This window comes from Pseudomonas sp. AC239, from assembly GCF_979258545.1.
In genome coordinates, this window is sequence record NZ_OZ409864.1 from 4,810,684 (window position 1) to 5,272,056 (window position 461,373).

Genomic DNA, 461,373 nt, shown 5'->3' on the forward strand with positions numbered 1-461,373 from the left:
TCGGATCGAAATCACGTGCCCTGTAGAAGCATCAACTGAAGCGACGCCGTCGTTTGATGAACTGTACTCATAAGGAGGAATTCCGCCTCGAGCCTCCCGGGTCTTATGCGCGTTATCATGTAAATACGCTGTCGAATCAAACGGAGGTGTAAAGGGGGCGGGTGCAAGAAAAAAATGGGGGCCATCCAGGACCAGCGGAGTCGTATCGATCTCCAGATCCGGGATAGCACTGATTATATAACTCCGAACCAAAAACCGCTTCGCCAACGCCAGCTCTTCGCTTTTCCCAAACGCGATAAACATCTCGATCGTGAGGCTGCTGCCATCCTGCAACCCAATTAAATCGCCATAAGGCGCAAACGCTTCAAAGAAGCCTTCCTTGACCCACTGCGCATTAACAAATGCAGACGTCGGCGCCCAGATGTATTCCTGGTAGGGCGTGCCATTGGCGTTCGTACCCTTGAACAACAGCCAGACGAATTGGCCCTCGGCGATCAGCGGGAAGCCCGGGCACCACATTTTGCCTTCGGGCGTGAGGTTGGCGAGCTTGAGTTCCGCGCCTTCGCCGTCGGCGTCCGCCTCTTTCAGCCTTGGGGCGATAAGCGCTGATTGCGGCAGGTCTTGCACGGTGAGGGTCAGTGTTTCGGAAGGCAGTTCTTCGCCATCGCGAGTGATAACGTAGCTGACGCTGACCATTCCGCCCAGACTGTACGCCATCAATTGCGGGGGGAGATCGTTGTTGAGGCCAATCTCGCTGATGAGTTTTGGCGTCGTGATGATCGAGCCTTCAGCGTGTGTCCCGGGTTTGGCGGTCCAGCAGACGCTGAGCAAGTCGCTAGGCAGCGTGTTGCCCTGTGGGACAGCGATGGTGAGTTTGCTCAGGGCATCGAGCGGCGCCAGGGTTGTGCCGTTGGCTTGCAGGACGCTGGGTGGTTTCAGCTCAAGACTGGTGCCGATAACTTGGGCTTTGGCCGTTTGGGATTTGCCCAAAAGGCCGCCGTTTCGCTTCACTTCATAGGTCACCGTGACCGTGCTTCCCGCAATTACCATGTGGTTGGGTACTTTGAGAATGCAGGTTTTTTTGGGCTCGAAATCACCTTTTTCCACGGTGCCGTTCAGTGGTTCGACAATATCGGGAAAGCCCGTACGAGTTGCGGTGTAAATACCCTTAATCTCATCGCCTACAGCGATACGGCCATCTGCGGTCAGGATGGCCACAGTCAAATCATTTTTTGCCAGTTTCTTCAGATCGATAATGTCCGGCTCATCCGATGTGTCGCCTTCAATTTCCCGCAGGATTGCTTTAAGAAACAGCAGGCCATCCAGATCTTCGTCTACCGTCTGAGGCGGAGATCGAGGAGCGTCTGGATCTGCGGAGTTGAGTAGCTGGTCATGGACAGTGAACAAAAAATCCAGTTTGTTATCGTTGCGTTTGGCTCTCATCAGGAAAGCCTTGTCCACGGTTATCTCAATGTTCAGTGGCGTTTCGGAACCGTGACTGGGCGGAACAGGTGCTTGGGTGGGTTGCACTTCCACATCCAGGGTCTCGCCATTACAGATCAAGGTAATCAAGTCATATGCCCGGCAGTAAGGGTATTGGACTCTTACCTGTGCGCTGACAAAGTCAGCACCTACGCCATTTTTGATGCTGTCGGGTAGCAGGAGTTTGAGTTCGGAATGTCCGCCCGGAACGGTAAGACGATCCTTCAGCCCCGGTCGGATGAGGTTGAAGATAAAGGTGAGCGCTGGCGATTCTCCAATATTGGAGCTGGCGCGCCTGATGATGTAATAGAGGCGAGTGACAACGCCGTAGTAAAACTGACCTTCCGATATGAATAACGCTATTTCGGCGTTCACGTCTTTAATGGTTGTGGTGTCCAACAGCATTGGCGCATTGATTGAGCGGGGCAGGTTTGTGGTCCAGTGGTTTTTTTGGGGCAGGGAATCAAAAGTTGCCCAGAGCTCGACTTCATCACCTTGTTCAACAGTGCCAGCGAGTATTGGATCTATCACGACCTGAGCCATTCTGAAAATAGCCCCAGGGTAGGGAATCAGCGCGTGCAACGGCACACCAACGTTCGCGCCCCGGATAGGTTTGGTTTGCAGTTTGATTTTCGGTGGAATCAACTGCAGCGTATTTTTCTTGGAAGCTGTCATGGTCCGATTTCCCGAGATGGAGAGACTGGAACCATCAGAGCGCGAAATCAAAAAATGCACACCTGTCAGATCTGACAGGTAAAGGCTCTTTTCAGACGAGCGGTCGAGCCAGGCATTGGCTTGCGCTCCTTTTGTGGGAGCCAGTCTGATCGCGATTCCAGTCTGCCAGTCGAAGCTGCAGTTACCGACTTTCCGCATTCGCGAGCAAGCTCGCTCCCACAAATTCAGCGCTGTAACTGCAGCCGAGTGAGCGACACAAACCCCTGTGGGAGCGGGCTTGCCCGCGAAGGAGTCGGCACTGCCGGCGCCTTATTCAAAGCCTGTCGCGAGACCCGCTACCGCGGTAATTCCAGATTATCCAGCACCCGATTCACCGCCAGTTCTCCGAGCATGATCAGTTGCGCGATCCCCATCAGCGTCCGGCGTTGCGATGGTTTCACCAGTCCAGCGAATTCCTGGGCGATGGTTTTGGCTGAGGCGAGGGTTTCGCAGGCGTTGGCCAGCAGGTCTTCGTTTTTCGTATCGGCGGTGACGGCGTACATCGCGCGGGGGCTGTAGGGCGGTGGGGTCGAGCCGGGTGGGCAGAGGTAGTGGTCGAGGGCGCGGTCGGCGGCTTGGTGGAGTTTTTTTGAATCGAGGGATTCGTAGGGGGAGGTGGGGTCGGATTCGGGTGGGTTGGGTGTTGGTTTGATCATGGGTGAAGCCTCTAGAGTGGTGAAGCTGCCACCGTTCGCTGCTAACGAAGGAGGTGGCGGCTGTACGCGGGTTAGCAGACCAGGACTCTAGAACCCGGCGCACCGAAGTGCCCCACGCAAAGCCGCCATAACGGCAGACACCTTGTGCGTCTAGAGAAAATCCGGGCTGCTAAACCCGATCACTGAAGAAGATCAGCGACCGATCTACGATAGAACCCGCCCCCAAGGCGCACAAGCCGGCGGATTCTGGCGTAGCTGTAGGCAATGGCGCAAGAATTTGTAGCCTGGAAGGCGTGTCTGGAGGTGTCTTTTAAACAGAGAAGTTTAAAAGGCAAAAAATGGCGACTACACGGTAGACGTTTGTGCCAGGAAACAGGTGTTGGCTGTGAGGTCGCTTTCGCGAGCAGGCTCGCTCCCACAGGAATCTTCAGTGCTCACAGGGCTTGTGCCCGGGCTGGATCAAAATGTGGGAGCGAGCCTGCTCGCGAATGCAATCTGCCAGTCGGCACTTCAATGACTGAGCCGACGCTTTCGCAAGCAGGCTCCCACAATTTAATCTCGCCAGACTCCAGATCAGCGGTTTAGAGTGACCAGCCACACGCTGATCACGGACCGATCCCATGTCTTACTCAAGTCCCGCCATCCACCTCGAACGCTCCCGCGAATCCCACCTCGAAGGCATCACCGCGCTCTATAACGACCCCGCCGTTGCACGGCAGGTGCTGCAGATGCTATTCCAGTCCACTGAAGTCTGGCGTCAACGACTTCAAACCGACAACGAACGCGCGCTAAAACTGGTCGCGCTGCATCAGGGCCTGGTGATCGGCAATCTTGGACTGGAAGCCTTTTCGCGCATGCGCCGCGCCCACGCCGGTAGTTTCGGTATGGGTGTAGCGGCGGCATGGCAAGGCAAAGGCGTTGGTTCAATGTTGTTGGCGGCGGCGCTGGAGGTCGCCGATAACTGGATGAACCTGCACCGCGTCGAACTCACGGTGTACGCCGATAACGAGGCGGCGATCGGGCTATATCGCAAGTTCGGTTTTGAGGCCGAGGGGCTGTTGCGTGATTACGCGGTGCGCGACGGGCAGTGGGTCGACACCCTGAGCATGGCCCGTCTGCGCGGTACGTCGAAACCCTGAGTCAATCGCCGAGGGCGAACGCCACCGCCGATTGCGCATGCAGTTCGGTGGTGTCGAGCAGGGGCAGGGCGCTGTGTTCGGGTTTGACCAGCAGGCCGATTTCGGTGCAGCCGAGGATGATCGCCTGGGCGCCACGGGCGGTCAGGGATTCGATGACGCCTTGGTAGATTTCTCGCGATTGTTCGCTGATCACGCCCACGCAGAGTTCGTCGTAGATGATCCGGTGCACCTCTTTGCGCTCGGCATCATCCGGCACCAGTACGGTCAGGCCTTGGGCGATCAGACGCTGCTTGAGGAAGTCCTGCTCCATGGTGAACGCGGTGCCGAGCAACCCGACCGTCAGCGCGTCGATTTCCAGCGCCGCTCGCGCCGCCGGTTCAGCAATGTGCAAAAACGGAATACTGATCGCCGCCTGAATCTGGTCCGCCACTTTGTGCATGGTGTTGGTGCACAGCACCACGCAATCGGCGCCGCCGGCCTCAAGCCTGCGCGCGGCATCCACCAGAATCGCCGCCGCGTCGTCCCAGCGCCCGGCATGCTGCGCCTGTTCGACCGGGCCGAAGTCGACGCTGTACATCAGCAACTGCGCCGAGCGCAAAGGGCCGAGGCGATCGCGGACCTGCTGGTTGATCAGGCGATAGTATTCGGCGCTGGACTCCCAGCTCATGCCGCCGATAAGGCCGATGGTGCGCATTTGAAATCCTCGGGCAGTGCCGGGCTCGATGGAGCCTGGCCTGCCCGAAGTTTCCGGTGGTTTGCCGCCTCACGCCAGCTCCGGATCAACTGTATCGGCAAACTTTCATTCAGGTGTCATGGTGCGTTTTCCGGCAACGGCACGACGTGATTGCAGCCTGCTTCCAGCGTTTTTTGATAGCCGACGTCCGGACGCCAGGGCTCCAGATTCCATTCAGGTTTATCTCGCGCAATCGCCAAATGACAAATCAGTTGGTGGCGCATGCCATGGTTATTTCGCCAGTAGCGACTGTTGGAATAGTCGCGCGAGAGTTCGTCCCAGATGAACGGCGTGCCAGGTTCCTGGGTTCTTCGGGCGCAGGGTGTGGGGACAATGGCAAGCGCCCATTGATAGTCCCGGTAAAACCAATAGGCGTTCTGGATGTAGCGATTACAGCGCTCGACAATCACGATCACGCTTTCGCCATCCACTGCGGAGGGTGCGGTTTCGGCAGCGGCAACCTCAGTCATGCGCAGCCAGGAGGCGGTCAGTGCCAATGCGAGCAGGCAGTATTTCGCGTGATATCTGTTCATTGTTTCACCACCTGATCGGCTTCGACATAGCTGAAAGTCGCAGTACCAGTAGCGCTGGTCGCGGGCACCAGACGGATGATCGGTATCGTTCTATTGGGGTTTGTGGAGTTGTAAAAGTCTTGTTGGTTGTATCTTGCATCGGCGAGCGGTTTAGGGTCGGTCCCGCCGGCAATATAAAAAAACGCCAGTATCGGAAATGCGTTTGCCTCGCCGGCTGGCCAGGTTTTGATGATCACTTCGTTGTGTTCGTTGAAACCGGTAGTGCCTAACATTGCCTTGGCGCGCAGCGATTGATAGAACGCTGGAGCTGCCAGGGTATTACGCTCGTCTCGCACGTCGAAGCCACACTGTTGGAGGTTTTTGTTCACAGTTGACCTGTCCCAGGCTGCTTTGAACTGCTCTGCAGTGGTTACATTCGCGTTGTGGCAGTAGCCGCTTTCAGGGTGTGCAGGGGTAGGAATGCACACGCCATTCTTACCGCGATGCCAGCCCCAGGAGTCCATCGGGTAAGAGCACAGAACTTGCAGTTGATCGGTATTGGCGGGTCGCTCCAGGACCGGGTAAAGAATGTAGCCGTTGCCGTAACCCCAGGCCAATCGGCCGAAATTGGTGTCGGCACGAAGGTAGGAAAACGAAATGCCGCCGCTGGTAACAGAGATAGGGCTAGGCTCCCAGACCTTATAAGTGTTGTTGGGGTCTTTGACTGTTACCCGAAGCATCACGCCTGAGCAAAGGAAAGAGGGTTGCGAATCCACTTTGTTGCAATTGGGAAACTTGCGGCCATAAAGCGTCGTTAGATAACTGGCGGTGGCGGGACCGTCCAGTGCCAGAGCATTGCTGTCGTTGGTGATATGTGGCGGTTGCGATGGGCTTTGAGAGCAACCAATCAACAAGGCTATAAGCAGTGAACCGATTATTTTGCGCATGACGTAGTCCTTGTCTCGCTGAATGACAATTCTGGAATGTAGTGTTCGAGTAGAATTTTCTCGTGGTACGCCGCTAAAGCCTCACTCTTCGGCACCAGGAAAAAACCAGTGGCTCGCTGGCGCCTGTCCGGTTCAGCGTGTAGTTGAAAATCACCTCGCGTCCTCGATTTTCCAGGATCCACGCCGCAGGGATCGGGAGGTTGGTGTAGTCAGGATCTTTGATCAGCACCTCTTCGCCGTAGCGAACGAAGACGCCGTGTAACGCCATGCGCACCGTGTAGGAACCATCAATCAATGCGGGGTAATAAGCCCTTAAATTGGTATTGTCGGAATTAAGGGAGGGTTCTCCCAAAAGATATTTCTGCCCGGTAACGGTCAAGTCCAGATCGCGTGAGGGAATTTCTACCGTGGTACCAGGCCGCCTCACGGTATAGGTCACCTCTGCGTGGCCGGCGCCGGCGTTGTCGATGACCTCAAGTCGCGGAATCTGGAACCGCAATATCTGCCCCGGGCGGGCTACGGTCTGTACGGCTGTGCGATAGGTATAGTTTCGTCCCAGCCATTGGACTTGCACGGTTTGTCCTGTGTCGGAACCGGTGTAGCTGACCTCCACGGTGGCGAAGGCAGCCTCATAGAAGTCTCTGACGAAATTCAGCTGCCTGCCATTGAGCTCCTTTGCTTCCAGAACCTTGGGCGCTTGCAAATCCAGTTCCGGCTGTTTGCGGATATGAACGTCCACCAGCGTGGCAGCGGACCAGATTGCCTGTGGCCCCGATGAGTTGCCGAGCTGGTCTATAGCCCTGAAGCGCAATGCGAACCTCGGATTGTCTTGCCAGAAGTCGTTGGTGAACAGTTTCATTACCACAGCGCCTGCGGCTGCTTGTGCAGCAGTGACGGTGTGGGATTTGGTCTGACTGTCACAATCGAGCGTAATAACGTCTCGCTCGCGCATATGGATGTAACGCAGCGTGACATCAACGCCGGCCGCCGCGCGCGCGGCGTCGATACCTTTGAGCACATCGTCCGGTAATGTCATGACCAGGTTCGGATTGTCCCCGCTTTGCGCAATCTCACCCGCTGGGCGGGGGCGGTTGTAGAGCACTTTCAACGTCGGCGATTCTACGGGTGCCTGGGTAACCCGCGTGACTTGCAGGCGGATGCGGTTGATGCCGTTCCTGAGCACCCCGTCAGGCAACTCCATGGTGAAGCGCTTGTTTTCTTCGCCAGGCTGGATGGTTTCGGTAATCACTGGTACCTGCGAATCTTCGAGCAATATACCGGCTGTGTCGAAAGGACTCTGATTTCGCCATGGGTCGACCAGCAACTGGATTTTGTCGTTTACGGCCAGCGACAACGGCACGCCGCCGTGCGGATCGTCAGGATGCTGTATCGCGGTTACCCATCCGGGAATCAGCACGGGGGCTATATCGAGGGGCTGCGCTTGAGAATCGATATTTACCGACATGGTTCTCTCCCGGTTTATTTGACCTGGTCAGCTGCGCTGTAAACGAATTGCGCGTCGGCACTCTCGCTGGCGGGCAAAACGATTTTGACAATCGGCACCACTTTGCCGCCCGTTGAATCAAAAAAATCCTTCTGGTCGAACTGAGCGCCTGCCAAACCACCTTCCAGATAGAAAAACGCCTCGATAGGCAGTTCTTTAGGAATGTTCTGCGGCCAGGTCGCCAGAATCAGCTCGATGTAGTCATGTGCACCGGCGAAAAAACGTTCTAATTGATGGGCGCGAATAGTCTGATAGAAAGAATCCGCGCCTTGATTGTTCATGGAGTCGCGTACATCGAAGCTGCAGAGATTCCAGCTGTTGCTGCGGCGATTCGCTATCCAGCCTTCGGCAGTGGTGATACCGATGGTCTGGCAACGCCGGCTGCGGTCGGGCGAATAGGGGTGGGCGCCGCAACCGGGGGCGTCTCTAAGCTGCGTGGCGCCGTCGAGAGGATAAGAGCAGAGCACTTCAATCTGGCGCGTTCCGATAGGCCGTGACAGCACGGGGTAGAAGATGTAGCCGTTCTTCTGACCAAACACGAGCCCGGTGAATTTGGCGTCCTTGCTCAGATACGAAAAAGATACGCCACCGCTTTTCTGCGAGTGCGGGCTTGGGTTCCAGGCTTTGTATGCTGTGGACGGAACCGTGGAGCGTAAAACGATGCCGCGACACAGAAACGCCGGCATGGAGGCTGAACCGCAGTTCGTTCTGACATCGTTGTAACGGGCGGTAAGGCTGGTCGCAACTTCCGCACCGGTTTGTGTAACGCTCGATATGCTGCTTACGGAGCCCGGCGCCTGTTCTGGTGGTATTGACGCTACCTGCTCATTGCTGCGGCACCCTGCAAAGGACAGCAATAGCACCAGCAATAATGCGTATGTCTTGTTCATCTCGCCTGTCTCCATGTGGGCCGTAAAGGAACATCAGAACGCTGAGTAACTTCGAGTAATTGGCACAAGCAGAAACGTTCAAGGCTTGATCAGTTGGTCGGACTCGACGTACTGGAACGTGGCCTCGCTGGTGGGGGTCGAAGGCGGAAATAAACGGATGACCGGCACCCATATTCGTCGGGTGGTGGAGTTGTAAAAGTCCTGCTGATTGCCCTGAGCCTCGGGGAGACCGGCATTGCCGCCACCGGCGATAAAGAAGAACGCCATGAGCGGTAAGGTGTCTTGCAGATTCTGCGGCCAGGTCTTGACCACGACTTCATTCTGTTCAGTGAAATGCGTTGGATTCTGACTCAACATTCCGCGCGCTCTGACCGATTGATAGAACGGCACCGCGGCCGGCTTGCCGGTTGCCTCTGAAACATCGAAGCCGCACTGGCGAATGTGATGGCTATTGGGTGAGTTGTCCCACACGCTTTTCCACTGCTCGGCCGTGGTTACCCCTGCACTTTGGCAACGCTGGCTGGATGCCGGATACGAGGCGTGATGACCGCAAGGCGTGGTGCGGTTCCAGGTCCATCCATCGATTGGATATGAACACAACACATCGAGGTCGACCTTGTCTTGTGGGGCGCCGAAAATCGGGTACAACATGAACCCGTTCCCATGGCCCCATGCCAACCGACCGTATTTGGAGTCGGTCCTCAGATAGGAAAATGACACGCCACCATTTTTGACGGACGTCGGGCTGGGGTTCCAGACGTGATGAGTCTCGCCTGGCTTTTTGTCGGTGACTCGAAAAATGACCCCCGAACAGAGAAATGCGGGCTGGTTGGCTGATTCATGGCAGTTCTGGGGCTTCGAGTTGTACAAAGTATTCAACCACTCGACCACTTGCGGGCCGGTCATGGCGACATGCGAATTGTTACTGCCGCTTTGCTCGAACGGTGTCTGAGGGGCCGTTTGGACGCAGCCAATGAGTGTTGCAATCGAAACTGAAAGAATGATTTTTTTCACTTCGCTGTTCCCTGCGTCCTGACGCCGTCTTCAGTGCAGCGATTAACTCGCACTGAAATTAAACATTGCTTTCATAGCGCAGCGCACTGTCAGATCTGACAGGTAAATTCACTTTTTTTAACCGTCTGTCGATTAAAGGCGTCGGTAAAGGCACCTGGCATGGGCGGTTAAACGTACACAGGCGCCTTGATCTGCCACTATCCGTTCTCGCTGGCCAATCAAGGAACTTGCTCATGAACGACGTACAGCAACTGGGCGAAATGCTTCGTCACTATGCCGAGAGCGAAGCGCACAAGAAGCAACTGTTCACTACGCAATCGGCCGCGTGGGCCACACGGATTGGCGCGTTGTTCGATGAGATCGAGCAATGGCTCGCACCGGTCAAGGCTCCGAACCTGCTGGAAGTGAGTCGGGAGATTTACGTCGCGTCCGGGCCGAGCGTGCCAGTAGAGACGTCGACCTTCATGACCGAAAAACTGAGCATCGTGATAGCCGGTAAACCGGTGGAATTCGTCCCTGATGTGATGGGCAGCGGCGGGCAGATTTCTCTGGCGGTGATGGGGCTGACGGCGGCGCGGTATGGGAGCATTTCGCTGGTCGGGCTGGCGGATGGCGCGTGGCAGTGGCGCAAGACCAATGGGTTGAAGGATCCGGATACGTTTGCCTTCGACGCCAATTTTCTTGCCCAGCAACTGCAGAGCCTGATTCCTCGCGATCGCACCTGACTGCACGCGACGTCTGTAGGAGTGAGCCTGCTCGCGATAGCGTTTTGTCAGATTCAAATCAGGTGACTGACCCCCCGCTATCGCGAGCAGGTTCACTCCTACAGGGGTTGAGGCGCATACCGGGGAAACCCTTAGGTTTGGTGCCGATCCGGCATTTTCCCTTGGGTCACTGATGGCCTTTTGGTAGAGTCGCCGTCGCCAGCGGGTTTTCGGCTGGACGATGGAACCGAAGAAGGGAGTCTGATCAGTGAGTCCGGGCAAAAAAATCCTCGGTCTCACGGCGTCGCTTTTGCTGCTGACGCTGTGGGCCAGTTACTTTTATGTATTCAAGGAAAACCGCGACGGCCAGCTCGGCGGCGTCGGCGAAAGCACCGCATGGTGCGGCACGCCACCGACCACGGAAGCGGCGTTGCTGGGCAAGGATCAACTGACCTTGCGCGTTACCAATAACCTGCGCGGCGAGTTCATGCTCGGCGGTTCGCTGGTGGTTTCCGAACGCACTTTCAACCGTTACGACCTGGGCCGCAACGAACTGCGCCTGCGTCTGGAACCGTTGCAGTGGTCGTTCGGCGTGACGCCGATCTTCCTTGAGCAGGTCAAGGTGCAGCCGCTGAGCCGCAATCTGTCGTCAACCAACAAAAGCGCCTTCGCCGAACTCGAACCACGGCCGATCGGCGTGCACGCCCAGACCGCTGCGTTCCCGTTCGACAGCTATCGCTATGGCTACAAACCGGTGCTGTATTACCTCAAGGGCAGCGAGCGCGTCGACCTGCGTTTCAAGAACATCACCACGCTGATGGAGATGTCCAACACCTTCACGCCGATCCAGAAGTACAACCGCGCCGACTACATCAACGAAAAAAACTCGATGATCCGTGATGAGGACTACAAGCCTTACGGCGCGCATGAGTGCGCGTTCAGCGTCGAGCGCAAAGGCTCGTTCAAGGTGGTGGTGTTGCTGCTTCTGCTGGTGCTGTGCCTGCCGCTGATGCTGGTGTTTTACCGCGATGAGCCGGGGATCGACTTTCTCGCCACGCTGGTGGGGATTGCGGTGGTGCGGACATTGCTGATCGGGCCGGTGGAAGATTTCCAGCTGTACAACATCGACTTTTTGTTTGGTGCGGCGATTTTGCTGGTGGGAACGGTGTCGCTGATCAAGGCGATGCGTGCCAATAGCCGGCGAGAGATGGCGTTGCGCAGTGGCGAAACATCGTCCTGGTAATACCGGTTGGCGAGGCACACACGCTGTCGGATGTGAACTTTGCAATTGGCCATCGCATTTGCCGGGGTTTTGGCTATACCTGTATCTCCCCTATGCAAAATGTCTTGGCCTTCTCAAAGGAATTACAGCATGAAGCTAGCCGTCGTGATGGGCACGCTGTGCATTGCCACCCTTGGCGTGGTGGGTTGTTCCAGCAAAACCGTCGAGCCTGACCAGTATTCCGGCTTTCTCAAGGATTACAGCCAGCTGAAGGAGGCCAAGTCACCCTCTGGTGCCGAGGTGATGCGCTGGATGGACCCGAAACTCGACATCAATAAATTCACCAGCGTTTACGTAGAGCCAAGCCAGCTCTACCCGAAGCCGCAAGCCACCGAGAAAATCCCCCAGCAGACTCTCAACGGCATCACCAGCTATTACGATCAGGCGCTCAAGCGCGAACTCGGCAAATCGCTGCCGTTGGCCGCAGGTCCCGGGCCGGGCGTAATTGTGGTGCGTCCGGCGATTACCGCAGTCAGCAGCAAGACCGAAGGCCTGCAAGTCTATGAAGTGATCCCGATCGCACTGGTCGCCGCAGCAGTAAGCACGGCCACTGGTATCCGCGACCAGGAAACCACGCTGGCCACCGAAGCGGTATTCATGGACGGCGCGACCAATCATGTCATCGCGCAGGTAGTGCGCAAAGGTACCGGCAAACCGCTGGAAAACTCTTCCCAGGTGATGAAAGCCGACGACATGAAAGCGGTGATCGATGGCTGGGCAAGCGATCTGCATCAGTCGTATCTGAAACTCAAATCTGAATCCAAATGATGCAGTAAGGCTGGTTGCCTTTTCGCGAGCAGGCTCGCTCCCACACTGGACTCGTATTCAGTATGGGAGTGAGCCTGCTCGCATTTCGCTGTATCAGTTTCGAATGTGCTGCCTGACACAACGCTTTTGCTAACAGGCTCACCCCTTCAGGGAAGCTGCGGTGGGTTGTATACAATGTCACCGCTCAGCACCCAACAATTTCAAACAGGGCATAGGTCGTCAGCCGATTTCGTGGTTAACTTCCGCCTCTTGCATGCTTTCCAATCAAAAAACAGAAGGACTCAAGTCATGGCTCAAGTCACCCTCAAAGGCAATCCGGTTCAAGTCAACGGCCAGTTGCCACAAGCCGGTTCCAAGGCGCCAGCCTTTTCCCTGGTAGCCGGCAATCTGTCCGACGTCACCCTGCAAGACTTCGCCGGCAAGCGCAAAGTCCTCAACATCTTCCCAAGCGTCGACACCCCGACCTGCGCCACTTCCGTGCGCAAGTTCAACGCCCAGGCCAACGACATCAGCAACACCGTGGTGCTGTGCATCTCCGCTGACCTGCCGTTCGCCCAGGCACGCTTCTGCGGTGCTGAAGGCCTGGAAAACGTACAGAACCTGTCGACCCTGCGCGGCAGCGAGTTCATCGAAAACTATGGCGTGGCCATCGCTGACGGCCCGCTGAAAGGCCTGACCGCTCGCGCGGTTGTGGTGCTGGATGAAAACGACAACGTCCTGCATAGCGAACTGGTCAAGGAAATCGCCGAAGAGCCTAACTACGAAGCGGCACTGTCCGTTCTCAAGTAAGGCTTTTACAATTGTTAACGGCCTGGCCCTGTCCAGGCCGTTTTCATTTGTGTATCAGGGTTTTGCCTCACACCTTGAAACGTAAGTGGAAGGTAAATTGCCGGTAAAGCTGCTTTGCTTAAATCCACTCAGTGCTTATCGTTCAGCCTCCCGTAATAGAAGCCCACGCGCCCAATGGTCAATAACTCCATGCAATCGTCCCCCCGCAAATCCCGTCGCTGGCTGATCAGCCTGCTGGTCCTGTTGGTCATCGCTGTCCTGTGCTGGAAATTCTGGCCCGCCGGCTCTGCTGACAAGGCGGGCGGCGACAAAGCGGCCGCCGGGCATACCGGGCGCTCGGGGATGATGCGGCCGGGCTTCGGCGGCGGTACCGGGCCGATTCCGGTGCGTGTGGCGCCGGCGGTGAAGGGCGACTTCCCGCTGTATTACAAGGCGCTGGGCACGGTCACCGCGCTGAACACCATCAATGTTCGCAGCCGGGTGGGCGGCGAACTGGTGAAGATTCATTTCGAAGAAGGGCAGATGGTCAAGGCGGGCGACCTGTTGGCCGAGATCGATCCGCGTCCTTACCAGAATGCTTTGCTCCAGGCCGAAGGCACGTTGCTGCAGAATCAGGCGCAACTGAAAAACGCCCAGGTCGACGTCGAGCGCTACCGCGGTCTGTATAAGGAAGACAGCATCGCCAAACAGACCCTCGACACCGCCGAAGCGCTGGTTGGCCAGTATCTGGGCACGGTCAAGACCAATCAGGCGGCGGTCAACGACGCCAAGCTCAATCTCGAATTCACCAAGATCCGCGCGCCGATTGCCGGCCGCGTCGGTCTGCGTCAGGTCGACGTCGGCAACCTCGTCGCCGCCAACGACACCACCTTCCTCGCAGTGATCACCCAGACGCAACCAATCAGCGTGGCCTTCACCTTGCCGGAAAACAGCCTCGACACCGTGCTGGCGCGTTACCGCAGCGGCGCCAAACTTTCTGCCGAAGCCTGGGACCGTGGCGACACCAAGCTGCAAGCCACCGGCGTGCTGCAAAGCCTCGACAACCAGATCGACGTGGCCACCGGCACCCTCAAGTTCAAGGCCCGTTACGATAACCGCGACCAGTCGCTGTTCCCCAATCAGTTCGTCAACGTTCATTTGCTGGCCGACACGCTCAAAGGTGTAGTGCTGGCACCGTCGGCAGCGATTCAGTTCGGTACTAACGGCACCTTCGTCTATGCGCTGGACGGCGACAAGAAAGTCACCATTCGCCAACTGAAAATCGGTGCCAGCGACGGTGACAACACCGTCGTTACCGAAGGACTCGCCGCGGGTGATCGCGTTGTGCTTGAAGGCACCGATCGCCTGAAAGAGGGCAGCGAAGTCGAAGTGGTCAATGACAGCAGCGAAGTGCCGACCTCTCCGACCGAACACCTGCAAGGCAAATCCGCCGCCAATCCCGATGCGACCACCGCTGAAAAGGCCAAGAAGGGCGCATGAACATTTCGCGGCTGTTCATCCTCCGTCCGGTAGCCACCACCCTCAGCATGCTGGCCATTGTTCTGGCCGGCCTGATCGCTTATCGCTTGCTGCCGGTGTCGGCGTTGCCGCAGGTCGATTACCCGACCATTCGCGTCATGACTCTGTATCCGGGCGCCAGTCCGGACGTGATGACCAGCGCCGTCACCGCGCCACTCGAGCGCCAGTTCGGGCAAATGCCGGGCCTCACGCAAATGGCCTCGACCAGCTCCGGCGGCGCTTCGGTGCTGACCTTGCGTTTCAGCCTCGACATCAACATGGACGTCGCCGAACAGCAGGTGCAGGCCGCGATCAACGCCGCGACCAACCTGCTGCCGACCGACTTGCCGGCGCCGCCGGTGTACAACAAGGTCAACCCGGCGGACACCCCGGTGCTGACTCTGGCCATCACCTCGAAAACCATGCTGCTGCCCAAGCTCAATGATCTGGTCGATACGCGCATGGCGCAGAAAATCGCCCAGATCAGCGGCGTCGGCATGGTCAGCATTGCCGGCGGTCAGCGTCAGGCCGTGCGGATCAAGGTCAACCCCGAAGCGCTCGCGGCCAACAGCCTCAACCTGTCGGATGTGCGCACGCTGATAGGCGCTTCCAACGTCAACCAGCCGAAAGGCAACTTCGATGGCCCGACCCGGGTGTCGATGCTCGATGCCAACGACCAACTGACCTCGCCCGAGGACTACGCCAACCTGATCCTGACCTACAAGAACGGCGCGCCGTTGCGGCTCAAGGACGTCGCCGAGATCGTCGATGGCGCCGAGAACGAGCGTCTGGCCGCATGGGCCAATCAGAATCAGGCAGTCCTGCTGAACATCCAGCGGCAGCCTGGCGCCAACGTCATCGAAGTGGTTGACCGCATCAAGGCCTTGCTGCCGAGCATCACCGATAACCTGCCGGCCGGCCTCGACGTCACTGTGCTGACGGATCGCACGCAGACCATCCGCGCCTCGGTCACCGACGTGCAACACGAGCTGCTGATCGCCATCGCGCTGGTGGTCATGGTCACGTTCCTGTTTCTGCGCCGCGCCAGTGCGACGATCATTCCCTCGGTAGCCGTGCCGCTGTCGTTGATCGGCACCTTTGGCGTGATGTACCTCGCCGGTTTCTCGGTGAACAACCTGACGTTGATGGCGCTGACCATTGCCACCGGCTTCGTGGTCGACGATGCCATCGTCATGCTCGAGAACATTTCACGCTTCATCGAAGAGGGTGACAGCCCGATGCAGGCCGCGCTCAAGGGCGCAAAACAGATCGGCTTCACTTTGATTTCCCTGACGCTTTCGCTGATCGCCGTATTGATTCCGCTGTTGTTCATGGCCGATGTGGTGGGGCGCCTGTTCCGTGAATTCGCCATCACCCTGGCGGTGGCGATTTTGATTTCCCTGGTCGTATCGCTGACTTTGACGCCGATGATGTGCGCGCGCCTGCTCAAGCGTGAACCGCAAGAACATGAGCAAGGTCGCTTCTATCGCGCCAGCGGTGGGTTCATCGACTGGATGATCAAGGAATACGGGCGGATGCTGCGCTGGGTGCTCAAGCATCAGCCGCTGACCTTGCTGGTAGCGATCGGCACACTGGCATTGACCGTGTTTCTGTATGTAATCGTGCCGAAGGGCTTCTTTCCGGTGCAGGACACCGGCGTGATTCAGGGCATTTCCGAAGCGCCGCAATCGATTTCCTTCGCGGCGATGGGCGAGCGGCAGCAGGAACTGGCGAAGATCATCCTCGAAGATCCGGCGGTGCAGAGCCTGTCGTCGTACATTGGCGTCGACGGCGACAACGCCACGCTCAATAGCGGGCGCTTGCTGATCAACCTCAAGCCCCACGGCGAGCGTGATCTGACGGCGAGCGAAGTGATCGCACGCCTGCAACCGAAACTGGACAAACTGGTTGGCATTCGCCTGTTCATGCAGCCGGTGCAGGACCTGACCATCGAGGATCGGGTCAGCCGCACGCAGTACCAGTTCAGCATGTCGTCGCCGGATTCCGAATTGCTCAGTCAGTGGAGCGGGCGTCTGGTCGAGGCTCTGGCGCAGCGTCCGGAATTGACCGACGTGGCCAGTGACCTTCAGGACAAAGGCTTGCAGGTCTATCTGGTGATCGACCGTGATGCAGCCTCACGCCTCGGCGTGTCGGTGGCAAACATCACTGATGCACTGTATGACGCGTTCGGCCAGCGGCAGATTTCGACCATTTACACTCAGGCCAGCCAGTACCGCGTGGTGCTGCAAGCCCAGGCCGGGGAGAAGATCGGCCCGCAGGCGCTGGACCAGATCCACGTCAAGACCACCGACGGCGCGCAGGTGCGCCTGTCCAGTCTGGCGCATGTCGAAGAGCGCCAGGCGCAGTTGGCGATCACTCACATCGGCCAGTTCCCGGCGGTGATGATGTCGTTCAACCTCGCGCCGGGCGTGGCGTTGGGGCATGCCGTAGACATCATCGAGCAGGTGCAGCAGGACATCGGCATGCCGGTCGGCGTGCAGACTCAATTCCAGGGCGCGGCGCAGGCGTTTCAGGCTTCGCTGTCGAGCACCTTGCTGCTGATTCTGGCGGCGGTGGTGACCATGTACATCGTGCTCGGCGTGCTCTACGAGAGCTACATCCACCCGATCACCATTCTTTCGACCTTGCCGTCCGCCGCCGTCGGTGCCTTGCTGGCGTTGCTGCTCAGCGGCAACGACCTGGGGATGATCGCGATCATCGGCATCATCCTGCTGATCGGTATCGTCAAGAAGAACGCGATCATGATGATCGACTTCGCTCTCGACGCCGAACGCACCCAGGGCATGGCCCCGGCAGAGGCAATCTATCAAGCGGCGCTGCTGCGCTTCCGGCCAATTCTGATGACCACACTGGCAGCGTTGTTCGGCGCGGTGCCGCTGATGCTGGCGACAGGTTCAGGGGCTGAATTGCGTCAGCCGCTGGGTCTGGTGATGGTTGGGGGGTTGCTCGTCAGTCAGGTGTTGACGCTGTTCACCACGCCGGTGATCTACCTGTACTTCGACCGCCTCGGAAGGCGCTTTGGCAAATCCAAAGCCGACGGTGAAGAGGTCGCGGTATGACTGGCGGAACGCTCAACTCCTGTGGGAGCGGTAGGGACTGGAGCGCATGAATCTTTCAGGTCCCTTCATCAAACGCCCCGTGGCAACCATGCTGCTGTCCCTGGCCATCATGTTGCTCGGCGGTGTCAGCTTCGGTCTGTTGCCGGTATCGCCGTTGCCGCAGATGGATTTCCCGGTGATTGTCGTCCAGGCCAGTCTGCCAGGTGCCAGTCCGGAGGTGATGGCCTCAACGGTGGCGACGCCGCTGGAGCGTTCGTTCGGTGCGATTGCCGGCGTCAACACCATGAGCAGCCGCTCCAGTCAGGGTTCGACGCGGGTCATTCTGCAGTTTGATCTCGACCGCGACATCAACGGCGCGGCGCGGGAAGTGCAGGCGGCGATCAATGCTTCGCGCAATCTGCTGCCAAGCGGGATGCGCAGCATGCCGACCTATAAAAAGGTCAACCCGTCGCAGGCGCCGATCATGGTGCTGTCGCTGACCTCGGACGTGCTGGAAAAAGGTCAACTCTACGATCTGGCCTCGACCATCCTCTCGCAAAGCCTGTCGCAGGTGCAGGGCGTCGGTGAAGTGCAGATCGGTGGCAGTTCGCTGCCGGCGGTGCGCATCGAGCTCGAACCGCAGGCCCTGAACCAGTACGGCGTGGCTCTCGACGATGTGCGCAAGACCATTGCCGACGCCAACGTGCGCCGACCCAAGGGCTCGGTCGAGGATGGCCAGCGTCTGTGGCAGATCCAGGCCAACGACCAGCTGGAGAAAGCCAAGGATTACGAGTCGCTGATCATTCACTACGCCGACGGCGCCGCATTGCGTCTCAAGGATGTGGCGAAAGTCAGCGATGGCGTTGAAGACCGTTACAACAGCGGTTTCTTCAACGACGACGCGGCGGTATTGCTGGTGATCAACCGTCAGGCGGGCGCCAACATCATCGAGACGGTCAACGAGATCAAGGCGCAGTTGCCGGCGCTGCAAGCGGTGCTGCCGGCCAGCGTCAAACTCAATCTGGCCATGGACCGATCGCCGGTAATCAAGGCCACGCTGCATGAAGCCGAGATGACCTTGCTGATCGCCGTCGCCCTGGTGGTACTGGTGGTCTACCTGTTTCTCGGTAACTTCCGCGCCTCGCTGATCCCGACCCTGGCGGTGCCAGTGTCGCTGGTCGGTACCTTTGCGGTGATGTACCTGTACGGGTTTTCGCTGAACAACCTGTCGCTGATGGCGCTGATCCTGGCCACCGGTCTGGTGGTGGATGACGCCATCGTGGTGCTGGAAAACATTTCCCGGCATATCGACGAAGGCGTCAAACCGATGCAGGCGGCGTACCTCGGGGCCAAGGAAGTCGGCTTTACCCTGCTGTCGATGAACGTCTCGCTGGTGGCGGTGTTCCTCTCGATTCTGTTCATGGGCGGGCTGGTCGAGAGTCTGTTCCGCGAGTTTTCCATCACCCTGGCGGCGGCGATCGTGGTGTCGCTGGTGGTTTCCCTGACACTGACGCCAATGCTCTGCGCGCGCTGGCTCAAACCACACACGCCGGGCCAGGAAAACCGCCTGCAACGCTGGAGCCACAAAACCAACGACTGGATGGTCGGCAAATACGCCACCAGCCTCGACTGGGTGTTGCGTCATCGGCGGCTGACCTTGTTCAGCCTGCTGCTCACCGTTGGCGTCAACGTTGCGCTCTACGTGGTGGTGCCGAAAACCTTCCTGCCGCAGCAGGACACCGGCCAGTTGATCGGTTTCGTGCGTGGCGATGACGGTCTGTCGTTCAACGTCATGCAGCCGAAAATGGAAACCTTCCGCCGCGCCGTGCTCAAGGACGAAGCGGTGGAAAGCGTGGCCGGGTTCATTGGTGGCAACAACGGCACCAACAACGCCTTCATGATCGTGCGCCTGAAGCCGATCAAGGAACGCCAGCTGTCGGCACAGAAAGTCATCGAGCGCTTGCGCAAGGAAATGCCCAAGGTCCCCGGTGCACAGTTGATGCTGATGGCCGACCAGGACCTGCAATTTGGCGGCGGCCGCGAACAGACCAGTTCGCAGTACACCTACATCCTGCAAAGCGGTGACCTCGCCGAGCTGCGCAAGTGGTTTCCGAAAGTGGTCAGCGCGTTGCGTGCCTTGCCCGAGCTGACCGCCATCGATGCCCGCGAAGGTGCCGGGGCGCAGCAGGTGACACTGATTGTCGACCGCGATCAGGCCAAACGCCTGGGGGTCGACATGGACATGGTCACCGCCGTGCTCAACAACGCTTACAGCCAGCGGCAGATTTCGACGATCTACGACAGCCTCAACCAGTATCAGGTGGTGATGGAGGTCAATCCGAAATACGCCCAGGATCCGGTGACGCTCAAGCAGGTCGAGGTGATTACCGCTGACGGCGCGCGGGTGCCGCTGTCGACGTTCGCTCATTATGAAAACAGCCTGGAGAACGACCGGGTCAGTCATGAAGGCCAGTTTGCGTCCGAAAGCATTTCCTTTGATATGGCCGAAGGCGTGACCGTGGAGCAGGGCAGTGCCGCCATCGAACGAGCGATCGCCAAGGTCGGCCTGCCGGAGGACGTGATTGCGAAAATGGCCGGCACCGCTGACGCCTTCGCCGCGACGCAGAAGAGCCAGCCGTTCATGATCCTCGGTGCGCTGCTCGCCGTGTATCTGGTGCTCGGCGTGCTGTATGAAAGCTACATTCACCCGCTGACCATTCTTTCGACCTTGCCCTCGGCCGGGGTTGGCGCGTTGCTGTCGATTTATGCACTGGGCGGCGAGTTCAGCCTGATTTCCCTGCTGGGGATATTCCTGCTGATCGGCGTGGTGAAGAAAAACGCCATCCTGATGATCGATCTGGCGCTGCAACTGGAGCGGCATGAGGGCCTGTCGCCGCTGGAGTCTATCCGCAGCGCCTGCCTGCAACGCCTGCGACCGATTCTGATGACCACGCTGGCGGCGATCCTCGGCGCCTTGCCGCTGCTGCTCGGCCGCGCCGAGGGTGCGGAAATGCGCCAGCCGCTGGGCCTGACCATCATTGGCGGCCTGGTGTTCAGCCAGGTCCTGACCCTTTACACCACCCCGGTGGTTTACCTTTATCTCGACAAGCTGCGCCATCGTTTCAATAAATGGCGTGGCGTGCGCACTGATGCCGCTCTGGAAACTCCGCTATGACTGACCGTTCGCTTATCCAATTGGCCACCGCGCGCGGCTCGCGCCTGTTGAGCCTGTCACTGTGCGTAGCGCTGCTCAGCGCTTGCGCTGTCGGTCCGGACTATCAGCGCCCGCAAACTGCTGAAATCGTTCAGTTCAAGGAAGCCGAGGGCTGGCGTCAGGCCAATCCCAGCGACTCGCTGGCCCGTGGCGCCTGGTGGGAGTTGTACGGCGACCAACAGCTAAACGCCTTGATCGAGAAACTCAACAGCGCCAACCAGACCGTTGCCCAGTCCGAAGCGCAGTTCCGCCAGGCGCAGGCGCTGGTGCGCAGTGCGCGCGGGGCGTTTTACCCCAGTGTCGACCTGAGTCTGGGCAAGAACCGCTCCAGTCAGGGCACCGGCAGCAGCAGCTCGAGCCTGAGCAGTTCCTCAAGCGGTATTCGTGATACCTACACCGCGCAACTGGGCGTCAGTTGGGAAGCGGACGTGTGGGGCAAACTGCGCCGTGGGCTGGAGGCTGATGAGGCCAACGCGCAGGCGAGTTTTGCCGATCTGGCGGCGATGCGTCTGAGTCAGCAATCGGAGCTGGTGCAGAACTATCTGCAACTGCGGGTTATTGATCAGCAGAAGCGTTTGCTTGAGGCCACCGTCGCTGCTTATGAGCGTTCCCTGAAAATGACCCAGAACCAGTACCGCGCCGGGGTTTCCGGGCGCGATGCGGTGGCGCAGGCGCAAACCCAGTTGAAAAGCACCCAGGCCGATCTGGTCGACCTGATCTGGCAGCGCGCCCAGTTTGAAAACGCCATCGCCGTGCTCACTGGCGAAGCACCGGCGAACTTCAGCATCGCCGAAAGCGAGAGCATCCCGAAGCTGCCGCAAGTGCCGCTGAGCTTGCCTTCGCAATTGCTGGAGCGCCGTCCCGACATCGCTTCGGCCGAGCGCTCGGTGATCGCCGCCAATGCCAATGTCGGCGTGGCGAAAGCCGCGTATTACCCGGACCTGACCCTCAGTCTGAGCGGCGGCTACAGCAGTAGCACGTCAAAGAACTTGATCAGTCTGCCGAACCGTTTCTGGTCGGTCGGCCCTCAGCTGTCGTTGCCGCTGTTCGACGGCGGCATTCGTTCGGCCGAGGTCGACCGCAGCGAAGCGGCCTATGACGAAACCGTCGCCCGCTACCGCCAGACCGTGCTCGATGGATTCCGCGAAGTGGAAAACTACCTGGTCCAGCTCAAGGTGTATGAAGACGAAGCTGCGGTGCGCCAGGAAGCGCTGGACGCCGCCCGCGATTCCCTGCGTCTGACGGAAAACCAGTACAAGGCCGGGCTGATCGCTTATATCGATGTGGTAGTGGTGCAGGCCACGGCGCTAAGCAATGAGCGCAGCGTGCTGAATATTCTGCAGAACCGGTTGATTGCCAGTGTGCAGCTGATCGCCGCACTGGGCGGCGGTTGGGACGGCCAACTCGACGTCAGCGACAACCGCTGAACCTGAGGGAGCGCGCCTGCTCGCGAAAGCGGTTGACCAGGCAACTTCGATGGTGCTTGTGCCGACGCTTTCGCGAGCAAGCCCGCTCCCACAGGGATTCGCGTTGCACTGGAGATCGTTGATTTGCCCCCGATCCATTGTAGGAGCGAGCTTGCTCGCGAAAGCGGTGGGTCAGTAGAGGGAGATGTTGAATGTGCCGACGCCTTCGCGAGCAAGCCCGCTCCCACAAGGATTCGCGTTCGAATGATGAAGGGTGGCTGGACGCTGAAAATTGTGGGAGCGAGCCTGCTCGCGAAAGCGGTGGATCAGTCGAGCGAGATGTTGAATGTGCCGACGCCTTCGCGAGCAAGCCCGCTCCCACAAGGATTCGCGTTCGAATGATGAAGGGTGGCTGGACGCTGAAAATTGTGGGAGCGAGCCTGCTCGCGAAAGCGGTGGATCAGTCGAGCGAGATGTTGAATGTGCCGACGCTTTCGCGAGCAAGCCCGCTCCCACAAGGATTCGCGTTCGAATGATGAAGGGTGGCTGGACGCTGAAAATTGTGGGAGCGAGCCTGCTCGCGAAAGCGGTGGATCAGTCGAGCGAGATGTTGAGTGTGCCGACGCCTTCGCGTGCAAGCCCGCTCCCACAAGGGATTCGCGTTCGAATGATGAAGGGTGGCTGGACGCTGAAAATTGTGGGAGCGAGCTTGCTCGCGAAAGCGGTGGATCAGTCGAGCGAGATGTTGAATGTGCCGACGCTTTCGCGAGCAAGCCCGCTCCCACAAGGATTCGCGTTCGAATGATGAAGGGTGGCTGGACGCTGAAAATTGTGGGAGCGCGCCTGCTCGCGAAAGCGGTGGATCAGGCAACTTCGATGGTGCTTGTGCCGACGCCTTCGCGAGCAAGCCCGCTCCCACAAGGGATTCGCGTTCGAATGAAGGAGGGTGGCTGGACGCTCCCACAGGGGATTTGTGGCCGGCTTGAGATCGCTTGCCCAAGTTGGCTTAAAGCCCACCGCAGAGCCTTGTAGGACGATCGAACAAGCGTTTCATCGGCTTGATGGCAATTTGGTTACTTTGTCAGTGCGTTCTTCCGCGCAATCAGTACAATCGCCGCATTTGCCCGACCGAGAATGGAAGCAGTACGGTTTCGGCTTGTCACGAGAACCTCCATGCTCATCGGCAGCTACTCCTTCACCCTGGTTTTCATATCGTTGTGCGTGGCGATTCTCGCTTCCTACACGGCGCTCGACCTGACCGGGCGCATCGCCACGGCGAGAGGCCGGGCCGTGCATTTCTGGACGGCGGGCGGGGCGTTTGCGATGGGCGTTGGCGTCTGGTCAATGCACTTCATCGGCATGCTCGCCTTCAAATTGCCGATCGACCTGGGTTACGACTTCGCCCTGACCGCGTTGTCGCTGCTGATCGCGGTGCTGTCCTGCGGCTTTGCTTTATGGCTTGTCAGCCAGCCGAAACTGCCCCTGGCGCAACTGGCCTTCGGTGCACTGATCATGGGGGCAGGCATCAGCGCCATGCATTACACCGGCATGGCCGCGCTGCGCATGACTCCCGGCATCGATTACGACCCTACGCTGTTCAGCGCCTCCCTGCTGATCGCAGTCGGAGCTTCGGCAGCAGCGTTGTGGATTGCCTTTCGCCTGCGCCAGCAATCGCCCTATGTGCGGCTGATTCGCGCTGGCGCGGCGGTGATCATGGGCATGGCGATTGTCGGCATGCACTACACCGGCATGGCAGCTGCGCAGTTTCCTGACGGCAGTTTCTGCGGCGCGACGCTCAATGGCTTGAAGGGCAACGGCCTCGATAGTCTGGTAGTAGTGACCACGCTGGCGGTGCTGTCGATCGCCTTGTTGACCTCGATTCTCGACGCTCGCCTCGAAGCGCGCACCGCCGATCTGGCGCACTCGTTGACCGTGGCCAATCGCGAACTCACCCAACTGGCCTTGCACGATCCGCTGACCAGTCTGCCCAACCGCATGTTGCTCGACGACCGTATCAATCAGGCGATCAAAAAGGTTGAGGAGCAGGGCGGCTGCTTCGCCTTGATGTTCATCGACCTCGACGGCTTCAAACCGGTCAACGATGCGTTCGGCCATCACATGGGCGACCAATTGCTGCGCGAGGTCGGTATTCGTCTGCGTGAAGACTTGCGCAGCCAGGACACACTCGCACGGATCGGCGGCGATGAATTCGTTCTGCTGGTGCGTTTGAGCGAGCCCAATGACGCCTTGAGCCTGGCCGCGCGTCAGGTTGGTCTGATCGGCCGCACCTTCCGCGTCGCCGAACATGACCTGCAGATTTCCGCCAGCGTCGGCATCGCGCTGTATCCGGGCAACGGCGACAACGCCCAAGAGCTGCTGATGAACGCCGACGCCGCGATGTACCACGCCAAGGGCGGCGGCAAGAACGGCTACAGCTTCTTCGATGCATCGATGAACACCAACGCGCGCAAACAACTGCAACTGTTGCAGGACCTGCGCGCGGCCATCGAGCACAACCAGTTCTGCCTGCATTACCAGCCCAAATTCGACGCCGCCAATGGCCGTCCGGTCGGTGCCGAAGCACTGTTGCGCTGGAAGCATCCGCTGCACGGCATGTTGATGCCGGACAAGTTCATTGATCTGGCGGAGAAAACCGGGCTGATCATTCCGATGGGCGAATGGGTGCTCAACGAAGCCTGCCGGCAGATGCGCGAATGGTACGTGCTCGGTTACACCGACTGGCGCATCGCCGTGAACCTCTCGGCCTTGCAGTTCTGCCATGCCGGGCTGGTGCAAAGCGTGGCCAAGGCCTTGGCGACTCATCATCTGCCGGCCAACAGCCTGACGCTCGAAATCACCGAAACCACGGCGATGAGCGACGCTGACGCGAGCATGACCGTGCTGCAAGAGCTGTCGGACATGGGTGTCGATCTGTCGATCGACGACTTCGGCACCGGTTACTCCAGCCTGATGTACCTCAAGCGCCTGCCGGCCAACGAGCTGAAGATCGATCGCGGTTTCGTCCGTGATCTGGAGCACGACAGTGATGATGCGGCGATCGTCTCGGCGATTGTCGCGCTGGGTCAGGCGCTGGATTTGCGAATTGTCGCCGAAGGTGTCGAGACCGGCGCGCAACAGGATTTCCTGACCAAACTGGGCTGTGATTCGCTGCAGGGCTATTTGCTCGGCCACCCGATGCCGGCAGAGCGCTTCATGCAGGACATCGTGCGTGGGCAACGGCTGGCGGTGGTCTGAGAGACCGAGTCATCGTTCTTCGCGAGCAGGCTCGCTCCCACAGGTGATCGCATTCCCTTGTGGGAGCGAGCCTGCTCGCGAAGGCGCTTGTGCAAACACCATAGAACTCATGCAAAAGCCATGAATGGCAGTTATTCTTGGCCCCGACTGTTACACGTGGGGGAAGGCCAGCATGGATAAAGTCATTGTCATCACCGGTGGCGGGCGCGGAATCGGCGCGGCTACGGCATTGCTGGCAGCCGAACAGGGCTACCGGATCTGCATCAACTACCAGTCGGATGAGCAAGCCGCACACAGCGTGCTCGAGCAGGTTCGCGCCTTGGGCGCCCAGGCCATCGCGGTTCGCGCCGATGTCAGTATCGAAGACGAAGTGATCGCGATGTTTCAGCGCGTCGACAATGAACTGGGCCGGGTTACCGCGCTGGTCAACAATGCCGGCACCGTCGGGCAGAAGTCGCGGGTCGATGAAATGTCCGAGTTCCGCATCCTCAAAATCATGAAAACCAACGTGCTGGCGCCGATCCTCTGTGCCAAGCACGCGATTCTGCGCATGTCGCCCAAACACGGCGGGCAGGGCGGCAGCATCGTCAACGTCTCCTCGGTCGCGGCACGCCTCGGTTCGCCGAACGAGTACGTTGATTACGCCGCGTCCAAAGGGGCGCTCGATACCTTCACTATCGGTTTGTCGAAAGAAGTCGCGGGCGAGGGCATTCGCGTGAATGCGGTGCGTCCGGGCTACATCTATACCGACTTCCATGCCCTGAGCGGCGACCCGGATCGGGTCAGCAAGCTCGAGTCGGCGATACCCATGGCCCGCGGCGGGCGGCCGGATGAAGTAGCGGAGGCGATTGTCTGGTTGCTGTCGGACAAGGCGTCGTACGCGACGGGGACGTTTGTTGATTTGGGGGGTGGGCGGTAGGGCTTTGAGCTTTTTGTCGTTAATACCGGCCTCTTCGCGAGCAAGCTCGCTCCCACAGTTGATTTGTGAATACAGACCCCATGTGGGAGCGAGCTTGCTCGCGAAGGGGTCAGTCCAGACAACATCTATCCCTCAGAACGACCGCACAATCCGCCCCAACGTCTCCATGGCCTTCTCCGATTCCTCGGTCCACGGGCTACCGTAATTCAAGCGAATGCAATTTCTGAAACGCTGGGTCGGCGAGAAGATCGGCCCCGGCGCGATGCTGATGCCTTGTGCCAATGCCATTTGAAACAATTTCAGCGAGTCCATCTGCTCCGGCAACTCCAGCCATAGAAAATAGCCGCCCGCCGGCTGGCTGACGCGGGTCTGCGCCGGGAAGTAACGGGCAATCGCCGCGAGCATCGCGCTTTGCTGTTCTTCCAGGGCGTAACGCAGTTTGCGCAGGTGCCGGTCGTAGCCGCCGTGTTGCAGGTAATCGGCAATGGCCGCTTGCGCCGGCATCGAAGCGCACAGCGAGGTCATCAGCTTGAGCCGTTCGATTTTCTGCGCGAAACGCCCGGCTGCCACCCAGCCGATGCGATAGCCGGGCGCGAGACTTTTGGCGAACGAGCCGCAATGCATGACCAGGCCTTCAGTGTCGAAGGCCTTGGCCGGTTTTGGCGCCTGCTGGCCGTAATAGAGTTCGGCGTAGACGTCGTCCTCGATCAACGGCACCTGATGCTGACGCAGCAGTTCGACCAGTTCCTGTTTCTTCGCCTCGGGCACGGTCGCGCCCATCGGGTTGTGGAAACTGGTCATGCACCAGCAGGCCTTGATCGGATGACGTTCCAGAGTTTGCGCGAGCACGCCGAGGTCGATGCCGTCACGCGGATGCACGGGGATTTCCACGGCCTTGAGCTTCAGGCGCTCCAGCACTTGCAGGCAGGCATAAAACGCCGGGGCCTCGATGGCCACCAGATCGCCGGGCTCGGTCACCGCTTGCAGGCACAGGTTGAGCGCTTCGAGGGCACCGTTGGTGATCAGTAGCTCTTCCATCGGCAGCATCAGCCCGCCGACCATGTAGCGCAGGGCAATCTGCCGACGCAGTTGCGGGTTGCCCGGCGACATGTCGGTGACGACCATGCGCGGATCCATCTCCCGCGCGGCGCTGGCCAAGGAACGCGACAGACGTTGCAGGGGGAACAGCGTCGGGCTGGGGAAGGCCGAGCCGAAGGGTACGGTGTTCGGGTCTTTGATCGAATCGAGGACCGAGAACACCAGTTCGCTGACGTCAACCTCGGTGGATTCGTTGACCTGGCTGCTGATCACCGGCTCGGAGAAGGCGCTCGGCGTGTGGGCGTTGACGAAGTAACCGGAACGCGGCCGGGCGCGGATCAGACCGCGACGTTCGAGCAGGTAATAGGCCTGGAATACTGTCGACGGACTGACCCCGTAAGTCTGGCTGGCATAGCGCACCGACGGCACCCGCTGGCCGGGGCCGAGAACGCCGGAGCGGATCAGTTCAGCGATGTCGTCGGCGAATTTTTCGTAGCGTTTCATGGTGGATCCGAATGGGGTCTATAAGGAATCGCGTCGCCTCCATTCGCGAGCAGGCTCGCTCCCACAACGACCGCGATTTCCTGTGGGAGCGAGCCTGCTCGCGAATGAAAGCACCGCAGTTTAAGGGCAATCAGCGATTCATCGGCGCCACAAAGCGGCTCTTCGCCACGCTGTATACCTGCGGCTCGTCACTGTCTTCAACCCTGAAACTCAACGTCTGCGAACTGCTCGCCGGGCGCTCGGTGGTCATCGCCACCGACACCGGCACATCGACAATCTCCCCGGGCGCCAGGCTCAATGCCGTTTTGCCCTGCAATTCAAACCCGTCGCCATCCACCAGACTCAACCGGTATTCCTGCCGTTGCTGTGTCTTGTTGATCACTTTCAGCGAGTAGATATTCTCGATCTGCCCCTGCGCATTCTCGCGAAACAAGCCGCGATCCTTGGTCACATCCAGCGACACCATCGGCCGCTCGATCAATGCCAACGCCAACGCGCCGATCATCACCAGCAGCACCGCCGTATAGCCAATCAGACGCGGGCGCAGCAGATGCGTCTTGCCACCCTGTAATTCGCGCTCGGAACTGTAGCGGATCAGGCCGCGCGGGTAATGCATTTTGTCCATGATCGAATCACAAGCATCGATGCAGGCTGCGCAGCCGATGCATTCCATTTGCAAACCATCGCGGATATCGATGCCAGTCGGGCAGACCTGCACGCACAATTGGCAGTCGATGCAATCGCCCAGGCCGGCTTCGACCGGGCGCACGTCACGCTTGCGCGGACCCCGGTTTTCGCCCCGGGCGGCATCATACGCAATGGTCAGCGTGTCCTTGTCGAACATCACACTCTGGAACCGCGCATACGGGCACATGTGCATGCACACGGCCTCACGCAGCCAACCGGCGTTGATGTAGGTGGCGGCGGCGAAAAACAGCACCCAGAACAAACTGATGCCACCGATCTGCAGGGTCAGCAGTTCTTCGGCCAGCGGCCGGATCGGGGTGAAGTAGCCGACGAAGGTCAGGCCGGTCATCACGCTGATTGCCAGCCACAAGGTGTGCTTGGCGGCGCGGCGTGCCAGTTTGTTCAGGCTCCAGGGGGCGGCTTGCAGTTTGATGCGCTGGTTGCGCTCGCCTTCGGTGATTTTTTCGCACCACATGAAGATCCACGTCCACGAACTCTGCGGACAGGTGTAACCGCACCAGACGCGACCGGCAAACACGGTGATAGCGAAGAGTCCGAACGCAGCAATGATCAACAGCGCCGAAAGCAGAATGAAATCCTGCGGCCAGAACGTCGCACCAAAGATATGGAATTTGCTTTCCGCCAGATCCCACAGCACCGCCTGCCGACCGCCCCAGTTCAGCCACACGGTGCCGAAAAACAGCACGAACAGAACGCCGGTGCCGCTCATGCGCAGATTGCGGAACAGGCCGGTGAAACTGCGGGTGTGGATCTGCTTGTCAGTGGAACCGCTGGTCGCTTTCAGTGGGCGCGCGGGTACGCTTTTTATCGTTGGCGATGTTTCTACGGTTCGGACGGGGATTTGCTCGCTCATGGTCGTTCGCTCATCAGCCTCCATCAGGCCGATGCACTATGAGCGCCCATCTGTTTGCAGAACAGACTCAGGTTTGGCAATAAAAAGCGCATCAGATGGGGTTTGGCGAAATGCCTGCGACAACTTGAAGCAACCTGCCAGGCAAGGCGCAGACGCCTATTGCAGGCGTCTGCGTCGGGTGTTGATCGAGATCAATCAAACCACCGAATCACTGTCATCGGCCTTCAAATGTTTGCGCCCGTCCTTGGCCCCGGCCACGGTCAAGGCATCCGCTTCTGCTTCGGTGATGTAGGTGCGTTTGCCTTCGATGTCCACGTACGACATGGCTTTTTCGCTATCGGTCATGACTTCCAGGGTGTCGCAGATGCGGATTTCCTCGCCATGTTCGACGGTGAAAAAACACACTTTCTGCTCGGGGTTGGATTCATCGATTCGAACGGGCATGGCGGCAGTCCTTTTTCCGGTTGGGTCTGCACATTAGGAAGCGCAGCGCGCCGATCGTTCTGCGCAACCGATTAATGGTCGCTGTTGTCCATCGCTTATCAAGCCAATAACAAGGGAGGCACGATGGAAGACTGGTGGGATGAAGTGTGGGCCACGATGCAAGCCGAATTTGCCGACATCGGCGACGCTTCGCAAATGACCCGGATCACCGTACGTCTGGTGATGGCGGCGATTCTCGGTGGGATTCTTGGTTTCGAGCGCGAACATAAAGGCAAGGCAGCGGGCGTGCGCACGCACATGCTGGTGGCGCTGGGCGCGGCGTTGTTTGTATTGGTGCCACAGACCTCGGGGGCGGAATCCGATGCGATGAGTCGCGTGCTGCAGGGTGTGATTGCCGGGATCGGCTTTCTCGGCGCCGGGACCATTCTGAAAAATCAGCAGGGCGACGAAGCTCACGTCAAAGGCCTGACCACGGCGGCAGGGTTATGGATGACGGCGGCGATCGGCGTGGCAGCAGGGCTGGGCAAGGAAGCGACGGCGTTGCTCAGTACCATTCTGGCGTTGGCGATTTTCAGTGTGATGCCGTACGTGGTGAGAATGTTCGAAAAGGACGTCGACAAGAACGACCACCTCTGACTCCGCGCCAACTGATGATCGTTTCCACGCTCCGCGTGGGAATGCCTCAACGGACGCTCCGCGTTCGGCTCTGGATGGGACGCAGAGCGTCCCGGGCTGCATTCCCACGCGGAGCATGGGAACGATCAGGGCTCAGACGATGACCGGCGGCATCGTGCTCGGTGGCTCTTCTTTCGGTGGTGGCGTGGTGCCGGGCGGCTCTTGTTCCGGAACCGCCGGCGGCTCGGTCTCCGGCAGGGTGGGTTTGTCGATGTTCGGATCGGGCGTTTCCGCCGGGATCGGGATGCTCATCAGGTGACCTCCGTATGGCACATGGCGTGGGACGTGCTTAAGTGAGTTGACCCGGCGACGACAAATTCGATCCGCAGGTTTGTCTTGTTAATTTCATCTGAACTTTTCCCCGCGCCGGTTGCTCGGAACCTAGGTGAGTTCATGACAGGGCCGGCGCTTTGTCGCGAATACTGTTCTGGCACAAGAGCGTCCTTGGGGCGTTAAGGAGAGATGCTCAATGACTGCTGAAAGACCTTCAGAGCTGAGTTACAACCCGCACATGCCGCTGTCGCAGGCATTGCTGCTGCCACGTATCGTCATCGAAAACACCATGCCGACCCTGGATGGCGGGCAGTTTGCCGTCAAATCGATTGCCGGGCGCGAGGTGGTAGTGACCAGCAAAGTCTTTGCGGACGGCCATGACAAGCTCGCCGTGCGCATTCGCTGGCGCGAGGAAGGCCAGGAAACCTGGCAGACCGAAGTCATGTCCGATCAGGGTAACAACACCTGGCAAGGCCGGTTCCGCCCAGAAGAGCAGGGCCGCTACCTGTATTGCATTGAAGCGTGGATTGATCATTTCGCCAGCTTCCAGTACGAACTGGAAAAGAAGCACAGCGCGGCGGTGCCGGTTTCTCTGGAACTGCAGGAAGGCCGGACGATGGTGCAACAGGCCGCCGAACGCAGCGAAGGTCAGCTCAGCGAGCAGCTCGCCGCGCTGCACCACGAACTGTCCGGCCTGCTCGAAACCGAACAGGTCGCGTTGTTTCTGCACTCGCGCAGTGCCGAGCTGATGGCCCAGGCCGATCATCGCGCCTACCTCAGCATCAGCGCCGAATTCCCCATGGACGTCGAGCGCGAACTCGCCGAGTTCGCCAGTTGGTATGAGCTGTTTCCGCGCTCGATCACCGACGATCCCCAGCGTCACGGCACCTTTAACGACGTGCACTCGCGTCTGCCGATGATTCAGGACATGGGTTTCGACGTGTTGTATTTCACGCCGATTCACCCCATCGGCCGCGCCCACCGCAAGGGCCGCAACAATTCCCTGACGGCCGGCCCGGATGATCCCGGCAGTCCGTACGCGATCGGCAGCGAGGAGGGTGGTCACGAGGCGATTCACTCGCAGCTCGGCACCCGTGAAGATTTCCGCCGCCTGGTGGCTGCGGCAGCCGATCATGGCCTGGAGATCGCTCTCGACTTCGCCATCCAGTGCTCCCAGGACCATCCGTGGCTCAAAGAGCATCCGGGCTGGTTCAACTGGCGCCCGGACGGCACGATCAAATACGCCGAGAACCCGCCGAAGAAATACCAGGACATCGTCAATGTTGACTTTTACGCGCCGGATGCGATTCCGAGCCTGTGGGTCGAGTTGCGTGACATCGTCGTCGGCTGGGTCAAGGAAGGCGTGAAAACCTTCCGCGTCGATAATCCGCATACCAAGCCGCTGCCGTTCTGGCAATGGCTGATCGCCGATGTGCGCACCCTGTATCCGGAAGTGATCTTCCTCGCCGAGGCTTTCACCACGCCGGCGATGATGGCGCGTCTGGGCAAGGTCGGGTATTCGCAGAGCTACACCTATTTCACCTGGCGCAACACCAAGGCCGAACTGGCGGAATATTTCACCGAACTCAATCAGTCGCCATGGCGCGAATGCTACCGGCCGAATTTCTTCGTCAACACCCCGGACATCAACCCGGCGTTTTTGCATGAGTCGGGGCGTCCCGGTTTCCTCATCCGTGCTGCATTGGCAACGATGGGCTCGGGTCTGTGGGGCATGTATTCCGGCTTCGAGTTGTGCGAATCGGCACCGGTGCCGGGCAAAGAGGAATATCTGGATTCGGAGAAATACGAAATCCGCGTCCGCGACTTCACCGCGCCGGGCAACATCATTGCCGAGATCGCCCAGCTGAACCGCATTCGTCGGCAGAACCCGGCACTGCACACGCATCTGGGCCTGAAAATCTACAACGCCTGGAACGACAACATTTTGTACTTCGGCAAGCGCAGCGCCGATGGCAGCAATTTCATTCTGGTCGCGGTCAGCCTCGATCCGCATAACGTGCAGGAAGCGAATTTCGAACTGCCGCTGTGGGAAATGGGCCTACCGGACGACGCGACTACCCATGGCGAAGATTTGATGAACGGCCACCGCTGGGACTGGCACGGCAAATATCAGTTCATGCGCATCGACCCGGCGTATCAGCCGTTCGGGATTTGGCGGATTTCAGCTTCGTAACATTTGCACCGCCTCCGTGGCGAGGGGATTTATCCCCGTTGGGGCGCGCAGCGGCCCCTTTTTTCAAGCTGCACCGCGTTAACAATTTGCGACTGCTGCGCAGCCGAACGGGGATAAATCCCCTCGCCACAGGGGCTCACCACTGCGAGTCCCTCGGTGTATCAGAGAATTTTTCAGGAGTTCCACATGGCGAAGAAACCCAAGGCAGCCGCCTTCATCAAAGACCCGCTCTGGTACAAGGACGCGGTGATCTATCAGGTTCACGTCAAATCGTTTTTCGACTCCAACAATGACGGGATCGGCGACTTTCCCGGGCTTATCGCCAAACTCGATTACATTGCCGACCTCGGCGTCAACACCATCTGGCTACTGCCGTTCTATCCTTCGCCACGTCGCGACGACGGTTACGACATCGCCGAATACCGTGGCGTGCACAGCGACTACGGAACCATGGCCGACGCCAAGCGCTTCATTGCCGAGGCGCACAAGCGCGGGCTGCGGGTGATCACCGAGCTGGTCATCAACCACACCTCCGACCAGCACCCGTGGTTCCAGCGTGCGCGTAAAGCCAAGCCGGGTTCGGCGGCGCGGGATTTCTACGTCTGGTCCGATGACGACCAGAAATACGACGGCACGCGGATCATCTTCCTCGATACCGAGAAGTCCAACTGGACTTGGGACCCGGTCGCCGGTCAGTACTTCTGGCACCGCTTCTACTCGCACCAGCCGGATCTGAACTTCGATAACCCGCAAGTGATGAAAGCCGTGTTGTCGGTGATGCGCTACTGGCTGGACATGGGCATCGACGGCCTGCGTCTCGACGCGATTCCGTACCTGATCGAGCGCGACGGCACCAACAACGAAAACCTGCCGGAGACTCACGACGTCCTCAAGCAGATCCGCGCCGAGATCGACGCCAACTATCCCGACCGCATGCTGCTGGCCGAGGCCAATCAGTGGCCGGAAGACACTCAGCTGTACTTCGGCGACACCGATGCTGCCGGGGTGAATGGCGACGAATGCCACATGGCGTTCCACTTCCCGCTGATGCCGCGCATGTACATGGCGTTGGCTCAGGAAGATCGCTTCCCGATTACCGACATTCTCCGTCAGACCCCGGAAATTCCGGCGAATTGCCAGTGGGCAATTTTTCTGCGCAACCACGATGAGCTGACCCTGGAAATGGTCACCGACCGCGAGCGCGATTACCTGTGGAACTACTACGCGGCTGACCGTCGCGCGCGGATCAACCTCGGTATTCGCCGCCGTCTCGCACCGTTGATGGAACGCGATCGTCGCCGCATTGAACTGCTCAACAGCCTGCTGCTGTCGATGCCTGGCACGCCGACCCTGTATTACGGTGACGAAATCGGCATGGGCGACAATATCTACCTCGGCGACCGCGACGGCGTGCGTACGCCGATGCAGTGGTCGATCGACCGCAACGGCGGTTTTTCCCGCGCCGACCCGGCCAGTCTGGTACTGCCGCCGATCATGGACCCGCAGTATGGCTATCAGTCGGTCAACGTCGAAACCCAGTCCGGCGATCCGCATTCGCTGTTGAACTGGACGCGGCGCCTGCTGGCCGTGCGCAAGCAATCGAAAGCGTTCGGCCGTGGCACGTTGAAAATGCTCTCGCCGGCCAACCGTCGCGTGCTGGCTTATACCCGCGAATACACCGATGTCGATGGCAAGCACGAAATCATCCTGTGCGTGGCCAACGTCTCGCGAAGTGCGCAAGCAGTGGAGCTGGATCTGTCGGCGTACGTCGGCATGGTGCCGGTGGAAATGCTCGGCGGTAACGCGTTCCCGCCGATCGGTCAGTTGAATTTCCTTCTGACCCTGGCGCCCTATGGCTTCTATTGGTTCGCACTGGCGGCGGAAAACCAGATGCCGAGCTGGCACGTCGAGCCGGCGCAGAGCCTGCCGGACTTCACCACGCTGGTACTGAAAAAACGCATGGAAGAGCTGCTCGAAGCACCGTCGCGTACGACGCTGGAGCAAAGCATCCTGCCGAGCTGGCTGCAGAACCGTCGCTGGTTCGCCGGCAAGGACGCGGCGATCGAAAAGGTCAATCTGGCTTACGGCGTGCGCTTCGGCGACGTCCAGCATCCAGTGCTGCTCAGCGAAATCGAAGTCACCAGCGGTGGCCAGACCAACCGTTATCAACTGCCGTTCGGCTTCATTGCCGAAGACCATGTCGGCCCGCCGTTGCCGCAGCAATTGGCGCTATCGCGTGTACGCCGTGTGCGTCAGGTCGGTCTGATTACCGATGCGTTCAGCCTGGAGACTTTCGTCCGCGCCGTTCTGCAAGGCATGCAGAACAACACCGTACTGGAATCGATCGAAGGCGAAATCCGCTTCGAACAGACAGATCATCTGGAAAAACTCGGCCTCGGCGCCGAGTCGGATGTGCGCTACCTGTCGGCCGAGCAATCGAACAGCTCCGTGGTTGTCGGCAACAGCCTGGTGCTTAAGCTGATACGCAAAGTCGCTTCTGGCGTACACCCGGAACTGGAGATGAGCGCTTACCTGACCGAGGCCGGGTTTGCCAATATCTCACCACTGCTCGGTTCGGTGATTCGCCGCGACGCGCAGGGTGAAGACAACCTCCTGATGATCGCCCAGGGTTACCTGAGCAATCAGGGCGACGCATGGGAATGGACGCAGAACAACCTGGAACGGGCGCTGCGCGATGAACTGGCCGACGCCATGTCCGAACAGGAGCAGCATTACAACGCGCTCGGCGAGCTGAAGGACTTCGCCGGCATGCTCGGCCAGCGTCTGGGCGAGATGCATCAGGTGCTCGCGGCGCCCACCGACAACGCCGACTTCGCGCCGCAAGTGTCGTCGAGCAAGGACATGGCCGCGACGGCCAAGGATGTCACCGCCCAGGTCGAACATGCCTTGAAACTGCTCAAGCAGCATCAAGGCGAGTTGAACGCGGCGGACCAGAAACTGGTCAAGCGTCTGCTCGACGAGAAGAAAACCATTCTTGCCCATGTGCAGGATCTGGCGAAGAAAGCCACTGGCGGCTTGCGCATCCGGGTGCATGGCGACTTGCATTTGGGTCAGGTGCTGGTGATCAAGGGCGATGCCTACCTGATTGACTTCGAGGGCGAACCGGCGCGGCCGTTGAGTGAGCGTCGCGGCAAGCACAGCCCGTACAAGGATGTCAGCGGTGTACTGCGTTCGTTCGATTACGCAGCGGCGATGACCATCAATGTGCACAACGTCGACAACAGCGTCGAAGCCGAAGCGGCGCGTAAACGTGTCGCCGAGCGTTATCTGCGCGAAGCACGCGAGGCATTTGTCCAGGCATACCGCGAGGCAGCAGCTAGTCTTGAGCATGCCTGGCAGGATCCTCAGGGTGCCGACGCCGCGCTGGCGTTGTTCGGCCTGGAAAAAGCCGCTTATGAAGTGGCCTACGAGGCGGAAAACCGCCCAACGTGGCTGCCCGTGCCATTGCACGGCTTGTATGGATTATTGACAGGGCTTAAACCCTTTTCCGATCTTGGTGGAGAGTAGTCATGAGTTTCTCGAACAAGGAACAGGGTGTGGTAAAGGAAGCATTGTTACCCTCGGCGCGCGACATCGATGCTTTGGTGCGCGCTGAACATCAGGACCCGTTTTCCATTCTCGGCCCGCACGGCGATGGCGCTGGTGGGCAGTTCATCCGCGCTTATCTGCCCGGTGCGCTGAGTGTCGCGGTGCTGGACAAGGACAGCGGCGAAGAGCTTGGCCCGCTGGAGATGACCGAGACGCCGGGGCTGTTTGTCGGCCATTTCGATCAGGCCCGACCGTACCTGTTGCGCACGCGCTGGGCCGGCGGCGAGCAGGTTGCCGAAGATCCGTACAGCTTTGGCCAGCTGCTGGGCGAAATGGATTTGTATCTGTTCGCCGAAGGCAATCACCGTGACCTCAGCGCTTGCCTCGGTGCACAGCTGAAAACCGTTGATGGCGTTGACGGCGTGCGCTTTGCCGTGTGGGCGCCGAATGCCCGCCGTGTGTCGGTGGTCGGCGATTTCAACGTCTGGGACGGTCGTCGTCACCCAATGCGGCTGCGCCATCCTTCGGGCGTGTGGGAGTTGTTCATTCCTCGCCTGCAAGCGGGGGAGTTGTACAAGTACGAAATCCTCGGCGCTCACGGGATTCTGCCGCTCAAGGCCGACCCGATGGCGCTGGCCACCAGCCTGCCACCGGACACCGCCTCGAAAGTCGCCTCGCCGTTGCAAATCGACTGGCAGGATCACGAGTGGATGAATTCCCGTCAGAATCGCCAGCAGCGCTCCAAGCCTCTGTCGATCTACGAGTTGCACGCCGGCTCGTGGCAGTGCGAGCTGGATGATCTCGGCGAGGTTGCGCGCCAGTACACCTGGCCGGAACTGGCTGAGCGGCTGATTCCTTATGTCAAAGAGCTGGGCTTCACCCACATCGAACTGATGCCGATCATGGAACACCCGTTCGGGGGCTCGTGGGGTTATCAGTTGCTTTCGCAGTTCGCGCCGAGCGCACGTTATGGCACGCCGGATCAGTTCGCTGCCTTCGTGAATGCCTGCCACCAGGCCGACATCGGTGTGATCCTCGACTGGGTGCCGGCGCATTTCCCGACCGATACCCATGGTCTGGCGCAGTTCGACGGCACTGCGCTTTACGAATATGGCAACCCGCTGGAAGGCTTCCATCAGGATTGGGACACGCTGATCTACAACCTTGGTCGCACCGAAGTGCACGGTTACATGCTGGCCTCGGCGCTGCACTGGCTGAAACACTTCCATATCGATGGCCTGCGTGTCGATGCCGTGGCGTCGATGCTGTATCGCGACTATTCGCGCAAGGCTGGCGAGTGGGTGCCGAATCGTCACGGCGGTCGGGAGAACCTCGAGGCTATCGACTTTCTGCGTCATTTGAACGACGTGGTTGAACTGGAAGCGCCGGGTGCGCTGGTGATCGCCGAAGAATCCACTGCGTGGCCGGGCGTTAGCCAAAGCACCCAGCAGGGCGGCCTCGGGTTCTCCTACAAATGGAACATGGGCTGGATGCACGACTCGCTGCACTACATCCAGCAGGATCCGGTGTACCGCGCCCATCACCACAATGAGCTGAGTTTTGGTCTGGTCTATGCTTGGTCGGAGCGTTTCATCCTGCCGATCTCCCACGACGAAGTGGTGCACGGCAAGCACTCGCTGATCGACAAGATGCCCGGCGATCGCTGGCAGAAGTTCGCCAACCTGCGCGCCTATCTGAGCTTCATGTGGACTCATCCGGGCAAGAAGCTGTTGTTCATGGGCTGCGAATTTGGCCAGTGGCGCGAGTGGAACCACGATCAGCAACTGGACTGGTACCTGTTGCAGTATTCCGAGCACAAAGGCGTGCAGAAACTGGTTGGCGATCTCAACCGCCTGTATCGCGAAGAGCCGGCGTTGCACGATCAGGATGATGCGCCGCAGGGCTTCCAGTGGTTGATTGGCGATGATGCGATCAACAGCGTTTATGCGTGGCTGCGCTGGAGCAAGGACGGCTCGCCAGTATTGGTGGTCGCCAACTTCACGCCGGTACCGCGCCAGTCGTATCGCGTCGGCGTGCCGTTCGCCGGGCGCTGGACCGAACTGTTCAACAGCGACGCGGACATTTATGCCGGCTCAAACTATGGCAATGGCGGCGGGGCATTGACGGATGAGGTACCGAGTCATGGTCAATCGTTGTCGCTGGAGCTGAATCTGCCGCCGTTGGCGGTGTTGATTCTCAAGCCGCAGGGCTGATCCAGGAACAGTAAAACTGTGGGAGCGGGCTTGCCCGCGATGAGGCTGTCACATTCAGCATTTTTGTTGACTGACACGCCGCCATCGCTGGCAAGCCAGCTCCCACAGGATTTTCGGTAGTCTGGAGATCACCAGCGCATCCGCACGCCGAGGCTGCCAATGATGCCGTTCAGATCATTGTCATCCACATCGCTGCTGTAATCGGCGCTCATGTACAGGCTCACTGCCGGCGTGACCCGCGCCACCAGTCCCAGTCCCAATTCCACTGTTGAAGACTTGCGGCTGCTGCTGATCTTGTCGACCTGATCCAGCGTCAACGTGCTGCCGCTGTAGACCGTGTGCCAAAGGTTGGTGCGCACGTAGGGTTCCACCGGTAAGCCATTCAAGTCATAACTGCCCTTCAACCGCGCACCGACGCGGCCGCTCCACGCGGTCAGGTCGGACGAAGCGGCGTTGCCCGAGCCGGCATAAGGCGCATCAAGGCTGATCCGCTGGTTGATCAATTGCGCCTGCGGTTCAACCACCCAGTTCTCGCTCAGGCCGATCGGATAACCGCCCTCGACCGAAAATGTCATTGCACTGCCTTCGGTGGCCTGACGATTACCTTGCGCAGTGCGACTGAAACCGCTGACCCGACCGCCGCTGGCCGAGACGTCTACGTGCCAGCCCTGCGCGCCGATCAGGCTGTAATAGGCGCCCAGGTTCTGGCCTTGCAAATTCAAGCGGCCAGTGTTTGGGGCGGAGAGGGTGCGTCGGGTCAGTACGCCATCGGCACTCATCTGAATCTGATTGTCGCCGCCGATCAGGCCAACGGTCTGGGTAGCGCCATTACCGCTTTTCAGCGTAACCACCGCCGGGCCTTTGTACTCGCCGCCGGGCATCGCATAACCGGAGGACAGCGCATCAGTCTGCGCGCGCCGGGCGCTTTTGCCGTACAGCTCATCCCATGCGGAGGGCGCAAGATCTTCAGTGATCAGGCGCGAACTCTGGTGACTCAGCGGCAGCGGCCCGGGCGTTATCACGGTCACCGGCAAGGTCATCACCGGCACGTCGGCGCGATACCACGTGGATTCATCCGCCGCAGACTCCGCATGCGCCTCCATGGACGAGCACAGCAACAGCGAACCTGACACTGTGCAAAGGGTGATTTTCAGTTCGTGTGGGATCAGTGAAGTTTTCATGGAGGTCTACCTTGCAAGCGCATGCGTCATCTCGGGTCTGGCGTCTCTCCTACCCCGAACGAGGGGCGACCGAATAGAGCGGGGCGAACCGCGGCTGCTCGATTTCGCGAGTGCCGGAAGGTCAGCCCCAGTAAGTGTTTCCGGGGGTAGTAAGGTAGAGATAAGAAGAGCGACGCCTGCGCGTCAAGAAAATGCACGATGAATGGCGGGCTTAAATCAGTCTTCGCAAGCGTTTGTTTTTCTGCACATAACTAAGTGGTTGTTTGCATGGAAAAACGCTTGCGAAGTATTCATATGACGGTTTTTTGCCGCCGACGAAAGGTCATTCCTACCGGTAGTTGCCGGAAGGACATGCCATGTAGTTGCTGTCAAAAACGCAGCTACAGGTGCACCTCAACTGCTAACGGCAAGTGATCGGAAAGATGCGTCCACGGTTTGTTGCCGAGAATTCTTGGATCATGGCTGCTGGCATTGCGCAGATAGATCCGGTCAAGTCTCAACAAGGGAAACCGCGCCGGATAAGTTTTCGCTGGGCGCCCATGATGGCGCTCGAAAGCCTCGTGCAAATAATCGCGACGGGCAAGGGCAGCATTACCTTGCAACTGCCAGTCGTTGAAATCCCCAGCGATGATCACCGGCGCATCGTCGGGCAGCGACTCAAGCAATTGGCAGAGCAGTTGCAACTGCAATTGCCGATGGCTTTCCAGCAGACTCAAATGCACACAGATCGCATGCACCTCGTCATGTCCAGGCACATCGAGTATGCAGTGCAACAGCCCGCGCCGTTCTGGGCCAGTGATCGAGACGTCGAGGTTGCGGTATTCGCGAATCGGGTATTTCGACAGCAGCGCGTTGCCATGATGACCGTCGGGATAAACGGCATTGCGCCCGTAGGCAAAATCGCTCCACATACTGTCGGCAAGAAATTCGTATTGCGAGGTCTGCGGCCAGTCGTTGTAGCGACTCGAATGGCGTTCGTGTTCACCCACCACTTCCTGCAGAAACACCAGATCGGCCGAGGTACTGCGCATCGCTTCGCGCAGCTCCGGGAGGACGAAGCGCCGATTCAGTGCGGTGAAGCCCTTGTGGGTGTTGACCGTGAGTACCCGCAGGCGATGAATGACTGGCGCGTCGACCGCTTGACGCTTGGGATCGCTGGACACGTTCACTCCTCTGAATTGGGCCATGCCTGTTCATGCGACTGGTTTGAGGGGGTGGCAGTTCCTTACAGAAATGTTTGATCGTACACAGGACTCTGTGGGAGCTGGCTTGCCAGCGATGGGGCCAAATCAGCAGTATCTCTGTTGCCTGATACACCGCTATCGCTGGCAAGCCAGCTCCCACAGGGTTTCACGGTGTCAGAGGTCTTTGGCGTTCAGAAGAAGACGATTTCATACGGCAGGCGCATCCGTTCCAGCAGCACCGGTGGCAGCAGCGGGGCGATGCCGATGGCCGGTTCGCCTTTGAGCTGGCTGGCGTAAGCGTGGGTGGCATGGCTCTTGCGCGCGACTGTCCAGGTGTCGAGACGCAGCTTGCGCGCACGCTCCCAGGGAATCATTTGCTGCTCGCGCTCCGGCCAGTGCCAGGCCCACACTGGCACATCGTGATAGGTCGCGCCGGCCTTCTGCGCCGCATCGAAACTGGCCCGGCCGACCACTTCATGGTCCGCTGGACCATCCTTGCGCCAAGTGCTGAACACTACGTCGCCCGGGCGCAGGTAACGCCCGATGAATTCGGTCAGTTGGCTTTGCTGATCGCTCAGCGCGTTGTCGGTAAAACCGCCGCGCACCCATTTCAGGCTGTGCATGGGCAGGCCGAGACGGCGCAGGGCTTCGACGCTTTCCTGCGGGCGGAATACGCTCAGGCGTTGCTCCGACCATTGCCGCGAGCCGGGGTGGCTGGCGCTGCCGTCAGTAATCGAGAGCAATTGCAGAGGATGACCGAGGCTGGACAGCAGCTGCAGCAAGCCGCCGCAGGTGACGACTTCATCGCCCGGATGCGGGGCGATCACCACGGCGCGGGCGCCGGCGGGAACCAGACTGTGGGTGTTGATGACGGGAATATTGTCGAGCTGCGGCGCGCTGTTCCAGATCTGGGCTGGCAGGCCGTGTTCGTTGAGCAATGACGGTTTCATGAGTGCGACGTCCTTGTGGTGTCTCGCCCTCAGTCGTGAGCAGCCGAGGCTGTCGCGGCCCGTGAAGGCAAATGAATAGCAACGGTGCAGTGCTCCAACCCTTGGATTACTGCGAGGCAGAGTATTGCTCAAGACTCGGCATTCGTCGCGTCACAGATCAATCTGATACGTATTTTTTTATTCCAGCTGTGCCAGATTGCGCAGGAAGTCACCGAATCCGCCCTTGGCCCGACTGTCGAGACGGGCGCTGGTGTGCACCTGCGGACGGTGACTCCAGGCAATATTGGCGCCGCTGCGTTCCAGCGCACGAACCAGTTGCACGTCCTCATCACAGGTCAGCGGTTTGAAGCCGCCGGCCAGGCGATAGGCCTCGGCACTGACGCCGAGGTTGGCACCGTGAATATGGCGATGGCCATCGCGGGCCTGGTAATGACGGTGATAGCGAATTTGCGCCGCTTCAGCGATGGATTCATGCCAGTGCTCGACGGTGACCGTACCGCACACGGCATCTGCTTCCAGGCCCAGTTGCGCCGCCAGCCAGTCATCGGCAACGCGGCTGTCGGCATCGGTGCAAGCGATCCAGCGTGCACCGCGCTCGAGCAGCAGGCGCGCACCGGCGGCGCGGGCTTCGCCAACGTTGCGCGCATCGATCTGCAGGCTCAGCACCGGATAAGCGCTGACGATCTGTGCCGAGCCATCGCTGCAGCTGTCGAGCACCACGAGAATTTCCACTGGCTCGCCGGCCAATTGTCCATGCTGGCTGGCACGCAAGGCGGCCCGCAGACATTCATCAAGCAGCGCCTCTTCGTTATGCGCCGGAATCACGATACCGATCAACGCAAGCCCTCCAGGGCAGCCACCGAGCGTGGCTCACGGCTCCACAATTCGAGAATGAAATCCGCTTCCTGATGCAGCACCAGACGCGGCAACGCCAGTTGATGGTGGATCTGATCGTGAACTTGACGTGCATTCAACGGACAGCCTTCAATCGGCGGGCGCCAGTGACAGGCCAGCAATTGGCCGTCGGCGGTCAGCGATTCGCTGATCCGGCGGATCACTTCTGTCAGATCCTGCTCGTCGAGGTAGTAGCCGATTTCGCTGAAGACGATCAGGTCGAATTTTTCCTCCGGCCAGTCAGCCGGCAGGCGTCCCTGGCGGACTTCGGCATGCTCGAATACGCTCAAGCGAGTACGTGCGAGCTGCACCGCCGCGCTTGCGGTATCGCAACACAGCAGGCGGCCGCAACGCGGAGCCAGTTCTGCACTCAGTTCGCCGTTGGCGCAACCTGGCTCAAAGACGGACCGGTAGCGGGGACGGGGCAGGGCAGCGAGGGTGATCGCGCGTTTGCGCTGCTCGTACCAGCGCTGGCGGAACGCCCATGGGTCGTCATTGCCCGCGAACAGGCCGTCGAAATAGCGGTCATCGACGCTCACAGGAACACCACTTCAAAAGGTTGCAGCAAACGATCTAGCACATAGGGCGCGAGCACTGGCCCGAGGCCGACGTCGCGGTCGCCTTCCAACTGGCTGGCGAACGCGTGCGCGGCGTGGCGTTTACGTGCGATGTGCGTCGGTGAAAGGAGAATCTTGCGCGCCCGCTCCCATGGCACCGAAGCGTCTTCCGGGGTTGCCCAGTGCCAGGTCCAGACCGGAAGTTCATGGCAGGTCGCACCGACGCGTCGCGCCGCTTCGACACTGGCACGGCCGACAGCCTCATGATCGCTGTGGCCGTCCTGGCGCCAGGTCGTGAAGACTACGTCGCTGGCATGCAGATAGCCGGCGATGAATTCGCTCAACTCGGTTTCCTGAGCCGCCACTTGCGTGTCGGTAAAACCGCCGCGCAGCCATTTCAGGCTGTGCATCGGCAGACCTAGACGACGCAGGGCTTCGGCGGATTCTTGCGGTCGCACCACGCTCAAACGCTCGACTGTCCAGCGTTGCGAACCGGGGTGACTGGCGCTGCCATCGGTGACCGAGATCAACTGCAACGGCCGTCCGGCCGCTGCCAGCAATTGCATGATGCCGCCACAACCGAGCACTTCGTCATCCGGGTGCGGCGCGACGATCACCGCTCGCGAGCCCAGCGGTACCAGTTCAAGAATATCGATGGCGGGCAGCTCGGCCAGACGCCGCGAAGCCTGCCACTGCTGCAGCGAAGTGCCTTGGCCGACGATCGGGTTGTCCTTCATAGCGCCCAGACCTCGCAAGACTGACCAGCAATCTGCTGGCCCAGTGCAGCAAGGTCGCGTTCGGCGTGACTCTGGCGCAGGAACACCGGCAAGTCGGCACTCAATCGCGCGAAATGCCGATCCTGACAAAACGGCCCGGCACCCAGTGCGCGACCGACTTCACGCATGACCTGTTCGGCAGACTGTTCGACCACGGCGCGGGCGCGTCGGGCGAGCAGTTCAGCGTCGGCCTCGGGCTGCGCGTCGATTTGCAATGCGCTGAAGCGCAGCACATCGGCCGCCGCTTGCAGTGCGGTGTCAGTCGCACCGAGGTGGGCGAGGGCATGCGGTTCATCGCGGTGCGCGCAATGCTGACGCAGCCCTTCGGCGATCTGCCGCGAAGCGCCATACCAGCAAGCCGCGATACCGATCCCGCCTTGCCAGAAACCCGGCCGTTGCAGGTAATCGCCGGGGTTGCCGATGGCCTGCGCTTCAGCGTTGTCGAACAGCACCTCAACGCTGCCAGTCGCCGCCATGCCCACGGCCTGCCAGCCTTGATCGGTGATGGTCACGCCAGGCTGATCAAGCGCGACTGCCACCAGTTGCTGCTGACCGTCCGCATCCCACGCCGTGAGCAAGGCGTGGCTGAGCACCGCCGCACCAGAGCACCAGGCCTTGCGCCCGTTCAGCGTCACCATGTGCCCCGACGGCGTGACTTTCACCCGCGCCTGTGGCGGTTCGGCCGCCCACATGCCCCACGTGCTGCCCGGCGTTGGCGTGCCGCCCAATTGCTCAATGATCGCCAGCGCGTCCGTATGGCCTTCGTAGAGTTTGCACAGGCCTAAATCGTGCCCGCCGACTTCCGCAAGACGCTGAAAGCGCTCCAGCGTGTGACCGCTGCCGGGCAACGGCAAACGGTCGAGTCCGGCCTCGACCATTGCCCGCAGGCAACGGCCGAGGGCGTTGGTGTCGGCGTAATCTGGCGGACGGCGGGCCAGATAATGTTGAAAGTCCATATCATTCTTCTTCGTCGCGTTGCAGTTCGAACAACAGCAACGAACGTCCAGTCACCGAATATTCATGGCCGAAGTCGAAGCGTTCCTGGCCGCGAATCGCCGGCTGATTGGTGTCGATCATGCAGGTCCAGAAGCCACCATCCGGCACTTCCGGCAGGGTGAAGTTGACGATGTCGTGGTGCGCATTGACCACCAGCAGCAGGGTCGCATCGGCACCTTTGCGACGGATGCCGGTTTCCTGCGCGCGACCATCGAGCAGCATGCCCAGGCAGCGGTTGTGCGCGTCGTGCCAGTGCTCGGTGGTCATTTCGGTGGCGTCCGGGGCCAGCCAGGTTACGTCTTTGACGCCGATGTCTTCGTTGTACTCGCCGACCAGGAAGCGCCCACGACGCAGGATCGGATAAGTCAGACGCAGCTTGATCAGGCGCTTGACGAATTTCAGCAGCGCCTTGCCGTCCTCGCTCAGATCCCAATTGACCCAACCGATTTCGCTGTCCTGGCAATAGGCGTTGTTGTTGCCGTCCTGGGTGCGGGCGAATTCATCACCGGCAACGATCATCGGCGTACCTTGGGCCAGCAGCAGAGTGGCAAAGAAATTGCGCATCTGCCGGTGGCGCAGGGCGTTGATTTCCGGATCGTCGGTCGGACCTTCGACGCCGTGGTTCCACGACAGGTTGTTGTTGCTGCCGTCCTGGTTGTTCTCGTCGTTGGCTTCGTTGTGCTTGTCGTTATACGAGACCAGATCGTTGAGGGTGAAACCGTCGTGGGCGGTGATGAAGTTCACCGACGAATACGGCCGTCGCCCACGCTGGTTGAACATCTCACCGGAAGCAGTCATGCGGCTGGCGAAATCGGCAAGCTGAGCGTCGTCGCCTTTCCAGAACGCGCGCACGGTGTCGCGGAATTTGTCGTTCCACTCAACCCAGCCCGGCGGAAAGTTGCCGACCTGATAACCGCCGGGGCCGCAGTCCCAGGGTTCGGCGATCATTTTCACCTGACGCAGCACCGGGTCCTGACGGCAGGCGACGAGGAAGCTGTGGCGCTCGTCAAAACCATCGTGGTAGCGGCCAAGAATGGTCGCTAGGTCGAAGCGGAAACCGTCGACGTGCATCTCGCTGGCCCAGTAGCGCAGGGAGTCGGTGACCATCTGCAGGACGCACGGGTGACTCAGGTCCAGCGTGTTGCCGGTGCCGGAATCGTTGATGTAGTAGCGCTTGTCGTCCGGCATCAAGCGGTAGTAGGAGGCGTTGTCGATACCGCGCATCGACAGGGTCGGGCCTTGCTCGTTGCCTTCGGCGGTGTGGTTGTAGACCACGTCGAGAATGACTTCGAGGTTGGCATCGTGCAGATGCGCGACCATTTCCTTGAATTCGGCAATCTTGCCACTGGCCAGATAACGCGGGTCCGGGGCGAAGAACGCAATGCTGTTGTAGCCCCAGTAGTTGGTCATGCCTTTTTGCAGCAGATGCTGATCGTTGACGAAGGCATGAATCGGCAGCAATTCAACGGAAGACACGCCGAGCTTGCGGATGTGTTCGAGCACATCGTCGACCATCAAACCGCCGAACGTGCCGCGCAGGTTTTCCGGCACCGACGGGTGACGCATGCTGATGCCGCGCACGTGGGTTTCATAAATGATGGTCTTGTCCCACGGCACGCTGACGCGATGATCATTGCCCCAGGTGTGCGCCGGGTCGATGACCTTGCACTTGGGCACGAATGGCGCGCTGTCGCGTTCGTCGAAACTGAGGTCGGCGTCAGGATGGCCGATGGTGTAGCCGAACAGCGCTTCCGACCATTTCAGCTCGCCGACCAGTTGCTTGGCGTACGGGTCGATCAGCAGCTTGTTGTGGTTGAAGCGGTGGCCGTTGGCCGGGTCGTAAGGACCATATACGCGGTAGCCGTAGATCAGGCCCGGATGCGCATCGGGCAAGTAGCCGTGGTAGATCTCATCGGTGTATTCGGGCAGTTCGATGCGCTCGAGTTCGACTTCGCCGCTGTCGTCGAAGATGCACAGCTCGACTTTGGTGGCGTTGGCGGAAAACAGAGCAAAGTTAACCCCCAGACCATCCCAGGTAGCACCGAGCGGGAAGGGCAGACCTTCACGGATTCTCGACGGCTCGGCGTGCGCAGCGGGTTCGGCTTTCTTTGGACGGGTCATGATTGCTCCTGCAAAAAAACGGGACAGTTCAGGCAATGAGATTTCCTGGTGGGAGCGAGCTTGCTCGCGAAAGCGTTGGTACATTCGACATTTTCACCAACTGACCTAGCGCTTTCGCGAGCAGGCTCGCTCCCACAGGGTTGTGTGTTTTTCCCAATAAGGGGCTTTCTTCGGGGCGCAAAAACCCCATGTGGCGAGCACGCTCGCCACACAATCATTCAGTTCAAATACGGATCGGGTCAGTTCGCCGGGGGCTTCTTCGCTGCTCGCGGCTTTTTCTCGGCTGCCTTTTCGCCCGGCGGAACTACTTTTGGCGTGGCCGCAGGTTTTGCTTTCGCCGCGGGTTTGGCTTTGGCAGCAGCCGGTGTCTTGGCGTCGAGCGCTTTGGTTTCGGTGCTCTTCGCCGCTGTAGTCTTGCCAGCCACCTTGCTGCCAGCCGCCTTCGGTGGCTTCTTCGGCGCGAGCGCTTCGGCCTCGGCGAGTTTGCGCGCCATCTCCCAATGACGTTCTTCGTGGCCTTCAGGCTTCCCTTCCGACTCCCAGATCTGATAGGCGAATTCGCGAATGCGTTTATCGTCGGTGCTCATCGCAATGCTCCTGAACTGAACTCATGCTTGTGTCGAGTGTTGGATAAAGAGATTGACCGGGACATCCCCCAGCGCTTCGCTGACATTCAGCTCCCTGTTTTGTGTGACTACGCTGCTGGCAAAAAGTCCCCTCAGGTTTGTATCCGAAGCGGCGGACGGTAAAACCACCCGCGTATCGCCCCAGCGCAGCGCATCGACCTGGGGGATGGCACTGTTTTCCAGCAACGTTGCACAGCGCACCGGCACCACGACAATGGCCCGCACACCCTCGTGTTCGCGGGCGAATGCCAGTACGTTGTGGGCCTGACTGCCCAGCACTTCCAGTGGCTGGTAATCGCCACGGCGGAACAGCTCGCTGTGCTCCTTGCGCAGGTTCAATACCGCGCTGATCAGCGCCTGTTTGATGCGCCCGTCGCGCCAGTCCCTGAGTAGTTCGGCACTTGGCACGGACGCCTGCAACGCTTGCTCGCGGGCGGCGTAATCCACCGGCCTGCGGTTGTCCGGATCGACCAGACTGAAATCCCAGTACTCATTGCCCTGATACAGATCCGGCACTCCCGGCACGGTCATGCGCAGCAAGGTTTGCGCCAGCCCGTTGAGCGCGCCGGCAGCGGCGATGCTGTTGACGGTTTTGCTCAGCGCCGCGCGAAGCAATTCGCCTTCTTCGCCGGTCAGGAGTTTTTCCGTGAAGGCCTGCGCCGCGCTTTCATAGGCTTCGTTCGGTGCGCTCCAACTGCTTTGCAGCTTGGCCTCGCGCAAGGCTTTCTGCTGCCATTGCCAGATGCGCTTGGCGTACTCGGTGAAACCGGCCTTGTCGTCATCCAGCAGATCCAGCGGCCAACTGCCGAGCAGTGCCTGATAGAGGATCAGTTCGTCGCCAGCGGACGGTGCGTCATCTTCGATGCGGACCGGGCGGGCGAGGGCGCGCCACAGTTCGACCTGGTCGGCGTACCAATGACTGCGCTCGCTGAGCACGGCCAAGCGGGCGCGGGTGTCTTCGCCACGCTTGTGGTCGTGAGTGGCGGTGGCCAGCAGGTTGTCGGGAAACTCCGCCATGCGCTGCTGATTGACCTCGTGGAATTCGCTGACCGGCGCGCTGAATTGCTCGGTGTTGTAACCGACATCATTGCGCGACAGCAGCACCGCCGAACGATAAAGCGCGGTGTCTTCCACGGCTTTGGCAGCCGCCGGCGAGGTCAGTTGCTGGAAACGCACGCAAGCATGCTTGAGGATCTTGCGCGAACGCCCGCGTGGCTTGCGGCGCCATGGCGTGCCGCCGAGCCAACTGGCGACCGAGTCGAGTACTGGCCAGTCAGCCTCGCTGAGGGTCTGCCGCGCTCCGTCCATGGCGTGCTGGAAAATTGCTTCGTCCTGCTCGGAACGCCCCATGGCGCTGATGTAGGTGCGATAAACCGGGAAGTGCACGATCAACGCGTGCAGCACGCGGCGAATCGCGCCCAGGGTCAGGTCGCGGGTCATCAGGTCATCCCGCGCGACTTGATGCAGCGCCTGCGCGACACTTTCGAAATCGCTGGCCAGCGAGCCGTTGAGGATCTGCTGACGAGCCAACTGCGCTTCTTCAATAAACGCTGCCGGGCGCTCGGTGCGGCGCTGCCACAGCTCGCCCAGCACATGTTCGCCGTCCGGGTCGTGTTGCAGCAGCGACAGCTGATTCATGAACTCATAACCGGTGGTGCCGTCCACGCTCCAGTCGCGGCGCAGGGTTTCGCCCTCGCCGAGGATCTTCTCGACATAGATCGGCAGGTGCCGTCCCGGTGCAAGGTGATCAAGACGCCGGCGCAGCTTGCGGCAGTAGCCACGCGGGTCGGCGAGGCCGTCGATGTGGTCGATGCGCAGACCGTCGACCAGACCTTCTTCAACTAACTGGAAGATCTTGCCGTGGGTCGCTTCGAACACCGCCGGGCGCTCGACGCGCAGGCCGCCAAGCTCGTTGATGTCGAAGAAGCGCCGCCAGTTGATGTCGTCCGCCGCCGTGCGCCAACTGGCCAGGCGATAACTTTGCCGTTCCAGCAGTTCGTGAAGCTTGTGAAAGCCTTCCTCGGTGGTGGAATCGTACTGAGCGAGGTTGCCTTCGATAGTCGCCAGAACATGCGGATCGCTCGCCAGTTCGCGCAACTCTTGCTTGAGCGGCATCGCCAACGAATGGGCATCGGTCTGGTAGCTGAGTGTGCTGAAGCGATCGGCCAGAGACTTCAGCGTGTCGTCGGACTTGAGTAGCTCGCCATAGTTGTTCGGGCAGATCGGGAAGTGATGGTCGTAATGTTCGACGTAGAACGTGCCGGTCTGCGCGTTGAATTTCAGCTTCAGCGTGCCTTCCTGCAACGCCACGCCGTAATCACTGCCAAGGAACGGCAGCAGCAACTGACCTTCCATCAACGGGTCCGGCGAGTGCCACTGAATGTCGAAGAATTCGCCGTACGGGCTCAGGCGTCCCCATTCCAGCAAGTCGAGCCACCACGGGTTGTCGTTGCCACCCACGGCCATGTGGTTGGACACGATATCGAGGATCAGGCCCATGTTGTGTTCGCGCAGGGTGCTGACCAGTCGGCGCAGTGCCGGCTCACCGCCGAGTTCCGGGTTGACCTGGGTCGGGTCGACCACGTCGTAGCCGTGCATGGAACCGGCGCGCGCCGCCAGCAATGGCGAGGCATAGATATGGCTGATGCCGAGGCGGGCAAAGTACGGCACCAGTGGCACCGCTTGTTCGAGGGTAAAACCTTTATGAAATTGCAGGCGCAAGCTGGCGCGCAATGGCTGGATTTGCTGTTGATTCATTGGTCACGCTCAGTGGCTTGAAGGCGCGCGCAAGCCAGCAGTTCCAGGCGGCGGGCGGCATCGGGGCCGTCCAGCAATGCTTCGCTGGGACCGGGCAAACGTCGCGACCAGTTCGGATGTGAGTCGGTGGTGCCGGGCAGATTCGCCTGTTCATCGATACCCAACGCATCTTCCAGCGGCAGCAGCACCAGCGGAGCGCGGGTGTGGCCGAGGAAACGCACGCTGGCATCGACCACTTGATCGGCCTCGTGGGACTCTTCACGGAAATTTTGCGGATCCTGGCGCAGCGCATCGCGCAGGCCTTCGCGTTCGCGCTCGCGATGTCGACGCCAATCAATTTCGCCATTGGCATCGACCAGACCCAGGCGCGCATTCCAGTCGATATCGCGGCCATGCCACCAACCGTTGAGCGTCGGCAGGTCATGGGTGCTGGTGGTGGCCAGCGCGTCATCCGGCCAGTCGAGAATCGGTTTGAAACGAGTGTTGTCCTGCTCGAACAACAGCACGCGCATACCCAGAATCGAACGCGCCGCGAGTTTCTCGCGCAGACCTTCCGGTACGGTGCCGAGGTCTTCGCCGAGCACGATGGCCTGGTGCCGATGCGACTCAAGGGTCAGCAGACGCAGCATGTCGTCGAACGGGTAATACAGATAGGCACCGTCGGCCGGGTCAGCGCCGTTGGGGATCACCCACAAGCGTTGCAGGCCCATGACATGGTCGATGCGCAGGCCGCCAGCATGGGCGAAGTTGGCGCGCAACATGTCGATGAAAGCGCGGAAACCGTTGCGGATCAGACCTTCGGGCGAGAAGGCGGAAATGCCCCAGCCCTGGCCGCTGCGATTGAGGATGTCGGGCGGCGCGCCCACGGTCAGCGAAGCGAGCAACTCATCCTGAAAGCTCCACGCCTGGCTGCCGGCGCCATCAGCACCGACGGCGAGGTCAGCGATCAGACCGATGCCCATGCCGGCGCTGCGTGCAGCAGTTTGTGCGCGCTCGAGGCAGCGATGGATCAGCCATTGGCAGAAAGCGAAATAGCCAATGCGCTCGGCGTATTCCTCGGCAAACGCGCTCAGCGCTGCGCCGCGCGGGTCGTGCCAGTGCTCAGGCCATTCGCGCCAATCGAGGCTTTCGCCACGGGCGGCGCGCATTTCCTGAATCGCTTCAAAGCGGCAATGGTTTTCCAGCGCTTCGCCACCGGCGTGACGGAAACTGGCGAAGTCGGCGTGCAGCGGGTGCTCGCCAGCGACAAAACCGTCGTACAAAGCTTGCAGCAGCTTCTGCTTGGCCTCAGCGGCAGCCGGCCAGTCGATCAGTTTGAGATTTTCCAGTTGCTCGAACTGCGCGGCCAGGCCACTGGCATCGATCGCATCACGCAAAGCGCGTTCGCCAAGAATGCTCCCCGGCGCCGCATACAGGGAATTGAGAAACAAACGACTGGAAGGTGAATAGGGGCTGTAACGGCCGGTGTCGGCGCTGAACATCGCGTGCATCGGGCTGATTGCCAGTGCATCGGCGCCACGTTCGCCAGCCACGCGGACCAGTTCTTCCAGCGCCTGAGTGTCGCCAAAACCCCCGTCGCCAGGACGACGCAACGCATACAGCTGTGCGCTCAGCCCCCAGGCGCGGGGGATCGGGCTGTCGACCGCATCGCCGACGCTGAAGCAGCGCTCGGGCGCGACCGCCAAAGTGAAGTACTGATCGCCAATGTGCACTTGCTGATAACCGACCGGAACCAGACCCGGCAGCATCGCTTCGTTGTCCAGCTTGAGACTCATCTGCGAGCCGTCTTCAAGATGAATTTCGCAAGGCGTTTCCGGTGAAAAGTAGCGACTCAGATCGAGGTCAACACCCACGTCGCAGGTCAGCAGGGGCGGCAAGTGGCGGTCTTGCTGGACCTCTTGCAGTTCCAGCAGGCTGGCATCGATTTCTTGCGCGGTGCTGGCGGGGTGGCCGAGTCCGATCAGGACATTGCGCAGCACAGCAGGAGCGACTTTTTGCTGACGCCCGTTGGCGTCGATCCAGTCGACGGCAAGGCCGGCTCGGCTGGCGAGTATTTCCAGTTGCGCATCGCTCATAGGCGCTCTCCATCCAGGGGGTGCATAACGGGTGCGGCCGTGAGGCTGACGAGCGCGGTGTACGCCGGCAGTTGATTCGGGTCCGACAGATCAAGGGCCGGCGGCTGTTGGAACAACCACTCGGTATGGGTCTGTGCAGGGTTGACCACTGCCGTATCACTGAGGTTCAGGTCAATTCGCAGCTCACTGCCATTGCCCAGCCGCCAGCGTGCGCTGACCGCGCCATAGCCGAGCATCTGCGCACCCAGAGCCTGGGTTCCGGAGAGATTGGGAATGATGTACTGGTGACGCAACTTCAGCAGTTGACGGTAGAGCTCCTGGGTCTGCTGTTGCAATGGCGTGCCGCTGCCGGACAAATGCGGCTGCGAGGCGCGGAAGGTTTCTTCGGCATTTGGATCGGGAATCTGCTCGCGCTTGTGCGGATCGGTAAAGGCACTGAACGCGGCGAATTCATTACGCCGGCCTTCACGCACCAGTTCTGCCAGTTCACCGTGGTGGCTGGTGAAAAACAGGAACGGTTGCTCGGCGGCAAATTCATCGCCCATGAAGATCAGCGGAATCATTGGCGACAGCAGCAACAGCACCGTCGCCGCCTGAACTGCGCGCGGGTCGGCAAGTTGATGCAGGCGCTCGCCAAACGCGCGGTTGCCGATCTGGTCATGGTTCTGCAGGAACAGCACGAAAGCGGTAGAAGGCAGATGCTCGCTCGGCTCGCCGCGTGGTTCACCATGCCGAGTGATGTGGCCCTGGAACACGAAGCCCTGACTCAGGCAACGCACCAATTGCTCGGTAGGTTGCGCGGCGTAGTCGGCGTAATAGGCGTCGGTTTCGCCAGTCAGCAGTACGTGCAAGGCGTTATGACCGTCGTCGTTCCATTGCGCGTCGTAATCGGTTTCCAACAGGCTCGACTGGTTGAGCTCATTCTCGACGGTCAGCCAGACGTGGCGGGTGGGGTCGATCTGCTGGCGAATGCGTCGGGCCAGGTCGCTGAGGAAATCCGGGGCTTCAATCGCATGCACCGCATCCAGACGCAGGCCGTCGAAACGGTATTCGAGCAGCCACATCAGCGCGTTTTCAATGAAGAACTCGCGCACTTCAGCGCGGCGGAAGTCGATCGCCGCGCCCCAGGGCGTGTGCTTGTCTTCGCGAAAAAAACCTTTGGCGTAACGATGCAAATAGTTGCCGTCGGGACCGAAGTGGTTGTAGACGACGTCGAGAATCACCGCCAGGCCATGGCCGTGCGCGGTGTCGATCAGGTGTTTGAGTTGTTCCGGCGTACCGTAGGACGCTTGGGGGGCGTAAGGCAGCACCCCGTCGTAACCCCAGTTGCGATCACCGGGGAATTGCGCCAGCGGCATCAGTTCGATGGCGGTAACGCCCAGCGCCACCAGCCGCGCCAGATGCTGTTCGACTTCGGCAAACCCACCGAGCGCACCGACGTGCAACTCGTAAATCACCGCTTCGCTCCATGGCCGGCCATTCCATGCGGTGTGCCGCCATTGATAGGCGTGCGGGTCGACGACCACGCTATGACGGTCGAGGTCACCATCCTGGGCCCTGGAGGCCGGGTCCGGCACCTCCAGTTCGCCATCGATGCAGTAACGGTAGCGACTGCCCGCCGGGCAATTGGCCTTGATTACAAACCAACCGTCGCCCTGAGGCAGCATGGGCAACGATTGGCCATCTTCCAGTTCCACACTGACGTAGAACGCGTCAGGCGCCCACAACGCAAATTGCGTGTGCTCGGCATCCAGCATGATCGCGCCGTGGGGCCAGGTTTCTTGGGTCCTTGACGGCATTTTCTGCAACTCCCTGGTTATTTGTGGCTGGCTTTACCCAAAGCCTTGGCGACCAGTTGTTCGTAAAGTTCGGCGTAGGGTTCAACCGCTTTGCTCCAGTTGAACGGTGCGGCCATGGCCCGGCAACGCATGGCGTTGAGCAGTTCCGGAAAGGCGAAAACCTTGAATGCGCGGCTCAGGGCTTCTTTGTAGCTCTCAACAGTGGACTCATCGAAGAGGAAGCCGGTGACGCCGTTTTCAATGGTGTCGGCCAGGCCGCCAGTGTTGCGCGCGACCGGCAACGAGCCGAAACGCTGGGCGTACATCTGGCTGAGGCCGCAAGGCTCGTAACGCGAAGGCATCAGCAGGAAGTCGCTGCCGGCAAACATGCGCCGAGCATCGGTTTCGTTGAAGCCGATGCGCACGCCGATCTGGCCAGGAAAGCGCAGCGCCAGCTCACGCATGGCTTGCTCTTCTTCCGGCTCGCCGCGACCAATGATCGCGATCTGGCCACCGTTCTGCACGATGAACTCGGACACCGCTTCGGTCAGGTCGAGACCTTTCTGATAGACCAGGCGCGAAACCACGGCAAACAGTGGACCGGTGGAATCGTGCAAGCCAAACAGCTCACGGACATGGGCGGCGTTGACCGCTTTGCCTTCCCAGTCGCCGATGGCGAATGGAGCAAACAAGTGCGGGTCAGTCGCCGAATCCCAGCTTTCATCGATGCCGTTGGGGATGCCGCTTAGCAGGCCCTGCTGGGTTTTCGCAGCGAGGAAACCGTCGAGGCCGCAGCCGAAGTCCGGGGTGGTGATTTCCTGCGCGTAAGTGGCGCTGACGGTGGTGATGTGGCTCGAATAGGCCATGCCGGCCTTGAGGAACGACATCTTGCCGTAGAACTCCATGCCTTCCTGCTGCAGCGCGTGGGCGGGAATCCCAAGCTCGGGGCAGGAACCGAGGCTGGTCACGCCCTGGTAGGCAAGGTTGTGAATAGTGAACAGGGTCGGCGTGCGCTGCCCGCGCCAGTGCATATAGGCAGGAGCGAGACCGGCCGGCCAGTCATGGGCGTGCACCAGATCCGGGCGCCAATGGATTTGCGCAAGGTTGGCGGCGATATCGGCAGCGGCCAGGCCGAGACGGGCAAAGCGGATATGGTTGTCTGGCCAGTCGCGACCGTTGTTGGCGCCGTAGGGGCCGCCCTCACGCTCGTACAATTCAGGGCAGATCAACACGTAGATCACCAGGCCATCGGGCATGTCCATGCGCCCGATCTTGCAAGGTGGCAGCGCAGCGTGGCCACCCAGTTCGCCGATGATGTGAATCGGGTTTTCGCTGTGCACCACCTGCGGGTAACCGGGAATCAACACCCGTACGTCATGCAGATGGGCCATGGCCCGGGGCAGGGCGGCGGAAACGTCACCCAGACCGCCGGTCTTGACCAGATCGGCGATTTCCGACGTCACGAACAACACTTTTTTCTTGTTGGGATTCTGGCTTGCTACCGGAGCAAGCGTCTTGGTGCCGGGTACGTTGATCTGTCGGCTGCCGGGAACACTGATGGTGCTCGATTCTCCAAGCGACTGGTGAGCACGCTCTCCCTGAATATCCAATGCCGCACTGATCATATGTATCTCCCGTGTGTGATCTGATTCTTGTCTCGAACAAGCTGTTTCATGGCCAAGTCCTGTGGCCGGGCGCAAAGGCGCCACGCATCGGTGAGCAAATGCTGACCCAACACGCGCAAGCAGAATGGGTGGTGAGGCCGTTGCAAGGATTACACCAGTCGCTTTCGCCCAGTTGTTCTGATGACCTGTGGCGTGAAGCAAAAGTTTCGACTTTTTTTCGTCGGTATGACCGAGTGGTTTGGCCACTGAAAAATGAGTCTAGGCCAGATCCTAGAGCGGGCAGGGGCAAATGGGTAAATTGTTCGACAATCGGTTGTGTCGGGAGGTAAGCGAGGGTTCAGGAGGGGAAACGCTCCGACGAAGGGCATGTTTTTCGGTCGGAGTGGGCCAAAACGGTGACTGGGTAGTCACGGTTTTGTGCTAGGGGATGGGCCGGTTGCACCGTTGTGGTGCGAGGGTATTTCAGAGCGGTATCTGAGATGAGACCTTCGCGAGCAGGCTCGCTCCCACAATGGAACGCGTACAACCTGTGGGAGCGAGCCTGCTCGCGAAGAGGCCTGTTGCAGCAACTCAACTTTAAAGTGATGGAATCAATTCAACAGACGCACCGGCTCCCCAGCTGCCCAAGCCTGAATATCCTCGATCATCTGCCGGAAGAACTGCTCGTAATTCTGCCGACTGACATACCCCACATGCGGCGTGGCGAGGACATTGTCCAGCGTGCGAAACGGGTGCAGGGCCGGCAAAGGCTCTTGCTCGAATACATCCAGCGCCGCCCCGGCAATGCGCCGTTTCTGTAGCGCCTTGATTAGCGCCGCTTCATCGACGATCGGCCCGCGCGCGGTGTTGACCAGTAGCGCGGTCGGTTTCATCCACTCCAGTGCTTGCGAATCGACCAGTCCGCGACTGCGCTCGCTGAGCACCAAATGCACCGACAGCACGTCGGCCTGTTCGAACAGTTGCTGCTTGCTGACATACGTCACGCCGGCCTGTGCAGCGCGTTCGGCGGTGAGGTTTTCGCTCCAGGCGATTACCCGCATGCCGAACACCTGACCGAACTGTGCGACCCGCTGGCCGATGCTGCCCAAACCGAGAATCCCCAGCGTCTTGCCGTGCAGATCACCGCCCAACCCCTGCTGCCACTGGCCGGCGCGCAGAGCATTGGCTTCGGTAACCAGATTCCGGGTCGCCGCCATGATCAGCGCCCAGGTCAGCTCTGGCGCGGCGTGTTTATAGCTGTCGGTGCCGCAGACCTGGATGCCCAACGCCGCTGCGGCCGGCATGTCCAGCGCTGCATTGCGCATACCACCGGTGACCAGCAACTTCAGATTGGGCAAGCGCCCGAGCAAATCGGCGTCGAACCGCGTGCGTTCGCGCATCACGCAGATCACCTCATATTTGCCGAGGCGCTCGGCCAATGTCGCGTTGTCGGCGGGGTAATCGTGCACAAAGGTCACTTCACCAATGCCTTCCAGCACCGACCAGTCGACCACGTCGCGTGCCACGTCCTGCCAGTCATCGATCACTGCAATCTGCACTGTCATCGCCTTACCTCATCAAGGAGCGGAAGGGGTTTTGCCCAGCCAGCCGAGCAATGCCTGATGGAATTTCCCCGGTTCCTCCATTTGCGGCGCATGGCCCATACCCGGGAATTCAATCAGCGTCGACTGCGGGATCAGCTTGGCGACTTGCTTGCCGAGCACCTCGTAGTGGCCGATTTTCGCTTTCACTTCCGGCGGTGCGAGGTCTTTGCCGATGGCGGTGGTGTCGGAGGTGCCGATCAGCAGCAGGGTCGGCATTTTCAAATCCTTGAACTCGTAGTACACCGGCTGGGTGAAGATCATGTCGTAGATCAGCGCCGAGTTCCACGCGACCTGGGTCTTGCCCGGACCTTTGCTCAGACCGGCGAGCATGTCGACCCAACGATCGAATTCCGGCTTCCAGCGGCCGTCGTAATAGGTGGTGCGCTCATAGTCGCGAATGCCCTTGGCCGTGACCTTCAATTCACGCTGATACCACTGATCGACGGTGCGATACGGAACGCCGAGGGCTTTCCAGTCTTCCAGACCGATCGGGTTGACCATTGCCAATTGATCAACCTGCTCAGGGAACAGCAGCGCATAACGGGTGGCGAGCATGCCGCCAGTGGAGTGCCCGAGCACAGTGGCTTTCTGAATGCCCAACGCCTTGAGCAATTGCTGGGTGTTCGTCGCCAGTTGCTGGAAGCTGTATTGATAGTGCTCAGGTTTGCTGGACGTACAGAAACCGACCTGATCCGGCGCAATCACGCGGTAGCCGGCGTCGCTCAAGGCCTTGATCGAACTGTCCCACGTCGCCGCGCAGAAATTCTTGCCGTGCATCAGCACTACGGTGCGACCGTTGGCCTTGCCATTGGCAGCGACGTCCATGTAACCCATTTGCAGTTTTTGGCCCTGGGATTCAAAGGCGAAGTGTTTAAGCGTGTAGGGATATTGAAAACCTTGCAGCTCCGGACCATAGGCAGGCCCTTCGGCGGGAGCGTTTTCAGTGGCCGCGTGCGCCATTAATGGCAGTGCAGCGCTGAGGACGAGGCCGGGCAGCCAGCGGGAAAGCGTGACGGACATAAGCACAAACTCCTTGAAAATTGGCCGACTCTGGAAGGCCGGGATTACGCCGACGTTAAACAAAGGCAATCACATGGGCGGTTGGTTCAACCGAGCCAGCCGAGGGTCAGCAAGGCCAGTACGCCATAGCGCGCGCCTTTGGCCAGTGTCACGATCAGCAGAAAACGCCCGAGCGGTTCGCGCATGACCCCGGCAATCAAGGTCAGCGGATCGCCGATCACCGGCAGCCAGCTGAGCAGCAGCGACCAGTGCCCGTAGCGCTCGTAATGCTTGCGCGCCATGGCCATGTGCCGCGGGCTGACCGGGAACCAGCGTCGATCCTGAAACCGCTCGATGCCACGGCCCAGCCACCAGTTGACCAGCGACCCGAGCACGTTGCCCAGCGTCGCCATCGCGAGCAAACCCCACAGCCAGTAACGCTCGCTGACAATCAGACCGACCAGCAGCGCCTCGGATTGCAATGGCAACAATGTCGCCGCGCCAAACGCAGCAAAGAACAGACCGAAATAAGCCGCGCCCATCAACGGGCCGGGTAGTCCGCCACCACTATGTCAGCGCCGTCCTTCTTCAGACCGATGATTTGATACGCGTCGCTCATGCCGTCCATTTCCATGCCCGGCGAGCCCATCGGCATGCCAGGCGCAGCCACACCCAGCAGATCGTCGCGCTTGCTCAACGCAAGCACCTGATCGGCCGGTACATGGCCTTCAACGAATTTGCCATTGATGATCGCCGTGTGGCAGGACGCCAGACGCGGTGGTACGCCGTGCTGCTGTTTAAAGCTGCTCATGTCGCTTTCGACGTGATCTTCGACTTTGAAGCCATTGGCTTCGAGATGGCTGATCCACTTTTTGCAGCAACCGCAATTGGCATCGCGGTGCACTTCGATCGGGATCAGTTCGGCGGCTTGCGCCAGGGAGGAGATGAACAGGGTGCTCAGGGCGAGCAGACGCAGTTGGCTTCGCATGGGAATGGGCTCTCGACTCGGTGAAGGTCAGAAAGCACGCATTTTGACCGGTTTTTCCATCCCGGCATCAACTGAGTGTTTCCAGTTGCTACAAGACAGCCGAGCCAATGTGAGAGCGAGCCTGCTCGCGAATGCAGTTGACCAGTCGCAGATACAGTGACTGAAAAATCGCTTTCGCGAGCAGGCTCGCTCCCACAGGGGATTGGCGTAAAGGGCAAAATCCCCGTGGTCGCGGTTGGCTTAACTGACCTTGAACCGTCCCATGATCGCGCTCACGCGGCTATTGGCTTCGAGCAACTGGCGGGTATTCAGTTCGCTGGCCTGGCCGCTCTGCACCAGTTCATCGACCATGTGACGGATCTGCACCATGCTACGGTTAATCTCTTCGGTAACGGCGCTTTGCTGTTCGGCGGCGGTGGCGATCTGCGTGCTGAGGCTGTTGATGTGGCTGACCGAACCGGCCATTTCGTCCAGCCCCGAGTTGACTCGGGCGGTGGCGTCAGCAGCGGACTGGCAGCTGGCCTGAGTGTTTTCCATGGCGCTGACCGACGAACTCACGCCTTGGGTCAGGCGGGTCAACATCTCGTTGATTTCCGAGGTGCTGGCCTGAGTGCGGGCGGCGAGGGCGCGGACTTCATCCGCCACCACCGCAAAGCCGCGACCCTGTTCCCCTGCACGCGCCGCTTCAATTGCGGCATTAAGGGCGAGCAGGTTGGTCTGCCCGGCAATCGCGCCGATGACGCCGAGGATTTCGGTGATGCGCTGGGCGTCCTGCTGCATGTTTTCAACTTTGTGTGTAGCGCTGGCCACTTCGTCGATCAGCGCGACTACGCTGTTGGTCGCTTCCCCTACCACGACGCGCGAGCGATCGGCGTTTTCATTGGCGCGCTGGGTGAAAGCTGCGGTTTCTGCAGCGTTTTGCGCAACGCTTTCGGCGGTGGAGCTCATTTCAGTAATCGCGGTGACAGTCTGGTCGGTTTCCGAGGCGTGGCGCAGCAGAATCTGGCTGGTGTGCGCCGAGGTGCGTTGCAGATTATCGAGGCTGGAAGCCATGGCGCCGGTGGCCTGGGTGACTTCGCCGATCATGTTCTGCAAATAGACGATGAAGGTGTTGACCGAATGGCCGATGGCGCCCAGTTCGTCTTCGGCGCGAATGGTGATGCGGCGAGTCAGGTCGGCGTCACCGCTGGACAGTGAATCAATGTTGGCTTTCAGAGCCTTCATGCGCTGTACCAGTTTGCGAATCGCGTAAACCTGCAACAGCACCAGCAGGATCACCAGCGGAATCTGGATCAGGCTGAGACTGTTGAGCACATCGTCACGCTGGGCGGTGAGCATCTTGGTCGGCAGGGCAGTGGCGAGGAACCACGGTGTGCCCTCGATAGGGCGCATGAAGAATGTGGCGTCTTCTCCGTTGTTATCGAATTCGACGCGTTGCGCTTTATCGCGATTTTGCAGGCCGGTCTTGATCTGACTGATGAAGGTTGAGCTGGATGCCAGTTCGCTGATGTTCTTCAGCACGATCGGGCCGCTGATGCGCGAGCTGTTACTGATGATCTTGCCGTCAGCCTCAACGATGAGCATTTCGGCGTTGAGGTCTTTTTCCTTGCGCGCCACCAGGTCGTTGAAGAAGCCCAGGGTCACGTCGATGGTCGAGACGCCCCAGGTACTGCCGTTCTTGTAGATCGCCATGGCGCAGTTGGTGCGCGGCTCGGCACTGGCGTCGTCCTTATAGGCAGCGGCCCACGCGCACTGGCCGCGCGGGGTGGCCATGCCGCCCTTGTGCCAGCTCTGGTCGTAGTAGTTCGGTGCGGCGTCGCTGTTCCAGAAGGTATTGACCTTGAGCTGACCCGAGGCGTCGCGGTGCCAGAAGGTGCTGAACTTGTTGCGCCCGGCTTCGCGCTGGCCGGGCAACGGCCAAATGCCGCCGCCAAAGACTTTCAGTTCGCCGTACTGATCCACCAGCCCTGGCAGCACCGCGTCGATGGCGGCGCTGTCGAGCAGGGGGATGGTCTGGGTGATGCTGCGTTGCTGCGCCTGCACCTTGTTCAGTTCGCCCTGAATCTGCACGGCGACTTCGGCGATGCGGTTGAGCACGACCTTCTCTTCGGTATCGCGCAGGGTCGGTGCGACCAGTTGGCTGATGCCGACCACGGTCAGCACGGACAACAACAGGATGAACAGAATCAGAAACAGCGTGTAGCGAGCCTGAATAGTGCGCAGTGCGGGCATGGAACTGATCCTTGAGCGGCTTTTTTGTTGGAGGGCGGGAATAAAACAGGGCGGGTATCACAGCGTATCGTCGTTACGGGCGGAAGCTTTAGGTACTTGCGCGCCGAAAGAACTCCGGGCGATGACCGGTTGGTATCGGGATTGGTACATCTCGCGCAATCGCCACAGTTGTTACATCCTGATGACGGCTGTGAAGCAATGTTTGCGGGCCTTAAGCTCGGTGTCATGAATGTACGAGATTTGTAAAAAAGCGCACAAAAGAGTTGGTGCGATCAGCGAAGCGGCCGATACTCGCGCCCATTCAATTGGTTGGAACAAGGACATTTCATGCTCATTGCACAAGGAATCCTCGCATGACGATCGGCTATACCGGCGCCTGGGAAAGCAAGGCGGGCGTAATGGTCCGTGATACCGGCGCGAAGAAGCAGGTTTCGCAGAGCGTCAAAGTGCAGCAGATGTTGACCCTGGTCGGTAACGATCCGAATGCACTGAATGTCGCGGAGATGGACAAACAGGGTTTGCGCAAGCAGATCAAGGGTTTCGACCCGGCCAACGTTTCCGTCAAGCAGTTGGGCAACCTCAGCGAGTTCCTGCGCGGGCGCGGCCTGATTTCCGAAATCACCTCGATCACCTTGCTCAATGCCGGCGACAAATTCGACCGTTTCGGCGTGCAGAAAGACCCGGAGGCGAAGTTCAACGCGCTGGAATATTTCGCCACGCAGCTCGATGCCATTCAGACCAACAGTCTCAATGGCAATTACTACGGCAAGAGCCTGATTCCCGAGTTCAAGAAAGCCATTTACGTCTTGCAAAACCTCAAGACTTACGGTGAAGGCAATGCCGCCGTGCCGTCGGACAGTGGCATCAAAGCCAAGGCATAAGCCCGCACGCATGAAGCGGGCTCAGCCTTGTATTGCGCACGTTCAGACCGGCGATAAATCACGAACGCTAAATTGCCGTTGCGTCTGAGCATGCAGGTCTTGCATGTACGCGCAGTGCAAGGCCAGTCTGCGCGGGCGGAAACCGCGATGGAACAACGCCAGCCAGCCGCCCTGATTGTCTTGCGCTGGTGCCAGACCGGTGAAGACAAAACCAATGGCGTTGAGACTGTGCAGATCCCCGGCAAATTGTCGCGACAGCTGCAGGCGAATCGAAATCAGCCAGTGCCCGGGCAGCGAGCGCAATTGGTTCAGCAGTTCCAGATCGAGTTTTTCCAGGAGCATTTCGTGGCGATCGCCGTGTTGTTCAACCTGAACCGAGGCCCCGCGCCAGCGTCCAGCATTGGCTCCGATGCCGAACACGGCCGTCAGACGCTCCATCAAGGGCCTACAACTGGCAGGCCAGACCTGGTCAGGCAACGGCCGCTGGTAGCCATCGATCGCCCGAACGCCCAAAACGATCGACTCCGGTTTTTTGCAACCAAAAGGCGAGCGGACATAGTCCGGTAGCAGTCCGGTGTTATGGAACCCGAGGCTGATCGCCATGCGTTGGGTGTAAGGGTGGTGGGTGACTTGCTTGATCGAAACGCTGCGACAACCCAACGCCTGTGCGTGAGTCAGCAATTGCTCACCCAGGCGCGTGGCGATGTTCTGCCCACGGGTGTCAGGATGGACGGCACTCAAGGCCAGCTCAGCGTCGTACGATGCCTCGCTTTGCCTGTACAAAGTGGCATGACCACGTATCCGTTCTCCCTCGACCGCAACCAGCGAGTGCCAGCGTTTTTTCGCATGGTTCTGACTGATCAGGCACGGCAGATACACGTCGCTTTGTACGTAATGGTCGCCGTATACCTGGCGAAACAGTTCGCTGACGGCGGCGGCGTCGCTTTCACGGTAATTGCGCAGGATCAGCGATTCCATCAGGCACCTCCCCGTCATGTTGCTCATAGCAGCGTAAATCGACGATCGGCAGGCTCTTGCCGGCGCGAGGGTGGCGCGCGAGATCCTCGAAGCGGCAGCTCTGGATACGTAGCTCCAGTAATCCAGCGCTTCGCAGGTGGATGATCTGCGGGTAACGTTCGATCAAGCGGGCCTCAAGTTTGTTATCGATCTGTGTTGATCGCTCTTCGACTACGTATTTCAACGTCAACACGTCGGTGCCGTCGGCCTGTTCAATCAACAATTGCCAGTCGTCGCTGCCAGCAGTGCGCCTTACGGTTTCGCTGATTTCATCCGTCATCAGCGACAGGATGCCGACGCGCACGCGCTGGCTGTTGCCGCTGCGGCCCCTGAGGGCGAACTTGCGTTGCGGCGCACCGATCGGTTCGCGCCAGCACGCCAGGTCTCCCACGGGATAGCGGATCAGCGGCATCAAGCGCCGATGAAGGTTTGTCAATACGAGCAGGCCGTGTTGATCGCAGGCCTCGATCGGCTTGCCCGTGTGCTGATCGATGATCTCCAGCAGGACGTGGCCGTCAGGCGTGCGATGTTCGCCTTCCTCGCAGTCGCGATGACTGGCGCCGATAAATCCAGCGTCGACGCTGGCGTAGCCGATGGAGGCGATGCGTGCATCGGGCAGCACTTGCGCAAGGCGTTGACGCTGTGAGGCGAACAGGCTCTCCCCGCCGTAAAGCACTGTATCAACCCGAGGCAATACAAGGTTGCGTTGCCCCAACCAACTGGCGAAGGTCAATAATTGCGCGGGCACGCCAGCCAGCACGTTGATCCCGTGTTGCGCGATGGCATCGGCCAGCTTCGGCGGGTCGACTTCACCGCTGAACGGGAACTCGGTGATCGGCGTATCGACATGGGCCAGTGAATCGTGGATAAACAGAAAACTGGCATAGAGGTCGCCGGCGAAGAACAGATTGGCGACCCGGTCGCCCGGGCTGAATTGTCCATTCAGGCTGCGACCGAAATTCTCTACGGTGGCTTGCCATTCGGCACGGGTGTAGACCGAGAGCCTGCCGCTGCCTGTGGATCCGCCGGTCTTGAAAACCACCGCCGAGCCGATCGGCGCGGTCAGTACCGGCCATTGGTCGAGGTTCTCGCTGCCAATCCAGAAACTCGCAGGATCAAGCAAAGGCAGTTCGGTCAGTGAGTTTATTGCCTCGGGAACATCATCGAGACAGTTCTGGTAGTAGCGTGAATGCTGGCGGGCAAAACTCATCAGTCCGCGAATCGGTTGGGTTATTTTCACAAAGTGTTCTTCCTGAATGATCTGACTTGCGCTCAAACGTCAGCGGCGCGAGTCGATGACCAGTGGCGTCTTGCCGCTGTGTTTGTTTTGAATGAAATCGGCGGGCGAGCATTGTCGGGTCTGCATGACCAGCAAGCCGCTGTCGATGACCGTATTCAGAGTTGAATAATCCGCGAGCCGGGCTTTAACCACGTCAGTTGCAAGTTCGCAGTGCAACTGCAGACGCTCAATCCCGTCGCAGGTGTGGTCCAGGTGCAACTGAATTGGTGCCTGCAGCCGTGCAGAAAGCTCGCCTGCCGAGATGAAGTCGGTGCCAATACGCAGCAGCGTGCCGTGGCGTTGCAGCAGTTCGAAACGTGGCGACTGCAACCCGCAGGCGCAGACACCCGGCAGCCAGCGCCCGGTGTCGCCGATTTCGTAACGCTGCACGCGCTGGCCACCTTCACGGGCAAGCGAAGTCACTAGCAGCCGACCCACTTGATCGTCGACCACCGCGACATCTTCATCCAGCGCAACGATTTCCAGTTGCTGGATATCGCTCATCAAATGGAAAACTCCGTCCGCTGAAACCTGGCAGGCATGGCCAATCGGGCCGGCATCGACGCTGCCGTAAATCGCCGAGCGGATCGTCGACACGCCACAACTGTGCAGCAATTCACGGTTCTGTTCGCTCACGTGCTCGCCACCGAGAAAGACTTTTTCGACCCCGCCATAAGCACGCAAATGCTCCTGCTCGTTGAGGAACAGGCGATGCAGCGTGCCCGGCATGCCGACCAGCACATTGACCCGCTGGTCGATGATCAGTCGGGCAATTTCCCGATAGTCGTTATCAGTAGGCGCGGCCATGGGCAGGTGCGTCACTTCGAGCCATTCCAGTGCTTTGCCGAAGCTGAGAAAACCGCCGTACAGCCCGCCACAGAAAAACAGGTTCATGACCCGATCCCGCGCCGGATCGAGACCGGCGGCGAACAGGCCATCTGCGGTTGCGCGCATCTGCCGATCGAAGTCGCGATAGCTGTAGCCGGCCAGCGCCGGGGTGCCGCTGCTGCCTCCGGAGCGAAAATACAACTGCGCCTGATCGTTGACGGGCTGGGCGACGAAAGCCGCTTTGTCCATGATCGCAGCGCCAGGCTTCGCGGGTGATGACGCTGTATCGAGAGAGGCTTGATTCGGCAGTTGCGTCGCCGCCAGACTCACCGATACGCGGCGACTCAGACGTTGCAGCGCGTAGACGCCGTCATGGGGTTCGCCTGCGTAACCGTCGTGAATGCTGCCGATCGGAGCAATACGCGTGACCCCGGCGCCGATGAGTGCATGGGTCAATTCGACAATGCGCGATTGCGCGCACACCAAAGCACAGCTTTGCAGCACGTTGCGCCATGGCAGCAGGGTGGCGGTCAGCAGGGCCTGTGGCACCGGGTGCAGCAACACGCTGCGGAACAGAGGTGAAGGTGCAAGTTGCCGATCATGGCTCCAGATCACCCGCCAGCCTGGGCCGTTCCAGACTTGGCCGGTGTGTCCGGCAAAACTCTGGCCGAGGCGGGCCACCTGCGTATGCGTGGTGATTTGTGAAGCTTCCTGCAGTGTCGGCACCAGTGCGGGCCATTGTGCGGCGCGGCGCTTCAACGCTTGCGCCAAGCGTTCACCGATATCGCGCAAAACCTTTGGATCATCGCTGTCCACCAGCAACCATTGCGGGCTGGAGCAGGCCTGCTGATCCAGTCGGCAGACCTCGTCGGCCACAGCGTCGAGCGCCTCGGCCGTGGCAGTTTGCGCACAGAGATACACGAAGCTGATGCGATGTCCCCAGTCGATCCAGCGACAACCCGGCGCCAGTTGCTGTCGAATGGCTTGCAAAGCCGCTTCGCCACCCCACGCTGCGACACCGTTGGCGTGCTTGCACAGTAGGCCAATCTCGCCGGTGTTGGCTGGAATCACCGCTACATAACCAGCCAGTTGCCCGCTGGCATCGCACGCTACCAATGTGCTCAGCAGTCGCGCCGTCAGGCCTCCATCGCTGCGGCTGGGCCGCAACCAGTTAACGTTGCCGGCCAGCAGACTTTCGACCACTGCGCAGAACGCCAGCAGCGGCGCATTGGCGGGGGTGATGTGCACCACCAGACCGAGCGCACGCCAGGCTTCGAAGCGTGGCTGGCGATAATCGATACGGCGCAGCGAATCGGCATCGGCGCCGAGTTCGCGCTGGCGCTTGTGCCTCAGCGCTTGCGGTTGGCAGAAATCGATCAAGGCTTGCCGTTGTTGGTTGTCGAGCGGCAAATCGGTGGCCGCGCTACGCAGCTGCCGGGCAAAACACGTCACGGCCTGGATGACCGTGCCGCTTTCAAGTGCCGTCGCCAACCGGTGCGGCAGCGCCTGTTGCAGGTCTTGCAGCGCTTGGTCGAGGCTGTAACTGTCGTGCAGTTGTCCATTGATCAGATACATGTCAGTGATTTCCCAGTAATTCGGCGGCGGCCATTGCGCAGCTTCTGCCCGCTGTGGTCCCGGCGCGGCCGTGCAGTTCAAACCAGTCGGTGGTCAATCCGCAGCCGCAGCTTGCGCCCGGGTGCAGCGTCGCCAGGTCGCTCATGACCACGGCATGGGCGGGGCTGGAGGAGATATAGGGCGAAACGAAGCCGAGCAGGCCTTGTTGGCCGTAGGGCAGCAGGGAAAAATCCGCCGGGTTGCGGATCAACACCCGCGCATACACCGGCACGTGAAAGCGGTGATGGGCACATTCGATGTAAGGCACGGCGTGTTCGACAGCGCCGTAACCGTCGCGGCAGCGAGCGGGTTCGATGCCCAGTTGCCGATGGATATGGGCGTAGAGCTGCTGTCTGGGGATTTCCTGCGCGGCGTGGGTTTTCCAGCCACCGCCAAAAAAGGCCAGCGAACCGGCCGGCATTTGCAAATCCTGCACGCCGGTGTCCTGCATGCGTTGCAGGGTCTGCCACAAAAACGCCGGGAAACCGAAGATCCGCACCGGCAAACCTTCTTCAGCGAATGACTGCAACGCGGCGATCACCCCGAACACGTCGAACTGGTGGCCGCTACCGGTGTTGCGCAAGGCATAGACCACCCGGTTGGCCGGGGCGAACCGACACAGAAACTGGTCGGTGAACGAAGTGCCGAGGGTAATGCGGCCTTCCGGTTCGTAGCTGAGCAGCAGGTAATTGCACGGTGTGTCCGGGGCGTCCCAGCCGTAATGGCGGAAGATTCGCGCGACCATGAATTGCGCCCGCGCCAGGCTGCGCTCGTCGTAACGCATCCGGCTTTTCTGCCCGCTGGTGCCCGACGAAGTCAGTTCCAGGGCGTCCGTGGCAGTGCTGCTGAGCAGCAGGTGCTGCTTGAAGAAGCTGGCAAAAATCGGCGGCAGCCGTGACCAGTCATCAAGACTGTCGAGGTCTTGCGGCGACAGTCCATGGGCGTTGAGCCAGTGGCCGTAACCGGGCGTGTGTTCGCAGTGAAAGCGGCTGATTTCAGCCATCGCCCGATCGAACAGATCGGCCGGGGCGGAAGTCAGGCAATAGGGTTGCGGCAACGCGCACACCGCGTCGGCATAGGGTAAATGAGTCATCAATGTTCCTTATCGAGGCGAGGCCACATCAGGCGTGGGGGGTTGCAGGAGCCGGCAGATCAAAGGCAGGCACATGAGTCCGCCGAGTCCGGCCCAGAGCGCGAAATACTCGAGACGGCTGCCGCCGCCGATGGCAGCAATCAGCGAACCGCCGAGGCCCATGACGGCAATCGAGAGCATGCCGGTCAGCGCCGAGACCAGACCTTTACTGTCATCACTGGCAAACAGCGCGAGGCGATACACCGCTGCATTGCTCATGCCCAACCCTACGGCGTACAACGCGAGGCTAGCCACCACGGGTCCAAGTCCGGCCCCGAACAATGCGCATACGGTCAGCAGCAGCAGGCCCAGACAGAACGGCCAAAGAGCTAGCAGGATCAACTGCTGCAACGAGCGGGTCTTGAGTAAGCGGTCGAGCAGCAGATTGCCGGCGATCACTGCCGAGAACACCGGAATCTGCCACAGGCCATATTCCAGCGGCGACAGTTCCAGCACCCGCACCAGCAGCAACGGTGCCAGACCGATCCAGGCGATCAGCGGCAGACTCATCAGGCCTAGCGCCAGACTGGCGCAGAGGAAGCGTGGATTGCTGAACAGCGTTGCGTAGCGGCGAGAAGTCAGGCGCCAGGAGAAGGGCACAGCGGGAGTGCGTCGGCCATCGCGGCGCTCAACGCCAACGGTTTCCGGCATCCACAACAACAGGCCGAACCAGACCAGCGCCGCTGCGAGACCAAGCAGTAGAAAAATTCCCCGCCAGCTCAGCCATTCCAGCAAGAGGATTCCCAGTAGCGGGCCGAGCAGCGGCGACAACAACGCAACGTTGCCGAGCAACGCCATCAGCCTGACGGCGTCGGCTTCGCAGAAGACCTCCTGCAATGCCGGATAGCTGACCGCGACAACGAACCCCAGCCCCATGCCTTGCAACAGACGCAACAGGTTGAAAGCTTCGATATTGCCAATGAAAAAGGCTGCAGCACACGACACGCCGAAGAGCGCACTGCCGATCAATAACAGTGGCCTGCGCCCGAATTGATCGGACAAGGGGCCCAGTAGCCATTGCAGGCAGACGCCACCTAACAGATAGAGATTGAAGGCATTGGGAACATGCCGCGCGTCCGCCTCGAGCTCGGTCGTGACGTCAAGCATCGCCGGCATGATCACGTCGCTGGCCATGTAGGTGAGGAGTTCGAAAGCGGTCAACGCCAGGCAGAAACCTGCTACCTGTCTGGGGCCGATGTTTATCAGTGTTCTCTGCATGAACATCCCTGTTTATCAGTTGTAGGAAGTTCGCAGAGCCTAGGCGCAGACGCACGGCGGACCTAGGCGTTTGCTGCGTCAGCAGATTTCAAAAACTTACGGAATGTTTAAACGTTTGGCGCGGCGGCAAACATGGTTACCTGGCTGCCACTCACGCAGAAACAACAATGCCCGCGACGGTGCGGGCATTGTTTGCAGCCAATCGCCTGAGCGGTCCGAGCCTCAGGGTCGGCCGGTCATGCAGCGAAAAACCTTCAGTGACGGTAACATGAGGCCCCGCTTACCCCGGCAAGCGCATACATTCCAATGTTTCAGGAAACCGCAATGACCCAGAAGCAACGCTTGATTTACTCGATTCTGATCGCTCTGTCCGTCCTGGCGATCATGCTGGGCCTGTCCTGGCTGCAGAACACCGGCATGATCACCGAGAAGACTTTCCAGTACGTGGCGATCGGCGTGGCGGTCGTGGTGGTGGTAATCAACGGCGTGATGCGCCGCAAGGTCAAGCCCTGACGGCGAGCCCCCGGGGCCTCAATCGTGGTTGAGGACCGCCGCAGCCTGCGGGTGCAGGCTGTAACTCTTGTCGGCGTTGAAGGTGATCACGCCTTCGGCGCACAAGCGTTTGAGCACTTCGCGCACGCTGAGAAACGACAACGGCACGTCCAGATCGAGCAACTGGCTATGCACGCCTCGCACGCCCAGACGACGATCGCTCTGTGCCGCCACCAACAGGGCGTCGATGACCTTCAAGCGAATCAGGCTGGTGCGCAGGCCGAAACTCTTCAGCAGAACCCGGATACGCTCATTGCCCGGGCGTTCGCAGCGCTGGGTGAAATTGCCGGTGTGCGAACTCATGGAAACGCTCTGTGGCGTCTGGCTACCGTCCGATGGTAGTTGCGAGTTGTACATGCGATTACTCCTTTTCAGAGCCAGATCGGGAAAGGTTTTGTTGCGCTCTCTAAACAAGACGTTTCAGTTCGACAAATCATGAAAGAAAAGATGTAGAAATTTCGTCGCAAATTCGTCTCGGCCTTGTGATGCCGGCCTTGCCTGATTGGATTGCCCGCTAAATTTTTTTCCTCAGCTTCGTTTCTTCGACAGGCTCATTGCGCGTGGACGCAGGGGCAATCGACCTATCGATCAGGAGCGAGCGTGATTATTTCCAGGCAACTCACCGGGCTGGCCATTGCCGGCACCTTATTCGGGCTGAGCCTGTCGGCCCACGCGCTGAGTCCGTCTGCGGACATCCGCGCGGACATTCGCCGCACCACGTTTGGCGTGCCGCACATTCGCGCCGAGAACGAACGCGGTCTGGGTTTCGGCATCGGCTACGCCTACGCCCAGGACAATCTGTGCCTGCTGGCTAACGAGATAGTCACCGTCAATGGTCAGCGCTCGCGGTATTTCGGTCCCGAGCAGTTCACGGTCGAGCAACGGGAAAACCGTGTCAGTGATGTGTTCTTCACTTGGCTCAACACACCCGAGGCGGTCAACGCATTCTGGCAGGCGCAACCGGTTCAGGTGCGTGATCTTGTCGAGGGTTACGCCGCCGGTTACAACCGTTATCTGGCTGAACGCCGTCCGCAAGGGTTGCCGCAGCAATGCCAGGGTGAATGGGTGCGTGATATCCACGCCGAGGATCTGGTCAAGCTGACGCGGCGCCTACTGGTTGAAGGCGGTGTGGGCCAATTCGCTGAAGCCCTGGCTGGCGCGACGCCACCGCAAGCTACTGCTCAGGTCCAGCATGGCACCGAGGCGTTCCAGTTGGCCGACGCACGTCAGCAGCGTTTCGCCCTGGATCGTGGCAGTAATGCCGTGGCGGTCGGCAGCGAGCGCTCGTTCAACGGCCGCGGCATGTTGCTGGCCAACCCGCATTTCCCGTGGGTCGGCGGCATGCGCTTCTATCAGATGCACCTGACCATTCCCGGCAAGCTCGATGTCATGGGTGCCGCTTTGCCGGGATTGCCGATGATCAACATCGGTTTCAACCAGCATCTGGCCTGGACCCACACCGTCGATTCGTCGAAGCACTTCACGTTGTATCGCCTGCAACTCGATCCGAAGGATGCGACCCGGTATTTGCTGGACGGCAAGTCGCTGCCATTGAGCAAACAGACGGTCACCGTGCAGGTCAGGCAGGCTGACGGCCAGGTCGTGCCGGTGGCCCGCGATGTTTACAGTTCGCAATTCGGGCCGATTGTGCAATGGCCGGGCAAGCTCGATTGGGACAAGCAATACGCCTACAGCTTGCGCGATGCCAACCTGGAAAATGATCGCGTGCTCAAACAGTGGTATGCGATGAACCAGGCCGGCAATCTCAAGGATCTGCAAGACGCGGTGCAGCAGATACAGGGCATTCCGTGGGTCAATACCCTTGCAGTGGATGACAAGGGGCAGACGCTGTACATGAACCTGTCGGTGGTGCCGAACGTCAGCGTGGAAAAACTGGCCAAGTGCAGCGACCCGCGCCTCGGTCTGCGCATGATCGTGCTGGACGGCTCCAACAGCGGCTGTGCCTGGGATATCGATCCGCAAGCGGCGCAGAAGGGCATATTCGCTTCCAGCCAGCTACCGCAATTGCTGCGCAAGGATTTCGTCCAGCACTCCAACGATTCGGCATGGCTGGCCAACCCGGCGCAGCCGCTCGCTGGTTATTCGCCGCTGATCAGCCAGGACGGCCAACCGCTCGGCCTGCGCTCGCGATTCGCCCTTGATCGTTTGGCTGACCTGAGAAAAAAAGGCCCACTGGCGGTCAAGGATCTACAGCACATGGTGATGGACGATCAGGTTTATCTGGCCGCGCAGGTCATGCCGGATCTGCTGAGGTTCTGCGGATCCAATCTGGGCAGCGATGCGGCCACGCTGAAGCCGGCCTGCGCCAGCCTCAAAGCCTGGGACAGCCGCGCCAATCTGGATGCCGGGCTTGGTCTGGTGCATTTTCAAAACATCATGCAAACGCTGCTTGAATCACCGGATATCTGGCGGGTGGCATTCAATCCCGCCGATGCGCAAAACACGCCGCGTGGTCTGGCGGTCGAGCAACCGGCGGTTGCCAAAGCGCTGCGCGAGGCGATGCTGGCGTCGGTCGAGCAGGTCGGAAAAATGGGCCTGAAGCCAGACATGCGTTGGGGTGATATCCAGGTGGTCAGCAGCGGCGGCCAGCAAACGCCGATTCATGGCGGGCCGGGTACGCTGGGCATCTACAACGCGATGCAAAGCGTGCCCCGTGAGGACGGCAAACTTGAGGTGGTCAGCGGCACCAGCTATCTGCAAGTGGTGAGCTTCGACGAAAAAGGCCCACATGCCCAAGGGCTGCTGGCGTTCTCGTTATCCAGTGACCCGGTGTCGAAATATTCGCGTGATCAGACCGAGGCGTTTTCGAAGAAACAGTGGAGTCTGCTGCCGTTCACCGAACAACAGATCCAGGCGGATCCGCAATATCAGGTTCAGACGATCAAGCAGGATCAGGCAGGGAAAGTGGCAGCGCAGTAGAACAGTCATCGCCTGAAACAAACGAAGGCCGCCTCCCGCAAGGGACGCGGCCTTCAGCTTTTGGAGGGGCGTTGCGGCATCGAATTGATCACCGGGTTGCCTTCCTTGTTGCGGGTCAGGTAGACCGGCAGCACTTTCGGCAGGCTGTTGGCGAGGTTGCTCATCTCTTTGATGTTGTACACGCCGCCCACGCGAATCGCGCCGGTACCGGTGTCGGCCAGCATCAACGGTTTGTCGAGGTATCGGTTGATCAGCGGCAGGGCGTCGTGCAGGGCAAGGTTGTCGAGTACCAGTCGGCCGCTGCGCCAGGTCAGCGAGGTGTCGCCAGGGTAGGTCTGGCTGATTTGCGGGGCGTAATCGCCATGCCGGTAGCGTGCCTGCATCGAAGGCGTCAGGCGCAAACCGTCACCCGGCAGATCACGATTGCTGCTGACCAGCACCGAACCTTCGACCAGATTCACGCGAACCTGATCTTCATACATCCACACATTGAACCGGGTGCCGGTGACGCGAATCTTGCCTTCGCCGGCGCGCACCACGAACGGATGCACGGTGTCGTGACTGACATGGAAAAACGCCTCGCCCTTGTTCAGGGTCACGCGACGTTCATGTTTGTAATTGCTGAAGGTCAGGTCGGTGTTCAGGTTGAGTTCCAGCTGGCTGCCGTCACTCAGGGTGACATGACGCACACTGTCGGTCGCGGCGTAATGCTGATAACTGTCGGGCAACCAGCCCAGACTCCAGCCACTGTAGCCCGCCAGTGGCAAGGCTAGCGCACAGGTGCCAGCGATGACCGCGAACTTGCGCCACGGACGCGACGGTTTGCGTTGCGCGACCAGCTCCCCCGGTTCGGTTCGAGGCAGGTCCCCGGCGACTTCCCAGATTTCCTGCATCGCTTCGTATTCGAAGGCGTGCAGGGGATGGGCATCGTGCCATTCCTGGAATGCGCGACGCTCCTCGTCCGTGCAGTCAGCGGCGTGCAGACGCATGCACCAGTGCGCGGCGGCATCGGTGATCGCATCGTATTCGGCTTCCGAGAGAGTGTCTTGGGTCATTGACTCGTCCTGATTTCGCTCATTCTAACCTCGCCGGCAGGCTGCCGAGAACATCCGTCATGGCATTTACCCATCAACGTGGAACTTATTTTTCCCTGTGGCGCCCAAAAAAACAGGAAGCAACTGCCTACTATCCATAAATGGAGTGAAAAAATGATCAAACAGACATTCGCAGCCCTGATTGCCACCGCCGGTTTGCTCAGCGCCGGTGCCGCTCTCGCGGACAAGCCAGGCGCAGGCTGGATCACCATCGAAAAAGCCATCGAAGTCGCCAAGACCAAGGCCGGTTATGTCGAGCTCTATGAGATCGGTGCCGACAATGACGGTTACTGGGAAGGCGAAGGGCGCAAGGCCGATGGCAGCGTTTACGAATTCCGCATCGATGGGGCGTCGGGCAACGTGCTGCGTGATCAGAAGGATTAACGCACCGTTACAACCTTTGCTGTATGTACGAAATGCGCTGGCGTCGAGCCAGCGCATTTTTTGTAACAGCGTTTATGAAGATGACGGCGGGGATGATGTCCCGCTTGTTTCAGGTGCCGGTAAGGGAATAGGCGCCGGGAGCGGATCAAGGCCTTGCCCCAGTTCGCTGATCAGCAGCGCGATCGAGTCGGCATTGGCCAGAATCACCTCGATGCGCGGCTCAACCCCAAGCGGATTGCGAAAAACTTTGCGGGCATCGGCAAGCGTTGTGGTTTTCGTCAGTTTGAGAAGCTTCTTGTACTCGTTGATCTGCAGTGGCAATTGGTCCAGATCCATCCGTTTCCCGTTCGGGCCAATTCCGGTGAACAAACGCGACGGCGGCGTAGATCTCGACAGGGACTTGCGCAGACGTTCAAGGTCGGCTTTGATCAGCTGCCCGTCCGAGGAAGTCGTGTCAATGAGATTCGTGTAAGGCGCCCTCGCTTCGACGGAAGCCAAGTCTTCACTGTCGCAAATCAGATGCGACAGCTCGTGGATCAACGTGACCGCACGAGCGTGGGAATCAACGTTGAACCTGGCAGGCAACACAGGCGTATAGGCATCCATGTCCGGATTAAAGAAATGTTCGGTCAGGTGGACAATCCGTCGCTTGTCCTCTTTGAACACAAAGGCCACGGTGTCGTCGTCATAGTAGGCATTGAGCCCGGCGAAAAACCGTTCGGTATAGAGCAGATCGTCTTTCGGATCGGTCAGCTCGCGACAAATCGGCAGAATCACCTTTTCGATCTTGCGCAGCAGGAAGGAAGTCACTTGTGGCACTTCGAAGAACTGCCTGAGCACTGTTTCTACCCGGGTGCCACCCAGGTTGTCGCGATGCACGACGAAGTTATGCAGGCAGTTCAGGGCATAGGTTCGCGCCCGGCCGACTGCCTGCTGTATGACGAAGGCCCTGGCCGGATATCGCCGATGGATCTGTGTCATGCCCTGGGCCTGAACGTACATCAGGATTGAGCGGCTGCGCTCGACTTCTTCTTGCTGCATCTTGCCGCGTTTTGATCGGCAGCGCTGGATGGAATGGCCTGGGCGTGCAACAACCAGCCTGGAATTTTTCTGTTCAAGCGCCGGCCCTTCGCCGCCATCCGGTTTGCGCACAAACCAGGCGTTATCCGATTGCGCTACCGGATAGACCTTGCCGGCAATCGCAGCGTATCTATGCAATTTCGACGCGTCGGCGTACACCAGTTTATTGCTCTCCAGCTTGAGGTCTTCCAGCGCGGTGGCAGTTTCGAAGCGTTGCAGATTGGCGCGAGAGGACGTCGCTGGCGGGACTCTGGACCAGCGCGAGACAGCCTTCACCGGCGTCTCTGTTCGGGTCTTAGTCGGCGTCGACGAGGTTGACACTGGCTCAGCGGCGAATTCGGACGTTGCGCCTTCGCGCTCCGGATCCCAAGCCACGCGCCCCAGACTCAACAGGGAGATGGCACCGGCAATAAAACTCTTGAGAGCGTTGGCCCAGTGATGATCCTGAAGGTCATCGGCCGACTCCTTGAAGTCCTGGTAGCTTTTCCAGAGGAAAAACAGCGACGCCAGTTTTCCTGGCAGCAAATGCGGAACCAGGCGGCCCCCGTGGCTGAACAGAAACTTGGCTGCTTCCCAATCGGACTGGGCGTTGATCTGCGGCTGGCTACTCAGCAGTCGCGGCAAGAGGCTGAGGGTATCTTTGTGGAATCGCTCCAGTGCATTGCCTTTGATGGCGGTGTCCTGAAGGGTGATTTCGCTGGTTTGGCCGATTGTGGTGTTCAATAAATTCTTGAAGACACTTTGCTGGGGGACCGGCAGCCGCCGGATCACCAGATCCTGAAAATGCCCGGGAGTGTTCAGCGCATCGATCAACTGGCTCTGATTCTCGAACTCGCGAAATACGAACCTGGAGTAGGGCGCATAGAGCACCCGTGGGCCGCTTGTTCCTGCGCCAGGCCCGAAGACATACATGCCCAGCGCCTCGACGGGATCGGCGTGCGCGGTTTTGATCAACGCCAGGGGGCTGACAATCGCATCGGCACCCTCGACCATCGTACGCGCCATCCCGTCCGGCATATCGAGCACCTGGCACACATAGTCGTAGCCGGTATCTGACAGTTGTTGTTGTAACTTCAACGCGTGTGCGTGCTGGATCAACTGCCAGGGCAACTGACGGAAGAACCGTTGTTTGCGCGCGCGCGCAGCGTCATTGTCCGCTGTCAGTGCTTCGGTCACTTTGCTCGTGTAGGTCGTGGCCACCTCCAGCGACTGCAACAGTTGGCGCACGGCGGCCGGGTCAAGCTTTTCCGGTAATACCGTGGCGGTTTTCGAGGCCACTTTGAAACCGGTGCCTTGCACAACGTTGTAATGATGCAGGGCAAACTCCAACAGATCGCATGCAGGTCCGGCGAGGGTCAGGTTGGGCGTGATCAAGATGTCCTGAGGCGTTAGCCCATTGTCGGGAAATCTGGCGTCGAGCAATGTTTTGAGGGTCTGCTCGACATAGGTGGCCAAGGCCGGAACGTCGTCGAGAAAATCCTTGCCGTCAAGAAACGCGCGACGCACTTCATCCAGCAGCGCAAGGTGTGTGCGTTGCTCTGTTATGGGCGCCATGCGCAACCAGTCGGGGTAGTCCAGGTGAGTGGAAACTGTTTGCGCAAGGTCAATGGCCCGACGCAGATTGGTATTGATACCCTTGGTTTTCATGCAGTCCAGGAAGTTTGCAAGCGTTTGTCTGTCCTTGATACACGTGCGCAACAGCTCACACTCCGCCAGGTAATGTTCAATGGCCGATTGCATGCGCTCGCTTGCGACGCTGCTTTCGATCAATTGAAAAGTGCTGAGCGTGTATTGCTGATCCAGTCGACGTTGCGCTGGCGGCAGATTTTCCAACAGTGTGTGGCTCTGGTTGTTGTCGTCCAGTCGGCGTTGCAATTGCGTGCGCGCAGTGTCGATGTCTTTGAACGACTCCAGGCCTGCGGTCGGTGTCCAGAGCACGCAGTGCCCGGAATGCGCGTTATCCATTCCTCCGCGTTCGGTCATCAGCAGACAATACGCAAGCGGTAGCGCACCGCTTTGGCCAGAGCAGGTCAGCGAGAGTGACCAGGCGTCCGGACGGAAACCGTTGATTGACTGACGATCGTTACGTGTCGTGCGCCTCGCATCGAAGACGGTTTCGACAATCTTGCGGTCAATACCTGGCGAAGAATCCTTGAGGCCACGCATCTGCGCTTCACTGCGCAGGCCATCCTCGAATGCTCGCGCCAGCTTCCAGCGAATGCTTTGCACAAAGGCTCGCTGATCGTCGCCGGTCAGGGTTGGCTGATCTGCAAAGCTGCTGGCGAGACTGTCCAAAGTGGCGTTCAGGCTTCGTGTCAGTTGCCTGGCCTTGTCTGCCTGGACACGCGAGGCCGGTGGAGTACTGGAAAACAGCGGTCGGGTGCTCCAGCGCGCGTGGACGTCAATGTTGAGCAGACGTTGGTGAATCATCGAGCGGATATCCAGCGCCTTGTCGAACAGCGCATGAATGTCGGTGGCACGCTCGCTCTGGCGAAAACACTGCAAGGCAAATTCGACGTTCTGCCGTTGTTTGGTAATGATCGCCTCGAACAGCGTGGTCATGATCTCGCCGGCGATGTTTTCACCGGATACCCGAGCGTGGGTGAAACCCAGATAGCGATTGCGTTCCTCCAGGCTCATCAGCCCGTACAGTTCGTCCTCATGGCCAACCGCCGCGAGCTTGGCAGTCAGCGTTCGCTGGAGATCGACGTAGTTTGTGAGCACCTGCATGCCTTGGCTGGGCGTGTAGAGGTAAGCCTTGTCGTGGTTGATCATCAGCGAGCCGGCCAACTCGACGGAAGCCGTCTCTTCGCTTAAACACACTGTTTCAAAGGTCGGACGCTGCACCGCCACGGCGGGCTCGCAGATCAAGGTATGCAGGGCATCGAACTCGCCAGCGGAGAGGATTTCCGTTTCACGTTTGATCATCAGGTCCGCACGGGCCTGATCCTGCAGCGTCCGACTGAAGAACGCGCGTCGTGAGGAGCCCTCGAATGAGGCGGCATTCCAATACGTTTCCAGTTGCCGAAAAAGCAGAATGGTCAGCTTGCCCGATGCAGACTTGATCGCAGTTGACCAGGCTGACTGGTCATCTGCGGCGGCTGACCTGGCGGGGTGAGAAAACTCGACGGTCTGGCCACGGGGCCAGCCCTGCCGGCGAAAGTGCAGCAGCGCTTCACTCAGCGACAGCGACTGGGTTGGCTGCCTGACTTCACCGGCGGTCTGCGCAGTAGTCGGGTAAAAACTGACCCGAGTTGCCGATTGTTGCAGGTCGCCAAAGTGCGTCTCGAGTTGTGCATCGAGAATGGTTTGCAACATGCTGGAGAGCGAAGGCAGGCGTTTGAGCTCGTCCAGCATATCGTTCGCGCAAGCGCCCAATTGCGCTTTGATGGCGGTTGACTGGTCGTCGAACACATCCCCTGTGATCGTTTCGCGGGTCATGGTTATGCCGCGTTTTTCCACCAGCTCCTTGCGCATCGATACCGTGAGAAAGGCCAGCAGATCGTCCTCTTCATCGGCGTTGTCCAGGCGCGTTTGCAACGCCTGCGTCAGCGCCTGATCGTCACTGAATTTTTTCAAGCCGTCGTAGGGGGTATAGAGAAACACCCCGCCGTCATCCGGTCCGGTGCCAAGGACGAAACTGCCAGCCAGCGGCACAGGTGATTGCTTTTCGGCGTTGAGCAAAATGCGCTCGGCGAGCATTGGCGGGGTTTGTTCACTGCGCAGGGCGTGGGTCGCCAGCCGCACATGCGCCAGCCAGCTGAAGTCTTTGCTGTTCAGACCATGCGCTTTGGCCAGACCGGGATGCAGGCCGGGGGATCTCAAAATGTCGGGAAACAACAGTGGGGTGGGCGAACTGGACATCATAAGGACTCTGAACGGGGCGCCATCGGGCAGGGACTCAACCATAAATCCGCGGCCGGCCACGCTTGCGGTATTCAGTTACCGCACCCGCCAACGCTGAATGTGCATCCGGACGGCGACCGCAGGGTCGATCAACCCAAGGGTTGACAGCCGACAGCCCGGGCGCAGTTAATCGGTGGGCAAAACGACCGTACGCTGTTGTTCCCTCCAATAATCATTCTGGAGCTTCAGATGTCTGCGCCACACGATCAGGGCTCGTCCTCGTTATCCCTCGAAGCACTCACGCAATTGCTTGAAACGATATTTCTGCGGCACGGCACTTCCAGCGAAGTGGCGCGCGTGCTCGCGGCCAACTGCGCCGGCGCCGAGCGTGATGGCGCTCATAGCCATGGCGTGTTCCGTATGCCCGGTTATGTCTCGACGCTGCAAAGCGGCTGGGTCAACGGCCATGCGGTACCCCAGGTGGAAGACGTTGCGCCGGGGTTTGTCCGCGTCGATGCCGGCAATGGTTTTGCTCAGCCGGCATTGGCCGCGGCCCGACCGCTGCTGATGGAAAAGGCCCGTCATGCCGGGATCGCGGTGTTGGCGATTCGTAACTCGCACCATTTCGCCGCACTGTGGCCAGATGTCGAACCGTTTGCCGATGAAGGCCTGGTGGCGTTGAGCGTGGTCAACAGCATGACTTGCGTCGTACCTCATGGGGCCGACCGGCCGTTGTTCGGCACTAACCCGATCGCCTTCGCCGCGCCAAGGGCCAATGCCGCGCCGATTGTTTTCGACCTCGCCACCAGCGCCACTGCCCATGGCGATGTGCAGATCGCCGCGCGCAAAGGTGAAAAACTCCCGGCCGGAATTGGTGTCGACAGCCTCGGCCAACCGACCCAGGATCCCAAGGCAATTCTCGAGGGCGGGGCGTTGCTGCCGTTTGGCGGGCATAAGGGGTCGGCGCTGTCGATGATGGTCGAGTTGCTGGCAGCGGCGTTGACCGGCGGCAATTTTTCCTTCGAGTTCGATTGGTCCAATCATCCCGGCGCGAAAACACCGTGGACCGGTCAGCTATTGATTGTGATCGACCCGGACAAGGCGGCAGGACAGAGTTTTGCCCAGCGCAGCGAGGAGCTGGTGCGGCAGATGCACGGCGTCGGGCTCAAGCGCCTGCCGGGGGATCGACGGCATCTGCAGCGCAGTCGCTCGATGGCACAAGGGATCGCCCTGGATGAGCAAACGTTACGGCAGTTGCGCGAAATGGCGGGGGAGTCGATTGCGCAGGCATAAAAAAAGCGAACCGCAAGGTTCGCCTTTTTTTGTGACGCTGAACTCAGCGGCGGCCGAGCAGCAGGCCCACCACCAGGCCGAAACCGGCGGAGATCGCTACGGTCTGCCATGGATGGCCACCAATGTAGTTCTCTGTGGCTTCGACGGCAGGTTTGGTGCGGTCGCGCACGCTGGACACCGAGTCCAGCGCCAGCTGCAGTTTCTGGGCGATTTGTGCACGCAGCGTTTCTGCTTCTTCGCCTACCAGTGAAGCGCTGCTCTTGAGCAGTTTGTCCGATTCTTCGATCAGAGCCTGAAGCTCGCTGAAAGCTTGATCCTTGATTTGCTCTTCGGCAGCTTGCGAGGCGGTTTTACGGGCCATTGGGTGACTCCTTGCAGGTGAATGGACAGTGACCAATGGAGTGTAGCGGCAGGCGAAAAGTTGCATGTCATTCGCGGACGAGGGAAAACCTGCACCGGAGATTTGTGCCAAGCGTGTAAGATGTCGCCATTTTACGCAGCAGGACAAATCCCCATGAGTTTCAATCTGGCCGACAAATCCCTCGCAGAGCGCGCCGCGCTGGAAGATGAGAAATCCCGTCTGTTCGAACTCTGGCAGAACAATCTGGGCAAAGCCAAAGGCGAAGCCGCACGTCTGTTTGGCGAACGCTCCAAGCGCAAGGGCAAATGGGCCGAGTGGGTTCGCGCCGAGCTGGACGGCATGTCGCCGCCGGAGTTCGCCAACATGGTGCGCAGCGAAGTCAATCGCCTGATGGCGGCGAACAAGTGAACCACTTCACGTCTGGCTGAACGTGGCGGCAATCGCCTCGCGAACCTTGACCAGCACCGGATCGATCTGCGTGCTGGTGCGCCAGCCGAGCTCCACCGGATAACGCGGTAAAGCCAAAGGGCAGGGCAGCAGCGCCAGTCCGCTCAGCGCCGCGATACTTGCGGCGGCATGGGCCGGGATCGTCGCCACCGCCTGACTGCCCTTGAGCAGAAACGGCAGCGCGGCAAAATGCGTGGTCGACGCGCAGACTCGGCGGCTCAATCCCACTGCCGCCAATCCCTCGTCGGTAATGCCGATAAAGCCGCCGGACGACACCAGAATGTGCTCGCGCGCAACAAACTCCTGCAACTCGATCTGCTGCTGGCCGGGCGCGAGACTGTCGCGATCGACCAGACACGCGTAGCTACCTTCACCCAGCACCTGACGACTGAGCAGGCGCTCGGCAAACCCGCCGGCGGTGATCGCCAGGTCGATGCTGCGTTCCATCAACGCGCGGGCGACGATCTGGCTGTGGGTCTGGCGGAAAATCAGCCGCAGCTTTGGCGCGCGACGGGCGATTTCCTCGATCAAGCGGCGGCCATAGGCAATTTCAAAATCATCTGACAGACCAGTCGCTACCGAGCGCCCGTCGTATTGATTGGCCGCGGGATCAAGCATGGCCAGACTTTGCCGGCATTTGTTCAGGGCATCGCTGATCACCGGTTTCAGCTGATTGGCTTGCAGCGTCGGCGCCAGACCGCGCCCGGTGCGCACGAACAACTGATCGCCATACACCTCACGCAAGCGACGCAATGCCGCGCTGACTGCCGATTGCGTTACGCCCAGGCGCAGGGCGGCGCGACTGGCACTGGATTCATCGTGCAGTGCTTCGAAGACTTTCAGCAGGTTGAGGTCGATGTCGGCGATATTCATTTGACTCATATCATTCAGCAGCGGGTAGGGCTTTATTCATGATCGCGTGCCGCTGGAGAATCGGCAACACCTGAACCTGATGGAGTAAACACGATGGCCAAATCCATAGTTGCTGCGCTGCAGATCGGCGCCTTGCCCGGCGGCAAAGGCGAAACCCTCGACCAGATTCTCAGCTGGGAAGACGCGATCCGCGAATCCGGCGCGGCGCTGGTGGTGATGCCGGAGGCCTTGCTCGGTGGCTATCCGAAGGGCGAGGGCTTTGGCACCCAGTTGGGTTATCGACTGCCCGAGGGGCGCGAGGCCTTCGCGCGGTATTTTGCCAACGCCATTGATGTGCCTGGCGCGGAAACCGAGGCGCTGGCCGGATTGTCAGCGCGCACCGGGGCCAATCTGGTGATCGGCGTCATCGAGCGCGCCGGCAGCACGTTGTATTGCACGGTGCTGTATTTCGACCCTCAGGCAGGACTGATCGGTAAACACCGCAAGCTCATGCCTACGGGAACCGAGCGACTGATCTGGGGCAAGGGTGACGGTTCGACGCTGCCGGTGTTCGACACCCAGGTCGGCAAGCTCGGCGCGGTGGTGTGCTGGGAAAACATGATGCCGCTGCTGCGCACGGCGATGTATGCCAAAGGTGTCGAAGTCTGGTGCGCACCCACCGTGGACGAGCGCGAGATGTGGCAGGTCAGCATGCGCCACATCGCCCACGAAGGCCGTTGTTTCGTGGTCAGCGCCTGCCAGGTACAGGCCTCGCCGAATGAATTGGGGGTTGAGATTGCCAACTGGCCGGTTGATCGACCGTTGATTGCTGGCGGCAGTGTGATTGTCGGGCCGATGGGCGATGTACTGGCGGGACCGCTGCGTGGCGAGGCGGGATTGCTGACGGCGCAGATCGACACGGATGAACTGATCCGTGCGCGGTACGACTACGATGTGGTCGGCCACTATGCGCGGCCGGATGTGTTCGAGTTGAGCGTTGATGAGCGTGCGAAGCCGGGGGTGCGGTTCAACTCCTGACCTTGAAACTTGTAGAGAACCTGTGAGAGCGAGCCTGCTCGCGAAGACGTAGGCACCATGAATATCGCAGTTGCCTGAACCACCGCCTTCGCGAGCAGGCTCGCTCCCACAGGGGTTGTGTGTTGTTCTGCCGATTTGGACCGCGGACTACCAGGTCGCCGCGCTCGCCTTGGGCAGGCTCAACTTGCCGCTGTCGGTAAAGCGCATTGTGCCAAACACCCCACCGGCCAGTTTGCCGCGCAGCACGTAGGGCAGGTTATCGAGGCTTTGCGTCTGGCTCAGGCCCAGGGTCTGGCGCAGGAACGAGAACGCCGAGACGCTGACCGGCACTGTGACAATGGCTTCAGAGAAGCGTGGGATCGAACCGCTCTGATCGCTCACGCCGGAAGCCAGCGAATGCCCATTGACCTCCAGATCCAGGGCGATGCCGTTGTAATCGATCGCCGTTTCATTGGGGTTCTGTACGCGCAGCTTGATCGCGAAGCGCACTTCCAGTTCCTGACTCGGTAACGGCTCGAGGCCGACCACGTTGATGTTCACCGGGTCGCGGTTGGGAAACAGCGCGCAGGCACTGAGGGACAACAGCAAGAGCGACAGGATGACGGCGTGGACGCGGCGCATAAGAATCTCTCGACAAAAAAGGGCTGAACCGTTGCCGGTGCAGCCCTTTTCTCCGAGGCGCGACGTCAGCGGTTCAACTGTGCGACAGCCGCCGCTTGGCCGGGTTCACCTTTGGCGGTGACGTCGGGGTTTTCCATGACCTGCAGAATCGACGCTTCCGGGTCGAAATCGTCTTCTTCCAGCTCGATGAATTCCTCGGGCAGGAAGATGTTCAGCACGATAGCGCACAACGCACCGACAGTAATTGGCGATTCGAAGATGTTGCGCAGCGCTTGCGGCAGTTCGCGCAAGACTTCCGGCACCGCCGCGATGCCCAGGCCCATGCCCAGCGAGATCGCCACGATCAGCATGTTGCGTCGATGCAGGCCGGCCTCGGCGAGGATCTTGATCCCGGCCACGGCGACGGTGCCGAACATCACCAGTTCGGCGCCGCCCAGCACCGGTTTTGGCATCAATTGCAGCACCGCGCCGATCATCGGGAACAAACCGAGCAGCACCAGCAGCCCGGCGATGAAAAACGCCACATAACGGCTGGCCACACCGGTCAGCTGGATCACGCCGTTGTTCTGCGCGAAAGTCACCATCGGCATGCTGTTGAACACCGCCGCCATGGCCGAGTTGAGACCGTCGGCGAGCAGGCCGGATTTGATCCGGCGGATGTACAGCGGGCCTTTGACCGGTTGCCGCGAGATCATCGAGTTGGCGGTCAGGTCACCGGCCGCTTCCAGTGGCGACACCAGAAAAATCACCGCCACCGGCACAAACGCCACCCAATCGAAGTTGAAACCGTACTTGAACGGCACCGGCACGCTGACCAGCGGCACCTCGGGCATCGAGGCGAAATCCACCGTGCCCATCAGCCATGCCACCACGTAACCCAGGGTCAGGCCGATGACGATCGCGCCCAGGCGCAGAAACGGCACGTCGACGCGGTTCAGCACAACGATAGTGCCGATCACCAGTGCCGCGAGAAAGACATGACTGGCCGCGCCCAGGTCGGGCGCACCGAAGCCGCCGGCGATGTCGGTCATGGCTACTTTGATCAGTGACAGGCCCATCAGCGTGATGATCGTGCCGGTCACTACGGGAGTGATCAGCATGCGCAGCTTGCCGATGAACTGGCTGAGCACCACTTCGATGAATGCTGCGAAGAAACACACACCGAAGATCGTCGAAAGGATTTCGTCAGTACCGCCGCCACGCGCCTTGACCATGAACCCGGCGCTGAGAATCACGCTGATGAAGGAAAAGCTGGTCCCTTGCAGACACAGCAGACCGGAACCCACCGGGCCGAAGCGCTTGGCCTGTACGAAAGTGCCGAGACCGGAGACGAACAGCGCCATGCTGATCAAGTAAGGGATTTCACTCTGCAGGCCCAGCGCGCCGCCCATGATCAGGGTCGGGGTGATGATGCCAACGAAACTCGCCAGCACATGTTGCAGCGCGGCGAACACGGTGGCGGTCAGGTGCGGACGGTCGTTGAGGCCGTAGATCAGGTCGTTGTTGCGCGGGGCTTTGTCAGAGGCGGTCATGGTCAGGTGCGCGCCGCGAGGCGGGGCCGGGTCAGAAAATGGGTGCGCAGAATGCCGCAAGCGGGCGGCGAGGGCAACGAGCAATAACTGCCTGAAAGGTCAGGTTTTACTGCCTTTGTGGGAGCGAGCCTGCTCGCGAAAGCGGTCTGATCGTTCCCATGCTCCGCGTGGGAATGCAGCCCGGGACGCTCCGCGTCCCTTCCAGAGCTGGAACGCGGAGCGTCCCTTGAGGCATTCCCACGCAGAGCGCGGGAACGATCATGCGTGCGTCGATCAGCAATGGCCAATCGCCCGTGGCATACTCCCGCGCATGACTTTCGACTCCCCCCTCAGTGCCTGGCAATACGCGGTCGACCACAAGGGCTTCATTCAGGATGAAGCCCAGGAACACGCGGTCTGGGCCTTGCAGAAATGCCATGAAGCCTTGCACGCCGGTGCCCGCTCGGTCAGCGGCGTGTATCTGTGGGGGCCGGTCGGTCGTGGCAAGACCTGGTTGATGGATCAGTTCTACCAGAGCCTGCGCGTGCCGGCGCGGCGTCAACACTTTCATCACTTCATGGGCTGGGTGCATCAGCGTTCGTTTCAACTCAGTGGCATCGCCGATCCGTTGCGCGCCCTGGCCAAGGAACTGGCTGGCGAAGTGCGTGTGCTGTGTTTTGACGAACTGTTCGTCAGTGACATTGGCGACGCGATCATTCTCGGCCGGCTGTTTCAGGTGATGTTCGAGGAAGGCGTGGTGATCGTTTGCACCTCCAATCTGCCGCCCGATGATCTATACGCCGATGGCTTCAACCGTGATCGCTTTACACCGGCAATTGCGGCGATCAAGGCGCATATGCAGGTGGTCGCGGTGAATGGCGCCGAGGACCATCGCTTGCATCCGGGGGCGATCGCGCAGCGCTATTTTGTCAGCACGACCGATTCGCCGAGTGCACTCGATGCCGTGTTCCAGTCGCTCGCTTCAGATGAGACTGTCAGCGAAGAGCCCGTCGCCGTGGGCCATCGAATGCTCAAAGTGGTACAGGCCAATGAATCCGTACTGTGGTGCCGTTACAGCGATCTGTGCGAACAACCTTTCGCCGCCATGGACTTCATTGCCCTGTGTGATCGCTACCGGGCTATCCTGTTAAGCGAAGTGCCGAACCTCAGCGCCAAGAAGCGCGAAGGACGCATTGCGCGCGGTACCGAAGACGGCGCCGAGCGTGTCGTCGCCGGCGATCGGGAGCTGCCGCAGTTGTCAGTACACGACGATGGCGTGCGCCGCTTCATCGCGCTGGTCGACGAATGCTACGACCGCAAGGTGCCTCTGTACGTCGCGGCAAGCGTGCCGATGAACGCGCTCTACACCGAGGGCTATCTGGAATTCCCGTTCCGCCGCACCCTCAGCCGGTTGCAGGAGATGCAGTTGCAGCGTTTCGCCGAAGCTTGAAAGAAGAGGGCGCCGACATGAGTCAACCGCTGTCCCATCATCTGCTGACCATGGCTTACCAGAATGCCTGGGCCAATCATCGCCTGGCCAAGGCCTGGACCCGGCTCGATGCCGCTGAACTGGTCGCGCCGCGGGTGAGTTTCTTCCCGAGCATTCGCTTGACGCTCAATCACATCCTCACCTGCGACTGGTTCTACGTCGACGCATTGGAGCGCGAATTGCGCGGTGACGAGCCGCATCCCGATTGCTATGTGTTCTTCAATCAGGACGAGCCGTTTACTACCGCCGCCGCGCTGCGTGCAGAACAGGTTCGCGTCGATCGCCGTCTGATCGCCTATTGCGAGCAACTGCGGGATGCCGATCTGCCAAGGATCGTCACCATCGCCCGTGACACGCCACAACATGACAGCCGCCTGCGCATGCTTTCGCATCTGTTCGAACACCAGATTCATCATCGTGGCCAGGTGCACGCCATGCTCAGCGGCACGACGGTGAAGCCACCGCAACTGGATGAGTTCTTCTGTGCAGGGGAAAGCGCGTTGCGCGCCGAGGACTTCGCCGAGCTGGGCTGGACGGAAGAACTTGTCTGGGGCCACTGACCGCGAAAGATCGCAGCTTTTCAAGTTGCCCTCTCCGGCGCACCCAAGCTAATGTCCCCTCAGCCTTTCAGCAAGCACCTTGCACGCCGGGGCCTTTGTTTATCGGGGATGGAAATGGATTCCGCAGAAATACTCGTACTTCAGGCCAGCTACAGCAACCCGGTGCACGCCGAAGCCATCGGCATCGTGCTCAACCACTACGCCGAAGATCCCATGGGCGGCGGTCATCCAATCGCCCCTGAACTGCTGCAACGCCTGCCCGAAGAACTCGCTCGCCGCCCGCATGCTTTCAGCGTGCTGGCCTTCGTTGGCGGCGAACCGGCCGGGCTGGTCAACTGTTTCGAGGGCTTCTCGACCTTTGCCTGTAAACCGCTGGTCAATGTTCACGACGTCGCGGTGGTCGGCAAATTCCGCGGCTTGGGGCTAAGCCAGAAAATGCTGCAGAAAGTCGAGGAAATCGCCCGCCAGCGCGGTTGCTGCAAAATCACCCTGGAGGTGCTGGAAGGCAATGCGGTGGCGCAAGGGTCGTATCGCAAATTCGGCTTTGCACCGGGGATGTTCAATCCGGATCACGGACGGATGCTGTTCTGGATAAAGGATTTACAGGCCTGAAAATTCCCTCACCCTAACCCTCTCCCAGAGGGAGAGGTGACTGACCGAGTTGGCCGGGCGCAATACATCGAACTGGCCCAATCTGCCTGACCAAAAAAAAGGCGCCCCAAACAGGGCGCCTCAACTGTCATCTCCCGGGCCAGAGCGGAGCCACGGGAGGTCCATCGGTTGCTCGATAAAACTCAGTCGCGATAAGACTCGGTCACCTGCGCCGTCTGGTCAGCAGGGACGCGAATTTCCTTCGCGCTGGCGTCGGCCTTCTGCTCGCTTTGCGCGCGCTGGACCGGGAAATTGTCGTAGTAATAACGCATACGCTCGGCACCGCCTTCAGCGAAGGCGCTGGTGGAACCGAGGGCGAGCAGGGTGGTGAGGATGAAAGGGGTGATTTTCATGTTGCCTCCTACTGAACAAGTGGGAGTCGGTTCGTCCGTGAAGCAGACCGCGGAAGAGAGTCTGCGTTGCGGCCATTAACAATGGGTTAACGCGGGTCAAGGGCAAATATTGCCGGGTATTTCAATGTGGAGTGCCGACGCAGCACGCCCATCAGCACACACAAAAAAGGGCCTTCGCAGGCCCTTTGTCGTGTTACTTCTGCGCCACCTCTCCCGGAGCAGGCTGCTTGGGCTTCATCAAGCTGAAATCGATCAGTGACCGTTTCGCCGTCTGATACGGATCACCAATCAACAGTTTGCGCGGCACAAAGCTGTCGCTGACCAGACTCTTGCTGCGATCCAGTTCATCCGAACTCAACCCGGCCAGATCCGCCCAGGTGTGGATGAACTGCGAGCTGCTGTACGGCCGGCTGAGGTCGCCAGCGAAGTTCCAGTCGTGGTTTTGCTTCCACTTCGGCGAGGCCCAGGCCATGAACGGGATGGTGTACATCGGCGCGGTCGGCTTGTTCTCGTTGCGGCCCAGCGTGCTGTGGCCGGCCGAGTCGAAGACGTCTTCGCCGTGGTCGGACAGGTACAGCAAAAAGCCGTTCGGATCAGATTTGGCGTAGTCCTTGATCAGGCTCGAGACCACGAAGTCGTTGTAAAGCACCGCATTGTCGTAGCTGTTGTAGGTCGGCAGTTGATCGTCGCGTACGCCGGCAGGGACGCCCTGGCGATCCTGAAACTTGTCAAAAGTCGGCGGATAACGGTACTGGTAGCTCATGTGTGTGCCGAGCAGGTGCACGACAATCAGTTTGCGCTGAGCCGGATCAGTCAGTGCCTTGTTGAACGGCTCGATCACGTCGCCATCGTATTGCGCGGCGTTCTGGTTGCGATTGTTGTTCAGGTACACCTGCTCGTCGGCCTGTTCGGAGAAGGTCGTGAGCATGGTGTTGCGCTTGGTCATGGTCTGCTGGTTGGTGATCCAGAAGGTCTTGTAACCGGCCTGTTTCATCACGCTGACCAGCGATGGCGTCGACAGGTACAGATCCGGGTTCTGCTCATCGGCGAAGGTCAGCACTTGCTGCAACGCTTCGATGGTGTAGGGGCGCGGGGTGATGACGTTGTCGAAGATCGCCAGTTGATCCTTGAGCTTGTCCAGTTCCGGCGTGGTGTTGCGCGGGTAACCGTAGAGGCTCATGCGCTGACGGTTGGTCGATTCGCCGATCACCAGCACCAAAGTCGCCGGCTGACCGGCAGAGGCGTCCTTGAGGTTTTTCAGCGGCGGGATCTTGCTCGCACTGTCGAGCATGCCCTGCATGTCACCGAGGGTTTCCTGATAGCGGTGATACGCCACGGCCATCTGCCACGGCACGGCGGGCTCGATGCGGGTTTCGAATTTCTCGAAGCCTTGGGCGAAGGTGCCCATGCGCAGGGTCTGCTTGACCAGCGGGTAGCCGACCACGGCGATTACAATCGCCGTCGCCGCTACAAGCGCGCGACCGCGCGGCATGTAAACAGGGCGCAGACGCGTCCATAAAAAGTAAGCGAACGCGGTATGGGCGAGGAACGCCGGGATCATCCACCAGGCGAAGTACTGAGTCATGTACTCGCCGGCTTCCGACACGTTCGACTCGAACATGATGAAGATGACGCTCTGGGAGAATTCCTGCTGATAAATGAAGAAGTAGCCGAGGCTGGCCATCGAGCAGGCCCACAGCACTACGCCGATGATGGCGGCGAGCAGGCGAGTGTGTTTGGGGAACAGCAACATCGGCGCCAGCCACAGCGCGCTCATCACGAACGCCTGACGAAATCCGGTGAAGCCGGATGTGCCGGTCAGCTGGATCAGCAGTTGAGTGATACCCGAGAAATACCAGAAGAAGACGAACAGCCAGATAAATCCGGCCCAGTCGAAACCGCTCGCAGTCGTTTTGCTGCGTTTGAACAATGCCATTACGCGCTCCAGCTCAATCATCAAACCCACGCCGGAACGCTTCCATGACACCGACGAACAGAGGCCGTACGCGCAGGTACGGCCAGAATGGGGCGGAGTATCCCCAAGGGCATGTGAAAGATTTGTTAAGCCCGCTTCTGATGGGTATCAGGCGTTCAGAGGTGCAACGTGTCGGGAACGACGATGGCCGTTCCCGAAGCAAGCGGGGATCAGGCGTGCGGTGCGCGCTGCACAACCGGACGCGGTTGCGGCTGCGAGCCTTGGGTCAGTGCGCGCAATTGCGCCAATTCGTGCTGCAACTGGTCGCGCTCGTCTTTCAACTGGCGCAATTCATCGCGACGGATCGTAACGTAGAGGGTTTGTGGCGGCATTGCTGTGTGTACTGTGCCCATTGCTCACCTCGCAAATGGCGTGCATCAACTGTAAGTCACTCCTCGTGCCGAGGCGCTTGACTTACTATCGGCGCCAATTTTGATTTCTTTTGCCCTTAAAGGGAACTTTTTTATTTTTCATGGTCGGTGTGTCTTCGGCAGGATTCGGGGCGTTATCACTCTGGATCGGGCACAATGCCCGGAAACTTCATCGCAACGCTCTGGACTAACCTCCATCAGTCGCGTTGGGCTATAACCAATGACACACATTTATTTGTAGTAAGGAGCATCAGCACATGCAACTCGGGATTATTGGACTGGGCCGCATGGGCGGCAATATTGCGCGACGTCTGATGCTCAACGGGCACACCACCGTTGTTTACGACCGCAATACCGCTTTCATCGATAACCTGGTCGCCGAGGGCTCCACTGGCGTCGCCGACTTGCCAGCGCTGGTCGCCGGCCTCGACAAGCCGCGCGCGGTCTGGGTCATGCTGCCGGCCGGCGCGCCGACCGAAGACACCATCAACACCCTGAGCGAATTGCTCGAACCCGGCGATACCATCATCGACGGCGGCAACACCAACTACAAGGATGACATCCGTCGGGCCAAGACTCTGAATGAGAAGGGCCTGCACTACATCGACGTCGGCACCTCCGGCGGCGTTTGGGGCCTTGAGCGCGGCTATTGCATGATGATCGGCGGCGACGCTGAAACCGTGCAGCGCCTCGACCCGCTGTTTGCCGCGCTGGCGCCGGGCATGGGCGACATCCCGCGCACCAAGGACCGCAAGTCCGACGACCATCGCGCCGAGCATGGCTACATCCACGCCGGTCCTGCCGGTGCCGGGCACTTCGTGAAGATGATTCACAACGGCATCGAGTACGGCATGATGGCCGCGTTCGCCGAGGGCTTCGACATCCTCAAGACCAAATCCAGCGAACGTTTGCCTGAAGATCAGCGTTTCGACCTGAACGTGGCTGATATCGCTGAAGTCTGGCGTCGTGGCAGCGTGGTTTCGTCGTGGCTGCTGGACCTGACTGCCGATGCGCTGGCCAGCGATCCGAAGCTCGACGGTTTCTCCGGCTCGGTAGCCGACAGCGGCGAAGGCCAATGGACCATCGAGGCGGCCATGGAGCAGGCGGTGCCAGTTCCGGTGCTGTCCAACTCGCTCTTCTCCCGTTACCGCTCGCGCGGGCAAGGCACCTTCGGTGACAAGATCCTGTCGGCACAACGCTTCGGCTTCGGCGGCCACGTGGAGACCGCGAAAAAATGACCCGTACGATCCGCAGAAAATCCAAGGCAGAACCCGCACCACCGACCACGCTGTTCCTGTTCGGTGCCCACGGCGACCTGGTCAAGCGTTTGCTCATGCCGGCGCTGTACAACCTCAGTCGCGACGGCCTGCTCGACGAGAATCTGCGGATCGTCGGCGTTGATCACAACGCCATTACCGATGAAGCCTTCGCGCAGAAGCTCGAGGACTTCATCCGCACTGAAGTGGCGGCGAAGGTCGGCAAGGGCGATCAGATGCTTGATCCGGTCTTGTGGGCCAAGCTCGCCAAAGGCATCAGCTACGTCCAGGGCGATTTCCTCGACGACAGCACTTATTCAGCCCTGGCGGCGAAAATCGCCGACAGCGGCACTGGCAATGCGGTGTTCTATCTGGCCACCGCGCCGCGTTTCTTCAGTGAGGTGGTGCGCCGCCTCGGCAGCGCCGGTTTGCTTGAAGAAACGCCCGAAGCGTTCAGAAGGGTGGTGATCGAGAAGCCATTCGGCTCCGACCTGCACACCGCCGAAGCCTTGAATGCTTGCCTGCTCAAGGTCATGTCCGAGAAGCAGATCTACCGGATCGACCATTATTTGGGCAAGGAGACTGTGCAGAACATTCTGGTCAGCCGGTTCTCCAACAGCCTGTTCGAAGCGTTCTGGAACAATCATTACATCGACCATGTGCAGATTACGGCGGCGGAAACCGTTGGCGTCGAAACCCGTGGCAGTTTTTACGAACACACCGGCGCACTGCGTGACATGGTGCCCAATCACCTGTTCCAGTTGCTGGCCATGGTCGCCATGGAACCGCCGGCCGCATTCGGCGCCGATGCGGTGCGTGGCGAGAAGGCCAAGGTAGTGGGGGCAATTCGCCCCTGGTCCACCGAAGAGGCGCGGGCCAACTCAGTGCGCGGCCAGTACACATCGGGCGAGCGCGACGGCACACCGTTGAACGGTTATCGCGAAGAAGCCAACGTCTCGCCCGACAGCACCACCGAAACCTATGTGGCGCTCAAGGTGATGATCGATAACTGGCGCTGGGTCGGCGTGCCGTTCTACCTGCGCACCGGCAAACGCATGAGCGTACGCGACACGGAAATCGTCATCTGCTTCAAACCGGCGCCGTACGCGCAGTTCCGCGACACCGAAGTCGATGAGCTGCAGCCGACTTATCTGCGTATCCAGATCCAGCCAAACGAAGGCATGTGGTTCGACCTGCTGGCCAAGCGGCCGGGGCCGGCGTTGAACATGGCCAATATCGAACTGGGTTTTGCGTATAAGGATTTCTTCGAGATGCAGCCTTCCACCGGCTACGAAACCTTGATCTACGACTGCCTGACCGGTGATCAGACGCTGTTCCAGCGCGCTGACAATATCGAGAACGGTTGGCGAGCCGTGCAGCCATTCCTCGATGCCTGGCAGCAGGACGCCAGCGTCGAGTTGTACGCGGCTGGTGACGATGGCCCGCAAGCTGCGGAAGATCTCCTGACTCGCGATGGCCGCGTCTGGCACGGTCTGGGATGAGTGACCTGGCGAAACAACCCATCCGTTTTCTGCTCAGCGACATGGACGGCACCTTGTTGTTGCCCGATCACACGCTGAATCAACACACCATTGACGCCGTGCGCTCATTGCGCGAGGCCGGCGTACTGTTCAGCCTCGCCAGCGGACGCCCGCCGAAAGCCATGCTGCAACAGATCGAGGCCCTGGGCGTTGATCTGCCGACGGCGGCGTTCAATGGCGGCACCATCGTCAAACCGGACGGCACACTGTTGGCCGCGCATTATTTGCCGGCGACGACCGCACTGATTGCGCTGGCGCAGTTTGCCGATCAGTCGGACGTCGAGGTTTGGGTGTTCAGCGGCGGTGACTGGCTGCTCAAGGACCCGCACGGGCCGATGGTTCCGCGTGAGCAAAGTGGCCTCGGTTACCCGCCGGTGGTCGTGGAGAGTTTTGAGCCGTATCTGCAGCGGATCGACAAGATTGTCGCGACCAGCAACAACACAGAACTGTTGATCGAACTGGAGGCGCAGCTGTTGCCGAAGGTCAACGGTATGGCTCAGGTGTCGCGTTCGCAGCCGGTGTATCTCGACGTCACTGCGCTGGAGGCCAACAAGGGCACTGCGCTGACGACGATTGCCGAGTACCTCGGCGTACCGCTGGAACAGACCGCCGTCATCGGCGACGGCGGCAACGACCCGGCGATGTTCAAATGTGCAGGTTTGTCGATTGCCATGGGCCAGGCGGAAGAGGCGGTTAAGCGCCAGGCCGACGTCGTCACCGCGCCGAACACCGAAGACGGCGTGGCCCAGGCGATCAAAAAGTACATCCTCCCGCACTGAGTCAAATCAAAGCCTGATATGGGCTGCCTGGAATTCGGCTCACCGGAAACCATTGTGGGAGCGAGCTTGCTCGCGAAGGCGCCGGGTCAGGCGACTGAGAGGGTGGATGTGCCGCCGTTATCGCGAGCAGGCTCACTCCTACAAGGTTTCAGCGGCGTGCGCAAAATCCCGGCAAAAACACAAAACCAGTGTGGGAGCGGGCTTGCTCGCGAAGGCGCCGGGTCAGGCAACAAATCAGTTCACTGACACACCGCTTTCGCGAGCAAGCCCGCTTGCACAGTTTCAATCAGTGTTCTGTCAGAGCCAGTAGCTCACCGCGTACCAGCCCAGCAGGCCCATCACCACGGTATACGGCAGCGCCATCCACACCATGCGCCCGTAAGACAAGCGTACCAGCGGCGCGATCGCCGAGGTCAGCAGGAACAAAAACGCGGCCTGACCATTCGGTGTCGCCACACTCGGCAGATTGGTCCCGGTGTTGATCGCAATCGCCAGCGCCTCGAAATGCTCGCGACTCATGTGCCCGGCGAGGAACGCTTGTTTCACTTCGGTGATGTAAATGGTCGCGACAAACACATTGTCACTGATCGCCGAAAGCACGCCGTTGGCGATAAACAACATGCCCGGCTGTTGATCCATAGGCAGCGCCAGCACCCACTGGATCAGCGGGGCGAACAATTGCTGATCATGAATCACTGCCACTACGGCGAAAAACACCACCAGCAACGCGGTAAACGGCATTGCATCCTTAAAGGCGCTACCCAGGCGATGTTCGTCAGTGATTCCGGTAAACGCAGTGATCAACACAATCACCATCAAACCAATCAGGCCGACTTCCGCCAAGTGAAACGCCAGGCAACCGATCAGAATCAGCGCCGCGGCACCTTGCACCAGCAAAGCCGCCGTCTGGCGCGAGGTGCGCTTCGCGTTGTCTTCCGCCGCATAGTTGGCCAGCACAGCGCGCACATTGTCCGGCAGCAATGTGCCGTAACCGAACCAGCGCAGCTTCTCCAGCAGTACGCAGGTGACCAGACCTGCCACCAGCACTGGCAGCGAAACCGGCGCCACCTTGGTGAAGAACTCGCCGAAATGCCAGCCCATCTCGTGGCCGATCAACAAGTTCTGCGGCTCACCCACCAGTGTGCAGACGCCACCCAGCGCCGTGCCGACCGCGCCATGCATCAGCAGGCTGCGCAGGAACGCGCGAAATTGATTCAAGTCGTCATGATGCAGCGACGGTAGATGCTGGTCGTCACTGAACTCGCTGTCCTGACGCGGATCATTGCCCGACGCGACCCGGTGATACACCGAGTAGAACCCGACAGCCGCACTGATGATTACCGCCGTCACGGTTAACGCATCAAGAAACGCCGAAAGAAACGCCGACAAGAAGCAGAACATCAGCGCCAGAATGGCTTTCGAACGCACGCTCAACAGCAGGCGCGAGAAGAGGAACAGCAGCAGATCCTTCATGAAGTAAATGCCGGCGACCATGAACATCAGGAGCAGGATCACCGGAAAGTTGTGCACCAACTCATCGTAAAGCGCCTGTGGCGTGGTCATCTTCAACAGCAATGCTTCAATTAACAGCAAGCCGCCCGGCATCAACGGATAGCACTTGAGCGCCATGGCCAGGGTGAAAATGAATTCGATCACCAGCAGCCAACCCGCCGCAACCGGACCGATGGTGAACAGCACCACAGCATTGAGAATGAGAAAACCGACGATGGTCGCCTTGTACCAGCGTGGCGATTGCCCGAGGAAGTTGTGCGCGAACGCTTGGGCGATTGAACCGGACATCGGCTGCTCCTTTTATTTAGAAGCGCGAAAGTTGCCGGATGTTTCAGGGAAGATCAAGCGGCCCCTCGCATTGGCTGTCGAACGCACTATTGATTCAGATAGCGCGCAACCAAGGCCCGGTAATTGCCATCCAGCGAATACCCGCCGACGACAATGGCCCCGTCAGCTTGGACCGCTAACGAATTCGCCGTATCGAGACTTCTGCCCAACCGCGTGCGCAGCCAGCCGTGGCCTTCGCCAAACTCTGGGTCGAGGCTGCCATTGCGTTGATAGCGGGCGACCATGAAATCCGCCTCAACCCCGCCGATGGTGGCCCCGACAGCGATGATCCGACCGTCGCTCATCAACTGAGCCGCATTCCATTGGCAACCGCTGGGGCCAATGTCCAACACTTGCGGCAGGCCGTGATGGCAGTGCAAATCCGGTCTGCCATTGGTGTGCAGGACGAATGTCAGGCAGCGGATCGGATCGCGACTGCTGCCAAAACAATAAAGCCTGTCCTCAGATTCAATGATCTGATTGACCTGAGCGCTGTTGCCCTGCGCCTTGAAGGCCATGAAGCCGTCAACCGCAAAGCGCTCGTCCAGGCTTCCATCGGGCCGATATACCGCCAGCAGTCCCTGTTGCGGAAAGTCGATCGAACCGGCCACGACGATGCGCCCATCCTGCTTCAACAGCAGCGTGCTCAGCCAGGTATTGAGCAGCAGGTGGCGGACCATGACAAATCCGCGCCCGTTGAAGGATTGGTCCAGGCCACCGTCGGGTTCGAGGCGAATCAGCATCCCGGCGTGATCGGCGAGGCTGAAATGATGGTTGGCGATCAGCAAAATGCGGCCGTCTGCCTGCACCGCAAAATCACAAGCCTCGACGCCCGGCACCCCCGGTGGCAACCAACTGTCACGGGTGCCCATGGACAAATCGCCGGGCAGCCGCACGACCTGGAAGCCGTCAGCACCGAAGCGTTGATCTGGCTGGCCCTTGGCATCAAACAAGGCGAGGGCCGGCAGGGTGCGATGGGTATTTTCATAGTGCAGACCTGCCAGCATGATTCTGCCATCAGGCAGCACCTGGACCTTGCCGGCCCTGGCTTCGAAACCTTTGACGAAGCTGCCGATCACGCTGCCCTGATGGCCGAAGGACAAATCGGCGGAGCCATCGGCGAGCAACCGTGCCAAGCCAAAACGGCTGCCGTTGGCTGTACCTACTTTCGCGGCGACGAGAATTCGGCCCTGTGCATCGAGGGTAACGTGCTGGGTCAGACTGGAGAGACTGCCGGCAAAGTACACTTGCGCAACGCCACCGATAGCGAATGCCGAATCGAGCGATCCCGGATTATTCCAAGCGGTAGGTAGGGCATAAGTGTTCAGGGTGGACATGCGCGAGGCTCCTTGCGAGTGAGCCGATACCCAGTGATTGGGCGGCTGACTGCATGAGCGAAACATTCAATCCCTGAACCACGAGAAGTACAACTGGAAGAACTAACAGAACGACGGTCGCACTGTGCCAGAACAGTGTCTTGTTGAACCAGTCGCAAGCGAGCCAAGCATTTAAGCAATATCTGACCCGAGAACTAACGGCTATCTCACATGAAAAGGGCGGATGACTTTAACGTCATCCGCCCTTGTTCTGTCATCAGTGTGGCATCGACCACGATTGCAGCGTGTGACCTTCTTCGCTCAACTCGGCGCGGGCCTGCTGCAGCAGTTGTTCAAGTTGCGCTGGGTCAGAATAGGCGCTGCTCGGGATCTGTTTGCGACCGATATGGGAGTTGGTGCGGTCGACGACGGTCAGGCTCAGTTCGCCATTGCCGTCTTGTGGCGCCCAGGCCACGCACTGAAAAGGCTTGAAGGCGTGGTTGGCAATCAAAAGAGCTTCGTTGATACGGAGCGGGGCAGTCATGGGGTCTTCTCTCTATTAGCGCCCAATCAAGTGATGTGCCGGCGGTTGGGCTTACCGTGCGGCGGGTTACTTGTACTGATGCACGCAACCGGGGGGCGGGTCACAAGTGAAACAAAGAAATTTCAAGTTCTTTACATAACGTAAGTTCGTTTCGTTGATCCTGCCATGTCTGAACACCGCGCTGAATTCACCCCTCACCCCAACCCTCTCCCCGAGGAGAGGGAGCCGATTTGTGGGCTTTTCAAACTCGAGTCCGGCTTGGTCTTTCAGATCGGCGTACCCCGTGCAAACACCTCGGTCAGTTCCCTCTCGCTCGGGAGAGGGCTAGGGTGAGGGGGGCCGCTCTCTGACACAACGCAAATAGTCGATAGCTAACTAACAACCAACTTTCTTATAACTCTTTTAACAGCCCCCCTATAAGCAATCGATACAAGCCCCCGTCAAAATCTTGCTAGTGTTACAACCGGGTCTGCCAAATGACTGTTTTTACGATCATTTCCAATGTTTGGCGCCAAGGAACAGTCATGAGCGAAGCGCCTGCGTCGAGACGTTTACTGGTGGTCGATCCCTGCGACGACTGTCATCGCCTGTTGCCCGGATTGCGCGCCGTAGGCTGGGATGTCGACAGTTGTAATCTTGAGAATGCCAGCGCGCGCGCCTGCGACGTCGGCCTGCTGCGCTTGCAGCCGTTTCACCTTGAACGCCCTGACGCGGTCAAGGAGCTGATCAGCCGCAGCGGCACCGAATGGATCGCCGTACTCAATCAGGAAGTCCTGCGTTTGCAGAACGTCGGCGACTTCGTCTGTGAATGGTTCTTCGACTTCCATACCTTGCCCTTCGACGTCTCGCGCGTACAGGTCACCCTGGGTCGTGCTTTCGGCATGGCGCGCCTGCGCGGGCAGGGCACGATACATGTCGACCAGCCGGAACACGAACTGCTGGGCGACAGCAAACCGATTCGCGAACTGCGCAAACTGCTGAGCAAACTTGCACCGACCGAATCGCCCGTGCTGATTCGCGGCGAAAGCGGCACCGGCAAAGAACTGGTCGCCCGCACCCTGCACCGACAATCCCAGCGCCACAACAAACCGTTCGTAGCAATCAACTGCGGCGCGATTCCCGAGCATTTGATCCAGTCCGAACTCTTCGGCCACGAGAAAGGCGCGTTCACTGGCGCCCATCAGCGCAAGGTCGGGCGCATCGAAGCGGCCAATGGCGGGACGTTGTTCCTCGATGAAATCGGTGATCTGCCGCTGGAATTGCAAGCCAATCTGCTGCGTTTTCTCCAGGAAAAGCACATCGAGCGGGTCGGCGGCAGTCAGCCGATCCCGGTCGACGTGCGAGTGCTGGCCGCAACCCACGTCGACCTGGAAGCAGCGATCGAGAAAAAGCGTTTTCGTGAAGACCTGTATTACCGGCTCAACGTGCTGCAAGTGGTGACCGCACCATTACGTGAACGCCACGGCGATCTGTCGATGCTGGCCAACCACTTTTCGCACTTCTACAGCCATGAGACCGGCCGCCGGCCAAGGAGCTTCAGCGAAGATGCGCTGATTGCCATGGGCAAGCACGACTGGCCGGGGAATGTCCGCGAGCTGGCGAACCGGGTACGGCGCGGGTTGGTGTTGGCAGAGGGGCGGCAGATCGAGGCGCGGGATCTGGGATTGATCAGCCAGCACTCCATCGCAACACCGATGGGCACGCTGGAGGATTACAAGACCCGGGCGGAGCGGCAGGCGTTGTGTGATGTGCTTAACCGGCACAGTGATAATTTGAGTGTGGCCGCGAAAGTGTTAGGGGTTTCGCGGCCGACGTTCTATCGTTTGCTTCACAAGCACCAGATTAGATGATCGGATTGTCGTCGACCCTTTAAGTAAAATTGTCAAAACCCGGGAAAGCAGTCTGCTATGCAGGCAGTACATGCTAGACGCATTCTCAGCGCATGTCAGTTGTAGGGAGACGATCTTATTCGCAGACAGTCCAAGGCAGGGGTTGCATTTTGGACACCAGCAATTCGGAACCTCACTGTCATTGGGTTATTTCTAACCAAGAATGGAGCTCTGAAGAACTGCCAATCGCTGCTCGTCTCTACCACAACTGCGCACAGCTGTTCCGTGCCGCTTGAAATGAAAATCCGCGTGCCAAATGGCGCTTTGAATCGGCAGGATAACTCATAAAACTGGCCAAGTTTGAGATTGTTGAAAGTTTTCTGAATAATTATTCCCCAAAAATGTGCATACGTCGGCTCTAGGAAATACTCTTCCCCTAGTCTAGATATTATTGTGGGTGTAACTGCCTCCGAATCCACCCAGCCGTTGCGATCATAATCAGTAAAAGTAGTCAGGTCATCAAATCCGGCGATTACAGAATAACGCGGGATGTTACAAGCAATGGCATCGGTCAATATTGCTTCGGCAAATAACCCAACAATTAAAACTATAACCAGTTTTGAATCTGCCTTACACCCCCGCAACCACTCCACCTCAGCCAAATAACTAAGCCCCACCCCCTGATCATGTACTGCTCCTACAAACTGCTCCTTAACCCGCTCCCCACCCTCGGCAAACGTCTCCACATACTTCAACCAGATCTTCAACCCCGCCCGCTGAAACGGCCAGGCCCCACACAACACCTTCGTATCATCCTTGATCAACCCGACATCCAACACCTTCCCATCAAAGCCCTCAAACTTCGGCATCGGCATGCTCGACTGCAGCAACTCACCAATCACCAGCGTCACACTCTGCACCGGCGTCGGCTGTCCATTAACTATCAGGCTGTATATCAACTCCACACTGCGCTGCAGATTTGCCCCGGTGACGGAGAAATCAATGTCGAATTGCACTTTCGACTGTCCCGCCACCGGCTTTTGCTGCGGAGGTACTGAGCCGGCGCCGGGTCTGCCGACGATTTCCAGTTTTACCTCGTGATTTGCGCCAAACATCGAAGTGTCAAACACCGCGGTGAAGCCATTCTGATGCCGGTTCGGGTCAAGTTTGTAATCCGGCGCCTCGACAACCGTTGGCGGCTTCAACTGACTGACTTCGCCAGTGATTGGAACAACAACGTCATTGGACGGACGCGCAGGTACGTTGGCGCGGAGTAACTTGTAGTTGGTCGTGGCCGAGCCATTGACCATGGCCCTGATTGAGGCATTGGCCAGCTTGAAATCGAAGTGCCCAGGCACGGCGCCGACCGTGTGTACCAACGGTCCGATCGTGACAGGTACTCCCTCAGGTGTCTGGCCGGTACACCTTAGCTCGACCTCGTCTCCAATCTGGAAATCCGGCTGGGTGAAATAAACCCGTGCATCGGCGTCGCTCGTGCCCAGCACATTCAGGTCGATGGTGGTGACGTTCTGGTTGTTGACCCAGATTGTTGCCGCCGGCAAGCGGCTGATGCTCAGGTCCACATTCACATAGGTGACTTTCGACCACGGCGCGTTCGGATCCGGCAGATTGCCGACCCGGTCGAACACCTGATAACTCACTTCGATGTTCCTGCCGTTGCCTTCGTCTCTGATGACTTTTTCGGTGAAGGTGAGAAAGATCGGATTGTTGACCGGATCTTCGATCTGCTCTCTGGTGACTGGATAGTAGGACACCACCTGGTCACCCCAGCGCCCGATAATTCGGTCGAATGTGGCGCAGTTTACGTAGCTCGCCAACAGCTTGACGCCCAGCTTGGCCATTTCGGCATCCACCCCCTTCGACGGATCCGGATCCAGCGTGTACACGAGACCGGAATTTCCCGGTTCACTGTCGCTGTCATCGCCGCCGGGCCGGGTGAATTTGACCAGCATCAGTATTTCCTGGGATTTCACAGGCTGCTGATGTGGCCGGGTTACTTTGTAAAACGCGTAAGCGTCGCCGTTGGTGATTTGACCTGCCGGGATCTGGAACAGCAGCTGTTTATTGAGATTGGTGTCATCGATTTCTATCGTTCGAACCGGTAAGAGCGAGTTATCCCAGTGGAAGGCGCACTTTTCTCCAATACTCTGGTTGACCCAAGGATCGACAACAGCTGTCAGGTAACCCGTTCTCACGGCTTCCAGTGAAATACCGCCGTGATACGCCTCTGGTGTTTCCAGATCAGTTGCCATGGGAATTTTTGGAGGAAACAAATCGGCAGCGAGAAGAATGGTCATGGCAAATCTCCTGAACACGGGCTGGTCACGGGCGACCAGACGCTGGAGCTATCAGAAGTTATTTATGCGAAAAGCGCACCTGTCAGATCTGACAGGTGCGGACGTGTTTCCGATGAGTGGTCACGAGCAAGAGCCTGAGAATCAAAAGATCGCAGCCTTCGGCGCCTCCTGCAGGGATTACTCGAATCCACATGCAGGAGCCGCCGAAGGCTGCGATCTTTTGCTTTTACCTAGAAGTAATACGGGAATTTCAGGCTGAACGAAAAGTCCGGCGCATCATCGGTCATACCAATCGACAAGTTCGGCACGATCGTCAGGTTGTCGGTCGCCGCGATGGTCATGCCAACGTTGAAGTAACCGGCGTTCGCGTCACTGGAAACCACCGATTCCCAATCGCCGCCGTCCTGTTTCAGCTTGCTTTTGCGTTGCACCAGGTCGGAGACCGAGAACGACATACTCATCTTCTCGTTGAGCGCGAAGGCGATACCGGCGCCGATCTGGAAGCTGTCGCCGATGCGCACTTTACCCGGGGTTTTCTGGTTGACGGTGGAGCTGATGTCGTCAAACGACTCCTCCAGGTTGTGGGTGTAGGAGAGGCTGCCGAACAGCACCGCCGGGTCAAACGTCTTGACCAGCGAGATACCCGGCGTGATCGACCAGACGCCGTTGCCGGTGGGCAGGGTGTCGGGCACGAACAGGTTGGAGTTGGCGTCGGTCTGGCGCAGCTTGATGCCGAACGGGTCTTTGCCGGTCGGCGCCTTGACGCGCAAGGTGACGACGGCGTCCGGGGTGTTGACCGACTCGTCGAGGAACTTGTAGGCGATACCGAAGTTGACGTCGCCAATGGTTGGATCCTTGGTCACGGTTTCTTCGGTGGTCACCCCTGCAGCGCCCTGATTGCCGCCGCCGGACTGATACGTCGACTCGCGATAGACCACCGGCACGTTCAGGTCGAACTGCCAGCGATTGTCGAAGTTGTAGCGGCCGGTGAGGTCCAAGGTCCAGGTGTCGGCCTTGATCCGGTCGAGGTTGATGTTGCCCAGGAAAATCGAATCCAGCGCAAGGAAACCGTTCAGGATCAACTGGCGGGTGTCATAGCGTGAATAGGTGACACCGGTTTCGAAACTGAACTTGCCGCCACCGAAAAAGCCGCTGGCCTCGTCGTACAGGTTGGAAACACTTTGCGCCGGTTGCGAATCGTCAGCCAGCGATTGACCGTAGGAAGCGCCACTGCCCCCGGCGGCGCCTCCCGATGCAGCGGCCGCACCGGTGCCTGTGGCGGCTCCGGTAGCGACGCGATTGCCTTTCATGTCGGACGGCGATTTGGCCAGCCGTTTTGGCGGTGGGGCGGCGGGTGTTTCTTCTACCTGACGGACCCGTTGTTCAAGTACCGCCAGCGCTTGTTGTTGTACTTCGTATCGTTGTTTCAGTTCCAGAAGTTCCCGTTTCAGGGCTTCTACATCGGCGTCGGGTGCTGCTTGCAGCATTGCCGCCGGGAGAAGGGTACTCAAACACACTGCAGCACGCAGTGATACTGATCGATACATGAATAAGCCGTCCCTTTAAGCCCAATGATCGAGACTCAGCGTAGTTCAATATCCGATATTGCGTAGGGCCCCGAGTTGGGTCAGGTTGCAGTCCAGTGCACCGGCGCTTCTGCCGTTATTGTTAAGTACGACGTTGAGTTGCGTAAGGTTGTTGACCACGTTGGCACTGCCCAGCAAACGGGTGTTCTGCAGCAGCCCGCCCTGGGCGACCTGTTGCAGTGCGGTGCCTTGATTGCCGCTGGCCTGAATGGCCATTTGCACGCCACCGCCATTGGCCGAAACCGCGACACTGCCGGCGCCGTTGCTACCGGTGATGGTTTGCCCGGCGACAAGGGCCTGGCCTTGCGACGGCACCAGTGCCGGCGCCTGACTGGCTTCGCTGACGTTGATCGCGACATTGTTATTGGCGGTGTTGCCATCGCCGGCCGCACGCACGCTTTGCGTCACGCCCTGGCTGCTGTTGAGGCCGGCGCCACCAATCACAGTGCCGGTGCCCAATGTGGGCGTACTGCCGTTGCCCGACTCCTTGATGGTCGAGACATAAAACTCCGGTTTGACGGTTGCAGCCTGGACCTGCATCGAGGTGGCTGCACCGATCAAATCGCCGCTGGCGTTGCGCCAGGTGCTGCTCATGACAATGCCGAAGCTGATGATCCGCCCCGGCATGACGTACCGACCGCGAAGCTCGGCGAGCTCCTGGTCCTTGATTTCGATGGGTTTGAATCCGGCATGGGCAAAGCCTGACGCACTCGCTGCCAGGCAGGCGGCGGCCAGCCAGTATGAGCTTTTCATCTGCTGCTCCCGGGACATCCAGTCCCATTCTCTAACTCGGCGATTAAAAGAAGTCGCTCTGAATGAACCCGAAATCCATCAATTCCGCATCTTTGACCGGGTTGAAACCGTCCAGCGAGTTCTTCGCCGTCAGCGGCACGGGAGGGCTGCGCAAGGCGTTGGCCTTGTCGTAGCCGGGGCCGACGATGGCAAAGACAATGCCGTTCCAACCTTTGACAAAGTCATCGTGTTTGTAGCGCTTGTGGCCGAGAACCGGGTCACCGATGTAGACCCAATCCTTGTCCGAACGCTGCAGGACGACGAAATGCTTGTAGCCGCGAATGTCCATCAGGACCACCACCGGAATGGTCACCGCTTCGAGTTTCTCGGGCGGGATCCGGTAGCCACGGGCACGCATGCCGATGCTTTCTACGTAGCGCTTCATGTCGAGCATGGAGAAACCCTGGGTTCGCACCAGGTCCTGGTCAGCGTTGACCAGCATGCCCTTGATGATGTGCTCCTCATCGACGTCGAGCCAATAGGCCTGGCGCAGGACCGTTGCCAGTGCAGCAGCGCCGCAGCTGAAATCGGTTTTCTGTTCGACGATGTCGGCAAACTTGCGCTCACGAATGCTTTGCACGTCCTTGTAGACCAGCACGCCACCCGGCAGGGCAGCGACGGGCATCTGGGCTGCCTGAGTCAGGCCGCACAGACAAAGCAGAGCGAGGAGGGCAGGAGTCCGCATGATCGAATACGCCTTGTGGAACCTGGGAAAAAGCCCCGTTGCCGGGGCTTTCGTTTCGATCGCGATTACATGCAGGCTTTGCAACCTGCGGCGATGGACAGCGAGTTGCTTTGTTGGTTGCCCACACCCGCCGAGACGTTGGCTCCGCCGTTGCCGGAGAAGTTGTTCATCGAGTTGGTCATGTTGGCATTGTTGACGACTGGGGTTTTCCAGCCATCTTTGGTCAGCACTTGTTGGGTGGTGACGCCAGCGAGGCCAAAGCTGCCCACGGCTTCGAACTTGGCTTTCTGATCATCGTTGCCGCCGTGGCCGCCGCCACGGTTGCCCCAACCGCCATGGTTGTTGTCGTCTTCGATGGTCGCGGTGCCTTTGGCTTTGAATACGCCAGCGGCTGCATAAGTACCGGTAAGAGTGTCGGTTTTGTAAGCCTGCACGCCTTTGTTTTCCACGACCAGGCCAGTCGAGGACTGGTTGGCAGAGGCAGCAGCCTGCGCTACACGACCACCAGAAACGGCGATGGCGAGGTTGTTTTTCTGTTGGTTGAAGTTGCCGGCGGTCACGTTGATGCCAATGTTGCCGGAACCGTTGTTGCCAGCGTTGTTGAGCGTGGCGTTGTTGAAGGTGGAGGAGTTTTTCACGTAGTTGTTGTTGTTCACCTGAGTCGCGCTCGAGGCGGCAACAGCATTACCGAAGATAAAGCTTTCGTCAGCGGTGGCCAGTGCAGCAGCGTTGTCCTGCTGGTTGCCGTCGCCGCCAGCCACGTTGGCGCCCATGTTGCCGTTGGAGCCATTGAGCGAGTCGCTGGCATTGGCGTTGTTGAGGGTGCCCTGGTTTTTTACCACGTTGCCGTCGCTGTTTTGCGCGTCGAGGACAGCGGCGCCGGCGCCTGCGGTGATCTGCAGCAGTTGTTCAAGGTTAGGTCCTTGAGGCTGGCCGTGACCATTGCCGTGCCCGTTACCATGACCGTTATCGTCACCACGGCCGCCGGCCTGTGCTGCCATTGCCATCACTGCTGCGAGTGCGAAAACCAGTGGTTTGAGAGCCATTGTAGGTTTCATGGTGTTTCTCCGTCGTGCTTATTAGTTGGTTAAGTGTTGGGACTTTTCTAATTGCACTGCTTTTTTGTATGGGTCAGTCAGCGACCCGGATGCTCAGGGTGTTAGCCATGCGGTTCCCCACCCCGGCACTCTGGTTCACCTGGATGACCCCGCGACTGCCGGTGAAGGCCTGATCACTTGTCGTGACCTGGCGACTGCCGATCGAGGTACCAGTTGCTCCTGAGCTCGGTAAAAACGCCACGTTCTGTTGCGAAAGGGCGCTGTCGTCAACGCTCTGCGGGCCGGCACTGATGCTGACGCGCGTCACGTTGGCCATTTGATTGTTGGCTCCGGCGCCCTGGTTCACGCCGAGGATGCCGTTGCCGTTGCTGAAAGAGTTGCCGCCGATGTTGGCGCTCGCGTCGATGGCGCGGCTGGCAGGCGTGTCGATGGTTTGCCTGACGCTGGTGGTGGCATGGGATTCGGTGCCGATGGCAATCGCCTTGGTGTTGGCTTGTTGCATCTGGTCACCGGCTGCCTGGTTGACGTTGAAGTTGCCGCGATACTGAGCGCCGGAATCCTGAATATTCGCTTTGTTGACCGAGGTCGAATCGGCCATGGCGCTGGTGCAGCCGAGCAGGGCGAGAAGCAGCAGGGTGCGATTCATGTCATTGGCCTCCGGCCATGCGGGTCAGAGGCGCCAGACCGGTGCTCATCGCCCGGTTGACCGTATTGGAAATCGAGGCACCGGAGCCGCCGCCACTGCCGCTGCGCATGCCGGGCAGGCCGTTCTGGTTGGTCAGGGTGTTCATGCCTGGCAGGTTGGAACTGGGCGTAGTCATGTTGCCGCGAATCGACGAGCCACTGGCGACACTGGCGAAATCGCCGTCGCTGAGTTCGGTGCTGCTGAGGGTCTGATTGATCCGCGCCGAAGGGTTGGCATTGACGGTGGTCGGGTAGGGGTCTTTGCCGCCATTACGCCCGATCGGGATTGGCTGAACGTCGCGGTTGAGGACGATCACTCCATTGCCTTCGGCCTGGGCGCTGACACTGATCAATGCGCTGGCGGCTGATCCGATCAGCAGGAGGCAGGTCAGGCTTTTATTGAGATTCCCCACGGCGGCGATTCCTTCTTCAGTGGGCTGGGGTGTTCAGCGTTGTGAAGGAGAGAGCGAAAGCTGTGCCGGTTTTGAATTTCCTATGTATTTCAACGGGTTAGGTGTTTTCGATAAATACTTAAAGCGGGTACTGTTTCAGCGCTGAGACACATGCAGGGGGGCTTGAACGGTGCTTGACGTTGCAAAGCTCTGGGACAAGGGTTTGCGCCGATGTGTTTCATCGGCGTAACAGGTGACGTGACGGAGTGATAAACAGCGTTTGAACGGGGGCTTTGCGCGGTGAGGAGTGTTTCAAAAACGGACAGGTTCGTCCCAACGCGGCTCAGCTGGACAGCAGAAGCTCGACCGCCGCAAAGGCTTGCGCTTGGCGTTCGGCCCAATTGCCCTCGATAACTTGCAATGGCTGTCGATGCTCAATCAACCAGGCGCGCGTGGCTTCGAAAAATGCCATGCGATCCGCAAGATCCGGTTGGCAGCGCTGGCCGTCTTCCGCCCAGTCGACTTGTTGCGGCGACAGCAGCAGGTGCAGGTCGTAATGGCGCGTGAGCAGTTCTTTTTCCAGCCAGTCCGGGCAATCGCCGAACAGGGTCTGGCTCCAGAGGATGTTGCTCAGCAGATGGGTGTCGAGAATCAGCAGTTCGGGTTGTTTCGCGCGTGCCTGATCTTCCCATTGCAACTGGCCCCTGGCGATATCAGGGATATCCGCGAGGCAAGTGTCGCGCGGGTTGTCTTCGATGAACCGACGCACATATTCATCAACGCGAACGCCGCCGAAACGCTGCTCCAATCCCGCCGCCAGCCAGCTCTTGCCGGTGGATTCCGGGCCGGTAAGGACAACGACTTTCATGTGCGCAACGCCGGATCGGCGCGCCACTCACGCCAGCCCTGGACGGCGAGCAGGGTAAACAGCCCATAGAGGCCTGCGGTCAGGTACAGGCCTTTATAGATGAACAGGCCTACAAAAATGACATCGAGGACAAACCACAGCGCCCAGCATTGCAAGCGTTTCTGCGCCATCCACAATTGTGCGACCAGGCTGAAACCGGTGAGCGCGGCATCGAGCCACGGCTGGGCGGCGTCGGTCCAGTGTGCCATCGCGGCGCCCAGCAGCAGGCTGCCGATGGCCCCGACGCCGAGACCGAGCAGAATTGAGCGCGCGTCGAGGCGGGTGACTTGGCGCCCGTCATGCATCGTCCCGGCGCGGGTCCACTGCCACCAGCCGTAGATTTGCAGCGCGGCATAGATCACTTGCAGCAACATGTCCGAATACAGCTTCACCTCAAAGAAGATCCAGCTGTAGAGCAACACCATGACCAGCCCGATCGGCCAGCACCATGGATTCTGTTTGACCGTCAGCCACACGGCGATGACACCGAGGGCAGCGGCGAACAGTTCAAGCCCGGACATGGCGGATCCTTGGGGAAGTCGAGAAGGGGGCGGATTGTACTGCATTCGCCCAGACACAGAAGTACCCTGTGGGAGCGAGCCTGCTCGCGAAGGCGTCGGGCCAGTCAGTGGAAGAAGATGTCGACTGGACAGGCCCTTTCGCGAGCAGGCTCGCTCCCACAGGTTATGGGTCAGACCCTGAACTGCCGAAGCAACCCGTTGAGCTGTTCGCTCAGCTGCCCAAGCCGCAGACTGGCCGCACTGGATTGTTCCGCCGCCAACGCGGTGCTATGCGAAAGGCCGGCCGCCTGGGTGACGTTCTGGTTGATGTCCTCCACTACATGGGCCTGTTGCAACGTGGCGCTGGCGATCGAAGCATTCAGGCCGTTGAGATTGCGCAACGCCTGGCCAATTGCATTGAGACTCGCCCCGGCCAGTCCCGCCTGTTCGATGGTCAATTGCGAGGCCTTGCTGCTGTCGCCAATCACCTTCACCGCAGCCTCGGAGTGGTTCTGCAAACGCTCGATCATCGACTGAATCTCCGCCGTCGATTTCTGCGTACGCTGCGCCAACAACCGGACCTCATCTGCCACCACGGCAAACCCGCGACCCTGTTCACCCGCACGCGCCGCTTCAATCGCCGCATTTAGTGCCAACAGGTTGGTCTGTTCGGCAATCGAACGGATCACCTCCAGAACGCTGCCGATCTGCGTACTTTCTGCAGCCAAGGTGCGAATCACCTCAACCGCTTGATCGATGGTCCCGGAAAGCTTGTCGATCTGTTGCAGGCTGCCGTCAATGTTGATCTGGCCCTGTTGCGCCTGCGCTTCGGCATCGCGCATTTCGGCGGCGGCGTGTTCGGCGTTTTTCGCCACGTCCTGCACGCCGTAGGTGACTTCGTTGATCGCCGTGGCCACCAGTTCCATCTGCTGCGATTGCTGCTGACTGCGCTGCTGCGCTTGCGAGGCGTCATTGCCCAGTTCGCTGGAAGACTGACCCAAAGCGCTGGCCGAGACCTGCAAGTCTCCAATCACTCGGCGCAATTTGGCAGTGAAGGCATTGAAGTGATGGGCAAGCTCGGTGACTTCATCCTTGCCATGGGTATCGAGGCTGCGGGTCAGGTCGCTTTCGCCGCTGGCGATGTTGGCCATGGCGTTCACGGTTTCCTGCAACGGACGAACGATGCTGCGCGCGATCAGAATCACCAGCAGCGCCATGATCAGCGCAATTGCCAGACCGATTGCCGAGGCCTTGATCATCTGTCCCTGGAATTCGGCCTGCACATCGTCGACGTACACACCGGAACCGATCACCCAGCCCCACGGCTCAAAGAGCTTCACATATGAGGTCTTGGCTACGGGATCAGTCGCTCCCGGTTTCGGCCAGCGATAATTGACCATGCCCGCGCCCTTGGCCTTGGCGATGGCGACCATCTCGTTGAACACCGCAAAACCGTCCGGGTCGCGGATCGCCGAGAGGTTCTGGCCTTCGAGTTTGGGGTTGGTCGGGTGCATGACCATCACGGGCGTGAGGTCGTTGATCCAGAAATAGTCGCTCTGGTCATAGCGCAGGCCACGGATCGCGGTCAGTGCCTGCTTTTGCGCCGCGTCCCTGGTCAGGGTGCCGGCGGTTTCCAGGCCATGGTAATAGTTCAGCAGGCCGCTGGCGGTCTGCACCACATGCTGGGTTTTCTGCGCCTTGGCGTGGTAGAGGTCGTCGTGGATCTGCTTGAGCATCAGCACGCCCAAGGTCAGCAACATGACCATCGCCACGATCAAGATGAGCCACAAGCGTCGGCTGATCGACACACTGCGCAAGCTGTTCATAACGCTGTCACTCCGGATTCTTGTTCTTGTAATAAATGATCGCCAGCATCCAGCCACCGCTGAGTGCTCGGGACTGCGCCAGCCAAGCCATGCAGCGCGGGGAGCGCTATTAAGGCTTGTCTGTTAGGATTTCGGCCCCGCGCGCAAAAACCTGAATCCGGTTTTGACATTTCACGGAATTTTTACCGTTTCGTGTGGATCCTGTGCGCGCGCAATCGCTACAGCTTTTACCGGCTACGCTGGACGCAGTGAACGAAAAAATACTATCGGGGCATGCCGTCGCGCATCGCTCTCTGGGGGATTGATGGATCTTTGGACTGCCTTGCAGGCACTGATACTAGGAGTTGTAGAAGGGCTGACGGAGTTTTTGCCCATTTCGAGTACCGGACACCAGATCATCGTCGCCGACTTGCTGAACTTCGGCGGCGAGCGGGCCATGGCGTTCAACATCATCATTCAGCTCGGCGCGATTCTCGCGGTGGTCTGGGAGTTTCGCCGCAAGATCCTCGACGTGGTGATCGGCTTGCCGACCCAGCCAAGCGCTCGGCGTTTTACGGCTAATCTGCTGATCGCGTTTTTGCCCGCCGTGGTGCTCGGAGTGATCTTTGCCGATCTGATTCACGAATACCTGTTCAACCCGATCACCGTGGCGGCAGCGCTGGTTATCGGCGGGATCATCATGTTGTGGGCCGAACAACGTCAACATGAAGTCCACGCCGAAACCGTTGACGAGATCCGCTGGACCGATGCGCTGAAAATCGGTTTCGCGCAATGCCTGGCAATGATTCCCGGCACTTCGCGCTCCGGTTCGACGATCATTGGCGGCTTGCTGTTCGGCCTGTCGCGCAAGACTGCAACCGAGTTTTCGTTCTTCCTCGCCATGCCGACCATGGTGGGTGCGGCGGTATATTCGGGCTACAAATACCGCGATCTGTTTGTGCCAGCGGATTTCCCGGTGTTCGCGATTGGTTTCGTCACCGCGTTTGTTTTCGCCATGATCGCTGTGCGCGGTTTGCTCAAGTTCATCGGCAACCACAGCTATGCAGCGTTTGCCTGGTACCGAATAGCGTTCGGCCTGTTCATTCTCGCGACCTGGCAATTCGGCTGGGTGGACTGGTCGGCGGCCAAGCCATGAACGATTCGCGCGCGCAGCGCCCGCAAGGACGAGCTTCTGGCGGGCGCCTTCAGCATGTGAAGTTGAAGCTTTTGATGCTGTTGATCGTCTGCGCGCTGCCGCTGTTCGGCTCACTGTCCATGTGGCTCAGTGGCCTCTCGCGGGTGCCGCTGGCGGCGTACGGGATTGTCAGTGTGCTGGCGTTTGTTCTGTACTGGGCCGACAAGCGCAAGGCCCGCGCCGATGCGTGGCGCACCCCGGAAAACATCCTGCATGCGGTAGAACTGGCGGGCGGCTGGCCGGGGGCGTTGATCGCCCAGCAAGTGTTTCGGCACAAGACGCGCAAGGTGTCGTTTCAGATTCTGTTCTGGGTGATCGTGCTGCTGCATCAGGTGTTCTGGATTGACCAGATTTTTCTCGGATCAAACTTGCTGTCGCTGATTTAACGTCCACCGAAAATCCCCTGTGGGAGCGAGCCTGCTCGCGAAAGCAATCTCATCCTCGCTGATGAGTCGCCTGACAAACCGCCTTCGCGAGCAGGCTCGCTCCCACAGAATTTGCGTGCTTACAAAAGCAGGCCGATTTGCGTTTTTTTAGGCAACTTGCTCACCACCAGTTGATGCGACCGCTGCAACAGCGCCTGCAATTCCTCGGCACTCAGCGGGTAGGGCGGGTGCATGATGATCCACTGCGCCCGCGCCAGATACGGCGCCGGATGAACCCCCGGGCGGTCGCAATGGCCGAGAAACAGATCCTTGTCGACCTTGAACGCCAGCGAATCGCCGCGTAATCCCTGCAAGGCAAACATCTTGTTGCCGGCAATCGAGAACACCCGCACGCCGCCCCATTTGTAATCTTCCCGCGCGCCCGGCAGAGCCAGACAAAATTCGGCTACCTCGGTTTCGCTCATTTGTCCCTGTTTCATAACAACCGCTCCCCGCAGGCATTGAACGATTCGACCAAGTGATCGATCCATGCGCGCACCGCCGGCATTACCCCGCGCCGGTGCGGGTACACCGCTTGCAGCCAGCCGCCAGGCAATGACCATTCCGGCAGCATCTGCACCAGCGTGCCGTTACGCAGTTCGGTCTCGCAGAACATCATCGGCAGCACGGTGAAACCCTGACCAGCCAGCACGCAGGCCTTGCGCACGACAAAATCATCGATGCCCAGCCGCGCTTCCATGCTCAGATCGACGCTTTTGCCCTGCTGATCGAGCAGACGCACGTGGACCATGCGATCGGCTTCCAGTGCGCCGAGCACTGGCAGGGTTTTCAAGTCCTGCGGATGATTGATGGTCTTGCCCTGCATAAAGGCCGGACTGGCGATCACTACCGCCTGGGCCTGACGCAAGCGCCGGGTGACCAGCAACGGGTCTTCATCACCGTGATCGCGCACGCGCAAAGCGACATCGATGCCTTCGGTGACCAGATCGACTCGGCGGTTGAGCAGCACGACCTCCAGTTGCACCTGGGGAAATTTGCCAAGAAAGTCGCTGATCACCGTCGGCAGCATTTCATGAGCCAGACCGGTCGGGCACGACACCCGCAAGCGCCCGCGAGGTTCGCTGGACATGCTCGCCACGGCTTCGTCAGCCATTTCCGCTTCCAGCAGCATCGCCTGACAGTGGCGCAAATAGCGCTCGCCGACAGCGGTGAGATTAAGTTGGCGAGTGGTGCGTTGCAGCAGTCGCGCGCCGAGGCGCTCTTCCAGTTCGGCAATTCTTCTGGAGAGCCGCGACTTGGGAATACCGAGCAGGCGCCCGGCGGCGGCAAATCCGCCGGCTTCGACCACTTTGGCGAAGTAATAGAGATCGTTGAGATCCTGCATGTGCCTTTCCACTCGTTCTATCAATGGGACGAACTATCGCATTGTCGGCGACTAATCAGCTATTGGTTTGTTGCGTAGGATTGTCTCCATTCCGTCGCCACCGGCGATTCTTTCAGGAGCACCCACATGAAACTGTTGCACATCGATTCGAGCATTCTGGGCGACAACTCGGCTTCCCGTCAGTTGAGCCGTCAAGTCGTCGACGCCTGGCAAGCCGCCGAGCCGAGCGCCGTGGTCACCTACCGCGACCTGGCCGCCGATGCCATCAGCCATTTTTCGGCCAACACACTGGTCGCCGCTGGCACCACCGCCGAACTGCGCGACGCTGCGCAACAGCACGAAGCCGAGCTGAGCACCTCGACCCTGGCCGAATTCATCGCTGCTGACGCCGTGGTGATTGCCGCGCCGATGTACAACTTCACTGTGCCAACCCAATTGAAAGCGTGGATCGACCGCGTTGCCGTGGCCGGCCAGACGTTCCGCTACACCGAAGCCGGCCCGGAAGGCCTGTGCGGTGGCAAGAAAGTGGTCATCGTGTCGACCTCTGGCGGCATCCACGCCGGGCAGGCCAGCGGCATCGCTCACGAGGAATATTTGAAGCTGGTGCTCGGTTTCCTAGGCATTACCGACATCGAAATCGTCCGCGCTGAAGGCCTGGCCTATGGCGAAGAAGTGCGCAATAACGCCATGAACGCTGCGCAAGCGAAGATCAGCGAGCAACTGTTCGCAGCCGCGTAAGGCTTGCGTAAAGAACAGCTGATGTTCAGGTAATCGCCAAAAAACTCTGTATTCTGGTTCTGCAAGGGCCGATTACGGAGTTTTTTGTTTCTGGCTGTTACATAATCTGGCCCGGGTTATGCAGTTTCAGCACATCCAACGATGTGGTCCAACAGGGTGGGGCGTTCATGAGGCATCTTTGTGCAATGTTGCTGATTTGCCTGCTGGGCAGCCTGAATTCAGTGCAGGCCGCGCCGGGGCGACACCCGGTCTGGAGCGTCGGTTATCACGAGATGACCTTTCTCGACCCGCTCGATCTGCAACCGATGCGCGCCATCGCTTTTTACCCGTCCAGTGACCGCGAACACATGAGTTTGCTTGAGGGTTATTCGGTCGAGGCCGGAGAAGACACTAAAGTCGCCATCGGCCGCTTTCCCATGTTGATGCTGTCCCACGGCAACACCGGTACGCCGCTGGCCTTGCATGATCTGGCCACGTCGCTGGCGCGCAAGGGCTTCGTAGTGGTGGCGGTGATTCATCCCGGCGACAACTCCCGCGACCACAGCCGACTCGGCACGTTGAGCAATCTTTACGGGCGACCGATCCAGATTTCCCAAGCGATAACCGCGACGCTCGCCGATAACATGCTGGCGCCGTTCGTCAATGCTGATCAGGTCGGTGTGATCGGTTATTCGGCGGGTGGCGAGACGGCGTTGATTCTTTCCGGCGCCCAGCCGGATCTTGATCGTCTACGCCGCTATTGCCAGGAACGCCCGGACGATCACGACGCCTGCAACACCCAGGGTGAGCTGATTGTCGATCGCGAAGACTTGCAACCAGTGGCCGATCCAAGGGTTCACGCGTTACTGCTGATGGCGCCGCTGAGCCTGAAATTTGGTCGCCATACCCTCGCTGACGTGCACGTGCCGGTGCTGCTCTACAGCGGCGACGGCGACAAACTGGTGGCCTTTGATAAAAACGCGGCTGCCCTGGCGCGCAAGCTGCCCACCGCGCCGGACTTCAAGCTGCTGGCCGGGGCAGGGCACTTCGTGTTTCTGGCGCCATGCAATGAAGAGCAGATCCGCGCCATGCCAGCGTTGTGCACCGATGCTGATGGAGTGGATCGCGAGGATATTCACCGCAACCTGATTTCCGAAGCCGGACGATTTTTTGCCCATGCACTGGGCAAATCGACGCGAGCAGGGATGCAGACGGCGGATCAGTAAGGCCGCCCTCAGCACTTGATCAATGCTGAGAGCGGGCTTGCGGTTGCGCTGATCAGGACAGCGGCGGCGTACGCGGTGGGATCTGGCGTTTGCTGCCGGTGGATTCGAAGGCGGCGGCGAAGCGCAACAAGTTCGAATCGTCGTAGGCGCGGCCGGCGAAAGTCAGGCCGACCGGCATGCCGATGTCGGCCATGACGCCCATCGGCACGGTGACCGTGGGTACGCCGAGGTGGCGGATCGCAAGGTTACCGTTGGCCACCCAGACGCCATTGCTCCAGGCGATGTCGGCCGAGGCTGGATTGACATCGGCGTCCGCCGGGCCAACGTCGGCGACGGTCGGGAACAGCACGGCGTCGAGACCAAGTTTATCCATCCAGTCTTCGAGGTCGATGCGTCGGGTCTGCTCCAGACCGCGCAAGCCATCAGGCACGGTAGGGATTTCATTCCACGGCGTGATGCCGCGTTCGGCCATGCGCACGTATTCGTCCATGCCAGCGGCCAGATCGCCTTCGCGGTTGGGCAGGGTGCCAGGGTCGTGCGGGAAGATTTTCGGCCCGTCGACGTCGACCAGACGATTGAGTTTCGGGTCACCGTTGGCTTGCAGGAAATCGTCAAACGCCCAGGCCGTCAGATCCCACAGTTCATGATGCAGGAATTCTTTCGACACCAAGCCACGAGTGAACACGGTTGGCGCGCCGGGGCGGTCGCCTTCGCAGTTGGAGACCAGCGGGAAATCGGTTTCGATGACTTCGGCGCCGGCGGCTTCGAGGGCCTGGCGCGCCTGCTTCCACAAATCGATCACTGACGGGCGGGTATTGATGCGCTGGCCAGTCGGGCCGCCAATACCGGGGGCGTCGCTGGTGCCGGCGTCCGGGTCGGCATTGATGTACATGCGCGGGATGGCGAAGCGTTTGCCGGTAAGGGCTTTGGCGTCGACGGCCAGTTCGCTGTACGCCGCCGGGCGCACTTCGCTGACACGCGGGATCGGCACCCACGGTTGCAGACGCCACAGGTCGCCACGGGTGTCCGGGTCTTCGGCGACAACTACGTCGAGTACCTCGAGCAGGTCGGCCATGGTCCGCGCGAACGGCACGACGACGTCCATGGTTGGGGTCAACGGCCAGTTACCGCGCACCGAAATCACTCCGCGCGACGGTGTGTAGGCGCACAGGCCGTTGTTCGACGCAGGGCCACGGCCGCTCGACCAGGTTTCCTCAGCCAGACCGAACGCGGCGAAACTCGCAGCAGTCGCGGTACCGGCACCATTGGAAGAGCCGGAGGCGAACGGCGCGGTGAGGTAAGCAGCGTTGTACGGGCTTTCCGCGCGGCCATAAACGCCACGCTGCATACCGCCATTGGCCATCGGCGGCATATTGGTCTTGCCCAGACAGATCGCCCCGGCCGCGCGCAGGCGCTCGATGGTGAAAGCGTCGCGATGGGCAACCAGATCGGCAAACGCCGGACTGCCGGAGGCGGCGGTCAGGCCCTTGACCAGATAGCTGTCCTTGGCGGTGTAGGGAATGCCATCGAGCGGGCCAAGGGATTCACCTTTGGCGCGGCGGGCGTCGGAGGCGCGTGCTTCGTTCAACGCTTCAGGATTGCGCACGATTACGGCGTTGAGGGCTGTCGGCGTATCGGCACCGTCATAGGCATCGACGCGCGCCAGATAGGCTTGCACCAATTCCACAGCAGTGGTCTGGCCGGATTCGAGGGCGGCGCGCAATTGCGCGATGGAGACTTCGGTGACTTCGATCATGGGGTCACCTGTTGGGCGTGGATGTTCTGGGCAGGGGTATTCATAGCGGTTCTCGTAGCACGGCTTTAAGCGACAAGGTTGAGACTGGCGCCTATTTAACACCAAGCTGCGCTTCGAGTAATCGACGGGGTGACGGCCCCGCCGATTTTTTCTGCGTCCAGCGGATTATTCGTTGATGCGCGGATGCTGCTGAACCAGCACTTTGCGCTTGGCCTCCAGCTCGGCGATTTCGGCATCGATGTCTTCGATTTTCTGCTCGATGTTGTCGTGGTGCTCCTGCAGCAGTTCCTTGGCCTCTTCGAGGTCGGAGGCTGCCGGGGCGGCGCCGCGCAGGGGTTTGTTGGCGGTTTCCTTCATGGTTACACCGGTGACCAGGCCGACCACGGCGATGACCATCAGGTAGTAGGCGGGCATGTACAGGTCGTTGGTGCTTTCCACCAGCCAGGCCACGGCGGTCGGGGTCAGACCGGCGATCAGCACCGAAACGTTGAAGGCACTGGCCAAGGCGCTGTAACGGATGTGGGTGGGGAACATCGCCGGCAGGGTCGAGGCCATCACGCCGATAAAGAAATTGAGCAGCACCGCGAGAATCAGCAAGCCGCAGAAGATCAGGCCGATACTGCCGCTGTTGATCAGCATGAACGCCGGAATGGCGAAGATGAACAGGCCGATGCTGCCGACGACGATGAAGGGTTTGCGGCCGATCTTGTCACTGATGAAACCGATCATTGGCTGCACGAACAGCATGCCGACCATGATCGCGATGATGATCAGTACCCCGTGGTTTTCACTGTAATGCAGGTTGTGCGTCAGGTAGCTCGGCATGTAGGTGAGCAGCATGTAGTAGGTGACGTTGGTCGCCGCCACCACGCCGATGCAGGTCATCAGGCTGCGCCAGTGTTTGGTCGCAACTTCCTTGAACGAGACTTTCGGGCCACCGGCGAGACCTTCACGGTCGCCTTGTTCGAGTTTTTCCACGTGCTGCTGGAACGCCGGAGTTTCTTCCAGGGCGTGGCGAAGGTACAGGCCGATCATACCCAGCGGCAGGGCGAGGAAAAACGGAATCCGCCAGCCCCATTCTTCGAAGCGCTGCTCACCGAGGATCGTCGAAATCATCACCACCACGCCGGCGCCGAAGACAAAACCGGCGATCGAGCCGAAGTCCAGCCAGCTGCCGAGGAAACCGCGCTTGCGATCCGGGGCGTATTCAGCGACGAAAATCGAAGCGCCGGTGTATTCGCCACCGACCGAGAAACCCTGAGCCATTTTCGCCAGCAACAGCAGAATCGGCGCCCAGATGCCGATCGAGGCATAGGACGGAATCAGGCCGATGGCGAAGGTGCTCAGGGACATGATGACGATGGTCGCGGCAAGTACTTTCTGCCGCCCGTATTTGTCGCCGAGTGCGCCGAAGAACAGCCCGCCCAGTGGACGAATCAGGAACGGCACGGAGAAGGTCGCCAGGGCGGCGATCATTTGCACGCCGGGATCGGCGCCGGGGAAGAAGACCTTGCCGAGCACATAGGCGACAAAGCCGTAGACGCCAAAGTCGAACCATTCCATGGCGTTGCCCAGTGCGGCGGCGGTGATCGCCTTGCGCATCTTGGCGTCGTCGACGATGGTGATGTCTTTCAAACCGATCGGTTTGACAGTGTTCTTGCGTGATTTCATTGCGCTGTTCCCGCTCGCTGATCCAGATTACCGCTGCGATGCCATCTCCATGATGGCGCCGGCTCTTCTGCCTCAGATACATGTGGACACGAAATAATTCACCATTGGCAGGAATTAATTTCCCGCCCGACGCAAGCCCTCTATATCCACTGTGGGAGCGAGCCTGCTCGCGATGACGGCAGTACATCCAACATCGCAGCCGCCTGACCCGGCGCTTTCGCGAGCAGGCTCGCTCCCACAGTGGATCTGTGTTGTGCCGGGATTCTTTGCACGCCGCCGAATCTTGTGGGAGTGAGCTTGCTCACGAAGAGGGCGGCACATCCAACATCGCCTTCGCCTGACCCGGCGCTTTCGCGAGCAGGCTCGCTCCCACAGTGGATCTGTGTTGTGCCGGGATTTTTTTGCACGCCGCTGAATCCTGTGGGAGTGGGCTTGCTCACGAAGAGGGCGGCACATCCAACATCGCCTTCGCCTGACCCGGCGCTTTCGCGAGCAGGCTCGCTCCCACAGTGGATCTGTGTTGTGCCGAGATTCTTTGCACGCCGCCGAATCTTGTGGGAGTGGGCTTGCTCACGAAGAGGGCATCACATTCAGCATCACAGTCGCCTGCCCCGGCGCTTTCGCGAGCAAGCTCGCTCCCACAGTGGATCTGTGTTGTGCCGGGATTTTTTGCACGCCGCCGAATCCTGTGGGAGTGGGCTTGCTCACGAAGAGGGCATCACATTCAGCATCACAGTCGCCTGACCCGGCGCTTTCGCGAGCAGGCTCGCTCCCACAGTGGATCTGTGTTGTGCCGAGATTCTTTGCACGCCGCCGAATCTTGTGGGAGTGAGCTTGCTCACGAAGAGGGCGGCCCATCCGACGTCGCAGCCGCCTGACCCGGCGCTTTCGCGAGCAGGCTCGCTCCCACAGTGGATCTGTGTTGTGCCGGGATTTTTTTGCACGCCGCTGAATGCTGTGGGAGTGGGCTTGCTCGCGATGACGGCAGCCCATCCGAAATCGCAGTCGCCTGACCCGGCGCTTTCGCGAGCAAGCCCGCTCCCACAGTGGATCTGTGTTGTGCCGGGATTCTTTGCACGCCGCCGAATCTTGTGGGAGTGGGCTTGCTCACGAAGAGGGCGGCACATCCAACATCGCCTTCGCCTGACCCGGCGCTTTCGCGAGCAGGCTCGCTCCCACAGTGGAACTGTGTTGTGCCGGGATTTAATGCACGCCGCCGAATCCTGTGGGAGTGGGCTTGCTCACGAAGAGGGCATCACATTCAGCATCACAGTCGCCTGCCCCGGCGCTTTCGCGAGCAGCCTCGCTCCCACAGTGGATCTGTGTTGTGCCGGGATTTAATGCACGCCGCCGAATCCTGTGGGAGTGGGCTTGCTCACGAAGAGGGCGGCACATCCAACATCGCCTTCGCCTGACCCGGCGCTTTCGCGAGCAGGCTCGCTCCCACAGTGGATCTGTGTTGTGCCGGGATTCTTTGCACGCCGCCGAATCTTGTGGGAGTGGGCTTGCTCACGAAGGCGGCATTGCATTCACCGCGAGGCTTAAAGCGCAGCCTTCACCTGCAAACCGACCACCAGCGCATTGTCGATGTCCTGGCCGGAAAACGCGCCCGGTTCGATGATGTATTGCAGGTTCGGGCGCAGGGTCAGCCATGGGGTGGCCTGGTAGCCGTAGCCCAATTCGATCAACTGCTCGGCGCTGTCGAGGTTCGGGAACGCAGCACCGTTGTCCAGCGCGGCATCCTGTTGCACATCGCGGCTGCGCGGGTTCGGCACGGCGCGGCCATAGCCCAGCGCCAGGGTGTCACGCGGGCGGCCTTCGAACGGTTTGTACAAAACCACGCCAGTGCCGTACCACTTGCTGAACGGCGAAGCCGCTTCACTGGCCGCCGAATATTGACCGAACGCATGCAGGCTGCGGCCCTCGGAGGTCGGCGAACGCCATACGGCCTGATCGATCAGCAAATAATGCCCGCCACGCCCGGACACTTCATCGTCGCTGCCAATGCGCTTGACGTCGGAGCTGTCGTAGTAATAGCCGACCTTGTACTCGCCCGGCAGCTCGCCGGCGTGCTTGTACACCAGCTCGATCGGCACGACGGTGCCGGTGGTGTGCTTCGGCCCCAGATGCCAGGCGCGGCTGGAATTGCCGTTGCTCTCCGGGTCGACGTTGAACGCCGCCACACGCAACTGCCAGGACGGCGACAGGTCGTATTTGACCCGCACGCCCAGACGCGCATTGGGGTAGTTGGTCCAGCCGCTGCCGCCGGACATGTTCAGCGGGTGACCGCAGAAACCGGCATTCATGAAGTTGCACAGAATGCCGCTATCCAGACCGCCGAGGTCGTTGCCCATGGCCATGTAGCCGAGCTTTACGTTCAGCGCCGGGGTAAACAGGCTGCGCTCGTAACTGAGTTCAGTCAGGCGCGTGTACAGACCGCCGTAGTTTTCCTGAATCGGCAGGCGGTTGCCGACCAGATCTTCCGAAGCGCTGTTGCCGCGACGGTCGTTAATGGTCAGTTGCACCTTGCCGGCATTGTCGACGCCATAGATCTTGCTCAGATCAAACTGCACGCCGAGCTTGATGTTCTGCGAGTAGCGCGCCGAGCGGTGCAGGCCGCCGTCGGCGTTATAGGCGGTTTCGCCGCTGTAATCGCCAGTGAACCTGATGCCATCTTCATCGAGTTGATGACGCAGGCCGCCCCAGTCACCGCTCAGGGTGCTGCGGCTCAGCAGATCGGACTCGCTGGCCGCCAGCGCGGGGAGGGCAGTGCTGCAGCTCAGGCCCAGCAACAGGCCAATGGAAAGCTTGGTACGAGAAAAGCGAACAGCCGATGACATGTGAATCCTTCCTGCTGAAATCTTTAACGCAATAAAACGGCGACGCGGTGCTTTTGGGCACCGCGCGCTGGGGGAGGTTGGTGGTGCGGCAGCGAGTTACGGCAGGGCGTAAGCCATCACGTAATCGCCACGATCGGTCGACTGGCGTGCGCCGCCAGCGGTGACGACGATGTACTGCTTGCCGGTCTTCGGCGAAACGTACGTCATCGGGCCGCCCTGGCTGCCGACCGGCAGACGGGCTTTCCAGACTTCTTCACCGTTGCCGCTGTTGAAGGCGCGCAGGTAGAAGTCCTGAGTGCCGGCAATGAAGATCAGGCCGCCCTGGGTCGACAGGGTGCCACCGAGGGTTGGCAGACCGATCTTGATCGGTAGGTGCATGCGGATGCCCAGGGGACCGGTGTCTTCAACGGTGCCGACCGGAACCTGCCACGCGACTTTCTGGGTCTTCATGTCGATCGCCGTCAGAGTGCCGAACGGCGGCGCCTGGCACGGAATGCCAGCCACCGAGAGGAAGCGGTTCTTGTTCACCGCGTACGGCGTGCCTTTGAGCGGCACAGCGCCCATGCCGGTGTTCAGTGCTTCGCCACCGCCAGCGGCCTGGCCTTTGTTTTGCGACGGAATCATCTGAATCCACAGACCCAGGCGCATGTCGTTGACGAAGATGAAACCGTGCACCGGGTCAGTGGAAATGCTGCCCCAGTTCATGCCACCCAGCGAACCGGGGAAGCTCAGCGATTTGTCGGTCCCCGGTGCGGTGTACAGACCGTCGTAGCGCATGCTCTTGAAGTCGATGCGGCAGAGCAACTGGTCGTACGGCGTGGCGCCCCACATGTCCGATTCAGTCAGGTGCTGCGCGCCGATCTGCGGCATGCCCACGGATTTCGGCTGGGTCGGCGAGTACGGCTCGTTAGGGATGTTCGCCGCTTTCACCGGTACTTCCTTGACCTCGGTCAGCGGCTTGCCGGTGGCGCGGTCGAGCACATAGATCTGCCCGGCCTTGGTGCCGATGACCAGCGCCGGAATGCTTTGACCGTCCTTGTCGAAGTCGATCAGGCTCGGCTGCATCGGCAAGTCGAAGTCCCAGAGATCGTTGTGCACGGTCTGGAACACCCAGCGTTCTTCACCGGTGCTGGCGTCGAGCGCGAGGATCGAAGCGCCGTACTTGTGGTCCAGTTCGCTGCGCTCGACACCATAAATGTCGGTGGACGAGCTGCCCATCGGCAGGAACACCGTGTTGGTCGCCGCGTCGTAGGACATCGGCGCCCAGCTGTTCGGCGTGCTGCGCACGTAGGTTTTGCCGTCGGCCGGCGCGTTGCGATCCTGCGGGTTGCCCGGGTCGAACGCCCAGCGCATGGCGCCGGTGATCACGTCAAAACCACGAATCACACCGCCGGGCATGTCGCTCTGCACGTTGTCGGCGACGCGACCACCAACCACAACGGTGGTGCCGGCCATCAACGGCGCGGACGACAATTGATAGTAGCTGTCCGGAACATCACCCAGACCGGCCTTCAGATCAACCTGACCGTTGTTGCCGAAACCCTGGCAAAACTCGCCGGTGTCAGCATCGACCGCGATCAGGCGGGCATCGATGGTGTTGGTCAGCAGACGACGCTGGCAGTTGGCAGCCGGCGCCGGTTTGGCTTCGATGATCGACGAGTTGCTCGGCTGAGCGATGGTCGCGGTGGCGTCGAAATAGGCCATGCCACGGCAGCGCTGCCAGACTTTCGATTGCGCGTTGATCGCGTTCTTCCACAGCTCTTTGCCGGTGTCGGCATCGAGGGCGATCAGGTTGTTGTGCGGGGTGCAGATGAACACCTTGTTGCCGACCTGCAGCGGGGTGAGCTGGTCTTCGGCGCCGTTGCCATCGCTCTCGGCGACGTCACCGGTGTGGTAGGTCCACGCGACTTTAAGCTTGTCGACGTTGTTGCGGTTGATCTGATCGAGCGCAGCGAAGCGGCTGCCACCTTCGGTGTTGCCGTAGTGCGCCCAGTCTTTCTGCGCCTTGGCCGGCTCGACCGGAGTCAGGCCCGGGCCAGTGCCAGTGGCGGCAACGGTTGGGTGGGCGACGAACATGTTGCCCGCCGCAACGGCCACACCGACCGCGAGCACAGCGGCCACGGCATACGCGCCACGACCGGCCACGCGGCCATTGGCGCGCGCCAGCAGCGGGTAGACCAGAGCGACGACCATACCGATGGCGCTGAACATGAACAGCCGCGAGAACACCGACCAGAACACCAGCCCGGCGTCAGCCACGGCCCAGATCGCGGTGGCCATTAGAAACGCGGCGAACAGCCAGGCGCCTGCAGTTTTCTTCAGTGCGATCAGCACCCCGGAAACGGTCATCGCCAGACCGCCGACCAGGAAGTACCAGGAACCGCCCAGACTGACCAGCTTCACACCGCCGGCCGCGAGCGCCAGACCGAGCAGGGCGATGATCACGCCAAGGCCGACCAGAATGAACGTTGAAACGCCTGAGACGCGTTGACTGTGGTTCACATTGAAAGTCCCGTTTGAATGAAGCGCGGGATTATAACGGTAACTAACCATTCAGTTAACCGCAGTTTTGCCAGGAAAACGTGCACTTCTGTGAATCAAGCGTGGTGCAGGATGGGCAAAATGCAAGGCGAGAGGGGTTTCTCGACGTTTCAGCGTGGATGGCGAGTCGGGCTTACGATTGCAATGCACATATACAAACACCGCGCTGAATTCACCCCTCATCGGAACGCCGCCCGCCCAACCCTCTTTCCGAGGAGAGGGAGCTGATTTGTGGGCTTTTTGGGATATGTGCTCACCTCGGTATTTCAGGTCGGCGTAACTCGCGCATTCAACTCGGTCAGTTCCTTCTCCCTCTGGGAGAGGGCTAGGGTGAGGGGCTTTCAGAATCGATCACGATTGCAACCTTGCCCCTGGCCCGACCTTGTCCAACGTAGTGCAACGCGTCAGCTATCTGATCGAACGGAAAAGTACGATCAACCACCGGTTTGATCACCCCGGCCTCAATCAACGCAGTGATTTTCTGCAACTGAACGCCATCGGCACGCATGAACAGAAACGAATAACCCACCCCGTGTTTGCGTGCTTTACGGCGAACACCACTGCTGAGCAGGCGCATCACCAGTCCGAGCAGCCACGACAACCCTGCTCCCGAGCGAACCGCGCAGTCGGCGGTCCTGACAGGGAAATCAGTTGCCCGCCCGGTTTCAACACCTTCAACGATTTCTCCAGCACATCGCCGCCAAGGCTGTTGAGCACCACGTCGTAGTCGCGCAGCTCAATGGCGAAATCCTGCTGCTTGTAATCGATCACCAGATCAGCGCCCAGCGCCTTGATCCACGCGACATTCGCCGTGCTGGTCGTAGTCGCAACAAAAGCGCCGAGGTGTTTGGCCAGTTGAATGGCGACCGTACCGACGCCACCGGAGCCGGCGTGAATCAACACCTTCTGGCCCTTTTGCACGTTGGCGACATCGACCAGGGCCTGCCACGCCGTCAACGCCACCAGCGGCATGCAAGCCGCCTCGGTCATATCGAGATTGGCGGGTTTTAACGCGACCGCTTGTTCGTTGACGGCAATGCGTTCGGCAAACGTGCCGATCGCGTTTTCAGGTGCGCGCGCATAAACCTCATCGCCCGGCTTGAAATGCTTGACCGCTGCACCGCTGCCAATCACCACGCCGGCGACATCGTTGCCCAATATCAAAGGCATTTGATAAGGCAGGATCATCTTGAATTCGCCGCTGCGAATCTTCAGATCCAGCGGGTTGACGCTGCTGGCGTGGACCTTGATCAACACGTCGTGTGCGCCGACAACCGGCTCGGCGACGTCGCCAATCCGGCCGTTCTGCTTGCCGTAGCGCTCGATGAAAAATGCCTTCATTGCGGATGCTCTTGTCGGTAGAAACCCGCCGGTATAGCGGCGGGTCTGGATGAGGTCAGGCCTGAGTCAGATAACGCTGCGCCACCGCCGACTGGCGAATCTGCCCCAACAGCCCCTGGCGCGCCGCTTGCAAGGCATCCCAGCGCTCGCCTTCGTGCAGCGGCGGGATGGTCACGACTTCGCGACGGTCGAAGCCGACCAGCGCGGCGTCGACCATGTCGCCGACTTCCATGATGTCGGTGAGGGTGTTGATGTCGATACCAGCGCGGTCCCAGATTTCCGTGCGAGTGGCCGCAGGCAATACGGCTTGCACGTACACGCCCTGTGGCGACAGCTCCAGGCTCAGGCCCTGGGAGAGGAACAGCACGAACGCCTTGGTTGCGCCATACACCGACATGCCGAACTCCGGCGCCAGGCCCACCACCGAGCCGATGTTGATGATTGCGCCGTCGCCAGCCTTGGCCAGGCGCGGGGCGATGGCACTGGCCAGACGCACCAGCGCGGTGGTGTTGAGCGCGACCAGTTGCGCCACGCTGTCGGTGCTCTGTTCGATGAATGTCCCGGACTGCGCGGCGCCGGCATTGTTGACGAGAATGCCGATGCGCGCGTCGTCACGCAGACGAGCCTCGACGGTTTGCAGATCGCTCAGTTGCGTCAGGTCGGCCTGCAGCACTTCGACATTGACGTCGTGCTCAGCGCGCAGACTGGCGGCGAGGGTGTCCAGACGCGACTGGTCGCGGGCGACCAGCACCAGATCGTGCCCGCGTTGGGCGAAACGTGCGGCATAGACCGCGCCGATGCCGGAGGAGGCGCCAGTGATCAGAACAGTAGGGCGAGTAGTCATGGTGTGGGCTCTTTTCAGTAGAAGACTGATTGCGGGCCTTTAGGATGATGATCGGAATCTAAACTGTCAACGGTTTTGATTATGGCCAACATCTATGTATCATCGGCGCATGATTTTTCAGCGCTGGAGGTATTCAACATGCGCGTATCCAAGGCTCAGGCTCAGGCCAATCGCGAGCACATTGTCGAAACCGCTTCAGTGATGTTCCGCGAACGCGGTTATGACGGGGTCGGCGTGGCTGACCTGATGGCGGCCGCCGGTTTTACTCACGGCGGTTTCTACAAACACTTCGGTTCCAAGGCCGACCTGATGGCCGAAGCCTCGGCCAACAGCCTGGCGCAATCCACCGCCAGCGCCGAAACCATGAGCGTGCAGGACTTCATCGATGTGTACGTGTCGCGCGACCATCGCGACGGCCGTTCCACCGGTTGCACCATGGCCGCGCTGTGCGGCGATGCAGCGCGGCAGTCGGGGGATGTGAAGGCAGCGTTTGCCGAGGGGATCGAGCGCTTATTGCAGACCCTGGGCGAAAAATACCCGACCGCAGTGGATGCGCCGCAAGGTGAGGGCAGAACCCGGATGATCGACCTGCTGGCCCGGGCGGTCGGGGCGATCATGCTGTCGCGAGCGTGCCCGGACGAATCGGCGCTGGCCGATGAGATTCTGGCGGTCTGTCACGCTTCGATGACTGAGTCGTTACCCATCATCGAGACTTCGCAAGAAACCACGCAGGATAGCTGAAGCGATCAGTGCTGGCGGTGCAGGGCCTTGTCGAGTGCCGCTAGCAAAACCTCTTCTTCGAAGGGTTTGCACAGGCACTCGAACGCATGGTAATGCCCGGTTTCGGCCAGCGCCGCCTCGTCCCAATGGGCGGACATGCAGATCACCGGAATCTGTCGCGGCAGCTCGCGCATGACATCGATGCCGGACAGGCCGGGCATGCGCAGATCCAGCAGCAGGCAGGCGATCTCGGCAAAGTCGGCTTCGGCGAGAAACGCTTCGCCACTGGCATAAACCTGCGCGCGATAACCGACCGAACGCAGCAGGTTCGACAGGCTTTTGCGCACCGACGCGTCGTCATCGACGATGCAGACAATCGTCGGTCGGGTGTTCTCGATCGCCGTCGGGCGACCCACCGGGCCGCTCACGAAAGGCTCGATGGGCCAGGCGAAGGCGCAGCGCTGATCAGTCCATAGAGTTCGACGAGGTTGACCAGCGAGCGGGTCTGCATCTTCGCCATGATGTGTTTGCGATGAACCTTGGCGGTCACTTCACTGGTGCCCAATTGGTTGGCGATCTGCTTGTTCGACAGACCGCCGACAATCAGTGGCAGCACCTCGCGCTCACGCGGTGTCAGTTGCGCCGCCAGTTGCCGCACGTGCTGAACCCGTTGCCATTGATTGAACGCAGTCGCGGCGTGTTGACGGGTGCTGCGCAGAATGCCGAGCAGTTCATCGTCGTTGAACGGCTTGGTCAGAAATTCCACCGCGCCAGCCTTCATCGCCTGCACCGACATCGGAATCGTGCCGTGGCCGGTCATGAAAATCACCGGCCACGGCTGGCCGCGCTCATTCAGCGCCGCCTGCAATTGCAGGCCTGTGGTCTCGGGCAGGCTGACGTCGAGCAACAGGCACGCCGGGCCATTGGCGATGTCGGCCTCGAGCAGTTCTTCGGCGGACTGGAAAATCCGGTGCTCGATGCCTTCGGCGCGCAACAAGCGGCTCAGCGCGGTACGCACGCAGGCCTCATCGTCAACGATGAACACCGGCACCGATTGCGCATTAACCGGCGGTGGCTGCGCCGCAATCGGCGCCGAGGCCAAGGCGTTGAACACGGGCAGTTTGGGTTCGCGGTCTTTCAATAATCGGTAACCTCGACGGGCAACCGTCTGGATGATTTCTTTTTCACCGAGCAGTTTGCGCAGCGAGGAAATCTGCACCTGCAGATTGTTCTCTTCGACGACGATGTCCGGCCACACCTGATTGATCAGATCGTCCTTGCTGACGATGCGCCCATCGGCCTGCATCAGTACCGAAAGTATTTCGAACGCCCGCCCGCCCATGCGCAAGGGCCGGCCATCGAGAAAGGCTTCGCGCCGTTCCAAAGAAATCGTGGCTTGGCCGAGTCGGATCATGCGGGCCTCTGCGTTGCGGTGAGAAGGACAGGGCGCGGGCGCCGGGTTATCAGGTTCGTACGCTAGGGGACGGCCTGGCATAAAGCAATTATCCCGAGGGATAAGACGTGCGCTTCTATAGCGCAAGAAACAGCGGCGCAAGGCTCTGGACGGCCATCTTGAGGCTGCAGACGGACATCAGCGCAGCGGCTGGCCCTCTGGCAAAAAAACGCTGGGTATACTTCGCCACCAGCCTGAATCCCATTTCCAGCGGTGAATGCGTATGCCCGGCCAGCCATCCTCATCTGCAATGTCGCGCGCGGCCGATGCGCCGATGCTCGATGAAACATGGCTGGAAACTTGCCGTTTCAGCCTGCTGCGCCGCGACCATGAGCTGACCTGGTTCAGCCTTGAAGACAGCCGCTCGGGCCAGACCTGGTTCGCCGTGCGCGCACCGATTCAGCGCCCGGCGCTGTGCCAGCGGCTGGAGCGCGACTTTCATTTGCAACTGCCTTCGCAGTGGGTAATCAACCCGCTCGCGCTGCTTCGTTCGGCGGACGGGCCGGTGCTGATCTATCCGAGATGGGGCGCGCCGCTGGCTGGCCTGTTCGACGCTGCCGGCTTACCACTCGGGCGAGTGCTGAATATCGCCGTTGCGGCTGCCAATGCGCTGGCCCACTCTCGGCATCCGGAAACACCGCAAAACCCTGTGGGAGCGAGCCTGCTCGCGAAAGCGTCATTCCAGCCGACATCACCCTTGACTGACCCACCGCTTTCGCGAGCGGGCTCGCTCCCACATGGATCCCTGTTGCCGTGGCATCTGATAGTCGGCGCCGACGACAGCGTCAGGCTGATGGGCTTTCACACCCACGTGCAGGAAACGCCGGCGACTGAACTGCCGAGCCTGGAACACTGGCCTTATCTGGCGCCGGAACAGCTGCAGCGCGACAACGTCGATTGCGATGAGCGCAGCGACGTCTATGCGCTGTCGGCAATCCTCTACGAGGCGCTGACCGGGCGCCCGCCGCTGATCGCTCGCGACGCCTCGCAATGGTTGCATGTGCACGCCGCCGTCCAGCCATTGTCGCCAGCGCAATACCATCCCGACCTGCCGCAAGGCATTTGCCATGTGCTGCTCAAGGGCCTGGCCAAGGAGCCGGACGCGCGCTATCAAAGCATCGAATCGCTGGCCGCCGATCTGACCTGGTGCCTGCGGCAATGGCAGAAAAAAGGCCAGATCGAAGCGTTCCGCCTGGGTGCCTTCGATGCTCGCGCAACGGCCACGCGCGGCGATGTGCTGTTTGGTCGTGATGACGAACGTCAGCAACTGCTTGAACAGATCCAGCGCGTGCGCAGCGACGGCATCGCTCGCGTGCTGCTGGTTGCCGGCGCACCGGGAGCGGGAAAGTCGACGCTGATCCAGCAAGTCCTGCGTAGCCAGGCACCCGGTTATTGGGCCAGCGGCAAGATCGAACTGCTGAACAATGAACGGCCTTTCGCGCCACTGGCACAGATTTTCCAGTCACTGATCAGCCAGGTATTGGCCAGGCCCGCACTGGCCTTGCAGGCCGTGACCGAGCAATTACGCGAAACCCTCAAGGGACGCGGCCGCTTGCTGGTAGACCTGGTGCCGGAGGCCGAACTGCTGATCGGCGCCACCGCCGAACTGCCGAACATGCCGGCGCGCCACGCCCTCGACCGGGTCAATCGGGCGCTGCTCGATGTGCTCGAAGTCTTTGCGCAACCGGGGCATCCGCTGCTGCTGTTTATCGATGATTTGCAGTGGGCTGACGACTCGACTCAGGCGTTTCTCAAAGCCTTTATCGCCCGACCGACGCGGCATCTGCTGCTGGTTCTGGCGTATCGCGAGGGCGAGTTGACGGAGCATCCGGGTGGCTGGCTCGATGAAATGCGCAGAGCACCCGCGCTGCCAGTTATTGACCTCGGACTAGGGCCGCTGTCGGTGCAGGCCGTCGCGCAATTGATGGCGGTCGAACTCGATGCTGACGTCGACAACCTCGAAGCGCTGGCCCGCGTCGTGCACTTCAAAACCGCTGGCAATCCGTTATTCGTCAGCCAGGTCGCGCGCGCGCTGGTGGATGAGCGTCTGCTGCGTTTCGACGCTGAGATGCGCCGCTGGGTGTGGAATCAGGCGGAGGTGGATGGCTATCGCTACGCCGACAACGTTGCCGAATTGATGGTGCAACGTTTGCAGCGCCTGCCAGCCAGTGCGCGCGAAGTGTTGCGCACGGCGGGTTACGTCGGTGGTCGCTGCGATGAAGCGCTGTTGCGCAATCTGTTGGCGGATGATCCAGCGCGGTTGCGGGGTGATGTGGATTATCTGGTCAGTGCAGGCTTTCTCCTGCGCGAGCCGGGGCAACTGGTGTTTCCCCACGATCGAGTGTTGGAAGCCGCCGCTGCGCTGACCGCGCCCGCCGGGCGTGCCACCGATCATGCGCGCATCGCAGCCGCCATGCTCGATCTAAGCGGCGGGCAACGGCAGGCGAAGGTGTTCGATATTGCCAGTCAGATTCAGCGCAGCGACGGTCATGCGCTTTCAGGAGGTCGACGCGTCGAATTCATTCAGTTATTGGTCGAAGCCGCCGAGCGCGCTCGCGATAGCGCCGCTGTCGAGCAGGCCGTGGATTATCTGCGCAGCGCCGAGGTGTTACTCGGCGACAACGGCTGGACGCAGCTCTACCCGCAAGCCTTCGCGGCGCGCTGGCTGGCAGCCGACTGCGCGATGTTGCTGGCGGATCTGCCCGGCGCGCAACAGCGTCTCGACGACTGCCTGGAACACGCTGCCACCGTGCTGGACCGGGCGAAAACCTACCGCCTGCGCGCCAGCCTGCGTACCTTGCATTCCGACTATCAAGGCGCGATCGGCGAAGCGCTAAGTGGCCTGGCGCTACTCGACATTGCCCTGCAGCGCCAGCCATCGGCGGCGCAACTGGCCGGAGCGTTCGAGCGGGTTCGGCAATTGGTCGGCACACGGCAGATTGCTGAACTGAGCGCATTGCCCAAGGCCGACGAGCCGCGAATCGAAGTGGCCATGGAGTTGCTGAGCACGCTGATCGCCTCGTTTTTTGTGCAGGACGATATCGCTTTCCTGCACTTGGCGAAGATGGTCGAATTGACCCTCTTGCACGGCACCACACCCAGCAGCGGCTACGGTTTTGCCTGGTATGGCGTGATGATCGCCGACCGTTATGGCGAATATCTGGACGGTGTCGCTTTCGCCGAACTGGCGCTCGATCTGACCGACCTGCACGGCTACGAAGCCGGGCGCACCGGCACGCTGGTGGCGCTCGATCAGGTCAGCCCATGGACCAAACCGATGGCCTACGCCCGGCAGAAAGCTTTCGCCGCATTCGAGTGCGGTCAAGCCGGCGGCGATCTCGGCATGTCGTGTTACGCCTGCAACCACATCGGCTCCGATCTGCTGTTCATGGGCGAGCCGCTGCAAAAGGTGTTGAACGAGCTGGACGTCGGCCTGAGTTGGGTGCGGCAGTTTCACTACATCGACATCGAGCGCATTCTGCTGGCGCAACAAGCGTTTGCCAGTGATTTGCGCAGTGGGCGCGAGCCACGTTCGATCGCAGCGCTGGATGCTCTGGAACATGACTGTTTCGGCCCGCTGGATCGCGATCGCGTCTCACAGCCAACACTGTTCTGGATGTGGTTGTACTCAGGTATGTCGGCGTTCTATTTCGGCGATGTGCGTTACGCACTACGCCGTTTCGAAGCGGCCGAGGCATTGACGTGGTCGCTGCCGGCGCACATCGATCTGGCCCATTACTACCTGTTCTACAGCCTGGCGCTGGCCAGTCCGGAGGCGCCGGGCTCTGTTGCCGAAAAACTGCAGAAACTGGAGCAGCAACGGCAGCGTTTTTTGCCTTGGGTCGAGCTCAATCCGTCGACTTTCAGTAACCAACTGCTGCTGATCGAGGGCGCGATGGCCCGCGTGCGTGGCGAAGGGCTGGTCGCCATTCGCTGCTTCGACCAGGCGCAAATCGCGGCGGCCGCTGCCGGATTTATCCATCAACAGGCGCTGGCGCATGAACAACTGGCCGAGGTGTGTCTGGGCAACGGTCTGGTCTCCGGCACGCATCATCACCTGCGCGTCGCCCGCGACTGTTATGTGCTGTGGGGCGCTGAGGCCAAGGCACGTCGACTGGAAGCCGCGCATCCTTTTCTGGCCCGCGAGCATTCCTTGGAAACGGTCACACCGGTGACGCGGGTACGCCTTGATCTGGAAGTCGGCATCGAAGCGGCGCGCGCGGTGTCGCAAGAGGTGTTGCTCGATCGGTTGGTGGAAACCTTGATGACTCACTTGATGATCCAGGCCGGCGCCGATCGGGGGGCGTTGCTGTTGGTCGCCGACGGTGAGTTGCAACTGGCTGCCGCCGCGCATGTCGAGGCGGGCAACGTGCGAGTCAGTCAGGACAACGAGCGCGTGCTGGAGCAGATCGCGCCGGTTTCAGTGCTCAATTCGACCATGCGCACGCGTACGCCGCTGGTGCTCGACGATGCCCGCGCCGACTGCCCGCAAGCCTACAGCGCCGACCTGCGCGAGCGGCAGACGCGCTCGCTGATGTGCCTGCCGTTGCTCAAGCAGGGCGCGCTGATCGGTCTGGTTTATCTGGAAAACAGCCTGGTACCGAAGCTGTTCAGCGCCGAACGCCTGACCATGCTGGAAATTCTCGCCTCGCAGGCAGCGGTGTCGCTGCAGACCGCGCGGCTCTACGCGCAACTGGTCGAAGACAACCGCTTGCGTGCACAGATGGAAGCCGACTTGCGCAGCTCGCGGGCGGAACTGGCGCGCAACTCGCACCTGAAAATGATGGGCGAACTGTCGGCCTCGATCGCCCACGAAATCAGCCAGCCATTGCTGGGGATTTCATCGAACGCCTCGGCCAGTCTGCGCTGGCTCAAGCGCGACACGCCTGATCTCGACGAGGCTATTCAGGGACTGGAAGACATCCGCTCCGACAGCGCCCGTGCCACCGAGATCGTCCAGGCCTTGCGCGCATTGGCCAGGCAGGCGCCGTTGCAACGATTGCCGGTGTCGATTGACGCGTTGATCGGTGAGGTCGTGCAACTGACGGCCGGCGATGTGCACAATCGCGGGGTGAGCTTGCACACGCAACTCAACGCTGCTGACCCGGTACTGGGGGATCGGGTGCAGATCCAGCAGGTGATCTACAACCTGATCGTCAACGCGCTGGAAGCGATGGCTGGGCAGGGCATGACTGACGGGCGCTTGGTGATTGAGTCGACGATCAGCGATGGCCAGGTCTGCGTGGCTTTTCAGGACAACGGGCCGGGGATCGCCGAGCATCAGCGTGAAGAAATTTTCGATGCGTTCTTCACCACCAAGGGCAGCGGCATGGGCATGGGCCTGGCGATTTGCCGAACGGTAATCGGCGCCCATGGCGGGACGTTGCGCGTGGAAGACAGCGAAGAGGGCGCGCGGATCTCCTTCAGACTGCCGCTTGCGCCGGACGCCAGGATCAAAAGCCCCTGACTTGTAGCTGAGTGATGTCTGGCAGACCGGGTAAAAAAAAGCCGCGAAAAATCGCGGCCAAAAGGGAGGAGTGAACAAAGCCTTTTGAAATCCGACTCAGGGCCGCAGTTCCGTCAACCGCTTGGCCATGGTCGGATTCAGCAACCCATCGCTGAGCTGCCAGACATCCGCATCCACCAGCGCCACCCGCGCTCCGCACATCAGTTGGCGCCAGACCTTCGGCGGCATACCCACCAAGCGCCCGAACGTGCGGGTGAAGTGCGAGTGATCGGAAAATCCGCATTCATAAACAATCTCGGTAATCGCCATCGAGGTCAGCAAAAGTCCCTTGGCCTTGTCGATCTTCATCTTCAGCATCCATTCCTGCGGCGAGCAGCCAGTGACGATCTTGAACGCCCGGGAAAAGTGACTGCGCGACAGATTGCAGTGCTCGGCAATCTCGCTGACGCGCAGGCTGCGGCTCAGATCGTGCAGCATGTAGGCCTTGGCGCGGCGTTCCTGCCAGCCGGACAGCGCGCCCAATGGGCGCGCGAGCTGGTTGGGGTGGTCTGACTTCACCGATTGCGGGTTCATGGCGGCTCTCCTGATCGATGGGCAAAGTCTGGCCGCTGGCTTTATTTAAAGTCCTTAAACAAACCTTAAAAGTTATGAAGCGCAGGCCTCAGGCGTGAAACGGGTAATCGACGTAGCCGCGCTGATCGCCACCAAAGAAACTGCTCGGATCCGGCGTGTTCAGTTCAAGCCCATCGTGCAGCCGACGCGGCAGATCCGGGTTGGCCAGGAATGGCCGGCCAAAGGCGATGATGTCGGCGCGATCGGAGTTCAGCGCCTGTTCGGCGGATTGAGCGTCGTAACCGCCGGCGAGAATCAGCACGCCGTTCCAGGTCTGGCGCAGCTGGGCGATGATCGCGTCCCAGCGCGGGTCGAAGTTTTCGTCCTTGACCGTGCCGACCATGGCCGGCTCGACCAGATGCAGGTAGGCCAGATTCCACTGGTTGAGCGCTTCGACCAGATAACCGAAGGTCGCTTCGGGCGTGTCATCACCCATGCCCATAAAGCGGCCCATCGGCGTCAGGCGCACGCCGACGCGCTCGGCGCCGACTTCGTCAGCCACGGCAGCGACCACTTCGAGCAGAAAGCGCGCACGGTTCTCGACGCTACCGCCATAGGCGTCATCACGCTGGTTGCTGTTGCTGTTGAGAAACTGGTCGAGCAGATAACCGTTGCCGGCATGAATTTCCACGCCGTCCATGCCGGCGTTCAACGCGTTGCGCGCGGCGCGGCGATAGTCTTCGACGATGTCGGCGATTTCCGCTGTTTCGAGGGCGCGCGGCACCGGCACATCGCCCCACACGCCGTTGCCTTGTTCATCGACAATAAAGGTCTTGCCCGGCACTGGCAAAGCGCTCGGCGCCACCGGCAAACCGGCGTCAGGCTGAAAGCTTGGGTGCGAGACCCGGCCGACGTGCCACAGCTGCATGAAAATCAAACCGTTGGCCGCGTGCACCGCCGTGCTGACTTCGCGCCACGCCTGCACTTGCGCATCGGTGTAGATTCCCGGGGTCCACGCATAGCCCTGACCTTGCTGAGAAATCTGCGTGGCCTCGGTGATGATCAGCGCGGCACTGGCGCGTTGGCGGTAGTACTCGGCGTTCATCGTGGTCGGCACGTCGCCCGGTTGGCCGGCACGCGAGCGGGTCAGGGGCGCCATCGCCACGCGGTGGGCAAGGGTGTAAGGGCCGAGGGCGATGGGTTGGAACAGGCGACGGGTCATGGGTAGCTCCGGATTTCGATGAGTAGGGTTCAAGTGCGGCAGCCGGGTGCCGCGAGATGTGCAGGTAACTTAACCGGGCGTGGCGGGGCTGATAATCCGTGGCCGGCGCTACGCAGTTTTGCGCGCTACGCAACGGCACCCGCGCCCGTCCATGACGGGCGCGGGCGTGGTTCAGGCGGGTTGGGTCGAGCGAGTCAGCGGCAGATTCAGCCAGCGCCGGCCAGTGGCATTGCTGACCGCGTTGCCGAGGGCGGCCGCCATTGGCCCTTGGACAATTTCGGCAGCACCGAGGAACGGTTCGCCCGGTTGATCGAGCAGATGCACATCGACTTTTTTCGGCAATTGCGTGAAGCGCAGAATCGGGTAGCCGCTCCAGTCGTAGCTGCGAATGCCGCCGGAGTCGTAGGCGACCTTTTCGTAGAGCGTCCAGCTGGCCGACTGGACGATACCGCCCTCGACCTGATTGCGCAGGCCATCGGGGCTGACGATCTGGCCGACGTCGACCGCCGTGACTACATGATCCACGCGAATCTCGCCGGTCTGCGGATGCACGCGCAGTTTCACCGCGAGGGCGCAGTAACCCATGATGTTCTTGTAGCGGGCGAAGGCGAAACCGATCCCCGCGCCGGGCTCGTTGCTCTTGTGTGGCCAGCCGATTTCGTCGCGCACGCGCTCGATCACGGCACGGGCACGCGGATCGCTGAGATGGGCCAGACGCAACGCCACTGGATCAAGTCCGGCCTTGATCGCCAGCTCATCGATACTCGCCTCGATGGCGAAGATGTTGATGTGCGCTCCCAGTGAACGCATGGCCGAAGTGCGAAAGGGCATGGTAGTGACGAAGTTCATGTTGATCCGCGTCGCGCCCAGCTGGTACAGCGGCACCGCATTTCGATCGCCGTCACCTTCGGGCTGGGCAATCGGCACCGACGGAGCCGAGGCGAAAGGTTTCGCCAACAGGCGTGCCGGCAGCAAGCGCCCGGCATTGACGATGCGTTCATTGTGCGGCGTGGTCCACAGCTCGTAGTTCCAGTCCTGCAAACGGCCCTGACTGAGGCTCGCATCGACTTCGGTAACCATCGCCGAACTGTACGGTTCCCAGAGATTCTCCTGCTCGCGCATCCATTGCACCCTGACCGGCGTGCCCGGCAGGCGCATGGCGATCAGCGCGGCATCGGCGGCGGCATCATCGGCGCCGTTGTGGCCGTAGCAACCCGAGCCTTCGGTATGAATGCAGCGCACGCGGTCCGGCGGCAGCCGCAGCATTTCGGCGATGCCGGCGCGCAGCGGATAGACACCCTGGGTGTGGGTCCACACCGTGAGCACGCCGTCGTTGAACCAGGCCACCGCACAGGACGGGCCAATCGAGCCGTGCATCAAATATTGCTTGGTCACCCGCGCCTTGAAGCGCGTCTCGGTCGCGCCGCCGGGATTGCCGTTGTTGCTGATCGGATAGCGCTTGGACGGCAGGCGCTTGAGCAAATCGTGAATATCGGCGGCTTCGGGAATCGCTTCGCCGCCACTCCACTTGGCACTCTCGATGCCGCTGCGCATGGCCTTGATCGCTTGCCATTCATCACGGGCGACCACCGCCAGATAGTTGCCGTCGCGAATCACTTTGACCACGCCGTTCAACGCCTCGATGAACGCGGCATCGAACGCCTGAAGCGTGCAGCCGGGACGCGGCGGGCGAATCACCCGCGCATGCAGCATGCCCGGCAAGCGCATGTCCTGGACGAATGCCGCGCCGCCGCTGACCTTGGCCGGAATGTCCAGACGCGGCAGGTTGTGCCCGATGAGTTTGAAGTCGGCCGCCGCCATCGCTGGTGATTGTGCTTTCGCGTATTGGTGCACATCGACATGCTTGACCGCGTCGGCATATGTCATGCGCTGGCCGGCTGGTCCTTCTATGGCGCCGTCGCGAGTGCTCAGTTGCGCAATGTCGACTTGCCAGCTGCGCGCGGCGGCATCGACGAGCATTTCCCGCACCTGCGCAGCAGCGTTGTACAGCGCGGTGCCGCTGTCGAAAATACTGTGGCTGCCGGCGGTGTAGCCTTCGTTGGGCGTCAGCGCGGTGTCGGCGGTGAGCAAGTTGATTGCGCTGGCCGGCACCTGCAAACGCTCGGCGGCGATTTGCAGCAACGCGGTTTTCACCCCGGTGCCCAGCTCGACCTTGCCGGTGTACACGGTGATGCCGTCGGCGCCGATGCGAATCCACGCGTCCAGGTATGGGTTGGTGCGCAAGCTGCCGGGCAGATCGGGGGCCAGCACCACAGTGCCGAGGGTGTCGACTTCAGTGTCGGCCAAAACACGCCGCGCCACCGGCATCAGCGTGAAAGCCATGAGCAGCGCGCCGCCACGCAGGAAGGCCCGACGGCTGGGGTTCAAGCCGTTAGCTTCGCTCATGTCAGGCTCCCGTTATGCCCAGCCACCTGTTTGATCGCCTCGATGATGCGCAAGTGCGTGCCGCAGCGGCACAGATTGCCGGCCATGTGCTCAAGAATGGTTTGCTCGTCCGGGTGCGGATCACGCTCAAGCAATGACTGCGCGCGCATCAGCATGCCGGCGATGCAGTAACCGCATTGCGCGGCCTGCTTGTCGATGAACGCCGCTTGCAACGGGCCGGGTTTGTCGGCGCTGCCGAGGCTTTCCACGGTACGGATCTTTTTGCCTTCAAGGCCGGCGCACGGTGTCAGGCAGGCGAACACTGGCTGGTCGTCGACGATCACCGTGCACGCGCCGCACTGGCCCAGGCCGCAGCCGTACTTGGCGCCGTTGAGGTTCAAGTGATTACGCAGCGCGTACAGCAGCGGCATGTCCGGTTCGAGCTCCAGCGCTTGGGCAGCTCCATTGACGGTGAGAGTGATCTGGCTCATTTCGTCTCCTGACGTAACGCTTCGATAGTGGAAGAGAGGTCGGCCCATGGCTGATCGGGTCTGGCTTGCTCGCGCAGATACGCGGCGAGGGCACCGAGCTGGGCGTTGTCGAGGCTGGCGGCGAACGGCGGCATCACCGGGCCGGGTGCGCCGGGAATGGCGGGCACGCCTTCGAGTACGGTCTTGAGAAAGTTGCGCGAGCTGGCCGCTTGCAGCGCCGAGGTGCTCTGCAGGCCAGGGCGACCGTCGATTTCACGCATCGGCGCGGCGGCTGCGTGGCAGCCGGCGCAGGCACTGCTGAAGAGCAGGGCGCCAGTGCTGTGATCCGCTGGACTGCTCGACAGCTTTTTCGCGGTGGTTTCAGTCACCGCGTGCGGGTTTTGCAGGCTCAGCAGGTAGTCGGCAATTGCCTCGGCTTCGCTGGCCGGCAAGCGCGCCAGACTCAGGCTGACCGGGCGCATCGGGCCGGCGGGTGTGCCGTGGCCATCGACCACGTCGGCGCGCAGGTAGCCGGCCAACTGCTCGCGATTCCACGGAGTGGCGCGTTGGCCGAGGCCGACCAGTGCCGGCGCTTCCCAGCCATCGACGCTGCCGCCTTGCAGGTATTGCGAGGATTTCTCCGCGCCAATCAGGTTCAGCGGCGAGTGGCAGCCGGCGCAGTGGCCCGGGCCGTCGACCAGATAACGTCCGCGATTCCATGCCGCGCTGTGTTCGGCCAGCGGCGTCAGTGGCTCGCCATGCAGGAAGAGCAGGTTCCAGAACGACACCAGCGGACGGATGTTCATCGGGAAGTTCATCTGGTTCTGCCGCGCCGGGGCGTGTACGGCGGGGCCGCTCATCAAGTAGGCATAGGCGTCGGCGATGTCTTCGGAGCTCATGCGCCGGTAATGCACGTACGGGAACGCCGGGTAGAGAAAGTGGCCGTCGCGAGCAATGCCTTCGCGCATCGCCCGCTCAAACGCCGGCAATGACCATTCGCCGATGCCGGTCTGCGCATCTGGAGTGATGTTGGTGCTGTACAGCGTGCCGAACGGCGTCACCAGCGGCAGCCCGCCGGCCAAGTATTCGCCGCCGGGGCGACTGTGACAGACCGCGCAGTCGCCCGCCTCGACCACCCGTGCGCCGCGCTGCAATTGCGCAGTATCGAATGACATGGGGCGTTTGATGGGTGTGATCGCCGGGCGCCACATCAGCGCGACGGCGACGATCAGGCCGATCACCGCGAGCACGGCGACGCAGATCCACAGGGTTCTGGACTTGAGCAGATGGTTGTTCATGGTCGGCAGAAAAACGCGGCGGGCAGTGGCAGGACGAGTGAAGTGCGGGTCATGGAAACGCTCCTTGTAGCAGCCGGGGAAGGGCGCCGATGCGGACGTCTGCGCCAGGGCCAAAGCGTAGAGAAGACGCCTGCGGCGGAGAATCACCGGCCCGCGCAACAGCGCGTTGCGCCACAAGCAACGTTGCGCGCCACGCATCAGTGCGTTGCCAGTGGCACGGATTCTCGCGGCCGCCGGGCGACCGTAGCCTTGGCAGCACATTCCCGAACTCAACGAGGTGTCACCATGCTTACGGGCAACCCTGCCGTTGCGGCCCCGGCCGAACAGCCTGCTTCACTCTCCGGCCTGATGGTCGCGTTTCTGGCATTCTGCTGCGGCGCGGTCGTCGCCAACCTGTATTACGCGCAGCCCATTGTCGAACTGATCGCCCCGCAGATCGGCCTGTCCAGCGCCAATGCCAGTCTGATCGTGTCGCTGACGCAGTTCGGTTACGCGCTGGGCTTGTTGCTGCTGGTGCCGCTGGCCGACCTGATGGAGAACCGCCGTCTGGTGGTCGGTTTCACCCTCGCCGCGAGCGTGACGCTGCTGTGCGCCGGGCTGACCCATTCGCCGTCGCTGTTTTTGCTGCTCTCTTTACTGATCGGCCTGACCTCGGTGGCGGTGCAGATCCTCGTGCCGCTGGCCGCGCACCTGGCACCGGAAGCCAGCCGTGGCCGTGTGGTCGGCAATATCATGAGCGGCCTGCTCTTGGGGATTCTGCTGTCGCGGCCGCTGTCGAGTCTGTTGGTCGAGGTGTTCGGCTGGCGCGGGGTGTTTTACAGCGCGGCGGCACTGATGGCGGTGATCGCGTTGATTACCGCTGTAGCATTGCCGCGCCGGGTGCCGACACACAAGGCCACTTATGTCGCGTTGATCGGTTCGGTGTTTGCCCTGGCCCGGCGCTTTCCTGTGTTGCGCCAGCGCTCGCTGTATCAGGGTTTGCTGTTCGCCAGTTTCAGCCTGTTCTGGACCCTTGCGCCGATTGAGCTGATGCGTCACCACGGTTTCAGCCAGGCGCAAGTGGCAATCTTCGCGTTGGTCGGTGCGGTGGGTGCGATTGCCGCGCCGATTGCCGGACGTCTGGCCGATGCCGGGCACGGTCGTCGCGGTACCTTGGTGGCGTTGCTGCTGGCGCCGCTGTCACTGTTGATCGCCGCGCTGCCGGGCAGTGGTTACGTGTGGCTGGTGGTGTGTGCGGTGCTGCTGGATTTTGCCGTGCAATTGAACATGGTCCTCGGCCAGCGTGAGGTCTACGCCCTCGACCCGCACAGCCGCGCACGCCTGAACGCGGTGTACATGACCAGCATCTTCGTCGGCGGCGCCCTCGGCTCCCTGATCGCCAGCCCGCTGTACGAACACTTCGGCTGGCACCTCTCGGCCGTCGCCGTGGCGGTGTTGCCGGCACTGGCGTTGGCGTTGTTCCTGGGTCGCAAGGCTGAGCACAGCTGAATCTCAAGAACGACACAAAGCCACTGTAGGAGTGAGCCTGCTCGCGATGGCGGACTGTCAGCCAATACATATGGCACTGAGAGACCGCTTTCGCGAGCAGGCTCGCTCCCACAGGGAATTGCGGGCAACCGCGTGATCGGTGACCCACCGCAAAATCAATGTGGGAGGGGGCTTGCTCCCGAAAGCGGTGGGGCAGGCAGCACATTTTCGGCTGACGGGACGCCTTCGCGAGCAGGCTCACTCCCACAGGGGATTGCGGGCAACCGCGTGATCGGTGACCCACCACAAAACCAATGTGGGAGGGGGCTTGCTCCCGAAAGCGTTGGGGCATGCAGCACATTTTCGACTGACGGCACGCCTTCGCGAGCAGGCTCACTCCTACAGGGGATTGCGGGCAACCGCGTGATCGGTGACCCACCACAAAACCAATGTGGGAGGGGGCTTGCTCCCGAAAGCGTTGGGGCATGCAGCACATTTTCGACTGACGGGACGCCTTCGCGAGCAGGCTCACTCCTACAGGGGGCGGTGTGATTTGCCGATTTTTTCAGGAGCAGATGAACATGCATTTTGCAGAGAGCGCCCCCAAGCACGACGATACAAGACGTGTGGCGAGCGCTGATGCACAATCAGCGGCGTTCCCTCACCACCGGATCCCGCTTATGGACAAGTTGCTGGCCTTGAAGATGTTTGTTGAAACCGTGCGCTGCGGGGGCTATTCCTCGGCGGCGCGCAAGCTTGGGATTTCGACGTCTTCGGTGACACGGCAAGTGGCGGGGCTGGAAAACGAGTTGGGTGCCAGCCTGCTCAATCGTACCACGCGCAACACCAGCGTGACCGTCGCCGGCCAGACCTATTTCGAGAAGGCCGTGGCCATTCTCGATGCAATCGACGAAGCCGATGCGGTGGTCGCCGATCGTGGCAGTGATGCCCAGGGCCGCTTGCGCATCAGCGTGCCGGTGGAATTCGGCCGCAGGCTGATTGCGCCGCACCTGAGTCGCTTGCTCGAGCGCCATCCGGGGCTGGAGATCAGCCTGTCGCTGAGCGATCAGGTCAGCGATTTGCTCAGCGAACAGATCGACGTTTCGGTGCGCCTCGGCTCGACAGTGGTCAGCGAGGACATCGTCAGCAAACGCGTCGGTCAATTCCAGCGCTGGGTCGTCGCCAGCCCCGACTACCTGGCGCGCAGTGGTGTGCTGGAGCACCCGCGGGATCTGCTTGAGCACCAATGCCTGCGTTTCGATTACGGCGGCAGCCATCACCACTGGACCTTTCAGGGCGACGAAGAGCCGATCCAGCTCAACGTCCAGGGACGCCTGCAAAGCAACAACGCCGACATCCTGCGCGAAGCCGCAATCGGCGGTGGCGGGGTGACGCTGCTGGCCGACTGGCTGGTGCGCGACGACGTCGCCGCCGGGCGCCTGACGCGCTTGCTTGAGCACTACGAGGTCAACCCCGGCAGCGCCAGCAGTTGCATCAACGCGTTGTACTTGCCCAATCACCGGGGTTCGAGCCGGATCAACGTGTTCATCGATTTCCTCGTGGAGATTCTCCAACCGGCTGCACCCGCCGCTTAGCCCTGCACACTCTGTTGCTGCAGCCGCTTGAGACTGCTTGTATGCTTGCGCCCCGGAACACGTGGCCGCCGTGAGTGCCGACGTTCGAATGATGGCTGGAAGGGAACCCGGACTTCCTTAAGGTACTGACGTGAAGCGTGATACTCGCCTTGTAATGCTCCTGCTGCTGGTGATTGGCTGTTCCCTGACTTCGCTGACCATCTGGAAAGTCTGGTCTTCGCGCGAGCGTGCGCTGGCCGAGGTCGACGTGCATGGCCTGAACCTGACCCAGGCGCTCAACACCTACACCGAAGGCATCGTCCGGCAGAGCTCGCTGCTCTTGCTCGGGCTGGTCGAACGCCTCGAAGCCGAGGGCGATGGACCGGCGCAGATTCAGCGCATCAAGACCCTGATCGACAGCCAGCAGTCATTGATGCCGCAGCTCAGCGGCATCACCATTTACGACCGGCACGGGCACTGGTTGATGTCCTCCAACCGGCCGATTCCGGCAGGCGCGAATAGCAGCGACCGCGCCTATTTCAAGCACCACCGTGACGATCCGAGCCGCGAATCGTTCATTGGCCCGCCGATCCAGAGCCGTGCCAATCACGAATGGGTGGTGACCATCAGCCGTCGTTTCAATGACGACGCTGGCCAGTTCGCCGGGGTGGTCGCGGTGACGTTGGGAGTGGAAAACTTCCTGCGGGTGTTCGGCAAACTCGACGTTGGCCAGGACGGCGCGATCGGCCTGTCGTACACCGATGGCACGCTGCTGGTGCGCTACCCGTTCCGCGAGCAGGACATGGGGCGCAACTTCTCCAAATCGCCGATCTACGCCAAATACCTGGTCGACCGCTCGGTCGGTACCGCCTCGTACACCTCCAGCCTCGACGGCGTCGAGCGGCTGTACGCGTTCCGTAAGAGTGAAACCCTGCCGCTGATCACCACCGTGGCCCTGGGCAAGGATGAAGCACTGGCGGCGTGGCGCATCGAAGCGGGATTGTCGGCGGTGGTGGTCGTCGGGCTGCTGGGGCTGACCGGGTTGATCGGCTGGTTCCTGATCCTCGATATTCGCCGACGTACCGCAGCCGAGGAGGCGTTGCGCGATGCCCAGCAGCAGTTGCTCGCGTCCAATCGACAGCTGGAATTGCTGGCGATGAAAGACGCGCTCACCGGTTTGGCCAACCGCCGCTGTTTCGATGAAACGCTGGCGGTGGAAGCGCGGCGGGCGCAGCGTGATGGGACCTCGCTGGCCCTGCTGATGATCGATATCGATCACTTCAAATTGTTCAACGATGCCTTGGGCCATGTCGCCGGCGATGCTTGTCTGCAAGCGGTCAGCAAGGTGCTTGAAAGCTGCGTGCGACGCCCCTCGGATCTGGTCGCGCGCTACGGTGGCGAGGAAATGGCGGTGATCATGCCGGCCACCGACAGCGCCGGGGCGACGGTGGTCGCGCAGCTGATGCTCGAGCGTTTGCAGCAGGCCCATATTGCCCATCCGGGCAGTCCGTTCGGGCGGGTGACGGTGAGTATTGGTATCGCGGTGGGCACGGGCGTGGGGCTGGATTCACTGCCGGATTTGATCGAGGCCGCTGATCAGGCGCTGTACCGCGCGAAAGCGGCTGGCCGCAACGGCATGGCCGGACGGGCCTGAAGCGCTAGAAAGCTTCGCCCTTATCCAGTTTCGCCATCAGCATCTGCCCGCGTTGCCACAGCGCATCCTGCTTGGCCAGCGGCATCATCGGCTGACAGCACACCTTCGCGAGCAAGCCCGCTCCCACGGGGATCGCGGGCGTAACTCCTGATTCTTGATCCACCGCAGAACCACTGTGGGAGGGGGCTTGCTCCCGAAGGCGGTGGGCCAGCTTGCATATTCATCGGCTGAGAGGACGCCTTCGCGAGCAAGCCCGCTCCCACAGGGATGGCGGGTGTTCCACCTGATTCTTGATCCACCACAGAACCAATGTGGGAGGGGGCTTGCTCCCGAAGGCGGTGGGCCAGCTTGCATATTCATCGGCTGACAGGACGCCTTCGCGAGCAAGCCCGCTCCCACAGGGATGGCGGGTGTACCACTGATCCTTGATCCACCGCAGAACCACTGTGGGAGGGGGCTTGCTCCCGAAGGCGGTGGGCCAGCTTGCATATTCATCGGCTGACAGGACGCCTTCGCGAGCAAGCCCGCTCCCACAGGGATGGCGGGTGTACCACTGATACTTGATCCACAATAGAACCAAAGTGGGAGCGGGCTTGCTCGCGAAGGTGGTGGGCCAGCTTGCATATTCATCGGCTGACAGGACGCCTTCGCGAGCAAGCCCGCTCCCACAGGGATGGCGGGTGTTCCACCTGATTCTTGATCCACCGCAGAACCAATGTGGGAGGGGGCTTGCTCCCGAAGGCGGTGGGCCAGCTTGCATATTCATCGGCTGACAGGACGCCTTCGCGAGCAAGCCCGCTCCCACAGGGATGGCGGGTGTTCCACCTGATTCTTGATCCACCACAGAACCAATGTGGGAGGGGGCTTGCTCCCGAAGGCGGTGGGCCAGCTTGCATATTCATCGGCTGACAGGACGCCTTCGCGAGCAAGCCCGCTCCCACAGGGATGGCGGGTGTTCCACCTGATTCTTGATCCACCACAGAACCAATGTGGGAGGGGGCTTGCTCCCGAAGGCGGTGGGCCAGCTTGCATATTCATCGGCTGACACACCGCTATCGCGAGCAGGCTCGCTCCCACAAGGGATTTGTGTTGGGTTGTCAGCCAGGGTAGGTCGGATAGTCGATATAACCCTCGGCGCCGCCGCCATACACCGTCGCCGGGTTCAACTGATTCAACGGCCAGTCATTGGCAATCCGCGCTGGCAGGTCCGGGTTGGCCATGAATGGCCGGCCAAACGCGACCAGATCCGCCAGCCCCGACTCGAGCAACTGCGCCCCGGTGTTGGCGTTGTAGCGTCCGGCATAAATGATCGCGCCGCTGAAAGTGTCGCGCACCGCCTGGCGAAAGGTCTGCGGCATCGCTGGCGCGTTTTCCCAGTCGGCTTCGGCGATCGACAGGTAGGCGATGCCGACGTCTTCAAGAATCTTGATCGCTGCAATGTAAGTGCTGTGCGGATCTTCCTCGACCAGGCCCAGATATGTCCGCGCTTCATCGGTGGTGCTGAACAGCGGCGCGAAACGCACACCGACTTTGTCCTTGCCGATGCATTCGGCAACACCAGCCACCACTTCGCGCAAGAAGCGCAGGCGATTGTCCAGCGAGCCGCCGTACTGATCGGTGCGCAGGTTGCTGTGGGCGGAGATGAACTGGTTGACCAGATACCCGTTGGCGCAATGCAGTTCGATGCCATCGAAACCCGCTTCCATCGCGTTGCGTGCAGCTTGGATATACAGCTGAATCAGTTCCTGCACTTCATCGGTGCTCAACGCGCGCGGAGCGGACGGCGGCACCAGTTCACCGACACCGGGCGCGGTTTCGATGAACACGCTGACGCGGTCCGTGGCGACCGCAGAGGCCGACACCGGCGCATCGCCGTTGGGCTGCAACGCCGTGTGCGAGACCCGACCGACATGCCAGAGCTGGGCGAAGATCACGCCATCCACGGCGTGCACCGCCTCGGTGACTTTGCGCCAACCGGCAATCTGCTCCGCAGTGTGAATGCCCGGCGTCCACGCATAACCTTGGCCGCGCGGTTCGATCTGCGTGCCTTCGGTGACCAGCAAACCGGCACCGGCGCGCTGCTGGTAATACTCGGCCATCAATTCGTTGGCGACATTGCCCGGTTGCGTGCTGCGCTGGCGGGTGAGGGGCGGCAGAACGATGCGGTTTTTCAGGGTGTGGGTGCCCAATTTGGCAGGCGTGAAGAAAGCGTTATTCATGGGATAAACCTTGAAGCTGATTAGACCAGTCGACTAGTAACTGGGCAAAAAAACAACGCCGGGCTGTACGCACGCGGCGTTAGTCGGGTAGAGCGTGGGATTCAGCCGAGCATCTTCAACAGCTTTTCGGCGACGGCGGCGGAGCTGGCCGGGTTCTGGCCTGTGACCAGTTGACCGTCAGCCACCACGTGCACCTGCCAATCGGCAACTTTCGAATAGCGCCCGCCAAGACGCTGGAACTCGTCTTCGATGAGGAACGGCACCACGTCAGTCAGGCCGACTGCAGCCTCTTCGGCATTGGTGAAACCGGTGACGTCACGGCCCTTGACGATTGGCTGGCCGTCAGCGCGGACCACATGACGCAACACACCCGGTGCGTGGCAGACAAAACCGTGAGGTTTGTTGGCGCGGTCGAAGGCTTCGATCAGTGCAATAGAGGCTTTGTCTTCGGCCAGATCCCACAACGGGCCGTGGCCGCCTGGGTAGAACACTGCGTCGAAATCTTCGGCCTTCACATCAGCCAGACGGCCAGTGGTGGCGAGTGCCTGTTGTGCGGCCGGATCGGCGCGGAAGCGATCGGTCTCGGCAGTCTGCGCGCTTGGCTCATCGCTTTTTGGATCGAGCGGTGGCTGGCCGCCGGCAGGCGATACCAGGGTGACGTCGGCGCCGGCGTCCTTGAAGGCGTAGTAGGGCGCAGCAAACTCTTCCAGCCAGAAACCGGTTTTCTTGCCGGTGTTGCCGAGTTGATCGTGAGAAGTCAGAACCATCAAGATTTTCATAGAGCACCCTTGGGTTGGTCTGGCATCGGCAGGAGGCGAGGGATTCGCTTGTTGTCGGTGCCGCATGAATTTGTGTGTCGGGGCGCAGCATAGTTTCCAATTAGACCAGTCGACTAGTAATTTTTTCAGAAAATGTTTTTGCCCGGCGGATATGGCAAACTCCCGGTCCTGAAAACTATACGACTGGTCTATTGTCTGGAATTTTGCGCACCATGAAGCCGACCTTTGACGACACCCGCCAACACTTGCTCGACACCGGCCACCGGATGATGGCCGAAAAGGGCTTCACCAGCGTCGGCCTCAACGAGATCCTGCAGACCGCCGGCGTGCCCAAGGGCTCGTTCTATCACTACTTCAAATCCAAGGAGTTGTACGGCCAGGCGCTGCTTGAGGACTACTTCGTCGACTACCTCGCCGACATGGAGCGCCGCCTGACCCTGCCGGGGCTGACTGCGTTCGAGCGTTTGATGGATTACTGGCAGGGCTGGCAGAACCGTTGCACCCTGGAGGGCCATGGCGATGAATGCCTGGTGGTGAAACTCAGCGCCGAAGTCGCCGACCTGTCTGAGTCAATGCGCCTGACCCTGCGCGACGGCGCCGAACGCATCGTCGCGCGCATCACCGAATGCATCGAACAAGGCCAGACCGACAAAAGCCTGCCCGAGGGCGATGCGCGAAAGTTGGCGGAGACGCTGTATCAGCTCTGGCTCGGCGCGAGTCTGCTGAACAAATTGCAGCGCACCGGACAGTCGCTGGAAACCTCGATGGCGATGACCCGGCAATTGTTGCAAGTCTGAGCCTCGCCGCGGGTCCCTTGTGGGAGTGAGCTTGCTCGCGAAGACGGCGGCACATTCAACATCTTCATCGCCTGACCCAGCGCATTCGCGAGCAAGCCCGCTCCCACAGGTGTTCGCGGCGCGTGCCAAATCCCGGCAACCCACAATATCCAGTGTGGGAGCGGGCTTGCTCGCGAAGACGGCGGCACATTCAACATCTCATCGCCAGACCGAATGCATTCGCGAGCAAGCCCGCTCCCACAGTTTTCGCGGCGCGTGCCAAATCCCGGCAACCCACAATATCCAGTGTGGGAGCGGGCTTGCTCGCGAAGACGGCGGCACATCAAACATCTCACCGCCAGACCGAATGCATTCGCGAGCAGGCTCGCTCCCACAGGGGACCTGCGTGGATTATGGGTTTGGGGATCAGCAGGCCAGTCAACACTCAGGCAGTTGAGCAAACCACTGCGCATACGGCGTATTGCTCACCTTGTGCCGGTTGTAATCCGGGCTGCCATCCTCCCACCACACCGGCCCGCGTTCACCCAATGCGACTTTGGCCTGGTTCACACGTGCTCTCGCTGACTTCAATGCATCAGCATCCTCCGCGTGTTTGGCCTCTTTGACCGCTCGCCGCGCCGACATGAGTTCGGTAACCAACGCCTCACGCTCGGCCGCTGGCAGCGCTGGATTGCTGCAACGCCAGAGCTGCTGCTTGACAACAAAATAGCGGCCATCGGGGGTGGTGGGGTACATGGGCGATATCCTGCGTGATCCAGTCTCAGACCGGATAGGACAACTCGCCGATGAGTTTATCCAGCGTAATCGGATAATCGCGCACCCGTACGCCGCAGGCGTTGTAGATCGCATTGGCGATGGCCGCCGCCGCGCCGCTGATGCCCAACTCGCCAACGCCTTTGGCTTTCAACGGGGTGGCATAGGGGTCGACTTCATCGAGAAAGATCACTTCCTGATGGGGAATGTCGGCGTGCACCGGCACCTCGTATCCGGCCAGATCGTGGTTGACGAAAAAGCCGATTCGATGATCCACCGCCAGCTCTTCCATCAATGCCGCACCCGCACCCATGGTCATCCCGCCGATAATCTGGCTGCGCGCGGTTTTCGGGTTGAGGATGCGCCCGGCGGCGCACACCGCCAGTTGCCGGCGCAGACGGATCTCCCCGGTAGCGGCATTGACCGCGACCTCGGCGAAATGCGCACCGAAAGTCTGCTGGGCGAAGCGCTGGGAAAGGTCGCCGTATTCCATGCGGTCCTCGCCCGTCAGCTCGCCATTGGCTGCGGCCTGAGCCAAGGCAACCTGCTGCGAGCCTGCGCGAATTTGTCCGTCGACAAACTCGGCTTGTTGCGGGTCAATCCTGACGGCGCGGGCAGCGGCCTCGCGCAATTTCAGGCATGCGGCATACACGCCGGCAGTGGAGGAGGCCGCGCCCCACTGGCCGCCGGAGCCCGACGATTCCGGAAATTTCGAATCGCCCAGACGCACCACAACGCGCTCCAGCCGCACGCCCATCATTTCCGCAGCGGTCTGGGCAATGATGGTGTAACTGCCAGTGCCAATGTCGGTCATGTCGGTTTCTACGGTGATGCCGCCTTGACGATCGAGACGCACGCGTGCCGCCGAAGCGGTGGTCGGTGCGCCGCGAATCGCCGAGGCCAGACCGATGCCGATCAGCCAACCGCCCTCACGGCGCTGACCGGGTTGAGGGTTGCGCTGCTGCCAGCCGAAGCGCTCAGCGCCAGTGTTCAGGCACTCCACCAATTGTCGTTTGGAGAATGGCCGCGTGGGTTGCTCCGGATCGACCTGCGTGTCGTTGAGGATGCGCAGTTGCAGCGGATCCATCTGCAGCTTTTCCGCCAGTTCATCCATGGCGATTTCCAGCGCCATCATTCCCGGCGCCTCACCCGGTGCGCGCATCGCCGAACCCTCGGCGAGATCGAGCACGGCAAGGTTCAAGCGGGTCATGCGATTGGCCCCGGCGTACAGCAATCGCGTTGACGCGGTCGCCGCTTCGGCGCGACCGCCGCGCAGGTTGCCCGACCAGCTCTCGTGGCCGATCGCCGTGATCACGCCGTCACGGTTGGCACCGATGCGCAGGCGCTGAATCGTTGCCGGACGATGGGTCAGGTTGTTGAACATCAGCGGCCGCGGCAGCGCGACTTTTACAGGTCGCCCGGCATGTCGAGCGGCCAGGGATGCCAAGACTGCGTCGCAAAGAATCGTGCCCTTACCGCCGAAACCGCCGCCGATATACGGCGAGATCAGGCGCACGTCTTCCTTGGCAATGCCGAGGGTTTTCGCCAGATCGCGCACGCCCCAGTTGATCTGCTGGATTGATGTCCACAAGGTCAACTGCTTGCCGTTCCAGCGGGCGATGGTTGCATGCGGTTCCATCATCGCGTGAGCCTGATCGGGCGTGCTGTAGTGCTGATCGATTTGCACGGGCGCAGCGTTGAAGGCGCCTTCGAAGTCACCGACGCTGGTCTGCGGTGGCGGGCCGAAACCGGCCGGTGGCGGTGGGGTTGCGGAGTCTTTCGCAGTTGCGAGATCGAACGAACCCGGTGCGGCCACGTAGCGAATTTCAAGCAGACCGGCAGCCGCGCGGGCCTGTTCAAAGGTCTCCGCGACTACAATTGCCACTGCCTGGTGATAGTGATCGACCTGCGGCCCGGCCAATGCCCGAGCAACGTAAAACTCGCCTTTGGCCAACGGCCCGGCGTTTTCGTAAGTGACGATGGCGATCACCCCGGACGCTTCCCGCGCGCTTGCCGAATCGATCGAAGCAATGCGCCCCTTGCCGACTCCGGCACCGACGATATAGCCATAGGCGGCGTCCGGCACCGCTGCGTTTTGTTCGTAGGCGTACGTGGCGGTGCCGGTGGTTTTCAGCTTGCCGTCGATGCGGTCGGCAGGCTGGCCGATCACCTTCAGTTGATCGATCGGATTGGAGCCGGCCGGGGTGTCGAATTTCATCTGCAAATTCCTTTCAGACAGGCTGGCAGCGCCCACGTAGCGCGGCGCAGCCATCGATTGACGTCGGATCTCTACGAGCCTAGGCCATCGACGCGCTGCTGATAATGCGCGGTTTCAGGATGGAGTGATGAATTCTGCTCAGTAATCCTGACCAACATGACAAATAAGAATAAGTTTCAATTACCAATGCGCCGGTATACCATGCGCCGCGTTTTCATTGGCGGTTTTGCCCTTCGTTCTGGCCTATTCGTAAAGGTTTTCACCTCATGCGTCGAACTCTGCTTTCCATTTGTGTGCTGCAGGCGTTGTCTTCTTCCTCGTGGGCTGAGTCAGCCGAACCGACTTCTTCAACGCTTGAGCTGGAAGCCACCGATGTGGTCGGCACAGCGGATTACGAACGGGCAGACGGCCCGGTGCAAGGCTATCGCGCCACGCGTTCGGCCAGCGCCACGCGCACCGACACTTCCATTCATGAAACCCCGCAGTCAATCAGCGTGGTGACCAAGGACGCCGTCGAAGACCTCGGCGCGACGCGTTTGCAGGATGCGCTGGATTACGCCGGCGGCGTCGGACGGGCGAACAATTTCGGTGGGCAGGGCCTGACCACCTTCACCGTGCGCGGTTTTACAACCGGTGAGTTCTACCGCAACGGTTTCCCGATCAACCGTGGCTACCCGAACATGCCCGACGCCAACACCATCGAGCGCCTGGAAGTGCTGCGCGGCCCGGCGACCATGCTCTATGGCCGTGGCGATCCCGGCGGTACCTTCAACGTGGTGTCGAAACAGCCGTTGCCCGAGCGCACCGTTACCTTGGGCAGCCAATTGAACGACCAAGGCATGAAGCGCGGCACCCTCGACGCTTCCGGGCCGCTCGATGAAGAAGGGCGTCTGGCCTATCGCTTGAATGTGGTGGGCGAGGGCGGTGACACCTTCCGCGATCATGTCGAGACCGAGCGCTACGGCATCACGCCGGTGCTGACCTGGCAGGCCACCGACGCGACCAAGCTGATTTTCGAAGGCGATTTCATGCGCAACAACGCGCCGCTTGATCGTGGCGTGACGCGCTACCCGGCGCAGATCGGCACTGCCTCGCGCGATACCTTCTTTGGCGAGAAGGACGTCGGCAAGCTGCACAACGACAACAACATGGCGCAACTGCGTTTCGAACACATGCTCAACGACGACTGGACCCTGGGCGGCGGTTTCCAGTGGCTCGACGGTTCGCTCAAGGGCAATGCGATCGAGGCCAACGGCATTGCCGCTGACGGCCGCACGCTGGGGCGCAACTTCAACTACCGCAAGCTGGAATGGACCGACAAGGACACCCAGCTCAACCTCACCGGGCATTTCGACACTGGCGGTCTGCAGCACACCTTGCTCACCGGCATCGAGTATGAAGATTACGATTACAAGTCGATCATCCAGCGCTCCAGCGGCGCGGTCAGTGCCTACCCGATCGACGTCTTCAATCCGGTCTACGGCCAGCCACGCCCGGCGCTGACCCGCACACCCACCCACGATAAAGAGAACCTCAAGACCTACGCCGCGTTCGTGCAGGATCAGGTCGCCCTGACCGACAAACTGAAAGTGCTGGCCGGCGCACGTTTCGAGCGCTTCGAGCACGATTACGAAACCTACGTGCCGGGCGGCAAGAGCTGGCAGGCCAGCGACAACGCCGTCACCCCGCGTATCGGCGTCACCTACGACCTGACCGATACCCTGGCGGTCTACGCCAACACCGCGCGCTCGTTCAAGCCCAACACCGGCGCCAGTCGCGAAGGCGGCGGCTTCGCTCCTGAGAAAGGCAAGTCCTACGAGATGGGCGTGAAGTGGGAAGCGCTGGATCAGCAGTTGAGCGTCGACGCGGCGATCTACCAGATCGAAAAACGCAACGTGCTGACCACCGACCCGGTGGATTCGACCTTCAGCGTCGCCGCTGGTGAAGTACGCAGCCGTGGTTTCGACGTCAACGTGACCGGCAACCTCACCCCGGAGTGGCGAGTGGTCGGCGGTTACGCCTACGTCGACGCCGAGGTGACCAAGGACAACACGCTGCGCTCCGGCACCCGTCTGCTGAACATTCCGAAGAACAGCTTCAGCCTGCTCAATATGTACGAATTCCAGGACGGCACGCTCAAAGGCCTTGGCCTTGGCACCGGCCTGAAATACGTCGACGAGCGCGCCGGGCAGACCGCCAACACCGCGTTTTCCATGGGCAGCTACACCGTGGTCGACCTGCTGAGCTTCTACAAGGTCAACGACAAGGTGCGGCTCAATCTCGATGTGAAAAACATCTTCGATCGCGACTACGAGGAAGGCGCCTTCGGCAATGTTTACGCCTACCCGGGCGCGCCGCGAACCGTGCAGGTGGGGATTTCCTACACGCTGTAAATCGCCGCAGCGGTTGCCGCAGCCCCATGCTGGCCTGAGAGTGGCATGTCGAAATCAGACATCGGCATGCCGCACTCAGGCTAGTTGCGCGGCGGTCGGGCCACGTAAGGTGAAGCATCATTTCGTCGGCAAAGCGTCTGCGTCGCAGCTTTCGCCTGATGCCGCCACCGGAAATGATGATCGCCTGACGCTCAGTCAGTGGCCCAAACGTCGATCATGAGAACAATAAGAACCCATGACTAGCCTGAACCCCAAGGACTCCAACGGTCAGTTGGCGCAAGGTTTCAAACCGCGTCACGTCACCATGCTTTCCATTGCCGGCATCATCGGCGCAGGACTTTTCGTTGGCTCAGGCCACGCCATCGCCGCCGCAGGACCTGCGGTGCTGCTCGCTTATCTGTTCTCCGGTCTGCTGGTCGTGCTGGTGATGCGCATGCTCGGTGAAATGGCCGTGGCGCACCCCGACACCGGCTCGTTTTCCACCTACGCCGATCAAGCCATTGGCCGCTGGGCCGGGTTCACCATTGGCTGGCTCTACTGGTGGTTCTGGGTGCTGGTGATTCCCATCGAAGCACTGGCCGCCGGGCACGTGCTCAATCAGTGGTTTCCCCAGGTCGATGCGTGGTTGTTCGCTTTGCTGTCGATCGTGCTGCTGGTGATCACCAACCTGTTCAGCGTGTCGAAATACGGCGAGTTCGAATTCTGGTTCGCCATGGCCAAGGTCATCGCAATCATCGGTTTCATCGGTCTGGGTTTTGCGGTGCTGATGGGCTGGATTCCCGAACGCGAAGCCAGTGGCTTGAGCACGCTGATGGCCGAGCATGGCGGCTTTGCGCCCAACGGCATGTCGGCGGTGGTCGGCGCGTTCATCACCATCATGTTCAGTTTTATCGGCACCGAAGCGGTGACCATCGCCGCTGCGGAATCGAACAATCCGGCGCAGAACATTGCCAAGGCCACGCGCTCGGTGATCTGGCGCATCGGCATTTTCTATCTGCTGTCGATCTTCGTGGTGATTTCCGTGGTGCCGTGGAACGACCCGCAGCTCGCCTCGGTCGGTTCCTACCAGCGCGCACTGGAACTGATGAACATCCCCAACGCTAAATTCCTCGTCGACGTGGTCGTATTGATCGCGGTGGCCAGTTGCATGAACTCGTCGATCTACATTTCCTCGCGCATGCTCTATTCGCTGGGCCGACGCGGTGATGCGCCGCCGGCATTGAAGGTGACTTCGACCGCCGGTGTGCCGCGCGCGGCGGTCATTGCCAGCACGGTGATCGGCGCAGGCGTGACGTTACTCAGCTATTTCATGCCGGCCGGGCTGTTCCAGTTCCTGCTCGCCAGCTCCGGCGCGATTGCCTTGCTGGTGTATCTGGTGATCGCCATTTCGCAGTTGCGCATGCGCCGCCGACTGGAACGGGAAAAGGTCGAAATGACCTTGCGCATGTGGCTGTTTCCCTGGCTCACCTGGCTGGTTATCGCCTTTATCTGCGCGGCGTTGGCAGTGATGATGATCACCCCTGAACATCGCCTGGAAGTGACTTCGACCATTGGCCTGGCGCTGCTGATCTCGTTCATTGGCCTGGTCACCAGCCGCCAGCACCGGCCGGCGGGCAGGGTGGCGGCTGTTAGCAAAGCCTAAGCAAACAACGCCTTGAGCCCGCGGGAAAACCAGCCGTTCGGGCTTGAAGGCAGATGCTCACGTTGATTGAATGAGCCCGTCAACGCGCAGGTTTCACCGGCGAGCGAGCCCATCAGTTGCGGCAGTAAAAAACTGCGTTCGCATTCACTGGCGGACAGTCCGGTGTTCTCTTGCGGCCAAACCACGTTGGTTTCTGCATACGGCTTCATGGCGCACCTCCTCAACATTCAAACATCCAGCACCAGGGTGTCGCTGCCCTGCGCCGGGGCGGCGCAGCAGATCAGCACTTCGTCGTCCGCCAGGCGCATGGCCGGCGGGGTGAGGTAATGCACCTGGCCGCTGGTAAGGCGGGTTTTGCAGGTGCCGCAGGAACCGCCGCGACAGCTGAACTCCGGATTCAAGCCACGTGCCTCGGCCAGTTCCAGCAAGGTGCCGCTGCCCGGTTCCCAGCGTGCTTCCTTGCCGGACGTGGCAAACAACACCTTGACCGGCTCTTCCGCGACCGGCACTTGCGGCGGCGCCGGGGTGCTGATTTCGACGTCGCGGATCAGCGTCGACGGGCCGAAGGTTTCGGCGTGGATGCGATCATCGGGAATGCGCATTTTGCGCAGGCCGTCGTACAGCGCCTGAGTGAAGCTGCCCGGGCCGCACAGGTAGAAATCGTAGTCATCCAGCGGCAGCAGGCTTTTCAGCAAGGCGATGTCGATGCGCCCGGCATGGTCGTAGCCCTGCGCTGTTGCTTCCAGCGGCGGCTGGCTGACCACGCGCAGCACTTTGACCTTGTCGCCTGCACGCGCGGCCAAGGCGTCGATTTCATCGCGAAAGGCCAGATCCTCGACGGTGCGACTGCTTTGCACTACCCAGGTCGGGCGCATGCGGCTGATGCGTTTGCCCTGATAGACCACCTCGCGCAGCATCGACAGCAACGGCGTCACCCCAACCCCTGCGGCCAACAGCACCAGTGGCCGGCGTTCGGTGGCGTCGACGGTGAAATCGCCCTGCGGCGCGCGCGCTTCGATCAAGTCCAATGCCTGCACCCGATCATGCAGATGCGAAGACACCGAGCCATCGCGTTTGACGCTGATGCGCAGGAACTCGTCCGACGGCGCGCTGGACACGCTGTAGGTGCGGATCGATGCGGCGTCCTGACCGTCGAGCAAGACCTTGATCGGCAAGTGCTGGCCCGGTTCGAAGCGCGGCAGGCCGAAGCCGTCGTTGGCTTGCAGGTAAAAGGAGCGGATCTGCGGACTCTCATCGACCACCCGCGTGACGTGCAGCGCGCGCCATTGATTGCGCAGCGCTTCGGCCTGCAGACGCTCGCGGGCCTGCTCCCAGCTGCCGGTCATTTGCGAATTGGGCGAATCGCCTTGCGGCTGCTCGGCCCAGCGCAGCGGCAGCGCGGCCTGACGGTAAACGATGCGCTGCGGCTTGAAGCGCCACAGGCGCTCGGCGCCCTGGAACGCGGCGATCTGCGGATCGTCGAGCAGCACTTCTGCGCTGCCGGTCATCTGCAACAGATCGCCGCTTTCGAAATCGATGAAAGTCAGCCCGGCGCGCGGGTTGAGCAGAATGTTGCCCAAGGTGTTGAAGAACAGATTGCCGGAGAAATCCGGGATGGTCAGGGTGCCGTCCTCGTCCATGTGCACGAAGCCGGACTTGCCGCCGCGATGGGACACATCGACCTGGCGCTCGCCGTCGCGCACCACATAGGTGGCCACGTAGAACGAATCGGCGGCGGTGATCATGTCGCGCACCAAGGGTTCGCTGACCGGCAGGTCGAGCGCGGTGTCGGTGGTCTCATCGACGAAGGCGTAATGGCGCAGGTTGATATAGCGCGGGCAGTTGCCGTAGGCCTGGGTCACGGCGATCTCGAGGCTGTTGTCCTCGCGGCGGCTGATGTTGCCGTTCATGCGATTGCGCCGACGGGTGTGCAGCTCGATGCCGAGCATGCCGATCGCATCGCCGGGTTGCAGGCCTTGATTGGCCGGGTCGTTGGGCTGCGCGTCGAGTTTGATCTTCAGCACCTGTGGCGACGGCGAATCCATGAACCCCGGTTGACCGGTGCGCAGCGTCGCCCACGGATCGCCCTGGCTATCAACGGCACCGAGCACGACGAAGGGCAGTTGCGCATAGAACTCGCGGTGCTGGTCCGGCATCCAGTCGCGGGCCAGTTGCCGCTGGCCGACACCGACCATCATCTCCACCGCGCCGACGGCACGTTGCAGGGTCAGCTCACCTTCATGCCAGGGCGAGGGCTGCGGTTTCGACGCTGTGTCCATTTCGATTCTCCTCGGGTACAAACGGGCCGGTGAGCCGCCTGGGGCTGAAGCTCAAGTGGGCTCATGTTCGCCCCCGGCCGGTTGCGAGGGAATGGCCAGAAACTGCAATCCACTGTTTCACTCGGTGAAATGATCCCTACGCGCGCCTAAGGAGGAGGGTGATTATTTCACTGGCTGAAATGCTCGATTGTATTGGCTGAGGATTCCGCGATTTGCGGCAGGGGAGCAGGATGAGCCCCATCGACACGATCAGCGGGTCGACCTCAGATAATCCAGGAGCACGTCATGTCTCAGTCAGCCGTCAAACTGTACCGCCATCCGTTGTCCGGCCACTCGCATCGCGTCGAGTTGATGCTGTCCCTGCTGGATGTGCCGACCGAACTGGTGTTCGTCGACCTGATGAAGGGCGCGCACAAAACCCCTGAATTCCTCGCCCTCAACCGATTCGGCCAAGTGCCGGTGATTGATGACAACGGTACGGTGCTCGCGGATTCCAACGGCATTCTGGTTTATCTGGCGAGCAAATACGGCAACGGCCAGTGGCTGCCGAGCGATCCGGTCGAGCAAGCCAAGGTGCAGCGGTGGTTATCGGTGGCAGCCGGGCAGATCAGCTCGGGTCCTGCCACGGCGCGCCTGATCACTGTGTTCGGCGCCGGTTACGACGCGGCTGATGCGATCAAGCGTTCCCACGCTTTATTGCAAGTGATGGAAGACGAGTTGGCCAACAGCGCATTCCTTGCCGGCGACAAGGCAACCGTTGCCGATGTGGCCGCCTACACTTACGTCGCCCACGCGCCGGAAGGCAATGTCTCGCTTGAGGATTATCCGAATGTGCGGGCGTGGCTGGAACGGGTCGAGGCGCTGCCCAAGTTCGTCGGCATGCAGCGTACAGCGGTGGGCCTGCAAACAGCTTGACTCACAACGATGCACATCCCCTGTGGGAGCGAGCCTGCTCGCGAAAGCGGTGTGTCATTCAACGGTGATGTTGACTGACAGAATGCCTTCGCGAGCAGGCTCGCTCCCACATGATTTCACTGTGTTTTCGAGGTTTTTTACAGGTTCCCGTCTATGGATCGTTTTCAGGAAATGCGCATGTTCCTGGCCGTGGCCGAGGAGGGTGGCTTTGCGGCGGCGGCGCGGCGTTTGAACACCTCGCCCCCCAGCGTCACCCGCGCCATCGCTGCGCTGGAGCAACGCATCGGCACGCGTCTGTTGTCGCGCACTACGCGCAGCCTGCATCTGACCGAGGCCGGCCATCGTTATCTGGACGATTGCCGGCGAATCCTTTGCGATGTCGACGAAGCCGAAGAAGCCGCTGCCGGCAGTTATCGGGTGCCGTGCGGGCACTTGAGCGTGACCGCGTCGGTGTTGTTTGGCGAGTTGTTCATCGCGCCGTTGCTGGCGCAATACGTCGATGCGTTTCCTTCGGTGCATCTGAAGGCCTTGCTGGTTGATCGCGTAGTGAACATGGCCGAGGAGGGCATTGATGTCGCCGTGCGCATCGGTCATCTGCACGAAAACAATCAGCATGCAATCAAGGTCGGCGAGGTCCGCCAAGTGATCTGCGGCACCCCCGATTACTTCGCCCGCTATGGCCGACCGCAACATCCGAACGAGCTGAGCCGCGCCAATATCGTCATGTCGTCCGCCAGTCATTTGCTCAGCGATTGGCAATTCGCCCATGCCGATGGCCCGTTGAGTTTTCGCTTCGAGCCGCGTCTGGTGGTCACGGCGAATCAGGCGGCGATCAACATCGCCAGTTCCGGTTGGGGCATTACCCGGGTGCTGTCTTATCAAGTCGCCAGCCAGGTCGCGGCCGGTGAACTGGAATTGGTGTTGCAGGCCTTTGAGCCGCCGGCGTTACCGGTGCAACTGGTCTATCTGAAACATCCGCGCGTACCGGCGAAGGTGCGCACGTTTGTCGATTTCCTCAGCGAACGTCTACAACATCATCCAGCGCTGAAAGCCGTGAACAGGGTTCACGGCTAAGGCTTCAAGGTTCAACTCAGCGCTGGATCACTTTGCGGCCGCAGCGGTTTCGATCAGGCTGGCAACGGCTTTCGGATTGGACACCATCACCACGTGCGAAGCGCCTTTGACCACGACGGTCTGCTTGGAGTGCGCGCGTTCGGCCATGAACGCCAGGGCTTGCGCCGGGATGTTCTTGTCCTGGTCACCGTAGACGAAGTACGACGGCACGGTTTTCCATGCAGGCTCGGTGGCGGCTTCGTTGAGCGCGGCGACGGTCACCGGGCGCTGGGTGGCGGCCATCAGCTTCGCATCAGCGGGGGAAACATCGGCTGCGAACTGCTCATGGAATTTGTCCTGCTGAATGTACAAATCCTTGCCACCATCGGCCAGCTCAACCGGGGCCGACAGGGTCGGGCCAAGGGTGCTGCCAGGGAAACGGCCGGACAATTCGGCTGCGGTTTCGCCCTTTTCCGGGGCGAACGCGGCGACGTACACCAGCGCTTTGACATTGGAATTGCCGTAAGCGGCTTCGCTGATCACCGGGCCACCGTACGAGTGCCCGACCAACACCACCGGAGTTTTCACGCTGGCCAGCACATCCGCCACCGATTGCGCATCGCCCTTGACCGAGCGCAGCGGGTTGGCAGCGGCGATCACCGGGTAGCCATCCTTCTCGAGAATCTTGACCACGCCGTTCCAACTGCTCGAATCGGCAAAGGCACCGTGCACCAGCACTACGGTAGGTTTGACCGGCGCGGCGAACGCTGCGGTGGCACCGAACACGGCGGCGGTAAGGGGCGAGGGTAGCGAAGACTTTGTTCATGGTGATGTCCTGTCGTTTGATTAGGGTAGGAATGGAAGCGACAGGGGTATTTAGCGCGCTAAATGTGTCAGTTATGTGTGCGCACGGCCGGCCTTCGCATGCGGGTGTATCTGGGTTGGCGAAAGCTACACGCTGATACAAAGCGATCCATCCATTCAGATCGCGCGGCGAATCTTGCCCGGGGCCTCGCCGTAAGTTTCCTTGAATTTCTTGCTGAATGCAGCTTGCGACTGATAGCCGACCTGCACGGCAATATCGTTAAGGCCCAGATGCGAATGGCTGAGCAGACTGAACGCCAGCTCCATGCGCAACTGGGTCAGCAGCACCCACGGCGACACGCCAGCGACTCGGGCGAAGGTGCGCATGAACGTCGCGCGGGACATGTTCGCGATGTCGGCCATGGCTTCGATGGTCCATTCGTGCGCCGGATTGGCCAGTATCGCCTGACAGGTCCGGCCGAGGCGCTGGTCGCCGAGCAGCGCCAGGGTGCTCTTGTCCTGCTCCGCACGGGCCAGGTGCGCACGCAGAATCAAGGTGAACAAGGCCTGGGACAGTGAATCGAGGAGAAAGCGTGCACCCGGCTGTTCGCTGTCGGCTTCGCTGCGCAATAGCGCGACCAGGGCTGTCAGCGGCGCATCCACCGGCAAACCATCGTTGGCAATCAACAGGTAATCGGGGAGGGCGGCGAACAGCATCGATGCGCGGTTGTAATGAAAGCCACCGCAGAGCATGTCCAGATCGGCGCTCGCGCCACCCAGCCGATAAATCGGCAACACCCCGCCGGGAATCAGCGTGGGCGACATCGGCGCTACGTTTTTGCCGGCACTGTGCAGCACATGCGGCGTACCCCGTGGCAACAACAGAATATCGCCAGCGCGCATCGCCAGGCGTTGCCCGCTGGCCAGTTCTACGCGGCATTCACCTTTGAGCACGATGTGATAGGGCGCCTTGCCCAAGGCTTCCTGTTGATGATCGCGCGCCCAATCGCCTTGGAACTGGCAACGCAGATCGAGGCTGCCGCGCACGTTGGCCAGGCTGATGAGCTTATCGAGCGAGTTCATTGGCACCCATCACGATGGAAATCCGCAAAGTTGAGACGATTGAGCAAGACGTTGAGCATGACCGACAAAAGCACGATTCGGTAGCACCGCAGACTGACTCCACTTTCATTGCTCTGGAGAAGTCGCATGTTCACCTCAATCAACGCCGGACTACAACAGCTCGGCAAACTCGATCGCCTCGGCATCCCGCTGATGCGCGTGGCCATCGCCATCGTGTTCCTGTGGATCGGCGCGCTGAAATTCGTCCCGTACGAAGCCGACAGCATCACGCCCTTCGTCGCCAACAGCCCGGTGATGTCGTTCTTCTACGAACACCCGCAGGACTACAAGGCGCACCTGACCCATGAGGGCGAGCTGAACGCCGACAAGCGCACCTGGCAGACCGCGAACAACACCTACGGCTTTTCCACCGGGCTTGGCGTGGTGGAAATCCTCATCGGTCTGCTGGTCCTGTCCAACCCGCTTTCCCGCCGCACCGGCCTGCTCGGTGGCGCGCTGGCGTTCGCTACGCCGCTGGTGACCCTGAGCTTTCTCATAACCACACCTGAAGCCTGGGTCGCTGCGCTGGGCGATGGTCAGCACGGCTTTCCCTATCTGTCCGGCGCCGGACGCCTGGTGCTCAAAGACGTCCTGATGCTCGCCGGAGCGCTGCCGGTCATGGCCGATTCCGCGCGCCAATTGCTGACTGAACGTCAGGCCTGAATTCCTCATCCTTTATAGAGAGATCACACCATGAAAACGCTTTTTGCTTTAACCCTGGCCATCCTCGCCGGCAATGTGTTCGCCGCCACCGAACCTGCACAGACCGGCGTGCCACTGGATATCGCCAAAACCATCAGCATTACCGACACCAGCGCTGCCTGCGGAATTGTTCCGGTGGAGGTCGTCTATGAAGACAGTCAAGGTCAGCGGCATGTCGCCACTTACAGCGTTTTGGGCGATGGCTGCGGTGGCGATTAGCTTAGGTTTGGCCCATAACTGCAGCGGACTCGAATTTCTCAGTCCGCTGCAGCGTTTCCGGAACACCGATCAACAGCAGCAGAAACGCAGCCGCTGCAACCCCGGCAAGGGTCAGGAATGCCGCGCTGTAACCGGCGGCCTCGACGACAAATCCGGCCAGTCCATTGCTCAGCGCCGCGCCCAGGCCAAACGCTGTGGTCAGCGCGCCGAGGCTGACATTGAAATGCCCGGAGCCGAGGGTCAGATCCTTGACCATCACCGGGAACAGCGCGCCGAACAGCCCAGCGCCGACGCCGTCGAGCAGCTGCACGGCGACCAGCCAGTACGGATCATCCGAGAAGGTGTAGAGCAAGCCACGCAGCGGCAGGATCAGAAAACCCGCCAGCAATAACGGTTTGCGTCCCCAGACATCGGCTTTCGCACCGGCCAGCAGCGCCATCGGCACCATCACCAGTTGGGCTGCGACGATGCACGCCGACGTCAGCGGCGTGGCCATGTGCAAGTTGGCTTGGGCGAGTTTCTGGCTCACCAGCGGTAGCATCGCCGCGTTGGCCAAGTGAAACAGCGCGCAGCACAGGGCAAACATCAGCAACGGGCGATTGCTCAGCAGTACCTTGAATCCGGACGGCTGATGGCTTTGATCGCCAGGCTGCAAACCGCGCGCGACATCGTGATCTATCGCTTCTGCCGAAACGAACAGCACGGCAACTACGCTCGCCAAGGCCATGACGGCCATCAGATAAAACACCGCCACCGGACCGAACAGATAGGCAAACAAACCGGCCAATAACGCCGCGCAGGCGCTGCCGGCATGGTTGAACGTCTCGTTGCGGCCGGTGCGCCGGGTGAATGCACGCGGGCCGGTGATGCCCAGCGTTATCGCGGAAATCGCCGGAGCGAAAATAGACGCTGCCGCCGCGCTCAAGGCTTGGGTCAATGCCACCAGACTGAATGAAGAAATGAACGGCAGCAGCAGACAACTCGCCGTGACCAACAGCGCGGCGATGATGACCAGCGCCCGTTTCGCCCGACTGTTGTCAACCAGCGCACCGGCCGGTGTCTGCGTGATCAGTGCAGCGATACCGGCGAGAGTCATGACCACGCCGATGCTGGCCGGGTCCCAGTGGTGTACGGCGAGCAAGTAGATGGCGAGGTAGGGCCCGAGGCCGTCGCGGACATCGGCGAGAAAGAAATTCAGACTGTCCAGCGAGCGGTTGTTGCGGCGATCGAGATGGCTGATCACGGTGGGCAGTCTCTTGAAAGTGAGGCCTGCGAAAATGTATCAACCTCGGCAATCCTAATGACCGAAGCGGCAGGGGATTAGTTGCAGAACGGCGGAGCAGTTGCTGCTCCGCAGATATTCATGCGTCAGGCGTTTGCAGTATCTCGATCCACAATGCGCCTTTGCCGGATGCCGCTTCACCGACACGCTTCAACGCGCCATCCTTGCTCACCGCGTACGTACCGACCTTGGCGCTTTTCTCGCCGGTCACCAGCAGCCAGTGGCCATCGGGGGAGAAGGCGATGTTGCGCGGTTGTTGTTCTTGCACCGGGTAGTTGTCGAGAAATTTGAGCCCTCCCGAGGCCGGGGCCACGGCAAAAGCCGAGACGCTGCTGCTGGTGCGCTCGCTCATCAGCAGCAGTTTTCCGTCCGGCGACATGCGCAGGTCAGCGGCCCAGATACGTGGAGTCGGGTCGTCTTTCAAGTCGTTGTTGCGCGCATCCCGAACTTCGCCGTGGGCCAGCTTCAAACGCTGGGGAATGCCATTGGCTTCAGCGATTTGCGTTAATGCGCCGCTGGTTTCGTCGATTGAAAACGCGGTCACGGTGCCGCTCATTTCGCCAACGACATAAAGGAATTTGCCGTCCGGCGAGAATGCCAGGTGCCGAGGGCCGGTTTTCTCCGGGACGCTGACCGAGCCGCTGCCGATCGGGCTGAGCTCGCCGGTTTTGGCGTCCAGGCGATATTGCAGCACCTTGTCAGTGCCCAGATTGCCCGCATAGGCAAAGCGGTTGCTCGGCTCGGTGCGAATCGAATGCGCATGCAGGCCGGTCGGGTAGCGCAGGATATTGGCGGAAGGTTGATGATCTTCGCCGATCTTTTGCACGCTGAGGGTATCTGCGCCGTACGAGGCCGCGAGCAGGTAGCGTCCTTTTCGGTCGGTCGACAGGTAGGCCATGCTTTCTGCCAGGGGGGCCTGGGTAAATTTTGTCAGGTGACCGCTTGTGGGATCGATCCGATAACCCACGACCTGGAAGGGCTTGACCCGCAAGGCTGCAAACAGCACCTTGCCGTCCGGGGTGAGGGCCATGGGATTGACTTGATCACCCGCCTGGACCTGTTCGATGAGGGTGAGTGCGCCGTTGTTTTGATCGAGGCGGTATTGCGAGATCAGACCGTCGCCGGGGCTTGAAATGTAAGCGTAAGTAGCGGCATTAGCCGTCACGCTCAACGTGGAGGCGAGCGCAGCGATCAAGAGGGTTGTTTTCATCATTTCCAGCCTTATTGTTGTTGTGATCAGTCATCCTATGAGTGATTGGCTAGGGCATCAACGGCTTTTTAGTAGCCCCGCAACGTCGCCAAAGCTCATTAGCATGCGCGTGCTAGATGATTTTTATCAGCAGAAATGATCGGGATGGAGGCTAATCAGGGAGGTTTGACACATTTTTACATACTCTGCCGTTAGCGTTGTTGTACGACATCCTACCTAATGTGCGCAGTGCAACAACTCTCACAAAAACAATAACGGAGATACCCTATGACGAGCATGGCTCCACTCGATCATCAGGCCGCTGCAAAACCGCAAAACCTGTTCCTGCGTACGCTGAAACTGCTCGGCCCCGGCATTATTGCCGTGCTGTCGTGGCTCGGTGCGGGCGATCTCATCACGTCTTCAGTGGCCGGTGCGAACTACGGCTACGCAATGATGTGGGTGCTGGCGGTCTCGCTGTTGCTTAGATACCTGATCGTCAACATCATTGCCCGGTTCCAGCTGTGCAATAACCAGGGCATGACCATTCTGCAGGGCTACGCCCAGCTCAACCCGGTGTTTGCCTGGTTCATGCTGGTTTATGCCCTGTTGATGGGGCACTTGATGAACGCCTACATGATCAAGGGGGCAGGGGAGTCGCTGGCGATGCTGTTCAAGATCGATCAGCCATTGCTGTGCTCGGTGGCGGTGGTGCTGGCGGTCTGGATGCTGGTCGGGCGCAACATCTACACAATGATCGAAGGCGTGATGAAGCTGCTGCTGGCGATCATGACCCTGGCATTCATCGCCTTGGCGGTGATGTCCGGCCCGGATGTCAGCGGCATCATCAAAGGCACCATCGGCTTCAGCATTCCGCCGGACGAAGGCGTGCATGGCGCGTTGCTGGTAGCGGTTTCAGTGATCGGCGCGGTTGCCGGCTCGATCGCCAACTTCGTGCACCCCTATGTCATGCGCCAGAAAGGCTGGACCGGGCCGCAGCACAAGCGCATTCAGCGTAACGATCTGCTGTTCGCGGTGTTTGTCGGGATCATCATCAACCTGGCGATCTGGATCGTCGGTGCGGAAATCCTGCGCCCCAATGGCATCGAGGTGAAAACCCTGGCTGACTTGGGCAAGGCGCTGGAAATCTACTTCGGCCCGATCGGCTGGTACGTGTTCTTCATCGGCGTGTTCGCGACACTGTTCGCCAGTATTTCAGGCAAGACCACGGCGTTTCCGATGCTGATCACCGATGCCTTCCAGCATGTTCGTCCTGAGCGTCGCGAGAAGTACGGCAAAGAGTTCCATCATGACCCGATGCACAAGTGGTTCATGCTGTTCATCCTGGTCACGCCGCTGATCTGGTCGATGCCGGGCATGCCGGATTTCGTCACCCTGACCATTGGTGTCAGCGCGTTGAACATCATTGGTCTGCCGGTGATTTCTTTGGGCTTGCTGATCATGTCCAACCAGAAATCGCTGCTGGACAAGCAATACCGCAACAACCTGTTTGAAAACATCGCGCTGATGTTTGCTACAGGTCTGGCGCTGTGGGTAGCGTTCCAGTTGGGCGTTGATCTGTTTACTTGATGGGAAAGCAGTCGAGGGGGCACCACGCCCCCTCGAATTGCCGCTTACAGCGGCACATCCATTTCGATCCGGCGCCACGCGGCTTCGGAAAAGCTGTACACCGAGAAGGCGATCAACCCCAACGCCATCAGCATCAACAGCACGCCGCCGGCCGGCAGATTCTGCAAAGCATCCAGCGCTTCCTTCATGCCGGGTGGATTGGTCGCTTGATAAACCGAGCCGCTGACCGCCATCAACACTGCAATCTCGATAAACACCACGCCGCGGGCGATCAAGCCAAACCGCGACACCGGGCGCACGTAGCGCATCACTTCGTCATCCGCTTCGAAATATTTCTCGAACGTAGCCTTCCAGCCTTTGATGATGTGGGCGATACCGACGCCGAGCGGGATCAGCGCGATCAGGTAGATCAACAGGTTCGAGTGTTGGAATGACAGCAGCTGCGCGAGCAGATCCTTAGTCTCGCCATCGCCGGAACCGCCCGAACTCCTGAGGCCACTCACCAACAGACCCAAGGCAAAGAAGGCCAGCGCCGCGTTGACCAGACCGCCAGCGAGCAAACCTGCGCGAATGACCAGGCCTTTGAGATCGGTGCCGTGGTGGTCGACATCGCGGATCGCTTGCAGCGCACGCCAGGCGGCGAAGGCCAGCAGGCCGGCGACCACAACACCAATCAGCACATAGCCGAAGGGCTGGCTGAGTAACGCTTCAAGGCTCTTGTGGCTGTCTTTCGGTTTGGTGGAATCGTGCGCTGCCAACAGCGCGAAGATGCCGATGATCAGATACAGAACGCCACGCGCGGCGTATCCGCCTCGGGCAAGCAGGACAAGCGTGTGTTGAGTGGACATGGGGTTTACTTCCAGGGAATCGATGTGAAGCAGACCCGTGGACGGGGCAGGGGTTCGATAAATGCGTCGCCGGTGGGCGACGCGCGCCCTATCAGCCTGCCATGCAGCGCTTGCCTCGCTTCGGCGTCATAACGGCGTGGTCAGCGAAAATGGAATGCGCAGCTCTTCGACCGGCCCTGAATCCCGGCCGCACATTTCGTCGTGCACGCATTGCTGCACCAGCACGCAGGGAAACGCCGGCACGGTTTGCAGCAAGTCGCGCAGGTGGGTGATCGAACGCAGGTGCATTGGCTTGGCCGCGTCATCGAGCAAGGTGAACTGGCCTTGATCCACGCGAATCCTCGCCAGATAAAAACCACCTTCGAGTGACAGCAGCTCCAGTTCGCGAACTTCACTGTTGGCCGCACGTTCGGTGAGGGTTTGCAGATTCATGCTTCACTCCTTGCCTACCAGGGCAGGCGTTCTCCATCGTAGGCGAAGAAATGGCCGCTATCGGCCGGCGTCAGCGTGTCAATCAGACTCAGTAATTGCGCAGCGGCAATGTCTGCCGGGCGGGCGCTTGAGGCTCCGCGAAAAGGTTGCGACAACGGCGAGACCACCGTGCCCGGGTGCAGACTGAGCAAGCGACTCTGCGGCCGAGTGCGCGAAAGCTCGATGGCGGCGGTCTTGATCAGCATGTTCAGCGCAGCCTTGGAGGCGCGGTAGGCGTACCAGCCGCCCAAACGGTTGTCGCCGATGCTGCCGACTTTTGCCGAAAGCATCGCCATCGCTCCTTGAGGTGCAAGCAATGGCAGAAAGTCGCGCAGCAGCAATGCCGGCCCCAGCGTGTTGACTTGAAACACGGCCTGCAGCGACTCGGCTTCGATTGCGCTGTAGCTTTTTTCCGGCTTGATCCGGTCACGATGGAGGAGGCCGGCCGCGTGAATGATCAGGTGATAGGGCGCTTCGCCTGCCAGTTCGGCGGCGGCGCTGGCGATCGTTTCGGGCTGCTCGAGGTCGAGCTTCGGCACGGTTTTGCGTCCCAGCGCACGGACGCTGGCGCAGCGTGGATCCTGGTTCAAATGTTGGCAGAACGCCGTGCCGAGGGCGCCACTGGCACCGATCACCAAGGCGCGATAACCGTCGCCGAACGAGGCCAGGGTCAACCCACTGCTCATGGGTTCGCTCCAGCGTTCTGGCGCCGGAAGAACACCGTCACCTGACCGACTTCGAAGCCCCACTTGGACATACGGGTGCGGTTGATCAACGTGTCTTCGTCGACCAGGTACATCCAGTCGTCCATGCTCATCTCGTAAGTCGAGTCGTCGACCGGCAGATTCAGGCGATAACGCCAGTGGAAAGTGTTGCCTGCGATCTGGCCCTGTGCGACACCGACCACATCGTTCGCGCGACCGCTCCACTGACCATTGCTCCCGGGAGTGAGGGTCCAGACCCGACGCTCACGGGTGCCGTCGCTGTAACGGAAGCGCTCGTCGAGGATCAGGTTTTCACCCTCACGACGGCTGGCAATATCGACCTCAAAGCGCTTGACCACTTCGCCGTTGCGCTTCTGAAACATCCCCCAGGCTTTGACGGGCTGGCTGAAAAACTGCTCCAGACTCAATGCCGGTTGCTGATCGGCGTAACGAGCAACATCGACACTGCCGCAGCTTGCAATGCTGAGCGCCAGTCCTAACAGCAGCAGAAATCGAGCCATCTTCCTACTCCTTGAGCTTGTACAGTTAACAGGCTGTGTATAGGCCTAACGCCGGCCGATGAGCTGGAGAAATTCCTGCCGCGTTGTCGAGCTGTCGCGAAAGGCACCGAGCATGACCGAGGAGGTCATGATCGAATTCTGCTTGGCGACACCGCGCATCATCATGCACATGTGCCGTGCCTCAATGACCACCGCGACACCGGCAGCATCGGTGATCTGCTGGATCGCCTGAGCAATCTGCCGAGTAAGGTTTTCCTGGATCTGCAGACGCCGCGCGAACATGTCGACCACCCGTGCGACTTTGGACAGCCCCAGCACCCGGCCAGTGGGGATATACGCCACATGCGCCTTGCCGATAAACGGCAGCATATGGTGCTCACACAGCGAATAAAGCTCGATATCACTGACGATCACCATTTCATCGCTCTGCGACTCGAACAGCGCACCGTTGGTAACGTCTTCCAGGCTCATCGCGTAACCGTTGCACAGGTATTGCATCGCCTTTGCGGCGCGCTGGGGCGTATCCAGCAGACCCTCGCGCTCAGGATTTTCACCGACGCCAACGAGGATTTCACGGTAATAGCTGGCTAGTAGTGGGCTCATTCGGGTTACTCGTGGCGGTGCGGGCTAGGGACACTGTCGGGCGAAAAGGTTGTACGCATACATGTTGGCTGTATAGGTTTTATTGAAGATAGGCTGAAAAGGATCAGCTGACAACGCATCGGTGGTTTTTTTGTGCGGGTTTGGGATTTCAGGCAGGAAAAACCTGGGGCCAGGGTTGGTGAGTGGCTTGCTTGGGGCCGATGTACGAGCGTCTCAGCTGATAGCTGCCGGTGGCGGATGGTAGCTATCGGCCAAATGCGGACGCCCAACGCATTTTTTTCCAACCCAAAGCGGTCATCATCATGTTCAAGTATTATCGCGCCGATGCTCGGACTGTTCATAGGTAGGTTGATGCATGGCCAGAAGCGTTAGGCTTCAACAGAAACTTCATTCAAAGTATCTGGTTGAGGTAGCGGGAGAGGTGGTGCTTGATGACTGCCTTGTTGAAAAGCTATGGGCGCTCAACAGAGGTGACAGGTTTGAGTTGAATTCACGATCCTTCGGTTTTGGACCTGTTCAAAAATACCGCTTGGAATACGCGATAACGAGAGGCCCCATTCCTGGGCATTGGCTCTACAAAGAATTTGACCCAAAGGAACTGACGTTATTTTTTACGGCAAAAGACTTTGCCGGCATTTGTCATGGCTGGACCTTGTTTGACGAGTGACCATTCACGGTTCGCTGCCTGGGAGGCAGCTTCTGGCCAAAAGCAGCCGTCCACGCATGGCCTTTTCCAGCCCCAAAAGATAATAATCGGAGCGGAGACGGCCTATTGAAAATTGGCTACATGGCTGAATACGCCTCTTCTTCAGCATTCCATTATCGACATCAGAGTAAGACTCATGGGCGCGCCCATCATTATCGGCAACAGCTATGACCTCTGGGTCAGCAACAGCATGAAAGATACTTTTTGCGAGGTACTCACCGCTGTCGCGGCCTTGGAAGGCCATAATGTGAAGGCCATATATGAGGAGGCACCAGGTGTGGCCGGCACCTATGGTGTTCCAAGCGTGGGTATCCTTGTCGACGAGTTCTTTCTCTATCTTGGTGGATTTTCCGGCGTTCGAAACCACCTCGATGTTTGCCGAATACGGCTAGACGAAGTCAGAGAATCTTGCGGACTGTCGCCAGTTGCTGCCGCACGCATGGCACACGTACTGGCATGGGCCGCATACCATATGGATGGCAACCCGATCCCTGTAGGCGGCTCTTTCTATGAGAGCTGGCCCCCTGACGAAGCTGAAACAAGGTAATACCCGCCTGCTTTCGGCCAAAAACAGTCATTCAGGTATGCCGATAAAAACCCATAATCGGCCATAAGGAGATGGATGTAGATTTATTGCCTCAGCGAGCTTGCAAGAGCGAGCCAACCAGCGAGCCTTTGACCTATCGAGTACTCGACACGCTAGCTTGTCTGGACGGGTTTTAAGGTTGTCAGAGTTCATGGGTTGCCATAATCGGATGCACGAGAATCGGCCACGAGAAAAAATACAACGGCCATCCCATCGACGAGGAGATCGTCCGTTCGCTGCTGACCTTCTCGTTTTTTTTCACCATCACGATTGCCGCCATCGCTTTGGGCCTGGCGCTGATCGGGCTTGATTGGATTACCGCCCTGAGCGGTGCCGCTACGGCGGTGTGTAACGTCGGCCCCGGCCTGGGCACAATCATCGGGCCGGCAGGTAATTTCTCGGCACTGCCCGATGCGGCCAAATGGCTACTCACCGTTGGCATGCTGCTAGGCAGGTTGGAAATCCTGACGGTGTTGGTGCTCGTGACCCCGTTTTCTGGAGATATTGAGCCAGTCATTCGCTGGCAGAGACGCCGATTGTTGCCTGTTTCGGTGAATAGCACGGCAGTCACGGCTTTACCGCGTGATCATCGTCAGTACGGGGAGCGTCCATCGGTTTCTTCTCCGGTACTGTAAAACTCACCGTCGTACTGGTGATGATCTGGTGCGTCGGGTCGGCCACTTCCAGCAGAACTTTGTGATCACCGGGGGTAAGCCCGACCAGGATAATCGGGTCTTCACTGGTGTGCGCCCACGTACCTTTCCAGTCATCGACGGTCACGTGAAGGTGACCTAAGCGTGGCGATACCTCAGCAGCCACTTTGCCAAATACCGGCATGATCCTGGCATGGTCTGTTCGAAACTGGATGATGACCACTCCACGGGCGAGCGGCTCGGCAAGCGGCTGGTAGGCAATGAGTCTCGGCGCACTTTCGGATGCCAAGGGCAGTATCGCCGGTGGAGGATCGCTGCCTGCTGCCCCTTGTCCGAGCACGGATGTGCAAAAGCAGACACCCACAGCCAGGGCCAATAGACTTCCGGGAGCGAGGGACATGATCTGGTTCTCCGCATTATTTGATTAAAGCGTAGATCAAGCTGGGTATTGCCCGCTGCTCATTTGAAACTGGAATCATCTAACGTATCTCATCGATACTGACTGGCCGCTTCTGGCCGATCTCCGTGTCACGGATCGCCAAATACCCAAAAGCGGCCACCTTGTGTTGTGTACTATCTGTGTCCATTCACTGCTAAGCGAGATGCTTGATGCCTGATCGCTACTCCTCGTCTCCGGCAAGAGCTGGGCGGGATCTGCAAAACGCACGCTCGCTTTTGGGAAAGCAACTGAGCGATCTGGTGTACTACCAGTACTACTTCAACCACGAGAAGTATTTGGGTGACATTGGTTCTCTAGAGTGGCGTTTTGGCGAGAGAGAAGTTTTATCCATGTATCTCTTGAGTGATGGCGAACGAGTAGGCGCGGATTTATTGCCGACTGACGCGCCCACCTCATTTGATATAGAGCCGGACGCGACTTGCTCCTGGAAGATGAAAAGCCTGTTTACAGATCTGTCAGCAAGCCACCTTCAGCACAAAATAATTTGCGAAGTTGAGGGGATTCTTGATTCCCTCAACGGGCAAGAGACTTGGCTAGCCGGATTCAAAGTGACGTTCGAGACCGGCGACACCTTGATTTACCTTAACCAAGGCGACGATGCGGTCGTATTGATCAATTCGCTAGCGCCAGTAAGCGCGGGTCTCGATACCCGCTTTGTCACCTTTATCTGATGACAGTCCAAGTCGACCTCTGCCGAATAAGCCCCGGGGGAAAACGGGACCACCCAATCAGAAGCTGCTTTCGAACCATAGCTGTCGCTAAACAGCAAATCTGCCAAAATGCTTTCTAACAGGCTTGTCCTGAATCCATCGCAAAATCGAACTCACGAGTACTTTGATCATATGGCCACAGGTCTTAGTGATGCCGAGCTTGATTACGTACTGGGGATGATTGAGAAAGCCCCAAACACGGAATTAAGTGTCATGTGTGACCACCTGCAGATCGACAGCCGCGATCTTCTCAATCAGTTGGCGATCTCAGTGGCAAGACTGTTTATCACCGGCGGCCGCGATTTTCATTACTGTGATGAGGTGATGAATATTGTCATCAGCGATATCGTCGATCTGTCCTTGTACGCAGAGATGCCCGAGCCGGCATTTTCGATCTATCAGGCATTTGATGCGGGCGAGTATTGGCACAGCGGCGATGACCGGGAGGTATTCCCTTGGGAGAGGTGGACCCGTCCTGAGCTCGAGAGAATTTTGCGTGAGGTCAGCGGTTGATAACCAAGTCGAAGGTGCCCGCGATAAAGCGGGCACCGTTTCCTTTACGAGAAAATAGGCTACCCGCCTAATTACCAGTTGTAGCTCAGCTTGGCGGTAATCTCGCGGCCCGGGTTGTAGAAGTTCGCGGTGCCGGAGCCGACCACGTGCTGCTCGTCCAGCAGGTTGCTGACGTTCACCGCCAGGTCGGTGCCCTTGGCGATCTTGTAGTTGAAGGCGGCGTCGAACAGCGTGGTGCCATCGCTTTTGCCGGAGTTGGCTGCATCGAAGTAATAAGCGCCGACGTAGCGTGCACCCAGGCCCACGCTGACATCGGTGGCGGGTACGTCGTAGTAACTCCAGAGCGAGGCGGAATGCTTGGGTGCCGTGGCGAACTCGTTACCCTTCAGCGAGCTGCCGTCGTACAACGAACCGCGCAGTACTTCAGACTCCATGTAGGAATAGCCACCGATCAGGCTGAGGTTCTGCGTTACCTGCGCCTTGGCCTCCAGATCGAGGCCACGCGCCCGCGATTCGCCCACCGTCTGCTGCTCAATGATGCCGCTCGGCAGCACCACGGCGATGGTGACGTTTTCCTGGGTCAGGTCATACACGGCGGCGGAGAACAGTGCGTCCATTCCCATCGGCGCATACTTCACACCCACTTCGTACTGCCTGCCTGTCTGCGGTGTCACGCCAACCTGCGGCGGCGAGACCGATTCGACCATGCTCACATAGGTAGACACCTCGTCGTTGACGATGTAGGTCAACGCACCTCGGTAGGACGTTTCGGAGAAGTTGTCTTTCTCGGTGGATTGCAAGCCCTTGCTGGTCAAGTCCATCGAGTCGTTGCGCACGCCCCCGGTGACGATGAAACGCTCGTAAAACGACAGGTTCTGCTGAAGGAAGACGGCCTTGGTGGTTGCGTCTCGTTTGTTGACGGCATACGGCGCGATTGAGCGTGGAACGCCAGTAAACACGGGGTTGGCAATGTCGATCGGGGTTGTAAGCGCGTAGACCGAGCTTTCCTTGGTGGTCGAATCGAGATACTCCACGCCCACCAGGCTGCTGCTGTCGATGTTCTCGAAGCGGGCATCGTATTGCAGCATCAGATTGCCGTTGAACTGGTCGGCGTCAGTGTCCGTTCCAAACAGGTATCGATCGACGCTGGTACCGACACGTGCAGCGCTGTCGCTGAGGTACACGTAGCCAAAATCATCGGTCAACTGGCTGTAACGCAGATTGCTGCGCAGCACGAAACCGTTGTCGAAGTCATGGGTGATGTTACCGCTGAGACTGGTGCGCTCGACATCGTGGAAGTTGTAGCTGGGCTCGCCATAAAACTTGCTGCGGTCGTATTCCCGATCCAGCGGATAGCCGCCGCTGTTGGGCGAACTTTCGGTTTTCAGGTAGTCCAGAATCATCGTGGCCGACGTGTAATCCGTCGGTGCCCAGGTCAGGCCACCCATAAACAATTGGTTGTCGTCCTGCGAGTGGTCGTATTCGCGGTCGCTGTTCTGGCCTTTGGCAGTAAAGCGGCCGGCCAGGGTTTTCTCGTCGTTCAGCGCATCGCCGACATCGATGCCTGTCTCGACATGGTCAAACGAACCGTAGGTGACATAGCCCTGGCCAAACTTCTCGAAGCGCGGCTGTTTGGTCACGAAATTTACCGAACCGCCCGGGTCCGCAGGGCCAAACAGCGTGGAGTTGGCACCACGCAGAATCTCGATGCGCTCATAGGCGAATGGGTCTTCGCGTACGCCGCGCATCGAGCTCAGGGTCAAGCCGTCACGGTAGGTGGTGGCCTGGAAGCCGCGGATCTGGAAATAGTCGTTGCGATCATCCGTACCATAAAAGTCACTGACCACGCCCGGCGTGTATTGCAGCGCTTCTTCCGTGGTGCTGACGCTGCGTTGCTGCATTTCCTTGTTGGTCACCACCGACACCGATGCCGGTGTATTGAGAATGCTGGTTGCCACCTTGCCGCCCACCCAGAGTTCCTTGGCCACCACCGAGTTGGCGTCGTCGTCGGCACTGACCCGGACCTTGGCATTGATGATGAGCGGGGCGAGACGGTAATCCTCAACAGCCGTTGCGTCGAGCTCCAGCGGGCCGGCGGTTTTTACTTGAGGGGTCAGCAGGTAAGCATTTGGGCCTTGCTGTTCGATCTGCAATTCGCTGCCCTGGAGCAGGGATGACAGCGCTGCCGATGTATCGAGCGAGCCATTCACGCCAGCCGTGGTGCGGTTCGCCACACTCGAGGCGTCGAAGGAAAGACTGATGCCAGCCTCGCGCGCAAAGCGGTCAAGCGCCGGCGCCAGTGGGCCGGGGGCGATGTTCCACTGTTTGACTTGATTGCTGTGGTCAGCGCCCGAGGTTTGCGCCAGCGATGGCAATGCATAGCTGCTCACGATCAAACCCAAAATCGCACCGTGCATGGCACGACTTAATAGATGGCGCTGCGAAACAGGGGATGAACTCATTTTCTCGCTCCAAGAAAGGACATCGGCAGACTGGCCTGTATTCCGGCCTTCCTTACAGGTCGAACGAGAATGAGAAACCACCTCATTATTTTTCAGGTAGCAAAAAAATATTCGGGTGGAGTCAGGTGGCAGCGCTCACGGTGACCCAATAACGGGTTCGGTAATCAATGTGCAGGCGCAGTGACTGCGCGATCAATGCCAGGACCCGATCGTTGTCGTCGAGCTGGAAGGTGCCGGAAACGCGTCGATCAGCGACCTCTTCGGCGCAGCGCAAGACTCCTGGGCGATAACGCGACAACTCCGCGATAAAGTCACCAAGGCGCATGTGGTTCGCACTGATCACTCCGTCACCCCAAGCCCATAGATCAAGGCCGTTGTCCCTGAACGTTCGGGCGTCATTTGAGGTGAACAGCAGTTGGTTTCCTGCCAGAACGCTGCGGCTCGCAGACGCTTGACCGGAACCGGGGAAAACTGTGACCGATCCTTCCTGCGCCGCGACCAGAGTGCCGCCGTCACGCTCGCGCACCAGAAAGCGCGAGCTGTGGGCTCGCATGATCCCGTCGCGTGATTGCACCCACAACGGTCGCGCTTGCGGCGAGTATTGATCCGCACCGACATTCACGATGATTTCACCTCGGCGCAGGATGATCAGGCGCCGCTGGGCGTCGAAATCGCTGTCGACAGCGCTATCGCTATTGAGCTGGATAAGGCTGCCATCATCGAGTTGGAAACGTCGTTGCTCGCCGGTGCTGCTGCGCTGCTGTGCAAGCATGGAGGGCAGGGGGGTGTAGTCGCGGCCGAGCCAGGCTGCCGTGCCGACAGTCGCCAATACGCCCAGTAGCTTCAGGCTTTCCCGCCGGCGCATTCCCTGCCGGGCGCCCTTAAGGGTTTGTCGAGCCAACTGAGCTGGCACGCCTTCGAATTCATCGCCAAGCGTTTCCACACGCTGCCATGCCAACGCATGCTCCGGGCGCTGCTGCAGCCAGTGCTCGAACGTGCGCTGTGTCTGTTCATCGGCTTGATTGAAGCGAAGGCGCACCAGCCATTGGATCGCCTGGTCGACAATGGCCGGATCCAGCGCCTCGGGCTCAGGCCTCGACATAACGCAAGCGATAGCAATGTTGCAGGGCCGTGGCCAGGTCGCGCTCCACCGTCGCGCGGGAAACTCCGAGCTTTTCGGCGATTTGCGCGCAGGTCAGACCGTCGAGTCGGGCAAATAAAAACGCCTGGCGTACTCTTGGTTTAAGCGAGTCAAGCAGACGGTCTATGCGCTCGAGCGCATCGAGAATCATCAGCCGGCTTTCTTCCGATGGAACCTCGTGCTGAGGCAGCAAGGTGATGCTTTCCAGGTAGGCACGTTCGAGTTCGCGACGACGATACTGATCAATCATCAACCCGCGGGCAATGCTGCTCAAATAAGCACGTGGCTCGCGCAGGACGCCGGACTGGTGACGGTGCTTGAGCACACGGACGAAAGTGTCCTGCGCCAGATCTGCGGCATTATCGCGACACCCGATGCGTCGGATCAGCCAACCCTGTAACCACGAGAAATGGGTGCGATAGAGCAGCCCTGGATCTGCAGTACCTAGTGTTTCGTCGCTACGCATCGGCATCCCGGGACATACATGATTGATAATGAATCGCATTCTACTCAGGCGATGGGCGTCAAGCAAATACGGCACATGAAGCGATTAACGCACTGAGCCCCGTCTAAGCGGGGCTTATTAAAAAAGCGATGTCAGATATTCTTTAAAGACTGCAGTTTGTTCGCCAAGTGATGGATCGAGCGTCCTTTGAACACGCTTCATGAATAATCGCACCACGCTTTGCGACTTTTTCTTTGGCGCCAACGATTTCAGGATGTAGGCAACTACAACAAGGAGTCACCCCATGTTTGCCGGATTCCTCAAAGACCAGCGTCATGTCAACGGTGTGGACATTGCCTATCGCATTGGCGGGAGCGGGCCGGGCCTGCTGTTGCTGCACGGGCACCCTCAGACCCATGTCATTTGGCACAAGGTCGCCGAACAACTGGCCGAGCATTTCACCGTGATCGCCGCCGACTTGCGCGGTTATGGTGATAGCGGTAAGCCTCTAGCCAACGACGACTACACCAATTACTCCAAACGCGAAATGGCCAAGGACTGTGTCGAGCTGATGAATTCCTTGGGCTTCGAACGCTTCGCTCTGCTGGCCCACGACCGTGGCGCCCGCGTTGCCCATCGCCTGGCGTTGGATCATCCCGCTGCGGTGCAACGCATGGTGCTGCTGGACATCGCGCCAACCTTGTCGATGTACGCCCAAACCAACGAAGCATTTGCCCGTGCGTACTGGCACTGGTTTTTCCTGATCCGCCCGGCACCATTGCCGGAAACCCTGATCGAAGCCAATCCGGAAGCCTACCTGCGCAGCGTGATGGGCAGTCGTAGTGCGGGGCTCAAACCGTTTACTCCCGAAGCTTTCGGCGAATACCTGCGTTGCCTGAAACTTCCGGGCGCCGCCCGGGGTATCTGTGAGGACTACCGCGCCAGCGCCAGCATAGATCTTGAGCATGACCGTGCCGACATCGAAGCCGGTCGTCACCTGAGTCTTCCATTGCTGGTTTTATGGGGCGCCGAAGGCACGGTCGGCCGTTGCTTCGAACCGCTCAAGGAATGGCAACAGGTCGCCACAGATGTTCTTGGCAAGGCGTTGCCCGCCGGCCATTACCTTGCTGAAGAAGTCCCAGAGGTATTGCTCGCCGAGGCCATGGCTTTCCTGCGTTGACACCCGCCGTTCACTGATATGAACCAGCCTTGCGCCGCAGGACATCATTGGCCTGCGCGCAATAGTCATGCCCGAAATTCGTCTGGAGATAATTACAATGACAATCAGAAAACTGCTGGGAACGCTCTATGTGCAGGTCGTCATAGCAATCGCCATGGGCATCGTGGTCGGCCACTACTGGCCCCAGATTGGCGTCGACTTGAAGCCATTGGGTGACGGATTCATCAAGCTGATCAAGATGATTATCGGCCCGATCATCTTCTGCACGGTGGTCTCGGGAATCACGAGTATGCGCGACGTGAAGCAAGTCGGGCGGGTGGGCGGCAAGGCATTGCTGTATTTCGAAATCGTTTCGAGCATTGCTCTGGTCATTGGGTTGATGGCGGCCCATCTGTTGCACCCGGGGGCGGGCTTCAACATCGACGTCAGGACCCTCGACTCTACGGCGATTGCCGGTTTTGTCGGCCAGGCGGAGCACGGCGAAGGCATTACCGGTTTTTTGCTGCACGTGATTCCAACGACGTTTTTTGATGCTTTCTCCAAGGGTGAGATTCTGCCCGTGCTGTTCGTTTCGGTGCTGTTCGGCATAGCGCTGGTGATGGTCGGTGAAAAGGGCCGCCCACTGGTAAGCGTGATCAACCAGGCCAGCGACGTATTCTTCCGCATTGTTGGCATCATCAGCCGCGTGGCACCTGTCGGAGCGTTTGGCGCGATTGCATTTACCATCGGAAAGTACGGCCTCGGCTCATTGCTGCCGCTGCTGAAACTGATCGGTACCTTCTATCTCACGGCATTCATTTTCATTACTTGCGTACTCGGCAGCATTGCCCACTATGCCGGCTTCAATATTTTCAAACTGTTGGCGTACATCAAGGCCGAACTGCTCATTGTGCTTGGCACCAGCTCTTCAGAATCGGCGCTGCCGCAACTGATTCAAAAACTTGAAAGCCTTGGTGCCTCCAAAGGTGTAGTGGGGATCGTTGTTCCGACCGGCTACACCTTCAACCTGGACGGGACCAATATCTACATGACCCTGGCTGTGTTGTTCCTGGCTCAGGCGACCAACATCGATTTGAGTCTTGAGCAACAGCTGACTTTGCTGGCGGTGGCCATGCTCACTTCCAAGGGGGCGGGCGCAGTGGTCGGTGCGGGTTTCGTCGCGCTGGCCGCGAGCCTGGCGGTAGTGCCTACGGTGCCTGTGGCGGCGATGGTGTTGATCCTCGGGGTGGACCGTTTCATGGCGGAATGCCGATCCCTGACCAATATCATCGGGAATGCCGTCGCAGCCCTTGTAGTGGCGGCCTGGGAGGGTGAACTGGACCGCAGCAAGATGGCACCGATCGCCCTCAAGCGCGGCCGTCATTCACGGGCAGCCGCAACGGCTGCCAGGCTTTCCCCCGAATAGGCCGCCCCCGGCATTCCGGTGGCTCATGCCGCCAGAACTACGCCGCTTCGAATCGCAATAACTGTCTTGGTGCTGTTCCTGCTCAAGATATGACCTGGCCACTAATGAATCTCACCAAACTTCCGATTATTCACGCACCGTGCACAACGCCTTCACCTTATCGCTATTGATACTGAATCTGCGGCGAAAATAAGCTGTTGACATAGCGCACCCGTATTCTTGCCTAGACCGAAAAAGAGCCCATTCAATGAATAGCCCCAGAACGCTCTACCAGAAACACATCGACAGCCACACTGTTTGTGTTCTCGATGATCAGGGCCATGTCCTTTTATACATTGACCGCCAAGTCGCTAATGAATACACAAGTCCACAGGCCTTTAGCGGTATGCGTGAAGCAGGCCGCCAGGTCTGGCGCCCGAGCGCGACTCTGGCGGTGGTAGACCACGTTAACCCGACTGCTCCAATGCGCATTGCCACAATGCCGGACGCCGGCGGCGCACAACAGGTCTCTTACTTCGAAGAAAACTGCCGAGACTTCGGAATTGAACTGTTCGATGTTCTCGATAAACGTCAAGGCATAGAGCACGTCGTTGCGCCTGAGCAAGGCTTCATACTGCCGGGCATGATCGTCGCAGCCGGCGACAGTCATACCACGACCTATGGTGCATTGGGCGCGTTTGGTTTCGGCATCGGCACCTCCGAAATAGAACACTTGCTGGCATCACAGACGCTGGTCTACAAACGCTTGAAGACCATGCGTGTAACGGTGAACGGTTTACTCGCAACCGGCGTCACCTCCAAGGACATCATCATGGCGCTGATCGAAAAGATCGGAGCTTCGGGCGCCACAGGTTACGCAATTGAGTTTGCGGGGCCGACGATCAATGACCTCAGCGTTGAAGCCAGGATGACCATCTGCAACATGGCTGTAGAAGCTGGTGCGAGAGGCGCCTTCATGGCACCGGACGAAAAAGTCTTTGCCTACCTGCAATCCAGGCCCCGCGCACCTCAAGGCGAGATGTGGGAGCAGGCAGTCGCGAAATGGAGAGGACTGCACAGCGACGAAGGAGCTCTCTTTGATCGTGAAGTCACTCTCGATGTTGGTGCGCTGGAACCCATGGTCACCTGGGGTACGAGCCCTGATCAGGCGGCGCCGGTTGGAAGTCGTGTACCAGATCCCGCCAGTCAGACAGACCTCATATTGCGTCAGGGCATGCAGCGAGCCTTGGACTACATGGGCCTGGTACCCGGAATGCCGCTCAGCGACGTGATAATTAGCCATGCGTTCATTGGTTCCTGCACCAATGCCAGGATTGAAGACTTGCGTGATGTTGCACGAGTGGTGCGCGGTAAACGAGTCGCTGCCCATGTGCGAGCAATGATCGTCCCGGGATCGACCTTGGTGCGTAGCCAGGCGGAAGAGGAGGGGCTCGCGCAGATTTTCCTGGATGCGGGTTTTGAGTGGCGGCAATCAGGCTGCTCGATGTGCCTGGCCATGAATGATGACGTGCTCGCACCCGGTGACCGGTGTGCATCCAGTACCAATCGCAATTTTGAAGGCCGTCAGGGCGCCGGTGCGCGCACCCATCTGATGAGCCCCGCGATGGTCGCTGCGGCGGCGATTACCGGGCATTTGACTGACGTTCGATCTTTCGCTCTGGAGGCGTGAACATGCAACCTTTCACCACGGTAATCGGCAGTGCGGCACCGTTTTTGGCTGCCAACATCGACACCGACGTCATCATGCCCAAGCAGTTCCTCAAGGGGATCGATCGCAAGGGGCTGGACCAAGGCCTGTTCTTCGATCTGCGATTTCTTGAGTCCGGCGAACCCAATCCAGCTTTCATTCTCAATCAGCCCGCCTGGAACGATGCCGCTTTTCTGGTGGTCGGGCCAAACTTCGGTTGTGGATCAAGCCGCGAGCATGCCGTCTGGGGCTTGAAACAAGTCGGTATCAGAGCACTCATTGGCACTAGCTTTGCCGGTATTTTTTATGACAACTGCCAGCGAAATGGCGTGCTGGCCATCCAGGTGTCCGAAGCGCAACTGAAACAAATTGCAGGCGTTATCAGCAACGCAGCAACAGCGAAGATCAACGTGAGTCTGCCAGAGCAAACGATCGAATTAGCTGACGGTGCAGTTATTCACTTTGAGATTGATCAATTGCGTAAGCAGTCGCTGTTACTCGGCCTGGATGCCATTGGCACCACGCTTCGGCGTACCGAACAGATTCGCAGCTTTGAAACCCGGTATCTGTCGGAGAATCCCTGGTTGTGAACCAGATGGAAACAGTGTCGACGGTAGATCGCATGCTGAGATCTACCGCCAGGGCATCACTCAACCGATAGATGGCGAAAATACTCTTCGAGAAACTCGACACAAACCCTCAATTTTGCCGACTCGCTAAGTCTGGTGGGGTACACAGCCCATACGTTCGCGCTTTGAGTGTATCCGTGAAGTACTTGCACCAGTCGTCCTTGTTCCAGCATCGGTTTAACGTCCCACATCGATCGCAACAAGATCCCTCCACCGCTCAATGCCCACTCCAGAACAATCTCACCGTTGTTGGAGGACAAAGGGCCGCTTACGCGCACCGACTCTTCGTGTCCGTCCTTTGTCAGGTTCCAAACGCCGAATGCGTTATTTCGCTCTTTCAGTACCAAGCAATCATGGGCGGCCAGGTCATCTAATGAGTGAGGCATGCCGCGCCGCTCCAGATACTCCGTAGTTGCACAGAGCACTCGTCGATTACTCACAAGTTTTCGGCCCAGGTGCTGACCCGGCAGGTCATCCCCGACACGTATCTCAAGGTCAAACCCCTCGCCGACGATATCGACTACACGGTCAAACACGTCCAGACGGATATCGAGTTTCGGGTAGGTCTGCGATAGTTTGCAGATCGCTGGTGCTACGTGGTTACGTCCAAAACCGAAGCTGCTGCAAATATGCAGCGACCCTGTAGGTTGATGCCGCGCTGCGGAGATTTCGCCAAGAAATTCCTGGAGGTCTCCCAGCAGTTTTTCTGCCCATTGCCGGGCTCGTTCGCCGTCGTCGGTCAGCGCAATACGTCTTGTTGTGCGGTGCAGCAGCTTTGTGGCTAGAGTCGCCTCAAGTACGGAAATGCGTTTGCTTATGTAGGCAGGTGAATAACCCAACTCTTCGGCGGCATTCGCGAAGCCGTTTTTTCGGATAACAGTCAGGAAGACCTTTAAATCTTCCGGCAACGGAAACTGCTCACGATTCGTGTTCATACGCCGAATAAAGCCGCCATTTACCTATAGTCCGGGAATAATAACAGCGATTCGGGTTATCAGCCTTCTATGGGGCCAGTGCAAGTTCGCAGTATGCGAGTTGTCCGGTGAGGCTCATCGGCCTTTACTCCTGTTGTGCCAGCGCCTCAATCAATTCTTGGGTGGTGACGATTGAATGAGCGAAAGTCGGCCCGTTCAACTCATGGGCGGCGTGCATCATTTCCGCGCGGAAAGCGGCGGTCGCATCGCGCACCAGCGTGACGTGGTAGCCCAATTCCGAGGCGTAGCGGGCGGTCGCTTCGATGCAGGTGTTGGCGAGCAGGCCGACGATGATGACGTGGGTGATGCCTTTCTGCTTCAGGCGAAAATCAAGGTCGGTATTGGCAAAGCCGCTGGCGCCCCAATGTTCCTGCACGACAATGTCGCCGTCCTTCGGCGCGAAATCGGGATGCCATTCGCCGCCCCATTCACCGCGTGCGAAGTGGTGCATGTGCATGATTTTGCACTGGGTCGGTGTTGGATGATCCCAGCCTTTGTAGTCGCCATGTTCCCAGCGGTGGTGCGGCACGATGATTACCGGAATGTTCTGCGCTCGTACGGCGCGATCGAGGGCTCGCAGGTTGTCGAGCAGCCCGACCTGTTCGGCAATCGGCTTGATCAAGGGGAAGACCTTGCCGTTTTCCGAGAGGAAATCGTTGTACGGGTCGACCAGCAGGTAAGCGGTGCGATTGAGCGGATAAGGGGCGTTCGACATGACGATGTACTCCACGCAAGTTGAGTGAGCGGTGCGCTGGGCTCGCCCGTGCGCCCATGCTGGTAAATCTTTCTGTCAGGCCGGGGCGGACTCTCGTGCCACTTGCCTGAGGATTTGTTCGTATTCCTTGACGGATAGCGATCCGGACACCAACTGGCGACCGTTCAGCACCATGGCCGGGACCGAGTTAATCCCGCGTTCAAGGTAAAAACGTTCAAGTTCACGAACCTCGATAGCGAACGCCTCGCTAGTCAAAATCTCTTGGGCGCGGGAGGTTGAAAGTCCCGCTTCACCGGCCAGGCGCACCAGTGTTTCGTGGTCGCTGGGGTTCTCGCCATTGGTGAAATAAGCCTTGAGCAGGATTATCTTCAGCGCGACCTGGCGACCTTCCTGCGCGGCCCAGAGCAGAAGGCGATGGGCATCGAAGGTATTGTAGAAATGGCTGCGCTTTTCCAGGTCGAACTGAAAACCGATGGCTTTGCCGCGCGCGACGATCATTTCATTGCGCGAGGCGACTTCTTCGGCGCTGCGCCCGTATTTGCGCATCATGTGCTTGATGGCGTGCTCGCCCTCGGCCGGCATGTCCGGGTTCAGTTCGAAGGGCTTGAAGGTCAGCTCCACGGCAACCTCGCCGGCAACATTGGCGATGGCTTGTTCCAGCGCTGTGGCGCCGAGTGCGCACCAGGGGCACACAACATCCGATACAAAGTCGATACTGACGGGAAAAGTCATTTCTTCGACTCCGTCAGTTGTTGGCGGTACTCGGTGGTGGTAATTCCCGCATAGCCCCAGTTATCGGTGTCGACCTCTTCAATAACGATGTGGGTAAGGTGCGGGTCCTTGTTGAGGACGGTTTGCATGGTTTTGGTGATCTCGGCGATGACTTGAGATTTCTGTTCTTTGGTAACGCCGTCGCGAGTGATACGAACGCTGATGAAAGGCATGGGATAAGTCTCCTGTTGGCGCCCCATCGACATGATGAGGGGAGCAGTGGGATGGACTTTAGAGTGTTGCGTTCAGCGGATAAATCGGGGGTGGAGCACATCACTTATAACGCTGTGTAATCAATCCGCTTTCAGCGTGGGCGCTTTGCAGAAGGTAAATCGCCCTCCCTGGCTGCGGGCGCGGGGAGGGCGGATGCTACGGCGGGAGGAATCAGTTCTGCGCTTTGCTCATGCGGGTAAATAGCTCGGTGGGTACTTTCTTGCCATTGGAAATGTACTGGTTGGTTCTGAACTTGTAGACCTCACCTTCCGAAAGAAAACCATCGTGGTTGGTGTCCATCGCTTTGAATTCTTCACCGCCCTGAGGCGCTACAGCCAGCAGTTCTTTAAGAGAGACGAGGCCATCATGGTCGGTGTCTGTGCGAGCGAAAGAGTCGTCGCCACACTTGCCTTCGCCGCACTTGCCTTCGGCAGTAGCGGACTTGTCGCTGGCTTCGCTAGCGCCGCATTTGCCCTCGCCACATTTGCCTTCGCCGGCTTTATCCGCCGATGCCAATTGATAGCCTTGAGGCAATTGCTCAACCGCAAAAGCCGCAGACGATGCCAGGCTCATGCCACCGGCCAAAGCGATAGCGGCCAGGCCGAGACTGGTTTTGTTCGAGAAAGGTGTACGGTACATAGTGCTTCTCCAGATGCTTTGCGCGGCCAGGCCGCGGTTCATGCCACAGGGGCGGATCGGCCCTCAAAGAAGCTCCGGGCGAAGGGCGCAAGCGTCTTTCACTTCGACAGAGCGATCTTGTTCGGGCAGGGCTATTTAGCGGGAGTCATGTATCGGCGATGTATCAGGCAAGAGGAGCATTTGTAAGCCAATCCCAAGACTTCGCGTTTGGGTACATAGAGATACAAAAACCGACCTCAGCCTTTGCTCGTCAGTCAGGACAACAGCGTTAAAACGGGTGTCGCTGCTACGCCGACGGCAGCTTGCGCATGCAGCTGGCGCAGCAGCACCAGTGCGTCAGCGACGAAGCCGGTCACGTCTGAAGCACCAGCCTCCGCAGCCAACGCGTGCAACTGCGCTCGACCAGCCATGTCAGGGAACTGCTCGATCCGCTGCAACAAACGGAACGCGAGAGGGCTGACCTGGGAGAACTGCACTTGGCCACTCGGCACACGGCTGATCAGCAGCAACGTCGGTTGTTCTGGCGGTTCAGAAGGCAGATGACCTGGCCCGAGACGATGTACCGCCCAGGTGTAAGCCAGCGGCCAGACGAGTGGGGAAAGCCTGAGGGGACGGTCGAGTAAATGCGCCGCATCACTGGCCTGTAACGGCGCAGCGTCCAACTGTTGCAGCGCCATTTCCACCCACTCGTAATGGGCCAATTCAGGCAAGAACGGGTACCAGGGATGTTCATGATCAGGCGAGTCCCTCAGGCTCGCTACAAAGTCTACAAACTCACGAGCAATTTCTCCGAAGCGTGGTGTCTGCGCGCGGTAGTCACGCAAAAAACGCCGTACGAGCGCACGCCAACCGGCGTTACCCAGCACGGCAACCAGCACCGGAAACGTTCCGCCCAGCAACCCCAATAGATTGTTCAACACCAGGTTGAGATAGACCTGCGCTCTTGCGGGATTCATCTGCGCAGGCGGCGCATAACTGTCCGGGTCACGCAGGTACCGGGTCAGCGCGAGCTGCTGACTGTGCAAACTTGAAGGGGAGTCAGCCATCGACAGTCACCCGCACCAGAGCATTGGCGTCGCGTTGCAAGCGCCGAATGGTATTCAACTCAGCCACCAGTTCGTCGTAGGACGGAAAGTTGAAATCGCGCTCCAGCAGCGTTGGTTTCACACCGAATAGACCATAAGCCTGGCCCAGCAATGACCAGACTACCGGTTTGACCGACGCACCATGGGTGTCGATGATCAGGTCCTCGGCTTCGTCGTAATGGCCAGCCACATGCATGGCGACTACGCGTTCTGGTTCCAAACCGGCGAGGAAAACCGCTGGATCGAAGCGGTGGTTCACTGAGTTGACGTACACATTGTTAACGTCGAGCAACAGGTCGCAATCGGCCTCGCGGAGCACTGCATTGGTGAACGTAAGTTCGTCCATGTCCTGATGAGCAGCGGCGTAGTAAGAGACGTTCTCTACAGCAAGACGACGACCGAGAATGTCCTGTGCACGACGGATGCGCGCAGCAACGTGATGAACGGCCTCCTCAGTGAATGGCAACGGCAGCAGGTCGTATAAATGGCCATCGTCACTGCAGTAACTCAGGTGTTCGCTATAGAACGGCACGTTGAAGCGATCGAGAAAACCGCGGACTTGCTCAAGAAAAGACTCGTCCAGCGGCGCACTGCCACCCAGCGAAAGTGACAAGCCATGACATGACAGCGGGTAGCGTTCAGCCAGCGACTGCAGTGCCTCACCATGCGCTCCGCCGATGCCGATCCAGTTCTCTGGAGCAACCTCCAGAAAATCGAAATCACCGACTGGAGCGTCACGGAGCGTGTTGAGCAGCGCACGGCGCAACCCCAGCCCAACGGTCGTCTCAAGGGGGAGCTGTGGAACTAAATGCGTTGGTGATGAAGTGTTCGTTTGCATGAGCTCAATACTCCGATTCGACGTCTGAAACGCCCGATCCACGCCACCTCCACGGTCACCTTTGGCAGCCGGGCGGGCGTGAATCGGGCGATTGAAACCCGCCACGGTTCTGCTCATACGAGGTTGATCACCACGTTGATGTTGTTCCGCGTCGCTTTGGAGTACGGGCATGTCTGGTGTGCGGTGTTGATCAGGTCTTGAGCAACGTTGCGATCCAGCCCGGGAAGGTAGACGTTAAGGCGAGCCTGGAGGAAATACGCACCATCGGTTGTGCCTAGATCCACTTCGGCGTCGACGGCAAGGTCAACCGGGAGGGTGACTTTCAGCTTGCTCGCCGCAAGCCCCATCGCGCCGATGAAACAGGCCGACCAACCTGCGGCGAACAATTGCTCTGGGTTGGTACCGGCGCCAGAGGTGCCAGGCGATGACAGCTTTATATCCAGTCGGCCGTCGTCACTGAGGGCGGTGCCATTTCGTCCACCCGAGGAGGTATGGACTTTGCCGGTGTACAGCACTTTATCAATATGGGTCATGGTGAAACTCCTGGTTAACTAGCGGGGTTTGAAAGCGATAACCTTGTGACGCGATAACACTCAGCGTGCATTCAAACGCTTGAGATACCGACCGATGAATGCATCCAGGCTCAGCTTGCCGGCGCCTGTGAATACCAGTGGCAGAAGTGCGACGAGATAGATCAACGGCAGCTTGAAATTGCCGTAGCCTTTGTTGCTGATGGAGTACCCCATAGCCAGTTCGCTCAACGTCGACCACTCTGCTGGCCAGTGAACCGCGGCAGTTGCCACGACGGTGACCACGATGAGGATCAGTGCCGAGAGGCGTGTTCCCAGGCCTACAAGCAAAGCAATGGAACAGAGCAGTTCTGCCCACATGGATAACTGCCAATTGAACGTAGCCGGCAGCTGATTGAAGGGAAAAGGAAAGGTACCTTGAATGCTGGGGAACCAGTTCTCACCGTTCCACTTTTCCCATCCAGCTTCAAAAAATTCCCAGGCCAGAAACGCGCGCAGGCTTAAAGGGGCGACCCAGTCCCCGGCGCGATCGAGATTAAGTTGCAGCCGATTCAAGACCGATGAGGCGTTTGTTTGCATTGGTTTAATCCTCCGACTTGTCGTCAAGAAAGTGGAAGCCGTTCAGGTGCTCCCACTGACAGGTGTCAGGCACAGGAGCACTGCGCTGGCCGTGAGCGCAGTTCATCGTGCTGGTGTATCTCGCTTGTGTCTGGGCGGGCGGGAAGATCAACGTTGTGTAACGTGTTTGCGTCCGTACACACTTGGATACAGAGCAATACCTGTCGAAGGCGCTATTTTGGAGTCGGGATATACGATCGGCTGCGTTCTGCCGGTGACTGGCGGGAGGATTTCGCAGAGCGAATGTACGTCGCAGATGAGGGGAGGGCGAGGGCGTGGAAAGTCCTGTTGAAGGGGGGGCACCCTAGGTGCCCCCCTGGTCTGTCTGCAACCGTCTAAGGTATCAAGCGCATCTCTCGCAGTTTGTCGAACACGTCAAAAAACGCCTGATCACTCGCTTGGTAGGCAGTGAAGCCCATCAGGCGGCTTTTCGACATATCCGTGACCACTTCGATGGGGCGGCCAAGGTCGGCATCGGTATGCCATGGGGAAATCAGACGTCCAATATCGGACTCTTTCAAACCGTGCTCGGCGACTATTTGCGTCCATACGGCCTGATCGTCCGCCATCTGCTTCTCTAGAGGCGAGGGTGACGCAGGATAGTCAGCAGCAGGCAGGTCGAAGTATTCGGCAATTCGGCTCCACATCCATTTCCACCGGAATACATCGCCATTGGTGATATTGAATGCCTGATTCGCCGCAGCCGGCGTGGTGGCTGCCCACAGTTGTTGCTTCGCCAACTGCCGCGCATCGGTCATGTCGGTGAGGCTGTCCCATTGCACTTTTGATCCTGGAAACACGAAAGGGCGATTGGTGTGTTTGCAAATCGAGGCATAGACGGCGAGGGTGGTTGCCATGTTCATCGCGTTGCCCACGGCCACCCCAGTGACGGTATGCGGACGATGAACGCTCCACGTGAAGCCATCCTTTTCAGCCGCGGCGAAGAGTTCGTCTTCCTGAGCGTAATAGAAATTCTCGACATCGAGACGACCCTGTTCTTCGCGAAACGGTGTCTGCGGCAGGCTGCCTTTTCCATAGGCTTCGAAAGGGCCGAGGTAGTGTTTCAGGCCGGTAACCAGTGCTACGTGTTTGACGCTTTTGGCTGGGCGAATGGCGGCGAGGACGTTGCGCACCATGGCCGCATTGACGCGAATGTTCTCGGCTTCCGTGGCTTGCCGCGACCATGTGGTAATGAACACATGCGTGGGTTTCACATCCCTCAGCGCCTGTTCCAGAGAAGCCGGATCCTGAAGGTCTGCCGCGACGGGGATCACGCCTTGCGCTTGCGACGGATGCCTCGACAGCGCGGCGACTTGCCACTGGTTGTCGATGAGTAACTGGGTGATGGCGCTGCCGACAATGCCGCTGGCGCCCACGACTAGAGCTGTCTGGGTCATAGGTTTCTCCTGGATTTGAGTTTGGGAGTCCGTCCGAGCAACAGAGGTTCAACCTGAAAATCCGTTAGAGTGCTCGCTACTCCCCGTTAAAGCCTGTGAGAAAAATGACTCGTCCGCTGTTTGTCGCTCTGGATGGACCCAAAGGCGTCGGCAAAACCTCGCTGTTGGAGGCCATCACTGAAGTCCTGAGGGCGGACAAGCAAAAAGTCATCCGACTCTGCGAGAAAAAAAGCGACCCGTTCAGGGGCGAGACAATGCACTTGGTGAACCAACTCGTCCGCCATCCTGACCGGGATCTGGAACTGGAAGTTTGCCAACGCCTGGCTGATAGCCGCCGCTGGATTTCTCAACACGTGCTCACCAAACAACCCGCCGACAGCATCATCCTGATCGATCGCTGGTACCCGTCCGATGCGGCGTTTCGCCGGATAGTCCCGTTCGCTGAAATCCTGCAGTTGAACATTGACCGCAACGTCCAGGTGCCCGACCTGCATGTCGGGGTGATCACAGCGGCGCAGATTTCATGGGCGAGGGCAGGGGCACGCCGGCGCGGCTTGAGCAGTACGGTACTTCGCGGTCTTGAGGAGCATGTCGCTTGTACTGAGGCGTTTGAGGTGGCCGCTGCCGATCAGGGTTGGTTTTTGTGTCGGAATGAGGGGACGATCGAGGAGGCGACGGAGCGGGTAGTGGGGGAGATTGATCGGGTGATGAGCCGCCGATCTAGCCTCTCGATCTGACGCCTGAGCACACTTGCCAATCTGCACCACCGACGAGCGGCGCAAATATGACAAAGTATTTCACCACTAAGCGAGGTCAAGAGATTAGGTTTATTCAGAGGTTCCAAGATGAGATTTGCACGTTTTTGCCAGGCGCTTTCCAACTGGGCAGGTAGCCCGAAGACCTTTTTGACAGCGATCGTTTTGATCATTGCCTGGGCCGGAACAGGGCCGTACTTCCACTACAACGACACCTGGCAACTCATCATCAACACGTCCACCACGATCATTACGTTCCTGATGGTGTTCCTCATTCAAAACACCCAGAACCGCGACAACGACATTCTGCATCTGAAGATCGATGAGCTCATACGCGCCACCCATGAAGCCCAGAATGCCACGATGGGTCTGGAGAAAATGGAGGCGCGCGAGCTGAGAAAATTGCGGGATCGGTATCGTGCGTTGGGTGAATCGAGTGAGATTGATGTAGAGCCGATCCATGATGATGGGGCTCGTTAGGACTCGATTGCAGGTCTTTTTTCTGCCGCTATCCCCCAGGTGCGTGATTACATCGATTTGACTCGCCACCGCATCCTCAGCATGGGCACCTTTGTCGCGCGGCCCAGTGTTAATTGGACGAGACTTGACTACCGGTCAGCTTGCCCCTGACCGCTTCGAAACCGGCTGGCGCCAAGCGCTTGAACACCGCCTCCACAAAACGCTGCAGCATTCCCTGTTCTGGATCGCGGTAACCGTAGCGATTTCAGGCGGGGGCATCCAGCAGGTCAATCAGGCGCGGCTCGATGCTGTCGGGTTGTATGTCGAGAATTGCCAGCGTGACCGGCAATTTGAAACGCCGAGGGCCGGCGCTACCAGGGTTCACGTATAGACGATCGCCGCGCCATTCGATGCACGGTTTGTGAGAGTGGCCGGTGATGATGAGCTTTATCTCTGGATCCAGGTCGGCGGGGACGTCGGCGATGTCGTGGACAAGAAGGGTGTGCCAGCCGTTGATAGTGCAGGTCAGACGGTCGGGGAGGTCTCTGGCCCATGGGCTGCTGAGATCATTGTTGCCGCGCACGGCGTGGACGGGAGCAATTTTGGACAATTGGGCGAGGATGTCCGGGTTGCCGATGTCGCCGGCGTGGATGATCAGGTCACAGCCTTGGAGCGCGCCAATGGCTTCAACGCGAAGGAGATTGTGAGTGTCGGATATCAGAGCGGTTTTCAAGGGCAAATGCTCCGTAGATGTTTCGAGTGGGAGTGGCTGTTTTCAACCCAAAGCTGCCTTTTGCCAAGCAGTGATTCAGGGGTTTTAGTTCGTCATTATGGCTAGATCGAGAATAACGTCCTGGCGTTCAGCGGTGAGATCCAAGCCTGCCTTCACAGCCGAGTGACTGTCAGTTATGCGTAGTTCGCGCTTGTTAGCGCCCGGCTACCGAAGTATGTCGCGTGGTGACTTTTTCGCTGGCCACTCAAGACTCTGCGTCGATTTTCGATGCCCGTGGCCTGCAGGAAACGGCAGTACGATGTACGAACATTTTTGACATCCCTGTCTCTTTGCCATCGTCACAATCATGTGGGAAAAGGCTGATTTTTATTTCGCAGAATTTCTACATTTTGTTTGCCTCACCAGCAAAAAACGTGGTTATTATCTGCCGGCGCTTCGGGTCACAAACCCGGCGCCAGAAGATTGTCGTGCGTCCACAGACCCGGCAGTCGCAGCCGATCGGGACCACCCTGGCGCTGTCATCCCCGCGCAGGTTGCTCCTCGTCGTTGACCCTCAAAATGGAAGGCGAGGTTTCAATTGGTCACGCGGTTTGCAATCGTCGATGTATTGAATGGGGCGACGTCTGTCGCCAATGATTCGACCCACTTTCCAGTTGCCTGCGCCGACCGCGCGGCGGCGTTCTTCTCCAGCCTGTCTCCCCCCGAATCTCTGCGTGTGCCCGCGTTCAACGTGAGTCTGCGCGCGCGCGCCGTCCCATCCTCCTGAATTCGAATGACCGTGCCGGCATCTGATGCCGGGGCCTGACCGGCGGGGCATGTTCTGTCCCGGCCTGATCACAACAATAAAGTAGTCATGGACGGTACTCTCCGATGCTCGATAACACTTCCTTGCGTGGGACGAATCCAACGCAGCCCGACGTTTGCTCCTTGAAACCGTTCGATGCAGACCTGTGCGTGCACGGTCTGTTTGAGGCGCAGGTGCAGCGCAACCCTGATGCCATCGCCGCACGCTGGCAGCAGGAGACGCTCAGTTATCGTGAACTGAACACCCGCGCCAACCGGTTGGCCCATCACCTTCGCAAGCTCGGGGTCGGGCCGGACGTGCGAGTCGGACTGTGCCTGGAGCGCTCGTTGGAAATGCTGGTCGGCGTACTCGCGGTGCTCAAGGCCGGCGGCGCCTATGTGCCGCTGGACCCGTCTTATCCGCAGGCGCGGCTGGCGCACATGCTGGCCGACAGCGCACCGCCGGTGGTGCTGACCCATGGACAGGCGCGCGTTGTTTTGCGGGCGGCGCTCGAACAGTCGGCGACCACCCCCACTCTGCTGGATCTGGCCGACGCCCGCGATTGGGCTGCGCTTGCGGCTGACAACCCTGATCCTCACGCGATCGGCCTGACACCCCGTCACCTGGCTTACGTGATCTACACCTCCGGCTCCACCGGCACCCCGAAAGGCGTGATGGTCGAGCATCGCGGGCTGGTTGCGGTGAGTGGTGACTGGGCGCAACTCTATGAGTTGGGCGAGCCGATCAACCACCTGCAGATGGCCGGTTTTTCCTTCGACGTGTTCAGCGCCGACCTGATCCGTGCGCTGGGTTTTGGCGGCACGCTGGTGCTGTGTCCACGGGACACCCTGATGGACCCGCCGGCCCTGTATCGCTTGATACGTGACGCGCGCATCGGCTTTGCCGACTTCGTGCCGGCGCTGCTCAATCCACTGTTGGCGTGGGTCGAAGAGACCGGCCACGACCTGTCGTTCCTGCGCACCGTGGTCTGCGGCTCCGACATCTGGACCGCCCACAGCGCCCGGCAATTACGCAGGCTGTGCGGTGAGCAGGTGCAGATCGTCCAGGCCTATGGCGTCACCGAGGCGAGCATCGACAGCACCTGTTTTGAATTCACCGAAGGCAGCCAGATCGACGCGGTGTTGCCCGTCGGCCGGGCACTGCCCAATACCCGGATTTACCTGCTCGACGCTGACGGTACAGCGGTTGCCGAGGGGGCAGCCGGTGAACTGTACATCGGTGGCGTCGGCGTGGCGCGCGGTTATCTGAACCTGCCGCAACTGACCGCTGAGCGTTTCATCGACAGCCCGTTCGTGGCGGGCGAGCGTCTGTATCGCACCGGAGATCTGGCGCGTTACCGGGCCGACGGCCAATTGGAATTCCTCGGCCGCAACGATTCCCAGGCCAAATTGCGCGGGCTGCGTCTGGAGCTGGGGGAAATCGAAACCCGGCTCGCGGACATTCCGGGCGTGCGGGAAAGCGTGGTGTTGCTGCGTCAGGACAGGCCCGGTGAACCGCGTCTGGTGGCCTACTACTGCGAAAAACCAGACTCAGCGCTGAGCCCGCGCGCGCTGCGTGAACAGCTGCAAACCAGTCTGCCGGACTACATGGTGCCAACCGCCTTCGTGCGTCTCGATGCGTTGCCGCTGACCGCCAACGGCAAGGTCGATCGACCAAACCTGCCGGTGCCGGACATCGAGGCGTTCGAGCAGCAGGAGTATCAGGCACCACAAGGCCCGCTGGAAACAGCGCTCGCCGCAATCTGGGCCGACGTGCTCGGCGTCGAGCAGGTCGGGCGTCAGGATCAGTTCTTCGCCCTCGGCGGTCACTCGCTGCTGGTGATGCGCGTGCTGGCGCAGGTTCGTCATGCGCTGGGGCTGGAAGTGGCACCCTCGACGCTGTTTGCCGCGCCGGTTCTGGCTGAGTTCGCCGAACGGCTGCACGCCAGTCAGGCGGCGGCTCGCCCAGCCATCACAACCCTTGAACGCTCGGGCGCGCAAACGTTGTCGTCTGCTCAGCAGCGCCTGTGGTTTTTGGCGCAAATGGAGGGTGGCAACGCCGCCTATCACATGCCGTTGAACCTGCGTTTGCGCGGTTCGCTGGACGTGGCAGCACTCGAACGCAGCTTCAATCAACTGGTGGCGCGCCATGCGGCGCTACGCACGACGTTCATTGCCGTTGAAGGGGAAGGGCGACAATGGGTTTCGCCGCCTGCGCGCAGTATCCGGCTGACGGTGATTGACGTGCAGGGGAACGATGCGCAAAAACGCCTGAGCCGCTTGATCGACGAGGAGGGGGCCGTACCGTTCGATCTGAGCCGCGGCCCGCTGATGAGGGTCAGCCTGGTGCGGCTGGCGGCGGATGACCATGTGCTGTTGCTGACCCAGCACCACATCATCTCGGACGGCTGGTCGATGGGCGTGCTCACCCGCGAGCTCGGCCAACTGTACGCAGCGGCGTTGCAGGATCGCGACGATCCGCTGCCGCCATTGCCGGTGCAGTACGTGGATTACGCCGTGTGGCAAAAACAGTGGCTGTCCGGTGACGTTCTGGAGCAGCAAAGCCGCTACTGGCGTGAAACCCTCAGCGGCGCACCGGTGCTGCTGGCGCTGCCGACCGATCACAAGCGCCCGCCCGTGCAGGATTACCTCGGCGGCTTTGTTCCATTGGTCTTCGACGAAGCTTTGACCGCGCGATTGAAAGCCCTGGGCATGCAGCAAGGCACGACGCTGTTCATGACTCTGCTGGCCGGTTTTTCGCTGTTGTTGTCGCGCCTGTCGGGGCAAAGCGACGTGGTGATCGGCGTGCCGTCGGCCAACCGTCCGCAACAGGAACTGGAAGGGCTGATCGGTTTCTTCGTCAATACGTTGGCTCTGCGGATGACTCAATCGGGTACGCCGTCGGTGGCGCAATGGCTGCAACAGGCGCGGCGAGTGGCACTGGAGGCTCAGGAGCATCAGGACCTGCCGTTCGAGCAAGTGGTGGAATTGCTCAACCCGCCGCGCAGTCTGGCCCACAGTCCGCTGTTCCAGGTGCTGTTTGCCTGGGAACAGGATCAGGATTCCGATCTGCTGCTGACCGGGCTTGAGGTGACCCCGGTCGAGAGCAGCCATCACGTGGCCAAGTTCGACCTGCAACTGGCCCTCAGTGAGCGTGACGGGCGGATCGTCGGCGGTCTGGAATATGCTTCGGGCCTGTTCGAGCGCGGCACCGTCGAGCAGTTCGGCGAGTACCTGCGTCGGGTACTGACGCAGATGTTCGAGAATAGCGAGCAGTCGCTGGCGGGGATCAAGCTGCTGAGCGCCGAGCAACACCAGCAGATTGTTCATGACTGGAACCGCACCGCCTGGGAAACCGCGGCGCTACCCGGTTGCGTGGCGCGTTTCGAAAGCCTCGCCCGGCAAACACCCGACGCCGTGGCGTTGCTCGCCGACCGTGAGCAACTGAGCTACGGCGAACTGAATCGCGCCGCCAACCGCCTCGCGCGTTACCTGATCGAACAAGGCGTCGGCCCCGAGCATCGCGTCGGCCTGTGCCTGGAGCGTTCGCCGCAAATGGTTATCGGCCTGCTGGCGATCCTCAAGGCCGGTGCGGCGTATGTGCCATTCGATCCGGCTTACCCGAGCGAACGTCTGGCGTTCATGTTCAGTGATGCGGCGCCTACCTTGCTGCTGACGCAATCGAGCCTCATGGCCGGGCTACCGGCTAACGAGGCGAAAATCTGCTGCCTGGACACTGACGCATCGCATTGGGCGCAACACCCGACGGATGACCCGCAGGTCACGGTGAGCCCGGAACACCTCGGCTACGTGCTTTACACCTCCGGCTCCACCGGACGCCCCAAAGGCGTGGCCCACAGCCGTCGTGCGCTGGACAACCTGATCACCTGGCAACTCGATCAGGCCAGGGCGCCGCAGCGGGTGCTGCAATTCGCCTCGCTGAATTTCGACGTCTCGTTCCAGGAAATCTGCAGCACGCTGTGCCAGGGCGGCAGCTTGTTGCTGATGACCGAAGACAGTCGCAAGGACCTCGCCGTGCTACGCCCGACCCTGGTGGCCGAAGGCGTACAGCGGGCGTTCCTGCCGTTCGCCGTGTTGCAGCAACTCGCCGGCCTGACCGAGGCCGATGCACCGATGCCGGCCGGCGGCTGCGAGATCATCACCGCCGGTGAAGCCCTGCAAATCAATGACGAGCTGCGTGGCTTTGTCCGCGGACTCGGCGGCGCGCAGTTGCACAACCAGTACGGGCCGACCGAAACCCATGTGGTCAGCCAATTCAGCCTCGATTGCGACGCGGCCGAATCCTGGCCGGACGCGCCGCCCATTGGCCGCCCCATCGCCAATGCGCGGCTGTACGTGCTGGACGAATATCTGAATCCCGTGCCGATCGGCGTGGCAGGCGAGTTGTACATCGCTGGCGCTTGCCTGGCCCGTGGCTATCTGAACCGCCCGGACCTGACCGCCGAACGCTTCCTGCCGGACCCGTTCAGTGCCGAGCCGGGCGGGCGGATGTACCGCAGCGGCGACCTCGCGAAGTTCCAGGCCGACGGCAACGTGCAATACCTGGGACGCATCGACCAGCAGGTGAAATTGCGCGGTTTCCGCATCGAGCTCGGCGAGATCGACAGCCTGTTGCATCAACAACCCGGCGTACAGGAAGCCGCCGTGTTGCTGCGTGAGGACGTGGCCGGGGACAAGCGTCTGGTGGCCTATGTGGTCGGCACCGCGCGCCCTGAATGCCTGCGCGCCGAACTGCAACGCCAGTTGCCCGAACACATGATCCCGAGTGCCTGGGTTCGCCTGTCGCAATTGCCGCTGACCCGCAACGGCAAGCTCGACCGCCAGGCGCTGCCAGCGCCGGAACGCAGTGCCGGGGCGACTTACGAGGCGCCGCGCAATGACATTGAGCGTCAGATGGCCGGGATCTGGGCCGAAGTGCTCAAGTGCGAAAGGGTCGGCATCCACGACAACTTCTTCGACCTCGGCGGCCACTCGCTGCTGGCGACGCGGATGATCTACGCGATCAACCAGCGCATGGGCGCGCAACTGTCCCTGAGCAGCCTGTTCCAGACCCCGGTGTTGCTGGATCTGGCGGCGCAGGTGTCGCGTGAAGAGCAAAGCGTTGAACCGGCATTCATCCAGCTCGAGCCGGATCGCGGCAATCGACATGAACCGTTCCCTCTTACCGATATCCAGCAAGCCTACTGGTTCGGTCGCGAGGCCACGGTCAGTCTGGGCGGCGTCAGTGCCCACGGCTACGAAGAATTGCGCATTCGCGAATTCGACGCCGAGCGTTTCGAGCGTGCGCTGAACCGCATGATCCAGCGCCACGACATGCTGCGCGTGGTGTTCCTCAGCAACGGCACGCAACAGGTACTGGGGCAGGTGCCGACCTATCATATGCCGCGCAGCGACCTGCGCGGGTTGCCCGCTGATGTAGCGCAACGCACCCTTGAGGCGACCCGCGAACGCCAGTCCCACCAGGTACTGGACGCCAGTTGCTGGCCGCTGTTCGAGTTCAGCCTGTCGTTGCTCGACGACGGCATCACCCATTTGCATATCAGCCTCGACGCGCTGATCGTCGACGCGGCGAGCACGCAGATTCTCGCCCGCGAACTCATGGCGTTCTATGTCGATCCGACGCTGGAACTGGCGGAACCGGGCCTGACTTTCCGCGACTATGTGCTGGCCGAACAACAGCTGCGCGATGGCCGCCGCTACGAGCAGGCGCTGGGCTACTGGCGTGAGCGGGTGACCACTCTGGCCCCGGCGCCGGACCTGCCGTTGGTGCGCCAGCCGGAAAGCATCGCCAACCCGCACTTCACCCGCCGCGACCGCGACATGTCGGCGGCGCAGTGGACGCAGCTCAAAGCCGTGGCTAAACAGTTTGCCGTGACGCCGTCGGTGATGCTGCTGACCGCGTTCAGCGAAGTGCTGGCACTCTGGAGCCGCACGCCGCGTTTCACCCTGAGCCTGCCGCTGTTCAACCGCATGCCGCTTCATCCCGATGTAGACGAAATCATCGGCGACTTCACCTCGCTGGTGCTGCTGGAAGTCGGCATCGACGGCTCGCAGAGTTTCACCGATAAGGCCCGCGCGGTGCAGGCGCAACTGTGGCGCGATATCGACCATTCGGTGGTCAGCGGTGTGCGAGTACTGCGCGAATTGTCCCAGGCCCGGGGCGTGCAGCAGACGGCGATGCCGATCGTGTTCAACAGCACTCTGTCGGAAGCGGCGCCGGAACTGGCCGAGTTCAATCTCGCCGACGCGTTGAATGCCAGGCACATGCACAGCATCACCCAGACACCGCAGGTGTGGCTCGACCACACGTTGCTGGAGCTGGAAGGACGCCTGCTGTTCAACTGGGACAGCATCGACGAACTGTTCCCGCAAGGGATGATCGAGCAGATGTTCGTCGCCTATAACACGCTGCTCGACAGCCTGTGCGAGCCGGCAGCCTGGGGCGCAAACACGCCGCAATTGTTGCCGCAGGCACGCTTGCCGGCACCGGTCGACAACCAGCACACGCTGCCGTTGATGCACGACTTGTTCGAACGTCAGGCCCTCGCCACACCGGATGCACTGGCGGTGATCGGTGAGCGACAGCTGACGTACGCCCAGCTACGCAACGAGGCGCGGCAACTCGGCGCCCGTCTGCAAGCGCAAGGCGTGCTGCCGAACCGCTTGGTCGCGGTGGTGATGGAGCGTGGTTGGGAGCAAGTGGTCGCGACCCTGGCGATTCTGTATGCCGGCGGCGCTTATCTGCCCATCGAGCCGACTCAGCCGGCGGAACGGCTGCGCCATATTCTGGAGCGGGCCGAGGCGAGTCTGGCCCTGACCCAACCCGCGCTGCTCGACAAAATCGAATGGCCGGTGCAAGTCACGGCCATCGCGGTGACCGATGAAGTCTCATACGATGTACAGCCACTGCAACCGGTACAGGTGAACGAAAGCGACCTGGCTTACGTGATCTATACCTCGGGCTCCACCGGCCAGCCCAAAGGCGTGATGATCGATCATCGCGGTGCGGTCAATACCTTGCTCGACATCAACCGACGCTTTGCCGTCGGCCCGAACGACCGCGTATTGGCGATCTCGTCGCTGAGCTTCGACCTGTCGGTCTATGACTTCTTCGGCTCCCTCGCCGTGGGCGCGGCGGTGGTCATCCTGGAACCGCAACTGTCACTGGATCCGGCGCACTGGCTGGCGTTGATCGAACGTCACCAGGTCAGCGTGTGGAACTCGGTCCCGGCGCTGCTCGGCATGCTGGTCGAGTACGTCGAGGGCGAGGGCGGCGCGTTGCCCGCCAGCCTGCGGGTGGCGATGCTGTCCGGTGACTGGATTCCATTGACTCTGCCCGAGCGGGCCTGGGCCTTGCGGGCGGATTTGCAGTTGATCAGCCTGGGCGGTGCCACCGAAGCGTCGATCTGGTCGATCTGCTACCCGGTGCAGCATGTCGACCCGGCGTGGCGCAGCATTCCCTACGGCAAGGCTCTCGATCATCAGCGTTTCTACGTGCTGGATGAAACGCTGCAGGTGCGCCCGACCTGGGTCGCGGGGCAGCTGTACATCGGCGGTATCGGTCTGGCGAAAGGTTACTGGCGCGATGACAAGCTCAGCGCCGGCAGTTTCGTTGATCATCCACTGACCGGCGAGCGCCTGTATCGCACCGGCGACCTGGGGCGCTTGCTGCCGGACGGCAACATCGAATTCCTCGGCCGCGAAGACAATCAGGTCAAGGTTCAGGGTTATCGCATCGAGCTGGGCGAAATCGAAGCCGCGCTCAATCGCCATCCCGGCGTGCAGAGCGCGGTGGTGCGGATTCTGGGCAGCGCGCTGGGCGAGAAGCGTCTGGCGGGTTATGTGCTCAAGGCCGATCCGGCGTTGCAGGCCAACGATTTGAGCGCGTACTTGAGCGACAAACTGCCGGCCTACATGATTCCGCCGTCGTTCACCTTTGTTGAGGCGTGGCCGTTGTCGTCCAACGGCAAAGTCGACAAGAAACGCCTGCCGGAACCGGAGCAGATCGAGGAGCAAGGACCGGCGATCGAAGTCGATGGCCCGCAGGAGCAACGGCTGGTGGCGATCGTGCAGGACGTGCTCAAGCGCGGTTCCATTGCCGCCAACGCCAATCTGCTGAACCTCGGCGCAACGTCGATCGATATCGTCAGGATCAGCAACGCCTTGTCCGGCGCCTTGCAGTTCCGCCCGCACGTGGCGCAACTGCTGGCCCAACCGACGTTGCTGCATCTGCTTGGCATGTACCGCCAGAACCGGGCGCGACAGGATGTGCTCGGCAAGGTGCAGCAGGCCTCGGATCTCGTACAGGACATCATCGAAGATCCCCAGCAGCGGGCGAAGTTCAAGGCCGAACAGCGTGGACGCCGCGACTTCGCTCAGACCCTGCCGGCGCTGGCGCTGGACCTGCCGCAAGACCCGGTCTTCGCCCGACGGTTGAGCAATTACCGCTCGGTGCGTCAATACGATCGGCAACCGATCGCCACCCGGGCCTTCGCGCACGTACTGGCGGCGTTGGCCCAAGGGCAACTCGATGGCGAGGTGAAATACCAGTTCCCGTCGGCGGGCGGGCTGTACCCGATTCAGGCGTACCTCTACGTCAAGCCGGATCGCGTGCTCGGCGTGCCCGGCGGCGCGTATTACTACGATCCCCGCCAGCATCGTCTGCTGGCGCTCCAGAGCGGAGCGCTCGACCCGGACACCTATGACTATTTCGTCAACCGTCCGGTCTACGAGAACGCCGCGTTCTCGCTGTTCTTCATCGCCGACATGGCGGCGATTCGTCCGTTGTACGGCGAGCGCAGCCGCGACTTCTGCCACATCGAAAGCGGCGCCATGGCCCAGTTGCTGAGCATGACCGCCGTCGAGCAGGGCCTGGGCCTGTGCGGCATCGGCTCGGTCGAAGAACAGCAACTGACCACGCTGTTCGACCTCGGGCCGAGCCATGAATTGATCTACTCGATGATCGGCGGCCTGCGCACGGCCGATGAACGACACCGCGCGCCAGTCGAGGCGTTTGCCATCGAGCCTGTGACCGCCAGCCTGGACGATGAAGACATGGAGGAATTCGAAGTATGAATGCCGATCAATTGCTGGCGTTGTTCGCTCGCCATGGCGTGGTGCTCGAGGTTGACGGTGACAGGCTGCGCTGCAAGGCGCCGCGCGGTTTTCTCACCGAAGAACTGACCCAGGCGCTCAAGCGTCACAAACAGGAACTGATCGCCTTGCTCGGCGGGCAAGACGACGCGGTAATTCCCCGTCGAGCAAGTGCGCACGGGGCCTGGCCATTGTCGTTTTCGCAACGGCAACTGTGGTTTCTTGATCAACTGGAACCCGGCAACCCGTTCTACAACGTGCCGACGGCGGTAACGCTGAAAGGACAGTTGGACGTCGCGCAGCTGGAGCGGGCGCTCAACCAACTGGTGGCCCGCCACGAAGTCCTGCGCACGACGTTTTGCAGCGTGGACGGTGAACCGCGTCAGGTGGTGCATTCGTCGATGCCGCTGTCGTTGTCGGTGACGGATCTGCGCCAATTGCCTGCCGACGAGCGCGAGCAGCAAGTGCGAATCGCCGTCGAACAGGATGCCCGGGCGCCGTTCGATCTGGCCGCAGGCCCTTTGCTGCGGGCGTCGTTACTGCACGTGGCCGACGATGAATACCTGTGGCTGTACAGCGTGCATCACATCATCGCCGACGGCTGGTCGATGGGTGTGATCCTGCATGAAGTCGCCACGCTGTACGGCGATTATCTGCGTGGCGAAACCTCGACGCTTGCGCCGTTGCCGGTGCAATACGCCGACTACGCGTGCTGGCAGCAACAGCGGGTGGGTGGTGCGGCGCTGGACGCGCAGCTCGATTACTGGCGCCGCACCCTGGACGACGCGCCGCTGCTCTCGACCTTGCCCGCCGACCGGCCGCGGCCGCTGGTGCAGCGCTTTGTCGGGTCCACGTTCAGTACGTCCGTCGATGGCGGCACCTTGCGTGAACTCACCGCGCTGGCCCGGCAGACCCAGGGCACGCTGTTCAACGTGTTGCTGGGCGCATTGGCGGTGCTGCTGTGGCGCCACAGCGGTCAGCAGGATCTGTGCATCGGCACGCCGTTCGCCAATCGCAATCGCCCGGAAATCGAGCCGCTGATCGGTCACTTCGTCAATACGCTGGTGCTGCGTCAGCGCCTGAATCCGCAGCAGACCTTCGCTGAACTGCTGCGTGAGGTGCGGGGGCGGATGTTCGACGTCCACGCCCATCAGGACGTGCCGTTCGACCGCGTGGTCGAGGCCGTCAACCCGCCGCGCGATCCCGGTCACTCACCATTGTTCCAGGTGATGCTGGTGCTGCAGAACACCCCGGGCAACGCGGTGCAGATGCCCGCTCTGGAACTGGCGCCGTACGGCACCAGCAGTGCCACGGCCAAGTTCGATCTGGCATTCGAATGGGTCGAGCGGGCAGGGCGACTGGACTTGCTGGTGGAATACAACACCGACCTCTACGACGTTGCGACCATCGAACGCCTGAGCGGGCACTACCGCCACCTGCTCGAGCAGATCGCCGCCGACGCCAAGCAACCGATCAATGCGTTGCCGTTGATGAACGAGGCGGAGCGTCAGCAGATGCTGGTGGACTTCAACCGCGCCGCGCCACTGACGCAAGCGGCGCCCTGCGTGCATCAACTGGTCGAATCGCAGGCGGCGAGCAACCCTCAGGCCTGCGCAGTTGTGTTCGAGGATGAGTCGCTTGACTACGCCGAACTCAATGCCCGGGCCAACCGCCTGGCGCGGCACTTGCGCAACTTGGGCGTCGGCCCGGATGTGCGCGTGGCGGTGTGCATCGAGCGCTCGCTGGAGTTGCCGGTCGCGTTGCTGGCAGTGCTCAAGGCCGGCGGCGCCTACGTGCCGCTGGATCCGGACTATCCGCTGGGGCGCCTGAGCCATATGCTCGGTGACAGCACACCGGCGGTGCTGCTGACCCTCGGCTCGGCGCACGGTATCCTGCGCCAAGCCGTGCAAGGCTCGACTTGGGAAGCGCCGATTCTCGACCTCGAAAAAGATGCCGCGAGCTGGGCGTCATTGCCGGCGGACAATCTTGATCCGCGCCATGTCGGCGTCACCCCTGACCACCTCGCCTACGTGATCTACACCTCGGGCACCACCGGTTTGCCCAAGGGGGCGATGGTCGCCCACCGTGGCCTGAGCAACCTGCTGCTGTGGTGTTTGCAGGTCTGCGGCGAAGCGGGGGCGATGCTGCACAAGATTCCGTTCGGTTTCGATGCCTCGGCGTGGGAGACGTTCTGGCCGCTGGCAACTGGCGGGCGGCTGGTGATCGCGCGGCCCGGCGGGCATTACGAACCAGCGTATCTGGCGCGCGAGGTGCGCGAACGGAAGGTCAGGGCGCTGGTGTTCGTGCCGGCGATGCTACAGCTGTTTCTGGAGGTCGACGAGGTCAGCCAGTGTACGTCGCTGACTGACGTGTTCAGCGGCGGCGGTGAACTGCCACCGGCTCTGGCCCGGCGCTTTCAGGAGCGCCTGCCCCACGCGCGGTTGCACAACGTCTACGGCCCGACCGAAACCACGGTGATCAACAGCATCTGGACCCTGGAACCTGGCGCCGAGGTGCCGGCCCGGCAGCTGCCGATCGGCCGGCCGATTTCCAATAACCGTTTTTACGTGCTTGATGACCGCGACCAGCCGGTGCCGGTGGGCGTGACCGGGCATCTGCACATTGGCGGCGTGGGCGTGGCTCGCGGCTATCTGGGACTGAAGCAGCTCAGTGCCGAGCGCTTTATCGACAATCCGTTTGTGACAGGCGATCGGCTCTATCGCAGCGGCGATCTGGCGCGTTATCGCCCGGACGGTCAACTGGAATTTCTCGGTCGCAACGACTTTCAGGTCAAGTTGCGCGGCGTGCGTCTGGAACTGGGCGAGATCGAGGCCGGGCTCGAAGCGTTTCCCGGCATTCGCAGCGCCGTGGTGCTGATGGTCGGCGAAGCAGCGCAGGATCAGCGGCTGGTGGCCTGTTGCGTGGTGACCGAGACCGTGGACGAAGCAGCGGTGCACGCCCATCTGGCGACGACACTGCCCAGAGCGGTGATCCCCGGCAGCTACCTGTGGCTCGACGCGCTGCCACTGACCGCCAACGGCAAGGTCGACCGAACCGCGCTGACAGCGTTGGCGGATGAAGAGATGACCAACCGCCAAGTCAACCTGAGCAGCCCGCGCGATCACATCGAACTGGCGTTGTACCAGATCTGGAAAAGCCTGTTGCTGGCGCCGCAGATCGGCATCCGCGACAACTTTTTCAATGTCGGCGGCACCTCCATCGCCGCAATCAAAATGGCCCATGAAATCAGCCAGCAGTTCGCGGTCGAAGTGCCGGTGCGCGTGGTGCTCAGCTACCCGACCATCGAAGCGCTGGGCGGCTGGCTGCGGGTCGGGGCCAACCCGGCGCTGGCCCTGAGCAACCTGATCGAATTCCGACGCGGCAGCGGCCAGCACAACGTGGTGTGCATTCACCCGGCGGGCGGCACGGCGTTCTGCTACCTATCGCTGGCCAAGGTGCTGCCGGATACAACCGGCGTCTACGGCGTGCAATCGCCGGGGCTGAATCCGGGGGAGAGCACCGAGCCGACGGTCGAAGCGATGGCCGAGGCCTACTTGCGCCAGATTGAGCCGCTGACACAGCAACCGCTGATCCTCACCGGGTTGTCGTTCGGCGGCCTCGTAGCCTATGAAATGGCGCGACGGTTGACAGCGGCGGGGCGGCGTCAGGTGACGGTGGTGCTGCTTGACACCCAGGGTAGCGACGACCCCTGTTTCCGCGAGCAGATCAGCACCGTGGACATGGCTGAGTTTCGCGACAAACTGGTGCGCTTCAACGGCATGTACCCCGGCATCGAAGACGCCCAGGTCGAGCGCTATTTCAACATCTACAACCACAACCGGCTGGCCATGGCTGCTTATGAGTGCGCGCCGCGCGCCGGTCGTGTGGTGCTGATCCAGGCGCGGGAAGATTTCAGCCGCCATCAGTTGCATGAACTGCGCGGCTTCTGGCGTCGCCGCGCGGGCAGCGGCTATCTGGCGAAATTGGTCAGCGGCGGGCACTGGGACATGCTCGAAAGCGCGGAAATCCACCGGGTCTCGCAAATCATCCGTCGGGAGCTGCAACGCTTCGACGCGCAGGAGGCGAAATAATGAGTGCGTCCAATGACAGGCCGTTGCTCGCGCGATTTGCCGAGCAAGTGGCGCGCAATCCGCAAGCCCCGGCGGTAATCGATCAATCGGTCAGGCTGACTTACGCCCAACTGGCCAGCGCCAGCGAACGCATCGCCCGAGGGTTGCTGGCGCGCGGCGTCGAGCCCGGCCAGTCGCTGGCGCTGTGTACGCCGCGATGCTGGCAGTGGTTGGCGGCGATTATCGGCGCGTTGAAAGTTGGCGCGGTAGTGGTGCCGCTGGACCGGGCCAGCCCGCGCCAACGCCGGGAACTGATGCTGGCGGATGCGGCGTGTGTCGGCCTGATTACCCTGAATGAAGAATCGGTGTGGTCGCCTTCACTGTGGCAGACCAGCGTCGAGGCCTTGCTCGATCAGCCGGACGCTGCGCCGCAAACACTGGCCGACGATTTCGCCGAGGTAATGTTCCTGTTCTACACCTCGGGCACCACCGGCACGCCGAAAGCGGTTGAGGTTGGCGAGCGCGGCTTGCTGCGGCTGGCGTCCACCGACGGCTACATCGAGATTCGCCCGACGGACCGGTTTGCCTGCCTGTCCAACCCGGCATTCGATGCGTGCAGTTTCGAACTGTGGGCGCCGCTGCTCAACGGCGGTTGCTGCGTCCTGATCGCTGACGAGGACGTGCTGGATGCGCGTCGACTGGCCGAGGTGCTGGAGCGCACGCAGGTCGACAACCTGTTCATGACCGTGTCGCTGTTCAACACGATGATTGCCCAGTGGCCGTCGTGCTTTTCCAGCATGCGTCAGGTGCTGATCGGCGGTGAGCAGATCAGCGCTGCCGCCGTGCGCGGGTGGTACCGGGCCAATCCTGAGAGCCGCTGCCGGATCTTCAACGTCTACGGCCCCACCGAATGCACCACGTTTGCCCTGTGCTGGCCGATCAGCCGCGATTTTGCCGGTGACTCGGCGCCCATTGGCCGGCCGTTGCCGGATACCGGCGTGCAGGTGTTGGATGAGCAGCAACGCCCGGTGTCGGCAGGCGAGGTCGGCGAGCTGTATTTGAGTGGCAGCGGTGTCGCCCGTGGCTACCGCAACCGGCCCGAGGAAACCGCCCGCCAGTTCGTCCGTTTACCCGACCTCGACGGTGGCGCGCAGGTGCATTACCGCACCGGCGATCTGGTGCGGCGCAATGCCGAAGGCTTGATCGAGTACCTGGGGCGGGTCGACCGGCAGGTGAAGATCCGGGGTTTCCGGATCGAGCCGGGGGAGGTGGAGCAACGGATCCTGGAGCATCCGGGTGTGGCGCAGGTGTATGTCTGCACCCGGCGGCAGGCGGCGGAAGATCATCAGTTGCTGGCGTTCATCGTGCCTCGCCGGGCTCTGGACTATCACGCTTTCGAAAACCATCTGCGGGCACAACTGCCGCCTTACATGCGGCCTAACCAGCTGTTCCTGCTGGAGCGCCTGCCGTTGACGGCCAACGGCAAGATCGATCGTGATAGCTTGCTGGCCCAAGGTTCGAGTCCGTGGCACCCAGTCCTGACGACTACGGATAACCAAAACGCATCACCGGCGCTGGATTGGCTGCTGAGTCAGGCCCGTTCGCTGCTCAGCCAACCCGCTCTGAGTGCGCAGGACGATTGGCTGGGCTGTGGCGGCGACTCGCTCAAGGCGATGCGTCTGCGTTCGGCGATCCGTGTCCGCTGGCAGCGCGAAATCGCGATCGATACGTTGCTCAACGAGCCTTTCTCGTCATTGGCCGTACAGCTGAGCGGTGAAACGAACGGCGCGTCGATCTACCCACCCGCGCCTGCGATCAGTCGCGCAAAACGCTTACCGGCCACCGCCGAACAGCGCCGCCTGTGGCTGTTGCAACAACGCTCGCCGACCTCGACCGCCTACAGCGTGCCGCTGATTCTGAATCTGGCGCCAGGTGTCGAAGTCGCGGCATTGGCCGAGGCTTTGGGGCGTCTGGTGCAGCGTCATCCGGGGTTGCGCACGGCATTCGTGGCGGATGTCGATGGACTGGACCAGGTTATCGCCGAGCAGGGCTCGACCTGTCGCATCTTTGCGCTCGGGCAGTTCACCGAGGACAACTGGCAGGCCTTCGCCGACCTGGTGTTCGCCGCGCCGTTCGACCTGACCACCCCGAAGCTGTTTCAGGCTTGGCTGTTGCCGTTCGCCGATGGCAGCTGCCGGCTGTTGCTGAACCTGCATCACATCATCGTCGATGGTTGGTCTGTGAACCTGCTGTTCGATGACCTGGCGCAGCTTTACAGCGATGTCCTGCAAGGCCGCGACAGCCTGCAACCCGCGGCCCGTTTGACGACGCTGGAGTTTGGCCAGTGGCAGCGCCAGTGGAACGTTGATCCGCATTATCGTGACCAGCGCCGCGCCCTCGCCGAGTTGCATCGCCGTCAGGAAGAACCGCCGCCTGCATTGATGCCAATGCGCGAAATCAGCCCGGACGCCCGGTTGCACCGGGAGCCTTTGGGCACCCTGCGCAGCGCGGCCCTGGAACGCTTTTGCACCCAACAACGGCTGACCCGGTTCGAAGTGCTGTTCAGCGTCTTCGCCTGGAGCCTGTACGCCCTGACCGGGTGCGAACGGCCACGGATCGCCAGTCCGGTGTCCAACCGGCCATTGGCGGAGTTCGAAGACACGGTCGGCATGTTTGCCAACACCGTGCTGATTCCGACCGCCGTCGAGCAGGCATCGACCCTGGATGAACAGTTGCGCAAGCAGACCGCCACGGTGCGCGAGGTGCTGGCGTTGCAGGACGTGGCGCTGGCGGATCTGGTGGAAGACCTGCGGCTGTCCTCGAGCCCGTTACTGTTCGATTTCATGTTCGTGCTGGAGAACACCGATTACGCAGCGCTGGCCGATTCTAACCTGCACGCGACGCTGCAATTTAACGAGCACTTGCACGCCAAGTGCCCGCTGACGCTGTTGATGGTGGGCAGCGGGTCGCAACTGGAATGCTGGTGGGAATATCAGTGCAGCTACTTTGATGGCGAACAGATGCGCGCAGTGAATGCGCTGTTTCGCCGAGGCCTGGACCTGTTGTTGGAAACCCCGGCGGCCAACCTCAACGATTTGCTCGGTCCGTATCGACGTGGTTTGCCCCCGGCTAGTGAGGGCCCTCGGACTGCGCTGCCGTTCAACACACTGGCGGACGGGTTCGAGCATCAAGTGCATTGCACGCCGGAGGCGGTTGCGCTGGCTCAAGGCCAGCGGCGCCTTACCTACAGCGAACTGAATGCGCTGGCCGATGCGCTGACGGCAAACCTGATCGAGTGCCATCCGTTGCCCGTCGGGAACGCGCCGTTGCATGTCGTGCTGTTCCTCGATGCCTCGGTGGAACACATCGTCGCCTTGCTGGCCCTGGCCAAACTCAATCTGACGGCGGTGCCGCTGGATCCTGCCTATCCGGTGGCGATCCAGCGCCAGGTGCTGGAACAGGCGCAACCGCATTGCGTGCTGTTCAGCGATATGACGAAGTCAGCGCTAGATGACCTGAACGCCGGCCGATTCGCCACCCATCGGGTCGATCTGAGCGCCAATGCCGCAACGTTCGAACGTCGACGCCACGCCGGCGAACGGCCGCTGTACACGCTGTTCACCTCAGGATCGACCGGCACGCCCAAAGGTGTGCAAGTGTCGGAGCGCACCCTGTGCAACCTGCTGCAATGGCAGCGCACCGAAGGCCAGTTGCCGGCGAAAGCGGTAACCCTGCAGTTCTCGATGCTGTCGTTCGATGTGTCGTTTCAGGAGATTTTCAGCACCCTGTGCGGCGGCGGGTGCTATCACCTGATCACGCCGCGCTGGCGTCAGGACGCCGAGGCATTGCTGGAGTACATGGTCGAGGCGCGGATCGAGCGCCTGTTTCTACCGTACGTGGCCTTGCAGCATCTGGCGCAAACCGCCGTGGCCCGGGGCATTTACCCTACGGCGTTGCGCGAGGTGATCACGGCCGGCGAGCAACTGCTGTGCACCGATGCGCTGCGCAACTGGTTCGGCGGCATGCCGCACGCCTCGCTGTTCAACCATTACGGCCCGACCGAAACTCACGTGGTCAGCGCCTTGCGCCTGCCGTCCGTGGCGCGGAACTGGTCGTTGCGCGCGCCGATCGGCCATGCCGTTGGCAATGCGCGGCTGTTGCTGGTCGATGAGCATGACCGCCCGGTGCCCACCGGCTGCCATGGCTACCTGCTGGTGGCCGGACCAATGGTTGCCCGGTGCTACCTGGCTGATCCAGTGTTGAACGCTGCGCGGTTTGTCGAGCTGGCAGACGGCCGTTTGTACTACCGCACCGGCGATCTGGCGTGGGCCGATGCCCACGGCTGCCTGCATTATCTGGGACGTGACGATCAGCAGATCAAACTCAGCGGCCATCGTTTGGAACTGGGTCAGATCGAGTCGGCGCTGATGCAGGTGCCGGAAGTGGTCAACGCGGTGGTGGCGGTGCAGGCCGATCCGCCACGGCTGATCGCCTGGCTGCAGCTCGAGGGCGAACCTGCGACATCCGGTGAGCTGGATCGTCAGGTCGCGCAACTGCTGCCGGCCCATGTGCGAATCGATGAATACCGGCGGATCGACCTCTGGCCACGCACGCCGAGCGGCAAGATCGACCGCAAGGCCTTGCCGAATGTTGGCGAGGCCCTGGAGCGGCGCAGCACGCCAACACCGGTTGTTCAATTGACCGCGCTGGAACGGCAACTCAGCGAGTTGTTCCAGGCCGTGATCGGACGGGACATCGAACCGGAGCAGACCTTCTTCGAGGCCGGCGCCACCAGCCTCGGCTTGATGCGTTTGCATGGCCGTTACGCCGAAGAGCTGCCGCACAAGGTGACAATGGCCGACCTGTTCGAATACGTCACGGTGCGACGTCTGGCGGCGCATCTGTCGACCGCGCCGGTGGACGTGGCCGAGCGTGGACGGCAGACCGATGCAGGCCATCAGCCGATGGCGATCATCGGCATGTCGGTCAATGTGGCCGGGGCGCAGAACCTGTCCGAGTTCTGGGCAATGGTGCAAGGCAATCGGCTGGGCATTGAGCACTTTGCCGCTGACGAGGGGCTGGTCGGCGCCCGCAGTCAACTCGCGGGCATGCTCGATTTCGATGCTGAGTACTTCGGCATCAGCCGCCAGGAAGCGCGCCTGATGGACCCGCAACAGCGGCATCTGCTGATGGCGTGCGTTCAGGCCCTGCAACACGCGGCCATCGTCCCGTCGGCGAATGGCCCGCGCATCGGCCTGATCGCCAGTTGCGGCGAAACCACTTACTTCCAGCAAATGCTGCGTGAAACCGCAGACGACGATTTGCCCGACGGCTTCCAGCTGGCGCTGCATCACGACAAGGATTTTCTGGCGACCAAAGCCGCGTATCACCTGGACCTGAACGGCCCGGCCCTGAGCGTGCAGGCTGCTTGCGGCAGCTCGCTGATCGCCGTGCACCTGGCCAGTTCGATGCTGCGTCAGGGCGACAGCGACGTGATGCTCGCGGCCGGAGTGCTGATCGACCCGACGCTGACCGAGGGCTACCGGCACCGCTCGCAGCACATTTTCTCCGCCGACGGTTTGTGTCGTCCGTTCAGCGACGACGCCAGCGGCACCCTTGGCGCCAGCGGCTACGGCGTAGTGGTGCTCAAACCGCTGGCCAAGGCGCGGGCCGATGGCGACCGGATTTACGCGCTGGTCGAGGGATCGGCGTTGAACAACGATGGCCGGGCCAAGATGAGTTACACCGCGCCGTCGGTGGCGGGGCAGAGCGCGGTCATCCGCGATGCCTTGAGCCGTGCCGGGTTAACCGGCGCTGACATCGGCTACGTAGAGGCCCACGGCACCGGCACCTTGCTCGGCGATCCGATCGAGGTCGCGGCGTTAACCAAGGCGTTCGGCGATGCGCCGGCCGGTCAATGCGCGCTGGCCTCGGTGAAAAGCCAGATCGGTCATCTGGGTGCGGCGGCGGGCGTGGTCGGGCTGATTCGCGCCAGCCTCGCGGTGTTCCATGGCGTACTGCCACCGAACCTGGGTTTTGGCCAGATCAACCCGCAGATCGATCTTGAGCATTCGCCGTTCTATGTGCCGACCACGTCCCGGCCATGGCCGCAAGGGCGGCGGCGACTGGCCGGTGTCAGCAGTTTCGGAATCGGCGGGACCAACGCGCACGTCATCGTTGGTGTTGCACCTACGGCGCAGGAAACTGTTGAGGAAACGTTGCCGCTGCTGATGATTTCAGCGCACAGCCGGGCGGAGTTGCTGCGCGATATCGCGGCGATTCGCGAATACCTGCACGCGAACCCGGAACAGCAGACCGCGTTGCTACGGCACTTGCAGTCAGGTCGCCGGCAGTTGCGCTGGCGCTTCGCGAGAGTGTGCCGGCCGGGTGACGACATTCCCTTGCAGCCGACAGCGATCAAGGAAATCGCGGCCTCGGGCGCGTCGTTGATCGCCGGTGATCAATCGCCGCAGGAGCTGCTGGAAGCTTGGTACGAAGGCGCGAACATCCAGTGGCCACAACGCTCGGCACCGCCGCCCTGGGATTTGCCGCCGTCGACATTCGATCTTCAGCCGTATCGTTTCCAGCCACCTGTAGCGGTTCAACCTGATGCGCCAACCCTTGAGCGACAACCGCTGGCGGACTGGTTCCACCAGCGACAGTGGGTGCGCACCCGGCGCCTGAGCGCGACAGCGACGGCCGAATCCCGTGAGGTGCTGATTCTGTGCAGCCATGACGCGCCCGAATCGACATTGCTGGCCAGCCTCAACGCCGTGTATCGACGCGTGATTCAAGTGCGCACCGGCAACGGTTTCAAACGCCTGAGCACAGACAGTTTCGAGCTTGATCCGCTGGACACTGAGGCCCTGAGCCGTTTGCTCGCTGAGGTCGCAGGACCTGCACTCGGCGAGCTCGACTGGCTGCATGCCTTGCCACTGGCGGTGTCAGGTGCAGTCAACGAGCAATCGCTGGATCTGGCGCAGTGGGCCTGTCTGGACACGGTCAGTGCGCTGATGCAGGCCTGGGGGCAAACCCCGCGCACGACCCGTCTGCGGTTGTGGTTGATGTCGTGGCAGGCATGCCCGGTGGACGGCGAGGTTCAACGGCCCGAACTGGCAGCGCTGGCCGGCATCACTGAAGTGGTGCCGCAGGAATACCCGGTGCGTTGCCATTGGCTGGACTGGCCGTCTTCACGCCTCGGAGCGCACGCGGGCGAGTTGGCAGCGTTGTGTGTCGATCCGGTCTCATTGCCTCGGCGAATGGCGGTGCGCGATGGTTATCTCTGGCAGCCACGTCTAATGCCTCAGCCATTGACCGGCCCAGCAACGACATCAGGGCTTCTGCCGGAAGACGGTACATTCCTGGTACTGGGCGGCAGCGGCGGGATCGGCCGGACCTTGTGCGAACACCTGCTGCAGGCACCTGCACGCCGGGTGGTGCTGCTCTCGCGTCAGGGGCAATTGCCGGCGTCTCTGGCGGCTTACGCTTTGCGGATCGACTGCATCAAAGCAGACATCGCTGACCTGCCGCGCTGGCCGCAGGTACTCGATCAACTGGCCGTTCGTTACGGTCGTGTGAGCGGGGTGATTCATGCAGCGGGCGTCGGTGCAGGCACCCTGATTCGTCACCGCGATGCTCGGCAAATGGCCGAGGCCATGGCCGCCAAGACCCGCGGCATGCTCGCGGTCGAGGCCTTGATCGAGCACCTGACGCCGGATTTTGTCCTGTACTGCTCGTCGATGTCAGCGCTGTTTGGCGGCGCGGGGCATCTGGACTACGCAGCGGCCAGCGGGGTGCTCGACGGCTTCACCCACTATCGCCCGAACGCGACCGACGCGTGCCTGCGCCTGGAGATCAACTGGGACATCTGGCGCGACATCGGCATGGCCACCACCAGCAACAGCGCAGACACCGCGCACCTGGAGCATCTGACGGTTGGTCTGTCCGCCGAAGAGGGCTGTCGGGTATTCGATCTGGCAATGGCGACGCAGTTGCCGCAGCTACTGATCTCCACCACCGGCATCGACACGGCGCGGCGGTTCTATCCGGTTCGCCATGGTGCCGTGGCCGCAGTGGTCGAGGCACCGAAGGGCATGGATCTGTCGACGCGCCTGCGTGAGTGTTTGTGCAAGTGGCTCGGTGTGGCCGAGCTGGAGGACGACGATTCACTGTACGACCTGGGCGCGGATTCGCTGACGCTGCTCGACCTGATCGACGAACTGCAAGCGGCCACTGGTGAGGTATTCCAGCTGTCGCAATTCAGCCACAAGGTCAGCCTGAGCGAAGTGCTCGGGATGGTGTCGACCGCCACGGTTGAAGAGGCGCCCCTCGCTGCACCGCACGACTGGCACGACGCGGTGCGGATTGATCAATGGCATGCCGGTGCCGGCCGCGATTGGCTGTACCTGATCCACCCGGTGGGCGGCGATGTTCAGGCCTATCGAGAACTGGTGTCGGCATTGCCGGCGGAGTTGGGCGTGTGCGTGATCGCCGACCCGGCGCTGCGTGTGCCGCAGTTGCCGAACATCAGCGTGGACGAACGTGCACGCCGGTATCGGGCGGCGATCAAGGCCCACCTTCCGCACGGCAGCACTTGGCGCCTGGCAGGCTGGTCATTTGGTGCATGGGTGGCGCAGGCGCTGTGTTATCAGGCCCAGGCTGACGGATTCAGGCAACCGTTGTTATACCTGATCGACCCGCCCGCGCCGGATGCCGGTGCGGAACTGGCCGGCATCGACGAACAGACGATCGAGCAGGTGTTCCAACGCGAGTTCGCGCAGCGCTGGCCGGAGGTTGAAGGGCAGGGCATGGCCGAGGAACGTCAGGCGTATCTGCAACGGCTGACGGTGTGCTGTCGCAACAACATGACCAGCATGCTCGACTTCCAGCCGCCGGCGCTTGCGAACACGGCGGTGCGGCTGTTCATCGCCGGGCAGGCCAATCCTTACGGGCTGGGCAACGCCTGGAACCCGGACGACCTGCAACGTAATTGGCAGGCCTTGCTGCCGCAGTTGCGCAGCTGGCAAACCCTCGACACCGATCACTACGGCATCGTGGCGGGCCGCTGGGCGCGGTTGCTGGCCGAGGCGATCGGTACGGATGAGCCTGCGCCATGAATGATCCGATCGCGATGCCGCGATGGTGGCTGGCCTTGACCAAGGTGTTGTGCGAAGCCGATTCGAACGCGGCCTTGCGCTTGAGGCAGCTGCGGGGTCAGGTGCCGTTCCAGCTGTTTCATCTCTGGCAGGCCGACGTGGTCATGCCGATGCTCTGCGAAGCCTTGCCGGAACATCAGCAGGCGCTGCTCGTGTTGCAAAGCCTGCATCAGCGGGCGGCGCTCGGCGTGATCGGGCGTCAGGGCGAGTGGCGGGCCACGCTCAAACCGGTGTTGCTGGCGCTGTACCGCAAGGCCTACGCCTACGACGCGGCGTACGCCAAGGCCCACGCCAGTGCGATGACCTACGGCCGCGCACCGGCCAACAGCGCCACGATTTCCGAGCACTTCGGCGGTGCCGAGGCGTTCGCCGGGTATTACGCACAACTCAATACCGAGGCCGCTGCCACCGCGTTTGCCCAGGCTCATGCCAGCGCCAACGCCGAAGTGTCGGCCCGGGCCTTTGCGGACGACGATGCAGACACCTGCGCTCAGGTCTGCGGGGCGTCCGTGCGGGTTTACGTCGGGGCCTGCGCTTCGAGCGACGAACAGCGACATGCCGTATTCAACCATCTCGCCGCCGGGCTCGACCGGAGTCTGGCCACGCTGCAATCCCGTTCAACAGGAGAACGACATGAATGACGCACACCTGCAATTCGATGTGGTGATCAACGCCCAGGGTCAGTATTCCCTGTGGCCGGCGGGCAAGCCGATGGCCAGCGGCTGGAACGAGGCGGGGATGCGTGGCGAACGCCAGGTCTGCCTGGATTACATCAACGAACACTGGATCGACATGCGCCCGCGTTCGCTGCACGAGCAATCATCGGTGTCGTTCCAATAAAAAAGGTGAGGGAACATGGATCAGTTGGCACTCAAGGCAATCGAGCGCATCGCCGCCGAACGGCGCGCGCCGTATCAGCACATCACGGTCGAGCGGATCACGCCGATCATCGGTGCCGAGATCGGCGGCGTCGATCTTTCGCAGCCGCTGAGCGACGAGCAGCTCACGGAAATCCGCCGGGCCTTTCTGGAGAACCACGTGGTGGTGTTCCGCGATCAGCACCTGACGGTGGACGAACACAAGGCGTTTGGCCGGCTGTTTGGTGAGCTGCGGGCCCTGCCGGTGGAAGACATCGACGGCGATGACCCGGAGCTGGTGGTGATCCGCGCCAATGCGCAATCGCGCTACGTGGCCGGCGAAACCTGGCACACCGACGGCACCGCCGATCTGGTGCCGTCCATGGGCTCGATGCTGTACGTCAAGGAAACCCCGGCCATCGGCACCGGTGGAGACACGCTGTTCGCCAACATGCACCTGGCGCTGGAAATGCTGTCGCCGACGATGCAGCAGTTTCTCGGCGGATTGACCGCGATCCATGACGGTGCGATTCCGTGGAAGGGCTATGAGGCGCCGGCCAATCTGCCGAAAACCGAACACCCGGTGGTGGTTCGCCACCCGGAAACCGGGCGCAAGTCGCTGTTCGTCAATTCCGGGTTCACCTCGCACATCGTCCAGCTGTCTGACGGTGAAAGCCAGGTACTGTTGAACATGCTGTTTGACCTGGTCGCCCGCGAACCGGTCGTCAGCTGTCGCGTGCGCTGGGCGCCGAACAGCCTGGTGTTCTGGGACAACCGCTGCACACAGCACCATGCGGTCTGGGATTATTTTCCGCACTCGCGGTATGGCGAGCGGGTGACGATTCTGGGGACGCAGCCCAAGGCTTGAGTCTAAAAAATGGGTGGGAGCGGGCGCCGTTCCCACCGCTCATTCACAGACCTTGTTTGAGCAGTTGCTCGACGATCAACTCGCCGAACGCCAGATTCCCGTGCAACGGGTCATCCACCTCGCAGTACGCCGGAAGCTGAAAACCCAGCTCATCATTCGCCATTGCGCGCACGTCGATCAGCTCGATGCCGAGTCCTTGCAGGCGCTCGATCAGCAGCGCCTGCGCGGCCATGAACACGCGTGGGTCGGACAGCTCCGGCACCCGCTGCGGCGGCAGCACGGCGAAGACCTTGAGGTTCAGCGCCCGGGCCTGTTCATAGAACGCCAGCGCAGGCCGGGACAAGGTGTCGATGATGGACTCGAACAGCGGCCCGGTGAGAAAACCTTCGTCGAATTCGCCGTCCGGCGTCTGGTAGCAGGTCCAGTTCGGCGCGGTGGCGAGATAATGCAGGCTCAGGCCTATGGTACTCACCAGCGGCACCCCGACCTTCGCCAGTTGCGGTACTTCGAATGGCTCAAGGGCCTGACGATACAGGCGCTCCATCTCGACGTCCCGAAACACCACGTCATGACGGGTCAGGCTGAAAAAATCCACCGCGAAATCCCGGCCGGTGCCCAGCGGGCCGCCACTCAAAGGCAACTCGCGGGCCTGCGCCGCCTTGCCGATGACCCCGGCATGGGAATCGCCCAGCAGCAGAAACCTAGGCGTAGTAATCGAGCACGGCGTCTTCACAGACAAGCTCCTCACTGGACACGCAGGTGGAGGCAACGCTGGTCGGCGCCTGCAGCGGTTGAACCGCATCGAGCCCGGCGAAAAACTGTCGCATGACAAATGCCACGCCTTCAGGCGTGACCTCCCGCTGGTTGGGTTGGTAGAACGCGCCCTTGAAAGGTGTGCCGGTGATGATTTCGTAGGAGGGGAAATAGTCGACGTCGTGCAGGTCTTCGCACAGCTGCCCGGCAACGGCGCGCAAGACTGATTTGGAATAGGTGGTGGCGCTCAACACATGCTCGCCCGTGGCGGTTGCCGTCAGGGGCACCGGCGACACGGTGAGCAGCAGACGCAGTTGCGGGTTGATCGAACGCATCAATTCAACCGCCCTGACCATGTCGCCATAGGTGTCCATGAAGCCGAAGTTGCAGAAGCAGTGCAGCTGCGGATCGAAGGTGCCGCGCACGGTGCCGGGGCACACGGGATACACCAGACCGGTCTGGCGGTTCTGCCAGGCTTCGGTCAGGCCCAGGGTGAACACGAACACTTTGGCGCGGCGCAGGGCGGTGCGGATGGCATCGAGGGTGGCTTCGCGCGAGGCGAACAGTGCGTCCTCGCTGGCAAAGCCGTCGGGTTCCACGGCGGGCCGGAACGGGTCGAAGAAACGCCCGTCATGGGCCCAGGTTTCGTCGGGTGGCAGGCTCACGCCGAGCGCCCATTCCAGCCATTGGCACAGCATCGCCGGAGTGTACAGATTGCCGGTGCGAAACGAAAAAACCCCATAGTTACGGGCCTTGCAGTCGGTTTCGGGCAGTCCGGGCGGGGCCGGTTCGGCATCCAGCCAGTTCATGCCGCGTTCGCCCAGCGCCCGGCCGATGTGCTGGGCGAAACACGAGCCGGCGGTGACGATCGCGTCCTTGTTGCCGATCTCGAATTGTGGCGTCCACAGTTGATCTATGTTCAGCGCGGGCTTGTCAGCCACGGCGGTGCGCCAGAAAGCGCGGGGTGGCAGGCACTGATAAGGGTTCACGAGGAGGGCCTCCTTGGCGGTCGCTGATAAAACCGGTCAGCTGATTTGATAGCGGTAGATCAGGTCGTCAAACCACCGATCTCCAATCTGATAGGCCTGCGGCACGCGGCGCTCGAATACAAACCCGCATTTCTCCAAAACCTTGCATGACGCGATATTACCGTCGGTCACGGTCGACTCCAACGAGTCCAGGCCGATGTCCGCGGCATAGTCGATGATCGCCTGCCGCGACTCGGTGCCAAAGCCTTTGCCTTGATGCTCGGGCAACAGCAGGCAACCCACCTCGGCATGCCCCGGCGACAGGATGCGGAATCCGGTCACACCCAGTTCCTGCCCGCTGGCCCTGTCGATCACCACCAGACACAACCAGTGATCCGACTGTGGCCCCCAGGCCGGAAGCCGGTGCTCGAAGCCTTTGCGCACCTGGTCCTCGGCGATTTCACCGAACACATACTTCATGGTTTTTGGCTCCGAATGCAGCCTGAGGAACAGCGGCCAGTCGGATTCGACCATCGTGCGCAGGTCCAGGCGTTGCGTGGTGAGCTCAAGCATCCGCAGCTCCTTGCAAGGGCGGAAAGGGAAGACAGTTTTTTACTGGGTGCGGCGCGAAAGATCAATGATGAAGCGAATTTGCGCTGGTGCGCTGTCGGCCGTCAGCCGTCAGCCGTCAGCGCTAGTCTATTCCATGGATTTTTTACAGATCAGTGTGGTTGTTTCACGCCCTTAATCGGCGGGCCGTTGCGCAGCTCCATGGCCGCGGTCAGGTAGCTGTTGCGCCAGGTCGCCGACTCCGCCTGATAGCCCATTTGCTCGAATGCGCAGGCCAGCAACTCCTTGGCGGCCGTGTCGTCGGGTTTGGCGAGCACGGCCTGATCCAGCAGCTCGGCGACCCAGCGGTATTCGCCCTTGTCGTAGGCCACGCGGGCGGCTTCAAGCACTTTGGCGTTACCTCCCATCTATTCGACGTAGCGCTTTGCCGATTCCTTGGGCACTAGAGGATTCAAGTGGGCGGGGTTGCCATCGTAGGCGCCCAGGTACTGAGGTATGGGCATCAACCGGAAGATGGGCTACAGACCCTATCTCGTACCCACGGTGGTTTGTTCTCACAGGGGCGACTAGCGTCCTGGGTGGGGGAATCTTTCTTTGGATCAAGCAATACCAGCGTCTCAGGGTGCTGAGCAAGAGCAATGGGAGTTGATCGACGGTATGACCGAAGCGTTCAGTAAGGCTACTAAAGACCTTGATCAGCTGTGACGCTTCGTTAGCCATCTGCTCACAATAACGCCAATGTAGATCCGCTAAGGAATGGCCAGCGACGGCAATCGCCTAGTGTCCGCTTTGGCCGTAAGCAGCCGTTCAAGGCTGCTCGTTTCTGCGGCGCTGTATGCCCATCTTGTAGTCGCTACTTGGCTCTGACCGTCCACAGCTGATCTAGCTTCGTCGTGTAACTCTGACTCATCAGCTCCCGACGCATTGCCCACTCAGGGGCGGCAGGCACGCTGGCTAAACGCAGCACTCCCTTTCCCCAGCGGCCATTTATCTCATCCAGAACGCTCATCACCTTGTCCGCTATCACGGGTTGCGAATGGGCGAACAGGTCATCGGTGAATTCGCCGGGTTGTCGCAAATCCATCAGCAGCACTTCCGCCTTGCTGTATTTGTAGCCGGGACGGAAGAGACGATTGACCGCTTCGGTCGCAGCCTTCGTCATCAGCCGCACGTCGTTGGTCGGGTACGGCAACTCCACCAAGGCGCCATTCGCATATTTCGCTTCTTCGGGATTGAACATGCCGGTGCGAATGCTGACCCGGATTTTCTTGCACAGCGAGTTTTGCACTCGGAGTTTTTCCGCCGCACGCTGGGTATAGGTGGCGACGGCCTCCTTGATTGGCTCGATTTGTGTCAGCCGCATACCGAACATTCTGCTGCAGCAAATCTCCTGCTTCGGTGGGTCAGCTTCCCCTAGTTCTAGACATGGTGTACCGGCCAGCTCGCGAGCAGTCTTCTCGATCACCACGCTGAATTTCTGGCGAAGCATCCACGGATCGGCTTTTGCCAGGTCCATCGCGGTCTTAATGCCCATCGTTTCCAGGTGAGCCTTCATCCGCTTGCCAATGCCCCAGACTTCGCCGACATCGGTGTTGCGCAGCGTCCAGTCCCGTTTGAACTGATCGCAGAGATCGACCACACCGCCGGTGATATCCAGCAGCCTTTTGGCGGTATGGTTTGCGAGCTTCGCCAGCGTCTTGGTGCCGGCAATACCCACCCCGACTGGAATGCCTGTGCGCTTGAGAAGGGTGGAGCGCATGTGCCTGCCGAACGCGGACAGATCTCCAGGCATGCCAGTCAAATCAGCAAATGCTTCATCAATGCTGTAGACCTCAAGTGCCGGCACCATCGATTCGATGATCGTCATGACGCGCTCGCTCATGTCACCGTACAGAGCGTAATTGCTGCTGAATGCCACCACTCCATGCCGGCGTAGATGGTCTTTGATCTGGAAGTACGGCTGGCCCATCTTCACGAAAGGCTTGGCGTCGTAGCTACGCGCGATCACACAGCCGTCGTTGTTGGACAGCACCACAATAGGTGTCTTGGCGAGGTCCGGTCTAAAGACTCGCTCGCAGCTCGCGTAAAACGAGTTGCAGTCGATCAGGGCGAAGACAGGCTCACGTGTTGTCATGATCGCGCACGCTGTATTTCACCACGCCCCAGATCACAAGCTCATCGCCTTCCATGACATGTCTCGCCGGATATCTTGGGTTCTCTGACACAAGCACCACGGCGTTCTCGCGCAGAAGCAGGCGCTTGCAGAACGGTTCCGAATTCAACGCGGCGATAACGATATCGCCACTGACCGCCTCGATGCTCCGATCGACGATCACCATATCCCCGGAATAGATACCCGCGCCTTGCATACTGTCTCCATCTATCTTTACCAGGTACACGTGCGGCGCCCGGATATCGAACAGCTCATCCAGGGAAATGTGCTTTTCGATATGATCAGCCGCAGGAGAGGGGAAGCCCGCTGGTACCTTGGATGAATAAAGTGGCAGCTTCTTGCCGCCAGTAGCGAGTGGGCCGAGGAGGGTGATGCTCATGATGCAAGCCTTAGGAGATTAACTGTACGTACATACAGTTAACGATTTGGTTCGCTTGCGGTCAATCTCAGAGGCACGACAATTCGACGGGTGACAGCATGTGCGGACGCTACTCGATCTACGAGTCCATGGATCACTATCTTAAGGAGCTTGCGCCAAAGCAGTTGGTGATCAATGGCTATGACCTACGGCCAAAAGCCCGGCGCTTTGACAGTTGAATCTTGGCTGAGCAAGTGACTTGGTGATTGAGTGAAAAAGGGCCCTGTAGGGCCTTTTTTTGAGGCTCTTATTTGGAGATTGCTGTTACCTGATCACTAATAAGCTGAGCCAAAATTCGCACAGGCTCCGTAAAACTCTGTCGAGACCTATGCACCAGCCCGATATCCCGGTGAAAGGTGTGTTGTCCCAAATCGATCGCTCGTACGCCTGCGGGCCATTCCTGTTGGAATTCCGTCTGTGGCACCAGCGCTATGCCTACACCTTTTTCAACCAGCTTGATGATGGCCTCCAGTTCATCCAGTTCGCAAACTTCCTGCAAGGTGAAATGCATCTGCCGCAGGAAACGATCGACCTGCCTGCCGCCGAAGGATGATCGGTCATAGCGAATGAATGGCTGGCTGGACAGCAGTTCCGACCAGTCTTCCCCCTCTAGGTCACGTGGCACGATCAGTCGGTAGGGCTCTAGCGCCAATGTCGTCCAGCGCAGGTCACTTTGGAGGGAGAAGGGCGGGCGAATGATGACGGCCATGTCGATCTCGCCGGCGTCGACGAGGTTCACCATCTCCATTGAAAGGCCTGGGATGACACGTGTGCGGCACTGCGGACACTGTTTGTGAAACTTCGCAAGCGCATCGGGCAAATAGGAGCGCTGCACGGACGCGATCGCACCGATGTTGACCAGCACGCTGGGAGGCTCGCCCGGCGTTGTAGAGCCCAGATTGTCATAAAGCTTCAGCAACTCTTGCGCCTGCAGAAGTATCTGGTGGCCCATTTTGTTGAGATGGGCAGAGCGTCCTTTCCTGTCGAAAATTTCGAACCCGAGCTCGGCTTCCAAGCGCTGGATTTGCGCGCTCACAGCGGCCTGAGTCAGGCCGATCTTGTTGCCAGCAGCGGCGAATGTGCCTTCCCGCGCCACGGCAATGAGTGTCTTCAGTTCTTTGATCATTCACAAATATTAATTGTGTTTCTAAGAAATATATATTGTTTTTTATGTTTGGCTTCCCGTCCTACGATGTTTCCCATCCCCCGGCAAACGGCTTAACCCAGAGAGTCAATGACGGTGGAAATGTTCGCCAACCAACAAAAATATTTGGAGTACTGATGAGCCTCTCGCCATTCCACCTCGCAATCCCTGTTTACGACCTGGCTGCAGCTCGCACCTTTTACGGTGAGGTTTTTGGTCTTGAAGAAGGGCGCTCCAGCACGCAGTGGGTAGATTTCGATTTTTATGGTCACCAACTGGTGATTCACGAACATCCAAAAACCGCTTCGCAGGAAAGCGTGCATAGCAATCCAGTTGACGGACACGATGTTCCAGTTCCGCACTTCGGCATCATTTTAGGTTGGGAACAGTGGGAAGCACTGGCCGAACGTCTGAAGTCGTTTGGTACTGAATTCGTGATTGAGCCGTACATTCGTTTCAAAGGCCAAGTGGGCGAGCAAGCCACCATGTTTTTGTTTGATCCGTGCGGCAACGCTCTTGAGTTCAAGGCTTTCAAGGATATGAGCCAGCTCTTCGCCAAGTAACAACAGCCATGGCACAACGGCGTTGTGCCATTTGATCTCAAATGAGCTGGAAGCTCATGACTCTAGCAACTGCGAATAGACGCAGACCTTTCACTCCAACAAAAAGGCTAGACATGAAACGTATTCCCTTGGTGTGGCAAATCGTTGCCGGGCTGTTGCTTGGCGTGCTTGTCGGTTGGTACTTCAATACGCATCCGCATTATCAGACATGGGTGAGTTCGGAGATCCTCAAACCGCTCGGAGATATCTTCATCAAGATGATGAAGATGGTGGTTGTACCGATTGTGTTCTGTTGCATGATTCTGGGCATCGCAGGCGGTGGCGATAACAAATCGTTTGGCCGCATGGGGATAAAATCGCTGGGCTATTTTTTTGCAATTACGGCCTTGGCCATTGTCATCGGCTTATGTTTTGCCAACGTCTTCGAGCCGGGTACGGGCACCGACATTTCCGGTATTTCGCACGGTACCGCATCGATCGCTCTGGAGCCGTCCAAAGGCGCATTAGTCATCTTGCAGAACATCGTCCCTGACAATGTGCTGGTTGCCATGTCAGAAGCGAAGTTGCTGTCAGTACTGTTTTTTGCAGTGTTGCTGGGCCTGGCATTGAATGCTCTACCCGAAGACAAAAGCGCACCTTTCATTGCGATGATTCAGAGCCTTTCCGATGCGATGTTCAAGGTTGTTTCAATCGTCATGGCCTACGCACCGATCGGTGTGTTTGGAATGATCGGCGCGACCGTGGCGACGTTTGGTTTCGCCTCATTGTTGCCGTTGCTCAAGCTAATAGGGGTGGTGTATTTGGCGCTGATAGTTTTCGCGTTGGTGATACTCGGCGGCATTTGCTCTTTGATTGGAGAAAACATTTTCAAGTTGATCCGGTACTTTCGCAATGAGCTGATTCTGGCGTTTTCGAGTGCCGCGTCAGCCGCCGTCATGCCGCAGTTGATGACGCGATTGGAGAACTACGGTGTACCGCGTCGGATCGTCAGTTTTGTGGTGCCGGTGGGTTATGCGTTCAACCTGGATGGCGCATCGATTTTTCTCGGTGTGGCGACGATTTTCGTGGCGCAACTCTATGGCATCGATCTGACGTTATCGCAGCAGATTCTGTTAGTGGTAACGATGGTGCTGACTTCGAAGGGCGCGGCAGGGGTGCCGGGTTTTGCCATCATCATTTTGTCCGCGACATTGGCGTCTGCCGGATTGCCACTGGAAGGCGTGGCGTTGATTGCCGGCATTTTCAGGATCATCGACAGCGGCACCACTACGCTGAATGTGCTGGGTAATGCCATCGCACCGCTGGTGATTGCGAAGTGGGAAAGGGTGCAACTGGAACCTGCGCGGGCTCAACAAGCGTCTAGCGTCTAGTCGTTCATCCGATACTGAGCAAGGTCACTAGCCGACCGGACTGATCACAAGCAAGCGCCTGCTGGCATAGGGGCAGTTTTTTTTAAGCCTTTAACTAGACGACCGGTCTATTCATTTGGAGTTTTTATGACTGATATTGCCGCAGACACCGACCTGTTTTCCCCCATGACGATGGGGGCGATGCAACTGGCTAACCGAATTGTCATGGCGCCAGTGACTCGCAGTCGATTGGCTGACGACGGCGTGCCGAACGAAATGCATGCCACTTATTATGCCCAGCGGGCCAGCGCGGGCCTGATCATCGCCGAGGCCACGAACATTTCTGCTCAGGGGCGTGGCTATGCCATGACGCCCGGTATCTGGTCCGAGGAGCAGGTGGCAGGCTGGAAAAAAGTCACTGACGCAGTGCATGCGGCCGGCGGGAAAATCGTCAGCCAGTTATGGCACGTAGGTCGCTTCTCCAGCGTTGAGTTGCAGCCAAACGGCGAAGCGCCGGTCGCGCCCTCAGCAATCAAGGCCGAAGGTACGACCTATACCAACAATGGCATGGTCGAAGTGTCCATGCCTCGGGCGCTTGAGACTTCAGAGATCCCGGGGATCATCGAGCAGTACAGGCATGCGGCAGAAAATGCCAAGCGAGCCGGTTTCGACGGTGTGGAAGTCCATTCTGCCAACAGCTATCTGCTCGACCAGTTCCTGCGTGATTCCACCAACCAACGGACTGACCAGTACGGCGGCTCTATCGAAAATCGGACACGACTGACACTTGAAGTCACCGAAGCCGTGGTCGCAATTTGGGGCAGTGACCGGGTCGGCATCCGCCTTTCACCAGTAACTCCTGATGCAGGTAACACGCCTCCAGACAGCAACGTCATGGCGACCTACGGTCACCTCATTCAGCAGTTCAACAGATTCAACTTGGCCTATCTGCATTTCGTCGAAGGCGCGACAGCCACCTCTCGTACCGTTCCTGAAGGGGTGGATCTGGACGCGCTGAGTGCGCAGTTCGAAGGGCCGTACATTGGCAACAACAACTATGACCTGGAAATGGCGCGGGAGCGCAGGGCGCAAGGGCGGATTGATGCCGTGGCGTTTGGTCGATTGTTCATTGCCAACCCCGATTTGGTAGAGCGCCTGCGTCGGGGTCTCGAGCTGACCATAGCGCCGCGCGAGAGTTATTACGGCGGAGGCGCCAAGGGCTACATCGATTGGCCAACGGCCAACTCCGATTAATTGGAGATTCCCTTTGCGTCAGTTCGGCGCGGGGAGGCTTCGTCGCGAAAAAATTTCGCCGCACAAGAGATACTCAAAATATGAATTATCTGCAAAACAAGGTTGCCATCGTCACTGGCGCGTCTTCCGGCATTGGTGCTGCCACCACCCGCGCGTTGGCCGCGCATGGCGCTCGCGTCGTGGCAGCGGCACTCGATCAGAGTGGGTTGGAATCGTTTGTTGCCGAGCTGCGTGAGGCCGGGAGCGACGTGGTCGCTTTCACCACAGACGTTACCCATCTGGAACAAACCAAAGCGCTCGCCAAGTTTGCACAAGACACCTATGGTGCAGTGGACATCCTGGTCAACAACGCCGGCCTGATGCTTTTTTCCAACTGGGTCGATCTGGCCGTGCAGGATTGGGAAAAGATGATTGATGTGAACATGAAGGGCTACCTCAACACTATTGCTGCTGTATTGCCATTCATGCTCGAACAGAAAACCGGGCAGATTCTCAACATGGACTCCGTTGCAGGTCACCAGGTCGGCCCGGCGGCGGGTGTTTACAGCGCAACCAAGTTTTTCGTCCAGGCCATGACCGAATCCATGCGAAAGGAGTTGGGTGTGCAGCATGGCATCCGCGTCAACACCGTCAGCCCAGGCGTGATAAATACCGGCTGGGCGGACAAGGTCAGTGATCCTGAAGGGCGTAAGGCTGCCCAAGAGCTGAACCGGATTGCCATTGCGCCGGACGATATTGCCCGCGCAGTGATATACGCGCTCAACCAACCGGAAAATGTCACCGTCAACGATTTGATCATCTCGCCGACTCGCCAGGATTGGTAATTGTCGTTTGAGTTCCCCGTGCCCGAGTGACCAGAAGGGTCACCGCAACATGCAACAGGAGTACATCATGAGCAATCCAACTTACGTCCAGGAATACAACGCGATCGTTGCTGTTCTGAGTCAGTACAACGAAGGTGGTGCCAAGGCTGACAGCACTGTGATGAAGCCCGCGTTCAACGAGCAAGCAACCATGTTTGGCGTCGACGGCGACAAGCTCGTCGGCGGCGCGATCCAGAATCTGTACGACGTCATCGACAACTCTTTCCGCCCATCTCCCGAAGCCAAAGCCGCGATCGTTCGCATCGACATCGTAGGCACTGCCGCCAGTGCGCGCATTGATACTGACAATGTTTCGGGATATCGATTCACCGACTTCTTCAATCTGCTGAAGGTAGAAGGCAAGTGGACGATCGTCAGCAAGATTTACCACACCCATCCGACCACTTGAGCATTTGAGCGCGTTTGGCGACGTGTGTTTTACGTCGCCCAATGAAAGGAGAGAACCATGTCAAAGAACATCAAGGCGGTACCAACCTCCGAGTACAACGCTGTCATCGCTACCGCCAATCGATACGTTGAAGGTCTGCGTATGGGCAGTGCAGAAGGCGTTGCTCAAGCTTTCCATAAAGACATTTCCGTCCAGTAATTACGAAAGGCTGACATAAAGCCAGAGGCCATTCGCATCCATGATTTAACATAATATACATTACACGTAACAAAGTATTACAAGATTAGCGCGGTCGCCCGAGAGATTTGAAGCTGCGTTGCCGCTTCAAAACCAGCTTTCCCTACAACCTGCATTCTCCAACTCTCATCCATCATCACGCGTCAGCTTTTCGATCAGCGCTCGATGCTGCGGAAACTGCGTCGTCAGTTTTGTGCGATCACCGATTTCCATATCGGCAAAATCAAACCCAGGCGAAACCGCTTCGCTGATCAAGCCAAAGCCGTTCGAGCCTTCCAGTAATCGAGAGGCTTTCCAAATTCCACCCGATACGTGCAATTGCAATTGCTGGCCTGCCAAAACATCGCTGCCCATTACCAGCGTTTGCAGTGAGCCGTCAGCGTGGATCAGGTGGTATTCGATGGCGTCGCCCAACTGGAAATAATGCAGGATGTCGGACTGGTTGAAATGAAACTGGCCCACCGGCGATTGCTCAGTGAGCAGATAGTAGATCGAAGTCAGCAGATATCGCGGGCCTCTCTGCGTTTCGAGGTAATCACGGTGATCAGCTTGATAGGTTCTGCGGTAATAACCGCCCTCGACATGAGGCTGTAGATTCAGCGCAGCAATCACATCTGTAGCATTCGGCTTACGCTGAATCATGGCCTTCCCCGGCATGTTTCCCGTATTTTAGTTTAGCTCAACTAAACGGTCATTTAGTGGAGTTAACGTAATTTCGGCGACATTCGACGATTTTCCCCCGCTCCACTAAAAATCCACCGTTGCCGACAGTAGATACGTTCGCGGCGTCGAAAGCGTCAACCCCGGCTCACTGTCATCTGATGCACCCGCCGAACTCCAATAGCGTTTATCCAGCACGTTTTCGACGTTGGCGCGCAAGGTAATGGTCTTCTCATCCAGTTTGAAAGCATAGCGTGTGCCTACGTCGAACCGTTCCCAGGAGTCGATTTCTTTGTCATTCGACTGATCCAGATACTGCGAACTCGAGTAAATCCCGCGACTGGTCAGGGTCAGCCCCTGCACGTTTGGCACATCCCACTCCGCGCCAAGGTTAACGTTGTATTTGGGTGTCGCCGGTGCGCGATTGCCGTCGAACGTACCGTTGGTGGTCTGGGTCAGTTCGCTATCGATGTACATCACACCGCCGAACAACCTGAAGCCTTTGAGCGGTTCGCCGAACACGCTCAGTTCCACGCCGTTGTTCTCGCGCTTGCCGTTCGGGCCGAAGACTCGCGTGGTGGCGTTGGTTTCGTACGCCGGTTGTTTAATGCGGAACACCGCTGCCGTCAGCGCGTATGCGCCCGCGTCGTACTTGGCCCCGACTTCGACCTGGCGGCTGATGAATGGCGGGAAGATTTCGTCTTCGTTGATTGACGTTGATGGCGCGATCTTGCCTTGGCTCAGACCTTCCATGTAGTTGGCGTACAGCGAAAGTTTGTCGGTTGCCTTAAACAGAATTCCGCCCGACGGCGAGACTTTTTCCTCATCGTAAGCCGTGTCGCCCTTGATGCCGTCGCTCCAGTCATCGACTTTGACCCGCTGCCAGCGCGCGCCCAAAGTCAGCAACAGGCGATCGTCGAAGAAACCGAGCGTGTCGGACAAGGCCACGCCGCTGAAGCGGTTCTCTGTGTAGACCTTGGCGTCATTGCGGGTCGGTGTGCCGGGTCTGGCGATTTCTACTGGATCGTAGAGATTGCTGCGTCCCGCTGCATAACGCGCGCCGCCGTTTTCGAAGTCCATATAAAAGTAGTTGGCCGCCAGGTTCACCTCATGGCTGACCGGCCCGGTCTGGAACCAGTTACGCACCCCAGCGGTAGCCGTACGAACGTTTTCGTCGCGGGTGAAATCTCGCGGCTGGACGCTAAAGTCACCGGCATCGTTGGTCACCGAAACCGCATGGCGCAAGAAGTCGTGATTGCTTTTGCGTGCGCCGACGCCGCCATACAGCATGACCGAATCGCTGACATCGAACTCGCCGTTGACCGTGCCGAACGTGTCTTTGGTGCGCGCCTGGCTCCAGGGTTGCGCATAGTTGTCGCGCACATCATTGGCGTTCGGCACCTTGGCATTGGCGGCGACTTGCACGCGTTCTTGCGGTGCGTCGGTGTCGCGCTCGGTGTGGCCGATATCGGTGGAAAGTCGCAAGCGTTCACCACGGAAATCCAGACCGACTACTGCCATGTCGCGATCGACACTCTGATGATCCCATTCGGTATCCCCGGACTGTTTAACCCCGTTGAAGCGCACCCCGAACTGATTGTCTTCGCCAAAGCGCCGACCGACATCCACCGCGCCGCCGACCTGGTTGTTCGAGGCGTAATTGGCCGTCAGCGAGGTAATCGGCTTGTCGGTCGCGCGTTTCGGCACGACGTTGATCCCCCCTCCTACACTGCCCCGTGGCGAAATCCCGTTGATCAATTGGCTTGGGCCCTTGAGGATGTCGACGCGATCAGCCATCTCCATGTCGATGGTGTACGTCGGCAAGACACCGTAAAGGCCGTTGTAGGAAACGTCGCTGTTGAACAGGCTGAAACCACGGATGGTGAATTGCTCGTAGCGACCACCGGCCGGGTTGGTTGCGCGCACCGAAGGGTCGCTGCCGATCAGGTCGCCCAGCGTGCGCGCCTGTTGGTTTTTCACCGTTTCGCTGGTGTAAGTGGTCATGCTGAACGGGGTTTCCATGAAATCCCTGGAGCCCAGCAGCCCTTGCGAGCCACGCCGTGCGACCTGACCGCCGGCAAACACGTCGGCATCCGCCGAGTCGCTCGCGCCAAGAATCGAGGTAGGCGCAAGCTGCAAGGTGCTGCCTTCTGCCGCAGGCACCAGCGTATAAGCCTGATCGCCGACCGGCTGCAGCTGCAAACCGGAGCCCAGCAACAACCGGCTGAACCCCTCCTCCACGCCATATTCACCGGACAAACCATTGCTGCTGCGGCCGCTGACCAGTGCCGGATCCACCGACAGATTGACCCCGGCGAGGCCGGCGAAACGCGTCAGCGCCGCACTCAGGCTACCGGCCGGCACCTGATAACTGCGGCGGCTGCCGTCGTCGGCCCAGCTCGATTGGATCAACACGGGGCTGGCACTCAGGCTCAGCAAAAGGCTCAACTGCAACAACGGACGCAAACGACCTGGAAATACTGCGGGCATTGGAAGAAGCTCTCGATTTTGTTCACTTGCCTGGAATGACCAGCGAGGCGAAAAAAAGGGACAGGCTTCAGCCAGTTTTTTCTGCGCGCGGTACCAGTGACACCCAAAATCGCGTTCGCGTTTGCACGTCGACGGGCAAACTGGCTGCCAGCAGTGCGAGCACTTGATCGGTATCGTCGAGGCGGAAACTGCCGGTGATGCGCAGCGATTCCAGCGCCGGATCCCAGCGCAACACACCCGAGCGGTAGCGACTCAGCTCGCGAAGGAAATCACCCAGCGGCTGGTTTTGCGCCATCAGCACGCCGTCGCGCCAACCCGGCATCAATGCATCGAACGCCGTCACCGCTCCCGCGCCCGAAGCTTGCAGGCTGACTTGCTGGCCCTGCTTCAATACCAGCGCCGGGCCGTGCAGCGGCTGCAATTGCACCGAACCGCGCAGCACGCAGACCTGGCAATTGCGTGCATTGAGGCGCACCGAGATGTCGCTGTGATTGACGATCATCCGCCCATAAGGCGCGTTGACGATAAAGGCCGCATCGCCCGCCACGCTGAGTCCCATTTCCCCACGAATCAGCGTCAACTGACGTGCAGGCAGATCGACATTCACCGCGCTGTCGGTGTTGAGTTGCAATGAAGAACCCTGTGCCAATTGCACTTTGCGCCGCTCACCGGTACTGGTGTGCATATCGGCGCGCCACACTTCCAGCGGCAGTTCGCGTCCGATCAACCACACCGCCGGCACCAGCGCGGCCACGCCCAAAGCACGCTTGAGCGCCGCGCGCCGCGCCGGATCCGGCCGGTCCAGCGTGGCCATGGCCAGCGTCGGCGGCAAACCTGCGAAACGCTGGCGAAGCTGCTGGATTTTCTGCCAAGCGTTCTCGTGGCTACTGTCGCTGCTGCGCCAATGCTGCAATCGCGCGTGATCTTCATCGCTGGCACCGCCGGATTCAAGCAAGGCCAGCCATTGCGCCGCCGCTCGTGCTACTTCCCGCGTTTCCTCGCTGGGGGCAACGCGCATTACAGCTCCACCAGCAGGCAATGCTCGTACGCCTGGGCCATGTAACGTTTGACGGTCCGTTCAGAAACTTGCAAGCGCTCGGCGATCTCGCGGTAGCCAAGGCCTTCGAGTTGACTCCAAAGAAATGCCCGGCGCACCGCTCGCGGCAAGCCATCGAGCAATTCATCCAGCGCCTGCAAGGTCTCCAGCAGCAACCAGCGCTGTTCCGGCGACGGTGCGCACGCTTCCGGCATTTGCGCCAACGCGTCGAGGTAGGCTTTTTCCAGATGGCGTCGCGTGTAGAAATTGCTCAGCAGGCGTTTGCCGACAGTGAGCAAATACGCGCGCGGCTCGCGTAACTCGGCCAGTGGCGGTGCGTTGCACAGGACGCGCAGAAAGGTGTCCTGACTCAGGTCAGCCGCATCCCACGCGTTGCCCATGCGCCGGCGCAGCCAGGTTTCCAGCCAGCCGCGGTGCTCGCGGTACAACTGCTGCAGGCTCTGCTCCGACGGTGACGTGGCTTCAATCATCTCAAGAGACCCTGCGCGAAGGTAGATTCAAATGAGACTGATTCTATTTAACTTCGCCAAGGACACAAAGCCTTTTTCTGTTCAGCGCTTGAGCGTTTCGCTCGGCAGCTCCTTGAACAGCGCGTGGTAACTGCTGGAAAACCGCCCCAGATGCCAGAACGACCAGCGCATCGCCACTTCCGCAACGGTGGTTTCGCTAGGCCTGCGCTTGAGCAATTCACGGTGCGCACTGTTCAGCCGCCTGAGGCGCAACCAGTGGCTCGGGGTCATCCCGGTGTAAGCCTTGAAAGCCTGTTGCAGCTGGCGCAGCGGTACGCCGGCAACGTGAGAAAGTTCGAGCAGATTGACCGTGTCTTCCGGCGAATCAGCCGCCCACTCCCCTACTCGCTTCATGATTTGGCGTTCGTCATTGCGCCGCTGTAATCCGCCACGATCCAGACCGGTGTGAGCGTTATCAAGGATGAACAGGCAGTCCTCAAGCAACTGCTGCGTCAGGCGATCTTTATCAAGTGGATCAGCAGCTTGCGATAACTTCGTGAGAATCGAGCTTAACCAGCCGCTGAACAAAGCGTTCTGTCCGCAGTTCAGCGGCGCCATGAACAACCCTTCGAGTTTCGCTACTTGCAAACCGTGCTCGCGGACGAAGTCCGGACCAAATACCACGGCGATTTCCCGGTAGTTCTCCGGGGTGATCCAGATGTTGCGGCTCTCTTCGTTGAGCAGGTACAGCGCGTTGTCGCTGCGATCAAAGCAGAACGCCAGCGCCCCGGATGGCGCACTGAAATTCTGCTCGACCCGGGTGTTCATCTGCTCCTCGTAAACCTCGACGCCCTGCAGATCGAGATAACGAATCTGCCCGGCGAAATGCCCTGGCGACATCTGTTGGTAATGCTGGACCCAACCCGGTGTGGCGCGGATTTGCTCGGCCACGTCGGCGGTATTGAACGCTTGTACCTGAAGCGGATTGCACGTTGTCATGGGGTGACCTTGCGCACTCTTTTGGTGCGCTTTGGTGCTGCTGAAAGTGGATAGATGGAATCGCAAGCCGCGCCCAAGATAGTCGCCAACGCGCCACAGGGGAAGGGGCGGAAGATGAAACCCGCCCTCCCCGGCGTCTACAAAACCAATAACGAGGTCTTTATGAACGCCCCCTTCGATCAGCTGTTCACCTGGCTGAAAGATCACAAGATTACCGAAGTCGAATGTGTGGTCAGCGACCTGACCGGCATCGCCCGCGGCAAGATTGCACCGACCAACAAGTTCCTGCATGAGCGCGGCATGCGCCTGCCGGAAAGCGTGCTGCTGCAAACGGTAACCGGGGATTTTGTCGACGACGACATCTATTACGACCTCCTCGACCCGGCCGACATCGACATGGTCTGCAAACCGGTTTCCGATGCCGTCTATGTCATTCCGTGGGCAATCGAGCCGACTGCCATCGTCATCCACGACACCTTCGACAAATTCGGCAACCCGATCGAACTGTCACCGCGCAATGTGCTGAAGAAAGTTCTGCAGCTCTACACCGACAAGGGCTGGAAGCCGATTGTCGCGCCGGAAATGGAGTTCTACCTGACCCAGCGTTGTGAAGATCCGGACCTGCCGCTCAAGGCGCCGCTGGGTCGTTCGGGCCGTGCGGAGAGCGGGCGTCAGTCATTCTCCATCGATGCCGCCAACGAATTCGATCCGCTCTTCGAAGACGTCTACGACTGGTGCGAACTGCAAGGCCTGGATCTCGACACGCTGATCCATGAAGACGGCCCGGCGCAGATGGAAATCAACTTCCGCCACGGCGATGCGCTGGATCTGGCCGACCAGATCACCGTGTTCAAACGCACCCTGCGCGAAGCAGCGCTCAAGCACAACGTCACCGCGACGTTCATGGCCAAGCCGATCGGCGACGAGCCGGGCAGCGCCATGCACCTGCATCAGAGCGTGGTCGAGATCGCTACCGGCACGCCGATCTTTGCCGATGCCGAGGGCAACATGAGCGAACTGTTCCGTCATCACATCGGTGGGCTGCAGAAGTACATCCCGAAAGTCCTGCCGATGTTCGCGCCCAACGTCAATTCGTTCCGCCGCTTCCTGCCGGACACCTCGGCACCGGTCAACGTCGAATGGGGCGAAGAGAACCGCACGGTTGGCCTGCGAGTGCCGACTTCGGGCCCTGAATCGATGCGCGTGGAGAACCGTTTGCCCGGCGCCGACGCCAACCCTTATCTGGCGATTGCCGCGAGTCTGCTGTGCGGCTACATCGGCATGGTCGAGAAGATCGAGCCGAGCGCGGCGGTCGAAGGCCGGGCCTACGAGCGCCGCAATCTGCGCCTGCCCATCACCATCGAAGAAGCCCTGACGCAGATGGAAGAGTGCCCGAAAGTCGCTGAGTACCTGGGCAGCAAATTCGTCCGCGGGTATGTGGCAGTGAAGCGCGCCGAGCACGAAAACTTCAAACGCGTGATCAGCTCGTGGGAGCGCGAGTTCCTGCTGCTCAGCGTCTGACCGCGCAGCCGTCCCTGTGGGAGCGAGCCTGCTCGCGAAGACGTCGGCACACTCACCATAGATGTCGACTGAAACACCGCTTTCGCGAGCAGGCTCGCTCCCACAGGGAGTTGTGCAGCGCCTGAGAATTTGATCGTTCCCACGCTCCCGCGTGGGAATGCATCCCGGGATGCTCTGCGTCCCATCCAAAGCCGAACGCGGAGCGTCCGTTGCGGCATTCCCACGCAGAGCGTGGGAACGATCATTACAAGAAGAGGTGTCGATATGCGTCTATTGAAATCCGTACTCCCGGTCGCGCTGAGCGTGCTGTTCAGCGCAGCAGCCCACGCCGAGCCCCAGGTCAGCGTCTACAACTGGACCGACTACATTGGCGAAACCACCCTCGCCGACTTCCAGAGCAAGACCGGGATCAAGGTGATCTACGACGTCTTCGACTCCAACGAAACCCTTGAAGGCAAACTCCTCGCCGGCCGGACCGGTTACGACGTGGTAGTGCCGTCCAACCACTTCCTCGCCCGTCAGGTAAAGGCCGGCGCGTTCATGAAGCTCGATCGTTCACAGTTACCAAACTGGAAGAACTTGGACCCGAAACTGCTTGAATTGCTTGAGAAAAATGATCCCGGCAATGCGCACTCGGTGCCTTACCTGTGGGGCACCAACGGCATCGGTTACAACGTCGACAAGGTCAAGCAAGTGCTCGGCATCGACCACATCGATTCCTGGGCCGTACTGTTCGAACCGGAGAATCTGAAAAAGCTCAGCCAGTGCGGCGTGTCGATGATGGACTCCGCCGACGAAGTGTTCCCGGCCATCCTCAACTACATGGGCATGGATCCGCGCAGCGAAAAACCTGAGGACTACAAAAAGGCCGAAGCCAAGCTCCTGAGCATTCGCCCGTACATCACCTATTTCCATTCCTCCAAGTACGTCTCGGACCTGGCCAATGGCGACATCTGCGTCGCGTTCGGTTATTCCGGCGATGTGTTCCAGGCCGCCAACCGGGCCAAGGAAGCCAGGAACAGTGTGAATATCGCCTATGCCATTCCCAAGGAAGGCGCCAACCTGTGGTTCGATCTGCTGGCGATTCCGGCCGACGCGAGCAACGCCAAAGAGGCCCACGCCTTCATCAATTACCTGCTCGATCCGCAGGTGATCGCCAAGGTCAGCGCGACCGTCGGCTACGCCAACCCGAACCCGGCGGCCAAGCCGTTCATGGATCAGGAATTGGTCAACAATCCTGAGGTGTATCCGCCGCAATCGGTGCTCGACAAACTCTACATTTCCTCGACCCCGCCCCAGGCGATCATGCGTCTGATGACCCGGTCGTGGAGCAAAGTGAAGTCGAACAAATGACTCAGCACAGCGCACAGCACACCCGTTCCTATTACGCTGCTTCTGCACGGGCGACCACACCCTACCCCGCGCTGGACGGCGATCTGATTGCCGACGTCTGCGTGATAGGCGGCGGCTTCACCGGCGTCAATACGGCGATTGAACTGGCGCAGCGCGGCTTGTCGGTGGTTTTGCTCGAGGCGCGGCGCATCGGCTGGGGCGCCAGCGGGCGCAATGGCGGTCAGCTGATTCGCGGCATCGGCCACGAAGTTGAGGGGTTTGCCCGCTATGTCGGCCAGGACGGCGTGCGTTATCTGCAGCGCGCCGGCATCGATTCGGTGGAGCTGGTGCGCGAGCGCATCACTGGAAACGCCATCGACTGTGATCTACGTTGGGGCTTTTGCGAATTGGCCAACACCGCCGCGCAATTCGCCGCGTTCAAGCAGGAACAGGACAGCCTCGCCGAACTCGACTATGCCCACGAAACCAGGCTGGTCGGCCCGGAGCAGATCCGTCAGCAAGTGGTCGACGCCGGTGTGTACGCCGGCGGATTGATCGACATGGGTTCGGGGCACTTGCATCCGCTGGATCTGGTGCAAGGTGAGGCGCGTCTCGCGGCATCGCTGGGCGTGCGTGTCTTCGAGCACAGCCCGGTGCTGGAAATCCTCCATGGCACGACTGTCGAGGTCCGTTGCGCCACGGGTTCAGTGCGCGCGGGCAGCCTGGTGCTCGGCTGCAACGCGCATCTGGATGAACTGGAACCGAAACTCAGCGGCAAAGTGCTGCCCGCCGGCAGTTACATCATCGCCACCGAGCCGTTGGACGAAAGCCGCGCCGCGCAGTTGATTCCACAGAACCTGGCGTTGTGCGATCAAAAAGTCGGACTGGATTATTACCGACTCTCGGCGGATCGACGTTTGCTGTTCGGCGGCGCCTGTCATTATTCCGGCCGCGATCCGGCGGATATCGCTGCATACATGCGCCCGAAAATGCTCAAGGTGTTCCCGCAACTGGCCGATGTGCGCATCGATTATCAGTGGGGCGGCAAGATTGGCATCACCGCCAATCGCTTCCCCCAGGTCGGCCGGCTCAAGCAGCATCCGAACGTGTTTTACGCGCAGGGCTACTCGGGCCATGGCCTCAACGTCACCCATTGGTGCGCGAAGCTGTTGGGCGAAGCCATTCATGCCGGACACAGCCAAGGCATGGACGTGTTCGGCGGCGTGCCGCACATGACGTTCCCTGGCGGCCCTGCCTTGCGCTCGCCACTGCTGGCCCTGGGCATGTTCTGGTATCGCTTGCGTGAAATGCTCGGTTAACAGGCGCTTACACTGATCGTTCCCACGCTCTGCGTGGGAATGCAGCCCGGGACGCTCCGCGCTCCAAACTCGATCAAAAGGTCGCAGCGTTCGGTAGCTCCTTGCACTGCAATCGCGTCTCACCCCAGCTATACACATTTGCTCTATCGCCAAGCACTTCTATATTGATGAAGTGTTTTTGCGTTTCTGACGCTCAGTGCCCGAATAAATGAGGAGGACATGGATGAAGTCGTCAGCCAGCGACGAGCCGCGAGCACCCGGTCAGGCGCCGGTCAAAACCCGCCGTTTCGGCATTTCGCTGGTGTGGATCGTGCCCATCGTCGCGGTGCTGGTGGGCATTTCGCTGGTGATCCACAACATCCTGCAGGAAGGCCCGACCATCACCGTCACCTTCAAGACCGGCGATGGCCTGACCGCCAACAAGACTGAAGTCAGGTACCGCAACGTGGTCATCGGCCATGTCTCGGAAGTCGAACTGGCCGACGATCACAGAAACGTCAACGCCACGATCAAACTGGCCAAACAGGCCGAAGCCTTCACCCGCGAGGATTCGCAGTTCTGGGTGGTGCGCCCGCGCATCGGTGCCGGCGGTGTCTCGGGCATCGATACGCTGCTGTCGGGCGACTATATCGGCGCTGACATCGGCCAAGCGAACACTCGGGCAAAGAACTTCAAAGGCCTCGAGAATCCGCCGCCGATCACCTACGGCGAGCCGGGCAAGCGCTTCACTCTGCACACCTCCGACCTCGGCTCGCTGGACATCGGCTCGCCCGTTTATTACCGCAAGATTCCCGTCGGCCAGGTGGTGTCCTACGCGCTGGACCAGGATGGCAAAGGCGTCAATATCGAAGTCTTCGTGCATTCGCCCAATGACGCCTACGTCACCGAAAACACCCGCTTCTGGAACGCCAGCGGCATCGACATCAATGTCGGCGCCAACGGCTTTGCGGTGAAAACCGAATCGCTGTCGACCTTGCTGGTCGGCGGCATCGCTTTCCGCGCGCCGGACTACAGCCCCAACGACACGCCGGCCGGCGACGACAAGAATTTCGAACTGTTCGCCAATCAGGCCGCCGCCCTCGCCCCGCCTGACGGCAAAGCGCAGTATCTGGCGCTGCGGTTCGATCAGGCCTTGCGCGGGCTCAAGGTTGATGCGCCTGTGGAGTTTCTCGGTATCGAAATCGGCCGGGTAGTGGCGGTCAATCTCGATTTCGATGAGGTCAAGCGCACCTTTCCGGTGAATGTCGGCATCGTCATTTATCCCCAGCGACTCGGCCGCGCCCACGCGAAAATTCTCAAAACCTACCATGGCGACGAAAACGACGAAGCCACCGGCGCGCGTCTGCTCGGCACTTTCGTTGAAAATGGCCTGCGCGCCCAGGCACGCAATGGCAACCTGCTCACCGGGCAGTTGTATATTTCGCTGGATTTCTACCCCAAAGCACCAAAAGTCGCTTTCGACCCTACGGCACGGCCAATCACCATTCCGACCGTTCCTGGCAGCCTCGAGCAATTGCAGGAAAAACTCGAAGCCATGGTCAACAAGATCAACGCGCTGCCGGTGGAACGCATCGCCAGCAACCTCGACGGCAATCTGATCGAGCTGCGCAAAGGCCTGAAGCAGTTCAATGCCAAGACCCTGCCGGGCGTACAGAGCACCCTCGCCGACGTCAGCAAGACCTTGCAGTCCGCCAATTCGACTTTGGCCGAGGATTCACCGCAACGTGAGCAGCTGACCGAGACCCTCGACGAGCTCGGGCGCATGTCACGCTCGTTGCGTGAACTGTCGGATTACCTCGGTCGCCACCCTGAGTCGTTGATTCGCGGGCGCCCGGACAACGCCGCGCCGCTGGATCTCAAAGGGCCGCCACGCAATTGAGCACAGGAGCTGCATCCATGGCTTTACCGTTGAAGATCACCGTGCTCGCTGCTGTCGTACTGCTCACCGCGTGTCGCAGCGACCCGATCAGCTTTCACACCCTGACACCGGCGCAGCCGGGTGCCGGTCGCAACGGCACCGACATCGCCATCGAAAGCATCAGCGTGCCGCCGCAGGTCGATCGCGCGCAAATTGTCATCCGCCAAGGCAACAGCGGCGTGGCGATTCTGGAAACCGATTGGTGGAGCGCCACCCTTGCCGATGAGTTGCGCGGTGCCTTGACCGATCAACTGAGCAGCGGCGTCGCCCAGCAGCGCGCCTCCGTGCGTATCGACGTGCAGCGCTTCGATTCAATTCCCGGCCAGTACGCCTTGATCGACGTGAAATGGCGAGTGCGCCCGCTGGGTGCGGCGGACGCGGCGCTGCTGAGCTGTCGCTCGGTGTTGCAGACGCCTTCAGGGCCGGGCATCGACGAACTGGTGACCGCGCAACAGAACAACGTCAAACGTCTCGCTGCGCAGATCGCGCAAGGTGCCAGCGGCTCGCGCTGCCCGCCGCAGGCCTGACGCCGTTTACAAATCGAAGCGATCCACCGCCCGCCGCCGCTCGTTGTCGTCGCGCACGTCGTAGTTGGCGGTCGTCTGGATATTGCTGTGATGCGCCAGTTTCTGTGCGATCGACAGGTCGTGCTCCTCGATCACCCGAGTGATGAACGAGCGCCGAAAATCGTGGGGCATGATTTTCACCCCGACCTGCGTACCGCGCTGGCGGGCGATGTAGTAAATCGCATGTTTGGTAATGCGCTCGCGGGTGATGTGGCTGCCCCGGCGAATGCGGTTGAACAGAAACGCATCGTCGCTCTCGCCTTCCTTGAGCTGTGAACGACGCAGTTCCAGCCAGGCGTCGAGTTTGGCGAAGGCCCAGGCCGGCGCGTACTTGATCAGCTGTTTGTTGCCCTTGCCGGTGACGGTCAGGCTGCGCTCTTTGAAGTCGACCTGACTCAGATCCAGATCCACCGATTCCGACTTGCGCATGCCGGTGCCGTACAACAGCGCAATCACCGCCGCATCACGCAAGCCCTGTGGTCGTGGATCGGCAGCGCAGACTTCCATCAGTTCGTGAATCAGCGTGCGCTTGAGGTTGCGCCCCTGGGACAGCCGTGTGCCGGCGATGCCCTTGACCGAGCGCATTTTCAGCAGGTGATCCTGGCTGATCAGGCTCATGCGCCACGCTTCGTTCATCACCCCGCGTACAGCGTTCACGTAAAGCGACGAGGTGTTCGGTGCATAACCGTCGGCCCGCAAAGCGGCGACCAGCGCCACCACGTCTTCCGGTTGCAGGCCGTGCCAAGGGATGTCTTCGATATCGACGTCCTCGAAACCAAGACGGTCGGCGGCATCTTGCAGCACATAGCGCATGGTCAACTGGCTGGAAGGCGCCAGTCGCGCGAGGTAAACGGTCAGCGGATTGCTGTTGGACGGTGCGGGTTGGGTACTCGACAAATCACTCAAACGAAACGGCCTTGAAATAAAAAACGATTCAACAAAAACAATAAATGCATGAAATGAAACGCAAAAAAACGGCGTAGCTCAATGACAGGGGTTGCCGCGAAAGGCCGACAACCTGCCGTTCGAGGCCATAAAAGTCAATCGGGCATTCCCCGAACGGTCTGTTTGCTGCTTTATCAGCACGGTAGGCGAACTGAAACATCGCGCTCTTATGTTCAATGCAGGGACTGCGAACAGGAGTGCGGCATGAAGATCACGGTGTTTGGCAGTGGTTATGTCGGTCTGGTGCAAGCGGCGGTGCTGGCCGAGGTCGGTCACGAGGTCGTGTGCATGGATGTCGACGCGCAGAAGATCGAGCAGTTACGCCAGGGCTACGTCAGTATTTTCGAGCCGGGGCTGGCCAGTCTGGTGCGTGAGGGCCTGGATTCGAAACGCCTGCAATTCACCACCGATGAACGACTCGCGGTGTGGCACGGGCGTGTGGCCTTCATCGCGGTGGGTACGCCGTCACGGGAGGACGGTTCGGCCGATCTGCGCTACGTGTTGGCGGTTGGCGACGCGATCGCCCGGCATCGTGAGCAGCCATTGATCGTGGTGGAAAAGTCCACGGTGCCGGTGGGCACAGGTGATGCCTTGCGCAGCCACATCGAAAAGGCGCTGATCAAGGTCGGCCGCCTGCTGCAGTTCGATATTGTCTCCAACCCGGAATTTCTCAAGGAAGGTTCAGCGGTTGCTGATTGCCGACGGCCGGATCGTATCGTCATCGGTTGCGAAGGCGCTGACGTGCGCGATGTGATGCGCGATCTGTACGCGCCGTTCAACCGCAACCATGAGCGCATCCTGTTCATGGACCTGCGCAGCGCCGAGCTGACCAAATACGCCGCCAACTGCATGCTGGCGACCAAGATCAGTTTCATCAACCAGATTGCCGAACTCGCCGAGCACTTGGGTGCGGACATTGAAGCAGTGCGCCAGGGCATCGGTGCCGATACGCGGATCGGCTATCACTTCATCTATCCGGGTTGCGGCTACGGTGGCTCGTGTTTTCCCAAGGACATGCGCGCGCTGATCCACAGTGCCGAGCAGGCGCATTGCTCCAGTGATCTGCTGCAAGCGGTCGAGGCGATCAACCAGCGGCAGAAGCACAAGCTCTTTGCGCGCATCAACGCGTTCTACCGGGGTGACTTGCGCGGCAGGACCTTCGCCCTGTGGGGCCTGGCGTTCAAACCCAACACCGACGACATGCGCGACGCGCCGAGTCGGGTGCTGCTCGAAGCATTGTGGGCTGCCGGGGCCAGCGTGCGCGCGTTCGATCCGGAAGCCATGCTGCAAACCCAGAATCTCTATCCAGACGAAGCAAAACTGATGCTGATGGGCACGCCGGAATCGGTACTGGCCGGCGCCGATGCGCTGATCATCTGTACCGAATGGCAACAATTCAAGGCCCCGGATTTCGAGCTGATCAAACAACGGCTCAACAGCCCGGTGATCTTTGACGGCCGTAACCTTTACGACGCCGAGCGTCTGGCACGCAATGGCTTTCAGTATTTCCCGATGGGCCGTGGTGAATCGTGCAGGTTGCCGATCACATTGCGGCAGCGGCCGGCGGCGTCTGATGTAGCCTGAACCGGCCCGCCGGTGGCCAGTGATGGCAGTGGACTGCACACAGACCCTGTGGGAGCTGGCTTGCCAGCGATGACGGAATATCAGCCGATTCAAATGTTGCCTGACACACCGCAATCGCTGGCAAGCCAGCTCCCACAGGGACAATGTGCATGGGGCGATGGAGGTTGACCGGTGACGTTTGCCCAGAGAGGATGGCGTTCGCCCCAGGCATTCCGAATAAGGACATTCCCCTTCCGTGGCCACCTATTCACCTTTCATTCGCCGGCTGATGCTCAGCTCGCTGACCGTGGTCATCAGCCGTGCCCTGGTCAGTCCGCTGCTGACGCTGTTCCTCAGCAACAAGCTCGGCCTCGATCCGCAGGATGTCGGCTTGCTGCTGGGCATCGCCGTGTTCAGCGCCACGCTGCTGTCGCTCTACGGCGGCTACATCATCGACAAGCTGGACAAGCGCCAGTTACTGATCCTGAGCATGCTCTCCAGCGGTATCGGCCTGATCCTGCTGACTTTCGCGCAGAACCTGTATCTGGTGACCGTCGTGCTGATCATCAGCGAAACGGCCTCGGCGCTGTTTCTCATCGGCAGCAAGGCAATCCTCAGTGAACACCTGCCGGTGGGCCAGCGGGTCAAGGCGTTTTCCCTCAACTACACCCTGACCAATATCGGTTACGCGATTGGCCCGATGATTGGCGTGGTGATTGCCGGCGTGCAGCCCGCGGCCCCTTTCATCGTTGCCGGTGCGATCGCCATTGGCAGTATTTTCCTGCTGCTCGGCGCGGCCAGGGATGCCAGTCCGATAACTTCCGGCAGTGCACCGCAAAGTTTCCTCAACACGCTGATGATCCTGAAAAACGACCGCACCATGGTGCTGTTCACCCTTGGCTGCCTGCTCAGCACATTGGTGCACGGGCGTTTCACCCTGTACCTGTCGCAATACCTGCTGGTCACCCATGATCAGCAACAAATGCTCGACACCATGGCCGCCCTGCTCGCCTGTAACGCAATCACGGTGATCCTGCTGCAATATCAGATCGGTCGCTGGCTCAGCCGCGAACACCTGCGTCACTGGATTGCCGGCGGCACCGCGCTGTTCATCGTCGGGCTGATCGGTTTCAGTCTGGCCGACAGCCTGATTGGCTGGTGCGTGGCGATGTTCATCTTCACCTTGGGCGAGATGATCATCTATCCGGCCGATTTCCTCTTCGTCGACACCCTCGCCCCGGAGGCACTGCGCGGCAGCTACTACGGCGCGCAGAACCTGGCGGCACTCGGCGGCGGCGCGAGCCCGGTGATTTGCGGGTTTCTCTTGATGCACACGCCCGCGCCGAGCATGTTCTATGCGCTGAGCGGATTGGCGGCACTGGGCGGTTATCTATGTTTCGTCAGCGCACGTCGCACCGCTTCAGTGCAAAAATAGTGCACTAAAACTGCATTTATATGAATTTGTCAGCATCGAGTTTGATCGGCAAACTACGCGCGTTCCTCCCCCAATGTTGGAACGCTTCGAGGGCTTTCCGGATTTGCCGGACAAGTCCTTTTTTTTGTCTCGGATTTTGTAAAGGATCAGTTCTACATGCTTGCTCGCTGGTTGCCCGCTGCCATCAACACCCGTCCCACTGAATGGAGCCGTGCCGCGATCGGCATGGCCCTGGGCACGCTGTTCAGTGTGTGGATGTGTGCGCAGGTGTTCGGGCATGACGTTGCCTTTCACTTGATCGGCCCGCTGGGTGCTTCGGCGGTGCTGCTGTTCGCCGTATCCTCCGGCGCCCTCGCCCAGCCGTGGTCGATTCTCGGCGGCTACCTGTGTGCCAGTGTGGTCGCTTTGCTGGTGGCCCACGTGCTCGGCCGCACGCTGGGCAGCGCCTGCCTCGCCGCCGGCATGGCGATGATTCTGATGTGCTGGCTGCGTTGCCTGCATCCACCGGCCGGTGCCTTGGCATTGACGCTGGTACTGGCCGACCCTGCAACCATCGCCATGGACTGGGCAGCCATGGAACCGGTGATGCTCGGCGCCCTGTGCATGCTCGCCAGCGCGCTGGCCTACAACAACCTGACCCGCATCCGCTATCCGAAACACGCCGCCGATCCTGCGCCGCCCGTGGCCCCGGTCGACCGCCAGGCGATCACCGCCGAAGACCTCAAGCTTGCGCTGGCGGACATGGAAGCCTTCATCGACGTCACCCCCGAAGACCTCGAACGCCTGATCCACGCCAGCGAACTGCACGCCAAACGCCGCAGCATTACCGAAACTTTCAGATAGGCCCTGTAGGAGCTGACGAGTGCAACGAGGCTGCGATCTCTTGATTTCAAGAACCAAGATCAAAAGATCGCAGCCTCGTTGCACTCGTCAGCTACTACACACAAAAACGCAGATTCCCCCTGCACATATCCCCGTTGTACACGGCAAATTTGCACTGTTACGATCCGCTAACGCCCGCGCGCGGGCTTTTCGAATAAAGACAATAAAAAGCAGGGAGTTACAGATGACAGCTCAGGCTTCATCCCGGCGGACCCCGTCCATGGATGCCATGCAAAACGACGTGCTGGCCGAGGTGCGCAATCATATCGGCCACCTGACCCTCAACCGCCCTGCGGGCCTCAATGCAATCACCCTCGACATGGTGCGTCTGCTGCAACAGCAGCTCGATGCCTGGGCGTCTGATGCCGAGGTGCACGCCGTGGTATTGCGCGGCGCCGGTGAAAAGGCTTTCTGCGCCGGCGGCGATATTCGTTCGCTGTACGACAGCTACAAGAGCGGCGACACGCTGCACGAAGATTTCTTTGTCGAGGAATACGCCCTCGACCTGACCATTCATCACTACCGCAAACCGGTGCTGGCCTTGATGGACGGTTTCGTCCTCGGCGGCGGCATGGGCCTGGTGCAAGGCGCCGATCTGCGCGTGGTGACCGAGAAGAGCCGACTGGCGATGCCGGAAGTGGCCATCGGTTATTTCCCCGACGTCGGCGGCAGTTATTTCCTGCCACGCATTCCCGGTGAACTGGGGATTTATCTGGGCGTCAGCGGCGTGCAGATTCGCGCCGCCGATGCGCTGTACTGTGGCCTCGCCGACTGGTATCTGGACAGCAGCAAACTTGCGCTGCTCGATGAGAAACTCGATCAGATGGAGTGGCAGGACACGCCGCTCAAGTCGCTGCAGAACCTGCTGGCCAAGCACGCCGTGCAAACCCTGCCCGATGCGCCACTCGAGGCGCTGCGCCCGGCGATCGACCACTTCTTCGCCCTGCCCGACGTGCCGAGCATGATCGAGCAACTGCGCGCCGTTACCGTTGCCGACAGCCACGAATGGGCCGTCACCACGGCGGACCTGCTGGAAACCCGCTCGCCGCTGGCCATGGCCGTGACCCTGGAAATGCTCCGTCGCGGCAGGCACCTGAGTCTGGAGCAGTGCTTTGCGCTGGAGCTGCATCTGGACCGCCAGTGGTTTGCCCGGGGCGACCTGATCGAAGGCGTGCGCGCCCTGCTGATCGACAAGGACAAGTCACCGCGCTGGAACCCACCGACCGTCGCTGAGCTGGACGCTGGGCAGGTCGGCAGTTTCTTCCATGGTTTTGATGAGAGCGGGAGCTGAGTCATGCACGATCTCGAACTGACTGAAGAACAAGTGATGATCCGCGACATGGCCCGGGATTTTGCCCGTGGTGAAATCGCCCCGCACGCGCAAGCCTGGGAAAAGGCCGGCTGGATCGACGATGCCCTGGTGGCGAAGATGGGTGAGCTGGGCCTGCTCGGCATGGTCGTGCCCGAGGAATGGGGCGGCACTTACGTCGATTACGTCGCCTATGCGCTGGCCGTTGAGGAAATCTCCGCTGGCGACGGCGCCACTGGTGCGTTCATGAGTATCCACAACTCGGTCGGCTGTGGCCCGGTGCTCAACTACGGCAGCGATGAGCAGAAACAAACCTGGCTGGCCGATCTGGCCAGCGGGCAAACCATCGGTTGCTTCTGCCTGACCGAACCCCAGGCCGGCTCCGAAGCACACAACCTGCGCACCCGTGCCGAACTGCGCGACGGCCAATGGGTGATCAACGGCGCCAAGCAATTTGTCAGCAATGGCAAGCGGGCGAAACTGGCGATCGTCTTCGCCGTGACCGATCCGGATCTGGGCAAGAAAGGTCTTTCGGCGTTTCTGGTACCGACCGGCACACCGGGTTTCATCGTCGATCGCACCGAACACAAAATGGGCATCCGCGCTTCCGACACCTGCGCGGTAACGCTGAACAACTGCAGCATTTCCGAAGCCAACCTGCTCGGCGAGCGTGGCAAAGGCCTGGCGATTGCCCTGTCCAACCTGGAAGGCGGGCGTATCGGTATCGCCGCGCAGGCGCTGGGCATTGCTCGGGCGGCGTTTGAAGCGGCATTGGCCTACTCGAAAGACCGGGTGCAATTCGACAAGCCGATCATCGAGCACCAGAGCATCGCCAATCTGCTGGCTGACATGCACATGCAGATCAACGCCGCGCGGTTACTGATCCTGCATGCGGCGCGACTGCGCACGGCGGGTAAGCCGTGTTTGTCCGAGGCATCACAGGCCAAGCTGTTCGCATCGGAAATGGCCGAGAAGGTGTGTTCGTCGGCGATCCAGATTCATGGCGGCTACGGCTATCTTGAGGATTACCCGGTCGAGAAGTACTACCGCGATGCGCGGATTACCCAGATTTATGAAGGGTCGAGCGAGATACAGCGGATGGTGATTGCGCGGGATTTGAAGAACTATCAGCTCTAAAAGCTTCGCGAGCAGGCTCGCTCCCACATTGGGCGGTGGAGATTCCTGTGGGAGCGAGCCTGCTCGCGAAGGCGTCAGCTTGGGCACCGCATTTATTTGCCTTGGAATGCAGCCTCACGCTTGGCAATGAACGCCGCCATCCCTTCCTTCTGATCCTGCGTCGCAAACGCGGCATGGAACACCCGCCGCTCAAACCGCACGCCCTCAGTCAGGTTGACCTCGAACGCCCGGTTGACGCTCTCCTTGATCATCATCGCAATCGGCAGTGACTTGCCGGCAATCACCGCTGCAACTTTCAGCGCCTCATCAAGCAGCTCATCGCTCGGCACGATGCGCGCGACGATGCCGCAGCGCTCGGCTTCTACCGCGTCGATCATGCGCCCGCTCAGGCACATTTCCATGGCTTTGGCTTTGCCCACGGCGCGGGTCAGGCGTTGGGTGCCGCCCATGCCCGGCAGTACGCCGAGGTTGATTTCCGGCTGGCCGAATCTGGCGTTGTCGCCCGCCAGGATGAAGTCGCACATCAGCGCCAGTTCACAACCGCCGCCAAGGGCGAAACCATTGACCGCCGCAATGATCGGCTTGCGCCGGTTCGCGACACGATCGCTGTCGCTGAACAGATCGTCCATGTAGATCTGCGGATAGGTCAGCTCGGCCATTTCCTTGATGTCGGCGCCGGCGGCGAAGGCTTTTTTCGAACCGGTGAGGACGATGCAGCCAATGTGCGCATCGGCTTCCAGCGTATCGAGGGCGTGGTTCACTTCGCTGACCAGTTGCGCATTCAGCGCGTTCAGCGCCTGTGGCCGGTTGAGGGTGATCAGGCCGACGCGGTCGCGGGTTTCCAGCAGAATCGTTTCGTAAGTCATGAATAAAATTCCTTGTCAGAGATTGCGCGAAATGACCATGCGCTGAATGTCGCTGGTGCCTTCGTAGATCTGGCAGACGCGCACGTCGCGGTAGATGCGTTCCAGCGGGAAGTCGTTGAGGTAACCGTAACCGCCGAGGGTTTGCAAGGCCATGGAACAGACCTTCTCGGCCATTTCCGAGGCAAATAACTTGGCCATCGATGCCTCGACCAGCGCCGGTTGGCCGCTGTCGCGCAAGGCTGCGGCGTAATGCACCATCTGCCGGGCGACGGCAATTTGCGTGGCCATGTCCGCCAGGCGGAACGCCACGGCCTGATGCTCGATGATCGGCTTGCCGAAGGTGTCACGCTCGCGGGCGTAATCACGCGCGGCTTCGAATGCAGCGCGGGCCATGCCGACGGCTTGCGAGGCGATACCGACGCGGCCCCCTTCGAGGTTGGCCAAGGCAATCTTGTAGCCCTCGCCCTCTTCGCCAAGGCGGTTGGCGACCGGCACTTTCACCTCTTCGAAGAGGATCTGGCAGGTGTCGGAGGCGTGCTGGCCGAGTTTGTCTTCGACCCGCGCAACTTTGTAGCCCGGCGAGTCGGTCGGCACGATAAACGCGCTGATCCCGCGCTTGCCGGCGCTCGGGTCGGTCACGGCAAACACGATCACGATGCCGGCGTTCTGCCCGGAGGTGATGAACTGTTTGCAGCCGTTGAGCACGTAGTGATCGCCTTCCAGCCGCGCACGGGTTTTCAGGCTGCTGGCATCGGAACCGGCCTGCGGTTCGGTCAACGCGAAGGCGCCGAGCATGGCGCCGCTGGCCAACGGTTTTAGGAAGCGTTCGCGCTGGTCGTCATTGCCGAACTTTAGAATCGGCACGCAGCCGACCGAGTTGTGCACGCTCATGATCGTCGAGCACGCACCGTCGCCGGCGGCGATTTCTTCCAGGGCCATGGCGTACGCGAGGTAGCCGGTGTCACAGCCGCCCCACTGTTCTGGCACGAGCATGCCGAAAAAGCCCAGCTCGGCCATCTCGGCGATGGCTTCCCTGGGGAAACGGTGCTCGCGATCCCACTCAGCGGCGAACGGTTTGAGCCGCTCCTCGGCAAACTGCCGGGCCATGTCGCGGATCTGGGTTTGATCTTCGTTGGGGATCATGGTGAGTCCTTAATTCTTCCAAACAACCACAAAACCTGTGGGAGCTGGCTTGCCAGCGATGAGGCCGTCACATCCAACATTGATGGTGACTGATCCATTGCCATCGCGGGCAAGCCCGCTCCCACAAGGTCAACTGTCAACCTCAATAGACGCATTCCACAGCCATGGCCGTAGCTTCGCCGCCGCCAATGCAGATTGCTGCAATGCCGCGCTTGAGCTGTTTCTGCCGCAGCGCCGCGAGCAACGTCACCAGAATTCGCGCGCCCGAGGCGCCGATCGGGTGGCCCAGCGCGCAGGCGCCGCCGTGCACGTTGAGCTTGTCGTGGGGAATCTCCAGGTGCGTCATCGCTGCCATGCCGACCACGGCGAACGCTTCGTTGACTTCAAACAGATCCACCTGATCCAGCGCCCAACCGGTCTTCTTCACCAGTTTCTTGATCGCGCCGATCGGTGCGGTGGGAAACAGGCCAGGGGTATCCGCGAACGCAGCGTGGCCGTGAATCACCGCCAGCGGTTTGAGGCCCAGTTGCTGCGCGTGGGACTGGCGCATCAGCACCAGCGCTGCCGCGCCGTCGGAGATCGAGCTGGAGTTGGCCGCCGTCACCGTGCCGCCCTCGCGGAACGCCGGTTTCAGCGAGGCAACCTTGTCGAGTTTGGCTTTTGGCGGCTGTTCATCGTTGCTGATCACCACCTGCTCTTTGCCGACGGTCACGGTCAGCGGGACGATTTCGTCGTGGAAGCTGCCGTCCTTGATCGCCTGCTGCGCGCGGGTGGTCGAGGCGATGGCAAAAGCATCCTGCGCTTCGCGGCTGAAGCCGTTGGCCTCGGCGCAATCTTCGGCGAAGGTGCCCATCAGGCGGCCCTTGTCGTAAGCATCTTCGAGACCGTCGAGGAACATCGAATCGAGCACGCGGCCATGGCCCATGCGATAGCCGGCGCGGGCGCGATCGAGCAGGTACGGTGAGTTGGACATGCTTTCCATGCCGCCGGCGATCACCACGTCGGCACTGCCGGCGAGCAGCATGTCGTGGGCCATGATGGTGGTCTGCATGCCCGAGCCGCACATCTTGTTGACCGTGGTGCAGCGCGTCGATTTATCCAGCCCGGCACCCAGCGCAGCCTGGCGTGCCGGCGCCTGGCCGAGGCCGGCGGGCAGTACGCAGCCGAACAGCACTTCATCAACCGCGTCGCTGGCGACACCGGCGCGTTCGACCGCTGCCTTGATCGCCGCCGCGCCGAGTTGTGGTGCGGTGAGACTTTTCAGTTCGCCTTGAAAGCCGCCCATCGGTGTGCGGACGGCGCTGACGATAACAATCGGATCGTTGGCAATAGTCATGACTAATCCTCCTTACTTGGCGGCCATGCGCAAGGCGCCGTCGAGACGGATCACCTCGCCGTTGAGCATGCTGTTTTCGATGATGTGACGCACCAGCGCGGCGTATTCGGCAGGCTTGCCCAAGCGCGGCGGGAATGGCACGCCGGCGGCGAGCGAGTCGCGCACTTCCGGGGTCATGCCGGCCATCATCGGCGTTTCGAAAATGCCCGGCGCGATGGTCATCACGCGGATGCCGAAGCGCGCCAGTTCGCGCGCAGCTGGCAAAGTCAGGCTGGCGATTGCGCCTTTGGATGCCGAGTACGCAGCCTGGCCAATCTGACCATCAAACGCTGCGACCGAGGCGGTGTTGATGATCACTCCACGCTCGCCGTCAGCATTGGCTTCGCTCTCGGCGATCGCCGCCGCAGCCAGGCGCAGCATGTTGAAACTGCCGATCAGGTTGACGTTGATCACTTGAGCAAAACTGCTCAGGGCGTGCGGGCCGTTCTTGCCGAGAATTTTCTCGCCGCGAACGATGCCGGCGCAGTTGATCAGGCCGTTGAGGCTGCCAAATGCGGCAACGGTCGCCTGCACAGCGGCTTCGGCGGCGGCTTCGTTGCTGATGTCGGCGACCACGCTTTGCGCACCGAGGCGCTGGGCCTGCGCGGCGACGGCTTCGGCGTTCATGTCGACCAGCATGACTTTGGCGCCGGCACTGACCAGCAATTCAGCGCTGGCGGCACCGAGGCCTGAGGCGCCGCCGGTGACGATAAAAACCTTGTTCTCGATCTGCATGACGGTGTTTCCTTGGATTCAAGCTGAAACGTTGTGCGCCGCGGCCTCTTGAGCCTTGGCGATTTCCTGGTTGCGCAAGATAAAGCGCTGCAATTTGCCACTCGGGGTCTTGGGCAATTCGCTGACAAATTCGATTTCACGCGGGTACGAATGCGCGGCCAGACGCTTGCGCACGTGTTGGCGCAGTTCTTCGGCCAACTCCGGCGCGGCGCGGTACTGCGCGCTCAGCACGACAAAGGCTTTGACCAGTTCGGTGCGCTCCGGGTCGGGCTTGCCGACGACCGCCGCCTCGACCACGGCCGGGTGTTCGATCAGCGCACTTTCGACGTCGAACGGGCCGACGCGGTAGCCCGAGGTGGTGATCACATCATCGCTGCGGCCGACGAAGCTGATGCTGCCGTCCGGGTTCCACTCCACGGTGTCGCCGCTCAGGTAGTAATTGCCGACGAAGGCCTTGGTCGGCGCGCCTTCATAGCCGCCGAACCAGCACATCGGCGACTGCGGGCGGTCGATGGCGAGAATGCCCGGCTGACCGACGCCGAGCTCGTTGTATTGCTCATCGAGCACGACGATGCGATGGCCCGGCGAAGCGAAACCAGCGGCGCCGACATGCACCGGGTGCTCGAGGCCGTGGTGATTGCACAGCACCATGCCCAGTTCGGTCTGGCCGTAATGATCGTGAATGACCACCTCGAGGTTGTCAGCGAACCAGCGGATCACTTCCGGGTTCAGCGGCTCACCGGCGCTGCTGACGATGCGCAGCTTGCCCTTGATCGATCTGGCGAACGCCTCTCCTCCGGCAATCAGCAGTCGATAGGCAGTGGGCGAGCCGGTGAGATTGGTAATGCCATATTTGTTGATTACCCGGCAGGTGCTTTCGAGGGTGAACGGGCCATCGTAGAAGGTGATCGGGTGACCCAACGCCAACGGCCCGGTCACGCCGAAATAAATGCCGTAGGCCCAACCCGGATCGGCAACGTTCCAGAACGCATCTTCGGGGCGCAGATCCACCGCATCGCGGGTGTAGCTCTGGAAGGCGACGATGGCCTTGAGCGGCACTGACAGCGCTTTCGCCGGCCCCGTGGTGCCCGAAGTGAACATCAACAGAAACGGGTCTTCGCCCGTCAGCAGAACCGGTTCGCAGACGCTGGAATAGTTGGCCAGCTCAGCCCAGAAACTGAAATCACCACGAACGATGCCCTGACCTTTGGCGCCACCAACGGTGGCGATGGTCGGGCATGCGCTGACTTCATTGAGCTTGGGGCGGTTGACCGCGTCGGTGACGACAACTTTCGCCCCGGAACTGTTCAGGCGATGTTCGAGGGCTTTCGGCCCGAATGCAGTGAATAGCGGCTGATACACCGCGCCGATGCGCCAGGTGGCGAGCACGGTGATGAGTAATTCGACGTTGCGCGGCAGCAGGCCGGCGACCTTGTCGCCCTTCTGCACGCCCTGGGCGAGGAGGAAATTGGCGAAACGCGCGGCTTTGTCTTGCAGATCAGTGAAGGTGTAAGTCGCACTTGAGCCGTCGCGACCTTCCCAGAACAACGCAATGCGCCCGGGCAAGGCATGGCGGTCGCAACATTCGACGCAGGCGTTGAGCGCAGCGAGCGTGCCGCTGAGCGATGCATCGACGGTGTGCTGATAGTTGAACTGTTCGGTGGCAGACAAGTAATCGCGCATTGCCAGAATCCCTCGGTGTTTTTATTAGGCTGGGAACCGTAAACAACACAGGGATAGTCGCGCCGCGCGGGACTCGGGGCAATGGTCAAAGTTATCAAAGTGGCTGACTGGTTTGGCCAAGCCGTGTAAGGGGAATGATCACGTGGCCCTGGGTGGGAGCGAGCCTGCTCGCGAAGGCGTCGGGTCAGACCACCTCATTGAGGATCAGTGTGCGGTAATGCCCCGGATTCGACCCGGACCATTTGCGAAACGCCTTGTAGAACGAACTGGCATCAGCAAAACCCAGCCGTGCAGCAATCTCGACGAAACTGATCGAGGGCTCTGCCAGCCAGGTAATCGCCAGCTCTTTTCGCACGCTGTCTTTCAGGCCCTGATAGGTCTGCCCTTCTTCGGCGAGACGGCGGCGCAGCGTGGACGCCGAAATACACAGTTGCTGGGCCAGCGCTTCGGTTTCCGGCCATTGCTCGGCGGGCAGCTGTCGCAGATCCTGTTTGATCCGGCTGGCCAGGCTGTCGGGGTCTCGGTACTTGACCAGAATGTTGGCCGGCGCCTGGGCCAGAAAGCGCTTGAGTTCTTCGGCACTGCGCTTGACCGGCAGATCGAGGCAATCGGCGGAAAAGATCATTCGTGTGCGCGGACGTTCGAAGCGCAGGTTTTCCGAAAACATCACCCGATAGTCGTCAGTGAAATCCGGTTCGGCGCAGCGCAGTTCAATCGCCAGAATCGGAATTCGCCGCCCGGCCAGCCAGCACGCGACGCCATGCACGATCATCCAGTAAGTGAAATAGGTAAAGGCGCGGCGCGGCTCGGCGTCGTCTTCGAGCAGGACGATTTCCGCAAGGCTCTGCTGATGCACCAGTTGAGCCGGCAGTTTTTCCAGCATCAGTGAAAGGAAACTCAGGCCAGTATCCAGTGCCGCCGCCAGCGTCGGTTGCGCCATGGCGCTGCGACACAAAAACGCCAGGCTGCCGGACTTGAGCGGGCGTGGGTCCATGCCGAAGAACTCGTCATCACCGCGTCGTGCCAGCAGGCGCCAGAGTCTGGCGTATTGCGAAGCCGGCACCCTGCCCTCGTCGGCCGTTAACTGAGCCGGATCGATGCCGACCTTGCTCAACGCCTCATCGCTGGCCGCGCCCGGGGCACAACTCTGCAGCAGCGCTTCGCGCACCAGTTGAATGGCAATGGTGTCTTTTTCCGCCATGGAGCGAGATGAGCCTTGTTATTTTCGGGTGGTGGGCATCTTAACCCAGCTCCTGATTTCACCGCAGGACCAATGTGGGAGCGAGCCTGCTCGCGAAAGCGGTGTGTCAGATAAAGACATGTCACAGGCATACCGCATTCGCGAGCAGGCTCGCTCCCACAGGAATCACAGTTGTTCAGCTAAGGTTCAGCTAAATGTCAATGAATGCCATTTGGGAATGAGTGTCATTATGTTACAACTTAGCCTCCTATCTAAATCGCTGTGGCTAGCCAATGCTCGTTCCCTTTTTAATCATGTTGCGCGAAGGCATCGAGGCCGCGCTCATCGTTGGCATCATCGCCAGTTACCTGCAGCAGACCGGCCGCGGCCAGTGGATGCCGGCCGTATGGATCGGTGTCTTCCTCGCCGCTGCCCTCGCCTTGCTGGTCGGTGGTGGCCTGGAACTGGTCAGTGCCGAATTTCCGCAAAAGCAGCAGGAGCTGTTCGAAGGCGTGGTCGGCCTGGTCGCGGTGGGCATCCTCAGTTCCATGGTGTTCTGGATGCGCAAGGTCGCGCGGTCGATCAAGCACTCGCTGCAAGCCTCGCTGGATCAGGCGCTGACGCAATCCAGGCATCAGGTGATTGCATTGGTCGCCATGGTCTTCTTCGCCGTCGCTCGCGAAGGCCTGGAAACGGTGTTCTTCCTGCTTGCTGTGTTCCAGCAGAGCGACGGCCCGGGCGCGCCGATCGGCGCCCTGCTCGGCCTGATCCTGGCGGTGATCGTCGGTTTCCTGATCTACAGCGGCAGCATGCGCCTCAACCTCTCGGCGTTCTTCAAGTGGACCGGATTGTTCATCCTGGTAGTCGCCGCCGGCATCCTCGCCAACTCGGTGCAGGCGCTGCATGAAGCCGGTCTGTGGAATCACCTGCAAACCGTGCTGTTCGACTTCAGCGCGACGCTGCCGATGGACGGCCCGCTCGGCTCGGTGCTGGCCGGCATGTTCGGCTATCAGGACGCGCCGACCGTCAGCACCTTGGGCGCGTACCTGATTTATCTGCTGCTGGCACTGGTGATGTTCTTCATGCCCGCGCCTCGCCAGGCGACGCCAACGACTTCCGTTTCCAGCCAATAAGGGCACCCATGTCTGACATTCAAACCCCTCGGGCCCTGCGTTGGGCGCTGGCCGGCTCGGTAGTGCTGATGATCGTCGCCGGTGGATTGTTCTGGTACGCCTCGAACATGGCCGCCGCCAAGCGTCAGCACAACCACGACGAAATCGTCGTCAATATCCATCCGCACAGTTGCGAGCCGAGTGCGCTGACGGTGCCGGCCGGCCGCGCCAGCTTCCGCATCGTCAACCGCTCCGAGCGTGCGGTCGAGTGGGAAATTCTCGACGGCGTGCTGGTGGTCGAAGAGCGGGAAAACATCGCCCCGGGCCTGAGCCAGGTGATCAACGCCAACCTGCAACCGGGCGACTATGCGATCACCTGCGGCTTGCTCAGCAACCCGCGCGGCACCTTGCACGTGACACCGACGGCAGCCTCGGATGCCGCCGCCAAGGCCAAGCCGTCAATGGTGGCTTTCGTCGGGCCATTGTCGGAATTTCGCGTGTATCTGGCGGTTCAGGGCAGCGCGTTGATCAAAGCGGCGACGGCGCTGAATCAGGCGGTCGCCAGTGGCGATCTTGCGCAGGCGCAAGCGTTGTACCTGCCGGCGCGTGCCGCGTATCAGCGTCTGGCGCCGGCGGCACAGCGTCTGGCCGAGCTGGACAATCAGATCAATGCCCGCGCCGATTATTTCGAGAAACGTGAGCAGGATCCGGCGTTTGTCGGTTTCCATCGCCTCGAATACGCGCTGTTTCAGCAGCGCAAACTCGACGATGTCGCGCCGATTGCCCAGCGCCTGCTCGCTGACGTCACCACGCTCAAACAGCAATTGCTCGCGCAGTCACTGCCGCCGGAGCAACTGGTCAGCATCATCGTGCGCAACCTCGACAGCCTCGCCGAGGTGCGCGCTGCCAGCGGCGAAGAAGAGCGCTACAGCCACAGCGATCTCAACGGTTTCGCCGCCAACGCGCAAACCGCGCGCAAGGTCGTCGACCTGTTGCGCCCAATGCTGAGCAAATCCTCCGCTGACGTGTTGGCGAACGTCGATCAGGCGCTGAGTGATTTCGACAGCCAGCTCAACGCGTTCAAATCCGCCGATGGCTACGTCAGTTACGACGCCGTGACCGCCGCGCAACGCCAGCAGATCGCCGCCAAAGCCAAGACTCTGGCCACGGCGCTGGAGGGCATCGACCCCGCCCTCGGCCTTTCCGGCCTGTAAGCAGAAGACGACCCGATGAACGATTCAGAACCACTCAACCTGCAACGACGTCGCGTGCTGATGGGCATGGGCGCCGCCGGTGTCGCCCTTGCCGGATCGGCGCTGAGCTGCCCGGCCATGGCCGCCGCACCGGCACAAGTCACCGAAGCACCGAGCAGCGACAAGACCGAAGATCGCCACGATTTCCACGGCGTACACCAGGCCGGCATCGTTACCCCGCGCCCGGCCTCGGGAATGCTGGTGGCGTTCGATGTGCTGGCCAGTGATCGCGAAGACCTCGAGCGGCTGTTCCGCACCCTCAACGAACGCATTGCGTTTTTGATGAAGGGCGGCCCGGTCGCACAGATCGATCCGAAACTGCCGCCGCCGGACTCCGGCATCCTCGGCCCGGTAGTCACCCCGGACAACCTGACCATCAGCGTTTCCGTCGGCGATTCGCTGTTCGACGAGCGCTTCGGTCTGGCGGCGGCAAAGCCCAAGCGTCTGCAACGCATGGTCGGCTTTCCCAACGATGCGCTGGATGCCGATTGCTGCCATGGCGACCTGAGCCTGCAGTTCTGCGCCAACACCGCCGACACCAACATTCACGCGCTTCGCGATATCGTCAAAAACCTCCCCGACCTGCTGCTGGTGCGCTGGAAACAGGAAGGCAGCGTACCGCCGCAAGCGCCGGCCAAACCCGGTGTGTCGGCGCAGTCGGCGCGCAACTTTCTCGGTTTTCGCGATGGCTCGGCCAACCCTGATTCCAACGACGCCAAGGCCATGGAGCGGATTGTCTGGGTACAACCGGACAGTGACGAACCGGCCTGGGCTGCCCATGGCAGTTATCAAGCGGTGCGCATCATCCGCAACTTTGTCGAGCGCTGGGATCGCACGCCGTTGCAGGAGCAGGAAAGCATTCTCGGCCGGGTCAAGAGCAGCGGCGCGCCCATCGGTGGCCACAGCGAAAGCCAAGTGCCGGATTACAGCAAAGACCCGGCCGGCAAGCTGACCAAACTAGACGCGCACATCCGATTGGCCAACCCGCGCACCGCCGCGGCCCAGGCCAACCTGATCCTGCGCCGGCCGTTCAACTACTCCAACGGCGTCAACAAGAACGGCCAACTCGACATGGGTCTGCTGTTCATTTGCTACCAGGCCGACCTGGAAAAAGGCTTTATCACCGTGCAAACCCGCCTCAATGGCGAGCCGCTTGAGGAATACCTCAAACCGGTCGGCGGCGGTTACTTCTTCACCCTGCCCGGCGTGACCGGCGATGACGATTTCATCGGTCGCTCGTTACTGGCTGCAACCTCCCACAACAAAACCGCATGACACCCAACCGACACTGGAGCCGCCCCATGAAAAAGACGCCACTCGCGTTATTGCTGACCCTTGGTTTGCTCAACACCCCGCTGTCGGCGTTCGCCGCGACGGCGCCGCTGGATCTGGTGGGGCCGGTGTCGGACTACAAGATTTACGTCACCGAAAAACTCGATGAACTGGCGAGCCACACCCAGCAGTTCACCGACGCGGTGAAGAAAGGCGATCTGGCCACCGCGCAGAAGCTCTACGCGCCGACGCGGGTGTATTACGAGTCGATCGAGCCGATTGCCGAGCTGTTCAGCGATCTCGATGCGTCCATCGACTCGCGTGTCGACGACCACGAAAAAGGCGTGAAGGCTGAAGATTTCACCGGCTTCCACCGCATCGAATATTCGCTGTTCGCGGAGAAATCCACCCAGGGCCTGGATGCATTGGCCGACGGCTTGAACAAGGACGTGCAGGATCTGCAAACCCGTGTGGCCGGGCTGACTTTCCCGCCGGAGAAAGTCGTCGGCGGCGCTGCTGCGCTGTTGGAAGAAGTCGCGGCGACGAAGATCTCCGGCGAGGAGGATCGCTACAGCCACACGGACCTGTACGACTTCCAAGGGAATATCGACGGCGCGAAGAAGATCGTCGATCTGTTCCGCCCGCAGATCGAACAGCAGGACAAAGCGTTCGTAGCGAAAGTCGACAAGAACTTCGCCACGGTCGACAGGATTCTGGCCAAGTACAAGACCGCGGATGGCGGCTTTGAAACCTACGACAAAGTGAAGGACAACGACCGCAAAGCGCTGGTCGGACCGGTGAATACCCTGGCGGAAGATTTGTCGATGATGCGCGGGAAGTTGGGTCTGAATTAAATCTTCAGCGCCTCATCGAGGGGCAAGCCCGCTCCCACAGGTTTCTAGGTGTGCACAGGCTTTGTGAACGACATCGAACACTGTGGGAGCGGGCTTGCCCGCGATAGCGATTTCAGCAGCGCTAGAGAATCCTGTAGAGCAACCGCTCAATCCTCACCCGGCTCACCCGCTTGAGAAACTTCGCCACCCCTGCCGGGTAGTCCGGCAGTGTCTCCAGATTCTGAAAACTGTCGATCCGAGTGGTATGGCGGAAGATGTTTTCCAGCTCTTTCGCCCTTGGCTCCAGCCACTCGCCCTTCGGGTCTTCGATCAGCAGTGCGTTTTCCAGATCGAGGCGGAACGCCCGTGGGTTGAGATTGTTGCCGGTCAGCAAGGTGTAACGCTGATCGATCCACATGCCTTTAAGGTGATAGGTATTGTCGCCGTCGCGCCACAGGTGCAGGTTCAACTGGCCGCTGTCGATGCTGTGCTGATGACGTTTGGCAAAACGGCGCAGGCTGATCTCATACAGATAGGGCAGCGCGGCGATTACCTTGAACGGCTCGCTCGGCGGAATATAGAAATCGTTGGCGGTCTTGTCGCCGACCACGATGTCGATCTTCACGCCTCGGGCCAGAGCACGGTTGATCTCACGAATCACGCCGAGTGGCAGATTAAAGTACGGTGTACAGATGGTCAGCTGCTTTTGCGCGCTGGCGATCAGTTCGAGAATCGCCCGGTTCAGCGGGTTGTTCTTGCCGACGCCGAGCAGTGGCGTGACCGACAGCCCTTCTTTGCTGGTACTGCCGGCACCGGTGTCGTACGTCGCGTACTTGAGTCGACTGCGCAGGTCACCGATGTCGTTGCGCAGGCTGCGTGTGCTCGGCAGGTTCGGCAGGTCGAGGCGGTGCACGGCTTTTGATTCGATCAGGCCATGCTTGACCAGATGATGCATCGAATCCGCCAGCTCACGACTGAGCAGCACGTGGTAGCGGTCGAAGCGGTACTTGTCGAGTTTGTGCAGGTAGACATTGTTGAGGCTCGCGCCGCTGTAGACCACCTTGTCATCGATCACGAAGCCCTTGAGGTGCAGCACGCCGAACAGCTCGCGGGTCTGCACCGGTACGCCGTAGATCGGCACTTCGCTTTGATGCGTGCGGGTCATGTCCTGATACCAGGCGGCATTGCCCGGTTGCTTGCCGGCACCGATCAGACCGCGCTGGGCGCGCAACCAGTCGACCACCACGGCGATTTCCAGCTCGGGACGCTTGAGCTTGGCGGCGTGCAGGGCGTCGAGGATTTCCTGGCCGGCTTCGTCTTGCTGCAGATACAGCGCAACGATGTAGATGCGTTGGGTCGCTGCAGCGATTTGCTCGAGCAGGCAGCGTCGGAATTCAGCAGCACTGGACAGAATGCTCACCGCCTCGGCGGTCAGCGCGAAGCTGCGCAGTTTAGGCAGCAGAGAACGTTTGAAAAGCAACGGCATAAGGCTCGCAAGGTTCGATTCCGAAGAGTTCGAGAGCTTACACCATCGTCTGCGCCGGGTCTTGTCAGTGTCGGTAACGGCCCCCTTCGCGAGCAGGCTCGCTCCCACCTTCGCAATGCGGTCCCCTGTGGGAGCGAGCCTGCTCGCGAAAGCGATTTCACAGACGCAATACATATCCGCTTGACCAAGGAGAACAACCGTTCTACTGTTCACCACATGAACAAATCAATCAGCAACGAAACACGCGACATCATTCTGGATGTCACCGAAAAGTTGATCTACAAAAGTGGCATCGCTGCCACCAGCATGGATCTCTTGGTGAAGACCGCCGGCGTCTCCAGAAAAAGCATCTACCGTTACTTTGCCGATAAGGACGCGCTGGTGGTCGCCGCCCTGCAACGACGCGATATCCGCTGGATGCACTGGTACACAAACGCTGTCGAACAGGCCGAAACGCCGGCCGGTCGCCTGCTCAACCTGTTTACCGTGCTCAAGGGCTGGTTCGACTCGGAAGGCTTTCGCGGCTGCGCCTTTATCAACACCAGCGGCGAAACCGGTGATCCACTGGATCCGGTGCGGCTGGTGGCCAAGGAACACAAACAGAAGCTGCTCGACTACGTGTGCGAGCTGTGTACCGAGTATGGTGCCGAGGATCCGCAGCTATTGGCCAGACAGTTGCTGATCCTGATTGAAGGCGCCATTACCGTAGCGCTTGTGATGGGTGATCACAGTGCCGCCGATAATGCGCAATGCATGGCGCGAAAGTTATTGGGCCTGTAACTCTTAATAAGCCGGACTTGTTGTTCATACATCAAATGAATCAGGAGATTGAACATGTCGACTGCAGCCCAGGTACGTCCGCCATTGCCCCCGTTCGACCATGCTTCAGCCATCGAGAAGGTGCGTCTCGCCGAAGATGGCTGGAACAGCCGCGATCCGGAAAAGGTATCGCTCGCTTACACCCTCGACACCCAATGGCGCAATCGCGCCGAGTTCGCCAACAATCGCGAAGAAGCCAAGGCTTTCCTGACGCGCAAATGGGCGAAGGAACTGGATTATCGCTTGATCAAAGAACTCTGGGCCTACTCCGATACGCGTATCGCCGTGCGTTATGCCTATGAATGGCACGACGACTCGGGCAACTGGTTCCGTTCGTACGGCAACGAGAACTGGGAGTTCGATGACAACGGCCTGATGTTCCAGCGCTATGCCTGCATCAACGACATGCCGATCAAGGAAAGCGAGCGCAAATTCCACTGGCCGCTGGGCCGCCGGCCGGATGATCATCCGGGGCTGAGTGAACTCGGCCTCTAAGCCGAACACGGTCCCATGTAGGAGTGAGCCTGCTCGCGATAGCGTCATGTCTGTGACATCTTCACGTCTGACGAGCCGCCATCGCGAGCAGGCTCACTCCTACGATGGTTTTGTTGTGAACATTGATGTTGGGTAAGGCACCCCATGTGTGGGAGCGAGCCTGCTCGCGAAGAGGACCTGTGACTCGCCGCAACAGTTGGATACAGGTAACATGACCGCCCTCCCCGCAGCCCACGTTCTGCGCCCTGCCGAATAAGTCGACTCCATGCCTTTCGAACTCAGCGTTGACCTCACCACCCTGGCCATTCTGGCTGCCGTTGCCTTCCTTGCCGGTTTCATCGATGCCATTGCTGGCGGTGGCGGTCTGTTGACCACACCGGCGCTGCTGACGGCGGGCCTGCCGCCGCATCTGGTGCTGGGCACCAACAAATTGAGCTCGACCTTCGGTTCGGCGACTGCCAGCTTCACCTTCTACAAGCGCAAACTGTTTCATCCACGCCAGTGGACCCACGCGATTGTCGGCACGCTGGTCGGCGCGCTGACCGGTGCGGTGGTTGCGCATTACCTGCCGGCCGAATGGCTGAACAAGATGCTGCCGGTGATCGTCTTCGCCTGCGGCCTGTACTTGCTGTTTGGCGGCACGCCGAAAGCGCCGCTGGACAGCGATGCTCCGATCAAAAAGAAATGGCAATCGACCCAAGGCTTCAGCCTCGGTTTCTACGATGGCGTGGCTGGCCCCGGCACGGGAGCGTTCTGGACGGTGAGCAGTCTGCTGCTGTACCCGATCGATCTGGTCAAGGCCAGCGGCGTGGCGCGCAGCATGAACTTCGTCAGCAACATCGCGGCGTTGTCGGTGTTCATCTTCTCGGGTCAAGTCGACTGGATCATTGGCCTGTGCATGGGCCTGTCGGTGATGGTCGGGGCCTTCTTTGGCGCACGCACGGCAATCAGCGGCGGCGCCAAATTCATTCGTCCAGTGTTCATCACCGTGGTGCTTGGCTTGACTGTGCGCCTAGCCTGGCAGCACTGGTTCAGCGTGGCCTAAGCGCCGCGCCACGTAGACATCGATCAGGTATCGAGCAATCGAGCGCGACGCCGGCAACGGCGGCAGCTCATGCACGTTGAACCACTGGGCGTCCTCGATCTCGTCTTCCTGACAGACAATCTCGCCACCGGCGTATTCGGCATGGAAGCCGAGCATCATCGAATGCGGGAACGGCCAGCACTGGCTACCGATGTACTGGATGTTCTTCACCTCGATCTGCACTTCTTCGCGCACTTCGCGAATCAGGCAATCCTCAGCCGACTCCCCCGGCTCGGCGAAACCGGCCAGCGTGCTGTAAACCCCGGTGACGAAACGCGGTGAGCGCGCCAGAAGGATCTCGTCGCCACGGGTGATCAGCACGATCATGCTCGGTGAGATGCGCGGATAGCTGCGCAGATCGCACGGCTGGCAATACATCGCCCGCTCGCGCGGCACTTGTGTCATCGGCTGTCCACAATTGCCGCAGAAGCGATGCTCGCGCGCCCAAGTGCCGATCTGTGCGGCATAACCGAGCACTTTGTACAGGGTGTGATCCCCCTCGAGCATGAACGCCCGCAGGCCTTTCCAACCGCAACCAGGCACTTCGCTGGCACTGCGCAACTCGAGCAGATACACCGGTTCGCCATCAAGATGACCAATGCCATGCTCGGCGAGGACCGAAAGGTCCTGGCGCTTGAGCCATTCACGCGCAAACAGCGCGCCGTTGTCATCGAACAGAAAGCCTTCCGGGCTGCGCGCTACGGCCCAGCCGCCGGGTTGATCGGTGTCGAGTACTGCAGTGGTCCAGCGAGAGGTCATGGTTAACTCAATCCAGAAATTCGGGTTTCTGTTTGCTCATGTGGGCGGCCATGGCCACGCGCAGATCGTTGGATTGCAGCATGGCAGCGTTCCAGGTGGCAACGTATTCGAGACCATCGTCGATACGGTGGTCACGCATGTAGCTGATCATTTCCTTGGTGCCGGTCACGGCAATCGGCGACTTCGCAGCGATGTCACGGGCAATGTCGAATACGCCCTCAAGCAGTGTGTCCTTGTCGCTGTAGACCCGATTGACCAGGCCCATGCTGCGCGCTTCTTCGGCGCTAAAGGTGCGGCCGGTGTAAGCCAGTTCACGCAGCATGCCGTCTCCGATGATTCGCGGCAACCGTTGCAACGTGCCGACGTCGGCGGCCATGCCGATATCGATTTCCTTGATCGAGAACTGTGCGTCCTCGGCGGCATAACGCATGTCACAGGCGGCGATCAGATCGATTGCCCCGCCCAGGCAATAGCCCTGAATCGCGGCGAGTACCGGTTTGCGGCAGTTGTCGACGGCGTTGAATGAGGTTTGCAGATTGAGGATCTTGCGTCGCAACAGGCGCGCATTGCGGCCCACGTCCTTACCCAGTTCATTGGCGACACTGGCGAGCATCATCAGATCGATGCCGGAAGAGAAATGTTTGCCGTTACCGCTGAGGACTACCACGCGGACTTCGTCGGTATCGTCGATCCATTGGAAGATTTCGACGATCTCGCTCCAGAACGCCGCGTTCATTGCGTTGATCTTTTCCGGGCGATTGATCTGCACATGCGCGATGTTATCGGCCAGTTCGACGCTGAAGGCGGAGTATTGAGTCATGGCAGTGATCCTTTACCGGGCTGGGAATTAAGGCCCGAACTATAACAAGGCAACAGGACGGCGGTTCAGCCAAATGCGGGACTGCTCTGAGTCTGCGCAAGATGCGCGGGCCTCTTCGCGAGCAGGCTCGCTCCCACAGGGAGACTGCATTTCAATGTGGGAGCGAGCCTGCTCGCGAAGGCGTCGGATCACTCACCGCACGCAATCATTTCAGCCCCAGCCTGTACAGCGAGCCATTCTCTTCATCCGTCAGCACATACAGATAGCCATCCGGCCCTTGCCGCACGTCGCGGATGCGCTTGTTCAACTCACCCAGCAAACGCTCTTCATGCACGACTTTGTCGCCATCGAATTGCAGGCGAATCAGTTCCTGGGACACCAGCGCGCCGATAAATGCGTTGTGCTGCCACGGTTTGAAGCGATCGGCGTCGTAGAACGCCATGCCGGTAACGCCGGGCGATTTTTCCCAGACATGGTGCGGCGCCACGGTGCCTTCGGCAGTTTTGCCCTGCGCCTCCGGAATCGGCTGCATCGAGTAATTGATGCCATGGGTCGCCAACGGCCAGCCGTAGTTTTTGCCGCGCTCGATGATGTTCACTTCATCGCCGCCACGTGGCCCGTGTTCGTTCTCCCACAGCGTGCCGGTCCACGGATTGAGCGCCGCGCCCTGCGGATTGCGCAGGCCATACGACCAGATTTCAGGCCGGACGCCGGATTGGCCGACGAAAGGGTTATCGTCCGGCACCTTGCCATCCGGGAAGATGCGTACGACTTTGCCTTGCAACTTGTCGAGATCCTGCGCAGTCGGCCGATCGTTGTTTTCGCCGAGCGTGATGAACAGATATCCGTCGCGATCAAACACGAGCCGCGAACCGAAATGGTTGCTCACCGACAGCTTCGGTTCCTGACGGAAAATCACATTGAAGTCCTTCAGCGTCTTCAGGTCATCGGAAAGCCGTCCGCGCCCTACCGCCGTACCAGCCTTGCCCCCCTGACCACCACCTTCGGCATACGACAGATAGACCATGCGGTCCTGCTTGAAGTCTGGCGACAGCGCCACATCGAGCAAACCGCCCTGGCCTTTGGCCCAGACTTGCGGCACGCCACTGATCGGCTCCGACAGTTTGCCGTCCTTGCTCACGACGCGCAGGTGGCCCGGGCGCTCGGTCACCAGCATGCCCTTCTGATCAGGCAGAAATGCCAGCGCCCACGGATGTTCCAGGCCTTGGGCAACGGTGGTGACTTCAAGAATGCCCTGTTCGCTTTTCAGCTCCTTGGGCGCGGCGGCGAAGGCCGGGGCACTGATCAGCGCGGCGGCGCAGCAGGTGGCTAGTAGGATTTTACGCAACATGCACGATTCCTTTTGTTCGTGTGAAAGGCTGACAGAACATCAGTCCTGCCGTTCAACGGTTGCTGCCGGTGCCCCGTGGGGGCGGGTTGGGAATGAAGGTTGGCGGATTGCTCGGCACCGAGCGAACTGGCTGGCCGTTGCCGATACCGCGATTTTCAACGGTCGGCTGACGTGGCACGGGAACGGTGTTCGGCCCGCGAAGGGGCGGAGCGCTGGACTGGGTGCCCTGCATGCTGTTGGGATTGGCCCGGCGGATCGGGCTGTTGTAGGGATTGTTGCTGTTGCCGGTAGGGCTTTGCGCCAGCACGACATCGGCATGAACCAGGCCGCCACTGAGGGCGAGGACGGCGATGCCAATCATTAACCGGTTCATGGAAAATACCTCTCGATGTGCGTGGACTAGAGCCTTGGAGCCCACGCTACGCCGTGGGTTCGGATTTGTTAACCCTCGTGCCTTAAACAACATGTAACACGGCTTGACCGTAGCGCTGGAAGCCGCGCAATCACTGGAAACTTTCTCGCCGCGCCACAGGTCACCTGATCATCACTCGGAGGACAGGTCATGGCTCGGGCAATCTGGAAAGGCGCAATCAGTTTTGGACTGGTACACATCCCCGTGGCGCTGGTTTCAGCGACGTCGTCCCAAGGCGTGGACTTCGACTGGCTCGACAGCCGCAGCATGGACCCGGTGGGCTATAAACGCATCAACAAGGTCACCGGCAAGGAAGTCACCAAAGAGAACATCGTCAAAGGCGTTGCCTACGAAAAGGGCCGCTACGTGGTGCTCAGCGAAGAGGAAATCCGCTCGGCGCACCCCGTTTCCACGCAGACCATCGATATTTTCTCGTTTGTCGACGCCGAGCAGATTCCGCTGCAGAACATCGATACGCCCTACTACCTGGCGCCAGACAAGCGCGGCGGCAAGGTCTACGCGTTGCTGCGCGAAACCCTGAGCAAAACCAACAAGGTCGCCCTCGCCCGCGTTGTCCTGCATACACGTCAATACCTGGCTGCGTTGATGCCGCTGGAGTCGGCGCTGGTTTTGGTCAAACTGCGCTGGCCACAGGAAGTGCGCAGCCTCGATGAACTGGCGCTGGGCAGCGAAGTGACCAAGCCGCAATTGGCCAAGGGCGAGCTGGACATGGCTAAACGTCTGGTTGAAGACATGACCTCGGAGTGGTCGCCTGAGGACTACAAGGACGAGTTCGAAGACAAGATCATGGCGCTGGTCGAGAAGAAAGCCCACGAAGGCAAGATTGAGGACGTCGAGACCGCCACTGGCGAGGAAGAGCGCAAGACTGCCGACGTTATCGATTTGACCGAACTGCTCAAACGCAGCCTTGGCGGCAAGGCACCGGCCAAGCCCAAGGCGAAATCAACCAGGAAGGCGGCGCCGGCTAAGAAGACCAGGAAGGCGTCTGGGGAGTGAGCGTTGAATCAGACGAAATTGCCTTGAAGCTGAAGGCCCCTTCGCGAGCAAGCCCGCTCCCACAGGGTTCGGAGTCGAATGCAATATTTGCATCCACCCCACTCGAATGTGGGAGCGAGCTTGCTCGCGAAGAGGCCAGCGATGACACCGCAAATCTTCAGATCAGAATGAAGATTGCCAGGTGGAGTCAGGACCAAACGTGTCGAATGTGAGCCGGCATTCGCGAGCGAGTCGGACGCAATATTTGCATTAACTCCACTCAAATGTGGGAGCGGGCTTGCTCGCGAAGAGGCCAGCGATGACACCGCAAATCTTCAGATCAGAATGAAGATTGCCAGGTGGAGTCAGGACCAAACGTGTTGAATGTGAGCGAGCATTCGCGAGCAAGCCCGCTCCCACAGGGTTCGGAGTCGAATGCAATATTTGCATCCACCCCAATCAAATGTGGGAGCGGGCTTGCTCGCGAAGAGGCCAGCGATGACACCGCAAATCTCCAGATCAGAATGAAGATTGCCAGGTGGAGTCAGGAACAAACGTGTTGAATGTGAGCCCGCATTCGCGAGCAAGCCCGCTCCCACAGGGTTCGAAGTCGGATGCAATATTTGCATCCACCCCAATCAAATGTGGGAGCGGGCTTGCTCGCGAAGAGGCCAGCGATGACACCGCAAATCTCCAGATCAGAATAAAGATTGCCAAGTGGAGTCACGACCAAACATGTTGAATGGGAGCCGGCATTCGCGAGCAAGCCCGCTCCCACAGGGTTCGGAGTCGGACGCAATATTTGCATTAACTCCACTCAAATGTGGGAGCGGGCTTGCTCGCGAAGAGGCCAGCGATGACGCCGCAAATCTTCAGATCAGAATGAAGATCGCCAACAACCCGGCAAAAATCGCCCACTTCTCCAAGTAATACCGCGTACGGTTGCGCTTCTTCAGCTCTTTGCCGCGCAAGCGGATCTTGTAGATTTTGGTAAACAAGCGGTTGATGCCACCGGTCTTGTCCCCCGCATCATTCGGCGCGCCCGCCGCGGACATCACCGTGCGGCTGAACCAGCGGTTGAAGGCGGCGGCCCAGCGGTATTTCAGCGGTCGCTCGATGTCGCAGAACAGAATGATACGGTTCTGATCCGTGGTGTTTTCTGCGTAATGGATAAACGTCTCGTCGAACATCACCGCTTCGCCATCGCGCCAGTGATAGCTCTCGCCGTCGACGTTGATGTAGCAGCCAGGATCATTCGGCGTATCCAGACCCAAGTGATAACGATATGAGCCGGCGTAAGGATCGCGATGGCGCACCAGTTTCGAGCCCGGTGGCAGCTCGGCAAACATCGCCGCCTTGATCGAGCCGATGCTCTGCACCAGTTCGGTGGTGCGTGGGCACAGCTTCATTGCCGACGGGTGACTGTCGCCGTACCACTTCAGATAAAAACGCTTCCAGCCGGTCTTGAAGAAGGAGTTGAAGCCAACATCGTCATACTGATTCGAACGCTTGATCTCGCCGGCACGCAGCAGATTCTGGCCTTCCTCGCGAATCTCTTCCCAATGGGCCTGCAACGGGCTCAGATCAGGGAAATCCGCCGGGTCCAGATACGGCTTGTTCGGCATCCTGGAAAACAGATAGAGGAAGCAGTTGATCGGCGCGAGGAACGTCGAATGGTCACTCAATTGCCGCCCCAGCTTGTGGCGTACGCGTCCACGCAGGTGAACGTAAGCAATGGAGATGACATAAACAGCGGCAATGATGAGTTTCACGGAAAAGGGTCACACGTCAAAAGTGAACAAACTGCGCGCGTGGCGGCCTGGGGCCCAGCGTCTTATGCAGCGGTCTTGATGCACAGGGCGCGTCCTTGGCCCGCGCCGTTTCCGGGCGCTCGGTGAATGGCTGGCATTTTAGCCACACTTTGTAACCGATAGTGAATCCTCAACTGTGAAAAACTGTCTTGCAGCTCTCTCAGGTAATGCCCGCGCCGCTCCGCAAGCAGGCGAAACGCCCATTGCTCATTTCGATGGAACCACACTTGGCACGCGCTCCTCTATCGCTTACCAATAACGGAGGAACCCCCATGATCGCCCCAGAAACCGGTATGAAACCAGGTCAGCGCTATCGCATTGAGAGCCTCGAACGCGCGCCGCAATTCTCTGGCTTTTTTCTTGATGGCAAGTATTACCTGGGACCTGAATTGCAGACCGCTGTCGGCTGGCTTGAAGGGCAGACTTTCTTCTACGACCAGCTCGACCCGACCGGTGAGCCGGTTTATCCGGACAGGATTGCCGGCACTATCGAGGGGCTGACGCTGGTGATGGCGGATGGCTTGCGCCTGGAGATCGAAGAAGCGCCCTATCAGGCGGACCCTGCGGCGCCGGTACGCGCTTCGATCGCAGGGCGCATCGAGCGCATCTCGCGCCAGCCGATACGCCCTTCTCCACTGCTGGTAGCCGGGGCAGCGATGTTGGTGGGGGTTTGCCTGCTGACGATCTCGCGCATCAGAAATCGTTAAAGGCCACGGCGCGAGCAGTGGCCCAATCATAGGTCACTGCTCGCGGGTTACCGTCAGCGCGACCACGGCGATGCGCTCGGCGCGCTCATATTCAGGCTTGAGCAGTTCCTCACTGAACACATCCGGATCGAGCTCGCGATAAGTCCAGCCGAAACGCTCGCCCTTGAGCAGCGGCGCCACCGCCTCGCGGAACGGATCCTGCCCGGCGACGATCGCCACGCCGGTATACACCAGCAACGTGCCGCCGACCTCCAGGCGCGGCAGCGCCTCACGCACGATCCGCACCGACAAACCCTCACCCAGCGCCCCGCCGCCATGGCGATAAGCGCGCTGTTGCGAGTCATTCATGTACGGTGGATTGGCGATGATCAAGTCGAACTGGCCTTCGACGCTGGCGAGCAGATCGCTGTGATAGACCGACACATTGCTGGCCCCGGCCAGCTCGGCATTGACCGCACTCATGCGCAACGCCTGCGGGTTGATATCCACCGCCCACACCTCGGCATCAGGCCGAGCCTTGGCGATCAGCACCGCACCGGCGCCGCTGCCGCAACCGATATCAACAGCGCGCCTGACCGGCGAAAAGCGCTGCTGCAATTGCGCTTCGATCGCTTGAGCAAAGCGGTAAGTGTCGGGGCCGAAGAACACCGCGTCGCTCGCCGTCGTCGGAAACGCCGAGTGAGCGAACAAGCGGTCATTCAGCGTCGACCAGCGCACATGGCTGCGCCACACCGCGCCATCGCGTTCGACGATGCCGGCCTGCTCCAGGCTGGCCAGTTCGTCTGCGCTGAACAGCTCGGCAGGAAACGGCATCGACCAGCCGAAGACGTCCCGCAGATCCTTGGCCAACGGCGTAGCAAAGCGCTGCAGAAATCGTTCATGAGTCAACGGCGTTGGGGTAATGAAGTGATAACCGCTGTCGAGCAGGCGCTTGCCCAGCTCGAACAGCGCTCTGTCCGATGTTTCTTGTGCCGACATGAAGCCTCCTTGTTTCAACGCAAGCGGGCGCGCAGTTGGATGAAGCGACGCGTCGCGAATAGTCCGGCCGGGCGCCAGTGCCGCTGCGGTTGCAGCCAAGGCATCAATAACGCCATTTGCTCGGCGGCAGGCTTGTCAGCCAGTGCCGCTTCCAGATTGAGCAGATCGGCATCATCGTCAAAGGTTTCCTCGACAGCGGCTTCGCGGCGCACGTAAGGCCGAGGCCGGGATGCCGGGCAATCCTGAGTGATCCAGTCACGCAACAGCTGTTTTTCATAGCCGTTGAACACACCAAACATCGCCGCATCGCTGCCGTCGATCAAACGCCAGAAACGGCTTTCTTCCACCGCCTCACCGCGCTTGATCCAGCTCTTGCGCTCCAGCGCCGAGAGGAATTCACCCATTTGCCCCGGCGTGGCCAACCATTGGTTGATGGTGCGGTTTTCGATGCGGCAGTAATCGGAATGCATGTGCCGACCGAACACCGCTTTGCGCTCAAGCATGGCGATCACTTCGCGGTCCAGATCGAACTCGTTGATCACTGCGGTGGTGCCCTTGCCGACATCATTCAGGCGATAACCGATCGCCATGCGCCGGTAGAACTCGTCGCGCTCTTCGCCCAGCGGCATCAGTTCGCGCATCGATTGCACAGCCTTGCGCGCGTGGCCGGTGCTGGCGTTGTCGATGGTCACATGTAAGCGAAAATAGTGCGGATCGATGCCCAGCTCTGCCAGCTCATACGCAGTGATCAACAAGTGCAGCGGCAATTGCTCGTAGCCCAGATTGAAGCCGATGACTTCCGGCAGAAACTGCCCGCCGAAGCGTCCCAGTGCCAACTGCACCGCGCCTTGCAGAAAATACTCGTCAGCAAGACCGCTCAGATCGGAGCAATCGTGCTCGGCGAGCAGTTTGCGATAGATCACCACATGGTTCTGCCGAGGCACGCCCTCGCCCAACTCTTCAAGGTAGGTGTCGAGCAAGTCATCGAAACGAGGATCCTGCCACTGCGGCAGCAGCCCGGCCAGCCAGGCGCCATCGACCTCTTTGGTCGGTGCCACATGCAGAATGAAGTACAACGCGTGGGATTTGTTGCGGAAATAGCGGCGTGGCCCGCCCTGCTGGCGTTGTTCAAGGTATTCAGCGTATTCGGCAGCCACGCTGGCGCAACGGCTTTCGGACCATTGCAACAACTCTTCGGCGGTAGCCGGCAAATCGTCAGGCAGCGCAGCCGCCTTGCTCAATTGCCGGCGCAAAAAGTCCAGTGCCGCGCGATCAACCGTGGAGTCTTCCGCCAGCAATCGGTCATAGAGCCGGCGCTCGGTATCCGCCGGCATGGATGTTTTACCCGAAGACTTCCTGGTCGGGATTTCGATCAGCGACATGACTCATTCCCCTGCGTTATTGGCATTGCCTATAAACGAAAGAGTGATTGGCGCTGAAAAAAATTCCTTTTTTGTGCGTGGCGATACGCTCAGTGGCGTGTGAGGGTTTTAGCCCAAAGCGGTATCGAGAAACATCATCACGCCGAAGCCGAGCATCAGCCCGAGCGTGGCCGGGGTTTCGTGACCGTTGCGGTGAGTTTCCGGAATCACTTCATGGGAAACCACGAAAATCATCGCGCCCGCAGCCAGACCCATCGCCACCGGAAAGCCCAACGCGAAGCTGTTGGTGACGCCCAAACCGATAATCGCGCCCAACGGTTCCATCAGTCCTGAAGCGGCGGCAATCAACGCCGCGCGACCGGCGGTAATGCCAGTGACCCGCAGCGCCAACGCCACGGCCAGACCTTCGGGGATATCCTGAATGGCAATGGCGGTGGTCAGCGGCAGGCCGATTTTCATGTCGCCGGTGGCGAAGCTGACGCCGATCGCCATGCCTTCCGGGAGGTTGTGCAGCGTGATCGCCAGGACAAACAGCCAGACCCGATTGAAGCGTTTCGCCTCAGGCCCGCGCCGCCCGCTCTTTTCATGTTCATGCGGGACGAAGCGGTCGAGGCCGACCATCAACGCCACGCCCAGAGCCATGCCGGCCACGACGACAGCCGCGGCGAGCATGGGACTGCTCACCGCCTCCTTCGCCGCCGCGATGCCCGGCAGGATCAATGAAAAGGAACTGGCCGCCAGCATCATCCCCGCCGCAAACCCGAGCATGGTGTCCTGGGTTCGCGAAGTAATCGCCCGCAACGCCAAGGCCAATAACGCACCGACTGCCGTAGCGGCAAAACCCGACAGCCCGCCAAGGCTGGCGAGGCGCAAGGTGTCGCGGCCCGTACTGACCAAACCGGTGTAGCCACTGATCAGCAGCAACACGGTCACACCGACCAGGGTCAGCCAGAAAATGCGACCTCCCCAGCCAGTACGCGCCAGGCTGACAAACCATGCGCGCACGGGGGCTGCGAACGAAGATGACGGTAGCGCCATGAAAACTCCTCAGTTTCAGGTGGCCGGTGCGAACGGCGTGGTTTCATCCATCTGCGCCAGCGGAACATCGCTGCCACCCGGGGTCAGAATCACCTTGCGGCATTCTTCCTGTTTTTTATTGAAGATCTTATAGCCCTCGGCGGCCTGTTCCAGCGACAGCCTGTGGGTGATGATCGCCTCGGGCTGCAGCTTGCCGGTTTCGATGTAGCCAAGCAGCTCGGGCAGAAAACGCTGCACATGAGTCTGGCCCATTTTGAAGGTCAGGCCCTTGTCAAAAGCGTCGCCGAACATGAAGCCATGGATAAACCCGGCATACACCCCCGGAACGCTGACCACACCACCGCGCCGGACGGCCGCGATGCACTGGCGCAAGGCCTTGCCGCTGCTGCCTTCGAGCTTGAGTGTAGCCATGACCGTTTCGGTGGTGCTGCCCTTGGCTTCAAGGCCGACGGCGTCGACCACCGCATCAACGCCGCGGTGGCCTGGGGTCTGGCTGGTGATCGTGTCGGCCGGGTCATCGTCCTCATCGAAGTTGATCGGAATCACCCCGTAGGTGCGCTGGGCGTAATCGAGGCGGTACTGATGGTGATCGACCATGAAGATCTGCTCGGCGCCGAGCATTCTGGCGCAGGCTGCGGTCAACAAACCGACCGGGCCGGCGCCGTAGATGGCCAGACTCGAACCTTGCACCACGCCGGCGTTGATCACGGCTTGCCAAGCCGTCGGCAGGATGTCAGAGAGAAACAGTACTTTCTCGTCCGACAGCGTGCCCGGCACCTTGAACGGGCCGGTATTGGCTTTTGGCACCCGCACCAATTCCGCCTGGCCGCCGGGAATTCCGCCATACAAGCGGCTGTAGCCGAACAGCGCCGCCGGTGGCGGAATCATTTTCTTGTTCAGCGCCGCGCCGGGACCTTCGTTGGTGGTCTCGCAAGCGGCATAAAGCTCTTGCTGGCAGAAGAAGCAATCGCCGCAGGCGATCACGAAAGGAATCACTACGCGGTCGCCGCGCTGCACAGCGGTGACGCCTGGACCGGTTTCTTCGACGATGCCCATGAACTCGTGGCCAAAGATATCGCCGTGTTCGACGGTGGGTATCTTGCCTCGGTACAGGTGCAGGTCCGACCCGCAGATGGCGGTGGCGGTGACGCGCAGGATGATGTCGTCGGCGGCTTCAAGTTTCGGGTCCGGTACGGTTTCGACGCGCACATCATGAGCGCCGTGATAGGTCATTGCTCGCATGGCTTGGTCCTCACTCGATTGAACGAAATGGCTACTGCTCCACTTTCCGAAGTGAAAATGGCCGAGTGAGTTCATTCGGGTTTTCGAGATTTTGATCAGCGGATATCGATCGCTTCTCGGACGCGCCGATGCGTACGCCCGTTTGCCTGCCATATAACTGCCGTCTGAGTTATGCGACAATGCGCGCCAATGTCCAACAAGAACCCCGCACTCTTCGCTCAGCAGCTTGCCTTCAACGGCCCCAGTTGCGGACGGCTTATGCGCGTTGGCTCAACTCAAGCACAGACTGGGGGGAGCTGGAAAAGCTCCAGATTGGTACTCAAGTTTGTACCAGGCATCACAGACCAGCTCTAACCCATTGATAGGTAAGGTAATTGATCTCCACAGCTAACATCACGATGCAGTTTGGCGCCAAGCCGCTGTTCGAAAACGTTTCGGTCAAATTCGGCGCAGGCAACCGCTACGGCCTGATCGGTGCCAACGGTTGCGGCAAGTCGACCTTCATGAAAATCCTCGGCGGCGATCTCGACCCGTCCGGCGGTCAGGTCATGCTCGAGCCGAACGTGCGTCTGGGTAAGCTGCGCCAGGATCAGTTCGCCTACGAAGAATTCACCGTGATCGACACCGTGATCATGGGCCACGAAGAGCTGTGGAAGGTCAAGGCCGAGCGCGATCGCATCTACTCGCTGGCTGAAATGTCCGAAGAGGACGGCATGGCCGTCGCCGAGCTGGAAACCGAATTCGCCGAGATGGACGGCTACACCGCCGAATCCCGCGCCGGCGAACTGTTGCTGGGTCTGGGCATTCCGCTGGAACAGCATTTCGGACCGATGAGCGAAGTCTCGCCAGGCTGGAAACTGCGCGTATTGCTGGCGCAGGCACTGTTCTCCGATCCGGAAGTGCTGTTGCTCGACGAACCGACCAACCACCTGGACATCAACACCATTCGCTGGCTGGAAAACATTCTGACCCAGCGCAACAGCCTGATGATCATCATCTCCCACGACCGTCACTTCCTGAACAGCGTGTGCACGCACATGGCTGACCTGGATTACGGCGAGCTGCGTCTGTTCCCGGGCAACTACGACGAATACATGACCGTGGCGACCCAGTCCCGCGAGCAGCTGCTGTCGGACAACGCCAAGAAGAAAGCGCAGATTTCCGAACTGCAATCGTTCGTCAGCCGCTTCTCGGCCAACGCCTCGAAAGCCAAGCAGGCCACCTCCCGCGCGAAGGCGATCGACAAGATCCAGCTGGCCGAGGTCAAGCCTTCCAGCCGTGTCAGCCCGTTCATTCGTTTCGAACAGAACAAGAAGCTGCACCGTCAGGCGGTCATGGTCGAGAAAATGGCCAAGGGTTTCGATGGCAAGCCCCTGTTCAAGGACTTCAGCTTCCAGGTTGAAGCCGGCGAGCGCGTTGCGATCATCGGCCCGAACGGTATCGGCAAGACCACCCTGCTGCGCACCCTGGTCAACGAACTGACCCCGGACGCCGGTAGTGTGAAATGGACCGACGCCGCTGAACTGGGCTACTACGCTCAGGACCACGCTCACGACTTCGAAGACGACGTTACCCTGTTCGACTGGATGGGTCAGTGGACCCAGGGCGAGCAGATGATTCGCGGTACTTTGGGCCGCATGCTGTTCTCCAACGACGAGATCCTCAAGTCGGTCAAGGTCATCTCCGGTGGTGAGCAAGGCCGCATGCTGTTCGGCAAGCTGATCCTGCAAAAGCCGAACGTGCTGATCATGGACGAACCGACCAACCACTTGGACATGGAATCGATCGAGGCGCTGAACCTGGCGCTGGAAAACTACCCGGGCACGCTGATTTTCGTCAGCCACGACCGTGAGTTCGTATCGTCCCTGGCCACGCGCATCATCGAGCTGAGCCCGAACGGCGTGACCGACTTCAGCGGCACTTATGACGACTACCTGCGTAGCCAAGGCGTTGTTTTCTAAGAGCAGCTTTTAGTTTCAAGCTGCAAGCTGCAAGTTAAGAGCCCTGTCCTTTGTGACGGGGCTTTTTGCATTCGGCGTTTGGGAATTGTGGATGCGCAGAAATTCGCGAGCAGGCTCGCTCCCACATTGGTTGCGTGGTGGGTCAGCAATCAACCGCTCCACCCAAACCCTGTGGGAGCGAGCTTGCTCGCGAAGGGGCCCTCAGCTTCACCACCCAGATCCGACGGATTAATAGTTAGCCTGCTTTCATTTATCCCGGCCCCGCGCCATGATGTTCGCAACTCTCCCACCGCCACCCGCGAACGAGTGCTCATGTCTGCGCAGCCACTGCCACCGCAAAGCTCCCTGGCGATCACCCTGCAGATCGTCTCCATCGTTTTCTACACCTTCATTGCCTTTCTCTGCATCGGTTTGCCGATTGCGGTATTGCCCGGTTACGTCCATGAGCAACTGGGTTTCAGCGCGATCATCGCCGGGCTGGTGATCGGTTCGCAGTACCTGGCCACACTGCTCAGCCGGCCCATGGCCGGGCGCATGTCGGACACCCTCGGCACCAAGCGGGCAATCATTTATGGCTTGTGGGGAATTGTCCTCAGCGGCGCGCTGACCCTGCTGTCGACCTTGCTGCAGAGCTTTCCGCTGACCAGCCTGCTGATCCTGATTGCCGGGCGTCTGTTGCTCGGTATTGCTCAAGGCCTGATCGGCGTCGGCACCATAAGCTGGTGCATGGGCCAGGTCGGTGTCGAGCACACGGCGAAATCCATCGGCTGGAACGGCATCGCCTCCTACGGCGCGATTGCCATCGGCGCGCCGCTGGGTGTGGTGATGGTGGCTGAATACGGTTTCGTCAGCCTTGGCATTGCGCTGTCGGCGTTGGCGGCCGGTGCGTTGTGGCTGATCCGCAACAAGCCATCGGTGCCAGTGATTCGCGGTGAGCGCCTGTCGTTCTGGGCGGTGTTCGGCAAGATTGCGCCGTACGGCACCAGCCTGACCCTGGCCTCGATCGGCTACGGCACGCTGACCACCTTCATCACCCTGTATTACCTCAACCGAGGCTGGACCGGCGCGGCTTACTGCCTGACCGTGTTTGGCGTTTGTTTCATTCTGTCGCGGCTGTTGTTTATCTCGGCCATCGCCCGGTTTGGCGGCTTTGCCTCGGCCATCGCCTGCATGACAGTGGAAACCATTGGGCTGGTGATGCTGTGGCTGGCGCCTTCCACCGCGTATGCCCTGATTGGCGCGGGGCTGGCGGGGTTCGGGCTGTCGCTGGTGTACCCGGCGCTGGGGGTTGAAGCAATCAAGCAAGTGCCGAGTTCGAGTCGCGGCTCAGGGCTGGGAGCTTATGCCGTGTTCTTCGACCTGGCCTTGGCAATTGCCGGGCCGCTGATGGGCGCGGTGGCGTTGAACCTGGGTTATTCATGGATTTTCTTCAGCGCAGCACTGCTGTCGGTGACCGGACTGGGCCTGACTTTGCTGCTCAAGCGCCGGGCAATGGCCTGACTCTGGCCAGCGCCAACTGAGCACATCGACCCAATCCTTTTGGCTCGGCACAGTCGATCATCAGCGCCATCCCAATTGCCGCCGGCCCTGACCATGATCAACTGCGCCCCCTCGCGCTTCACCCTGCTTGCACTGTTCTGCAGCCTCAGCGCTAGCGCCTGCGCCGATGGTTTTTTCGCCGATGCGAAAAGCGATGTACTGCTGCGCAACTTTTACCTGAGCAACGATTACCGCTCGCCAACACCCTCCGGTAAAAACTACAAACAGGAGTGGGCTCAGGGAGTTATAGGTAACTTCTCATCAGGTTTCACCGATGGAGCCGTCGGTTTCGGCATCGACGCCCACGCCTTCGCCGGCCTGAAACTCGACGGCGGCAAGGGTCACTCCGGCACCGGTCTGCTGCCGGTCGACAGCGATGGTCGCAGCGAACATGACTACTCCAGCGCTGGCGGTGCATTCAAGCTGAAAGTCTCGCGCACTACCCTGGCCTTCGGCGAAATGACCGTGGAAACCCCGGTCTTCGACACGTCCGACAAACGCCTGCAACCGGAATACGCCACAGGCTTTCTGCTCAACAGCGCCGAGTTCAATAACGTCAATCTGGTCGCCGGCCATTTCACTGCGTTCAAGAATCAGGACAGCTCTTCCGGCCAAGGCGACTTCTACGGTTACGGCGCCAACACCGAAGCGGGCGGCATCAGCTTCGTCGGCGCCGACCTGTTCAGCAGCAGCCCGGTCGGCGGCGCGTTGTATGCCTCGGAACTGAGCGACACCTGGCATCAGTACTACGGCAACCTGCATTTCAAACAATCAGGTGTGTTGCTCGACGCCAACCTCTACCACACCCGCGATACCGGCCGCGCGTTGGCTGGCGAGATCGACAACACCGCGTTCAGCCTCTCCGGCAAGTACAGCTTCGGCCCCCACGCGGTGATGCTCGGCTGGCAACGGATCAATGGCGACACGCCGTTCGATTTCGTTGGTGGCGACTCGATCTACCTCGCCAACTCGATCAAATACGCCGACTTCAACGGCGCCAACGAACGCTCCTGGCAAGCGCGCTACGATTTCGACTTCGCCGCTCTCGGCGTCCCCGGCCTGAACTTCATGACCCGCTACGTCAGCGGCAGCCACATCGACAGCAGCCACGCGCCCCGAGGCGGCGCCTACAACCCGTTCGATGCCGACAGTGACGACTATCAGCCGCAACAGGGTGATGGCGGCAAACACTGGGAACGCGACATCGACCTGAAATACATCGTCCAGTCCGGCGCCGCGAAGGACCTGTCGGTGCAGCTGTCGCACGTCAGCCACCGCGCCAATGAAGCCCAGGCCGGCGATGACATTGACCGGATTTACGTCGTCATCCAGTACCCGCTGGGATTCTAACCCACCGCCCATCCCGATTTGAAATACAGGGGATGCCATCTCACGCCCGACACTAACGGTGGGCTCAGCCAACGATGACCGTCCATCGGAAACCGCCCCAGACCTGTCAGGTTTGACAGTACCCAAACGCCCGCAACCGGTGTCTGATCTTCCTTGCCCGGCCAGCCCTGACTGGCCATCCAACCAGGAAGGTGTTCCATGCAAGATGACAGCGTACTGCTCCATTACCCCGGAAGTATCAAAGACGCAATCCGCGTCGCCCGTGGAGGACCGCAGCGGCCGGAGGACGGACCGCGGGAACTGGTTTTTCCGAGCAATTTCAAAAAGTTGACCAACGCAAAGGGCGCTGAGGTAACTGCCGTCATCTATCGCGTCGATCCACCCCTGGCGCAGGAAAGCAACGACTACGTTCGAATCACCTGCACAATCGATGGTGTAGAAATTGATTCCATCGAAATCAATAAGGCCAACCGCAACTCCCCATTCGAGTTTTACATCTCGCAGAACCAACTGGAGATAAAGCCCGAGTACGACATCAGCTATTTACTGCACCGCAAAAATGGCGAGTCGGAGGCGCCCAAAAAGGTGCTCAGGGTGATCAAGAGTGTCTAGTCCATCGTAGACCTTGCTCGCGAAAGCGCCGGGCCAGTCACATGGATGTCGAATGACAAGCCGCTTCGCGAGCAAGCCCGCTCCCACAGGGTTGCGTTGATTATCGGAGATCTCAGCTAACGGTACGGATTTTGTTTCACACCCGCGTACGAATCCGGTCGATATTCAGGGGCATTGCCTCCAGCGCGAACGGTTTGCCCATCATTTCAAGGCTCGGGTGAACCTTGGTGTCGTCTCGTGCACTTTTGTGTCCGCTCATATGGTGACTGTGTGTGGGGCATATTCGGATGCGCCGGGTCCACTCGACGTCCTGCACAGCAGCGCCGCCAGCCGCTTCCTCGCGGTCACGCAAATGATGGAAAGCCTCGCCAGCCTGGACATCTCCTCGGCCAAGGGCGCCGATGTACAACAACTCGCCCACGCCGCCGCGATGTTGCTGCGCGATGGCTGTGACGTGATGGATGTGCTCGGGCGGCAGATTCGTTTACGGGTCTGAAGCACACAAGGTCAAAAGATCGCAGCCTTCGGCAGCTCCTACCCAGATTTGCAGGTGCTGCCAAAGGCCGCGATCTTTTGATTCAAGCTGCCAAGGGGAAACACAAACCCTGTAGGAGTGAGCCTGCTCGCGAAAGCGGTGGGTCGGTCACTGAGATGTCGACTGACCGATTGCCGTCGCGAGCACGCTCGCTCCCACCGGGATATTCCATTCACACACCCCTACCATTCGTCGAAAAACCACTGTCCACTGTCAGATCTGACAGTAGGCAATTTCTCTCACTGGGTATCTGATATCTCCCATGCGGCCACCACTCCCCGGCCCGCCCATCAGGAAGGTGTCCCATGGCAGAAACCAATAATACGCTGGAGTACTTTCCGCCTCGGATCGTCGCGGCCACTGAAAACGTAATCAGCGAGAGAGCCGACAAACCAGTCAATGTACCGGTGCAAGGCATACCTCTCAGCCTTTTCAAACCTGTGACCAACAGACAAGGCGTGCTCGCTGGCGCGGTGACCCTGCGTATCGATCCGATACCTGCCGATGCCGATTATCCCAACGACATAGACGAAGTTTCCTGGTGGCTCAATGGCAAGCGAATGGAAGGCGTGGCCATCAAGCCCGCTAACCGCGACGATGTGTTGTTCTTCAACGTATTCCTGGACGACCTGCTGGACACCGTCACCAACGATATTCTCTACAAAACCCGTCGACCCAGCGGCAACGAATCCTCTTCCACCCCACTATGGGCGCTTTGCAGCAAAACACTGCCCGGCGGCAACGACGTGCCGGGCACTGGTGTGCACCCGGGGCTGCAAATCGCCTGCCGGCCAAACTCGGTAATCCGGCACTGATCGGCAAAGACGAGGTCACCGCCGGCGTCCTCGCCACTTACACCTACTCGCACATGAAGGCCTACGACACGATCACCCTGGACATCAACAGCGAGCAATTCACCGTCAAGTTAGACCCCGACGATGTGGGCGAATCATTCTCCGCGCTGATCGACCGGACCATGTTCGAATGGGTCGGCAGCCTCGACAACTGCCCGTTCAAATACAGGGTTCGCGATCAACTCGGTAACTTCACCGATGGCCATCGTTGGTCGGGGGTTATTTACGCGAATATTGATCTTGTGCGCAATTTCTTCCCGATACCTCTGTTGCGCGAAGACACCAGCGACAACTCCGATGACCCCAAGGTTGTCGATCTCGAAGATATAGACAAGTCGCTGTTAGTGGTGGTCCGTGCAAATGATCTGTTGTATCAGATCGGCGACCTGGTCACAGCGTTTTACCGGCTCGACGACTCAGCGGAAAAGGCTACCGCCCCCGCTGCATTCCCGGCTGATGACTTCGGCGATCTGGCCACGTGCGTTGTTCACATAGCCAAAGACCAGCTCGTTCCAGAAAAAACCCTGCAGGTGCGCTTTCAGGTTGAACGGCCTAAGGGCACGGTTATCGGCACATCCGGAATCGCCACGGCTGAAATCATTGGCGAATCCGCCCCGGATCTGCAGGCACCAAAAATCAAACAGGCACAGGGCAACAGCATGTTCCCGTTTGCGGCGAAGGATGGTTTGACCGCTTTGGTCAGTGATCCATCTATTCAGCTCAAGGATGTGATTGTAGTCACGTGGACCGGTGCTGCGGGCGTTCCTGCCGGTGGCTCCTATACGTCGCCGCCTTACGTTGTAGAAGTGCTCGGTACGCAGGAGATTGCGATTGATAAAAGCGTGGTCGCGTACAATTTGGGGCAGGAAGTAAGTGTTCGCTACAGCAAGACCACCGGGTCCGTAACACGTGGATCACTGCCGCTGGCGTTAAGCGTGCAAAACATACCGGATGGGCATAGCGAATTGCCCACGCCAACGATTGACCGGGTATCGGGAGATGAGCTGGATCCTGCGGATCTGCTGCCGTCGGATCACACGCGCACGACGGCTTGGCCGTTGATTGCCTTGGGACAGAGAGTTTGGTTGACGTATACCGAAATCAAAACTGATGGCAGTACCGGGTTTGTTGAAGAGGCTTATAAGGGAAGGGAGGTGACGACGGAGGATTTGGGAGGCATTAAGCACCCGATACCTTTGGCTGGGCTGCAAGAGATGAAAGAAGGCTCGACGTTGGAAGTTGAGGTTAAGGTTTCGTTCAGCGGTGAACTTGATGAGGTTAATACAACTGCATTTCCCAAATTGGTTTGCAGAGTCCACACAGAATACGAAGACTTAACCACCTTTACCGACTTCAATACGAATGGCTGGCAGATATATAATTCCTGGGGATCAATAATTAAAGAATCAGATGAATACTATGCCCGCTCAATATACATAGGAGGGTTTCATAAGTTATTCCTGAGAAAATCATATCCAAACCTTAAAGGTCAAGCCTTCGAATTAAGTCTCGACTATCGATGCGCTGGAGGAAAAAGTACATTTTGGTTGACGTTCTATAACGAAAAAACAAGCAGCAGCGTTGTAAATTTACGATTCCCTGTCGTTGCTACCTGGGTAAATATTACTATGCGATTTTTCCTGGAGATTCCGATGTCGGACCTGCCACATGAAATTGAAATCGCCTCCGAGAGCACCTACCTGGTGGAAATGGACAATATTCGGTTGAAAAAAATATCATGCAAGGCCACTCAATAATCTGACGAGGGCTGCGCAGTGAATCATTGCAGGGAATTGCTAGGTGAATCGTGGAAATGCCGCAGTTATGCGGGAAGGCTGCGTGAACTGCGGTTCATTCCGGCCTGCTCGAGAGGGAGTCATCATGGCCGATACAATTTTTGATTTAAACCAAGGCATTTAAACGACAGCTGCAGACACGGCCTCAAGGCTACAACTACTTGCGCCATTGCCTACAGCCAAGCCAGAATCCGCCGGCTTGTGCGCTTTGGGGGCCGGCGGAGATTCCCTGTGGGAGCGAGCCTGCTCGCGAAGGCTGAGTATCAGTCCACCTCCCCGTCACTGACCCAATGCTTTCGCGAGCAAGCTCGCTCCCACCATCTGATCCAGGTCGGACACAAATCCTGCAACAGCTGAAGACCCCTGTGGGAGCGGGCTTGCTCGCGAAGGCTGAGTATCAGTCGACTTCCACGTCACTGACAATGCTTTCGCGAGCAAGCTCGCTCCCACATTTGATCCAGGTCGAACACATATCCTGCAACAGCTGAAGACCCCTGTGGGAGCGAGCTTGCTCGCGAAGGCGGAGTATCAGTCGACCTCCCCGTCACTGACCCAATGCTTTCGCGAGCAAGCTCGCTCCCACATTAGATCCATGTCGAACACAAATCCTGCAACAGCTGAAGATCCCTGTGGGAGCGAGCTTGCTCGCAAAGGCGGAGTATCAGTCGACCTCCCCGTCACTGACTCAATGCTTTCGCGAGCAAACTCGCTCCCACATTAGATCCATGTCGAACACAAATCCTGCAACAGCTGAAGATCCCTGTGGGAGCGAGCTTGCTCGCGAAGGCGGAGTATCAGTCGACCTCCCCGTCACTGACCCAATGCTTTCGCGAGCAAGCTCGCTCCCACCATCTGATCCAGGTCGGACACAAATCCTGCAACAGCTGAAGATCCCTGTGGGAGCGAGCCTGCTCGCGAAGGCTGAGTATCAGTCGACCTCCCCGTCACTGACCCAATGCTTTCGCGAGCAAGCTCGCTCCCACCATCTGATCCAGGTCGGACACAAATCCTGCAACAGCTGAAGATCCCTGTGGGAGCGAGCCTGCTCGCAAAGGCGGAGTATCAGTCGACCTCCCCGTCACTGACTCAATGCTTTCGCGAGCAAACTCGCTCCCACATTAGATCCATGTCGAACACAAATCCTGCAACAGCTGAAGATCCCTGTGGGAGCGAGCTTGCTCGCGAAGGCGGAGTATCAGTCGACCTCCCCGTCACTGACCCAATGCTCTCGCGAGCACGCTCGCTCCCACATTTGATCTATGTCGGACACAAATCCTGCAACAGCTGAAGACCCCTGTGGGAGCGAGCTTGCTCGCGAAGGCGGAGTATCAGTCGACCTCCCCGTCACTGACCCAATGCTTTCGCGAGCAAACTCGCTCCCACATTAGATCCATGTCGAACACAAATCCTGCAACAGCTGAAGATCCCTGTGGGAGCGAGCTTGCTCGCGAAGGCTGAGTGTCAGTCGACCTCCCCGTCACTGACACAATGCTTTCGCGAGCAAGCTCGCTCCCACATTTGATCCAGGTCGGACACAAATCCTGCAACAGCTGAAGATCCCTGTGGCAGCGAGCTTGCTCGCAAAGGCGGAGTATCAGTCGACCTCCCCGTCACTGACACAATGCTCTCGCGAGCAGGCTCGCTCCCACATTTGATCCATGTCGGACACAAATCCTGCAACAGCTGAAGACCTCTGTGGGAGCGGGCTTGCTCGCGAAGGCTGAGTGTCAGTCGACTTCCCCGTCACTGACTCAATGCTCTCGCGAGCAGGCTCGCTCCCACATTTGATCCATGTCGGATACAAATCCTGCAACAGCTGAAGACCTCTGTGGGAGCGGGCTTGCTCGCGAAGGCTGAGTGTCAGTCGACTTCCCCGTCACTGACCCAATGCATTCGCGAGCAAGCTCGCTCCCACATTTGATCCATGTCGGACACAAATCCTGCAACAGCTGAAGACCTCTGTGGGAGCGGGCTTGCTCGCGAAGGCGGAGTATCAGTCGACCTCCCCGTCACTGACACAATGCTTTCGCGAGCAAGCTCGCTCCTGCAGTGGATTGCGGATGGCTATGAAAAACTGGCGGAAGACAGCCGGAGTCGAACCTGCCCGGGAACGGATGCCGTCCCCAACCGGGTTTGAAGCCCGGCCGCGCCACCGGGCGCGATTGTCTTCCTGAACTCAGAGTGCGTCGGCGTTAGCCAGCGCGTTGTCGGGGCGGATCTGGCGGGATTCGCCGAGGCGGCGGGTCAGGCCGAGTCGGTCGAAATATTCCAGATACTGAATGCAGCGTTTGCGTCCCAAGCCTAGCGCATCGCGGAAGGTTGTCACTTCGATCGCCGAATTTTCTTCGGCGAGTTTCAGCAGCAGCGCCGCCATTTGCCGCAGGACGATGTCGCTGATGAACAGGTCGCGCACCACCTGGTGCATCAGGCCAAGGCGTGCGAGTTTGCGCAGCAGCAAGCGGACGCTGGCGTCTTCTTCGCCGAGCACTTTCGCGGCGTCGCGCACCCATGGCGGGTCGAAACCGGCCTGTTCGAACAACGGCTGTAATTGCTGCCAGAGGTTTTCGTCGTCGGCATTCAGGCGCACTTGGTGATCAGGCAGGTGCAACCAGGGCCCGCTGGTGAGGATTGAGCCGGCGTTGAGCAATTCGTCGAGCAGGCTGATGAATGTCGAACGTTCCAGGGCCAGCGCGCTGAAGCGGCGCAGGCGATCGCGGTCCGGGCCCATCTGGTCGGGTTCCTGTTCGTGGAATCGCGCCAGTTGTTCGAGCAAGGTGAATTTCAGCTGGCCCCAGCGCTGGACGTTGAACAGCAGCGCGCCTTGACGGGTTTCGATCAGGCGGATGTTCTCCGCCAGCGACCACTGCGCGCGCGGGCGGTTGAACTGGCGTTCCAGGCGTTGTGGGTCGAAGCCGCCGGGGCTGTTGTTGAGCAACGCTGGCAGGGCTTGTTCGAGGTTGACGCTAAGGGCGAGGGTTTGCAGTTGCGCCAGACGTTCGGGGCTGCGGCGTTGGCGGGCCGGGGCGAACGGGTCGAGGACGATGCCGCCGCCAAGGGTGCGCTGGGCGCTGGAATCGCGCAGGATCAGCCGATCGCCTTTTACCGCGTGCACCGGCGCATTGATCAGCAGTTGCGCGAACATGCGTTCGCCTGAGCTCAGGCGCGGGCCTTGCAACAAGGCGACGCGGGCGATGACGTCCTGGGTGCCGAGATGCAGATGTACCGGGTGGAAATGTTCGAAAGTGCGCTCGCCGGGCAACAGCTGACACTCGATGTCGATGCGCTCGGTTGGCGCATGCAGCCAATCCGCCAGCAGCCATTGGCCACGGTGGATCTGCGCCAGTTCCAGGCGCTCGCCGCTGAGGTTCAGCGCCACGCGCTGGCCAGCAAAGGCCTGCTCGGCGGCCTGGTTCTGCGCGTGCAGGCCACGAATGCGCACCGATTTGCCCGCAGGCGCCAGAACCAGTTTCTCGCCCACTGCAACCGTGCCCGACAACGCCGTGCCGGTGACCACAATCCCCGCACCCGCGACGCTGAATGCACGGTCAATCGCCAGACGAAATCCGCCTTCGCAACTGCGTGCCTGCACTTCGCGCTGTGCCTGCAATAACGTCGCGCGCAACGCATCGACGCCCTGCCCGCTCACGCTCGACACGGTGAAGGTCGGCGCCTCGGCAAACGGCCCCGGCGCCAGCAGATCGAGCACTTGGCGCTGCACCTCTTCCACCCTGCCCGTTCCGGCACGGTCGCACTTGGTGATCGCCACCAGGGCGCGGGGAATGCCGAGCAGTTCGACGATTGCCAGATGCTCGCGGGTCTGCGGCATCACGCCGTCGTCGGCCGCGACCACCAGCAACACCAGATCGATACCCTGCGCGCCGGCGAGCATGTTGTGGGTGAATTTTTCGTGGCCAGGCACGTCGATGAAGCCGGTCAGCCCGGCGCCCGCTTCGAGTTCGGCATAAAGGTAACCGAGATCGATGGTCATGCCGCGTTCGCGCTCCTGCGGGCGGCGGTCGCCGGTTTGTCCGGTCAGCGCCTGCAACAGCGTGGTCTTGCCGTGATCGATATGTCCTGCCGTGCCGACGATCACAGGTCGACCTGCAATTGCGCCAGCTGCGCCAGCCACGCCGGTTCATCGTCGAGCTGGCGCAGATCCAGCCACAGCGCATCGTCGTCGATCCGCCCGAGTACCGGGATCGGCAAACCGCGCAGCGCCGCTTCGAGATTGAGCAGATAACGCCCGCGCCAGCGTTTGGACACTTGCGGGCGACAACACAGCGCCGCGCTCGGCAAACGCGCCACCGGTTGGCTGCCGCTGCCGATCATGCCCAACGCCTCGACCGCGCTGACCAGCCAGACCTCGCCCAACACATCGGCGAGCAACGGTTGCAAACGCAGAGCCTGCGCATGAATCTCGGCGTGCGGACGGGTCAGCAGGCGCAAGCTCGGCAGGCGCTCGGCAAGGCGATCCGGATCGCGGTACAAACCGAGCACCGCTTCCAGCGCGGCCAGGGTCAACTTGTCGACCCGCAGTGCGCGCTTCAGTGGATTCTTCTTGATCTTCGCGATCAGCTCTTTGCGCCCAACGATCAACCCGGCCTGCGGCCCGCCGAGCAATTTGTCGCCGCTGAAGGTGACGATGTCGGCACCATCGAGCAAGGCCTGGCGCACCGTCGGCTCCGCCGGCAGCCCCCAGCGGGTCAGATCGAGCAGACTGCCGCTGCCCAGATCCTCCAGCAACGGTAAACCATGGGTGTGCGCCAACTCGGCAAGCTCAGCGGTCGGCACTCGCGCGGTAAAACCTTCGATGCTGTAGTTGCTGGCGTGTACGCGCATGATCAAGCCGCTGCGCGGGCCAATCGCCGCTTGGTAATCACGGGCATGGGTGCGGTTGGTGGTGCCGACTTCGTGCAGGCGCACGCCGGCGCGGGCCATGATGTCGGGGATGCGGAAGGCGCCGCCGATTTCGATCAGTTCACCGCGCGAAATGATGCCTTCCTTGCGTGCGCCGAGGCTGTTGAGGGTGAGCAACACGGCAGCGGCATTGTTGTTGACCACGGTCACCGCTTCGGCGCCGGTCAATTCGCGGATCAGGCCTTCGATCAAATCATCGCGATCACCGCGCTTGCCAGTGGCCAGATCGAATTCGAGATTGAGCGGATAGCGTGCGGCCATTTGCACTGCTTCGATGGCTTCTTCGGGCAGCAAGGCGCGACCGAGATTGGTGTGCAGCACCGTGCCGGTCAGATTGAATACCCGGCGCACCTGGCTGCGCTGCTGTTGCGCCAAGCGCTCGCCGACGCGCCCGGCGAGCACTTCGGGACCGATCTCCACAGCCGCCAATTGCCCGCTCAACACGCCGGGCCGCAGCTCATCGAGCAACTGACGCAGGCCCGTCAGCAAAGAATCCCGGCCGTAGCGCTCGGCCAACGGCACGCACGCCGGGTGACGCAACAAGCCATCAATGGACGGCAACCGCAGGGCAACGCTGGAAGACATCAGCCACTCCTGATTTCACTGAAACAATCCCTTTTGGTAGCAAGCTTGCTCCCGAAAGGGTTTCAGAAGTGTAGACGCACTGCCGGAGCTAGCCTGCTCGCGAAAGCGGTGTGTCAGTTGGTGTGGTTGTCGCTGACCTGACGACTTCGCGAGCAGGCTCGCTCCCACAGGGGTTTTGTGGTCCGGCACAACATCTGTGGGAGCTGGCTTGCCAGCGATTGCGGTGGGTCAGTCAAAGAAGGCGGTGGCTGTGTCGACCGAATCGCTGGCAAGCCAGCTCCCACAGGGACTCGGGATGGAATGAACATTGTTGGTCACCACAAAAACCTGTGGGAGCTGGCTTGCCAGCGATTGCGGTGGGTCCGTCAAAGAAGGTGGTGGATGTGCCGACCAATCGCTGGCAAGCCAGCTCCCACAGGGATTCGGGATGGAATGAACATTGTTGGTCACCACAAAAACCTGTGGGAGCGAGCCTGCTCGCGAATGCGGTGTGTCAATCAATGAGGAAGTGGCTGACCTGACGCCTTCGCGAGCAGGCTCGCTCCCACAGAGAAATACGGGGCTGACCGGGCTTTGTGATTCGGCACACAAATTTGTGGCTGGCTTGCCAGCGATTGCGGTGGGTCAGTCAAAGAAGGTGGTGGATGTGCCGACCAATCGCTGGCAAGCCAGCTCCCACAGGGATTCGGGGTGGAATGAACATTGTTGGTCACCACAAGACCTGTGGGAGCGAGCCTGCTCGCGAATGCGGTGTGTCAGTCGGTGTGGATGTGGCTGACCTGACGCCTTCGCGAGCAGGCTCGCTCCCACAGGGAAATCCGTGGCTGACCCGGCTTTGTGATTCGGCACATAGACCTGTGGGAGCTGGCTTGCCAGCGATTGCGGTGGGTCCGTCAAAGAAGGCGGTGGCTGTGCCGACCTAATCGCTGGCAAGCCAGCTCCCACAGGGATTCGGAGTGGAATAAACATTGTTGGTCACCACAAGACCTGTGGGAGCGAGCCTGCTCGCGAATGCGGTGTGTCAGTTGGTGTGGATGTGGCTGACCCGCCGCCTTCGCGAGCAGGCTCGCTCCCACAGGGAAATCGGGGTCTGACCGGGCTTTGTGATTCGGCACATAGACCTGTGGGAGCACACCCCCTTCCACAATTTTGCTCTGGTCAGTCGTCTCCCGGCGCCAGCAGCAGATTGGGCGCCAGACGCTGATAGCCGTCCTGGGCCAGACGCATGTCCAGCAGCAAACTGCCGAGGTCCGCTGACAACGCTTCGGCTTCGGCGTCGTTCTCCAGGTAGAGCAATTTCAGGTAGCTGTTGCAGCTCGGGCAGACTTCGGCGCGCAGCGGTGCCTGTTCGGCGCTGTGTCGAACATCTTCCTGGCTCAGATATTCAAGGCCCTTGCTCTGTTCGCAATACACGCACTTGACCCGCACCACATGCCATTCGCAGGCGCACAGCGAGCACACCAGATAACGCAAACCGTTGTGTTTGCCGCGATGGCGAATCACCCCGGCCATGGCCGGCGAACCACAGGCCGGGCATTGGCTGAGGCTGTCGCCAGGTTTGAGTTGCAGCTGCGGCACGCTGAGCAGCCAGTGGCTCCAAGCGGCTTGCAGCGCCGCGCCGAGAAACGGCACCAGCGCCGCCGGCACCAGCGAATATTGCCCACTGACCAGCGCCACCGCCCACGCGCGCAACTGGCCGGCACTGGCGCCGCGCAGAGTGTCCAGCGCGTCGATCACCGCAGGCTGATCCGCTGGCGCATAGCGTTGCAGCAAAGCATCGAGCCACGGCTGCCAAGCATCCTCGCGCACTAACGTGTCCGCCGCGAACGGCGGCAGACCGCGCTGCTGACAGGCCTCGAAACGCTGCGCATCAAACCGCGCGCTCAGCGGCGGATCGTCGAACACTTGCTGTTGCGCCTGGCACAATCCGGCGATCAGCCGCAGGTAATCGGCCAACCCGTTGCCCTCGGCCAGACGCTCAAGGCGCTCGGCACGCAAGGCAAACAGGTTACGTGGTGGCAGGTACAGAAACGGCGGCGAACTGGCCGCCGCCTCGATTTCCCCGGGTTCAAGAATGCTTGGCAAAAGTCAGCCCTTTTTCGTCAGCGGTCGCTCGGGCACGTCCCGAGGCTGTTCGTCGCGGGTCACCTCGCGGTACCACAGCTCATGGTGTTTTCTCGCCCACGGGCGGCTGACCCAGCCATGCAGCATGGCGTCGACCGAACCCTTGATCCACAAACCGGCGTAGATGTGCACGATGATGCTCAGCACCAGCACGAACCCGGCCAGCGCATGCAACAGCATGGCCCAGCGGATCACACTGATGCCGAAATACACGCTGAACCACGCGCGCCAGATCACCAGCCCGGTGAACAGCAACCCGAGCATGCACAGCAGTAAAGTCCAGAACAGCAGCTTTTGCCCGGCGTTGTATTTGCCCACCGGCGGCACGCTTTCTTCGTCGTTGACCATCACCCGATTGATCCGCCGCAGCCACTGGCGATCATTGGCGATGAAGAAATTGGTGCGCCAGAAGCTGAACACCAGGCCGAGGAACAGCACGAACATGGCGATGCCCATGTACGGGTGCAGGATCCGCGTCCAGGTGCCGCCGCCGAACAGATTACTCAGCCAGAACAGCGACGGATGAAACAACGCCAGCCCCGACAGCCCGGCCATGAAGAACAGGATTGCCACCAGCCAGTGATTGGTCCGCTGGTTGGCGCTGTAACGCAGGATCGTCTTGTTGCTCATGGCCGCTCCTCCCCGCGTGGATCAAAGGTGTGCACCGCCGGGTCGACCACGTGTACCGAGGTGTCGGGCGGCGTCGGATGGTCATCCTCCTCGACACGATTCGGGCCGATGCGCACGTAGTGGAAGAACCCGGCCAGCACCGCCGCGCCCATGGCCAGCAGGCCGAGAGGTTTGCTGATGCCTTTCCACAAGTCCACCAGCGGACTGATCGCCGGGTGATCCGGCAGCCCGGCGTAGATTTTTGGCGTGTCGGCGTGGTGCAGCACGTACATCACGTGGGTGCCGCCGACCCCGGCCGGGTCGTACAAACCAGCGTTTTCAAAGCCACGGCTTTTCAGGTCGACGATGCGTTCGGCGGCGTGTTCTTTCATGTCTTCCTTGGTGCCGAAGACGATGGCCCCGGTCGGGCAGGTTTTCACGCAGGCCGGCTCCAGCCCTACCGCTACGCGATCGGAACACAGCGTGCACTTGTAGGCCTTGTGGTCCTTTTGCGAAATACGCGGAATGTTGAACGGGCAACCGGTGATGCAATAGCCGCAACCGATGCAGTGGTCCTGATCGAAATCGACGATGCCGTTGGCATGCTGAATGATCGCCCCGGGGCTCGGGCACGCAGCCAGACAACCGGGTTCGGCGCAGTGCATGCAGCCGTCCTTGCGGATCAGCCACTCAAGGTTGCCGGCGTCGGTTTCGTGCTCCGTGAAGCGCATCAGCGTCCACGAATCCGCCGTCAGGTCCTGCGGATTGTCGTAGGTGCCGTGGTTGTGGCCGACCTCATCGCGTAACTCGTTCCATTCCGAGCAGGCGACCTGGCAGGCCTTGCAGCCGATGCATTTGGTCGTGTCGATCAGCTTGGCAACGCCCTGCTGGGTTCTCACCGACGGCGGCACCGTGGTAGTGGCCGAGCGGGCAATGATGTCTTGGCTGGCCATTTACAGTTTCTCCACGTTGACCAGGAATGACTTGGATTCCGGGGTCTGTGTGTTGCCATCGCCGAGGAACGGCACCAGGGTGTTGGTCAGGTAACCGTGACGCGTCAGGCCGGTGAAACCCCAGTGCAGCGGGATGCCGATCTGATGCACGACCTGGCCGTTGACCTGCAGCGGCCGGATCCGTTTGGTCACCACCGCCACCGCCTCGATAAACCCGCGTTTGCAGCTGACCCGCACGCGATCACCGGCAGCGATGCCCTTCTCGTTCGCCAGCACCTCGCCAATTTCCACGAACTGCTCGGGCTGAGCGATCGCGTTCAACTTGCAGTGCTTGCTCCAGAAGTGGAAATGCTCGGTGAGCCGGTAACTGGTGCCGGCGTACGGGAAGTCCTTGGCTTCGCCGAGGGTTTCCCAGACCGAATCAAAGATCCGCGCCGCCGGGTTGCTGGTGGCCTTCTTGTTCTGCGGGTGCAGCGGATTGATGCCGATCGGCGTTTCGAACGGCTCGTAGTGCTCGGGGAATGGCCCTTCGTTCATCTTGTCGACGGCGAAGAACCGCGCCACGCCCTCGGGGTTCATGATGAACGGATTCATCCCGGCTTCCGGCGGCACGTCGGCCTTGTAGTCCGGCACGTCGGTGCCGGTCCAGGCCTTGCCGTTCCACCACACCAGACGTTTTTTTGGGTCCCACGGTTTGCCCGCCGGGTCCGAAGAGGCGCGGTTGTAGAGAATCCGCCGATTGGCCGGCCATGCCCACGCCCAGCCTTGATGCTGGTGCATGCCAAATGGGTCGGCGTTATCGCGCCGCGCCATCTGATTGCCGGCCTCGGTCCAACTGCCGGCGAAGATCCAGCAACCGGACGCGGTGCTGCCGTCATCCTTGAGCAAACCGAACCCGGCCAATTGCGTCCCCGCCTTGACCGTGACGCCGCTGGCATCGGTGAAATCGCTGACGGCGCTGCCGTTGATTTCCCGCGCCAGTTCTTCCGGCGAAGGCTCGTCGGGGATCTTGTACGGCCACGACAGTTTCAGCAGCGGATCAGGAAACTTGCCGCCCTCGCGCTGATAACGCTGGCGCAGGCGCAGGAACAGTTCGCTCATGATGCGAATGTCGGTCTGCGCTTCGCCCGGGCCGTCGGCGCCTTTCCAGTGCCATTGCAGCCAGCGGCTGCTGTTGACCAGCGAGCCGTCCTCTTCGGCAAAACAGGTAGTCGGCAGGCGAATGACTTCGGTCTGGATTTCCTCGGTTTTCACGTCGTTGTATGGCCCCACGTTCTGCCAGAACTCCGAGGTTTCCGTGGCCAGCGGGTCCATCACCACCAGCCACTTGAGCTTGGCCAAGGCGCCCATCACGCGGTTCTTGTCCGGCAACGCCGCGATCGGATTGAAGCCCTGGCAGAAGTAGCCGTTGACCTTGCCCTGGCTCATCAGGTCGAACATCTTCAGCACATCGTAGTTGGGGATGTCGAGCTTGGGCAAATGGTCGAACAGCCAGTTGTTCTCGGCGGTGGCGTTGGCGCCGTACCAGGACTTCATCAGGCTGACGTGGAATTTGCTGTAGTTCTGCCAGTACGAGAGCTGCCCCGGTCTGAGCGGCACCTGCGTGCGTTTGAAGATGAACTGACCGTAATCCTGCTCGCTGTCGCTGGCCAGTGTGAGGTAGCCGGGCAAGGCATTGGACAGCAGGCCAAGGTCGGTCAGGCCCTGAATGTTCGAGTGCCCGCGCAAGGCATTGACCCCGCCGCCGGGCATGCCGACGTTGCCCAGCAGCAACTGCACCATCGCCGCGCTGCGGATGATTTGCGCGCCGATCGAGTGCTGCGTCCAGCCGAGCGCGTAGAGAATCGTCATGGTCTTGCCCGGTGTCGAGCAAGTGGCGATCTCTTCCCAGATCTTCTGCATGGCATCGACCGGCATGCCGCAGATCTGGCTGGCCAGGTCGATGTTGTAGCGGCTGTAATGCTGCTTCATCAGTTGATAAACGCAGCGCGGGTCTTGCAGGGTCAGATCGACGCGGACGAAACCGTCCTCGGCGAACTCGTAGCCCCAGCCGGACTTGTCGGTGTAGCTGCGTTTTTCCGCGTCATAGCCGCTGAACAGGCCGTCTTCGAAGCCATAGCCGGCTTTGACGATGAACGACACGTCGGTGTAATTGCGCACGTATTCGTGCTGGATCTTGTCCTCGGTCAACAGGTAATTGATCAGCCCTCCCATGAAGGCGATGTCGGTGCCGGTACGGATCGGCGCGTAATAGTCGGCCACCGAAGCGGTCCGGGTAAAACGCGGATCGACCACGATCAGCCGCGCAGCATTGTGCGCCTTGGCCTCGGTCACCCATTTGAAGCCGCACGGATGCGCTTCTGCTGCGTTGCCGCCCATTACCAGGATCAGATTCGCGTTGGCGATATCGGTCCAGGTATTGGTCATGGCACCACGGCCGTACGTCGGGGCAAGACTTGCCACCGTCGGGCCGTGTCAGACACGCGCCTGGTTATCGAACCCCAGCAGGCCGAGGCTGCGAATCACCTTCTGAGTGATGTAGCCGGCTTCGTTGGATGCCGCCGACGCCGCGAGGAAACCGGTGGTCAGCCAGCGATTCACCGTTTGCCCGTTGGCATTTTTCTCGATGAAATTGGCGTCGCGGTCGGCTTTCATCAGGTCGGCGATGCGATCGAGGGCTTCGTCCCAGCCGATGCGTGTCCATTCATTGCTGCCGGGCTTGCGCACTTGCGGGTACTGCAAGCGGCCGGGGCTGTGAATGAAGTCGAGCAGGCCCGCGCCTTTCGGGCACAGCGTGCCGCGATTGACCGGGTGGTCGGCGTCGCCTTCGATGTGAATGATGTTTTGCGCCACGTTTTTGCCGGCATCGCCCTGGCTGTACATGATCAAGCCGCAACCGACCGAGCAATACGGGCAGGTGTTGCGGGTTTCACGGGTGTGGGCGAGCTTGAAGTGGCGCACCTGCTCGGCGAAGGCCGCCGTCGGGGCCATGCCCAACGCGCCCAGGCTTGAGCCTGCAAGGCCGATACCGGCGACCTTGAAGAACTGACGACGGCTGAGATCCATCGTGCACTCCTGATCAGGTGGAACCCGGTACTTGCGCCGGGCTTTATCTGGACAATCACGGTTGCAGCGCGACGGCGCTGACTTTTTCACTGTAGACAAAGACCTTGCGGACTGTGTGAAAACCGACCGTCGGGTGTGTGAGCGCAAAATTTGCCCTGCACCCCAATCCCTGTGGGAGCTGGCTTGCCAGCGATTGCGGTGGGTCAACAACACTTATGCCGACTGTGCCGACGCCATCGCTGGCAAGCCAGCTCCCACAGGGTTATGAGGTTGCCGTCAGGATTTATGTGCCTCGCCTGGGCCACGGGTTTATCATGGCGCCCACGAACCACCCGCCGTCACGAGACCATGCATGACTTTCGATTTTGATCAGCTGTTCGACCGCCACCACACTGGCAGCACCAAGTGGAGCCGCTACCCGACCGATGTGTTGCCGATGTGGGTCGCTGACATGGATTTCGCCGCGCCTCCGGTCATCATCGAAGCCTTGCAACAGCGTCTGCTGCACCCGCTGCTCGGTTACAGCGTGGCCCAGGACAATTTGCGTGAAGCGATCGTCGCCGATCTGTGGAACAAGTATTCATGGCAGGTCAAACCGCAGGAGCTGATCTTCCTGCCGGGCGTGGAATCGGGCTTCAACATGGCCCTCAAGGCTTTGGTCCAGGCGCAACAGAATGTCGTCGTGCAGGTGCCGAACTACCCGCCGCTGCGCCATGCGCCGGGGCATTGGGGCCTGAACAAGGTCGAGCTGGAATTCAACGCCCAGGCCGATGGCACTTACGCCACGCCATTGGATGCACTGCGCGAGTCGCTGATCGGCGGCGGCGCCCTGCTGTTGAGCAACCCGCACAACCCGATCGGCAAGGTCTTCGCCCGCGAAGAATTGCAGGCAGTGGCGGATATCTGCGCAGCGCAGGACGCGTGGATCATCTCCGACGAGATTCACGCCGAACTGTGCTTCGACGGCCGCGTGCACATTCCCACCGCATCGCTGAGCCCCGAGATTTCCAAACGCACGATCACCCTGATGTCGGCGAGCAAGGCCTACAACATCGCCGGCCTCAAGACCTCGTTCATGATCATTCAGGACGCCGCCCTGCGCGAACGCGTCAACCACGCCCGCTGCGGCATGGTCGACAGCGTCAATCCGCTGGGCATGGAAGCCACCCGCGTCGCCTACAGCGAAGCCGCACCGTGGCTTGCCGAACTGAAAACCTACCTGCAGGCCAACCGCGACTGGCTGGTGAACGCGGTGCGCACGCGCCTGCCGGGCGTGAGCATCAATGTGCCGCAGGGCACCTATCTGGCATGGCTCGATTGCACAGCGCTGGATCTGCCGGATCCGCAGCGGTTCTTTCTCGAACAGGGCAAGGTCGGATTGAGTGCGGGACTGGATTTTGGCGACGCTCATCAGCAGTTCGTACGCTTGAATTTCGGCTGCCCGCGGGCGTTGCTCGAAGAAGGGATTGCGCGGATGGAGCGGGCTTTGGCTAACCGCAATCTCTGATCCTGCCCCGAGATTCCCCTGTGTAAGTGATCCCCTGTGGGAGCGAGCCTGCTCGCTCCCACATGAGATTTGTGGAGTTGTCGGGAACCTCAGTACAACGGAAAACCCTGTGGGAGTGAGCTTGCTCACGAATGCGTCCGGACAGGTAAATATCTGTTTCTGACACACCGCTTTCGCGAGCAGGCTCGCTCCCACATTGGTTTTGCATGGCCAACCAAAATCCAGCGCAAATCCGATCGAACTCCAGGCAAAGCCACCGGGTCAACCCGGAACACTGGCCTTGAAATCAGGAGACCCTGCGATGACTCACTATCCAAAACCACCCTTCCCGAAACAAGCCCAACCGGTGCCTGGCTCGCAGCGCAAAATGGAGCCGTACCCAGACTGCGGCGAGCAAAGCTACGTCGGTTCCGGCCGCCTCGCCGGCAAGATTGCGCTGATCACCGGCGCTGACAGCGGCATCGGCCGCGCCGTCGCAATTGCTTTCGCCCGTGAAGGCGCCGACGTTGCCGTGGCTTACTTGAATGAACACGAAGATGCCAAGGAAACCGCACGCTGGGTCGAACAGGCCGGGCGTCAGTGCCTGCTGCTGCCGGGTGATATCGCCGAGAAAGCGCATTGCCAGGCGCTGGTCGACAAGACCGTTGAGCGCTTTGGCCGCATCGACGTGCTGGTCAACAACGCCGCATTCCAGATGACCCACGAAAACTTCGAAGACATTCCCGATGACGAATGGGTGATGACCTTCGATGTGAACATCACCGCCATGTTCAGGATCTGCCAGGCGGCGATCAAGCACATGGGGCCCGGTTCATCGATCATCAACACCAGCTCGGTCAACTCGGACATGCCCAAGCCGACCCTGCTGGCCTACGCCACCACCAAAGGCGCGATCGCCAACTTCACCGGTGGTCTGGCGCAGATGCTCGGGCCGAAGGAAATTCGCGTCAACAGCGTCGCACCCGGCCCGATCTGGACGCCGCTGATCGTCTCGACCATGCCCGACGAAGAAGTGCAGAACTTCGGCGGCAGCACCCCGCTCGGCCGTCCCGGCCAACCGGTGGAAGTGGCGCCAATTTACGTGCTGCTGGCCTCCGACGAAGCCAGCTACATCACCGGTCAGCGCTACGGTGTGACCGGCGGCAAACCAATGCTGTAACCGTGCAGCAGAAAAACTGAACCCGAGCGGCATGGCATCCCTCCATACCTGTAAGCGCCTACGGGCCAACAGGAACAGGAGGTTGTCATGTCCGCCCCCCTCGTCAGACTCTTCACCCAACCCAACTTCGCCTGGACCGATATCCGCCGCGAAGAAGAAACCCATCCCCGCCACTACCTCGCTCATCTGCTACTGCTCGCGCTGATTCCGGCGGTGTGCCTGTTCGTCGGCACCACCCAAGTCGGCTGGAGCCTCGCCGTGGGTGAAAACGTGCGCCTGAGCACGGCCAGCGCACTGCAATTGAGCGTGTTGCTGTACGTAACGATCGTCGCGGGCGTTGCGGTCATGGGCGGGTTCATTCGCTGGATGTCGCGCTCGTTCGATGCGCGGCCGACGCTGAATCAATGCATCGGTTTTGCCGCTTACACGGTGACGCCGTTTTTCCTCGCCGGCATTGCCGGACTGTACCCGAGCCGCTGGCTGGCGATTCTGGTGCTCGGCGCGGCGTCGATCTACTCGACGTTTTTGCTGTTCGTCGGCCTGCCGACCTTCATGCACGAGCGCAAGGAGCAAGGCTTGTTGTATTCGGCCTGCGTGTGGGGCGTTGGCTTGCTGGTGCTGGTGACCATGCTGGTATCGATGATCCTGCTCTGGTTCAACGTACTCATCCCCGAGTACCTGCGCACGACCGTGAGCTGACCCGGTGCGCCTGTCCTTGAAAATTCGCTGCTGTGAGCGGTCATGAGTTTCGGCGTATGGGTCGCGGTGCTGGGCGCCGTGCTGCTGACGCTGGCCCTGACTTCCTCATGGTTGCGCTGGATGCCGGTCACCACCTCGGCAGTGTGCCTGCTGCTCGGCATTGCCATCGGCCCCAGCGGCCTCGACCTGCTGAAACTGTCGCTGGAAGAATCATCGTTGTGGATGGAGCACCTGACTGAGGTCGCGGTGCTCTTTTCTTTATTTGTCTGCGGTTTGAAGCTGCGCCTGCCGCTGGGCAACACGACCTGGCGTATCGCCTTTGGCCTGGCCGGGCCGGTGATGATCCTGACCATCATCGGCGTGTGTGTGCTGCTGCACTGGGGCCTGCAACTGGCGTGGGGGCCTTCGCTGCTGATCGGCGCGATGCTGGCTCCGACCGACCCGGTGCTCGCGGCGCTGGTGCAGGTCAATGATGCGCAGGACATCGACAGCGTGCGCTTCGGCCTCTCCGGTGAAGCCGGGCTCAACGATGGCGTGGCCTTCCCTTTCGTTATTCTCGGCTTGCTGTTGCTGCACGGTGACGGCAGTGCCGGCGAGTGGCAGCACTGGGTGATCCGCAGTCTGTTGTGGGCGGTGCCGGCGGGTTTGCTGACCGGTTACTGGATGGGCCGTGGCATCGGCCGCATCGCCCTGTCGCTGCGCATTCACAATGAGGACAGCACCCTCGGCCCCAACGACTACCTGACCCTCGCGCTGATTGCGCTTTCCTATGTGGTGGCCGATGCGATTGGCGGCTACGGCTTTCTCGCGGTGTTTGCCGCCGGTCTCGGCCTGCGTCAGGAGGAGGTGAAATCCACCGGGATTACCCAAGTGCCTGCCGAGCACCTGGTGCAGCCGGTGGTCGGCCATCAGAACATCGAACCTGAAAACGCTGTGCATGGCGATACCGAACAACTGGAAGACAGCCAGGTCGCCGCCGGAATCATGATGGGCGACATGCTCGCGTTCGGCAGCCTGGTCGAACGGGCAATGGAGGTGTTTCTGGTCACCCTGCTCGGCGTCGTGCTGATTGCCCACTGGAATTGGCACGCACTGTGGATCGGCGCGGTGCTGTTCTGTTTGATCCGGCCGCTGAGCGTGGCATTGATGCCGTGGGGCAATCTGCTCAGCGGCCCGCAGCGCCTGCTGATCGGCTGGTTTGGCATTCGCGGCATCGGCAGTCTGTTCTATCTGTTCTTCGCCCTGAACCATGGCCTGGATGCCGATGTGGCGAAGGTCTGTACCGACATCACTTTGTCGGTGGTGGCACTGAGCATTCTGCTGCATGGCATCAGCACGCAGCCAATGCTGGCGCGCTATGAAAGTCTCAAGCAACGAAAAAGCTGATGCTTCAATCGCTTCGATTCGCTGGGAATTATCGAAGTTTTTTCTGAAAAAAAATGGATCGCTGCGCATGACCGAAGGGTCACAACTTTAACCGCGCCAACCATCCAGCGCGGCCCGGCAGGTTCGGTTCCCCTGCGGTGAACAGCCTATTAAACGGAACCCCGACACAAACAAGGTCACGGTCATGAACGAATGCTCGACTCCTGCGCAAATCAAGGCTTGCAGAGCACTGGCTCTGGAACGCAATCGTCAACTGTTCGAAGAAGCCCACGAACTGAACCGAGCAGCCAACGCGCTGCTGGAACAGACGCCGACTGACTTCGAACGCTTTGAGCAATACCGGGCACTGCGCAAGAAAGCCGATGCGAAATTTGAAGATGCAATCGATCATCTGTGTGTGCTGAATGAGGATTTTCCGCCGATTCCGGCGGCGGTGCAGAATGCGGTTACTCCGCGGCGTGAGCTGGAAACGGCGTGATAAAAGTCATAAGCCCCTCACCCTGACCCTCTCCCCGAGGGAGAGGGGACTGACCGGGGTGTTCTTGCCTATTACCCCGACCTGAAATACCGCGCCGAATGTAGATTATGAAAAGCATGAAGATCGGCTCCCTTTCCCCCTCGCCCTCTTGGGGGAGAGGGCTGGGGTGAGGGGGTTAGATCTCACAGACACCACAAAATCCAGCTCCTGTACCCTACCCCGACCAACCCACCTCAAGGATTGGTCACCTGAATAAACACCGCATACACCCCCAACATCACCCAGAACGTCGCAAAGATCCAAGGCGTGCGCACCGAGAACAGCAGCGACTTGCGATAGCCCTTGTGGCTCGATTCCATCTCGCTGAACAGCGGCGATTCATCGTACGCTGCGCCCATCACCGGCTCCGCGTGCAGCAACTGGCTCTGCTTGAAGTGCCAGTGATCGATGATGTCGTACGCCGCGCGAATCCCCGGCCAGGCATTGAGTGAGCTGAGTACACCGAGCAGCGCCAGAAACGGCGGTACGACAAGCGTAAACATCTTGCCCCACTCGGGATTGAGGTTGGCCATGCACGAAGCGAAAGCGATCACCAGAAACGACTGCGCCGCCAGATAGGCGTCGGTGCGGTTGGCGAGGATGCTGGTTTCGTACTGGATTTCCCGGCGGTAGAAATCCAGCCGTTCCTTGGGTGAGCCAAACATCTTGGCGTCGTGTTCGGCCAAGGCTTCTTCAGCAGCGCTTGGCTGGGTCAATATGCGAGGCAAGAGACATGCCCTCCGAAAGTGAACAAGACCTTTTGGAAAGGCGCATATCCGCACTAGTTCAGCCGGATCGACCAGCGCGTCACTTCATCGATTGGGCGATGATTTGCACCAGATTCAACTGGGTGAACGGTTTCGGCAGGCGCGGCAGTTGAGCGGCAAAACCCTCGAGGCGTTCGGCATATCCAGTGGAGAGAATGATCGGCAGATCCGGCTTGAGCATGCGCAACGCATGGGCCAGTTGCGCGCCGCTCATTTTTGGCATGGCCATGTCGGTGATTACCAGATCGATCACTTCGCCCTGATCGAACAGCGCCAGCGCCTGGGCGCCGGAGGTTGCGCCGATAACGCGATGGCCGAGATCTTCCAGCAGCAGACTGGTGCTGGTCAGCACCAGCGAATCGTCGTCAACCACCAGCACACTGAGCCTCGGCACTGCAATCGGCGCCGCGTTGCTGTAGCTCGGGCGACTGGCCGTACGCTCAAGGGCCACCGGTATCCACAGCTCGGCCGCCGTACCCTGGCCCTTCTCGCTTTTCAGAATAAAGCGCCCGCCCAATTGTTCGATAAAGCCGTGCACCATCGACAAGCCCAGCCCGGTGCCTTTGCCCAAGCCCTTGGTGGTGAAGAACGGATCACGGGCGCAGGCCAGCGTGGCTTCGTCCATGCCTTCGCCGCTGTCGATCAGGCTCAGGCAGACGTAACGCCCGGCCGCCAGGGTCGAATGAGTTTGTTCCAGCACCACTTCGGCTTGCGCCTGAATGATCACCGTGCCGCCGTCGGGCATGGCATCGCGGGCATTGGTGGCGAGATTGAGGATCGCCAGTTCCAGCTGATTGCTGTCCGCCAGCACGGGCTGCAGATCTTCGGGAAAGCGCGTTTCGATGCGAATCCCCGGCCCGAGCGAACTGCGCAGCAGCCCGGTGATACCTTGCACCAGTTGCGGGATATCCACCGACTCGGTCTTGAGCTCCTGACGACGGGCGAAGGCCAGCATGCGCTGGGTCAACGAGACGCCACGCAAGGCACCTTGGGTGGCGTTTTCCAGCAGACGAGCGATTTTCGGCGCGTCGCCGATGCGTTTCTGCACGATCTCGAGGTTGCCGAGAATCACCGTCAGCAGGTTGTTGAAGTCATGGGCGATGCCGCCGCTGAGTTGGCCGATCGCCTGCATCTTCTGCGCTTGGAACAACGCCTCGCGGGTCTTTTCCAGGGCCTGCTGCGCTTCGTGGGCCTCGGTGACATCGCGGGTGATCTTGGCGAAGCCGAGCAACGCGCCGGTGTCGCCGCGAATCGCATCGACGACCACGTGGGCAAGAAAGCGCGTGCCGTCCTTGCGCATCCGCCAGCTGCGGTTCTCGAAGCGGCCTTCGCGAGTGGCAATCTCCAGCGAGCGCTGCGGCTCGCCGAGTTCGCGGTCTTCGGGGGTGTAGAAAATCGAAAAATGCTGGCCGATGATCTCTTCCGGCAAATAGCCCTTGATGCGCTGCGCGCCCTGGTTCCAGTTGCTGACGCAGCCTTCGGGGCTGAGCATGTAGATCGCGTAGTCGGTGACTCCCTGCACCAGCAGGCGGAACTGCTGTTCGCTTTGCTTGAGGGTTTCCTCGGCCATTTTGCGGTCGGTGAGGTCGCGGGTGATCTTGGCGAACCCGAGCAGCTTGCCGTTGGGGTCGATAATCGGGTCGATCACCACGTGCGACCAGAAGTGCGTGCCGTCCTTGCGCACGCGCCAGCCCTCGCCTTCGAAGCGACCTTCGCGAATTGCCGTGTCGAGCGCCCGCTGCGGCATGCCGTTGGCGCGGTCTTCCGGGGTATAGAAGCGCGAGAAGTGCTCGCCGATGATCTCGGCTTCTTCATAACCTTTGAAACGTTTGGCGCCGGAGTTCCAACTGGTGATAGTACCGTCGGGGTCGATCATGTAGATCGCATAGTCGACAACCGCGTCGATCAGCAGCCGGAAACGGCTGTCTTCGATCGCTGCAGTTCTGTTGTTCTCACTCATCACACTCACCCGCCACAGTCATGGGCAGAAGTATGCGTGAATCCGCCGATTTGAAAAGTACCGGTTCGCTTCTGATCGCCCACCAGCGCGGCAACAACTGTTTGATGCGGCTTTCAGCAAAGCGGTCGTCGATGAGCATGACCGTGCCGCGATCCTCGCGGGTGCGGATCACCCGCCCGGCGGCTTGCACGACTTTTTGCATGCCCGGGTACAGATAGGTGTAGTCGTAACCGGCGCCGAAAATCGCCGCCATGCGCCGCTTCATCTGCTCGTTGACCGGATTGAGCTGCGCCAGCCCCAGCGTGGCGATGAACGCACCGATCAGCCGCGCACCGGGCAAATCGATGCCCTCGCCAAACGCGCCACCCAACACTGCAAAGCCAACGCCTTGGCTGTCGGCGCTGAACTGGTCGAGAAACGCTTGGCGCGCGCCCTCGGCCATGCCCCGCGATTGCAACCACTGGGTGATGTGCGGATGGCGCTCGGCCAACAACGTCGCGACCTGTTGCAGGTAATCGAAACTGCTGAAGAACGCCAGATAGTTGCCCGGGCGCTCGCTGAACTGGTGCGCGATCAGCTCGACAATCGGCTCCAGCGAAGCTTGCCGATGGTTAAAACGCGTGGAGATCTGGCTGACGATGTGCACCTGCAACTGCTCGGCGCTGAATGGCGACTCGACGTCGATGCACACCGTGTCGGCGGGCGTGCCGAGCAGATCGGCGTAGTAGTTGCGCGGGCTCAGCGTGGCCGAGAACAGCACGCTGCTGCGCGCCGCGCTCAGGCGCGGGCCGATGAACGCTGCCGGCACCACGTTGCGCAGGCACAGTTGCGACAACGGACGCTTGCGCTCGAGATCGCGTTTGCTGATATCGAACAGGTAATGCTCGTCATACAGCTCGGCGACCCGGGCGAATTGCAGCAGATCGAAATAGAAGTTCTGCAAGCCGCTGTCGAGGCCTTGCGGATGATCGTTGAGGTAATCGCCAATGGCCGCGCAACATAGCGAAATGGCTTGCAGGAGTTTGTCTGGGGCTTTGTCGTAGGCCTGATACGCCGCCAGTTGCGGCGCATGCAGCGCGTTCCATTCGCGGTTGACCCGCTGCAGGGCATTCTTCAGCGCTGCCGGCGCGGTCTTGCGCACAGTGCCGAGGGTGAACTGGTCGAGACTGGCGCTGTACATCTGCCGGCCGCGCTCGACCAGGTTGTGCGCTTCGTCGGCCAGCACCGCGACTTTCCACTGATTGAGCTGGGCGAGACCGAACAGCAGCGCGCTGAAATCGAAGTAATAGTTGTAGTCGGCTACCACCACGTCCGCCCAGCGAGCCATTTCCTGACTCAGGTAATACGGGCACACGCGGTGCTGCGCGGCGACTTCACGCATCGCTGCCTGATCCAGCAGGTTGATGCGGCTGGCGGCTTCGCGGGCGGCGGGCAAGCGATCATAAAAACCCTGGGCCAGCGGGCAGGATTCGCCATGACAGGCCTTGTCCGGATGCTCGCAGGCCTTGTCGCGAGCGACCATTTCCATGACTCGCAACGGCAGATCGGGCGTTTGCCTGAACAACACCTGGCTTGCATCCAGCGCCAGTTTGCGCCCCGGGGTCTTGGCGGTGAGAAAGAACACTTTGTCCAGTTGCTGCGGCGCCAACGCCTTGAGCATCGGGAACAGCGTGCCAAGGGTTTTGCCGATGCCGGTCGGCGCCTGGGCCATCAGGCAGCGGCCGGTGCTGACGGCTTTGAACACCGACTCGGCCAGATGCCGTTGGCCGGGACGAAAATCCGCATGCGGGAACGCCAGTTGCTGCGCGGCCAGATTGCGCGCCTCGCGATGAGCCATTTCCTGCTCGGCCCATTGCAGGAACAAGCCGCACTGTTGCGCGAAAAACCCCTGGAGCGCCTCGGCGCTGTGGGATTCGACCAGGCAGATTTCCTTTTCGCTGACGATGTCGAAATACACCAGCGCCAGATTGATCTGCTGCAGTTGCAGTTTCTGGCACATCAACCAGCCGTAGATCTTCGCCTGGGCCCAATGCAACTGGCGGTGATTGGTCGGTTGCTTGCTCAGGTCGCCGCGATAGGTTTTGACTTCTTCCAGGCAGTTCTGCGCCGGATCGTAGCCATCCGCCCTGCCCTTGACCTTCAGCGCGCCGAATTCGCCTTGCAGCGCCACTTCGCTCTGGTACTGCTCGCTGCGCCGCGAGGCCACGGTGCGATGGCCGACGATGCCTTCCAGCGCGGTCGGCGACGGGGTGAAGCGCAGGTCGAGGTCGCCGGTCTTGGCGGTGAACTCGCACAATGCACGGACGGCGATGCTGTAGCTCAAGCGCTCTGCTCCGCCCACTGCACGTAACATACCGCCACCGGCATCTGATGCTCGTGGCAGAACTCCAGCCAGCGCAGTTGATTGTCCTGCAAGCGGTCGCCGGGGCCTTTGACTTCGATCATTCGGTAGGTCTTGTGCTGCGGCCAGAACTGGATCAGGTCCGGCATGCCAGCACGGTTGGCCTTGATATCGAGCAACAGGCGGTTGAACCAGTGTTTCAGGTGTTCGGCGGGCAGACAGGCCAGCGCCTGCTCGAGCAGGTCTTCATTGAGCGCGCCCCAGAACACGAACGGCGACTGAATGCCCCACTTGTCGACGAAGCGCTGGCGGATGGTTTCGGCGTAGCGACCGTCATCGAGTTCGCCCAGGGAGGCCTGGAACAGCTCGGCTCGGCGCTCGAGAAAGTCTTCGCTGAGCAAATCGACCGGTCCGCGCTGGAACGGGTGGAAAAACGCACCCGGCAACGGCGCGAAGATCGCCGGCCAGCACAACAGGCCGAACAGTGAATTGATCAGACTGTTCTCGACGTAATGCACCGGGCCGTCTTCGACATGCAGGTGCGCTTGCACATGGAATTCCACTGACCGCGCCGGATCGGTGCGCGGCAAGTGCAAGTCCAGACGCTCGACCTCTCTGGCCTTGACGCGCTTGAGCGGCGGGCCGCCGAGTTTGCGCCGCAGACGCGGGACGATGCGCTGCAGACCTTGCTGCTCGGCCGCGCTTTGCGGTGCCTGTTCGGCCAGCGTGCCAAGCTCCAGCGCCAGCGCGTATTCGCCGCAACGTTCGAGCACACGGATCATGCGCAATCGCGCGCCCGGATAAGGGCAGTCCCGATACACACTCAGGGCCAGGGCGAAGTCACCGATGCGCTCGGCATATTGGCCGATCTGGAACAACGCCTTAGCCTGCCGACGGCGCAGCCATGGGTTTTCGAACTGCACGGCATTGATCTGCTCGACGATCTCTTCCAGCGGTTCGCCGGCCTCAAAACGCAGCTGGCACTGATGCAGGAACAGGCAGGCGTCGACGTCTTCGCGACTGCGCAGGCCTCGGGAGTCGGCGCAGAATTCGACTTTTTCATAGGTGAAGATGCCCAGGTCGGCCAGGACGAATTCCGACCAGTCCTGATAGAGGTTGCCGAAGAACATCAGGCGCAGGCGATCGCACAAATCCATGAGGGTCAGGCTGAACAGCCGGTCAGCCAGTTGCGGGGCCCAGGCGCGAAGGGTTTGCGCCTCGCTGAACTGTTCGGTCAGCACCGGCAGCCACTCGTCCTTACGCCCTTTCGGTTGTTCGATAAAGGTGCCGAACGCTTGCAGCAGCTCAGCCTTGAGCAAGACATCGAACAGTTCTGCCAGCGTCAGCGCGGCGTGTTCGTCGAGCCAGCCGTGGTTGAGCAACGGCTGCGCCGCCTCAGCGATGTCGCCGATTTCCAGATAATTGAGTTTGCTCGCGCGAAAGTGAATGCCCTTGCGCATGACCATGCGCACCAGCAATCCCTGCGAGGTTTGCGGCAGCGTATTGAAGTCGCGGATGAAGCCGTGCTCGCTTTCGCTCATCACATCGGCATAGCGAAGTGCAAGCCAATCAAGCACTTGCCGGAAGTTGTTAAGGTAATAGAACGGATCGTCGAGAGGGTTGGAGGTCACGGGATGTCAAAGCCACGGCAAGCGAACACTGGTTATGCGTACAGATACCAGCTCAGCCCTGCCCGGCGCAAACGGAAAAAGATCAATGGCATTTTTTTGCGCCGCCATCGAACTTTTCCGCCGATGTTGGCACCAACCGCGTTAGAGGGCCGACAATGCCCGCAATCACGTTCAAGCAAGGAGTCAGAGGTGGGTATGAAAATCAAGATGCTGGGCATTCCTGTAGCAGTCGCAGCCCTGTTGGCGCTGAGCGGCTGTTCGACCCAGACCGTGGTGACGCTGCAGAACGGCACCCAGTACCTGACCGAGGACATGCCGAAAACCAAGACCGAAGACGGCTTCTATGAGTTCGAAGACATCTCCGGGGCCAAGGTCAAGGTTCGCGCTGATGAAGTCGCGACCGTGCGCAAGGAAGACTGATCCGCCGCCTTTCCCCTGTGGGAGCTGCCGAAGGCTGCAATCTTTTGATGTTGCTTCAAGCATTGAAGATCAAAAGATCGCAGCCTTCGGCAGCTCCTACAGGGATTGTTTCATTATTCGAATGCCGGCATGCCGGGAATGCTGCCGTCGCAGCTCAGGTAACTCCCGCCGCGTTTCACCAATTCCTCCTGCAACCGCTGGCAACGCTGTCGCTCCTGTTGATCCATTCGATCGATACTGAGATTGCCAGTCGTCTGTGGCTTGTTTTCACCCAGGCGGATCGTTACGAACGGCTGCTCCGGCTGGATCTGAAAACGACTTTTCGGTTCGACCGGCTCAAGCGTTTCATCCTTCGCCGGGTCCGGCAGTTGATCGGAGGTGATGCCGTAACGGCTGAGAATCGAACTCTGAGGCAGATCGGCCCAGACACTCGCTGAACCCAGCGCCAGTGTGATGACGCCGATATACCCCTTGAAACCTTTCACGCATGAATCTCCTGTACTCGTTGGCGGTTTGCTGAAGAACGTGTGTGCACGTGCTGGCTTTAGGCCGCATTTCCTGTTTTGCAGGGGTTTGAGTCGGAGAATGGCTTTCAAGTCACTTTGGTACTGCGTCATCGTACTTCGCGAGCAGCCTCGCTCCCACAGGGAGTTGTGAACGACACAGCTCCGGTGTGGGAGCGATCCTGCTCGCGAAGGGTCCATCAAAGGCCAAGCATCAACCTCAGGCGATAACAACCCCGTCGGCGCTCAAACTGCCCAGTGCCACGCCGACCAACGTCACCGAATCCGCGCCGAACGTCAGCACGGTGTCCTGCCCGACCGCCGACGCATGGGCACGCAAATCTTGCCCCGGCAACACGCCCTGCACGCCAAGAAACACCAGCGTGTCATCGGCCGTATAGCCAATCACACGATCCTGGCCAAACGCGCCGTTGAACAGAAACGTATCCGCGCCGCCGCCGGATTCCAGCAGGTCATTGCCAGCGCCACCGACCAACACATCATTGCCCGTACCGCCGAGCAAATGATCATCGCCGTCCAGCCCGAACAGCCAGTCACCGCCGGCATGCGCTTTCAGTGTGTCGGCGCCGGCCGTTCCTCTAACGCTTGATTCGTAAGCGGTGAGATTACTGCCGACTTTCAAACCGGTGGCAGTGACGCTGTGCAGCACGTCGTCCTTGAACACGCCCCAGAGAAACCCCGGCTCTTTGCTGACGATGCTGCCGATGTCGCGGGTGATGCTGATCCCGCCGTTGGCATCGCGGATGTACAGGTTGCCGGCGCCGTCGTTGGCGAAATCAAAGTTCTTCACCGTCTGCTGCAAGTCCAGGGTGTTGCTGCCCTGCCCGCCCAGAATGACGTTGTAGCCGCCGCTGTCGCGGAAGCTGTCATTGCCGGCGCGGCCTTCCAGATAGTCATTGCCGCTGCCGCCCTGGATCAGGTCGTTGCCGTCACTGCCGATGATGAAGGTGCTGCCCTTGTGGGTTTCGGCGTTGCGGTTGAGGTCCTGCACCCACGTGCTGGCCCGCGCCGGGTCGGACAGGTTGGCGACGATGATCGTCGAGTCGCGGCTGGTCAGGTCGTAGAACTTCGATTCCAGCACGCGGGTCATGCCGTCGCCGTAGCCAGTGGGCAGGTGCGAAATCCACGTCGGGATATTCAGGATCGAATACGGCAGCACATTCCACGCGTTCGAGGCGTAGTGATCGTTGAAGCTGACGATATTGTCGGTGGTCGACGCGTGCGGCGCATCGTGCACGCCAACCGAAGCGCCAGTGAAAGTAGAGCCGTCGAGGGCACGAAACACCGGGTCGTTTTCGTAGCCGATATTCAGCACCTTGTCGGTGCTGCTCTGAGTCGGCGATGCGTAGGCGATGTAGTTGGAATCGGCGAAGAAGCCGTCCCACTTGCCAGCGCTCAAGTCAGCCATGCTGTTCACCGCCAGGCCGCCCAGGCTATGACCGCTGACCAGCACGTCCTTGCCGCTGAGGCCGTTGGCCTGAGCGAATGCGACGACATTGTCGAGCAGATTGCCGAAGGCTTCGCCGACGTAGTTTTTTGCGTAATCGGCCGGGCCGAAGGCCGCGAGCAGATCGTTGATCACGTCGCCAATCGAATCACCGATGAGGATTTCGCGCGGGCCGCTGGTGCCGCGAAAGGCAATGCCCAACTCAGTGAGATGGCCCTGTGCGTCGTACTTGCCGAGGATTTCCACCTGCGCACTGGTATAACCGGCCTTCTCGCCGAAAAACGTCCCGCGTGCATCGGTCTTGCCTTCGTAGCCCAATTGCGCGGCGCTGATCGGCGTCCAGCCGGCCTTTTGCACCGCCTCGAGGGCGAGTTGTTCCGAATCGGGATTCCACGGGATACCGGGGATCACCCCTTGCGAATCGGTGCCGCCAATCAACGCGGTGACCAGCGTCGCCGGCAGACCGAGGCCAAAGCCGTTGTGCTGGTAACCGGCGGCGAAACCGTTATCGAGGTTGTGATAGGAGTACAGCGTGATCGCCTTGGCATCGCTGAACAGCGCCTTGGAATCGGCCGTACCGAAGTGCTTGTAGTCGTATACACCCATTGCCATTGCCTCTCTTGTTGTTGGAATTGTCAGAGATAGCTCACAGCCAGAGCCCAGGGCTCCGGAGCATTCATTACATCCTGTGATGACCCTCAAATATCATGTTTACCCCGCTCCCACATTTGGATCTCCTGCACAATTAAAATCTCCTGCCCATTTGGATCTTCTGCACAGTTGGATTTTTGTAATCGAACAGTCCCATGTGCAGCGCTCCATTTTTGTGAAAAACCGGCAGCCCGTGACGCGCTGCCGGTTACGCCTCAGAACTGCCAGTCGAGCGTCAGACCGACGCCATGATCTTTCTCGTTCGAGCCGATCAGGCCGTTGTAGTCGAGGTTGACCCGCACGTCGCGATTGAGCGCCAGCCCGGCGCGCACGCCGACTACGGCAGCGTCACGATCCATCGACACGCTCTGCACGGTGAACGCGCTGTTGCCGTTGGCGAAGGCCAGATGGCTGTCGGCATCGACGCTGCTCAGGTTGTGTTGCCAGCCGAGGCTGGCGCCCAGTTCCAGCTGATGCTTATCCGACACGGCGAAGCTGCGCTTGGCGCGCACGCCGAGGGTCGACAGCACCACGTCGCGATTGTCCTCGCCGCCCTTGAGCGCGGCAGCGTCACCCTTCTCGGTGAAGCTGTCGGTGTTGAGGTGCACGTAGGACAGATTGGCGAACGGCTCCAGGTTCATCGGTTGCAGGCCCAGATCGTAAGCGGCCTCGGTGAACAGTTGCGCGGTGGTCGCGTCACGTTTGGTTTTCTGTTTGCCGCTGACGTCGCCGAACTGCAGATCACGCTTCACATCGATGCGATGCCAGCTGTAGGCGCCGCCGACGGTCAGGCGCAACGCGTCGATCTCATGGCCCAGATATGCACCCAAGTGGTAGCTGTCGACCGACGCCTGGGAATGCGTGCCGCTGCCCATGCTCAACGAGCTGTCGCTGTAACCGGTGACGAAACCGAGACGGGTATCTTCAGCGATCAGCCCGTCGACACCGGCCAGCAGCCCGCCGATGGAGCTATTGGAATCGGCATTGTCGTGCCCGCCGTCACTCTCGCCCCACGATCCGAGGACCTTGACCCAGACGTTGCTGCGCTCATCAGTCGGCGCATCGGCGTTGAAGAGGTCACGCTCCCGCAGGCGTTCGCCGACGGCTTCGCGCAGGTAGCGGCTGTCGTTGATCAGCAGCGTGCCGATGGCCGGGTGAATCTCGCCGGACAACTGTTGAAAGCCTTGCTGCGCCGACGCCGCATCGGGCGACAGCAACAGGGTTTCGAACAGCGCATTGCCCGCGCCCAAACGCTCGGCGGCCGCACCAACGGCGCGCTGGTTCGGCGTCAGCCCGACGCTGGCGAACGATGCCTCATTGCGCCCGACTGCCAACTGAATGCCGCCCGCCGAATAATCCAGAGTGCCGCCGAGGAAAGCGTAATTCGGCAACACCTGGCCGAAGCGCCCTTCGATGCCTCCCGCCGCTTGCAGAATGTTGTAGCGAGTGCCGAGCAGGCTTTGCACTTCGCCGGTGCTGAGCAAGGTCGGGCTGTTTTCCAGCGACAGGCTCACCGTGGCGCCGTCGATGACCGCTTTGCCGCCCGCGACGATCTGATCGCTGCGGGTTGGCGACAGCTCTACGGCGTAGGTTGAGCCCGGCGCGAAGGTCACGTCACCCGCCACATTCAGGGTGCCGATCGAATTGCCCGGTGCCACCGTACCGCCGCTGCTCACCGCCAGCGCGCCGATGCGGCCGTTGCCGCCGAGGATACCGCCATTGTTGACGGTGACCGCCGATTGCAGCGATCCGTTGATGGCCAATCGGCCCTGATTGACCAGCGTCGGGCCGCTGTAAGTGTTGTTGCCGGTCAGCACCAAAGTGCCGATGCCTTGCTTGGTCAGACCGCCATGGCCGCTGATGTCGTTGCGCCAAGTGTCGAGGCCGCACGTGATGTCGGTGCACACGCGCTCGGTCGGTTTGCCCTGATCGATGATCGCGCCGATGCCCGGCAAATCAGCAACGAACTGGCCGGAGCCGTAAGCACCCTGTACGCGGAATTCCTCGGGAATGTCCTGCTCGGTAACGAACATCGCCGGGCCGTCTATGGCTTTGCGCAGGTTGATCATGCCCCAGCCGTACAAGGCGTCGATGCCCGGCGCGCCGAGGTCGGTGGCGGTGGTACGCAATACGCTGGCGACCTGGTCGCCGCTCATGTACGGGAAGCGCTCCATCAGCACGGCGATGGAACCGGCGACGTGCGGTGCCGCCATTGACGTGCCGTTGTAGTTGGCATAGCTGGTGGTCAGGTTGCCGGCGTTGGTGCCTTCGATGATCGAGCTGTAGATCTTGGTGCCCGGTGCCGAGACGCAGTAACTCGCCGTATAGCCGCAGCGCGAGGAGAACGTGCTGATCACGTACGGATTGGCACTGGCGGTGTCCGGGTTCTGCTGCAACGCGGCGACGGTGATCCAGTTCGGCGCGATGTCCGGAACGAAGTAGCCGAGGCCGGCGATGGCATCCGGATTGTTCAGGTTGTAGTCGTTGCCGGCGGCAAAAATGGTGACGATGCCGCTGCGTGCGGCGGCAATCGCACCATCGTAGGCGCCGCCGGGTTTGGTGCCGAGCAAGGTGCGGATTTCGTTGAACTGCAACTGCGCGTCGTTGACGGTGAAGTGCGGATACGCCGGATCGCGACCACCCAGGTCGAAGCGGTCGGTAATGCCGATGCCCCAACTGTTGTTGATGATCCGCGCACCGCTGGCGATCAGCGCATCCCAACCGGCCTTGTACACCGCGCCGTCGTTGCCGCGCACGATGCCGTCCTCCGGCCCCGGGTCACCGTTGTCAGCGCTGATGATCTGCGCACCGAATGCGACGCCATGCATCACCCCGCCATCGCGACTGCCCGCCGCGATGCCGCCAACGTGAGTGCCGTGGGCGCCAAGCTTGCCGTTGGAGCCGACCGAGGGTGAACCGTCATAGAGGAATGCATCACCGGCCTTCACCGGAATGTACGGGTCGGTGTATTCGCGGATACCGCTGGTGACCAGAGTCACGACTTTGTTGCTGCCGGAGAACTCCGGATGCGCGGCGTAGACCGGCTGATCGAAGATGCCCAGTTTCACGCCTTTGCCGGTGTAGCCGGCGGCATAGGCATAATCCGCACCGATCGCGCCCAGGCCCCAATCAGCCTTGAATTCGCTGCTGCGCCAACTCGACGGATCGCCGTTGCGGCCGTTTTCCACGTACGGCGCTGCCTGCGCCAGCGCACTGGCACAGAGCATGGCGACTGTCAGGGTTTTCAGGGCAAAGCGGCCACCCGATTGCGCGGGGGTATTGTTGTTATCCATCCACGACCTTCCTTAGTGATGTTGCGAAAAATCCGGTTGCCTGTGCTGCCGTTGATCGTTCCCACGCTCTGCGTGGGAATGCCTCTAGGGACGCTCCGCGTTCCAATGGGACGCAGAGCGTCCCTGGCTGCATTCCTTTGCTGCGCGTGGGAACGATCAACACAGGTTTTGCGACTGCTGCGCAGTCGAGCGGGGATAAATCCCCTCGCCACAGTGGCTCAAACGCATGCAATCAGAACTGCCAGTTCAGGCTCAGGCCAACGCCATGCAGCTTCTCGCGGCTGGCCAGTTGGCCGTTGTAATCGAGGTTGACCCGCACGTCCTTGCTCAAGGCCAGACTGGCCTGCACGCCAACCAGTGCGGCATCGCGAACCAGCGCCGAACTCTCCACGGAATACGGCGCGCCGCCATTGGCAAAGCGCAAGTGCTGTTCCGATTCGATATCGCTGAGGCTGTGCTGCCAGCCGAGACGGGCGCTGACGTCCAGCGCTTGCTGGCTGGAAAGGTTGAAGGTTTTGCTCGCCCGCACGCCCAAGGTGCTCAACACCGCATCACGCTGATCGCCAGAACTTTTCAGCGCAGCGGCATCGCCCTTCTCGGTAAAGCCTTCGGTGTCGAGATGCAGGTAAGTCAGGTTGGCGAACGGTTCGAGCACCAAAGGTTGCAGCTGCAAGCGATACGCCGCCTCGGCGAACACCTGCGTGGTGGTCGCATCGAGCTTGGCTTTCTGCTTGGCGCTGACCGCGTCGTATTGCAGATCACGCTTCACATCGCCACGATGCCAGCTGTACGCCACGCCGCTGCTCAAGCGCCAGGCGCCGATGTCGTGCCCGGCGTAAGCGCCGAGGTGATAGCTGTCGACTTTCGCCGAAGAATGCGTGCCCGAACCCATGCTCAAGGAGCTATCGCTGTAGCCGGTGACCAGACCGATGCGAGTGTGCTCGTCCAGCGCGCCGTCGACACCCGCCAGCAAACCGCCGATCGAGGTGTTGTAGCCGGCCGTGTCGCGGCCCGAATCGGTGCTGCCCCAGGCGCCGATAGCTTTGATCCAGCCGTTGCTGCGGGGCGCCGAGTCATCGTGCAGCCGCTCGCCGACCGCATCACGCAACTGGTGGCTGTCGTTGATCAGCATCGTGCCCAGCGCCGGATAAATCTCGCCGCTCAGTTGCTGGAAGGCTTGCTGGGCCGAGGCTTGAGTGGGTGCACGAAGCACACTTTCGTAAACCGAATTGCCAGCGCCCAGACCTTCGACTGCTGCCGCCACCGAACGCTGGTTCGGCGTTTGCCCGACGCTGGCGAAACTGGTTGCGTTGCGCTGGATATTCAGCTGAATGCCGGTTGCGGCGTAATCGAGGGCGCCGCCGATGAACAGGTAGTTCGGCACCACCGCAGCGAACTGCCCTTGCACGCCGCCGGCCGCTTGCAGGATGTTGTACTGGCGACCGAGCAGGCTTTGCGCTTCGGCGCTGCTGAGCAAGGTCGGGCTGTTTTCCAGCGCCAGACTGACGCTGGCGCCGCTGATGGTTGCCGTGCCGCCGGCAACGATGCGGTCACTGCTGGTGGGCGATAGCTCGACGGCGTAAGTCGAGCCTGGGGCGAGTGTCACATCGCCGGCGACGTTCAAGGTGCCGATGGAATTGCCCGGTGCGACCCGGCCGCCGCTGTTGGCGGTCAATGCGCCGATGCGTCCGGAGCCGCCGAGGGTGCCGCTGTCGTTGACGGTGACCGCTGAAGTCAGCGAACCATTGACGGTCAGCAGACCGCCGTTGACGGTGGTCGGGCCGCGATAGGTGTTGTCGCCGCTGAGCAGCAACTGACCGGCGCCGGACTTGATCAGGCTGCCCTGATACACCCGGTTCGCCGCTGCCGCATCACGGAGCATGCCGACCGCGTAATCGGTCTGGTCCTGCTGACTGGCGCCGGCCGCAACGCCGTTCTGCCAGCCTTTGTCCTGCAGGGTTTGCTGCCAGGCGCTGTGCTCGGCGAGGTCTTCGTTTTGACGCTGGAGCAGTGCCTTGTCGGAGATGTCATTGCTCCAGACATCGCGCTGCCCTGCCCCCAGATTGGCATCGAACGCACCGAGCAATTGCCCCGGCCCGCGCATCGCCCGGTTGAGATTCGCGACACCCCAGCCGACGCGCTCGTTCGGTGCGTCAGTGACCGAGCCGTCGAGCTGGGTGGCGGTGGTCAGCAGCACCTCGAGCGCTTGCTGGTTGTTCATGTACGGATAGCGTTCCATCACCAGCGCCAGGGCGCCGGTTGCGTGCGGCGCCGCCATCGAGGTGCCGGACTTGATGCCGTAGCCGCCGCCGGGAATGGTGCTGTCGATCTTCGCCCCCGGCGTGGTGATGCACCAGTATTTGGCGATGCCGCACTGGTTGTACTTCTGCTGATTGCCCTGATCGAGCCCGGACACCGCCAGCCAGTGCCCTTCCAGATCCGGCTGAAAGTACGGCAGCGCCGAACGTACGCTGGCATTCGGGTAGCCGCTGTTGCCGGCGCTGAAGACGTTGATCACACCACGCCGGGAAACGTCGGCAGCGGCGTCGAGCCAGGTGCCTTTGTTCCAGTGTTGCGCGTAGGCGGCGTGCAGGTCGGCCAAAGTGCGATAGCTGACATCCGGCGGCTGACTGCCCCAGCTGTTATTGATCGCCCGCACGCCGGCGTCGGCGAGGCTGTCGTAGACCGCTTTGAAATAACGCGGATCAGGGCCGGGGCCGAAAAGGAAACTGTCGTTCTTGTTGGTGTTGCCGACGTAGATCTGCGCGTTGTACGCCACGCCGTGCATGCCGCTGCCATCACGGGCAGCGCCCATGGTCCCGACGACGTGGGTGCCGTGGGAATCGTTGTTCGGGTTGAGCGTGCCGTCGACGTTGAACACTGAGCCATCGACGTAGCTGCCGCTGGCGGAGACCGGGTGATAGCGATCGGCGGAGAATTCCGGGTGGGCGACATCGAAACCGGAATCGAGCGCGCCGATTTTCACGCCCTTGCCGGTGACGCCGGCGGCGTAGGCCTGATCGGCCTGCATGCGTTCCAGGCCCCAGTCACGCAGGAACTCGGCGCTGCGCCAACTGGAGGGATCGCCGGGCTGGCCGGGTTCCAGGTATTGCGCCTGAACCTGGTTTGCAGAAATTACAAGCAACAGGGTACCGACCGAAATCGGCTTGATGCGTACGTCCATGTTCATCACTCACGTTTTTGTTGTTTTGTTCAGGGCTGAATTGCGGTGTCGCCCCTTCCCCTCACCCCAGCCCTCTCCCCGAGGAGAGGGAGCCGATTTGTGTTGATGTCACAACCTGCGTCCGGCTCGGTCGTTCAGGTCGATGCGGCTATCGCAGGCCACTCGGTCAGTCCCCTCTGCCTCTGGGAGAGAGTCTGGGTGAGGGCTGTTGCGCGACCACAAATGCTTCGTCCACCCGCGCCAGATCCTGCTCATTCAGCGTCCCGGCGTAGTAATGCAATTTGGTCCAGGCCATCAGGTAGTCGTAACGCGCCTGGGCCAGGTCGCGGCGGGTGGTGAACAGTTGCTGCTCGGCATTCAACGCGTCGAGGTTGGTCCGCTCGCCGCCCAGAATGCTTTGTCGGGTCGAGACCACCAGCGCCTCGGCCGACTTCAAGGCCTTCTGATAAGCGCGCAATTTGCTCACCCCGGACAGGCAGGCACTGAACTGTCGGCGCAGTTCGATCAAGGTTTCGCGGGTTTTGCCATCCAGTTCGTACTCAGCCTGTTCCATGGTGCGGCTGGCCTGGCGCGTCGAGGCCGACACGCCACCGCCGGCGTACAGCGGCACGCTGACTTCAAGGCCAATGGTGTTGGTTTCGTAGCGCTGGTTATAGGTGTTGCCGCTTTCGGACTCGTTGTCGCGCATCGAGGCGTAGGCACTGACTTTCGGCAGATGCCCGGCGCGGTTGCGCTCGACTTCGTAGCGCGCCACTTCTACGGCCTGACGTTGCGAAGCGAGGTTCGGGTTGTTGCTGATCGCCAGTTCATGCCAGGTGTCGAAGTTCGCCGGTTGCAGCGTGAAGGTCTGGAATTGCTGACCAAGCGGCGCCAGATCGCCGATATCCACCGCCGGCACGCCCACCAGCGCGCCAAGTTCGCGCAAGGCCGCATCCTGCTCGTTACGCGCTTCGATTTCCTCGGCAGTCGCCAGCTCATAGCGCGACTCGGCTTCGAGAATATCGGTGCGCGTACCCTCGCCCTGCTTGAACATGTGTTCGTTCTGCTGGAACTGTTGCTCGTAAGCCTTCTTCTTCGCCTGGGCGATGTCGATCTGGTCTTGGGCGAACAAGGCTTTGGTGTAGTTGTCCAGCACGCGCACCAACAGCTCCTGACTCTTGCCGCGAAAGGCTTCGTCGGCAAACAACGACTGCGCGACACCTTTGCGATACGCCGCATAAGCCTCGTAATCGAGCAGCGGTTGCTGCACCGTCAGCGCCGAGCCGTAACTGTTGTAGTTGCGCTCATCGGTGCGGTTGCGCGCGCGATCATCCAGAGACGTAGCCTTGGACGAGTTGCGGCCCTTGTTGTAGGTGTAGCCGATCCGAGGCAGCAGCCCGGCGCGGCCAATCACACGGTTTTCAAGGCCGGCATCACGCTCCTTGATCGCGCCAAGGAACACCGGATCGTTGCGCAACGCCTGTTCGTAAATCTCGAATGGCCCCATGGCCGCGACTGCCGAGTGACTCGCGAGCAGCATCATCGCGGCACCCAGCATTGAAAGCTTTTTCATACAGCCGAACATCCTTATTCCTCGGTCAACGCAGAACCGGCGCGATCGAGCAGCGGTTTGAACAGGTAGTTGAGGAGTGAACGCTCACCGGTGCGCACGAACATTTCCGCCGGCATGCCGGGCTTGATCACCAGGCCGTTGAGCTTTTCCATGGCCTGATCGCTGACGCTGCTGCGCAACACGTAATACGGCACGCCGGTTTTCTCATCGACCATCTGGTCGGCGGAGATCAGGCTGACTTCGCCGGGCACGCGCGGGGTTTTGCTCTGGTTGAACGCGGTAAACAAAATGTCCACCGGCAAATGCGTGCCGACCTTGTCGATCAGGTTGATCGGCAAGTGACCTTCCACTTCCAGGGTGGTGCCTTGCGGAACGATCTCCAGCAGGGTTTCGCCCTGACGCACCACCGCGCCTTCGGTGTGCACACCGAGGTTGACCGCCACGCCATCGGCGGTGGCGAGGATCTCGCTGTGTTGCAGGTCGAAACCGGCGGAGGTCAGCTGTTCGGACAGCGTCACGCTTTTCAGTTGCGCGTCGGCCAGTTGCGTGCGCACTTCCTTCTGGTACTCCTCGCCGTGCTGCTGCAACTTCAGGCGCGATTCAAGGATGCCCTGCTCCACACGCCCGCTTTCACCGGTGTTTTCCGCCAGTTGCTGCTGCACTTGCGACAGTTGCCGCTGGTAATCCATCAAGCGGTTGCGCGGGATGTAGCCGTTGTCGGCCAGCGGTTGCAGATTGCTCAACTGTTGCTGCAAGGAACTGGCCTGGGCATTGAGGTCGCTGCGGGCGCGACGCATGCCGGCCAGTTGTGCAGTGGCGCCTTCGATGTTGGCGCGCAGTGCCGCTTGTTCCCGGGAGAACGCTTCGCGGCGGCTGCTGAACAATTGCCGCTGGCCCTCCAGCACCAGCGCCAGGCGCGGGTCCGGGTCGTTGCTCAGCTCGGCCGGAAAGGTTACTTGTTTGAGGTTGTCGCGCTCGGCCTGCCAGCGCGCGAGGCTGGCCCAGGCCATGCGGTATTGCGCCTGCAGCGATTGCACATCGGCGGCGACCTGAGTCTGATCGAGGCGGAACAGCGGCTGGCCCTGCTTCACGATCTCGCCTTCGCGCACCAGAATCCGGCTGACCACGCCGCTGCTCATCGACTGCACAGCCTTGCGTTTGCCCGACACCACCACCGTGCCTTGCACCGGAATGCCCTGATCCAGCGGCGCCAGTGCCGCCCAGGTGAAGAAACTGCCAGCGCCGACGATGGCCAGAATCCAGCCCATGCGCGCGAAGAATTTCGCATCGCGCTCCGGACGTTCGGTGAGGTAGGCGTGTTCCATGTTCGCTTCGTTTTGCGTGTTCATGCTGACGCTGCTCATACACCCGAATTCCTTGTCGAGGGCTGATACTGCCGGCTCATGCTGAGCCCGCCCGGTGCTTGTGCAGCTTTCTCGCGTTGCTGTTCCTGCTGGCCGGACAGTGCCTTGAGCACATCCTGACTCGGGCCGAACGCTTGCAAACGACCATCGTTGAGCACCAGCAATTTGTCGGCCTGAGCCAGTACCGAAGAACGATGCGTGACCAGAATCACCGTGGTGCCCTGGGCCTTGAGCTGGGCTATAGCGCTGGCCAGTGCCGCTTCGCCGACGGTGTCGAGGTTGGAATTGGGTTCATCGAGCACCACCAGACTTGGCGTGCCGTACAGCGCGCGGGCCAGGGCTACGCGTTGTTTCTGGCCACCAGACAAGCCGCTGCCGTCCTCGCCCAGTTTGGTGTCGTAGCCTTGTGGCAAGCGCAGGATCATTTCGTGGACGCCGGCCTGTTGCGCGGCGGTGACGACTTTCTGCGCGTCGGCTTCACTGAATCGCGCAATGTTCTCGGCGATGCTGCCGCTGAACAGCTCGATGTCTTGCGGCAAATAACCGATGTAAGGGCCGAGTTGATCACGGTTCCACCGATGAATATCGGCGCCGTCCAGTCGCACCGTGCCGCCCAGAACTGGCCACACGCCGACCAGCACCCGGGCCAGGGTCGATTTGCCGGAACCGGAGGCGCCAAGCACACCGAGCACTTCACCTGCGCCCAGAGTGAAATTGACCAGGTGCAACGTCGCCGCACGCTGCCCGGGCGGCCCGGCGCTGACTTGTTCGAAGGTGATCTGGCCTTTCGGTGCCGGCAGCGCCATCGCCTCATCGCTGGGTGGAAACGCCTGCAACAGCGCATCGAGACGACGGTAAGCCAGCTTCGCCCCGCTCCACTGTTTCCAAACGGCGATCAGCTGATCGATCGGGCTCAGCACGCGGCCCATCAGGATCGAACCGGCGATCATCATCCCCGCCGTCATGTCGCCCTTGATCACCAGCAACGCGCCCAGGCCCAGCACCAGGGATTGCAGGCACAGACGCAGGGTCTTGCTCAACGAACTGATCACCGCGCCGGTGTCGCTGGCCTGGTTCTGCAAGCCGAGAAAGCGCGAATGCACGCCGAACCAGCGCTTGCGCAGCGCGCCGAGCATGCCCATCGCCTGAATGGTTTCGGCGTTGTGCAAGTGGCTGGTGGCCAACTGGCTGGACTGTTGGGAAAACCCGGCAGCCTCGCCCAGCGGCTTCTTGGTCATGTATTCGTTCAGGCACGCCAGCGCGATCAGCAGCAACGCGCCCGCCGTCGCCAGCACGCCGAGCCAGACGTTGAACAGGTAGATGACAAACAGATAGACCGGGAACCACGGTGCGTCGAAGAAGGCGAACAACGCCGGGCCGGTGACGAACTGGCGGATATGAGTCAGATCGCCCAGCGACTGCCCGGCATTGCCTTCGCCCTTGAACAGGTTGCGCTCGAACGCCGCCTGGTAGACGCGCAGATTGAAACGACGCTCCAACTGGCTGCCGATGCGAATAACGATAAAGCTGCGGATCACTTCCAGCAGGCCGATGAAAGCGAAGAACCCGACCACCATCAACGACAGCATTGCCAGGGTGGTTTCGTTCTGTGACGACAGCACCCGGTCATAGACTTGCAGCATGTAGATGGACGGCACCAGCATCAGCACATTGATCAGCGCGGTGAAACAACCTACGCTGATCAAGATGCTCTTATAGTCACCCAGTGCCTTTATTAACGGAGCGGTGGCTGGGGCCTTCGCCATCTTCATTGATTTTTCCTGAACAGTATTCATCGCCCCTGAGAGGCGAGACTTCAATTAATTAAGCGACCAATCCGGATTACACTTCCGCGGCGCCCATTTACACTTTCATAACAACTAGCGCTGATTAACGCAGTGCAGTTGACTTTATTTGCCTTTATAACCGTACGACTGATCGCTATAACCGTATGGGTATGTACAAGAGCAGATCAGTTGTCGGGCGCCGTACGTTCCAGCGTGACGATCAGCCCCGACTTCAAAGTCGCCAGATACAACCCATCACGTTGTCGGCTGAAAAACCCGATTCTTGAGCCTTCGTGACCGGTGATCGATAAGCCGTCCGGATCAGGAAACCAGCCGATCGGAACGTGTTCGAACCAAGCGCCCAGACACTCTGCTCCCTGACCAAGGGTCTTGTTGGCGAGCAGTTCGACGCTGCAACTGTTGGACGGCTTGTCCTGGAGCTTTTGTGCTTGTCGTTCATCGACCGTTGCGGACAGCGTTGCCTGCCACTGTCCAGCAAACACGGAAGGCTCTTCGAGTCTGAGGCTGCTTGCCATTGCTGTTGCTCCTGAAATCGTAACCAGCGCCACTGAAAGCCACGTCGATGCCGCGTAGGTAAAAGCTCTATTGAACATGGGAAAATTCGCTCCAACCCGTAGCGTTGCGTACAGCGCCTACCGTTGCAAGTAAAGAAAGCGACGCTTTGGGCGCCGCTTTCCTTTCACATCACGCCACGATGTCGCTGGCCGCTGCCTGACCCACGGTGCTGACGATGAAGTCAGCCACGCCATGCCCGGAGAAATCCACCGACAACAGGCTGTTGCCGCCCGACGAGGTCAATACCGCATCGCCGGCGGAACCGGTGAAGCTGTTGACGAAGTGCAGGCCCGCGCCATTGGTGATGCCGGTCAGGTCGATTTTGTCCAGACCGCTGACAAAATCGAGGATCTGATCGATCGCACCTGGTTTGGAGTCCGAGCTGGCGGCAAACACAAAGGTGTCCGAACCGGTGCCGCCCCACAGCTTGTCGGCACCGCCAGCGCCGTAGAGGATGTCGTTGCCGGCACCGCCCTTCAGCTCGTTGGCCACGCTGTTGCCGATCAACAGATCGCTGCCCGAACCGCCAATCGCGTTCTCGATGATCGCGCCCTTGGCAATCGACACGTTGCCGACCAGGCCGCCCACGTCGGAGAACGAAGCATCGTTGAGGTTGATCTTCTGATTCTGGGTGAAACCGGAGAAGTCCAGGGTGTCCTTGCCGCCGGCATCCCACACCGAAAACACCACTTTGTCGCTCGACGACGAAGCGCTGAGGAAATCGCGACCGGCATTGGAATTGAACCCGTAGGTGGTATCACCTGTGCGGGTCGTGGTGTTGGCGCCGTAGAGCTTCTGGATGGCTGCGATATCGTCCATCAGCGGGCCGGACGAGTAGGCTTCGACGCCGCCCTTGCTGAAGTTCTGGTTGGTGTTGCTCTCGCTCCAGTAACTCATGACGCTGTAGCCACGGGTGTCCTGGCCGTAAGTCGCGTCATTGTAGGTCGGGTTGCCATTGCCGGCGTTGTAGGCGCCAGGGTGAGCAAGGCCCAGGGTGTGGCCGATTTCGTGGGTCAGGGTCTGACGCCCGTAGTTGTTCAGGTCCGGGTTCTTGTTTTGCGTGTAACCGCTATTGATCAGGTACCACGAAGTACCGTCATAGCCAGCGCCAGTGCCTGGCAGATAGGCGAACGCCGCAGCGCCGTCCTGGCCACCGCTGTAGTTACCGAAGGTCATGTGACCGTCGCCGCCCGAGGCTCTCTCGGTAAAGGTGACATTGGCCACGTCGGCCCAGGACTGCATGGCGAGCTTGGCCTGGGCTTGCTGCTGCGCGCTGAACTGACTGAACCCGCTGATTCCGTGCTTGTTCATCGTGCTGTTCGAAGCCGAGGTCAGGAACGTATAGGTCAGTTCGATCTTGCCGCTGCCGTCCTTGTCCTGGTAGGCAGCGCCGTCACGCAACAATTGCGTAGCCGCCTGGTCGACGGAGTACGAGGGTTTGCCATTGACCGTGAGGTTGCCGCCCCGATCGTATTGATGGCTGAAGCTATTGATCTGGTTGTACGCCGAGCTGAAGGCAGCCAGCTGGAAAGCCTGTTCGGCGGAATCAACAGCATTGGTTTTAACTTTCGACATAAACACACTTCCTTGTTTAGCAATGGAACAGTTTTTGTCCGACAGGACGATCTTGGCGAGATCGTCCTATCACTCGCCCAATGAAGGCGTAACGAACCTGACACAATTTGAAATCTGTCGTAAAGAGTTTTTTTGCGATCCAATTTGGTTGGCTGTGGAAACTGCCGTAAACAAAGCGCGCGGGAAGGAAAGATAGTTTTTTAGTTGCTGAGATAGCGGGAATCGTCTGACGATTTTCTATTTAAATATTAAATATCGGTAAGTTCGGATTTGTTGCGCAAGTCACACTTTCAGTCAGCGGTGCCAGTGCTTTGATATCAACTATCCTGATTCATTGAATAACGAATGTGGGAGCGAGCCTGTTCGCGAAGGCGCCAAGCCAGTCAACATAAGTGTCGAATGACAAACCGCTTCGCGAGCAGGCTCGCTCCCACAGGAGTCTTGTATATTGGCCTGAAACTCAGCTACCGGTGCGAATCTTGTTCCACACCCGCGTACGAATCCGGTCGATATTCAGCGGCATCGCTTCCAGCGCAAACAGCTTGCCCATCATTTCCGCGCTCGGGTAAACCTTGGTGTCGTTCTTGATCGCTGGATCGATAAGCGTGTCCGCCTGTTCGTTGCCATTGGCGTAGTGCACGTAGTTGGTGATCCCGGCCATCACGTCCGGGCGCAGCAGGTAGTTCATGAAGGCGTAGCCAGCCTTTTCGTCCGGTGCGTCGGCGGGCATGGCGACCATGTCGAACCAGATCGCCGCGCCTTCCTTGGGAATCGCATAACCGATTTCGACGCCGTTCTTCGCTTCCTTGGCGCGGTTCTCCGCTTGCAGGATGTCGCCGGAAAACCCGACCGCGACGCAGATATCGCCATTGGCCAAATCACTGGTGTACTTGGAGGAATGGAAGTAGCTGACGTAGGGGCGCACTTTCATCAGCAGCGCTTCGGCTTTTTTGTAGTCTTCGGGATTCTTGCTGTGGTGCGGCAAGCCGAGGTAGTTGAGCGCCGCCGGCAGCAGTTCCGGGCCGTTGTCGAGGATCGCCACGCCGCATTTCTGCAGCTTTTCCATGTATTCGGGCTTGAAGATCAGGTCCCAGGAATCCACCGGTGCATTGTCGCCGAGCACCGCTTTGACCTTGGCAATGTTGTAGCCAATACCGGTGCTGCCCCACAGATACGGGAAGCCGTGCTCGTTGTTCGGGTCGTTGGTCTGCAAAGCCTTGAGCAGCGCCGGGTTGAGGTTCTTCCAGTTCGGCAACTGGCTTTTGTCCAGCTTCTTCAGCGCCCCGCCCTGAATCTGCCGCGCCATGAAATGGTTCGACGGGAAAACCACGTCGTAGCCGGATTTGCCCGTCATCAACTTGCCGTCGAGGGTTTCGTTGCTGTCGTAGACGTCGTAGGTAACGCCGATGCCGGTGTCTTTCTGGAAATTCTTTGTGGTATCCGGAGCGATGTAGTCGGACCAGTTGTAGACCTTGACCGTGTCGGCCGCGTGACTGACGGAAGCGGCCAGCAGCAGCGGCGCCAATGCGAGGGTTTTCTGGATCATGGGGCGATTCCTGTATGGGCTTTTTTTGTTGGCAGGCAATCAAAGGATCGACAATCAGAAAATCAGCACGTAGCTCTTGCGCACGGTTTCCTGGATATCCCAGATCCCGAGCGTGTTGGCTGGCAACATCAGTGCGTCGCCGCCTTGTATGTGCAGGGTTTCGCCGCCACCGTCGGGGGTGAACGTGCAACGCCCGGAAATGAAATGGCAGAACTCCTGCGCGGTGATCTGCCGCCGCCAGCGGCCGGGAGTACATTCCCAGACGCCGGTTTCCACGCCGTCGTCGCGCTCGACGCTGGTGGTCGAGGCAATGGCGACGGGTTCGCCGAGGGGTACGGCGACCGGGTTGGATTCCTCGAGCTCAAGCGTGGCGGTGTTCTTGAATTGGGTGATGCTCATGGCGTGTCCTGTTTATTGAGGTAAACGACGTTCAGTGCATTAAACCTTCCATGAACCCGGCAACCCGGCTGGCAAGCTTGCGCCGCCAGGGTGCGGTCGCCGGATTGGCCAGGGTCTGGTCTTCGTGCACGAAGCTTTTGATGATCGCGTTGTAACCGAGCCAGCGGCATGGCTCTGGCTCCCAGGCACGCAGCGCATGAATGCCGCCGTCGGGCAGCACCCACGGTTGTTGGGTCAGTTCGCTGTCGCGCTCGAGAATCAGATCGGCCAGCGTCCGGCCGCCAAGGTTGCTGGCACCCACTCCCTCGCCGCCATAGCCACCGGATAACGCGATGCCGTTGGCCCGATCGCAGAGCATGTGTGGCTTGAAATGCCGCGACATGCCGAGGTTGCCGCCCCAGGCGTGGGTGATCTGCACGTTTTTCAGTTGCGGGAACAGTTCGCCGAACAGATAGCGGCGCAGTTCGACTTCGTCGCGGGTCAGGTTGAAGTCGTGACGCAGCTTGCCCGCGAACTGATACCCGCCACGGGCGCCGAAAATCAGGCGGTTGTCGGCACTGCGCTGGCCGTAGGTGACCTGGCGGCTGAATTCACTGAAGGCCTGGCCGCGATTGAGGCCGATTTCGTCCCAGGTCGCAGCGGACAGCGGCTCGGTGGCGACAATCAGGCTTTGCACCGGCAATTGATAACGGCCAAGTGGCGGCAAGGTCACCGAATAACCTTCCACCGCCGGGACGATCCAACGGCTGCGCACGCTGGCTTTGGCGGTACGCAGACTGCCGGACTGCCAATGGGTGACCGGGCTGTTTTCGTAGATTTTCACGCCCATGTTCTGCACGGTCTGCGCCAGACCACGGACCAGCTTCGCCGGGTGAAGGGTCGCGACATGAGGGGCGAAAATGCCGCCGTAGGGCTTGGCCACGCGGATCTGCTGGGCCAGCTGCTCGGGACTGAGCCAGCGGTAGTCGTTATCGGTAAGGCCTTGGGCGTGCAGCTTGCTCAGGTAATCACGCAGAACGGTTTCCTGCTCTGGGTAGCGCGCCGCACAATAAAGCACCCCGCCCTTGCGGTAATCGCAGTCGATGCCTTCGCGCTCGAGGACGATTTCCACTTCATCGGGGATGCTGTGCAGCAGATCGAACGACGCCCTGCGCTGCTGCGGCGATAAGCCTGCGAGCAAGCGATCCTCACCCAGCAAGTTACCCATCAGCCAGCCGCCGTTGCGCCCGGATGCACCAAACCCGGCGGTTTGCGCCTCAATGATGGCGATATCCAGGCCTGGCGCGTGTTTCTTCAGGTAGTACGCCGTCCACAATCCGGTATAACCGGCGCCGATGATTGCAACGTCGACGTCCAGGTCCTGCTCCAGCGCAGGTCGCGCGAGCAGCGGCTCTTCGAGCTGATCCATCCACAAACTGATCGTGCGCCACGCCGACATGCCAGACTCCGCCACTGAAAACCTTCGATGGCGTCGATCCTAGTGGCTGCCTTCAGTGGCTGTCTTGCGCGCGTGCCCGCAGAGAAATTTGTTTAGCGTAGGCCTTGGGCGACTGACCGGTGTGCTCGCGAAAGCATTTGTAAAACGCTGACAGCGAATTGAAGCCGGCAGCAAACGCCAGCTCGTCGACACGCAACGGCGGCGTGGCGCTATTGAGCGCACGCAGCCAATGCTGCAGGCGCGCCTGATTGACGTAGCGATAAAAGCTTTGCCCGAGCACCTGATTGAGCAGATAGGAAATCTGATTGCGGCTGTACCCGCACTCCTTCGCCACCCGTTGCAGGTCAAGCTCAGGATCCAGATAAGGTTGCTGCTTTTCGAAATACTGCTGAAGGTCTTCGGCCATGAAGCTCAGTTGGCGCGGTGACAGACCGAGGCGACTGACCGCCGGACGCTGACTCGGTGCCGAACTGCCATCGGCGTGGGTTCGCACCAGCGAGGCGTATTCATTGACGCGCCAGATCAAGCCGTCCTTGACCGTGATCGCTTCGCTGGAGCGAAACGACACCAGGCCATCGCCGCCGCGCAAGGTCACTTCGTACTGAATGAACGCGGTGTTGCCATCCACCCGAATGCGATCGCAGTGCTCGAGCAGTTCGTCGGATTCTCGCGGCATGCTCACGCGCACGTATTCACGCAGCTCATCCAGAGCCAGTACGCGGTTCTGAAAAAAATCGTTGTACTGGATGTCGGCGTGATAGAGCGCCATGACGCTGTCCAGATCCCGGTGCTTCCAGCTCAGGTGATAGCGCATGACCGTGGCGGCCGTGGCCTGGGTCTGTTCTGGGCCGTCGTCATCGGCGTGCATAAGCGGCTCGGCGAAAAAGAACCGAGCTTGCCTATCTTCCTCTGCCACATCAATGAAAATTCCATGGTGGCGTTTTGGCGATAATCGATCAGCCAGTGACTTACATCAAAAAATGCGAATCAATCGCTAAACGGACTGAAAAAACTCACAGTTTTTTCACACACGGATGCTACTTTTAAAGCTCAAGCACTGGTTGAGCCAATGAAGGCTCTTCCCACCTAACATGAGCAAAAGGAAGCGCTCGATGAAGCAGGCGGGCAACACCATGAACAAAGGGTTCAGCAAAGTCACCTTTCCCAACGCCTGCCAGCTGATGCGCTGGCATTTTCATCCCATGGGATTCGAGGCGACGATGGATGCGCCGGGCAGCATGATCGCCCGGCTGTTTGATCGTGCCAGCGGCGAAACCATGATCGCCATCGCCGGCATTCCGTGCGCAACGGTGATGAACGCGGCGGACGTCGAGCGCATCATCGAAGCCATCGAAGATGAACTGGAAGCTTTCACTCCTCCGGAATCTCTCAAGAACTACGCATAACCACCTGATTTAAAACAAAAAGCCCGCAGCGATGCGGGCTTTTTTTTGGTCAGGCGCTGGCTTTTTCGCTTCGATGATCGACGAAGAAAGGTTTGTTCTTGGCGACCCGATCTGACGCCCTCGGCATATTTACCGCTTGGGTTTCCTGCGGTTCGACGTACCAGTAGCAATGGCTGACGGCCCGGGTGATGCCAACGTAGGCGAGGCGCAGGATTTCATCCTTTTGCGCACTGTCGTACGGCTCGCTGTCACCCGTTTTGCCCAGCCCGGCCATACGGTAGACCTGATTCTTGTACGGCGAACTGGTCAGATGCTGGCAATCACCAAGCAGGAATACCGCATCAGCCTGCAAGCCCTTGGCGCTGTGATAGGTCAGCTGTTTCAGTCGCCGCGCCTCATAAGGCAAGCTCGAATCCACATTAAGTACCGACTGAATATGATGCTGTATCAATAACTTATCGCTGCTTCTTCGATAGAGCATCAAGATCGAGTCACCGCGTCGGTAGTGCTCGGCGAGGCGCTGACCCAGCGCTTCATCATCGCGCTCAAGCACGTTGACCGGCTGAAGCGGCTTGGGCTCACCACTGGCCCTGGCCTTCTTGCCCGCAATCGCCGGCGCTGCGCGGACAATGTGCTCGGCGGCGTCGATGATGTGCTGGTGGCTGCGGTAGTTTTCGCTGAGCATGACCCGCGTTGTGCTGGGTGAAGGGAATTCCTTGTTGAACTCCATGAAGTAGCTCGGCGAACTGCCGCGCCAGCCGTAAATGGATTGCCAGTCATCGCCGACGCACAACAGCGACGACCGCTGCGCCCCACGCCCGACGTGCATGGCCGGACCACGGCTGCGAATCTCGTTGAGGCTGGCGCGAATCCACGAAACGATCTGCGGCGAAACATCCTGAAATTCATCGATCATCAGATGCGCCATCGGCCGCAACAGCTCATCGCTGAGCAGCTTGAGGTTTTCCGGCGAATGCTCACTGAACAGCGCAAACATGCGGTTGTAGGTCATCACTGGCGGTTTCTGATCCAGCAGGTGATCTTCAAATGCGCGCCAGAACAGGCTCAGAGCCTCGAAGAAAAAGCGATCGGGATCGTCCTTGGCGAAGCTCATGCGACTGACCGCGTCCGGCACATCCAGGCCCAGGTTTTCGATAAAGCCCGCTGCGCCGACAAAACAATCCAGCAATGGTGCCGAAGCCAGCTCGCCTTTGACCTTGTAATCAAAGCCGGGACCGGCGCTGGCATCTCCGGCCAACATCGCAAGAACGCGCCTGGATGACTCGTAACTATCGAGCCATATCAATGGCTTACGGCAGAAAGCTTGAAACAGGGTGCGCTTGACCGCCCACTCTGCGCGGACACTCAGCTTGGCGTTGGGTCGGGTTAGCTGGGCGTTTTCCTTGGGATCGAAGCCGAGCACCACCCAAGCATCGACGCTCGGTATGTAACCGTGAGCGTGGAAACGCGAGCCGTTGATTTCAAATGTTTGCCGATTCGGCTCGATGCCTTTGATGGGCCACGCCCCTGCGCGAAACCACAGGTCCTCGATGACATCGCAAAGTTCTTCGTCGCGCTTGGCCGCAAGCTCGGTGACCGCCATGCGTTTCTGCACATCGGGATGGTCGCGCTCCAGTTCCTTCAACTGCAACCCGGCACGGGACAGCGGCTGGATCAACTGGCGGAAACGCTCGTCTTCGTTGAACAGGCGGTGATAGCAGGCATTGAGTTGCTGGCGCTGTGCGTCATTGATGCGCAGGTCAAACGGATTGCTGTCGACCTCCTCTGCGCCGCTTTGCGGGCGATCGCTGAGATTTTCGAACGCCTGCAAGCGCTCGAAACCCGGGAGACTGCGGACCATCGGCAGGATGCGCGAGTGAAAGGTTCGCACCAGTTCGCGCGCCTGTTTGGGGTTAAGCGGCTGGCCCCATAGGGTGAAGATCTCGATGAGCTTGTTGATGAAGTCCTTGCGCGATTCGCGGGTGAAGGTCACCACGGTCATCGAATCCAGCTCAAAACCCAGATAATGGCTGAGCAACAGAATGCGCAGCACCAGCGTGGTCGACTTGCCGGCACCGGCGCCGGCCACCACCGAGGTGGACGGCGTATCGCTGAAGATCATCTTCCATTGCGCAGCGCTGGGCTGGGCGCGGGCCGGGAGCAAACGGGCGACGTCAGCCTTGATGCGCTTCTTCAGCTCCGCCGTCAGTGGCAGGCGCCAGTCATCAAACAGGTTGGTATCGACGCTGGGCGGGCGATGCTCGGTGTTGCGGCTGTCGCGAATCAGCAGCACCTGGCGGCCTTCCTCCAGCCCCTCAAGCTTGCCCTCCTTGAAACCGTATTCGACACCAGCGGTGTGGCCACTGCGGAATCCGTCGGCTTGCCCGTGCAGCCACGATGCCCGGTGCTGGGCGCGCAGTTTTGTCAGGCCGTGACCAAAGAATCGCGCGGCCAGACGCTTGAACCAGGGCATCTCGGCCAGTGGACGAAGTTCGGGAGGAAGATCGGGGGTGTGGTGCGCCACGCTGACGGACTCCAGGGTGTGAGGCTGTGGCGGCTATGGTGTCTGGATTTACCGTTCAGTTCTAGCGAAATGCTTACAGGTCATCGGTTTAGGCGACGAATTGAAAGTCCGATGAAATGATTTCGAGCCGCTGTCACATCTAATTACTCGATCATGATGCAGCAGTTTTTGCGCTTTTTCTCGATGATTGCTTGATAGATGATCGTCGTCATCAACCACAGGGTCCGCCCCCTGACGACCCTTATTAGGAGACGATCATGCTTGAACTCAGACCCTTCAGCTCGCTGGGCGGCGCCCATCATGGCTGGCTGGACGCGCATCACCACTTTTCGTTTGCCGAATACTACGATCCGCAGCGGATGAGCTGGGGCAACCTGCGCGTGTGGAACGACGACATCATCGCCGCAGGCACCGGTTTCCCGCAGCATCCGCACCGCGACATGGAAATCATCACCTACGTGCGTGAAGGTGCGATCACGCACCAGGACAACCTCGGCAACAAGGGCCGTACCGAAGCCGGCGATGTCCAAGTGATGAGCGCCGGCACCGGCATCGCTCACAGCGAGTACAACCTGGAAGACCAGGAAACCAGGATCTTCCAGATCTGGATTCTGCCGACCGAAACCGGTGCACCGCCCTCCTGGGGAGCCAAGCCGTTTCCCAAAGGCGAGCGCGAAGGCTTTGTCACTTTGGCCAGCGGTAAGGCTGGCGACGATGAGAGCCTGCACATTCGCGCCGATGCACGGCTGGTTGCTGCCAACATCAAGGCCGGTGAAACAGCCGAATACCGTTTGGACGAGGGACGTCGCGCCTATCTGGTTCCGGCCACTGGCGTGATCGAGGTCAATGGCTTGCGTGCCCAAGCGCGTGACGGTGTGGCGGTGGCCCACGAGCAAGTGCTGACGGTCACGGCGATCGAGGACAGCGAGATCGTACTGGTCGACCTGGCTTGATCTACAGGCAACAAAAAAGGGCAACCATTACGGTTGCCCTTTTTCATGTGCGCATCATTTGCTGGAAATAGCGCCATCCACCAACGTTTGCGCTTCGGCCACCAGTTGCTTGAGGTGGTCATCGCCGATAAAGCTCTCGGCGTAGATCTTGTAGATGTCTTCAGTGCCCGAAGGACGCGCGGCGAACCAGCCGTTTTCGGTCATGACCTTCAGACCGCCAATCGCCTGATCGTTGCCCGGTGCATGGCTGAGAATGTTCTGGATCTTCTCGCCTGCCAGTTCGGTCGAGGTGACCTGCTCTGCCGCCAGCTTGCTCAACAGTGCCTTCTGCTCCGGGTTGGCCTTGGCATCGACACGCACCGAGAACGGCTCGCCCAGTTCGTCGGTCAGCGCGCGGTAGGCCTGGCTTGGATCGCGGCCGGTTCGCGCTGTCATTTCGGCGGCGAGCAACGCTGGGATCAGACCATCCTTGTCGGTGCTCCATACGCCGCCATCCTTGCGCAGGAACGAAGCGCCAGCGCTCTCTTCACCACCGAAACCCAGCGAGCCATCGAACAGACCGTCGGCGAACCATTTGAAACCGACCGGCACTTCGTACAGGCGACGGCCCAGACGCTTGGCAACGCGGTCGATCAGGCCGCTGCTGACCACGGTTTTGCCCACGGCGGCATCGGCACGCCATTGCGAGCGGTTCTGGAACAAGTAATCGATCGCCACCGCCAGATAATTGTTTGGTGCGAGCAGGCCACCGGACGGCGTGACAATGCCGTGACGGTCGTGATCCGGGTCACAGGCGAACGCCACGTCAAAACGTTCTTTCAGGCCAATCAGGCCCTGCATCGCGTGGCTGGACGATGGGTCCATGCGGATCTGGCCATCCCAATCGACGGTCATGAAACGGAACGTGGAGTCGACCTGTTTATTCACCACTTCCAGGTCGAGACGGTAGTGTTCGGCAATGGCCGACCAGTAGCGCACCCCTGCTCCGCCCAGCGGATCGACACCCAGGCGCAGTTTGGCGTCACGGATGGCATCGAAGTCGATAACGTTGATCAGGTCGGCAACGTAGGTGTTCACATAATCGTGGCGATGGGTCGTGCTGGCCTTGAGCGCTTGCTCATAGCTGATGCGTTTGACCCCGGCCAGTTTGTTCGCCAGCAATTCGTTGGCCTTGGCTTCGATCCACTTGGTGATGTGGGTATCGGCCGGGCCACCGTTGGTAGGGTTGTATTTGTAGCCACCGCTTTGTGGCGGGTTGTGCGATGGCGTGATGACGATGCCGTCAGCCAGGCCGGACGTACGGCCGCGGTTGTAGCAGAGAATGGCGTGGGAAATCGCCGGAGTCGGCGTGTACTCGTCGCCTTCGGCAATCATCACGGTGACGCCGTTGGCAGCGAGGACTTCCAGTGCGCTGGCGCCGGCCGGGGTCGACAATGCATGGGTGTCGATGCCGACAAACAGCGGGCCGGTGATGCCTTGCGCTTCGCGATACAGGCAAATCGCCTGGCTGATGGCCAGGACATGCCATTCGTTGAAACTCAAATCGAAGGAGCTGCCGCGGTGGCCGGAGGTGCCGAACGCCACTCGCTGGGTCGAAATCGATGCATCAGGCTGGCCGGTGTAATAGGCCGTAACCAGTCGCGGGATATCGACCAACAGTTCTGCCGGTGCCGGTTTGCCCGCAAAAGGACTGAGTGTCATGCAAAAACCTCTGAAATCGAAGTGGTTCAGGAAATGCTGCGCAGTTTACTGGCAGTTTGACCACCGTGCGACGGGATGTATCCGAAACACTTCCGATGTTTTTTAACATTATCGAGCCCCAGACAGGCGCAAGGCATCGCCGAGCAAACCGATGACACCTGACAAATCCCGCTCGCCGTGATTCAGCGCACTCAAACGCAGATGATCGGCATGCAAGCCTCGCAGACTGAACAGCTCACCCGGCGCCACGATGATTTGTTGCTTGAGCAATCGCCGGAAGACATTTGCCATGTCGACCGGTCGCACCGAACGCACCCACACCGTCGCCCCGCCCTGTGGCTCGACAATCTGCAGCGCGTCGCCCAACCGTTCACGCAACACCTGGATCAACGAGGAGCGGCGCTCACCGAGCATGCGTCGCAACACGAACAGATGCTGATCGAGACGCCCCCCGCTTAACAGCCTGGCAATCGCTTTCTGTCGAATGGGCGACAGGCGAAACGCACGGAACAGGAAATGCCGCTGCAACTCGTTGCGCCAATGCCGCGACAGAACGAAGCCGAATGGCGCTTCCGCACCAATGAATTTCTCGAAGCTGGAAAACACCAGCAAGCGATCCGGATCCAGCCAGTTACGTAACCGTTGCGAATCAGTGCGCTCATCAAGCTCGCTGTAGCAATCGTTTTCCAGCACCCAGATGCCATAGCGCTCGAGCATCTTCGCGATTGCCTGCTGATGTTCCTGGGTAAAACCGCAGCCCTGGGGCAGGCTCAACACTGAAGACAAAACGACCAGACGGACCGGCTCGTTCCTGAGCAGCATTTCCAGTGCCGGCAGATCCACCTCGCCCTCGGCCAGCGAAGGCCATTCGATCACACGCACGTCGCACGACTCGAGCAGACGCAAAATCACCCAGTCACAGGGAGACTCAACCACGACGACGGCTTCACGCAACTCAAGCACCGAAATCAGGATTTCCAGAACGCCGCGCAGATCAGCACCAATATAAACATCATCGGCATGCCAATAATTCGCCGTCGAACAGGTGTACCGCGCTGCCAGGGCAACCCGCAATTCCAGTTCCCCGCAAGGCTGCACGAGGGTCTGAGGCTGGCGAGGGTATTGGCGCAGGAGCTCACGCTCCAACGTCATCAAAGGACTGTCCAGCGGTTGTAGCGATGCCGGTTCGTCAGCGCTCAAAACACACATGCCGGGACGTCTCGCGTTAACGTAAACGGTCTCCAGCAGATCACTGCCATCACCGGGCGCGTCCAGGCTGTAAAGCGCTTGAGCGTAATAACCTGATTTGGCTATGGAATAGACCCGGCCTTCTTTTTCCAGCAACGCATAAGCGTATTGCACAGTCGAAATCGACACATTCAGCCGGTCGGCCAGTTGGCGTAACGAGGGCATGCGTACTGCTGCATGCCCACCGGCATCGTCAATCAGCGTTGTCAGATACCGATAAACCGACTGGTAGACAAAATCATGTTCCCGTGCGCCCTTCACAACCTCAATTCCATGGACAGGGGTTTTCGGCCCGACCTTTGTCTCACCGTCAGCGTTCCGTTGACCGCTCGACGTGTGACACGGCGCCCACCTCGCAGGCATCCAGGTCATCGGAGGCGAACTCGGTCGGCGAGCACAACTGAACAGGCCCCATCGCATAGAGACGGGTGATCAGCCTGACGGGCAGACCACTGACTTCGGTCATCCATTTCAACACCTGCTCCGGGGCATGCAAGCCCTGCATGGCCCGGTGCAGATCTGGCATCGCGACCAGCATGCCTGGATGACAATTACGCAAAAACCTTTCAAGACCTTTGCCGCCGTCGATAAACGGTGCGAATAACAGGCAGACCAACTGCGTTTCGTTCAAGCCGAAACCATTGAGCAGGTAATCATCTGCCAGTATTCGCAGTTGCTCTGGCCCGCCGACATTTTCAAAACTGCACATCAAGTGTTCGCAGACGGGCTCCGCCGCTTGTTTTCGGCGCAGGTCGGCCAGGGTATTGCGGGCGTAGTCGTCGACTCCCGCTTGATACGCCCTCCCCTCGATGAATTGCGCGTACAAGCCTCGCACGTGGGCTGAAATCAGCGGATCGGCAAATAACGCTTCGCCCTGATACAGCGCCAGATCATCCGGTTCAAACCCCAGAAATTCGCCCAATAGCGGCCAGCGATCCTCCAGCTTGCCAACCATCATGTCGTTGATGTCGATAAAACTGGTGCGACGGCAGGCTTCGAATTCACCCTCTGGTCGCCAGACGGTGCGCTCATCATCTGAACGTAGCTCGCGATAGAAATCGTCACCAAGCCCGTCGAGCAATGGAAAAAGCGCTTCGAATCCGCTCTGGACCAGCCCGGGGCCGGCGATCGCCACTCTCTGCATCGCACGGTTCAGGCCCTCAAGGAAATGCCGCTGACTGCTTCTGGTTTCAGTGCTGATCATGGCGTCGACGCCATTATTCCAGCGGGCGATCTGGCTGTAGTATTCGGCAGTGGCCAGGTAAGCGTCATCCCACAATTCGGGAGTCTCGATCCAGGTACGACAGTGCCCTACGAGCAGCAGATTGATCCGACTGGCTTCATGACCGTCGTTGCTGACGGCTGTGCGGTGGTCGAAGGGCAGCACCTCGCGGTTATCCACCATCAGCAGCTCGACCCGGGGGTCATCATAGAGAAACAGTGCGCTGAAGCTGCGATGCAGGTTTTGCAGGTTGCCAGGGCTGTCACCGTTCCAGCGCAGGGTAGCAACGCGCAGCTGGAATGTAGCAGGGGCGCGACTGGCAATGGTCAACTGCGCTGCGCGAAGCAAAGCCAGGGTGTAGCAGCTGTCACGCGAGCCAGACTGATGCACAAGCACCTTGAACTGCCCGACGTTGTCCATTCCGCCGGCCGCCACGACCAGGCGCTGGATCAATAACTGCAAAGCTGTGCGCTCGGCGCGGGAAAAGAAACTCAGCAAACGCTGCAAAACTTGCTGATAGACATAGTTCATTGCCTGATCGTGGATCGTGCTCATCGGTATTTACCCGGTATAGAAAATTTCACGCCGCATGCACTGGACAGTGTGCGCCCGACAAATTGGATCAATAAGTAATAGACGCTGAAATGCTAACACTTACAAAGTTGTAGTTATTTGAAACACTTGACCTGCGAAAAAACCGTTAGCGGCAAAGCAAATTTTATAACTATTTGTTTTTACTAGCATTTTTTCAGCGACCATTAATCTGAGGAAACTTCCCACAACGTCTCACGAAGATTCATTACAAGAAAAAGAGACGCAACTTCGGAATCGCCCTACAGCAATTAAACAGAAATTGACGAAGCCAAGCGGGTTAGCCGTTTGATATTGCCGAGGACAAATTGAATGCACAGCCATAGCTCATTCCTTGAGATGAAAGTAATCATTCAATTATCAGCACTTGGAATACGATTAGAAGATACAGATGTCGAGCAAAAACCAGTTCAGTTGCTGAAGTGGTGAAGAGCGCGGTAGCGGGAAAGGTTTACTGACTGGACAGAAATAAACAAAAAGAGTCCGTGAGGCCACGGACTCTGATGAGTTGATTTACGCTGGCTCGACTTGCAGGGCAACCCGCTCGCGGCACGGGCATTCGTCCATGTAGCGATGCGCTTCGACGAATTCGTTGAACGCAAATACTCTAGTCTTCAACGGCAGCAACACACGGTCGGCCGTCAACTGGTTGATGTCACGCAAGGCACGTTGCAGAGCAACATGGTCCTGAACAATGCCCAGCTCCGGCTTGCCGGTGAAGTTACCGATGCAGTGCACAAAGAACTGGATGTTCTTCTGGAACGCTGCACACGCCGGGAACGGGGTCTGATTACCACCCTGCAGGCCGTACAGCACCAGACTGCCGCGTGGTGCCAGCACATCGCCGAGCAAGGACATCTGCGGGCCGCCAAGACCATCGAACACCACATCGACGCCGCGGTTGTCGGTGATCTTGTTGATGCGCATCAACAAATCTTCCTCTTCGGTGACGATGACTTTCTCCGCACCGAGAGACAGCAGGTACTCGCGCTCCTCCGCCGATTTGGTCGCTGCGATCACTCGCACACCCAGCGCTTTGCCCAGTTGCACAAACGACGGGCCGGCGCAGTGGCTGGCGTCAGTGACCAGCGCAAATTGGCCGGGTTTGACTCGTGCCAGATCGGCATACGCGAAGTAGGCGATCAGCAGCGGCGTGTAATGCACGCTCGCTTCGATCGGGCTAAGCACATCCGGATAACGGGTCAGCGCCGTGCGGGGCAGGACGATCGACTCGCCGTAAACCGGATAGTCGTTCGGGCTTTCGGCCGGAAAACTGGCCACTTTGTCGCCGACGGACAGGTCGTCTACGTCAGCGCCCACCGCAGTGACGACGCCAGCCATTTCATGACCGAGGCCCGAAGGCAGACGTGCCTGGGACGAGGCCAGATTCTGACGCCACAGGGTGTCGTACCAACTGATACCGATCGCCTCGACACGCACCTGCACTTCGCCAGGACCTGGCTGAGCAGCCGCATGCTCTTCGCATTTGAGCACCTCGGCTGGACCAAACTTGTGAAAACGGATCGTGCGGGACATCGCAAACCTCGTCAAAGTAACCTCTAATGCCATGAACTCTATCTGGGCTTTCGACCCAAGACCATCAGTGGCTATTAATAGTCGACATGCCTGTCATTGATTCCGCACCAAGGGCGGCATTGGCAAATTCCATGAAAAAAGGCCTGCCACCGTCGCAGTAAAGCTGAATTTTCCGGTGCAGAGTACCAGCCTTTCCCCGTAAGATTCATGCCGGCCATTGTTCTCATATGGTCGCCCTCGTCAAGTTTGATGACTCTGCCAGGACTCCAGATGAATCGTAATGACCTGCGTCGTGTCGACCTGAACCTGCTGATCGTGTTCGAAACATTGATGCACGAACGCAGTGTGACTCGGGCCGCGGAAAAATTGTTCCTCGGCCAACCGGCTATCAGTGCGGCGCTGTCGCGTCTGCGCAGCCTGTTTGACGATCCTTTGTTTGTGCGCACCGGCCGCAGCATGGAACCCTCCGCGCGCGCGGTGGAAATCTTCGCCCTGCTCTCGCCTGCCCTCGATTCGATTTCTACAGCGGTGAGTCGTGCCGCCGATTTCGATCCGGCGACCAGCACCTCGGTATTCCGCATCGGTTTGTCCGACGACGTCGAATTCGCCCTGTTGCCGATGCTGCTCAAACGCCTGCGCGCCGAAGCGCCGGGCATCGTCCTCGTCGTGCGCCGGGTCAACTACATCCTGATGCCAGGCCTGCTGGCCTCCGGCGAGATTTCGATCGGCGTCAGCTACACCACCGACCTGCCGGCCAACGCCAAGCGCAAGGTCCTGCGCCGCAGCGCACCGAAGCTGCTGCGCGCCGACACCGTGCCGGGCCCACTGAGTCTCGATGATTATTGCGCCCGCCCCCACGCACTGGTGTCGTTCGCCGGCGACCTCAGTGGTTTCGTCGATGAAGAATTGGAAAAGCTCGGACGCAAACGCCACGTGGTGCTGGCGGTGCCGCAGTTCAACGGATTGGGCACGCTGCTGGCAGGCACCGATATCGTCGCCACCGTGCCGGATTACACGGCTGAGGCACTGACGGCAGCTGGCGGTCTGCGGGCTGAAGATCCGCCACTGCCGACGCGTACGTTCGAGTTGCATATGGCTTGGCGTGGGTCGCAGGACAACGATCCGGGGGAGCGGTGGTTGAGGTCGCGGATTCAGATGTTTTTTGGCGATCCGGATAGCCTGTAGCCCGGACCTACTTGCCGCCAGTCACATCCAGAAAAGTACCCGTGACAAAGGAGGCCTCCGCGCTGGCCAGCCACAAGATGGCCCGCGCCACCTCTTCCGGCTGACCGCCCCGCCCCATCGGGATCGAGTCCTTGACGCGATCCACCCGCCCCGGCTCGCCGCCGCTGGCGTGCATGTCGGTATAGATGTGCCCCGGGCGAATGCAGTTGACCCTGATCCCTTCCCGCGCGACTTCCTTGGCAAAGCCGATGGTGAAGGTTTCCAGCGCGCCTTTCGACGCTGCGTAGTCGACGTATTCATTGGGACTGCCCAGGCGCGCGGAGGCGGACGAAATATTGATCACCACGCCACCCGTTCCGCCGTGTCGCAGGGACATGCGCTTCACCGCCTGCTGCGCGCACAGGATCGGCCCCAGCGCATTGACCGCGAAGATGCGCTGCATGCGTTCGAAACCCAGGTCTTCCATGCGGGACTGTTTCGCCAGCATGCCAGCGTTATTGACCAGCACGTCGATACGCCCGAATGAACGATCAATGGCCGAGAACAGTTCAGCAACTTGCTCGGGGTCAGCACTGTCGGCACGCACCGCGAGGCCTTTGCGCCCCAACGCTTCGATATCCGCCACCACCGCCAGCGCGGCGGACTCGTTGGCGACGTAGCTGATGGCAACGTCATAGCCTTGCGCGGCAGCGAGTCGGGCGGTGGCGGCGCCGACTCCGCGACTGCCGCCGGTGATCAGAATCAGCGGGGCCTGCGAAACGTTATCCATGCGACGTTCTCCTGAGCAGTCGGGCTGTGTCAGCCGATGATGATGGCGCCGCTAGCGATGACCACGCATGCCAGCATCCTGCGGACGGTGAGCTTTTCACCGAGGAACAAATAGCCGAGCAACGCCGCAAACAACACGCTGGTTTCGCGCAGGGCCGACACCGCGCCCAGTGGCGCTTCGTTCATGGCGTAGATAACGATTGCGTAGGCCAGCAACGAGACCAGGCCGCCGACCACAGCGGTCAGCATTCCGGGCCGTACGGAAAACAGACTGCGAGCATCGCGCAGGCCGATATACACCAGCGGCATCAGCACACCCCACAGGGCGCTCATCCAGACGGTGTAAGCCAGCGGCGCCCCCGACAGCCTGGCGCCAATGCCATCGACCACGCTGTAGGCGGCAATGAAGCAACCAGTGCCCAGCGCATATGGCAGGCTCGGCACCGACAGGCTGCGTCCGCGAAAGGCCAGGGACATGATCCCGCCCGACACAAGGCCAATGCCGAGCAATTCGCCGGGGGTAATGGTTTCGCCGGCAAACAGCGCGGCGCCGAGGGTGATCAGCGCCGGCGACGAGCCACGGGAAATCGGATAGATCTGCCCAAGGTCACCGACCCGATAGCTGCGCACCAGGAACAGGTTGTAGCCGACATGCAGCAATGCCGACAGCAGCGCATAACCCCAGCTCTCAGGTGCCGGCGGGCTCAAGAAAAGTGCGGCGACGGCGCAGACGATGGCAATGGCCACGCACATCACGGTCATGGACCAGAGCCGATCGGCGCCGCCGCGCAGCAGCGCGTTCCAGCTGGCGTGCAGGAGCGCGGCGAACAGAACCAGAAGTACGAGATGGATTGGCATGCGGCATTCTAGGCATCACTGGCATTGGCATTACAGCGAAGTTTCCTCATTGAGACATGAGTAAAAACTCATACCTCAACGCTGGGCGCTCCGCACCTTCAACGCCTCACCAAGTAACCATTCACGAAAATTGACGATATGTGGCTGTGCTTCGATGCCTTTGGGACAGACGAAATAGTAGGCCAGCGGCGAAGCGAACGGCACATCGAACAGCCTCACCAGGCGGCCGTCGCCGATTTCATTCTCGACATGTCCGCTGCGCACCAATGCAACGCCCTGGCCGAGCAACGCTGCTTCGACCGTCATGTTGGTGTCGCCAAACCTGACGCTTTCGCGCAGCGGCGAGAACGCCAGCCCAACGGATTGAAACCACGCCTCCCATCTCGGCACCAGCTCGGCGCCATCGCGAGTCAGCAACGGCATCTGCAGCAATTCGGCGGGAGTGCCGGGAATGCCGACGCGCTGCAGCAGTTCGGGACTGGCCACGGGAAACACCTGCTCGCCAAACAGGAACTCCGAATACAGACCGGGATAATTGCCCTTGCCCAAGCGGATGGCGACGTCGGCTTCGCCGTTGGCGAAGTGAATGATCTTGTCCGTGGTGTCCAGCGACACCAAGAGTTCCGGATGCTGGCGTGACAGGCTCGGCAAGCGTGGCAGTAGCCACTTCAACGCAAATGAATAGGTAGTGCTGACAGTCAGGCGAACCCTGTCCTTTTGCTCGCGCAGGTCCTCCAACGTTGCTTCGAGGCTGGTGAAAAATTCGCGCACGATCGGCGCCAGCGTCGCCCCCGCTGCAGTGAGGCGTAACGCCTTGCCGCGCTCGAACAACTGCAGCCCCCACAGATCCTCCAGGTGCCGGAGCTGATGACTGACGGCGCTCTGGGTCACGTGCAGTTCCTGAGCAGCAGCGGTGAATGTCGGATGTCGGGTGGCCACTTCAAAAGCACGCAGCGTCGCGGTTGGGGGCAGGTCTCGCATACAGAGGGGTTCCGGAGATTGGCGAAGGATCAGAGCATGAGTTTCCACTCATGTTAGAGCGAAGTGCCAATGTTTTCAGGCAGACGTACCAGGTCACGCTGCCATAACGCGTGATGGCAAAGAGCCGTGACAAATCGCGTGATAGAGATTAGATTACCGCCGCCCCGCCGATGGAGGGTCGGGCATTCGCATTCAGTTAAGGAAAACGAAGGCAATGGTCTATTGTCGTGCTTGCGCCAAGGAGCTCCATGAGACGGCGCTCACCTGCCCCCAATGCGGGGCGAGCCAACAGGCCTTTGTGCCATCTTCGCAAGCCGGGATTCCCTGGCTGGCCATCGTTTCGCTGATCTTCGGAACTATCTGCGCTCTTACTCTGTTTGATGATTCCGATTGGGACTTCGAAACGATCCTCGGCGTCGGACTGTTCAGCGTCGCTGGTCTGGCTTGCGGCATCATCTGCATCAACGAAAACCACCCTGGAAGAAACCTCGCGATCGCCGGCATCCTATTGTCAGGTCTAACCGCGCTGGTTCTTTTCTGTCTATCGATCCAATAATTTTAGGGAAAAAATATGAGCATGGTTTACTGCCGCGGTTGCGCCAAGGAAATCAGTACGCTGGCGCTGGCGTGCCCTCAATGCGGCGCGCCTCAGGCAGCTACGCAGGCCTACCCAAGCGGCCCTGCCATCACGACAGGCAACCCTTACCTTGAGGCGTTGAAGAATTACGCCGTGTTCAACGGTCGCGCCACCCGGCGTGAATACTGGTTGTTCTTCCTGATCAACATGGGCGTCGCGTTCGTGGTGGGCTTCATTGACGGCTTTGCCAACACCGGTGGCGTTCTGCAAGGCCTTTATAATCTGGCGCTGCTGATCCCGAGCATTGCCGTCGGCGTGCGCCGTATGCACGACACGGATCGCAGTGGCTGGTGGTTGCTGCTGCCGATCGTCAACATCGTTTTCCTCGCGCAGGACAGCCAGCCTGGGCCGAACCGCTTCGGTGCCAACCGCAAAGGCATCAACTGACACCACGGCAACACGCTGATCGGAACGGCCTTCATAGGCCGTTTCTGCATTTCTGGCCCAACGATTTTCGGTTGCAGTGAATCATTGCGAATCGCGCAACACATAATTGCTTTGAAACCGATTGATAGCCACCTAACGAAACGTGCATGCTAGAGAGCTGCTTCGGCTCTTATATCATTCCGAATGATAGTTACCTTTGCTTCATTCGATTCGTGCCATCACACCCGCGCCGAGCATCATCCGCCCATCTTCAATACTTCGGCGGATTGCATCCATGGAACAATCACTCAAACATTTGCGCTTCCCGTTGGCCATGCTGGCCGTACTGGTGATGAGCGCCTGCGGCAAAACTCCGGAGACTGCCGGCGCCCCGCCCGCTGCCAAAGTCAGCGTGGCCAAGGTGCTGGAACAACCGGTCAACGAGTGGGACGAATTTACCGGGCGCCTCGAAGCGCCGGAAACCGTTGAAATCCGCCCTCGGGTCTCGGGCCAGATCGATCAGGTCGCGTTCACCGAAGGCGCGCTGGTCAAGAAAGGCGACCTGCTGTTCCAGATCGACCCGCGCCCGTTCCAGGCCGAGGTACGCCGCCTCGAAGCGCTGGTCGCCCAGGCCCGCGCCACCGCCACTCGCAGTGAAAACGAAGCCGCTCGCGGTGAACGTCTGCGCACCAGCAACGCCATTTCCGCTGAACTGGCCGACTCGCGCACCAGCGCTGCCCAAGAGGCCCGCGCCGCCGTTGGCGCTCTGCAGGCACAACTGGACCTGGCCAAACTGAATCTGAGCTTCACCCGCGTGACCGCACCGATCAGTGGCCGCGTCAGCCGCGCCGAAATCACTGCCGGCAACCTGGTGACCGCCGACACCACCGCGCTGACCAGCGTCGTCTCCACCGACAAGGTCTACGCCTACTTCGATGCCGATGAACGCGTGTTCCTCAAATACACCCAACTGGCCCGCAATGGTCAGCGTGGCGCAACGACTCCGGTGTACATGGGCCTGTCCAACGAAGACGGCAACCCGCACCTGGGCCAGATGAACTTCGTCGACAACCAGGTCAACCCGAAAACCGGCACCATCCGCGGTCGCGCTGTCTTCGACAACGCTGACGGCACCTACACCCCGGGTCTTTACGCTCGCTTGAAGCTGGTCGGCAGCGGCACCTACAACGCCATGCTGATCAACGATGAAGCCGTCGGTACCGACCTGGGCAAGAAATTCGTGCTGGTGATGGATGGCGACAACAAGACCGCCTACCGCGCCGTCGAACTGGGTCCGAAAATCGAAGGCCTGCGCATCGTCCGCAACGGTTTGAACAAAGATGACACGATCATCGTCAAGGGCTTGCAACGGGTTCGTCCTGGCTCACCGGTCACCCCTGAAGTGATTCCGATGGCCAGCGAGCAGACCCTCGCCGCCCTCGCTCAACAACGTCAAGCGCTGGAAGCCAGCAACCTGCCCAAAGTTGCCCCTGCCAAGGGCGCATCGGGTTCGGCTGCGAAGCTGGCTGCTACGACCCCACGCGGTTAAGGGACGACAACTCCGATGAATTTTTCCCAATTCTTCATTTCCCGGCCGATCTTCGCAGCGGTGCTGTCGCTGTTGATCCTGATTGCCGGTGCGATCTCGCTGTTCCAGTTGCCGATCAGCGAATACCCGGAAGTCGTGCCGCCGACCGTGGTCGTGCGTGCCAACTTCCCGGGCGCCAACCCCAAAGTCATCGGTGAAACCGTGGCCGCTCCTCTGGAGCAGGCGATCACCGGCGTCGAGAACATGCTGTACATGTCCTCGCAATCGACCGCTGACGGCAAAATCACCCTGACCATCACCTTCGCTCTGGGCACCGACCTGGATAACGCGCAGGTGCAGGTACAGAACCGGGTGACCCGAACCGAGCCGAAGCTTCCCGAGGAAGTGACGCGCATCGGTATCACCGTCGACAAGGCTTCGCCAGACCTGACCATGGTTGTGCACTTGACCTCACCGGACAAGCGCTACGACATGCTCTACCTGTCCAACTACGCGATCCTCAACATCAAGGATGAGCTCGCTCGCCTCGGTGGTGTCGGTGACGTGCAGTTGTTCGGTATGGGCGACTACTCGCTGCGGGTCTGGCTCGACCCGAACAAGACCGCTTCGCGCAATCTGACCGCCACCGATGTGGTCACCGCGATTCGCGAGCAGAACCGTCAGGTCGCCGCCGGCCAATTGGGCGCGCCTCCTGCGCCGACCGCACAAAGCTTCCAGCTGTCGGTCAACACTCAGGGCCGTCTGGTTTCCGAGGAAGAGTTCGAGAACATCGTTATTCGCGCAGGCGACGACGGTGAGATCACTCGCCTGAAAGACATCGCGCGCATCGAACTGGGTTCCAGCCAATACGCCTTGCGTTCGTTGCTGAACAATCAGCCAGCGGTGGCGATTCCGATCTTCCAGCGTCCGGGCTCCAACGCCATCGACATTTCCAACGAAGTGCGCGGCAAGATGGAGGAGCTGAAGAAAGGCTTCCCGCAGGGCATGGACTACAGCATCGTGTATGACCCGACGATCTTCGTCCGTGGCTCGATCGAGGCAGTGGTTCACACCTTGTTCGAAGCGCTGATCCTTGTGGTGCTGGTGGTGATCCTGTTCCTGCAGACCTGGCGCGCCTCGATCATTCCGTTGGTGGCGGTGCCGGTATCGTTGATCGGTACATTTGCGGTCATGCACCTGTTCGGCTTCTCGCTCAACGCCCTGTCGCTGTTTGGTCTGGTACTGGCCATCGGTATCGTCGTCGACGACGCCATCGTGGTGGTGGAGAACGTCGAACGAAACATCGAGCTTGGATTGACGCCGGTCGAAGCGACCAAACGCGCTATGCGTGAAGTGACCGGGCCTATTGTGGCCACGGCACTGGTGCTGTGTGCGGTGTTCATTCCGGCGGCTTTCATTTCCGGCCTCACCGGGCAGTTCTACAAACAGTTCGCACTGACCATCGCGATCTCGACAGTGATCTCGGCGTTCAACTCGCTGACCCTGTCGCCAGCACTGGCCGCTGTCTTGCTGAAAAGCCACGACGCGCCGAAAGACCGCTTCTCGAAAGTGCTCGACAAGATTTTCGGTGGCTGGCTGTTCCGTCCGTTCAACCGTTTCTTCGACCGCGCCAGCCATGGCTACGTCGGTACCGTGCGCCGGGTCATCCGTAGCAGCGGCATCGCCCTGCTCCTGTATGCAGGCCTGATGGTGCTGACCTTCTTCGGTTTCTCCAGCACGCCGACTGGCTTCGTACCCGGCCAGGACAAGCAATACCTGGTGGCCTTCGCGCAACTGCCTGACGCCGCGAGCCTGGATCGCACCGAAGACGTGATCAAGCGCATGTCCGACCTCGCGCTGAAACAGCCGGGTGTGGAAAGCGCCGTAGCGTTCCCGGGCCTGTCGATCAACGGTTTCACCAACAGCCCGAACGCCGGCATCGTCTTCGTCACCCTGAAACCGTTCGACGAGCGTAAAGACCCGAGCATGTCCGCCGGCGCAATTGCCGGTGCCTTGAACGGCCAGTACGCGAACATTCAGGAAGCGTACATGGCGATCTTCCCGCCGCCGCCGGTACAAGGTCTGGGCACCATTGGTGGTTTCCGCCTGCAAATCGAAGACCGGGGCAACCTCGGCTACGACGAGCTGTACAAAGAAACCATGAACATCATCAACAAGAGCCACAACGTGCCGGAACTGGCCGGCCTGTTCACCAGCTACACCGTGAACGTGCCGCAGGTCGATGCCGCTATCGACCGTGAAAAAGCCAAGACCCACGGCGTGGCCGTCAGCGACATCTTCGACACCCTGCAGATCTACCTGGGTTCGCTGTATGCCAACGACTTCAACCGCTTCGGGCGCACCTATCAGGTCAACGTTCAGGCCGAGCAGCAGTTCCGCCTTGAGTCCGACCAGATCGGTCAGCTGAAAGTACGTAACAACAAAGGCGAAATGATTCCGCTGGCGACCTTCATCAAGGTCAGCGACACCTCGGGTCCGGATCGCGTGATGCACTACAACGGCTTTATCACCGCGGAAATCAACGGTGCAGCAGCTCCGGGCTACAGCTCTGGCCAGGCGGAAAAAGCCATCGAGAAACTGCTCAAGGAAGAACTTCCGAACGGCATGACCTACGAATGGACCGACCTGACCTACCAGCAGATTCTGTCCGGCAACACCGCGCTGTTCGTGTTCCCGCTTTGCGTACTGCTGGCGTTCCTGGTGCTCGCCGCACAATACGAAAGCTGGAGCCTGCCACTGGCGGTGATCCTGATCGTACCGATGACCCTGCTGTCGGCCATCACTGGCGTGATCATCTCCGGCGGTGACAACAACATCTTCACCCAGATTGGCTTGATCGTACTGGTGGGGCTTGCCTGTAAGAACGCGATTCTCATCGTCGAGTTCGCCAAGGACAAACAGGAAGAAGGCCTCGACCCGCTCGCTGCGGTACTGGAAGCCTGCCGCCTGCGTCTGCGGCCGATCCTGATGACCTCGTTCGCATTCATCATGGGCGTGGTGCCACTGGTGTTCTCCAGCGGTGCCGGTGCCGAGATGCGTCACGCCATGGGTGTGGCCGTGTTCTCCGGGATGCTCGGGGTGACCTTCTTCGGTCTGCTGCTGACGCCAGTGTTCTACGTACTGATCCGTAACTTTGTCGAACGCGGCGAGCAGCGCAAAGCAGCCAAGGCGCACTCTCTTCAACAGCCACTGGAGGCGCAACAATGAGTCTGAAAGTCTTCCTGCCGAGTCTGCTGGTGCTGGCCCTCAGCGCCTGCGCCGTCGGCCCCGACTACAAGACCCCAGCCACGGAGGCGGCCAACATTACGACCGCCACCGACGGCGCCGCCGGACAAAAGAACTTCGACCGTTCGAAATTCGAAGGCATCTGGTGGCAGCAATTCGACGATCCGACCCTGAACCAGTTGGTGAGCCAGTCGCTGCAAGGCAACCGTGAACTGCGCGTGGCGTTCGCCCGCTGGAAGGCCGCTCGAGCGATCCGCGACGACGCCAGTAACGACGCGATGCCGACCATCACCAGCCGCGCCAGCAGCGACTTGGGCAAGGGCCAGATTCCCGGCCAGACCACCGACCGGGTCAATAGCGAACGCTATGACCTCGGTCTGGACATGGCGTGGGAGCTCGACCTGTTCGGCCGTATCCAGCGCAATCTGGAAGCCAGCGACGCCGACCAGCAAGCCGCCGAAGCCGATCTGTATCAGCTGCAAGTCACCATGATTGCCGAACTGGTCGACGCCTACGGTCAACTGCGCGGCGCCCAGCTGCGAGAAAAAATCGCCGTGGCCAACCTGAACAACCAGCAGGAGTCGCGCAAGATCACCATCAGCCTGCGTGACGCCGGCGTCGGTGATCAGCTTGATGTCGAGCGCGCCGATGCGCGTCTGGCCAACGTCGAAGCCACCGTGCCGCAGTTGCAGGCGGAACAGGTTCGGCAGAAAAACCGTATCGCCACCCTGCTCGGCGAACGCCCGGACAAACTGACCGTCGACCTGAGCCCGAAAGATCTGCCGGCCATCGCCAAGGCACTGCCGATCGGTGATCCGGGTGAACTGCTGCAACGTCGTCCGGACATCCTAAGCGCCGAGCGGCAACTGGCTTCGGCCACTGCGCGCATCGGCGTGGCCAAAGCCGATCTGTTCCCCCGGGTCAGCCTCAGCGGCTTCCTCGGCTGGACCGCCGGGCGTGGTTCGCAGATCGGTTCTTCAGCGGCCAACGCCTGGGCGCTCGGCCCAAGCATCACCTGGGCTGCGTTTGACCTTGGCAGCGTCCGCGCTCGTTTGCGCGGCGCCGACGCCGATGCCGAAGGCGCCCTGGCCAACTACGAGCAACAAGTGCTGTTGGCCCTGGAAGAATCGGAAAACGCCTTCAGTGATTATGGCAAGCGTCAGCAACGCTTGATTTCGCTGATCCGTCAGAGCGAATCCAGCCGAAAGGCCGCTGATCTGGCGGAAATCCGCTATCGCGAAGGCACCACCGATTTCCTCGTCCTGCTCGACGCCCAGCGTGAGCGCCTGAACGCTGAAGACAGTCAGGCCCAGGCCGAAGTCGAGCTGTATCGCGGCATCGTCGCGATCTACAAGGCCCTCGGTGGTGGCTGGCAACCGGAGACAGTCGCCAGCAAGTAAAAGTTGTTAAAGAGCTCCTTTGGTTGGCCGCAACCAACCAATTTTTTTGCCCCGCGTATCATTCGGTCGCGGGGTTTTTTTATGCCTGTTTGCAGCACTGGGATTTTTTGTGGGAGCGAGCCTGCTCGCGAAAGCGTCAGGTCAGACATATCAGCGGTGGCTGATAATCCGCCTTCGCGAGCAGGCTCGCTCCCACAGGGGATCAGCGGTGATCCTCCAGGACGCTGACGGTGGCGGTTGTCCCGGCGCGCAAGCGATTCTTGCCGGCATAGTCACCATCAATGCCAATGCGCACCGGCACCCGTTGCGCCAGTTTCACCCAGGTGTAACTCGGGTTGATGTTCGCCAGCAGTCGACTCCCCGGCGCGTTCTCGCGGTCGGCAATGGCGAAGGCGATGCTTTCGACCGTGCCGCCGAAACGCTCACCGCTCATCAACTGAATGCGCACCCGGTCACCCTCCTCAATGCGCGGCAGCTTGGTTTCTTCGAAATAACCGCTGACGTAGAACGAATCGCTGTCGACCAGCGCCAGCAGGGCACCGCCCGCCTGCGCGTAATCACCCTGGCGGGTCAGCAGGTTGGTGACATAACCGCTGACCGGCGATTCGACGCGGGTACGCTGCAAGTCCAGTTCGGCTTGAGTCAGCGCGGCAATCGCCAACTGCACATTGGCTTCGGCCAGCCCAAGGTTGGCCTGATTGCGCAACAGATCCGCCTGCGCCACCGCCACGTCGGTGCTGGATTTCTCCCATTCCTCACCGGAAATCGCAAAGCCCTGCTTCAAGGTACGTCGGCGGCGCTCCTCGCTCTGACGCTGTTTGAGCAACGCTTCACTGGCAACAATCGCGGCCTGCGATTGCCCCAGCGAAGCCTTGGACACTTCCACCGAACGCCGGGCATGTTCGACCGCCAGTTGATAGCGCGCCGGATCGATTTCCAGCAATAACTGACCCTTGTCGACATGCTGGTTGTCCTGCACCGCCAGTTTGACGATACGCCCCGAGACATCCGCCGACAGCGTCACCACATCTGCCCTCACCCGGGCATCCCGAGTCCATGGCGCCCGGGTGTAATACTCCCAGGCGAACCAGCCGAGGACGATCGCCAGGATCACCACTGCCACGGTCATCATTCGTGCAACTAGTGCTTTCAAGACATCAGGCTCCCATCAACAGAATCAGCGTGGCGCAGACACAGGCATACAGCGCGCCTTCGAACAGAGCTTCATGCCAGACCAGGCGCAGTACGCCCAGGCGCCGCAGACACCAGTCCAGCAGCATGAAAATCGGGATGGCCAGTAACAGCGCCTGCGCAATGGGCGGCAGATAGACCCCGCCAATCTCGAAATCAATGAGCAAGTTGCGGTTCTCCTTGCAGAGCTTGAGGTTGCAGATACTCGCCGTGGCGTTCCAGGAACGACACGACGATCAGCAGCGCCACGCGCATACGGAACACTGACCATAAATGTTCATGACTGGCGGCGTGCAACTCGTCCAGCTCTTCACCGAGTTCGTGCAGCGTGTCCAGCAGCGCAGCGAGCTGCACATCGCCGCGTCCGGCAACCAGGCGACCGGTTTTGCGTAACGCCGATGCCAGGCGCTGGCTGAACGCTTCGGTGAGCAACCCATTGTGCAAAGCCTGCTGCCGCAACTGATGCATCGCCACGCCCAAGGCCACGCATGCCAGACTGATTTCGTACAAGCGCTGCATGGTGCGATCGTTCGCCGCGGGCAGTAGGCCGAGCAGGCTGGTCAGGCGATCGGTCATCCGACTCTCGAAGGCGAATTGTTGTTCATCGGTCGCCGGCATTTTGCTCAGTTGATACACCTGCTCCCGCGCTTCGCCGTACAAGCGGCGAATGCGCAAGTCCGGGCGGAACGGAAAGATCAGTGCATAGACGATCAGGGCCAGCATCGCTGCACTTACATAAGCGCCGGCGAATTCGAACCATTGGATCGCCGTATTCTGCCCGGTGCCGGTATTTTGCGGTCCAAGCATGAGAAAGCTGGACAGGCCAAGGCCCATGCCGATCCCCGCGGTGGCCGGACTGGAAATACCCACGGCAATGGCATACAGCAGCGGCGCCAACAGCAAGGCGAGCAGCTCGAAATCACTGATCGCCGGCACCAGCATGAATTGATAGAACGCCGACACCACCAGCGCCAGGCCCAAGCCACGGGCATAGCTTTGCGCGGCCATCAGCGGGCGCGGGAAGGTCGCCATCAGCGAGCAGAGAATCCCCACAAGAATCATCCCGCCACGCGCGCCATCCCACGCCGTTTCGATCCAGATCAAGCCGCTGACCAACAGCGCGGTAAAGGCGCGAATGGCATTCATCGAGGCCAAGGTGAAATCCAGATGCAAAGGACTGCTCTGCCCGCGATAAAGACAACTGGCCGGGCGGCCTTCCTGAATGGCGTCGCTCAGTTCGAGAATCTGCTCCAGTTGCTGCAGCAGCCGCGCCTGCTCCCAACGTAGCGCCCAGGCCAGTGAACGCAGGGTCGCGCTCATGTTCTCGGTCTGCTGCTCAGCCTTGTACGCCAACGCGTCGAACTGTTGCTGCAAAGTGACGAAACGTTGCCGATCGGCACCAGACAGCGCGCGGCCCTGTTGCGCCAACTGCTCAAGCAATGCCAGTTCTTCGGCACGCAGTTGCTGGACCTCCAGCGGCAGATCGCCCTCCCAGCGCTCGATGAGCAACTCACGTTGATGACGCAGCGCGGTCAGTCGCGAAGTGAGCAGCATCAGTTGATTGCCGAGCAGCAATACCAGGTTGTCGGCACTGCGCAGACGTGGGGCATCGAAATACAAATGGCGCCGCAATCCTTCCAGGGCGCTGATCTCACCGAGCAGTTGCATCTGTCGCCGCTGGAAATCGGCTTCGCTTTCTTCCGTGCGAAGCACCTCGGCGGCGTGGCTGGCGGCCAGTCTGATCACCTGATCGACCTTGGCGAAATAACCTTTGGCCACGGCTTCCGGGCGCGCCGTGAGCAAACTGACCACGCAGACGCAGGCCACCGCGAGCAACGTTTCGGTGACACGCGTAACCGCGAGCAGAAACGTGCCGTCCTGATCGGGAATCGCCAGCAAGGCCACGACCACAGCGGTGTAACCGCTGAGCACGAACGCCTGGGAGCTGGTGTAGCGCAACAACGTGCCGCCCGCTGTGCACAGCGCCAGCCACAACGCCAGCGTGGTGATGAACGGCAGTGGCGCCTGAGGAAAAATCGCCATGATGACCACTGCCACGGCCGCGCCCACGGTGGTGCCGATCACCTGGCCGAAACTGCGTGCCAGCGCCATCCCTGCCAATGGCTGGCTGACAATGACCACCGCCATGATCGACCACTTCGGCTGTTCAAGATCGAAGATGAACGCCAGATACAGGGTCAACAGCCCGGCGGCAATGGTCCGCAGGGCAAACAGCAAAACAGCCTGACCGGGATGGATCAAAGCCTTGAAATAGGTGAACAGCGCTGACATGGGCACACTCTTTAAAACGACTTCTGCAAGCGTAGACATTGCCACAAAAGCCCGACGGATTTCACAGTCGACACGTGTCGTAGGACGATTCGCTGGCAAGGGTTTGACTCATGCGCCAAGCTGACCGAAGCTTGCCGCTCTGCTCAAGTTCGAAGCTTTCGGAAACCCGCATGACTCAGTCCCGCCGCAACCTGCTGATCGGCCTAGGCCTCGTACTGATCCTCGGCGTCGTCTGGCTGTCCTGGCGCAGCAGCACACCGACCATCCCCGACGCTATCAAACATGGCTACAGCGAAGCGCTGAACGCTGCACGCACCGGTGAACCCGGAGCAGCGCGCCAGTTGTACCAGCAATTGGGCCGCCCTGACATCTCGGTCAAGCGCCGGGTCTGGCTGCATGCCGAGCTGGCTAATTATCCCAGCCCGCAGGCGCTGAAACTGGCTGACATCGACTTGCACCACGAAGCGCCGCAAGTTCGCGTCGCAGCGATCAAAAGCATCGTCGGTCTGGTGCCCAACGGGCAGCGCAGTCTGCTGCTCGGACCGTTGCTCGACGATGAAGAACAAACTGTCCGTTTTGCCGCGATCATCGCCCTGCTCGGCCTGAGCCCGGATGAGTTGGGTTTGTATTTTGCACCGCTACAGCAGGCCATTGACGGCTGGCAGCAGACCCTCGAGAGCCAGCCAGAAAGCGCTGCCAACCATGCGCAATTGGCACGCTTGTATATTCACAACGCCGAATACAAACAGGCCCGAGAGGCGCTGGACAATACGTTGCGCCTGGAACCCGGCAACCTGCCGGCGCTGGTCATGCAGATTGATGTTCTCGACCGCCAGGGCCAGAGCGATGCTGCCCGCCAGTTGCTCGCGCAACAGCTCAAGGCGCAACCTGATTCAGCCTATCTGCAACATGCCCTCGGCCTGTGGCTGCTGCACCACGGCCAGCGTGAATATGCCCTGCTCGGCCTGTCCAAGGCGGTCGAGCTCGAACCGGACAACAAGGATTATCGCTACGACCTCGCCACTACCCTGCACAGCGCTGAAGAACTGGAAGCGGCGCAGAAACAATTGCAGGAAATCGTCCAGCGCCACCCAGCGGATCGCAAGGCGCGGGTGTTGCTGATCAACTATTGGAAGGAAAGCGGCCAGTTGCAGAATGTACAGATTCTGCTGGCGCAACTGGAACAGCTGAATCCGGACGACCCAGCCCTGCAACAAGGTCTTTAATCAAGGTAAAGCGGGTGCAATCAACCGCCTGTCGAAAGAAAAAGCGGAACCGTGATCATGCCCTGAGGTCAAGTTATTCAGGCGGCTCACCTAAACCAGCCGCCGGATTACCCTAGTCATAAGAGGGCGTTTTTTGACTACATCAAACGAGTTGATCAGTGCGAAAGCTGCCGTCGGCATCGCGGGTCTGGATGACATCCTCGCCGGTGGCCTGTCTCGCGGCCATGTGTTTTTGCTCGAGGGGGAACCCGGGACCGGCAAAACCACCGTGGCTCTGCACTTCCTGCGCGCCGGTGCGCTGGCCGGGGAACGCTGCCTGTACATCACTCTCTCGGAGACCGAGAAAGAACTGCGTCAAGGTGCACTCTCCCATGGCTGGGAGCTGAACGAGAACATCAAGATCTTCGAACTGACGCCGCCAGAAAGCCTGCTGAACGCCGAGCATCAGCAAAGCCTGCTGTACTCTTCGGACCTTGAGCTGGGTGAGGCGACCAAGCAGATTTTTGAAGTGGTCGAACGCTTCAAGCCGACCCGCGTCGTGCTCGACAGCCTCTCGGAAATCCGCCTGCTGGCGCAGAGCTCCTTGCGCTATCGTCGGCAGATTCTGGCGATCAAGCACTACTTTGTGCGTTATGACGCCACGGTCCTGCTGCTCGACGACCTGACCACCGAATCCCTCGACAAAACCGTACACAGTGTCGCCCACGGCGTGATTCGACTTGAGGAACTGACACCGAGCTACGGTGCCGAGCGTCGTCGGGTGCGCGTGGTCAAGTATCGCGGGCAGAAATACCGTGGCGGTTTCCACGATTTCACCATCATGGGTGACGGCGTCCACGTCTTCCCACGCCTGGTGGCCGCGGAGCATCGCGGCGACTACGCACGACTGCAGTTGTCCAGCGGCATCCCGCAAATGGACGCGCTGCTAGGCGGCGGTATCGAGACCGGTTCCAGCACGCTGATTCTTGGCCCGGCCGGTACCGGCAAATCGCTGATTTCGATGATCTTCGCGGCCGCTGCGGTGGCTCGAGGCGAAAAAGCCGCACTGTTCATCTTCGATGAAGAGCTGGGCTTGCTGTTCGAGCGCATGCGCCACATCGGTATCGACCTCAAAGCCTTGCAGGCGACCGGCAATCTGCTGATCGAACAGGTCGACGCCGCCGAACTGTCACCCGGGGAGTTGTCCCATCGCGTGCGCCGTTGCGTCGACGAGCGCGACATCAAGACCGTGGTTATCGACAGCATCAACGGCTACCAGGCAGCGATGCCGGAAGAGAACGCGTTGGTCCTGCACATGCATGAGCTGCTGCTGTACCTCAACCGCAAAGGCGCGGCGACCTTCATGACAGTGGCTCAGCACGGTCTGGTCGGCGATATGCAGGCGCCGGTCGATATCACTTACTTGGCCGACACGGTGATTCTGTTGCGTTACTTCGAGGCTCTCGGCAAAGTCCGGCGGGCCATTTCGATCATCAAGAAACGCACCGGCAACCATGAATCGACCATCCGTGAATACCGGATTTCTTCGCGCGGCATGACCATCGGCCAACCGCTCGAATCCTTCCAGGGCGTGCTGCGGGGCGTGCCGACCTACATGGGCACGGGTAATCCGCTGCTCGAGGATGAAAGCTTGTGACGGTCAACCCTACGCTGGCCGAACGGGTCTTGATTCTGGCGCCCATGGGGCGCGACAGTCAGATCGCGTTGATGATTCTCAACGAAGCCGGTTACGGCGGCATGGTGGCGCCGAATCTCGGCGCGCTGTGCACCGAACTGGAGGTCGGTGCCGGGCTGCTGCTGATTGCTGTTGAAGCATTGCGCGGTCCGGAACTGGAAGCGCTTATTGCCTACCTCGACCAACAGCCGGCGTGGTCGGACATGCCCATTGTGCTGCTGACCCACCACGGCGGCGAAGAACAGGGGCCGCCGTCACGCCTCAGTGCACTGCTGGGCAACGTGACTTTTCTCGAGCGTCCTTTCCATCCGGCGACGCTGGTCAGCCTGGTTTCTGCCGCCCTGCGCGGGCGGCGACGACAATATGAAGCGCGCGATCGGCTGATCGACCTGAGTGAAAGCGAGCGACGCCTGCAATCGACCCTGGAAACCCTTGAGCAGCAAGTCGAAGAGCGCACCGCCCAACTTCGTCACAACGAAGAAGCGCTGCGCCAATCGCAGAAAATGGAAGCGGTCGGCCAACTCACCGGTGGCATCGCTCACGACTTCAACAACATGCTTACCGGCATCATCGGTAGCCTGGAACTGCTGCGCCGGCGTCTGGCCAGAGGACGGACCGAGGATCTCGACAGCCTGATCGACCTCGGCGTGACTTCCGCCAACCGCGCCGCCGGCCTGACTCACCGCTTGCTGGCGTTCTCTCGCCGCCAGTCCCTCGACCCGAAAGCCGTGCAAATGAATATGCTGGTGCTGTCGATGGGCGAACTGCTGCAACGCAGCCTCAATGAAAGCATTCATCTGGAGATGCGCCTGGATGACGACCTCTGGGTTGCCGAAGCGGATCCCAATCAACTGGAAAGTGCCCTGCTCAACCTGGTTATCAACGCCCGCGATGCCATGCCCGAGGGCGGCAAACTGGTGGTGGAAACCAGCAATCAGGTGCTGCATAGCGATTTCACTGCGGCCTACAGCAATCTGGAGCCGGGCGATTACGTGATGCTCAGCGTCACCGACAACGGCAGCGGCATGCCGCAGAGTGTGGTCAGCCGTGCCTTCGATCCGTTTTTCACCACCAAGCCGATCGGCCAAGGCACCGGGCTGGGCCTGTCGATGATCTATGGCTTCAGCAAGCAATCTCGCGGGCATGTCTCGATCGACAGTGAAGTCGACCAAGGGACCACGGTAAAACTTTACCTGCCGCGTTTCCGTGGTGAAGAAATGGAAATTCCCGTCTCGGATTCGCAGCAGGCTCCGTACGCGAAGGATGGCGAAACCGTGCTCATCGTCGAAGACGACCCGGCAGTGCGCGTGCTGGTCAGCGCCGTGCTCAGTGAGTTGGGTTATGCCTTCGTGGAAGCCAGTGATGCGGACGGCGCCATGCCAATCCTCAACTCAACGCAGCGCATCGATCTGCTGATTAGCGACGTCGGTCTGCCCGGCATGAACGGTCGGCAATTGGCGGAGGTCGGTCGGCAATACCGACCAGGTCTGAAAGTGTTGTTCATCACCGGCTATGCCGAGCACGCGGCGGTGCGCGGAGGCTTCCTCGACTCGGGGATGCAAATGATCACCAAGCCCTTCACTTTTGATCTGCTCACCGCCAAGGTGCGCGAGATGATCAACAGCTGAAACAACGGACGCCGTCTAGACGGCGCCCGTTGTTTTAATCAGGCCAGCAATTCCTGAATCTTTTCCTGCAGCACATCCAGATCGAAAGGCTTTTCCAGAATCGGTGCCTTGTTGGTGATCGGGCTGCCGGTCTCACGGATTTCCTGCGGGTAGCCGCTGATGAAAATCACTTTGAGGTCCGGTCGCAACTTCACTGCCGGCTCGGCGATCTGCACGCCGGAGATACCGCCCGGCAGGCGGAAATCGGTGATCAGCATGTCCAGGTGAGGTTTGCTGGCGAGGATCTCGAAAGCCTGCTCGCCATTTTCCGCTTGCAACACGCGATAGCCCTGTCCTGACAGGTAATCCGTCAGGACCATCAAGATAACCGGTTCGTCTTCGACGACGAGTACTACATCTTGCGCATCTACGCTCATGGGAAGCCTTTGTTCGGTCAATAGCTGCTGATACGACCGTGTGGTCACTCAGAGGTTGCGTCGGATATGCCGTTTTCCTGGATCGGCAGACAAACGCGAAACAGGGCGCCTTCGTTGATTTCACTCTCGACGACGATGGAGCCGCCATGGGCGGCGACGATCTGCTCGGAAATGAACAGACCCAGCCCGAGCCCGGCCACCACCGTCTTGGCGGACACCCGTTCGAACTGCTGAAAAATACGCTTTTGGTTCTCGGCGGTGATACCAATGCCGTGGTCCTGGACTTCGACCCGCGCCTCGTCCCCTTCGCGATAAACGCGCACTTGAATCGGGCTGCGACCACCATAACGCAAGGCGTTGGTCAGCAGATTGGACACCACTTGCTCGATGCGGAATTCGTCCCAGCAACCTTCGACCGGCTCGGACGCTTCGAAGGAAACACTGGTCTCTGCCGCTTCCATTTGCGGGGCAAAGTTCTGCAGCAGATTGCTGACCAGCTGCACCAGATCGAAACGACTGGGGCGGATCGACAGTTTGCCGGTGCGGATTCGCGAGACATCGAGCATGTCCTCGATCAGGCGAATCAGGCTTTTGATCTGGCGCTCATCGCGATCGACCATCGCCTGCATCTTGTCGAGGGTGAACGCCGAGGCATTGTCCCGGGCCAGGTGCATCTTGCGCAGTTGGGTTTCGAGAATCAGGCCATTGAGTGGCGTGCGCACTTCGTGAGCGACGATGGACATGAAGTCATCACGCATGCGCACCGCCTGCTGCAGCTCAAGCTGCGTGTTTTGCAGCTGTTGCAGCAACGCTTCCTGCTCGCGTCGGGCCTGCTCCAGCGCCTCGACCTGCTGCTTCATGGCCTTGCTCTGGCGATACAGATCGACGAAAACGTTGACCTTGCTTTTCACCGCATGAATGTCCAGCGGCTTGTGCAGGAAGTCCACCGCACCGCTTTCATAGCCTTTGAACGCATAGTTCAGTTCACGGCCGGCGGCGCTGACGAAAATGATCGGAATGTTCTTGGTTTTCTCGGTGCCGCGCATCAGCTCAGCGAGCTCGAAGCCGTTCATGCCGGGCATCTGCACGTCGAGAATGGCCATGGCGAATTCGTGTTGCAGCAACAGCGACAGTGCTTCGTCCGCCGACAGAGCCTTGTAGACCGTGCGATCCTCGCGCTTGATCAGCGCTTCCAGCGCCAGCAGGTTTTCTGGCAGATCGTCGACGATCAACAGTTTGGCTTGGATATTACTCAGCATGCGATTCGTTCCAGCTCGACTAGCAGACGGCCGATGCCGTGAATGGGTAGGACATGATCCGGCTGCACAACGTTCAGTGCGGCCTGGGGCATGGTGGCGACTTGTGCATCCTCGGGGTCTTGAACAATGGTCAGGCCGCCGCAGCGCTTGACGTAAGCCAACCCGCGCGCGCCATCCTGATTGGCGCCGGTCAGCAGTACGGCGGCGAGTGTCTCCCCGTAAACGTCAGCGGCGGATTCAAACAGATAATCAATAGACGGCCGCGAATGATGTACGCGATCTTCAAGGCTCAGCGACAGGCTACGATCCGCTTCGACCGACAAGTGATAACCGGGCGTGGCGAAATACACCGTGCCGGCTTCAATGTCCTGCTTGTCTTCAGCTTCCTTGACCGGCATCGCCACACGGCGGGAGAAAACTTCCGCCAGATGACTGCGGCGTTCTTCCGGCAGATGCAGAACGATGATGATCGGCAGCACATAGCCTTTGCGCAACGGCCCGAGCAGGGTCAGCAACGCCTCGACACCGCCTGCGGAGGCGCCGATCACGACAGCCTCGATGCGAGGCAGGCTCGGGGTGTCGGTCATGATTTGCGGTAGATCCGTTCTTGTTTGACCAACGCCTCGAACTGGTTCGAGTAGTTGGAAAAATCCAGGGTTTCCTTGCTGCCCAGCACCAGAAAGCCACGATGCGACAGCGATTCATGGAACAGCCCGAACGCCCGGTCCTGCAGCTTCTTGTTGAAGTAGATCAGTACGTTGCGGCAGGAGATCAACTGGGTTTCGGAGAACACGCTGTCGGTGGCCAGACTGTGATCGGCGAACGTCACGTTCTCGCACAGGCTCTTGTCGAAAATCGCGTAGCCGTAGGCGGCCGTGTAGTAGTCGGCAAACGAACGCTGGCCCCCTGCCTGTTGATAGTTGGCGGTGTAGGCGCGGACGTTTTCCATGGAAAAAATCCCCTGCTTGGCCTTTTCCAGCGAGCGCGGGTTGATATCGGTGGCGTAGATGATCGTGCGGTCAAGCAGGCCTTCTTCGCGCAGCAGAATAGCCATCGAGTAGACCTCCTCGCCCGTGCTGCAGCCGGCAATCCAGATTTTCAGCGACGGATAGGTGCGCAGCAGCGGCACCACTTCGTTGCGGATCGCCAGGAAGTGCGACGGATCGCGGAACATCTCGCTGACCGGGATCGTCAGCAGTTGCAGCAGCTGCATGAACGCGGTCGGGTCGTGCAGGACTTTTTCTTGCAGGGCCGAGATGGTCGCGCACTCGAACTGACTCAGCGCATGCTGCACCCGGCGCTTGATCGAAGCGCCGGAGTAGTCGCGAAAGTCATAGCTGTATTTCAGGTAAATCGCCTCGATCAACAAGCGTAATTCGATTTCGCTGTTGCGCTCGGCTGAACTGCTGCGTTCCACTAGATGCGTTCCATTTTCGGTAACCACACACGTATCAGCGAGAACAGACGATCAAGGTCGATGGGCTTGGCCAGGTAATCGTTGGCGCCCGCCTGCAGGCAGCGCTCCTGATCGTCCTTCATGGCCTTGGCCGTTACCGCGATGATCGGCAGCTTGCGCCAGCGCGGATCCTTGCGGATTTCCATGGTGGCTTCGAAGCCATCCATTTCCGGCATCATCACGTCCATCAGCACCAGGTCGATGTCCTCGACTTCATGAAGTTTCTCAATCGCTTCGCGGCCGTTACGGCCGATCACCACGACTGCGCCTTTGTGTTCCAGCGCGCTGGTCAGGGCAAAGATGTTGCGCACATCGTCGTCCACCAGCAGCACTTTGCGACCTTCAAAGACTTTGTCGCGGCTGCGCGCGGTCTTGAGCATCTTCTGCCGTTCATGGGACAGCTGCGATTCCACTTTGTGCAGAAAGAGTGTGACCTCGTCGAGCAACCGCTCCGGGGAGCGTGCGCCCTTGATGATGATCGAGCGCGAATACTTGCGCAGCTCGGCTTCTTCGTCGCGTGTCAGGTTGCGTCCGGTGTAGACAATGACCGGCGGGAATGAGCAGATGTCCTCGGTGGACATGCGCTTGAGCAGATCGTTGCCGAGCATGTCCGGCAGCTTGAGATCGATGACCATGCAGTCGTAGATGGTCGTGCGCAGTAGCTCCAGGGCGTCCTGAGCCAGGCCGACGGCGGTGATTTCGATGTCTTCGTCGCCGATCAGCCGCGCGATGCTTTCGCGTTGCAGATCGTCGTCTTCGACCAACAGCACGCGCTTGACCTTCTGCGTCAGTTTGGCTTCGAGACGAGCGAAGACGTCCTTGAGCTCTTCGCGGGTGGTCGGCTTCACTGCGTAGCCGATGGCGCCCATGTGCATCGCCGCTTCGACGCGGTCTTCTACGGAAATCACGTGCACCGGAATGTGCCGGGTTTCGGCGCGTTCTTTCAGGCGTTGCAGCACGGTCAGACCGGAGTGATCCGGCAGGCGCATGTCGAGCAGGATCGCATCCGGGACGAATTCGCGGGCCAGGTCGTAACCTTCGTCGGCGCCGTGGGCAACCAGGCACATGTAACCCAACTCATGGGCCAGGTCATAGAGGATTCGTGCGAAATTCGGTTCGTCTTCCACCACCAGAATGCAGCGGGTGGCAAACGGTGCCTTGTCGCGATCATCGGCGAAGCGCGGAATGACCGCCGGAATCGCCGATGCCAGCGGCGTTGCAACGGCGACCGGAGCAGGCGCTGAAGGTGCCGGGTGAAAGGTCAGCGGCGCGGCCGGCGAGTCACCGAACTCGTGATACTGACGCGGCAACACCAGCGTGAACGTACTGCCCTGCCCCGGTACGCTTTCTACACTGATCGAACCGCCCAGCAACGTCGCCAGATCCCGCGAGATCGACAGGCCCAGACCGGTGCCGCCGTATTTGCGATTGGTGGTGCCATCCGCCTGACGGAACGCCTCGAAGATACTTTCCTGCTGATCCGCAGCGATACCGATCCCGGAATCCCTGACGCTGAAAGCGATGTGATCGTTCGGCTGCGCGGTGATGGTCAGGCTGACGGCGCCGTGCTCGGTGAACTTGATCGCATTGGACAGCAGGTTCTTGATCACCTGCTCCAGACGTTGACGGTCAGTGAACAGCAAGCCCGGTGCGTCCGGCTGAACCTCGACGCTGAAGGCCAGTTTCTTGTCCGCCGCCAACGGTTCGAACATCGAGCGCAAGCCGTCGACCAGACGATCGACACGGGTGTTTTCAGCGATCACTTCAAGCTTGCCGGCCTCGACTTTGGAAATGTCGAGGATGTCGTTGATCAGGTTGAGCAGATCGTTGCCGGCCGAATAGATCGATTCGGCGAACTTGACCTGTTCCGCCGACAGATTCTGCTGCGGGTTTTCCGCCAGCAGTTTGGCCAGAATCAGCGAACTGTTCAGCGGCGTGCGCAGTTCGTGGGACATGTTGGCGAGGAATTCGGACTTGTACTTGCTCGAACGTTGCAGTTCTTCGGCGCGCTCTTCGAGTTGGATCTGCGCCTGATTCAGCTCGGTATTTTTCTTGTCCATGGCATCGCGCTGTTCGGCGAGCTGCTCGTTGGTCTGCTCCAGCTCCACTTGCTGGGTTTCCAGATGCGCCTGGGATTCCTTGAGAATCCGCGACTGTTCTTCCAGCTCTTCGTTAGCGGTCTTCAGCTCTTCCTGCTGCACTTGCAGTTCTTCGTTGAGCTGCTGGGTTTCGGCGAGCACTTCCTGCAGACGCTGACGGTAACGCGCCGCCTCGATCGAGGTGCCGATATTGCCGGCAATCAGCTCCAGCAGTTCGATGTCGCGCTCGGACAGCGGACGCAGGAAACCCAGCTCGATCACACCGTTGACCCGGTCGTCATCGCTGGTCGGCACCACCAGCACGCTGTGCGGCAGCCCTGCACCGAGACCGGAGCTGACTTTGAAATAGTCGCCCGGGACCGAATCGAGGCGGATCAAGCGTGCTTGTTCGGCGACCTGGCCGACGATGCCCTCGCCACTGTAGATCGTCTGGTTTTGCTCTTCCTGTTCGCGGGAGAAGCCATAGGTTGCGACGCGCTTGAGGCCACCGTGCTCTTCGCGCACATAGAGGGCGGCGACGGCGGTGCCGAGGTATTGCGCGCAGAATTGCAGAATGTTGCGTCCCAGCAGATTGAGCGTCAGTTGCCCCAGCACCTGCTCGGCCAGTTGTGTCTGGCCGTTGCGCAGCCACGCCTGCTTCTCCAGGCGTTCGGCGCTGGCCAGCTGTGCGGCGAGGTTGGCGCTGTAGTTGGTCGACAGGTTGAGCAAGTCGCGGCGGCCGATGTAGGCCAGCAAACCGCTGATACCGACGATGAAGACCAGATAAAGGGTGATGCTCCAGATGGTGGTGCGTCGCACATCCTCGTTGCGCGTGGCGCGCAGCACTTGCTCGGTCTCGATGACGTCTTCGAATTGCTTGCGAATTTCGTCGGTCAGGCGCTTGCCCCGTCCGGCCTTGACCGCCCCGCGATAGTCACCGCTGCTGCGCTGCAGATCGATCATCGATTGCGCATAGTTGGCCCATTCCACCTGCAACGCTTGCAGGCGGCGCAGACGATCGGTCTGTACCGGATTATCAGCGGTCAGCTCCAGCAACGTATTGAGAGCGACCTCGATACGCGGCTTGGCGATTTCATAGGGGTCGAGGAAGTGCTCGTCACCGCTGAGCAGATAGCCGCGCATGCCGGTTTCCAGATCGACGGTGAGTTTCACCGCCTCATTGGCGTTATTGATCACCCGGTCGGTGTGCTCGACCCACTGGATGACCGACAGCAAATAAGTGATCAGCGAGACGAAGAACACGGCGCTGAGAACGCCGACGCCCAGCGGCAGGCTGACGTTGCGACTCAGTAATTTGCGAAACCGTTGTTCATCAACCGAAGACGAAGAGGACATGGGGCGGCCTTGGCGAACTGTTGAAAACCCGAGAGTTTGCCCCAAAACCCTGGTCTGGATCCATTTTTCTCACACAAATGATGGCATTTTCCTACGCACGTCTGCGCATTGGGCGACGCCAACGGTTATCCTTGCCACATCGCACCGAGCTGTTCTTTTTTGTATCAGGTCGGGAACTTGTGGCTATGCGCCACTTACTCATGCAAGAGTCCGGCATTTTCGATCGCCCGGTATCCCCCGATTTCATTTTTGAGAGCCCTGCCATGTCTACCAATGCCTCCACCATCCTTGTCGTAGAAGATGACGACATCGTGCGCATGCTCATCGTCGATGTGCTGGAGGAGCTGGAATTCAAGGTGTTAGAGGCTGATGACGGCAACGCGGCACTCGAGATTCTTGCGGATGCTGAGCAGCCGATCGATTTGATGATGACCGACCACGGCCTGCCTGGCATGGATGGCCGCGAACTTGCTGAAAAGGCGCGAGAACTACGCCCTGCTCTGCCCATCCTGTTTGCCAGCGGTTATGCCGAAACTATCGAAGTGCCCAGCGACATGTATGTAATTGGCAAACCGTTCTCCATCGACAAATTGCGCGACAAAGTAAAATCCATCATTGATCAAAAATCTTAACCAACCTTCATCTGATGATGACACTTCCCCTCGGGACACCAATTCAAGAACAATAACGTTCGTACAACTGAAAAACTCACTCACATAAAGCACGTTGATTAGTATCCATTTAAAAAAGAGGATAAGCCGCACTTACAGACCAACAACAAGCGAACTTCATGAACATCAAACCTGCAAATTTCCTGAGCCAACGCAACTTATCCAGGATTCCTAATTACGCCGACTTTCAGAGCGATCACACGCCCAGCGACAACCGCGAGCGCGAAGAAGTTATTTACAAACTGAAAAAGCGCTCGGCGGGTCTCATCCCATCGCAAACACTATCCCTCGTCGGCGCAACCCTTACTCTCGAGCCTGGATCGTCTCTGGAAGACGCCCTGCTTCCGGGTAGGCAGCTGCTGAAAAAGATGTCCGAACATGCGTCCTTCAAAAAACTGCTGACAACGTTGCAACTATCCGAGCGTGTCATTTTTGAAGTAACAGCTGAAGGCGAAATAAATGCAATAACTTCTAACAACGTTACTGGATTCGCAAACGCTTTCGTACTTGCTGCGGATCTGAAAGAAGACCTGCAAACACTTATTGAAATGGCAGAGCTGACCGGCGGCAAGATTTCCAGCATCGATCAGATTGATGTAGCGCAATGGCTGAAATTCCATGGTTATGTAATTCCGCGCGATGCCGCCGAAACTTTCCGCCTGATGGCATTCATGGCTGCCCCGCCCGATCCGGGCGCGAAGTTCGGTAACTATCGGGAGATGATCAAGGCAAGCGAAGGCAATGCGGCCACGCTTTCAGCGACTCAACTCGGTGAGCTTCGAAAACTGATTGCCAGCTACTTGAAAGGCCAGTCCTTACTGGAACATTTGTCGGAACGTATTCTGAGCGGGCGGCCAACGCCGTTTACACGCTCCGAAGCAGAAAACGTGATAGACCTATTAATCTCCAGTCCGATCGCTGCTCATTGGGCGGACGCCTACGTGCGCGATCTGGACTGGTACGGCGCGCGACCAGATCAACCCCAATCGGCCGCGTCCCGCAGACAATTAATACTGACGTCGCTATTGGTCGATCTCCACCCGCAAGTCGGTGAACAAGAGCCGCGCAACCATGTGGCCGACTTCGATTTATATGCCGCCGAGCATCTGGAACTCTCCTTCGCAGAGGTCCAGACCAGGTTCGAAAATCACCTCATCACGCATCATCGAGTCAGCCGTAAAAACGCCGCGCTTGCAGCTCATCTGTTACTGGCCGAACCCGCACCGGAGTTTCTGGTCAAGGATCTGCCTGAAGAACTGGTACTGGGCACACCGCAATGCGTCGAATACTGCCGAGCCGTGGCAGTGCATGAGATCATCGCGCCAGGCTCGACCCGCTCAATGACTTACGCACAGCTGCAACACCGTTCAACACTGGAACCGGCAACCGAATCACGCAAGCAACTCGACACTCTGGCAGCGGTGGATCCTGTCATCGACTGGGCCGTACTGAATAAGATCCTCTCGCCTGAAGATGTCGAGAAGTCTGTCCCCGAGGCTCTGAAAGTCGCCACGAACGCCTATGTGCAGCATGCCAAAACCCTGGCCGAAAACGCTGAAACATTGACGCGTCCTCTGCCAACGCGCAGAGGCGTTGCACTGGACATCCTCAAGCATGTTGCCAAGGGTTGCACTTATCTTGAAAAAGACGTCCTCAAGCAAGTACGCAACACACCGCTGGAGGACGCGTACAGCACGATGCGCCTGTCACCGGTTGAACTGCACATGTCCAATGATCTTGCGACTGGCGACTGGGACCTGAAAAAAGGCGAAAGTATTTATGAAGCGTTTCCCGGCCTGTTGCGCAATCTGGTTTCTCCCGATGGTGAGTTTCACCGTCAGTTCAACCGAGCGTATGTCACACACACGCAAGCCATGCATACGCATTTGAAACAGGCATTCTCATTCTTGCCACTGCCCGACCGGATCCGTTTGCTCAAAGGCAAAGTAACAATGTTCACGGTCAGACCCTCGGTCGCAAAACTCCAGACCATCACGAATCTGTCCGTTAATCCCATTGCGTCGGTCATTGACTTGATCGTGAAGACAGATGGGCATAAACCCACTGAAAGCCATCAGGAAATAGATGAAGCAAAGGGCCGTTACGGGGTTGTGATTTACTGCGAGTTCGAAGGCCAGGTTTCGTGTTACGAATTACTGACGTTGCAAGGCGTCTGCCGTGAAAACACTGAACTGGCAGCACTTATCCAGCGTGAGAACCTGTTGGAGCCAAAAGTTCGCCGCACCGGGATAAATTACTCAGCGCCGGCCACAGTGCATCAATTACCAACAGACATCGAATGTTATACCCATGGTGTTACGCCCGGCCTCGTCGCTGTCAGTTCGGGAGTGATCGACAGAGTCGGTGAGCTGTCCGCCGCGCCACCGGCGCAGATCAATGGCTACTATCAGAGCTTCTACTCTACGGAATTCGATCGCCTGGTGAATTTCGTGCTCAAGCACAGACCTGTGGCCACTTACGATGAACTCGTCAAAGAGTGTTGGGGACAGACCCGGCTTGAGGCATTGCGGATCAAACGGGACAAGGATCTGGATACATTCCTCAACGTTATCGTGCCGTTCAAATCCTGTATCGAGGATCTGACCTCCGACGATGTAGAACGACAGATTCAGGGAGCCGCAGCGTGCACACTGGAAGCCGCAATGACAATCCTTCTCGTAGTCGCTGCTGTTGCAAAAGTTGCCAGCGTGGTTGCCAAAAGCATGAGCATCGCCACGAAGGCCGGCAAAATTGCGTCTACGGGTGCTGGACTGGTCAACAGTATCTTCAACCCGCTGGATGGGGCTACGGATGTGGTGTTCAAAGGAGCGAAATTATTACGTAAAGGCTGGCAAAGCGGGGTGGCCGCACTCGAAGGCGCCATTCACGACGCCCGCAAATGGACTGCAAAGCCGCCTTACCATGCACTTTCCTCGGTGGTCGATACAGACACTATCCGCTTGGGCACCCGGCAATATGCGCAAAGCTCGAGCGACATATTCCAGGTATGGGGCATCCGCCACACTCATGAATGGTACGCCGTGAACCGCTTGGGTGAGCCGTGGGGACCAAAGTTGAAAAACCTTAAGCTGGTCAACTTCTTTCGTAACCCTCTCAAGCGAGCGAAGCCGTTCAGTTACACGCGTGGCTATCTGAAAAAAGCGATTCCTCACGCCAAGAGCAAAATCGACAACACTATTCAGTTAATCTCCGATGCCGGCAACGAGGAAGTCAGAGCAATCATCCGGCATGTATTCGGTGACAACTCGAATGCGGCAGTTGAGCACATCACCAGCAACTTGCGAAAGATGCGCAGGGATCTTGACTTCCTCAGTCTGGATAACATGATCTTTCGACCGCCGGGTAGCGATACCCTTGCTGCGTTACAGCCTCAAGCTTATAAACGCTGGCAAGCGGCAGTAAGCTCCAATACCAGACTGGACGTCAACACCAGGACTTTCCTGGCCATGTACCCGGATAATCTTGATGAATACTATGCAGCGGCCAAGTACGACGATGCCAGGATCGGCGATGTTCTTGTGCATGAAATATCTCACGGTGCACCCGACACGCTTGATTTCTACTACGGTGAAGTGTTCAAGGGCGCCACTCCGGCAGAGTACAACGCGGTCGGGCTGCTGGATTTCGCAAGAAACCCTCGCAAGGCCCATCCCAAGAATCTGGCCAACCCTCATTACGCCTTTGCCACGTTAAAAGACTTCGAGGACTTTGAGTCGAGCATTGCTAACTGGCCAAAAATCGTGCAAGAACATCCGGCGTTATTGAATGCCGAGTCCTATTCCCTGGCGGTCTCTTTGATCGATCAGTACCAAACCAGCGAGGCCACGTTTCAGTTCAACCTTGCCGCGATCACCCATGCGATCGATAGCACCGCTCCCGGAGAGTTTCTTCAGGGCCCGCTCCTGCTCAATCTGGCCAAACCGGCTTTTTAAACAGGGCTTGAAAATGCAGTGCTGACGAAAGGGGTGCAGATAACCATCACTGTGGTTTAATTGCGCCCTTTTTTTGCCGACTCGGCTGATATTCAGGATTGCCGTCATGACACTGCCCTCCACCACCAAAGTCCTGGTCATCGGCTACGTCTGGCCCGAACCACGCTCGTCTGCAGCCAGCGGCCACGTCATGCAGATTCTCGAAACGTTCCTCGAGCAAGGCTGGGACATCACCTTCAGCAGCCCGGCCGGCCCCGGAGAGCATAAGGCGGACCTCAGCGCGCTGGGCATTCGCGAAGTGCCGATCGAACTCAACAACAGCAGTTTCGATACGTTCATCAGCGCGCTGGCGCCGGATATCGTGCTGTTCGATCAGTTCATGATGGAAGAGCAGTTTGGCTGGCGTGTGGAAAAACACTGTCCTGCCGCTCTGCGTGTACTCGAAACATCTGATCTGCAGAGCTTGCGCCATGCGCGCCATCAAAGGCTGAAGGACCGCTTGAAGGTCAACCAGGATCAGGACGACTTCACTGATCTTTTCGCGCCAGGGTTGCGCGAGGAATTTGAGCTGATGGCTGACACCGATCTGGCCAAACGAGAGATTGCAGCGCTGTATCGGTGCGACCTGAACCTGATCATTTCTCCCACGGAAATCAAGCTGTTGGTCGAGCAGTTCGGTCTGTCGCCGGAGTTGCTGCACTGGTGCCCGCTGATGGTTGATCGACCAGGCCTCGAGCCGTCTGGATACACGGAGCGCGAGCATTTCCTCAGCATAGGCAATTTTCGTCATGCGCCAAACTGGGATGCCGTGCTGTGGTTGAAGACCACAATCTGGCCGTTGATCAGGGCGCAACTTCCGGCGGCGCAGTTACACGTCTACGGCGCGTACACCCCGCCGAAAGCCTCGGCGCTGCATAACGCGGCGCAAGGCTTTCACATCATGAACCGTGCCGAGGATGCCTTGCAGGTGATGTCAGCGGCGCGAGTCTGTCTGGCACCGTTGCGGTTTGGTGCCGGTATCAAAGGCAAACTGATTGATGCGATGTTGTGTGGCACGCCGAGCGTGACCACGCCCGTCGGCACCGAGGGCATGCATGACAATCATCCATGGCCGGGCGCCGTGGTGAGCACTGCGCATCAGTTCGCCGAGCAAGCGGTGCAGCTGTATAACGATCAGCTTCGGTGGCAGCAGGCACAACAATGGAGCCTGGAACTACTTGAGCAGCGTTATCAGCGAACAACTCACGCCGCTGCGCTCATAGAACGAATCCATGCCTGCCGACAACTTTTGCCGCAACTTAGAAAAAACAACTTCACAGGTTCAATGCTGCGTCATCACACGCTTAAGAGCACGCAATACATGGCGCAATGGATCGAAGAAAAGAAACGCGACAAATAATAGAAACAATGAACAACATATTGCATCACTCATCGTATTGGCAACTTCGCCACATCTATCTATAAACAACCTGCAACGCCAACATGACCGTTGGCGCAAACTAAAACCATGCAGGCTTATTATGAACGCTCCATACAAAACTTATGAATGGATGACGGCGACACCGTCCCTCGACAGTTTGACGCTTCTGCAAATGGCGCTGCCGGGCACGCACAACGCGGGTAGCGACTGGCAAGCTTCTTATCCGCTCCTCGGTCCGCCGCGCCACTGGCTGGCATGTCAGCACAATACGTTTTTCCATCAGCTCCATCACGGCGCAAGAGCCCTGGATATCCGCCTCGATTATGAGCAGAGTGCCGAGGGGTTGGCTAAATTCCGCCTACATCACAACGGCCATCGCAATTCGCGAACGCTGGGCCATCTTGTTACAGACGTAAATGACTTTCTGGAAAAGCATCCTGACGAATTTATTGTGCTGGATTTTCACGCGCTGGACGGTGAGAACTTTGACTTCGCCTATTTCAATCAAATGATTATTCACTTTCTGGGCATGCGCATTATTCCCCGGAGCAATCATTACTTGCCGATCGAACAATTGAAGCAAATCAGTCCGCGACAACGTATTGTGGTGGCGGCACAGTCTCACCGGGATCTGAACGAAAGCGTGTTTATCGGCAAAATCGACCACGAATGGACTGGCGAAAGCATCACTAACGCTCAAGAACTGCACCAATTCATCACCCAGCTATTGAAGAAACCATCTTCCAGTTGGGAGTTCTGGTCCTTATCCGCAACAAGTTACAGCGCCCTTGGCGGGCCGGTGGATATTCATGACCAACTGAATGATTGGTTCGATCCAGGCAAAAGCAACTGGGCCCAGCTGTGCAACATCATCAATGTCGATTTTATTGAAGAGTCACGAATCGTCGATTTTTGCCGCACGGCCAACCTGAACAAGGTGCACGGGCGCTCCGTTTGATCTGCTCAGCCATCAGACTGGCGCCGAGCATGACAAACCGGGCATGATCCTGCGCAGAGAACAAGAACAGCGCCCCTGTCATGACCCGAACCGCTCGCGTGACCGATCCTTCCTACGAGTTGATGGATGACCATAACGGGTTGTCCATCATCTACCGCCAGCACGGCTTCCCCTGCCCGCTGGTACGCTGGCATTTTCACAAGGAATACGAGCTGCACCTCATCGTCGCCAGTTCCGGCAAAGTGTTCATCGGCGATTACATCGGCAACTTCTATCCGGAAACCCTGTTTCTGACCGGTCCCAACCTGCCGCATAACTGGATCAGCCAGGTCGCCGAGGATGAAGTGGTCGAGAAGCGCGACATGCTGGTCAACTTCACCGACGAATTGTTTGAAAGCGGGCATCAGGTTTTCGCTGAACTGAAAAGTCTCGCGCCACTGCTTGAGCGCGCGCAATACGGCATCGAGTTTCGCTGCAAACACACAATTCGCCAGGCGATGACGCTGATGCAGAAGATCGCTGACAGCACCGGTATCACACGCCTCGGGCACTTTTTCATCCTGATGGAATTGCTCTCGGCCACAGACGATTTCCAGTTGCTGTCCGGTGCGACTACGCCGCAACTGGCCGACGAACACAGCATCGACCGTACCAACCGCGCGGTCGATTACATTTTCAGCCACTACGCGCGGGACATCTCACTGGAAGAAGTGGCCGAGCATCTGGGCATGACGCCGACCTATTTCAGCCGTGTGTTCAAACAGGCCACCGGGCGAAACTTCATCGAGTTCGTCAATCGCCTGCGCATCAGCAAATCCTGTGAATTGCTGGCCGACGGTGACAAACCGGTGACCGAGGTGTGCTTCGAATCGGGGTTCAACAACATTTCCAACTTCAATCGGCGCTTTCAGCAACTCAAGGGCATGACGCCGTCGCACTATCGGCGGCTGGCGGTGCAGCGGCTGACTGAACAGAACCATCTCTGACAACACTATCCCTGTGGGAGCGAGCCTGCTCGCGAAAGCGGTCTGTCAGTCAAGAACCCTGTGACAGGGATATCGTCTTCGCGAGCAGGCTCGCTCCCACAAAAAACCGTGCCCCGGCTGGCGAAATCTGTACGCATTCGCGAACGATCCTTCGCGCAAAAGCCCTTCCCTGCGTTCCCCGCTCAAACCCCAGTGCAAAAAAGTATCAACAAAAGTGCTAGGGATGATTTGTCAGCCCTTCGATTGAGGGCTGTAATCAGCGCAGATTCTTCCTGCATTCGGAAGACACAAAAACAATAACTGTCCTTCTGCCCCGTCGGGTGCCAGAAAAGGAGTGCACGATGCAACCCACTGCAAAAGCTCTGCTCGCTCTCACCTGCATGACCCTCAGCAGCGTCAGCCTTGGCGCCCAGACCCTGACCATCGCCACCGTCAACAACAGCGACATGATCCGTATGCAAAAACTCTCGAAAACCTTCGAGAGCGAGCATCCGGACATCAAGCTCAATTGGGTGGTGCTGGAAGAAAACGTCCTGCGTCAGCGCCTGACCACCGACATCGCCACTCAGGGCGGCCAGTTCGACGTGTTGACCATCGGCATGTACGAAGCGGCACTCTGGGGTGGCAAGGGTTGGCTGGAGCCGATGAAGGATCTGCCGGCCAGTTACGCCCTCGACGACGTCTTCCCGTCGGTGCGCGAAGGCCTGTCGGTGAAGGGTTCGCTGTATGCGCTGCCGTTCTACGCAGAGAGTTCGATCACCTATTACCGCACCGACCTGTTCAAGGCAGCCGGGCTGACCATGCCGGAGCGGCCGACCTGGGAAGAGATCGCCGGGTTTGCGGAAAAACTCACCCAGAAAGACAAAGAGCAATACGGCATCTGCCTGCGCGGCAAGGCCGGTTGGGGCGAGAACATGGCGCTGGTGACCACGGTTGCCAACGCTTACGGCGCGCGCTGGTTCGATGAGCAATGGAAACCGGAATTCAGCGGCCCGGAATGGAAAAATGCGCTGAATTTCTACGTCAACACCATGAAGAAATCCGGCCCGCCGGGCGCATCCAGCAACGGTTTCAACGAAAACCTGGCCCTGTTCAACAGCGGCAAATGCGCGATTTGGGTCGATGCAAGCGTGGCTGGTTCGTTCGTCACCGACAAGACCCAGAGCAAGGTCGCCGATAGCGTCGGTTTCACCTTCGCTCCGCATCAGGTCACGGATAAAGGCTCGGCGTGGCTGTATTCGTGGGCGCTGGCGATTCCGACCAGCTCCAAGGCCAAGGACGCAGCAAAAACCTTCAGCGCCTGGGCCACGTCCAAAGAGTACGGCGAACTGGTTGCCAAGACCGATGGCATCGCCAACGTGCCGCCGGGCACCCGCGCTTCGACCTACAGCGATGCGTACATGAGCGCAGCGCCGTTTGCCAAGGTGACGCTGGAATCGCTGAAAGCCGCTGACCCGAGCAAACCGACGCTGAAACCGGTGCCGTACATTGGCATTCAACTGGTGACCATCCCTGAATTCCAGGCGGTGGGCACCCAAGTCGGCAAGCTGTTCTCGGCGGCACTGATCGGCCAGACCACGGTGGATCAGGCGCTGGCGGCGGCGCAGCAGACTACGGAACGCGAGATGAAGCGCGCGGGTTATCCCAAGTAAGCGCTGAACGACTTGCTCCTGCCTCTTGTGGGAGCGAGCCTGCTCGCGAAGGCGTCGTGTCAGCCAGTACACATGACACTGATCCGGCGCTTTCGCGAGCAGGCTCGCTCCCACATGGGGATCTCCATAGGTCTGTATGACTCGGTTGTGAATGCCATGAATACTTCAACTGCCAAAGCCCACATCGACCTGTCGCCACCCCAGCGCAAGCTGCGGGTGCGCAATCCCGGCTGGTTTCTGGTCAGCCCTTCGGTGGCGCTGTTGCTGCTGTGGATGATCGTGCCGCTGGGCATGACCCTGTACTTTTCGATGATCCGCTACAACCTGCTCTACCCCGGCGAAAACGAATTCGTCGGGCTTGAGAACTTCACCTACTTCCTCACCGACTCGGGTTTCATGCCCGGCGCGACCAATACGTTGTTGCTCGTTGGCAGCGTGCTGCTTATCAGCGTGGTCTTCGGTGTGTTGATCAGCGCGTTGCTGGAGGCCAGCGAATTCCTCGGTCGCGGCCTGGTGCGGGTGATGCTGATTTCGCCGTTCTTCATCATGCCCACCGTCGGTGCGCTGATCTGGAAGAACCTGATCTTCCACCCGGTCTCGGGAATCCTCGCCTACATCTGGAAGCTGTTCGGCGCGCAACCGGTGGACTGGCTGGCGCACTACCCGCTGCTGTCGATCATCATCATCGTTTCGTGGCAATGGCTGCCCTTCGCGATCCTGATTCTGATGACCGCCATGCAATCGCTGGATCAGGAACAGAAAGAAGCCGCGCGCCTGGACGGTGCCGGCCCGATCGCGATCTTCTGGCACCTGACCCTGCCGCATCTGGCGCGGCCGATTGCCGTGGTGGTGATGATTGAAACGATCTTCCTGCTCTCGGTGTTCGCCGAAATCTTCACCACCACCAACGGCGGTCCCGGCTACGCCTCGACCAACCTCGCCTACCTGATCTACAACCAGGCGCTGGTGCAGTTCGACGTCGGCATGGCTTCGGCGGGCGGTCTGATTGCCGTGGTCATCGCCAACATCGCCGCGATCATTCTGGTGCGGATGATCGGCAAAAACCTGACTGACAAAGCGTGAGGCCTGCCATGACCCTCCAACAATCCCGCCGCCTGCAAAGCCTGCTGCTCGGCACCCTGGCCTGGGCCATCGCGATCGTGATTTTCTTCCCGATCTTCTGGATGGTGATGACCAGTTTCAAGAGCGAAATCGACGCCTTCGCCACACCGCCGCAGTTCATCTTCACGCCAACGCTGGAGAACTACCTGCACATCAACGAGCGCAGCGATTACTTCAGTTTCGCCTGGAACTCGGTGGTGATCTCGTTCAGCGCCACGGCCCTGTGCCTGTTGATCGCGGTGCCTGCGGCGTACTCGATGGCGTTCTACGAAACCCAGCGCACCAAAGGCACGCTGCTGTGGATGCTCTCGACCAAGATGCTGCCGCCGGTGGGCGTGCTGATGCCGATCTACCTGCTGGCCAAGAGTTTCGGCCTGCTCGACACGCGCATCGCGCTGATCGTGATCTACACGCTGATCAACCTGCCGATCGTGGTCTGGATGGTTTACACCTACTTCAAGGACATCCCCAAAGACATCCTCGAAGCCGCCCGCCTCGACGGTGCGACGCTGTGGCAGGAAATGGTCCGCGTGCTGCTGCCGATCGCCAAGGGCGGCCTCGCCTCGACCGTGCTGCTGTCGCTGATCCTGTGCTGGAACGAGGCGTTCTGGTCGCTGAACCTGACCTCTTCGAATGCCGCACCACTGACCGCGTTGATCGCCTCGTATTCAAGTCCCGAAGGGCTGTTCTGGGCCAAGTTGTCGGCGGTCTCGACCCTCGCTTGTGCGCCGATTCTGATCTTTGGCTGGATCAGCCAGAAACAACTGGTGCGCGGGCTTTCGTTTGGTGCCGTGAAATGATCTCAAAGCGAAACCTTCCCCATGTGGGAGCGGGCTTGCTCGCGAATGCGGTGTGTCATTCAACACTGATGGTGACTGACAGGGCCCCTTCGCGAGCAAGCCCGCTCCCACAAAAAGCCTACAAGGCTTCAAACGAATAACAATATTGCGGAGGCCCATCTCATGGCCAACCTGAAAATCAAGAATCTGCAAAAAGGCTTCGAAGGCTTTTCCATCATCAAGGGCATCGACCTGGAAGTGAACGACAAGGAATTCGTAGTCTTCGTCGGCCCATCGGGCTGCGGCAAATCCACCCTGCTGCGCCTGATCGCCGGCCTTGAAGAGGTCAGCGGCGGCACCATCGAACTCGATGGCCGCGACATCACCGAAGTCAGCCCGGCCAAGCGCGATCTGGCGATGGTGTTCCAGACCTACGCGCTGTACCCGCACATGACCGTGAAAAAGAACATGTCGTTCGCCCTCGATCTGGCCGGCGTGCCGAAAGCCGAGGTCGAGCGCAAGGTTGGCGAAGCGGCGCGGATTCTCGAGCTCGGGCCGATGCTCGAGCGCAAGCCGAAACAGCTTTCCGGCGGCCAGCGCCAGCGCGTGGCGATCGGCCGTGCCATCGTGCGCAACCCGAAGATTTTCTTGTTCGATGAACCGCTGTCCAACCTCGACGCGGCGTTGCGCGTGCAGATGCGTCTGGAGCTGCTGCGCCTGCACAAGGACCTGCAAGCAACGATGATCTACGTGACCCACGATCAGGTCGAAGCGATGACCATGGCCGACAAAGTCGTGGTGCTCAATGGCGGCAGAATCGAGCAGGTCGGCTCGCCGCTGGACCTCTATCACAACCCGGCCAACCTGTTTGTCGCAGGCTTTCTCGGCACGCCGAAAATGGGTTTTCTGAAAGGCAAGATTGCCCGCATCGACGGCGCCAGCTGCGAAGTTTCGCTGGACGCCGGCACGCGTATCACCCTGCCGTTCAACGCCGCCAACCTCAGCGTCGGTAGCGCGGTGACGTTGGGCATTCGTCCCGAACACCTGGAGCTGGCGCAACCCGGCGACTGCACGTTGCAAGTGACGGCCGACGTCAGCGAACGTCTTGGCAGCGACACCTTCTGCCACGTCACCACCAGCGCCGGTGAAGCCCTGACCATGCGCGTGCGCGGCGACCTGGCCAGCCGTTATGGCGAGCAATTGAGCCTGCGTCTGGACCCGACTCACTGCCACCTGTTCGACGCCGAAGGTGTGGCGCTGACCCGCCCACTGCGCGCTGCCGCCTGATTTCGAGACTATCCGATGAAACTCAACCAACAGAACCTCAACCGCCTCGCCGCCGAAGTGCAACTGCCGGGCTACGACCTCGGCGACACACGCCAGGGCATTGCTCACATCGGCGTCGGCGGTTTTCACCGTGCCCATCAGGCGTATTACACCGATGCCTTGATGAACACTGGCCAAGCGCTGGACTGGGCAATCTGCGGCGTCGGCCTGCGCCCGGAAGATCGCCGCGCCCGCGATGATCTGCGCGAGCAGGATTACCTGTTCACCCTGTTCGAACTGGGCGACAGCGACGACACTGAAGTGCGCGTCATCGGCGCGATCCGCGACATGCTGCTCGCTGAAGATGGCGCCCAGGCGCTGATCGACAAACTCGCCGAACCGCAGATTCGTATCGTCTCGCTGACCATCACCGAGGGCGGCTATTGCATCGACGACAGCAACGGCGAATTCATGGCGCACCTGCCGCAGATTCAACACGACCTGGCTTATCCCGAGGCACCGGGCACGGTGTTCGGATTCCTTTGCGCCGCGCTGGCCAAACGCCGTGCGGCGGGCGTTCCGGCGTTCACGGTGATGTCGTGCGATAACCTGCCGCATAACGGCGCCGTCGCGCGCAAGGCACTGCTGGCTTTCGCTGCCCTACGTGATCCGCAACTGCGCGACTGGATCGACCAGAACGTCAGTTTCCCCAACGCCATGGTCGATCGCATAACACCAATGACCAGCACCGCGCATCGCCTGCAACTGGCCGACAAACACGGCGTCGATGATGCCTGGCCGGTGGTCTGCGAACCGTTTGTGCAGTGGGTGCTGGAAGACAAATTCGTCAACGGCCGCCCGGCCTGGGAAAAGGTCGGCGTGCAGTTCACCGACGATGTCTCGCCGTACGAAGAGATGAAAATCAAACTGCTCAACGGCAGTCACCTGGCGCTGACATATCTAGGCTTTCTCAAGGGCTATCGCTTCGTCCACGAGACCATGAACGATCCGCTTTTCGTGCGCTACATACGCGTCTATATGGATCTGGATGTCACGCCGCAGCTGGCACCGGTGCCGGGCATTGATCTGAGCGAATACAAGGACACGCTGGTGGCGCGGTTTTCCAATCAGGCGATTGCCGATCAGTTGGAGCGTGTGTGTTCGGATGGCTCGTCGAAGTTTCCCAAGTTCACCGTGCCGACGATCAATCGGCTGATTGCCGATGGTCGCGAGACCAAACGCGCGGCCCTGGTAGTCGCGGCGTGGGCGCTGTATTTGAAGGGCGTGGATGAGAATGGCGATACGTATTCGATTCCGGACCCGAGAGCGGCTTTTGTTCAGGACTTGGTGGGAGACGATGAGTTGATCACCGAGCGGCTGCTGGGCGTTGAGGAGATTTTTGGCACAGCGATACCGAAGTCGGCGGAGTTTGTTGCGGCATTCGAGTGGTGCTGCCAGAGTTTGCGCGAGGTTGGGGTTTCGCGGACATTGGAAAAACTCCTCGCAACCTGATCGTTCCCACGCTCTGCGTGGGAATGCAGCCCGGGACGCTCCGCGTCCCATCAAAAGCGGACGCAGAGCGTCCATTGAGGCGTTCCCACGCAGAGCATGGGAACGAGCAGCCGTGGAGTTTTCATGACAACAACAAAGCTCTTCCTGGGTATCGACTGCGGCACCCAAGGCACCAAAGCGATCATCCTCGATGCCGACAGCGGTCAGGTGCTAGGCCTGGGCGCGGCGCCGCACACTATGATCAGCGGCGCCAATGGCCGCCGCGAACAAGACGTCCAGCAGTGGCTCGACGCTTTCGTCAGCGCCACGCGCCAAGCCTTGCAAGCGGCCAATGTCGACGGTCAGGCGATCCTCGGTGTCGGCGTCTCCGGCCAGCAACACGGCTTGGTGCTGCTGGATGAACAAGGCGCAGTGCTGCGCCCGGCCAAGCTCTGGTGCGACACCGAAACCACGCCGGAAAACGAGCGATTGCTCGCGCAATTGGGCGGCGAGGAAGGCTCGCTGGAACGCCTCGGCGTGGTCATTGCGCCGGGCTACACGGTGTCGAAACTGCTCTGGACCAAAGAGCAGCATCCTGACGTGTTCTCGCGCATCGCTCGGATTCTGCTGCCCCATGACTACCTAAACTACTGGCTCACCGGCCGCGCCTGCAGCGAATACGGCGACGCCTCCGGCACCGGATATTTCAACGTGCGCACGCGGCAGTGGGATTTGCAGATACTGCGCGACATCGACGCCAGCGGGCGTTTGCAAACCGCGCTGCCGGAGCTGATCGACGCGCACGCGGCCGTTGGCACTATCCTGCCGGCAGTCGCCGAGCAACTCGGCATCAACCCCAACGCTGTAGTTTCAAGCGGCGGTGGCGACAACATGATGGGCGCCATTGGTACCGGCAATATCCAGCCCGGCGCGATCACCATGAGCCTCGGTTCTTCCGGCACGGTCTACGCCTATTCGGAGGAGCCGAACGTCAGCGCCGATGCCTCGGTTGCCACGTTCTGTTCCTCCAGCGGCGGCTGGCTGCCGTTGATCTGCACCATGAATTTGACCAATGCCACCGGCGCGATTCGCGAACTGTTCAAGCTCGATCTGCCGACCTTCAACCAACTGGTCGCGCAATCGCCGATCGGTGCCGAAGGTGTGAGCATGCTGCCGTTTCTCAACGGTGAGCGCGTCCCCGCCCTGCCCCACGCCACCGGCAGCCTGCACGGCCTGACCATGGACAACCTGACCCAGGCCAATCTGTGCCGCGCCGCTGTCGAAGGCACCACCTTCGGTCTGCGCTACGGGCTGGATTTGCTCCGCCAGAATGGTTTACAAAGCCTGCGCATTTGCCTGATCGGTGGCGGTTCGAAGAGTGCGGTGTGGCGGCAGATCGTCGCCGACATCATGAACGCCCCGGTGATCTGCACCGAGCAAAGCGAAGCCGCCGCACTGGGTGCAGCGATTCAGGCAGCGTGGTGCGCGTCGCACTCCAGTGGCGACGAAGTCTCTCTGGCCGATCTATGCGAACGCTGCGTGAAACTCGACGCACGCAGCGAAACCCTGCCGATTGCCGCCAATGTCGCGGCGTTTCAGCAGGCCTACGAACGCTATCAACAGCATGTCGCAACCCTATAACGAGCAAACAACTATGTACCTGGTGTGTGGCGAAGCCCTGTTTGATTTCTTCAGCGAAAACGATGCCAGCGGTCTGGCGTCGAAAGTCAATTTCAAGGCGATTGCCGGCGGCTCGCCGTTCAACGTCGCCGTCGGTCTGCGCCGTTTGGGGGTGGACTCGGCGCTGTTCGGCGGGCTGTCCACCGACTACCTCGGACGACGTTTGCAGCAAGTCCTGCAGGAGGAAGGCGTGCGTCCGGACTATCTGGTGGACTTCGCCGCGCCGACCACCCTGGCGATGGTCGCCGTGGGGGCCAACGGTTCGCCGCATTACAGCTTTCGTGGCGAAGGCTGCGCCGATCGGCAACTGAGCGAGGCGCATCTGCCGACACTCGGCGACGAGGTTCGCGGCCTGCACATCGGCTCGTTTTCACTAGTGGTGCAGCCGATTGGCGACACACTGCTGAAACTGGTCCAGCGCGAAAGCGGCAAACGCCTGATCAGCCTCGACCCCAACGTGCGCCTCAACCCCGAGCCGAACATCAATCTGTGGCGCGAGCGCATCGCCACGCTGGTGCAACTCGCTGATCTGATCAAAGTCAGCGACGAGGATCTGAGCCTGCTCTATCCCGAGCAGGATCCGCAGCATGTTATTGAAAGCTGGCTCGAACATCGCTGCCAGATCGTCTTCCTGACACGCGGTGGCGACGGCGCAACAGTGTTCAGTCGCGCCCATGGCTCGTGGTCGGTGCCGGCCAACCCGGTTCAGATCGCCGATACGGTAGGCGCCGGCGACACCTTCCAGGCCGCGCTGATCACCTGGCTGACCGAACATTCGCTGGACTCGGTCGAAGGCGTGCAGCAGCTCAGTCGCGAGCAAATCGACGGCATGCTCAGGTTCGCCGTACAAGCCGCCGCACTGACCTGCAGCAAAACCGGTCCGGATCTGCCCTATCGTCATCAATTGAGCTGAGCGCGTAGACTGTCGGCCTTTTTGCGCACGACGGAAAACAGCTTTTGAATCACAGGCACATCCTCGCCCTCCTGACCATGGCCACCCTGCTGAGCGGTTGCGGCACCTCGCCGCCCCGCTCCCCGGAAGACATCTGCGCAATCTTCCGCGAGAAAAGCGATTGGTACGACGCTGCGCAAGTCACGCAGAAACGCTGGGGCGTGCCGATCCAGGTGCCGTTCGCGATCATGTATCAGGAATCCGGCTACCGCTACGACGCCAAGACGCCGCGCAAATACCTGCTCTGGGTGATTCCTTGGGGCCGCGTCTCAACCGCTTCCGGTTATGCGCAGGCCAAGGATGAAGTCTGGGCCGACTACCAGAAAAGCACCGGCCGCAACTGGGCCGATCGCGAAGACTTCGACGACGCCATCGACTTCGTCGGCTGGTACATGGACAAGACCACCTCGATCAACGGCGTGTACAAATACGACGCCTATAACCAGTACCTGAACTACCACGAAGGCTGGGGCGGCTTCCGTAACAAGACCTACGCGAGCAAAGCCTGGCTACCGCCGACCGCGCGCAAGGTGCAGAACCGTTCGGATCTATATGCGCAGCAGTATGCCGGGTGCAAGGAAGACCTCAATCGCGGGTTCTGGAGCCGGTTCTGGCATTGGTTGTAGAAGCCCTTCGCGAGCAGGCTCGCTCCCACAGGACCTTAGTGAACGCCGATTTTGTCTACACCCGAGAAACCTGTGGGAGCGGGCTTGCCCGCGATGGCAATCTCTCAAACACCATCAAAGTCTATGAAAGGCCCGATTTCACTGACCCAAACCGCCCTCCTAAGGGTTTTCCCTATGACATCAAGGCCCCACACCTACGCCATTTGCGCCTTGAATGAGGCCGTCTAATCCTGCAACATCCATCACCTGCTTATTCAACGGACGGAATTCAAGGCATGCTGGACGCCAATGCAACCCACATCACCCTCTCGATCGAAGACGCCAACGCCGACCTGCAAGTCCTCAGCTTCACCGGTCGCGAAGCCCTCAACGAACCGTTCCGTTTCGACCTCGAACTGGTCAGCGCCCGCCCCGACCTGAAGCTCGAAGAGCTGCTGCACAAGCGCGCCTGCCTGACCTTCGGCGCTACCGGCGAAGGCAAGATTCACGGCCAGGTCTATCGCATCGAGCAGGGCGACTCCGGCAAGACCCTGACCCGCTACAGCATCAGCCTGATGCCGCAACTGGCGTATCTGCAGCACAACCATGATCAGCAGATCTTCCAGCAACTGACGGTGCCGAAAATCATCGCCCAGGTGCTGGAAGATCGCGGCATTCTCTCTGACGCCTACAGCTTCCAGCTCGGCGCCGAGTATCCGGAACGCGAGTATTGCGTGCAATACGATGAGTCCGACCTGCATTTCATCCAGCGTCTGTGCGAAGAGGAAGGCATCCACTTCCACTTCCAGCACAGCAGCAGCGGCCACAAACTGGTGTTCGGCGACGACCAGACGGTGTTCCGCAAACTGAAGCCGGTCAGTTACCAGCAAGACTCCGGCATGGCCGCCGAGAAGCCGGTGATCAAGCGCTTCAACCTGCGCCTGGAAACCCGCACCACCCGCGTCAGCCGCCGCGACTACGATTTCGAAAAACCCAAGCTGCTGCCCGAAGGCGCGGTCAAATCCGAATTCGCCCCGGACCTGGAAGACTACGATTACCCCGGCCGCTTCACGACTCGCGAGCGCGGCAAGTTCCTCTCAACCCGCGCCCTCGAGCGCCATCGCAGCGACTACAAACTCGCCGAAGGCAAAGGTGATGAACCGACGCTGACCAGCGGCCATTTCCTCACGCTCGCCGAACACCCGCGCGCCGAGTGGAACGATCTGTGGCTGCTGCTGGAAGTCTTCCACGAAGGCAAACAGCCGCAAGTGCTCGGCGAAAACGTCACCAGCGACGTCACCGACAACAAAAGCGATTTCCATCAGGGCTACCGCAACAGCTTCCTCGCCACCCCGTGGGACGCGCACTACCGCCCTGCCCTCGAACATCCGAAACCGAAAGTCCTCGGCAGCCAGACCGCCGTCGTCACCGGCCCTGCCGGTGAAGAAATCCACTGCGATCAATACGGCCGCATCAAGGTGCAATTCCACTGGGACCGCGACGGCCAGTCCGACGACAAAACCACCTGCTGGATGCGCGTCACCAGCGGCTGGGCCGGCGCAGCCTACGGCGGCATCGCCATCCCGCGCATCGGCATGGAAGTCCTCGTCACCTTCCTCGAAGGCGACCCCGACCAGCCCCTCGTCACCGGCTGCCTGTACCACAAGGAAAACGTCGTCCCCTACGACCTGCCGGCCAACAAGACCCGCAGCACCTTCAAAACCCTCAGCTCCCCGGGCGGCAAGGGCTACAACGAATTCCGCATCGAAGACAAAAAAGGCGCCGAACAGATCTACATCCACGCCCAGCGCGACTGGGACGAAAACATCGAACACGACCAGAAAATCCGCGTCGGCAACGAACGGCATGACACTGTTGAAGCCAATGTGTTGAGCGAGTTCAAGGTTGAAGAACACCGGATCACCCATCTGGACCGCATCAGCGAAATGCGCGCGGATGATCACCTGACGGTGGGTGTGACGCAGCATGTGAAGGTGGGGACTGGGCAGTTTGTTGAGGCCGGCAACGAAATCCATTATTACGCCGGCCAGAGAGTCGTGGTCGAAGGCGCCATGGAACTGACCGCCAAGGCTGGCGGCAGCTTCGTCAAGGTCGATGCAGGTGGCGTGACCATCAGCGGGGCTGAGGTGAAGGTGAATACCGGCGGCTCGCCCGGGGTGGGCACGCCGGCGGCGCCGTTGTTGCCGGGGCCGATGAAGGTTGTGGATGCGGATAAGGCGGGGAAAGCGCCGCTCCCTGCCCGTCTTAATGAGTCAGGTATTACCCCGCTGTGTGGAAAACAGAGTAACGGCGCTTGCAGCCGTAAGGATTGCACATGCATGTAAAAGCGCTGAGCGCTCTCCTCGCCGAGCCTCGTTACAACTTTTCTGACTTGCCCGCTACCAGCGAGTCGCTGTGTTTCATCATTGACCAAGGGCTCCAGCCTGACGCTTTAGGCCGTCTTTATCGATTAGGCGAACCCGTCGTCGCTCAAGGTCTGTTTGTAGGGACAGACCTTGCAGGGATTCCTGACGAGCCATTGTGGCTGGTGGCCCCAAAGGGCGGCAAAGTGGCAAAGGTCGCTGTGGAACTATGTGAGGAACGCTTTTCGGGAATCGCAATCTCAACCCGGGATCCTGGAAAAGCTCTGGCTCATGCGCGCTGGCTGCTTAAGGCAAACGATGGTTCAGGTGGCCAAAGTCTGCTGAGTTTCCACAAGCCGAGTCTATGGGCTGCGCTGGCCTACACCGCCGATAAAGCATTCGATCAGTTACTAGGCTGCTGGGATGCGGTCTACAGCCCGGCGCCAATTCATTTCGGTCAAGAGCGTGGGCGATGGCTCACCTGGAAGGCCACCGATCAATCAACGTGGGACGGTGACAGAGCGGCGTTCAATCTGCCCGAGGCGGCCGCGAAAGTACAAGCGCGTCTGGGCTGGATGTACTGGATCGATGAGGAATACGCAGCATTCAATGAGCCAGACGATGACCGCTTGAATGACATCGCGGACAACCTCGACATGTTGCTCAAAAACAACATTTATGATGGCGATCACCTGCTCAAGCTTGGCCATGTCGTGAACGGTCCGCTGTTCGAGACCCAGCTTGGGATCATGGCGATCCTGCAATCAAAGGACGAGTCGTTTATCAAAGTAGATCGGCTCCTGGAATCAGCCGCCGTTGCCCAACACTAAGGCGACGCGACAACAGAACGGAATCACCATGGAAATTACAAATCACGCTGTGATGCCCGGCGAAACTCTGGGTCAGATTGCTACGCGCTACAACACTACTGTGGCGCAACTTCGTCAGATGAACCCCTTCATCACCAACCCGGATAACGTCAAAGTCGGATGGAACCTGAGCGTTCCGAAAAGCGCACTAACGCCTGCTGCGCCTGCCGCTCAGACACCTGCCGCGGCTCAACCGCCTGCGCAAACTACCCCGGAAGCCGCAACTCAGTGCTCTGCGGAGGATCTGGTTGAACTGGAGCCTGTCAAAGATACCCCTGATCAGAGCTCAAAGACTTTCAAACCGCACGCGCCTCCCTGCTCGAAAAAGTTTGCCAGTGCGATTTATGCCACCGAAGAGCAAGAATTTTGGCTGCTTCCCGAACGGGCAAAGTCCGCCATCAAAGAATCCATGTTCGCCCTGGATAAAATGATTGCACCCAGCAAACCACGTGATGCACGCCTGAACGGGTTGCAGGAATCTGGTTTGCTGGAATACTTCCTTGAACCTAAGTTGAGTAATTTCCTCACGGGCGCACAGCGTGCACGTATGGAAGAGTTTGAAGCGATGGGCGATGAGATCGAAATCGATCCCGCGACCGCTAAAAAAAGGCAAAACGAAGCTAATGGAAACAAACCGGCAGTCGCTCTTGCTCAGTCCATGGACGAGGAGACGCCAGTATCTCGCCTCGACCGTCTAGCGGCAGACATAGCTACTGACCAGCGCGTTCACGAAGCATATGCCGACTTTTACAAGCGGCGGGCTGAGTGGGTCGCGCTAAAAAAAGAAGCGGTAGCGGCCGCTAAGCTGGAAGGCTACACCTACGAAAGCGGCTCGCTGTACTCCAAGGAGGCGATTGAAGCGCGCGCACGTGTGCAAGCTTATCTGGAGGCTCGCAAGAAATTCCTCGGCAACAAAAACTTCAAGCAGGTATCGCTGGAAGACGTTGCCAAAGCCTTGGCGGAAAAGAAAAAAAGTTACGACAATATCTGCAATGGCATGACTGACTGTACCGCCGATCTGGTCGGCTATGTTTACACACTGCACAAAAACGCCGATGCGCTTGATTACCACGCTTACACCGAATCCATCATGAAGGCTTCCGATTATGGAATCGCGCTTCCAGAGTTTGCGCTGATAAACGACGGCCTTGCCTCTGGCATCGAACAATTCAAGCTGTATTTGGATACAGAGAAAAAGCAATCGGAAGCAACTGCGCAACTTCAGGACAAGTACAAACGCTGGATCGAAGCAACAGGCCAAAATGCCCAGGCCCCTGCAGGTTTGGTGGAAGCAGAGCGTGCAAAGTGGGACCAACTGCAGAAAATCAAAGAAGACCTCTATACAGCCGCTCAGAATAATGTCAACGCGACGAAACCCCGACGTTATCTGATCTGGGAGCCGGAAGCGTTCCAGCCCAAGCCAGTAGATCGCATGGTTAAACCTGGTTTTCCTTTGCGCGAAGTCAGCCTTTCGGACGCCAAGGGCACTCCGTTGGGCTGGTTCAGTATGTCGAACCTGAAAGACGCAAAAAAAATAATGAAAGAGGACTTCAAAAAAGTCCCTGGCTCTGTATCCAAGGCCTTTAAAAGTCCCCCGACAGATGCCACTGAAGGTTCTGATAAAAACAGTGAGCTCAGTTCGTTCCGCCAATGGCTGTTGGCTCAGGGCGCTGTAAAGTTCAGCGATCAGGTCGGCGACTGTTTCGATGAAAAAGGTTGGTTCAAAGCCAAAGACTTTTACGCTCACTTAAAAAAGGAAGGCTATGAGGTCACTGAACTAGAGGACGAGGCAGCTCTTACCAATTGGGGTAAGCATCTTCAGCAGCTGGTGTTTCAGAAAAGTGTACGCGGTAAAGTGAGACTCTTCGATGCCAGTCCTCAGGCGCAGTTCGTTCGCTGCCTGACACCTCCACAACCAAGCATTCACGCTGAAGTGAAGCTGGAAAGCCCCCCCATCAGCGCTGCAGAAGGTTTTCAGGCGTCGGCCAGCGCGGGGATGAGCCTCGACTTGGCACGCGGCGAAGTGGAATTGATGAAAGTCGATATGCCCGCCCAAGCGAGCGCACAGGAAATCACGCTCGACTACCTATTGGACGGTAGCCCACAAAAAATGAATTTTGGGCGTTTCTCCTTCCACTTCGGCGTGAAGGCGTGGGGATATGCTGGTGCTTCGCTGCTACTTGCCGGCAGCGTCGAATTGAGCCCTATCTTCGGTAACGTCAAATACGGTGCCTCACTGAGCCCGGTCAAACGCGCACAGCGTGAAGATGCCTCAGCCAAACAGGAGCGCGCCGATCACGCAGCCGCCAAGCAAGCAAAAGCCGACAGCGGCGACGATAGTCCTACTCCAGATCTCGTCCATCAATCAAAAGCCCCCACCGCTGCGGGCACCCTGAGCACAGGTCAGATGTCGACTGGTCGCCTCGCCAATGTTCAAATCGAAAATGGCGCGAAGGCAAGCTTCAACGTATTCGGCGGTTTGCAAGCCGCTATTGAGCTCACTGGTGCACTAAACTGGGCGCCGCCAAAAGAGCTCGTCGCCCGAAGTACCGCGCCATCGTTGGGTATAAGCGGTCCTAAAGACGCAAGGACAGCCAATCCATGGCTGACGCTTGCAAAATTGGGCGGGTCCGTAGGAATCGCGTTAGGCGCAGGATTTCAAGGGAACGCTCAGGTTTCTCTTGATAAAGGACGGTTCATTCTTAATTTGAAGGCAACAGTAGTGCTTGGACCGGGCGCTAACGGTAGTTTCAAATTTGAAGTGGGTTATGAGGCGGTGGTCGACCTCATTAACATATATCGCAAAGAGCTGCATAAGACCAAAGGCCGTAAAGTTGAGTGGATGGATCCTGAAGCGAGTGAGTATGCCTCCGCACTTAACGCTTTGGGCGTTGCCGGATTGAATGTGGCAATGGCATACATGATGCGTTGGGATGTTGTGATGGGTCTTTATGAGTCTCTGACGCGACGTGGCAAGGGCGGACCGATTGCGGACGCGATCATGAATTATAAGAACCAAAGCGAGCTCGAAGAGTGGATTATTAATGCAATTCCTAACGCGCTGGGCCCACTCTTAAGAACGCTTATAAGCCAGCCCGAAGAGTTTAAAATTACTACAGCCAGTCCTGAAAACAATAGCATATCTGACAAGGGTCGCACATATAGTCAATCCGAAGGCCATGTTCTCCAGCAAAAAGCCATAGAAAGAATTTTGCGCTGGATAGTCAACAATGCAAAAAAAACCAACACTATTGACAAAGCACAAAGACAATTTGAACTCGCATGCATGTCAATGAATGAGTTTGGCATAAAGGAGCAAGCTGGAGAACAAGAGTATTGCAAAAATCGTATGTCACTAGATACTTTCATGGCGGAAAGCGTTCAAAGCCTCTTTGACGATACAATTGTTGAAGTACGTAAAAACTATAAATCGCACGCAAAATTACTTGGCGCAAATCTGGCCGATTATTGTCAACAAAATTATGTCCCATCACCAACCTACTCGCTTAGTGGGGCGACACCCTATTTAAAAGGCTACCAATGAACAGACTAATAAAAATCAAATTAAATCAAATCATTCTAATGTTCAGCTTGGGTTTGATTTCAGTATCGCCGTATAGCGCCAATTTTACCAATGCATCCTCAGTCCCTCAGCAAAGTGGACCAAGCGGAATCATTCTTTACAACCAGATGAAAATAGATGCGGCCATTCCACAGCTAGAGCGAGAGGCAAAAGACGGCGTAATAGAATCACAGTATTATCTTGCCGAAGCTCTTCGAAAGAAAAATGGATACATGACTCCCGAAGCCCAATTTTGGTATGAATCGGCAGCAGAGAAAAAAAACATATACGCAATGATTCAGTTGGGTCGAGCAAAAAAAGATCTTTGCGCAACGATGGGAAATTGCCCGTCGTCAAAAAAAACTCAAGCAGAATGGTTCGTAGAGGCAAAAAAAATAACGTTACCTAAGGCAAATGATGGCGATCCTGAATCTTTATACTTGATGTACGAAATCACGCTGGATCACCATTGGTTAGAAAAATCTGCTAATGCAGGCTATCCGCTCGCGCAATATTGGATGGCGATCAGCGAAAGGCAGGGAGAGGGTTACTTCTTTACTCCTGGAGGACGTGAAGCGTCGGTCAAAAAATGGCTGCTACTCTCTGCGGAAGGTGGCAACCCTAAAGCTATGATGCAATATCTAGAGACGCTTTATAAGCAAGGAGACATGGCGAGCATTCGACATTGGCTCGAGAAGGCTGCCGCAACAGGCGAACAAGCTGCAATGAGTAACTATGGTGCGTACATTTCACATACGCCAGATAAAGTAGGTTACTCTTTGGATTTAGTCAAAGGCTACGCTATTTTCTCTTTGTTAAAAGAACTCGGTGACGCCGGTGGCGTGCAAGATTATGTCGACCGTAAGATCGAAAAAATTTCTGAAAAGATGACACCAGAACAAATTGAAGAATCAAAAATCGTCGCTGAAGAATGGAAAACCAATCACCCACCGCTGTCTTTCTTCCCCGACAAGCTGAGTAATTGAGTATATTTTTAGGTTGTCCGCACCCAAATTCCATCTAGATAAATTATCGCCACTGCCCTTGATGAACGACTGAATAGGCAAAGACTTCAATGAAACTGCTGGCCACTGCGTTAACATTTTTAAGCCTAGTATCAGCCCAGTCAAACGCGCTTACGAACGAACAATCTCAGGCAAAAATCAAGGGCATTGAACTATACAATCAACACAAAGCCATCTCCGCAATTGAAACATTACAAATAGCAGCCGAAGGCGGTGATGATGAAGCACTTTACTATTTGGGAGAATCTATAAGAAAAAACAATAGATACATGACTCAAGAAGCGCAAAAGGCTTACGAGGAGTCAGCAAAGAAAGGCAATATTTACTCTATGATTCGGCTCGGCGGCGCGGATCAAGATTTGTGCGTAACTATGAACAATTGTTCTTCCTCTGGGCAATGCCCTAAAGATTGGATGAACAAAGCCAAAAACCTTGCTACAGATCAGGCATCTCATGGTGACGCTGAGTCGATGTACCTACTATGGGAGATAACAGGAAACGATGAATGGCTTGAAAAGTCCGCAGAAACAGGTTTTGCATTAGCGCAATTTCGTTTAGCGACCAAGTATCAAGAGGGGGGAGGCATGTTCCTACTACCCTCTAGCAGATCAGATGAAATCGAAAAATGGATGAAAGCCGCTGCAGAGAATGGTTATCCACCAGCCATGATGGGATTTGCCGCTACCAGGATTGAAAAAGCCGATTTGTCATCATTTAGAAAATGGAATGAAAAAGCTGCAGCCTCAGGCTATGCATCTGCAGTTTTTGGTTACGCGTCATATATTGGCGAAGCTGAACCAAAATACGGGTTCGAATCAGACCCGGTAAAGTCATACGCACTATTGTCGAATCTACTGGAGCTTGATGGTGGTGGAAACGTAATAAACAACGTTAACGACGTATTGCCGGAAATAGAAAAAAAGCTGTCAAAAGAGCAACTAGAAAAAGCAAAAGAACTCGCAAAAACGTGGAAGGCCACTCACCCACCGCTCTCGTTTTTTCCAGATAAGTTAGGGTACTGAAATTTAGCAGTACAGCCTTTTCATTAATTTTTTTCAAGCACGTCAAAGCCCGTACCCTAATGATTCATATCGCAAACGACAAATGCCCGAGACAAGGGAATAGCAACCGTAAATAACTCAGCTCATGTTCACATCGGTTAACTCGGCCTTAAGGCCACAGTCAGAGACTCCATGTCACCGCACACCCTCAGCTCTCCCCCGCTGACGCCCAGTGCGGCAGGCTCGCCCGGCTTCGTGCCGGGCGCCTATCCGTTACGCTGGAGTCCTCTCATGAACATTCGTCCCTTCCTGCTCACCGCCAACCTCGCCTGCAGCTCATACGCCGCACTGGCCCAAGCCAACGACACCTCCGCCACATCGAATCAAGCACCCTACCAATACGGCATGCCACTCCACGTGGCGAAGGTGCTCTCGCTAACCGAGCCGCCGACCCTGGAATGCAAAGTCATCACCGCCGACATGAAATACATCGATAACACCGGCAAGCCCGCACAAATCAGCTACAGGAAATTATCTGACGCATGCAGTCGGCAGAACTGACAGACGCTTCTGATTTTCCGGTTGGCCATAGGCGTGGGGTGGTTTCGGCGGGTATGCTCGGGACCTTCCCTACTGCCGCAAGGACTGGCCATGCAGTTGTCGTTCCGCACGTTGTCGAGCGTCACTTCAATCCTGTGTTTTTTGCTGGCGCTGGTCTGGGGATTTTTTCCGGAGGTGTTGCTGGCGATCTGGAGTATTGGCTATTCGGAAGGCACCGGCGTAGTCGCAAGGCGCAGCGCGGTGCTGTTTGCGGCGTTGGGGGTGATGTTTTATTTGCTGCGCAATGCTCCGCCGTCAGCGGCACGCAGTGCACTGAGCAATGGTTTCATCGTCGGCTGTTTCGGTTTGGCGGCGTTGGGTTTTGGCGAATGGCTCAATGGCCATGCCGGCCCCGGGATTTTGCTCGCGGTGCTGGTCGAGTTCGCGCTGGGCCTTGGTTTTGTACAGGCCCGGCGCGTGACGGTCGAATTGGGTGAAACGCTGGGTTAAACCGCTCGAGAACGAGCGCTGGTTTGATGCGTATTGGTTTGTTGCGCGAGATCGGATCGCAGGCCTGCGACCAGGTTGTTGATTTCACGGCAGCTGTTCAAGCGGCTGGCGTCGATGCCGCTGACGTAGAGATCGGCTTGGTCGGTTCGATGGTCGCCAAACACTTTGACGGACATCGACAAGTCGGGCGACAGCGTGCACTGGCAGCGTTTCGGCAAGAAACTGCTTTCAATGATATTGCGTAATTCCAAGGCAGATAAAAACATGGCGAACCCTCTCCTTTCTGTGCGATTGCCAATCAAGTATTCACGCTGACCCTTCGCTGCGCCTTCACGGGTGTGCCCCCGCTGTTTCCGTGGTGCGGCAAGTGGTGGTACTGCGAAATGCCCATTGGAGTGTAGGCGCCCAAATCCGGTGCGCCTCACCGAAAGAACGCATAAAACGTGCCTTTGATCGGCTCGTTTCGCTCCCTTCAAAATCAAGCACTTGGGAAAGTGGCCAGTATTGTGCTATTTGCAAAATGCATGAACCGACCATCCGTCTCCTGCAATCTGCAACTTTGCGCGAATTTGCTTTCGAGGGCCATGACGGCAAGAATGCATTCAGATGCAATTCAACCCGCACGGAGGCTTCCATGAATTCCTTACGCATTTGCGCGATCACTGGGCTGTTAATCGCCAATCTTTCAACCCTCGCCCACGCCGCCAAACTCGAAGACGTCGCGCCGTATCCCAAAGCCGAAGCCGGGTTTACCCGTCAGGTCATCCATCTGCCCAAACAAGAGCGGGAAGAGAATTTCCAGGTTGAAATTCTCGCTGGAAAAACTCTGGAAGTGGATTGCAACCGCCAACGTCTGGGCGGTGTGCTCGATGAAAAGAATCTGCAAGGCTGGGGCTATCCGTTCTATCGCCTGGAAAAGGTCATCGGCCCGATGAGCACGATGATGGCTTGCCCGCCCGGCAGCCAGAAAAAGCGCGCTTTCGTTCCCGTCGTCGGCGACGGCTTCATGTTGCGCTACAACAGCAAGTTGCCAGTCGTGGTGTACGCGCCTTCGGACGTAGAGGTGCGTTATCGCATCTGGTCGGCGTCGGACAAAGTCGGCACCGCCCTGCAGGAATAACCGCAGCGTCCCATCACGCCGGCACGCCGCAGGCAGCGGCGCGCTCGGCGACATGGCGCAGGCTGTCGAAGTTGATGTTGGCCCCAGAGTCGATGGCGACGAATGTCTGATCGCGAACGCCGCTGCGCGCCACGTACTGCTTGATCCCCGCCACGGCCAGCGCCCCCGACGGTTCAGTGATCGAACGGGTATCGTCGTATATATTCTTGATCGCGGCGCAGAGCTCGTCATTACTGACCGTGATCACTTCATCCACACAGAAGCGGCACACCTCGAAGCCATACGCGCCGATCTGCGCAACCGCTACGCCATCGGCGAAAGTGCCGACGCTGGGCAGAACCACCCTCTCGTCCGCCCGCAAAGCGGCTTGTAGACAGGCCGAATGTTCGGATTCGACGCCAATGATCCGCACTTCCGGGCGCAGGTATTTGACGTAGGCCGCGATACCGGCGATCAAGCCTCCGCCGCCGACCGGGATAAAGATCGCATCCAGCGCGCCTTGATGCTGGCGCAGGATTTCCATCGCCACGGTGCCTTGGCCGGCGATCACGTCAGGATCATCGAACGGTGAAACGAACGTGCGTCCGCTCTGCTCGGCCAAATGCAACGCGTGGGCCAGAGCAAACGGGAAACTCTCGCCATGCAGCAGTGCTTCGGCACCGTGACTGCGCACGCCGAGCACTTTGAGCTCAGGGGTGGTAGACGGCATGACGATCGTCGCGCAGATGCCCAACTCCCGTGCCGCCAGCGCTACACCCTGCGCGTGATTACCCGCCGACGCAGTGATCACTCCCCGCGCTCGCTGCTCATCGCTCAGTTGCACAAGTTTGTTGTAAGCACCACGAATCTTGAAAGAGAACGTCGGTTGCAGATCTTCGCGCTTGAGCAGGACCCGATTGCCCAGTGCTTGCGACAATGCCGGCGCAGGCTGCAACGGCGTGCGCACCGCAATGTCGTAAACCGGCGCGGCCAGAATCATCTTTATGTAGTGCTCAAGCAGGGCTTGCTGGTCGGGGCTGTGCGGCATGGTCGTCTCCTGACAGTTTTCAGAACCCCGGAGACAGAAAGTAAAAACCCGCCTCTAGGGCGGGTTGGGTGCTGCAGTCGTGAGCTAGCCCGCCAAATGAGGAATGGCGGTAATAATGCTTGGCTGGCAGCGCATTACGGTAAAAGTCATGGGCTGGAAATTAGCCTGCCGGCGGATGACAAGTCAATGGTCAATTGTGCGTCGCGCCGGTAGGCTGGCGATTCTGCTCATCACACCAAGGAAGGAAAGCATGATGTCCATCGCGCTGCCTCTCACCGCTTTGCTCGCGTTCAGTGGGTACACAGTTTCGGTAATGCTCCAGGCTGAACAGTCACTGATCAACTTCGGCATCAGCCTGATGTCACGACCGGACACCGCGCAGGTAGTCATCGATCTGTACCTGATGGCGACACTGGCCGGTGTATGGATGGTCAAGGACGCCCGGTCTCGGGGACGCTCCGTCTGGTCGGTACTGCCTTATTTGCTGCTGACCACAGTGTTCGTTTCAGTGGGGCCGCTGTTGTATCTGGTGATTCGCGGAATTCAGGAGCGGCGCAATTCTGCCGCTGCGCCGTCGGCCCAGCCTCACAATTTTGAATCTTCCTGAGAACTGAACAGTCACTGCAAATGAGAACAACAACTTCCGCTCCAAGCCGATGAAAGTGGAGATTGACCATGAACATTCGCCAAGTGCTGTTCGCCGTCCCGCTGCTGGTCACCGCCCTGTCCAGCCCCGCTGTTTTTGCCGTCGATGAAAGCGACGCCGTGAAAAAGCCCGAATGTCCGAAAGGCCAGGTCTGGGACAGTAAAACCCAGCAATGCGTACTGCAGACCAGCGGCTAAAGGAAGCCCTGCTAAACTGGCCGAGGTTTAATTCCAAGGAAGATCGCCCTGTGCCAATTTCATCTCGCACCGCATTGCTGGTCATCGATGTTCAGAACGATTTTATTCCCGGCGGACAATTGCCGGTGCCTCAAGGTGACCGGATTGTGCCGCTGATCAACCGGCTCGCGCGCCAGTTCAGGCAAGTCGTGATTGCTCAGGACTGGCACCCGAGCGGGCATATCTCGTTTGCGTCCAGCCATCCGGGCCGGCAGCCTTACGACATCATTCAACTGCCGTACGGCGCACAAACGCTGTGGCCCGAGCATTGTGTGCAAGCCAGCGCCGGCGCCGAATTCCACGCGGAACTGGATTTGCCGCACGCGCAATTGATCATACGCAAAGGCTGCAACCCCGACATCGATAGCTATTCCGCTTTTTTGGAAGCGGACCGAAGCACCACCACGGGGCTTGCCAGCTATTTGAAAGAGCGCGGCGTCGACACCGTTTATATGGTTGGCCTGGCCCTGGATTTCTGTGTGATGTTTTCGGCGCTGGACGCGCGCGCGGCGGGTTTCAATGTCTTTGTGGTGCTGGATGCCTGTCGGGCTATTGATCTGGACGATTCGCTGGCGTCTGCAATTACGCGGATGCAGGAGGCCAGCGTCGGCCTGATCCAATCATCTGATATTCGTTAGGGAATTCAGGCCGCGGCCGGCAACCACAGCCTGAATCGCGCCCCACCCAGCGGCGAACTCTCGACGGTCAGCGTGCCGCCCTGTGCTTCGAGCGCTCGGCGGCTGATCGCCAGACCGAGGCCGAATCCGCCGGTGGCGCGATCACGGCTGCGGTCGAGCCGATAGAACGGTTCAAAGATCCGCTCGCGCTCGTCGTCGGGAATGCCAATGCCATCGTCGTCAACCCAGATCTCACATCCGCCGGCAATCACCTGTACGCCAATCTGAATGCGTTTTTCGCAATAGCGCATGGCATTGCGCAACAGGTTCTGGATGGCCCGAGCGGTCAGGCGCGGGTCCAGCGCGAAGCGTTCGAGCTGACCGTGCAAGAGCACGTCAATCACGATGTCCGGTGATTCCAGTTCCTCATCGACACTGCCGAGAATGCTGTCGATGAACTCGTCGAGCGACACCTCGATGCGCTCAGGCGATTGCGCCGGATTCTGTAAGCGGCTGTAGGAGAGCAATTCCAGTACCAGTTCATCCAGTTCACGGATGTGCGCGACCAGGCTCTGCAAACGCTCGCGGCTGGCGGCCGGCAAGTCTTCGGACAACGCCAGCGCCAGGCCGAAATCCAGACGTGTCAGCGGCGTGCGCAGTTCGTGGGACACAGCGTTAAGCAGGTCGCGTTGCTGGTTGAGCAGGTTTTCGATATCGCCGGCCATGGTGTCGAACACGTTGGCGAGGCTGCCAATGTTCGAACTCGGGGCAATTTTTGTTCGCTCGCTCAAATGGCCTTTGCCGAAGCGTTCGGCGGTGCCTTTCAGGCGTTCCAGGTCGCGCCAGTGCGGACGCAGCCAAAGCAGCAAGCAGCCTAGCAACATGGCGCCGATCAGCACGTTGATGCTCCAGTACAACAGATCGACGTCGACCGGATCCGGCGGTACGACCATGCGCACGGCCATTTCGCCATTCAGTGGTGTGACCGCCAGGGTGCGCCAGCCCCAATCGCCGATGCGCACGACGTTTTCACCACGATGCAGACGTTCCTGCTCGATGGGCGTGAACACCGGGTCGTCGATCGGCGTCAGGACGATGTGCAGCGGCTGGAATTCCTTGTCCATCGAAGTAGCAATCGTTGGCCACTGCTCTTGCGGCGCGGCATGAAATTGCTTGGTGATCAGTGACTGCAGACCGCGGGAAAACTCCAGGTTGTAGGTGACGAAGCGATCCCGAAAAACCATCACGACCAGATCCGGCACGAGATAGATCGCCGCGCTATAGGAGACGATCGTCACCAGATACAGACGAAACAGAATACGAAACATCAGCTCAGCATTCCCACTCGGACCGGCTGAACAGATAGCCCTTGCCCCATACGGTCTTGATCTTGCGCGCCTCGCCGGCGTGATCATCGAATTTGCGCCGGAGCTTGGAAATCGCCACGTCCACCGAGCGATCGGTGCCGTTGAATTCGATACCGCGCAGGCGCTGCAAAATCTGATCGCGACTCAGCACTTCACCGGCGTGCCGCGCCAGCACCACCAACAAATTGTATTCACCGCTGGACAGCTCGACCGCTTGATCACGCCAGGTCACGGTGCGTTCGGACAGATCGATACACAGATTACCCATGACGATCCGGTCATTTGCCGCCAGTGGTTCGCCGAGACTGCTGCGCCGCAACAGCGTGCGCACCCGCGCCAGTAACACCCGCGGCTCGCAGGGTTTGGTGACGTAATCGTCAGCGCCCATTTCCAGGCCCAGCACTTGATCATGGCTGTCATCGCGGGCTGTGAGCATGAGGATCGGCAAGGTCGCTGAATCGGCGCGCAGCAAGCGGCACACTTGTAAACCGTCGAGACCTGGCAGCATGAGGTCGAGGATCACCAGATCCGGCGGACTGATCCGCGCCCGTTCGCGCACATGGTCGCCACGGCCGATGACGCTGACGGAATAACCGTTGCGCTCCAGGTAGCTGGAAATCAGTTCGGCGAGGGCGGTGTCGTCTTCGACCAGGAGGATGTTGGGCATGGGGTGTTCCAGAAAATGCTGGGGCGACAGTCAGGGCTCACTCGCTCGCACATTGAAATGCGATCTCCTGTGGGAGCGCGCCTGCTCGCGAAAGCGGTTTAACCGTCACAAAAGAATTCAAGGCCTGCAGGATATACGCCCTCACCCGCCACTGAGCAAAACCCTTACACAATTTCACACAGCAGCTACAAAGCTTCACCGCTAACCTCCCCGTCTGGCCGTAGGATGCGGCCTCAAATATTGGGGGTTGTACATGTCTGGAAAACTGCTGGCCGGGCTCGGCCTGATCGCATTGGCACTGACGCTGAGCGCCTGCGACTCATCCTCGACTGCCGAAGAGCAAGCGCCACCGGCCACGGTGCGCATCGAGACCATCAAAACCCAGCCATTGTCGATCAGCAGCGAATTGAGCGGGCGCATCGCCGCGCCACGGATTGCCGAAGTGCGTGCGCGAGTGGCGGGCGTGGTGTTGCAGCGCACCTATCGCGAAGGCAGCGACGTGAAAAAAGGCGATGTGCTGTTCCGCATCGACCCGGCGCCGTTCAAAGCCGATCTGGACAGTGCCGAAGCTGCGCTGCGCAAGGCCGAGGCCAACGCTTTCCAGGCGAAACTGCAAGAACAACGCTATGCGCAGTTGATCGAGGACCAGGCCATCAGCGGTCAGGACTACGACAACGCCCGCGCTGCCGCTCGGCAGACTGCCGCCGATGTCGCCGCCAGCAAGGCAGCGCTTGAAAGAGCGAAACTGAATCTCGGTTATGCCACCGTCACCGCGCCGATTTCCGGCCGCATCGGCCGCGCGCTGGTCACCGAAGGTGCGCTGGTCGGGCAGAACGAAACCACGCCGCTGGCGCTGATCCAGCAATTAAATCCGATCCATGCCGACCTGACCCAGTCGACCCGCGAGCTCAATGAGCTGCGCCGCGCGTTCCGTTCCGGGCAGTTGCAGGAAGTCGGTCAGGATCAGGTCAAGGCCACGCTGATCCAGGATGACGGCAGCCTGTATCAGTTGCAGGGCAAGTTGTTGTTCAGCGACATCACCGTCGATCCGGGCACTGGCCAGATCATCCTGCGCAGCGAATTTCCCAACCCGGATCTCGACCTGCTGCCGGGCAGTTTCATCCGCGTACGCCTTGAGCAGGCGACCATCCAGAACGGTATCACCGTGCCGCAACGCGCCGTTCAGCGCGACAGCGCCGGTATTGCCCAGGTACTGACCGTCGATGAGCAGATGCGCGTTTCGGCGCAACCAGTGCAACTGGGTGCGGTGCAGAACAATCGCTGGATCGTCACCGGCGGCCTGAAGCCCGGCGACCGTATTGTCATCGAAGGCCTGCAACACGCCCGTCCCGGGGAAACGGTGCAGATCGACGAAACCCCTCTTCCACTTGCCCAGACCACTGGTCAGTAAGCAGGACGCTTTCATATGCCGCAGTTCTTTATCGACCGCCCGGTGTTCGCCTGGGTGGTCGCCCTGTTCATCCTGTTGGCTGGTGCGCTGGCCATCCCGCAGTTACCGGTCGCGCAATACCCGGACGTCGCACCGCCGCAGATCGAAATCTACGCCGTCTACCCCGGCGCCTCGGCGCAGACCGTCGATGAGAGCGTGGTCAGCCTGATCGAGGAAGAGCTCAACGGCGCCGATCACTTGCTCTACTTCGAATCGCAAAGCAGCCTCGGCAGCGCGACGATCAAGGCGACGTTCCAGCCGGGCACCAACCCGGAGCTGGCGCAGGTCGATGTACAAAACCGCCTGAAGGTGGTCGAGTCGCGCCTGCCGCAAGCGGTCAATCAGCAAGGTTTGCAGGTGGAGAAGGTCTCTTCCGGTTTCCTCTTGCTAATCACTTTGACTTCCAGCGACGGCAAGCTCGACGACGTGGCGCTCAGCGATTATCTGGCGCGCAATGTGATGAACGAGATCAAGCGCCTGGACGGTGTCGGCAAGGCGCAGTTGTATGGCGCCGAGCGGGCGATGCGCATCTGGATCGATCCGCAGAAGCTCATCGCGTTCAACCTGACGCCGGCCGATGTCAACGAAGCCATCGTTGCGCAGAACGCCCAGGTTTCAGCGGGCAGCATCGGTGATTTGCCGTCGCCTTCCACACAGGAAATCACTGCGACGATTCTGGTCAAGGGCCAGTTATCGACGCCGCAGGAATTCGCCGACATCGTGCTCAAGGCCAATCGCGACGGCTCCACGGTGCGCATCGGTGATGTCGCGCGCGTCGAAATCGGCAGTCAGGAATATCAGTTCGGCACTCGCCTGAACGGCAAGCCGTCCACCGCCGTCGGCGTTCAGCTGTCTCCCGGCGCCAACGCACTGAACACCGCGACGCTGGTGCGGGCGAAGATGGATGAACTCGCGCGCTACTTCCCGGCCGGCGTGGAGTACAAGATTCCGTACGACACCTCGCCCTTCGTCAAAGTCTCGATCACCAAAGTGATCTACACCCTTGGCGAAGCGATGTTGCTGGTATTTGCAGTGATGTTCCTGTTCCTGCAGAACGTGCGCTACACGCTGATCCCGACGCTGGTGGTGCCGGTGGCGCTGATGGGCACGTTTGCGACCATGCTCGCGCTGGGCTTCTCGATCAACGTGCTGACCATGTTCGGCATGGTGCTGGCCATCGGTATTCTGGTGGACGATGCCATCGTCGTGGTGGAAAACGTCGAACGGATCATGGCCAGCGAAGGTTTGTCGCCCAAGGAAGCCACACGCAAAGCGATGACACGGATTACTGGCGCGATCATCGGCATCACCTTGGTGCTGGTCGCCGTATTTATTCCGATGGCGTTCATGCAGGGTTCGGTTGGCGTGATCTATCAGCAGTTCTCGCTGTCGATGGCCACCTCGATTCTGTTCTCGGCGTTCCTCGCCCTGACGTTGACGCCGGCGTTGTGCGCGACCTTGCTCAAGCCTGTTGCCAAAGGCGAACATCACGAAAAGTCTGGATTCTTTGGCTGGTTCAATCGTCGTTTCGAGCAACTGACCGATCGCTATCAGGGTTGGGTGGGGTATGCGTTGAAGCGCACTGGTCGCTACCTGATGATCTACGTCGTCCTGCTGATCGGACTCGGGTTTTGTTTTGCGCGCCTGCCCTCCTCGTTTCTGCCGACCGAGGATCAGGGTTACACCATCACCGATATCCAGCTGCCGCCCGGCGCGACGAAAAACCGCACCGTGCAAGTAGCCGAACAGCTCGAAGCGCACAACGCCGGTGAACCGGGGATCAGTGACAGCGTAGTGATCCTGGGCTTCAGTTTCTCCGGTAGCGGCCAGAACGCGGCGCTGGCGTTTTCGACGCTGAAGGATTGGTCGGAACGTGGCAGCGACGATGCCGCCAGCTCGATCGCTGACCGCGCCAACGCGGCGCTGAGCCAGATCAAGGACGCCATGGCCTTCTCGGTACTGCCGCCGCCGGTGGATGGCCTCGGCACGTCCAGTGGTTTCGAGTTCCGCTTGCAGGATCGCGGTGGACTGGGCCATGCGATCTTGATGCAGGCACGCACTGAGTTGCTCGCCGCCGCCGAAAAAAGTCCGGTACTGATGAACGTCCGTGAAAGCGCGCTGGCCGAAGCGCCGCAAGTGCAACTGATCGTCGACCGCAAGCAGGCGAATGCCTTGGGCGTTTCGTTCGCCGACATAGGCAACGTGTTGTCCACTGCCGTGGGTTCGAGCTACATCAATGACTTCCCCAATCAGGGCCGCATGCAGCGCGTGGTCGTGCAAGCCGAAGGTGATCGGCGCAGTCAGGTGGACGACTTGCTGAAAATGCACGTGCGCAACAACGCCGGGAACATGGTGCCGCTGTCGGCCTTCGTTCAGGCCGACTGGATTCAAGGGCCGGCGCAGTTGACCCGGTACAACGGCTATCCGGCGATTGCCATCTCTGGCGAGCCGTCACCTGGGCACAGTACCGGCGAAGCGATGGCGGAAATCGAGCGACTGGTAGCGCAGGGGCCGAAAGGTCTGGGCCAGGAATGGACCGGTCTGTCGCTTCAGGAGCGCTTGTCCGGCAACCAGGCGCCGATTCTGCTCGGCTTGTCGTTGCTGGTGGTGTTCCTGTGTCTGGCGGCGCTGTATGAGAGCTGGTCGATTCCGACGTCGGTGCTGCTCGTTGTCCCGCTGGGTGTGCTCGGCGCGGTGCTGGCGGTGACGATGCGCGGCATGCCCAACGACGTGTTCTTCAAGGTGGGTTTGATCACCATCATTGGCCTGTCGGCGAAGAATGCGATCCTGATCATTGAGTACGCCAAGAGCCTCTATGACGAAGGTCACGATCTGATCGATGCGACGCTGCAGGCAGCGCGTTTGCGTCTGCGGCCGATTGTGATGACTTCGCTGGCATTCATTCTTGGCGTGGTGCCGTTGGCCATTGCCACTGGCGCCAGTTCCGCAAGTCAGCAGGCGATCGGCACTGGCGTGATCGGCGGGATGATCACCGCCACGCTGGCAGTCATCTTCGTACCCGTCTTCTTCGTCGTCGTAATGAAACTCGTACAACGATTCACCAAACAACACTGATCCAAACTGTGGGAGCGAGCCTGCTCGCGAATGCGTCGGTACATTCGAAGCTGAGATTGACTGATCGGACGCCTTCGCGAGCAGGCTCGCTCCCACAGAGATCTGCATACAGACAGCATTGTAGCCACACCTCTCATCGCTGGGCTAAGGTGTCATTACCCACTTGCCCACCGAGTCCTCATGCGCTTCCTCGCCCGCACCCACCCTCGCCTGTCTGCCGCCGCCCTCCTCGGCCTCGCCACCGGTCTGTTGGCCCCCGCCGATTCAATCGCCAGCAAAATCCTCATCGGCTGGAACGCCGGTGTCTGGACTTACCTGATCCTGATGTTCTGGCTGACCGTGCGCGCCAAGGCCCCGGACGTCCGCCGTATTGCCGAGATCGAAGACGAGAACGCAGGGCTGGTGCTGTTCGTGGTGTGCATCGCCGCGCTGGCAAGCCTGGCCACCATCACCTTTGAACTGGCCGGCAGCAAAGATCTGGATAACACACACAAATTGATGCACTACGGGTTCACAGCGCTGACTGTAATCGGCTCATGGCTGCTGATCGGGGTAATTTTCTGCGTGCACTACGCGAGGTTGTTTTACACCTGGAACGGCAAGGAGCCGGCGCTGCGTTTTGCTGAAGGACTGACCACGCCTAATTACTGGGACTTTCTGTACTTCTCGTTCACCATCGGCGTGGCTGTGCAGACTTCGGATGTGGGGGTTGCAACGCGGGGTATTCGAAAGATTGTGCTGGCACAGTCGTTGATAGGTTTTGTATTCAATACAGCGATATTGGGATTCTCGATTAACATTGCGGCAGGCTTATTCGATTGAATAGCTCGACAAGCCCAAGCATAAAAACAGCTTCTTGCATAGCTGTAATATCTGACAGTTTACAAGACAGCGAAGGTCGTCTTATATGAGGTGTCCACGCACTCTTATCTTACGATGCTGCCTGGATCTTCCCGACTCGCTAATATGGAGATTGAACTCATGAGCAGCGCAGCACTGAAAACTGGCTATAACCAAAACGACTTCATAGACGACTTCACCGCCGACCTGGAAGACGGCACGAAATTCAGAGCTTGGTATACAGAATTAAGGTCGGACACGACCCCCGGCAGGGGTGACGTATACATCGTCATTGCCTATGACCGTGAAAAGCCATTCGTGCGGACCTTCACTATCGTTTTTGAAAAATCCAAGCTTGAGGCGTCAACAGTTATTACAGAGGTTGATGTCGGTGCAAATGTTACTTACAACAGCTACGAAAACCAAGAGCTCCCTACTTTACAAAAAGCGACCTCGGGCACCTTGGACTATAAACTGGACACGGAAACCAAGCGGTTCACTGGCACCTTCACAGCGGACGTAGCTAAATCCGACGCAAGTGGAACATTTCCCTGCTCCGCAGTTTTCGACACTTCCTTGACTTAACCAGACAATCAAAGCCCCATCATTTATGAAGGGGCTTTTTTATAACTCATTAACTTACTGTTTCACCATTTTAATTGAAGGCCAAGCGTTGCGCCGATAGGCATTTCGATGTTATTGCCCCTCATATATTCCAGTTCCGCATGGGCCTGCCATCGCTCCGACATGTTAAGCGCAACACCGCCACCAACTTTTACACGCGAACCGGAGAGGTCGTTATTGAATACATTATTATTGACCTGTACTTCGTTGTTCTTTGAGAATTCGTGAGCTAGAGCCACACGAGCATAAGGCTGCCAGACAACGCCGTTGCGCAATTTCAAGTTTCGACCTAACGTCATACCGCCCTCGGCACGCATGGAACGGGTACGATCACCCTCCACACTCAAGCCGTTTGCCAACTCATAATCCTTGCCCTGGATTATTGCAGCACTGCCTTGGATATACGGTTCAATGAAATAGCCTTGATCGAATGCGAAATGGCGTCCGAACTCAATGGACCCGCTGACACCAGTGTTGTCGTAATCGCCCTTCGTACGATTGCCATCACTCAACCCGACTTTAGCTTCATTCTGGAAATGATTGAACTTGACGACGTTATCAAGGTAATAGCCTTTGGCATTGTCGATCCAGGTGAGATAGGAGCCCACATAGTAACTTTTGATCGTGCCGCTGGTTCCGCGGTGCAAATTCAAGTCAGAATGACTTTGCCCGGCCATGACGCCCAACAGCCACTGTCCACCACCTATAGGAAGCGGAGCATCTGCGCCAAGCGTGAAACCTTGCTGATCTTGCCGATAACCATCACCAAACGCGTCCGAAACATTGTACTTACTGCCATACGCCCTGCCCCACGGGCCGGATTTAAAGTGATTGAAACGCACTTCACCCATACGGCTGCGCAAAGACATGGCCTCTCCATCCAGCACAGTGATGGCAGTATTGAAAAGCGCTGTGACAGCGCGAGTAGATGGACTGACCGTCCGAGCAGTCGGATCGAGAAACCAGTCGTTGCCGCTTTCGCTCTGTTTCAAGCCATAGGAAAACGCACCTAAATCGACCTCGCCATTGACGTTGGCCAATGAGAATTTGGCGTCACCGCCGGCGACATGCACAAGATCCACGGGTTGACCGCTTGCCAGCTCTGTCCCGGTTGAGGCGACCAACAAACGATGATCTCCAGTCGCTGTTCCTGTGATATTCAGCACGTCGGATTGATTTGTTGCGAAATTGACATTCATTTCAAACAGGCCACTACCAGAAAGGTTGTGCACGGCCAGTTGATTGAAAGCGGTATCGGCACCGATCCTTACCGTACCACCATCGAGCACCAAATCGCCCACCTGACTATTGCCCGTCATATTCCAGCGTGACGTCGAATCGATAGTGGCGCTGGAGACATTGGTCATGACACCGGTCAATTGCGAGTTTTGCTGCAGCGCAACAGCAGCAGTTGCCCCAGTATCGGCTGTCACATCACCGGTCAACGAAGCCTGCTTGAAACCAAGCGCTGCCGTACTGGTATCCGCAATCTGCACATTGCCCTTCAGGTCACTGCGCTCCAGATTGACGTCCGCATTGCCCAGCCCCTTGACTTCAATAATGGTCCCGGTGCCACCCGTCAGCGTAGAGCCGTCGAGGACGTCGATCCGGGAAGCGGCAGCGCTCGTACCCTCATAATCCACGACAATTGCCGACCCGCTTTTGCCCTCAACGCACGAACCTCGCAACAGCAAATGGCTGCCAGGCAACCCTGCACCTTCCAGTCCAAGCCGTACGCCATTCTGGCCACCGAGTATCTGGCTGCCTGCCGTGGCGGAAGCGGAACCGCTCAGCAACGTTACACCAAAACTGCCTGCCCCCGTCCCTTCGATAGTGGAACCTGAGAACTCAAGAGTACTGAAGGCCGTTGCACGAGCTCCGCCTGTTACTCCCCGGATCGTGCTGTCACTGACTGTCACCTTCGAGCCGGAATTGACGTTGATGTTGCGCCCGGCTTGCAGCCCAAGGCGACCACTGGAGATAGTGCTGTTGCCAGAAATCGTCACGGTACTGTTGGCTAATTCAACTCCGGCACGCGCATTGCCACCTGTCACAGTGGTACCTGCCAGGTTTACGACTGATCCATCGGAGGTAGAAATCTGCTGAGTAGTGGCGCCTACCGCATTGACTTGAGATTGCCGAGCGACGATGCCCAGAGTCTCAGCCTGATCGATATTCAATGTCGCCTGTTGTGAAAGCTGCCAGGACTCCACATTATCGCCTCTGTCGACGGTGTGAGCAGTTCCCACCAGTCCGGCGGCGAACGCAGACTCGCAAGCCAGCAGTGAGAAGCAGAATGAAGACGTTCCACGCCAGATAACGGTCTTGGCACGAGTGCGAAAATATGTGGTTGTCCAACGAGATGAAGTACTCAAATCCAATTCTCCAAATATACGACGATGGTGATAGATCGAGTAGGATCCTTCACCCAAGGCGGCGCCAAACTACCGATCCGTTACGCATTGGTATGTAGGACATGTCCGATATTGCTAAATTGTGTTTTTCCAATCGTTGCCAACCGCCGAGACAACGATCTGTCTCGGCAGTAATCTGACAAACCTAAATTGTCGGAGTACCTTCACAATAATTGTTGCTTGAATTTAGTAGCGAAACCTCATTAAAAAACTCTTTAGAAGGATTCGGAGCACCCGAGATAAGTATCGAGTACCAAATCTTGATATAGCCATTTGGCAATCCGGAACTGAATGGTGGTTGAATAGGCTTAAGCTTAGTTAAATACGGCTTGACATTAAGAACGAACTCCGCCGGGTTTTCGGTTCCAAGTACGGTGTAAGTGTCACTAAATTCTGTACCTCGGATTTTCTTGGTCCCAAGCGAATCCTCATAGCCTTCGGAGTAAACCGTAACAACGGTGTCTTTCGGCATATGCACTGCATCTATTGTCACGGTCACCGGCAACTCTCGATCAGGCCGAGTAAGATGGGCGCATGATACGTATCCATTGAAAAGCGTGACTGTTGGCGCTACTAAGTCGACCTTGGCGAGATCCACTTGCACTGCAGTATTAAGTGACTCTATGACGGCCGGACTGGTGGCGCTATTTTCGATCGTCCAATATGCCTGTTTTTGACCTGGCGCCCCAATTATTGCATCAAATTCATCAGGCTTCATCGTATGAGTCAATGGGTCCGTATCACCCGCAGTGAGCGTAAATTCAGCAATTTCTTCGCCGTTTATCAAGAACCTGGCAATGTCACCTGCTACAGGTACCCACGTGTCTCCGGTTTTTATCATCGGTGTGCTGAATGTGATATCCGCCAAACGGTCGGAAGCGGTGATGTGGTTCTTGGTTCCCGACGCGCCCTCCACTGTAACTTCAACCATGTTAGGGTTTTTTAAGTCGGGAAAGCCTGGGTTACTTGGGCCAGGGGCAAGCAAATTGATTTCGGAGTCGGTACCTGGCGGAGCAACTTCCGGATCAGTTCCACGAAAAAATTTATAAGATCCATTAATCGGCACTGCTGCGGTCGCGTTATCCCAAAGCGCCAGCAATCTGCTGGTTGTGATAGGGAACTGCAACACAGTGGCGGCCCCCAAGACGCGAGTCCCCAAACCAACTGGTAGCTTTCCATTGGTGACAGCTGCAGCGATGCGGTCGGTGTCTTGCGCATTGTCGGGCCGCTTGACATTCAAATACACCGTACCCTGCAGATCGTTGAGGTCGATTGGATCCGGAGAGATACCCTGCGGAAACTCACAATCGTGAAAGATTGGAGGTGGGGTTCGAGAAATTTGATAATCATTGGCAACCGCTAGTTCGCTGATGTTGCCCGTCGCGTCCGTCAATGTGTACCAGAGATATTCCCGCGAATCTGTTTTTGGCAATTCAGCACTTGGCACCTCAACTGTATCCGCTGTTAATCGCTGAGTATGGAGCAACTTTCCAGTTCCATATGTAGGGCCCGAGTACACATGAATAGTGTCGCTTGCATTATAAAACTCGTAGCTCCGATTGATGCTTATTTGTAAAAACTCATTATTTGCCAGCCATGCGTCGTCGACGGTTTTATTGGGCAAATTCAGGTAAAGAGCTCTTTCCGGCTGAAATTTCGTACCCGAGCCCTTGTCCACTTCTGGTGGATTTCTATCGATTTCTACAGTGAACCAATTCGAGTCATCACGATTGCCGTTCTTCCCGTTAAGTACGCTTAACTGAAACTCCCATGTTGTTGAAGCTTTATTCACATCATCATCCACCAGCGCCGCGGTCGGCACGTCGATAAGCACTTCCGCCGGGCGGCCGGCGACGGGCCCCAAATTGTCATCCGCAATCATGGTCTCAGTCCCGCCAGGGCCTTTTCGCTGGTACAACTCATATAAATCGTTATCTTCGGGCGTCAGGATTGTTGACGTAAGGAATCTTACCTGCGCTGTACCTGAATCAATGATGGTTTTCGGCAACAGCCTACCGGGTAGCAAGCCAACAAATTCGGGATCAGCCAAGCGTACCCCTACGTTAACGTTGGAAGTACGCAGCAAAAGACGACTACTTTTACCAAGAGCAACAGCGGATTGCGGCTTACCGTTAAAGATTGGAGTATTCACGTTCATTTCCTCGTATGAATTAAAAACCTAAGCCACACACAAGCAACTTCCTGCCGCCGACATGCATAATGTAGAGGCCAGACCGCTTTGATTGCGACTGTGTTACAACACTTACTTCAAAGGACCGCCGCCACAGGGCTCTGTGTAGCCTGGTTCAATGCGGTCTATTTTCACAAGGCCGGGATGTGATGCATAAATCGGCACCCCCCGACGGAGGATCGTGTATCGGGCGATGGCAGAATGCTTGTCAAACATAGGCCTTATAAAAGGATCAAATGGAATATCTATAACAAACCCTTTAACAGGTTTATCACCATCAATTATTTCCCTGAACGTATGTTGCGGAGTGAGTACAGGGAGAGATCCATTCAATGTCGCAAACCCCTGCCAGACGAGTACACATACATCCTCGTCCTGAAATATATTCACAGCCTCAGGCACTATCTGGACTCGTATTTTCTCGCCAACCCAAGGATCAGTGTCGCAATTGATATAGCCATAAAGATCTGCATCCGGAAATGCTGGCGGCCGAAGCGTGGGGGTGAGAGCGTGGACGATTGTCAGCTTACGCTTGGGCGATTCATCAGGGTTACCATTCCTTCCCAAAAGCACATAATAAATTTCGGCAACACCGTCTTCTATCATATGCTCTGCTGTGAGATCGAATTCGAACTCTGGCTTATCGTTGATGTAGGTATATCTGTCGTTGAAAATTTCCGTTGTTTTCGAGCTTTGCTCCCAATAAACATAAAGCTCCGTGTAGTCTTCATCTTCTCCTGGAAGCGGTTTTTGTGGAAAATTTGCCCAGCGCGGTATTCTCCCTTTCGTCCCGTTAATCAAAATATCTGGCGGCACGTGGCCGTCCGGGTCTGATGAACTAATGCCATCTAATGTAAAAGGCTCCGCGGTGAGCTGATTACTCTGCTCCATGTCATCTACTCTCTGCGATAATCTGCTGTGTGCACGACAATCAACTCTGTGTTGGCCCGATTAGGCGCCGGATTCTCCCTTTTGCCTACTGTCATATCTGACAGGTCAAATGACCGTCTGTCGGATTAACCGGATGGATCACTGCAGGCGAATATCAGAGCACTTGACGATATTTCGTTTTTTGGAGAACACTGAAACCGGTTTCAGAGCTGTCCCCGCGATATAAAAATAAGGTCTATACGCCCGTGAACGACTTTTCCGCCGCCCAACGCAGCCGCGTGACCATGCTCGACGTCGCCGAACACGCCGGCGTATCCAAGGCCAGCGTCTCGCGTTTCATCGGCGACGACCGCGCTCTGCTCTCCGATGCCATTGCCCTGCGCATCGAGCAGGCCATCAGCGAACTCGGCTACCGCCCCAATCAAATGGCCCGTGGCTTGAAACGCGGGCGAACCCGCCTGATCGGCATGCTCGTGGCCGATATCCGTAACCCTTATTCGATTGCCGTGATGCACGGGGTGGAAACCGCCTGCCGAGCGAACGGCTACAGCCTGGTGGTGTGCAACACCGACCGCGATGACGAGCAGGAACGCCAGCATCTGGCGCTGTTGCGCTCATACAACATCGAAGGGCTGATCGTGAACACGCTGGGGCATCACCGCGATGAACTGTACGAGTTGCGCCGCGAGATGCCGATGGTGTTGGTGGATCGCAAGGTCGAGGGCATCGACAGCGACATGGTCGGGTTGAACAACTCGCAAGCCGTAGAGATGACGCTCGCGCACCTTGAGCAGCGCGGATATCGGGATTTATTGCTGGTCACCGAACCGTTTGATGGCACCAGTTCGCGAATCGAACGGGTCAGCAGTTTTCAAGCGCAGATTGCCCAACGCTCGGCCCTGACCGGGGCGGTGCTGGAAACCGGCGATCATCTGCGCGCGCAACTTCAAACCTTTTTAAACACCCACGGTGACGGTCCGAAAGCATTGTTTTGCGCCAATGGCGTGGCGGCGCTGGCGGCGACTCACGCGTTGCGCGCACTCGGTGTGCGCTTGTTCGAGGATGTCGGGCTGATCGCCCTGGATGATCTGGATTGGTACCCGTTGGTCGGCAGCGGGATTACCGCGCTGGCGCAGCCGACGCAAGAGATCGGCGCGCGGGCATTCGAGTGTTTGCTCAAGCGCTTGCGTGGGGATGACGAGGCGGCGCGGGTGATGGATTTTGCGCCGGTGCTGATTGAACGGGGTTCGACCCGAGGAAATGGCGTCTGAACTGACGCTTTCGCGAGCAGGCTCGCTCCCACAGGTGGCCGTGTTGCAAATGTGGGAGCGAGCCTGCTCGCGAAGACGCCCGGAAGGACACCACAGAACCATCTGATATTTTTTTGAACAAAAATGAAACCGGTTTCAGAGGTCAATAACAATGAATAAACCAGCCGTTTCCATCAGTCTGTCCAGCTACGGTGCAGAGCTTGTGCGCCAGCGAGGCCAGGATTCTTTTATCGAGGTACTCGCGGCAGCCGGCGCCAATCGCATCGAGTGGCGCGAAGAGTTGCTGACCCGCGAAAAACCTGCGCAACTGGCTCAAGCGACTCAGGCCCAGGGCCTGCAAAGCATCTATTCGTCGCCCACCGAACTGTGGCTGGCAGGGCAAGCGCAACCCAATCCCGAATTGATTACCGCGCTGCAACAGGCGCAGGCATTCGGTTCGAAATGGCTGAAGGTGTCGCTCGGCTATTTCACTGACAACTCTGATTTGCAGGCCCTGGCCGAGCGACTCAAGCAGAGCCCGGTGCAACTGCTGGTGGAGAACGACCAGACCTTGCACGGCGGGCGAATCGAGCCGTTCCAGCGTTTCTTCGCCGCCGTCGAGCAGCACAACTTGCCGATCAAGATGACTTTCGATATTGGCAACTGGCACTGGCAGGACCAGTCCGCTGCCAGCGCCGCCCGCGCGCTTGGTCGTCATGTCGGTTACGTGCATTGCAAAGCCGTTGCGCGCCGCGCCGACGGCAAACTGGTCGCGGTACCGCCGGCCATCAGCGACCTGCATCTGTGGGAACAACTGCTGCGGCACATGGACCAAGGCGTTATGCGCGCCGCTGAATACCCGCTGCAAGGCGATGACCTGGTGCAGCTGACCCGCGAACACGTCGCCGCCCTCGCCCGCCTTGGTCAATCGCGCCTGGAGCCAGCTCATGTCTGAGATCGATATTCTTTCTTTCGGTGAAACCATGGCAATGCTGGTCGCTGAGCAGACTGGCGATCTGGCCAAGGTCGAGCGGTTTCACAAACGTATTGCCGGGGCCGACAGCAACGTCGCGATCGGCTTGTCGCGCTTGGGGTTCAACGTCGCGTGGCTGAGCCGGGTCGGTAACGATTCACTCGGACGCTTTGTGGTCGAGACGCTGATCAAGGAAGGCCTGGACTGCAGCCACGTCGACGTCGACAAAAACCATCCGACCGGATTCCAGTTCAAATCGCGTAATGACGATGGCAGCGATCCGCAGGTCGAGTATTTCCGCCGTGGCTCGGCGGCCAGTCATCTGTCGCCGCATTCCATCAGCGACAACCTGCTGAGCGCCCGCCATCTCCACGCCACCGGTATTCCGCCCGCGCTGTCGGCTTCGGCGCGGGAAATGTCCTTCGAACTGATGACCCGCATGCGCAACGCCGGACGCAGCGTGTCGTTTGACCCGAATCTGCGCCCGAGCCTTTGGGCCAGCGAGGGCGAAATGATCCGCGAAATCAACCGCCTCGCCGCCCTCGCCCATTGGGTGCTGCCGGGGTTGAGCGAAGGCCGTTTGCTCACCGGTTTGGATGACCCGGCGGACATCGCTGCGTTTTATCTGGATCAGGGCGCCGAGGCGGTGGCGATCAAGCTCGGGCCTGAGGGCGCTTATTACCGCACGCAGCTGGATCAGGGTTTTGTCGCTGGCGTGCCGGTAAGCAACGTGGTCGATACCGTGGGCGCCGGAGATGGCTTTGCGGTGGGGATGATCAGCGCCCTGCTCGAGCACCAGAGTTTTGCCGAGGCCGTGCAACGGGCGAACTGGATTGGCAGTCGCGCGGTGCAGAGTCGTGGCGACATGGAGGGGTTGCCGTCCCGCCAAGAGTTATCGGTTGAATTTGAATCCGCCTTCGCGAGCAGGCTCGCTCCCACATTTGGCATGCAATCGCCTGTGGGAGCGAGCCTGCTCGCGAAGAGGCCCGCCTGATCACCGCAAATCAATAAACCTGCTGCGACAAAAACAACAAGCTCAGGAGTCACACCGATGAAAACCGCTACCCTCGCCACCCGCCGCTGGTGGTACATCATGCCGATCGTGTTCATCACTTACAGCCTGGCCTATCTCGATCGCGCCAACTACGGTTTCGCCGCCGCGTCGGGCATGGCCGAAGACCTGATGATCACACCGGGCCTGTCCTCGCTGCTCGGCGCGCTTTTCTTTCTCGGCTACTTTTTCTTCCAGGTACCCGGCGCGATCTACGCGCAAAAGCACAGCGTGAAGAAGCTGATTTTCGTCAGCCTGATTCTCTGGGGCGGGCTCGCCACGCTGACTGGCGTGGTATCCAACGCCTATTGGCTGATCGTCATTCGCTTCATGCTCGGCGTGGTCGAAGCGGCGGTGATGCCCGCAATGCTGGTCTATCTCTGCCACTGGTTCACCCGCGCCGAACGCTCGCGGGCCAACACGTTTCTGATCCTCGGCAACCCGGTGACGATGTTGTGGATGTCGGTGGTGTCGGGCTATCTGGTGCAGCATTTCAGCTGGCGCTGGATGTTCATCATCGAAGGTCTGCCGGCGGTGTTGTGGGCGTTTATCTGGTGGCGTCTGGCCGATGATCGCCCGGCTCAGGCCAAGTGGCTCAACGACCAGGAAAAACACGATCTGGAAAGCGCCCTCGCCGCAGAGCAGGTCGGCATCAAGGCTGTGAAGAACTACGCCGAGGCTTTCCGTTCGCCAAAGGTGATCATTCTCGCGCTGCAGTTTTTCTGCTGGAGCATCGGCGTTTACGGTTTCGTGTTGTGGCTGCCGTCGATCCTCAAGGCCGGCGCGCAGATGGACATGATCGAGGCTGGCTGGCTGTCGGCGCTGCCGTATCTGGCGGCGGTCATCGGCATGCTTGCGGTGTCGTGGGGTTCGGACAAGTTGCAGAAGCGCAAACGCTTCGTCTGGCCGCCGCTGCTGATCGCTTCGATTGCGTTTTATGGCTCGTATGCCTTGGGCGCCGAACATTTCTGGTGGTCGTACACGCTGCTGGTGATTGCCGGCGCCTGCATGTACGCGCCGTACGGGCCGTTCTTCGCCATCGTTCCGGAAATCCTGCCGGCCAACGTCGCCGGTGGCGCCATGGCGCTGATCAACAGCATGGGCGCGCTCGGCTCGTTTGGCGGCTCGTATCTGGTCGGCTATCTGAACAGCTCCACCGGTTCGCCCGGTGCCTCGTATCTGTTGATGAGCGGCGCGCTGCTGCTGTCGGTGGTGCTGACGATTTTCCTCAAGCCCGGCGCCAGTGATCGCGTCGTCGCCAAAGCCGCCGCCACACCGCGTGTGCCGGCGCATTCCTGAAAGGACTTTTGCCATGAAAAAACAGGTCGTGCTGTACAAGAAACTTTCGCCCGCGCTGATGGCGCGCCTGCAAGAGCAGTTTGACGTGACACTGATCGAAAGCCTCGACGCCGACGGCCTCATGCAGCTGCGCGATGCCCTGCCCCGCGCCCACGGTTTGCTCGGCGCTAGCCTGAAACTCGATGCGGCGCTGCTGGATCTGGCGCCGCAACTGGAGGCGATTGCCAGCGTCTCGGTGGGTGTCGACAACTACGACATCGAGTATCTGAGCCGGCGCAAGATTCTGCTGACCAACACCCCCGATGTGCTCACCGAAACCACTGCCGACACGGGTTTCGCGCTGATCCTCGCCGCTGCCCGTCGTGTCGTCGAACTGGCCAACATGGTCCGTGGCGGACAGTGGAGCCGCAATATCGGCCCGGCGCATTTCGGTACCGATGTGCATGGCAAGACGCTGGGCATCATCGGCATGGGCCGCATCGGCGAGGCCTTGGCCCAGCGCGGGCATTTCGGTTTCGGCATGCCGGTGATCTACCACAGCCAGTCGCGCAAACCGGCGGTCGAGGAGCGTTTCGACGCGCAATATCGCAGCCTTGAAGAGTTGCTCCAGCAGGCCGACTTCATTTGCCTGACCTTGCCACTGACGGCGCAGACCGAACGCTTGATCGGCGCCGAGCAGTTTGCGCTGATGCGGCCGGAGAGCATCTTCATCAATATCTCGCGCGGCAAAGTGGTTGATGAGGCGGCGATGATCGAAGCGTTGCGCAACAAGCGCATTCGCGCGGCAGGACTGGACGTGTTCGAGCGCGAACCGTTGAATCATGACTCGCCGTTGTTGCAGTTGAGCAATGTGGTGGCGACGCCGCACATGGGCTCGGCGACCCACGAGACGCGTGAAGCGATGGCGCGCTGTGCGGTGGAGAATCTGTTGGCGGCGTTGAATGGGCAGCGGCCGGTGAATCTGGTGAATGCTCATACTTGGCAAAACTGAGATCTCTGGTGTCAGTAAAGCCGCCTTCGCGAGCAGGCTCGCTCCCACTGGGACTGCATTTCAAAATGGGAGCAAGCCTGCTTCCACAGCAGAATGCATTCCTCTGTGGGAGCGAGCCTGCTCGCGAAGAGGCTTTTACAGACTACGCAAATTCATCAGGCACTCCGCGCCTGCAACAGCTGCACCGCACACAACGCAATCCGCGCGCAGGCGTCCGCCAGTTTCACCCGATCCACCACCAGCCCGATACGAATATGTCCCGCCGCGCTCGGTCCGAACGCCTCGCCGGCCAGCACCGACACGCCATAACCTTCCAGCAAGCGCTCGGCAAACGCCTGAGCGCCAAGCCCAGTCTGGCGCACATCGACCATTACAAACATGCCGCCATCCGGGCAAATCGGCTGCAACCCAGGGCAACCGTACAAACGTTCGCACACCAGATCGCGGCGCAATCGGTATTCCTCGCGCATCTGCGAGACTTCCGGCAGATCGCTTTGCAGCGCCACTTGCGCGGCTTTCTGTACAAAATCCGGCAGACCGAAGAGCATGCTCAGCGACAGATTCACCAGATGCTCGGCCAAGGGTTTCGGGCCGATCATCCAGCCGATGCGCCAACCGGTCATCGCATGGGATTTCGACAGACTGTTGATCGTCGCAGTGCGCTCGGCCATGCCCGGCAGGCTCGCCGGGCTGATGTGCTCGCCTTCGTATAAAAGCTCGCTGTACACCTCATCGCTGATCAGCCACAAGTCATGGCGAATGCACAGCGCCGCCAGTTCCTGCCAGATCGGCAAGGGCAGACTCGCGCCGCTGGGATTGTTCGGGCTGTTGAGCAACATGACCCGAGTTCGCGGGGTGATGCGCGCGGCGACATCGGCCGGGTCGACGCGGAAACCGTTTTCCGGGCGCACCGGCACCGCAATCACCTTGGCACCGCAGGCGCCAAACACACCTTCGTAGGTGACGTACATCGGCTCGGCGACGATCACTTCGTCACCCGGATCCAGCAGACATTGCGCCACCGAATACACCGCGCATTGCGCGCCTGGCAAGACAATCACCTGATCAGGATCAACGCGGTGACCACTGCGCTGGCGATGACGCTCGGCAATCAGCCTGCGCAGCTCGAACCGACCACGTACGTCGGCATAATGAGTATCACCGGCCAGCAGACTGTCGATCGCGCCATGGACGATCGGCAACGGCGTATCGAAGTCCGGATCGCCGACGCTCAATAACAAAACATCGACGCCCTCGGCGCGCAGTTCCAGCGCTCGGTCGTGAATCTGCCAGGCAGCGGCACCCTCCCCGGCGATTCGTTGGGTCAAGGCTGAATAGCGCATGTACGTCTCCTGTTAGCGCGGTTTCCAGCCTTCACCGTATCTCAAATCACGAAACGCGCCACCATGGCGTTCAAATCCACTGCCAGTCGCGACAATTCGTGGGTCGCGGCGCTGGTCTGGTTGGCGCCGGCGGCCGATTGCGTGGCGAGGTCGCGGATGTTGACCAGATTGCGATCGACTTCGCGCGAGACCTGCGCCTGCTCTTCCGACGCGCTGGCGATGACCAGGTTGCGTTCGTTGATCTGGTGAATCGATTGAGTGATCTGCTCCAGCGCCACGCCGGCCGCGCGGGCCATTTCCAACGTGGACTGGGTGCGCTGATTGCTTTGTTGCATCGACGAAACCGCTTCACCGGTGCCGTTCTGGATGCCGGCGACCATTTTTTCGATTTCCTGAGTCGACTGCGCGGTGCGATGGGCCAAGGCGCGCACTTCGTCAGCCACCACGGCAAAACCACGGCCAGCCTCGCCGGCACGCGCAGCTTCAATGGCAGCGTTGAGCGCCAGCAGGTTGGTCTGCTCGGCGATCGCCCGAATCACGTCCAGCACCTTGCCGATGTCACGCCCTTGTGCCGCGAGGCCTTCGATCATCTGCGCGGTGTTCTGCACGTCATGAGTCATGGTCTGGATCGCGTCGACGGTTTTCACCACTTGATCGCGACCTTCGCGGGCGGCGTGGGTCGACTGATTGGAGGCCTCGGAAGTCGACACGGCGTTGCGCGCCACTTCTTCCACCGCAGCGGTCATTTCGTTGACGGCAGTGGCGGCCTGTTCGATTTCGTTGTTTTGCTGCTGCAAGCCACGGGAGGCTTCTTCGGTGACAGCGCTAAGTTCCTCGGCAGCGGCGCCCAGTTGCGTGGCGGAACCGGCGATCTGCTCGATGGTTTTGCGCAGGTTGGTCTGCATCGCGGCCAAGGCTTCGAGCAGGCGCGCCGGTTCGTCCTTGCCGTCGACTTCAATGGCTTTGCTCAGGTCGCCGCCAGCAATGGTTTGCGCAGCGTGCACGGCGCGGTTGAGCGGCGTGACGATGCTGCGGGTCAGCAACCAGGCGAGTAGCACGGTGGCCAAAGCGGCGATCACGGCAACGATGATGATTCCGGTAACCGCGCTGTCGTAGTGATCACCAGCCTTTGCTGCTGCCGTTTTCGCATCGGCGGTGTTGATGGCGATCAGCTTGTTCAGTTGCTCGCCCATCTGATCGGTGCCTTCCTTGATGCGCGTGTTGATCAGCGTCCGCAACTCATCAAGTTTGTCCTGACGCGACAGCTCGATCATCTGATTCTGCGCTTGCATGTAGTTGTCGAGAGTGGTGGAAAACGTCTGAAAAATCTCCTGTTCTTCGGGGCCCGCCGGCAGCGCGGCGTAACTCGCCTGGGCTTTGCGCACTTTGTCGACCAGCACGGCAATGCGCGTTTGCGCCTCTTGCAAGCTGGCCGGCTCGCGATTGACCAGCACACGGAACGACAGGATGCGCATGCGCAGGACGTTCTCCGTGACCACACTGAGGTGGGTCACGCTTGGCAATTGGTTGGTGTCCATGTCGACCGACGCCTGACGAATGACCGTCATGCGGCTGACGGCGAACACGCCGAGGACAATCACCAGCAAGGCGATAAAGGCAAAACCGAGGAAAGCACGGGGCGCGATATTCAGATTACGCAGGGACATGGTCGGACTCTCGAAAGAAAGAAACTGCGAGCGTCCATGCCGTGAGCACTGGCCCATAGCGGGCGACAGTCCGGCGGCACTGAGTTGTGGTTTTGTGTGCGCCTGACCGTTGTATCGGCCAGGCTTGAGGAAGGTTTCGGGTCTGCGGTAAATATTTTTCAGGCTGAGGCGAGTTGCCAGACCCGAGCAATATCGGTAGCGCGTTCACGCAGCAGCCGAGGTGCTTCGGCGCAGGCCTGTTCCAGAGTCATCGGTCCGCTGGTCACGGCGAACGCGGCGTCGATGCCGTGTTGATAGAGCGCCTGATAGCCCTCGCCCAAGGTCCCGGCAATCACAATCACCGGCACGGCGTATTGTTTGGCAACTCGCGCGACACCGAACGGCGTTTTGCCGCGCAGGGTCTGCGCATCGAAGCGGCCTTCGCCGGTAATCACCAGATCCGCACCTTTGACCGCGTCAGCGAGCCCGACCAGTTCCGCCACCACCTCGACGCCAGCCTGAAACTGCGCGCCGAGAAAAGCCTTGGCGGCAAATCCCAGACCACCCGCCGCACCGCTGCCCGGTTCATCGCGCACGTCCTTGCCCAATGCTTGCGCGCAAAGCTCGGCGAAGTGCCCCAGCGCGTGGTCGAGCTGCTCAACCTGCGCGGGCGATGCGCCCTTCTGCGGGCCGAAAATGGCCGACGCGCCGTGGGGGCCGCAGAGCGGATTGTTAACATCAGCGGCGATGTCGAAACGCACATTGGCCAGACGCGGATCAAGTCCATTCAGATCCAGCCGCGCCAGTTGCGCCAAGGCCAGGCCACCGGGCACCAACGGCTGATTTTGCCCATCCAGTAACTTCACGCCCAACGCCTGCATCGCCCCGGCACCGCCGTCATTGGTCGCACTGCCGCCAATTGCCAGAATCACCCGCTGCGCGCCGGCGTCCAGCGCTGCACGAATCAACTCACCGGTACCAAAAGTGCTGCTGATGCACGCATCGCGCTGCCCCGGTGGGACCAATTGCAGTCCACTGGCCTCGGCCATTTCGATGATCGCGGTGTGGTTGTGCGCCAGCCAGCCCCAGGCAGCATCGACCGGCGCGCCCAGTGGACCGCGCACACGGGTGCGGCGCAATTCACCTTCGCAGGCTGCGAGAATCGACTCGACCGTACCTTCGCCGCCATCGGCCATCGGGCATTTGATCAGCGTCGCCTGCGGCCAGACCTGGGCCAGTCCGAGGGCAATGGCTTCGGCAACGCCTTGGGCACTCAGGCTGTCCTTGAACGAGTCGGGGGCGATGACGATCTTCATGGGAATTCTCCGGTTGCATTGGCGTTCATGCTGCCAGTCCGCCTGCGCCTTGACGCCGGTCGGCTGCACAAGTGGCGTCGGCGTTTATTGTTCATTTCCACAAAGGGCTGGCGCTGGATGTTCCGGCCTCTTCGCGAGCAGGCTCGCTCCCACATTTGAAATGCATGCCACTGTGGGAGCGAGCCTGCTCGCGAAGGGGCCCCGAAATACACCGATCAATTCGGATCAGTCTGCGGCAACAGCTGCACCCCCAGGTACAACGCCAGCATCCCGTCCAGCTTCAACGGATCAACGCCACTCAGTTCGGCAATCCGTTCCATGCGATAACGCAGGCTGTTGCGATGAATGCCCAGCGCGTCGGCGCAGGCCTGACTCTGCCCGTCGTGCTCGCACCAAGTGCGCAGGGTCGCCAATAGCTGGCCGTTGCTGTCCTTGGCGATGACCTTGCGCAGCGGTTTGAGCAACTCGTCCAGCGCATCATCGTTGCGGTGACGCCACAGCATGACCGGCAAGCGATAACGATTGAGCGTCAGCAGTCTCGAATTCGGCAACACGTCACGACCATACGCCAGCAAGTCGCCGACCCGCCGATAACAGCGACGCAACCCGGCGAGCCCCTCCGCCTGCCCGCCGACGGCGATGCGCAGAATCTTCCAGCCGAGGCCATCGAGTTTTTCCAGCAGGCGGTCATGCTCCACTTGCTGGCTCGCCGGGCGACACCACAACAGCGAAGACTTCGCCGAACTCACGCACCAACTGTCGGGGTAACGCGAGGTCAGCCACGCACTCAGTGCCTCGACGGTTTGCCCCGGCCCGTGCTCAAGACCCAGTTCGAACAAATAGGGGACACGCGTCAGTTGCGGCTTGAGCCCCAACTGTTGCGCCTCATCGACCAGGCGCGGCGAATCCCCCGCCTCGCTCAACAGCAACGCCAGCAGATCATCGCAACGCTGCCGTCGCCACTGTTGCTCGGCCTGCTGATTGCGCTGGCCGACGAGCATTTCCGCGGTCATGCGCACCAGTTCGGCGTAAGTGCGCAGTTGCTCCGGCTCCCCGGTGATGCCGAGTACGCCGATCAAGCGCTGATCGAGCAGCAGCGGCAGATTGATACCCGGCTGCACGCCTTTGAGGTGCACCGCCGTCTGCGCATCGATTTCCACTACGCGCCCGTTGGCCAGCACCAGTTGCGCGCCCTCATGACGGGTGTTGATGCGCTCCGGTTCACCGCTGCCGAGGATCAGGCCCTGACTGTCCATGACGTTGACGTTGTACGGCAAAATGGCCATGGCCCGGTCGACGATGTCTTGGGCAAGATCGTGATCGAGTTCGAACATAGCGGCGGCAATCCTTCATTTCAGGCACTAGCGGTTGTTCAGCCGCACAGGGTCTGGCGGCAAACCCTGTGCTCAGGCACAAAGACAATCCGGCCAAAGGTGGCCGAGACTCTCAGGGCGATCAACGTTACCCTTTGCATCGCAAAAAATCATAATAAAGAGAGAGCCGCTATGTCGCAGAGCGCCGCAGCTACCCAAACCGTCGACGACGGTAAAAACGCCGTCTACAAACGCATCACCCTGCGTTTGATTCCCTTCATTTTCATCTGCTACCTGTTCAACTACCTCGACCGGGTCAACGTCGGCTTCGCCAAACTGCAGATGCTCGATGCCCTGAAATTCAGCGAAACCGTGTACGGCCTCGGCGCCGGGATTTTCTTCATCGGCTACGTGCTGTGCGGTGTGCCGAGCAACCTGGCGCTGACCCGTTTCGGTCCACGCCGCTGGATTGCCTTGATGATGATCACCTGGGGCACGCTGTCGACCTGCCTGTTGTTCGTCACCACCCCGACCGAGTTCTACACCCTGCGCTTTTTCACCGGTGCCGCTGAGGCCGGTTTCTTCCCGGGCGTCGTGCTGTATCTCTCGCAGTGGTTCCCGACCTTCCGCCGTGGCCGGATCATGGCGCTGTTCATGTCGGCAATCCCGGTCTCCGGTCTGCTCGGCAGCCCGTTTTCCGGCTGGATCCTTAACCACTTCGCCGCAGGCCAAGGTGGCCTGGCCGGCTGGCAATGGATGTTTCTGCTGCAAGGCATTCCAACCGTGATCCTCGGTGCGCTGGCGTATTTCCTGTTGAGCGACAGCTTCGCCAATGCCAAATGGCTGACCGCCCACGAACGTTCGGTGCTCGAAGCCGACCACGCCGAAGACCTCGCCAACAAACCGAAAACCGCCACCGACTCGCTGCTCGCGGTGTTCAAGAACCCAGCGATCTGGGCCTTCGGCCTGATTTATTTCTGCATCCAGAGCGGCGTCTACGCGATCAACTTCTGGCTGCCGTCGATCATCAAGAACCTCGGCTTCAGCGATAACCTGGTGATCGGCTGGCTGAGTGCGATTCCGTATCTGCTCGCGGCGGTGTTCATGCTGGTGGTCGGGCGCTCGGCGGACTTGCGCAAGGAACGCCGCTGGCACTTGGTGGTGCCGATGCTGATGGGCGCTGTCGGGCTGGTGATCGCGGTGAATTTCGCAGCGAATCCGGCGATTGCGATTCTCGGTCTGACCATCGCGACCATGGGCGCACTGACTGGCCTGCCAATGTTCTGGCCGGTGCCCACGGCGATGCTGAGCGCAGGCGCCGCGGCTGGTGGGCTGGCGTTGATCAACTCGATGGGGCAGATGGCCGGGTTCCTCAGCCCGTATCTGGTGGGCTGGGTCAAGGACAGCACTGGCTCGACCGATGCGGCGTTGTACGTGCTGGCGGCGGTGATTGTTGGCGGGAGTCTGCTGGCGTTGCGGATGACGCGGGCGTTGCGGGCTTGAGCTCGGGTGCATGACCAAAACGGCCCTTACGGGCCGTTTTTTTATTCGGTTTCACTTTGCACGATGATGTTCGGCGAGCAGACCAGTGTCGAAGACTCGCTGCGGATCACCGACCCGCATACTGAACAGCAATGACACGCCTATTCGCTCGCGCAGGCGGTGAAGATCACAGCCGAAGACAAGGCATTTATTGATCGCCGGTGACACCGGGGCATGCCTCGACACTGGGGTTCAACGATGTGAGCCATTTTGTGTCAGGACGCAAACCGATTCAGTCCTGATTTGTACCCTCTGCGAAAGAGCGGGCAGGTCGAAGCCGATCAGAGCCGTTGTAAGAAAATCTCTATACTTTGCCGTTCTATGGAACCGTGCTTACGCAGCCGCACCTAATGGTCGCTCGCTCGAATAAGTCTGCCAAGGATAGTCAATGTTCAATCGGCCCATCGATTTTGTGCGCAAGCCATTGCGCGCGATGTTTAACGCGTTCGATAACAAGGAGGCATTCGACGCCTCGCGGTCCTTGGGGGCCGCCAGCTGTGAATCGCACAGCGCAGGTCTTCGATACCGGGCCGACATCGATGGCCTGCGGGCTGTCGCTGTGCTGCTCGTGCTGATATTCCACGCAGGGCTGACTTTATTCCCGTCCGGTTTTATCGGCGTGGATATCTTCTTCGTGATCTCCGGTTATCTCACCACCTCTATCATCATGAAGTCGCTGGAGAACGGCACGTTCAGCTTCAAGGGGTTTTACGTCAGGCGCATCTGGCGCTTGCAACCGGCCGTTGTTGCGCTGTTGGTTGTGACCTTGCTGGTTACCACACTGCTTTATCTGCCCGATGACTACGTCGACTTCCTGAAAAGCGAAAAGTACACCTCATTACTGATTTCCAACCAGTATTTTTCCAAGGTGACTTCTGGTTACGCCACGCCCGATGCCGCCAGTCTTCCGCTGTTGCACACCTGGTCGCTGGCGATCGAATGGCAGTGGTACCTGCTGCTACCGTTGGGTATCTGGCTGCTGCATCGCTATGTGGCGAAACGGGCTTTGAGCAGCGCAGTGCTGGGTTTGACCCTTGCAGCCACGGCGATGGCGCTGTACTTGTCGCAGGTCGCTCCCGACCTGAACTATTACTTTTTTACCGCGCGCATCTTCGAATTGATGATGGGGTCGTGCGCCGTCATGTTCAGCGCGGACAGGTTTCGCCTGAGTCGTGCCAGCGCTTCGCTCATTTGCGCGGTTGCACTGGTCACGATCGCCTATTGTGCGGTCCAGGACGATATCCTCAGCGGATTCCCCAACTATAATGCGGTCGCGGTATGCGTCGCCACGGCGCTGCTGCTGGTTCGCGGCATAGGTAATGTGAGCATCACCTCGGATGTCCTTGCGTTCAAACCGCTGGTGTTCATTGGCACGCTTTCCTACTCGCTGTATCTGTGGCATTGGCCGATTCTGGCGGTGCTGGCCTACCTGGGCATCGATCTGAGCCCAGCGGTGACAGTCAGCTATTTCGCCGCCACGTTCGCGATGGGCTACCTCTCCTTCTGGCTTATCGAAAACAGGTTTCGCAAGGTTCGGGCCGGATTCGGAAAGACCGTACTGCTGTTGATGCTGCTGCCCGCCATCGGCCTGTCGCTGCTTCACTCCGCCGGCAGGAATCATGACGGATGGCCGAACCGTTTTGGTGAAGATTCGATCGCGATGTTCAGCACGTTAAAGGCGTACGTACCGAGCCATCGTGAGGATTGCCTGGGTAACAGCGAAAAGGTTGATCCTGACTGCGTCCTGGGCGCTCCGCTGGCCGAGTCGCAGGCTTTGCTGATCGGAGATTCCTATTCGAATCACTATTGGGGATTTGTCGAGACGCTGGCCAAGGATGCCGGCCTGTCGGTTCTTGCCCAAGGTTATCCGGCCTGTCTGACCTTGCCCGGCATCTATCTCTACGACTGGTACAAGGCCAAGAACGCGCTTTATGAAAAGTGCCATACGGCTGCCCAACGCTATTACGACCTGATTGCGGACAGCCATTTCCAGTATGTGATCATCGGCCAGTTCTGGGAGGCGTACCTCACCGCGACGATTGTCACCAAGCCTGATGACCCACGCAGCCTGGAACTGACGCAGCAACGACTTGAGGTAGCGGTTCGCCAGGCACTGGACATCATCGTCGACTCGGGTGCCACGCCGATTGTGCTGATGAGTACATTGCCCATGCCCGCCAGAATCAACGAATGCCTGCTCAGACAGGTCAAGTTGCGCGGGATGCTCGGCAGCGCTGAACAAAGCCGTTCATGTGCTGCGGTGACATGGTCAGGCCTTGAGGATCCCTTCCTGACCAGACTTTTCGGCGAGCTGCAGGTTGAATATCCACAATTGATCGTCCTTGATCCAAAAAAAGTGCAATGCCAGGACGGTACGTGCCTGACCAGCGTCGATGGCGTGCCGGTGTACCGCGACATCGGCCACGTGTCCGATTACGCCTCGTACAAATTCGGTGAGCTATACCTCGAGCACTTTGGCAATCCATTCAAGAGCAATACAGGCGGCGACCACTAACGCCGGTCCATTTGCCATCTATGCTGCAACTGCCAGCATCTTTTGACGAGGTTCGCACGACCGAATGAGCGCGAGATGTTTCGAATAATGAGCATGCGCTCAATATTCAGCACAAAAACCACGTATCCTGCGCGCCCCGTTCACCTTCACGCCGCGAGGGCAGTTTGTCTAAAGGTATCGCTTTATCGGTTTCGGCCTCGGTGCTGTTTGCCGTCATGTATTACTACACGTCGCTGCTGACGCCTCTGAGCGGAGTGGAAATCTTCGGCTGGCGCATGCTCCTGACCGTGCCGTGCATGACCTTGTTCATGCTGGTGTCCGGGGAATGGCGGCGGGTGCTGGAGCTGTTCCGATTGATGGCGGCCAGGCCAAAACTGATCGCCGGGCTGCTGGTTTCGTCCGCCCTGCTCGGCGTACAGCTGTGGCTATTTATGTGGGCGCCGCTCAATGGCTACAGCCTGGATGTGTCGCTGGGCTATTTCCTGTTGCCACTGGCGATGGTGCTGACCGGACGGATTGCCTACGGCGAGAGCCTGTCTTATCTGCAGAAAATCGCAGTGTTTTTCGCCAGCCTCGGCGTGGTGAACGAGTTGTATCAGGTTGGCGGCTTTTCCTGGGCGACACTGGTGGTCGTGGTCGGTTATCCGTTGTACTTCGTGCTGCGCAAATACCTGAAGACCGACAACCTGGGTGGCCTGTGGGTCGACATGACCCTGATGCTGCCCATCGCCTACTGGCTTGTGCAGGGTGGTGAACAAGGGCTGGCGGTGTTCGATCAATATCCGGGGCTGATGTGGCTGATTCCGCTGCTCGGCCTGATCAGTGCCTCGGCACTGGTGGTGTACATCATCGCCAGCCGCCTGTTGCCGTTCAGTCTGTTTGGTTTGTTGAGTTATGTGGAACCGGTGTTGTTGCTCGCGGTGGCGTTGTTGTTGGGGGAAAGCATCAAGCCGGGAGAATGGCTGACCTACATCCCCATCTGGCTGGCGGTGGGGGTGCTGGTTTTCGAGGGCTTCAAGCATTTGACGCGGCAACGCCGCTCTTGAATGCTACACAAGACAAATGTGGGAGCGAGCCTGCTCGCGAAGTCGTCAGACCAGTCAACATGACTGTTGAATGAAAGACCGCATTCGCGAGCAGGCTCGCTCCCACAGGTTTTGTATGAAGCAAAAAAATCCCGGCCCTGCATCTCTGCAGGCCGGGATTTTTTTTATTTCCGGTGCGAATTACTCGGTGGTCAGCACACCACGACGCACCTGGTCACGCTCGATCGATTCGAACAGCGCCTTGAAGTTGCCTTCGCCGAAACCATCGTCGCCTTTGCGCTGGATGAACTCGAAGAACACCGGGCCCATCAGGGTTTCCGAGAAAATCTGCAGCAGCAGACGCTTGTCGCCCTGCTCCGACGCGCCGTCGAGCAGGATACCCCGCGACTGCAACTGGTCGACCGGCTCGCCGTGATTCGGCAGGCGACCTTCGAGCATTTCGTAGTAGGTGTCCGGTGGAGCGGTCATGAAGCGCATACCGATTTTCTTCAACTGATCCCAAGTTTTGATCAGGTCATCGGTGAGGAACGCAACGTGCTGGATGCCTTCGCCGTTGAACTGCATCAGGAACTCTTCGATCTGCCCGGCGCCCTTGGACGACTCTTCGTTGAGCGGGATGCGGATCATGCCGTCCGGTGCGGTCATGGCTTTGGACGTCAGGCCGGTGTATTCGCCCTTGATGTCGAAGTAACGGATTTCACGGAAGTTGAACAGCTTCTCGTAGAAGTTCGCCCAATAGGCCATGCGACCGCGATACACGTTGTGGGTCAGGTGGTCGATGATCTTCAGGCCGGCGCCGACCGGATTGCGATCAACGCCTTCGATAAATACGAAGTCGATATCGTAAATCGAGCTGCCTTCGCCGAAACGGTCGATCAGGTACAGCGGCGCGCCGCCAATGCCTTTGATCGCCGGCAGATTCAGCTCCATCGGACCGGTTTCGATGTGGATCGGCTGAGCGCCGAGTTCGAGCGCGCGGGAATAGGCTTTCTGCGAATCCTTGACGCGGAACGCCATGCCGCAAACGGACGGACCGTGTTCGGCAGCGAAGTACGAGGCGACGCTGTTGGGTTCGTTGTTGAGGATCAGGTTGATCGCGCCCTGACGATACAGGTGCACGTTCTTGGAGCGGTGGGTCGCGACCTTGGTGAAGCCCATGATCTCGAAGATCGGTTCCAGGGTGCCGGGAGTCGGCGCTGCGAACTCGATGAACTCAAAGCCCATCAGGCCCATTGGATTTTCGTATAAATCTGCCATGGTGACGCCTCATCATTTCTTATCAATTAACCAGGGTTATTTGTCAGGAAAGTGATGTGCAAGGAGGCGCGCAGGAGATGCCACGCACGCTGCGGGCGAGAAAGTCTCCGTAGATCAGTTGAAACCCGAATATCTTCATTGTCGACCCAAAGCTCTTGTGGGCGAGGCTTCTGCTGCCAGAAGACGATTATTATTGTATGCGTAACCCGATTCTACACAGCGTAACCATGCCTGTCTGCCCTCTGTATAAAATCCGCTTTTTTACCTGCGGCGCAAGAGTCATCTGCCATCTATTCTCCCCTCTGGCTCAAGTGTTTATCGGGCCGGACTACGACGCCACAGGATGTCTCCATGCCACTGACTGCAAGATCCCGCCGCAAACGCAGCACCCGCATCGTGGTCACCTTGCTCAGCGGTCTGCTGCCAATCGTACTGGGCAGTGCGATCCTCTATATGCAGGCCGAACGCACTCTGGAGCAAAGCGCTGCGCAAACTGCCGAGCAAGCTTTACGCCAGTTCGAGCTGATGCTCGACAACACCGCCGAGGCGGCGCGAATCCTGTTGCCGTTAGCGGGGAAAGACTGTGAAGAAGTCAAACTGGCCTTGCGCGAACAGGTGACCCGTCGCCCTTTCGTGCGCTCGACGAATCTGGTCTGGGAGAACAATCTCTATTGCAGCTCACTGTTCGGCCAGTTCAAGGAAGCTGTCAATGCCGGGGACTACCACGAGGGCAAACTATGGCTGATGAATGGCAATCCGGTGACACCCGATACGGCATTGCTTATCTATCGTCTCAGCGACGGTCCTGGTGGCGCACTGACCACCCTTGATGGTTATCACCTGAGCAATATCCTGCGCCTGATCGGCCGCCAGACGTTACTGATGTTGCAAGTGGGCGATAACTGGCTGACCGCCGACGGCCAAGTTCACCAGGGGCCGCTGCCGGCATTGCCGGTAGCGCATAGCGTGCTGGAATCCGCGCGTTATGGCTTCAGCGTCTCGGCTGGTTACCACGAGGGTGAAACCTGGCGTTACATGGCGGCTGAGTATCCACCCCTGTTCAGCCTGTTGATTTTCTTCGGCGCAGTTTCCGGTGCCATTGGCCACTTCGTGCAGAAACGCTCAACCTCGCCCAGCCACGAAATGCTGCGCGCGCTGGAAGCCGGCGAGTTCATTGCGTACTTCCAACCAGTGGTTCACGCCGACACCAAGCGATGGTCCGGCGCCGAAGTACTGATGCGCTGGAATCATCCGAAAGAGGGGCTGGTGCGTCCGGATCTCTTCATTCCGTTTGCCGAGCACTCCGGGTTGATCGTGCCCATGACCCGCTCTCTGATGCAACAGACGGCCGTCCTGCTGGGCCCACAAACGGCAACCTTCGACAAACCGTTTCATATAGGCATCAACATCACTGCCAGCCATTGCCAGGACCTGGAGCTGGTTGAGGACTGTCGCGATCTTCTGGCAGCATTTGAGCCAGGCAGCGTGGAGCTGGTGCTGGAACTGACCGAGCGCGAGCTGATCGAGCCGAACGACATCACTTTGCAGCTCTTCGAGCAGTTGCACGCATTGGGTGTAAAAATCGCGATCGACGACTTCGGTACGGGGCACTCAAGCCTTGGTTATCTGCGCACCTTCAATGTCGACTTTCTGAAAATCGATCAGAGCTTCGTGGCCATGATCGGAATAGACGCGTTATCGAGGCATATTCTCGATTCCATCATCGAGCTGTCCGCGAAACTGGACTTGGGTATTGTTGCCGAAGGTGTCGAAACGCAGGCTCAGGCGGATTATCTGACCGAGCATAACGTTAAGTTTCTGCAGGGCTACTTGTACGGTAAACCGATGCCTGCCGCAGATTTCATCGACACATTATCTCAGCATTAAGTAGCTAGCACGGACCGCCGAACAGCCGCACCAAATTGATACAAATAGTCATTGTTGTTACATGGCGACAACATCAGGATTTACTCTTGTCGCATTAACTACTACAATTTTTTCAACCTGAGCCAGACTGGCAGGTGAGCCAATTATCACCGAGTCGCTTCCAGGCGACTGGCTTATAGCTTTGTTTGCGGTTGGTATCAGCCAAACACACTATTGGAGTAAAGATATTGTCCAGACTCGCTGAATTTCGCGCAGCTGAAAAGGCCCTTCAGGAACAGCTCAAACAGCTGGAATCGCTGAAGAATGATGCCGGGCTCAAGAAAGAAATCGAATTCGAAGAAAAGCTCCAGGGACTGATGAAAACCTATGGCAAAGGCCTGAAAGACATCATCGCCATCCTCGATCCAAACCCGGCGAAGTCCGGTCTGCAGCAGTCCGCAGCGCCGAAGACCCGTCGCGCTCGCGTGGTCAAGGTTTACCAGAATCCGCACACTGGCGAGCTGATCGAAACCAAAGGTGGCAACCATCGCGGTCTGAAAGCCTGGAAAGAACAGTACGGTGCCTCCACCGTTGATTCGTGGTTGCGCGGTTAATCTGACGCCAACAAAAAAGCCCTGCTCGATGCAGGGCTTTTTTATTGACAATATTTAACAAATGAAATGATTTTCATCAAACAAGTTCGAGATCTGTGTAACGTTGCTGAATCATCACACCTAAACATTTTGCTGCTTCATGTTGCGCCGAGCAAGGGATCCAACTTTGTGCTTAATCCTTTCCGGCAATCAAGCAATCGCTAGTTAGTACGAACGTTTATAGTTTCAAGCTGTTGCGCGCCGCCTGTATGTCGTCGGCGCTTGCCTGATAAACGTCGGCCTGGCCGGCGTAAGAAAGTACATAAGCCTTGTCTGTTTCCACGGCTACTACCAATGTTTGGGATAAAACGTGTCGACCGTTTTCGGTCACCGTGCAGGTTGTCTCCAAGCCAGTCAATGAAGCCAGTGCCGCCGGATGAATTCGGTTGCAGACGCTCTGGTAGCCGCTACGAAAGAAATCCTTTTGGATGGATTTGCGCATCTCCTGCAGCACGCCTTGCAAATTGACCTGATGCCCCGCCTCTACTTGGGTCGTGGTCAACTCCATCACCATTACCTGATTACCGTCGGCATCGTGTTTCACCGCTCTTTGTCGCGAGACTGGCGGCGCGGTGTCTGGCAACGCCTCGATCTCCCAGCCCGCCGGCCAAATGATGCTGGGTTCGGCCATGACAGGGAAAGCCACAGCCGACGACAAGGCAAAACAAACAAACACGGGATTAAACAGTCGGATCATTGCCGGACGCACTCGTAGACAGAAGGCAAAGTCTGAGCCCCGCCCTCGCGCAGGGCAAGCCCGCGTTGCATTTGGCGATGCCGGCCGGCATGCGTATCATTGCGCCCATTCACTCGCCCATTGTTATTGGAGGGCCCATGAGCCTCAACGAACTGAACACTTTTCCAGGCGTGACTGCCACGCCAGACAGCGCAACCCGCAACTTCGTGTTCAACCACACCATGCTGCGCGTGAAGGACATCACCAAGTCGCTGGATTTCTACACCCGTGTGCTGGGTTTCTCGCTGGTCGAGAAGCGTGATTTCCCGGAAGCCGAGTTCAGCCTGTACTTCCTCGCTCTGGTCGATAAAGCGCAAATCCCGGCCGATGCCGCTGCGCGTACCGAGTGGATGAAGTCGATCCCCGGCATTCTCGAACTGACCCACAACCACGGCACCGAAAACGATGCCGACTTCGCCTATCACAACGGCAACACCGACCCGCGTGGCTTCGGCCACATCTGCATCTCTGTGCCGGATATCGTCGCTGCATGTGCACGCTTTGAAGAGTTGGGCTGTGATTTCCAGAAGCGTCTGACCGATGGCCGGATGAAGAGCCTGGCGTTCATCAAGGATCCGGATGGCTACTGGGTCGAAATCATTCAGCCTGCGCCGCTGTAACTGACGATATAAATCCATCGTGGGAGCGAGCCTGCTCGCGAAGGCGTCCGTTCAGCCAACGTATCGTTGAATGACAATCCGCTTTCGCGAGCAGGCTCACTCCTACACATGGATTTGTGCCAGGCATAAAAAAACCCATGATCGCTCATGGGTTTTTTCATTTCAGGCCTGAGGCTTACGCCGGTGCCGAAGTCCGGATCAAGTGATCGAACGCACTCAGCGAAGCCTTGGCGCCCTCGCCCACTGCGATCACGATCTGCTTGTACGGCACAGTCGTCACGTCACCTGCTGCGAAGATCCCCGGAATCGAAGTCTCGCCACGGTTGTCGACAATGATCTCGCCGCGCGGCGACAGCTCGATGGTGCCCTTCAGCCAATCGGTGTTCGGCAGCAGACCGATCTGCACGAAGATGCCTTCCAGCTCAACCGCGCGCAATTCCTCAGTCGTGCGGTCCTTGTAGCGCAGACCGTTGACCTTCTCGCCATTGCCGGTGACTTCAGTGGTTTGCGCACTGGTGATCACGGTGACGTTCGGCAGGCTGTGCAGCTTGCGCTGCAACACGGCGTCGGCACGCAGTTGTACGTCGAATTCCAGCAGCGTTACGTGCGACACGATACCGGCCAGATCGATGGCTGCTTCAACGCCGGAGTTACCGCCGCCGATCACCGCCACGCGCTTGCCCTTGAACAGCGGGCCATCGCAGTGCGGGCAATACGCCACGCCCTTGTTGCGGTACTCCTGCTCGCCCGGGACGTTCATTTCGCGCCAGCGTGCGCCGGTCGCAAGAATCACGCTTTTGGCTTTCAGAGTTGCGCCACTGGCGAAGTGGACTTCGTGCAGCTCGCCGTTCTTGCCCGGGATCAGCTTGTCGGCACGTTGCAGGTTCATGATGTCGACGTCGTACTGCTTGACGTGTTCTTCCAGCGCCGTGGCCAGTTTCGGCCCTTCGGTTTCCTGCACGGAAATGAAGTTCTCGATGGCCATGGTATCGAGCACCTGACCGCCAAAGCGCTCAGCCGCGACACCGGTGCGGATGCCTTTACGTGCGGCATAAATAGCCGCCGAAGCACCGGCCGGGCCACCACCAACGACCAGCACATCAAAGGCATCCTTGGCGCTGATCTTCTCGGCCTGACGCACGATGGCGCCGGTGTCGAGTTTGGCGAGAATTTCTTCCAGGCCCATGCGGCCCTGGCCGAAGTTTTCACCGTTCAGGTAGATGCTCGGTACGGCCATGATCTTGCGATCGTTGACTTCGTCCTGGAACAGCGCGCCGTCGATGGCGACGTGGCGAATGTTCGGGTTGAGCACGGCCATCAGGTTCAGCGCCTGGACGACGTCCGGGCAGTTCTGGCAAGACAGCGAGAAGTAAGTCTCGAAGGTGAATTCGCCTTTGAGCGAGCGAATCTGCTCTATCACTTCAGCACTGGCTTTCGATGGGTGGCCGCCGACTTGCAGCAGCGCCAGCACCAGCGAGGTGAATTCGTGGCCCATCGGGATGCCGGCAAAACGCAGGCTGATGTCGGCTCCGGGGCGATTGATCGAGAACGATGGCTTGCGGGCATCGTCACCGCTGTCGATCAAGGTAATCTGGCTCGAAAGACTGGCAACGTCTTTCAGCAGGTCCAACATTTCACGGGATTTCGCACCGTCGTCGAGGGATGCAACGATCTCGATCGGTTGGGTGACCCGTTCCAGGTACGATTTCAACTGGGCTTTAAGATTGGCGTCCAACATACGGGCGATTTCCTTTATTTGAGGCGAAAAAAAGCCCGAGCGAATCTCGCCCGGGCATTTTTATTGGGCGGTGCAGCTAACTTAAGAAGGTGCGGCGTGCCGCCCTGCGTTGCATGTCACAGACTTAGATCTTGCCGACCAGGTCCAGCGACGGAGCCAGAGTGGCCTCGCCTTCTTTCCACTTGGCCGGGCAAACTTCGCCTGGGTGTGCAGCGACGTACTGAGCAGCCTTGATTTTGCGCAGCAGCTCGGAAGCGTCACGGCCAACGCCGCCATCGTTCAGTTCAACGATTTTGATCTGGCCTTCAGGGTTGATCACGAAGGTGCCACGGTCAGCCAGACCAGCTTCTTCGATCAGCACGTCGAAGTTGCGCGAGATGACGTGGGTCGGGTCGCCGATCATGGTGTATTCGATTTTGCCGATGGCTGGCGAAGTGTTGTGCCAGGCAGCGTGAGCAAAGTGGGTGTCGGTCGAAACGCTGTAGATTTCCACGCCCAGCTTCTTGAACTCAGCGTAGTTATCGGCCAGGTCTTCCAGCTCGGTTGGGCACACGAAGGTGAAGTCGGCTGGGTAGAAGAACACAACGGACCACTTGCCTTTCAAGTCAGCATCCGAGACTTGAACGAAGTCGCCGTTTTTGAACGCGGTAGCTTTGAACGGTTTTACTTGGCTGTTGATGATAGGCATCGATGACTCTCCGTCAGGGGTTATGAAGTTGATGGGTGAATCCTACCCACTCACTCGACGGAAGGCTCATTGGCAAACCTGATACTGCTGATTTGTTTTCGCTATTAGCTGGCTGTATTAATAGAAGAAAACGATCTCTACGGTTGATCCAGTTTATCCATAATCCGAGCCATTCCCTGGAATGGGCTGACCTCAACATAGCGCATGGCGGATTTCATGTCTTTCCAGCCGACGTAACTCATCAGCGATTTAAGATCCCAGCCGCTTTGATGCGCCCAAGTGGCAAAGCCACGCCGCAGCGAATGACTGGTGTAGTTCGCGGCGGCAATCCCGGCGCGCTGCAAGGCCTGGCGCAACAAGGGAATGATGCTGTTGGCGTGCAAGCCCTCCTCGCTCAGATTGCCCCAACGATCAATGCTGCGGAATACCGCGCCGCGCACCAGCGCCGCCTCCGTGATCCAGTCGATGTAAGCCTGCACCGGACACAGCTTGAGCAGCGCCGGGGCCTGATAGGTCTGCCCGAGGTTTTCCCGGTCGCCCTTGCTGCGCGGCAAATACAAAGTGATGCCCTTGCCAGCACTCGCCTGCACATGCTCGATCTGCAAACGACATAACTCATCGCTGCGAAAGCCGCGCCAGAAGCCCAGCAAAATCAGCGCGCGGTCCCGATAAGCCTTGAGCAAGGTCGGGCGATCCTGTTCTTGCCGCGCGGTGTGCGCTTCCTGCTCCAACCAATCGATCACGCGTTGCAAATCCTGCAGTTGCAACGGCTCGGCCTGTTTTTCCTGTGCCGGATGCAGAGCACGAATGCCCTTGAACACCTTGCGCACCACTGGCGCCTTTGTCGGATCGGCAAAACCCTGACTGTTGTGCCACTGCGCCAGTGCCGACAGACGCAGCTTCAGAGTGTTGATCGACAGCACGCCAGCGTGCTCCACCAGATAGCGCGCAACGCTGTCGGCAGTAGCCGGGAGAAATCCGCCCCACGTTACCTCGAAGTGCTCAATGGCCATGCGATAGCTGCGGCGGGTGTTGTCCCGCGTGGCGGCTTGCAGATATCGATCGATGTCACTCATGGGCAGTTTTCTCGCTGGCGTACGGGTTCAGACATGCAGAGGCGCATTTTGCCGCCTGACATTGGGTAATACCAGTATATCCCGCCTGTTTTATTTCAAATGTTTACCTATATTTTCAGCATGGTACACTGCGTACTTTAGTGGCATGTACCACAGTACGTAACCGTAGGAGTTCACATGGCCCGTGGCGGCATTACCAAAGCACTGGTGCAAATCGCGCGCACAGCGATCCTGGCTCGCGGCGAACACCCAAGCATCGATGCAGTACGCATTGAAATGGGCAACACCGGCTCGAAAACCACGATCCATCGCTATCTGAAAGAACTGGATGACGGCGCCCAACCAATAGAAGCGTCAGCAGAGCCGATCGATGACGAACTGACCGCTCTGGTTTCTCGCCTCGCCCAGCGCCTGAAAGAACAGGCTCAGGAGCCCATCGAGCAAGCCCGCGAACAGTTCGAGGAGCAACGCGAAGCACTGGAAACCGAGCTGAAACAGGTTCGCCAGGCGCTGGAAAAAATCGAACACGACCACGACATTCAGGGCGCCGCCCTGCAACGCGAATCCGAAGCGCTGAGCAACACCCGCTCGATGCTGCAGACCGAACAGACGCGCAACGCCGGTCTCAACCAGGCATTGGCCGACTTTGAATTGCGCTTGCAGGACAAGGACGAGCAGATCCGCTCACTGGAAGAAAAACACCTGCACGCACGCGATGCGCTGGAGCATTACCGCAACGCGACCAAGGAACAGCGCGAGCAGGAACAGGCCCGCCATGAGGGGCAAATCCAGCAGATCCAGGCCGAACTGCGTCAAGCGCAGCAGAGTGCGCTGGTGCGTCAGGATGAGATCACTCAGCTGCACCGCGACAACGAACGCCTGCTTACCGAAAACCGTGGCACCCAGCGTGAGCTGAACTTGTTGCAGGATCAGCTCAAGCAGAGCAATCAGCGTCAGGATCAATTGCTTGAGCAGGCGACGCGCATGGACAGCGAGCGCACCCTCCTCCAGGAACGTTTGCGCGTGGCGACACTGGAAAGCCAGGCACTCAAGCAGAGCGTAGACGAGCAGACGCAGCTCAATCAGTCACTGGAAAAGGAATTGCTCAAAGCACAGGCGAGCCTTGAGGACAGCCAGCGTCTGGCGGCTGCCGTTGCGGCAGCCCCAGATTCGACCAAAGCGAAGGACGCTTAAGCGCTGACCGGCGTGCGCATGGTCACAAACTCTTCGGCAGCCGTCGGGTGCACCCCGATGGTGTCGTCGAAGTCGCGCTTGGTCGCGCCGGCTTTCAAGGCGATCGCCAGACCTTGCACAATCTCGCCAGCGTCCGGGCCGACCATGTGGCAGCCAAGCACCTTGTCGGTCTTGACATCGACTACCAGCTTCATCAGGGTTTTCTCCTGACAGTCAGTCAGGGTCAGCTTCATCGGCCGGAAGCGACTTTCGAAGATCACCACTTCGTGGCCAGATTCGCGCGCTTCTTCTTCGCTCAAACCGACTGTGCCGATGTTCGGCAGGCTGAACACGGCGGTCGGGATCATCTTGTAGTCCACCGGGCGGTATTGCTCCGGCTTGAACAGACGCCGCGCCACAGCCATGCCTTCGGCTAGCGCGACCGGTGTCAGCTGCACGCGACCAATGACGTCGCCCAGCGCCAGAATCGACGGCTCGGTGGTTTGATACTCGTCGTCGACTTTGATGAAGCCCTTATCATCGAGCTGAACATCGGTATTTTCCAGGCCCAGATTGTCCAGCATCGGACGCCGACCGGTGGCGTAGAACACGCAATCAGCTTCGAGCACGCGACCATCCTTGAGCGTCGCTTTCAAGCTGCCGTCAGCCTGCTTGTCGATGCGTTCGATGTCGGCGTTGAATTGCAAATCGAGGCCACGCTTGGTCAATTCTTCCTGCAGATGCTTGCGCACCGACCCGTCGAAACCACGCAGGAACAGATCACCGCGATACAGCAGCGTGGTGTTGGCGCCGAGACCATGGAAAATCCCGGCGAACTCGACCGCGATATAACCGCCGCCAACCACCAGCACACGCTTGGGCAGCTCTTTGAGGAAGAACGCCTCGTTTGAACCGATTGCGTGTTCGTGCCCTGGAATTTCAGGGATCTGCGGCCAGCCGCCGGTGGCGATCAGAATGTTCTTGGCCGTGTAGCGCTCGCCATTGACCTCAACCTCGTGCGGCCCAACGATTTTCGCGTGCGCCTCGTGCAGGGTCACACCGCTGTTGACCAGCAGATTGCGATAAATACCGTTGAGGCGATTGATCTCGCGATCCTTGTTGGCGATCAACGTGGCCCAGTCGAAGTTGGCTTCGCCCAGGTTCCAGCCGAAACCGGACGCCTGTTCGAAGTCCTCGGCAAAATGCGCGCCGTACACCAGGAGTTTTTTCGGCACGCAGCCGACGTTGACGCAGGTACCGCCCAGGTAACGGCTTTCGGCCACCGCCACTTTCGCCCCGAAACCGGCAGCAAATCGCGCAGCGCGCACACCGCCGGAACCGGCACCAATCACATAAAGATCAAAATCGTAGGCCATTTCTATCTCCTCGGCAGGCCATCAGCATACCCGCAGTCATCCATTGGGCAAGCACTGCCATCCATATAAGGGCGGAAAATGAAAAAGCCACCCGAAGGTGGCTTTCTTTTGCAGACGAGGCAGATGCTATTAGTAAGCCTTGCCAGTCTTGTAGAAGTTTTCGAAGCAGAAGTTGGTCGCGTCGATGTAGCCTTCAGCACCACCGCAGTCGAAACGCTTGCCCTTGAACTTGTAGGCCATCACGCAGCCGTTCTGGGCCTGCTTCATCAGGGCGTCGGTGATCTGGATCTCGCCGCCCTTGCCTGGCTCGGTCTGTTCGATGAGGTCGAAGATGTCCGGAGTCAGGATGTAGCGACCGATGATCGCCAGGTTCGACGGCGCATCTTCCGGCTTTGGCTTCTCGACCATGCTGTGCACGCGGTAGATGTCGTCGCGGATCATTTCGCCAGCGATCACGCCGTACTTGTTGGTTTCCTGCGGATCGACTTCCTGAATGGCTACGATCGAGCAGCGGAACTGCTTGTACAGCTTGACCATCTGGGTCAGCACGCCGTCGCCATCGATGTTGACGCACAGGTCGTCCGCCAGGACCACGGCGAACGGTTCGTCACCGATCAGCGGACGGCCAGTCAGGATCGCATGGCCCAGACCTTTCATTTCGGTCTGACGGGTGTAGGAGAACGAGCACTCGTCCAGCAGCTTGCGGATACCGACCAGGTATTTTTCCTTGTCGGTGCCCTTGATCTGGTTTTCCAGCTCGTAGCTGATGTCGAAATGGTCTTCCAGAGCACGCTTGCCACGACCGGTAACGATGGAAATTTCCGTCAGGCCCGCGTCCAGTGCTTCTTCAACGCCGTACTGGATCAGTGGCTTGTTTACCACCGGCAGCATTTCTTTAGGCATGGCTTTGGTCGCTGGGAGGAAGCGAGTGCCGTAACCGGCTGCTGGAAACAAGCATTTCTTGATCATATAAGTCCTTGAAAAGGCTGTGTGTACGAGTTTCGGGGCAGTCTAATCAGGCGGCGTGCGCCTTACAATGCCCCGCGCTGGCTAACCGATGCCAACATAGAGAAATATTCGCGCGGATAGTTCCTTGCGGTTTTTTCAGCGGCGAATTCAGCGTAGCTCAAGATCCGGGCAAACTGGATCACCATACGCTTATCGGCCCCCAATGCGCGCATTTGCCGCTATCATGGCGGCTTTGAACCAGCGAACGAGAAAGACCAGATGGCTGCGGTAAAAATCATCAACGGGTATGTGATCGACAAGAAAGACGGCAAGTGGACGCTGACCACCACCAACGGCGAACACATCGCCGGGCCTTTCGACAGCGAGCAGATGGCGACGGATGTCGCCTCGGTGTTCACCGATACACCTGCTTCTTCCAAGCGCCGTGGCAAGGATCAGGACTGATCCTGTCAGCACTTGCGCCAAGCCCTGCCAGCACGCAGGGCTTTTTTGTGCCTTGTTGGCAAACAAGTGGCCAATCGCTATAACCTTTTCATCGCGGCGCTGTCAGAGCATCCAGTCCCCCACTTGAAGATCACGCAACCATGAACCTGAACAAACTGCAGCCGCTCTTCGCGGTACTGGTACTCAGCGGCTGTGCCACCTCGCAGCCGACCTATCTGAATAATGGCGAACAAGGTCTGAGCATCGACTGCTCGGGCGAAGCCAACTCCTGGGCCATGTGCTACGAAAAGGCCGACGCCTCTTGCGCAGGCACCGGTTATCGCATCGTCGGCACTGATGGCACACCGGCGCCGAAGGAAGATGATAAAACCCTGGGCGTTGACGTTGGCAACTACAAGACGCGCAACGTCGTGGTCGTCTGCAAGTAAGCCTTACATGTGGATTTCGGCGAATTTGATCCCGAGGCCACGGACGACCTCGATCAGATCATCGAGCCGATTGAAGGACTCGACTTCGTCATTGTCATCCACCAAAAAGTAGCTGCGACCTGCACTCTTCTTGAAAAACACGATCCATTCACCGGGATTCGCCGGGTTCTGGATGACATGGGTGGCAGAGATAAGGCCCTCTGCGTGGCGCTCCCGCACATGCTCTCGCTTCATCGCGACTCCATAAATGACAATGCCGCCACAGCAGGACTGTGACGGCATCGGGTGCTGATGTTCGCTAGTCTATCAGCCGGAAATACAGGCGTTCGCGGCTTTCTGCACATCGTGAGGGCGAACCGGCACATTGGACATGCGTTCATGCAGCTTGATGCTGCTGCCGCCGGCGCGATCTTCGATATCAAACACGGCTGCCGGGCCTGAAGAAAGCTTGCCCGGGACGATGACTCGTACTCCGTCTTTCTGCGGCTGCACCTGCAACGCACCACGACTGTCAGCGAGCTTGTCGGTCAGACACTGCGCATACTCCTGGGGCTTTTTGCCGGAGATCACGCTCATGGTTGGCAGCGTTTCATTGATTTCGGAAACATTTGCACAACCGGCCATCGCCAGAATCAACGGCACACACACCACACCCCACTTCATATGAATCCTCCGTCAAAGACCGTCCGACAGCACAAATGCCACTTTTCTCCGGGGCCTTGTGCATTTAACCCGCCTGCCATGGCGAAGTTCTGTTCAAAATTTGTCAAAGCAACGCCCGACGGCCAGATAATAACCCGTGCGGGCTGATAAACTGCGCCCATCGACAAGCTATCGTTTTGATTTAGTAGAAAAAGCCCTTCTTGAGGCGCCCATGAAATTCATTCACCAGCGCGAACACCTCAACGAAGACGACATCGTCGTCATCCAATGCTCGCAGATGTGCAACATCCGTTTGATGAACGACGCCAACTTCCGCAGCTTCAAAAACGGCGGCCGTCACACCTACCACGGCGGCGCGTTCGACACTTTCCCGGCGCGTATCACCGCGCCGAGCACCGGCTTCTGGAACATCACCATCGACACCGTCAACCGCCGCGCAATCAGCGTGACTCGCAAGCCGACGCTGACCCACTCGATCAAGATCATCCGTCGCTCCAGCACTAAACTGAGCTGAGACGCACAGCCTATTCTGAAAGGGAAACATGACCGTGGCGCAAAAAACCAAATACGTCATCAAGTACAAACTGGACGGTGAACAGCGTTTCGAATTCGCTGAACTGGAAACCGGCACTGACGAGGAAGCGAAAGCGGCGCTGAAGAAAATGCACGCTGACGAAGAACTCAGTGACATCAAGGTCAGCAAAGCGCTGTAACCGAATCATGCAACCGACCACGTTTGACCTGTTCGCCGACAACGAACCCGTACAGCAAGCCCGCGCCGAGCAGATCGGCGAACAATCGTGGGTGCTGCGCGGATTCGCCTTGCCGCAGGTCGAGCAACTGCTGACCGAGCTCGAAGCCATTCTTGCCGCCGCCCCGCTACGCCACATGGTCACGCCCGGCGGTTTCAGCATGTCGGTTGGCACCAGCAGCTGCGGGCAGTTGGGCTGGATCACTGATCGCAGCGGTTACCGCTATTCCAGCGTCGATCCTCTCAGCGGCTTGCCGTGGCCATCGATGCCGGCGGTGTTTGCCGATTTGGCCCACGAGGCGGCGAAACGCGCCGGCTTCCCGGATTTTCAGGCCGACTCCTGCCTGATCAACCAATACGTCCCCGGCGCCAAGATGTCGCTGCATCAGGACAAGGACGAAAAGGGTTATGCCGCGCCCATCGTTTCGTTGTCGCTGGGGTTGCCGGCGATGTTTCTGTTTGGCGGTTTTGAACGCAGCGATAAAACCCGGCGCATCCCGCTGCTGCATGGCGACATGGTGGTCTGGGGCGGCGTGGACCGTCTGCGCTATCACGGCGTGCTGCCAGTCAAACCCGGCCATCACCCGCTCTTGGGCGAACGCCGCATCAACATCACCTTCCGCGTTGCTGGCGATCAGTAAAAGTTTGACCGCAAGGCGCGGAGTGTCGCGGGTTACGATGCTGGTTAACCTGAATCAAACAGGTCAACGGATTCCCTCTCATGGACACGCTTTCGAAGACGATCAGCATTGAAGACGATCCACGCTGGGCCGCTGTGATGGCGCGCGATCCGCGTGCGGACGGGCAATTTGTCTACGCGGTGAAAACCACCGGCATTTACTGCACACCGAGCAGTCTTGCGCGTTTGCCGAAACCGCAGAATGTCGAGTTTTTCGATACCGCCGAATTGGCTGAAGCGGCGGGATATCGGCCAAGCAAACGCGCTAGTAAAGATCAGAGTGATGCGAAGCATGCAGTGCTCATTGCCGCAGCCTGTCGGCAGATCGAGGCGTCCGAGACGCTGCCGGCGCTCAACAGCCTCGCGGCGGGCGCTGGCCTGAGCCCTTTCCATTTCCACCGGCTATTCAAAGCCGCAACAGGCCTGACGCCCAAGGCTTACGCCACCGCGCAACGTTCGCGCAAGCTGCGTGCGCGCCTGGCGGACGGCGGTTCGGTGACCGATGCGCTGTATGACGCCGGTTTCAACTCCAACAGCCGCTTCTACGCATCAGCCGATCAACTGCTGGGCATGAAGCCCACCGACTACCGCGCCGCCGGGCAAAACAACGACATCCGCTTTGCCGTCGGGCAATGCTCGCTCGGGGCGATTCTGGTGGCGCAAAGCGAACGGGGAATTTGCGCGATTCTGCTGGGAGACGATCCGCATCAACTGGTCTGTGATCTGCAGGATCAGTTTCGCAAGGCCAACCTGATTGGCGCCGACCGCGATTTTGAACAGTTGATCGCCAGCGTCGTCGGCTTTGTCGAAGCACCGGCGAAAGACCTGAACTTGCCGCTGGATATACGCGGCACCGCGTTTCAGGAGCGCGTCTGGCAGGCGCTGCGGGAGATTCCCGCAGGCCGCACCGCCAGTTACGCCGAGATCGCGCAACGCATTGGCGCGCCGACTTCGATGCGTGCGGTGGCCCAGGCTTGCGGGGCCAACCGCCTGGCGGTGGCGATTCCCTGCCACCGCGTGGTGCGCAGCGATGGCAACCTTTCCGGCTACCGCTGGGGCGTCGAGCGCAAACGCCAATTGCTTGAGCGCGAACTCAACGATTGACGTCGACCACCACTCTGCCCCGCAGTTGCCCGGCGAGCAGTTTGGGCGCAGCCTCAAGGGCTTCGCTCAAACTGATTTCTTGACTGATCAGTTGCAATAAAGAGAAATCCAGATCCCTGGCCAGTCGGTCCCAGGCCTCGATACGGCGTGCTTTGGGCTGGGTCACGCTGTTGATTCCAGCCAGCGTCACGCCGCGCAGAATGAACGGCGCTACCGAGGCCGGGAAATCCATGCCTTGCGCCAACCCGCATGCCGCAACCACGCCTTCCGAACGCGTGCTGGCGCAAGCGTTGGCCAGTGTATGGCTGCCGACCGAATCGACCACCGCCGCCCAACGTTCCTTCGCCAATGGCTTGCCCGGTTCGGACAAGGTGGCGCGGTCAATGATTTCTGCGGCGCCCAATTGCTGCAGGTATTCATGCTCGGACACACGGCCCGTAGACGCCACCACCCGATATCCCAACTTGCTGAGCAAGGCGATGGCAAAGCTGCCAACCCCGCCGTTGGCGCCGGTGACCAGCACTTCGCCCTGATCAGGTGTCAGGCCATGACGCTCCAGCGCCAGAATGCACAGCATCGCCGTGTAGCCGGCCGTGCCGATGGCCATGGCTTGCGCCGGGGTGAAAGCTGCGGGCAGTGCAATCAGCCAGTCGCCATTGAGCCGGGCCTTTTGCGCCAGGCCGCCCCAATGGCTTTCGCCGACGCCCCAACCGTTGAGCAACACCCGATCGCCCGCCTTGAAATCCGCATGCAAGCTGGACTCGACAGTCCCCGCCAAATCGATCCCCGGCACCATGGGAAACTTGCGCACCACCGGGCTGCTGCCGGTGATCGCCAGGCCGTCTTTGAAATTCAGGGTGCTGTACGCGACGTTCACGCTGACGTTGCCTTCGGGCAGTTGCTGCTCATCGATTTGCTGCAGATTGGCGCGATAACCGCTGTCGTCTTTGTCGATCAGAATGGCGTTGAACATGACGGCCCCTCGAAGATGATTGGAAAAAGCATGCCTTGAAATAGCACATCGCAACACATTGCCACACTCGACTTTGCGCTAACGGCTCGATCAGCCGGGTAAATCCACGGCGGGCGGCTATGCTTTTTCGACGGTTGTGTTTTCCCGGTTGCGCCTTGCAAACCGGTGTGTCGATGGAGCTGACGATGCCTTTCCTGAGCGTTTTACCCTCGTTGCTGATGTTATGTCTGCTGACACTTGGCAATGCCTGGGCAGCCTCACCGGCGGCAAAACCGCACACGGCGCCAAGCGAGCCGACATGGCCGCAGGTGATCAGCAGCGGCAACAGCAAGCTGACGGTGTATCAGCCGCAGCTCGACAGTTGGGACGGCTATACGCTCAATGCCCGCGCGGCGGTCGAAGCCACGGCTGCCGATGGCAAGTCCACCTACGGCATCGTCCAGTTCAGCGCTCATACCCTCGTCGACAAGGCCACTCGCTGGGTCGCGCTCGATCAGTACAAAATCATCAAGGCCGATTTCCCCGCCGATGCGAAACAGGCCGAAACATGGCTCGCCATCCTGAAAAAAGATGCCGAGAGCCGCAAGAAAACCATTTCACTGGATCAGCTGGAAGCAGCGGTTGGGGTGCTCAACGCTGAACAGAAAGCCGACCGCGCGCCCTTGGAAAACACGCCGCCGACCATCGTCAGTTCCGACCGTCCGGCAATCCTCGTATACATCGACGGCGAGGCGGCCTATCGGCCGGTTGAAGGAACGGAGCTGCAACGGGTGATCAACACGCGCCCACTGCTGCTCAAGGATGCCCAAGGCAAACATTACCTGCACGTATTCGACGGCTGGATGGTTGCCGATCAATTGGCCGGCGATTACACGCGCCTCGCTGCACCGCTGGCCAGTCTGGAAAAAGCCAAACAGGCGGCGATCAAGAGTCGCCAGGTGGACCTGCTCACCGGGCAAAGCGATCCGAAGGACAAGATTCCCAGCCTGGCCAAGCCGCCGCAGCCGAAAATCTTCATCGCCACCACGCCAACGGAACTGTTGGTGACCGACGGCGCCGCGCAATGGCAACCGATTCAGGGCACCAGCCTGTTGTACGTGAGCAACACCACCGGGCACATCTTCAAGGAAATCGGCGACCAGAGCAGTTACGTACTGATCTCCGGGCGCTGGTTCCGCGCCAGCGACATGAGCGGGCCATGGACCTTTGTCCCGGCAGACAAGCTGCCGGCCGACTTTGCCAATATTCCTGACGACAGCGCCAAAGAGAACGTCAAGGCCTCGGTAGCCGGCACGCCACAGGCACAGGAGGCGGCCATTGCGGCGACCATCCCGCAGACCTCGGCGATCAAGAAAAGCGCGGTGAAGATGACGGCGCCGCAATTTGACGGTGAGCCGCAGCTCAAAGCGATCAGCAATACGCCGCTGCAATACGTGGTCAACAGCGCCACTCCGATTATTCGAGTCGATAACGACAGTTGGTGGGCGGTGGAGAACGGCATCTGGTTCAGCGCCACCTCGCTGAACGGGCCGTGGAGCGTGGCCACCTCAGTGCCAGCGGTGATTTATTCGATTCCTCCCAGCTCGCCGATGCACTACCTCACGTACGTGAAGGTTTACGAATCCAGCGGCGATACCGTGGTGGTCGGCTACACGCCGGGGTATCAAGGCTCGACGCTGGACCCGGCGACTGGCGTTGTGGTGTACGGCACCGGTTATCCGTATACGCCGTGGGTCGGCAGTGTCTGGTACGGGCCGCCGGTGACTTATGGTTTCGGCGTCGCGATTCGTTACACGCCTTGGACTGGCTGGACCTTCGGCTTTGGATTCGGCTGGAGCTGGGGCGGCAGCACCGTCGCCATGGGCTGGGGTTGGGGCGCCTATCCGTGGTGGGGAAATTACGGCTGGGGCTACGCGTGGGGTCCGCGTCTGTACCCGGCGCCGCTGGCCTGGGGTGGCGCAGCCTACGGTTATCGCGGCGGCGCGGTGGCCTGGGGTCCGGGTGGCTGGGCCGGAACCACCGGCAATCTTTATCATCAGTGGGGTGATCGCGCGACGGTCAGCCGTTATGGCGCCGGCTACAACGCCTGGACCGGCAATCGCTGGGCCGGTCAGGTTGGCGCCTCGTACAACTCGCGTACCGGCATTGCCGCCGCCGGGCAACGTGGCGCGGTGCACAACGCCTACACCGGCAACTACGCTGCCGGGCGCAGCGGCGTGGCAGTCGGCCCGAACGGCGGCGCCATCGCCGGAGAACGGGTTAGCGCTGGCAACGTTCGCAACGGCACTCACGTCAGTGCCAATCGCGGCGCCGTTTACAACCCCAATACTGGCAACACCAAGCAATACGGCGGTATCCATGGCCGCGACGGCGGCGCTGCGCGGGTCGGCGATAACGTTTATGCCGGGCGCGACGGCAACGTCTACAAGAAAACCGACAACGGCTGGCAGTCCGTGGCCGGCAGCGGTGCCAACCGGACCAGACCCGCGAACAACAATGCGCAATTGCAGAATCTCAACCGCGAATCCGCCGCACGTAATCTCGGCAATCAGCGCACGCACAACTTCAACCATTCTTCACAAATGATGAACCGTTCGTTTGGCGGTGGCGGAGGATTGCACCGACGCTGAAAAACTGCACGTAATGTTCAGAATTTCAGACTGGCTCCGCAGCCGGTTTTGCTGCTAAAAACCGAATGCCGTCCCTGCCCGTTTCATCGTTCGGAGAATCGCTATATGAGCCAGTGGCCAGACACCCGCATCCTTGATCTTCTCGGAATCGAACTGCCGATCATCCAGGGCCCGATGGCCGGCGCGACCAATTCTTCGATGGTGATCGCGGTGTGCAACGCTGGCGGCCTCGGTTCGATGCCGGCGGCGATGCTGAGCATTGAGCAGTTGCGCGAAGAACTGAAAACCATACGCCAGCACACCACCAAGCCATTCAACGTCAATTTCTTCTGCCACCAGCCACCGGCGCCTGATGAACAGCGCGCCCGTGACTGGAAAAACCTGCTCGAACCTTACTACCGCGAGCTGGGTGCCGATTTCGAGGCACCGACGCCGGTGTCCAACCGTGCACCGTTCGACGAAGCCGCGTGCGCCGTGCTCGAAGAGTTCCGGCCCGAAGTGGTGAGCTTTCATTTCGGGCTGCCGGAAAAATCTTTGCTCGATCGGGTCAAGGCTACAGGAACGAAAATCCTTTCGTCTGCCACCACGGTCGAAGAAGCGATCTGGCTGGAGCAGCACGGTTGCGATGCGATCATTGCCATGGGTTATGAGGCCGGTGGCCATCGCGGGATGTTTCTCAGCGATGATCTGAGCACGCAGGTCGGCACTTTCGCCCTGGTGCCACAGGTGGTCGACGCGGTGCAGGTGCCGGTGATTGCAGCCGGGGCAATCAGCGATGCCCGGGGTGTTGCAGCGGCGTTGATGCTCGGCGCCTCGGCGGTGCAAGTCGGCACGGCATATCTGTTCACGCCGGAAGCCAAAGTCAGCGCCTCACACCACAAGGCCCTGCGCACCGCCAAGGAAAGCCAGACCGCGATCACCAACATTTTCACAGGGCGTCCGGCGCGAGGCATTGTCAATCGGGCGATGCGTGAGCTCGGCCCGATGTCGGCGCAGGCGCCGGCTTTTCCGTTGGCCGGCGGTGCGCTGACGCCTCTAAGGGCCAAGGATGACGCGGACTTTGCCAATCTGTGGGCCGGTCAGGCGTTGACGCTGGGCAAGGACATCGGCAGCGCTGAACTGACCCGGCAACTGGCCGAGGGCGCACTGGCGAAACTGCACCTTCGTTAAATTCATGGGGCGAGCGGATTTATTCCCTCGCCACTTGGCGGCGTATCGCTATATATTTCCGTATACAGCGATTGCGCCCGTGTATCGGCGTTATCCCAATCCAAGCACGTACCGCCGATCACGGAGCCTTTACATGACACTTGCTGCCACACGCTTGGCCCCTGCCTGCCTCGCCTCACTCCTCGCACTATTCAATATCGGCGCCGCGCAGGCTGACGAAGTACAAGTGGCGGTCGCCGCCAATTTCACCGCGCCAATCCAGGCCATCGCGGCCGACTTCGAAAAAGACACCGGCCACAAACTGGTCGCTGCTTACGGCGCAACCGGCCAGTTCTACACCCAGATCAAGAATGGCGCGCCCTTCGAAGTGTTCCTCGCGGCTGATGACACCACGCCAGAGAAACTCGAAAAGGAAGGTGAGACCGTCCAGGGGTCGCGCTTCACCTACGCCATCGGCACCCTGGCAGTGTGGTCAGCGAAAGACGGCTATGTCGATGCTCAAGGCGAAGTACTGAAAACCAATCAATACCAGCACCTGTCCATCGCCAACCCGAAAGCCGCGCCGTACGGGCTCGCCGCCACTCAGGTGCTGGAAAAGCTCAAACTGACCGACGCTACCAAGGCGAAAATCGTCGAAGGCCAGAACATCACCCAGGCCTACCAGTTCGTCTCCACCGGCAACGCCGAATTGGGCTTTGTGGCGCTGTCGCAAATCTACAAGGACGGCAAAGTCAGCAGCGGTTCGGCGTGGATTGTCCCGGCCGCCCTGCATGATCCGATCAAGCAAGACGCGGTGATCTTGAACAAGGGCAAGGACAGCGCCGCTGCCAAGGCCTTGGTCGATTACCTCAAGGGGCCGAAAGCCGCTGCGGTGATCAAATCCTTTGGATATGAACTGTAAATGTCGCTGACCAGCGCCGATTTCGCTGCGATCTGGCTGACCCTGAAACTGGCGTCGCTGACCACCGTGATTCTGCTGGTGATCGGCACGCCGATCGCGTTATGGCTGTCGCGTACCTCGTCGTGGTTGCGCGGCCCGATCGGCGCGATCGTCGCCCTGCCGCTGGTGCTGCCGCCGACGGTGATCGGTTTTTATCTGCTGTTGGCACTGGGGCCGCACGGTTTTCTCGGTCAGTTCACCCAGTGGTTGGGGCTGGGCACGCTGACGTTCAGTTTCACCGGGCTGGTCATCGGTTCGGTGATCTACTCCATGCCGTTCGTGGTGCAACCGCTGCAAAACGCTTTCTCGGCGATCGGCACGCGCCCGCTCGAAGTCGCAGCGACCTTGCGCGCCAATCCCTGGGATACGTTTTTCAGCGTGATCCTGCCACTGGCGCGCCCCGGCTTCATCACCGCAGCGATCCTCGGCTTCGCCCACACCGTGGGTGAATTCGGCGTGGTGCTGATGATCGGCGGCAACATTCCCGACAAGACCCGCGTGGTCTCGGTGCAGATCTACGACCATGTCGAAGCGCTGGAATATGCCCAGGCGCACTGGCTGTCCGCGGCGATGCTGATGTTTTCGTTTCTGGTGTTGCTGGCGTTGTATTCCAGCCGCAAAACCCGCGCAGGCTGGAGCTAATCGATGATTGATGTACGCCTGAAGCGCACTTATCCGGGGTTCGAACTGGATGTCGATCTACAAGTGCCGGGCCGGGGCGTCACCGCGCTGTTTGGCGATTCCGGCTCCGGCAAGACCACCTGCCTGCGCTGCATCGCCGGGCTGGAGCGCGCAGAGCATGGTTTTGTGCAGATCAATGATGAGGTCTGGCAGGACAGCGCCAAGGGCGTTTTCGTCGCACCGCATAAACGTGCGCTCGGCTACGTATTTCAGGAAGCCAGCCTGTTCCCGCATCTATCGGTGCTGGCCAATCTGGAGTTTGGTCTCAAACGCATCGCCAAGTCGCAACGCCGGGTCGATATGAACCAAGCGACCGAACTGCTCGGCATCGGCCATTTGCTCGAACGTCATCCACCGCATCTGTCCGGCGGCGAACGGCAGCGTGTCGGCATTGCCCGTGCCCTGCTGACCAGCCCGAAATTGCTGCTGATGGACGAACCACTGGCGGCGCTCGACAGCCGGCGCAAAAGCGAAATCCTCCCGTACCTGCAACGCCTGCATGACGAACTGGATATTCCGCTGCTGTACGTCAGCCACGCCCAGGATGAAGTTGCGCGTCTGGCCGATCATCTGGTGTTGCTGCGTGATGGCAAAGCCCTCGCCAGCGGCCCGATCGGCGAGACCCTTGCGCGCCTTGATCTGCCGTTGGCGCTGGGCGATGACGCCGGGGTGATCATCGAAGGCCAGGTCAGCGCCTACGACGCCACCTATCAATTGCTCAGCCTGCAACTGCCGGCTACCGAAATGAACATTCGCGTCACCCATGCGCCGATGGCCGTGGGCCAGGCCCTGCGCTGCAAAGTGCACGCGCGCGACATCAGCCTGGCGCTGAACAATGATGCAGCCAGCAGCATTCTCAATCGCCTGCCGGTTACGGTGATCAGTGAACAGGCGGCTGACAACAGTGCTCACGTGCTGATCCGCCTGGACGCGGGGGGCACGCCGCTGCTGGCGCGGATCACCCGCTACTCGCGTGACCAATTGGCCGTGCATCCGGGTCAGCGGCTGTGGGCGCAGATCAAGGCGGTGGCGGTGCTCGCGTAAATCATTCGGCACGACGGCCAGCGGCTGCGGTCAATGCAGTTACAGACTGCCGTATGACCGAAGGAAGCCGCCATGCCCGATACCGTGCTGACAGATGCTCTGCCCGCCGACCTGCATTACGTCGATGACACTCAGCCTGGTATCACCCGCAAGAAACTGCGCGGCAAATTCGTCTATTTCGAACCGTCGGGCCAGCGCATCACCGACGCGGACGAAATCAAACGCATCAACGCCCTTGCGGTACCACCGGCCTACACCGACGTGTGGATCTGCGCCGACCCGTGCGGTCATTTGCAGGCCACCGGCCGCGATGCACGCGGGCGCAAGCAATACCGTTATCACGCGCGCTGGCGTGAAGTGCGCGACGCCGACAAATACTCGCGCCTGCGCGACTTCGGCCTGGCCCTGCCCAAACTGCGGCGCCAGCTCGAGGCGCTGCTCGATAAGCCGGGCTTCAGTCGTGACAAGGTCATGGCGACGGTGATCACCTTGCTCGACGCCACGCTGATCCGCGTCGGCAATACCCAATACGCGCGAGACAATCGCTCCTATGGCTTGACGACGTTGCGCAGCCGGCATGTCGAGGTCAATGGCAGCGCGATCCTGTTCCAGTTCCGTGGCAAGAGCGGCATCGAGCACCAGATCACGGTCAAGGATCGGCGTCTGGCACGTATCATCAAGCGCTGCCTTGAAATTCCCGGGCAGAACCTGTTTCAGTATTTGGATGAACACGGCGAGCGGCACACCGTTACCTCTTCCGACGTCAACGCTTACCTGCAAAAGCTCACCGGCGCGGCGTTTACCGCCAAGGACTACCGCACCTGGGCGGGCAGCGCGTTGGCGTTGTCGGTGTTGCGCGAGTTGCAGCATGAGTCGGAAACCGAAGCCAAGCGTCATGTGGTGGAAGCCGTGAAGAGCGTCGCCAAACAGCTGGGCAACACGCCGGCGGTGTGCCGCAAGTGCTACATCCACCCCGCCGTGCTCGAACACTTCATGCTCGGCGCCCTCGCCGAACTGCCCCGCCCGCGCGTGCGCAAAGGTCTGCGCGCCGAGGAAGTGGCGCTGGCGATGTTTCTCGAACGCATGTGCGAGGTGACCGAAGCTTCCTGATCGCCGATATCAGAAGCTCATCATGCGCCAGGCAACTGATCTGAGCCTGCCCCGACGCCTTCGCGAGCGAGCCCGCTCCCACATGAGGTTTGCGGGGCTGCCTTGAATTTGGGTTCCGCCGCGATACCTGTGGGAGTGAGCTTGCTCACGAAAGCGTCGAGGCAGGCGAATCATCTGTGTCTGACACATTGCCTTCGCGAGCAAGCCCGCTCCCACATGAGGCTTGCGGGGTAGCTGGCATTTGGAGTCCGCCGCGAAACCTGTGGGAGTGGGCTTGCTCACGAAAGCGTCGGGGCAGGCAGATCATCTGTGTCTGACACACTGCCTTCGCGAACAGGCTCGCTCCCACAAAGGATTTGTGGGTTGCCGGGGATGGCGGGTGTAACGCGAAACCTGTGGGAGTGGGCTTGCTCACGAAGGCGTCGGGGCAGGCAGATCATCTGTGTCTGACACACCGCCTTCGCGAGCAGGCTCGCTCCCACATGAGGCTTGCGGGGTAGCTGGCATTTGGAGTCCGCCGCGAAACCTGTGGGAGTGGGCTTGCTCACGAAAGCGTCGGGGCAGGCAGATCATCTGTGTCTGACACACTGCCTTCGCGAACAGGCTCGCTCCCACAATGGATTTGCGGGGCGCCTTGAAGTTGGAGTCCGCCGCGAAACCTGTGGGAGTGGGCTTGCTCACGAAAGCGTCGGGGCAGGCAGATCATCTGTGTCTGACACACTGCCTTCGCGAGCAGGCTCGCTCCCACAATGGATTTGCGGGGCGCCTTGAAGTTGGAGTCCGTCGCGAAACCTGTGGGAGTGGGCTTGCTCACGAAAGCGGCAGGTCAGGCGGATTATTTGCGACTGACACACTGCCTTCGCGAGCAAGCCCGCTCCCACAATGGATTTGTGGGTTGCCGGGGATGGCGGGTGTAACGCGAAACCTGTGGGAGTGGGCTTGCTCACGAAAGCGTCGGGGCAGGCAGATCATCTGTGTCTGACACACTGCCTTCGCGAGCAAGCCCGCTCCCACAATGGATTTGCGGGGCGCCTTGAAGTTGGAGTCCGCCGCGAAACCTGTGGGAGTGGGCTTGCTCACGAAAGCGGCAGGTCAGGCGGATTATTTGCGACTGACACACTGCCTTCGCGAGCAAGCCCGCTCCCACAAAGGATTTGTGGGTTGCCGGGGATGGCGGGTGTAACGCGAAACCTGTGGGAGTGGGCTTGCTCACGAAAGCGTCGGGGCAGGCAGATCATCTGTGTCTGACACACTGCCTTCGCGAGCAAGCCCGCTCCCACAAAGGATTTGTGGGTTGCCGGGGATGGCGGGTGTAACGCGAAACCTGTGGGAGTGGGCTTGCTCACGAAGGCGTCGGGGCAGGCAGATCATCTGTGTCTGACACACTGCCTTCGCGAGCGAGCCCGCTCCCACATGAGGTTTGCGGGGGTGCCTTGCATTTGGGTTCCGCGCGAAACCTGTGGGAGTGAGCTTGCTCACGAAGGCCTCGGGGCAGGCGAATCATCTGTGTCTGACACGCTGCCTTCGCGAGCAAGCTCGCTCCCACATGGATTCCGCCGACGAGTTGAGTTGGCTATTTTTTGCACGATCGCACAAGGCTTCTATAGTTGATGTGACACGAATCAATTGCGGTGGCGCCATGGAAGACATTTTCGTCGTGAAGCGTTGCAACAAGATCGTCATTCACGGCCGCCGCGCCGGAGACAGCCAGCAGGAACCCGCCGAAGCGTCGGCATGGTTTCGCATCTGCGACACACGCACCGCTGGCTTCATCGGCGACGGCTTTGACGAGCAAGCGGATGCTCAGCGCGAATGTCAGCGCCTCAACGCAGCGAGTTCTCAACTACCGGCCCGCCAGCACTCCGGCTGATGCCCGGCAACAGCGGGTCTATACTGAAACCAGCTGATGGAGCAGCACCCCAACGGCAAAACGCTCGCTACTTGCGGGCTTTTTGTTGCGGTTCAGCGGTTTCATTGAACGGAGGTGTTCCATGTCCGAAAAAGAGTCCATCACTACCCTCCTCACCCTGCTCGACGCCCGCCAGGCGCGCCTGGCAGCCGCCTGCAAAGAGATCGCCGACTGGGTCGACCATCAGGGCGGTCACCCGACGGCATTACGCATCCGCGATCGACTTCACGATATCGAAAAAGACGCGCCGCTGATTCGCGACACGCTCTCGACGCTCAAGCCGATTGACCGGCCGTTACCACGGTTCAGATAGGCGTCAGCGTAAAAGTCCTCTCTGCGTTGGCGCAGAGAGGACGGCAGTTATCGGTTTCCCGGCGCCTCAGTCACCCTTGCCCGTGCGCGTACCGCCGTGGCTGTGCTGTCCGCCGACGCGCGCCTTTTCCGCACGGTCGACTTTCACGTTGACTGAATTCCCGCCCTTCTTGCCGGCTTCCTTGATTTTTTGCGAATCCTCGGCGAATGGTTGGTCCTTGTGATGATGGGTCATGGTCCTGTCCTCCACAGAGTTGTAGTCACACTTCACAGACTCTAGATTGCACAAACTTCAGTTCAACTTCCCGCCGACAAATGGTTATGACTGCCAAGCGAAACGGCAATTAAATTCAGCCGCCGCTTTATGACCAACCCGACCTTTAAAACTTATACGAAGCGGCATGATAAACACCGCCTGTATAAGTTTCATCACAAACATACCGTTCATCGGCCTAAGTAAAAATTTTCAAAACATTCTCCGCCGGCTCGTAATCGGAGTAGATGTCCGGTGCAACAATGGACACAACTAGCGAAACGTTAATTGATATCGGAGAGCTATCATGACTACAGGAAATAAAAATCCAGGTAACTTCGCGAACGATCGTGAGAAGGCGTCTGAAGCTGGCAAGAAAGGCGGCCAGGCATCGGGCGGCAACTTCGCCAATGACCGTGAGAAGGCATCCGAGGCTGGCCGCAAAGGTGGTCAAAACAGCCACGGTGGTGGCCGCAAGTCCTGAGTGAGCAGCACAAGGGCAGCCCTGCTGCCCTTTGAAATCGGCTGATGGAGCGCAATCATGAGAACGGTAACGGCTTCTGCACGAGGCGAAGTGCAACGAAACAAGGGGGCAGAAGTGTATCCCGAAGCAGCGCGCAGTTCGCAAGTGACGAGGTCGGATGTTTCGCCTGTGTCCCCTTGTGTTGAAAGACAGCAAATCAGTCCACGATACAGGGAAAGCGTTCAGCAGGAATGTTATGAACGCCGGGAACTTACTGTTAACGCAGAGAACTCCCGCACTGCGAATACACAACCTACTTATGAGCGCTCTTCTTAGCAGACCGGCCAAACTTGTAGTTACAAGACAAGCGAGACCCCAAACAGCAAACCAATCAGCTAACTAGTCAGCACTTTGCGAATGACGACGGCACGCAGTTTGTGCATCCTTGATTCGCCAGTTGCTATATAGAGAAATGAGGAAGTTTGAAATGGCACAAGATAAACAAGGCGGCATGTCGGTAAACGAAGCAGGTAAAAAAGGTGGGGAAGCCACTTCAGCTTCGCACGACAAAGAGTTCTATCAGGAAATCGGCAGCAAGGGCGGCCAGAACAGCGGCGGCAACTTCAAGAACGATCCGGAACGGGCCGCTGAAGCCGGGAGCAAAGGTGGCCAGAACAGCGGTGGCAATTTTGCCAACGATCGGGACAGAGCGTCCGAAGCTGGCAGCAAGGGCGGCCAGAGCAGCGGCGGTAACTTCGCCAATGATCGGGAAAAAGCCTCTGAGGCTGGACGCAAGGGTGGTCAAAACAGCCATGGTGGCGGGCGCAACAGTTGATGCGCCAAGTGCGGGGGAGCGTGGCTCCCCCGCCCACTTTCATTCAAGCGAAATTACAGCTATTGCTTAGGAGTCCTGACCAGCCGAGGGAATCGCCATGCCTGTTCACGTCATCAACTTCACCGGCCCGATCAACGCCTCGACCTGCGGTCAATTGATCGATAAAGCCTCGCTCGCCGTAAAGGAAGATGCACCCAGACTGATCGTCAACATCGCCACCATGGGCGGTGAATGCAGTTACGGTTTCACGATGTACAACTTCCTGTTGGCCCTGCCTATTCCCGTGCACACCCATAATCTGGGAACCGTCGAGTCGATGGGCAATATTGTCTTTCTGGCCGGCCAGCGCCGGACCGCCTGTACCCACAGCAAGTTTCTGTTTCACCCTTTCCATTGGCATCTGCAAGGATCGGTCGATCATTCGCGCATGTCGGAATACGCCATGAGCCTGGATTATGACCTGCACCTCTACGCGCAAATCGTCGCCGAACGCACGAGCAACGGGAAGAACGCGCTGGAAACCGAGAAATATCTGACGGCGGCTCCACGCATCATCAATCCGGAAGAAGCGTTGCATTCCGGTTTGATCACGGCGGTGGAGAACACCGAGGTCCATGCAGATTTCGTCTGCTCGTGCATCTATTCGTAAAAGTGCAACTCAATAACGCGTCCCCGTTGGCGCGTTTTTCCATGCATGCAATATGGCCTTCAGCGCTTGGGCAGACGCGCTTCTCCACTGAAGAAACAACCTTGAACAAGTCGTGAGCCGATCATCCCGCCACCGGCAATTTCTCTGAATTATTCATTTCGCCAGCCCTCCTTCTATATAAGTCACCGGAGAAAATGTATGAGCGCAGCGGATCTGTACGTGATCGATTACCTGCTTCACGCAAAGCCCAGGTCTTTCGTCATCCGCACAGCTAACATGAACAATGCCGAAGCCTGGCAATGGGCAAGTTGCGATGCGGGCATTTCGCCGATTGCGCGTCCCGGCCGTCCTCCGTTGAAACGTTATTCCAAGCCAATGGCGGAACGCTTTGGTGTAACTCAAGTGCAGTGGCGGGCATCGGTTCCGCTGATCTGGGAGGAGGATCACGCAAAATGACTGAACACATTTTGAAATTCGGTTTCGGCCGATCCTGGGATGACGAGATGGCCGACAACGCCGCGATGTTTCGCGAAGCTGACTTGCTCGAAGAAGCGGCCTACAAACTCATCGAGGACGACACGGACAATCCTGAAGCCTGGGCTCGTTTCACCGAAGCCAAGGCTCTGGCCGACGCCAAGCGAACGGCGGCCTTTCAGGACTGGATGCGCATCAAACGTGCGATGAGCAAGCCCCGCTCGAAATAGCAGACTGACGGGTCATGGCTTGAGGATCAGCAGCGGCTCGCCCTTTGGCACGATATAAGTCGCCAGTTCCACCCCCTTGTCGCTGCCGATGTTTTTCGCCACATGCGCAACGCCCGCCGGAATGAACAACGAATCGCCGGCCTTGAGTGTCACTGGCGCTTGCCCTTCAAGCTGATACTCGAACGTGCCGCTGATGACATAGGCGACTTCCACGCCGGGATGAGCATGCCGAGGCGAGGTGACGCCAGCGTCGAAATCGATACGCGCCTGAATCACTTCGCGATTGTCAGCGCCGAGATCCTGGCGAACCAGGTCGGTGCGGCTCAGACCTTTCTGCCAGCTCGTTGCCGGCGCATCCGCCGCATGGGCGAAGCCGGTCAGGGCGGCGAAGACAACGGCAGAAGCCAGAAACAGTGGACGGTACATGGTGATGCCCTCTTTATCGTGATGTTGGTGTGAGGGCTACTTTGGGCTCGGCATGTAGGGCGGATGTGTCTCGAAAGCTGGTTTTGGTGTTGCCATGTGTATCCGTTGAGGGTGGATACACGCTCATACAAACCTGTCACGTGCCGCAGTCAAAAGCCCCTGTCTGAAGGCGCTGATCCTTGTCGAGTCCGCCAGCCTGACCACGCACGGGCCATGCCGGGCGGGAATCTGTAAACTGGCGCGAATTTCATTCACTAGAACAAAGGTTGCCCATGGCCAATCAAGACATCACCTTCACCCCCGATCCGGACACCGATTCGATTTCCTCCGACGTCGCCACCTTCGGCGGGATCATGGTCTCGACGCAGATCCCGACCCGCGCCGATGGCAGCCTGGAACTCGGCGGCATCACCGAGCAAAGCGAGTGCACGCTGCAAGCGTTGAAAGTCGCACTGGAACGTGCAGGCAGTTCGATGGATCGCGTAATGCACTTGACCATCTACCTCACCGACATGGGCGATCGGGCGGCATTCAACGAAGTGTACAAACGCTACTTCGCCAAACCGTGGCCGGTGCGCGCAGCGGTAGGCGTGGCCTCGCTTGCGGTTGAAGGAATGCGTGTGGAAGTCACGGCGATGGCGGCCAAGGGCTGATCGAATTTGCGGATGTCACTCAATGATTTTCGGATGACACTCCGCTTTCGCGAGCAGGCTCGCTCCCACAGTGGATGTATTCCGGCCCGGAGCTAACCCTGTGGGAGCGAGCCTGCTCGCGAAGAGGCCGGCACATTCAACACAATAGCTTGCTGACCTTTGCCAATCGCCAGCCACCACCGGGCAGCACACACGTGCCCGCCGCGCGTTTCAGGGGTAGAATGCGCCCCTTGCCCGTGACCGCCTGACTAAATAACTATGTCCTTGCCCAAGCATCACCTGGAATTGCTCAGCCCTGCCCGCGATGTCGCCATCGCTCGCGAGGCCATCCTGCATGGCGCCGACGCCGTGTACATCGGCGGCCCGAGCTTCGGTGCGCGCCACAACGCCTGCAACGAAGTCAGCGAAATCGCCGAACTGGTCGAATTCGCCCGCCGTTACCACGCGCGCATCTTCACCACTATCAATACCATCCTGCACGACAACGAACTGGAGCCGGCGCGCAAGCTGATCCATCAGTTGTATGACGCTGGCGTCGATGCGCTGATCGTCCAGGATCTGGGCGTGATGGAGCTGGATATTCCGCCGATCGAGCTGCACGCCTCGACCCAGACCGATATCCGCACGCTTGAGCGAGCGAAGTTCCTCGATCAGGCCGGGTTCTCGCAGCTGGTGCTGGCCCGCGAGCTGAACCTGCAGGAAATCCGCGCCATTGCCGATGAAACCGAAGCGGCCATCGAGTTCTTCATCCACGGCGCGCTGTGCGTGGCCTTCTCCGGCCAGTGCAACATCTCCCACGCGCAAACCGGCCGCAGCGCCAACCGTGGCGACTGCTCCCAGGCCTGCCGCTTGCCCTACACCCTGAAAGATGAAAAGGGTGGCGTGATCGCCTACGAAAAACACCTGTTGTCGATGAAAGACAACAACCAGAGCGCCAACATCCGCGCACTGGTCGAGGCCGGCGTGCGTTCGTTCAAGATCGAAGGTCGCTACAAGGACATGGGCTATGTGAAGAACATCACGTCCTATTACCGCCAGCGCCTCGACGAAGTGCTCGAAGACCGCCCGGACCTGGCCCGCGCTTCCAGCGGCCGTACCGTGCATTTCTTCCTGCCTGATCCGGAAAAAACCTTCCACCGTGGCAGCACCGATTACTTTGTCACCGATCGCAAGATCGACATCGGCGCCTTCGATTCGCCGACGTTCACCGGCCTGCCGGTCGGCACCGTGGAAAAAGTCGGCAAGCGTGACATGCAGGTGGTGACGCACGAGCCGCTGTCCAACGGTGATGGTCTGAACGTTCTGGTCAAACGCGAAGTGGTCGGTTTCCGCGCCAACATCGCCGAAGCCAAAGGCGAGTTCGAAGAAGACGGCGAGAAGCGCTACCGCTATCGCGTCGAGCCGAACGAAATGCCCGAGGGCCTGTTCAAGTTACGTCCGAACCACCCGTTGAATCGCAACCTCGATCACAACTGGCAGCAGGCGTTGCAGAAGACTTCTTCGGAACGTCGCGTGGCCCTGAGCTGGTTTGCCCGCCTGCGTGAAGAACAGCTGGAAGTGACCGCGACCAGCGAAGAAGGCATCAGCGCCAGCGTCACCCTCAACGGGCCGTTCGGTGTCGCCAACAAGCCAGAGCAAGCGCTGGAGCAACTGCGTGACCTGCTCGGCCAACTCGGCACCACGCAGTACCACGCCACTGACGTCAGACTTGATGCGCCGCAAGCGTTCTTCATTCCCAACTCGCAGCTCAAGTCCCTGCGCCGTGAAGTGATCGAAGCACTGACTGCAGCACGTGTCGCGGCGCATCCGCGTGGCAGCCGCAAGGCCGAAACCACGCCGCCGCCGGTGTATCCGGATTCGCACCTGACCTTCCTCGCCAACGTCTACAACCAGAAGGCGCGCGACTTCTACCACCGTCACGGTGTCAAGCTGATCGACGCAGCGTACGAAGCCCACGAAGAGCCGGGCGAAGTGCCGGTGATGATCACCAAGCACTGCCTGCGTTTCTCCTTCAACCTGTGCCCGAAACAGGCCAAAGGCGTGACCGGCGTTCGCACCAAGGTCGCGCCGATGCAGTTGATCCACGGCGATGAAGTGCTGACGCTGAAGTTCGATTGCAAGCCCTGCGAGATGCACATCATCGGCAAGATGAAAGGCCACATCCTCAATCTGCCGCAGCCGGGCAGCGTGGTCGGTCACATCAGCCCTGAAGACCTGATGAAAACCATCCCGCGCGCACCGCACTGAGTGACCGGCGTGTGCGGTGCTTCGACATCGCGCACGCCTGCTTGGCTCAAGCGCGTAAATCGCAGGCATAAAAAAACGCCAACTTCTTGCGAAGTTGGCGTTTTTTCGTAGATGGCAGGGGCGGCTGGATTCGAACCAACGCATGGCAGGATCAAAACCTGCTGCCTTACCGCTTGGCGACGCCCCTGTAGCTCTGGTCAGCGGCTCCGTGAGGATCGCTGTGAGAACGGGGCGCAATTTATCAACATTCGTTTCGTTTGGGAAGCCTGAGATGAAATATTTTTTGTTTTAAAACAGCCACTTATTATTTTCGCGCGAAAACCTTGGGTTTGGCTCCCGTGTATCACAGTGTGTACGCGCCCCGCTGCCATACACACCCTTGCAAAAAACATGTTCAGCGACACAGAGCGGATACCTCGCCACGCTTCAATGCCTCCACGGTTTCAAGGGTTCATCTCGTCCCTTGACCACAGGCACGCAAAGGAGACGTCAGCATGAAACAGGCTCTGCACACCTCAAAAATCACCCACGCGCTCGGCTTGTCGATGCTGGCGCTGTCGCTGCTCGGCGCGGTTGGCAGCGCTCAGGCGCAAACCACTGAACCGGCCGCCGTGAGCTATTCGACGCCCTCACCTTTCGGCCCGCTGAAACACATCAAGGCCGGCGTACTTGATGTGGCCTACGCCGAAACCGGTCCTGCCGACGGTCCCGTGGTGATTCTGCTGCACGGCTGGCCCTACGACATTCACAGCTACGACGAAGTCGCGCCCCTGCTCGCCGCCAAGGGTTACCGCGTGCTGATGCCGTATGCACGGGGTTACGGCGATACGCAGTTCCTCTCCGAAGATACCCTGCGCAACGGCCAGCCGGCGGCGCTGGCCAGCGACGTGATCGACTTCATGGATGCGCTGAAAATCAAACAAGCGGTGCTTGGCGGCTACGACTGGGGCGCTCGTTCGGCTGACATCGTCGCAGCGCTGTGGCCAGAGCGGGTCAAAGCGCTGGTGGCAGTCAGTGGCTACCTGATCGGCAATCAGGCCGCCGGGCAAAATCCGCTGCCGCCGAAAGCCGAATTGCAATGGTGGTACCAGTTCTACTTCGCCACCGAGCGCGGCCGCGCCGGCTATGAAAAGAACACCCACGACTTCGCCAAACTCATTTGGCAACTGGCTTCGCCGCAGTGGAAGTTTGATGACGCCACCTTCGACCGCAGTGCCAAGGCGTTGCAGAACCCTGATCACGTCGAGATCACTGTGTTCAACTACCGCTGGCGTCTGGGCCTGGTGCAGGGCGAGGCGAAATATGCCGCGCTGGAAGAGAAGCTTGCGACTGCACCGTCGATCAGCGTGCCGACGATTACCCTGGAAGGCGACGCCAATGGCGCGCCGCATCCCAAGCCTGAGGACTATGCCAAGCGTTTTACCGGGAAATATCAGTTCAGGCTCGTTGAAGGTGGGGTCGGACACAATTTGCCTCAAGAGGCGCCGAAGGCATTCGCCCAGGCAGTAGTGGATGCCGACCAACTCTGAAGAAAACCTCCGGGGTCATTGAAACGGCTGGTTCTATTTGACCAGCCGTTTTTCCTTCGAAGGCCGATAACCGAAGTACGAGCTGTAGCACTTGCTGAAATGGCTCGGTGAGACGAAGCCACACGCCACCAACACTTCCACCTGTGACAGCTCCGTGTGTTGCAGCAGGCGTCGCGCCTCGGTGATGCGCAGTTCCAGGTAATAGCGCTGTGGCGTGGTGCCCAGTTGTTCCTTGAACAAACGCTCGAGCTGGCGTCGTGAGCGGCCGGCGTAGACGGCCAGTTGCTCCAGCTCCAGCGGTTCTTCCAGGTTGGCGTCCATCAGCTTGATCACTTCACGCAACGGCGCACTGACGCAGATGTTTTCATCCGGTTTGATCCGCCGGTAGCGCGACTCTTCGAAGGCGAGGATGTCTTCGATGCCCTCGACCAACGCTTTGCCATGCAAGCCCTTGATCCAGTCCAGCGCCATGTGAAACGCCCCGGACGGGCTGGAGGCGGTGAGGCGATCGCGATCAATGACGTAGGGTTCGCTGCTGACGTGGGTGCTCTTGGCGATTTCGGTGAGCGCCGGGCGATGTTCCGGGTGGATCGAGCAGCGATAGCCATCGAGCAAACCGGCGCGGCCGAGAAACCACGATCCATTCCACAATCCGGCGAGGCTCACGCCCCGCTCCGCTGCCGACTTGAGCAAGCCGATGAATTCGTCGCTGGCGCGCAGCTCGGTGCGATAACCACCGCAGACCACCAGCAGATCCAGCTCGTTGAGCGCAGCAGAATCCAGCCGCGCATCGGGGCGGATGACCAGGCCCAGATCGCTGATCACCTCGCCATCGCCGAGGCCGAAGGTGCGCGACGAGAAAAGTCCCGGGCGCAACAGGTTGGTAGTGACCACCGTGTCCAGCGCCTGGGTGAAGGCCGGCAGCGAAAAGTGTTCGAGCAAGAGGAAACCGGTGCGGGTCACGCCGGTGTTATCGGGGTTCTGTTCATTCAGATAGCGAAGGTTCTTGCCCTTCATGCCACCACTGAATTGACGTCGTTCAATCAAGGTCGGGTCCATCGGTCGTTGTTATGCGGCGATAGTTGGCCGGTTCTGCGCAAGAGTCAATCATGGCCGTGACTGGTGCTTCACACCGGACGCAGGTACGGCCATCAGCCCAACCACCCAATCAATAAAAACCCGCAACTTCAGGCTGACATGCCGGTTCGGCGGATAGGCCAGATAAAGCGGCATCGACTCAAGCTGCCAGCCTTCAAACAATTGCACCAGTTCGCCCCGCGCCACATGCGCATCAGACATATACGTCGGCAGCCACAACACACCCATGCCCGCCAGCCCCGCCGCCAAATAGGCATTGCCGTCGTCGACCGCGAGCGCATGCCGACCCTTGATGTGCATCTGCTCGGTGCCG

365 protein-coding genes, 2 tRNA genes and 9 pseudogenes (2 of these 376 cut by a window edge) are annotated in these 461,373 nt (G+C 59.7%); 176 read left to right on the top strand and 200 right to left on the bottom strand.

Translation table 11 applies throughout. The features are described from left to right. Together ACZ0AZ_RS22020 and ACZ0AZ_RS22025 are read right to left on the bottom strand one after the other, a co-directional pair. Positions 1-2,355: the 5' portion of a hypothetical protein gene (locus tag ACZ0AZ_RS22020; protein WP_463570676.1), read on the bottom strand. The gene continues 423 nt to the left of window position 1, outside the view; 2,355 of the gene's 2,778 nt are visible here — the first part of the coding sequence; the start codon lies at positions 2,353-2,355; the stop codon falls past the left edge of the window. A gap of 137 nt (positions 2,356-2,492) precedes the next feature. Further along, positions 2,493-2,852, bottom strand: coding sequence for a DUF6124 family protein (locus ACZ0AZ_RS22025; protein WP_039760423.1), 360 nt, complete (start codon positions 2,850-2,852; stop codon positions 2,493-2,495). Positions 2,853-3,472: 620 nt separating this feature from the next. Between ACZ0AZ_RS22025 and ACZ0AZ_RS22030 the strand changes: the two genes are divergently transcribed. Further along, positions 3,473-3,991, top strand: a complete 519-nt coding sequence (locus ACZ0AZ_RS22030) for a GNAT family N-acetyltransferase (protein ID WP_463538135.1) — start codon at positions 3,473-3,475, stop codon at positions 3,989-3,991. Between the two features lies 1 nt (position 3,992). On the opposite strand, the gene ACZ0AZ_RS22035 is transcribed toward ACZ0AZ_RS22030, so the two are convergent. From ACZ0AZ_RS22035 to ACZ0AZ_RS22060, 6 genes are all read right to left on the bottom strand, one after another. Next, positions 3,993-4,685 carry an aspartate/glutamate racemase family protein gene (locus ACZ0AZ_RS22035; protein ID WP_463538136.1) on the bottom strand — a complete coding sequence of 231 codons (693 nt, stop codon included), beginning with the start codon at positions 4,683-4,685 and terminating at the stop codon, positions 3,993-3,995. A 116-nt stretch (positions 4,686-4,801) separates the two neighbouring features. Beyond that, positions 4,802-5,257 carry a DUF2599 domain-containing protein gene (locus tag ACZ0AZ_RS22040; RefSeq protein WP_463538137.1) on the bottom strand — a complete coding sequence of 152 codons (456 nt, stop codon included), beginning with the start codon at positions 5,255-5,257 and terminating at the stop codon, positions 4,802-4,804. After that, positions 5,254-6,183, bottom strand: a complete 930-nt coding sequence (locus tag ACZ0AZ_RS22045) for a halovibrin HvnC (protein ID WP_463538138.1) — start codon at positions 6,181-6,183, stop codon at positions 5,254-5,256. The genes ACZ0AZ_RS22040 and ACZ0AZ_RS22045 overlap by 4 nt, the downstream gene beginning before the upstream one ends. A 73-nt stretch (positions 6,184-6,256) precedes the next feature. After that, positions 6,257-7,648 (bottom strand): hypothetical protein, encoded by a 1,392-nt coding sequence (locus ACZ0AZ_RS22050; RefSeq protein WP_463538139.1) that lies wholly within the window; start codon positions 7,646-7,648, stop codon positions 6,257-6,259. A gap of 14 nt (positions 7,649-7,662) precedes the next feature. Next, positions 7,663-8,577, bottom strand: coding sequence for a hypothetical protein (locus ACZ0AZ_RS22055; RefSeq protein ID WP_052269114.1), 915 nt, complete (start codon positions 8,575-8,577; stop codon positions 7,663-7,665). Positions 8,578-8,655: 78 nt separating this feature from the next. Continuing rightward, entirely contained in the window at positions 8,656-9,591 is a 936-nt protein-coding gene (locus ACZ0AZ_RS22060; RefSeq protein ID WP_039760434.1) for a hypothetical protein, read from the bottom strand. Between the two features lie 233 nt (positions 9,592-9,824). Here ACZ0AZ_RS22060 and ACZ0AZ_RS22065 point away from each other — a divergent pair, with 233 nt between their 5' ends. The 11 genes from ACZ0AZ_RS22065 (at position 9,825) to ACZ0AZ_RS22115 (ending at position 26,484) form a co-directional block, all read left to right on the top strand. Further along, entirely contained in the window at positions 9,825-10,316 is a 492-nt protein-coding gene (locus ACZ0AZ_RS22065) for a hypothetical protein (protein ID WP_039760437.1), read from the top strand. 247 nt (positions 10,317-10,563) lie between these two features. Next, the gene (locus ACZ0AZ_RS22070) at positions 10,564-11,538 is read left to right on the top strand and encodes a hypothetical protein (protein WP_310404815.1); all 975 of its coding nucleotides are present in this window, start codon (positions 10,564-10,566) and stop codon (positions 11,536-11,538) included. A 129-nt stretch (positions 11,539-11,667) separates the two neighbouring features. Next, on the top strand, positions 11,668-12,345 hold the full coding sequence (locus ACZ0AZ_RS22075; protein ID WP_039760442.1) for a DUF3313 domain-containing protein: 678 nt from the start codon (positions 11,668-11,670) through the stop codon (positions 12,343-12,345). A gap of 288 nt (positions 12,346-12,633) precedes the next feature. After that, positions 12,634-13,134: a thiol peroxidase gene (gene tpx / locus ACZ0AZ_RS22080; protein WP_039760445.1), complete on the top strand. Its 501-nt coding sequence runs from the start codon at positions 12,634-12,636 to the stop codon at positions 13,132-13,134. Positions 13,135-13,308: 174 nt separating this feature from the next. Further along, positions 13,309-14,613, top strand: coding sequence for an MdtA/MuxA family multidrug efflux RND transporter periplasmic adaptor subunit (locus tag ACZ0AZ_RS22085; RefSeq protein WP_463538141.1), 1,305 nt, complete (start codon positions 13,309-13,311; stop codon positions 14,611-14,613). Beyond that, positions 14,610-17,711 (top strand): MdtB/MuxB family multidrug efflux RND transporter permease subunit, encoded by a 3,102-nt coding sequence (locus tag ACZ0AZ_RS22090; RefSeq protein ID WP_129998668.1) that lies wholly within the window; start codon positions 14,610-14,612, stop codon positions 17,709-17,711. Before ACZ0AZ_RS22085 ends, ACZ0AZ_RS22090 begins: the two co-directional genes overlap by 4 nt. 46 nt (positions 17,712-17,757) lie before the next feature. Beyond that, positions 17,758-20,865 carry an efflux RND transporter permease subunit gene (locus ACZ0AZ_RS22095; RefSeq protein ID WP_129998669.1) on the top strand — a complete coding sequence of 1,036 codons (3,108 nt, stop codon included), beginning with the start codon at positions 17,758-17,760 and terminating at the stop codon, positions 20,863-20,865. Next, the gene (locus tag ACZ0AZ_RS22100) at positions 20,862-22,331 is read left to right on the top strand and encodes an efflux transporter outer membrane subunit (RefSeq protein WP_415762553.1); all 1,470 of its coding nucleotides are present in this window, start codon (positions 20,862-20,864) and stop codon (positions 22,329-22,331) included. Before ACZ0AZ_RS22095 ends, ACZ0AZ_RS22100 begins: the two co-directional genes overlap by 4 nt. Before the next feature lie 511 nt (positions 22,332-22,842). Beyond that, on the top strand, positions 22,843-23,115 hold the full coding sequence (locus tag ACZ0AZ_RS22105; RefSeq protein ID WP_463538142.1) for a hypothetical protein: 273 nt from the start codon (positions 22,843-22,845) through the stop codon (positions 23,113-23,115). A 368-nt stretch (positions 23,116-23,483) separates the two neighbouring features. Then, positions 23,484-25,565 (top strand): putative bifunctional diguanylate cyclase/phosphodiesterase, encoded by a 2,082-nt coding sequence (locus ACZ0AZ_RS22110; RefSeq protein WP_463538143.1) that lies wholly within the window; start codon positions 23,484-23,486, stop codon positions 25,563-25,565. A gap of 172 nt (positions 25,566-25,737) precedes the next feature. Beyond that, positions 25,738-26,484, top strand: a complete 747-nt coding sequence (locus ACZ0AZ_RS22115; RefSeq protein ID WP_130887336.1) for an SDR family oxidoreductase — start codon at positions 25,738-25,740, stop codon at positions 26,482-26,484. A gap of 132 nt (positions 26,485-26,616) precedes the next feature. Here the strand turns inward: ACZ0AZ_RS22115 and mapR are convergent, their stop codons facing one another. The 3 genes from mapR to ACZ0AZ_RS22130 all read right to left on the bottom strand — a co-directional run bounded on the left by mapR (position 26,617) and on the right by ACZ0AZ_RS22130 (position 30,031). Further along, positions 26,617-28,026, bottom strand: coding sequence for a GntR family transcriptional regulator MpaR (gene mapR, locus ACZ0AZ_RS22120; protein ID WP_463538144.1), 1,410 nt, complete (start codon positions 28,024-28,026; stop codon positions 26,617-26,619). A gap of 130 nt (positions 28,027-28,156) precedes the next feature. Continuing rightward, complete coding sequence (gene ccoG / locus ACZ0AZ_RS22125; protein WP_463538145.1) at positions 28,157-29,587, bottom strand: cytochrome c oxidase accessory protein CcoG; 1,431 nt, start codon at positions 29,585-29,587, stop codon at positions 28,157-28,159. Positions 29,588-29,782: 195 nt separating this feature from the next. Further along, complete coding sequence (locus ACZ0AZ_RS22130; protein WP_463538146.1) at positions 29,783-30,031, bottom strand: DUF3203 family protein; 249 nt, start codon at positions 30,029-30,031, stop codon at positions 29,783-29,785. A 123-nt stretch (positions 30,032-30,154) separates the two neighbouring features. Between ACZ0AZ_RS22130 and ACZ0AZ_RS22135 the strand changes: the two genes are divergently transcribed. Beyond that, a complete protein-coding gene (locus ACZ0AZ_RS22135; protein WP_039760464.1) occupies positions 30,155-30,667 on the top strand; it encodes an MgtC/SapB family protein in 513 nt (170 codons plus the stop codon). A gap of 132 nt (positions 30,668-30,799) precedes the next feature. On the opposite strand, the gene ACZ0AZ_RS22140 is transcribed toward ACZ0AZ_RS22135, so the two are convergent. Then, on the bottom strand, positions 30,800-30,958 hold the full coding sequence (locus ACZ0AZ_RS22140; RefSeq protein WP_165368403.1) for a hypothetical protein: 159 nt from the start codon (positions 30,956-30,958) through the stop codon (positions 30,800-30,802). A gap of 217 nt (positions 30,959-31,175) precedes the next feature. Between ACZ0AZ_RS22140 and ACZ0AZ_RS22145 the strand changes: the two genes are divergently transcribed. From ACZ0AZ_RS22145 to glgB, 3 genes are all read left to right on the top strand, one after another. Continuing rightward, positions 31,176-33,173: an alpha-1,4-glucan--maltose-1-phosphate maltosyltransferase gene (locus tag ACZ0AZ_RS22145; protein WP_463538147.1), complete on the top strand. Its 1,998-nt coding sequence runs from the start codon at positions 31,176-31,178 to the stop codon at positions 33,171-33,173. A 186-nt stretch (positions 33,174-33,359) separates the two neighbouring features. After that, positions 33,360-36,701 carry a maltose alpha-D-glucosyltransferase gene (gene treS, locus ACZ0AZ_RS22150; RefSeq protein WP_039760468.1) on the top strand — a complete coding sequence of 1,114 codons (3,342 nt, stop codon included), beginning with the start codon at positions 33,360-33,362 and terminating at the stop codon, positions 36,699-36,701. A 2-nt stretch (positions 36,702-36,703) separates the two neighbouring features. Further along, the gene (glgB, locus tag ACZ0AZ_RS22155; protein ID WP_039760470.1) at positions 36,704-38,935 is read left to right on the top strand and encodes a 1,4-alpha-glucan branching protein GlgB; all 2,232 of its coding nucleotides are present in this window, start codon (positions 36,704-36,706) and stop codon (positions 38,933-38,935) included. A 128-nt stretch (positions 38,936-39,063) separates the two neighbouring features. Here the strand turns inward: glgB and ACZ0AZ_RS22160 are convergent, their stop codons facing one another. From ACZ0AZ_RS22160 to ACZ0AZ_RS22250, 19 genes and pseudogenes are all read right to left on the bottom strand, one after another. Continuing rightward, positions 39,064-40,116 (bottom strand): autotransporter domain-containing protein, encoded by a 1,053-nt coding sequence (locus ACZ0AZ_RS22160; protein WP_129998674.1) that lies wholly within the window; start codon positions 40,114-40,116, stop codon positions 39,064-39,066. A gap of 380 nt (positions 40,117-40,496) precedes the next feature. Next, positions 40,497-41,279 carry an endonuclease/exonuclease/phosphatase family protein gene (locus ACZ0AZ_RS22165; protein ID WP_039760624.1) on the bottom strand — a complete coding sequence of 261 codons (783 nt, stop codon included), beginning with the start codon at positions 41,277-41,279 and terminating at the stop codon, positions 40,497-40,499. Positions 41,280-41,491: 212 nt separating this feature from the next. Next, the gene (locus ACZ0AZ_RS22170; protein ID WP_039760473.1) at positions 41,492-42,250 is read right to left on the bottom strand and encodes a PIG-L deacetylase family protein; all 759 of its coding nucleotides are present in this window, start codon (positions 42,248-42,250) and stop codon (positions 41,492-41,494) included. A 177-nt stretch (positions 42,251-42,427) separates the two neighbouring features. Continuing rightward, positions 42,428-43,087 (bottom strand): glycosyltransferase family 2 protein, encoded by a 660-nt coding sequence (locus ACZ0AZ_RS22175; RefSeq protein ID WP_463538148.1) that lies wholly within the window; start codon positions 43,085-43,087, stop codon positions 42,428-42,430. Beyond that, positions 43,084-43,683, bottom strand: a complete 600-nt coding sequence (locus ACZ0AZ_RS22180; RefSeq protein WP_463538149.1) for a class I SAM-dependent DNA methyltransferase — start codon at positions 43,681-43,683, stop codon at positions 43,084-43,086. The genes ACZ0AZ_RS22175 and ACZ0AZ_RS22180 overlap by 4 nt, the downstream gene beginning before the upstream one ends. After that, positions 43,680-44,438: a PIG-L deacetylase family protein gene (locus tag ACZ0AZ_RS22185; protein WP_129998676.1), complete on the bottom strand. Its 759-nt coding sequence runs from the start codon at positions 44,436-44,438 to the stop codon at positions 43,680-43,682. Before ACZ0AZ_RS22185 ends, ACZ0AZ_RS22180 begins: the two co-directional genes overlap by 4 nt. Next, the gene (locus tag ACZ0AZ_RS22190; protein WP_039760480.1) at positions 44,435-45,433 is read right to left on the bottom strand and encodes an acyl-CoA dehydrogenase family protein; all 999 of its coding nucleotides are present in this window, start codon (positions 45,431-45,433) and stop codon (positions 44,435-44,437) included. The genes ACZ0AZ_RS22185 and ACZ0AZ_RS22190 overlap by 4 nt, the downstream gene beginning before the upstream one ends. A gap of 1 nt (position 45,434) precedes the next feature. Beyond that, positions 45,435-47,594 carry a glycogen debranching protein GlgX gene (gene glgX / locus ACZ0AZ_RS22195; RefSeq protein ID WP_129998677.1) on the bottom strand — a complete coding sequence of 720 codons (2,160 nt, stop codon included), beginning with the start codon at positions 47,592-47,594 and terminating at the stop codon, positions 45,435-45,437. 239 nt (positions 47,595-47,833) lie between these two features. Then, positions 47,834-48,181, bottom strand: coding sequence for a DUF2934 domain-containing protein (locus tag ACZ0AZ_RS22200; protein WP_129998678.1), 348 nt, complete (start codon positions 48,179-48,181; stop codon positions 47,834-47,836). 21 nt (positions 48,182-48,202) lie between these two features. Further along, positions 48,203-50,977, bottom strand: coding sequence for a malto-oligosyltrehalose synthase (locus tag ACZ0AZ_RS22205; protein ID WP_463538150.1), 2,775 nt, complete (start codon positions 50,975-50,977; stop codon positions 48,203-48,205). Continuing rightward, positions 50,974-53,052, bottom strand: coding sequence for a 4-alpha-glucanotransferase (gene malQ / locus ACZ0AZ_RS22210; RefSeq protein WP_463538151.1), 2,079 nt, complete (start codon positions 53,050-53,052; stop codon positions 50,974-50,976). The genes ACZ0AZ_RS22205 and malQ overlap by 4 nt, the downstream gene beginning before the upstream one ends. Next, positions 53,049-54,851 carry a malto-oligosyltrehalose trehalohydrolase gene (gene treZ / locus ACZ0AZ_RS22215; protein WP_463538152.1) on the bottom strand — a complete coding sequence of 601 codons (1,803 nt, stop codon included), beginning with the start codon at positions 54,849-54,851 and terminating at the stop codon, positions 53,049-53,051. Before treZ ends, malQ begins: the two co-directional genes overlap by 4 nt. A 17-nt stretch (positions 54,852-54,868) precedes the next feature. Then, the gene (gene glgA, locus ACZ0AZ_RS22220; RefSeq protein ID WP_039760491.1) at positions 54,869-56,455 is read right to left on the bottom strand and encodes a glycogen synthase GlgA; all 1,587 of its coding nucleotides are present in this window, start codon (positions 56,453-56,455) and stop codon (positions 54,869-54,871) included. Positions 56,456-57,045: 590 nt separating this feature from the next. Next, the gene (locus tag ACZ0AZ_RS22225; RefSeq protein ID WP_463538153.1) at positions 57,046-57,999 is read right to left on the bottom strand and encodes a D-2-hydroxyacid dehydrogenase family protein; all 954 of its coding nucleotides are present in this window, start codon (positions 57,997-57,999) and stop codon (positions 57,046-57,048) included. A 12-nt stretch (positions 58,000-58,011) separates the two neighbouring features. Next, the gene (locus tag ACZ0AZ_RS22230) at positions 58,012-59,058 is read right to left on the bottom strand and encodes an alpha/beta fold hydrolase (RefSeq protein ID WP_463538154.1); all 1,047 of its coding nucleotides are present in this window, start codon (positions 59,056-59,058) and stop codon (positions 58,012-58,014) included. 86 nt (positions 59,059-59,144) lie between these two features. Continuing rightward, on the bottom strand, positions 59,145-59,579 hold the full coding sequence (locus ACZ0AZ_RS22235) for a YqaA family protein (RefSeq protein WP_129998684.1): 435 nt from the start codon (positions 59,577-59,579) through the stop codon (positions 59,145-59,147). Next, on the bottom strand, positions 59,579-60,025 hold the full coding sequence (locus ACZ0AZ_RS22240) for a DUF411 domain-containing protein (RefSeq protein ID WP_039760498.1): 447 nt from the start codon (positions 60,023-60,025) through the stop codon (positions 59,579-59,581). The genes ACZ0AZ_RS22235 and ACZ0AZ_RS22240 overlap by 1 nt, the downstream gene beginning before the upstream one ends. A gap of 240 nt (positions 60,026-60,265) precedes the next feature. Next, positions 60,266-60,793: pseudogene (locus ACZ0AZ_RS22245) on the bottom strand (methyl-accepting chemotaxis protein); the annotation flags it as partial. Positions 60,794-61,126: 333 nt separating this feature from the next. Beyond that, positions 61,127-62,257, bottom strand: a pseudogene (locus tag ACZ0AZ_RS22250) (HAMP domain-containing protein); the annotation flags it as partial. 353 nt (positions 62,258-62,610) lie between these two features. Here ACZ0AZ_RS22250 and ACZ0AZ_RS22255 point away from each other — a divergent pair. Continuing rightward, a complete protein-coding gene (locus ACZ0AZ_RS22255; RefSeq protein WP_039760503.1) occupies positions 62,611-63,138 on the top strand; it encodes a hypothetical protein in 528 nt (175 codons plus the stop codon). Between the two features lie 42 nt (positions 63,139-63,180). On the opposite strand, the gene ACZ0AZ_RS22260 is transcribed toward ACZ0AZ_RS22255, so the two are convergent. From ACZ0AZ_RS22260 to ACZ0AZ_RS22280, 5 genes are read right to left on the bottom strand one after another with little or no spacing between them, the layout of a single operon-like run. Next, positions 63,181-64,116: a GNAT family N-acetyltransferase gene (locus ACZ0AZ_RS22260; RefSeq protein WP_039760505.1), complete on the bottom strand. Its 936-nt coding sequence runs from the start codon at positions 64,114-64,116 to the stop codon at positions 63,181-63,183. Beyond that, on the bottom strand, positions 64,085-65,395 hold the full coding sequence (locus tag ACZ0AZ_RS22265) for a phenylacetate--CoA ligase family protein (RefSeq protein WP_463538155.1): 1,311 nt from the start codon (positions 65,393-65,395) through the stop codon (positions 64,085-64,087). The genes ACZ0AZ_RS22260 and ACZ0AZ_RS22265 overlap by 32 nt, the downstream gene beginning before the upstream one ends. Positions 65,396-65,434: 39 nt before the next feature. Next, positions 65,435-67,837: an acyl-CoA reductase gene (locus ACZ0AZ_RS22270; RefSeq protein ID WP_463538156.1), complete on the bottom strand. Its 2,403-nt coding sequence runs from the start codon at positions 67,835-67,837 to the stop codon at positions 65,435-65,437. Position 67,838: 1 nt separating this feature from the next. Further along, a complete protein-coding gene (locus ACZ0AZ_RS22275; RefSeq protein ID WP_463538157.1) occupies positions 67,839-68,969 on the bottom strand; it encodes a LuxE/PaaK family acyltransferase in 1,131 nt (376 codons plus the stop codon). A gap of 9 nt (positions 68,970-68,978) precedes the next feature. Then, complete coding sequence (locus ACZ0AZ_RS22280) at positions 68,979-70,226, bottom strand: MFS transporter (protein WP_129998689.1); 1,248 nt, start codon at positions 70,224-70,226, stop codon at positions 68,979-68,981. Positions 70,227-70,550: 324 nt separating this feature from the next. Here ACZ0AZ_RS22280 and ACZ0AZ_RS22285 point away from each other — a divergent pair, with 324 nt between their 5' ends. Further along, entirely contained in the window at positions 70,551-70,739 is a 189-nt protein-coding gene (locus ACZ0AZ_RS22285) for a hypothetical protein (RefSeq protein WP_039760509.1), read from the top strand. An 18-nt stretch (positions 70,740-70,757) separates the two neighbouring features. Here the strand turns inward: ACZ0AZ_RS22285 and ACZ0AZ_RS22290 are convergent, their stop codons facing one another. Then, on the bottom strand, positions 70,758-71,135 hold the full coding sequence (locus ACZ0AZ_RS22290) for a fe2+ zn2+ uptake regulation protein (RefSeq protein ID WP_463538159.1): 378 nt from the start codon (positions 71,133-71,135) through the stop codon (positions 70,758-70,760). A gap of 243 nt (positions 71,136-71,378) precedes the next feature. Here ACZ0AZ_RS22290 and pvdQ point away from each other — a divergent pair, with 243 nt between their 5' ends. Then, entirely contained in the window at positions 71,379-73,718 is a 2,340-nt protein-coding gene (gene pvdQ, locus ACZ0AZ_RS22295) for a bifunctional acylase PvdQ (protein WP_463570672.1), read from the top strand. A 53-nt stretch (positions 73,719-73,771) separates the two neighbouring features. Here the strand turns inward: pvdQ and ACZ0AZ_RS22300 are convergent, their stop codons facing one another. Then, positions 73,772-74,773: a FecR family protein gene (locus ACZ0AZ_RS22300; RefSeq protein WP_415762527.1), complete on the bottom strand. Its 1,002-nt coding sequence runs from the start codon at positions 74,771-74,773 to the stop codon at positions 73,772-73,774. A 153-nt stretch (positions 74,774-74,926) separates the two neighbouring features. Between ACZ0AZ_RS22300 and ACZ0AZ_RS22305 the strand changes: the two genes are divergently transcribed. Next, complete coding sequence (locus tag ACZ0AZ_RS22305) at positions 74,927-75,196, top strand: PepSY domain-containing protein (RefSeq protein WP_129998693.1); 270 nt, start codon at positions 74,927-74,929, stop codon at positions 75,194-75,196. Between the two features lie 72 nt (positions 75,197-75,268). On the opposite strand, the gene ACZ0AZ_RS22310 is transcribed toward ACZ0AZ_RS22305, so the two are convergent. Further along, positions 75,269-80,140 carry a dermonecrotic toxin domain-containing protein gene (locus ACZ0AZ_RS22310; protein ID WP_463538160.1) on the bottom strand — a complete coding sequence of 1,624 codons (4,872 nt, stop codon included), beginning with the start codon at positions 80,138-80,140 and terminating at the stop codon, positions 75,269-75,271. Positions 80,141-80,371: 231 nt separating this feature from the next. Here ACZ0AZ_RS22310 and ACZ0AZ_RS22315 point away from each other — a divergent pair, with 231 nt between their 5' ends. Further along, positions 80,372-81,415 carry an Ldh family oxidoreductase gene (locus ACZ0AZ_RS22315; protein ID WP_463538161.1) on the top strand — a complete coding sequence of 348 codons (1,044 nt, stop codon included), beginning with the start codon at positions 80,372-80,374 and terminating at the stop codon, positions 81,413-81,415. Positions 81,416-81,458: 43 nt separating this feature from the next. Here ACZ0AZ_RS22315 and ACZ0AZ_RS22320 read toward each other — a convergent pair whose 3' ends face one another. Beyond that, positions 81,459-81,776, bottom strand: a complete 318-nt coding sequence (locus tag ACZ0AZ_RS22320; protein WP_016774661.1) for an ElaB/YgaM/YqjD family protein — start codon at positions 81,774-81,776, stop codon at positions 81,459-81,461. Between the two features lie 153 nt (positions 81,777-81,929). Between ACZ0AZ_RS22320 and ACZ0AZ_RS22325 the strand changes: the two genes are divergently transcribed. After that, positions 81,930-82,184 (top strand): hypothetical protein, encoded by a 255-nt coding sequence (locus tag ACZ0AZ_RS22325; RefSeq protein WP_003224595.1) that lies wholly within the window; start codon positions 81,930-81,932, stop codon positions 82,182-82,184. Between the two features lie 6 nt (positions 82,185-82,190). Here ACZ0AZ_RS22325 and ACZ0AZ_RS22330 read toward each other — a convergent pair whose 3' ends face one another. Continuing rightward, positions 82,191-83,105: a LysR family transcriptional regulator gene (locus tag ACZ0AZ_RS22330; RefSeq protein WP_463538162.1), complete on the bottom strand. Its 915-nt coding sequence runs from the start codon at positions 83,103-83,105 to the stop codon at positions 82,191-82,193. Positions 83,106-83,189: 84 nt separating this feature from the next. Between ACZ0AZ_RS22330 and ACZ0AZ_RS22335 the strand changes: the two genes are divergently transcribed. Continuing rightward, on the top strand, positions 83,190-84,113 hold the full coding sequence (locus ACZ0AZ_RS22335; protein WP_129998695.1) for a carbon-nitrogen hydrolase family protein: 924 nt from the start codon (positions 83,190-83,192) through the stop codon (positions 84,111-84,113). Between the two features lie 147 nt (positions 84,114-84,260). Here ACZ0AZ_RS22335 and ACZ0AZ_RS22340 read toward each other — a convergent pair whose 3' ends face one another. Next, positions 84,261-84,734, bottom strand: coding sequence for an LEA/WHy family protein (locus tag ACZ0AZ_RS22340; RefSeq protein ID WP_116658237.1), 474 nt, complete (start codon positions 84,732-84,734; stop codon positions 84,261-84,263). Between the two features lie 65 nt (positions 84,735-84,799). Next, positions 84,800-86,266: a nucleobase:cation symporter-2 family protein gene (locus tag ACZ0AZ_RS22345; protein WP_463538163.1), complete on the bottom strand. Its 1,467-nt coding sequence runs from the start codon at positions 86,264-86,266 to the stop codon at positions 84,800-84,802. A gap of 310 nt (positions 86,267-86,576) precedes the next feature. Between ACZ0AZ_RS22345 and zapE the strand changes: the two genes are divergently transcribed. The 3 genes from zapE (at position 86,577) to ACZ0AZ_RS22360 (ending at position 88,906) form a co-directional block, all read left to right on the top strand. Continuing rightward, positions 86,577-87,695 carry a cell division protein ZapE gene (gene zapE, locus ACZ0AZ_RS22350; protein ID WP_463570670.1) on the top strand — a complete coding sequence of 373 codons (1,119 nt, stop codon included), beginning with the start codon at positions 86,577-86,579 and terminating at the stop codon, positions 87,693-87,695. 17 nt (positions 87,696-87,712) lie between these two features. Then, positions 87,713-88,294: a DinB family protein gene (locus ACZ0AZ_RS22355; protein WP_039760633.1), complete on the top strand. Its 582-nt coding sequence runs from the start codon at positions 87,713-87,715 to the stop codon at positions 88,292-88,294. Between the two features lie 114 nt (positions 88,295-88,408). Then, positions 88,409-88,906 carry a GNAT family N-acetyltransferase gene (locus tag ACZ0AZ_RS22360; protein ID WP_024012903.1) on the top strand — a complete coding sequence of 166 codons (498 nt, stop codon included), beginning with the start codon at positions 88,409-88,411 and terminating at the stop codon, positions 88,904-88,906. Between the two features lie 182 nt (positions 88,907-89,088). Here ACZ0AZ_RS22360 and ACZ0AZ_RS22365 read toward each other — a convergent pair whose 3' ends face one another. The 3 genes from ACZ0AZ_RS22365 to ACZ0AZ_RS22375 form a co-directional block, all read right to left on the bottom strand. After that, positions 89,089-89,298 (bottom strand): hypothetical protein, encoded by a 210-nt coding sequence (locus tag ACZ0AZ_RS22365; RefSeq protein WP_129998700.1) that lies wholly within the window; start codon positions 89,296-89,298, stop codon positions 89,089-89,091. A 193-nt stretch (positions 89,299-89,491) separates the two neighbouring features. Beyond that, positions 89,492-91,234: a phosphoethanolamine transferase CptA gene (locus ACZ0AZ_RS22370; protein WP_039760533.1), complete on the bottom strand. Its 1,743-nt coding sequence runs from the start codon at positions 91,232-91,234 to the stop codon at positions 89,492-89,494. A gap of 209 nt (positions 91,235-91,443) precedes the next feature. Continuing rightward, positions 91,444-91,626 (bottom strand): DUF6026 family protein, encoded by a 183-nt coding sequence (locus ACZ0AZ_RS22375; protein WP_039760535.1) that lies wholly within the window; start codon positions 91,624-91,626, stop codon positions 91,444-91,446. Between the two features lie 275 nt (positions 91,627-91,901). Here ACZ0AZ_RS22375 and gnd point away from each other — a divergent pair, with 275 nt between their 5' ends. The 3 genes from gnd to ACZ0AZ_RS22390 are packed head-to-tail and all read left to right on the top strand — an operon-like array spanning position 91,902 to position 95,220. Then, a complete protein-coding gene (gene gnd / locus ACZ0AZ_RS22380) occupies positions 91,902-92,882 on the top strand; it encodes a phosphogluconate dehydrogenase (NAD(+)-dependent, decarboxylating) (protein WP_064362242.1) in 981 nt (326 codons plus the stop codon). Beyond that, a complete protein-coding gene (gene zwf / locus ACZ0AZ_RS22385) occupies positions 92,879-94,402 on the top strand; it encodes a glucose-6-phosphate dehydrogenase (RefSeq protein ID WP_463538164.1) in 1,524 nt (507 codons plus the stop codon). The genes gnd and zwf overlap by 4 nt, the downstream gene beginning before the upstream one ends. Next, complete coding sequence (locus ACZ0AZ_RS22390; protein ID WP_039760540.1) at positions 94,399-95,220, top strand: Cof-type HAD-IIB family hydrolase; 822 nt, start codon at positions 94,399-94,401, stop codon at positions 95,218-95,220. The genes zwf and ACZ0AZ_RS22390 overlap by 4 nt, the downstream gene beginning before the upstream one ends. 297 nt (positions 95,221-95,517) lie before the next feature. Here ACZ0AZ_RS22390 and nhaB read toward each other — a convergent pair whose 3' ends face one another. From nhaB to ACZ0AZ_RS22405, 3 genes are all read right to left on the bottom strand, one after another. Beyond that, positions 95,518-97,020 (bottom strand): sodium/proton antiporter NhaB, encoded by a 1,503-nt coding sequence (nhaB, locus tag ACZ0AZ_RS22395; RefSeq protein WP_129998702.1) that lies wholly within the window; start codon positions 97,018-97,020, stop codon positions 95,518-95,520. 86 nt (positions 97,021-97,106) lie between these two features. Further along, positions 97,107-98,396: an NHL repeat-containing protein gene (locus ACZ0AZ_RS22400; protein WP_463538165.1), complete on the bottom strand. Its 1,290-nt coding sequence runs from the start codon at positions 98,394-98,396 to the stop codon at positions 97,107-97,109. 256 nt (positions 98,397-98,652) lie between these two features. After that, complete coding sequence (locus tag ACZ0AZ_RS22405; RefSeq protein WP_039760548.1) at positions 98,653-98,919, bottom strand: hypothetical protein; 267 nt, start codon at positions 98,917-98,919, stop codon at positions 98,653-98,655. Positions 98,920-99,443: 524 nt separating this feature from the next. Between ACZ0AZ_RS22405 and ACZ0AZ_RS22410 the strand changes: the two genes are divergently transcribed. Beyond that, complete coding sequence (locus tag ACZ0AZ_RS22410; RefSeq protein ID WP_039760550.1) at positions 99,444-100,769, top strand: sigma-54 dependent transcriptional regulator; 1,326 nt, start codon at positions 99,444-99,446, stop codon at positions 100,767-100,769. A gap of 95 nt (positions 100,770-100,864) precedes the next feature. Here ACZ0AZ_RS22410 and ACZ0AZ_RS22415 read toward each other — a convergent pair whose 3' ends face one another. From ACZ0AZ_RS22415 to ACZ0AZ_RS22460, 10 genes are all read right to left on the bottom strand, one after another. Then, positions 100,865-103,066, bottom strand: coding sequence for a hypothetical protein (locus tag ACZ0AZ_RS22415; RefSeq protein WP_463538166.1), 2,202 nt, complete (start codon positions 103,064-103,066; stop codon positions 100,865-100,867). Between the two features lie 230 nt (positions 103,067-103,296). Then, positions 103,297-104,613: a hypothetical protein gene (locus ACZ0AZ_RS22420; RefSeq protein WP_463538167.1), complete on the bottom strand. Its 1,317-nt coding sequence runs from the start codon at positions 104,611-104,613 to the stop codon at positions 103,297-103,299. 45 nt (positions 104,614-104,658) lie between these two features. After that, a complete protein-coding gene (locus tag ACZ0AZ_RS22425) occupies positions 104,659-105,405 on the bottom strand; it encodes a hypothetical protein (protein ID WP_039760556.1) in 747 nt (248 codons plus the stop codon). 43 nt (positions 105,406-105,448) lie between these two features. Then, entirely contained in the window at positions 105,449-106,129 is a 681-nt protein-coding gene (locus tag ACZ0AZ_RS22430; protein ID WP_039760558.1) for a C39 family peptidase, read from the bottom strand. 65 nt (positions 106,130-106,194) lie between these two features. Continuing rightward, on the bottom strand, positions 106,195-107,187 hold the full coding sequence (locus tag ACZ0AZ_RS22435; protein ID WP_039760560.1) for a hypothetical protein: 993 nt from the start codon (positions 107,185-107,187) through the stop codon (positions 106,195-106,197). A gap of 73 nt (positions 107,188-107,260) precedes the next feature. After that, a complete protein-coding gene (locus ACZ0AZ_RS22440; protein WP_129998706.1) occupies positions 107,261-107,833 on the bottom strand; it encodes an adhesin in 573 nt (190 codons plus the stop codon). A gap of 1 nt (position 107,834) precedes the next feature. Continuing rightward, positions 107,835-108,284, bottom strand: a complete 450-nt coding sequence (locus tag ACZ0AZ_RS22445; RefSeq protein WP_310404692.1) for a hypothetical protein — start codon at positions 108,282-108,284, stop codon at positions 107,835-107,837. 322 nt (positions 108,285-108,606) lie between these two features. Next, a complete protein-coding gene (locus ACZ0AZ_RS22450) occupies positions 108,607-109,131 on the bottom strand; it encodes an AAA family ATPase (RefSeq protein ID WP_463538168.1) in 525 nt (174 codons plus the stop codon). Then, on the bottom strand, positions 109,128-109,691 hold the full coding sequence (gene pnuC, locus ACZ0AZ_RS22455; protein WP_463538169.1) for a nicotinamide riboside transporter PnuC: 564 nt from the start codon (positions 109,689-109,691) through the stop codon (positions 109,128-109,130). Before pnuC ends, ACZ0AZ_RS22450 begins: the two co-directional genes overlap by 4 nt. A gap of 170 nt (positions 109,692-109,861) precedes the next feature. Then, a complete protein-coding gene (locus tag ACZ0AZ_RS22460) occupies positions 109,862-111,496 on the bottom strand; it encodes a methyl-accepting chemotaxis protein (RefSeq protein WP_463538170.1) in 1,635 nt (544 codons plus the stop codon). Positions 111,497-111,800: 304 nt separating this feature from the next. Between ACZ0AZ_RS22460 and ACZ0AZ_RS22465 the strand changes: the two genes are divergently transcribed. Then, a complete protein-coding gene (locus tag ACZ0AZ_RS22465; RefSeq protein ID WP_039760572.1) occupies positions 111,801-112,631 on the top strand; it encodes an undecaprenyl-diphosphate phosphatase in 831 nt (276 codons plus the stop codon). Next, entirely contained in the window at positions 112,628-113,056 is a 429-nt protein-coding gene (locus tag ACZ0AZ_RS22470) for a DUF1294 domain-containing protein (protein ID WP_039760574.1), read from the top strand. The genes ACZ0AZ_RS22465 and ACZ0AZ_RS22470 overlap by 4 nt, the downstream gene beginning before the upstream one ends. Positions 113,057-113,175: 119 nt before the next feature. Here ACZ0AZ_RS22470 and ACZ0AZ_RS22475 read toward each other — a convergent pair whose 3' ends face one another. Together ACZ0AZ_RS22475 and ACZ0AZ_RS22480 are read right to left on the bottom strand one after the other, a co-directional pair. Beyond that, a complete protein-coding gene (locus ACZ0AZ_RS22475; protein WP_463538171.1) occupies positions 113,176-113,535 on the bottom strand; it encodes an MmcQ/YjbR family DNA-binding protein in 360 nt (119 codons plus the stop codon). Then, complete coding sequence (locus tag ACZ0AZ_RS22480) at positions 113,532-114,440, bottom strand: LysR substrate-binding domain-containing protein (RefSeq protein ID WP_129998710.1); 909 nt, start codon at positions 114,438-114,440, stop codon at positions 113,532-113,534. The genes ACZ0AZ_RS22475 and ACZ0AZ_RS22480 overlap by 4 nt, the downstream gene beginning before the upstream one ends. Positions 114,441-114,566: 126 nt before the next feature. Here ACZ0AZ_RS22480 and ACZ0AZ_RS22485 point away from each other — a divergent pair, with 126 nt between their 5' ends. Together ACZ0AZ_RS22485 and ACZ0AZ_RS22490 are read left to right on the top strand one after the other, a co-directional pair. Continuing rightward, positions 114,567-115,178 carry an FMN-dependent NADH-azoreductase gene (locus ACZ0AZ_RS22485; RefSeq protein WP_463538172.1) on the top strand — a complete coding sequence of 204 codons (612 nt, stop codon included), beginning with the start codon at positions 114,567-114,569 and terminating at the stop codon, positions 115,176-115,178. Between the two features lie 167 nt (positions 115,179-115,345). Beyond that, positions 115,346-116,383, top strand: a complete 1,038-nt coding sequence (locus ACZ0AZ_RS22490) for an alpha/beta hydrolase family protein (protein ID WP_129998712.1) — start codon at positions 115,346-115,348, stop codon at positions 116,381-116,383. Between the two features lie 52 nt (positions 116,384-116,435). Here the strand turns inward: ACZ0AZ_RS22490 and ACZ0AZ_RS22495 are convergent, their stop codons facing one another. From ACZ0AZ_RS22495 to ACZ0AZ_RS22520, 6 genes and pseudogenes are all read right to left on the bottom strand, one after another. Further along, positions 116,436-118,139 (bottom strand): amidase, encoded by a 1,704-nt coding sequence (locus tag ACZ0AZ_RS22495; protein WP_039760583.1) that lies wholly within the window; start codon positions 118,137-118,139, stop codon positions 116,436-116,438. Between the two features lie 165 nt (positions 118,140-118,304). Next, positions 118,305-119,810 (bottom strand): glycine betaine/L-proline transporter ProP, encoded by a 1,506-nt coding sequence (proP, locus tag ACZ0AZ_RS22500; protein ID WP_039760584.1) that lies wholly within the window; start codon positions 119,808-119,810, stop codon positions 118,305-118,307. A 1,541-nt stretch (positions 119,811-121,351) separates the two neighbouring features. Further along, positions 121,352-122,650 (bottom strand): carbohydrate porin, encoded by a 1,299-nt coding sequence (locus ACZ0AZ_RS22505; RefSeq protein ID WP_463538173.1) that lies wholly within the window; start codon positions 122,648-122,650, stop codon positions 121,352-121,354. Positions 122,651-122,746: 96 nt separating this feature from the next. Further along, positions 122,747-125,152 carry a glucose/quinate/shikimate family membrane-bound PQQ-dependent dehydrogenase gene (locus ACZ0AZ_RS22510; RefSeq protein WP_463538174.1) on the bottom strand — a complete coding sequence of 802 codons (2,406 nt, stop codon included), beginning with the start codon at positions 125,150-125,152 and terminating at the stop codon, positions 122,747-122,749. 364 nt (positions 125,153-125,516) lie between these two features. Next, positions 125,517-126,532: pseudogene (locus ACZ0AZ_RS22515) on the bottom strand (NADP-dependent oxidoreductase). 55 nt (positions 126,533-126,587) lie between these two features. After that, positions 126,588-127,376 (bottom strand): SDR family NAD(P)-dependent oxidoreductase, encoded by a 789-nt coding sequence (locus ACZ0AZ_RS22520; RefSeq protein WP_463538175.1) that lies wholly within the window; start codon positions 127,374-127,376, stop codon positions 126,588-126,590. Positions 127,377-127,514: 138 nt separating this feature from the next. On the opposite strand from ACZ0AZ_RS22520, the gene ACZ0AZ_RS22525 reads away from it, so the two are divergent. Continuing rightward, a complete protein-coding gene (locus tag ACZ0AZ_RS22525) occupies positions 127,515-128,117 on the top strand; it encodes a TetR/AcrR family transcriptional regulator (RefSeq protein ID WP_039760636.1) in 603 nt (200 codons plus the stop codon). Positions 128,118-128,122: 5 nt separating this feature from the next. Here ACZ0AZ_RS22525 and ACZ0AZ_RS22530 read toward each other — a convergent pair whose 3' ends face one another. Beyond that, positions 128,123-128,524, bottom strand: coding sequence for a response regulator transcription factor (locus tag ACZ0AZ_RS22530; RefSeq protein WP_463538176.1), 402 nt, complete (start codon positions 128,522-128,524; stop codon positions 128,123-128,125). Beyond that, positions 128,521-129,510 carry a response regulator gene (locus ACZ0AZ_RS22535; RefSeq protein ID WP_129998722.1) on the bottom strand — a complete coding sequence of 330 codons (990 nt, stop codon included), beginning with the start codon at positions 129,508-129,510 and terminating at the stop codon, positions 128,521-128,523. Before ACZ0AZ_RS22535 ends, ACZ0AZ_RS22530 begins: the two co-directional genes overlap by 4 nt. A 262-nt stretch (positions 129,511-129,772) precedes the next feature. Here ACZ0AZ_RS22535 and ACZ0AZ_RS22540 point away from each other — a divergent pair, with 262 nt between their 5' ends. After that, entirely contained in the window at positions 129,773-135,016 is a 5,244-nt protein-coding gene (locus ACZ0AZ_RS22540) for a trifunctional serine/threonine-protein kinase/ATP-binding protein/sensor histidine kinase (RefSeq protein ID WP_463570667.1), read from the top strand. Positions 135,017-135,112: 96 nt separating this feature from the next. Here ACZ0AZ_RS22540 and ACZ0AZ_RS22545 read toward each other — a convergent pair whose 3' ends face one another. From ACZ0AZ_RS22545 to ACZ0AZ_RS22565, 5 genes are all read right to left on the bottom strand, one after another. Next, positions 135,113-135,589, bottom strand: a complete 477-nt coding sequence (locus tag ACZ0AZ_RS22545; protein WP_463538177.1) for a helix-turn-helix domain-containing protein — start codon at positions 135,587-135,589, stop codon at positions 135,113-135,115. Between the two features lie 88 nt (positions 135,590-135,677). Continuing rightward, positions 135,678-136,790: an alkene reductase gene (locus ACZ0AZ_RS22550; RefSeq protein WP_039760595.1), complete on the bottom strand. Its 1,113-nt coding sequence runs from the start codon at positions 136,788-136,790 to the stop codon at positions 135,678-135,680. A 171-nt stretch (positions 136,791-136,961) separates the two neighbouring features. Continuing rightward, entirely contained in the window at positions 136,962-139,196 is a 2,235-nt protein-coding gene (locus ACZ0AZ_RS22555) for a xanthine dehydrogenase family protein molybdopterin-binding subunit (protein WP_463570665.1), read from the bottom strand. Beyond that, positions 139,193-139,666 carry a (2Fe-2S)-binding protein gene (locus ACZ0AZ_RS22560; RefSeq protein WP_463538178.1) on the bottom strand — a complete coding sequence of 158 codons (474 nt, stop codon included), beginning with the start codon at positions 139,664-139,666 and terminating at the stop codon, positions 139,193-139,195. Before ACZ0AZ_RS22560 ends, ACZ0AZ_RS22555 begins: the two co-directional genes overlap by 4 nt. Next, a complete protein-coding gene (locus ACZ0AZ_RS22565; protein WP_463538179.1) occupies positions 139,663-141,204 on the bottom strand; it encodes a c-type cytochrome in 1,542 nt (513 codons plus the stop codon). Before ACZ0AZ_RS22565 ends, ACZ0AZ_RS22560 begins: the two co-directional genes overlap by 4 nt. A 24-nt stretch (positions 141,205-141,228) precedes the next feature. On the opposite strand from ACZ0AZ_RS22565, the gene ACZ0AZ_RS22570 reads away from it, so the two are divergent. The 3 genes from ACZ0AZ_RS22570 to ACZ0AZ_RS22580 all read left to right on the top strand — a co-directional run bounded on the left by ACZ0AZ_RS22570 (position 141,229) and on the right by ACZ0AZ_RS22580 (position 145,638). Further along, the gene (locus ACZ0AZ_RS22570; protein ID WP_463538180.1) at positions 141,229-142,431 is read left to right on the top strand and encodes an MFS transporter; all 1,203 of its coding nucleotides are present in this window, start codon (positions 141,229-141,231) and stop codon (positions 142,429-142,431) included. 659 nt (positions 142,432-143,090) lie between these two features. Beyond that, the gene (locus tag ACZ0AZ_RS22575) at positions 143,091-144,005 is read left to right on the top strand and encodes a LysR family transcriptional regulator (protein WP_129998727.1); all 915 of its coding nucleotides are present in this window, start codon (positions 143,091-143,093) and stop codon (positions 144,003-144,005) included. A 130-nt stretch (positions 144,006-144,135) separates the two neighbouring features. Next, complete coding sequence (locus ACZ0AZ_RS22580) at positions 144,136-145,638, top strand: sensor domain-containing diguanylate cyclase (RefSeq protein WP_129998728.1); 1,503 nt, start codon at positions 144,136-144,138, stop codon at positions 145,636-145,638. A 1,097-nt stretch (positions 145,639-146,735) separates the two neighbouring features. Here the strand turns inward: ACZ0AZ_RS22580 and ACZ0AZ_RS22585 are convergent. Then, on the bottom strand, positions 146,736-147,857 hold the full coding sequence (locus ACZ0AZ_RS22585) for an alkene reductase (protein ID WP_463538181.1): 1,122 nt from the start codon (positions 147,855-147,857) through the stop codon (positions 146,736-146,738). Positions 147,858-147,958: 101 nt separating this feature from the next. After that, entirely contained in the window at positions 147,959-148,636 is a 678-nt protein-coding gene (locus ACZ0AZ_RS22590) for a type 1 glutamine amidotransferase domain-containing protein (protein WP_041480320.1), read from the bottom strand. Between the two features lie 212 nt (positions 148,637-148,848). Between ACZ0AZ_RS22590 and ACZ0AZ_RS22595 the strand changes: the two genes are divergently transcribed. Further along, a complete protein-coding gene (locus ACZ0AZ_RS22595) occupies positions 148,849-149,433 on the top strand; it encodes a TetR/AcrR family transcriptional regulator (RefSeq protein ID WP_016770670.1) in 585 nt (194 codons plus the stop codon). Between the two features lie 417 nt (positions 149,434-149,850). On the opposite strand, the gene ACZ0AZ_RS22600 is transcribed toward ACZ0AZ_RS22595, so the two are convergent. Next, positions 149,851-150,168 (bottom strand): hypothetical protein, encoded by a 318-nt coding sequence (locus tag ACZ0AZ_RS22600; protein WP_129999286.1) that lies wholly within the window; start codon positions 150,166-150,168, stop codon positions 149,851-149,853. Between the two features lie 25 nt (positions 150,169-150,193). Beyond that, positions 150,194-152,404 (bottom strand): aldehyde oxidoreductase molybdenum-binding subunit PaoC, encoded by a 2,211-nt coding sequence (paoC, locus tag ACZ0AZ_RS22605; protein WP_463538182.1) that lies wholly within the window; start codon positions 152,402-152,404, stop codon positions 150,194-150,196. A gap of 266 nt (positions 152,405-152,670) precedes the next feature. Between paoC and ACZ0AZ_RS22610 the strand changes: the two genes are divergently transcribed. Continuing rightward, positions 152,671-154,797, top strand: a complete 2,127-nt coding sequence (locus ACZ0AZ_RS22610) for a TonB-dependent siderophore receptor (protein WP_039762836.1) — start codon at positions 152,671-152,673, stop codon at positions 154,795-154,797. A 235-nt stretch (positions 154,798-155,032) separates the two neighbouring features. Next, positions 155,033-156,439 carry a GABA permease gene (gene gabP, locus ACZ0AZ_RS22615; RefSeq protein ID WP_123442439.1) on the top strand — a complete coding sequence of 469 codons (1,407 nt, stop codon included), beginning with the start codon at positions 155,033-155,035 and terminating at the stop codon, positions 156,437-156,439. Here the strand turns inward: gabP and ACZ0AZ_RS22620 are convergent. Further along, entirely contained in the window at positions 156,436-156,648 is a 213-nt protein-coding gene (locus tag ACZ0AZ_RS22620; protein WP_122706258.1) for a hypothetical protein, read from the bottom strand. The two genes, gabP and ACZ0AZ_RS22620, sit on opposite strands and share 4 nt — an antisense overlap. Positions 156,649-156,666: 18 nt before the next feature. Beyond that, on the bottom strand, positions 156,667-158,718 hold the full coding sequence (locus ACZ0AZ_RS22625; protein ID WP_463538183.1) for a 2Fe-2S iron-sulfur cluster-binding protein: 2,052 nt from the start codon (positions 158,716-158,718) through the stop codon (positions 156,667-156,669). Positions 158,719-159,003: 285 nt separating this feature from the next. Between ACZ0AZ_RS22625 and ACZ0AZ_RS22630 the strand changes: the two genes are divergently transcribed. Both ACZ0AZ_RS22630 and ACZ0AZ_RS22635 read left to right on the top strand, forming a co-directional pair. Next, the gene (locus tag ACZ0AZ_RS22630) at positions 159,004-159,633 is read left to right on the top strand and encodes a glutathione S-transferase family protein (RefSeq protein ID WP_400500714.1); all 630 of its coding nucleotides are present in this window, start codon (positions 159,004-159,006) and stop codon (positions 159,631-159,633) included. Between the two features lie 153 nt (positions 159,634-159,786). Next, the gene (locus ACZ0AZ_RS22635) at positions 159,787-160,707 is read left to right on the top strand and encodes a LysR family transcriptional regulator (RefSeq protein ID WP_016774781.1); all 921 of its coding nucleotides are present in this window, start codon (positions 159,787-159,789) and stop codon (positions 160,705-160,707) included. A gap of 27 nt (positions 160,708-160,734) precedes the next feature. Here the strand turns inward: ACZ0AZ_RS22635 and ACZ0AZ_RS22640 are convergent. Together ACZ0AZ_RS22640 and ACZ0AZ_RS22645 are read right to left on the bottom strand one after the other, a co-directional pair. Continuing rightward, positions 160,735-161,512: pseudogene (locus tag ACZ0AZ_RS22640) on the bottom strand (alpha/beta fold hydrolase). A gap of 155 nt (positions 161,513-161,667) precedes the next feature. Then, positions 161,668-162,573 (bottom strand): AraC family transcriptional regulator, encoded by a 906-nt coding sequence (locus ACZ0AZ_RS22645; RefSeq protein WP_129999293.1) that lies wholly within the window; start codon positions 162,571-162,573, stop codon positions 161,668-161,670. A gap of 126 nt (positions 162,574-162,699) precedes the next feature. On the opposite strand from ACZ0AZ_RS22645, the gene rclC reads away from it, so the two are divergent. Both rclC and ACZ0AZ_RS22655 read left to right on the top strand, forming a co-directional pair. Further along, complete coding sequence (gene rclC, locus ACZ0AZ_RS22650) at positions 162,700-163,275, top strand: reactive chlorine resistance membrane protein RclC (protein WP_129999294.1); 576 nt, start codon at positions 162,700-162,702, stop codon at positions 163,273-163,275. Positions 163,276-163,305: 30 nt separating this feature from the next. Next, complete coding sequence (locus ACZ0AZ_RS22655) at positions 163,306-163,533, top strand: DUF2790 domain-containing protein (RefSeq protein ID WP_129999295.1); 228 nt, start codon at positions 163,306-163,308, stop codon at positions 163,531-163,533. 1 nt (position 163,534) lies between these two features. Here ACZ0AZ_RS22655 and ACZ0AZ_RS22660 read toward each other — a convergent pair whose 3' ends face one another. Together ACZ0AZ_RS22660 and ACZ0AZ_RS22665 are read right to left on the bottom strand one after the other, a co-directional pair. Next, complete coding sequence (locus ACZ0AZ_RS22660) at positions 163,535-164,776, bottom strand: MFS transporter (RefSeq protein ID WP_463538184.1); 1,242 nt, start codon at positions 164,774-164,776, stop codon at positions 163,535-163,537. A gap of 118 nt (positions 164,777-164,894) precedes the next feature. Then, positions 164,895-166,028, bottom strand: coding sequence for a lactonase family protein (locus ACZ0AZ_RS22665; RefSeq protein ID WP_463538185.1), 1,134 nt, complete (start codon positions 166,026-166,028; stop codon positions 164,895-164,897). Between the two features lie 273 nt (positions 166,029-166,301). Here ACZ0AZ_RS22665 and ACZ0AZ_RS22670 point away from each other — a divergent pair, with 273 nt between their 5' ends. Further along, the gene (locus tag ACZ0AZ_RS22670; RefSeq protein ID WP_372339889.1) at positions 166,302-167,594 is read left to right on the top strand and encodes an Nramp family divalent metal transporter; all 1,293 of its coding nucleotides are present in this window, start codon (positions 166,302-166,304) and stop codon (positions 167,592-167,594) included. A gap of 44 nt (positions 167,595-167,638) precedes the next feature. Here the strand turns inward: ACZ0AZ_RS22670 and ACZ0AZ_RS22675 are convergent, their stop codons facing one another. The 5 genes from ACZ0AZ_RS22675 to folE form a co-directional block, all read right to left on the bottom strand. Beyond that, positions 167,639-168,442 carry a DUF1206 domain-containing protein gene (locus ACZ0AZ_RS22675; RefSeq protein ID WP_039762855.1) on the bottom strand — a complete coding sequence of 268 codons (804 nt, stop codon included), beginning with the start codon at positions 168,440-168,442 and terminating at the stop codon, positions 167,639-167,641. Positions 168,443-168,568: 126 nt separating this feature from the next. Beyond that, positions 168,569-168,874, bottom strand: coding sequence for a DUF6482 family protein (locus ACZ0AZ_RS22680; protein ID WP_016774774.1), 306 nt, complete (start codon positions 168,872-168,874; stop codon positions 168,569-168,571). A gap of 14 nt (positions 168,875-168,888) precedes the next feature. Further along, complete coding sequence (locus ACZ0AZ_RS22685; RefSeq protein WP_463538186.1) at positions 168,889-169,599, bottom strand: SDR family oxidoreductase; 711 nt, start codon at positions 169,597-169,599, stop codon at positions 168,889-168,891. Beyond that, positions 169,596-170,138: a DUF3833 domain-containing protein gene (locus ACZ0AZ_RS22690; protein WP_463538187.1), complete on the bottom strand. Its 543-nt coding sequence runs from the start codon at positions 170,136-170,138 to the stop codon at positions 169,596-169,598. Before ACZ0AZ_RS22690 ends, ACZ0AZ_RS22685 begins: the two co-directional genes overlap by 4 nt. A 45-nt stretch (positions 170,139-170,183) precedes the next feature. Then, positions 170,184-170,741, bottom strand: coding sequence for a GTP cyclohydrolase I FolE (folE, locus tag ACZ0AZ_RS22695; RefSeq protein WP_463538188.1), 558 nt, complete (start codon positions 170,739-170,741; stop codon positions 170,184-170,186). Between the two features lie 355 nt (positions 170,742-171,096). On the opposite strand from folE, the gene ACZ0AZ_RS22700 reads away from it, so the two are divergent. From ACZ0AZ_RS22700 to ACZ0AZ_RS22710, 3 genes and pseudogenes are all read left to right on the top strand, one after another. Then, complete coding sequence (locus ACZ0AZ_RS22700) at positions 171,097-171,408, top strand: hypothetical protein (RefSeq protein WP_122880606.1); 312 nt, start codon at positions 171,097-171,099, stop codon at positions 171,406-171,408. 175 nt (positions 171,409-171,583) lie between these two features. Continuing rightward, on the top strand, positions 171,584-171,994 hold the full coding sequence (locus tag ACZ0AZ_RS22705; RefSeq protein ID WP_463538189.1) for a hypothetical protein: 411 nt from the start codon (positions 171,584-171,586) through the stop codon (positions 171,992-171,994). A gap of 278 nt (positions 171,995-172,272) precedes the next feature. Beyond that, a pseudogene (locus ACZ0AZ_RS22710) lies at positions 172,273-172,541 on the top strand (potassium transporter TrkG); the annotation flags it as partial. A gap of 59 nt (positions 172,542-172,600) precedes the next feature. Here the strand turns inward: ACZ0AZ_RS22710 and ACZ0AZ_RS22715 are convergent. After that, entirely contained in the window at positions 172,601-173,086 is a 486-nt protein-coding gene (locus ACZ0AZ_RS22715) for a DUF6130 family protein (RefSeq protein WP_463538190.1), read from the bottom strand. Between the two features lie 209 nt (positions 173,087-173,295). Between ACZ0AZ_RS22715 and ACZ0AZ_RS22720 the strand changes: the two genes are divergently transcribed. Together ACZ0AZ_RS22720 and ACZ0AZ_RS22725 are read left to right on the top strand one after the other, a co-directional pair. Next, positions 173,296-173,817, top strand: coding sequence for a hypothetical protein (locus ACZ0AZ_RS22720; RefSeq protein WP_129999303.1), 522 nt, complete (start codon positions 173,296-173,298; stop codon positions 173,815-173,817). A gap of 171 nt (positions 173,818-173,988) precedes the next feature. Next, positions 173,989-174,369 (top strand): hypothetical protein, encoded by a 381-nt coding sequence (locus ACZ0AZ_RS22725; RefSeq protein ID WP_463538191.1) that lies wholly within the window; start codon positions 173,989-173,991, stop codon positions 174,367-174,369. Between the two features lie 71 nt (positions 174,370-174,440). Here the strand turns inward: ACZ0AZ_RS22725 and ACZ0AZ_RS22730 are convergent, their stop codons facing one another. From ACZ0AZ_RS22730 to ACZ0AZ_RS22740, 3 genes are all read right to left on the bottom strand, one after another. Beyond that, positions 174,441-176,831: a TonB-dependent siderophore receptor gene (locus ACZ0AZ_RS22730; RefSeq protein ID WP_463538192.1), complete on the bottom strand. Its 2,391-nt coding sequence runs from the start codon at positions 176,829-176,831 to the stop codon at positions 174,441-174,443. Between the two features lie 121 nt (positions 176,832-176,952). Then, the gene (locus ACZ0AZ_RS22735; protein ID WP_129999306.1) at positions 176,953-177,933 is read right to left on the bottom strand and encodes a FecR domain-containing protein; all 981 of its coding nucleotides are present in this window, start codon (positions 177,931-177,933) and stop codon (positions 176,953-176,955) included. Next, entirely contained in the window at positions 177,920-178,438 is a 519-nt protein-coding gene (locus tag ACZ0AZ_RS22740) for a sigma-70 family RNA polymerase sigma factor (protein WP_039762962.1), read from the bottom strand. Before ACZ0AZ_RS22740 ends, ACZ0AZ_RS22735 begins: the two co-directional genes overlap by 14 nt. A gap of 283 nt (positions 178,439-178,721) precedes the next feature. Here ACZ0AZ_RS22740 and ACZ0AZ_RS22745 point away from each other — a divergent pair, with 283 nt between their 5' ends. From ACZ0AZ_RS22745 to leuD, 4 genes are all read left to right on the top strand, one after another. Continuing rightward, positions 178,722-179,597, top strand: coding sequence for an alpha/beta fold hydrolase (locus ACZ0AZ_RS22745; RefSeq protein WP_463538193.1), 876 nt, complete (start codon positions 178,722-178,724; stop codon positions 179,595-179,597). 97 nt (positions 179,598-179,694) lie between these two features. Continuing rightward, a complete protein-coding gene (locus tag ACZ0AZ_RS22750; protein ID WP_463538804.1) occupies positions 179,695-181,002 on the top strand; it encodes a dicarboxylate/amino acid:cation symporter in 1,308 nt (435 codons plus the stop codon). 247 nt (positions 181,003-181,249) lie between these two features. After that, on the top strand, positions 181,250-182,671 hold the full coding sequence (gene leuC / locus ACZ0AZ_RS22755; RefSeq protein WP_463538194.1) for a 3-isopropylmalate dehydratase large subunit: 1,422 nt from the start codon (positions 181,250-181,252) through the stop codon (positions 182,669-182,671). A gap of 2 nt (positions 182,672-182,673) precedes the next feature. After that, complete coding sequence (leuD, locus tag ACZ0AZ_RS22760) at positions 182,674-183,279, top strand: 3-isopropylmalate dehydratase small subunit (RefSeq protein ID WP_129999309.1); 606 nt, start codon at positions 182,674-182,676, stop codon at positions 183,277-183,279. Between the two features lie 56 nt (positions 183,280-183,335). Here leuD and ACZ0AZ_RS22765 read toward each other — a convergent pair whose 3' ends face one another. The 10 genes from ACZ0AZ_RS22765 to ACZ0AZ_RS22810 form a co-directional block, all read right to left on the bottom strand. Further along, positions 183,336-184,253 carry a LysR substrate-binding domain-containing protein gene (locus ACZ0AZ_RS22765; protein ID WP_039762873.1) on the bottom strand — a complete coding sequence of 306 codons (918 nt, stop codon included), beginning with the start codon at positions 184,251-184,253 and terminating at the stop codon, positions 183,336-183,338. Between the two features lie 124 nt (positions 184,254-184,377). Then, entirely contained in the window at positions 184,378-185,007 is a 630-nt protein-coding gene (locus ACZ0AZ_RS22770; protein WP_463538195.1) for a cysteine hydrolase family protein, read from the bottom strand. A gap of 75 nt (positions 185,008-185,082) precedes the next feature. After that, positions 185,083-185,739 (bottom strand): DsbA family oxidoreductase, encoded by a 657-nt coding sequence (locus ACZ0AZ_RS22775; protein WP_463538196.1) that lies wholly within the window; start codon positions 185,737-185,739, stop codon positions 185,083-185,085. Then, positions 185,736-185,951 carry a tautomerase family protein gene (locus ACZ0AZ_RS22780; protein WP_016774741.1) on the bottom strand — a complete coding sequence of 72 codons (216 nt, stop codon included), beginning with the start codon at positions 185,949-185,951 and terminating at the stop codon, positions 185,736-185,738. Before ACZ0AZ_RS22780 ends, ACZ0AZ_RS22775 begins: the two co-directional genes overlap by 4 nt. Before the next feature lie 211 nt (positions 185,952-186,162). Next, positions 186,163-186,630, bottom strand: coding sequence for an HvfA family oxazolone/thioamide-modified RiPP metallophore (locus ACZ0AZ_RS22785; protein ID WP_129999311.1), 468 nt, complete (start codon positions 186,628-186,630; stop codon positions 186,163-186,165). 254 nt (positions 186,631-186,884) lie between these two features. Further along, positions 186,885-187,676: an HvfC family RiPP maturation protein gene (locus tag ACZ0AZ_RS22790; RefSeq protein ID WP_463538197.1), complete on the bottom strand. Its 792-nt coding sequence runs from the start codon at positions 187,674-187,676 to the stop codon at positions 186,885-186,887. Further along, positions 187,669-188,553 (bottom strand): HvfB family MNIO-type RiPP peptide maturase, encoded by an 885-nt coding sequence (locus tag ACZ0AZ_RS22795; RefSeq protein ID WP_463538198.1) that lies wholly within the window; start codon positions 188,551-188,553, stop codon positions 187,669-187,671. Before ACZ0AZ_RS22795 ends, ACZ0AZ_RS22790 begins: the two co-directional genes overlap by 8 nt. A 113-nt stretch (positions 188,554-188,666) precedes the next feature. Continuing rightward, a complete protein-coding gene (locus ACZ0AZ_RS22800) occupies positions 188,667-189,086 on the bottom strand; it encodes an organic hydroperoxide resistance protein (protein ID WP_415762459.1) in 420 nt (139 codons plus the stop codon). 60 nt (positions 189,087-189,146) lie between these two features. Then, a complete protein-coding gene (locus tag ACZ0AZ_RS22805; RefSeq protein WP_463538199.1) occupies positions 189,147-189,662 on the bottom strand; it encodes an HvfX family Cu-binding RiPP maturation protein in 516 nt (171 codons plus the stop codon). Between the two features lie 374 nt (positions 189,663-190,036). After that, complete coding sequence (locus ACZ0AZ_RS22810; RefSeq protein ID WP_039762885.1) at positions 190,037-191,098, bottom strand: SDR family oxidoreductase; 1,062 nt, start codon at positions 191,096-191,098, stop codon at positions 190,037-190,039. Positions 191,099-191,202: 104 nt separating this feature from the next. On the opposite strand from ACZ0AZ_RS22810, the gene ACZ0AZ_RS22815 reads away from it, so the two are divergent. Both ACZ0AZ_RS22815 and ACZ0AZ_RS22820 read left to right on the top strand, forming a co-directional pair. Then, positions 191,203-191,835: a dTMP kinase gene (locus ACZ0AZ_RS22815; protein WP_463572245.1), complete on the top strand. Its 633-nt coding sequence runs from the start codon at positions 191,203-191,205 to the stop codon at positions 191,833-191,835. A gap of 108 nt (positions 191,836-191,943) precedes the next feature. Further along, positions 191,944-192,333, top strand: coding sequence for a low affinity iron permease family protein (locus ACZ0AZ_RS22820; RefSeq protein WP_463538200.1), 390 nt, complete (start codon positions 191,944-191,946; stop codon positions 192,331-192,333). A 244-nt stretch (positions 192,334-192,577) separates the two neighbouring features. Here the strand turns inward: ACZ0AZ_RS22820 and ACZ0AZ_RS22825 are convergent, their stop codons facing one another. After that, on the bottom strand, positions 192,578-193,045 hold the full coding sequence (locus ACZ0AZ_RS22825; RefSeq protein ID WP_129999318.1) for a metallophosphoesterase family protein: 468 nt from the start codon (positions 193,043-193,045) through the stop codon (positions 192,578-192,580). Positions 193,046-193,915: 870 nt separating this feature from the next. Between ACZ0AZ_RS22825 and ACZ0AZ_RS22830 the strand changes: the two genes are divergently transcribed. The 6 genes from ACZ0AZ_RS22830 to ACZ0AZ_RS22855 are packed head-to-tail and all read left to right on the top strand — an operon-like array spanning position 193,916 to position 217,892. Continuing rightward, positions 193,916-202,924, top strand: coding sequence for a non-ribosomal peptide synthetase (locus ACZ0AZ_RS22830; protein WP_463538201.1), 9,009 nt, complete (start codon positions 193,916-193,918; stop codon positions 202,922-202,924). Beyond that, positions 202,921-207,033, top strand: a complete 4,113-nt coding sequence (locus tag ACZ0AZ_RS22835) for a non-ribosomal peptide synthetase (RefSeq protein ID WP_463570659.1) — start codon at positions 202,921-202,923, stop codon at positions 207,031-207,033. The genes ACZ0AZ_RS22830 and ACZ0AZ_RS22835 overlap by 4 nt, the downstream gene beginning before the upstream one ends. Then, positions 207,033-216,128, top strand: coding sequence for a hybrid non-ribosomal peptide synthetase/type I polyketide synthase (locus ACZ0AZ_RS22840; protein WP_463538202.1), 9,096 nt, complete (start codon positions 207,033-207,035; stop codon positions 216,126-216,128). Before ACZ0AZ_RS22835 ends, ACZ0AZ_RS22840 begins: the two co-directional genes overlap by 1 nt. Beyond that, positions 216,125-216,808 carry a hypothetical protein gene (locus tag ACZ0AZ_RS22845; protein ID WP_463538203.1) on the top strand — a complete coding sequence of 228 codons (684 nt, stop codon included), beginning with the start codon at positions 216,125-216,127 and terminating at the stop codon, positions 216,806-216,808. Before ACZ0AZ_RS22840 ends, ACZ0AZ_RS22845 begins: the two co-directional genes overlap by 4 nt. Continuing rightward, positions 216,801-217,007: an MbtH family protein gene (locus ACZ0AZ_RS22850; protein WP_039762895.1), complete on the top strand. Its 207-nt coding sequence runs from the start codon at positions 216,801-216,803 to the stop codon at positions 217,005-217,007. Before ACZ0AZ_RS22845 ends, ACZ0AZ_RS22850 begins: the two co-directional genes overlap by 8 nt. Before the next feature lie 15 nt (positions 217,008-217,022). After that, complete coding sequence (locus ACZ0AZ_RS22855) at positions 217,023-217,892, top strand: TauD/TfdA dioxygenase family protein (RefSeq protein ID WP_463538204.1); 870 nt, start codon at positions 217,023-217,025, stop codon at positions 217,890-217,892. Between the two features lie 43 nt (positions 217,893-217,935). On the opposite strand, the gene ACZ0AZ_RS22860 is transcribed toward ACZ0AZ_RS22855, so the two are convergent. From ACZ0AZ_RS22860 to ACZ0AZ_RS22890, 7 genes and pseudogenes are all read right to left on the bottom strand, one after another. Then, the gene (locus ACZ0AZ_RS22860) at positions 217,936-218,625 is read right to left on the bottom strand and encodes a hypothetical protein (RefSeq protein WP_039762899.1); all 690 of its coding nucleotides are present in this window, start codon (positions 218,623-218,625) and stop codon (positions 217,936-217,938) included. After that, positions 218,594-219,634 (bottom strand): GSCFA domain-containing protein, encoded by a 1,041-nt coding sequence (locus ACZ0AZ_RS22865; protein ID WP_463538205.1) that lies wholly within the window; start codon positions 219,632-219,634, stop codon positions 218,594-218,596. The genes ACZ0AZ_RS22860 and ACZ0AZ_RS22865 overlap by 32 nt, the downstream gene beginning before the upstream one ends. Before the next feature lie 36 nt (positions 219,635-219,670). Then, the gene (locus ACZ0AZ_RS22870) at positions 219,671-220,186 is read right to left on the bottom strand and encodes a GNAT family N-acetyltransferase (protein ID WP_039762901.1); all 516 of its coding nucleotides are present in this window, start codon (positions 220,184-220,186) and stop codon (positions 219,671-219,673) included. Positions 220,187-220,362: 176 nt separating this feature from the next. Beyond that, a pseudogene (locus ACZ0AZ_RS22875) lies at positions 220,363-220,674 on the bottom strand (alkyl sulfatase dimerization domain-containing protein); the annotation flags it as partial. 362 nt (positions 220,675-221,036) lie between these two features. After that, positions 221,037-222,317 (bottom strand): translesion error-prone DNA polymerase V subunit UmuC, encoded by a 1,281-nt coding sequence (gene umuC, locus ACZ0AZ_RS22880; protein ID WP_463538206.1) that lies wholly within the window; start codon positions 222,315-222,317, stop codon positions 221,037-221,039. Then, a complete protein-coding gene (locus tag ACZ0AZ_RS22885; protein WP_463538207.1) occupies positions 222,304-222,735 on the bottom strand; it encodes a LexA family protein in 432 nt (143 codons plus the stop codon). Before ACZ0AZ_RS22885 ends, umuC begins: the two co-directional genes overlap by 14 nt. Positions 222,736-223,021: 286 nt before the next feature. Next, positions 223,022-223,900 carry a LysR family transcriptional regulator gene (locus ACZ0AZ_RS22890; protein WP_463538208.1) on the bottom strand — a complete coding sequence of 293 codons (879 nt, stop codon included), beginning with the start codon at positions 223,898-223,900 and terminating at the stop codon, positions 223,022-223,024. A 155-nt stretch (positions 223,901-224,055) separates the two neighbouring features. On the opposite strand from ACZ0AZ_RS22890, the gene ACZ0AZ_RS22895 reads away from it, so the two are divergent. From ACZ0AZ_RS22895 to ACZ0AZ_RS22920, 6 genes and pseudogenes are all read left to right on the top strand, one after another. Further along, entirely contained in the window at positions 224,056-224,481 is a 426-nt protein-coding gene (locus ACZ0AZ_RS22895; RefSeq protein WP_039762906.1) for a VOC family protein, read from the top strand. 113 nt (positions 224,482-224,594) lie between these two features. Then, positions 224,595-225,851: a cation:dicarboxylate symporter family transporter gene (locus ACZ0AZ_RS22900; RefSeq protein ID WP_463538209.1), complete on the top strand. Its 1,257-nt coding sequence runs from the start codon at positions 224,595-224,597 to the stop codon at positions 225,849-225,851. A 126-nt stretch (positions 225,852-225,977) separates the two neighbouring features. Continuing rightward, positions 225,978-227,084 (top strand): alkene reductase, encoded by a 1,107-nt coding sequence (locus ACZ0AZ_RS22905; RefSeq protein WP_463538210.1) that lies wholly within the window; start codon positions 225,978-225,980, stop codon positions 227,082-227,084. Between the two features lie 80 nt (positions 227,085-227,164). Further along, positions 227,165-227,908 (top strand): SDR family oxidoreductase, encoded by a 744-nt coding sequence (locus ACZ0AZ_RS22910; protein WP_463538805.1) that lies wholly within the window; start codon positions 227,165-227,167, stop codon positions 227,906-227,908. Between the two features lie 67 nt (positions 227,909-227,975). Further along, on the top strand, positions 227,976-228,356 hold the full coding sequence (locus ACZ0AZ_RS22915) for a nuclear transport factor 2 family protein (RefSeq protein ID WP_039762910.1): 381 nt from the start codon (positions 227,976-227,978) through the stop codon (positions 228,354-228,356). A 57-nt stretch (positions 228,357-228,413) separates the two neighbouring features. After that, positions 228,414-228,539: pseudogene (locus tag ACZ0AZ_RS22920) on the top strand (nuclear transport factor 2 family protein); the annotation flags it as partial. A 180-nt stretch (positions 228,540-228,719) separates the two neighbouring features. Here the strand turns inward: ACZ0AZ_RS22920 and ACZ0AZ_RS22925 are convergent. The 5 genes from ACZ0AZ_RS22925 to ACZ0AZ_RS22945 all read right to left on the bottom strand — a co-directional run bounded on the left by ACZ0AZ_RS22925 (position 228,720) and on the right by ACZ0AZ_RS22945 (position 234,248). Next, positions 228,720-229,235 carry a cupin domain-containing protein gene (locus tag ACZ0AZ_RS22925; protein WP_129999330.1) on the bottom strand — a complete coding sequence of 172 codons (516 nt, stop codon included), beginning with the start codon at positions 229,233-229,235 and terminating at the stop codon, positions 228,720-228,722. A 105-nt stretch (positions 229,236-229,340) separates the two neighbouring features. Continuing rightward, entirely contained in the window at positions 229,341-231,743 is a 2,403-nt protein-coding gene (locus ACZ0AZ_RS22930; RefSeq protein WP_463538211.1) for a TonB-dependent siderophore receptor, read from the bottom strand. Between the two features lie 67 nt (positions 231,744-231,810). After that, positions 231,811-232,761 carry a FecR domain-containing protein gene (locus ACZ0AZ_RS22935; protein WP_129999332.1) on the bottom strand — a complete coding sequence of 317 codons (951 nt, stop codon included), beginning with the start codon at positions 232,759-232,761 and terminating at the stop codon, positions 231,811-231,813. After that, positions 232,761-233,270: a sigma-70 family RNA polymerase sigma factor gene (locus tag ACZ0AZ_RS22940; protein ID WP_039762918.1), complete on the bottom strand. Its 510-nt coding sequence runs from the start codon at positions 233,268-233,270 to the stop codon at positions 232,761-232,763. The genes ACZ0AZ_RS22935 and ACZ0AZ_RS22940 overlap by 1 nt, the downstream gene beginning before the upstream one ends. A gap of 81 nt (positions 233,271-233,351) precedes the next feature. Further along, positions 233,352-234,248 (bottom strand): helix-turn-helix domain-containing protein, encoded by an 897-nt coding sequence (locus tag ACZ0AZ_RS22945; RefSeq protein WP_129999333.1) that lies wholly within the window; start codon positions 234,246-234,248, stop codon positions 233,352-233,354. A gap of 162 nt (positions 234,249-234,410) precedes the next feature. Between ACZ0AZ_RS22945 and ACZ0AZ_RS22950 the strand changes: the two genes are divergently transcribed. The 5 genes from ACZ0AZ_RS22950 to ACZ0AZ_RS22970 all read left to right on the top strand — a co-directional run bounded on the left by ACZ0AZ_RS22950 (position 234,411) and on the right by ACZ0AZ_RS22970 (position 240,865). Further along, complete coding sequence (locus ACZ0AZ_RS22950; RefSeq protein ID WP_039762921.1) at positions 234,411-235,769, top strand: glutamine synthetase family protein; 1,359 nt, start codon at positions 234,411-234,413, stop codon at positions 235,767-235,769. Positions 235,770-236,033: 264 nt separating this feature from the next. Beyond that, the gene (locus tag ACZ0AZ_RS22955) at positions 236,034-237,122 is read left to right on the top strand and encodes a polyamine ABC transporter substrate-binding protein (protein ID WP_463538212.1); all 1,089 of its coding nucleotides are present in this window, start codon (positions 236,034-236,036) and stop codon (positions 237,120-237,122) included. Next, positions 237,119-238,420 (top strand): NAD(P)/FAD-dependent oxidoreductase, encoded by a 1,302-nt coding sequence (locus ACZ0AZ_RS22960; protein ID WP_463538213.1) that lies wholly within the window; start codon positions 237,119-237,121, stop codon positions 238,418-238,420. The genes ACZ0AZ_RS22955 and ACZ0AZ_RS22960 overlap by 4 nt, the downstream gene beginning before the upstream one ends. 223 nt (positions 238,421-238,643) lie before the next feature. Next, positions 238,644-240,299: a PqiB family protein gene (locus tag ACZ0AZ_RS22965; RefSeq protein WP_463538214.1), complete on the top strand. Its 1,656-nt coding sequence runs from the start codon at positions 238,644-238,646 to the stop codon at positions 240,297-240,299. A gap of 17 nt (positions 240,300-240,316) precedes the next feature. Continuing rightward, complete coding sequence (locus tag ACZ0AZ_RS22970) at positions 240,317-240,865, top strand: PqiC family protein (protein WP_463538215.1); 549 nt, start codon at positions 240,317-240,319, stop codon at positions 240,863-240,865. A gap of 6 nt (positions 240,866-240,871) precedes the next feature. Here ACZ0AZ_RS22970 and ACZ0AZ_RS22975 read toward each other — a convergent pair whose 3' ends face one another. Continuing rightward, positions 240,872-241,810 carry a site-specific integrase gene (locus tag ACZ0AZ_RS22975; protein WP_306386498.1) on the bottom strand — a complete coding sequence of 313 codons (939 nt, stop codon included), beginning with the start codon at positions 241,808-241,810 and terminating at the stop codon, positions 240,872-240,874. A gap of 243 nt (positions 241,811-242,053) precedes the next feature. Between ACZ0AZ_RS22975 and ACZ0AZ_RS22980 the strand changes: the two genes are divergently transcribed. From ACZ0AZ_RS22980 to ACZ0AZ_RS23000, 5 genes are all read left to right on the top strand, one after another. Then, a complete protein-coding gene (locus ACZ0AZ_RS22980) occupies positions 242,054-243,433 on the top strand; it encodes a UDP-glucose dehydrogenase family protein (RefSeq protein WP_463538216.1) in 1,380 nt (459 codons plus the stop codon). 235 nt (positions 243,434-243,668) lie between these two features. After that, the gene (locus ACZ0AZ_RS22985; RefSeq protein WP_463538217.1) at positions 243,669-244,847 is read left to right on the top strand and encodes an MFS transporter; all 1,179 of its coding nucleotides are present in this window, start codon (positions 243,669-243,671) and stop codon (positions 244,845-244,847) included. 156 nt (positions 244,848-245,003) lie between these two features. Continuing rightward, positions 245,004-245,690: an HPP family protein gene (locus ACZ0AZ_RS22990; RefSeq protein ID WP_463538218.1), complete on the top strand. Its 687-nt coding sequence runs from the start codon at positions 245,004-245,006 to the stop codon at positions 245,688-245,690. 223 nt (positions 245,691-245,913) lie between these two features. Further along, positions 245,914-247,020, top strand: coding sequence for an enoyl-CoA hydratase/isomerase family protein (locus tag ACZ0AZ_RS22995; RefSeq protein ID WP_129999342.1), 1,107 nt, complete (start codon positions 245,914-245,916; stop codon positions 247,018-247,020). A 3-nt stretch (positions 247,021-247,023) separates the two neighbouring features. Continuing rightward, positions 247,024-248,175 (top strand): acyl-CoA dehydrogenase family protein, encoded by a 1,152-nt coding sequence (locus ACZ0AZ_RS23000; protein ID WP_463538219.1) that lies wholly within the window; start codon positions 247,024-247,026, stop codon positions 248,173-248,175. Positions 248,176-248,267: 92 nt separating this feature from the next. Here the strand turns inward: ACZ0AZ_RS23000 and ACZ0AZ_RS23005 are convergent, their stop codons facing one another. From ACZ0AZ_RS23005 to ACZ0AZ_RS23030, 6 genes are all read right to left on the bottom strand, one after another. Continuing rightward, the gene (locus ACZ0AZ_RS23005) at positions 248,268-249,041 is read right to left on the bottom strand and encodes an enoyl-CoA hydratase (protein WP_024012950.1); all 774 of its coding nucleotides are present in this window, start codon (positions 249,039-249,041) and stop codon (positions 248,268-248,270) included. Between the two features lie 15 nt (positions 249,042-249,056). Then, entirely contained in the window at positions 249,057-250,184 is a 1,128-nt protein-coding gene (locus tag ACZ0AZ_RS23010) for an acyl-CoA dehydrogenase (RefSeq protein ID WP_463538220.1), read from the bottom strand. Positions 250,185-250,326: 142 nt separating this feature from the next. Next, complete coding sequence (locus tag ACZ0AZ_RS23015; RefSeq protein WP_463538221.1) at positions 250,327-251,520, bottom strand: acetyl-CoA C-acyltransferase; 1,194 nt, start codon at positions 251,518-251,520, stop codon at positions 250,327-250,329. 12 nt (positions 251,521-251,532) lie between these two features. Next, positions 251,533-252,294, bottom strand: coding sequence for an SDR family NAD(P)-dependent oxidoreductase (locus ACZ0AZ_RS23020; protein ID WP_041480381.1), 762 nt, complete (start codon positions 252,292-252,294; stop codon positions 251,533-251,535). A gap of 18 nt (positions 252,295-252,312) precedes the next feature. Further along, on the bottom strand, positions 252,313-253,977 hold the full coding sequence (locus ACZ0AZ_RS23025; RefSeq protein ID WP_463538222.1) for an AMP-binding protein: 1,665 nt from the start codon (positions 253,975-253,977) through the stop codon (positions 252,313-252,315). A 184-nt stretch (positions 253,978-254,161) separates the two neighbouring features. Beyond that, the gene (locus tag ACZ0AZ_RS23030) at positions 254,162-255,178 is read right to left on the bottom strand and encodes an AraC family transcriptional regulator (protein WP_129999346.1); all 1,017 of its coding nucleotides are present in this window, start codon (positions 255,176-255,178) and stop codon (positions 254,162-254,164) included. A gap of 272 nt (positions 255,179-255,450) precedes the next feature. Here ACZ0AZ_RS23030 and efeU point away from each other — a divergent pair, with 272 nt between their 5' ends. Genes efeU through efeO (ACZ0AZ_RS23050) form a run of 4 tightly spaced genes read left to right on the top strand, consistent with a single transcriptional unit; the run spans position 255,451 to position 259,648 of the window. Then, entirely contained in the window at positions 255,451-256,290 is an 840-nt protein-coding gene (gene efeU / locus ACZ0AZ_RS23035) for an iron uptake transporter permease EfeU (RefSeq protein ID WP_129999347.1), read from the top strand. An 8-nt stretch (positions 256,291-256,298) separates the two neighbouring features. Beyond that, on the top strand, positions 256,299-257,483 hold the full coding sequence (gene efeO, locus ACZ0AZ_RS23040; protein WP_463538223.1) for an iron uptake system protein EfeO: 1,185 nt from the start codon (positions 256,299-256,301) through the stop codon (positions 257,481-257,483). 15 nt (positions 257,484-257,498) lie between these two features. Then, a complete protein-coding gene (gene efeB, locus ACZ0AZ_RS23045) occupies positions 257,499-258,797 on the top strand; it encodes an iron uptake transporter deferrochelatase/peroxidase subunit (RefSeq protein WP_463538224.1) in 1,299 nt (432 codons plus the stop codon). A gap of 26 nt (positions 258,798-258,823) precedes the next feature. Continuing rightward, positions 258,824-259,648, top strand: coding sequence for an iron uptake system protein EfeO (gene efeO, locus ACZ0AZ_RS23050; RefSeq protein ID WP_252887938.1), 825 nt, complete (start codon positions 258,824-258,826; stop codon positions 259,646-259,648). A gap of 121 nt (positions 259,649-259,769) precedes the next feature. Here efeO (ACZ0AZ_RS23050) and pssA read toward each other — a convergent pair whose 3' ends face one another. Beyond that, positions 259,770-261,113, bottom strand: a complete 1,344-nt coding sequence (gene pssA / locus ACZ0AZ_RS23055; RefSeq protein WP_129999351.1) for a CDP-diacylglycerol--serine O-phosphatidyltransferase — start codon at positions 261,111-261,113, stop codon at positions 259,770-259,772. 216 nt (positions 261,114-261,329) lie between these two features. Here pssA and ACZ0AZ_RS23060 point away from each other — a divergent pair, with 216 nt between their 5' ends. The 3 genes from ACZ0AZ_RS23060 to ACZ0AZ_RS23070 all read left to right on the top strand — a co-directional run bounded on the left by ACZ0AZ_RS23060 (position 261,330) and on the right by ACZ0AZ_RS23070 (position 263,472). Then, positions 261,330-261,893 carry a TetR/AcrR family transcriptional regulator gene (locus ACZ0AZ_RS23060; protein ID WP_129999352.1) on the top strand — a complete coding sequence of 188 codons (564 nt, stop codon included), beginning with the start codon at positions 261,330-261,332 and terminating at the stop codon, positions 261,891-261,893. Between the two features lie 54 nt (positions 261,894-261,947). Then, the gene (locus ACZ0AZ_RS23065; protein ID WP_463538225.1) at positions 261,948-262,427 is read left to right on the top strand and encodes a nuclear transport factor 2 family protein; all 480 of its coding nucleotides are present in this window, start codon (positions 261,948-261,950) and stop codon (positions 262,425-262,427) included. A gap of 265 nt (positions 262,428-262,692) precedes the next feature. After that, entirely contained in the window at positions 262,693-263,472 is a 780-nt protein-coding gene (locus tag ACZ0AZ_RS23070) for a TSUP family transporter (RefSeq protein WP_016774706.1), read from the top strand. On the opposite strand, the gene nudC is transcribed toward ACZ0AZ_RS23070, so the two are convergent. The 4 genes from nudC to ACZ0AZ_RS23090 all read right to left on the bottom strand — a co-directional run bounded on the left by nudC (position 263,440) and on the right by ACZ0AZ_RS23090 (position 266,814). Further along, the gene (nudC, locus tag ACZ0AZ_RS23075; RefSeq protein ID WP_463538226.1) at positions 263,440-264,270 is read right to left on the bottom strand and encodes an NAD(+) diphosphatase; all 831 of its coding nucleotides are present in this window, start codon (positions 264,268-264,270) and stop codon (positions 263,440-263,442) included. The two genes, ACZ0AZ_RS23070 and nudC, sit on opposite strands and share 33 nt — an antisense overlap. 7 nt (positions 264,271-264,277) lie before the next feature. Then, a complete protein-coding gene (locus tag ACZ0AZ_RS23080; RefSeq protein ID WP_463538227.1) occupies positions 264,278-265,090 on the bottom strand; it encodes a crotonase/enoyl-CoA hydratase family protein in 813 nt (270 codons plus the stop codon). 205 nt (positions 265,091-265,295) lie between these two features. Continuing rightward, a complete protein-coding gene (locus tag ACZ0AZ_RS23085) occupies positions 265,296-266,441 on the bottom strand; it encodes a PQQ-dependent sugar dehydrogenase (protein WP_463538228.1) in 1,146 nt (381 codons plus the stop codon). A 52-nt stretch (positions 266,442-266,493) separates the two neighbouring features. After that, positions 266,494-266,814, bottom strand: coding sequence for a hypothetical protein (locus tag ACZ0AZ_RS23090; protein ID WP_463538229.1), 321 nt, complete (start codon positions 266,812-266,814; stop codon positions 266,494-266,496). Positions 266,815-267,003: 189 nt separating this feature from the next. On the opposite strand from ACZ0AZ_RS23090, the gene ku reads away from it, so the two are divergent. Next, positions 267,004-267,870, top strand: coding sequence for a non-homologous end joining protein Ku (gene ku / locus ACZ0AZ_RS23095; protein ID WP_463538230.1), 867 nt, complete (start codon positions 267,004-267,006; stop codon positions 267,868-267,870). Positions 267,871-268,721: 851 nt separating this feature from the next. On the opposite strand, the gene lpxO is transcribed toward ku, so the two are convergent. Continuing rightward, a complete protein-coding gene (gene lpxO, locus ACZ0AZ_RS23100) occupies positions 268,722-269,621 on the bottom strand; it encodes a lipid A hydroxylase LpxO (RefSeq protein WP_463538231.1) in 900 nt (299 codons plus the stop codon). 311 nt (positions 269,622-269,932) lie between these two features. On the opposite strand from lpxO, the gene ACZ0AZ_RS23105 reads away from it, so the two are divergent. Then, on the top strand, positions 269,933-270,367 hold the full coding sequence (locus ACZ0AZ_RS23105; protein WP_039764004.1) for a hypothetical protein: 435 nt from the start codon (positions 269,933-269,935) through the stop codon (positions 270,365-270,367). Positions 270,368-270,400: 33 nt separating this feature from the next. Here the strand turns inward: ACZ0AZ_RS23105 and ACZ0AZ_RS23110 are convergent, their stop codons facing one another. The 4 genes from ACZ0AZ_RS23110 to ACZ0AZ_RS23125 all read right to left on the bottom strand — a co-directional run bounded on the left by ACZ0AZ_RS23110 (position 270,401) and on the right by ACZ0AZ_RS23125 (position 275,007). After that, positions 270,401-271,345 carry a methyltransferase gene (locus ACZ0AZ_RS23110; RefSeq protein WP_415762415.1) on the bottom strand — a complete coding sequence of 315 codons (945 nt, stop codon included), beginning with the start codon at positions 271,343-271,345 and terminating at the stop codon, positions 270,401-270,403. Positions 271,346-271,359: 14 nt separating this feature from the next. Beyond that, positions 271,360-272,727, bottom strand: coding sequence for an iron-containing redox enzyme family protein (locus ACZ0AZ_RS23115; RefSeq protein ID WP_463538232.1), 1,368 nt, complete (start codon positions 272,725-272,727; stop codon positions 271,360-271,362). Positions 272,728-272,835: 108 nt separating this feature from the next. Next, positions 272,836-273,765: a ZIP family metal transporter gene (locus ACZ0AZ_RS23120; RefSeq protein ID WP_463538233.1), complete on the bottom strand. Its 930-nt coding sequence runs from the start codon at positions 273,763-273,765 to the stop codon at positions 272,836-272,838. Between the two features lie 15 nt (positions 273,766-273,780). Then, positions 273,781-275,007 (bottom strand): zinc-dependent alcohol dehydrogenase, encoded by a 1,227-nt coding sequence (locus ACZ0AZ_RS23125; protein ID WP_415762412.1) that lies wholly within the window; start codon positions 275,005-275,007, stop codon positions 273,781-273,783. Positions 275,008-275,381: 374 nt separating this feature from the next. Here ACZ0AZ_RS23125 and ACZ0AZ_RS23130 point away from each other — a divergent pair, with 374 nt between their 5' ends. The 4 genes from ACZ0AZ_RS23130 (at position 275,382) to ACZ0AZ_RS23145 (ending at position 280,469) form a co-directional block, all read left to right on the top strand. Further along, complete coding sequence (locus tag ACZ0AZ_RS23130; protein WP_016774693.1) at positions 275,382-276,968, top strand: ABC-F family ATPase; 1,587 nt, start codon at positions 275,382-275,384, stop codon at positions 276,966-276,968. 312 nt (positions 276,969-277,280) lie between these two features. Beyond that, positions 277,281-278,468 (top strand): MFS transporter, encoded by a 1,188-nt coding sequence (locus tag ACZ0AZ_RS23135; RefSeq protein ID WP_129999361.1) that lies wholly within the window; start codon positions 277,281-277,283, stop codon positions 278,466-278,468. 93 nt (positions 278,469-278,561) lie between these two features. Continuing rightward, a complete protein-coding gene (locus ACZ0AZ_RS23140) occupies positions 278,562-279,857 on the top strand; it encodes an OprD family porin (protein ID WP_463538234.1) in 1,296 nt (431 codons plus the stop codon). Positions 279,858-280,055: 198 nt separating this feature from the next. Then, positions 280,056-280,469: a hypothetical protein gene (locus ACZ0AZ_RS23145; protein ID WP_039763990.1), complete on the top strand. Its 414-nt coding sequence runs from the start codon at positions 280,056-280,058 to the stop codon at positions 280,467-280,469. Positions 280,470-280,605: 136 nt separating this feature from the next. Here ACZ0AZ_RS23145 and ACZ0AZ_RS23150 read toward each other — a convergent pair whose 3' ends face one another. Continuing rightward, the gene (locus tag ACZ0AZ_RS23150; RefSeq protein WP_268747874.1) at positions 280,606-280,728 is read right to left on the bottom strand and encodes a hypothetical protein; all 123 of its coding nucleotides are present in this window, start codon (positions 280,726-280,728) and stop codon (positions 280,606-280,608) included. Between ACZ0AZ_RS23150 and ACZ0AZ_RS23155 the strand changes: the two genes are divergently transcribed. The 3 genes from ACZ0AZ_RS23155 to ACZ0AZ_RS23165 all read left to right on the top strand — a co-directional run bounded on the left by ACZ0AZ_RS23155 (position 280,729) and on the right by ACZ0AZ_RS23165 (position 283,615). Further along, positions 280,729-280,965: a short-chain dehydrogenase gene (locus ACZ0AZ_RS23155; protein ID WP_310408738.1), complete on the top strand. Its 237-nt coding sequence runs from the start codon at positions 280,729-280,731 to the stop codon at positions 280,963-280,965. 344 nt (positions 280,966-281,309) lie between these two features. Further along, a complete protein-coding gene (locus ACZ0AZ_RS23160; protein ID WP_463538235.1) occupies positions 281,310-281,819 on the top strand; it encodes a hypothetical protein in 510 nt (169 codons plus the stop codon). Beyond that, a complete protein-coding gene (locus tag ACZ0AZ_RS23165; protein ID WP_463570655.1) occupies positions 281,711-283,615 on the top strand; it encodes a hypothetical protein in 1,905 nt (634 codons plus the stop codon). Before ACZ0AZ_RS23160 ends, ACZ0AZ_RS23165 begins: the two co-directional genes overlap by 109 nt. Positions 283,616-285,729: 2,114 nt before the next feature. Here ACZ0AZ_RS23165 and ACZ0AZ_RS23170 read toward each other — a convergent pair. The 7 genes from ACZ0AZ_RS23170 to fdnG all read right to left on the bottom strand — a co-directional run bounded on the left by ACZ0AZ_RS23170 (position 285,730) and on the right by fdnG (position 295,908). Next, positions 285,730-285,825, bottom strand: a tRNA-Sec gene (locus ACZ0AZ_RS23170). 5 nt (positions 285,826-285,830) lie between these two features. After that, a complete protein-coding gene (selB, locus tag ACZ0AZ_RS23175) occupies positions 285,831-287,747 on the bottom strand; it encodes a selenocysteine-specific translation elongation factor (RefSeq protein ID WP_463538806.1) in 1,917 nt (638 codons plus the stop codon). Then, positions 287,744-289,156 (bottom strand): L-seryl-tRNA(Sec) selenium transferase, encoded by a 1,413-nt coding sequence (gene selA / locus ACZ0AZ_RS23180; protein ID WP_463538238.1) that lies wholly within the window; start codon positions 289,154-289,156, stop codon positions 287,744-287,746. Before selA ends, selB begins: the two co-directional genes overlap by 4 nt. A gap of 1,158 nt (positions 289,157-290,314) precedes the next feature. After that, on the bottom strand, positions 290,315-291,241 hold the full coding sequence (gene fdhE / locus ACZ0AZ_RS23185; protein WP_463538239.1) for a formate dehydrogenase accessory protein FdhE: 927 nt from the start codon (positions 291,239-291,241) through the stop codon (positions 290,315-290,317). Positions 291,242-291,244: 3 nt separating this feature from the next. Then, the gene (locus tag ACZ0AZ_RS23190; RefSeq protein ID WP_129999368.1) at positions 291,245-291,910 is read right to left on the bottom strand and encodes a formate dehydrogenase subunit gamma; all 666 of its coding nucleotides are present in this window, start codon (positions 291,908-291,910) and stop codon (positions 291,245-291,247) included. Next, the gene (gene fdxH / locus ACZ0AZ_RS23195; RefSeq protein ID WP_129999369.1) at positions 291,907-292,842 is read right to left on the bottom strand and encodes a formate dehydrogenase subunit beta; all 936 of its coding nucleotides are present in this window, start codon (positions 292,840-292,842) and stop codon (positions 291,907-291,909) included. The genes ACZ0AZ_RS23190 and fdxH overlap by 4 nt, the downstream gene beginning before the upstream one ends. After that, positions 292,843-295,908, bottom strand: a complete 3,066-nt coding sequence (fdnG, locus tag ACZ0AZ_RS23200; protein WP_463538240.1) for a formate dehydrogenase-N subunit alpha — start codon at positions 295,906-295,908, stop codon at positions 292,843-292,845. A gap of 352 nt (positions 295,909-296,260) precedes the next feature. Between fdnG and ACZ0AZ_RS23205 the strand changes: the two genes are divergently transcribed. The 5 genes from ACZ0AZ_RS23205 to ACZ0AZ_RS23225 all read left to right on the top strand — a co-directional run bounded on the left by ACZ0AZ_RS23205 (position 296,261) and on the right by ACZ0AZ_RS23225 (position 301,137). Continuing rightward, positions 296,261-297,415 carry a MalY/PatB family protein gene (locus tag ACZ0AZ_RS23205; protein WP_463538241.1) on the top strand — a complete coding sequence of 385 codons (1,155 nt, stop codon included), beginning with the start codon at positions 296,261-296,263 and terminating at the stop codon, positions 297,413-297,415. Positions 297,416-297,716: 301 nt separating this feature from the next. Continuing rightward, positions 297,717-298,574 carry a glucose 1-dehydrogenase gene (locus tag ACZ0AZ_RS23210; protein ID WP_039761504.1) on the top strand — a complete coding sequence of 286 codons (858 nt, stop codon included), beginning with the start codon at positions 297,717-297,719 and terminating at the stop codon, positions 298,572-298,574. Between the two features lie 87 nt (positions 298,575-298,661). Further along, the gene (locus ACZ0AZ_RS23215) at positions 298,662-299,273 is read left to right on the top strand and encodes a Yip1 family protein (RefSeq protein ID WP_039761506.1); all 612 of its coding nucleotides are present in this window, start codon (positions 298,662-298,664) and stop codon (positions 299,271-299,273) included. A 42-nt stretch (positions 299,274-299,315) separates the two neighbouring features. Continuing rightward, positions 299,316-300,659, top strand: coding sequence for a cation:proton antiporter (locus ACZ0AZ_RS23220; RefSeq protein WP_463538242.1), 1,344 nt, complete (start codon positions 299,316-299,318; stop codon positions 300,657-300,659). A gap of 184 nt (positions 300,660-300,843) precedes the next feature. Further along, entirely contained in the window at positions 300,844-301,137 is a 294-nt protein-coding gene (locus ACZ0AZ_RS23225) for a hypothetical protein (protein ID WP_039761510.1), read from the top strand. A 233-nt stretch (positions 301,138-301,370) separates the two neighbouring features. On the opposite strand, the gene ACZ0AZ_RS23230 is transcribed toward ACZ0AZ_RS23225, so the two are convergent. The 4 genes from ACZ0AZ_RS23230 to ACZ0AZ_RS23245 form a co-directional block, all read right to left on the bottom strand. Then, a complete protein-coding gene (locus ACZ0AZ_RS23230) occupies positions 301,371-301,904 on the bottom strand; it encodes a hypothetical protein (RefSeq protein ID WP_310408759.1) in 534 nt (177 codons plus the stop codon). Positions 301,905-301,983: 79 nt separating this feature from the next. Further along, positions 301,984-303,903, bottom strand: a complete 1,920-nt coding sequence (locus ACZ0AZ_RS23235) for a hybrid sensor histidine kinase/response regulator (RefSeq protein WP_463538243.1) — start codon at positions 303,901-303,903, stop codon at positions 301,984-301,986. Next, on the bottom strand, positions 303,896-306,226 hold the full coding sequence (locus ACZ0AZ_RS23240) for an ATP-dependent DNA helicase (protein WP_463538244.1): 2,331 nt from the start codon (positions 306,224-306,226) through the stop codon (positions 303,896-303,898). Before ACZ0AZ_RS23240 ends, ACZ0AZ_RS23235 begins: the two co-directional genes overlap by 8 nt. Continuing rightward, a complete protein-coding gene (locus ACZ0AZ_RS23245; RefSeq protein WP_463538245.1) occupies positions 306,223-307,875 on the bottom strand; it encodes a VRR-NUC domain-containing protein in 1,653 nt (550 codons plus the stop codon). The genes ACZ0AZ_RS23240 and ACZ0AZ_RS23245 overlap by 4 nt, the downstream gene beginning before the upstream one ends. Positions 307,876-308,070: 195 nt before the next feature. Here ACZ0AZ_RS23245 and ACZ0AZ_RS23250 point away from each other — a divergent pair, with 195 nt between their 5' ends. Further along, positions 308,071-308,295, top strand: coding sequence for a YgdI/YgdR family lipoprotein (locus ACZ0AZ_RS23250; protein ID WP_039761518.1), 225 nt, complete (start codon positions 308,071-308,073; stop codon positions 308,293-308,295). A gap of 113 nt (positions 308,296-308,408) precedes the next feature. On the opposite strand, the gene ACZ0AZ_RS23255 is transcribed toward ACZ0AZ_RS23250, so the two are convergent. The 13 genes from ACZ0AZ_RS23255 to ACZ0AZ_RS23315 all read right to left on the bottom strand — a co-directional run bounded on the left by ACZ0AZ_RS23255 (position 308,409) and on the right by ACZ0AZ_RS23315 (position 328,499). Next, positions 308,409-308,780: a hypothetical protein gene (locus tag ACZ0AZ_RS23255; protein ID WP_129999379.1), complete on the bottom strand. Its 372-nt coding sequence runs from the start codon at positions 308,778-308,780 to the stop codon at positions 308,409-308,411. A gap of 238 nt (positions 308,781-309,018) precedes the next feature. Continuing rightward, positions 309,019-310,872, bottom strand: a complete 1,854-nt coding sequence (locus tag ACZ0AZ_RS23260) for a polyurethane esterase (RefSeq protein ID WP_463538807.1) — start codon at positions 310,870-310,872, stop codon at positions 309,019-309,021. A gap of 260 nt (positions 310,873-311,132) precedes the next feature. Beyond that, positions 311,133-314,210, bottom strand: coding sequence for an autotransporter domain-containing protein (locus ACZ0AZ_RS23265; protein ID WP_463538246.1), 3,078 nt, complete (start codon positions 314,208-314,210; stop codon positions 311,133-311,135). A gap of 232 nt (positions 314,211-314,442) precedes the next feature. Then, positions 314,443-317,394 (bottom strand): autotransporter serine peptidase EprS, encoded by a 2,952-nt coding sequence (gene eprS / locus ACZ0AZ_RS23270; RefSeq protein ID WP_463538247.1) that lies wholly within the window; start codon positions 317,392-317,394, stop codon positions 314,443-314,445. A 166-nt stretch (positions 317,395-317,560) separates the two neighbouring features. Further along, a complete protein-coding gene (locus ACZ0AZ_RS23275; RefSeq protein ID WP_463538248.1) occupies positions 317,561-318,958 on the bottom strand; it encodes a TolC family outer membrane protein in 1,398 nt (465 codons plus the stop codon). A gap of 2 nt (positions 318,959-318,960) precedes the next feature. After that, entirely contained in the window at positions 318,961-320,310 is a 1,350-nt protein-coding gene (locus ACZ0AZ_RS23280) for an HlyD family type I secretion periplasmic adaptor subunit (RefSeq protein WP_039761528.1), read from the bottom strand. Further along, on the bottom strand, positions 320,307-322,082 hold the full coding sequence (locus ACZ0AZ_RS23285; protein WP_039761529.1) for a type I secretion system permease/ATPase: 1,776 nt from the start codon (positions 322,080-322,082) through the stop codon (positions 320,307-320,309). Before ACZ0AZ_RS23285 ends, ACZ0AZ_RS23280 begins: the two co-directional genes overlap by 4 nt. Before the next feature lie 200 nt (positions 322,083-322,282). Further along, complete coding sequence (locus tag ACZ0AZ_RS23290; RefSeq protein ID WP_152641573.1) at positions 322,283-322,711, bottom strand: AprI/Inh family metalloprotease inhibitor; 429 nt, start codon at positions 322,709-322,711, stop codon at positions 322,283-322,285. A 91-nt stretch (positions 322,712-322,802) separates the two neighbouring features. Beyond that, positions 322,803-324,248, bottom strand: a complete 1,446-nt coding sequence (locus ACZ0AZ_RS23295) for a serralysin family metalloprotease (RefSeq protein WP_463538249.1) — start codon at positions 324,246-324,248, stop codon at positions 322,803-322,805. A gap of 460 nt (positions 324,249-324,708) precedes the next feature. Then, positions 324,709-325,794: a polyamine ABC transporter substrate-binding protein gene (locus tag ACZ0AZ_RS23300; RefSeq protein WP_463538250.1), complete on the bottom strand. Its 1,086-nt coding sequence runs from the start codon at positions 325,792-325,794 to the stop codon at positions 324,709-324,711. A gap of 54 nt (positions 325,795-325,848) precedes the next feature. Further along, positions 325,849-326,193, bottom strand: coding sequence for a cupin domain-containing protein (locus ACZ0AZ_RS23305; protein ID WP_024013066.1), 345 nt, complete (start codon positions 326,191-326,193; stop codon positions 325,849-325,851). A 31-nt stretch (positions 326,194-326,224) separates the two neighbouring features. Next, positions 326,225-327,631 carry an NAD(P)/FAD-dependent oxidoreductase gene (locus ACZ0AZ_RS23310; RefSeq protein WP_463538251.1) on the bottom strand — a complete coding sequence of 469 codons (1,407 nt, stop codon included), beginning with the start codon at positions 327,629-327,631 and terminating at the stop codon, positions 326,225-326,227. Between the two features lie 52 nt (positions 327,632-327,683). Then, the gene (locus ACZ0AZ_RS23315; protein WP_039761537.1) at positions 327,684-328,499 is read right to left on the bottom strand and encodes a helix-turn-helix domain-containing protein; all 816 of its coding nucleotides are present in this window, start codon (positions 328,497-328,499) and stop codon (positions 327,684-327,686) included. Positions 328,500-328,764: 265 nt separating this feature from the next. On the opposite strand from ACZ0AZ_RS23315, the gene ACZ0AZ_RS23320 reads away from it, so the two are divergent. Beyond that, positions 328,765-329,037, top strand: a complete 273-nt coding sequence (locus ACZ0AZ_RS23320) for a DUF1652 domain-containing protein (protein ID WP_039761582.1) — start codon at positions 328,765-328,767, stop codon at positions 329,035-329,037. 49 nt (positions 329,038-329,086) lie between these two features. Here the strand turns inward: ACZ0AZ_RS23320 and ACZ0AZ_RS23325 are convergent, their stop codons facing one another. Further along, the gene (locus tag ACZ0AZ_RS23325; protein ID WP_463538252.1) at positions 329,087-331,561 is read right to left on the bottom strand and encodes a UvrD-helicase domain-containing protein; all 2,475 of its coding nucleotides are present in this window, start codon (positions 331,559-331,561) and stop codon (positions 329,087-329,089) included. A gap of 257 nt (positions 331,562-331,818) precedes the next feature. Here ACZ0AZ_RS23325 and ACZ0AZ_RS23330 point away from each other — a divergent pair, with 257 nt between their 5' ends. Then, complete coding sequence (locus ACZ0AZ_RS23330; RefSeq protein ID WP_039761539.1) at positions 331,819-332,514, top strand: pirin family protein; 696 nt, start codon at positions 331,819-331,821, stop codon at positions 332,512-332,514. A gap of 54 nt (positions 332,515-332,568) precedes the next feature. On the opposite strand, the gene pgm is transcribed toward ACZ0AZ_RS23330, so the two are convergent. The 4 genes from pgm to ACZ0AZ_RS23350 all read right to left on the bottom strand — a co-directional run bounded on the left by pgm (position 332,569) and on the right by ACZ0AZ_RS23350 (position 338,812). Continuing rightward, entirely contained in the window at positions 332,569-334,215 is a 1,647-nt protein-coding gene (gene pgm, locus ACZ0AZ_RS23335) for a phosphoglucomutase (alpha-D-glucose-1,6-bisphosphate-dependent) (RefSeq protein ID WP_463538253.1), read from the bottom strand. A gap of 108 nt (positions 334,216-334,323) precedes the next feature. After that, the gene (locus tag ACZ0AZ_RS23340) at positions 334,324-335,724 is read right to left on the bottom strand and encodes an aminotransferase-like domain-containing protein (RefSeq protein WP_463538254.1); all 1,401 of its coding nucleotides are present in this window, start codon (positions 335,722-335,724) and stop codon (positions 334,324-334,326) included. A gap of 49 nt (positions 335,725-335,773) precedes the next feature. Beyond that, entirely contained in the window at positions 335,774-337,240 is a 1,467-nt protein-coding gene (locus ACZ0AZ_RS23345; protein WP_129999389.1) for a hypothetical protein, read from the bottom strand. 549 nt (positions 337,241-337,789) lie between these two features. Continuing rightward, a complete protein-coding gene (locus tag ACZ0AZ_RS23350; RefSeq protein WP_039761544.1) occupies positions 337,790-338,812 on the bottom strand; it encodes a zinc-dependent alcohol dehydrogenase family protein in 1,023 nt (340 codons plus the stop codon). Positions 338,813-339,082: 270 nt separating this feature from the next. Between ACZ0AZ_RS23350 and ACZ0AZ_RS23355 the strand changes: the two genes are divergently transcribed. Next, positions 339,083-339,997, top strand: coding sequence for a LysR family transcriptional regulator (locus tag ACZ0AZ_RS23355; protein WP_016774850.1), 915 nt, complete (start codon positions 339,083-339,085; stop codon positions 339,995-339,997). Positions 339,998-340,004: 7 nt separating this feature from the next. On the opposite strand, the gene ACZ0AZ_RS23360 is transcribed toward ACZ0AZ_RS23355, so the two are convergent. The 3 genes from ACZ0AZ_RS23360 to gcvA form a co-directional block, all read right to left on the bottom strand. Next, on the bottom strand, positions 340,005-340,766 hold the full coding sequence (locus ACZ0AZ_RS23360) for an SDR family oxidoreductase (protein WP_463538255.1): 762 nt from the start codon (positions 340,764-340,766) through the stop codon (positions 340,005-340,007). A 29-nt stretch (positions 340,767-340,795) separates the two neighbouring features. Next, on the bottom strand, positions 340,796-341,623 hold the full coding sequence (locus ACZ0AZ_RS23365; protein ID WP_463538256.1) for an EamA family transporter: 828 nt from the start codon (positions 341,621-341,623) through the stop codon (positions 340,796-340,798). A 75-nt stretch (positions 341,624-341,698) separates the two neighbouring features. After that, complete coding sequence (gene gcvA, locus ACZ0AZ_RS23370; RefSeq protein WP_463538257.1) at positions 341,699-342,604, bottom strand: transcriptional regulator GcvA; 906 nt, start codon at positions 342,602-342,604, stop codon at positions 341,699-341,701. A gap of 214 nt (positions 342,605-342,818) precedes the next feature. Between gcvA and ACZ0AZ_RS23375 the strand changes: the two genes are divergently transcribed. The 5 genes from ACZ0AZ_RS23375 to ACZ0AZ_RS23395 all read left to right on the top strand — a co-directional run bounded on the left by ACZ0AZ_RS23375 (position 342,819) and on the right by ACZ0AZ_RS23395 (position 349,781). Beyond that, a complete protein-coding gene (locus ACZ0AZ_RS23375) occupies positions 342,819-343,160 on the top strand; it encodes a hypothetical protein (protein ID WP_039761549.1) in 342 nt (113 codons plus the stop codon). A 15-nt stretch (positions 343,161-343,175) separates the two neighbouring features. Next, positions 343,176-343,628, top strand: coding sequence for a DUF805 domain-containing protein (locus tag ACZ0AZ_RS23380; RefSeq protein ID WP_129999393.1), 453 nt, complete (start codon positions 343,176-343,178; stop codon positions 343,626-343,628). 274 nt (positions 343,629-343,902) lie between these two features. Continuing rightward, entirely contained in the window at positions 343,903-345,156 is a 1,254-nt protein-coding gene (gene mexE, locus ACZ0AZ_RS23385) for a multidrug efflux RND transporter periplasmic adaptor subunit MexE (RefSeq protein WP_039761553.1), read from the top strand. Positions 345,157-345,171: 15 nt separating this feature from the next. Then, complete coding sequence (locus tag ACZ0AZ_RS23390; RefSeq protein WP_129999394.1) at positions 345,172-348,363, top strand: efflux RND transporter permease subunit; 3,192 nt, start codon at positions 345,172-345,174, stop codon at positions 348,361-348,363. Further along, positions 348,360-349,781 (top strand): efflux transporter outer membrane subunit, encoded by a 1,422-nt coding sequence (locus ACZ0AZ_RS23395; RefSeq protein WP_039761555.1) that lies wholly within the window; start codon positions 348,360-348,362, stop codon positions 349,779-349,781. The genes ACZ0AZ_RS23390 and ACZ0AZ_RS23395 overlap by 4 nt, the downstream gene beginning before the upstream one ends. 202 nt (positions 349,782-349,983) lie before the next feature. On the opposite strand, the gene ACZ0AZ_RS23400 is transcribed toward ACZ0AZ_RS23395, so the two are convergent. The 3 genes from ACZ0AZ_RS23400 to ACZ0AZ_RS23410 are packed head-to-tail and all read right to left on the bottom strand — an operon-like array spanning position 349,984 to position 353,264. Beyond that, complete coding sequence (locus tag ACZ0AZ_RS23400; protein WP_463538808.1) at positions 349,984-350,913, bottom strand: biotin/lipoyl-binding protein; 930 nt, start codon at positions 350,911-350,913, stop codon at positions 349,984-349,986. Between the two features lie 25 nt (positions 350,914-350,938). After that, complete coding sequence (locus ACZ0AZ_RS23405) at positions 350,939-351,139, bottom strand: DUF1656 domain-containing protein (RefSeq protein WP_039761556.1); 201 nt, start codon at positions 351,137-351,139, stop codon at positions 350,939-350,941. Then, positions 351,129-353,264 carry an FUSC family protein gene (locus ACZ0AZ_RS23410; protein WP_129999396.1) on the bottom strand — a complete coding sequence of 712 codons (2,136 nt, stop codon included), beginning with the start codon at positions 353,262-353,264 and terminating at the stop codon, positions 351,129-351,131. The genes ACZ0AZ_RS23405 and ACZ0AZ_RS23410 overlap by 11 nt, the downstream gene beginning before the upstream one ends. A 170-nt stretch (positions 353,265-353,434) precedes the next feature. Between ACZ0AZ_RS23410 and ACZ0AZ_RS23415 the strand changes: the two genes are divergently transcribed. The 3 genes from ACZ0AZ_RS23415 (at position 353,435) to ACZ0AZ_RS23425 (ending at position 357,793) form a co-directional block, all read left to right on the top strand. Then, a complete protein-coding gene (locus tag ACZ0AZ_RS23415) occupies positions 353,435-354,490 on the top strand; it encodes a HEAT repeat domain-containing protein (protein WP_463538258.1) in 1,056 nt (351 codons plus the stop codon). Between the two features lie 133 nt (positions 354,491-354,623). Then, on the top strand, positions 354,624-356,126 hold the full coding sequence (locus tag ACZ0AZ_RS23420; protein WP_129999397.1) for an ATPase domain-containing protein: 1,503 nt from the start codon (positions 354,624-354,626) through the stop codon (positions 356,124-356,126). Next, positions 356,123-357,793 carry an ATP-binding protein gene (locus ACZ0AZ_RS23425; protein ID WP_129999398.1) on the top strand — a complete coding sequence of 557 codons (1,671 nt, stop codon included), beginning with the start codon at positions 356,123-356,125 and terminating at the stop codon, positions 357,791-357,793. Before ACZ0AZ_RS23420 ends, ACZ0AZ_RS23425 begins: the two co-directional genes overlap by 4 nt. 38 nt (positions 357,794-357,831) lie before the next feature. Here ACZ0AZ_RS23425 and ACZ0AZ_RS23430 read toward each other — a convergent pair whose 3' ends face one another. Genes ACZ0AZ_RS23430 through ACZ0AZ_RS23450 form a run of 5 tightly spaced genes read right to left on the bottom strand, consistent with a single transcriptional unit; the run spans position 357,832 to position 364,358 of the window. Further along, positions 357,832-358,209 (bottom strand): response regulator, encoded by a 378-nt coding sequence (locus ACZ0AZ_RS23430; RefSeq protein ID WP_039761562.1) that lies wholly within the window; start codon positions 358,207-358,209, stop codon positions 357,832-357,834. Between the two features lie 44 nt (positions 358,210-358,253). Further along, positions 358,254-359,468: a hybrid sensor histidine kinase/response regulator gene (locus tag ACZ0AZ_RS23435; protein ID WP_463538259.1), complete on the bottom strand. Its 1,215-nt coding sequence runs from the start codon at positions 359,466-359,468 to the stop codon at positions 358,254-358,256. Beyond that, positions 359,462-360,055: a chemotaxis protein CheB gene (locus tag ACZ0AZ_RS23440; protein WP_129999400.1), complete on the bottom strand. Its 594-nt coding sequence runs from the start codon at positions 360,053-360,055 to the stop codon at positions 359,462-359,464. Before ACZ0AZ_RS23440 ends, ACZ0AZ_RS23435 begins: the two co-directional genes overlap by 7 nt. Beyond that, positions 360,052-360,885 (bottom strand): CheR family methyltransferase, encoded by an 834-nt coding sequence (locus tag ACZ0AZ_RS23445; protein ID WP_016774863.1) that lies wholly within the window; start codon positions 360,883-360,885, stop codon positions 360,052-360,054. The genes ACZ0AZ_RS23440 and ACZ0AZ_RS23445 overlap by 4 nt, the downstream gene beginning before the upstream one ends. Next, positions 360,885-364,358 carry a response regulator gene (locus ACZ0AZ_RS23450; RefSeq protein WP_039761566.1) on the bottom strand — a complete coding sequence of 1,158 codons (3,474 nt, stop codon included), beginning with the start codon at positions 364,356-364,358 and terminating at the stop codon, positions 360,885-360,887. Before ACZ0AZ_RS23450 ends, ACZ0AZ_RS23445 begins: the two co-directional genes overlap by 1 nt. 263 nt (positions 364,359-364,621) lie before the next feature. Here ACZ0AZ_RS23450 and ACZ0AZ_RS23455 point away from each other — a divergent pair, with 263 nt between their 5' ends. The 20 genes from ACZ0AZ_RS23455 (at position 364,622) to ACZ0AZ_RS23550 (ending at position 391,763) form a co-directional block, all read left to right on the top strand. Continuing rightward, positions 364,622-364,990 carry a response regulator gene (locus tag ACZ0AZ_RS23455; protein ID WP_039761584.1) on the top strand — a complete coding sequence of 123 codons (369 nt, stop codon included), beginning with the start codon at positions 364,622-364,624 and terminating at the stop codon, positions 364,988-364,990. 158 nt (positions 364,991-365,148) lie between these two features. Beyond that, positions 365,149-368,982: a M35 family metalloendopeptidase gene (locus ACZ0AZ_RS23460; protein ID WP_463538260.1), complete on the top strand. Its 3,834-nt coding sequence runs from the start codon at positions 365,149-365,151 to the stop codon at positions 368,980-368,982. A gap of 106 nt (positions 368,983-369,088) precedes the next feature. Further along, on the top strand, positions 369,089-370,381 hold the full coding sequence (locus ACZ0AZ_RS23465) for a glycosyltransferase (RefSeq protein WP_415762372.1): 1,293 nt from the start codon (positions 369,089-369,091) through the stop codon (positions 370,379-370,381). Between the two features lie 121 nt (positions 370,382-370,502). Continuing rightward, complete coding sequence (locus tag ACZ0AZ_RS23470; RefSeq protein WP_463538261.1) at positions 370,503-371,360, top strand: phospholipase; 858 nt, start codon at positions 370,503-370,505, stop codon at positions 371,358-371,360. An 80-nt stretch (positions 371,361-371,440) separates the two neighbouring features. Then, positions 371,441-372,346 carry a helix-turn-helix domain-containing protein gene (locus tag ACZ0AZ_RS23475; protein WP_463538262.1) on the top strand — a complete coding sequence of 302 codons (906 nt, stop codon included), beginning with the start codon at positions 371,441-371,443 and terminating at the stop codon, positions 372,344-372,346. Between the two features lie 341 nt (positions 372,347-372,687). Further along, positions 372,688-373,998: an ABC transporter substrate-binding protein gene (locus ACZ0AZ_RS23480; RefSeq protein ID WP_073476160.1), complete on the top strand. Its 1,311-nt coding sequence runs from the start codon at positions 372,688-372,690 to the stop codon at positions 373,996-373,998. A 156-nt stretch (positions 373,999-374,154) separates the two neighbouring features. Continuing rightward, positions 374,155-375,081 carry a carbohydrate ABC transporter permease gene (locus ACZ0AZ_RS23485; RefSeq protein WP_041480415.1) on the top strand — a complete coding sequence of 309 codons (927 nt, stop codon included), beginning with the start codon at positions 374,155-374,157 and terminating at the stop codon, positions 375,079-375,081. Positions 375,082-375,089: 8 nt separating this feature from the next. Then, positions 375,090-375,920 carry a carbohydrate ABC transporter permease gene (locus tag ACZ0AZ_RS23490; protein WP_016774872.1) on the top strand — a complete coding sequence of 277 codons (831 nt, stop codon included), beginning with the start codon at positions 375,090-375,092 and terminating at the stop codon, positions 375,918-375,920. A gap of 162 nt (positions 375,921-376,082) precedes the next feature. After that, positions 376,083-377,186, top strand: coding sequence for an ABC transporter ATP-binding protein (locus ACZ0AZ_RS23495; RefSeq protein WP_073476158.1), 1,104 nt, complete (start codon positions 376,083-376,085; stop codon positions 377,184-377,186). Positions 377,187-377,201: 15 nt separating this feature from the next. Then, on the top strand, positions 377,202-378,677 hold the full coding sequence (locus ACZ0AZ_RS23500) for a mannitol dehydrogenase family protein (RefSeq protein WP_463538263.1): 1,476 nt from the start codon (positions 377,202-377,204) through the stop codon (positions 378,675-378,677). Positions 378,678-378,800: 123 nt separating this feature from the next. Beyond that, a complete protein-coding gene (gene xylB / locus ACZ0AZ_RS23505) occupies positions 378,801-380,297 on the top strand; it encodes a xylulokinase (protein WP_463538264.1) in 1,497 nt (498 codons plus the stop codon). Between the two features lie 13 nt (positions 380,298-380,310). After that, positions 380,311-381,249 (top strand): carbohydrate kinase family protein, encoded by a 939-nt coding sequence (locus ACZ0AZ_RS23510; RefSeq protein WP_463538265.1) that lies wholly within the window; start codon positions 380,311-380,313, stop codon positions 381,247-381,249. A 77-nt stretch (positions 381,250-381,326) separates the two neighbouring features. Continuing rightward, on the top strand, positions 381,327-381,914 hold the full coding sequence (locus ACZ0AZ_RS23515; RefSeq protein WP_041480414.1) for a transglycosylase SLT domain-containing protein: 588 nt from the start codon (positions 381,327-381,329) through the stop codon (positions 381,912-381,914). 275 nt (positions 381,915-382,189) lie between these two features. Beyond that, a complete protein-coding gene (locus ACZ0AZ_RS23520; RefSeq protein WP_463538266.1) occupies positions 382,190-384,238 on the top strand; it encodes a type VI secretion system Vgr family protein in 2,049 nt (682 codons plus the stop codon). Beyond that, a complete protein-coding gene (locus ACZ0AZ_RS23525; protein WP_375122247.1) occupies positions 384,229-385,086 on the top strand; it encodes a DUF4123 domain-containing protein in 858 nt (285 codons plus the stop codon). Before ACZ0AZ_RS23520 ends, ACZ0AZ_RS23525 begins: the two co-directional genes overlap by 10 nt. Before the next feature lie 28 nt (positions 385,087-385,114). After that, entirely contained in the window at positions 385,115-388,669 is a 3,555-nt protein-coding gene (locus tag ACZ0AZ_RS23530) for a LysM peptidoglycan-binding domain-containing protein (protein WP_463570652.1), read from the top strand. Then, a complete protein-coding gene (locus ACZ0AZ_RS23535) occupies positions 388,666-389,673 on the top strand; it encodes a tetratricopeptide repeat protein (RefSeq protein WP_122750480.1) in 1,008 nt (335 codons plus the stop codon). The genes ACZ0AZ_RS23530 and ACZ0AZ_RS23535 overlap by 4 nt, the downstream gene beginning before the upstream one ends. 89 nt (positions 389,674-389,762) lie before the next feature. After that, positions 389,763-390,734: a tetratricopeptide repeat protein gene (locus tag ACZ0AZ_RS23540; protein ID WP_463570649.1), complete on the top strand. Its 972-nt coding sequence runs from the start codon at positions 389,763-389,765 to the stop codon at positions 390,732-390,734. A 270-nt stretch (positions 390,735-391,004) separates the two neighbouring features. Further along, on the top strand, positions 391,005-391,274 hold the full coding sequence (locus ACZ0AZ_RS23545; protein WP_463538277.1) for a DUF2790 domain-containing protein: 270 nt from the start codon (positions 391,005-391,007) through the stop codon (positions 391,272-391,274). Positions 391,275-391,364: 90 nt separating this feature from the next. Further along, positions 391,365-391,763 (top strand): hypothetical protein, encoded by a 399-nt coding sequence (locus ACZ0AZ_RS23550; RefSeq protein ID WP_463538278.1) that lies wholly within the window; start codon positions 391,365-391,367, stop codon positions 391,761-391,763. Here ACZ0AZ_RS23550 and ACZ0AZ_RS23555 read toward each other — a convergent pair. Continuing rightward, positions 391,760-392,029, bottom strand: coding sequence for a DUF1652 domain-containing protein (locus ACZ0AZ_RS23555; protein WP_243241059.1), 270 nt, complete (start codon positions 392,027-392,029; stop codon positions 391,760-391,762). The two genes, ACZ0AZ_RS23550 and ACZ0AZ_RS23555, sit on opposite strands and share 4 nt — an antisense overlap. 368 nt (positions 392,030-392,397) lie before the next feature. On the opposite strand from ACZ0AZ_RS23555, the gene eco reads away from it, so the two are divergent. Beyond that, entirely contained in the window at positions 392,398-392,883 is a 486-nt protein-coding gene (eco, locus tag ACZ0AZ_RS23560; RefSeq protein WP_463538279.1) for a serine protease inhibitor ecotin, read from the top strand. A 37-nt stretch (positions 392,884-392,920) separates the two neighbouring features. Here eco and ilvA read toward each other — a convergent pair. Continuing rightward, positions 392,921-393,910, bottom strand: a pseudogene (gene ilvA, locus ACZ0AZ_RS23565) (threonine ammonia-lyase, biosynthetic); the annotation flags it as partial. Between the two features lie 250 nt (positions 393,911-394,160). Here ilvA and ACZ0AZ_RS23570 point away from each other — a divergent pair. The 3 genes from ACZ0AZ_RS23570 to pncA all read left to right on the top strand — a co-directional run bounded on the left by ACZ0AZ_RS23570 (position 394,161) and on the right by pncA (position 395,430). Then, positions 394,161-394,517 carry a DUF2834 domain-containing protein gene (locus ACZ0AZ_RS23570; protein ID WP_463538809.1) on the top strand — a complete coding sequence of 119 codons (357 nt, stop codon included), beginning with the start codon at positions 394,161-394,163 and terminating at the stop codon, positions 394,515-394,517. Between the two features lie 68 nt (positions 394,518-394,585). Then, complete coding sequence (locus ACZ0AZ_RS23575) at positions 394,586-394,753, top strand: hypothetical protein (protein ID WP_160292042.1); 168 nt, start codon at positions 394,586-394,588, stop codon at positions 394,751-394,753. A 50-nt stretch (positions 394,754-394,803) separates the two neighbouring features. Then, positions 394,804-395,430: a bifunctional nicotinamidase/pyrazinamidase gene (gene pncA / locus ACZ0AZ_RS23580; protein ID WP_463570647.1), complete on the top strand. Its 627-nt coding sequence runs from the start codon at positions 394,804-394,806 to the stop codon at positions 395,428-395,430. Positions 395,431-395,435: 5 nt separating this feature from the next. Here pncA and ACZ0AZ_RS23585 read toward each other — a convergent pair whose 3' ends face one another. Together ACZ0AZ_RS23585 and ACZ0AZ_RS23590 are read right to left on the bottom strand one after the other, a co-directional pair. After that, positions 395,436-396,737 (bottom strand): ATP-binding protein, encoded by a 1,302-nt coding sequence (locus ACZ0AZ_RS23585; protein WP_463538280.1) that lies wholly within the window; start codon positions 396,735-396,737, stop codon positions 395,436-395,438. A gap of 4 nt (positions 396,738-396,741) precedes the next feature. After that, positions 396,742-397,443, bottom strand: a complete 702-nt coding sequence (locus ACZ0AZ_RS23590; protein WP_039762772.1) for a response regulator — start codon at positions 397,441-397,443, stop codon at positions 396,742-396,744. A gap of 253 nt (positions 397,444-397,696) precedes the next feature. Between ACZ0AZ_RS23590 and ACZ0AZ_RS23595 the strand changes: the two genes are divergently transcribed. The 4 genes from ACZ0AZ_RS23595 to ACZ0AZ_RS23610 all read left to right on the top strand — a co-directional run bounded on the left by ACZ0AZ_RS23595 (position 397,697) and on the right by ACZ0AZ_RS23610 (position 403,393). Next, the gene (locus ACZ0AZ_RS23595) at positions 397,697-398,854 is read left to right on the top strand and encodes an efflux RND transporter periplasmic adaptor subunit (RefSeq protein WP_463570645.1); all 1,158 of its coding nucleotides are present in this window, start codon (positions 397,697-397,699) and stop codon (positions 398,852-398,854) included. A 15-nt stretch (positions 398,855-398,869) separates the two neighbouring features. Next, complete coding sequence (locus ACZ0AZ_RS23600) at positions 398,870-401,968, top strand: multidrug efflux RND transporter permease subunit (protein ID WP_463538281.1); 3,099 nt, start codon at positions 398,870-398,872, stop codon at positions 401,966-401,968. 180 nt (positions 401,969-402,148) lie between these two features. Continuing rightward, on the top strand, positions 402,149-402,790 hold the full coding sequence (locus ACZ0AZ_RS23605; RefSeq protein WP_129999421.1) for a DUF1345 domain-containing protein: 642 nt from the start codon (positions 402,149-402,151) through the stop codon (positions 402,788-402,790). A 159-nt stretch (positions 402,791-402,949) separates the two neighbouring features. Continuing rightward, the gene (locus tag ACZ0AZ_RS23610) at positions 402,950-403,393 is read left to right on the top strand and encodes a hypothetical protein (protein WP_129999422.1); all 444 of its coding nucleotides are present in this window, start codon (positions 402,950-402,952) and stop codon (positions 403,391-403,393) included. Between the two features lie 62 nt (positions 403,394-403,455). Here ACZ0AZ_RS23610 and ACZ0AZ_RS23615 read toward each other — a convergent pair whose 3' ends face one another. The 3 genes from ACZ0AZ_RS23615 to ACZ0AZ_RS23625 form a co-directional block, all read right to left on the bottom strand. After that, on the bottom strand, positions 403,456-405,807 hold the full coding sequence (locus ACZ0AZ_RS23615) for an autotransporter outer membrane beta-barrel domain-containing protein (RefSeq protein WP_463538282.1): 2,352 nt from the start codon (positions 405,805-405,807) through the stop codon (positions 403,456-403,458). Between the two features lie 184 nt (positions 405,808-405,991). Then, complete coding sequence (locus ACZ0AZ_RS23620) at positions 405,992-407,998, bottom strand: hypothetical protein (protein ID WP_463538283.1); 2,007 nt, start codon at positions 407,996-407,998, stop codon at positions 405,992-405,994. A gap of 111 nt (positions 407,999-408,109) precedes the next feature. Beyond that, the gene (locus tag ACZ0AZ_RS23625) at positions 408,110-408,928 is read right to left on the bottom strand and encodes a hypothetical protein (protein ID WP_129999425.1); all 819 of its coding nucleotides are present in this window, start codon (positions 408,926-408,928) and stop codon (positions 408,110-408,112) included. A gap of 245 nt (positions 408,929-409,173) precedes the next feature. Between ACZ0AZ_RS23625 and ACZ0AZ_RS23630 the strand changes: the two genes are divergently transcribed. The 5 genes from ACZ0AZ_RS23630 (at position 409,174) to ACZ0AZ_RS23650 (ending at position 414,492) form a co-directional block, all read left to right on the top strand. Further along, entirely contained in the window at positions 409,174-410,199 is a 1,026-nt protein-coding gene (locus ACZ0AZ_RS23630) for a LacI family DNA-binding transcriptional regulator (RefSeq protein ID WP_039762763.1), read from the top strand. A gap of 151 nt (positions 410,200-410,350) precedes the next feature. Beyond that, the gene (locus tag ACZ0AZ_RS23635) at positions 410,351-411,133 is read left to right on the top strand and encodes a sugar phosphate isomerase/epimerase family protein (protein ID WP_039762762.1); all 783 of its coding nucleotides are present in this window, start codon (positions 410,351-410,353) and stop codon (positions 411,131-411,133) included. Then, complete coding sequence (locus ACZ0AZ_RS23640) at positions 411,126-412,145, top strand: sugar kinase (protein WP_039762760.1); 1,020 nt, start codon at positions 411,126-411,128, stop codon at positions 412,143-412,145. Before ACZ0AZ_RS23635 ends, ACZ0AZ_RS23640 begins: the two co-directional genes overlap by 8 nt. Before the next feature lie 57 nt (positions 412,146-412,202). Continuing rightward, the gene (locus tag ACZ0AZ_RS23645; RefSeq protein ID WP_463538285.1) at positions 412,203-413,501 is read left to right on the top strand and encodes an MFS transporter; all 1,299 of its coding nucleotides are present in this window, start codon (positions 412,203-412,205) and stop codon (positions 413,499-413,501) included. Positions 413,502-413,514: 13 nt separating this feature from the next. Then, positions 413,515-414,492, top strand: a complete 978-nt coding sequence (locus tag ACZ0AZ_RS23650; RefSeq protein WP_463538286.1) for a 2-hydroxyacid dehydrogenase — start codon at positions 413,515-413,517, stop codon at positions 414,490-414,492. Between the two features lie 155 nt (positions 414,493-414,647). Here the strand turns inward: ACZ0AZ_RS23650 and ACZ0AZ_RS23655 are convergent, their stop codons facing one another. From ACZ0AZ_RS23655 to ACZ0AZ_RS23670, 4 genes are all read right to left on the bottom strand, one after another. After that, positions 414,648-415,835, bottom strand: coding sequence for a pyridoxal phosphate-dependent aminotransferase (locus ACZ0AZ_RS23655; protein ID WP_463538287.1), 1,188 nt, complete (start codon positions 415,833-415,835; stop codon positions 414,648-414,650). 41 nt (positions 415,836-415,876) lie between these two features. Continuing rightward, the gene (locus ACZ0AZ_RS23660; protein WP_463538288.1) at positions 415,877-417,502 is read right to left on the bottom strand and encodes a methyl-accepting chemotaxis protein; all 1,626 of its coding nucleotides are present in this window, start codon (positions 417,500-417,502) and stop codon (positions 415,877-415,879) included. A 158-nt stretch (positions 417,503-417,660) separates the two neighbouring features. Continuing rightward, positions 417,661-418,797, bottom strand: a complete 1,137-nt coding sequence (locus ACZ0AZ_RS23665) for a glycerate kinase (RefSeq protein WP_463538289.1) — start codon at positions 418,795-418,797, stop codon at positions 417,661-417,663. A 215-nt stretch (positions 418,798-419,012) separates the two neighbouring features. Continuing rightward, positions 419,013-420,131: a sugar diacid recognition domain-containing protein gene (locus ACZ0AZ_RS23670; RefSeq protein WP_039762754.1), complete on the bottom strand. Its 1,119-nt coding sequence runs from the start codon at positions 420,129-420,131 to the stop codon at positions 419,013-419,015. A gap of 171 nt (positions 420,132-420,302) precedes the next feature. Here ACZ0AZ_RS23670 and ACZ0AZ_RS23675 point away from each other — a divergent pair, with 171 nt between their 5' ends. The 4 genes and pseudogenes from ACZ0AZ_RS23675 to rarD all read left to right on the top strand — a co-directional run bounded on the left by ACZ0AZ_RS23675 (position 420,303) and on the right by rarD (position 425,213). Next, positions 420,303-421,613: an MFS transporter gene (locus tag ACZ0AZ_RS23675; protein WP_463538290.1), complete on the top strand. Its 1,311-nt coding sequence runs from the start codon at positions 420,303-420,305 to the stop codon at positions 421,611-421,613. 105 nt (positions 421,614-421,718) lie between these two features. Next, a pseudogene (locus ACZ0AZ_RS23680) lies at positions 421,719-421,894 on the top strand (aldo/keto reductase); the annotation flags it as partial. Positions 421,895-422,040: 146 nt separating this feature from the next. Continuing rightward, positions 422,041-424,167, top strand: a complete 2,127-nt coding sequence (locus tag ACZ0AZ_RS23685) for an acyltransferase family protein (protein WP_463538291.1) — start codon at positions 422,041-422,043, stop codon at positions 424,165-424,167. A 164-nt stretch (positions 424,168-424,331) separates the two neighbouring features. Further along, positions 424,332-425,213 carry an EamA family transporter RarD gene (rarD, locus tag ACZ0AZ_RS23690; protein ID WP_039762751.1) on the top strand — a complete coding sequence of 294 codons (882 nt, stop codon included), beginning with the start codon at positions 424,332-424,334 and terminating at the stop codon, positions 425,211-425,213. A 180-nt stretch (positions 425,214-425,393) separates the two neighbouring features. Here rarD and hppD read toward each other — a convergent pair whose 3' ends face one another. Then, complete coding sequence (gene hppD / locus ACZ0AZ_RS23695; protein ID WP_016774910.1) at positions 425,394-426,470, bottom strand: 4-hydroxyphenylpyruvate dioxygenase; 1,077 nt, start codon at positions 426,468-426,470, stop codon at positions 425,394-425,396. Between the two features lie 351 nt (positions 426,471-426,821). Between hppD and ACZ0AZ_RS23700 the strand changes: the two genes are divergently transcribed. Together ACZ0AZ_RS23700 and ACZ0AZ_RS23705 are read left to right on the top strand one after the other, a co-directional pair. Continuing rightward, a complete protein-coding gene (locus tag ACZ0AZ_RS23700; RefSeq protein WP_039762750.1) occupies positions 426,822-428,357 on the top strand; it encodes an EAL domain-containing protein in 1,536 nt (511 codons plus the stop codon). A 227-nt stretch (positions 428,358-428,584) separates the two neighbouring features. After that, a complete protein-coding gene (locus ACZ0AZ_RS23705) occupies positions 428,585-428,950 on the top strand; it encodes a histone-like nucleoid-structuring protein, MvaT/MvaU family (protein ID WP_039762749.1) in 366 nt (121 codons plus the stop codon). 217 nt (positions 428,951-429,167) lie between these two features. Here the strand turns inward: ACZ0AZ_RS23705 and ACZ0AZ_RS23710 are convergent, their stop codons facing one another. Continuing rightward, positions 429,168-429,686: a DUF4946 domain-containing protein gene (locus ACZ0AZ_RS23710; protein WP_129999435.1), complete on the bottom strand. Its 519-nt coding sequence runs from the start codon at positions 429,684-429,686 to the stop codon at positions 429,168-429,170. A 137-nt stretch (positions 429,687-429,823) separates the two neighbouring features. On the opposite strand from ACZ0AZ_RS23710, the gene gloA reads away from it, so the two are divergent. Next, a complete protein-coding gene (gloA, locus tag ACZ0AZ_RS23715) occupies positions 429,824-430,345 on the top strand; it encodes a lactoylglutathione lyase (RefSeq protein ID WP_039762746.1) in 522 nt (173 codons plus the stop codon). Between the two features lie 175 nt (positions 430,346-430,520). Here gloA and ahpF read toward each other — a convergent pair whose 3' ends face one another. The 3 genes from ahpF to ACZ0AZ_RS23730 form a co-directional block, all read right to left on the bottom strand. Continuing rightward, entirely contained in the window at positions 430,521-432,083 is a 1,563-nt protein-coding gene (ahpF, locus tag ACZ0AZ_RS23720; protein WP_039762745.1) for an alkyl hydroperoxide reductase subunit F, read from the bottom strand. Between the two features lie 124 nt (positions 432,084-432,207). Continuing rightward, positions 432,208-432,771, bottom strand: a complete 564-nt coding sequence (gene ahpC, locus ACZ0AZ_RS23725; protein ID WP_016774916.1) for an alkyl hydroperoxide reductase subunit C — start codon at positions 432,769-432,771, stop codon at positions 432,208-432,210. 137 nt (positions 432,772-432,908) lie between these two features. Then, complete coding sequence (locus ACZ0AZ_RS23730) at positions 432,909-433,847, bottom strand: site-specific integrase (protein ID WP_463538292.1); 939 nt, start codon at positions 433,845-433,847, stop codon at positions 432,909-432,911. A gap of 177 nt (positions 433,848-434,024) precedes the next feature. Between ACZ0AZ_RS23730 and ACZ0AZ_RS23735 the strand changes: the two genes are divergently transcribed. Next, positions 434,025-435,041 (top strand): DNA-binding protein, encoded by a 1,017-nt coding sequence (locus ACZ0AZ_RS23735; protein ID WP_463538293.1) that lies wholly within the window; start codon positions 434,025-434,027, stop codon positions 435,039-435,041. Here the strand turns inward: ACZ0AZ_RS23735 and gorA are convergent. Beyond that, positions 435,038-436,396 (bottom strand): glutathione-disulfide reductase, encoded by a 1,359-nt coding sequence (gene gorA, locus ACZ0AZ_RS23740; RefSeq protein ID WP_463538294.1) that lies wholly within the window; start codon positions 436,394-436,396, stop codon positions 435,038-435,040. The two genes, ACZ0AZ_RS23735 and gorA, sit on opposite strands and share 4 nt — an antisense overlap. Before the next feature lie 129 nt (positions 436,397-436,525). Further along, positions 436,526-437,365, bottom strand: coding sequence for a UTP--glucose-1-phosphate uridylyltransferase GalU (gene galU / locus ACZ0AZ_RS23745; RefSeq protein ID WP_024013124.1), 840 nt, complete (start codon positions 437,363-437,365; stop codon positions 436,526-436,528). Between the two features lie 258 nt (positions 437,366-437,623). On the opposite strand from galU, the gene ACZ0AZ_RS23750 reads away from it, so the two are divergent. Continuing rightward, on the top strand, positions 437,624-437,809 hold the full coding sequence (locus ACZ0AZ_RS23750; protein WP_016774922.1) for a hypothetical protein: 186 nt from the start codon (positions 437,624-437,626) through the stop codon (positions 437,807-437,809). A gap of 140 nt (positions 437,810-437,949) precedes the next feature. Beyond that, on the top strand, positions 437,950-438,237 hold the full coding sequence (locus tag ACZ0AZ_RS23755; protein ID WP_016774923.1) for a hypothetical protein: 288 nt from the start codon (positions 437,950-437,952) through the stop codon (positions 438,235-438,237). Between the two features lie 3 nt (positions 438,238-438,240). Here the strand turns inward: ACZ0AZ_RS23755 and ACZ0AZ_RS23760 are convergent, their stop codons facing one another. Both ACZ0AZ_RS23760 and ACZ0AZ_RS23765 read right to left on the bottom strand, forming a co-directional pair. Next, positions 438,241-438,471, bottom strand: a complete 231-nt coding sequence (locus tag ACZ0AZ_RS23760) for a hypothetical protein (RefSeq protein ID WP_016774924.1) — start codon at positions 438,469-438,471, stop codon at positions 438,241-438,243. A 72-nt stretch (positions 438,472-438,543) separates the two neighbouring features. Beyond that, positions 438,544-438,900 (bottom strand): hypothetical protein, encoded by a 357-nt coding sequence (locus ACZ0AZ_RS23765; RefSeq protein WP_071172600.1) that lies wholly within the window; start codon positions 438,898-438,900, stop codon positions 438,544-438,546. Between the two features lie 211 nt (positions 438,901-439,111). Here ACZ0AZ_RS23765 and ACZ0AZ_RS23770 point away from each other — a divergent pair, with 211 nt between their 5' ends. From ACZ0AZ_RS23770 to ada, 4 genes are all read left to right on the top strand, one after another. Then, positions 439,112-439,414, top strand: a complete 303-nt coding sequence (locus ACZ0AZ_RS23770; RefSeq protein WP_007912251.1) for a DUF1883 domain-containing protein — start codon at positions 439,112-439,114, stop codon at positions 439,412-439,414. A gap of 28 nt (positions 439,415-439,442) precedes the next feature. After that, positions 439,443-439,613, top strand: a complete 171-nt coding sequence (locus tag ACZ0AZ_RS23775; RefSeq protein ID WP_016774926.1) for a hypothetical protein — start codon at positions 439,443-439,445, stop codon at positions 439,611-439,613. A gap of 7 nt (positions 439,614-439,620) precedes the next feature. After that, complete coding sequence (alkB, locus tag ACZ0AZ_RS23780) at positions 439,621-440,292, top strand: DNA oxidative demethylase AlkB (protein WP_463538295.1); 672 nt, start codon at positions 439,621-439,623, stop codon at positions 440,290-440,292. Positions 440,293-440,372: 80 nt separating this feature from the next. Further along, positions 440,373-441,434 (top strand): bifunctional DNA-binding transcriptional regulator/O6-methylguanine-DNA methyltransferase Ada, encoded by a 1,062-nt coding sequence (gene ada / locus ACZ0AZ_RS23785; protein WP_039762735.1) that lies wholly within the window; start codon positions 440,373-440,375, stop codon positions 441,432-441,434. Here ada and acuI read toward each other — a convergent pair. Then, positions 441,424-442,407, bottom strand: a complete 984-nt coding sequence (gene acuI, locus ACZ0AZ_RS23790; protein ID WP_129999441.1) for an acrylyl-CoA reductase (NADPH) — start codon at positions 442,405-442,407, stop codon at positions 441,424-441,426. The genes ada and acuI overlap by 11 nt on opposite strands. Before the next feature lie 185 nt (positions 442,408-442,592). On the opposite strand from acuI, the gene ACZ0AZ_RS23795 reads away from it, so the two are divergent. From ACZ0AZ_RS23795 to ACZ0AZ_RS23830, 8 genes are all read left to right on the top strand, one after another. Then, a complete protein-coding gene (locus tag ACZ0AZ_RS23795) occupies positions 442,593-445,037 on the top strand; it encodes an autotransporter (protein WP_463538296.1) in 2,445 nt (814 codons plus the stop codon). A gap of 105 nt (positions 445,038-445,142) precedes the next feature. After that, positions 445,143-446,207 carry an NAD(P)H-dependent flavin oxidoreductase gene (locus ACZ0AZ_RS23800; protein WP_463538297.1) on the top strand — a complete coding sequence of 355 codons (1,065 nt, stop codon included), beginning with the start codon at positions 445,143-445,145 and terminating at the stop codon, positions 446,205-446,207. Between the two features lie 133 nt (positions 446,208-446,340). Then, positions 446,341-447,108 (top strand): molybdate ABC transporter substrate-binding protein, encoded by a 768-nt coding sequence (modA, locus tag ACZ0AZ_RS23805; protein ID WP_039762730.1) that lies wholly within the window; start codon positions 446,341-446,343, stop codon positions 447,106-447,108. After that, a complete protein-coding gene (modB, locus tag ACZ0AZ_RS23810) occupies positions 447,109-447,789 on the top strand; it encodes a molybdate ABC transporter permease subunit (protein WP_463538298.1) in 681 nt (226 codons plus the stop codon). Between the two features lie 3 nt (positions 447,790-447,792). Further along, on the top strand, positions 447,793-448,872 hold the full coding sequence (gene modC, locus ACZ0AZ_RS23815; RefSeq protein ID WP_463538299.1) for a molybdenum ABC transporter ATP-binding protein: 1,080 nt from the start codon (positions 447,793-447,795) through the stop codon (positions 448,870-448,872). Between the two features lie 72 nt (positions 448,873-448,944). Then, on the top strand, positions 448,945-449,982 hold the full coding sequence (locus ACZ0AZ_RS23820) for a DNA topoisomerase IB (RefSeq protein ID WP_129999447.1): 1,038 nt from the start codon (positions 448,945-448,947) through the stop codon (positions 449,980-449,982). A gap of 1,639 nt (positions 449,983-451,621) precedes the next feature. Continuing rightward, the gene (locus ACZ0AZ_RS23825) at positions 451,622-451,852 is read left to right on the top strand and encodes a hypothetical protein (protein ID WP_039764049.1); all 231 of its coding nucleotides are present in this window, start codon (positions 451,622-451,624) and stop codon (positions 451,850-451,852) included. Positions 451,853-451,973: 121 nt separating this feature from the next. After that, positions 451,974-452,204, top strand: a complete 231-nt coding sequence (locus ACZ0AZ_RS23830) for a hypothetical protein (protein WP_016774936.1) — start codon at positions 451,974-451,976, stop codon at positions 452,202-452,204. 66 nt (positions 452,205-452,270) lie between these two features. Here the strand turns inward: ACZ0AZ_RS23830 and ACZ0AZ_RS23835 are convergent, their stop codons facing one another. Then, positions 452,271-452,438: a con-10 family general stress protein gene (locus tag ACZ0AZ_RS23835; RefSeq protein ID WP_133336327.1), complete on the bottom strand. Its 168-nt coding sequence runs from the start codon at positions 452,436-452,438 to the stop codon at positions 452,271-452,273. Between the two features lie 325 nt (positions 452,439-452,763). Between ACZ0AZ_RS23835 and ACZ0AZ_RS23840 the strand changes: the two genes are divergently transcribed. From ACZ0AZ_RS23840 to ACZ0AZ_RS23860, 5 genes are all read left to right on the top strand, one after another. Then, complete coding sequence (locus ACZ0AZ_RS23840; protein ID WP_039764047.1) at positions 452,764-452,940, top strand: con-10 family general stress protein; 177 nt, start codon at positions 452,764-452,766, stop codon at positions 452,938-452,940. 466 nt (positions 452,941-453,406) lie between these two features. Then, positions 453,407-453,754, top strand: a complete 348-nt coding sequence (locus tag ACZ0AZ_RS23845) for a con-10 family general stress protein (RefSeq protein WP_039764046.1) — start codon at positions 453,407-453,409, stop codon at positions 453,752-453,754. A 97-nt stretch (positions 453,755-453,851) separates the two neighbouring features. Then, positions 453,852-454,403: an ATP-dependent Clp protease proteolytic subunit gene (locus ACZ0AZ_RS23850; protein ID WP_039764045.1), complete on the top strand. Its 552-nt coding sequence runs from the start codon at positions 453,852-453,854 to the stop codon at positions 454,401-454,403. Between the two features lie 198 nt (positions 454,404-454,601). Beyond that, positions 454,602-454,859 (top strand): DUF6555 family protein, encoded by a 258-nt coding sequence (locus ACZ0AZ_RS23855; protein ID WP_463538300.1) that lies wholly within the window; start codon positions 454,602-454,604, stop codon positions 454,857-454,859. Continuing rightward, positions 454,856-455,107: a hypothetical protein gene (locus tag ACZ0AZ_RS23860; protein ID WP_052269162.1), complete on the top strand. Its 252-nt coding sequence runs from the start codon at positions 454,856-454,858 to the stop codon at positions 455,105-455,107. The genes ACZ0AZ_RS23855 and ACZ0AZ_RS23860 overlap by 4 nt, the downstream gene beginning before the upstream one ends. A 12-nt stretch (positions 455,108-455,119) precedes the next feature. Here the strand turns inward: ACZ0AZ_RS23860 and ACZ0AZ_RS23865 are convergent, their stop codons facing one another. Beyond that, complete coding sequence (locus tag ACZ0AZ_RS23865) at positions 455,120-455,533, bottom strand: cupin domain-containing protein (protein ID WP_463538302.1); 414 nt, start codon at positions 455,531-455,533, stop codon at positions 455,120-455,122. A 272-nt stretch (positions 455,534-455,805) separates the two neighbouring features. Here ACZ0AZ_RS23865 and ACZ0AZ_RS23870 point away from each other — a divergent pair, with 272 nt between their 5' ends. Together ACZ0AZ_RS23870 and ACZ0AZ_RS23875 are read left to right on the top strand one after the other, a co-directional pair. Next, complete coding sequence (locus ACZ0AZ_RS23870) at positions 455,806-456,186, top strand: RidA family protein (protein ID WP_039764040.1); 381 nt, start codon at positions 455,806-455,808, stop codon at positions 456,184-456,186. A 258-nt stretch (positions 456,187-456,444) separates the two neighbouring features. After that, the gene (locus ACZ0AZ_RS23875) at positions 456,445-458,433 is read left to right on the top strand and encodes a peptidase U32 family protein (RefSeq protein WP_463538303.1); all 1,989 of its coding nucleotides are present in this window, start codon (positions 456,445-456,447) and stop codon (positions 458,431-458,433) included. A gap of 112 nt (positions 458,434-458,545) precedes the next feature. Here ACZ0AZ_RS23875 and ACZ0AZ_RS23880 read toward each other — a convergent pair. Next, positions 458,546-458,620 (bottom strand) — tRNA-Gln (locus tag ACZ0AZ_RS23880). A gap of 307 nt (positions 458,621-458,927) precedes the next feature. On the opposite strand from ACZ0AZ_RS23880, the gene ACZ0AZ_RS23885 reads away from it, so the two are divergent. After that, positions 458,928-459,962: an alpha/beta fold hydrolase gene (locus ACZ0AZ_RS23885; RefSeq protein WP_463538304.1), complete on the top strand. Its 1,035-nt coding sequence runs from the start codon at positions 458,928-458,930 to the stop codon at positions 459,960-459,962. A 33-nt stretch (positions 459,963-459,995) separates the two neighbouring features. Here ACZ0AZ_RS23885 and ACZ0AZ_RS23890 read toward each other — a convergent pair whose 3' ends face one another. Further along, positions 459,996-461,021 (bottom strand): GlxA family transcriptional regulator, encoded by a 1,026-nt coding sequence (locus tag ACZ0AZ_RS23890; protein WP_071172615.1) that lies wholly within the window; start codon positions 461,019-461,021, stop codon positions 459,996-459,998. A gap of 48 nt (positions 461,022-461,069) precedes the next feature. Further along, positions 461,070-461,373, bottom strand: partial view of a LysR family transcriptional regulator gene (locus ACZ0AZ_RS23895; protein WP_463538305.1) — the end only. It continues 626 nt past the right edge of the window; the window shows 304 of its 930 coding nt (coding positions 627-930); its start codon lies beyond the right edge, outside the window; it ends in the stop codon at positions 461,070-461,072.

What these genes read in the sequence shown, in the direction of transcription:
- ACZ0AZ_RS23535 (WP_122750480.1), top strand. Translation starts at nt 388,666, where the DNA reads ATGAACAGACTAATAAAAATCAAATTAAATCAAATCATTCTAATGTTC.
- ACZ0AZ_RS22225 (WP_463538153.1), bottom strand. Translation starts at nt 57,999, where the DNA reads ATGACAGTGCAGATTGCAGTGATCGATGACTGGCAGGACGTGGCACGC.
- ACZ0AZ_RS22790 (WP_463538197.1), bottom strand. Translation starts at nt 187,676, where the DNA reads ATGGCTGACTCCCCTTCAAGTTTGCACAGTCAGCAGCTCGCGCTGACC.
- ACZ0AZ_RS23825 (WP_039764049.1), top strand. Translation starts at nt 451,622, where the DNA reads ATGGAAGACATTTTCGTCGTGAAGCGTTGCAACAAGATCGTCATTCAC.
- ACZ0AZ_RS23290 (WP_152641573.1), bottom strand. Translation starts at nt 322,711, where the DNA reads ATGTTCAATAGAGCTTTTACCTACGCGGCATCGACGTGGCTTTCAGTG.
- ACZ0AZ_RS23765 (WP_071172600.1), bottom strand. Translation starts at nt 438,900, where the DNA reads ATGAAGTGGGGTGTGGTGTGTGTGCCGTTGATTCTGGCGATGGCCGGT.
- ACZ0AZ_RS22435 (WP_039760560.1), bottom strand. Translation starts at nt 107,187, where the DNA reads ATGAAACCTACAATGGCTCTCAAACCACTGGTTTTCGCACTCGCAGCA.
- ACZ0AZ_RS22375 (WP_039760535.1), bottom strand. Translation starts at nt 91,626, where the DNA reads ATGGGCACAGTACACACAGCAATGCCGCCACAAACCCTCTACGTTACG.
- ACZ0AZ_RS22300 (WP_415762527.1), bottom strand. Translation starts at nt 74,773, where the DNA reads ATGACCCAAGACACTCTCTCGGAAGCCGAATACGATGCGATCACCGAT.
- ACZ0AZ_RS23865 (WP_463538302.1), bottom strand. Translation starts at nt 455,533, where the DNA reads ATGTACCGTCCACTGTTTCTGGCTTCTGCCGTTGTCTTCGCCGCCCTG.
- ACZ0AZ_RS22240 (WP_039760498.1), bottom strand. Translation starts at nt 60,025, where the DNA reads ATGCGAAGCCAACTGCGTCTGCTCGCCCTGAGCACCCTGTTCATCTCC.
- ACZ0AZ_RS23850 (WP_039764045.1), top strand. Translation starts at nt 453,852, where the DNA reads ATGCCTGTTCACGTCATCAACTTCACCGGCCCGATCAACGCCTCGACC.
- fdxH (WP_129999369.1), bottom strand. Translation starts at nt 292,842, where the DNA reads ATGGCCAGCCAAGACATCATTGCCCGCTCGGCCACTACCACGGTGCCG.
- ACZ0AZ_RS22645 (WP_129999293.1), bottom strand. Translation starts at nt 162,573, where the DNA reads ATGAACTCGCTCGATAAGCTCATCAGCCTGGCCAACGTGCGCGGCAGC.
- ACZ0AZ_RS22995 (WP_129999342.1), top strand. Translation starts at nt 245,914, where the DNA reads ATGACAGCTCAGGCTTCATCCCGGCGGACCCCGTCCATGGATGCCATG.
- ACZ0AZ_RS23855 (WP_463538300.1), top strand. Translation starts at nt 454,602, where the DNA reads ATGAGCGCAGCGGATCTGTACGTGATCGATTACCTGCTTCACGCAAAG.
- ACZ0AZ_RS22095 (WP_129998669.1), top strand. Translation starts at nt 17,758, where the DNA reads ATGAATCTTTCAGGTCCCTTCATCAAACGCCCCGTGGCAACCATGCTG.
- leuD (WP_129999309.1), top strand. Translation starts at nt 182,674, where the DNA reads ATGCAACCTTTCACCACGGTAATCGGCAGTGCGGCACCGTTTTTGGCT.
- ACZ0AZ_RS22405 (WP_039760548.1), bottom strand. Translation starts at nt 98,919, where the DNA reads ATGACTGCCCCGCTCCGTATCAACGAAGCTCTTTTGATTGCCAACCAC.
- ACZ0AZ_RS23140 (WP_463538234.1), top strand. Translation starts at nt 278,562, where the DNA reads ATGATCAACTGCGCCCCCTCGCGCTTCACCCTGCTTGCACTGTTCTGC.
- ACZ0AZ_RS22230 (WP_463538154.1), bottom strand. Translation starts at nt 59,058, where the DNA reads ATGTCCGTCACGCTTTCCCGCTGGCTGCCCGGCCTCGTCCTCAGCGCT.
- ACZ0AZ_RS23465 (WP_415762372.1), top strand. Translation starts at nt 369,089, where the DNA reads ATGACACTGCCCTCCACCACCAAAGTCCTGGTCATCGGCTACGTCTGG.
- ACZ0AZ_RS22485 (WP_463538172.1), top strand. Translation starts at nt 114,567, where the DNA reads ATGAAACTGTTGCACATCGATTCGAGCATTCTGGGCGACAACTCGGCT.
- ACZ0AZ_RS23360 (WP_463538255.1), bottom strand. Translation starts at nt 340,766, where the DNA reads ATGGATAACGTTTCGCAGGCCCCGCTGATTCTGATCACCGGCGGCAGT.
- ACZ0AZ_RS22480 (WP_129998710.1), bottom strand. Translation starts at nt 114,440, where the DNA reads ATGCAGGATCTCAACGATCTCTATTACTTCGCCAAAGTGGTCGAAGCC.
- ACZ0AZ_RS23310 (WP_463538251.1), bottom strand. Translation starts at nt 327,631, where the DNA reads ATGTCGGCGTGGCGCACGATCAGTTTGTGGATGGATCAGCTCGAAGAG.
- ahpF (WP_039762745.1), bottom strand. Translation starts at nt 432,083, where the DNA reads ATGTTGGACGCCAATCTTAAAGCCCAGTTGAAATCGTACCTGGAACGG.
- ACZ0AZ_RS22315 (WP_463538161.1), top strand. Translation starts at nt 80,372, where the DNA reads ATGTCTGCGCCACACGATCAGGGCTCGTCCTCGTTATCCCTCGAAGCA.
- ACZ0AZ_RS22525 (WP_039760636.1), top strand. Translation starts at nt 127,515, where the DNA reads ATGCGCGTATCCAAGGCTCAGGCTCAGGCCAATCGCGAGCACATTGTC.
- ACZ0AZ_RS23675 (WP_463538290.1), top strand. Translation starts at nt 420,303, where the DNA reads ATGTCGCAGAGCGCCGCAGCTACCCAAACCGTCGACGACGGTAAAAAC.
- ACZ0AZ_RS23800 (WP_463538297.1), top strand. Translation starts at nt 445,143, where the DNA reads ATGAGCCAGTGGCCAGACACCCGCATCCTTGATCTTCTCGGAATCGAA.
- ACZ0AZ_RS22720 (WP_129999303.1), top strand. Translation starts at nt 173,296, where the DNA reads ATGCCTGATCGCTACTCCTCGTCTCCGGCAAGAGCTGGGCGGGATCTG.
- ACZ0AZ_RS23435 (WP_463538259.1), bottom strand. Translation starts at nt 359,468, where the DNA reads ATGCTGAGTAATATCCAAGCCAAACTGTTGATCGTCGACGATCTGCCA.
- efeU (WP_129999347.1), top strand. Translation starts at nt 255,451, where the DNA reads ATGCTCGTTCCCTTTTTAATCATGTTGCGCGAAGGCATCGAGGCCGCG.
- ACZ0AZ_RS22280 (WP_129998689.1), bottom strand. Translation starts at nt 70,226, where the DNA reads ATGCAGAGAACACTGATAAACATCGGCCCCAGACAGGTAGCAGGTTTC.
- ACZ0AZ_RS22545 (WP_463538177.1), bottom strand. Translation starts at nt 135,589, where the DNA reads ATGAACCCGCAATCGGTGAAGTCAGACCACCCCAACCAGCTCGCGCGC.
- ACZ0AZ_RS23570 (WP_463538809.1), top strand. Translation starts at nt 394,161, where the DNA reads ATGATGTCCATCGCGCTGCCTCTCACCGCTTTGCTCGCGTTCAGTGGG.
- ACZ0AZ_RS23355 (WP_016774850.1), top strand. Translation starts at nt 339,083, where the DNA reads ATGAATCGTAATGACCTGCGTCGTGTCGACCTGAACCTGCTGATCGTG.
- ACZ0AZ_RS22570 (WP_463538180.1), top strand. Translation starts at nt 141,229, where the DNA reads ATGCTTACGGGCAACCCTGCCGTTGCGGCCCCGGCCGAACAGCCTGCT.
- efeO (WP_463538223.1), top strand. Translation starts at nt 256,299, where the DNA reads ATGTCTGACATTCAAACCCCTCGGGCCCTGCGTTGGGCGCTGGCCGGC.
- ACZ0AZ_RS23010 (WP_463538220.1), bottom strand. Translation starts at nt 250,184, where the DNA reads ATGATCCCCAACGAAGATCAAACCCAGATCCGCGACATGGCCCGGCAG.
- ACZ0AZ_RS23525 (WP_375122247.1), top strand. Translation starts at nt 384,229, where the DNA reads ATGCATGTAAAAGCGCTGAGCGCTCTCCTCGCCGAGCCTCGTTACAAC.
- ahpC (WP_016774916.1), bottom strand. Translation starts at nt 432,771, where the DNA reads ATGCCTATCATCAACAGCCAAGTAAAACCGTTCAAAGCTACCGCGTTC.
- ACZ0AZ_RS22260 (WP_039760505.1), bottom strand. Translation starts at nt 64,116, where the DNA reads ATGGAATCGCTGATCCTGCGCAATTACCGTGAAAGCGACGCCGCCGCC.
- ACZ0AZ_RS22685 (WP_463538186.1), bottom strand. Translation starts at nt 169,599, where the DNA reads ATGAGCAGTGGGTTGACCCTGGCCTCGTTCGGCGACGGTTATCGCGCC.
- ACZ0AZ_RS22820 (WP_463538200.1), top strand. Translation starts at nt 191,944, where the DNA reads ATGAGATTTGCACGTTTTTGCCAGGCGCTTTCCAACTGGGCAGGTAGC.
- ACZ0AZ_RS22170 (WP_039760473.1), bottom strand. Translation starts at nt 42,250, where the DNA reads ATGAAACCGTCATTGCTCAACGAACACGGCCTGCCAGCCCAGATCTGG.
- ACZ0AZ_RS23380 (WP_129999393.1), top strand. Translation starts at nt 343,176, where the DNA reads ATGAGCATGGTTTACTGCCGCGGTTGCGCCAAGGAAATCAGTACGCTG.
- ACZ0AZ_RS22335 (WP_129998695.1), top strand. Translation starts at nt 83,190, where the DNA reads ATGGCCAAATCCATAGTTGCTGCGCTGCAGATCGGCGCCTTGCCCGGC.
- zwf (WP_463538164.1), top strand. Translation starts at nt 92,879, where the DNA reads ATGACCCGTACGATCCGCAGAAAATCCAAGGCAGAACCCGCACCACCG.
- ACZ0AZ_RS23225 (WP_039761510.1), top strand. Translation starts at nt 300,844, where the DNA reads ATGAACGAATGCTCGACTCCTGCGCAAATCAAGGCTTGCAGAGCACTG.
- ACZ0AZ_RS23460 (WP_463538260.1), top strand. Translation starts at nt 365,149, where the DNA reads ATGAACATCAAACCTGCAAATTTCCTGAGCCAACGCAACTTATCCAGG.
- ACZ0AZ_RS23555 (WP_243241059.1), bottom strand. Translation starts at nt 392,029, where the DNA reads ATGTTTTTATCTGCCTTGGAATTACGCAATATCATTGAAAGCAGTTTC.
- eprS (WP_463538247.1), bottom strand. Translation starts at nt 317,394, where the DNA reads ATGGACGTACGCATCAAGCCGATTTCGGTCGGTACCCTGTTGCTTGTA.
- ACZ0AZ_RS23500 (WP_463538263.1), top strand. Translation starts at nt 377,202, where the DNA reads ATGAAACTCAACCAACAGAACCTCAACCGCCTCGCCGCCGAAGTGCAA.
- ACZ0AZ_RS22845 (WP_463538203.1), top strand. Translation starts at nt 216,125, where the DNA reads ATGAATGATCCGATCGCGATGCCGCGATGGTGGCTGGCCTTGACCAAG.
- ACZ0AZ_RS22745 (WP_463538193.1), top strand. Translation starts at nt 178,722, where the DNA reads ATGTTTGCCGGATTCCTCAAAGACCAGCGTCATGTCAACGGTGTGGAC.
- ACZ0AZ_RS22100 (WP_415762553.1), top strand. Translation starts at nt 20,862, where the DNA reads ATGACTGACCGTTCGCTTATCCAATTGGCCACCGCGCGCGGCTCGCGC.
- ACZ0AZ_RS22355 (WP_039760633.1), top strand. Translation starts at nt 87,713, where the DNA reads ATGAGTCAACCGCTGTCCCATCATCTGCTGACCATGGCTTACCAGAAT.
- ACZ0AZ_RS23060 (WP_129999352.1), top strand. Translation starts at nt 261,330, where the DNA reads ATGAACAAATCAATCAGCAACGAAACACGCGACATCATTCTGGATGTC.
- ACZ0AZ_RS23600 (WP_463538281.1), top strand. Translation starts at nt 398,870, where the DNA reads ATGCCGCAGTTCTTTATCGACCGCCCGGTGTTCGCCTGGGTGGTCGCC.
- ACZ0AZ_RS23710 (WP_129999435.1), bottom strand. Translation starts at nt 429,686, where the DNA reads ATGATCCGACTGTTTAATCCCGTGTTTGTTTGTTTTGCCTTGTCGTCG.
- ACZ0AZ_RS23365 (WP_463538256.1), bottom strand. Translation starts at nt 341,623, where the DNA reads ATGCCAATCCATCTCGTACTTCTGGTTCTGTTCGCCGCGCTCCTGCAC.
- ACZ0AZ_RS22810 (WP_039762885.1), bottom strand. Translation starts at nt 191,098, where the DNA reads ATGACCCAGACAGCTCTAGTCGTGGGCGCCAGCGGCATTGTCGGCAGC.
- ACZ0AZ_RS23295 (WP_463538249.1), bottom strand. Translation starts at nt 324,248, where the DNA reads ATGTCGAAAGTTAAAACCAATGCTGTTGATTCCGCCGAACAGGCTTTC.
- ACZ0AZ_RS22535 (WP_129998722.1), bottom strand. Translation starts at nt 129,510, where the DNA reads ATGATCCGACTCGGCCAAGCCACGATTTCTTTGGAACGGCGCGAAGCC.
- folE (WP_463538188.1), bottom strand. Translation starts at nt 170,741, where the DNA reads ATGAGCCCACTACTAGCCAGCTATTACCGTGAAATCCTCGTTGGCGTC.
- ACZ0AZ_RS22670 (WP_372339889.1), top strand. Translation starts at nt 166,302, where the DNA reads ATGGCTCCACTCGATCATCAGGCCGCTGCAAAACCGCAAAACCTGTTC.
- ACZ0AZ_RS22440 (WP_129998706.1), bottom strand. Translation starts at nt 107,833, where the DNA reads ATGAATCGCACCCTGCTGCTTCTCGCCCTGCTCGGCTGCACCAGCGCC.
- ACZ0AZ_RS23485 (WP_041480415.1), top strand. Translation starts at nt 374,155, where the DNA reads ATGAATACTTCAACTGCCAAAGCCCACATCGACCTGTCGCCACCCCAG.
- ACZ0AZ_RS22420 (WP_463538167.1), bottom strand. Translation starts at nt 104,613, where the DNA reads ATGTATCGATCAGTATCACTGCGTGCTGCAGTGTGTTTGAGTACCCTT.
- ACZ0AZ_RS22960 (WP_463538213.1), top strand. Translation starts at nt 237,119, where the DNA reads ATGACTCAGCACAGCGCACAGCACACCCGTTCCTATTACGCTGCTTCT.
- ACZ0AZ_RS22775 (WP_463538196.1), bottom strand. Translation starts at nt 185,739, where the DNA reads ATGACTTTTCCCGTCAGTATCGACTTTGTATCGGATGTTGTGTGCCCC.
- ACZ0AZ_RS22900 (WP_463538209.1), top strand. Translation starts at nt 224,595, where the DNA reads ATGAAACGTATTCCCTTGGTGTGGCAAATCGTTGCCGGGCTGTTGCTT.
- ACZ0AZ_RS22140 (WP_165368403.1), bottom strand. Translation starts at nt 30,958, where the DNA reads ATGAGCATCCCGATCCCGGCGGAAACGCCCGATCCGAACATCGACAAA.
- ACZ0AZ_RS23030 (WP_129999346.1), bottom strand. Translation starts at nt 255,178, where the DNA reads ATGGCGGAAAAAGACACCATTGCCATTCAACTGGTGCGCGAAGCGCTG.
- ACZ0AZ_RS23265 (WP_463538246.1), bottom strand. Translation starts at nt 314,210, where the DNA reads ATGGATAACAACAATACCCCCGCGCAATCGGGTGGCCGCTTTGCCCTG.
- ACZ0AZ_RS23305 (WP_024013066.1), bottom strand. Translation starts at nt 326,193, where the DNA reads ATGAGCATCACCCAATTCAAGAACACCGCCACGCTTGAGCTCGAGGAA.
- ACZ0AZ_RS23125 (WP_415762412.1), bottom strand. Translation starts at nt 275,007, where the DNA reads ATGCGAGCAATGACCTATCACGGCGCTCATGATGTGCGCGTCGAAACC.
- treZ (WP_463538152.1), bottom strand. Translation starts at nt 54,851, where the DNA reads ATGCCGTCAAGGACCCAAGAAACCTGGCCCCACGGCGCGATCATGCTG.
- gabP (WP_123442439.1), top strand. Translation starts at nt 155,033, where the DNA reads ATGACTAGCCTGAACCCCAAGGACTCCAACGGTCAGTTGGCGCAAGGT.
- ACZ0AZ_RS22885 (WP_463538207.1), bottom strand. Translation starts at nt 222,735, where the DNA reads ATGAGCATCACCCTCCTCGGCCCACTCGCTACTGGCGGCAAGAAGCTG.
- ACZ0AZ_RS22490 (WP_129998712.1), top strand. Translation starts at nt 115,346, where the DNA reads ATGAGGCATCTTTGTGCAATGTTGCTGATTTGCCTGCTGGGCAGCCTG.
- ccoG (WP_463538145.1), bottom strand. Translation starts at nt 29,587, where the DNA reads ATGAGCGAGCAAATCCCCGTCCGAACCGTAGAAACATCGCCAACGATA.
- ACZ0AZ_RS23495 (WP_073476158.1), top strand. Translation starts at nt 376,083, where the DNA reads ATGGCCAACCTGAAAATCAAGAATCTGCAAAAAGGCTTCGAAGGCTTT.
- selA (WP_463538238.1), bottom strand. Translation starts at nt 289,156, where the DNA reads ATGTCTTCCAGCGTTGCCCTGCGGTTGCCGTCCATTGATGGCTTGTTG.
- ACZ0AZ_RS22460 (WP_463538170.1), bottom strand. Translation starts at nt 111,496, where the DNA reads ATGAACAGCTTGCGCAGTGTGTCGATCAGCCGACGCTTGTGGCTCATC.
- ACZ0AZ_RS22035 (WP_463538136.1), bottom strand. Translation starts at nt 4,685, where the DNA reads ATGCGCACCATCGGCCTTATCGGCGGCATGAGCTGGGAGTCCAGCGCC.
- ACZ0AZ_RS22085 (WP_463538141.1), top strand. Translation starts at nt 13,309, where the DNA reads ATGGTCAATAACTCCATGCAATCGTCCCCCCGCAAATCCCGTCGCTGG.
- ACZ0AZ_RS22950 (WP_039762921.1), top strand. Translation starts at nt 234,411, where the DNA reads ATGAACGCCCCCTTCGATCAGCTGTTCACCTGGCTGAAAGATCACAAG.
- ACZ0AZ_RS23160 (WP_463538235.1), top strand. Translation starts at nt 281,310, where the DNA reads ATGGCAGAAACCAATAATACGCTGGAGTACTTTCCGCCTCGGATCGTC.
- ACZ0AZ_RS22945 (WP_129999333.1), bottom strand. Translation starts at nt 234,248, where the DNA reads ATGACAACGTGCAATCCGCTTCAGGTACAAGCGTTCAATACCGCCGAC.
- ACZ0AZ_RS22700 (WP_122880606.1), top strand. Translation starts at nt 171,097, where the DNA reads ATGGCCAGAAGCGTTAGGCTTCAACAGAAACTTCATTCAAAGTATCTG.
- efeB (WP_463538224.1), top strand. Translation starts at nt 257,499, where the DNA reads ATGAACGATTCAGAACCACTCAACCTGCAACGACGTCGCGTGCTGATG.
- ACZ0AZ_RS23820 (WP_129999447.1), top strand. Translation starts at nt 448,945, where the DNA reads ATGCCCGATACCGTGCTGACAGATGCTCTGCCCGCCGACCTGCATTAC.
- ada (WP_039762735.1), top strand. Translation starts at nt 440,373, where the DNA reads ATGGACACGCTTTCGAAGACGATCAGCATTGAAGACGATCCACGCTGG.
- ACZ0AZ_RS22285 (WP_039760509.1), top strand. Translation starts at nt 70,551, where the DNA reads ATGACCCAGAAGCAACGCTTGATTTACTCGATTCTGATCGCTCTGTCC.
- ACZ0AZ_RS23730 (WP_463538292.1), bottom strand. Translation starts at nt 433,847, where the DNA reads ATGAGTGACATCGATCGATATCTGCAAGCCGCCACGCGGGACAACACC.
- ACZ0AZ_RS22470 (WP_039760574.1), top strand. Translation starts at nt 112,628, where the DNA reads ATGAACGATTCGCGCGCGCAGCGCCCGCAAGGACGAGCTTCTGGCGGG.
- efeO (WP_252887938.1), top strand. Translation starts at nt 258,824, where the DNA reads ATGAAAAAGACGCCACTCGCGTTATTGCTGACCCTTGGTTTGCTCAAC.
- ACZ0AZ_RS23400 (WP_463538808.1), bottom strand. Translation starts at nt 350,913, where the DNA reads ATGATGACCGTGGCAGTGGTGATCCTGGCGATCGTCCTCGGCTGGTTC.
- ACZ0AZ_RS22835 (WP_463570659.1), top strand. Translation starts at nt 202,921, where the DNA reads ATGAATGCCGATCAATTGCTGGCGTTGTTCGCTCGCCATGGCGTGGTG.
- ACZ0AZ_RS22505 (WP_463538173.1), bottom strand. Translation starts at nt 122,650, where the DNA reads ATGTCATCGGCTGTTCGCTTTTCTCGTACCAAGCTTTCCATTGGCCTG.
- ACZ0AZ_RS23755 (WP_016774923.1), top strand. Translation starts at nt 437,950, where the DNA reads ATGAACCTGAACAAACTGCAGCCGCTCTTCGCGGTACTGGTACTCAGC.
- ACZ0AZ_RS22725 (WP_463538191.1), top strand. Translation starts at nt 173,989, where the DNA reads ATGGCCACAGGTCTTAGTGATGCCGAGCTTGATTACGTACTGGGGATG.
- ACZ0AZ_RS22135 (WP_039760464.1), top strand. Translation starts at nt 30,155, where the DNA reads ATGGAAGACTGGTGGGATGAAGTGTGGGCCACGATGCAAGCCGAATTT.
- ACZ0AZ_RS22410 (WP_039760550.1), top strand. Translation starts at nt 99,444, where the DNA reads ATGAGCGAAGCGCCTGCGTCGAGACGTTTACTGGTGGTCGATCCCTGC.
- ACZ0AZ_RS22310 (WP_463538160.1), bottom strand. Translation starts at nt 80,140, where the DNA reads ATGTCCAGTTCGCCCACCCCACTGTTGTTTCCCGACATTTTGAGATCC.
- ACZ0AZ_RS23145 (WP_039763990.1), top strand. Translation starts at nt 280,056, where the DNA reads ATGCAAGATGACAGCGTACTGCTCCATTACCCCGGAAGTATCAAAGAC.
- ACZ0AZ_RS22390 (WP_039760540.1), top strand. Translation starts at nt 94,399, where the DNA reads ATGAGTGACCTGGCGAAACAACCCATCCGTTTTCTGCTCAGCGACATG.
- leuC (WP_463538194.1), top strand. Translation starts at nt 181,250, where the DNA reads ATGAATAGCCCCAGAACGCTCTACCAGAAACACATCGACAGCCACACT.
- ACZ0AZ_RS23135 (WP_129999361.1), top strand. Translation starts at nt 277,281, where the DNA reads ATGTCTGCGCAGCCACTGCCACCGCAAAGCTCCCTGGCGATCACCCTG.
- ACZ0AZ_RS22370 (WP_039760533.1), bottom strand. Translation starts at nt 91,234, where the DNA reads ATGGCATTGTTCAAACGCAGCAAAACGACTGCGAGCGGTTTCGACTGG.
- galU (WP_024013124.1), bottom strand. Translation starts at nt 437,365, where the DNA reads ATGATCAAGAAATGCTTGTTTCCAGCAGCCGGTTACGGCACTCGCTTC.
- ACZ0AZ_RS22235 (WP_129998684.1), bottom strand. Translation starts at nt 59,579, where the DNA reads ATGGGCGCGGCTTATTTCGGTCTGTTCTTTGCTGCGTTTGGCGCGGCG.
- ACZ0AZ_RS22565 (WP_463538179.1), bottom strand. Translation starts at nt 141,204, where the DNA reads ATGTGCTGCCAAGGCTACGGTCGCCCGGCGGCCGCGAGAATCCGTGCC.
- ACZ0AZ_RS23490 (WP_016774872.1), top strand. Translation starts at nt 375,090, where the DNA reads ATGACCCTCCAACAATCCCGCCGCCTGCAAAGCCTGCTGCTCGGCACC.
- zapE (WP_463570670.1), top strand. Translation starts at nt 86,577, where the DNA reads ATGACTTTCGACTCCCCCCTCAGTGCCTGGCAATACGCGGTCGACCAC.
- ACZ0AZ_RS23110 (WP_415762415.1), bottom strand. Translation starts at nt 271,345, where the DNA reads ATGTCGGCACAAGAAACATCGGACAGAGCGCTGTTCGAGCTGGGCAAG.
- ACZ0AZ_RS22590 (WP_041480320.1), bottom strand. Translation starts at nt 148,636, where the DNA reads ATGAAAATCTTGATGGTTCTGACTTCTCACGATCAACTCGGCAACACC.
- ACZ0AZ_RS23470 (WP_463538261.1), top strand. Translation starts at nt 370,503, where the DNA reads ATGAACGCTCCATACAAAACTTATGAATGGATGACGGCGACACCGTCC.
- ACZ0AZ_RS23605 (WP_129999421.1), top strand. Translation starts at nt 402,149, where the DNA reads ATGCGCTTCCTCGCCCGCACCCACCCTCGCCTGTCTGCCGCCGCCCTC.
- ACZ0AZ_RS22915 (WP_039762910.1), top strand. Translation starts at nt 227,976, where the DNA reads ATGAGCAATCCAACTTACGTCCAGGAATACAACGCGATCGTTGCTGTT.
- xylB (WP_463538264.1), top strand. Translation starts at nt 378,801, where the DNA reads ATGACAACAACAAAGCTCTTCCTGGGTATCGACTGCGGCACCCAAGGC.
- ACZ0AZ_RS22655 (WP_129999295.1), top strand. Translation starts at nt 163,306, where the DNA reads ATGAAAACGCTTTTTGCTTTAACCCTGGCCATCCTCGCCGGCAATGTG.
- ACZ0AZ_RS23300 (WP_463538250.1), bottom strand. Translation starts at nt 325,794, where the DNA reads ATGATCCAGAAAACCCTCGCATTGGCGCCGCTGCTGCTGGCCGCTTCC.
- ACZ0AZ_RS22840 (WP_463538202.1), top strand. Translation starts at nt 207,033, where the DNA reads ATGAGTGCGTCCAATGACAGGCCGTTGCTCGCGCGATTTGCCGAGCAA.
- ACZ0AZ_RS22345 (WP_463538163.1), bottom strand. Translation starts at nt 86,266, where the DNA reads ATGACCGCCTCTGACAAAGCCCCGCGCAACAACGACCTGATCTACGGC.
- ACZ0AZ_RS22740 (WP_039762962.1), bottom strand. Translation starts at nt 178,438, where the DNA reads ATGCGTAGCGACGAAACACTAGGTACTGCAGATCCAGGGCTGCTCTAT.
- ACZ0AZ_RS22620 (WP_122706258.1), bottom strand. Translation starts at nt 156,648, where the DNA reads ATGAAGCCGTATGCAGAAACCAACGTGGTTTGGCCGCAAGAGAACACC.
- ACZ0AZ_RS23750 (WP_016774922.1), top strand. Translation starts at nt 437,624, where the DNA reads ATGGCTGCGGTAAAAATCATCAACGGGTATGTGATCGACAAGAAAGAC.
- ACZ0AZ_RS22255 (WP_039760503.1), top strand. Translation starts at nt 62,611, where the DNA reads ATGACGATCGGCTATACCGGCGCCTGGGAAAGCAAGGCGGGCGTAATG.
- ACZ0AZ_RS22050 (WP_463538139.1), bottom strand. Translation starts at nt 7,648, where the DNA reads ATGTCGGTAAATATCGATTCTCAAGCGCAGCCCCTCGATATAGCCCCC.
- ACZ0AZ_RS22940 (WP_039762918.1), bottom strand. Translation starts at nt 233,270, where the DNA reads ATGATTGAAGCCACGTCACCGTCGGAGCAGAGCCTGCAGCAGTTGTAC.
- ACZ0AZ_RS22555 (WP_463570665.1), bottom strand. Translation starts at nt 139,196, where the DNA reads ATGAGCGAAGCTAACGGCTTGAACCCCAGCCGTCGGGCCTTCCTGCGT.
- ACZ0AZ_RS22075 (WP_039760442.1), top strand. Translation starts at nt 11,668, where the DNA reads ATGAAGCTAGCCGTCGTGATGGGCACGCTGTGCATTGCCACCCTTGGC.
- ACZ0AZ_RS22815 (WP_463572245.1), top strand. Translation starts at nt 191,203, where the DNA reads ATGACTCGTCCGCTGTTTGTCGCTCTGGATGGACCCAAAGGCGTCGGC.
- pnuC (WP_463538169.1), bottom strand. Translation starts at nt 109,691, where the DNA reads ATGTCCGGGCTTGAACTGTTCGCCGCTGCCCTCGGTGTCATCGCCGTG.
- ACZ0AZ_RS23455 (WP_039761584.1), top strand. Translation starts at nt 364,622, where the DNA reads ATGTCTACCAATGCCTCCACCATCCTTGTCGTAGAAGATGACGACATC.
- ACZ0AZ_RS22765 (WP_039762873.1), bottom strand. Translation starts at nt 184,253, where the DNA reads ATGAACACGAATCGTGAGCAGTTTCCGTTGCCGGAAGATTTAAAGGTC.
- ACZ0AZ_RS22520 (WP_463538175.1), bottom strand. Translation starts at nt 127,376, where the DNA reads ATGACTACTCGCCCTACTGTTCTGATCACTGGCGCCTCCTCCGGCATC.
- ACZ0AZ_RS22690 (WP_463538187.1), bottom strand. Translation starts at nt 170,138, where the DNA reads ATGGCTCGATTTCTGCTGCTGTTAGGACTGGCGCTCAGCATTGCAAGC.
- ACZ0AZ_RS23575 (WP_160292042.1), top strand. Translation starts at nt 394,586, where the DNA reads ATGAACATTCGCCAAGTGCTGTTCGCCGTCCCGCTGCTGGTCACCGCC.
- ACZ0AZ_RS23440 (WP_129999400.1), bottom strand. Translation starts at nt 360,055, where the DNA reads ATGACCGACACCCCGAGCCTGCCTCGCATCGAGGCTGTCGTGATCGGC.
- ACZ0AZ_RS23475 (WP_463538262.1), top strand. Translation starts at nt 371,441, where the DNA reads ATGACCCGAACCGCTCGCGTGACCGATCCTTCCTACGAGTTGATGGAT.
- ACZ0AZ_RS23670 (WP_039762754.1), bottom strand. Translation starts at nt 420,131, where the DNA reads ATGTTCGAACTCGATCACGATCTTGCCCAAGACATCGTCGACCGGGCC.
- ACZ0AZ_RS23585 (WP_463538280.1), bottom strand. Translation starts at nt 396,737, where the DNA reads ATGTTTCGTATTCTGTTTCGTCTGTATCTGGTGACGATCGTCTCCTAT.
- ACZ0AZ_RS22735 (WP_129999306.1), bottom strand. Translation starts at nt 177,933, where the DNA reads ATGTCGAGGCCTGAGCCCGAGGCGCTGGATCCGGCCATTGTCGACCAG.
- ACZ0AZ_RS23480 (WP_073476160.1), top strand. Translation starts at nt 372,688, where the DNA reads ATGCAACCCACTGCAAAAGCTCTGCTCGCTCTCACCTGCATGACCCTC.
- ACZ0AZ_RS23000 (WP_463538219.1), top strand. Translation starts at nt 247,024, where the DNA reads ATGCACGATCTCGAACTGACTGAAGAACAAGTGATGATCCGCGACATG.
- ACZ0AZ_RS23165 (WP_463570655.1), top strand. Translation starts at nt 281,711, where the DNA reads ATGGGCGCTTTGCAGCAAAACACTGCCCGGCGGCAACGACGTGCCGGG.
- ACZ0AZ_RS22675 (WP_039762855.1), bottom strand. Translation starts at nt 168,442, where the DNA reads ATGTCCACTCAACACACGCTTGTCCTGCTTGCCCGAGGCGGATACGCC.
- proP (WP_039760584.1), bottom strand. Translation starts at nt 119,810, where the DNA reads ATGAAATCACGCAAGAACACTGTCAAACCGATCGGTTTGAAAGACATC.
- ACZ0AZ_RS23280 (WP_039761528.1), bottom strand. Translation starts at nt 320,310, where the DNA reads ATGAGCAGCGTCAGCATGAACACGCAAAACGAAGCGAACATGGAACAC.
- ACZ0AZ_RS23025 (WP_463538222.1), bottom strand. Translation starts at nt 253,977, where the DNA reads ATGCGCGATTACTTGTCTGCCACCGAACAGTTCAACTATCAGCACACC.
- ACZ0AZ_RS22055 (WP_052269114.1), bottom strand. Translation starts at nt 8,577, where the DNA reads ATGAACAAGACATACGCATTATTGCTGGTGCTATTGCTGTCCTTTGCA.
- ACZ0AZ_RS22595 (WP_016770670.1), top strand. Translation starts at nt 148,849, where the DNA reads ATGAAGCCGACCTTTGACGACACCCGCCAACACTTGCTCGACACCGGC.
- ACZ0AZ_RS23375 (WP_039761549.1), top strand. Translation starts at nt 342,819, where the DNA reads ATGGTCTATTGTCGTGCTTGCGCCAAGGAGCTCCATGAGACGGCGCTC.
- ACZ0AZ_RS23430 (WP_039761562.1), bottom strand. Translation starts at nt 358,209, where the DNA reads ATGAGCGTAGATGCGCAAGATGTAGTACTCGTCGTCGAAGACGAACCG.
- ACZ0AZ_RS23415 (WP_463538258.1), top strand. Translation starts at nt 353,435, where the DNA reads ATGACTCAGTCCCGCCGCAACCTGCTGATCGGCCTAGGCCTCGTACTG.
- modB (WP_463538298.1), top strand. Translation starts at nt 447,109, where the DNA reads ATGTCGCTGACCAGCGCCGATTTCGCTGCGATCTGGCTGACCCTGAAA.
- ACZ0AZ_RS22970 (WP_463538215.1), top strand. Translation starts at nt 240,317, where the DNA reads ATGGCTTTACCGTTGAAGATCACCGTGCTCGCTGCTGTCGTACTGCTC.
- ACZ0AZ_RS22600 (WP_129999286.1), bottom strand. Translation starts at nt 150,168, where the DNA reads ATGTACCCCACCACCCCCGATGGCCGCTATTTTGTTGTCAAGCAGCAG.
- ACZ0AZ_RS22855 (WP_463538204.1), top strand. Translation starts at nt 217,023, where the DNA reads ATGGATCAGTTGGCACTCAAGGCAATCGAGCGCATCGCCGCCGAACGG.
- ACZ0AZ_RS23350 (WP_039761544.1), bottom strand. Translation starts at nt 338,812, where the DNA reads ATGTCCCGCACGATCCGTTTTCACAAGTTTGGTCCAGCCGAGGTGCTC.
- ACZ0AZ_RS23660 (WP_463538288.1), bottom strand. Translation starts at nt 417,502, where the DNA reads ATGTCCCTGCGTAATCTGAATATCGCGCCCCGTGCTTTCCTCGGTTTT.
- ACZ0AZ_RS23235 (WP_463538243.1), bottom strand. Translation starts at nt 303,903, where the DNA reads ATGAGTGAGAACAACAGAACTGCAGCGATCGAAGACAGCCGTTTCCGG.
- ACZ0AZ_RS23345 (WP_129999389.1), bottom strand. Translation starts at nt 337,240, where the DNA reads ATGAGCACGATCCACGATCAGGCAATGAACTATGTCTATCAGCAAGTT.
- treS (WP_039760468.1), top strand. Translation starts at nt 33,360, where the DNA reads ATGGCGAAGAAACCCAAGGCAGCCGCCTTCATCAAAGACCCGCTCTGG.
- ACZ0AZ_RS23080 (WP_463538227.1), bottom strand. Translation starts at nt 265,090, where the DNA reads ATGACTCAATACTCCGCCTTCAGCGTCGAACTGGCCGATAACATCGCG.
- ACZ0AZ_RS22025 (WP_039760423.1), bottom strand. Translation starts at nt 2,852, where the DNA reads ATGATCAAACCAACACCCAACCCACCCGAATCCGACCCCACCTCCCCC.
- ACZ0AZ_RS23655 (WP_463538287.1), bottom strand. Translation starts at nt 415,835, where the DNA reads ATGCGCTATTCAGCCTTGACCCAACGAATCGCCGGGGAGGGTGCCGCT.
- ACZ0AZ_RS23395 (WP_039761555.1), top strand. Translation starts at nt 348,360, where the DNA reads ATGAGTCTGAAAGTCTTCCTGCCGAGTCTGCTGGTGCTGGCCCTCAGC.
- ACZ0AZ_RS22465 (WP_039760572.1), top strand. Translation starts at nt 111,801, where the DNA reads ATGGATCTTTGGACTGCCTTGCAGGCACTGATACTAGGAGTTGTAGAA.
- ACZ0AZ_RS23840 (WP_039764047.1), top strand. Translation starts at nt 452,764, where the DNA reads ATGACTACAGGAAATAAAAATCCAGGTAACTTCGCGAACGATCGTGAG.
- ACZ0AZ_RS23640 (WP_039762760.1), top strand. Translation starts at nt 411,126, where the DNA reads ATGTCTGAGATCGATATTCTTTCTTTCGGTGAAACCATGGCAATGCTG.
- ACZ0AZ_RS23830 (WP_016774936.1), top strand. Translation starts at nt 451,974, where the DNA reads ATGTCCGAAAAAGAGTCCATCACTACCCTCCTCACCCTGCTCGACGCC.
- ACZ0AZ_RS22145 (WP_463538147.1), top strand. Translation starts at nt 31,176, where the DNA reads ATGACTGCTGAAAGACCTTCAGAGCTGAGTTACAACCCGCACATGCCG.
- ACZ0AZ_RS23215 (WP_039761506.1), top strand. Translation starts at nt 298,662, where the DNA reads ATGTCCGCCCCCCTCGTCAGACTCTTCACCCAACCCAACTTCGCCTGG.
- ACZ0AZ_RS23155 (WP_310408738.1), top strand. Translation starts at nt 280,729, where the DNA reads ATGGTGACTGTGTGTGGGGCATATTCGGATGCGCCGGGTCCACTCGAC.
- ACZ0AZ_RS23115 (WP_463538232.1), bottom strand. Translation starts at nt 272,727, where the DNA reads ATGTCGCTGATCGAAATCCCGACCAGGAAGTCTTCGGGTAAAACATCC.
- paoC (WP_463538182.1), bottom strand. Translation starts at nt 152,404, where the DNA reads ATGAAATTCGACACCCCGGCCGGCTCCAATCCGATCGATCAACTGAAG.
- modA (WP_039762730.1), top strand. Translation starts at nt 446,341, where the DNA reads ATGACACTTGCTGCCACACGCTTGGCCCCTGCCTGCCTCGCCTCACTC.
- ACZ0AZ_RS22935 (WP_129999332.1), bottom strand. Translation starts at nt 232,761, where the DNA reads ATGCGCGTTGCCCCCAGCGAGGAAACGCGGGAAGTAGCACGAGCGGCG.
- ACZ0AZ_RS22130 (WP_463538146.1), bottom strand. Translation starts at nt 30,031, where the DNA reads ATGCCCGTTCGAATCGATGAATCCAACCCCGAGCAGAAAGTGTGTTTT.
- ACZ0AZ_RS23070 (WP_016774706.1), top strand. Translation starts at nt 262,693, where the DNA reads ATGCCTTTCGAACTCAGCGTTGACCTCACCACCCTGGCCATTCTGGCT.
- ACZ0AZ_RS22415 (WP_463538166.1), bottom strand. Translation starts at nt 103,066, where the DNA reads ATGACCATTCTTCTCGCTGCCGATTTGTTTCCTCCAAAAATTCCCATG.
- modC (WP_463538299.1), top strand. Translation starts at nt 447,793, where the DNA reads ATGATTGATGTACGCCTGAAGCGCACTTATCCGGGGTTCGAACTGGAT.
- ACZ0AZ_RS22575 (WP_129998727.1), top strand. Translation starts at nt 143,091, where the DNA reads ATGGACAAGTTGCTGGCCTTGAAGATGTTTGTTGAAACCGTGCGCTGC.
- ACZ0AZ_RS22610 (WP_039762836.1), top strand. Translation starts at nt 152,671, where the DNA reads ATGCGTCGAACTCTGCTTTCCATTTGTGTGCTGCAGGCGTTGTCTTCT.
- gcvA (WP_463538257.1), bottom strand. Translation starts at nt 342,604, where the DNA reads ATGCGAGACCTGCCCCCAACCGCGACGCTGCGTGCTTTTGAAGTGGCC.
- ACZ0AZ_RS23250 (WP_039761518.1), top strand. Translation starts at nt 308,071, where the DNA reads ATGAAAATCAAGATGCTGGGCATTCCTGTAGCAGTCGCAGCCCTGTTG.
- ACZ0AZ_RS23530 (WP_463570652.1), top strand. Translation starts at nt 385,115, where the DNA reads ATGGAAATTACAAATCACGCTGTGATGCCCGGCGAAACTCTGGGTCAG.
- ACZ0AZ_RS23065 (WP_463538225.1), top strand. Translation starts at nt 261,948, where the DNA reads ATGTCGACTGCAGCCCAGGTACGTCCGCCATTGCCCCCGTTCGACCAT.
- nudC (WP_463538226.1), bottom strand. Translation starts at nt 264,270, where the DNA reads ATGACCTCTCGCTGGACCACTGCAGTACTCGACACCGATCAACCCGGC.
- ACZ0AZ_RS22705 (WP_463538189.1), top strand. Translation starts at nt 171,584, where the DNA reads ATGGGCGCGCCCATCATTATCGGCAACAGCTATGACCTCTGGGTCAGC.
- glgA (WP_039760491.1), bottom strand. Translation starts at nt 56,455, where the DNA reads ATGATCAGTGCGGCATTGGATATTCAGGGAGAGCGTGCTCACCAGTCG.
- ACZ0AZ_RS22560 (WP_463538178.1), bottom strand. Translation starts at nt 139,666, where the DNA reads ATGAGCCAGATCACTCTCACCGTCAATGGAGCTGCCCAAGCGCTGGAG.
- gloA (WP_039762746.1), top strand. Translation starts at nt 429,824, where the DNA reads ATGAGCCTCAACGAACTGAACACTTTTCCAGGCGTGACTGCCACGCCA.
- ACZ0AZ_RS22290 (WP_463538159.1), bottom strand. Translation starts at nt 71,135, where the DNA reads ATGTACAACTCGCAACTACCATCGGACGGTAGCCAGACGCCACAGAGC.
- ACZ0AZ_RS23210 (WP_039761504.1), top strand. Translation starts at nt 297,717, where the DNA reads ATGACTCACTATCCAAAACCACCCTTCCCGAAACAAGCCCAACCGGTG.
- ACZ0AZ_RS22040 (WP_463538137.1), bottom strand. Translation starts at nt 5,257, where the DNA reads ATGAACAGATATCACGCGAAATACTGCCTGCTCGCATTGGCACTGACC.
- ACZ0AZ_RS22910 (WP_463538805.1), top strand. Translation starts at nt 227,165, where the DNA reads ATGAATTATCTGCAAAACAAGGTTGCCATCGTCACTGGCGCGTCTTCC.
- ACZ0AZ_RS23275 (WP_463538248.1), bottom strand. Translation starts at nt 318,958, where the DNA reads ATGTTCGGCTGTATGAAAAAGCTTTCAATGCTGGGTGCCGCGATGATG.
- ACZ0AZ_RS23890 (WP_071172615.1), bottom strand. Translation starts at nt 461,021, where the DNA reads ATGGACCCGACCTTGATTGAACGACGTCAATTCAGTGGTGGCATGAAG.
- pgm (WP_463538253.1), bottom strand. Translation starts at nt 334,215, where the DNA reads ATGACACTCAGTCCTTTTGCGGGCAAACCGGCACCGGCAGAACTGTTG.
- ACZ0AZ_RS22270 (WP_463538156.1), bottom strand. Translation starts at nt 67,837, where the DNA reads ATGTATCTGATCAATGGACAACTGCACGACAGTTACAGCCTCGACCAA.
- mexE (WP_039761553.1), top strand. Translation starts at nt 343,903, where the DNA reads ATGGAACAATCACTCAAACATTTGCGCTTCCCGTTGGCCATGCTGGCC.
- ACZ0AZ_RS22930 (WP_463538211.1), bottom strand. Translation starts at nt 231,743, where the DNA reads ATGCCCGCAGTATTTCCAGGTCGTTTGCGTCCGTTGTTGCAGTTGAGC.
- ACZ0AZ_RS22340 (WP_116658237.1), bottom strand. Translation starts at nt 84,734, where the DNA reads ATGCGCCGCGTCCACGCCGTCATCCTGTCGCTCTTGCTGTTGTCCCTC.
- ACZ0AZ_RS22325 (WP_003224595.1), top strand. Translation starts at nt 81,930, where the DNA reads ATGAGTTTCAATCTGGCCGACAAATCCCTCGCAGAGCGCGCCGCGCTG.
- ACZ0AZ_RS22160 (WP_129998674.1), bottom strand. Translation starts at nt 40,116, where the DNA reads ATGAAAACTTCACTGATCCCACACGAACTGAAAATCACCCTTTGCACA.
- pssA (WP_129999351.1), bottom strand. Translation starts at nt 261,113, where the DNA reads ATGCCGTTGCTTTTCAAACGTTCTCTGCTGCCTAAACTGCGCAGCTTC.
- ACZ0AZ_RS23515 (WP_041480414.1), top strand. Translation starts at nt 381,327, where the DNA reads ATGGCCACCCTGCTGAGCGGTTGCGGCACCTCGCCGCCCCGCTCCCCG.
- ACZ0AZ_RS22715 (WP_463538190.1), bottom strand. Translation starts at nt 173,086, where the DNA reads ATGTCCCTCGCTCCCGGAAGTCTATTGGCCCTGGCTGTGGGTGTCTGC.
- ACZ0AZ_RS22275 (WP_463538157.1), bottom strand. Translation starts at nt 68,969, where the DNA reads ATGACTCATTTACCCTATGCCGACGCGGTGTGCGCGTTGCCGCAACCC.
- ACZ0AZ_RS22785 (WP_129999311.1), bottom strand. Translation starts at nt 186,630, where the DNA reads ATGTACCGTACACCTTTCTCGAACAAAACCAGTCTCGGCCTGGCCGCT.
- ACZ0AZ_RS22680 (WP_016774774.1), bottom strand. Translation starts at nt 168,874, where the DNA reads ATGAATCTGCAAACCCTCACCGAACGTGCGGCCAACAGTGAAGTTCGC.
- ACZ0AZ_RS23665 (WP_463538289.1), bottom strand. Translation starts at nt 418,797, where the DNA reads ATGAAGATCGTCATCGCCCCCGACTCGTTCAAGGACAGCCTGAGTGCC.
- ACZ0AZ_RS22965 (WP_463538214.1), top strand. Translation starts at nt 238,644, where the DNA reads ATGAAGTCGTCAGCCAGCGACGAGCCGCGAGCACCCGGTCAGGCGCCG.
- ACZ0AZ_RS23610 (WP_129999422.1), top strand. Translation starts at nt 402,950, where the DNA reads ATGAGCAGCGCAGCACTGAAAACTGGCTATAACCAAAACGACTTCATA.
- ACZ0AZ_RS22990 (WP_463538218.1), top strand. Translation starts at nt 245,004, where the DNA reads ATGCTTGCTCGCTGGTTGCCCGCTGCCATCAACACCCGTCCCACTGAA.
- ACZ0AZ_RS22190 (WP_039760480.1), bottom strand. Translation starts at nt 45,433, where the DNA reads ATGGACTTTCAACATTATCTGGCCCGCCGTCCGCCAGATTACGCCGAC.
- ACZ0AZ_RS22065 (WP_039760437.1), top strand. Translation starts at nt 9,825, where the DNA reads ATGAACGACGTACAGCAACTGGGCGAAATGCTTCGTCACTATGCCGAG.
- ACZ0AZ_RS23845 (WP_039764046.1), top strand. Translation starts at nt 453,407, where the DNA reads ATGGCACAAGATAAACAAGGCGGCATGTCGGTAAACGAAGCAGGTAAA.
- ACZ0AZ_RS23450 (WP_039761566.1), bottom strand. Translation starts at nt 364,358, where the DNA reads ATGTCCTCTTCGTCTTCGGTTGATGAACAACGGTTTCGCAAATTACTG.
- ACZ0AZ_RS22805 (WP_463538199.1), bottom strand. Translation starts at nt 189,662, where the DNA reads ATGCAAACAAACGCCTCATCGGTCTTGAATCGGCTGCAACTTAATCTC.
- glgB (WP_039760470.1), top strand. Translation starts at nt 36,704, where the DNA reads ATGAGTTTCTCGAACAAGGAACAGGGTGTGGTAAAGGAAGCATTGTTA.
- ACZ0AZ_RS23260 (WP_463538807.1), bottom strand. Translation starts at nt 310,872, where the DNA reads ATGGGTGTATACGACTACAAGCACTTCGGTACGGCCGATTCCAAGGCG.
- ACZ0AZ_RS22425 (WP_039760556.1), bottom strand. Translation starts at nt 105,405, where the DNA reads ATGAAAAGCTCATACTGGCTGGCCGCCGCCTGCCTGGCAGCGAGTGCG.
- ACZ0AZ_RS22185 (WP_129998676.1), bottom strand. Translation starts at nt 44,438, where the DNA reads ATGAAGGACAACCCGATCGTCGGCCAAGGCACTTCGCTGCAGCAGTGG.
- ACZ0AZ_RS23770 (WP_007912251.1), top strand. Translation starts at nt 439,112, where the DNA reads ATGAAATTCATTCACCAGCGCGAACACCTCAACGAAGACGACATCGTC.
- ACZ0AZ_RS22200 (WP_129998678.1), bottom strand. Translation starts at nt 48,181, where the DNA reads ATGAGCACCGACGATAAACGCATTCGCGAATTCGCCTATCAGATCTGG.
- ACZ0AZ_RS22780 (WP_016774741.1), bottom strand. Translation starts at nt 185,951, where the DNA reads ATGCCTTTCATCAGCGTTCGTATCACTCGCGACGGCGTTACCAAAGAA.
- umuC (WP_463538206.1), bottom strand. Translation starts at nt 222,317, where the DNA reads ATGACAACACGTGAGCCTGTCTTCGCCCTGATCGACTGCAACTCGTTT.
- ACZ0AZ_RS23105 (WP_039764004.1), top strand. Translation starts at nt 269,933, where the DNA reads ATGATCGCCCCAGAAACCGGTATGAAACCAGGTCAGCGCTATCGCATT.
- ACZ0AZ_RS22365 (WP_129998700.1), bottom strand. Translation starts at nt 89,298, where the DNA reads ATGAAAATCACCCCTTTCATCCTCACCACCCTGCTCGCCCTCGGTTCC.
- ACZ0AZ_RS22205 (WP_463538150.1), bottom strand. Translation starts at nt 50,977, where the DNA reads ATGAATCAACAGCAAATCCAGCCATTGCGCGCCAGCTTGCGCCTGCAA.
- ACZ0AZ_RS22870 (WP_039762901.1), bottom strand. Translation starts at nt 220,186, where the DNA reads ATGCTTGAGCTCACCACGCAACGCCTGGACCTGCGCACGATGGTCGAA.
- ACZ0AZ_RS22030 (WP_463538135.1), top strand. Translation starts at nt 3,473, where the DNA reads ATGTCTTACTCAAGTCCCGCCATCCACCTCGAACGCTCCCGCGAATCC.
- gnd (WP_064362242.1), top strand. Translation starts at nt 91,902, where the DNA reads ATGCAACTCGGGATTATTGGACTGGGCCGCATGGGCGGCAATATTGCG.
- ACZ0AZ_RS22730 (WP_463538192.1), bottom strand. Translation starts at nt 176,831, where the DNA reads ATGAGTTCATCCCCTGTTTCGCAGCGCCATCTATTAAGTCGTGCCATG.
- ACZ0AZ_RS23635 (WP_039762762.1), top strand. Translation starts at nt 410,351, where the DNA reads ATGAATAAACCAGCCGTTTCCATCAGTCTGTCCAGCTACGGTGCAGAG.
- alkB (WP_463538295.1), top strand. Translation starts at nt 439,621, where the DNA reads ATGCAACCGACCACGTTTGACCTGTTCGCCGACAACGAACCCGTACAG.
- ACZ0AZ_RS22305 (WP_129998693.1), top strand. Translation starts at nt 74,927, where the DNA reads ATGATCAAACAGACATTCGCAGCCCTGATTGCCACCGCCGGTTTGCTC.
- ACZ0AZ_RS23120 (WP_463538233.1), bottom strand. Translation starts at nt 273,765, where the DNA reads ATGGCGCTACCGTCATCTTCGTTCGCAGCCCCCGTGCGCGCATGGTTT.
- ACZ0AZ_RS23550 (WP_463538278.1), top strand. Translation starts at nt 391,365, where the DNA reads ATGCAGTTGTCGTTCCGCACGTTGTCGAGCGTCACTTCAATCCTGTGT.
- ACZ0AZ_RS22110 (WP_463538143.1), top strand. Translation starts at nt 23,484, where the DNA reads ATGCTCATCGGCAGCTACTCCTTCACCCTGGTTTTCATATCGTTGTGC.
- ACZ0AZ_RS23520 (WP_463538266.1), top strand. Translation starts at nt 382,190, where the DNA reads ATGCTGGACGCCAATGCAACCCACATCACCCTCTCGATCGAAGACGCC.
- ACZ0AZ_RS23545 (WP_463538277.1), top strand. Translation starts at nt 391,005, where the DNA reads ATGAACATTCGTCCCTTCCTGCTCACCGCCAACCTCGCCTGCAGCTCA.
- ACZ0AZ_RS22115 (WP_130887336.1), top strand. Translation starts at nt 25,738, where the DNA reads ATGGATAAAGTCATTGTCATCACCGGTGGCGGGCGCGGAATCGGCGCG.
- ACZ0AZ_RS23860 (WP_052269162.1), top strand. Translation starts at nt 454,856, where the DNA reads ATGACTGAACACATTTTGAAATTCGGTTTCGGCCGATCCTGGGATGAC.
- ACZ0AZ_RS22635 (WP_016774781.1), top strand. Translation starts at nt 159,787, where the DNA reads ATGGATCGTTTTCAGGAAATGCGCATGTTCCTGGCCGTGGCCGAGGAG.
- ACZ0AZ_RS22495 (WP_039760583.1), bottom strand. Translation starts at nt 118,139, where the DNA reads ATGATCGAAGTCACCGAAGTCTCCATCGCGCAATTGCGCGCCGCCCTC.
- ACZ0AZ_RS22320 (WP_016774661.1), bottom strand. Translation starts at nt 81,776, where the DNA reads ATGGCCCGTAAAACCGCCTCGCAAGCTGCCGAAGAGCAAATCAAGGAT.
- ACZ0AZ_RS23795 (WP_463538296.1), top strand. Translation starts at nt 442,593, where the DNA reads ATGCCTTTCCTGAGCGTTTTACCCTCGTTGCTGATGTTATGTCTGCTG.
- ACZ0AZ_RS22795 (WP_463538198.1), bottom strand. Translation starts at nt 188,553, where the DNA reads ATGCAAACGAACACTTCATCACCAACGCATTTAGTTCCACAGCTCCCC.
- ACZ0AZ_RS23190 (WP_129999368.1), bottom strand. Translation starts at nt 291,910, where the DNA reads ATGAGCAACAAGACGATCCTGCGTTACAGCGCCAACCAGCGGACCAAT.
- gorA (WP_463538294.1), bottom strand. Translation starts at nt 436,396, where the DNA reads ATGGCCTACGATTTTGATCTTTATGTGATTGGTGCCGGTTCCGGCGGT.
- ACZ0AZ_RS23090 (WP_463538229.1), bottom strand. Translation starts at nt 266,814, where the DNA reads ATGAACCGGTTAATGATTGGCATCGCCGTCCTCGCCCTCAGTGGCGGC.
- ACZ0AZ_RS23390 (WP_129999394.1), top strand. Translation starts at nt 345,172, where the DNA reads ATGAATTTTTCCCAATTCTTCATTTCCCGGCCGATCTTCGCAGCGGTG.
- ACZ0AZ_RS23085 (WP_463538228.1), bottom strand. Translation starts at nt 266,441, where the DNA reads ATGTTGCGTAAAATCCTACTAGCCACCTGCTGCGCCGCCGCGCTGATC.
- ACZ0AZ_RS23700 (WP_039762750.1), top strand. Translation starts at nt 426,822, where the DNA reads ATGCCACTGACTGCAAGATCCCGCCGCAAACGCAGCACCCGCATCGTG.
- ACZ0AZ_RS22925 (WP_129999330.1), bottom strand. Translation starts at nt 229,235, where the DNA reads ATGATTCAGCGTAAGCCGAATGCTACAGATGTGATTGCTGCGCTGAAT.
- ACZ0AZ_RS23650 (WP_463538286.1), top strand. Translation starts at nt 413,515, where the DNA reads ATGAAAAAACAGGTCGTGCTGTACAAGAAACTTTCGCCCGCGCTGATG.
- acuI (WP_129999441.1), bottom strand. Translation starts at nt 442,407, where the DNA reads ATGTTCAACGCCATTCTGATCGACAAAGACGACAGCGGTTATCGCGCC.
- ACZ0AZ_RS23150 (WP_268747874.1), bottom strand. Translation starts at nt 280,728, where the DNA reads ATGAGCGGACACAAAAGTGCACGAGACGACACCAAGGTTCACCCGAGC.
- ACZ0AZ_RS22625 (WP_463538183.1), bottom strand. Translation starts at nt 158,718, where the DNA reads ATGGACACAGCGTCGAAACCGCAGCCCTCGCCCTGGCATGAAGGTGAG.
- ACZ0AZ_RS23315 (WP_039761537.1), bottom strand. Translation starts at nt 328,499, where the DNA reads ATGCACGCCGATGACGACGGCCCAGAACAGACCCAGGCCACGGCCGCC.
- ACZ0AZ_RS22400 (WP_463538165.1), bottom strand. Translation starts at nt 98,396, where the DNA reads ATGTCCACCCTGAACACTTATGCCCTACCTACCGCTTGGAATAATCCG.
- ACZ0AZ_RS23410 (WP_129999396.1), bottom strand. Translation starts at nt 353,264, where the DNA reads ATGTCAGCGCTGTTCACCTATTTCAAGGCTTTGATCCATCCCGGTCAG.
- ACZ0AZ_RS23735 (WP_463538293.1), top strand. Translation starts at nt 434,025, where the DNA reads ATGGCCCGTGGCGGCATTACCAAAGCACTGGTGCAAATCGCGCGCACA.
- ACZ0AZ_RS23510 (WP_463538265.1), top strand. Translation starts at nt 380,311, where the DNA reads ATGTACCTGGTGTGTGGCGAAGCCCTGTTTGATTTCTTCAGCGAAAAC.
- rclC (WP_129999294.1), top strand. Translation starts at nt 162,700, where the DNA reads ATGTTCACCTCAATCAACGCCGGACTACAACAGCTCGGCAAACTCGAT.
- malQ (WP_463538151.1), bottom strand. Translation starts at nt 53,052, where the DNA reads ATGAGCGATGCGCAACTGGAAATACTCGCCAGCCGAGCCGGCCTTGCC.
- ACZ0AZ_RS22105 (WP_463538142.1), top strand. Translation starts at nt 22,843, where the DNA reads ATGATGAAGGGTGGCTGGACGCTGAAAATTGTGGGAGCGAGCCTGCTC.
- tpx (WP_039760445.1), top strand. Translation starts at nt 12,634, where the DNA reads ATGGCTCAAGTCACCCTCAAAGGCAATCCGGTTCAAGTCAACGGCCAG.
- ACZ0AZ_RS22450 (WP_463538168.1), bottom strand. Translation starts at nt 109,131, where the DNA reads ATGAAAGTCGTTGTCCTTACCGGCCCGGAATCCACCGGCAAGAGCTGG.
- ACZ0AZ_RS23760 (WP_016774924.1), bottom strand. Translation starts at nt 438,471, where the DNA reads ATGAAGCGAGAGCATGTGCGGGAGCGCCACGCAGAGGGCCTTATCTCT.
- hppD (WP_016774910.1), bottom strand. Translation starts at nt 426,470, where the DNA reads ATGGCAGATTTATACGAAAATCCAATGGGCCTGATGGGCTTTGAGTTC.
- ACZ0AZ_RS23220 (WP_463538242.1), top strand. Translation starts at nt 299,316, where the DNA reads ATGAGTTTCGGCGTATGGGTCGCGGTGCTGGGCGCCGTGCTGCTGACG.
- ACZ0AZ_RS22090 (WP_129998668.1), top strand. Translation starts at nt 14,610, where the DNA reads ATGAACATTTCGCGGCTGTTCATCCTCCGTCCGGTAGCCACCACCCTC.
- nhaB (WP_129998702.1), bottom strand. Translation starts at nt 97,020, where the DNA reads ATGTCCGGTTCAATCGCCCAAGCGTTCGCGCACAACTTCCTCGGGCAA.
- ACZ0AZ_RS22890 (WP_463538208.1), bottom strand. Translation starts at nt 223,900, where the DNA reads ATGATCAAAGAACTGAAGACACTCATTGCCGTGGCGCGGGAAGGCACA.
- mapR (WP_463538144.1), bottom strand. Translation starts at nt 28,026, where the DNA reads ATGAAACGCTACGAAAAATTCGCCGACGACATCGCTGAACTGATCCGC.
- ACZ0AZ_RS23205 (WP_463538241.1), top strand. Translation starts at nt 296,261, where the DNA reads ATGACTTTCGATTTTGATCAGCTGTTCGACCGCCACCACACTGGCAGC.
- ACZ0AZ_RS23870 (WP_039764040.1), top strand. Translation starts at nt 455,806, where the DNA reads ATGGCCAATCAAGACATCACCTTCACCCCCGATCCGGACACCGATTCG.
- ACZ0AZ_RS23645 (WP_463538285.1), top strand. Translation starts at nt 412,203, where the DNA reads ATGAAAACCGCTACCCTCGCCACCCGCCGCTGGTGGTACATCATGCCG.
- ACZ0AZ_RS22360 (WP_024012903.1), top strand. Translation starts at nt 88,409, where the DNA reads ATGGATTCCGCAGAAATACTCGTACTTCAGGCCAGCTACAGCAACCCG.
- ACZ0AZ_RS23685 (WP_463538291.1), top strand. Translation starts at nt 422,041, where the DNA reads ATGTTCAATCGGCCCATCGATTTTGTGCGCAAGCCATTGCGCGCGATG.
- ACZ0AZ_RS22430 (WP_039760558.1), bottom strand. Translation starts at nt 106,129, where the DNA reads ATGCGGACTCCTGCCCTCCTCGCTCTGCTTTGTCTGTGCGGCCTGACT.
- ACZ0AZ_RS22955 (WP_463538212.1), top strand. Translation starts at nt 236,034, where the DNA reads ATGCGTCTATTGAAATCCGTACTCCCGGTCGCGCTGAGCGTGCTGTTC.
- ACZ0AZ_RS22550 (WP_039760595.1), bottom strand. Translation starts at nt 136,790, where the DNA reads ATGACCCGTCGCCTGTTCCAACCCATCGCCCTCGGCCCTTACACCCTT.
- ACZ0AZ_RS22850 (WP_039762895.1), top strand. Translation starts at nt 216,801, where the DNA reads ATGAATGACGCACACCTGCAATTCGATGTGGTGATCAACGCCCAGGGT.
- ACZ0AZ_RS22475 (WP_463538171.1), bottom strand. Translation starts at nt 113,535, where the DNA reads ATGAAACAGGGACAAATGAGCGAAACCGAGGTAGCCGAATTTTGTCTG.
- ACZ0AZ_RS23595 (WP_463570645.1), top strand. Translation starts at nt 397,697, where the DNA reads ATGTCTGGAAAACTGCTGGCCGGGCTCGGCCTGATCGCATTGGCACTG.
- ACZ0AZ_RS23285 (WP_039761529.1), bottom strand. Translation starts at nt 322,082, where the DNA reads ATGAAGATGGCGAAGGCCCCAGCCACCGCTCCGTTAATAAAGGCACTG.
- ACZ0AZ_RS22750 (WP_463538804.1), top strand. Translation starts at nt 179,695, where the DNA reads ATGACAATCAGAAAACTGCTGGGAACGCTCTATGTGCAGGTCGTCATA.
- ACZ0AZ_RS23875 (WP_463538303.1), top strand. Translation starts at nt 456,445, where the DNA reads ATGTCCTTGCCCAAGCATCACCTGGAATTGCTCAGCCCTGCCCGCGAT.
- ACZ0AZ_RS23015 (WP_463538221.1), bottom strand. Translation starts at nt 251,520, where the DNA reads ATGACTATTGCCAACGATCCGATTGTTATCGTCAGCGCCGTCCGCACA.
- ACZ0AZ_RS23590 (WP_039762772.1), bottom strand. Translation starts at nt 397,443, where the DNA reads ATGCCCAACATCCTCCTGGTCGAAGACGACACCGCCCTCGCCGAACTG.
- ACZ0AZ_RS22045 (WP_463538138.1), bottom strand. Translation starts at nt 6,183, where the DNA reads ATGCGCAAAATAATCGGTTCACTGCTTATAGCCTTGTTGATTGGTTGC.
- ACZ0AZ_RS23540 (WP_463570649.1), top strand. Translation starts at nt 389,763, where the DNA reads ATGAAACTGCTGGCCACTGCGTTAACATTTTTAAGCCTAGTATCAGCC.
- ACZ0AZ_RS22630 (WP_400500714.1), top strand. Translation starts at nt 159,004, where the DNA reads ATGTCTCAGTCAGCCGTCAAACTGTACCGCCATCCGTTGTCCGGCCAC.
- ku (WP_463538230.1), top strand. Translation starts at nt 267,004, where the DNA reads ATGGCTCGGGCAATCTGGAAAGGCGCAATCAGTTTTGGACTGGTACAC.
- ACZ0AZ_RS22905 (WP_463538210.1), top strand. Translation starts at nt 225,978, where the DNA reads ATGACTGATATTGCCGCAGACACCGACCTGTTTTCCCCCATGACGATG.
- ACZ0AZ_RS22800 (WP_415762459.1), bottom strand. Translation starts at nt 189,086, where the DNA reads ATGACCCATATTGATAAAGTGCTGTACACCGGCAAAGTCCATACCTCC.
- ACZ0AZ_RS22980 (WP_463538216.1), top strand. Translation starts at nt 242,054, where the DNA reads ATGAAGATCACGGTGTTTGGCAGTGGTTATGTCGGTCTGGTGCAAGCG.
- ACZ0AZ_RS23835 (WP_133336327.1), bottom strand. Translation starts at nt 452,438, where the DNA reads ATGACCCATCATCACAAGGACCAACCATTCGCCGAGGATTCGCAAAAA.
- glgX (WP_129998677.1), bottom strand. Translation starts at nt 47,594, where the DNA reads ATGACCCGTCCAAAGAAAGCCGAACCCGCTGCGCACGCCGAGCCGTCG.
- ACZ0AZ_RS23775 (WP_016774926.1), top strand. Translation starts at nt 439,443, where the DNA reads ATGACCGTGGCGCAAAAAACCAAATACGTCATCAAGTACAAACTGGAC.
- eco (WP_463538279.1), top strand. Translation starts at nt 392,398, where the DNA reads ATGAATTCCTTACGCATTTGCGCGATCACTGGGCTGTTAATCGCCAAT.
- ACZ0AZ_RS23020 (WP_041480381.1), bottom strand. Translation starts at nt 252,294, where the DNA reads ATGCAGATCGAGAACAAGGTTTTTATCGTCACCGGCGGCGCCTCAGGC.
- ACZ0AZ_RS22585 (WP_463538181.1), bottom strand. Translation starts at nt 147,857, where the DNA reads ATGAATAACGCTTTCTTCACGCCTGCCAAATTGGGCACCCACACCCTG.
- ACZ0AZ_RS23005 (WP_024012950.1), bottom strand. Translation starts at nt 249,041, where the DNA reads ATGACTTACGAAACGATTCTGCTGGAAACCCGCGACCGCGTCGGCCTG.
- ACZ0AZ_RS23885 (WP_463538304.1), top strand. Translation starts at nt 458,928, where the DNA reads ATGAAACAGGCTCTGCACACCTCAAAAATCACCCACGCGCTCGGCTTG.
- ACZ0AZ_RS22665 (WP_463538185.1), bottom strand. Translation starts at nt 166,028, where the DNA reads ATGATGAAAACAACCCTCTTGATCGCTGCGCTCGCCTCCACGTTGAGC.
- ACZ0AZ_RS22830 (WP_463538201.1), top strand. Translation starts at nt 193,916, where the DNA reads ATGCTCGATAACACTTCCTTGCGTGGGACGAATCCAACGCAGCCCGAC.
- ACZ0AZ_RS22330 (WP_463538162.1), bottom strand. Translation starts at nt 83,105, where the DNA reads ATGAGTCAAATGAATATCGCCGACATCGACCTCAACCTGCTGAAAGTC.
- ACZ0AZ_RS23625 (WP_129999425.1), bottom strand. Translation starts at nt 408,928, where the DNA reads ATGGAGCAGAGTAATCAGCTCACCGCGGAGCCTTTTACATTAGATGGC.
- ACZ0AZ_RS22770 (WP_463538195.1), bottom strand. Translation starts at nt 185,007, where the DNA reads ATGTCGAACGCCCCTTATCCGCTCAATCGCACCGCTTACCTGCTGGTC.
- ACZ0AZ_RS22895 (WP_039762906.1), top strand. Translation starts at nt 224,056, where the DNA reads ATGAGCCTCTCGCCATTCCACCTCGCAATCCCTGTTTACGACCTGGCT.
- ACZ0AZ_RS23320 (WP_039761582.1), top strand. Translation starts at nt 328,765, where the DNA reads ATGAACAAAGGGTTCAGCAAAGTCACCTTTCCCAACGCCTGCCAGCTG.
- ACZ0AZ_RS22540 (WP_463570667.1), top strand. Translation starts at nt 129,773, where the DNA reads ATGCCCGGCCAGCCATCCTCATCTGCAATGTCGCGCGCGGCCGATGCG.
- ACZ0AZ_RS23330 (WP_039761539.1), top strand. Translation starts at nt 331,819, where the DNA reads ATGCTTGAACTCAGACCCTTCAGCTCGCTGGGCGGCGCCCATCATGGC.